Source organism: Telmatobacter bradus (assembly GCF_048629425.1).
Taxonomy (GTDB): domain Bacteria; phylum Acidobacteriota; class Terriglobia; order Terriglobales; family Acidobacteriaceae; genus Telmatobacter; species Telmatobacter bradus.
Genome location: NZ_CP184532.1, coordinates 3,973,556 through 4,434,928 on the forward strand (window position 1 = coordinate 3,973,556; position 461,373 = coordinate 4,434,928).

Genomic DNA, 461,373 nt, shown 5'->3' on the forward strand with positions numbered 1-461,373 from the left:
TGCAGCTTGTTCTGCACCGTCTTGAAGAATGTCTGCGTAATCTCGGCGCTGCGGTCGTAGTCGATGCTGCACTGCTCGTAAATGTCGGTGATCTTCAGATAGAAGCGACGCTCGCTGGCGCGAATCTCCCGAATCCGCTCCAGCAATTCATCGAAGTAATCCTTGCCGAATCGCTTGCCCTGCTTCAAACGCTCATCGTCCAGCACGAACCCCTTCACGATGAACTCGCGCAGTGTCTGCGTTGCCCAGATGCGAAATTGTGTCGCCTGGTAGCTGTTGACCCGATAGCCGACGGCAATGATAGCGTCCAGATTGTAGAAGTCCACCTCGCGAGCCACCTCGCGGGCGCCCTCGGTTTGAACTATCCGGAATTTCCGGATAGTTGTCCTCTGAGACAGCTCGCCCGTGGCGTAAACGTTTCTCAGGTGCTCACTTACGGTTCGAACGTCTACCCCAAACAACTCGGCCATATTTTTCTGGCTCAGCCAAAAGCTCTCATCTTCATACTGAACATCCACGCGCACCGCCCCATCCGGGGTGGTGTAGAGCAGGATTTCGTTCCTCTGCGGCGTCTTTTCGTCTGTCATCGCTGGTGATCCTGGATGGTCTGGAACTTGGTTATCTGCTCGGTCAGTGCTTCAGCTATAGGGTGTTCGATCCCAGTCTTGCCCAGATTTGCAAGGATCGCGTCGGCCATCTCCGGCACACGGCGGCGAACAAGCGGCTTGGCAAGCCCGGCGTCTTCGGCCAGTTGCTCAAAATTTGCCTTCGACACCTTATCCGATGAATACTCGCCGCCAATCTTCATAGCCAACTCGCGGGTAAGCTCTGGGTAATAACGGGTACTCACAACATCATAGAGCGGCGCAAGCCGCGTCTCCATACTTGCTGTGCCCACGCCGCGATAGAGCAGCGAAAAGTTCTTGCCATGCGCGTCGTTGTTGCCGACCAGGTAGTTGAAGATCACGGCATCCAGCAGACGTGCCAAGTCAAGGACCGGCGCACTGGAGACCTCGCGCAGCAGCGCAAAGCACTGCTTGAGCGATGGTCCACCTTCCTTCTGATACTTGTTTTCTGAAACAATGCCCAGTGCTTGGCAAAAGTCTTCCTGGTGCAAGCGTTCCAGCACGGGCGCGCCTTCTGAATTCTGGCGGTGCGTCCGGTCATAACGCTCGATCAGCAGGTATTCAACATCTTCCACGCGTCGAATTTCCGTCTTGGCCACGGGCAGACCCACTGCCGCCGCAAGTTTCATACAGTAGGCTTCATTGAAGACAACCCCGGCAAATCGCTCCACGGCTGGCTTCAAGATGTGCGTGCTGGGCGCGCCGTCCAAAGGAAGCGAGACGGCATCCCCCTCCACGCGCACGGCGATCTTGTCTTGAGCGCCAGCCAGCGAAAGTCGTATTCCGGTTTCACCGGCCAATAGCGGACGGCGCGGCAGTTCCCGTAGAATCCCGGCCAGTTCAGGCGAGGAGAGCGCCCGATAATGGTCGTCGCGGGCGGGCAGGGCTTCGCCAGCCGAGAGGAACGTGACCGCACCCGCGCACTCCCCGCCGATCCGCTCCAGCATGGAGTAGTCGTTGCGTTCGCTGATGCCAAGGTTACGGGCAATGATCGCACGCTTGCTTTCTTCGGGCAGAACACCGGCAAAGTATCCTCGGCATTCTTTGCGCGTGAAGCGCTTCTGCCGCAGAAGCAGCGAGTGGGACAAGGGCGTTGCGCCTGGCTTTTCCAACCAGCTTTCTGCGTAGTCAAAGACCATCTGGCCGCCATCATTTTGGATGAGGTGGCCGACCAATTCACGGTGCAGGTAGACATCCAGGGTTTTCGCCATACGCTACTCCTCGATTTCTGAGATCGCAGGCGGTGTCAGCGCGAGTTTGATTCCAAGCGTTTGCAGGACCGTCAGAACCTTGCCAATCTGGCAGGTTTCCTTGCCCTTTTCGAGGTCGATGACAAAGCGCAGACCCGTGCCGGAGGTCAGCGCCAAATCCTTTTGCGTGACGCCCAACCGCTTCCGGTTTTCCCGGATGATTTGACCAATTGCCTGTGTCGTATATTTCATGGACCTCGTACGTGTTACCGTACGGGAATACTATTCTCTGGATTCGCCCATGTCAAGATGTTTATTCCCGTTCGGGAATATTATATTTACTGCCGAGGAGAAGCCCCAAAACGCTATCGATTTTCTACTCTTCCTGCTCGCCTATCCATTCCACAAGCTTCTGTTGCAGTTCCTCTTTGCTGGGCAGATAGAGCTGGTATTCGCGGGCGTGAATGTTGGCGTTTTTGGGGATGGTAATCTCCACCAGAGCGGAATTCTTTTTCTTGCAGAGCAAGATGCCGATGGTGTGATTCTCCGTCTCGGTTTGAACGTGGCGGTCAAAGTAGATGACCTATAGCGACCGCGTGGCCGCCGGAGCAGCGGCTTCATTGGCAAGTCGAGTGCCCAACTCAAAAGCCCGCTGGCAATCACCAGGAAAATGTTCCCTGCGGCTGTCAGCCTTCTTCTCCTCATCAAAACGATCTTGGTCGATCTTCGAGTAATCGTCGAACTGATAGGTGTCGAAGCAAAGTAGTGACTCTGAACTCCCGAAAATTTTCGTCAAAAACATTTCATTAAGAGCGATGCCTTTATCGAATCCGCTCTCCTTCAACTGCTTGTTAGTCGTATTCATCGTGTAGATGAACCCCGTCTGGATCTTTCTGGGAAAAAGAGTTGGTGCCGGTTCATCGGCCTTCGCATAGCGATAATAGGGAAACATCAAACGCTCCATAAAGGATTTCATCTCTCCCGAAACCGCCCAGAAGTAGATCGGCGAGCCCAATATCAGGACATCTGTCTTTTCAGCCTCTTCCAGAATTGGTGTCAGATCATCCTTGATGGCGCACTGTCCATAACTCCGACCGCCTTTGATCTTGCAGCCAAAACAGCTCTTGCAACCCTTGAAATCCAGATCGTACAGGTGGATAAGTTTTGTCTCCGCCCCCTGTGATGTCGCCCCTTCAAGAGCCTTTTCGAGCAATGTTGCTGTATTCCATTTTTTTCGCGGACTTCCGTTAAACGCAATCACTTTCATCGAGTTCTCCACTTCTGCTGCTTGTAGCCGCAGGAATAGCGCTTCGCCCTGAGGCCTTCGGCTGCTACGCCGCTGTAATAGGTGACTGCCACGCGTTTATTTCAGGATAGTCCGTGTACCCCGGCGTGATGATCAACAAGGTGCAGCTAAGCGAGAGATACTCTGACAAGCGGACAACACCAAACTGCGGATGGCCTCGTACAACGGAGTGGAATTCCGGCTTGTGCTCATTACAACCTCCGAATGCTCTACAAAATCTCTGCGCTCTCGGCATCGAACCTGGCTACCTGCGGCGGGTTCAGCCAATTTTCTTGAATGCCTGCTCATTCACATAGGAGAAGGATTCCTTGTCACGCCTTCCATGTTGACACAGTCCGCAGGCTAGGTCAGAAGGTGAGCGGGCGCGGAAGGTGCAGATCATGGCATTCCAACCATGGCAGGAGACGGTACGTGGACGCGCTCCGGGTCAAGGCGGTAAAAACGAGAGCTCAGATCGACGTTCGCCTTGAGGCGGAGCGGGTACGCAGACAAACTGATTCGCAGGTTGGAATGCCAGAGGATTCTTCCTGCCAGCTTTATATATGAACCATCGATTCGACCGACGCTGCCAGATCAGAGGATCGCTTACGCGCGATCCTCTGATAAACCCGATTCAATCTGGAACTCGCTTCGATGTAATACTTTTCGTCCAACTCTATTCCAATGTATCTGCGATGCGTGAGCGCCGCCGCTGCGCAAGAGCTTCCGCTCCCAGCAAACGGATCGAGCAAAACATCGCCCGGTAACGAGAAACTGCGGATCAGAGGAACGAGCGCCGAGAGCGGCTTCTGAGTCGGATGAAGCTTGTTGCCGCTGTAATCGACATCGATGACGTCTGCGATTGGATTCTTCGGTAGCGGAGGCTTTCCCTTTGCCAGCAGGTACGCCTGTTCATGCTGATAGCGAACCAGCCTGCTCCTCGACGCGTAGTCCTTGCGAAAGACGATATGGCCGACCGGATAGAATCCTGCTTGGCGCCATGCTGCAAAAAACTTATCGACAGCGCTCCATCCATAGAACATCACAGCGACCCGATCCTGCTTGAGGACTCTGTAGGCTTCTCTCATTGCTGGCTTCAACCAGTCGCTATTCGAGTCATTCTGAATAGAGCGACCTGTGCGGTCCTTGTAGTTCACCAGGTACGGCGGATCGGTGAGTATGAAATCGACGCTGTTTGCGGGCATCTGGCGCATGACCTGAATGCAATCCCCATGCGTAATGGTGTTGATGAACCGGTTCTGAATTGTAGCTTGTGTCTGCATGGCTTTGATCTCCTTTGTGGTCCCGGAGTGATCTCTCAGGACACACACCCGGAGGGCGCGAGAGATGGCTGCTCCCAAGGCGGACAGGATGCTTTTTCGGGGGGGACCTTCAGGGGGGAGCCGAAACCCGCAGGGCGTCTGCCGTACAGTATTGCTTTTGTCAGGAATCAGACTGGCACAGCAGACGAAGCAGAATCCCGGCCGCCGCCGGGCGCAGCCAGCTTTCCTCTCGCGGTGCCTGAGAGTCCGTAGGGCTCAGGAGGAGATCAGCGTGCAGAGCAGAACAGCGTACAGGCAGATCAAGGTATCCATCATGAAAGCATGGAAGGCAATGTCACAACACGCCATGACCATGAACAGATCCTCTATGGTGAAGTATTGTTGTAACCCGCAATGCCAAGCAGATAAGCACCGATGTGGCTGGTCTGTGCGCAAGGATGGTAGGTTATCTTGCTGGGGTAGACATGAAAGGGAGCTGGTTCGACCTCAAGGGTGTGGCGATCCTGGGCGTTCCGTGTGCGATGCGATGACTTGGAGCAATATTTATTGAATTAGCGATTTGTCCAAAATAACACTACAGTGGCGAAGGGCGTTCGTGATCGCACGCGGCAAGTTCTGGAACGAAGGGTTTGCCGTTGCGGCCCGCAAAGGCTGTTCAACCCGTGTTTCATGATGCACCATTTTTGTACATCTGCTCATGCACACGACCCGGCGCTATGCGCCGTTCGCTACCCTGGTTCGCCAGCACAGTTGTCAGGCCGATTGAGCAATGGGCTACATCATCGTGCACCTCAAAAGTCTGTCCGCTCATCGAATCATTGAAGTCATTGTGTTTTGTCGCCTTCTGCGCTTTCGTTCAGCTTGCAATATCAGATTCAGAAAGGCAGACTTGCTATAAGACCGAAAAATGAATCACGGGTATCCTCAGAAGACGATTCCTTCCTCGTGATGTTTAACCGTGCCGTGTTGCGACGCGCGGTGAAGAAAGGTCAGCTACGCTATGCAATGGGAAAGTTCAACGATGATGTTTCCCGCCCACGCGGGATTGTTTTCAGAGAAGGGTGCTTGTCATCAAGGAGATCAAGATCTTCAGGTGGCTCGTTCCTTTCATTTGTCGTTCATCTGCGATTACGCAGGTAACGTGCTGAGATTCTCGAAAAGGGGGACATCGTTGTGTATAGGTCCGTCACCCGTAGTGAGATTTCTGATGCCTTAGCCCACATACGCGATCTATATCGTCAAATCAAACCTGCCGACGAACAGGAGAGCCGCACCTACGAGCGGCGCGAGGTCGGGATCAAGGATCTCCTGTCGAATCTCCCGCGCACCAAAGAGCACCCCACGCTCACCGCGGTCGATGAAGTGGCCGATATGGCCAGATTGACGACCGAAGGAGCACATCGTCTGTTCGGCTACAACCTGGCCAAAATCCGAGAATACGACTTGCAACTCAATGGTGGGCGTACTCACATTGTTGAGTCATATCCGTTCGAGCGTGACCGGCTGATTGATCTGCCGCTGGAATTCGCATCGGAAGAAATATTCGGGTTCAGCGGGATGTTGGGAGACATGGTGACCAGATGGCAAACCGGTATTCCTATGCGAATTCTGGAAGAGGCAGGTTGGCTACGGCCGGGCATCTTCTTCGTTCACATTGGGACAGAGGACAGCCTGGGATCGAGTCTTCCGCCCGGATCGCTGGCTTTAGTAGAACCCATCGCGGAGGATGAAGAATTCCATCCGAACCCACGCGCGATCTATCTGCTTCAATTCGGCAATGGATACTGCTGCAGCCGCTGCGTCGTATCGCGCGGAAAACTGCAATTACTCTCTTCGGAAAGAACGTATCTCGGCCCCCAGAATTTCGACTATCCAGGTGCGGTGCGGATCGTGGGACGAGCACGGATGTTTGCTTTGAAGCTTCCCCTTCCCGAGTATCCTTCGCGGTATTCCCTTCCACTCGGTGGCAATTGCGCCGATCTGATCCTGCCCACGGAGCAACTGACGAGGAATGTCCTTTTCGCAACTGAGCATATGCGATTCAAAAGGACGAAGAAGGAGGAACAGTTGGTCCGAGAGGCCTTCCATGCAGTATTTGGTTCCAGTCCGAGTCAACGGACGGAGCGCCGTTATAGATCATTTACGCCTTCGGAACCGCACGTGGATTCATTGATCTATTTCACGGTGGCAAACTTCGCGCGTTATACGGACGCGCTCAGAACGGGAGGTTCCATGATTACCGATACGGGGCGTTTTTCTCTGGAAACCCTGCTCAATGCCAGACATTGGGCCGACGTGTTGGCTACAACTCCAGAGGTGCGTTTGCCCCTACCTGTAAAAGCGTGGGAGGTGTATCGGACGGAGCTTGTCGAATGGATCCCGCTGTTGTCTTATAAGTTCCCCGAATTGCGCCTGTGGAGCGACCGTGCACTGCGCTTAGCCAACGAATATGCAATTCAAGGACTCGATCCCGCAATTGCACCTGGTTCGTGGATGTTTCTCGAAAAATCCCCGGCGATTCCCGATGTTCAGAGCGAGCAGAGAAAGAGCGGATGGTCACGGCCCTTCTACGTGCTTCGCAGAGGGCTGGAAACCATCTGCGGCTACCTCGAAAGAGACGGCGCTGGATACGCGCTGTTATCCAGCGCTTACGGATACGGATCGAAGACTACGCTCGCCAGGGATGAACTCAAGGATCTATGGCGCGTAGGCTGCGTTCTTATTCCGGTCTAGCGACGCCACCGGAAGCGGCTGTCATCCCACGATGTAAATTTGGCCAAAATGGCATTCATTCATTGCACCACGGACGTGGCGTTTGGCCTGCATAAACCCTTTCGTTCCGTTACACGAGAGTAATTTTGGCCATTTCCGCGATTCTCACCTGCAAACGTCGTAATCCGCGATAAGCTCTGTCTCATTCCGGCTTGCTTCGCGTGCCGCCGGAACATTGAGAGGGACGCGCATGAGAAATTCCAGTACTCATTTACGAACCATCGCGAATCAGGACGGCGCCGTCATTCTGAACTCCGCGGCGGGGACGATCACAACGCTCAATTCTACGGGAGCATTTGTGTGGCAGGCGCTGGAACGCGGCGAAAACCAGGATGCCATCGTAGCGGATCTAGCACGCGAGACGGGCGAGCAGGTGGATACGCTGAAGCGTGATGTGCAGAAATTCATCGATGCCTTGAAGAACCAACATCTCTTGTTCTGCTGATCTGCTGATGTGGAGGACATTATGGCGGCAACTGCCACGATTGTCGAAACAGTAGAATACCGACTCGTCCTTATACAGCCGGCGTCAGGTGCGGTATTGGCTGTTGACGCGATTGATGGTTGTCGATTGCCGCGTGTCAGCATTCCTCAGTGGACCCGTCCTGCGCAGCAATTGCGCAAGGTAATCCGGGCCACCTGGGGTGCTGAGACCTTGATTCTGGACATTTTCCGAATGAATGACGGTTCCACATCTTGTGTTGCGGCTGAGTTGCTGGACGGCAGGATCCCGCTAACCCTCCGGGCCGTAGAACTGGATCACATTCTCAACTCCGAGTTGGTGGAAGCAGAGTATTCCGCTCTAGTGTCGCTTCTCTACGGCAAAGGCAAGAACCCATTATCCCGGATCGGTTGGATTGATGAAGCGATCGCCTGGATAGAGGAGACCACAGGTCGAACAATCTCTTCCAGGAATGACATTGAGCAGTTTAATGTAGGAGGAGCTTTTGCACTTCTGCGATTCCATACAGAAGACGACCATGCCTATTGGCTAAAAGCAACAGGAGCACCCAACGATCACGAATTTGCTTTCACGGTATGCCTGTCTGAGTTGTGTCCGAACTCCTTGCCACCTCTGATTGCAAAAAAGAAAGACTGGAACGCCTGGCTGACTGCGGAAGCCGGTACTCCATTGTGCGATCCTCCATCGAAGGAATCGCTGGTTGGCGCCGCGGAGGGTTTCGCATCACTTCAGCTTCGGACTGTCGGCTGCGTGGATGTGCTGTTGTCTGCGGGAGCGTTCGATCAGCGGCCTTCAATCTTGAGAAGTCATATCGATGCAATCACAGCATATCTGATCGATGCGATGGCGCGGCAGACTTCTACAAAGGCACTGCCCCTTAGCCGTAAGCGTCTCCTGGAATTGGCAGAGACCCTGCGTGCTGCTTGCCGTCACATGGAGACTCTCGGTATTCCGGACGCCCTGATTCACAACGACCTGAACGCTGGCAACATTCTTTACGACGGGGTCCGTTGTGTCTTTACCGACTGGAGTGAAGCAGCGATTGGCAATCCATTCCTGTCGTGTGAGCGTCTCTGCCAACTCAATCCAGAGCACCGTGAAACGGTCTGTTCCGTCTACCGCAGATCGTGGTCGGGCCGGCTCAGCGATGCCAGCATCGGCGAAGCATTTGCGCTGATGCCACTTCTTGCAATCTACGCCTATCTGTATGGCCGCGGCGACTGGTTCGCGGGCGGGGCAATTCGTCCTCAAGTTGAGAGCTATGCCCGAAGCCTTGCGCGGCACATGGATCATGCAGCGAAGGCTCCAGCCCTGCTGGAGGTGCTATGAACGCTACCATGCTTCCAGTTGAAGATCTCATACACGGCGTGATGGTGCACGATCCGTACCGTTGGCTTGAAGACCGGAACCTGCCGGGAACTGCGGCATGGATTCGAGAGCAACAGCACCGCTGCGAGGCATACTTCGCCGCGTGTCCGGGCATCGAGATGTTGGAGAGCCGCGTCCGGAAATATCTCGATGTAGAGGTCGTCGATCAGCCCTCGCGTGTGGCGGACCTCTACTTCTATCGGAAGCGAAGCAAGGGAGAGGAGCAAGCCAGCATCTACGTTCGAGATGCTGCGACAGCGGAAGAACGGTTGCTTATCGATCCTTCCGTGGAGGGGCCTTTTACTTCGGTGGGGATTCATCGCATTTCGGAAAATGGAAAGCTCCTGGCATTTGAGATTAAGCAGGGCGGTGAAGACCGCAAAGAGATTCATGTCGTCGATGTGGATACCGGCCAGATTCTTCCTGACAGCATTCCCTTGGGATACGCGCGAGGGTTTGCATTCACGCTTGAGGGCGACGGATATCTCTACGCTCAGGAAACAGATAACTCTTCCTGTGAAGATACGATTCGTCTGCATCGTTTTGGCGAACAGGGAGAAGATGAGATTGTCTTTCGTGTTCCGCAGACTGCCGGCAGCAGGCTTGTGCTGATAGCGAATGCGCTGCATCTGGGGGCGGTTTGGCTTCGCCCGCAGGGCACTGCGAAGATGCTTGCAGACTTTTCGATCGCCCACCAAAATGATGCGCGCAACTGGGCGCGAGTTTTTACAGAAAAGCGGCTTCCCTATAATCCGATTCTGTGCCATGGAAGGATTCTTGCACTCGTCGAAACCGAATCGAAGAGCTCAAAACTCATTGAATTGTCGATCGATGGCGAAGAACTGCGAACATTGGTTCCCGAGAAACATATTCCCATCCGACAGTTCGCGATCACGCAAGACCGGATCTATATCAGCTACCTGGAGGGAGGAATTCCGTCGATCGATGCATGGGACTTCGATGGGCATCAGTTCGCACCGGTTGACCTCCCCGCAAACGGAGCGATCCAAATGCTTCCGGTCAGCACACAACAGGCCGTAGGATTCTTTTATGCGTTCGAGTCCTTCGATACGCCACCCGCCATCTACAAGTTTGACCCGCTAACGAACACATCAAAACTATGGCATCAACGAGGGCCAGCTCATCGCAGTTTCCGCTCTCATGTGCGCGAGGTGCGCGTTGACTCAAAGGACGGGACCGCGATTCCACTGACGCTGGTCACAGGCAACAGGGACAGAAACGGTCATCCAACTCCTGTCATCATGACCAGCTATGGCGGCTTCGGCGTTTCAATGACGCCTCAGTTCTCCGTCCTGGTTTCCATCATGATGGAACTTGGCGTCACCTTCGCCTTGCCGCACATCCGCGGAGGCGGAGAGTTTGGGAAAGCGTGGCACGATGCCGGGCGTGCCAGGAACCGCCAGACAGCCATCGATGACTTTATTGCCGTGGCGGGTTGGCTCCGCGAACAAGGTGTAACCACATCACCCCAGTTAGGGATATTTGGCGGTTCGCACTCCGGCCTGCTGGTTGGCGCCGCGATGACGCAGCGGCCGGATATGTTCGGTGCCGTTCTCTGCATCGCCCCGCTGCTCGACATGGTCCGCTACGAGCATTTTGATCAGGCCGTCAAATGGCGGCGCGAGTACGGAACGGTCGAGGATTCAGAAGACTTTCACGCTCTCTATGGCTACTCGCCCTATCACCGCATCGCGGAAGATGTGAACTATCCTGCGACGATGTTTGTTTCCGGGGACAAGGATGATCGCTGTAATCCGGCGCATGCTCGCAAAATGGCGGCTCATTTGCAAAGCCGGACTGCCCAGAGATCCGCGGTGATTGTGGATTATAGCGAGGAGCGCGGGCATTCTCCCGTGTTGCCGCTGTCGGTTCGGATCGAAGCTCTGACACGCCGAATCGCATTTCTCTGTAGAGAATTGCAGATTACCTTGCCAAACGGAGGTTTTGATGAAACGTCTCGTGCTTGAGAGCTGGTTTCTGTTGCTCTATTTCGACTGGATCATGCATTCCCGCAATTTCAAAAAACTTCACCGGATCGTGGAGAAAGAGATGGTTCGTCCAACCACTTCCGACAGCTTGATTTCAGTCGAAAATCTGAGCCGCGCTATGGACTATGCCTGTGTCTTCTATTTCAGTCGCGTGCTCTGCCTGCAACGGTCCTCAGCAACGACGCTTCTCTTTCGGCGTCACGGCTGGAGTGCGGAACTGGTGATCGGAGCACAGATGCTTCCATTCAGGTCGCACGCCTGGTGCGAGATCAACGGCAATGTGGTAAACGACAAGCCGTACATGCTGGACGTCTATACAGTCCTTGAACGCTGCTGAGGCGGAAAGGAGTTGCGATGAGCATTATTTTTGGGGTCGGCACTACAGATGAGCAGAGTGTGATGGAAGACCAGCTAAGAGATCTGGCCCAGACAACAAGCCGCTACGCGCCAGACGGAACGTTTATCCGAGTGACAGTCAACGTCGGAATGGGTTTTCAAGCCTTTCACACGCATGAGCGCTCGCGGCTCGAAGCACAACCTCTTGTCGATGATCGAAGCAACATGCTCTGTTTCGATGGCAGGCTCGACAATCATGCCGAACTGCAGAACGCGCTTGATCTGGCGCGCCACAATGTGGCGGATTCAGAAATTGTGCTGGCGGCCTTCGTCCGCTGGGGCGAGGGCTGCTTTGCAAGGTTCATTGGCGATTGGGCGTTGGCGCTGTGGTCGAACGCAGACCGGGTGTTCTACCTTGCACGGGATCATGCGGGAACACGGACGCTTTACTACGAAGTGGCGAAGAACTGTATTCTCTGGGGCACCTACCTCGAAACATTCTTCGTCAATACAAAGCGACGCAATCTCGATGATGAGTATGTTGCATGCTATCTTGCCTGTCAGCCGATTCGCGATCTGACTCCTTATCAGGGAATCCGCGCCGTCCCGGCGGCCCACTATGTGCGCATTCAGGGCGGCAAAATCACGAGTCAGCCGCACTGGAGTTGGATGGTCAAGGACCGGCTCCACTATCAGACAGATGCCCTGTACGAGGAGCAGTTCTTCTCGCTTCTTAAGCAATCCGTTGAACGCAGAACGGGTCCAGGGGCACCGATCCTGGCGCAACTCAGCGGTGGAATGGATTCAAGCTCAATCGTCTGCATGTCCGATCACATCCGCAAACTGCAGGGGGCGGAGCGTGCAGACCTGCTGGATACGGTATCTTATTACGACGATTCCGAGCCGAATTGGAATGAGAAGCCCTTTTTTGAGGCCGTTGAGAGATACAGGGGAAAGAAAGGTTTGCACTTGCCTCTTCCGCTTCTGAGCGAACAGATCGTGTGTGCTCCGGTCCGGTATCTCTGGCCGGGAGCGGATAATGCAACGTTAGACAACGAGCGTAGGTTAATTGAATCCACGGCGTCAACAGATTACAGGGTCGTGCTTTCGGGCATAGGTGGGGATGAATTGCTAGGGGGCGTGCCCACTGCTCTACCGGAATTGGGGGACCTGCTGGTGGCTGGGAGACTGTTCTCCTATCTAAAGAGGGCGATTGACTGGTGCCTTGTTGACAGGACTCCATTGCTGCACATGACAGGACAAACTCTGTGGTTCATATCGCAGCAGTACCGGCAGCCGCGCATCGAAATGCAATCAATACCTTCGTGGATCAGATCTCCTCTGTTGAAGAGACTTGAACAGGTGAACCAATGGGCGCGAGTCTCCGATTCTCAGCCCTGGACGATTCCAAGCCATATTGCCAATGCCCGTGCCGGCCTGGCATTGCTAGAGACGCTCCCGCAGCGTCCTCAACGTCATTTACGCAGATATGAGATTCGCTATCCGTATCTTGATCGTGATTTGGACGATTTCCTTCTTCGCGTGCCTCGGGATAGACTACTGCACCCAGGGAGGCGCCGCGCACTTATGAGGAGTGCATTGCAGAAGATCGTGCCGCACGAAGTCCTTGAGCGGCGCCGGAAAGGGACACGTAGCCGTTCCGTCTTGCTAACGCTGCAGCATGGCGAGCAAGAGATACGACAACTATTCAGAACGTCTTCGCAACAGATTCAGGAACTGGTCGACAGTCATCTTCTTGAAGAAGATGTGATCGCGGCGATTCGCCGGAGCGACCAAGTCAAGATGCCTTTCATAATACGCGCAATCCATCTCCACCTTTGGTATGGCGCGCATAGCTCGTTGATGACTGAACCTGGTGGTTGGGCACAAGGTTCAGTTGCGTCTTAGCGAGCAGAAAAGAGCTTATCGGGGGAGGCATGCATCTCCTGGTAGGAACCAATACAACAGAAGGAGAATCCTTATGAAGTACACAGCGCCACAAATCGTCGACACCTTCGTCGCAGAAGATGTCATCCAGGGACAAATCAAGGCCAGCCCGGATTTCGATGGAGTCGAATGCACGCCGGCGGCCTATGAAGCGGACGAGTAAGCCCAACCGATGAGCAGCCGAAGGGACGATGCTTGCTTCGGCTGCTCGTCTTTATTTCAGATTATTGCAATTTCTTCAACGCCATCCAGCGTGCGTACTGAGCCGATTTTATCGGGTTGGTATCCACGTATCCCTGCAGCCAGAATCGGAACCAATCCACATTGCCTTGTTCTGAAACCATCCGATCCTGAGGTCTTTGAAGAATGTGCTGCGCTCCAGCGATATAGATCAGGTCAACGGGCCGATGTAGCCTGCGCAGTGCGGCATACGTTTCCCACATCGTCAGGATCGAACTTGGATCGATGGCTTCGATGCGTAGCGGCGTCTTGACTTTGTCCATGTGGAAGCTGGGCGAGTAATCGATCCACGACTTGAGGCCGTCCCCGATGGGCAGCGTCCCAACGATCTTCTCGTATTCTCTCGCGAGTGCGGGGCGACCGTCGGCAAATAGCATGTATTGAAGGTAGCCGACATCCATGCCGTCGGCGATCGTCGCAGCAGCGTAGCGGTCTGGATTGCTGATTAAAGCCTGCTCGACATGTCCGCAGGTGCGGCTGAATCCTATAATGCCAACTTTCCGATCATCGATGATGCCGTCTCTGCTCAGCTGTGCGATAGCCGCATCAAACATCTCGACTTGGTCGGAAGCTTCCTGTCGCTCGGAAAAATGAGTGGCATTCCACTGGGTCTGCAAGACGACCATGCCAGCGGATGCCAGCGGCCGGGCAGCCATTGCCGTTGTGTATGACCCATCTGTGATGAAGATGTTCTCCCAGACCCCGTGTGTTTGAATTACGAGGGGATAGAGAGTGCCCGGGCGATAGTCTGGCGGCAGGACGAGAATCCCCGTAGAGGCGTATCCGGTCTTATCGTTCCAATGGTAAAGAGATGCTTTCCCCAGGGCCATCTGGCTCAGTTGGGGGTTGGGAGCCCACAGTTGCTTACTCTCTTCACTACGTGTATCTGAAGCCCAGAGTGCGGGGGGCGTATTGAGGTCCTGCCGGATTGTAAGCGCCACATGGTCCAGTTTTTGGCTGGATAAGGCAGCGTCGTCAGCATCGAAAGCTGTTACTGGATAGGCAGGTAAGACATTCTGAAGGGCCCATTTCCCGTTGAGGCGACGATACCGCTCAACCTGTCCCCACTTGTCGTGCCAGTTGAATCGCAGGGTGATGGTATCCGTGTTTCCCTCCCAGGATGCATCTCGAAGTCTAAGAGGGTGAGGATTCGCGGCTGTGAGGCCGACGTTCACCGCATCCCGTGAGAAAACAACGCACTGAACTTTGTGGGTCGCGATCTCGACATCCGCAACCGCGCAGATCGTCGTTCGCCGCTGTTTCTCGTCTTCATCGACTCCATTGAGTGGTAGAGCTATGTTGCCCAATAAAACCCTCTCGCCGTTCGGCGACCAAACAGCGAGGCTCCGATCCTGCACAGCAAGGGAATCACCACTGGGAGCATCAACAAGAGAGGTTGTCTTGCCGGTCTGAGTGTCCGTTAACATGTATTCTCGAAGCCGGTACCAGTTTTGGGGCGAAACTTGGGTCTGATCGTCTGCTCGAATTCGCCAGGACTCGAAACCTGACATAGGCTTGTAGAAGCTCCACTCCGGCCGGGTATAGGAGACGGAAAGCAGCCGGATTACCAGCCGCCCATCGGGCGAGATGGACAGAACCTCCTGGGAATGCTGAACGTCCTCCTGCTCTTCCTTGTTGATAGGAACAACAGGATGGATTTGGCCCGCCGTTCCGGTCCATAGAGTTGGAACACGATCAATGCTTCCGAAGCCGTGTGTCTCTTGCGGGAACTGGAGAATATCCTCAAGACCCATTCCTGTCACGGTACCGGCACCCGCATTGATAGCCTCGTCTGGTTTCCATGGGACCGTTCTTTTAGGGGGGATGGCTGGCGTTGCCGTGAGAGCGAGGTGGACATTCTGCCGGGCATACTGCTGAACATTTATTGCGTGGGAAGTGATCGCGTGGCATCGATTCGCGGCAATGTCGATTTCATAGAGTCTTCTGCTGGCTCCGGAAACCTGACCCAGGAAGTAAACCTTCCGCGAATCGTCGGACCATTGAACGTCTGAGATCAATGAAGCGTACGATGAATTCGCCTGCAGGGTCGGAACGGCCCTGAGATGCGCAATCGCATGTGGCGTTGTTAAATGTGCCGCGCCCTTGCCATCTAGGAATGCGCGGACTGAGTTGGATGGAATGAGCCAAAGAGTCGATTCGATCTGATTGGTATCGAGGATCTCTCGAGTTGTAACAAACCAGAAGTAACGTCCATTAGGAGAACTCTCTACCCGGAGGCCGTTGCGAAGTCCAGATGGAGTGCTGAAAGTTGTCATAGCAATCGAATCTCTTACATCGAATCTATGCACGGATTGTGTCTGGGAATAACCGTGCGTGATCGCGATCGCGGCGATTGAAAAGCGCAGCATTCCTCGAATGCCTGCGCGCAGGAGTGGGCACATAGCTACCTCGTCATGGGTGGATCAAGCGCTTGGAAGAGAATGGGGCCGGGATCAGTTCATTCAGAACGAAATCTTCGCGGCCAATTGCAGAGAACGGGGACCGCCCTGTTCGTAGAGGGAATTCTGATTTGTCAGTGCGATGTTCAAAGTGTTGTGGGCCTGGCCGAATTGGCTGGCACCAGAGGTCAGGGTGTTATAAATCGCACCGAAGACAGGATGGTTGAGGATGTTGAACGCCTCTGCGCGAAACTGCAGCTTCACCTTTGCGCCGAGGAGGAATTCTCGGCGCATACCAAAGTCGATCTCATTGGCATCGAATCCCCTCAGCAGGTTCCGCGGCGCGTTGCCAAGCGCTCCCGTTACGCCTTCGAAAGCACTGTAGTTAAGTTTCCGCCCTCCGGGAATCACGTCGCGGGGGCCAGAGACGTACAGGGGAACACCGGGGATGAGGTTGGGGCGCGCATATTGCTGGGTTCCATCTGCAGCGACATAAGCAGAACCATAGACATCGACGGGCGTCGCCGAGCGCGCAAACGTTCTCAGATCAAAAGCCCATCCATTGGTAAAGTGGCGGGAAAGCGGGGAGCCGAATGGGCTGAGGTTATACGTGAGAGCAGCTTGGAAGTTCATACGGACATCGAAGTCCGAGTCGCCCTTGAGGAGAGGCTGGTAGTTGATCCAATTGTTTGACCGGTTGTCGATGCTGTGGGACCAGGTCATGGATGCAAGGAATTGCAGTCCATGACTTAATTGCTCCTGGTACTTCGCCTGCATGGAGTGGTAGTTAGACCAGGAACCATTGCTTACCGTATAGAGCCCGTTACCGAGAGAGAAATCTGTATTGATCGTGGAGGGATTGAGAAAGTCAGCGACCGTCAGACGCCTGCCTGCTGAACCAACATAACCTAGAGTGAATGTCCGCGTTCTGCCAAGAGCTTGCTCTACCGACAGATTCCATTGCAGCGTGTATGGAAGCTTGAGGTTTCGATCATAGCCGACCACCGTCTGCGTATATGGAGTCGCCGTGGACGGGGCGGGAGGATTATAGGCAGCATCCGGGAGCGGGAAGCTCAATCCGGAATAGGTCTGTTTCGACGCGAATCCCAAGTATCCAAATCCGATTGCTCCAAGCGTATTGCCTGTATCATAGAAGGCTCCGACGCCGACTCTGAGTACGGTGTCGTGGCCGTCGGCGGTGTGGAGATGAGATGCAAAACCTATCCGCGGAGCAAATCCCCGGTAGTAGGTATTCCACAGTGGCGTTCCTTCGGGTGCAAGTGCGGCGGAGGCTAGATCCGTAATTTGGTTGAGCACCGGCGGAATGCGTCCGTTGCCATTCGATGGCGGCGGATTGATGTCCCAACGTAATCCCAGCGATAGGGAGTTGCGTGGAGAGATGCTCCATTCGTCTTGAACGTAACTCGAAATGTTCCAAAAGATCGGCGCAGGTGGTCTGCCGTTGCTGATGACCTGAGAGGTCTGCGACTGGTTTGTCAGAAATTGTGCGGAACTGGTGTAAAGCATCGTCACTTCGAGTTGGTTAACCACTTGAGTTGTTTCAAGGCGGCGCAGATCGATGCCAGCGCTGATGAAGTGCCGCCCTTTGATAAAGGTCTGCTTGTCAACCAAGTTCATCTGCGTTTGTCCGAAGCGCGTCGTGCTGAGATCGAATCCAGGGTGCGTACCATAGTAGAGGAAGGCTGCGAACTGCTGATACGGAAGAGTTGACTTCGGCAGATAGGTTTGAAGGCTCGATGGAGTTGCGCCGCCGTAGTCGTCGATAGAATTGTGCGATGCGGTTTCCGTCCACGTGTAGTTGTACCGTGCTTCATTGATAAACTTGCTACTGAAGCTGTGCGTAACCCCCGAGGTGAAGCTCCTATTGACCATTGACTGGGTTATTAATTGGGCCAGATCATAGGTGTAGCGGCTGTTCGTATCGGATGGCGAATCGCTGTAGTGAGCAAACAGTTGCGTTTTGTTTCCGATGCTGTGATCAAGACGGATGCTGTTCGTGTCGATGCCAGATGGCAGTGAGTAGGCGCCAGTGAAGTAGGCCAGTCCTGAGATGCCTGATACAGCTTGCCCGTTTGGAATGGGGAAGGCATTCACGATGCTCTGGAGAGCTGCAGGAGTGTTGCTTCTCAACGTTGTGTCCGGGACCTGTACCGTCACTGAGGGCGTCGGGACACGCAGGCGCAGCCCCTCGTAAGAATAGAAGAAGAAGCTGCGGTTCTTGCCGTCGTAAATGTGGGGAATTACAATCGGGCCACCAAGTGTACCTCCGAAGTCGTTCTGACGCTCTGCGGTCTTCTTCGTTGCGGGGCTGGTGTGATCGTTGAACCAGTTGTTCGAATCAAGTGCGTCGTTTCGGAAGTAGTTGAAGACTGTGCCATGCAAGATATTGGCGCCGGCTCGTGTCTGCAGAGCGATTTGCGCTCCTGGGCTCCGGCCGTATTCCGCAGAGTAGGTGGAGGTGTTGATGCGAAATTCTTGGAGGGCATCAATGCTTGCAAGATTCTGTGTTGTGCCAAGCGCCGTCTGGGCAGGTATTGAACCGGATGCGCCGCCTGTGGCAATGCCGCTGCCTCCTACGCCAACATTCGCACTTACGCCATCGACGGTGTAGTAGTTCGATTCGGTGCGCTGGCCATTGACGCTGAATTCACCGCTAAAACCTGGAGCGCTGCCATAGGGTATCGGAACCTGAACAACACCGGGGGAAAGGGAGATCAGGCTTTGCAGGCTCCGCCCGTTCAATGGCATATTCTCGACAAACTGTCTGTCGATGACAGTACTGACAGATGCGTCATTTGTGTTGATGGACGGCGAAACCGCATCAACAGTGATGCTTTCGGATGTCGCCCCGACAGGCAGGGAGAAGTTGAGCGACAGGGCGCTCTGCACATTCAGAACAACATCCGGTTTAATAAGAGTCTTGAAACCGATCTTCGATACTTGGACGTGGTATTGTCCGGGAGGAAGAACGGAAAGGTAGTAGATGCCGGAGCTGTTTGTCTTGGCCGAATAAACAACGCCGGTGGTATCGTTGGCGATGTCGATCTCCGCGCCCACAATGAAAGTGCCAGCGGGGTCAGTCACGCCACCGCTGAGTGTGGCATTTGTAGACTGCGCATTGACCTGAGATATTGAAAGGCAAAATCCGTAGAGAAGGAGGATAATCAGTCGTTTCATGCGGCGGAACTCCAGGGGTGTGAGGATGAATAGGGTTCCTTTCATCTACGGCCAGCCGCTACGAGTTGTATCAATCCCCTCGATCTTTACGGATGATTTGGCTGCACGCGAAGATAGGCCATCAGGATTTGTTTGCCTGTTGGCTTGGCGCTTCCGCCCCGCGGCTCGACGGTGACGAAGACCTTATTCAGTCGCGCAAGGGTCTTCGTGTCGTTAAATCGCAGAACCCATCGTTTTTGTGTTCCATCCTGATAAAACAACCCCAGATTTACGTCCGGCTGCGCATCTCCGCTGCCCCAGGCCTGGAACGTTACCGCCTGCTTATATCCGGCCTGTTTGTCGAGATCGTATCCGTAGAAGACAAGGGATCTGTCTTTTGTATAGAAGATCCGGCCGAAGGGCTTAGCCGTTTGTCCATTATCTTTTACGTCGAAAATGTCGGTGATATAGAGATTCCGTGCCGCGATCAAGTCTCGAATCTCCCGATCGTGAGCGAGGAATTCCTTGTCAAGCGCCAACATGCGATCTTTCTCGTCGAGCGACGCACTCAGTTCTCTAAGCCGTGTTTCGAGGAAGGCTACGCGCGCTACTCGTTCTTGTTCGGCACCGCTCGTCGCTACTGAGTTGGCGTGTAACGACTGGATCTCTGACTGAGCATCTGTGAGTTGCTGGTGAAGTGCATCTCTTTCGTCGCTGGTCTTCTTCCACTCCGTTCGCGCTGCTGCAAGTTGTTGCGTAATGTCGGCCACGGTCAGATTCGCCTGCTTGTATTGTTCCTCGGCAGCGTCGAGACGTTCTCGAAGTTTCTCCGTGTCCAGCGTGGTGGCTTGAGGAGCAGGGGACGGCATAACTCCAGGGTGCGCCGGCACCACGGGTGTGGAAGCTCTCAAGGCGTTTTGCGGTGAGGTCGGTTGCCGTGCTGCATCATTTTTTGACGGAGCAAACTGAAAATAGAGCAAGCTTGAAATGCCCAGAGTGCAGGCCGCAAGCAGCCCGGCCGCCAATGCCCACGGAATCTTTCGCCGGCGTCGTGGTTCCCGCGCGACAGGCGCAGTATTCACTTGCGCCATGAGCCGCCGTTCGGCCGCTTCCAGAGAAAAGCCCGAGGTTTTAGCTACGCTTTCCGGTTCCGCAGCGGCGCTTGCTGCCATGAGGGGAACCACCTCTGCATGCAGACGCTGGTATTCTTCAAACCTTGTCCGGCAAGAATCGCAATAGGCAAGGTGCACCTGGAGGAGTGCCCACTCCTCGTCCGTCAACTCTCCCGCGAAGAATAGGGCACACAGGGCAATGAACTCGTCATGAAATTGAAGGTTCACCGGCTTGGCTCCTGTAGGCAAAAACTGCTTCCTAATATTCTCACTTTGTGCTCACTTTGTTGGGAAAACATAGGAACGCAGTCGTTCAAGGCCCCGGTAATAGTGATTTCTGATGTTTCCCAGCGTCTGGCCGGTTGTGGCCGCTATCTCGCGGAAACTATGCCCTTCAAAGAGATGGAGTTCGAGGGTCTGCAACTGTTCCGTGGATATTTCTCCTCGCAGCCTATCCAACAAGATTTTACCCGCAATCTGATCGATGGATACTTGCCCCTTGGCCGCTGGCGATCGCTCTTCGTCAAGTTCCTGGACGCTGTAGTGATGGCGAACATCCAGGTATCTTCTGCGGTCGATTGCACGCTGGTAAGCCATTTGAATGATCCACGATGCGCCGGAACTCTTCTTGGCGTCAAAAAGCCCCGCCTTCTGGAAGAGGAAGAGAAAAAGCTCCTGGAGAAGATCCTCAGCCTCGCTCTCATCCCGGAGGATGCGGCATGCAACGGAGAAGACGACATGCGCATGTCGCCGGAAGAGGACGGATAAGGCTTCCTGATCTCCCTGGGCGACACGGTTCAGCAGCCGGTCGTCGGATGATTCTCCGGGTTGGTCGGCGGGAGTGGCACAAGACCGCCGTGCTTCCGGCACTGTGGCTGTGCTAACGGTCTCCGCTTCTGGGCAGGATGTGCCCTTGTCTGGCTCCTGAACTCCCGCTCTTTGAGCTAATGCCTCCAGTCCCGCCGCCATCTTCAGGACCTGGGGGGATGAGCTAGGTTCAGTGCCTCTTTCGGGCAAGGTACGGGACAAGTAGAGCGCAGCCTCGGAGCTCATAGAGAACCTCTTGCCGGTTGGGTACGCCAGACGGACTGAAAGCGCATTTCAATTCTGGAGGGGAAACCGCAAATCGACCAGAATCCGTAGTGATACTCGGTGTTTTTGTCTTGCTCGCTTCGCCACACTTGAAAAGTGGCCACGTTACGGAAGTTATTCGGCAAGAAATTGCGTTCCATCCGCAAAGGACGCGGCATGACGCAAGAGACTTTTGCTGAACTCCTCGATATTTCCGTGGACTTCCTGAGCATGGTAGAACGTGGCGTAAGCGCCCCTTCCTTTGAGTCGATTGAGACGTTCTCCATCACATTAGGAGTGCCTGTCAGGGACTTTTTTGACTTCGCTCCCGACAAGCCATCCAAAGCGTAGTCGCCGCCCAATCTAACGACACTATAACCCGTAGTATTGCTCGGTGTCATTAAGAACTCGAGTTGAACACACTCGAATATGTGAAACGGATAGAGCCTGTTCAGCCCAATTTCGGCATCCGTATCAAAAAACTGCGATTTGGCGCGAATATGAGCCAACAGGAACTAGCAGAGCTTTGCGAGCTTTCCGTTGATCAGATTGCCAACATCGAACGCGGCAAGAACTTTGCGAGTGAAACAACCATTGCCATGCTTGCTGCTGCATTCGGAATGGGCAACGACCATCAGAAGCTCTTCGACTACTCTGAAAACGACGCCTTCTTAAAGAGTGGTGGAATGAAATGGCGTGCCGGCAGGCAGCCAAGCGTGCTTCGAGTGCGCAATCGCAAAGTTGATGTAACAATCGAAAAATCTCAGCGCCGACGCAAGAAAAGCTAACCTCCCTCAACCGGCACCTCGTGCTTGCCTCTTTAGCTGCCCTTTCATATGGTCCCAGTGTGCGTGAGAGATTTTAGAACCCTTTCGGAGCACAATTGGACCACGATTTGGATCTGGAATTCCCCTGTTGCTCCAGTCGAGAACCGAATGCTTATCTTTCCGGCTAGACTACCTGTCCGTCTCCGCATCGCAACTTGTTCGGTTGTTTCGTTTGATTTCGATTATTTCTGATATATAATGGCGAGTGAGGTAACGCCTATGCCTGCCGTCGCTTCTCCTATTCCGAGTATTCCCTCCGAAGACGACGTCAAATTGGCGAAAGAAACCAAGAAGATTCTTGCACTGCGCTTGAGTTCGAACATGCCGCTCGACCTGCGTGAAATGAGCATGCCCCAGGAGCCTCCAATCAGGATTCCTGCTCCTGCTGCATATTTGCTCGTTCAGATACTGGACGAGATGAGCCGCGGCAACGCCGTCAAGCTGCTTCCCATCCACGTTGAGCTGACGACGCAGGAAGCCGCCGATCTTCTGAATGTCTCGCGGCCGACGCTGATCCGGCTGCTCAACGAGGGCAAGATCGAGTTTCACAAAGTGGGGACGCATCGCCGCGTTCCATTCAAAAGTGCTCTGGCCTATAAGAGGCAGATCGACGGAGAGCGCAAGGCGGTTCTTGCGGAACTGGTCGCCTATGACCAGGAGTTGGGAATCTGAAGATGGCCGCTGTGCTTGTTGCGTTCTACCACGCCAATGTCCTATATCCGGCGGAACTCCGGGCTTTTTGTGGATTCCCAACCTTCTTAAGAGCAGACCGGATCTCACGCGGGAGAAGTTTGACCGAAATTGAATAATCCCGATGAAGAACCGTATAGAGCGATTCTTCACGGGCTTATTCTGCAAAACTCCGTATTCAACCCGTCTCACTGATTTTCAACAAGCTCTTGATTTTTCCCGACCGTCTTGACCAGCTCAGCGAAATACACCGTGTGGTAATCCTTTTTCGGATAGAATTCCTCATCCACTGCCGGGATAAGAAACCCCGCGCTCTCCATTTGGCCCCGGTAGATTCTGTGAGCGATCACCGTCAGATAAGCGTCCTTGAAGGTGGGAACGCCATCGACAAAGGCCGGGGTCAATCCCGATAGAGCGATCTTGTTGGTATCGCGTCCAGATTGGGTTCCCAGAATGTTGAGCGCATTTCTGTATTTTCTGTCGTAGAAGCTGACAGAGAAGTTCTCGAACTCATCCATGAATTCGTGGGTATAACGTTGCGGGCGAACCAGCACGGTGATCACGGGCTGCTGCCAGATGAACCCGAGGCTACCCCAACTGATCGTCATCGTATTGAAGTGCTTCTCGTTCCCAGCGGACAAAAGCGCCCACTCATTGCCAATATTTTGAAAAGCCTTGGTCACTGCATTATCTGCAATCGAAAATGGCATGGCATGAATCTCTCCTTCTTCACACGAATTATTTCTGTGAACATAGTGCTTACCCTGGAAGGAATCATACTGCTTCCTTGCATCGCCTGTTCAAGCAGAACTGAGTCGTTTATGCCCAGCCAGCGTTGGGAGGCTATTTGCAGGTGGTTTGCATCTCGTTTCTCTGCGGATCATCCAATAAATTATGAAGAGTGGACTCGCGGTTTCGGTACTGGATTTGGTGGGCCTTCAAGCTGGTGAGTCGGCAGGCAGTGCGATTGCCCGATCGGTAGATCTGGCGCAAACGGTTGAGCAGTTGGACTACAAGCGCTATTGGCTGGCCGAACATCATTCCATTGCCGGGCTGGCTTGCTCCGCCACGCCCGTGCTGATCGGGCATATTGCCGGTGCGACGCGGACGATTCGAGTGGGGAGTGGCGGAGTCATGCTGCCCAATCATGCGCCACTGGTGGTCGCTGAAGAGTTTGGGACACTGGAGGCGCTCTACCCAGGACGAATCGATTTGGGATTGGGCCGCGCTCCGGGCGGAGATATTCAAACGATGCATGCGTTGCGGCGCGACTCGCATCAGGATGGAGATGATTTTCCTGCACTGCTAGAGGAACTGCAAAGCTATCTGGGAGAGGAAAAACCAGGACAGGTAGTCAAGGCGATTCCGGGCCAGGGCAGTCATGTGCCAATTACATTGCTGGGTTCAAGCGTATTCAGTGCGCAGTTAGCCGCTGAATTAGGGCTTTCCTTCGCCTTCGCGGCGCACTTTGCACCGCAGTATCTCAATGCCGCCGCTGAACTCTACCATACTCATTTTCAGTCCAGCAAAGTTTTACGGAAGCCGCATTTGATGGTAGCTGTAGCGGTGATTGCCGCGGAGACAGATGCGATTGCGCAGCGGCTCTTCACGACTCCGCAGCAGCGCTTTTTGCGCCTCATTCGAGGCCAGCCTGTAGAGCTGTTGCCGCCGGTCGATTCCATGCAAACACTCTGGCGCAGCGGTGAACGCGAAGCCGTGCAAAGTCGATTGAGCGAGTCCATTGTTGGATCGGAAGCAACAGTGAAGGCCGGAATGGAAAGGCTGGCCAAAGAAACCGGCGCGGATGAATTGATTGTCGTCACTGACACCTATGAGCATACGGACAGGATTGAGTCGTATCGACGCGTGGCTAGTGCTGCCAATACAATCAGCAGGGCGATTGATACAGTGGGTGCAGAAGGTCGATGAACCGCGTGACTTAGCCGAACGCAACGCCGCTCGGAATCAGCGGAACTCGCGTTGATACAGCATTCAGCGCGATCAGGTGTAGCATCTCGCTGACCGTGGTGCAGCAGTCGGGAAGAATTGCAACTTTGTACTTTTCTGCGGATTTCGAGATTGCTGTGTGGGTTACGCAGTTCTGCGTCATCATGCCGCAGATCAACAACTCCTCTATGCCGAGTTCGTGCAGAGTGGCTTCCAGTGTTGTGCAGTGGAAGCCGTCGGCAAATTGCTTGACCACGATGGGAGCTTCGGGTGCAGCGGCTCGGATGAGCGGATGAATCTCGGCACCGGGAGTGCCAGCATTGAAGAAGGGCGCGATTCCTTGCCTACTGTCAGCAATATGTTGCACGAGCACGACAGGCACTCCCGCCGCATGTGCCTTGGCGATCGCCTGCTCGATGTTGGCAAGCGTGGTGTCGATGTTCCAGAGGGGAAATTTCCCCACAGACAGGTAATCGTTTTGCGGGTCGATCACGATCAGTGTGCGTTGACTGGCGGTCATACTGAATCCCTTGTGTTGGATTGTAATCAGATGGGGCAATTCCAGGCTGAAGCTTACCCTATCCTGCGGACAGCAGGTTTTCAAGTCGCTCCAGCAGGATTGTCTCCAACTGCTTCACATGCGGCGCAGGATGGGAGTCGGCCCGGTGCAGAACCAATCCGATGCGAGGCAGCGAGGGTAACCCGTCGAGAACGCTCAGTTGCTTGGGCAATCCCACGCTAGTGCGCACCGTGATTCCCAACCCGGCGCTGACGGCGGCCCAGATGCCGCTCAAACTGGAACTGGTGAAGGCCACACGCCATGGAATGCGCGCCTTGTCTAGAGCCTTGATGGCCGCGCCGCGCATCAGGCACGGAGTATCAAAGGCGACCAGAGGTTGCGGTTCATTGTTGGCGTGGACGTCGGAATCCGCCCGTCCAATCCAGCACATTGGCAGATTGGCCACAACCCGGCTGTGTGGTGTACGGTTCCCCGCATCCCACGCCAATGCAAGGTCAAGATGGCCGCCCGAAACAAATTCGAGCAACTGGGCGCTGCGCGCCACCGTTGTTTCGATCTGCACGCGAGGGTGGGCTCGCGCAAAGCTGCCCAGCGTCTCGGTCAACAACTGTTCGCCAAAATCTTCCTGCAGGCCAATTCTCACGCAGCCCTTGAGTGCGGCGCCGCTTACCGCTTCTGTTGCCTCATCATTCAACTCCAGCAGGCGCTTGGCATAACTGAAAAGAATTTCGCCCGTAGGTGTAAGCAGCAAGCCGCGCCCGGATTTACGCAGGATGGGTAGCACCGCCTGATCCTCAAGCCTTTTGAGTTGCGCGCTCACGGCTGAGGTAGAGCGCCCCAGTCGATCCGCAGCTTTGGCAAAGCTGCCTAATTCGATGCCGAAGACGAAACTGCGCAACACGTCCAAATCAAAGGTTTCCATCGCACCTTAATCATCCACAATAAATGGATCACATGTCAAATATATTCTGATTGTGTGGACTGTGGCTTCCTGCTACGTTCTGATTGTGTTCACTTTTCGAGATGGAAATTGCGAGGATTCGATACCAAGTCATCGGTCCGAAGCAATGAAGGAGGATAGGCTATGCCACTGGTCCGTATTGAGGTTTATCAAGCCACACCGCCCGCGCAGCGTGCGCAAATCGCCAACGAAGTTTATGAATCGATGCGTGAGACGATCGGTATTCCAGAAGGCGACCGTTTCATCATCGTCACTACGCATGATTCCAATGAGCTGATCATCGATCCCAAATACATGGGAATGCAGCGAACGGAACGACTTGCATTGGTGCAGATTTTTCTTAGCAAAGGACGGACAGCCGAACAGAAACAGACGCTTTATGCGCGGATTGCAGAGCGACTGCGGAAGGCTGTGGGCATTGCTCCCGACGATGTCATGATCGTGCTTACAGAGAACTCCATCACCGATTGGTCCTTCGGCAAAGGAGAGGCACAATACGCCCTGAATCCGCCCAGCTGGGTGAAGCTACCCGCGGAAGAATGAATTACAGGTTCTCCGCGTGACCTTCGACAACGGGCGTCACACTCTCTGGAGGCGAAAATGGAAGGAAAAAGCACTGTATACCGGAAAGAGCTTTTGAACTTAGCAATCCGCAAGACGATTACAGCCATCGATGTTCGCGAAATCACCTTCTCTCCGGGCCAGATCACCGGACGCCACAAACACCCTTGCCCGGTCGTCGGCTACATCGTCGTAGGTGGTGCAGAGATGGAAGTAGAGAGAAAGTTGCGACAGGCGCTCCCTACCGGAAGTGCCTTCTACGAACCGGCTGAAGCAGTGATTGCACGCTTCGATAATGCCTCTGCCACCGAGCCTATGAAGTTTGTGGCCTACTATCTGCTTGAAGGAGAGCAGGCGCTGATCGAGATGCTTCCTGCCTGACAGGATCAAGCTGCGCAAATAGCACCCAGCCGAAATTCAAAGGCATAAGGAGACAGCAATGACAATCAATCTTGAAGGCGTGGTTTCCGCGCACTGGCAGAACATTCCCGCGCAGAAGATCTTTCCAGGTATTCGCAAGCGTGCTCTCTGGAAAGATGCAAAGGCCGCCAAAGCTCAAGTATTGGAGATCGATGCCGGCGCTAAGTTTACAACTATCGATCCTCACTGGCCGGGTCCGGAAGAGGTCTTTGTCGTTTCTGGAGTTTTTAACGATGGCGTCAACGATTATCCAGCAGGTTCTTTCATCCACAATCCTGCCGGCTCTGCGCACATTCCTCAGTCGAAGCAGGGCTGTGTGATCTTCGTGTTCTTCCCAGAAGGGTGACAGAGCATCAGAATGCCTATCGGCCTCTCAGCTATTTTGATTGAGAGAGGCAAGGAACATGAGAACAGCATTTTGCAGCGCAATACGGTGGTCGGAATAGGCATGGTCCGTCGAGAAGTGAATTGCCTTTACTGCATGGTTTCCAGACCTATTGACAGCAGCGACAAGAGCATCGTTGGGCGAGGACCAGCCGTCATCCGAGGTAAGAATCAGCAAAGGCCTTGTGGCTAATTTCGATGCAAGGTTCACGAAATTCCACCGGGTTGCATTGGTAAAGACTTCGTTGGCAAGGCTCTCAGGTGTTGTGCCTGCGAGTGGCGCCATGCCTTCAGCGGCCAGAGCGGCAGCCAGATTGCTCAAGGCGGCATCGCGTTTACTGGACGGGAGAGATTGAAATCTGCTGGCACCCAGGTCGGCTGCTGAGAGCGTGATCACGGCTTTGATGGCTGGATCGAGCGCACCAGCCTGAAGAGCCATGAAACCTCCCATGCTGTGTCCGATGAGAACTATTGTCCGTGCGTCGGAGTGAAGTTGGACAGCATGAACGGGATTACGAAGATAGTCGATCGCGGATTGTGTGTCTTCAATGCAGTGCGTAAAAGAGAAAGCTCCCGGAGATCCCCAGGAACCGCGATAGTCGAAATAGAGAACGTTCCAGCCTGCACGGCGAATCGACTGGGCAAGATCGAGATTGCGCTCGTTGCCGGGAAATCCATGCAGCAGGATGACAGTCGGGTGAGGCGTGGCACCGGCGGCTATATAGACAAAGGCGTTGAGCAGCGCGCCGTGGCTCGGAAGCTGGAAGGATTGCATGGCCGCGGGATTGGCTTTGTCAGGAGCAGTGTCGGCGGCAAGAGCAGAGTCCTGGGCGTGGGCAGGCACGACTGCCATGAAAGATGCACCGAGCACGATTGCAGAAAGGAAGAAGCTGCGACGGTTCATGCGGTGATTGTAAAGGAACCTGCGGTCCATCAATGCCGGGCCGGCCAATTCCTTATCGGCATGAAGGTGCGACTTAAGCCGAGGACAGAGCATCAAACCGACATGAGCGATCTCACCGAAAGCCGAACTGCGCTTCTCTTTAAGCCTTTTGTTCTTGGAAAACTGGTTCTGCCGAACCGCATCGTGATGGCGCCCATGACCCGCTCGAAATCGCCGGATGGCATTCCCGGTGCGGATGTGGCGGCTTATTATCGCCGCCGCGCCGAGGGCGGCGTGGGCCTGATTGTGACCGAGGGAACCTACGTTCCGCATCCTGCGGCAGGCTCCTATCCCGATGTGCCGTACTTCTACGGCGAGCAATCTCTTGCGGGATGGAAGCGTGTGGTTGATGAGGTTCATCAGGCGGGGGGCAAGATCTTTCCCCAACTCTGGCATGTTGGCTTAACCCCGGCTGCGGATGGAAAAATTCGCCCTGGCGCGATAGGCCCTTCCGGGCTTGCCAACCGTGGTGTAAAGATTACCGAGCCGATGACGCAACAAGATATCGACAACGTGGTCCGCGCTTTTGGCGAGGCCGCACTCTCAGCACAGCAACTTGGGTTCGACGGCGTGGAGATTCACGGCGCGCACGGGTATCTTCTGGACCAGTTTTTCTGGGATGGAACCAACGAGCGTACCGACGGGTATGGAGGCGATCTGGTGGCGCGCACTCGTTTCGCGGTGGAAGTAATCCGTGAGATTCGCTCCAAGGTGGGACCGGAGTTCCCAATCTGCCTCCGTTATTCGCAATGGAAGCAGCAGGATTACAATACCAAACTGGCGCAAAACCCCGGCGAGTTGGAGCGGTTTCTTGCCCCCTTGACCGCCGCGGGCGTGGATCTCTATCACTGTTCGCAGCGCCGCTTCTGGGAGCCTGAATTTGAGGGAAGCACGCTGAATCTGGCGGGTTGGACCAAGAAGTTGACCGGCAAACCTACCGTGACCGTGGGGTCGATCACCTTGAATCAGGATGTCACCCGTACTTTTACGACTGCGGAATCCGCTGCCGCAACGGGGATCGATGAGTTGCTGGAACGGCTGGAGCGCGAGGAGTTCGATCTGGTGGCCATCGGGCGCTCGCTGATCGTGAATCCCGCCTGGCCGCAAATCATTCAACGCGGAGTGATCGAGGATCTTCTGCCCTACCAGCGGGATGTATTGGCTCAGTTGGTATAGAACGGGGTCAGTGGCTATCGCGCATCCGCGCCAGTGCTTGCTTCAGGTCGTCGATCAGGTCATCGGTCTCTTCCATGCCGACGCTGAGCCGCACCAGGCGGTCGCCATAAGGCGATGCGCCACGGGTGTGGTTCAGGTTGTAGGTCACAGCCAGGCTTGTCGTTCCTGCCCAGCTATATCCAATCTCAAACAGATCAAGCGCATCGACGAAGGCGCGCACCTCGGCACCGCTGAATTTCTGGTGAAAGACAAGGGAAAACAAACCGCTCGCCCCGGAGAAATCGCGCTTCCAGAATGTATGCCCGGGACAGCTTTCCAGCGCGGGATGCAGCACAGTTTGCACTTCGGGCTGCGCGGCTAACCAGTTAGCGATCATCAATGCCGAAGCCTCTGCATGGCGCAACCGAACGGCCAGTGTCTGGAGGCCGCGCAGCGCCAGGCTGCATTCGTCGGGAGAGACAGAGATGCCCATGCGCGCGCGAGTCTCGCCGAGGCGCTGCAACAGAGCCTCATTGCGGACGGTGACCGAGCCCAACAGCAGGTCACTGTGCCCACCGACGTACTTTGTCAAGGCCTGTACTGAAACATCCACGCCGTGCTCGAAGGCTTTGAAGAGCACACCTGCCGCCCAGGTGTTGTCTATCGCCACGATCACACCATGCGCGTGTGCCGCTGCGGCAATCGCGGGAACGTCCTGCACCTCCATCGTGATCGAGCCAGGACTCTCGACCCAAATCAGGTGTGTGTTGGGGCGAAAGTGCTCCGCCACCTTTGCTCCGGCATCGGCTGGATAAAAAGATCCTTCCACGCCAAAGCGATGCAGCAGCTTGATGGCCAGCAGCCGGTTGGGCACATAGACGTTATCTGGGAGCAGCACATGGCTGCCCGCCGAGAGCATCGCCATATCCACTAGCGTGAGCGCCGCAAGGCCGCTGGGAACCAGCAGGGTACGTGCGCCGCCTTCAAGCTCTGCAATGCGGCCCGCTAAAGCATGAACGGTCGGCGTACCATGGATACCGTAGGTGTAGCCATCCGCCTCGACATCCCACCCGCCGACAGCAGAGTCGCAATCAGAAAAGACAACGGTCGAGGCGCGCTCCACTGGAACACTCAATGCACGGAAACCTCCGGGCACTTTAGCACTGCTATGAATGAGCTTGGTTTGCCAGTTCTGGGCCATCCGAGAATCTGCTCTCCGCCGGCGGCTATAAACCCTCCGCCCACGATTTCAATATACTGCGGCGCAGTTCTTGCTTTCCGGGATGGTGGGCAAGAAGCCTGAAGCAGATAATCTACCAAGACAGCCTGGATTTGATACACGGGTACGAGGTGTGGACAGGGGCATCGCATGAAGAAAAGGCGAAGGTGTGGCAGGCGGCGTTGACGAAAGGGATACAGGGATACAGGTAGATACTTCTGCAAGTGATGTTGTCCAGGTTTTCTGTTTCCAGGAGGTGTTGATGGAAACCGAACAACCGCTGCGCCTGTCCGAGGTTTTTGTGTCCATTCCCGATCCCCGGCAGCCTGGCAAGGTCAAGCACGATTTTGTCGAGTTGCTGGTGGTGGCGGTCAACGGGGTATTGGTCGGGGCCGACACCTTTGAAGAGATCGAACTGTGGGCCAACGAGAAGCAGGATTGGCTCAGGAGCTATCTTCGTTTGCAGAACGGCATTCCCTCGCACGACACCTTTGGCCGAGTCTTTGGATTGATCGATCCCGGCCAATTCGAGCAGGCTTTCCGGCGCTGGATGCGCGGCGTATTGCCGGCCTTGAGCGCCGAGGTCGTGGCCATCGATGGCAAGACCAGCCGTCGTTCGGCAGGCATCGACGCCACCGCGCTGCATCTGGTTTCGGCCTTTGCCGCCGGCGCCGGGCTGGTGCTGGGCCAACGCGGGACGGCGGAAAAATCCAACGAGAAGACCGCCATTCCGGAGTTACTTTCCACACTGGCGCTGGAAGGGGCGACGGTAACGATCGACGCCATGGGAACACAAGTTAACATTGCCGAGGCCATCCGGGCGCGTGGCGCCGACTATGTGCTGGCCGTCAAAGACAATCAGCCGAAGCTGGCCGAATCCATCAAGGATTTCTGGTCCAGTTTCATAGCCCATCCGGCGGCCGAGACGGCGCACGGCTTTTTTGAAAGCGTGGAGAAGGGCCATGGCCGCGTGGAAACGCGCCGCTGTTACGTCTTCGATCAGTTGAACTGCCTGTCGAAACCGGAACAATGGCCGGGAATGAAATCCTTTGCGGTGATCGAATCCGAGCGTGCCTCCGCAGCCAAGACGACGCACGAGCTGCGGCTGTACATCAGCAGCCTGGCGCCGGACGCGGAGAGGATGGCGGTCACGGTGCGCGCCCATTGGTCGGTAGAGAATCGCTTGCATTGGTGCATGGATGTTGCCTTCAACGATGATCAGATGCGCGCCCGCTCACGCCACGCCGCACACAATCTGGCCGCTCTGAAGCAGCTCACCTTGAATCTGATTCGCATGGATCCGGTGAAACGAAAAGGCGGAATCAAAGCCCGACGAATCATCGCCGCCACAAGCGACAACTACCGCGCCCATCTACTCGGACTCCAATAATCGGAACGCGCCGTCGTGCTCTTTTCACTTTCGCCTTCTCTTCATGCGATTGCCCTGGAGGTGTGGACCTTCCGGGACAACAGCTACCGCCGGATTGCGACGCTAATTTGGGCAGCTGTTCACAAACTTTTCTCAGAGATGCAGCCCGATCTCCTCGACGATGGCCTCCGCTAGAGATGGTTCCGCAACGCCGGGATTCACAATTTCGGCGAGAGACTTCGATAGCGTTTCGGCTGCGGCAGGACTCTGCGCAAGCTCTACATGGAGCGCCTGAGACGCATTGGACGTGTAGATTGAAAGCTCGCGGATGTTGGGATGGAGGCGCGCCAGATCTTCTTCAAGACCGGCAAGCTGCGCGGCCTCGCCGGTCAGAATCACGCGGTCGACGGTGATGTTCCCGGCCGATTCCACGGCATAGCCATAGTCGATATGGCGAGCCGTCTCGGCGTCGAGGTCAACAGCCATGTGATTGTCGAGCCGGACGGAAAGATCGGGCTCAATCCGTTCCACGATGGCGAAGTCGCCAGTGCGGATGTGATTCTCTTTCTCTGACGCGGTAAACCGGATGCGCTCCCCTACGGCTACCTCCCGCGTCTCTTCCCGGTAGATCGTGCTCTGGTTGGTTTGGCTCCGAAGTTGAGCGGGGTTGTAGGTGACCTGCCCGCCGTCTGCGGTTTCGATGGTGAGCGTGTTCCTACCCGCATCCACTTCGAGGACATGCGCGAAGCTGTGATGTGGAATGCCTTCGACCGTAGGACTTCCGGTGCGAAAGTGAATTTCGTCGCCGGGCCGGTAGTTTCCGGCAAAGTGAGGATTCGGAAATTTCTGCTCAACAAGGACCGGGAGCGTACGGTTTTCAGATGCGAGCTTTTCCTCGTTTCGCAGGCTGGCGCGAATCAGTTGTGTCAGCTCGCGGCGCTCCGTCGCATCGGGGGCGACAATGACTGTTCGATCAGGCTGCGCTGCGTAATCCAGAGCAACCGCCGCGAGGCGGTGATCCGGGTTCTGGTACTCATGAATTCTGCCTTGCTGCTGAAGCCGCTCGGTTGCCGTGGCCGGTTGATGCTCACGGAAGAGTCGAACAGCCTCGCGCGCCTGCTCGGTCGGGCTGGGTGGGCGAAAGTCCACTGCGGCGGTCTTCGAAATGTCGGTGGCAAGCCGCTGGCCTAGAGTTTCAGCGTCGTTAGTGTAGATGCGTGCATCCTCGGAGGCACGGGAGACGGCAACGTAGGCCAGCCGAGTGTTGATGAGCATTCGACTCGATTCGGTGTCGATGTTGGCGAGTACGCGGCCCGCCGTCAGTCCCTGGGAACTGTGACTGGTGACAGCATAGCCGTGATCGAATTGACGGAACTGGGCTGTGTCGAAGACGATCTCGCGCGACTGCTTGCCATCCAGGCGCACGGCCATTTGCCCATTGTCGATGGAAGTAATGGTGCCAAGATCCCGGTTGGCGACGCCAAGCGTCTTGTTGGGCTCGGTAAATTGGATGCGGTCGCCGGTCGAGAATTCGCGCGTCGCTTCGGTGAAGATGTTCACACCACGCAGCCGGCGCGGATCGTAGGTGACAGAGGCTCCATTGTCGAGTTCGACGGTGAGCGTATTGGCGCGGGCATCTATCTCCCGAACGCGGGCGTAGCTATTGCGCTCGATACCTTCGGCCTTGCTTCCAGTGTGGTAATGCAGCACGTCGCCCACATTGTATCGCGCCGCCCAAGTCCGATCAGCTCCGGTCATATCGGATCGATGATCGAGCACGCGCAGTTCGTGCCCATCGACCGCCAGCATTCCATTACTCCGTAGTTCGGCACGCACAGCCTCGTTGATATGGCGACGGCTGCGATTGTCGGGCGAAACGATGATGGTGTTTTCCGGCTGCGCCGCATAGTCTCTGGCAATCGCGGCAATGCGTTCATTGGCACCCGCGATTTCTGTCACCCGGCCCTGTTCAGTGAGCAGCGCGACGCCTTTTTCCGTTTCGTTGTTGGCGAGCAGTTCGACCGCGCGCCTCAATTCTGGATCTTTCTGGCGCATGATCTGGTCGAGCTGCGAGGTGCGCATCCCGGCCTGCTGCATCTGCTCGAAAGGCCGCCCGGCATCGACGGCCTGATGCTGGCTGGTGTCTCCGATAACGAGTACCCGGTCCTGGGGTTTCAGCTTTTCAAGGAAGGCACGCATCTGACGGGTGCTGGCCAAGCTGGACTCGTCCAACATATAAAGGTGGCGCAACTCCTGGTTTGCACTGGGATGGTTTTCGCCACGCGCGAGAAAACTTTGCAGCGTGCCGGCGTCAATGCCCGCCTCGCGGAGTTGGGCTGCGGCGCGCGAGGTGGGCGCAAACCCTTCGACCGTGTACCCGCTTTTCTCCGCACCTTCCCGGATACTTTGAACCACGGTCGTCTTACCGGTCCCGGCCCGCCCCTGCAGACCATGAACGCGGTCTGTGGAATTGAGCGTTTCCTCAATGACGCGCTGTTGTGCTTCGTTCAAAAAGTCGCGGGAGCGTGCCTGTTCCTGCGCCTGTTCCGCACTCAGAATCGGCTCGACAGCGTTGCGACCGCTGAGCATGAATTCGACATTGGCGCGCTCGGCGGAGATGGTTTCCGGTGTGGTGAATCTGCGCCCGGAAGCATACTTTGGGCCGTCCACGATCTGAAAATCACCTGCACCGCGCCGGGTTTCAAATACCGCGCGAATCTCCCGATAAGTTGTCTCTCCCATTCCCCGACGCATGGCGTCGCGCAGAACTCTGCGTTCATCGACGACTGCTTCCCGCTCGAAGACGCTCTGGCGAGCGAAGGTGACGGCTTCTTTGGCCTCGGCGCTCTCTCGTTGGACCTGCGGCTGTTGGAGGCGCTCCCGTGCGGCGGCAACGACCTGTTCGGGCTGGTTGCCGAACTCCGCAGCCATCTTCTTGTGTGCGTCGAGAACCTGATCGGCGGTGAGATTCTGTTTGCGGTCGCGGGTCGAGTGCGCCGCAATCTCCGCAGCCTCTGCACCGGCGCGGCCCGTCTTTTCGAGCTGTTCTCGTATCTGTTGGGAGCGTGGGCTTGAAGCGTCCAGATACTCCTGCGAATAACCTTTGATTTCGGGCGCGCCGCTCTTGCCGCGCTCGATCTCGTAACCGAGATTGCGGAGCCGGTACATTAACTCCGACTGGTACACAGCGGTCGCATATTGCTGACTCTCGAAGAGCGAATGCGGTTGCAGGGAGCGTGTAGAGCCATCGGCCCGCTCGGTGACATTGAAGATCACGGCATGGGTATGAAGCTGCGGCGCGGCGTAGCCCGCAACGGGTCGCGCCGTGTCGTGCTCGAATTTGGCGGCGATGAACTTGCCCGTCGTCTCGGCTGGATGATTGCCGCCGATCCGCGCCTGGGTGTACCGCTCCAATTCACTCAGTGCTTCATTGACAGCGGCGCGGTGCGCCTCCCGCACCAGGTCGTCACCGCCGACAAGAGCCGTGAGCGAAACCGATTTGGGAGCCGAAAAAGTCGCATCCCAGCCCGCCCGGTGCTCGACGGTTTTGATCGTCTCGCCATCGGCATTCTTGTATTCAAAAGCTGAGCGGGAGCGTACCATCGGCTGCTCAGTCTCTGGATGCAATCCTTCCGAGAGCCGCTGAAATTCGAGCGGCGAAACTGCGCCCGTGAGACCGAACCGCGCGGTAAGTTGGCCTTGCCATTCTCCCTGCACGCTATCGCTTTGCCGGTAGTAGCTCTGTGTTTCGGAAGCGAAGTCCTGCTTGTGGTAGGTCTGCGCCTGGCTGGCACTGAGCGATTTGGAAATGGTCAGCATGGTTACAATGACCTCAGATCAAGCGAAATTTGTTCGTCTTCCGCGTTCTCATGAATTTCCGAACCGGCAGGCGTGTTGACGACTTCCTGAACGGGTGCAGACGGATTTTCTGGAACGATCTCAAACTGCTCCATCGCTTGCTGCACTGGCCAGGGGATCGGGCGCGGCGACTTTTCCTGGACGATCGGAGCATCCCCGGAGACCGTAGCCACAGGTTCGGAATTCGAGCTTTCTTGCCTCTCTTCACTCTCCGTCTGAATTGGCTCCAACGTATCGGGATCGAAACTCAAGCCGCCGTCCGCCATCTTGCGCGGTATGAAATCAATGGTCTGCGTAGGCAGGTCCAGGTAATCGAAGGCGAAGCGCGCCACGTTATTTCCGAGCTTCAGGTAAGCGTGCTGGTCATCGAGTCCTGCGATTTCCGACCCCATGACCAGAGGCTCGATCTGCCGTTCCACAGTGAAGTTCTTGCCAGACCTGGTTCCATCGAACTTGGTCTCTTTCAGCCGCTCGATCTCGACCTTGCCAATCGTTTCTGAGATCCACTCGGACGCCTTTGGTTCAGTGGTCTTCATGAAGATTTTCGTGGCCGGCTGCGAGAGCATTACCTCGGCCAGATGGCCGTAAGTGACTTCAAGCTGGGCCTTGCCCTGAAAGCCCAACACGAGCGGATTTTTGCTCTTTCTATTTTCTGTTATCGCCGTGTGAAGCTGCGGCAGCTTCTGCAAACTTGCCAACTCATCGATCACAAACCACACCGGGCGTTGTCCCGGCTGCGGCGCACTCAACAGGCGCATAACCAGCAGATCGATCCAGAGCGAATGCAGGGGACGCAACGTGTCCCGCTCCGCTGGACGCGAGGTAATGAAGATCCATCCCTGCCGTTTCTTTGCCCAGGTGCGGGCGTTCCAGACCGGACGGCTCTCGCCTTTCTCCGGCAAGAGCCGGAAGCTCTTCGCCACAAGAGTAAGAGAAGAGAGAACACCGGCCCGCTGCGGTCCGGCCTTCCTGTCAATATAGAAGGCCATCTCGGTTCCCTGGACCCGCTTCAGCAACTCCTCATCGCTGGCCATCCATGCGGCAAGCTGGTGCGGCGTCGGCCCGAGCTTCAACAGGTGAGCGAAAATCTGGGCGGGCGTATCGTGAAAGAACTCGTCGATCACATCTGTCTTGCGCTGATAGAGCGAGGCTGCGATGGCGTCAGCCTCGGCATTCGATTCCATCTCTTGGGCTGGTCCCCAGTACGGGCAGCGGTCATCAAGTGGGTTGAGGACGATGTCGCCGCGATCTTTATTGAAGAACCTCTGGATGTATTCGCAGGCCGGATCGTAGACGATGGCCGAGTCCTTTCGGTCCCTGATCTGGCGCAGGATTTGCATGATGAGCTGGGTCTTACCGGCACCCGTGTCGCCCATGATCTGGATGTGCTGCGCCTCTTTGCGCTGAGGAATTCGCATCATCCGGCGCGATTCGGTGGTCACGAAACCGACGCCTTCCCCTTTCGCAGCCCGGTTGAATTGCTTCGGTGTAAGCATCAGCGGACCGCGCAAAACGCGGCCATATTTCATCTGCCGGAATCGTTTGATGTCCTGGGGAATGGCCAACGCAAGCAGCGCAATGAGGATGGCGCCGCCGCCAATAAGGCGCGCGGCGAAGGCCTCAAGCAGGCTCTTGCCGCCGAAAACAACGTCATGCAGCCAGTGGTACATCGAAGCGTCCCTATACTTCTGAGCTGGCCCCAGGAAGGGGAACTCGTACCCTTCAGAACGCGCGAGTTCCGCGAGCGCAAAGGGCGCGGGCTTCCCACTCGGAAGCGTCATGCTGCCTCGTGTGAAATCGAACGGGAAAGCCAGACGAGGTTTGGCTTTCCCGCCACCCAGGTAAACGAGCCGGTAGCTGCCGCTCAGATGAAAGGCGGCTCCGGCTTGGGCGCGCATGTAGTCCCCGATGTATGCCTGTTCGAGCGGCGGCATCGCAAAACGAACCCGCTGCCAGAAGAGAAGGCAGGTCAAGAGCAGCGCCACCGCCACCGCCGAATAGCTCATCAACGGAACATGCGGCGGCCAGATAATCGTTTCCTTGCGTCCCCAGTGCGTAGCCATATCATCGTCCTCCTTTGGCGTCGTCCGTGTACTGTTGCATGACTTCCTGCGCGGCCCGGCGTTTCTCGCGGCGCACGGCGCTCATGGCCTCGGTGATCCATTCCGTCGTGACCGGCTTGCCGAGGATGAGTGGCTTGATGAGGTTGACCAAAAGCATCCGAGTGGCAACGATCTCCGTGAAGAGAGCATCGCTATCGGAGCGCCTCGCCTCGCGCAGTAAAACATCGCGTGCCCATTCACTGAGGGCTTTGCCTTCTGCGCCTGCTTTCCGCTCCAATTCCATTTGCTCTTGGCGCGTGACCTTTGCGCTGGCGACATACGTTCTGCCAGCGCGTCCAAGGGAACGGCTGGCACGGGTTTCAAAGTCAATGGAAGATAGCTGTGAGTGTTCCGACATATCGACTCCTTGGCCGGTAGACAATAGGAGACGGGAAGTAGCCTATTGTCTACCGGGGGTTGAGAACCTGTTAAACGTCAGCGCGGTAGACTCTTGTCTACCCGGCGCTGCGACACACCACCCTTTGAGGGGTGGAGTGTCTAAATTCTTCCGGTGCGTAGCACCGTCGTGGCTTTGCCACCCATGTTGGCGTGGGATCATGCCTTCGATCCCGCCACAATTGCTGGTGTTGAGGTGGCCGAAGACGCCACCGAAACCGGCTTTTTGTGAGCCGTTTCGGCTGCTTCATTGGCGGGTGGCCGACGAACCCGCAGCGTGGGCGTAATGCGCTGCGCTTCAGGAGTGCGAAGGTACTCCTGGAAGTCGCGGTCTTTCGAGAAGACATAGACGAGCGCTTGGTCGATCACTTCATCGGCTGAAGCGTGGATGAATGCGGCATACTGATCGAGTTGTAATGCAGTCGAATCAGTCAATCGAATCGAGGCGCTGATGTAGCGGGTTTGGACGACTTCAAGCAGTGGCATATCATTCCTCCTTGGGCTGTGGAATCAGACCGTCTTTCGACGGGCAATCATGCGTTGGGCTGTGGCCGCAATCTCCCGCGCACGAGCGGAGCAAAGTGCGGCGGGAATCTCGAAGCGGCGGCGAACTTCGAGCATGGTGATGACGTCGTCGATGGGGATGCCACTGGCCAACCAAAGGCAGGCGGAGGCAACATCGACGGTCCTCCTTGCGTAGTAGAACGGGTCGCCCTTATCGGAGCGCTGAGTTGCCAGTTCGTGCGTCAGCTTCGCGGCATCCCGGCCATGGGTAAGCTGCGCGCAAACCCAGGCCCAATCTGCTTCCGAATGCGAGTGCTTGCCGGAGGGAGATTTCCGTGCGTCCCCGCGCAGCGGCAGCACGGAAGAACCGGCGACTTCTTCAAGCAGGAAATCGGTTGGGCCGTAGGTCGCATCAACCGGGTATTCGACCGCGACACGATGTGCGGGAGAATACTTCCGGTTGTAGAAACCGGGGACGCGCAGTACACGGTTCCGATCAGTGCAAGCCAAATCGCCGCCGAAGGCATGGGCGATCAGCTTGAGGGTCTGTTCCTGACTGTCGAAGTCGAAGCCAGCGACCCGCCAAAGTGCCTGATATTTGCCGGGCGATGTTGAAATGATCGCGGTTGGGGCAGGAACAGCATCCGACGCCCGCAGCGCAGCGAGCCGGGCGTCGCCGTCCTCGTCGATGTCGATATAGAGATGCCGGACAGAAGCAACGCATTCTTTGGTGCGCTTCCTACTTCTCGCACGAAGTGGATTGGCGGAGATATAAATGTTCGCGCCATTGTCGTTCTCAAAGGTGAGCCAAGCCATATAGCGTGGCGCGAGAACTTGTTCGAGCGTGACGATACGCTGCTGAGGGCGCTGCTGTGGCCGGAGCGTATCATCCCGGCGCAGCAGGAGTGCAATCGTTTCGCTCGACGAGAAACTGCGAGTGAGAAAGTTGACTGCGATCTGACTCATGAATCCACCTCGAAAGAGCTTGGTCCTGCGAGCTACTCGCAGATGAAAAACGCGAAATAAGACCGGAACAAATGCGGAGAGGCGTTAACCTCTCCGCGAGGAAAAGCACGGACGGCATCAGCCGTCGTACTTTTCAATGACTCCGACGACCGGAATCTCCAGCCTGCGAATCTGTGTTGCGTGGATCTCGATGACCGGATTCGTAAGATTCAGCGAGGCATAATGGTGAATCGCGAGCTGTCCATCGACCTCGATATAATCCCCTTGCTTCATGCCACGCGTGAAGCCGCAGAAGAACGGCCCTGGGCAGATCACGCGATACCAGGCAGTGCGGGAGATCCATTCGTTCGAAGGCCGCCACCATACGCCTGATTCAACGCATAGAGTGAGCACAGCATAAGCGTCGTCAGTGATTCCATCTGAAGGTGGAACCTCGGCATCTCTGCCGAGGAATCCACGCAAGATTACGTTGTTCGCAAAGAGTTCCATAAGTCACCTCCCCGAGGGGGAGAACGCGGCCTAAGCCGCGTCCTCCTCTGTGATGGGTTCGGCATCCTGGTTCTCGCCGGTCTTGGGAGGCGCCAGCTTGGTCACCTTGCTGGTTCGCACCTCCCAGTTGCGCGTCGTGGTCTTCGTCTTCTTCTTGTCCTTGACGATCTCCACTTCGCGCTCGGTCGAGCGTAGTTCGCCTTCGACCTCCACGTACTCACCTTTCTTCAGGTTCTTCGCGTAGTCGGCGGGTGTGCCGAATGCGACGATGCGGTGCCACTCGGTGTGGTTGACCCACTCGTTCTTCTGCTTGTCCTTGTAGCCGGACTTGGTGGCCAGCGACAGAACCGTGAGGCTCCGTCCCTGCTTGGTTGCGATGGTCTCGGCGTCCTTACCCAGGAAGCCCTTCAGAGTCACGTTGTTGGTGTAGAGTGCCATGTCATTTCTCCTTGTTGTATTTGCCCGGATTAGCCTCGGGACACTCTTGCGCGAAGCGACGCGAGTGTGCCTCGCTCCCAAGTGCCGAGGGTGCATTTTCTGGAGTGGGGACCCAACGCATCTGGTTGGGGGAGGAGTCCAGGAAAAGCAGAACCCGAAGTGCCGCAGGGCGCGGGATAAGCACCGAAGCGAGTGACCGAGGGTGAGCAGGGAAAATGCAGGAGAATTGGTGCTCTACGGCAACGATCATCTGAAGGGTGCTTGTAGAAGGACGCGATCGCAACGAGGCAAAGACAGAGTTCTCATGTTGCATGCCACGTATCCCGCTCAACAAGCAGCGAGTGGGCCAACTGCGCCAACCGCAAAGCTCGGCTCTGATTACCCGCCGACTACGCGCGGAACTGACCATAGAAGAATTGTGTGGAGGTCGAATGAAAGCTTCCTCGTTTGTGCGCCGGATCGTTGAGGACAAGAAGCGTCCATGATCTCCGCGCAACTGGGAGGTGTGGCTTCGCAATAGGGTAACGATCCTGCGCTGCCTCATGACCGCCTCCTGACGCCGGAACCATCACGGAGGATGGCATCAACCGCGGCGATGCGCTCTCCTATCCAGCGCATGACTGGGACTGCCATTGAATTCCCAAGTGATCTGTAGCGGGGACCATCGGCAGCGAGTTTGCCGCGGTACTCGACCAACGTGTAATCGCAGGGGAATCCTTGCAGGCGCTCGCATTCGCGTGGAGTCAGGCGGCGCACGGCCATCGGAGCATGGATCAGATTGGGAGACCCGCTGCTGACGTTGGAACTATCGGCCTGTTCGCCGTAGGAAGGAGGCAATGGTGAAGCTGCGGATTGTTCCTGCAAGACCGCAGTAGTCGAGCTGTTCTCGATGCTGCCCGGAGCACGCGTTCGCAGACTGCCTGCAATATCCGTGGATGAAGCTATCGTTGCTGTGCCATCGCTGCCATGAAGCGTGAATGCGATAGCGAGTTGCCCGCCGCCATTGGGATGACTGGCGTCATGTCCCATGCCCCGGAGCGTAGGCGCGATCTCATCGGCATCGGCTCCGTGATCTTTGGCCGAAAAGGCAATGTAACTGTTGGTGCTTCCTCCGGCGGATGCACGCAGGCTCGCGCTTTCGGAAACCTCTGGCATAGCTCCGCCCTCGCGCCCGCGCAGATTGAAGGCTACGGGTAGGATTGCGGAGCTGTCGGGAAGATCCCGGTCTGAAGCGTCTCCATAGCGTGTACTCAAGGTTTCTGAGATTAATGGCACGCCACGTCCCGTACCGTCTTCGCTCGCATCAAAACCCTCGGAGGACAGCGAATGCACGGTGAATGTCTCGGTCTCGAAATCGATGCGCCCCGAGGCGGTAGCGCAGGCATTGGTTGCGGTGGAGACATCGATTGGGCCGGAGGTGTTGTTGCCGCCAAACGCAAGGTCGCCGATCAGGCCGCCATCGAGATCGAAGTCTGTTCCGAGTCCGCCACCGCCATGAGTGCGCGCGCTAAGGGTGGGGGCAAGGTCTTTCCGCGTTTCTCTGCGCGGCGGAGGATACCCCGACAGGCCCGCGAACTCAAATAGAACCGCTGCGGAAGCTCTCCAGTTTCCAAGATGTCCGACAACGAAGACGCGACGCCGTCGCTGGGGTACTCCGAAGTATTGAGCATCCAAGACTCTCCATGAGAGGCCATACCCGAGTTGGACCAGCATCCCGAGGAAGGCTCCAAACGTCCGTCCGTCGTCAATCGACAGGACACCGGGAACGTTCTCCCACACCAGCCAAGTGGGCCGGAGGCGATCAGCAAGTCGAGCAAACTCGATGGTGAGGTTGCCACGCGGGTCATCCAGTCCTGCTCGCTTACCGGCGACGGAGAAAGACTGGCAAGGTGTTCCTCCGGCCAAAAGGTCGATTGTTCCCACATCCTCGGCTCCAATCTTTGTGAAGTCTCCAGCATTGATCACGTCGCCATCGACGGGCAGAGAAACAATGTTGCGAATGGCGGCCGCGCGGCGCTTGGCTTCCTTGTGTGTTGGCGCATCGTTCGGGCCGGGCATATGCTGCGGCCGCGATGCGCGGTAGCGCGAGCGCAGCAGCCAGCAGCAGAAGGGGTCGATCTCGGCGAACATCGCCGGTTCCCATCCCAGCGGTTGCCATGCAACCGAGACAGCTTCTATGCCCGAGCACACGGAGAGGTATCTCATGCCAATACCTCCCACCACGACGACGCTATGCACAGACTCGCTGGATGCTCAGGCGATGGTGAATTGGTCGCTGCTTCACGTATGGCTCTGTAAACCAACGAGCAGCACACTACTGCGTGGCCCACCAAGCCATGCAGATCCCCTCGGAGACCAGAGAGCGAAGCGCTCTGGAGCCGCTCTATCGCGGCATTGGCGAGCCGGGCCGGAGGGTAGAGCGATTTCAGAGACGAGTTGGGTCGTACAGTCTTTGTGACCGCGTGATTCGGCATCAGAGGAACCTCGAATTTCGGTTTGTTCTTAGCTGGAAGCCTGCTCGTCAGGCGCTGGAAGCACGATAGACCTCCTCCGTCATGAAGCACTGCTCCGCGTGGCTGTAGCCGCTCACTGTAATCAGTTCGCGTATCCGGCGCCGACCTGTGGAATTTCGCTCGCAATAGAGAACAAAATCCACGGCCTTGCCGGTCTGCGACCGGATGAATTGCTGGTCCAAATTTGTCCTGGCGCTGAGCGCCATATCCGCCAGCCTGTCGAGTGCATCTACGGCTGAATCTGCGTGCAAGGTCGAGAGCGTTCCGCCATGGCCTGTGTTCATCGCTTGCAGCAGGTCATAGCCGCACTCATCGCGAATTTCGCCCATGATGATGCGGTCGGGACGATGGCGCAGAGCAGCGGCCACCAACTGGCTCGGAGTCACGGCAACTTGGCCGGGAATGGCTGCAACCGCCTCCCATCGAACGGCGTTGGGATGGGCAATCTTCAACTCGGCTGGCTGCTCGATCACAATCAACCGCTCTTGCATGGGAACATGATCGAGTAGAGCCTTCATCAGCGTGGTCTTGCCCGAGCCCGTTCCCCCGGCAATGATGCCGTTCTTTCGCCCGCCGATGAGCCGCACAACCGTGTCTCGAACCTGCGCAGGCAGGCTACCCGACTCGACCAGTTCATCCGAGGTGTACCAGCGGTTGAACTTGCGGACGGTGAGCGTCGGTCCATAGACCGATGAAGGCGGCCCGACGACGGCCACACGCGAGCCATCGGGCAGGCGCGTATTGAGAATCGGATTCTGCCCTGTCAAGTCCTGGCCCAGAATGCGCGCTACGCGCTCAATGGCCGCTTGTAACCGCTCGTTCGTATACGGCTGCTTGAGTTGTATTTGCTCGACGACGCCGTTCCGGTCGGCGAACACACCTGTCGTCCCGTTGATCATCAGATCGGAGATCGACGGGTCGAGCAGCAGCCCACGCAACTCCTCAGGAAAGAACGGAAGAATCAGTTCGTAAGTCATCGTGTCGCTCCCGTGGTTGCATCCGGCTTAATGGGATCGACAGAGACGCGATTTTCGTGAAACTCGGTAATGGTCAATCCCAGCGGATTGATGAATTCGTATTGCGGATAAATCCTGGCCTGGTCACTGACCTGTTTGGGATTCAAGTAGTAAGTGATACTGAGCATCCAATGCTCTGTGCGGGGCTCGCGCGAATTCTGCGCGGAATAGAACCGGTCCACGGTCATCAGGGCCGTGCCGCGAGCGATGCGAGTGCCCTGAACCATCTCCTCGGACATGGACGTGATGGTCACGTTCTGGACCGCTACATCGCTCGATTCAATCTGGCCTGCGGTGACCTGCGAAACCAAGTGGTTCTGGTTATCTTCGGCCATCAGACGCGACGCCAATGCCTGCGACAGAAAGTAGTAATTGAGCGGGTATTTCTTGGCGATCACATCGCGGCTGACGGTGTAGCGATAGTTGGCCCAATCGGTGAGATACGTGCGGACTTCGCCCTCGCGTGGGCTGTAGTTGAGGTCGCTGTATTGAATCGCCTGGGCGCGGCCCATCTCGTCGATACGGATGTAGCGGTTGGCAATCGGGCGATGCGCCAATGACAGATTCATCCCCAGTGATCCAAGCAGCACAACCGTGCCACAGGCAAGGATGAAACGGTATGCCTTCCGCTCGGCGTAGTGGGACGAGTACACCTCGTTGCCAATGCGATCGACAAGCAATGCCTGTTCAGGCTTCAACGGCAAATTAGCGGGCACTGTGCGTGTGGACATGGGGAGCACGATTCCTTTCATTGACCGCTTGAAAGACGACGCAGGCATAGATAAGTCCTGCGATGATTACGCTGATAGCGAATATTGCCATCAAAGGGATAAACCATCGAGGGCGCCGCACCCTTACTCGGCTGAGAAGAAGAAACCAGATATTACTCATTACGCACCTCCACCTTTTGCGAGAAATAAGGCGGTTCCGCCAGCGATATTGGGCGCCGCAGATGTCAGCCCCGCAGCGCCACCGAAGATCGCCTGCGTCATGCTCGGGACAAAAAGCATATTGAGGATGAAGGCGATCATGACCATTGTGCATGGAATCAGGTTCGCCAGCCACATATCCATAGAATAAGTTCCATTGAAAGTCTGTTGGATGAACGTATTCATAAAGCCGCTCCACACGAAGATGAAAGCGGCGGCCACGGCGCGAATCATTGCGAAGCCAAGCAGCACGTCAAGAAAGTGGAAGAACTTCCCTTGGAATGTCCTGGTCATGAGCAGCGGAATGAATACCGGACCAAAGAGCGCCGTCACGCCGTAGAGAATGAACGAAGAGCAGTTGATGAGGAAAAGAATAGCCGACGCTAGTCCCAATAGCGCCTGCACAAAGAAGTAGCAAAGGATCTGCACCGGCGCGGTCAGCGATGGCATGGACGTGTTGTCGCCAGCCGTTTTGAGTAGTTGCAGTAGGTTATCCAGAGAACTCTGGTCGAAAGCTGCCACCATCGCCTGGGCGATGTAGCTGAAGAAGTGATTGAGACCGAAGCTCGCACCGGGGAGCGGATTGACCCAATAATTGATAAGCAGGCAGCAGAGGATCAGCCGCAACAGGAAGTGCGTCATATCGCCTGCGCGGACAGGGTGCGTATGGAAGCGCAGCGTCATGCCAGAGGTGTTCCAATTGATGACCATACTGATGAGTGTGAACAGGGCGATGCAACTCAACTCGGTGAGGCCAAGCTGTGTGAGCGCTCCGCCGTTCTGTGTGGTCAGATTCGTCAGGTTGTTGGTGAACTGATAGAGCCAGTCCACGCCGGAGCTTGCGCTCGGTAATGCCTGGGCCAACAGAATCGGTGAAATCATGGTTGCCACCTCTCAACTGGAATCATGGGCGGCGCTGGTTGCCAACGCCAGCGCCGCTAAGTTTGAAGTCAAGGAAGATAGGTCTGCCAGGTATTGCTTTCGCTGGCGGCGCTTGCGTCATTTGTTGCACGCTGCTGCTGAACGAAGACCGCCGTATTGAGGTCTTCGACAGCGGCATTGCGCCGTTCCATGCTGGCGACAGTCATCTGACCGGCAAGGCAGGTATGAAGCGTTCCCTGAGCCTGCATCTCGGTCAACTTCTGCGCCTCGGCTGCGTTCAAAAGATTGAGTTGCTGGACTTCGGTATTGGTGCCGTCTGTGCTATCGAATTGATCAGAGAGCAACGTAGAGTTGGCCGTGGCATTTTCGGTCCGATTGTTCCGGTACTGGCCCACGGCAGTGAGACAGTCGGGAGAGATCGAGTCCGCGGTTTCGATCATGGCGAGTTGCGACATACGGGAACTGCCAAGAGACTGTCCTTGCAGGTAGCTGCTGGTGCCGCTGTTCATCGAAATCGTGGCGGTCTTCCATGCCGTGGACGAGGTGGATGGTGAATTGCTGTTGAGTGCAATCTTGATGCCTGCCGTCTCGCCAAACATATTGGCGACATTCGCGTTCTCAAGCGTGTGCAGCGTTGTTTGCCACTGTTGCTTGAACGAGAAATGGGTGATGTTGTTTTTGAGCATTTTGTACTGCGTTTCCAGAGTGGTGAGCTGAGAGACGAGACTCGCGTAGCTTGTGGGGTCGAACACGATGTCCCCAAGTCCAAACAGTGCGAAACCGGGTGTTGCGGTCAGTAGCAAGGCCGTCCCGGCTATGAGCCATTTGCGATGCTTCTTGAGTTGAAGTGGCATATATCCTCCTTGTGTGTGGTCGAACGGCTACAGGTACGGCGGACAGGTAGGGTCGAGCCTGTCCAGTGAGAAACATTTGTCGTGATCGAGAACAGCGCATGGAAGGCGCAATGTTCTTTCCGTGATCTCTACGAATTCGATCAGTGCGCTAGCGATGATGTTCTGTACCGCGGGCATCCTGAGGGCAACGAGCGCCAGCACGATGATTGCTGCGTATTTTGCGAGCCTGCGGTGATTCGTGATGCGCTGCGTCATATTTCCTCCTCGGTAAGCTGGCGAGCGATCTCTGGAATCATGGATACCCATACCTGTCCTGCCCGCTCGATGGCTTCTGCAATGGTGTAGCCAATCTCCTCAAGCCAGTCGGCGCGGTTGAGCACGAGCGCGACGGCAACCTTCTCTCCGGTGGACTGTACTGCCCAAGCGCCGCGGCCACAGCGCATGGCATTGCGCGCTTTGTTGAGCAGGTGCCGGTAGCGTCCGTTATGCTCACTCATGGAACTGTCTCCCGCGTTAGAGCGTGGGGTCCATGCGGTGTTCCGCATAGGCCGGGATGAGGATGTCTCGCCCCACGTACACGCGGGCGCGCGAGCCTTCTTTCAACGTGATGACCGGCAGACGGTTGAGGAAATGGTTCAATACCTGCTCGCCTTCGGCAGATGTTTGCTCAGAGATGCCATTGCGAATCTGCGTCGATGAATCAAGGACGCTGCTGTTGTTGCCGATCTGGGCAAGACCGCCCAAGCCGCCGATGGCCGCCGCTGCGCCGAAGGCCATCAGGTATCCGTGATCTACTTTGGTGGCGAGGCCTGTTGTTCCAATCGGATCGAGTCCGACGTACTTGTCGAAGTCGAGTGAAAAGCCATCGGGGCAGACTGCGCGGTGGAAGGTGACGAACATCTTGCGCTGTTGGGCGTTACCCACGCTCTGCACGGTGCCGATCAGGCGCGTTCCTTGCGGCATGAGCAACTGTTGGTGGTCATGCGAGTAGTAGTCGGTTGTCAGCATGACCAGGATCGGCCCGCTGAATCCGCCGTCAATGTGGTTGGTGACGACGCCTTCGAGAACCGTTCCCTCAAAGATCCGATAGAGCCGCCCCTGATACTGGTCGAACTCATACGATCCCATCGGGTCGGTCTTGGCATTTGCTTTTGCCTGTGCAGCAACGGGGTGGCCAGACTCTGCGCTGCTGCTTACGTCAGTAGTGGTTTTACCCAGCAGAGCTTCCGCCGCCGTTGTTGTCGGGGCCACAGACGCAGCAGCGGCAGTTCCGCTGGAGTGCTCGAAGTCAAGTGCCACGGTTCCGCTGTTGATGGCATCCTGCTTCAGCTTCTCCCGCGCCAGCGCCTTTTGCTTGACCTCGGCCTGGGCCTCGGAGACATTGGAGGTGTGTTGCGGCGCATTGGAACTGCCGCCGTAGATGGTGTCGCGCTGCGCCGTGGTCATCGGCGCAGCGTTGGCAGACTCGGGGCCTGGAGACGCCTCGGTGGCCTGAAGCTGTTGCATGGCCGCAATCAACTGTTGTTGCCGCTGTTTTTCATCGGCGTCATGCTGCGCCTGCAACTGTTGTTGCGTCTCGAAGCTCGACACCTGCTGTGCGTTCGGTGAAACCGGGCGCATCTGTAATGCGCTTGCTGGGGCCGCCTTTTTGTTGCCGCGCAGCAGACTCGATACGTTGGCGATGCCGAGTATGGCGAGAATTGCCACGAGCGCGATGACCACAGGCATACCCTTTTTAAGGGGCAGCTTTGCTTCGGGTTGCTCTGGGATAGTCGCGGGAGCGTTGAGGTTCTGTTCTGTCATGGCTACTTTGTGCCTCCCACACGATGGAATTCAACCTTCTGCTTGCCGATGGCCAGATACCCGTGTTCCAACAGCTTGGGCACGGTGTAGAGCCCACCGTTGAAATCGAAGTTGATAAGCGAACCCTTGTTGTCTTTCAATTCGTAGAGCGCCGGAGTTTCCTGGAAGACGCCGCGCAGGTAGGTAAACTTGTCGTCCCGCCAGATTTGCTGGAGCCCGAGTTCCTTGGCCTTCTTCTCGTCCCACACGTAATCGAAGTGCAACAAGCCGGGATACTCCGAGCGGTACTGCTCGGCCTTGGCCTGTTCCGCTTTGATTTCGGCTGTTTGAGCGGCTTTCGCGGCAGCAGCTTCCTGTTTCGCCTTATCCAGTTCCGCCGCTGATACGAATACGGGAGGCTGCACCAGACGATCCTTTCCAGTCTGATCGCCGGGATTGAGGAAGACCTTGGAATCGAAGTGCGGATCGGGGTCAATGGAGACCTCTTTCAACTGAAGCGTGTATTCGTTGCCGTGGTCGGAAATGATGTGGATGTCCGTGGCGGCGTTTGCCGTCTTCGGCTTCACGCTGATGAAGCGCGAAGCCAGATGGCCGCCGTCGAAGATCCAGTTCACTGTGTCGCCGGCGAAGACATTGGCGACCTTTTCTTCGGCGGGCAATACGATCAGCGTTGATTGCAGCAAGCCAGCGCGGACCTGCGGTGGCGTCTCCGCTTCCGTGACCGTCACGGTGCGCGGCGCACTCGGTTGAAGTGGATGCGGATCGGTAGCGGCGTGCAACTGGCCGGAGGCCAGCAGCAGACCAAGGCCGATGGAGACAGGAATGGGAGGTCTCATGTCGTTCGTGTCCTTTCTGCGGTGAGTTTTCGGTTATGCGGTTTCACCCGGGGCAAAGCGAGCAATGCCCTCGGTGAGCCCGTACTTGGCAATGAGCTTGGCGCGGCGTACGCGGTCCTTGGGTTTGGTGGAGAAAACCGCGTAGCTGCGGCTGTCGAGGTTGAGCCGGACAACTTTCGTCAGCCCGTCGCGGCGCATATACAACCCTTCGCGGTCCTGCAAGCTCTCGAAGAGAGCGAGCTGTTGATCGTTCATCTTGAAGAGTTCCGCATACCGCTTGCGGTTGAATGTGGCGTCTTTGAGAAACAGAAACGACGTGCAGGAATTCACTATGCTGTCAGCGTTTGCGCCCAGGTCCTCTGCGGACTGGCCGATCATCGTCACGCCGCCGAGGTTTTTGCGGACGGTCTTGATGGAGGCGAGTGCGCCATCCAATAGCTGCTTGTTCTTCATCGAAGAGAAAATCTCTTCGATGAGGATGTGTTTGGGAACGCCGAGATTGGCCGGGTTGTAGAGAACGTCATTGATCCGCCTGAGCAGCCAGACCATCACTGGTTCGATCAGGTCGGCGTATTGCTCATTGTTCACACCCTGGAAGTCGAAGCACTGGAGGCGGGATAACGAGAGGCTGTCTTCCACGTTGTCGAAGACAGCGTGATAGACGCCGTTGCCAACCCACTTAGACAGATACCTGTCTAATTTCTTGGGCAGGAATAGATTGGACAATCGGCGGTTTTCGGCATCGAGCAGATACATATCCCGCACGGCCTTGTGAATTACGTCATCGTCTTCCGGTTCCAACTCCGCGCCGCCATTGGTCAGCAAGAGCTTCACGAACGAATAGAGAAACGTGATATTGCTCTCGGTGGGTTCGAGCGCGAAGGGATTGACGCGCGGGCCGTCCTTGCCGATACGGTCCACGCGGCCACCGTAGAGTTCAACGACGCTTTCATAGCTGCCGCCGATGTCGAAGATGTATGTGAAGCCACCGTATTTTTGCTCCAGCGCGACGGTGGCATTGCCGACCACACTTTTGCCCGATCCGGTTGGTCCGAGGATGAGCATCACCCGCACTCCGTCCACATATACGTCCTGAAAAAAGGGCGTCCGTGTGCGCGTCTCGAAGATGTTCAGGTACTCGTTATCCAAGTCCTCTGAGTACGGATGGCCGAGATGCGGCACGAAGATGGAGGACAGACGGGCATGATGATCTTCCGCCAGCCACATGGGGAAGACGTTGAACTTGTGGTTACCGGGAAACATGGCGTAGAAAGCGGAGAGATTGCCAAGCGTTTCCTCCATCACCTGCGCACGCGCATCGACGAAGACGCGATGCACGGCGGGCGCGATGCCGCGCAGTTCATCCAAACTGCGCGTGGCCACAAGCAAGTGCAGCGAATATTCCCCCTGCGCTTTTTTGTCGAGCGAGCGGATGACTTCGCCAAGATCATCGACCTGCGTGTTGGCGGCTCTGGCACCAGCGCCGGTTTCAAGTGACGCCGTATCGTGTCCGCTCATGACGCGCGTCAGCACTCCGACTTTGAAGAAGGAAATGAACTTTTCCTGAGCGTCGATCTCGCTTCGCGCCGCAGTGGTGGACTTCGGCCGCCATGTCGAGCACAGGATACTGTCGCAATCGAGTGTCATCAATCCTGAGAACAGGCAGGGCCGCGATGCCTCCGGTGTCGTCTTCAACGAAAACATCTGCACGTATCTGCGGCCGATGGTGAGATGGTCGCTGTGCCATGCGACAGGGTTTTTCACGATCTGCCGGTCCACGCCGTCATCGGCGGACAGCGTGTCCTTTGCCGCCCACTCTTCGAGATTGAACAGGTAGCTGAAGAACTGATAGACCGCGTTCTTCTCAAGCAGCCGCAGTCCGAGTGTGCCGCAGAGATGGCCTTCGAGCAGCGTGGCCGTCTTTTCAAGGTCGGCCAGCATCCGCGTCGTGTCGGCGGCGTGTTCCTTCGGCTGATGTGCGAAGGCGGCTGCCTTCGGTGGTTCCAGTGTCAGGCACCAGTGCAAATCGATGCGCCGAAAGCCTGCCGTCTTTTCAAGAAACGTAAGCCGGTCATCCACAAAAACCTGCGTGACCGGACTGGCGTAATGCTCCTTTCTTGGCAGATCGAAGCCTGACATAACGCGCGTGTACTGGTGCAAGCACGATCCCTCGGGTAGTCCGCGCAATGCGCCTTCAATCGACCGCATCTCGGCTTCAAGCTCCTGGTCGGTCAAGCCTTCTTCGTCGAGTCCAGCAAGAGAGAACAGACATCCATAACCGCCGCCCTTGAGCGTGAAGATCCGGTCATTGATGAAGCGTGCAATCGGAACGATGCTGCACGCGGCTCGGGCCTTGGCGAACCACGGGGTGTATTTCAACTGCTCAGTGTTTACGCGGGTCATAGTAGGACCTCTGGCTCAGACTCAAGCCCCAAAGCTCGAACATCTTCGGATGTTTGCGAACGATCAGCCACGCACTCACGGCAAGCGCGGGAAAAGCGATCATCGCCACCACGCGGAACCCAACGAGGAAAACCGTTACGCAGACGAATATGATCGCCATCCATGCTGTGAGGTCGAGGCCCAGTTTGGCCCTCGGTCGATTCAGCGCTTGGTTGATTGGTAACGGTTCTCCTCGCTTGGTCATGGCCGTCACCTACTGCATCGTCTGCCCGGTGAGCGAGCCAATCCAACCAGCACCCCATCCGAGAACCCCAGCGCCGAACAACGCGCCAAAGAGCCCTGGAATGGCGTCCTGGAACCTTCCCGACATCATGCGGATTCCGGCGAAGATCAGACCGCCGAAACAGATGACCGCGCCCGCATAGATGGCGAAGGTCTTGAAGGTTGTCATCAGCGTGGTTGCCCCGGAGAAGTCCATCGTCCCCTGGGCATGGGCCACGCCAGCAAGCGAGAGCGCAAGAAACGTCGGCCACAGCGCGTGCGCTGTGCGACGAAGATTGTGTTTGGAGAGAGGTTGTGCCAATCGTCTGGCAAGGCGGGCTGTCTTGTGGAGAAGAATGATTCTGCTGCGAGGAAACATCGGCACCTCCGGTGGCCCTGTTCGGGCTGGAATATGCCGTGATCATTGGCGCAAAATGATTCTTCGTCCAATACGTTCTATTTATCGGCCGATAGTTCGCAGTTATCGGCCCCCGTTATCTGGTGCAAATTCAGCAACATTCAGAGATGAAGCAATAACTGGACTGGGGTCTTATTCGCTGTTGCGACTGGCTGCTTGATGCTTGCAACGGGCTTCCGGATGTTCAGAAGAGGAGCGGGGACGCCCTGTGGCAGGCTTTTCTCAATGTGCCTTTGGAGCTTCTTTACCAGAATTGGGATGGTCTTGGGATAGCGTTCTTTGTGGTAAACAACGGCAGTGTCCACGGTCCAGTCAACTCCGGCAACAGAACGTGTCGTCAAATCCTCCTCCAGCGGAGTCCCTTCGCGGATCAAGGCGAAGCCATACCCCTCCTTGACTAGCGTCAGCATTTCGGAGGGATGGGAGGCACGCGAATACTCTTCGACAGTGACTCCGACGTCGGCCAGGAACTCCAGCAATCTTTGGTGAGCGTCAGGGTGCCTTTGCGGGTGATAGAAGATTGCGAGATTGCTTTGTAAATCGGTCGCATCCAAAGCGGCTTTGGATGCAAGCACATGGTCCTTGCGCAGGCACACCACAAGCCTGTCGCGGCGGATTTCTTCAATGTGCAGCTCGGGATGCTTCAAAGGAAGGGTTACGATTGCGGCATCGATCACGCCATCCGCGATCTCTTCGGCCAATTGGGCAGTATCGCCATGGGTTGGCCGAATGGAGCATTTCGGCATCAGTTCCTTATGCGACTCACAGAAGACGTGAAACAGTGCCTGATCGACGAGTGGCGTTGATCCGAACCGCACGGAGTTGATTTCGCCCCGCTCGATCTCGATGAGTATGTCGATAATTTCGTCGCGAACTTCAAGGAGAAAAGGAGCCAATGCCAGGAAAGCTTGGCCGGTTCTGGTTGGATAGATGCGTCCGCTTTTGGATTTGCGGAAGAGGCAAATGGAGGCGTTGTCCTGAAACTGCCGGGCCTGGACCGTGAGATTGGGCTGGGAAGTATGCAGTTCATCCGCGGCAATGCGAAATCCTCCTTTTTCGAGGATCGTGAGCAGATACCGAAAGTGACGAAACTCCGCCCAATCGTACATTGCCCCCCCTTCGCACCACGCAACAAAGGAGGCGTTGCCGATCGAACTGAGAACGAGACTTGCGACGCCTCCGCTTGTGGAAATCCTGCCACGGGTAATAGGCAGTTGCAACAAGGAGTTGAAATTTGGCCAAACTTACTCTAAGCAGCCTATGCACGCATCTAAAGCGGCTTCCAGACATGGCGCACAAGTTCGTGAAGAACGGTTCGTTACGGTGCCGCACCTCGATGGCAGATTGTCTCACGCAGCTTCCTCAGTACGCAGCAGCGGCGTGTGATAAAATTCCCGCAAGAATACACACTAAGTATTTTGTGGCATTGGCATGACGCTTGTCTGGCCCAAATCGACTCTCACTCTTGGGCTCCGTCTTGCAGGCGCTGGCATCGGCGCGGCTATCGCAGGGCCGCTCGGCGGTGCGCTCGGCTCCATTGCTGCCGGTGTCTTTGGCGAATCCATCAAGACGGTCATCGAGAGTTACGCTAAGAATATGGGCGAGGAGTTCGGCAAGAAGTTGTTCGACGCCGGCACGGATTCCCTGCTCGAACGGCTGAAGGCGTCTACGCCCGATCTCGGCGCGGCTTGCCGTGATGCTTTGCGGCGGAGCCTAGCGAAACTCCAAGCAGACCTTTGTCTGCCGGAATCCGAAGAGTGGAAGACGTGGTTCACGAACTGGGATAAGGTCCTCGGCTCAGAGGACGCGCTCCTCTTGAATGGCATTGGCACCGGAGAAGATCCCGGCCAGGCCGATCAGCTCTTCCATGATGTTCTAGAGTCACTGGACGCGCAGGCCCGTGCGCGGCGCAGTTGCAGCCTTTCGCTGCAACAACACGAGCGCTCTCTACCCAAGATGCTCGGCCGGTTCCTGGAAGAGAACCTACCCGCAACCTTTCAGAAGGCCTTCGAGGACTTGATTACGGATGCAAAATATGAGAAGACCTGGAAACAGGTGGATGGGATTTTCAAAAGGGAAGTTATAGATACACTCCGGAGGATGGAGCAGGCTATTAGTGAACTCTCCCAGAAGTCAAATAGCTACCTACGGGGCGATCCTAGGCCCTTGCTACTCTGGTACGCTAAGCAGAGCGAGCAGCGGGAACGCATTTATCGCAACGAACTGAATAAGCGCGAGTCGACCGTTCCGCTGCCGATGGAGCCCCATTGGGCTGCGTTCGTCGGGCAAATAGAATGGCATGACTATATCAAAAACGGTGTAGATAAACTTGATAGAACTCGCTCTGAGCTAACCCGTTATTATCTGGACATCCCGCAGATTCCAGCAATTAGGTACTCCGATAATTACGACGGCATCGTCAAATGTCTGAGGGGAATCTGTAGCGGAGAACTGTTCTTATGGGCGCAATCCAAGTTCAATGAGATCGAGGAACATAGGCAACAGTCATCGAGGACACAAAATGGAACAAATCGTACGAACAACGATAGTTTAACATCCCTCATCTACAGGATGAAAGGTCAACTGAATAGCTTGGCAGGCGAAGCCGAAAATCCTGCATTCGGCAAATGCCTGATGGTCGTAGGCAATATGGGGTCTGGAAAGACACATTTTCTTTCCTCGATTATGTCGCACGATAATAGAGATCAGGATCGAGAATATCTTGTATTGATCATTCGACCACGCGACATCGGCGATAATATGCCCGCAGAGTATCTGCTCAATGCGATATGTGTTCACACTGGAGTGAAATGGAAGAATTTAGAAGAATTTGACAATTATCTTTCCTCGTTTGAAAACCCGCCAAAGTTGATGATTGCTATTGATGACATTCATACCATGCCAATTGACGGGAATTTTCTTTACAGACTGAAATCCTTCATAGTGGAGAACACACAGCTTCATTCTCTCTTCTACATATTCACTTTAGATCACCAGTTCTACCTGCGCGTAACCAGCCCTGATTCTTTCTGGGACACCTATAGGTACGTTTGTCGCGATGAAAATGCGACCGGGGGAGAGACTACAGGAGTTGGCGGAATCGGTGCGTGGATTCAACTCGATGAGCTAAATTGGCAGCAGCAGACTGGGGTTGAGATTATCCGTGATGTAGTCAAGTCCGAGGCTAGTTACCACGATAAGCTGCTTTTCGAATTCGACCATATAAGTAAAACTAACCTGCGGCATCTCACAAATCCATTTATAGCTTGGTCGTTACTAGGCATTCGCAATCAGCTTGTAGATAGATCATTGGTGGACCTTAACTTCATCGATTTTGTCAGCGAGTTCTGGAAAAAAATGTTGCCGCGTCTCACATCGGATAGGCAGATTCAAATACGGCTGGGTAACTGTACTCGTCTGATCGCCGGCTATTTGAAGGGGGTCGGTAACGTTTCTCCCACTGAAAGTGAACTTCAAGATTTCATCATAAAAAGAGCAGAAAATAGGTTAGTAGATCTGGCACTGCCCGGAAACGTTTCCGAATCCATACAAATGCTAGAGCGGGGAGGCGTGTTACGCAGGTTCCATATTCCAGATAGCGAAGTTGAAACGATTCACAAAATTGAGTTGATATTCGATGTTTTCTGGAACTGGAATCTCAGCAAAAAATTATTTTACGAACTTACACTCGCGGCAAAGAAGAACTCGTCGAAAGCGTCGATAGATCTTTTGGAGAATTGGTTTAAGGACGATACCCATTCAAATACGGCCTCCGGCACTTTGGAATTTCTTTTGCTGACGATCATAAAGGAGATTGGTAGTTTGACACCCCGAGTGAATGATATATGGCGCTGGGCTGCCATCTCACCCAAGGCCCCGACAGGAGCTGTATGGTTCGCCGCTTCGAAGATCCACGGTACGATCCGGGATGGCCTCGCGCTTTTGTTGCTGCGCCCGCAGCATGAGCTACGCGACCAGAACCGAGATCTTTTTGGCCTTATCTATTTCGTCGCATCATTGTCCGGAAACCTACCAGATGGATTGACCACTTCTGATATCTTTGTCCTTCTGAAAAGATACTACTTTGCTCTTAAAACCGCCTCGCTTTCTGATTACTTCATCTATACTGTACGGCGTTGTCTCCCGTGCGCCCGCACAATAAGGGAGGTGGTCGATACGATGGTCCAACTTAGCGGATGCGAAGTCATGGGAGGAGCTGTAGCGAAAGAAGTAGCATTGCTGTCTATTGAAGCGCTGGCGCGGTTCAACAGTGATTGCGCGACTCTGGTTTCCCCTGTGCTTCAATACCTGAAGGCAATTTCCGATAGGTGGATTAATACCTCGAAACCCAGCTCAAAGGAGCGTTATTTCTATCGGGACTGGGTCCTCCATTTTTACTGCTGGCGCTTGATCAAGGCAATAGGGATCGAAAATGCCCACAACGTTCTTGCGGCTGCTGGTTGGTATCGTGCCGACCAGTTAGGCGTTCGTCAACCGCTCGCACATGAGATGATCCAGGAGCTGAACTTTGCTTTTGCAGATTGGTATAGGACTAATTGGTCGGAGTCGCAGGTACGAGAAAGTTATCAACTTTTAGTCTCCCGTCTTGCTGCCAGCACGAATAGAGCAGAACGTGAGGCCGCCTTCTACATGATCCGACATACCCGCGCAATCCAGGGACGAAGAGCGTTCAAGGTGGACGTATTATTTCGCCCTGCCCTCGCTCGTATAGCCGCCGATCCAGAACTAGCAAATGTTACCGTTCCGAATGCCGGGTTCTTTCGCATCAACGGCGTACTCGTTTCTGCTGTGAAATAAGTTAGTTGTTGGTGAAGCGTCTACGCGGGGACTGAGCCGAGTGACTAGCGATCCGGTAGTAATCTGCACGTCCTCCGGTGATTACTCCCGGTAAGCGCCCTAGTGTACAGTCTAGTGAAAGTCATGGGAAGAGATTGCGACTTCTGGCATCTGGAATGGAGCAATGGTTTTGGCCTTCACATGCACCACGCCATCATTATTCTGGAGTAAGCCGTGGATATGAAGGAAACGATGGTGTGTTACGGTCAGTCGCTCATGCTCGAATAGATCGGGCGTGAGAATAATGTTAGCGATGCCGGTCTCGTCCTCCAGAGACAGAAAGACAAATCCCTTGGCCGTTCCAGGACGCTGGCGCGCAATCACGCATCCTGCAATATGGACCATTATGTTCTGCGCGCAGTGGACGAGGTCGGCAGCAGCCACGCAGCCCATCGCACGCAAGGAACTGCGCTGATACGCGAATGGATGTGGTCCGGTGGTCAGGCCGATGCCGGAAAAATCCGCGTTCAGACGCTCGTCGGTAGTCATGGCGGCGAGCGGCATCGTATCCAGCTCACGATCCGCAATGCCACGCAAGAGTGAACCAACCGGGCGACCAGCCTTCTCAACCTGCCACAGCGCATCGCGACGATGGGCAACAGTGTCGATGGCATTGAGTGCACCGATGCATGCCAGGATGACCAACTCGCGGCTATTCAACGCGGGTACGCGCAGTGTAAGGTCATCAACGGATTCAAAGTCGCCATGCTGCATTCGCTCGCTCAACAAAGCTTGAATCGCGGCAGACCGCATGCCGCGCGCATAGTTGAATCCAATACGCAATGAGATCGAGTGATCCTCTTCGTGTTCAAGAGAACAGACCGCCATGGAACACTGCAAATCGATGGGGCGCACGCGCAGGCCGTGACGCTGTGCATCCTTGATGAGTACGGCAGGCGAATAAAACCCCATCGGCTGATTGTTGAGCAGCGCACAGGTGAAGGCTGCCAGATAATGCACCTTCAAGTAAGCCAAGGCATAGGCGATCAGCGCAAAGCTCGCTGCATGGGACTCCGGAAATCCATACATGGCGAAGGACGAGATGCTCTGCACGATGTTGTCCTGCGCCTCGGGGCTGATGCCATTGCGAGTCATACCAGAACGCAAGCGTCCTTCCAGGTTCTTCATGCGTTCCATGGAACGGCGCATACCGACGGCGCGGCGCAGCTCATCGGCTTCGGCTCCACTGAAGTTGGCGATAGTCATCGCCATGCGCAGAAGCTGTTCCTGAAAGAGCGGAACACCTAGCGTTCGTTTCAGCACCGGTTCAAGCGAAGGATGTGGGTAAGTAACCTCCTCTTTACCCTGGCGGCGACGCATATAGGGATGCATCATCTTGCCTGCAATTGGGCCGGGCCGAATGATGGCGACCTGCACCACGATGTCATAGAAACGGCGTGGAGCATTGTGCGGAATCGAAGCCATCTGTGCGCGGCTCTCCACCTGAAACATGCCGACAGTATCTGCCTTGCAGAGCACGTCATAAACCTTGGGGTCCTGCGGCAATGCAGCCAGATCGACTTTGGTGTTGTAGTGCGGCGGGATCAGCTCAATGGCCTCCTTGAGCACGGCCATCATGCCCAGCCCCAGCAGGTCTACTTTGATGAGGCCAAGATCAGCGCAGTCTTCCTTGTCCCATTGGATGACGGAGCGACCCGGCATTGAGGCACGTTCAATGGGGACGACGCGATTCAGCATGCCTGCGCAGATCACCATACCGCCCGAGTGTTGTCCCAGATGGCGCGGCAGATTCTTCATGCGCTGGCAGATGTCGAGATAATGCGCAATGCGCGGATGACGAAGATCGAAGCCTGCTTGCGCAAAGCGATTTTCCATCGTATCGTTTGCACCCTTCCACTCCCAATGGCCCATCAGACTGGAGATCCGCTCGGTCTGCTCCTCTTGAAAGCCCAGCGCCTTGCCCACCTCGCGTGCCGTGGAGCGGCCACGATAACTGATGACGTTGGCGGTCATCGCTGCTCCCAATTGCCCATAGCGTTCGTAGAGATACTGGATCACGTTCTCGCGCTCGTCGCCTGAAGGCAGGTCGAGGTCGATGTCCGGCCACTCGTTGCGGCTCTCGTTGAGAAAGCGCTCGAAGAGCAGCTCCATGCCAACGGGATCGACTGCGGTAATTTCCAGCGCATAACAGACCACGGAATTCGCAGCTGAGCCTCGTCCCTGGACGAGAAATCCCTGTCGCTGGCAGTAACGAACAATGTCCCAGACGATCAGGAAGTATCCGGCAAAGCCAAGCTTGGCGATCAGCGCAAGCTCGCGCTGCACCTGAGCACGCGCCTTGGTCAATAGAGATCGCTTGTCCGCTTCGCTGTAGCGCTTGCGCACGCCTTCGTCCACGCGCTTGGCGAGGAAGCTGTCCATGGTCTCGCCATCGGGAACGGGGTAATGCGGGAACTGATAGCCGAGATTGTCGAGCGTGAATTGCAGTCGCTGGCTGATGATCTGTGTGTTGGCGATCGCCTCGGGCAGATCGCTGAAGATAGTGCTCATGGCTGCGGGGGAGCGCAGAGCACGAGCGCTGTTTGCAGCAAGCAGGCGTCCAGCGCGATTAAGCGGCACATGATGACGAATCGCCGTCAACACATCGAGGACTTCGCGATCCCTCTCTGTTGCCGCGCGCACGCCGTTGGTGGCTACCATGGGTATTTGCAGACTGGCTGCCATCGACAACAGCGTCTGATTGCGCGCTTCTTCATCACGCAGTTGATGGCGTTGCAACTCAACGAAGAGGTTTCCGCGTCCATAGATTTCTGCAAGCCGTTCTGCAACCTTATGCGCCTGATCTGTCCCACCTTCGGCAAGAGCAGCCGTAAGTGGTCCTTCATCTCCACCAGTCAGGCAGATCAATCCGGCAGAAAACTCGGCAAGATCGTCGAGCGTGGCTGCGCCTTCCGTCTTGGTTGCTTCGCGCATCTTGAAGCGCGTGATCAGTTGGCATAAGTTTTGATAACCCGCTTGCGAAGCGCAGATCAGAGTAATGCGTGCAGGTTCGTTTTGCTCGGTATGCGGCAGCCATGAGGCCGGTTGCAGTCTACGGCCAAACGAGGAGACGGCAATCTCCGCACCGATGTGTGCTTTTACGCCACAGCGTTTGGCCGCGGTGTGGAAGCGCGCCGCTCCATAGACGCCATTGCGGTCGGCAATCGCCAGTGCAGGTATCCCCAACTCGGCCGCACGCTCGGCAAGCGACTCCGGTGCGGAGGCCGCTGTTAGAAAACTGAAGGCGCTCGATGCGTGCAGTTCGACGTAGGGTTCATCAGTCAAGCAGCGCCTCCAAGCGCCATTCGGCACGCAGGCGGTCGTGCGCCAGCAAGAAGCACAGAATCTGTCCGCGACTATCGCGCGCCATTACATCCCACTCCTCTTGATCCCATGCATCGACAGACCACCAAGCGCCGCTCGTACGCCATGGTCCATAGGCCACGGTTACGCGGAAGGAGTCATAGATGTCGCGAAAGAAGCCGGGTTTGCCGTCGGCAACCAGCATCATCTCTAACATGCGCGGTGGACGAACACGGCGTAGAGCGGTGCGTTCCAGCGGAGCCGTGTGCGTTTTGGCTACAGAATCTGTGCGAAATGGATCGAGATGAAAACTGGCCGGGAGGTGCGAATCTTCTAGCACTGGAGTCCCTACGCGATCTTCACCGACCATCGCCTTGATGCGCGCCAGCGTCATATCCAACCGCGCCGCTTCAGGCGTCTGCGGAGCAAATAGCCCCATCTGCACTTTGCTGGTCTTGCCCGGTTCGGCGTGTAGCGTCATCGCGAGTACTGCAGCCTGCGGAGGGTGTGCGGCCAACTCCATCTGCAATAGCTTGAGCAAAAACCTTTTGTCTTGCGAGGGCAGTGCGGGATGCACGGACAACGATTGCCGCGGTGCGCCTTCCAGTACCAACTCTGCCGAGAGTGAGGCCAACGCCAGCGCATGTGCCATGGCGCGATCGATCAGACAATCCAACATGCGCGCGGCCATAAAGAGCAGTCCTTCTTCCTGCTCTACGGGCGTGTCGAACTCGTAGACCTCCCGCAGCGCGAAGGCTGCCTCGATGGGCTGGAAAGTGTGGCTCGCAGCGCCGCGCGCCATGGCCTGCCACTCGCGCGCACGAGCGCCCAGCCGCGCAATTAGTTCCGACTCCGGCAGCGCAGCCAGGTCGGCAAAGCTGCGAATGCTCCACAGTTCGAACTTCTCTTGCTGTTCAAAGCTCAGATCCAGCGCATGGAGCGGAAGCAGCGCCAGCGTGTCCGCTTCCGCGCCCGCAGCCACAATACATAATCCGCGATGCGCGGCAGCCTTCAGGCGCGCCGTATGAAAGTTGGCGCTCAGTACAACACTGATATGCAGCCCCACGGCTTCCATTGCATCCTTGATCTTGGTGGCCAGCACATTCGGCGGACCAAAGAGCAATTCGCTGCCCATCACATCGAGGACTATCGAACATCCAACGCCAGCGGGAACAACTTCCATGCGTGGCGTGAACTGTGCTGCTACCTCCAACATCACGGTACGCGCCGCCTGCTCCACGGCGAGCGAGCGATCAAGAATCTTCAATCCATTGAGCGCTTCGGCATCCATGCGCGGAAGTCCACGCACGACTCCGCATTGCGCAGCAGCACGATTCATGGAACAAACGCAGGCATCGTGCAGTGGTCCCTCCACAATCGCTACAGGCTCGACTTTCAGGTCGGTGCGCAAGCGCAACAGAGCCTGTGCGGCAAATTCCGTGGCATGAACGCAGGCATAGAGTTCGCGGCTCATGCGGTTCTCTCCGCGGCCCAGGCTGTGGACGCTGTCCATGCAACAGCGGGCGGCTTCCGCTGCTGTGAGAATTGCGTAAAGCGCTCACGTCGACGGCTCACTTCGTATCCACAGCGGCTGAGCACCGTTCCCCCTTGCGCTTCCGCACGGAGCGCAGAGCAGTCAAGCACTACAGCCGCACTTGACTGCGCATACGAAGCCTGCCCCAATACCAGCAGTGTGCAGCGCGTGCGGTCCGCAGCCTGACGAAAGCGAAACCAGGTAGCCAGTGGAATCCGCATGCCCTGTGCTGGATCGACACCGCCCAGATCCAGCACCAGCGCCGCAAATCCCCCCACTTGCAATAGCAGGTCAGTGGCCCGCAACGCTTGATCGAGATGCGACCAGCTTTTCTTTGCGCGCCTGTTTTTTGTCATGGGCAAAGCCACGCTGCTGTTCGTGCAGCGAATCCACAACAGCAAGGGCAGATGCACACCGCTTGCCGCAGCCGATTCCGGATCGAGCGCATCGCATGCATCCACCCAGGCGCAAACCTGCCCACGCGCGGTACAACTGGCCAGAAAAGCCAGCGATAGCGTCGTTCGTCCAGAGCACTCCGGACCGACCACTTCGCTGATTGCTCCCACGGGCAGCCCACCGTCGAGCAGCGCATCGACAGCGGCAATGCCGGTCCCCGCCGTCTCGCGGAAGGTGCGCGGCATCGGCGAGAGCGCCGCCGGGAAGCGGGTCGCGAGGGATTCTTCGATCTGGAGTCGTAGGGCAGCAGCAGTGGCCATATTTCGCCTTACATTCGCCTTTTAAGGTTCGCGCGAATCGGTCAGCTTGTCAACAGTTCTCCAGTTTTCCCGCAAGTGAAGCGCTATTCTGAGAGCGATATGTGTGGCCGCTACGCCCGAAAATCCGCGCAAGAGCTTCTTGCCGAATGGTTTGATCTGGACCTGCATCTGATGCCCTGGTTCACGGCCAGTTACAACGCCGCTCCGCAGAGCTTCCAGCCTGTGGTGTGGCTGGACCCAGAATCCAGTCAGCGACGCATCTCATTGATGCGTTGGGGCCTGGTTCCTTCCTGGGCCAAGAATGAGCGGATTGGCCTGAGCACCATCAACGCCCGCGCCGAGGAAGCCGCCGCCAAACCCGCATTCCGTGAAGCGCTCAAAAAGCGCCGCTGTTTGATTCCTGCCGATGCTTTTTACGAGTGGCAGCGGCTATCGCCGAAGACTCGCCAGCCCTACGCCATCGGCCTGAAGAGTGGCGAACCTTACGCCTTTGCCGGTTTATGGGAGAGCTGGCAGCCGCCGGAGGGCGATGCGCTAACCACCTTCACCATTCTGACCACCACACCCAACGAACTGATGGCCCCAATCCACGACCGCATGCCGGTGATCGTCGCCCCGAAGAATTACGAACGCTGGCTGGACACAGGCAGCAAGTCCACTCCATCGCATGATCTGCTTCAGCCCTATCCTGCCGAAGAGATGGAAGCCTGGACAGTGAGCGATCAGGTCGGCAATGTGCGCAACAACGACCCGGAACTTCTAGCTCTGCAAGAGTCGGACCAAGGAACCCTGTTCAGCTAATTATGGATTCATGCAATTCAACTAGGTTGGCTAATGCCTTGGCGACTTCCCGGTACTGATATGCCGTCCGGGCCGAGCCTGGCTGCTTCTCCTCGGAACTACTGGCATGCATCGCTGGGACAGATTAAAGAGCGATACGAATGATGACCGCGTCTACCAAGCTCATTGATGAGTTCGGATGCTGTGGCCGCAGCATTCGCATCCCCTGAGGTCAATGCAGTCCTCAAGATGTGATCGAGGTCAGCCGTCCAGAGGTCAACGTACTCATCCGCCCCAAGCGTGATCATCTTCGTGCAGTTCAACACCTGCGAGGGGTAGGCTTCGGCGAGCCGCGACAAACGCGCCAGCGCATTCAACAGCGGTTCGAATTTACCCTTGGCAAGCAGGAGGCTGCTTTCGAGGTGATCGAGAGCCCAGTGATCCTCGAAGTATGGCGTGTTGAACCACCAACCGAAGTAGGTAAATACCTCTCTCAGGCTCTTGGCACGATCAGATTCGAGGATGTAGTCCCAAAGGGTTTGCAGACGAGTTATCACCTCTGGAGCAACTGTCTCTTGGGCTTCAGAGAGCGACTGTCCAACGTAAATAATCGTGCTACGCAAAGCACTCGTACCAGCGTTACTGAGAAACTCTACCAGCGGCGAGCCCTCGCGAAGGTCAATCTTGCCTCTCCAGAAAAGCTGGAGCAGGTGGTGGGCAAGCAAAGAACTTGGTCGATCTGTGATATGACTCTTTCCTTGTTTGCGGGATTCATCCGAAATTTGCATGGCGTCTCGATAGAGAGGCTCAAGCAGTGGAAACAGATCAGAATAGGCTTGGTTTGCGGCCAGATATGCTCCCCAGGCGACGTCGCGAAGAGGCTCCAACTCAATTGACGTTGGGAATATTTCCCTGTATGCGCGGGAGGCCCACTGCGGCGCCACGGCATGAAGAAAGGGAAATTTTTCACCGTAGATGAGTCGAACGGAAAGGCATTTCTCGGTTGCTGGATCAAGGTGCTTCTCCAGGTACGCAAGAATCTCAGGAGCGTCGTCGATCGACCGCCCTTCGGCTTTGAGTCGTGTGAATCGCCATTCAATGTAATTCAGTGCGACACGAATAGCTCTCGGCCGTAGAGTATTGAGTGAATAGCTCCATACATCCTTTTCCTGGGAGTCAGGATCTTCGTAGTTCAGGCACTCTGACTCATCATCCGAAAGCTTATCGATTACTTTCCAAGCGATAGAATCGAGCTCGATCGGAAGAACGCCCTTCTTGATTGCATTCTCAAGCATGTCAACGATAGCAAAGCGCGTCGGGTGCCAACCTGAATCGTGCCCATGCCAGTCGTCCTCGTCAGACTGCTCCGAGACAACGTCTGGCTGTTCGCAAATCCATTCTGCGAGTCCGAGCAGTGCCGGCCATGCCAGATCGACGCCTCGCCTCGTGGCGTCACGGAAGCCTTGGAGTGCCGCGCGCACATATGTTGACGGGAGCCCCTTGAAGTCTTCGAGACGTTCGACGTACCGCTCGGGGGCAGCCCCCACCGCTGTCGTGAACTCTCGGGCAAGACCTTGATAGGACGGACCAAAGGGGTCGCTGCGGTTGGGTGACCATGTCCGGAGATAGTTGAGCACCTCATCGGCGGACATTGCCTGTAGATCTGCGCCGTCCGCCGGACTCTTTCCTCCAACAGGGACTGCACCGCCGTGGACTATAGGATTCTCATAACTGCGCGCGACGCCAAACTCCTGTTCGAGAAGTTCCACTTGTCTAAGCCGATCCGGCGAAAGGCTCTGCCGAATCGGCTCGTAACGTTCAAGTGTCCACTGCCGGATAGTTCGGTCGATCTCATCTTGTGAAAGCACACGTTCGACCATGCGTTCCCGATTGAGACCAGCGTCAATCAATACAAGCACGGCGTCTTGTTGCTCCGCTGACATTCTCGAAAAAACGGTACGTGCAAGCTGGTTGTATTCCTGGCGAAGCCCGAAAGCATGGAACAGGATTGGATCCCCAAGCTTCTTCGCTGCAAGCACGGTGTCCAACTCAGGATACTTCGCAAGAAGGAATAGCTGAATTCGCTCAAAGACCGCAAACGGCTGCTTTTCTAATATCTGTTGAGCTTCACTCCATCTACCTTCCGCAACCATGCACTCGGTTGCCTGGAGAACTCCGAAGATCAACAGTTGCTTCGCCTCCTCCTGCATGTCCCAGCCATCAAGATGAGCGCGCCAGATGTAGGAGTAATCCTCAACAGGACGAGTTGACTTCTTATATTGCGGATATTCTTGCGCGAGGGCAGAGACCAGCTTCTTCGACAGAAGTGAGATGTATTCCACTCCCAGGCTCCTGGCAAGTCGTTCACCATTTTTTCGAAGAATGCTCGCGTAGTCGAAGCTTCGGATTGCGGTTAGGGCGTCGTGACGATATACGTGGCCCGACGTACCAACAGTCACGGGTCGGGGATCAGGAATGACGTCAAGGATGGACCGCAGGATTGTCAGTGCGGCCTTTGTTTCTCCCGCCTCTGCCAGGTTCGCCGCAACCTCTCCCGCGCGGTCCATTCCAATAAACCCCGTGCCACGGGCTGAACGTGCTAACACCTCTGCCAGCTTGGCCGATGCCGCCGGCTGCATTGCTCGTGCTGCAGTGAGAATATCTTGTATGACGAACGGATTTCCAGTCTCCGGGAACTCGCTCATGATCTCTGCGACGAGATCAGGCTTGAGAACAGCCATGCGAGACAGGTAACGGCTTGCTGGCCAAAGATAGAAAGTGACTGCATTGCCTTCGTGTGTTTCGGTTGGAAAAGATGAGAAGAACTTCGCCTTACGCAGCGGTTCTATCCACTCCGGGTTGTCGAGGCGCTCGAAGAAGTAGCGCTGCTGCTCCAGGTAGGGCATGCTCGCTATTGCGCGCTTGACAAGCTCAGGAGTTGGTTTCGTCCAGGATTTCATCCAAGCCCCCCATGCCTTCGTAGAAGGTCCGTATCGCGCCAAGAATGAAGTTTTCGAGTGTCGTGAACTTCTGTTGCAACTCCTGTTCTTCAGGGATGCTCTGATCAACTCCAAAATGTGTATAGCGATTAAACCAGCTGCGAAGGCTCTTCCATTCCGTTACAAGTGGTTGCACGGCCTCTGGGCGTTTCGCACTTGCTGGGTCAATTACCCTAAACATTTGTACGGCCTGTACTGTTTGAATCTCTGCTCCACGGCGATATTCCTCTATCAATCGCTGTAGGAGCGCCATGAGGTAACGAGGAATCGTCACCTCAGACAGGGCCATCTGTTCGGGTGCTGGCGCAGAATCGGTGGATTCTGCAATTCCAACAGCGTCCAGCCGTTCTTTTTTCCAGGCGTAATCAACGTCTTTGAAGATCGGCGTGGTGTTCGTGCGCTCCTTGGTTACGCTGTGCAAGTCCTGTAGACCAGTGCATAAGTCACGCCCAGCATGACAGATCATCTGGGCTCGACCAGGAATTTTCGGGTCGGCCAAAAACTGGAGAGCAATAAGATAAGCCTCATGCAGTGAGGGAGATCTGTCTGAAAGCCACTGGGCGATTTTTTCTTGATCTGGGCTCATACTTAGGCATCATTCTTGGCAGGGGATGCTCAAATGCTGATCAAGATTAATTTTATGCCCACTTATCGCGCTGTCGAAGATAATTATTGATCCAACGTCGTGTAAGGAATGCGGAAGCTCGACCGCGACGTGGGGCCTCGACTGATTTGACTCGGTAGAGCAGTATCGACGATGAGGGCGCAACATGCGAAGCCGCATCGGATTGATACGGGAAACTCCGATTGCACACGCTTTTCGCGCACGTGATTTACATCACACTGGGCGACTTCAAGGGACTGATCTCTTAGGATAGGTTAGGATTGAGTGCGCAAGGCTTTTGCGCTGAAGGTGATATCTCAACGATGAGTTGCTCCCGTGGGGCCGCTGCCCCAGATCGCAATACCGCATTACGTCTATTTGCCGCGTCCGCGGGCTATTGCCAGAACCCTTCTTGCTACAACTCTCTTTTCGTCGAGGTAGGTACTGCTCGTGTCCACATAGCGGAGATGGCGCACATCTTAGCTGCAAGCGATCACGGCCCCCGTGCCGATGCCTCCCTCTCCGAAGTCGAGCGCGGAGAGTTCGACAATCTCATACTACTTTGTGCGAATTGCCACACGAAGATAGACAAGGCCCCTGAACAGTTTCCAGATCAGCTGCTTTTTCAATGGAAGCGTGACCATCAGTTGCGCTTGGACCAAATGTTTGGAGCCACTGCTTTATCCACGCGTGCGGAGGTGCGGTCCCTAATAGAGCCGCTGTTATTAGAAAATCGAGTTGTGTTTGAAGAGTTCGGACCAGACCTCAGTTATCGCGAAAATCCGGAGAGTGAGATGGCTTCTGCCTGGCGACGAAAAATGCGAGAAAGGATCATACCTAACAACAGAAGGATATTAGCCAGACTTGATGCTAATCGGAGGCACCTCACCTCTGACGAGGCGCGGACGCTCGAATTGTTTCGACAACACATACATGATCTGGAAGCTCGCCACTTAACCGATCTAACAGTGGAGGCTCAACGCCGCTTCCCGGAAGGAATGAACAAGATAATGACGAATGGAGGGGGAGATGCCTAGACCGCCGCAGGAGACTACCGCCTGGGTAGCCTCGATTATCGCGCAGAAAACGGACGTGTCCGGCACTGAAGTGACCAGCCCTTCCACCTTCCGTGTCAACAGAAAGGCCCTGCCGCCGTTTGAAGCCTTAGTGCTTTCCCTCTCTGAAGTTACTGATTCCATTTTTATTCCACTGCTCGCGGCGTATCCCCGCGTTGCTTTTGTTGTAAATGTCCCGAAGGAGGGCCTCTGGGCCCAGTCGGGGATTGCAGCCGCGCGAAGCCGAGGGCTGGCCTTCGGCGGTATTGGCGACTTGATGTCCGCGATCAGCCACAAATTAGAAGATGTGAGTGAGTACAAGAAGAGCGAGAACGCATTCGTTGAACGGGGACTGAGCCAACATGACCACGTAAGTCATTTTGAACAGGAATCTGACAGGGTCTACATGGTCTTTAGATTTGGTTTGGACCCGCTACGGATTGTGCTGTTGAATGAGTATGAGCTTACAGCTGAACATGTGAGGAATGCTCGCAGCAGATATGGATCGTTCGACATCATCTTAATGACCAACCCTAATGGCTCCGCCACGACGGAAGCTAAAGAGGCTGCGAGGGGGATGCGGGTTCCGATCCTTCCGTGGCGTCAGTTTTTGGGAAGGCTTAGCAGCGAATGAGGATCGATGCTGCGTATTTCGACATTATGACGGCGGTAATGAACAACGCTCGGGTGGAGTCATCTGTTTGGTGGTATGGATTCGGCTCGTACTTCAGAGGACACGAAGCATTTTCTGATATCGATCTCTTGGCGGTTTGCTCAACTGCTGAAGATGCTGGCGTGCTTAGATCGCGGATGAGAGATCTCTGTGAACGATGGCCTGTGCATTTGGTGATCATGACTGAACATGAGGCTGCCGAAACTGACTTCATTTTGTCAGAGGGATGCATTCCACTCGCGCCATCAATCGCAGGCGTCGGCTAGATCAGTCCTGGCAAACGCCCCAGGCAACGGCGATCCACGCCAAGGATGTGTCACGAAATTCCAGTCGCGATGGCGACATTTCGGGAGTAATCTGCCTCTGGAGAGCGCGTTGTCGATTCGCACAAATCAAGACCTCGCATGAGGTCAGATGCGTGAAGCCCGTTTGCGGGATGTCTCGGCACGCTGACTCTGTAACGTTGCGCTGGGATTTTACTGCATGCGCTAAAAATCGCTATTGAACTCAGTCGCTCCGAAGATCTTTTCTATTGCTTCTGTTGGGCATCCCTCGCATGATATTGAGCACGTGAAGTTGAATGCGGGGAACACGTAGCGCGTTTTTACGCTGGCCCATGTGACTACCGGTTCGGTGTGTTCCTGTCTAGGTTTAGGGTCGCTCTTGGTTCCGGCCTGGGCCAACTTCGCAACAACTAGCTCTTGCCCTGGAAAAATCACATTGTCAACGCCCCCGGCGAATATTATCAGGGGATCTTCCGAAGGTCTGCGTGGCAAGCCAAAGTTCGTGTTTCCATCAATACCAAACGTATCGGGATGAACAGTACCTTGCAAAAACCACACGGCTGGAAACCTTGCGATGCTTCGACCTGTATTCTTCAACCCCAGTACGAAGTTACGTTCTGGCTGCCGATAGGGGTTGAGTCCCGTATGTCGTTCGTCAAAGATCAACTCCAACTTCGGGTGCGGCCTGCTCCCGAACCGATCCGCAATCTGAAAATATTCCATTGGGACGGTACCGCTAGCGATGCGCACATAGAAGCGCCAATCTTGCCTCGATCGTTGCGGGGAGCCGTCCATCTCGGGGATGTATAGAAGCACGAAGCCGGATTTCGCCTTCGGCTTATCGGGTACGGTATGAGCGCGAACGCCCGTGACACCGGGGTCCACTTGCTTCAGAATTATGTCTAGCACTGCGGATTTGACCGCTTCTCTGTCAGCCACAGGCTTTTCCCCGGTAACGACGTCGGACGTGTTCGGCCCGCTGGACTTAGCCGTCATCCCCACCACGATCACTCCGCCTGTCGCATTGGCGAACCCGCACGCAGCCTTCGCAACGCTCGCCTTCATGGAGTCCGCTCCATGCCATTCCTTACAGTCGAAATCGCCGTCTTCCGCCTGCCCTATGAGAGCGCGGATTGCCTTTGCATTTTGTAGCCGCTTGAAAAGAAGTTCTGCACGTTCTGACATTTGCCGGAATGATACCACCGAGGGCTGTCCCCTCAGCATTGGAAGGAGAAAATGCTACTTTTGAATACTGATATTGAGGCAACGGAACGTCTCCCAAGAGCGGTTGCCGGCGCTACCGCTTCATTCGAGCCAGTACCAACTGGTTGATTTCGCCCTTCTTAGTCGCTTGCTTTTCTGATAGATTGCGCTTACGCATGATATTGAAGTAGAAATCCATTTCCCATTTGCTGATCCAGCGGCGATCAAACGCGTGCTGAATGGCTTCGGCGTTCAAGGACTTCGATCCGTTCTTTCGGATGCGCTTCACCGCTTGAAAAATCTTGTCAGATGGAAGTCCGATGAACTTCTTCACGCAACAGTTACCGACAGTCGCCTGCATTCGGTTCTTGCGATTAGTCAGCACGCAAAGCTCGACAATGGGAAAGTGACCGCAAAGGCAAGTCTCAGGTTCATCCGACTCGTAAACTTCGAGCAAAGACCACTCAAGTTTCGCCTCGTCCCATGTCCTTGCAACAGAACGGCTGAGAATTTCGGAAGTGAGCAGATACTTTGACACGTTTCTCCTCCGGTTCGAGGACGGTGTACTTTGTCCGTCTGACTCTACTGTCAGAGTACCCGCCCTAGCAGAGCTAAGACGGGACATCCCCATTCGTGGGGAGTGTACCCCCTCCCCATACACAGCTCCTGCGGAGCAGGCCAGTCTAATCGAGAAGGTTTCTCTGAAAGTCGAGGATCTCATCATAGGTGATGATCTTCACGAGTGGTTCCCGCGATTGGGCTAGTTCAAGTTGTTCCACTCCACTGCCCTTCGGCATTCGTCCTATGAGCACTGCAAGTTTTGGGAATCGCAAGTGATGGGAAAGGATTCGTATGATCACGTCTGCATTGACTGGGTTCCTGAAATAATCCCCGTACTCCTTCAGTTGGGCAATCGCCTTAGAAACTTCATGCCCCCAAGCCGGGCGATTGCTCTTCCCTGTGAGGAGATTTACATTGGGCTTCTTCAAGTCCAAGACCTCCCAGTTTGAATCCCTCTGAAGTGCTGAGTTTGGCCGCATCAGAAAATCGGGAATCAGCGACTCTCTCGCGTTCAGCGGAAATTTCGGGTGAGGCATGGGCGTCCCCTGCCGGTGACTGGCGATAAAATGCGGATTTTCCTCAAAGAACCTTTGGAGATCGACTTCCTTCGTCTTTTTGCTATTGATGATGAACTCAAGCTGCTCGACCTCGTACTGTATTCCGTAAAGGCTCCGGTCTACCGTGACATATCCAGACCGATTTTTGTGAATATTGTCAGCCGCGCTGTTGTAGAATTCATTTTCTAGGTCGCGTTTCCCTCCGAGCGCGGGGCCAAGCTGCAACCTGCCGTTCTTCTCGGCTACGAGAAATCCCATATTGTCGAATCCGTTAACTACCTTCCTCTTGTATCCGTCAACAGATTCCTTAATTACGCGGTAGGCTTCGGTGTCATCGAGGTAGGAGTACACACCGCCTGAGAATATCCGGGCGTCAACAAATGCGGAATACATATCGCGCTGATCTATCAATGGAAGGAAAGGCACGGAGCGCCACTTTCTCCCGTCACCCATGCAGACATCATGCGGTAGCTGTCTCAACTCGCGTTGAATTGCCCGTGATCTGGAAAATGTAAGGACGCCATCCCGGTATTGGCTGTCGGGGAATGGAAAGCAAATTACAATGTCCGTCGTCATTCCCGCAGCAAGAGAGAGACTCCCTGGGAATGCGCTGTAGTGAATCTCGGAGACCACGCACCCGCGCCTTATCAGTTGGTCACGAAGTGGCGTGCGCCGAAGATCGGTAAGGACCATTACGCCGAACATTATTGCCTCGGGTCAATGATACCCGCCCATCATATTCCAAGTGGTGGGTGGCCCGTTCAAGCGCTCGCGAAGCCGGTTTTCCATGATCGGGAGTTCCCCAACCTAAACGCGCAGTTTTGTCTGGATCAGTCCCCGCAAACGCCCAATTGCATTTGCGATCCTTACCCGAGATATTGCCCAACCCCACCGCAATGATTACCGCCATAATCTGCGCGATACCGCGACCTGTACGTTCTTGCCCATTTTCGATGCGCAGCGGAAACTTGCTCAACCTATGCTGCGCACGCAGTTGGTCCTGCTCCGCTGCCTTGCATACTCGCACCAGATCCATGATCGCCTCGGATCCGGGGTTCAGTATCCATACCGCTGTCAGATCTCTGGATCTGCGACTGCACGCCAGCTTCAAGGCATCCCGCCGATTTCTTTTGACCCGGTTCGCCAGCCTTGACCGGGACCAGCGAATGCATAATAAGGCAAACAATATCTATCACTTGCAGCGATGGTTTGGGCCAACCCGATAACTCCCAATTATCACCCGATAAATACGAAGTATTGGACGGCCTTTTTTCTGCGGGACAGGCTATGGTATCCGGCATCCCTTGATGCCCAGCTTGCTTTCGGAGTTACGTCCTATGCCGCTGGCCGCTGTTTCCCCGCAAACGCCTGAGACAGACCCGTTGCTCACTGCCGAAAATGTGGCGCATCGCCTCAACGTCAGCACGGATTGGGTCTGGGATCATTCCTCGCGTCGAGCCCCCTTGCTGCCCGTCATTCGCATTGGCGATGGAGTCTTACGATATCGCCAAAGCCAGATCGAAGAGTTCGTCCACGAGCGGGAAAGGCTCTCCAATTTACGTAGAAAACCACGGTAAAATGGGGACGCCCACTGTTTTTCCCCACAGAAATCGAGAAACACATGGGTACATCGCACCAGAAGGGTTGGGTGATGGTTCGGGGAAAGAAGTGGTACGGCTACTTTCGCCGCACCGTTCTCGACCCGGCTGCAAACGAGCCCAAACCGATCATCACGCCGGTCGTGCTCGGACTGAAATCGGAGATGACGAAGTTCGAGGCGCGAGAAAAGCTGGAGCGGGAGATCGCCCGGCTGACGGGGCATACCACCGAAGAGGGGATTGTCAGGAATGGCAGCGTCACTCTGCTCTGGTTTGTCCACAACCGCTACCTGCCGCTCAAAGAGGCGGACTGGAAAGAGGAGACGGCCAAGATCAAGAAGCACCTGATCGAGGCTGACCTGCTCGCCGAGTTTGGAGAAATCCGGTTGGAACGCTTCGACAAGCTCGTTCTCCAGGCCCACCTCAACAAGCTGGCAAAAACCCGGTCCAAGGACAGAGTCTTGCAGTGCCGAGCTTACATTCGTTCGATCTTTGCCGAGGCGGTCGATCAGGACTTCCTCATCAAAGATCCTGCGCGCAAGCTCAAGACACCGGTCAACCTCCGGGACACCGACAAGACAGTGCTGACGTGGAATCAACTGCGTTCTGCGCTGGCCGCACTCGAACTCCGCAACCGGATTCTGCTGAAACTTGACATGACCAACGCTCTCCGTCCGGGAGAGCTGTTCGCGTTCCGCTGGTCTTCTCTCGATGAAGAGCACAACAAGCTCAACATCCGGGAGACCATCTACAAGGGGAAGATCCGTCCCTGGGGTAAGACGAAGGGGAGCCTTACGGCGATCCCGGTCACCGGGGAGCAGGTCGAAGAGTTGGAGGAGTGGCGGCGCATCTCGAAATATGCCGCGCCCGACGACTTCATCTTCGCCGGCCGCAGCGGAAACTTCATGGACCCGAGCAACTACCGGAAAAGGGTGTTGCACAAGCTAGCCGTGCAGTTGGGGCTGCCCAAGCTGACCTTCCAGGTCATCCGGCGCACCATTGCGACGCTGGCCAAGGACAAGGGGCATGTCAAGGACATTCAGGGGATGCTGCGCCACTCACGGGTGGCCACCACGACCGATGTCTACATGCAAACGATGGAGGACGGTGTGCGCTCCACGGTGACGTCCATCCATGAAGAGCTGATGGGGACCGGCACCACGGGCCAACACCCGACCAGAACCAGGGTCAGGCAAAGGGTCGAAAACTTTTCGGATGGGGAAGCAACACTGAAAGGAGAAGTTCTACAAGCCGCCTCTTCGGAGAGGAAGAAACCAGCAATCTCACGTCCTGCTCGCGGTAAGGTTTTGGAATTTGCTACCAAAATGCTACCAAGCCAGTAGGCGGGACCGTCTTTAAGTCGTTGATTTAATTGGTGGACCTGATCGGGATCGAACCGATGACCTCTTCCATGCCATGGAAGCGCGCTCCCAACTGCGCCACAGGCCCACTCGTTGTGAACAACCAACTTCTTTATTCTCCATGTTCTGGCCGTAGCTGTCAAACTCCAGACAAAACATGCCTCAAGCGGTCGGTACAGTGAGGAAAGATTCACGCCAAAAGCCGCGTAAAACCTGCCTAAAACAATTCTCCGTCTTTTTACGGCTCCTCCAGAACGGAAGCCGCGTCTACAGAAAAATCCACAGCTCTTCCACATTGTGCCCGCCCAAAATAGTTCGCTACCGCCTCAGCGACTCTCCGCTTAAACTCCCGTTTTTCCCGTGTACGCAGTCTGTGGCGCGGTTTGATCTGCTGCATCGGCTTTTCCGGCAGTGGCAACTGTGCGTAGTAATAGCTCCGTGCATTGAGCTCCATGCCCAGCGCCTGAAAAAAATCGTCGTAGCAACTCTGGAATGAGCTGGCATACAGCGGGTTGTAGGCGGTCTGATCCTGCCCTTGCACACCGACAATTGCCCTGATCTTCAGGCTTTGGGCCATGCCGTCGAGCGCAGCCATCAGCAGTGCCGCAGGAGCAACGTCATGCAACGCACGGGTTGCGGCGCGAATCTGCTGCAGCCGCGCACGCACGCCCTGCAGTCGGCTGACCAACAGCACATCCTGCTCGGCTCTGCCCACCACTCTTCCCGGCACCACGGTGAAAGAGAGCACATAGAGCAATTCTTCGCCTTCCAGCAGACTCAGCGAGAACTCGCCTTCCTTATCGTCGGGGCGCGAAAGACTCAGTTGCACCGTGTAGCTGCCGCGTTCGTGCCTAATTTGCAGCGCCGTTCCCTGGTCGCGCAGAACCTGCCGCAGCAAAACTTCGGGCAGCATCTTCTGCATCCGCACATAGTGATGAAAGACACAGAGTGAGCGTTCGGCCACGCTCATCCGGCGGCAAAGAAACTCATGCGTCAGATGCTTGAACAAAAAACGCGCATCATAGCGCAGATGCTGCCGATAGACAGGCAACGCAGGCAGACTCAGCATGCGCGTCAGTCCCGGCAAGTCCTCCAGTGCACGCCTCAGAACCCCTGCCAGCAGCAGCGGTGACCAGGTACGTTTTTCCTGTGCGAGTTGCAGAAGCGGGCGTAGGATTGCTCCCCTCGCCTCCACCTCCCTCTTCATCTTTCTCATCGCCGCCCAAACACTTACTGGGACAATTCCACACTGCTGTCCCCATGGTTTCTCTTTCGGCAAAGTGCCCGCTTTACCTGCTGTCCATCTCGGAATTCATCGGCAGATCTGCATGAGAATTCATTCATCTTCTGCAGAAAAACTCCTTCAGCCTTTTGCCGCGTGCGGAATTCATACACTCATCTCATCCCTTGAGCCGCTGCCTCCTGCCGCAAGCCACAGACAAAAACTCCTCCCACGCGCGATTTTTCTCCCAGAACGCACGCAAATGCTCATTTTTTGTGATACAAATCACTCGCCGCCCGGCCCCCGTCTGGAAGAATAGAAGTGAAAGAACGTCTGAGTGGATCTGCCCCAGCCACGGATTTTCCCCCTGCATTACCCGCTGCGCGCAGAATCGTTTCGCCTCAGTCCGTCTACTCCGGAGACCTGACTTCATGTACAGGATTGTCGATGCCCGCATCGTCGGGCAAAATATCAAGCAGTTTGTTATCGAGGCCCCGCGTATCGCCCGCAAGCAGCGCCCGGGGCAGTTCATCATTCTTCGTCTTCATGAAAAGGGCGAACGCATTCCGCTCACCATCAAGAGTTCGGACCCCGCCGCCGGCACGGTCACCATTGTGGCCCAGGGCATTGGCAAAACCACCCAGTTGCTGAACAGCCTGGAGACCGGCGACAAGATTCTGGACATCGTCGGCCCGCTCGGCAAGCCCAGTGAGATTGAGCACTTCGGCACGGTGGCAATTCTGGCCGGAAGCGTAGGCACGGCCATGGCTCTGCCCACCTCCAACGCCCTCAAGCAGGCCGGCAATCAGGTGGTCTTCATTGAAGGCGCTCGCAACCGCGAGTTTGTAGTCTTTGAGGATGAGGTCCGCGCCGCATCCACCGAAACCTACATCATGACCGACGATGGCAGCTACGGCGAGCAGGGTCTGGTGACCAAAAAGCTTACCGAGCTGATCGAGTCTGGCCGCAAGGTGGACTTCGTTCTGGCCGTTGGTCCCGTGCCCATGATGCGTGCCGTGGCCAATGTGACCAAGCCGCTCGGCATCAAGACCATGGTCAGCCTGAACTCCATCATGGTGGATGGAACCGGCATGTGCGGCGGCTGCCGCGTGGTGCTCGGTAATGAATCGCGTTTTGCCTGTGTGGATGGCCCCGAGTTCGACGCTGCGCAGGTCAACTTCGAGGTTCTGATGCAGCGCAACACCATGTATCGCGACAAGGAATGCCGTTCACTCGAACAGTTCAAGGCCCACAAGGACGAAGAACTGGCCCAGTTGCGTGCCGAGCTTGCCGAAAAGGAAGCAGCCGTCGAACGCCTGCGTGTCGAGATTGCCGCATCCCAGTCGGAATCCGCCAAAATCGCCAACATCTCTGTCGAGGAGAAGCACTATGTCTGATGCCAACACGCTTCCCCTCAAGGAGCGCATGAAGATTCTTCGCACCACGATGCCCGCTCAGGATCCTTCGGTGCGCTGTCACAACTTTTTGGAAGTCAACCTCGGCCTGACGCCTGAAACGGCGCACACCGAGTCCGTCCGCTGCATCACCTGCGGCAAGCCGGGCTGCATTCAGCAGTGCCCGGTGGGCGTAAACATTAAGGCCGTCATCGAACGCATTGCCGCCGAGGACTATCTGGGCGCGGCCACCAAAATGCGCGAAGACAATGCCCTGCCCGCCATCACCGGCCGCGTCTGCCCGCAGGAAAATCAGTGCGAGGGCGGCTGCATTCTGGGTAAAAAGGGTGAAGCAGTAGCCATCGGCAACCTGGAGCGCTTCATCGCCGACTTTGAACGCAACAGCGGCAAGCTCGGCCTGCCCGCCATTGCTGCCAAGACGGGCAAAAGCGTGGCCGTCGTCGGCAGCGGTCCGGCAGGTCTGTCAGCGGCTGGCGACCTCATCCAGAAGGGCCACCGGGTACGCGTCTTTGAGGCGCTGCATGAGCTGGGTGGCGTGCTGGTCTACGGCATTCCCGAGTTCCGCTTGCCCAAGGCCATCGTCCGTCAGGAGATCGACAATATGCGCCGCATGGGCGTGGAGTTCGAGACCAACGTAGTGGTTGGCAAGAGCGTCACTATTGACGAACTGATGAACGATGAGGGCTTCGATGCGGTTTTCGTCGCCACTGGCGCGGGTCTGCCACAGTTCCTCAACATTCCCGGCGAGCATCTGAACGGCGTCTACTCGGCCAACGAGTTCCTGACCCGCATCAACCTGATGCGCGCCTACGACAGCGACAACTACGACGAGCCGGTCTACGACTGCCGCGACAAGGACGTCATCGTCATTGGTGGCGGCAACACCGCCATGGACGCCGTGCGCACCGCCAAGCGCCTGGGAGCGAAAAGCGCGACCCTCGTCTATCGCCGCAGCCGTGAGGAAATGCCTGCCCGTCTGGAAGAAGTACACCACGCCGAGGAAGAAGGCATCGAGTTCTGCATGCTTACCAATCCGGTGGAGTTTGTGGGCGACGAAAAGGGCTGGCTGACCGGCGCAAAATGCGTACGCATGGAGCTTGGTGAGCCCGACGCCAGCGGCCGCCGTCGTCCCATCGCAGTGGAAGGCAGCGAGACTATCATCCCCGCCAACGTCGTGATCATCGGTCTCGGCACCACCGCCAATCCGCTCATCCAGAGCACCACGCCGGACTTGGCCACCAACAAGCGCAACTACATTGTGGCCGATGCTGAAACCACCCGCACCAGCAAGCGCGGCGTCTTTGCCGGCGGCGACATCGTCACCGGCGGAGCCACCGTGATTCTGGCCATGGGCGCTGGCCGCAAGGCCGCCCGCTCGATTCACGACTATCTGGTCAGTGGTGAGTGGGAGTAAAAAACAGCTGTCAACGCGTAGTTCGTAGTTGAAAGCGCCCTTTTCTGCAATGCAGAAAAGGGCGCTTTTCTTTGCAAAGTCCATTTGCGAGAAGATACTGCTCCATCCAGCAGGAACAGCTAAAAGCTGGAAGCTGTTTTACAAAAAATGGGCGACAAAGAGAAGCTCTTTGTCGCCGCCCGTCCCTGGGTTGTCTTGAACTACCGCAATACTGCTACGGAGTAGCGAAGCCCATTGAACTTGGGAACGGTGGGGCCCGCTGAAGCATTTTTCGGAAATTCTGTAGACCGAAAGCTGGATGCTAAGTGCATTTTTCCTCAAGAAAAAGGCACCTTACAAGCCCCTTAAAAAGTCTACGTGTATTCCGAAAATGCTCTGAAGCGGCTCTCCCTTCGCGGTACTCCAGAAGCCTTGCTGCCAGATTGTTTCTTCCTCAGGAAGAAGCGACCTTCTGCAATGCGAACCAGGGCAACGCCGATGGGAAAATCGCTCAAAAGCTTCTCTTCCTGAAAGTCGGAGTCCGTCGAATCGGTCTGGGAGGCACGCTCTTTTCAAGCGGCGACTTCACACCTCGACAGCGACTCCGAACAATCAGGCAAGAGAGATTCGTGCGCTTACTGCAACAGCTTGGTCACTTCCTGCTGCACACTGTTGGCCTGCGCCAGGGCAGCAATGCCGGTCTGGCTCAGAATTTCATACTTCGACATATTCGAGGTCGCCTGTGCATAGTCAGTGGCCTGCACTGCGTTCTGTGCCGAAAGCACGTTCTCCTGCTGCGTGCTCATGACCGAACTGACCGCGGTCAGCGTGTTGATCTGTGCGCCGATGTAGCCATCCTGAGCCGCCACATCGCTGATCGCCGTATTCAGAGCCTGCAGCGCGCTCTGCGAATCGGACGAAGTGCTCAGATCGGTATCGCTCAGATCCACCGTGCTGTCACCACCCGCAGCAAACTTGTAGCTGATCGCCGTGGTGGCATAGGTGTTGGTCGTGACCGAGGTCGCAGCAGCCGTCGTGCTGTCAGAGATCAAGCTCGAACCCGAGGCAATCGCCACATCGGCATTGGTGTTGCTGATCTCAATGCCCATGTCGCCCTTGTTGATGGCGCTGCCGCTGGTAATGCCCACCGAACCAGCCGCCTGCAGGCTGGCCGTCACACCCGGAATGTTTTCGCTGTTGATCTCGGCAATCAAACCGCTGACCGTCGTCGCCGTGGTCGAGTAGCTGTTCGTCGAGCCATCGGCGTTGGTGATGGTAAAGCTCAAACCACCGTTGATGGTGTCTGAGCCCTGCGCCACCTTCTGCAGCTGACCGGCGTTATCCTGCGTCAGGTCATAGAAATTGCCCTGGCTGCTCTGCACCACCGTGCCGCCCGTCTCGCCCACGTCCGACGATCCCAGCTTGGCAAAGTAGATGCTGTCGATCGAGCCGCCCTTCGCCGTCGAATCGCCCGTATAGATGTTCACGTACGATCCGGTAAATACCTGGTTGCCGTTGTAGGTCGTCGTCGAGCCAATGTTGTTGACTTCCGAAAGGATCGACTGGTACTCCTGGTTTGCAGCGGCGGCCTGTGCCCGGTCCAGCGTGCCGTTGCTAGCTTCGGTTGCCAGCGTAATCGCACGATCCAGAAGGGTCGTTACCTGAGACAACGCGCCATCGGCCACCTGCAACAGGCCGGTACCTTCAGTCGCGTTGGTTGCCGACTGCGCCAGCGCAGTCGAGTTGGCGGCCAAGCCATTGATCAGAGACAACCCAGCAGCATCATCTGCACCGGAATTGATCTTCGAGCCAGAGGACAACTGCTCCAGAACTGTCTGCAAGCTGCTGTTCGTTTTGTTCAGGTTATTCTCTGCGTAGACTGCGGAAAGATTATTCAAAACACCTAGGGCCATGGGACTCAACTCCTTTTTGTGTATGCCGTGCTTCCCATTCCTGCCAGCGGTTATTTTTTCTTCCGCCAGCCCCCCCAAAACTTCCGGATGGGCGCATTCAGCATGTACCCCATTCATCGGAGTAGCCCCTGGAATCTTTAGTCACATTCCCTAACTTTCTCAATTTTTATTTTGTAGCAACTTCAGACACTCTGTTTCGAACTCGGCCACTATGTGTACTAAACCAGCGCAAACACTGTCCTTTTTCGCTTCTTTTGCTGACCTACGACGGACAGCAAGGTGTTCTGTTTCAGACCACCTATTCCCCCGCAGACTCGGCTATCTCCCCCTCAAAAACAAAAAAATGGGCGGCGGAAGTATTCCTTCCACCGCCCAAGGTTCCTTCTGGAACCTTATTTGCTTTCTGCCTGAAACCTGCATTTATTCCGTGCTTCGATTTGCCGGGCCCCAGCCTGGCAAATCGAACTCAATCTCTACTACTCATCGCCCGGCCCCGAAGTTCCCTCTGGAGCTGGCGCGCCCTTCGGCTCACCTGCTGGGGAAAGGCGATCCTCAGGTCTATGCTCACCCCATTTGTGCAGGTGCGGAGCAGAGGCACGCAGATCTTCCAGCTGCTTCCACTGTTCGGGCGTCAGCTTGGCACGCAACGCCAGCAGAAAACGCGCATTGGCTTTTTCCAGCTCGGCGCGGACCGCGGCCAGTTTGTCGATCTGCGCCAGAATCTTTCCCTCGTTCGGCTGATCGGCCTTGATTAAAGGCTCCATCTCCAGTTCGGCCTTTTCCACGTTGCCGCGCAGGTCAATCAACTTCTCACGATGCTCTAGCAAAATGCCGTCCATCGCCTTGCGCTGTTCGTCGCTCAGCTTCAACTTTTCGACGATCGCCGGATTATTCCACCAGCGACCATGACTTCCATCCGGACCCAGAGCCCGCTCGATGGGAGCCCGGTGCGCGCCAAAACCCTGCCCAAAGCCCGCTCCCGGTTCAGCCGCTGGCCCCTGGGCCACAGCCACCCCCGTAAAATATGCTCCCGCTGTTGCCATCAGCAACCATGCCACAAAGGTCTTCTTCTTCATCACTGCTCCTTGTCCCCTATTTTTTCGGGGGTTTGAGGATCCCGTGCTGCGCCAGCTTGCAAGCTGCAGCGTTTACTGCATTTCGTCATCGTCCATCAAACGCGCCAGCGGCTCCATAGCCTTTGGACTCTGACGCGCCACAGCACTGTCGACCGTGGCCAACAGATCTTCGTCCTCGGCGTCGGCCTTCACCGTATCGGTTTTCACCGCCGCCGTAACCGGCGCGCTGCTCTGCGCCTGAACCTGTACCACCGCCGCCTGCTTAGTCACGGAATTCCGTGCCACCGCCGCATGACGGCTCCGCCCGACCGCAACACCCCCCAGAGTGATTGCCGCCAGCAGAACTACCATTGCCCCAGCGGTGACCAGCCGCCATCCCAGCACCCACGACGGATGCAGTGGCTGGGCTGGCTGGGCGTAACTGCCCTGCCCCCAGGCATGCATGCAGTCCCGAAAATCCCCCAATGTATCGCCTAATTCCGCTTCCAGCGCCGCGATCTGTTCTTCCTGCTCCCGTTGCTTCATCGATTGCCTCGCATTTCTAACCGAACCTTGCCGAGCGCCCGCGACAGATGGGCCTTTACCGTTCCATCGCTCAACCCCATGGTCTGCGCAATCTCGTCCAGATCCATCTCCTCCACATAGCGCAACAGAAAAATCGTCTTCTGCCGGCCGCTGAGTCCGTCCACCACCTGCCAGAGCCGGGCTACCTGTTCGCGGGCCAGCATCTGCTGCTCCACCGAACGATCCCTGCTCGGCAGCCACTCGCTAGCCTCGTCCAGATCCACGGCATTCGTCCGGGTCAAGCGCCAGAACTGCACCCGTCGGTTGCGCCAGTGGTCCTTCTCCAAATTGATGGCGATGCGCATCAACCAGGTCAGCACGCTGGACTCGCCACGGAAACCCGACCAGTTCCGGTACGCCTTCAGAAAACACTCCTGGGTCAGCGTCTCGGCCAAGTCTTCGTCGCGCGTTGAAGCCAGCAGAAAGCGGTACACCTGCCTTCGGTGCAAAGCCACAATCTCATCAAATTCAGGCGTGGCAGCCTCCATCCGCAATGGACGGATCGTCTCCACCGCCGCTGTTTCCAGCATTTCCAGTGTTGTTCCAGCTGCCATCACTCAGGTAGACGGCGCCGGTCTGTGCAGGTTTACACCACCTCATCAATCCCCCCTTCCACAACTTCACCCTTCAGCCCGTTTCCATCCTTCACCCGCCCGAGGGCGATGGCCCTCTTCCTTTATTAAGTTTCTCTCCTTCTTTCTCTTAGAGCTATCTGTTTTTGTCTGGGACATAGTTAATTTGCTCTCACAAATAACATTCGTAAGGGGCCGAACTCTACTGCCAAGGGCGCAAAAGCCGATACATCGCATTAGCTGGCCCTTCTTTCTCAGCAAACACTCATCCAACAGCGAGCAGGGCATCTTGCATGTTGGTCGGTTCTCACGGAGTGGGTAGAAAAGCTTTGAGGTAGTTCCCATGAAGGACATTCGGGCATTGGTCGCTCACGTTCCCTCATTCCCCCGGCACACTTTCTCCGGCAGTCTTGGCAGCTTGTTCTTCCCTCCTGTTTTGCTGCTGTGGCTGCTGGCAGCCGTTGTCCCGGTTCTGGCCCAAACCACGGTCACCGTCAGTGGAACGGTCTATGACCCGCGCACCACCGGTGCCCTGCCCCTGCCCAATGTTCTGGTCTACATTACCGACACGGCACCAACCGCCTTTGCGGCCACGCTCTCCGCCAATCAGGTTCAGTGCCTGACCGTGAACAATCTTCCCACCAACATTGCCTCGGCGTACTCGCAGGCAGATGGAACATTCGCGCTCAACTACGTCCCGGTCACTGCCGGCTCAACCTACTACATCGTGATTCAGGCCGGCAAATGGCGCTTCTACCAGAGCATCGACCTCAGCCAGAACCAGACTGGACTAACCCTGCACATGCCGCACAACCACACCGTGGGCGACATTCCCTACATCGCTATCTCCACCGGCTCAGTCGATGGTCTGGAGTGCGTGCTCAAGGACATGGGCATTGATCAAAGCGAGTTTACCGACGACTCCGGCAGCGTCAATCCCAACGGCCACATTCACCTGTACTCCAGCACCAGCACATTCCAGTCGGGCAGCACTACGCTTACGGCAGGAGGAGCAGTCATCGGCTCCGGAACCCCCACCGACACCGTCATGACCGACCATTCCCTCGTGATGAACAACTACGACATGATCCTCTTCCCCTGCCAGGGCTCTGACACGCTCTACAAGGACGCAACGGCACTGACCAATCTACTGGCCTATGCCAATGCGGGGGGACGCGTCTTCACCACCCACTACAGCTACGCATGGCTCGATCCTAGCGCCCCCTACAACTCCCAGTTTCCGGCTGTGGCCAACTGGAATCCTGGACAAGCTGATCCCGCGCCTGATCCCGGTGTCGCACTTGTCAACACAAGCTTTACCGACGGCGCAACCCTCTCTCAGTGGCTGCACAACATCGGCGCAGACTACGTGGACTCCTCGAATACCGAGCATGAAGGCGAAGTACAAATCAACACGCTGCGTCTGGATTTGACCAGCGTCATCTCTCCCACGCAAGCCTGGCTGACGATGGACAGCGATTCCAACGCGCCGGATGCCATCATGCAGTTCACCTTCAACACGCCGGTGAATGCTTCTGCGGCCAACCAGTGTGGACGCGTGTTGTTCAACGAGTACCACGTCATTGCTGCTTCCAATAATGCCGGTGTTGTGTTCCCCAACGAGTGCTCTGCTTCAGGAATCATCTCGCCGCAGGAAAAGATGCTGGAGTACGCGCTCTTCGATCTCTCTTCCTTTGTGCAGCCGATCATTACGCCCTCGCTTTCCATCGCCTTCTCGCCCAGTCCCATGGCTGTCAATCAAGGCGACACCGGCGATCAGGTGACCATCGACGTAACCAACACCAGCTCTTCCGTAGAAATCGACGCCTCGGCCGTGCTTACCCTCACCCTGCCCACCGGCATGACGGCAACCGCGCTCAGCGACACCTCTGGCGGCTGGCACTGCACGGTCAGCACCCTGACCTGCACCCGCTCCACCAGCCTTGCCAGCAACGCCAGTGATTCGGTCACGCTCACCGTCAACATCCCCTCTTATGCATCAAGCGGACTGACCAGCGACACCGGCCAGATCACGGCCACTGTTTCCAGTACCTCCTTCTCCAACAACGTCAGCAACATCGACGCTGTCGTCTTCCAGAAGACCCCGCTCATCCATTGGCCGACGCCTGCCTCCATCTACTACGGAACCTCGCTCGGCAGCACGCAGCTTAACGCCACTGCCCAACTCAACGACACAACCGTTGCCGGCACCTACACCTATTCGCCGAACTCAGGCGAGGTTCTTACCCCTGGAAGCCAGGCACTGTACGTCGTCTTCACACCGAGCGACACCACCCACTACACCAGCGCCAACGGCAGTAACTCGATCCATGTGCTCTACACCTCGTCCAGCGTCACCCTCACCACGTCCATCAACCCGGTCTTCGTCAGCAACGCCATCACATTTACGGCTTCGGTAAAAACATTGGGCGTCACGCCCACCGGCAGCATCGTTCTTTACGACGGCAACACCCAGATCGGCACGGCGACGCTTTCCTCCGGCACAGCCAGCATCACCACCACCGCGCTGGCCACCGGCACGCACCAGATCACGGCCGCCTACTCCGGCGACAGCTACTACCCCACAGCCTCCAGCAACACCATCGCGCAACTGGTGGACGACTTCACCATCACGCTGACCGGAACCTCCAGCACCACGCTGAATCTGGGCCAAAGCAGCAGCTTCCCCATGACGATTTCGCCGGTGGTTGGCACGGTGCTGCCCGGCGCAATCTCCATGAGCATCGACGGTCTGCCGGCCGAAACCGGTTCCGACCTCTCGCCCGCATCGCTCTCCGCCGGAGTAGCCACCTCGAAGGTCAATCTGACGGTCACCATGGCCAAAAGCTTTGGCTATGCACATCCCCTGCAGCGCTTTGGCGCTCTGCCAGTGGCGCTGGGTCTGGCCCTGCTGCCACTGGCCGGCTTGCGTCGTCTGCGCCGCTCGGCCCATCGCTGGCTGGCTCTGGTAGTGCTAGGCCTGGGACTGGCCACCAGCCTCACGGCCTGCTCCTTCCAGTACACGCCCAAATCCAGCACCGTCACCCTGACCGCCACCAGCGGCAACCTGACCCACACCACCAGCGTGCAGGTTACGGTACAGTAGAAAGACAACAGAGCAGCAAGCCAGCGGGTTAGCAAGTCAGCTTTTTCTTGCCGGAACAGGGTGCTTTGCATCAGCCAATATTCTGCCCACAGCAGGATGAGCTGATAGCTAAAAGCTGACTCGCTGACTTGCTGACAGCTGCTTTCCCAATTTCCACCCTCTTATCCACATAACGACCCACTTTTCAGTCATTGACCGCGCCCGCCATCTCCGCGACCCTGTTAGCAGGACCTTTCCAGCTCTCGCAAGGAGCTGGCGCGGTCAGCTGCGCACACCTTGTTGCGACTCCTCACGGACCGGAGACCACATGCTCAAGCTCAAAAAGATTCACATCCTCGGCTTCAAAAGCTTCTGCGACCGCACGGAACTGACCGTCTCGGGCCAGGGCATTGTTGCGGTCGTGGGTCCGAACGGCTGTGGCAAGTCCAACATTCTGGACGGCGTCAGCTGGGTTCTAGGTGAACAGAGCGCCAAAACCCTGCGCGGCGCGCACATGCAAGACGTCATCTTTGCCGGCACACGGGACCGCAAGGCTCTCGGCATGGCGGAGGTGACCATCACCATGATCGACCCCACTGCCTACGACGGCCCCATCCCGGTTGAGCCCGAGGTGAGCGTGGACGACGCGCCCCCCGCCGACTGGGACGAGGACGAAATTCGCCGTCAGCGGGCCGCCGAGAGCGATGAAATTGCCAGCAGTGAGCAGCCCGGACAGGTAATCGACGAGGACGGCCAGGAAAACGCCGAAGCCAACACCGAAAACGGCCCCCAGCCGGTCGTGCTCAAGGTTCGCCGCCGCAAGTTCCGTTCCACCCCGCAAAAGGGCGAGATCATCATCACCCGTCGTCTGTTCCGCACCGGTGAAAGTGAATACCTGCTGAACGGCAAGCTCTGCCGCCTGCGCGATATTCAGGACATTTTCATGGGCACCGGTCTGGGACCGGAGAGCTACGCCATCATTGGCCAGGAACGCATCGGCCAGCTGCTCAGCTCCAAGCCCCATGACCGCCGCTCGATCATCGAAGAAGCTGCCGGTATTACCCGCTTCAAGAACAAGAAGCGTCTGGCTGAGCTGCGGCTTGAAAGCGCCAAGCAGAATCTGGCCCGCATCGATGATATTTTTGACGAAGTCACCCGCCAGATGAACTCGCTGAAGCGTCAGGCCGCCAAGGCCGAACGCTTTGCCGCAGTACGTGATGAACTGCGTGGCCGCCTGCGCGTGGTGCTGGCCAGCCGCATGGCCCAGATGGACGCCGAACAGGCAGGCTTGGAAGAACAGATCAAGACCCAGACCGAGCAGATTGACGCCGCAGCCGCCCTGATCGAAGGTTCAGAAGCCAGTCAGCATCAGCTGACCGAACGCGGCTACGAACTGGACCGCGAGGGACGCGAAGCCCAGAACCGCGCCAATCAGGCCGCGCTGGAACTGGAACGCGCCATCGCCCGCGAGCGTTCGAACAGCGAACGCGTGGTGGAGCTGGAAGCCCGCATTGCCAGCAGCAGCGCTGAGCTGGAAGAAACCCGCATTCAGCAGGCTGGCGTGGAAGAAGAACGCACCCAGCAGCGCAGCTTTATGGAGACTGCCGCCGGTGAGGCAGGCACCTTCCGCCAGCAGGTGGAAGAGCGCCAGAAGGAAGCCCGCAGCGCAGCAGAAGAAGTCTTCCGGCTGGAACGTGAGCTCGAAAACAATCGCCGCCACGCCATGCAGCTTCTCACCTTGGCAGGCAACGCCCGCAATCACACCGCGCAAGGCGAAGAAAGTCTGGCTGCCCTGGATCGGGAGGCCGAACGCCTGAATACCGAGATGGGTCAGGCGGAAAACGAGCAGGAAAACCTGAACGCGCAACTCGGCCAGCAGCGCCAGCGTCACGAATCCGCCGTGGCTGCCCTCAAGGAATTGCAGGAGAGCATTGCCGCCCGGCGTGAAGAGCTGCAGACGCGCCGTGCCGAAGAGAATGCCCAGCGTGCCCGCGCCAATCAGCTGCGTGGCCAGCAGGCATCGCTCACCGGTCGCCGCGACTCACTGCAGGCGCTCATCCGCAACCACAGCTACTCCACAGACTCGGTCCGCAAGCTGCTCAAGCCCGGCTCGCTCGGTCAGGGCATGGCCCCCAAGGGTACGCTGGCAGATTTTCTTGAAGTCAGCGGCGCACATGAGGCCGTGGTCGACGAGTTTCTGCGCGAAGAACTGAACTACGTTGTGGTGGAGAACTGGAACGACGCCGACGCGGGCGTTAACCTGCTCAAGACCAGCGACGGTCGCGCCACCTTCCTCATCCACGCTGACGCCCAGGGCATTCTCTTTGACGAGAACGCCGGCGCCATCGACGAACCCGGTATTGTGGCTCTGCGCGACGCCATCAAGGTGCTCAATGGCTTTGGCCGCTCCCTTGAAGCGATTCTGCCCAAGCTGCGCCACAGCTATCTGGCCGACAATGGCCAACAGGCGCAATCGCTGGCCGCCAAGTATCCTCACGCCTTCTTCCTTACCCCCGAGGGCGAGTGCTTCCACAACGCCACCGTAACCGGCGGAAAGCCCGCCAGCGAAGGCCCTCTGGCCCTCAAGCGTGAACTGCGTGAAGCCGAAGCCAAGCTGGCTCAGGTGAGCGAGGAGCTGGAGCAGTGCGAGCAGAAAACCGCTGAGCTGACCCGCGCCATTGAAGAGTTGAACGCCCAGCTGGAAGCCAGCGGCGAGCAGCGCCGCGCCTTGGAAACCGAAAGCGCCAACCTGGGCGCCAGCCTGCGCCAAATGGAAAATGAGAGCCAGCGCATGGCGCGCCGCATGGACGAGTGGACCGCTCAGGTGGCCCGCAACAAGGAAGCCATCGCGGTCAAGCGCAACTCCATTGAGCAGAAGCGGCAGGAAGCCGAAAAGCTGGAAACCGAACACGCGCAGGCCGAGGCTGGACTGGACGAACAGCAGGCCCAGCTGAACCTCTTGCGCCAGCAGCGTGAGCAGGTACAGCAGCAGGCCGCGCAAATGACCGCCGAGCTGGCCGGACTGGAAGAACGCCGCCGTGGCGCTCAGGCCGCCTTTGAGCGCATTGACCGCCAGCATGCTGACCTCGTCCGCCGCGTACAGAGCCTGGAGCAGCAGCGTGCCGCCGCCATTCAGGAGCGCGACCAGCGCAGTGGCGAAAGCACCTCACTCAGCGCCCGTCAGCAGGAACTGACCCAGGAGCGCACCGAAGCGCAGGCGCTCACCCAGACCATCGCCGCACAGGCACAGTCCCTGCGTCAGCAACTGGCCGAGATGGAGTCCCAGCTCAAGACCGGCCGCGCCACCGTCGATCAACTCCGCGATGTTCGCGCCGGCCGCCAGAGCCAGTTGGCCAAGCTGCGCTCTGACCTGGAGTACCTGGAAGCCAGCTGCCTGGCCGAGGTCAACCTGGAAGCCCAACTGCTGCGTGAAGACGCCAGCATCGAGCGCATCGAAGGCGAGGCCCTGACCGGCGAGGAAGAAACCTGCCGCACCCTCCGCCAGCGCATCGAGCAGATGGGCCCGGTGAACATGATGGCCCTCGACGAATACAAGGAAACAGCCGAGCGCCATGGATTCCTCGAAATCCAGCGCAAGGATCTGACCGAATCCATCGAGAACACGCAGGAAACCATCAAGGAAATCGACCAGATCTCCAAGCAGAAGTTCGACGAGGCCTTCGCCCGCATCAACGAAAACTTCGGCCAGGTCTTCACCCGCCTCTTCCAGGGCGGTCAGGCCTTCCTGCGACTTACCGACACCGAGAATCAGGCCGAAAGCGGTCTGGACATTGTGGCCTCACCTCCCGGCAAAAAGCTGCAGAACGTGCTGCTGCTCTCGGGTGGTGAAAAGGCGCTCACCGCGCTGGCGCTGCTGGTGGGTATCTTCCAGTTCCAGCCCAGCCCCTTCTGCGTCCTCGACGAAGTCGATGCGCCGCTCGATGAGACCAACGTTGGCCGCTTGGCCGACCTGATCCGCTCGCTCGGCCACGACACGCAGTTCCTCATCGTCACCCACAGCAAGCGCATGATGTCCGCCGCCGACATGATCTACGGCGTCACCATGCAGGAGCCGGGCGTCAGCCGCGTGGTCAGCGTCAAGCTAAGCAGCCAGCACCAGCAACGCGCCTCCGCGTAAATCGAATCAGACCAAAGCAAAGCGGCGAACATCTCCGGGCGTTCGCCGCTTTGCTTTGGCTCTCAGTTGTCAGCAGTCAGCAGTTTTTTGACCCCGCGCCGTAGGCGCAGCGCATGTTAGCCCCACGTTTCAACGTAGAGTACGCTGCTCCAAAAGACGAACTGAGTCCCATCAGGGACGGCGCAAAAAACAGCAGAAAGCCAACAACTGAAAGCTGCTTCTCACACTGCCAATTTTTTGATCTGAAAAATAAAGGAGTGAAAACGGGTACCAGTAGTCGGCGCTGGAGGTCGGTAGCGCACGACTACTGGTGATCCCTGCACAAACGAAGCTAGCCGCGGCTTCCCCTTTCCACTGCTGCCCCGTGTCGCCCGGCTCAAAGCTCATCCGAAGACTTGCCGAACCATGTTGACAACTGAAGTGTCTCGTATGTATGCAGCGTAATCTGTGACGATCATCACAGCGATTAAAATTAGCAAAACCCCTTATTTCATGCGGGTTTCAGCGGTGGATTGAAAATCGTTTTCATACCCCTGTTTCGCCATCCGGGATTGGCCGCATATGACCCTTTGCAATTGACAAAGCCAGCCCCGCGCCTGAAAATCGGAGATTCAGTTTCTCCCTTCCGAGGTTTCCCGTGACTGCATTGCTTACCACCCAGTTAGGCTCGCTTCCCTTGCTTGCCCGCGGCAAGGTCCGCGACCTGTACGCCGTCGGCGACAACCTGCTGATGATCGCCACCGACCGCATCTCCGCCTTTGACCACGTACTCGGCACCGGCATTCCCGGCAAGGGCAAGATCCTGAACCAGATCTCGCTCTTCTGGTTTGGCCTGCTCAAGGATCTGGTGCCCAACCACCTGATTGCCAGCCGCGTGGCCGACTATCCGGCTGAGCTGCAACCCTTTGCCGATCAGCTGGAAGGCCGCTCCGTGCTAGTGCGCCGGGCCAAGATGTTCCCCATCGAGTGCGTGGCCCGCGGCTATCTGGCCGGCTCCGGCTGGAAGGAATACAAGGCCAGCGCCACGGTCTGCGGCATTCCGCTGCCCGCCGGTCTGCTGGACGGCTCCCAGCTGCCCCAGCCCCTGTTCACCCCGGCCTACAAAAGCCAGGACGGCGAACACGACGAGAACATCTCGTTCGAAGCGGCCGAAAAGCTGATGAATCCTGCCGACGCTGCCGAGCTGCGCCGTCTGACCCTGGCCATCTACACCAAGGCCAGCGAGCATGCCACCAGCCGCGGCCTGATTCTGGCCGACACCAAGTTTGAGTTTGGCCGTCTGGGTGACCAGATCATCCTCGCCGACGAAGTGCTTACCCCCGACAGCTCCCGCTTCTGGGAAGCCTCCAGCTGGAAGCCGGGCGGTGCGCAGCCCTCGTTCGACAAGCAGTTTGTACGCGATTATCTGGAAGAAATCCGCTGGAACAAGCAGGCTCCGGCCCCCTCGCTGCCGGAAGCCGTGGTGGAAAGCACCCTGGCCAAGTACAGCGAAGCCTTCCACCGCCTCACCGGGCGCAATCCCGAGCTGTAGGAGCAACCCCGATGGCCTTTGCCGACATTTTCATCCTGATTCTGCTGGCGGCCACCGTGATCAGCGGGCTGCGGCAGGGTTTTCTGCGCGCAGTCTGCTCGCTGGGCGGGCTTTTCTTCGGATTCCTGCTGGCCTCCTGGAACTACCAGAAGCCAGCAGCCCTGCTTCAGCCCTTCGTACGCTTTGAGCCGCTGGCCTCCACGCTCGGTTTTCTGCTGATCGTCTTCGTGGTCACGCTGCTGGCCAATCTGCTCGGACGCATTCTGGCAGGCAGCGCCCGGGCCGTGGGTCTGGGTTGCCTGGACCGTCTGCTGGGCGCGGGATTCGGTTTTTTGCAGGGCGCATTCCTCGTTTCCCTGCTGATTCTGCTGGCCTTGACCTTTTTTCCCAACGCCCGCTGGCTAACCCAGGCACGGCTTCCACGGCACTTTTTTGGCTTCTCCCACGTAAGCATTTGGGTCAGTCCAGAGGAGCTTGCCAACCGCATTCGTTCCAGCCTGGATTCCATTCAGCACGATTCCAAATTTTTCTTGCCCCCGAAAGAGGGCATTTTTTGATATAACAAGAAGGTTCATGGTTGCAGAAATTGGTTCCATCCCCAACGACCGGCGACCGGTGACAGAGGCGGCATAATGAAGAGAGAACTGGACAGCCTGGTGACGCAAATGCACTCCAGTGGCATCACTTACGAGCAAGCCGTGCGCGAATTCAAGCGCCAGTACCTGCTCGAAGTGCTTGTCGCGCACAAGGGAAACCAGTGTAAGGCCGCCGATGAACTGAAGATGCATCGCAACACGCTCAGCCGCACCATGGCCGAGCTGGGCCTGAACTTGGGCGATATTCGCGCCGGACTCAAGCGTCCGCCGCGTAGCGAACGTCCTGTCTTCAGCGTCTATCGCCAGGGTTACCGCCAGGGCTAAAGGCGCACTGGCCTGACGATGCCCATTCCACCTGAAAACACATCCCGCTTTCTTCTCGATCCCGGCTTCCGCTGGGACGGCTTTGATGCGTACCTGTTCGACATCGACGGTACGCTGATAAAAAGCCGCGACCGCGTGCACTTCAGCGCCTTTCACCAAGGAATACTGCAAGCCACCGGGCTGGAAGTCAGCCTGGAAGGCGTGCCGCTGGCCGGAAACACTGATACCGCCATCCTGCGCGAAGCTTTCCGACTCTCCGGCCATCCGGCAAAGCTGCTGGAAGCCAGCCAGACTGCCATTCTGGACGCCATGTGCGCCCACGTGGAGCAAAACCACCAGGAACTCGACCCACTTGTGCTGCCCGGCGTGCCGGAAGTACTCCACCATCTGCGCCAGCGCGGCGCTACTCTGGGCGTGGCCACTGGCAACCTGGAGCGGATCGGCTGGGTCAAGCTGGAAAAAGCCGGGGTGCGCGACAACTTCACCTTTGGCGGCTTCAGTGATCATTTCCCTGACCGCAATCTGCTGGTGGCCAGCGCCGCCGCAACCGCACGCCAGCTCGCAGGACCGAATGCCACACTCTGCGTGGTGGGCGACACTCCCCGCGACATTGAAGCCGCGCGCAAAAACAATCTGGCAGTAATTGCCGTGGCCACCGGACGCTACAGCCTGGACGAGCTGTCCGCACTCCAACCCGACGCCTGTGTTTCCACGCTGGCCGCTATGCTGAACCCGCCGGGCAAGGAGGCGCAATGAGGCTCTCCACGCAACCTGATCCCCGTTTTCTGCGTACCGCGCCACGCCAAGGCTGTGCCGTGCTGTTGGGCCTTCTGCTGTCCTTTTCAGCGGCAGCGCAGGCTCCTGCCCCGTCTACTTCGCACGCGCTTGCCAGCAACCCTGCCGCGCAGCCGGTTGCGCCGGAAAAATTGCCCAGCGCGAGCGACCGCCGCAAGGCCGCCAAACTCTTTCTGCAGGCCGACAAGCTCTTCATGGCACGCAAATACGAGCAGGCCATGGGGCTCTATCAGCAGTCCACCAAGCTGGACCCCACCAACAAGAACTACCCGCTGGCCATCCAGGTAGCACGCAGCCACGCCATCACCGCGCTGATTGAGGAAAGCACGCTGGACCGTCAGCGCAACAACGAACCAGCGGCCCGCATCGCGCTACAACGAGCCATGAAGCTCGATCCAGCCAACATCAACATCGGCATGCACCTGAACGAACTGGGCGACGACCAGCTGCGCGTACTGCCCCCCCCGCTCCACACCGACGAGCGCATGCAGCCCATTGCCGCCGCCATGATCTCGCCCTACCGCACCCTGCAGAGCTTCCATGAGCACAACAGCCTGCGCCAGATTGCGCAGCAGGTTTTTCACGCCTACGGCATTGAAGCCACCATCGACGACAGCGTCCACAACGAGCGCATCCGCTTTGATCTGGACGGCGCCACCTTCGAACAGGCAGTACAGGCCCTGCAACTGGTTACACACACGTTCTACGTTCCCCTTGATCCGCATCGTGTACTGCTGGCCCGCGACAGCCGCGAACTCCGCCTGCAGTACATGCGTCAGGAGGTGGAAACCATCTACCTGAACGGCTTGCAGGCCACCGAGCTGACAGAGTTGGCCACCATGGCCAAAACCATTTTTCAGTTGCCAGTAGCCGCCGCCGACCCCGGTGCCAGCACCCTGACCGTGCGCGGAATCCCCTCCGACCTGGACAGCTTCAACCGCACCCTGCAACTGCTGATTGCCGGACGCAGCCAGGTACTGCTCGACGTACGCATTATTCAGATCGCGCACACCAACAAGAACAACCACGGCGTCGAACTGCCACAAAGCATGTCGGCCTATAACGTCTACGCCGAAGAAGAGAGCATTCTCAAGTCCAACTCCACGACAGTCAATGAGATTGTCAGCTCTGGTCTGGCTTCGGCCGACGATCCACTGGCCATTATCGCCATCCTGGTCGAAGCGGGCGATGTCTCCAGCTCATTGTTTTCCAGTGGCTTTGCCCTCTTCGGCGGCGGTCTGACGGAATCGGCGCTCTCGCCCGGAACCGTCACCGTCAATCTCGACTTGAACTCCTCGGAATCGCGCCAACTGGATCGTGTACTGTTGCGGGCCGGCGATAACGATGCCAGCACCTTCAAGATGGGCGAACGCTACCCCATCCAGACTTCGTCCTACTCCAGCCTGACCTCTTCGTCGTCGGTCTCAGGTCTGACCACCTCGGGCACCAGTTCCGCGCTCAGCTCGCTGCTCAGTTCGGCTTCCTCCTCTACCACCCCCATGGTCGAGTATGAGGATCTGGGCCTGACGCTGAAGGCCACGGCCAATGTGAACCGCAGCGACCACATCGCCCTGACGCTGGACATGAAAATCGATGCCCTCTCTGGGGATACGCTGGACGGTAATCCGGTGCTGAACAGCCGCTCCTACTCTGGCGTGATCACAGTCAAGCCCGAGACCGCCGTGGTGATTGCCGGAGAATTGGATAAAACGCAGAGCCGCGCCGTTACTGGAACTCCGGGGCTGGACGACATTCCTGGCCTGAGCCAGCTGGAAAGCAAGGACGTTAACGTCAACTACGCCACGCTGATGCTGGTCATCACGCCCCATGTAGTGCGCGGCCCGCAGGCCGGCGGCCACAGCGCCATGATCCGCATCGAACGCGGCGGCGGGGTGGAAACGGCCAAGTAGCAGGACAAAGATCAGAAAGCAGAGAACAAATGACTACCACACCCCCCGCTCCCGACTTTGCCGCAATTCTAGCCTCGATTGAGGCATTTGCCGCCACCGCCGCCAGCGCCGAAGCCCTTGAACGCTTTATGGTTGAGACCATTGCCGCCCGCCAGCCCTCTTACAACTGGGTTGGCTTCTACATGCTGACCGACGGCGACGACCAGATGCTCGACCTTGGCCCCTTCGTGGGCGCGCCGACCACCCACGTCCGCATTCCCGTCAGCGAGGGAATCTGTGGCGCAGCCGTGGCTCAGGGCCAGACCATCGTCATCGACGACGTACGCTCCGACCCGCGCTATCTGGCCTGCTCCATCGAGACCAAATCCGAAATCGTGGTTCCCATCCGCGTTGCAGGAAAAATTGTGGGCGAAATCGACATTGACAGCCACAATCACGCTGCCTTCAGCCCGGCGGACCGCGCCTTCGTCGAGCAATGCGCTGAAATTATCGGCAAATTCCTCGCCATTTAGAGCTTCCGGGAATTCAGTCCTGTCAGGAGGAGCAAGCCAGTCTTCCCCACCTGCGCCCGGAACCAGTGTGGTAGTTTAAAAAATTGGAGACTTTCTGAAAATGTCCACAATTACGCAATTCATCAAGCACCACTACCGCCACTTCAATGCCGCAGCCCTGGTGGACGCGGCTGAGGCCTACAACAAGCTGCTGGCCTCTGGCGGCAAAATGTTCGTCACCATGGGTGGCGCCATGAGCACCGCCGAGCTGGGCCTGTCACTGGCCGAAATGATCCGTCAGGACAAGATCCACGGCATCTGTTGTACCGGCGCAAACCTGGAAGAAGACGTCTTCAACCTCGTTGCCCACGACTACTACGAGCGCGTCCCCGGCTATCGCGACCTGACCCCTCAGGACGAAAAAGCGCTGCTCGACCGCCACATGAACCGCGTCACCGACACCTGCATTCCCGAGATGGAGGCCATGCGCCGCATCGAGAATGAAGTGCTGGCCGAGTGGGTCAAGGCCGACAAGGCCGGTGAGCGCTACTTCCCGCACGAGTTCATGTACAAGATCCTGCTCTCGGGCGTGCTCAAAAAGAGCTACCAGATCGACCCCAAGAACAGCTGGCTGCTGGCCGCCGCGGAAAAGAATCTGCCCATCTTCGTTCCTGGCTGGGAAGATTCGACGCTCGGCAACATGTTTACCGGCCACTGCATCACGGGCGATGTGAAGAATATCCACACCGTGCGCACCGGCATCGAGTACATGGCAAAGCTGGCCGACTGGTACACCGAGCTGACCAAGGAAAGCCCCCTCGGCTTCTTCCAGATCGCCGGTGGCATCTCGGGCGACTTCCCGATCTGCGTAGTGCCCATGCTGCATCAGGACTTGCAGCGTCCGCATGTGCCGCTCTGGGCCTACTTCTGCCAGATCTCGGACTCGACCACCAGCTACGGTTCGTATTCCGGCGCCGTGCCCAATGAGAAGATCACCTGGGGCAAGCTCCACGTCGATACCCCGAAGTTCATCATCGAGAGCGATGCCTCGATCGTGGCTCCGCTGGTCTTTGCCTACGTGCTGGGCTGGTAACTTCCGCGCTCAATCGCGCAAAAACCAAAGCGGCGGCCTCGGAAGAGGTCGCCGCTTTGGTTGCGGGCAAACCCAGGCTTGAATTTGTTTTGAAAGGTCACAGCTTCAGCCGTGACAAACAGAGCCCGAAGACCCAGGCCTTCAGGCCCTGAGGGAAGTTTTTAGGCACGCAGAAGGCAAGACCTTTCCTCAGCAGAAAAATACAGGACTACCCCCGCTGGAAGCGCCGCAGTTGCCGCGTCTTGGGCGCAACCGTGGCCAGCTTGCCGGAGGCGGCATAGGGCCGGTGCGGCACCGGGGAGCTCAACACCAGGCTGGTGGTGGGTGTGCCGTAAGGCAGCAGAGCCTCAATCAGAGCCTCCAGGTGCGCCATGTCGTGGGTGGTCACCTTCAGCAGTAGATCGTCGCCGCCGGTCAGGTGGTGGCACTCGCGTACTTCTTCAAGCGACTGCAGGTAGTCGATTAGCCGGTGGTAGCTCTGCCCCGCGCAGCTCATGCGGATGAAGGCCATCACCTCCAGACCCAGCGCCTCGCGGTCAATCTGCGCCGCATAGCTCTCAATGATCCCGGACTCTTCCATCTGCTTCAGCCGTTCGGTCACGGCAGTGGCGGAAAGCCCGATCCGGCGACTCAGTTCGGCCACGCTCAACCGGGCGTTGGCCTGCAGTTCGTCCACCAGCTTTCGTCCGTAGGAATCAAGAAGAATCGCGGAATCCATTCTGTTCTCCTGTGTGCTTTAGTCGATTCTACGTCGAAAAGCCAGTTTTATAGGGAAAAACCCGTGTACTCAGCATTCCGGCTCGCCTAGCATGATGCCATGGAAACCGTTGTGCTTGCTGGCCAGTCACTTACCCTGGCCCAGATTGAAGGAATTGCCGCTCATGAATGGCCGGTACGTGTGGCCGAAGAAGCTCTGCAGCGTACGGCTGCGGGCCGCGCCTGGATCGAACAGATTCTGGCCACGGGGCAGACCGTGTACGGCGTGAACACCGGCTTTGGCCGTCTGGCCGACGTTCGTGTGCCCGACGAAAGCATTCAGCAACTGCAGGTGAATCTGGTCCGCAGCCACTCCGGTGGCATGGGCCAGCCGCTCAGCATTCCTGAAGCCCGCGCCATGCTGCTGCTGCGCGCCAACGTTCTGGCCAAGGGCTGGAGCGGCTGCCGTCCGGTGGTTCTGGAGTTGCTGGCCGCCATGCTCAATCAGGGCGTAACCCCCGTGATTCCGGAAAAGGGTTCGGTGGGCGCCAGCGGCGATCTGGCTCCTCTGGCGCATCTGGCGCTGGTGGCCATCGGCGAAGGCGAAGCCTTCTATCAGGGCGAGCGCATTCCCGGCGGCGAGGCTCTGCAGCGCGCCGGTCTGACGCCGCTACGTCTGGAAGCCAAGGAGGGCCTGGCCCTGCTGAACGGCACCCAGGCCATGACCGCCGTGGGCGCGTTGGCCGTGGTCCGTGCCCGCCGTCTGGTGCGTCTGGCCGATCTGGCGGGAGCCATGTCACTGGAAGCCCTGATGGGCACCCCCACCGCTTTTGACGCCCGCATTCACGAGGCCCGCCCGCATGCCGGTCAGATGGCTGCCGCCGCCCACCTGCGCGATCTGATGCAGAACTCCGAGATTCGCAACTCCCACAGCGAGAGTGACACCCGCGTGCAGGACGCCTACTGCCTGCGCTGCATGCCGCAGGTGCATGGCGCTGTCCGTGGCGCGCTCGAGCATGTGGTCGGCGTTCTGGAGGTCGAATCCGGTTCGGCCACCGATAATCCCCTCGTCTTTCCTGAACCCGGCCAGCAGTCGCGAGATCGCGGCGTGCTCTCGGGCGGCAACTTCCACGGTGCGCCGCTCAGCTACGCCTTCGACTACGCCTCGATTGTGCTCACGGATCTGGCGGGAATCACCGAGCGCCGCATCGACCGCCTGCTGAATCCCGACATCAACGAGGGTCTGCCGGCCTTCCTCTCGCCCGAAGCTGGTCTTTCTTCCGGCTTCATGATCGCGCAGATCGGCTCCGCGGCTCTGGTGAACGAGTGCCAGGTGCTCAGCCATCCGTCCTCCACCGGCAGCATTCCCACCAGCGGCGGCAAGGAAGATCACGTCTCCATGGGCATGACCGGCGCGCTCAAGCTGCGCACCATCGTCGAGAACCTGGAGCGCATTGTGGCTGTAGAGCTGATGTGCGCCGCGCAGGGTGTGGAGTTCCGCGCTCCGCTGAGCCCGGCCCACGCCATCGGCGAGGCCTGCAAGGTAGTACGTCAGATTGTGCCGCCGCTCGGCCAGGATCGCGTCATGTCCACCGACATTGAAAAGATGTCCACTGCCGTGCGCGAAGGCCGTTTCGACACTTGGTCAGAGGGCTTCTAACCTCACAGCTCTCAGAGCAAGCAAAAGGGACGAGGAGAAATCCTCGTCCCTTTTGCTTTGTCTGCAATTACCGAAATTTGCTCTAGCGATAGTAACCCACACGCGGAGCAGGAGCGTATCCACCACGATAGACGGCCCGTGCGTAAGGAGCCGGGGCCGGACGGCCATAGCCGTACGAGGTGGGAGCGTAGGCCGTAGGTGGTCCATAGGCAGTGGGCGCACCATAAGAGGCCGGCGGATAAGCATACGTGGCCGGAGGCGGAGCAACCATCTGCGGATACGAATAGATGTACACAGGCGGCGGTGGAATGTACGTGTAAACGGGCTGCACGTACATCGGCTGCACATACATGGGCTGCACGTAAACCGGTTGGGCATATGCAGGCTGCGCATACGCGGGTTGCGCATAGCTCGGCTGGGCATAAGTGGGTTGCGTATACGCCTGCTGCTGCTGGGGCGCTTCGGTCTGCGGAGCAACGTTCTCGCTCGTCTGGCGATGCATCAGGCCATAGGGATCCTGCTGCGGCTGCGCCGAGTCGGGAACACTCAGATCGTCCATCACCTTCAGGGTCATGTGAGTTTCTTCCTTCAAGGTCGGACGGGGTCCGCGCATGGGAAGCATCAGCATGTCCACTGGCCACAAGATGGGCAGTGACCACATCACTGCATCCCGCACAGCATGGCCCTTGCCCAGAATGCGTCCCTGCGTATCCACCTGATAGCCGGCAACATCCACCACACGCGCATCAATGGGAAGAATCGTGTCGGGCTCGATCACCATTCTGTCAAAGCGCAACACCATCCAGCCCTTGCCTACAAAATGGCCCGGATCCTTGTACTCTTCGAATCTGCCCACCAGATAGCTGTTGTAAGGTAGCGTCGAGCGGCCATAGCGCTCCGAACGGCTGAGATGGCAAAGAACGGGATCGTCAATCGCGGCAGTGCGGGAAGAAAGCTTGGGATCTGAAACCGTGCAGTTGATCAAAGAGCCTGCAGGAACCAGATGCTGCCCCGGTTCGGCATATGCCCGGGACGCGAGAAGCAGAACAAATAGAGCGAGGACGGTACGTTTCATGCTATCCCCTTGCCAGCAAACCAGTGTTGCACTGGCTCCTGAGATGGACTCGAGTGTAGACGGCAGTACTGAAACTGAGCCAAGCATACGGCAAGAAACAGAGGATTTTTACTTTTGTTTGAGTTTGCAATTACTCAAGTACCAAAACCGTACGGCTTTCAGACATAAATGAAGAGCTACACATAAGAAATCGGGAATCTGACAGTACGTAAGAAAAAAAGCCCTGCAGGATTCGCTTGCGCATGCAGGGCCTTTGGGTCTTTCTTTATTGCCACTTACTGCACACTGATGTCGCCATCCCCATCCACCACCAGGTTTTCTCCCTCGATGTGAATGTTCTGGATCTTGAGCCGGTCCAGCGAAATCTTGTAGCCGGAGTTGGCGGTCGAACCAGACAGTGACTTGCGCAACAGGTCGGCGGCGTTCACCTTCATGCTGGACGGCACCTGACGGCTGAGAAAGGGCGCCAGAATGAAGTTCAGTTCCTTCTGATCGGTAATCTTGTCGAGCTTTGCATCGCGAAAGCCCACCACCTCGCCCTCGGCATCGGGTGCCAGCGAGACCACCGTGGGCAGGTTCAGCGTAATGCCGAAGCAACTGCTGCCAAAAGCTTTACCCAGCTTGGCGTGAGTCTTCAACTGAACCAGGATGCGATCCGGGCCAAAGAGCACCTGCGGATCATCCACGTAGGCATAGCAGGGGCTTTTGGCGTCGCCCTTCAGATAAAAACGGCCGTCGGGCCCGCCGAAGAGCTGCTGTTTGAGCGTACGGTCGATGGCTCCACGGTTGACCTTCAGTTCCACGGCATGAGCCGAGCGGCTCAAGCCCAAAGCCAGCAACAAGCTGGCCAGCAAAATCCGTCGTGCAATGGTCATACCTCTATGGTGCCACCGGGCAAGGGTTTGAGGCCACTTTTATGTGCTCTGGAGGGTAAAATCAGGCCGAAATAGCTCTTAAAATCTCACCTATTTTATTTTAAATGAATAATTTACCCTATTTGATTCTTTTTACGACAATTGCTCTAATTCTTCAAAACCCAGAATTCCCATTTTAAATTTCTATTGATTTTTATAGGAAAAATGCATAAAATAACTAAGTGTCAATTCCGCTGGACCGACCGGATCCCCCTCCATGGTCTTTGCAAATGCGGACACTCTACCCCATCTATTAAGGATACAAATTCGATGGCAAAGCGTCGTGGTAATCCGAATTGGGGCAAGCCGGAGCCCATTGGCCCCGTTGCGCCCACAGTGACCTCTTTTGAGCAAATAGTCAAGGAGTTCAAACTGCCGCCGGATCAGTATATCCGGTCTACCCGCCTCCGCGAGTGGGCTCGGCGCAATAAGAATTCCAAATATATCCCCGAGGCCCTTCTCGAAGCCTGGGGTTTCGAGATCGAATCGACCCTATAGTCGTTTTGGGGAATTGGAAGACATTTCCTGCATGTTGAAGTGAGCCGATGCGGCCCTTGTTGACGCCCAAAACAGCGAGCGCCAACCCAGCAACACCTTCGTACCTTCTTCGATACCGGAAAATGTATTTGTCAGCCAGCAAACAGAAACGCCGCCTTCGGGCGGCGTTCCTGTTTTTACAGCCGATTCGCCCGAACGGACCACAATCGGCGACAATAGAAGCGTTGTGATGAGCCAAAGTGTGCGTACCTTCGATCCCCCCTTTATCGACGTCCCCGGCGCACTGAGTGAAATTCGCGCCGGACGCATGGTCATTGTTGTAGACGACGAAGACCGTGAAAACGAAGGCGACCTGACCATGGCCGCCGAGTTCGTCACCCCCGAAGCCATCAACTTCATGGCCAAGTACGGGCGCGGACTCATCTGCATGCCCCTCAGTGAGGAGCGCGCCGACTACCTGCATCTGTTCCCGATGAGCGCCAAGAACAGCTCGCGCTTCGGCACGGCGTTCACCGAGTCAATTGAAGCCAGTGAAGGCGTTTCTACCGGCATTTCCGCAGCCGATCGCGCTCACACCATCCTGACGGCCATCGATCCAAAGTCGACGGCGGCGGATCTGGCCCGTCCCGGCCACATCTTCCCGCTGCGTGCCCGCAAGGGCGGCGTGCTGGTGCGCGCCGGACAGACCGAGGCTGCCGTTGACCTTTCCCGCATGGCCGGCCTCAATCCCGCCGGCGTCATCTGCGAGATCATGAACGACGATGGCACCATGGCCCGCATTCCTGACCTGATTCCCTTCTGCCAGGAGCATGGACTGCACATCCTCACCGTGGCTGAGCTGATCCGCTACCGGCTGCGCCACGAGCGCACCATCGTCCGTACCGGCGAAAGCATGCTGGAAACCCGCCACGGCCAGTTCCGCATGATTGCCTACGAAAGCGCCGTCAATGGTGGCGAAAGCCACATTGCACTGGTGCACGGCGCGCTCTGCAACTTCTGCCCGCCCGCCGAGGCCGGATCGGCCTCCGCCTGTTCTGTCTGCTCCAAGACGGCGGAAGTCAACGGTGAGCCGACCGAGTGCCAGCACGCCGTGCTGGTGCGTGTGCACGCCCGCTGTACCGCCGGCGATCTGTTTGCCGCCGACTGCCATTGCCGCGAAACCCTGGACGAATCCATGCGCATGATCGCCGAAGCAGGCTGCGGCGTGATCGTCTACCTGCACAACACCTCGCGCGGCTTCGAGGTGGAAAAGCAGCAGGAAGGAGCCTTCGACAAGGAAGGTTCCGCTCACGCTGGAGTGGGCGGCCGTCTGCTGTTGCACCGCGAACTGCGTGAACGCGAAGGCCAGCAGGACCGCAGCGGCCGCATTCTGCGCGCCATCGGTCTGGGCGGCCAGATCCTCACCGATCTGGGCATTCACCGCATTCGCCTGCTCTCGAATACCCCCATGCACGTTCCGGCATTGCAGGGCTTTGGTCTGGAGATCGTCGAACAGGTGCACCTGAACCTCGGCGTTCCCGGCAGCAGCTGCGGGGACTGAAAAGACAGAGAGCAGAGGACAGGGGACAGGGGACAGAGAAAAACTGAGGGCAGAAAATAGCTGAATGCCCCGGGGATGAGAGAGACATCAAGATTCGTGGTTTCCCGGGTCTGAAAATCCAGACCCGGGGCACCCAGCTTCAGAGATCGGTTGAAAGCTGCACCATCTTCGCCCTATTCTCTGCCCTCTGTCCTCTGATCTCTGTCTTTTGATCTCTGCTCTCTGCCTTTTTGCATCTTTAGGGCTCGAAAAAACATCTTTTCTGAGGTCTGACCACTGCGGTACACTTCCCGTGTTGCGGTATCCGCTGGTGGTAGAATCCGCACTGGAAGTGATTTGGGAGAAGCTATGGCAGACGCGTCTTGTGACATCGGCCTGATTGGCCTGGCAGTAATGGGACAGAACCTCGTCCTTAATATGAACGACCACGGGTTCAAGGTGGCCGTGTTTAACCGCACCGTCTCCAAGGTGGACGACTTCCTGGCCAACGAGGCCAAGGGCACCGCCATCGTGGGTGGCCATTCCATCGCTGAGTTTGTCAGCCTGCTCAAGCGGCCCCGCCGCGTCATGCTGATGGTCAAGGCTGGCGACACAGTCGATCAGATGATCGACCAGGTGCTTCCCCACCTCGAAGCCGGCGACATCATCATTGATGGCGGCAACTCTCTGTTTACCGACTCCAACCGCCGCACCAAGGCGCTGGCCGACAAGGGCATTCTCTTCGTTGGTTCCGGCGTAAGCGGTGGTGAAGAGGGTGCGCGCCGTGGCCCGTCGATCATGCCTGGCGGCAACCCCGCGGCATGGCCGCATGTAAAGGCCATCTTCCAGGCCATCAGCGCCAAGGTTGAAGACGGAACCCCCTGCTGCGACTGGGTGGGTGAAGACGGCGCAGGACACTACGTCAAGATGGTGCACAACGGCATTGAGTACGGCGACATGCAGCTGATCTGCGAAGCCTACGACCTACTGCAGCGCGGTCTGGGCCTGACGCCTGACGAACTGCATGAAGTCTTTACCGAGTGGAACAAGGGCGAGCTCGACAGCTATCTGATCGAGATCAGCCGCGACATCTTCGCCAAGAAGGATGAAGACGGCCAGCCGCTGCTGGACAAGATTCTGGACACCGCCGGCCAGAAGGGCACCGGCAAATGGACCGTGATCAGCGCGCTCGATACGGGCCAGCCTGTCACCCTGATCGGCGAGTCGGTTTTTGCCCGCTGCCTGTCGGCGCTCAAGGAAGAACGCGTGGCGGCTTCCAAAGTGCTCTCCGGCCCCGCGCCGAAGAAGCTCGACGTGGACCGCGCAACCTTCATCGAGAATGTGCGCCGGGCGCTGTTCTGCTCCAAGATCATCAGCTACGCCCAGGGCTACATGCTGCTGCGCGCCGCTGCCAAGGAAAACGGCTGGAACCTGAACCTGGGCGGCATCGCGCTGATGTGGCGCGGCGGCTGCATCATCCGTTCGCAGTTCCTCGGCAAGATCAAGGAAGCCTTCGACAAGAACCCTGCGCTTGAGAACCTGCTGTTGGACAGCTTCTTTGCCGATGCGATCAACAACTATCAGGCCAGCTGGCGCAAGGCTCTGGGCGCGGCCATTGAACTGGGCGTTCCCACCCCGGCCTTTAGCACGGCACTCGCCTTCTTTGACGGCTATCGCACCGGTCGCCTGCCGCAGAACCTGCTACAGGCCCAACGCGACTACTTTGGCGCACACACTTACGAACGCGTCGACAAGCCTCGCGGTGAGTTCTTCCACACCAACTGGACCGGTCATGGTGGCCGCGTCAGCTCCACCACCTATACGGTGTAGTTGTCCGTCTTCCGTGAATAGAAAAAGCGGCGATCCCGAAGGGATCGCCGCTTGCTGTTTGTGAGAAAAATAGAAAACGGTCCTGCCACGAACTACTTTTTCTTCTTCGCTCCGGGCTTGGCGTTTTTCTTGTCCTGCGCCGCCTTATCTTTATCCTTGTCCTTGCTGCCGGGCAGGGGGTAAAGATCAGGGCCAACGCGGCGCACGCTCGTATCGATGAGCTGATAGTTGAGGATACGCGGCGTAACGGGCCGGGCAATGCCGGTGGCTGGGTCGGTTTTGGCATTGCCGTCGGCCGAGATGGTCAGGCTAAAGCTGGCCGCACCACCCGAAGCCGGGCGCTGCGTCACCTTGATGGGTAGATAGCCTTGCAGATCGCGCTGGTGGAAGGCCGTCTCATAGCGGTGCTTTTTGATGTTCCAGGTAAAAACGCGGATCTGATCGAAGTCAAAGGGCAAGCCAGACTTGGGCGGGCTGAGCAGGGTCAGATACTCGGGCACCTGATGGTTGGCGGCCTGCGATTCATCGTCTTCCACTGTGGCCAAAACCCATGCACCCACAATGCGCTGGCCCTCGGCGTAGAGGCCAATCTCATCAGGCACATCAACGTCCAGACGGCCTGAAAGCAGCCAACCGGTGTGGCCCTGCGCGTCCCGCACCAGCCACCAGTCTTCCATGGGCGGCGGAGGCGGAAGCTCAACGGCGGCGGGCTGGGCTGCCTGATTGGCAGAAGGAGCAGGCTGCGCAGGCTTCTGCGGCGCGGACGCAGGCTTGGCCGACTGCTGGCTCGGCTGCGGCTGGGCGGCCTGCGCCGGATGCGGCGTCGTCTGGCCCGGCTGGGTGCGCTCGGCTGTGGCACGGGCCAGCAACTGCACCTTGGTATTGCCCGGAAGCAGATAAAAATGATCGGTATTGCGCCCTGGCGTCAGATGCATGAAAAGATCGTCCCGCAGGATAGCCTGCGCCGTCACGGGGTCGTTGCGATGGTCATCGGCCAGCTTGGTAAAGCTGTCGTAGGTTGGGCCAGGGATGACCGAACGCTCCTCCAGCCAGCCAATCTCGTTCTTCTCTGTTTTGACCTTGATGAAGCGGCGGTTGCGCTCAAGCACCTGCAGCTTCTGTCCGTTGATGACGGGCGCAACACGGGCGCTGACGGCCGCCACGCGGTCATGCAGATAGGTCTGCCGGGCATTGACGTAGACGGTATCGTAACTGGTGTGGCGGAAACGGTTGCAGCCAGCCAATGCGGCCAGCACACAGCTCAGCGCAAGCAGCCGGAGGGCCCTTGAGCGGCGAAAATGCAGAGCGGAAGAGATGGAAATAGGCTTGTACACGACCGGTGAATACCCCTGAGCATAGCACTTTGCGCCGGGCTCTGAAGGCCACGCGCGATCACGAAAGGCACAATCCCGCTTAAATTACCGAAAAAATTGCTTGCCACCTGCGGTGGGCCCAACTGCTTCGCGTGGCTCAGCAGAGCACATGGGGCAGATTTGCGCCGTCCCTGACGGGACCACCTGCGGTGGGGCTGATCGCTTCGCGTGGCGTCGTCTGGATTTTGGGTTGGTTTTTTGCGCCGTCCCGGGACTCTATTGCTCACAGGAGCAGCGTACCCCACGTTGAAACGTGGGGCTGACCTGCGTTGCGCCTATGGCGCGGTTCAGAGAATCGGCTGTCCTCTGTCTAGTGGATAGCGGCAATGGCCCCGGCTTCCACCGGATCGGTGCCAGTGCTCGATTCAAGGACGGTATCGAGAGAACCCGCCGTGGTGGAATCGAAGACGTAGCCGGTCAGGTCATAGCTGCCGCCGATGCTGACGGCAAAGATGAACTGATCGCTGGAGTCTTCAACCAGACCCACCGTATGGGTGCCTGCCGTAAAGTTGCTGGACATGGAGGCAAGCGTATAGGTGCTGCTGGAGGAGCTGATGGTATAGCCCTCGATCAGACCGGTGGAGCTGGAATTCGTCTGACGGTTGGCCACATAGACGTACTCGCCGCCCGCTTCGGGCAGGATGGAGTAGGGTGCCAGACCGCCAGTCGCATACGGTGAACCGCTGAGTTCGGTAAGCGTGCTGTACTTGAAAACGCGCAGACCGCCTGAATTGGAACTGGAGGTAGCCGAGGTTTCGCCGATGTAAAGCAATCTATCATCCGGATCGACGGCTACCGAGAGCGCCGCACCCGAGGTGCTGACGGTGCTGATGGTGCTCACCGAGCCAAAAGGATTGGTATTGCCTGTGGTGAAGGGAATGCAGGCCGTGCCGCCGCTGCCCATGGCCACAAAAACATAGTCGTCGTCGGGCGAGATGGTGAGCTGCTCGATGTTCGAAGAACTGATGCCAACAGCCTCCTCGGTGGAACTGCTGGGCAAGCCGGTAGAAGTGCTCAGCGGGATGGCGTTCACTGCGGCCGTGCCACTGACGGCCTCAATCAGCCAGGCGTTATTTGCTGAGACCTGCATGGTGTAGGCCTCATCGGAGGAGATCACCGAAGCGGAGTTGGTGATGGTCAAATTTCCACTGGAGATGCTGTAGACGTAAATGCCGCCCACCGTGCTCAGGTACAGATACTCGTTGTTAGGCGCCACAGCCAACGTAATGGGCGTGGTGGGAGTGGTGTAACTGGCCACCTGGGTCAGCGTACCCGCCTTCACGTAGTAGGAAACGATCTGGTTGGTCTCAATGTTGAGCACAAAAAAATACCCGCTGGAAAGCGTGGTGGAGCTCACCGTACTGCTGGAACTGGTAGGAGCATCCCAGAAGCCTGCGCATCCGCTCATGAGCGGGAGCAGCCCCGTCAGTAACCACACCGTCCACCGTTGCATCTTCATTGAAACTCCTTGCTGAAACAGGCAGCTCTTGACCGCAGGCTACTCACCTGCAGGATCAAGCCTAAGCCAAACCTCTCACAGGAGCAAAGCCCACCGCCTTCTCACTAGTCAGACGCAAAATGGCGGCAAAATGCTCACACGGCATGCTCCATCTGCCGCGGCATTCCTATGGAAGCCCCCGCAATGGCTGGTTCGCAGGCGGTTTGGCAAGCGATATTGAGCTGATCAGAAAAGAGTTGGACGACTCAGGCAGAAGCCGCATGGGCGCTGAGCTGATCCACCATCACACCGAGAGCATGCACCACGGCGGCCACCCGGACGGTAGCTGCAACCACCTCTTCCGAAACACCCTTCTGGCGGGCTGTGCGCTCGTGCGCATCCACGCATTTGCCGCAACCGTTGATGGCCGAAACGGCCATGGCCCAGAGCTCGAAATCCACCTCTTCCGCCCCAAGGTTGTGGACTGCGCTCATGCGCAGGCGGGCCGGCATTGAGGCATAGCTTGGATTCGAAGCCAGATGGTGAAAGCGGTACCAGATGTTGGTCATTCCCATGACGGCGGCGGCAGCCTGAGCCGCATCCATGGCCGGCAGACTGAGTTTTTCGGGAGCTTCATCGAGCACGGCTGCCGTCAGAACTTCGCTGCGGGTGGCAATCGCGCTGGCCACCACGGTTCCCCACAGTTGCTGCGGGGTCAGCTCGTGGTTGTTCTGCACCAGTTGGGAATAATTTGTCTTCAAATCCCGGGCTGAGACCGGGAGACTATTCATCAACGCATCCAGAGACATGGGCAAACTCCAGAAGATCAAAGGACAGAGAGCAGAGGACAGTCTTGTCCGTGTGCTTCTGGTTGCGCGCACTCAGGGAACCAGAATGCTACGAGCTTCGAGGGGGCGATGCTTCCCGGTCTGAAAATCCAGACCAGGGGCACCGTCTTTTCTCTGTACTCTGATCTCTGCTTTTGCTTACACGTGCAGCGTGTCTTCGCCCTTCTGCCAGTTGCAGGGGCAAAGCTCGCCGGTCTGCAGGGCGTCCAGTACGCGGAGCACTTCCTGCGGGTTGCGGCCAATCGAAAGATCGGTCACATAAGCAAAGCGGATGATGTTCTCCGGATCGACGATAAAGGCAGCGCGTTGGGCAACGCCTGCGTTCTTGTCGATGATGCCGAGGGCACCGGTAAGCTCACGCTTAATGTCGGCCAGCATCGGGAAGGGCAGGTCCTTCAGGTCGGGGTGGTTTTCACGCCATGCCAAGTGCACAAACTCAGAGTCGATCGAGCCGCCCAGAACCTGCGCATCCCGATCGGCAAAATCCTTGTTGGCCTTGCCAAAAGCCGCGATCTCGGTCGGGCAGACAAAGGTGAAATCCTTGGGCCAGAAGAAGTAAACCTTCCACTTGTTGGCGTAGGTGCTCTCGGTGATCTGGGTAAAAGCGTCCTTCGGGTTCAGGCTCACACAGGCGGTTACTTCAAACTCAGGAAACTTGTCTCCAACAGTAAGCATCAAACTTCTCCTTGCATCTTAGGTTGAATAGGTTGAACGGGGCCGGGAGCGTGCCACACCACGCAACGTCCGCCGCAACAGAACGATCTGCCAGCCAACAGGACCGGAAAAATTGACTCAATCAGTCCAAAAGGCTTCCATCCAAAAGATGTGCCAGCAAGGAAAACGATTCGAGGAAAACAGGAAAAAGGACGGCTGAGCCGGGCTGCTTTAGTTGAGCCGGGTGCCGGGAGCACGGCGGCGAAAACGCTCATCCAGTGGTTGACGCCCCTTGAAACCGGCTTCGATCGTATGCCAGTGCTCAATGGTGGGTTCTCCCATGCGCCAGCAGAGTAGCACAACCTCGTCGTCAATGCGGCAGGGAAAATCGAGCAGGCCGGTTTCAACATCCTTGAGCTGGACGCCGATGGCTTCGATCTCCGCCATGGTTTCGTGCACCTGTTTCAGATGCGCTTCCCGCTCGGAACGGCGACGATTCACCTCGCCGGCATTGATGCGCATACCGCCATTGAAATAGATCCGGCGCACAAGGTCGGTCAGCCCCGTCTCAACGCCTTCCGCAGCCTGCTTACCCTCGCGCGCGCGCTTGAGCAGCGCTTCAAGCACGGGGAGCAGGGCCATGGCTTCATCAAGAGTAAAGGTCTTCATTCTGTATGCTCTATATCCATGATAACGAGAACGGCTGTCTGTTGTCATCGATGCAGTTAGCGGGTCGACTGGTCAGCAAGTCAGCTTTTAGCCGTTGTTAGCTTTTCAGCGGATAGCCGCTGTTTGCTTCTTGCGCCGTCCCTGACGGGACTCTGCTTATTGCTGAGGCAGGTTAGCCCCACGTTGAAACGTGGGGCTAACCTGCTTTGCGCCTACGGCACGGTTTTTTGCTCTAGCGTACTGCGATGTGCAGCGGCGTACGGCAGCGCATAGAACGTCCATGTGGTTTCGGTTGGCAGGATGAACTGAAAGCTGACGGTTGATAGCTAGCGGCTAAAAGCTGACTTGCTGACCCGCTGACTTGCTGTCTCGCTTTCAACTTTCAGCCGCCAGCCGTCTTTTCAGATTTCCAGCATTCTATCGAGCGCCACACGAGCCCAGCGCTTGGTTTCCGGCTTGACCTGAATGCGATTGACCACACGACCTTCCAGCAGATTCTCCAGCGCCCAGGCCAGGTGCTGCGGGCTGATGCGATACATGGTGGTACACAGGCAGCCGGTTTCGTCGAGGGTGATGATTTGCTTGCCCTCGGCGGCAAAGCGCCGGGCCAGACGGCTGACCAGATGAATCTCGGTGCCGATGGCAAACTTCGCGCCTTCCGGAGCCTCTTCCACCAGTTGGATCAGCCGCTCGGTCGAACCGGTGGCGTCGGCCTTCTGGCAGAGTTCAAAGCTGCATTCGGGGTGGACGATGACCTGAATGCCCGGATGCTGGGCACGAACGCGGTCCACATGCTCGGGCAAAAAGCGCTGATGGACGGCGCAATGGCCCTTCCAGAGCAGAACGCGGCTGGCGGCAAGCTGCTCACGGCTGAGCCCGCCCTGAATCGCCCACGGATCCCAGGTCTTCATCCCGGCCAGCGGAATGCCCATGGAATACCCGGTATTGCGTCCCAGATGCTGGTCCGGCAGGAAAAAAATGCGCTTGCCCCGCTCAAAAGCCCAGCGGAAGGCGCGGTCGGCGTTGGAGGAAGTGCAGACCAACCCGCCCCGCTCGCCGCAAAAAGCCTTAATGGCGGCGGTTGAGTTCATATAGGTGAGCGGAATGGTTTCGGCAGCCAGACCGGCGCGTTCCAGCGCCTCCCAGCTCTCTTCCACCTGGCTGATTTCGGCCATATCGGCCATGGAGCAGCCAGCGGCCAAGTCGGGCAGAATCACCTGCTGGCCGCTTTTGCCCAGCAGATCGGCACTTTCCGCCATAAAATGCACGCCGCAGAAAATAATATAGCGGGCGTCGGTTTGGGCAGCAGCTTGCGAAAGCTTGTAGCTGTCGCCGGTAAAGTCGGCAAAACGCACCACCTCATCGCGCTGGTAGTGGTGGCCAAGCAAAATCGTCGAGGAACCAAGCCGCTGACGAGCAGCACGAATGCGCTCGTCCATGGTGTGATCGGGCTGGTTCAGATAGTGGTCTAGGCTGCAGGCCTCGGAATCAGCCGGGGCCAGGAGTTCATCCGTTGTCTGATACATGCAATTCCGCCTTCAGTCCTGCCGATCAACGTAACAATACGGCGGACGGAGATGTTGAAAGCACGAACAAGGCTGCAGTGAGTGCGCATTTCCCCGGCAAAAGCATCCGGCAGAACCCACTCACGGGGTTGTTGCAGTCTTCAGGCCGCTGCCGGCACAGGGCCGGAGCAGTTGAAGATATTGTAACGCGGCATTCATCTGCTGGGCGAGCCTGAAGATTTCGCGGCCAAAAGCAATCTTTTTCAGCTCTCAAACCGGGACCTGGGGCCCCCCGCGTTCGGAACGGACAAACCGGAATGCGTTTTATTCAGGGGAAACAAGGCCGCACAAAGCCACGATAGGGTTTGTGGGCCATATGCGCGGGCAGTTATCATAGTGCTTCATGGGAACTCCTCTTCCAATTGAAGCTGCCAACATCGGTATGGCCGACTCGCTGATCCTGATGATCATGGCCCTGGTCGTCTTTGGCCCACGCAAGCTGCCGCAGTTGGGCCGCCAGGTGGGCAAGCTGATGTATGAATTCCGCAAGGCGTCGAACGAGTTCAAATTCCAGATGGAAGAAGAGCTGCGCGCCGCCGAAGATGCTGACCGAAAACGCCAGCAAGAAGCCCAGCAACCTGTACTGAGCGCTCCAGCTGCGCCCGAAGCTGCGACAATGCTGGAAACTCCGTCCACGCCCGCCGACGACAATCACGAGAACGACAGCCACGGGAGCGATAGCTACCGCGACTACCTGCAGGCGCAGCTGCCGCCCATCAGCGTCGCAGCAGAGCCTGCTGCGACGGAAGCGCCTGCCGCATCTGCCGGGCAACCTGCCATAGAGCCTGCAACAGAGGCGGCCATAGAGCCCGCCGCTGCCACCGACGCAGTACCAACCCCAGAAAAAACGGAGACGGCTGCCCATCATGCTTGATGCGGGAGAGGCAATCGACAAAGCGCGCAAGGCCGTAAGCGACCGGGCAGACCTGCCCGGCATGACGCTGATGGAGCACCTTGAGGAGTTGCGCAAGCGCATTATCCATTCGGCCCTGTACTTGGCTGTGGGCTTCATCATCGCCTGGGCGCTGCACGACCGGCTGGTGGCGTTCCTGCAGAGGCCGCTGCTGAAGATCGGCAAGTCTCTGGTCTTCACCCACCCGATGGACCCGCTGAATCTGGACCTGCAGGTCTCGTTGCTGGGCGGCGCGATTCTGGCCGCGCCCTTCGTCCTTTATCAGGTGTGGCTGTTCATTGCGCCGGGGCTCTACAAGAAGGAAAAGCGCTTCGTGATTCCCTTCATGGCGGCCACCGTCGGACTGTTTCTGGCCGGTGCGGCCTTCGGCTACTTTTTTGTGCTGCCCGGTGCCATGCAGGTTCTGATTCTGGGTTTTGGCCGCAACTTCACTTCGATGGTCACCATCGAGGACTACAGCAGCTTTTTTCTGTCGGTGATTCTGGGCCTGGGCATCAGCTTCGAGCTGCCCATTCTGATCTTTTTCCTGGCCCTGTTCGGCATTGTGAGTCCCAGCTTTTTGTGGCGGAATATCCGCTACGCGATTCTGGCCGTCTTCATCGTGGCCGCCATCATCTGCCCCAGTCCGGACCCGTGGACAATGTGCGTCTACGCCATTCCCATGCTGGGGCTTTACATCATCGGCATTGGCGTAGCTTGGTGGGTACATCCGTCGCGTCGCAAGAAAAAAGAGGCGAAGTAAATAATGAGGATTGCATCGTGGATGAAAGCGTCCTTGGGCGTGATTGCGTTCAGCCTTGCGGCCAGCGCCCAGGCCCAGCACTTTGATGGGCAGAAGGCCTACGAGTACGCCCGCGAGTTTGCCGCCATCGGGCCGCGCTGGCCCACCGGACCGGGCCATGTGAAGGCCGAGCAGTTTTTGCGCGCCCACTTTCAACACGACGCGGTCGAAGAAGACACCTTCACGGCCAACACGCCCATTGGCACCGTGCCCCTGCGCAACTTCATCGTGCGCTTTCCGGGCAAGAAGCCGGGGGCGATTGTGCTTTCCACGCACTATGAGACGAACTACCCGCTGCGCAACATCCACTTTGTGGGCGCCAACGATGGCGCTTCCACTACCGGCCTGCTGATGGCCATCGGCGACAAACTGCGGGCGCAGACGGCGGGCGGAAAAAAGCTGGACGGCTACTCGGTGTGGCTGGTCTTCTTCGACGGCGAAGAGGCCTTTCAGGAGTGGAGCGACTCCGACTCGACCTACGGCAGCCGCCACCTGGCCGCACGCTGGGGCCGCGACGGCACGCTTGGCCAGATCAAGGCCTTCGTGCTGGCCGACATGATCGGCGACAAGGATCTGGACATTCAGCGCGAATCGCAATCGACCCCGTGGCTGGTGAACGTCGTGGCCCAGGCCGCGCACACCTTCCACTACGACAAGTACTTCTTCCAGACGACCGAAGCCGTCTCCGACGATCATCTGCCCTTTGTGCATCGCGGCGTTCCGTCGATTGACGTCATCGATCTGGACTACGGTCCCAACAATAGCTATCACCACACCGCGCAGGACACCATGGACAAGATCAGCGCCCACAGTCTGACCATCGACGGCGATGTGTTCATGGAGACGATCCGGCTGCTGAGCTTTAAGTAGCGTCTTCGCTGTTCACTGTTCACTTGAAAGGAATCACAGGCAATGTCTCAGGCAGAAATCGGCATCATCGGCGGCAGCGGGCTCTACTCCATGCCCGGCTTCACGAACGTACGCGAGGAGCGCGTGGAAACGCCCTTCGGCGCTCCCTCTGACGCTTTTGTGCTGGGCGAACTCGAAGGCCGCAAGGTGGCCTTTCTGGCCCGCCATGGCCGCGGCCACCGCATTCTGCCGAGCGAGCTGAACTTCCGCGCCAACATCTACGCGATGAAGAAGCTCGGCGTGGAGCGCATTGTCTCGGTGTCGGCCGTGGGCTCGCTCAAGGAAGAGCACAAGCCCACCGACTTCGTGATTCCCGACCAGTTTATCGACCGCACCTTCCACCGCGCCTCCACCTTCTTTGGCGAGGGCATCGTGGGTCACGTCTCCTTCGGTGATCCGGTCTGCGCCATAGTAGCCAAGGCTGCGCACGAAGCCTGCGCCAAGGTAGGCGTTGTGGGCAAGCTGGGTGGAACCTATGTCTGCATGGAAGGTCCGCAGTTCTCCACCCGCGCTGAGTCAAATATGTATCGCGGCTGGAATGCAGACGTGATCGGTATGACCAACCTGCAGGAAGCGAAGCTGGCCCGCGAGGCCGAAATCTGCTACGCCACCATCGCCATGGTCACCGACTACGATTGCTGGCGCGAAGGCCACGATGCCGTGACGATCGAAGAGATCATCGCCGTCTCGCATCAGAATGCCGAGAACGCTGCCAAGGTGGTGAAAGCTGCAGTAGCCGCGCTTCCCCCCACGGCACAGCATGCCCGTACTTGCCCCTGCTCGTCGGCGGCAAAGTTTTCCGTAATGACGCAGAAGGATCTGATTCCGGCCGCAACGAAGACCAAGCTGGAACTGCTCTTCGGGAAGTATCTGTAAAAGCGAGTTAGCCCGCGCTTTGCGCGGCAAGCATTGTTAGCGGAGTTGGCAAGCTGCCGGCTCCGCTTCCGCACGAAAGGAACACCATGGCAATCACCGTTGTTGGCAGCGTAGCCTACGATTCGATTGAAACCCCGGCCGGCAAGCGCGAACGCTGCCTGGGCGGCGCGGCCACGCACTTTGCGCTCTCCGCCAGCTTCTTTACCGACGTGCGCGTAATCGCCGTCGTGGGTGAGGACTTCGGCCCCAAGCAGGAAGCCATCTTTGCAAAAAGGAATGTGGACACGCGTGGCATTGAGCACGTTGCGGGCAAGAGCTTCTTCTGGTCCGGCTCCTACATGCAGAACCTGAACGAAGCCCAGACGCATCAGACCGACCTGAACGTCTTTGCCGGCTTTGATCCGAAGATTCCCGCCGAGTACAACGACTCGCAGTTCCTCTTTCTGGCCAACATCGATCCTGTGCTACAGCGCCGCGTGCGCGAGGCCATGCCGGACGTAAAGCTGGTGGCTGGCGACACCATGAATTACTGGATTAAGGACCACAAGCCCGCGCTGCTGGAAGTGCTCAAGGGCCTGAACGTTCTGCTGATCAACGATACGGAAGCCCGCATGTTGGCTGCCGAGAACAATCTCGTCCGCGCCGCCCGCATCATTCAGTCGATGGGCCCGCAGACGCTGGTCATCAAGCATGGCGAGTACGGTGCGTCGCTCTTCCACACTGTGGACGGCAAGCCGAGCTACTTCAAGGTTCCCGGCCTGCCGCTCGATGAGGTTGTGGATCCGACCGGCGCGGGCGACAGCTTTGCCGGTGGCTTCTTCGGCTATCTTGCATCGCAAAAAACACTCACGCCCGCCGCCTATCGTACCGCCATGTTCTACGGCAGCGTGATGGGCTCGTTTGCCGTGGAGCGCTTTGGCACCGAGCGTATTTCCCACCTGACGCGCGAAGAACTCGACGCGCGCTTCAACACCTTCCGTGAGCTGACCCACCTTGACTAAGCCCATCCATCCCAGCGATGCCGTGACTGGCCGCGAAACGTGGTCCGTTCTGGGCTGCGCGGTCGTGGCATCGCTGGTGGCCATTGCCTGGAGCTGGCAGAATGGCGCACTGCTCAACTACGGCGACGCGGTGGCGCACATGCACATTGCCCGCCGCATCTTCGATAGCCATCAGCCACGCGTTTCGCAGCTTGGCTCGGTCTGGCTGCCGCTGCCCCATCTGCTGATGCTGCCCTTCGTGCAGGTGTACGCATGGTGGGCGAGCGGTCTGGCCGGGCTGATCCCTTCCACGCTCGCCTACATTGCCAGTTGCGTGGGCATGTACAGGCTGGCGCGGCGCTGGATGCCGCCAGCCGCTTCAGCGCTGGCGCTCGGCTTCTTCGCCCTCAATCCCAATCTGTTGTACATGGGCACCACCGCCATGACCGAGCCGCTCTTTCTCTGCGAGATGGTGTGGATTGCGCTCTGGCTGGTGGAGTGGCGCGAATATCTTGACACCGATGCCGAGAAGGCGCGGCGCTTGCTTTACTGGATTGCCGCCGGTCTGATCGCCGCCGTCTTCACACGCTACGACGGCTGGATCATGACGTTTCTGGCCTGGTGCGGCATTGGCCTGGAGTTGCTGTTGCGCAATCGCCTGCGCCAGCGCACCTTCTGGCTGCTGAGCCTGCTCATTGTGGCCGCGCCCATCGCTTGGTTTGTTTACAATCAGGCCGCCTTCGGCGACTGGCTGGAGTTTTCGCGCGGACCCTATTCGGCCAAGGCCATCGAGCTGCGCACCATGACGCCGGGCGACGGGCCGCCCCATCCCGGCTGGCATAACATGTGGGTCTCGCTGATCTTCTTCGTCAAGACGGCGGAGATAGATGCGATTGCCGCCGTGTTGGGCAATTGTCTTTTCGTGCTTGGCATCGTTGCATCGTTTGCCGCATGGTTGCTGCGCAGGCGTCATGGCATTGGCTGGGCGCTGCAGTTGCTGTGGCTGCCCATGCCCTTCTATGCGTACTCTGTGGCTTACGGATCGGTGCCCATCTTCATTCCGCCCTGGTGGCCGCATGCGTGGTACAACACACGCTACGGCATGGAACTACTGCCAGCCTTTGCGCTGGGCGTGGGTTTTGCCGCACAGTTTGTGATTGCTGCAGTACGTGAGTTCAAGCCCCAGTTGGAAAAATTCGCGTTTGCAACCGCCGCCGTTCTGTTGGCCATCAACGTTGTGGAAGTGCTGCGCGAGCATCCGCTGGTCTACGTGGAAGGCACGAAGAACATCGAAGCGCATCGGCCCTATCAGCAGGCGGTTCCTCCCGCACTCAGGGAACTACTGGCCACGCGGCCTGGCGCAACCATTCTGATGGAGACTTCGGTTGATCCGGAGATTGTGGCGCTCACCGGCATTCCGCTGCGGCAGACCATCAACGAAGCTGACTTGAAGATCTGGGACGATGCACTGGCGGCTCCTGCCAAGGCCGCGCCCATCGTGCTGGCCTTTGACGGCGACGCGGTGGACACAGCCGTAAAGGCGCACCCTGAAGCTCTGACGGCTGTGCGGCGGTTTACTGCCAAGGGTCAGCCCTCCGGCACACTCTACGTAACGGATGGCGCATTCGGCGCTCTCCCTTCCACCATGGCAGCGCGATAAAAACAGCAAGCAGGACAGGCGTATGAACCTAACAACGCTTCTGACAATCTGGACGCAGCCCTTTCTCTCCGGCTTTGAATGGCTGCCGCAACTGATGCTGGCAAACGGCGCGGCCGGACGGCTGCTGACGGCCTGTCTGCTGGGCGGCGTCATCGGCCTGGAACGCGAAATCAAGCGCAAGGCCGCTGGTGTGCGCACCAATCTGCTCATCTGCATGGGCTCGGCGTTTTTCACGCTGCTCTCAGCGGTGTTGGTGGGCGACAGTCCCGATAAAAGTCGCGTGGCCTCAAACATTGTTCAGGGCATCGGCTTTCTGGGCGCGGGCCTGATCCTGCACAATCGCAGCCGCGTCAGTGGACTGACGAGCGCGGCCAGTGTCTTTGTTGTAGCCTCCATCGGCATGGCCTGCGGCGCAGGTTTGTACCCGGCGGCGGTGGTGGCAACCCTCATCGTAGTGGCTTCACTAGAGGGCGTGGGCGTGCTGGAACGCAAGGCCAGCCTCAAGCTTTATCCACTCGTCTATGAAGCCCGCGGCGACGATCAGACGCAGATGGAGATCTCCATTCTTGCGGCAATGACCAAGACCGGTGAGCGACTGGCCACCGTCGAGCGCGACATCATTGGCGACGTGCAGCGCGTGAGCTTTACGCTGACTGCAACCAGAAAATCTCATGACAGCCTGCGCGCGAAGCTGGCCGCGGAGCCCGCCATCAAGGCTCTGTTCACCTTCCGCGATCCGGAGGAAGATTGATTCCCTTTACCAAAGCACACGCCTGCGGCAACGACTTTTTGATCGTGACCGAAGCAGCAGCTGGCCTACACGATTGGGCCACGCTCACCCAGCGACTTTGTGAGCGCAACACTGGAATCGGCGCCGACGGCATCGAATTCTTTGCCTGGACCGGCGAAAAATCTGGTCGCATTCGCCTGCATAATGCCGACGGTTCGATTGCCGAAATCAGCGGCAATGGCACGCGTTGCGTAGCCGCGTGGATGGCTGCCGAAACCGGCGCCAAGCCCGGCGACAATCTGGAAATCACTACCGATGCAGGTCTGCGCGTTTGCCACGTGAACGACATCAGCACACGCGGCGAGTTCACCGTGCAGGTAACCACCGGCATGGGCGTGCCCACCTTCGCCAAGAAGACGGTTGTGCTGGCCGACGGAACAAAGATCGAAGGCGTAGAAATCTCCACCGGCAATCCACACTTCGTGATTGTTGTCGACAACGCGAAGTTCTCCGTTGCAGGCAAAGACTGGCACGAGATTGGCAAGGACCTCTGCTTCCACGCGGATTTTCCGCAGCAGACCAACGTTGAATTTGTGCGCGTGGTCAGCAAGGGTGAGGTCGAAATCCGCATCTTCGAGCGCGGCGTTGGACCCACGACTTCCTCGGGCACCGGCAGCTCGGCCTCGGCCACTGCTGCTCTCGCGTTCTGCGGCTGCACTTCGCCGCTCACCGTGGTTGCGCCCGGCGGTCCGCAGAGCATTGCATGGGAAGGCGCAGGCAAAGAACTCTTCCTCACCGGACCTGCATCGCTGATCGCCCGCGGAGAAGCCTGGTAATGAAGCTCGAAGCAGTACAACCCAGAGCCAACCTCACGCTGATTGCGCCCGCCAGTTACGCAGCTGACGAGCGCGTGCAGCTCGGCACAGCGACGCTGGAGGCTCTGGGCTACAAGGTCAAACTCGGCGAGCATGCGCGCGCGCGTGGGCCGCTGTTTTTCTCCGGCACGCCAGCCGACCGGCTCGCCGATCTGCATGCGGCCTTTGCCGACGATGCGGTGGATGCGGTGATGTGTTTGCGCGGCGGCTATGGCTCCAACTATCTTCTCGGTGGACTTGATCTGGAGTTGATTGCAGCGCACCCCAAGCCGCTCTTCGGCTACAGCGATCTAACCGGTGTGCAGTTGCATCTGCTCGACAAGATAGACCTGCCCGCATTTCATGGACCGATGGCGGCGGCGGATTTTTATCTGGAACAAGGTGTAGACCAGAAGAGTTTTGCGGCCGCGCTGGCAGGCCAGAGCTACAGCGTGAGCAACGCCGAAGGTCTGCGCCCCATGCGGCAAGGCAATGCACGCGGAGTGCTCTACGGTGGCTGTTTAAGCATTCTGGTGGCCATGCTGGGCACGCCTTACGAGCCACACACCGAAGGCAAGCTGCTCTTCCTTGAAGACCTGAACGCCAAGCCCTATCAAGTGGACCGCATGCTGTGGCAGATGCGCAAGGCAGGCAAATTCGAGGGTGTGACGGGCATTCTTTTTGGCGAAATGCTTGATTGCGCCTCCCCCGGCGCTGACCCGACATTGATTGAACAGGCCATTCTGAGTGCGCTCGATGGCTTTGAAGGACCGATTGGATTTGGACTGCGAAGCGGCCACGTTTCGCACCACAATGTAACGCTGACATTCGGCGTGGAGGCAGAGTTGACGGTGGCAAACGAAGCGCGGCTCACGCTGCGGGAAGCAATGGAGCGCGCATGAGCACGACACAGACCAAGAGCAAGAAAAGAATTCATCTGAGCGGCGTCTGCGGCACGGCGATGGCCTCGCTGGCCGGGCTTTTGCAACTGGAAGGCCACACCGTAACCGGCTCCGACAAGGCGGCCTATCCGCCGATGAGCAACCTGCTCAAGAGCCTGAGCATTGCGGTGATGGAGCCCTACGACGAGAAGAATCTGGATGCGCAGCCGGACTTGGTAGTGATCGGCAATGCGCTCTCGCGTGGCAATCCAGAGGTGGAACGCATCCTTGATGAACGCATTCCCTTCACCTCCATGGCGGCATTGTTGCAGGAAGAATTTCTGAAGGGCCGTGAGCCTCTGGTGGTTTCCGGAACCCACGGCAAGACCACGACGACTTCCATGCTGGCCTGGATTTTTCAGACCGCCGCCCGAGAAAACTCTGCGCTGGAGCCTTCATTTCTGATTGGTGGCGTTGCGGAGAACTTTGGATCGAGCTTTCAACTCAAGCCGACCAAGCCCTTCATCGTGGAAGGCGACGAGTACGACACGGCCTTCTTCGACAAGGGACCGAAGTTCCTGCACTACTTTCCCGACGGCCTGATTCTGACCCATGTAGAGTTCGATCACGCCGACATTTACGCCGATCTGGATGCGGTGAAGACGGCCTTCAAGCGCTTGGTGAATCTGGTGCCGCGCCGGGGCCTGATCGTAGCCTACGACGCCAGCGAAAACGTCAGAGAGTGCGTGGCCAAGGCCTTCAGCCGTGTGGAACGTTACGGCTTCAGCGATGCGGCCGATTGGCAGTTGCGCAATCTGCACTATGAGCAGGACGCAATGCACTGGGAGGTCTGGTACAAGGGTGCGTTGTGGAGCAAGCTGGCCATGCGCATGGCCGGTGAGCACAATGCGCTGAACGCCACGGCGGCCGCGGCGCTGGCCTTTGGCAATGGAGTGAGCAAGCAGGCTATTGTGGAAGCCTTTGCCACCTTCAAGAGCGTGAAGCGCAGGCTCGAAGTACGCGCCAAAATCAACGACATTACCGTCATTGAAGACTTCGCACATCATCCCACAGCCATTCGCGAAACCCTCAAGGCGCTGCGTGCAGTGCATGCCGGAGCGCGTCTGTGGGCAGTACTGGAGCCACGTTCGAACACGTTGCGCCGCAAGGTGCTGGAGAATGATCTGGTGGAAAGCCTGCACCAGGCGGATCGCGTGGTGCTGGCCGGAGTCTATCAGCAGGCGCGCATTCCCGACGCCGAGCGGTTGCACCCCGAAGACGTTGTGGCAAGGTTGAATGCGGCTGGAACGCCTGCCGAGCTGCACCCCGATGCGGATGCTATTGTTGCCGCGCTTGCTCCGCAACTTGCACCAGGCGACGTGGTGGCAATTCTTTCGAATGGCGGCTTTGACGGCATTTATGAGAAGTTGCCCGCGGCTCTGCGTACGCGCTTTGCTGAATAATAACGATGGAGGGGAACGAACGATGATTGCATCGCTGCTCTTCATGATTACATTTATTCTTACCGGCATTCCCACGGCCTCGCTGTTCATTCCGTGGTGCTGGCTGACGGGCAATGTGCTGCCGCTCTACAAGGGCACGCGCTTCATGCTCTCCTCCAGCTGCTGGATGGCGGGTGTGCGCTTTCGCACGGTAGGGCGCGAGAGCATTCCCAAAGATCGCGCCTGCATCTTCATGGTCAACCATGTGTCGAACCTCGATCCACCCGCAATGATCGCGCTGATTCCGGGCCGTACTTCGGCGTTTCTCAAGCGCTCACTGATGGAGATTCCTGTGCTGGGCACTGGCTTCAAACAGGGTGAGTTCATTGCCGTCGATCGCAAGGGAAGTCCGCATGAAGCGCAAGCCAGCGTGGCCCAGGCCATTCAGGTGCTGAACAAGGGCGTGCACATGATGACCTTCGTGGAAGGCACACGTTCCCGCGACGGCCGCATGCTGCCCTTCAAGAAGGGGCCGTTCTATCTGGCTATGACTTCGGGCGCGCCCATCGTTCCGGTTTCCATCCACGGCACGGAAAAATGTCTACGCAAAGGCAGCCTGAAGATCTATCCCGGCACTGTGCATGTTACTTTTCATCCCGCCATTGACCCCACGCAGTTTGCCTCCCGCGATGTGTTGATGAAGACCGTGCGCGCGACCATCGCCAGCGACTTGCCGGAGTGGATGCGGCCCGACGATCTGAAGCAGACCGAAACAGCTCCGCTTGCCTCCGTACTCTGACATCTGCACTCAGAACTTCTGATTGGATTTTTGTATGTTCGTTTCGCTTCTTGTACTTGTTATCGTAGTCACGCTCAGTCTGCCCGCGGCAGCCCTTTTCATTCCGCTGGCAGTGCTGACCAAAAACATCCGCCCGCTCTACTGGGTTACATGCTCGATCACGAAGATCGGATTCTTTGTGGCGGGCATTCGCGTTGAAGTGGAAGGTCTGGAGCGCGTGCCCAAGGACAAGGCGTGCATCTTCATGGCCAACCATGTGTCGAACCTCGATCCGCCAGCGCTGATTCCGCGCCTGCCCGGTCGCACTTCGGCCTTCAGCAAACGCGCCATTTTCAATCTGCCCATCTTTGGCTATTGCCTCAAGCTCGCCGAGTTCATTCCCGTGGACCGCACCGGAAACGCACAGAGCGCCAAGGAAAGCGTGGAGCAAGCTGGCCGTGTGCTCGCCAAAGGCATTCACATTACCACCTTTGTGGAAGGCACGCGTTCCCGCGATGGCCGCATGCTGCCCTTCAAAAAAGGGCCCTTCTATCTGGCCAAGCAGACCGGCGCACTCTGCGTTCCAATTTCCATCTACGGCACAGAAACGCTAATGGCCAAGGGCCGCTTTGCCATCAAGCCGGGCAAGGTGAAGATCATTCTGCATGAACCGATTGATCCGGCCGGCTACGAAACCCGCGAAGCACTGCTCGAAGCCACTCGCGCCGCCATCGCCTCCGGTTTACCGGAGTGGATGCGGGCCTAGAATCAGGGTCTGGAGCGTTCGACTTTAAAATAAAAGCGGCGAAGACAGGATCTTCGCCGCTTTTATTTTTTGTGCACAAACTGGCTTGATTCACACACGGTGTGCGGTAAGAATCAGAACAGAAGAACCTAAGTTAGAAAGAGAAAAAGATGCTCACACGGCGGAGTTTTTTATTGGGTTCGGGCACGGCTGCAGCACTGGCGATGAATCCCGACTGGCTGCATGCTTTTGCCACTGGCGATCCGGTGGTAGTGCGCACCAAAGCAGGCGCACTCTGCGGCGAAGAGCTGGGCGGCGTGCGCATCTTTCGCGGCGTTCCCTTTGCACGGCCACCCATTGGCGCATTGCGCTTTCGCGCACCGGAGCCGATGGAAGCGTGGCAGGGCGTGCGTGACGCCACCACCTTTGCCGCTGCCGCAGTACAGCCCGGCGCGGGCTTTGCGCAGGGTGAAGACTGCCTGGCGCTGAACGTCTGGGCACCGGCCGCCAAGGGATCGTACCCCGTATGGGTGTGGATTCATGGCGGAGGCTTCATTGACGGGCGTTCCTTCGAGCCCATGTTTGACGGCGCAATGTTTGCTTCGGAAGGCGTGGTGATTGTCACCGTGGCCTATCGCCTGGGCGTGATGGGATTCCTGAATGCTGAACCGCTGCTAGGCACTGGTTATGCGAACAGCGCCAACAATGCCCTGCGCGATCTGCTGGCCGCGCTCACATGGGTGAAGGAGAACATCGCCGAGTTCGGCGGCGACCCCGAGCGCGTGACCATCGGAGGACAATCTGCCGGAGCCAAACTGACCGATATTCTGCTGGGTGTGCCCACGGCTGAAAAACTCTTCCAGCAGGCAACCAGCGAAAGCGGCGGTGCCGAGCGCATTGCCACACGCGAAGAGAGCGAGCAGGTGGCCGAGGGCTTTGCCGCACTGTGGCAGAGTGAGACCGGAAGCCCCGCAGCGGCCATCGCCACTGCCCCGGCCGCGCAGTTAATCCATCTGCAGCAGCGCTTCATGGTGGACTGGCCAAAACACTTTCCTCTGCGCGCCATGATCGATGGCACACTGGTTCCACGCAAACCAGTAGAGACGATTCGCGCTGGTTCGAGCATAGGCAAACGGCTGCTGCTGGGCACGGCACACGATGAGAGCGCGATGTTCATCGGACCTCATCCCCAGCACGACGCCACAGCCGCCGAGCTCGGCAACATGACGCTGGAAGCTTTTCTTCCTGTCTATCAAAAGTACAAAGCGCTCTATCCGCTGATGCCTGCGGAACTGCGCCGCATTCGCGCGCTCACGGCCGAGGAGTACTGGGTGCCATCAATGCGGGTTGCGGAGGCGCATGCTGCAGCGGGCGGACGGGCCTTCGTCTACAGGCTGGATCTGGCCGTGGCTGCGGGCGCAGCGCAGGGACTTGTTCCGCATGGACGCGATGTACCGCTGGTGTGGAACCGCCCGCACTTGAAAACACCCGAGGAACTACGCATGGCACTACAGATGCACGATGCGTGGAAGGCATTTCTGAAACATCAGACGCCAGCCGCCGCCGGACTGCCCGCGTGGCCAGGATTCACCCTGCGCGAACGCGCCACCATGCTCATTGACCAGCAGAGCCATGTGGCCGAGCGGCCTGCCGAGGCAGAGTTGAAGCTGTGGGAAGGTGTGCTGTAGAGCTATTGCACCTGCGCATTATAGCCATCGCTGAGCAGCTTCTGCCGCCAGCGGTTGGCTTCATCGCGGCTCGTAAAGGGGCCGATGCGCACATGGATCAGATTGTCGCCTTCGCGGCGCGCGCTCACGGAATAGCCATGTTTGCGTAACGCAGCCACCAGCACATCGCCATCTTCCGGATTGGCAACGGCCGCAATCTGTACCATCAGCGGCGCACTGCCCGCAGCACTCGCAGACGAAGCACTGGTCTGCGGCGCATGTGTGGCGCTCTGCGCAGGAGCAGGCGGCTGAGCCTTCGGTTGTGGCTGCGGTGCGGCCTTGGGCTGCGCACTCGACGGCACGGAAAGCTGTACAGCAGGGAGCGCAGGCTCCTGCGACTGGGGAGCTGGATTTTCTGCAGCGGCCGTTGCTGGAGCAGATGCGGCCTGCGGCTTGGATGATGCTGCGGGTGCGGAAGGCGCGACTGAGGCTGTTTTAGCGGGAGTGCCAGCAGGCAGCGTGACCATGGCGGTAGCACCGTTGCGGCCCACCTCATAGCCCAGCCCAAAGCAAAGACCGCAGAGCAGCACAAGGCCGAAGAAAATCGCCAAAAGTGTGCCTCCGCCAAGTGTCAACTCAGCGTCGCGCCGCCCAGGCTTGCTCTCTTCCGGTCCCTCGTCAAAGTATCCGCGCATGCTTCGTTCCTGTGCTCTCCCCTCTCTGCCACAGAAACTGACCAAGACAGAGAGGAGCCTAGAGCATCTTCTTCATTGATAACTGCTGTACTGCATTTGCAGGGTTGCTTCTTCTATCGACCGAAACCGCAGCCTCACGAGTCCGGAAGATCCGAAGACACACCGCTGCGCCTGCCGCACAATTATTCTGGCTTCCCTACTGTCGGCGGAGCAACCGGAACACTGCTCGTAATCTTGTTCAGAATCGAAAGCAGCTCGATGGGCAGCGGAAAGACGATGGTCGTATTCTTTTCCACGCCGATTTCGGTCAGCGTCTGCAGATAGCGCAACTGCAGCGTCATGGGCTGGGTAGCCAGCAGTGCAGCCGCATCCACCAGCTTTTGCGCGGCTTCGAACTCGCCTCCGGCATGAATGATTTTGGCCCGCTTTTCGCGCTCCGCCTCGGCCTGCTTGGCCATGGCGCGCAGCATCTGTTCGGGAAGGTCCACCTGCTTTACCTCAACCGACGCCACCTTCACGCCAAAGGGCTCAGTGCGCTGGTCGATGATGCTCTGGATGCGCAGATTGAGCTTGTCGCGATGACTGAGCAATTCATCCAGTTCCACCTCGCCCAGCACCGAACGCAGCGTGGTCTGGGCAAACTGCGAGGTCTGATAGATGTAGTTAGAAACCTTGATGGCCGCATCGTTGGGGTTGACCACATAGAGCGTCACCACGGCATTCACCTTGATGGTGACGTTGTCGCGGGTGATTACGTCCTGCGCTGGAACCTCCAGCACCTCCTGCCGCAGAGAAATGCGCAACATCTGCTGGATAGGCCGGAAGACAAAGATGATGCCCGGACCAGCCGGCGCCTTGCTGACGCGGCCCAGCGTGAAGATGACGGCGCGTTCGTACTCGCGCAGGATCTTGATGCAGTTGGCAAAATAGAGCACAACAATGGCCGCAAGAATCAGTACCGGCATCAATGCATCCATAAAAGAAACCTCGTTTTCTCAGACGGAATGCCTGCCTGCACCGCACGCAAATCTAGCCTGCAACGGCGCGGACAAACAACCTCTGTCGCAGGGATTGTACTCCCGGGCCACTCAGGCGTGGGAGTCCCCTGTTTGATCTGTAGGTGCGGCTTTCACCACCAGAAGGTTCTGGCGGTGCGCCACAACGCGAAGCGGTGCGCCTTGGGCGATGGGTTGGGCGGAGATTCCGCGCCAAATTTCTCCCTCCACCTGCACATGGCCCTCAGGGGCAAGCGGTTCCATGGCCACGGCCATGGAACCAACCATGGCGTCAATGCCCAGCAGGGTCTTGCGATGGCGGGCACGCACGGCAATGCGTAGCAGAAAGATGGTAATGCCGCCAAAGCCCGCGCCCACGGCCAGTGCCACCCACGGGCTTACCGCCAGCTCCGGAACCGGAGCCGCCACCAGCGTTAGGGTTCCAAAGACCAGCGCCAGCAGGCCAACCAGGGCCAGCACACCGTGACCGCCAAACTTGGCCTCCAGCACGAGCAAAATTGCCGCAGCCAGCAGCAGCAGAACCGCCGTAAAACGCACCGGCAGCAGATTGAGCGCAAAGATGGCGGTAAGCACCATCAGCGTACCCAGCGCACCGGGAACAATCGTGCCGGGAGCGTTGAACTCCAGATAGATAAGCAACCCGCCGCCCACCAGCAGCAGCAGGGCGATGTTGGGGTTCATCAACCACCCCAGCAGGCGGTCGCGCACCGTGGGTTCCACGGCTTCCATCCGAAAATTGGCCGTGTGCAGTACCTGCGTGGAACCGTCCAGGCGGGTAATTGTGCGGCCATTAAGTTGCGCCAGCAGATCGGCGTCATCGCGGGCCACCAGATCCACCAGCCGCTGCTGCAGAGCCTCCTCGGCCGTAAAGGAGAGCGAATCATGCACCGCACTCTGGGCCACATCCGCGTTGCGGTTGCGATGGGTGACGTAGGAACGCAAAAAGGCTTCGGCGTCGTTGGTCACCTTGTGGGCCATGGTCTCGTCCATCGCGCCCATTTCGCTTACTGGATGCGCCGCTCCGGCGTTGGTGCCAGGGGCCATGGCGGCCACATCTGCCGCCTCCAGCAAAAAGAATCCGGCCGAACCCGCACGAGATCCGGCAGGAGCGACGAAGACTGCGACGGGAACTCGCGAGGACAGAATCGCACCGCCCATGGTGCGCGTGGAATCCAGCAACCCGCCGGGGGTATTCAGCTCAACGAGCAGCAGCGCCGCACCTTCGCGGTTGGCGCGGTCGATGGAACGTTGCAATTCATCCTCGGTAATGGGCTGGATTGTGTCGTCGAGGGTGAGTTTGACGACCAGTGGTCGAGGGTCTGCCTGTTGGGCTACGGCGGAAGCCCGGAAGAGCAGGCCCGTCGCGACCAGACCCCATGGAAGAAGAGCCAGCAGAGTAATGACCAAAGAAAAGAACCGACGCATACGCAGCTTCATGCAAAGCTCCTCTGGGATTGCCGCCGGCTCTTTTCCCTACTTGTTCTGCCCTGTATGATCTGCCGTCTGTTTGAGCAGATCCTGAGCGGCGGAGTTGGCAGGCTCCAGTTTGAGCGCGATCTGAGCTTCCTTGCGGGCGTCCTCGATTGCGCCGGAGCGCTCGCGAATCTCTGCCAGTCCCACATGCGCTGCGGCCAGACGTTCATTGTCACTGATGGCAGCCTGAAAAAGCCGCTCCGCCTCCAGCAACTGTCCACGGTCAAGATATTGGCCGGCCTGCGCGACCAGCTTGCGAGCGCGATCCACAGGCGCAAGAGCGGCCATGCGCTGCTCGTCCATCTGATCCATCATCTGCGCAGCCTGACGGAAAGCGGCCTCATCGAAGGTGCGCTCGATGCGTTCGAGCGGCTCAAGCGTCGCATCGGAAACCCCGTTCTGCGACTTCCAGGCTGCCATCAACGACTGTGCTTCGTAGTCGGCTGGATGCAGCTTGAGCGCCTGCGCCAGCTCATTGATCGCGCCTGCCATCTGATTGTGGCGCTTGAGGCTGATAGCCAGATTGAAGTGATAGTCGGCCGAAGAAGGATCGGCAGCCTCCGCCTTGATGAACAGATCGGTTCCGTCGTGATTCTGGCGGCTAACGGCCACGCCCTGATTGTTGAGCACCTCGGCCAGCGGCAGCAGATGAGCCACGGCGGCAAAGGACTGCTCTGAACCCGGGTAATCGCCGCTGAACAGCTGCGAAATGCCGCGATAAAAGCTGGCTTCCAGCGCATCGCGGTCGTCACGGCCTACCTTGGCAAAGGTGGCAGCAGCCTCGTCGTACTTCTGCATGTTGTACTGTTCGCGCCCGAGCGCCATCCATGCCGCACCAAAGGCAGGATTAAGCTGTACGGCCTGCTGCAGATGACGCAGACGCTCCGCCTGATCCTGCTCCGTCACGCCACGAATGTACTGCTCGTAGGCGTCTACGCGAATGTCTTTGCCGGCGGCGATGAAGGTTTCTTGCGCCACGTTCAACTTGGGATCAAGCTGGCGGGTAAGCTTCCAGGCCAGAACGTCAAAAACCTCGACCATGGAACGCATGGGCCCAGTTGCCCGGACTGGCTCGCTCATGCGCAGGTTGGTCAGATTCACAATGCGTGCTTCTGCCACCAGATTCGAACCATCGGTCAGAAAACTGCCCACGACGATGGAGTCCGCGTCCAGCGTCTGAGCCAGCTTGATGGAGCTGGCACGGGAGGGCTGAAAGTTTTCCGGCAACCCCAGATGGTCGAGTGCATAGCGGCGGTCGGTGCGGCGCATGGGCGCAAAACCGGCTGAACCAAAGCGGCGGCCCAACAGATCGGCAGCGGCCTCGCGTATCCATTCCAGACTGGGCTGGCCACTGCGATTGTCAAAAGGCAGCACCAGCAGGATACGGCCGCGATCCTGGGCGGAGGATTCCGCCACATCAGCAGCCTGAGCCTGCGCCGGCAGCACCGGAGCAAGCGTGAAAACAAGAACCATGGCCGCCAGAGCGGCACGCAGCGGGCGCGATGAAAGATGTGTACTCACGTCTTAGCGATTATAGGCGCTTGGCCGCTTGCGGCGCGCCCCAATCGCTCTATCTGCTCAACGGATCAGTCGACTTTTCCGGCAGCTTGTTCTGCACGCAGGCAGAGGCACAACGCTTCCGCCCCCTCCGGCAAACCCTCCACGCCCATAACAGCACCACCAGCCACCAAATACCCGCCAAAAACCAGCGCAGCAGAGAAACTTCGCCATTCTTCCCTGCGGAGTGCATGGCCGAATCCGTAAACAGTATGGCCGCCAACAGAGCCAGCAGCGCCCGGGCAATGTCCCCTTTGCGCGACGGCGGATTCACACTACAGCAACAGGACGACATGGCTACTCTCCTGCGGAAACTGGCAGGGAGACCAGAGCTGGCAGCAGGTTCTGCGCTTCAATCTGACGATCAAAGCGGATCAGCGCCACCCACATTCCCTGCTCTTCCCGCTTCCAGACCAGTGTGCCATGCAATTGCACAGCTATGGCCTCAGGCGGAAGGTCGCTGTGCAGACCGAAGTAGCGCTCGTCTAGCGCCCGGCTGCGGGCTCCCAGCGTAAAAACAGGAGAAACCGGAGCGTACTTGGTGGAAAAAACCAGCGCCGTCGAATAGCGTTCCGGCTCGGCTTCGGCCTTGGCCACCTGCCCAGAGCTGAAGTCGTCAATCGACACTACGTCGAAGGGCTGCTTCACGTAGCCCAATTCAGGGCGATTCAGCTCGTCGGTCATGGGCCAGGCCGAGAGCACGGTCGAATCAGGATAGCGCTGCTGCAGCTGGGCAATGCCCTCCTGATGCAGGCGTACAAAGCGGGCGTAGGCCAGATTGTCTTCCGGCGCAAAGCCGTAAGGCGGATTCACGAACAGACCCAGCACAAATCCTGCCGCCGACACTCCGGCCAGCGCATGCCAATAGGGTGCGCGGCGATAAAGAATGGTAATTGCCAGCAACAGCACCAGCGGAAACATGGGCAGCAGATAGCGGGTCAGCAGAGCTCCGCCCAGCAGACTGAAGAAGACGCTCTCGGCCAGCAACAGCGCAAGAATGCGGCGCAGCACAACCCGGTCAATGCGGGCGCGATCATGCCCATCGCCGTCTGGTCGGGGCGCCAGCAACAGCGCGGCCGCTGCCATCAGAACCGGCACAAACAGGTTCATGTGCGCGGTCAGGTGCAGCACCCGATGGCCAAAAGCCGCCAGAAACCTCAGCGGAGAAAGATTGGCCTGAGCGTTGTAGCGTAAAAATTCAGGATTGCCAAAAAGGAAGCCGGTTTTGGCGCGATGGTAAGCGTACCAGCCCATCAGCGGCAGCACTGCGGCAGCCAGCCAGAACGCCTCCTGCAGACGGCGCAAGCGGGCCGAGCCATGCAGTTGCAGGCATTCGAGCACGGCCAGCGCGGAAAGCGTTAGCGGCAGCGCAATGGAGGTTTCCTTGCTGAGCGCGGCGGCGGCAAACCATATGGCAGCCAGCGGCGCATTGCGCTGGCGCTGGGGCAGCACGTACACCATACCCCACAGTGCGCAGGCAGCAGCAAAAATATCCGCATGCGCCAGCGTGCTCTGCGCAAACCACACCGGATAGAGCGCGGTCAGCAGCACCGTCCAAAAGGCCACCGTAAACACGCCCACCAACCGCATGGCAATGCGCCCCACGGCCAGCAGGCCCAGCGAGGCCACCAACAGCACAGCCACACGCGTTACCAGCGGGCTAAAACCTGCCAGCTTCCAGCAGAGCGCCAGATAAACACTGGGCAGCGGCGGATGCGCATTCGTCAGCGTACTGATGGGAATCAGCGAACCGGTGCGGAAAAAATCCCAAGCCGCCGGAATGTAGTAGCCAGCCTCATCCCAGAAGTAGGGCAGGCTGAGCAGCGCTGCATGGGTCAGCAGCAGCGCCACGAAAATAACCGGAAAGGCCCTCCAGGCATAGCTCAGAGTTCCGGGGCGCTGATCGAACAATCGTTTCACGTGCACGCCTTCGCCCCTAGTTCACCGGCCCCTGGGGCAGGTTGGGCGGAAGATTGGTGCCCTGCGGCTCCAGCTTGATCGCGCCAAAGGCCTGCTCATACTGCGCCAGATGCTGGCCAAGCACGTTGAACAGAACCTTGGCCTGCTGCGGGCTCAAAAACACGCCGCTCTGATTGGTAATCTGGACCGCATCAGGGCCGTCCGGCGAGGCCACGCCAAAAACAACCTGGAAATCGAGAACGCTGGAGCGAACCTGCACGCTGTTGGTGTAAGTCTCGCGGTAGTCGACAGCCTGGATAACTTTCATCTTCTGCGTGGGCTGATTCTGCGGATTATTGGTGCTCATGTCTTCCAGCTTACGATGCCAGACCGGGCTGGACGAACCTTCCCGGAGGAAAACCTGCTTCAAGCCAGGTCGAAGGCCAGAGGACAACCCTTGCAATTTGCCGTCCGGCCGCAGTGTGCCTTGCCCACCGCCACGCTCAACGCATGGAATTCGTTGTAAAGCCGGGCCCTCGTCTCTTCCGGATCGCCCGCAAAAGCCGCCTGCGTCAGCTCCGTCAGCTCTTCATAACCAATATTTTTGCTGGTTCTGGTCCGCAGGCCGTGGCGCTCCACAATTCTGCGCAGATATTCGTCGGCCATGGGCACGGCGTGGCCCAAGGCATAAAGCAGAATCGCATCGGCCGTCTCCGGCCCCACTCCAGGCAGATCAAGTAACTGCTTGCGCAACGCTGCAGTGGGCGCGGCAGCCATGGCTGCGAGCGATCCGCCGTAGCTCTCGTCCAGAAGCGACAAAAATGCTTTGAGCGAAGGCGCCTTGCGCGTATAAAACCCCGCAGGCTGAATCAGCCGCCGCAGCTCTTCGAGCGAGAGCGCCCGCAACCCCTCAAGGTTGAGCGCACCTGCCACCCGCAGATTCTCAAGCGCACGCTCGACCGCCTTCCACGAGGTGTTCTGCGTCAAATACGCACCTAAAATCACCTCAAAGCTGGTTTGGGCAGGCCACCAGTGCTGCTCCTCGTAGGCGGCAAACAGGCGATCATGCAAACGACGCAGACGGCGCTCGGCAGGCTCTTTTTTGGCCACGCTCATTGAAAAACCTCATTGCCGAGAATGAGAAACAAGGCCGCGCTCTTTTGTACTCCGGGGGCAAGCTACTGCTGTCTTTCCACAAGCAGGGCATGAGCGCGCGCGGCCGCCTTTTGGGCTGGCTCACACATTCCCGCAGCTTGCAGGCTCAAGGCCAGCGCGGTATGTGACAACGGATCCTTGGAGGCAAGAATACTGAGCGCCAGCGCCCCCCGCAGCGCAGCCTGCAAGCGCCCGGCCAACCGCAGCGCCAACACATGTCCATGGTGCGCCACAAGATTGTCGAAGTCGGCGTCAATGGCCGCGCGAAAGCTGTGCGCCGCACGCAATGGCTCCCCGGCCAGCAACTCCGCCACCCCCCGCTCCAGCCAGAACACCGAAGTCGCCCTGTCGGCTGGCGCGGTACGAATTGTCTCGTCAAATACCATGGCCTTCCCTAGCATAGTAGACGAGCTTTCCGCGGAGAGCTGTTCTCTGTTCTAAGGAGCGATGCGCATGGGCATGAAGAGTCATACCGAATATCTGGTCTTTGAAACCCGCAAGGTGCGGGAGATGGTCCACATCACCGACAAGGTGGAAGAGGTCGTCCAGCGCTCGGGCGTGCAGGACGGTCTGTGCTTTGTGTCGCCCATGCACATCACCGCTGCCGTCTACGTGAACGACCACGAAAGCGGACTGATCGAGGACATTGGCAAGTGGTTGGAGGAGTTGGCTCCGGCGCGGCCCGATTACAAACATCATCAGACCGGCGAAGACAATGGCGATGCGCATCTGAAGTCGCTTCTGCTGCATCATGAAACAACCCTGCCCGTCACCAACGGCCGACTCGACCTGGGCACATGGCAGCGCATCTTCTACGCCGAGTTCGACGGTCAGCGGCGCAAACGGATCATCGTCAAGGTTCTGGGCATCGAATAGGGTTAAAAGCACATAAAAAGAGCGCCCTTGCGTGAAAGCAACGGCGCTCTTTTTTCTGTTTCCAGGTCAGGTTACACGCCTGGTTAGTCCCCATCGGTAATTTTGCGCCATGCACCGGGAGGTGAAGAGGATCCACCCAACTTTTGATCGCCGGCAAAGTTGACGGCCGTACGCGGCATCACGACAAGATCGACGCGACGGTTCTGGGCACGCCCCTCCGGCGTGTCGTTACCGGCCACAGGATGAAATTCCGCATACCCCGCCGCTGAAATACGGTCTGAAGGAATTGCCTTCAAGCCGAGAATCATGCGGGCAATCCGCGTGGAGCGAGCCGTAGAAAGCTCCCAGTTGGAATCAAACTCGGCACTGTGCATCGGCACATTGTCGGTGTGCCCTTCCACGCGCAGATCGTAGGGTGTCTGGCTAAGTTGCGCAGCAATCTTGGCCAGTGTTTGCACGGTCTCCGGTTTGGGCGTGGCCGAGCCGGAAGCAAAAAAACCCGCCTCGCGCAAGCTGATCACCAACCCATCGCGGCCCATCTTGATGGAAACCGTGTGAGTAGCCACTTCATGCGAAAGCGTCTGTTGCAGTTGGCGCTGCATGTGATCCAGGTCATGCTTGACCTGCGCTGGAGCCAGCACATCTTCGCCCATGACAATGTTCATGGGAATGGCGGCCTTCTCACGACCGTCGGCCGTGCTGGCCTGCTCACCCGCCGACTTGTTGTTCGGAGAGCGCGTAGAGGAAGGAAACAGCCCCAACGCGCGGAAAGCCTCATCGATGGAACCCGAAACCTGCACTTCCTTCTGCTGCTGGCGCGAAACCGCGTACATCACCACAAACAGGGCGAACAGCAGCGTCACGAAGTCAGCATAGGAAACCATCCACCGCTCGTTGTTCGCGTGACCACCTTTTCTTCGTGAGCTCATGCGGCGGCTTCTTTCTTGCTAGCTTCCTGATCAACAAATCCGGCCAGTTTGACCTCCAGCATGCGTGGGTTAATGCCTTCGAGGATGGAAATAACAGCTTCCAGCATCATCTCGCGGCGGCGATGCTGGTCATGAATGCGCAAGCGCATTTTGCCAGCAAAGGGCAGGAAGAAAAGGTTGGCGATTCCCACGCCATACAGGGTGGCCACAAAGGCTACCGCAATGCCGCGGCCCACTTCCGAAATGTTGTCCAGATGCTGCATGACCTGGATAAGTCCCAGAACCGCGCCCAGAATGCCGATGGTGGGCGAAAATCCTCCGGCCGACTCGAAAACGGAGGGAAGCCGTTCTTCGTTTTCAACCGCCGATTCCAGACTGACGTGCATGATCTTGCGCAGTTCGGCCGGTTCAGTACCATCGACAGCCAGCATCAGAGACTGTTTCAGAAACGGATCCTGAAGAGTCTGCAGATCGGAATCGAGCGAGACCACGCCATTGCGCCGGGCCTTGTTGGCAAACGACACCAGCAGATCAATCAACTGTTTGTCATGCTTGCGCGGAGCGGCAAAGATGTGCCCCAACGCGCCGAATGCCTTGATGACCGTGGCAAGAGGAAACTGTAGTAGAACTGCACCCATGGTGCCGCCAAAGACAATCAGCGCCGCCGTCGGTTGCATAATCTGGCCAAGGTTGCCGCCCTCGATCAAAAGGCCGGTAATAATGCCTGCAACTGCTAAAAAGACTCCCGCAATACTGCCCTTATCCATATCTCTTCTACTCCAGAAAAGCTGAGGCGGGTCTGCGCCGGCTCCACTCCCTCAGCTTTTCCAGTTAGTTTCCGGTTCTGGCCCTGCGACGCACCGGAGTTATTTTTAGTACGCAAGATTAGATCTGGCCGGGTTTGCGATCCTGCTGGCGACTTCCGGCTACATCCGCGCTGCTGATGGCGGCCAGACGCACAAGAGGAGCTGGGTCGGGCATACGCCGCGCTACCTCGGCAAGAAGTCTGGCGCGATACTCCAGAATCTTCTCGATTACTGTGGCCGTGTCTTCACGTACGATCAGCTTCTCTCCATTGATGAGAGTCAGCATCGTATCGGGCGAAGATTCAGCTGTCTTGATCAGATCACTATTGATCATCATGGGGCTTCCGTTCAATCGGGTCAGTTCGATCATGGACCGGGACTCCTTCGCGGTAGGTATCGGCGTGTAGGAGAAAAAAGTTAAAAAATTAGAAACAAAGAGGCAAACTGTCCTTAGCCGATACACAAATGGGGGGTAAATAAAGTCCGGAAGCCGCAGGCCGAAAAAGGGGCCAGATGCAATCGGAACCGGACCGAAGGAAGTCACCCAGGGAATAAAAAAATGGGGGCAAGTTCGGGGCAGGAACCGTAAATCACTGCATCCCACAAGGAGAACCCCATGTCCCTGGGTGTTTTGAATAACCTGAATGCGGCTTATGCCGAGTACAACCTGAACAACACCAACAACGGTCTGTCGAAGACGTTGCAGCAGTTGTCCTCCGGTTCCAAGATCAACTCTGGCGCGGATGATGCCGCCGGCCTTTCGCTGGTCAATGGTTTGCAGTCCAACCAGCAGGCCCTGAGCCAGTCCACCACCAACGCGACTGAAGGCGTGGGCCTTCTGCAGGTTGCCGATGGTGCCCTTTCGCAAGTGACGAGCCTGCTTAACCGTGCCGTAACGCTGGCCACCGAGGTCTCCAACGGCACCCTTAACTCCAGCCAGCAGTCGGCTGCGAACCAGGAATATCAGTCGATCCTGTCGGAAATCTCGAACATCGGTTCGACGACGACCTACAACCAGAATCAGGTCTTCGGCGGTCCCGATGTCTCGATCTACGTCGGTGACTCCAGCGCGGGCGGTTCTTCGGTTGACTCGCTGCACTTTGCCACGGTCAGCAGCTCCAGCGTGGGCGATGCCGGCGGCAAGATCAACTACAGCCAGGGCCAGGGCGTCTTCCAGGATGTAACCAAGGGTGGATCCCAGGTGGCATCTGCCAACGATCTGGTGGGTGCCGGACAGAACATCACCGTCACCGGCTACGATGCGGATTCGGGCAAGGCTTTCACGGCCTACCAGTACACCACCAATGCCACCGACACGATGAGCACCATCGTCAACAAGGTCAACTCCGCAGGTCTCGGCCTGGTAGCCAGCGTACAGACCAGCGAGCAGGCGACCGGCGACACCTCGACCACCGGTCGTGATCTGGGCATCGAAGTGCGCGGCAACATCTCCGCCGACAACGCTCCGACAGCCGTGGGTACCTTCCAGCTGAGCCAGGTTACGCTGAAGGATCAGGCAGACTCCGGTGCTACAGGCGCAGCTTCTATCCAGTCCGGCATCGGCACCGCGCAGATCAGCTACACCTCCAAGGTCGGCGGAGCCGCCAACCTGACCACCTATGACCTGTCCAGCCAGTCCAACGCCCAGAGCGCGCTGACGGTGCTCAACAAGGCAATCGCCAACGTTGCAGCCCAGGACGGCTACATTGGTGCACAGATCAACACCCTGAACGCTGTCACCAACGTGATCAGCACCCAGCAGGAAAACATCCAGTCGGCTCAGAATGCCGTACAGGCTACCGACTACGCCACCGCTTCGTCGAACATGTCGAAGTACGAGATCCTCAGCCAGACCGGCATCTCGGCCCTGGCGCAGGCCAACAGCATCCAGCAGGAAGTCACCAAGCTTCTCCAGTAATCTCTAATCCTCCGCCTCGTCCCACCCAAAAGCTGAGGACGAACGGAGCCAAAACCAGACAAAACCAACAAGGGCGTCCTTACTGGACGCCCTTGTTGCGTTCTGACACCTCTTCCCTGAGAAATTTCAAATCGTTTCCCCTTCTCCCCGGTCCTTCGGCTGCAAGAATTCGGCGTGGGAGGTGCGATTGAATACCGTCGGACTAAATTTCGGGTCTCCAACTGGCGGCAAGGGATTTGACGTCTCGGCCACAGTAGCCTCGATTGTCTCGAACTTGCAGAACGTCGAAACGCCCTGGAAGACCCAACTGTCGAATCTGAAAACCCAAGACACAACCATCTCAAGTCTGGGTACGCTGCTGTCGACGCTGTCGACGGACCTCAGCTCATTAACCGAAGCCAACGGCATCCTTTCAGAGAAGACCGGCTCCAGTTCGAACACCAACGTGCTGGCGCTGGCCTCTGCCTCGAATTCCGCTGCGGCCGGCGCGCATTCGATAGCCGTCAACAGTCTGGCCCAGACTTCCAGCGGCTATCTAGCCGAGGTCTCTGATTCTCAGGCCAAATTGTCTGGCGCGCTGGTACTGCAGGTGGGTACGGCAACAGCGCAAACCATCTCGGTTGATCCCAGCAGCAACACGCTCTCCGGACTGGCCCAGTCGATCAACGCCTCCGGCGTGGGCGTAACCGCCAGCGTACTTTCCGACGCCACAGGGTCACGCCTCAGTCTGGTTTCCGGCACCTCCGGCAAAGACGGCACGCTCTCGATTACCGGCAATACCGTCGGCATTAGCAGCGCGCTCAGCTACAGCAGTGCAGATGAATCCAGCGACGGAATCTCTTCCGGCACACTCGGAAAGGTAAGCAGTCTGGCCACCACACTCTCCGGTTCGCTGACGATTCAGGTTGGTTCGGGCACGGCACAGACCATCTCGATTGGTCCCAACGGCAGCACAATCGCCGGACTGGCTGACTCGATCAACGCGGCAGGCATTGGCGTCACCGCCAAGCTGGTCAACAACGACGACGGAACTTCGAGTCTGAAGTTGACCTCGGGCATTCCGGGAGCAGACGGCGCATTAACGGTAAACTCCTCCATCAGCACCATCACCCCTCCGCTGGACTACACATCGGCGGTAACCGGGGCCGATGCCAGCCTGACGATCGACGGCATCCAGCTTACCAGTGGCTCGAACACGGTCAGCAACCTGATTCCCGGCCTGACCATGCAGTTGCTGGCGCCATCCAGCGCCGACGTACAGGTGGTCATCGCCAACTACACCTCCGGCGCGGAAAGCGCCATGAATCAGTTCGTCAACGATTACAACAAACTGCTGACTGCCATCAACTCTCAGGAAGGCTATGACAGCAGTGGCAACGCCGAACCGTTGTTCGGTTCGCCCACCCTGAGCATGCTGCAACAGGATCTTCTGTCCAGCGTAATCATGCACAATCCCACGGGATACTTCACCTCGGTACCGGCCAACAATGCCACCAAGCTTACCGGCTCGCTGGTGATTCAGGCAGGCACGGCGGATGCGCAGACCATCGCCGTAGACTCCTCGAACGACACGATCGACGGATTAGCCTCTTCAATCAACTCGGCCAACATCGGCGTAGCAGCCGCTGTGGTCAGCAAGAACGGCACTGCGACGCTGACGCTGACCTCGCAGCTCTCTGGCACGGCAGGTGCCCTGAAGGTAAACTCCGACCTGGCAGTGCAGCCCGGCCTGAACTATGCCGACGCCGGCTTTACCACCAGCACCCCCGACAGCGGCAGTATTGGCTCACTCACCTCCAGTGGCGATACGCTGAGCGGCACCATGACGATCACGGTGGGCAAGAATGCGGCACAGACCATCTCGGTCGATCCGGCCAACAACACGCTCAACGGCCTGATGGATTCCATCAATAATGCAGGCATCGGCGTTACTGCTGCGCTAAGCAACGACGGAACCAAGCTGACGCTGACCTCGGACACCCCAGGAACTGCCGGAGCACTGGCTGTCAACTCCAATCTCACCGACACCAGCACCAGTCCGATGAGCTACACCAACTCCTCCGACATCAACACAATCAGTGGACTGGGCATATCGAGCAACAACAATGGCACCATCCAACTGGATGCATCCGCGCTTGATTCCAAGCTGAACACTGACTTCAAAAGCGTACAGGCCCTGTTTCAGAACGCCAACAGTTGGGGCCAAAGCGTCTACGGCATGCTCAACAACGCAAGTTCCAGTTCCAACCTGGGCATGATGGCCATGGCACTGCGCTCCAACGCCAACACGGAGTCAACACTCAATGCCGACATCTCGCGCGAAGAGACCCAGATTGCCAGCGAACAAAAGCGCATCACGGGGCAATTAACCAAAGCCAATGAAGTTCTGCAGGATATTCCCTCGCAGGTGTCGGAGGTTAACGAAATCTACTCGGCCATCTCTGGCTATAACCAGAAGGGGTAAGGCATTTTCGGAGTTGCAGTAGACCAGAGAAGCGCTCGTCAGTGGCTTTTTTCATTCAGAAAAAGCCACTCCGAAGCACGCTTGAAAAGTCTATATGTCTTCCGAAGATGCTCTAAAGCTTCTACCGCATCCACGACAGGGCTTGCAAACAAAGACAGAAGCCCATCAAGAGCGGCGAACTGGACAAGATGGGAAGTTAGACGGCACCGACGGCGTCGTCCTCAGGAGCAGCACAGAATGGGAAATTATCAGGAACACGCGCTCGAAGGCGCCTCTGCAGTGGATCTTGTAGTGGCTCTTTACGACGGAATTATCCGCTTTCTGTACGCGGCCGTAGCCTCAGTTGAGCGCGGCGATACGGACGGACGCCGGGCAGCGGTCAAGCGTGCGCTCGACATCATTATTCACCTGCAGGCGCGGCTGCGCATGGACGTGGGCGGAAAACCGGCGCAGGCTCTAAGCGAGTTCTACGCATCAATCTTCGCGCAGATTCTGCAAGCTTCGCAATCTGCCTCAAGCAGCAAGTTTGAACATGCGATTGACTGCGTACGCAACGTGCGCGATGCCTGGCGCGAAGTGGCCAAGGATCCTTCGCTGAATCCATCTCCCTCCCAGACAGGTGGGCAGCAGGCCTTTGGCATGGGAGACTACGAAGTACCCAGTGGCGGTTCGCACTGGAATGCCTGATTTTTCTTTCCGCTGTGCGCTGTTGCTCTACTGCAACAGCGCACAGCGGAAAGCATAAACATAGACACATTCAATAAAAATCAGTTCGTAACGGTCAGTTCTTCTTCCAACTGTTGCTTCTGATACAACCCCGCATAATAGCCGTTGCGAGCAATCAGCTCGTCGTGGCTGCCCAGTTCGACAATGCGTCCGTGGTTGAGCACGGCGATCTGGTCGGCGTTGCGCACCGTCGATACGCGATGCGAAATCAGGAGTGTGGTGGATTCCGTTGTGTAGCTGCGCAACCCGCCCAGAATGCGCTCTTCGGTGTAGGTATCAACCGAGGCCAGAGCATCATCGAGGATAAGAATTGAGGGCCGCCGCAGCAGTGCGCGGGCAATGGACGAGCGCTGCTTCTGTCCACCGGAAAGCGTCACGCCGCGCTCACCAACGACCGTTTCAAAGCCCTCGGGAAACTCCTCGAACTCCGCACGGATGTGGGCGGCCTCGGCAGCCTTGAGCATCTCTTCGTTGCCTGCATCGGGTGCGCCAAAGAGAAGATTTTCGCGGATGCTCTCGCTGAACAGGAAGGTCTCCTGTGGCACCATACCGATGTTTTTACGCAGCACGGCCAGCGGATACTCCCGCACCGGACGGCCATCAATGAGCAGCGCACCATCGGGCGCATCGTAAAGCCGTGCCAGCAGGCTGACCAGTGTAGATTTTCCCGATCCGGTGGGGCCGACGATGGCCAGACTGGAACCGGCAGGAATCTTCAGCGAAACGCCGTCGAGAACCTTGGTTTCTCCATAGCTGAAGTCAAGATTCCTGAACTCGATCTCACCCTTCAACACCGTCTCCGGCCCAATCGAAGCATCTGCCCCGTGATCATCGATGGAAGGTACACTGCGCAGCAGTTCATCGATGCGTTTGACCGATGCAGTGCCGCGCTGAAAGATGTTGATGACCCAACCGATGGCGATAATCGGCCAGGTGAGCAGAATCATGAAGGTGTTGAACTCGACGAACTGGCCCACCGTGATGCCGTGCGCAGTAACCAGTCTTCCGCCCGCCACCAGCGTAATGATCATCGCCAGACCCAGAATGAATTCCAGCGAAGGCCAGAGCATGCCCATCAGCTGAACCAGCTTGAGCGCGCGGCCGATGTACTCGCGATTGAGCCGTTCAAAGAGCTTGACCTGGGATTCTTCACGGGCGAAAGCGCGGATCAGGCGCGCACCGGAAAAGTTTTCCTGCGCCTGCGAAGAAATATCACTGAAGCTGGCCTGAATGCGCTCGAAACGCGTGTGGATGCGGCTGCCAAAGTACTGGATGAGGATGCTGGCCAGCGGCATGGGAGCCCACGCCACCAGCGTCAGCCAGGGACTGATGCGCAGCACAAAATACAGAGCGCCGACGGTAAAAAAAAGGGTATTGACGCTATACATGAGCGCCGGCCCCAGCAACATGCGCACCGCATTCAGATCATTGGTCATGCGGGCCATGATGTCGCCAGTGCGATAGGTCTGGTAAAAACCCGAGTCCTGCGCCTCCAGCTTGCGGAAAAGGTCGTTGCGCAGATCCACTTCAATGTCGCGTGAAATGCCGATCAGGATCCAGCGTTGCGCGTAGAGGAAGATGCCTTTGAGGAGCGAAATGCCCACCAACAACCCGGCAAAAAGCAGAATCGTGTTGCGCGTAGCCTCATGCTTCTGCATGGCGTCGATGGCTTTTTCAAGCACGCGCGGAAACTGCACCCAGATGGCGTTGGTGCAGACGCAGGAAAGAATGCCTGCAACATACCCCCAGCGGTAGCGGCGCATGTATCCGAAGAGTGGGCGTAAATCGCGAAACATGCTTTTATTGTACGGGGTGCGGAGCCGGGATGCGGAAGCGCATCTGCTTTCGCCCGGAATCCTGCGCCCGAGAATCCGTCCGGTTCAGGATTTTTCCTATGTGGGCGTACGCAGCAGCAGATAGCCGCCCGTCAGCCCGAAGAGCACATCGGCCGACCATGCCGCCATGGCTGCGGGCAAATAGTTTACGTTGCCCATCGCGCCAAAGGCATTATCAACAACCCAATAGCTGAGCGCCACAGCAATGGCTATGGCAATCGCAGCCAGTGAGCCACGACGTCCCATGGAAAGTGCAAAGGGAATGGCCAGCATGGCCATCACCACAGCCACCAGCGGATATGAAACCTTGTGCCACAAGGCCACGCTCAGGCGCTTGGTGTCAAAGCCACTCTGTTGCAGATCGCGAATGTAAACATCCAGCTGATGGAAGTTCATCTCCTGCGATTGCAGGTTTTCCTTCTTGAAGTAGCTGGGATCTTCCTGAATTTCACTGAAAGAGGTTTGCTTGAACTCACGATAGCCGGTGGTTTCAGCACCATTCATCTCGCGGCTCCAGCCATTCTGGAAGCGCCATGTACTACTGTTCTCGTCCCAGGTGGCGCGTCCAGCAAAGATGCGACGAGAGAGAGCGAAAGTCGCTGGATTGAACTCAAAAACCGACAAATTGCCGAACTCGTTGCGATCCGGATCAAAAAACTGGTAGTAGAAGATGCGCCCCGGCTCACCTGGGTGCGTCTGCCCGAAGATCCACTTCTGCTCGGGATGCAGAAAGGTCTGCGGCGGACGACCCTTGATGGTGGCACGCAGCGCCTCCTGCCGACGGTTGGCCTGCGGCAGATAGAAATCGTCGAAGAGAAACAGACTCACCGAAAGAATGGCGGCGATGGAGATGGTAGGAATCACCAGCCGATAAAGGCTGATGCCGGTGGCCTTCATGGCGATGATCTCGCTATTGCGGTTGAGCACGCCAAAGGTGACCAGCGCCGCAATCAGCACCGCCAGCGGCGCAATCTGATAGATCATGCTCGGCGTCAGGTTCACCAGGTAGGCGCCCACCGTAGCCATGGGAATGTGATTGCGAATAATGTCGCCAATCAGATCAAAGAAGGTGAAGACCAGCATGAGCATGACAAACGAGGCCAGCACCAGAACAAACATCAGCAGAAACTCGCGCACCACATACTCATCCAGGATGCGCGGAAAAGCATTGCGCGAACGGTCGCGATTCATGCGGGGTTGCAGCTTACCCAGCATGCGGGTCAGCCAGGAAACCTGCTTCTCTTCAGCTGGATCAACAACCTTGGGAGCACGCGCCGCCCAGGCCATCAGTGAAGCCAGACGATTCCCTCCCGTGGCCATCTGCCAAAGCAGGAACAAACCCACGCTGGCAAAGAGCAGATTGGCTGACCACACAGAAAGCAAGACCGGAATCTTGTTCTGCTTGCCCAGCGCCATACCGGTAGAGGAAAGGAAGTAATAAACAAAAACCAGCAGCACGGTAAAAACAAAGCCCGAGCTTTTGCCACCGCGCCGCGAAGCCACACCCAGCGGCACACCCACCAGCATCAGCACAAGGCAGGCAGCGGGAAACGAAAACCGGCTCTGTAGTTCGAGCTGGTAGCGGCGGCCATCAGGTCCATGCGTCAGTTGCAGCAGGTCACGCATCGGCAAGGCATAGATTGCGGTGTCTGCCCGGCCCACATGCACGTCGCTCTGCGAATTCAGCATGAGCGGCATATCGGTGGTGATGAAAGTGTAAATATTGTATTGGTCCGACTCACCACTCTTGGTCTCGTGCCGCGCCCCATCGCGCAGGCGCATCAACAAAACCTGTGTGGAGTCATTTACCACGGTGGCCGAAGCAGCCGTCGTCACCACCGGCGTAGTGGGATCGGTAACGTCGGCCATAAAAACCTGCCGCCAGTTGGCCGCGCCCGAACCGGAGCGTACGTCCTGCACATACAAAACAAAATTTTTGAAGTCTTCGTAGAAAACGCGCGGCTGAATCTCGTAGCTGGCCTGCGAAGCGCCCAGCGAGTGCTCCATCTCCAGAATGGCGGAGTTGGCCCGCGGCGCCAGATAGAGCGAGTTGCATAACCCCAGCAACATGCCGCCCACAGCCACAATCGAAGCCACGCGCACAAAGTACCAGATGCCAAGCCCCGAGGCGCGCATGGCGATCACCTCGCTGTCAGCCGCCAGACGGCTGAAGCCCAGCAGAACACCCACCAGCACCGACATCGGGATGGTCACCCGCAGCAGGTTGGGCATCATGAACAAAAAGATCTCGACCGCGCTTGAAAAACTGGAGCTGTTGCGTACCACCATTTCCAGCACATGCGGCAAATACGGCATGAACAGAATGAAGGTAAACAGCGCACAGCCGATCAGGGCGTGGGAGAGGACTTCACCGAGAATGTAGCGGGTCAGAATACGCACAGGTTCGCTCTTGGACAAGTGTATCGTGCCGACTGGCAGCAAAACGACCATCCCCGTCAGCAGATTTCAAAATGAAGAAGCGGCAGACTTGTCTGGGAAGTTTTAAAATTGCGAGAATTCAATTTTCCGTGTCAGGGCACGACTTCAGTCGTGCCAAAAAATGCCAAAAATGAGTGGGTTTTAACTCCTGAGTGAAACTTTCTGTTTGTTTTGGTCGAAGATGCATTCTTACTGCTTCCAGCCGCGCAGCCGAAGGCTGTTGCTGAGCACGCAGACCGAACTGAGCGCCATGGCCGCCGCCGCAATCCAGGGCGAAAGCAGAATGTGGAAGGCAGGATAAAAAACACCCGCCGCCAGCGGAATGCCCAGCAGATTGTATCCCACCGCCCAGGCCAGATTCTGGCGCATCACGCCCACCGTAGCGCGAGCCAGCATGAGCGCAGCGGCAATGGACGCGGGCCGCGCATGCAGCAACAGCACATCGCCCGCCTCCTGCGCCAGATCCGCGCCACTGCCCATGGCAATGCCAGCCTCTGCCTGAGCCAGCGCGGCCGCATCGTTGATGCCGTCGCCCACCATGGCCACCCGCAGGCCCGTCTTCTGCAGCGCGCGAATGTGGGCCAGCTTTCCCGCCGGATCCAGCCCGGCCTCCACTTCGTCGATTCCCGCAGCTTTGGCCATGGGCGCGGCCGCCTCAGCCGAGTCGCCGGTAAGCATGAGCACCCGCAAGCCCGCCACACGCAACGCCGCCACGGCCTCTGCCGCATCGGGCCGCAGCGCATCTCGCGCCTCAAACAGACCAGTCACCTTGCCGTCCAGCGCCATCCACAGTTGCGTTGCGCCCGGCTTTTTCTCACGCGCTGGTAGCGGCAGAAAAAACTCCGCAAACAGCGCCGCATTGCCAAGCAAACACTCGCGACCTTCGATGGTCGCGCTCAGTCCACGACCGGGCAGATTCTGCACCGACTCCGCGGTGGGCACTTCCACGCCCAGTTGGCTGGCCCGCTCCAGCAACGCGTGCGCCAGCGGATGGTTCGACTGCGCCTCGGCAGCGGCGGCCATGCGCACCGCTGCCCTTTCGTCCATCTCCGCGAATGCAGTAAAGGACTCCAACACCGGACGGCCCACGGTCAGCGTTCCGGTTTTGTCCAGCACCACCGCGTCCACGTTGGCAAGCCGCTCCAGCGCCTCACCTCCCTTGAAGAGCACGCCCAACTGCGCGCCCCGGCCCACGGCCACGGTCAACGCCGCCGGAACCGCCAACCCCATCGCGCAGGGGCAGGCAATCACCAGCACGGCCACGGTATTGGCCAGCGCCAGTTGCAATGAGTGCGCGGCGACAAGCCAGCCCACAAAAGTGAGCAGCGCCAGCCCCAGCACCACCGGCACAAAAATCGCGCTGGACCGGTCGGCCAGCCGTTCCATGGGAGCGCGCGAGCCCTGCGCCTGCTCCACCATGCGCGTAATCTGCTCAAGCACCGTGGCCTCACCAAGCGACTCCGCCCGGCAAAGCACCACCCCGTCGTAGTTGAGCGACCCGGCCAGCACGCGCCCACCCGGCCCACGCTCCAGCGGCGTACTCTCGCCGGTCAGCATGGACTCGTCCACCGTAGTGCGACCTTCCAGAATCGTCCCGTCCACCGGAATGCGCTCGCCAGCCAGCACCCGTACCGCATCGCCCACCCGCACCTGATCGAGCGGCACAACCGACTCCACCCCGTCCACAACCTTGCGTGCGGTCTGCGCCTTCAGCCGCGTCAGCGAATCCAGCGCAGCCAATGCACGACGGCGGGCGCGACCTTCCAGACTCTTGCCCAGCAGCAGAAAGCCCAGAATCATCAGCACCGCATCAAAATAGACCGACCGGTCTATTGCAGGAGAGACGGTCGCATACGCTGACCAGGAAAAAGCCACGCTGGTTCCCAGGCTCACCAGCGTATTCATATTCGTAGCGCCGTGGCGCAACCCGCGTAGCGCGCTCGCATAGATGGGCCGACCCGCCCACACCAGCAGCATGGCCGTCATGCCCAGCAGCGACCAGCGCAGCACCCCGGCAGGCATCGCGTAGAGCCACGGCATAAGCTGCATCAGCAGATGATCGAACGCACTCATGCCGCCGCTCATGCCCAGAGGCATACCCAGCAGCATGGCCAAAAGTCCCGCAGCCAGCATGACCGTGGCCTGCAGCATCTTGTCTTCTTTGGGGGCGCTCTTGGTTTCGCCAGCACGGGGCAGCACCGCATCGTAGCCCGCCGCGCGGATGGCCTCGACAATCGCCTCGGCCTGCACATGCGCCGGATCAAACTGCACCGTAGCCCGATGCGCCATCAGGTCAACGCGTGCTTCCGTCACACCCGCCGTCGCCTGCAGAGCCTGCTCCACATGATGCTGGCAGGCGGCGCAGCTCATCCCCAACACTGGCAGGGTGAGTTGTTCGGTAACTGGAGACGCTGCGATGAGTGACTCAGCCATGGCGCTTACTCGCCGCGCTGAGCGGTATAGCCGGCCTTGGCCAGCGCCGCAATAGCCGCATCGGCTGCGGCAGTCGGCTCGTCGGCCGTAAGCCGCGCCGCGCCCACCCGCACCTCGTTCACCGTCACGCCTTCCACCACTGCCAGAGCCTGCCCGGCCCGACGCACACACGCGCCGCAGTGCATTCCATCAATCGCCAACGTGAATTCCGCCATATTTCGCCTCTTCTAGCTACTGATGATAGCTGCCGCAAAACGATGCAGGCGGCAAAACAGCTTCCAGCTCCTAGCTCATCCTGCCACCCGAAGCCATATGGACGTTTGTACGCAGTAGTACACCACAGAGAAAACGCGCCGTAGGCGCAACGCAGGGTAGCCCCACGTTTCAACGTGGGGAAAGCGGCCTGGGAGAAGAACAGAGTCCCGTCAGGGACAGCGCAAGAAGCAGGAAGCCGCTTTTTTCGTGCCGATGCAAGCACTGTGCCTTCCCAACGACTACGCCGGTCTAACAAAAAAACAATGCTGCTGTGGTAAGCAAGATGAGCTGGAAGCTGCCTTTCGCGTTATCGTCGAAGGGATTGGAGTGTCATGCAAAGGGAATTTCCAGAAACACCGCTGGTAGGTGTGGGGGCGGTGATTATACGCGATGGCCGCGTGCTGCTGATCAAGCGCGGAACCGAGCCGATGAAGGGTTGCTGGTCGATCCCCGGCGGACTAATTGAGCTAGGCGAGGACCTGCACGATGCGGTACGCCGCGAAACCCGCGAAGAAACCAGCCTGACCATCGAGCCCCTTGAACTCGTCGAGTTGCTCGACCGTATTTACAAAGAAGAAGACCGCGTGCGCTACCATTACGTGATTGCCGATTACCTTTGCCGCGTGGTTGCAGGCGAAGCCCAAGCCGGCAGCGACGCCGCCGCCGTCCGCTGGGCTAGCGTTGAAGAGTGCCAGCCCGGAGGCCTGCTGAATCTGGACCCGATCACCGCGCGCATTGTTCTGGCTGGGTTGAAACAAGCCGCAGCGCACCCTGCATTTGCCTGAATCGCACCGGAGGCCCTTCCGCATGAAACGCATTTTGCTTCGCTCCACGCTCGTTCTGGTTGCTCTGGCACTGCTTGCGGGGCTAGCCTTCTTTTTTCGTCCGATCAGCTGCATGCTCCACTATGCCTACCTGCGCGAGGCGCTCGGCGGCGTGGAAAGCCACACGCTCAGCATCGAAGGCCACACAATGCACTATCTGGTGGAAGGCCCCAAAGACGGTCCCGCCGTCGTGCTGGTGCACGGCCTGGGCGGCAGCGCTGAAGACTGGCGGCAACTTGCTCCACTGCTTGCCAAAGCTGGCTACCGCGTCTACTCGCCGGAGCTCTTCGGCTACGGCCGCAGCGATAAACCCGCCGATTTTTCCTACTCTCCGCAGTCGGAAGCCGATGCCGTCGTCGCTTTTCTTGACGACCTGCATCTTGGGCCCATCAACCTGGGCGGCTGGTCAATGGGTGGCTGGATCGTGCAGCTGATTGCCGCCGAGCACTCCGAGCACGTCCACAAGCTCATCCTCTTCGACTCCGTCGGACTCTACCAACCACCCACCTGGGACACGCGGCTCTTTATTCCCAAAACTGCCAGCGAACTGGATCAGTTGGAGGCGCTGCTCATGCCCCATCCACAGCATGCACCCGGCTTTGTGGTACGCGATATTCTGCGCTTTTCCGAGGAGCGCGGCTGGGTGATTCAGCGCGCACTGAACGCCATGCTCAGCGGCAAGGAGACAACCGACCACCTGCTGCCCACGCTCAAAATGCCGGTGCTCATCGTCTGGGGCACAGCCGACCACATCGCCCCGCTCAGCGAAGGCAGCGCCATGCATGCGCTCATTCCACAATCGGAAATGGTACTGGCTCCAGAGTGCGGCCATCTGGCCCCGCGCCAGTGCGTCAGCACTTATGAGCCTCAACTGGAGGCGTTCTTGAAGCGCTGAGTACCCCCCGCAGAATTTGTGACACAACGCCTTTCCCCGACCACGCCCGAGCTGCTATGCTGCCTGCGCAAGAAAAATCGATTTATTCGGCTTATTTTCCCGCAAGGAGCAGACGAAAATGTGGTTTCTGGGCATGGATGTGGGCACGGGTGGCACCCGCGCCGTACTGGTGGATGGAGACGGAAAACTCGTCGCCACGGCATCAAGCGAGCATAAGCCCTTCCGGGCCGAACATCCCGGCTGGGCCGAGCAGGATCCCGAAGACTGGTGGCGCGCTGCCCAAGAGGCGATCCGCGGCGCACTGGCCGCCGCACCCGAGCCCAAACAGCCCGTGGTTGCCCTCGCCCTTACCGGCCAAATGCACGGCTGCGTGCTGCTCGACCAAGCCGGTGCGGTGTTGCGCCCGGCCATGATCTGGTGCGACACCCGCACCCAGCCTGAGTGCGACTGGCTCACCGAAAAAATCGGCTACGAAAAGCTGATCGAGCTCACCTGCAACCCGGCTCTGCCCAACTTCACCGTCACCAAACTCCTCTGGTCTCGCACTCACGAGCCCGCACTCTTTGCCAAAATCGCGCATGTGCTCTGCCCCAAGGACTACGTCCGCTATCGCCTCACTGGTGAGTTCGCCATCGACGTGCAGGAGGCCAGCGGCACGCTGCTGCTGGACGTAGCCCACCGCCGCTGGTCGCAGGAAGTGGCCGAGGCTGCCGGAGTAAAGGAAAGCTGGCTGCCCAAGGTCTACGAATCCACCGAAGTTTGCGCGCGCATCAGCGAAGAAGCTGCCGCCAAAACCGGTCTCAAGTCCGGAACCCCGGTGGCCGCAGGCGCAGGCGATCAGGGCGCGGGCGCGGTCGGCATGGGCATTTTGGAACCCGGCAGCGTTTCGGCTACTATCGGCACCAGTGGCGTGGTCTTTGCCGCCACCGCCCAGCCCACCAAAGACCCCAAGGGCCGTCTGCACACCTTCTGCCACGCCGTTCCTGGCTTGTGGCATGTGATGGGCGTAACGCAATCCGCTGGACTCAGCCTGAACTGGCTGCGCAACACCTTTTTCGCCGGCCAAAATTACGACGTGCTCAGCGCCGCTGCGGCTAAAATTCCTGCCGGCAGCGAGGGCCTGAACTGGGCTCCGTACCTGCTTGGCGAGCGCACGCCGCACCTGGACCCCGAGGTCCGCGCCGCCTTTACCGGCATTGGCGTAAACCACACCTCAGCCCACTTTGTCCGCGCCGTGCTGGAGGGCGTGGCCTACTCGCTGGAGGATACTTTCTCGCTCTTCAAAGAGTTGGGCATTCCTGTCAGCGGTATTCGCTTGGGCGGCGGCGGCGCGCGGGGTGCGCTCTGGCGCAAAATCCAGGCCGGAATCTACGGCCACACCGTGGAAGTACTCACGGCCGAAGAGGGCGGAGCCTTTGGCTGCGCGCTGATGGCAGGCGTAGCTGCCGGCCACTGGGCCAATCTGAATCTGGCCTGCGCAACCGCCATCGAAGTGGCCGAGCGCATCGCGCCCGATGCAGCCGATCTGGCCGCCTACCAGACCGGCTACGCCAATTGGCGCAAGGTCTACCCAGCCATCAAAACGTTGCGCTAGAGCATCTCTCCTGAAGGTATAGAGCGAGTCGATGCAGCATCGTTGACGCGACCCCCAGGGAGTGGCAACCTGGCAAGACTTTTGCCACTTCACAGCATCAGGAGAGATGCTCTATAAAGCAGAAATTCAACACAGAAAAACCCCGGCAAATGCCGGGGTTTTCTGTTGCGTTTCTGGTTAGGTTAGTTGCTGTAGAGCAGCACACCCTCAGCCTTTTCTTCACTACCCTCTTCGGCGCTGACCGGACGATAGAAGAGCTGATTTTTGTCGAGGTAGACCTCAATGAAAGCCGGCCGATCGGTGATCTTGCCCGCAATCAACGTCTCGCTCAGCGGGTCCTCGACGTAGCGCTGCAGGGCGCGGCGCAAAGGACGTGCTCCATAACTGCGATCGCTCAGCGTCTTTTCAAGAATCCACTTCTTCGCATCGTCGGCCACCGAGATGGTGATCGCCTTCTGCGCCAGATTGGCGTTCAACTGATGCACCAGCAGGTCCACAATCTGCAACAGGTCGTTGTCGCTCAGCTGCTGGAAGAGAATCACTTCATCCAGACGATTGAGGAACTCGGGATTGAAGGTCTTTTTGACCTCTTGCTTGACCAGTTCTTCTACCTTGTCGCTCACCATGTCTTCGCGGTCGCTCTGGAAGCCCAGACCCTGCTTCTTCTGCAGGTGGCGCGCGCCAATGTTCGACGTCATGATGATGATCGCGTTCTTGAAGTCCACCGTATTGCCCAGTCCATCCGTCAGCTGGCCGTCTTCAAAAACCTGCAGCAGGATGTTGAACAAGTCGGGGTGCGCCTTCTCGATCTCATCGAGCAGGACCACGGAATAGGGCGAACGCTTCACGCGCTCGGTCAGCTGACCGCCCTCTTCGTAGCCCACATAGCCCGGAGGCGAACCGATCAGTTTGCTGACGCTATGCTTTTCCATGTACTCCGACATATCAAAGCGGATCAACGCCTTGTCAGAGCCAAAGAGGAATTGCGCCAGCGAACGCGCCATCTCGGTTTTGCCCACGCCCGTGGGACCCAGGAAGAGGAACGATCCGATGGGCCGGTTAGGGCTCTTCAGGCCGGCACGCGAGCGGCGAATGGCGCGGGCCAAGGCCGAAATGGCCTTCTCCTGCGAGATGATCCGCTTGTGCAGCTCTTCTTCCACGCGCAAGAGCTTCTGGGTTTCTTCTTCCTTGATGCTGGTTACCGGCACGCCAGTCCAGCGGCTGACTACATCCTCAATGTCTTCGCGGCTCACGATGCCACTGGCCGAATCATCCAGGTGGTACTTGTCGCGCATCGACCGCAGCGTCTCGCGTTCCTTGCGCTCCTCATCGGAGTAGAAACGGGCCTTCTCGAACTCATGGTTCGCAATGGCCGAGTCCATGCGGTGCACAATGAACTTGATGCGCTTCTGCACCTCAGTGATCTCTTCCGGCAGCGAGGTCTGACGCAGCTTGACGCGCGCTCCGGCCTCGTCGATCAGGTCAATCGCCTTGTCGGGCAAAAAGCGGTCCGGAATATAACGGTTGGAGTGTGAAACCGAGAACTCGATGGCCTCATCGGTGTAACTGACCGCATGAAACTTCTCGTAACGGTCCTTGATGCCCATGATGATCTTGATGGCGTCGGTCTCGTTGGGAGGCGGCACCTTCACGGCCTGGAAGCGGCGTTCGAGCGAGCGGTCCTTCTCAATGGACTTGCGGAATTCGGCCGGCGTGGTTGCGCCAATGCACTGAATCTCGCCCCGCGAAAGCGCTGGCTTGAGGATGTTGGCCGCGTCCAGCGAACCTTCCGCCGAACCCGCGCCCACCAGCGTGTGCAACTCATCGATGAAGATGATGGAGTTTTGATTCTCCATCAGCTCCTTCATGATCGTCTTCAAGCGCTCTTCAAACTGGCCGCGGTACTTGGTGCCCGCCACCACCAGCGAAAGATCGAGCGCCAGAATGCGCTTGTCGGCAAGGAAGCTCGGCACTTCGCCATCGGCGATGCGCTGGGCCAGACCCTCGACGATGGCCGTCTTGCCCACGCCCGGTTCGCCAATCAGCACAGGATTGTTCTTGGTGCGGCGGCAGAGAATCTGCACCACACGTTCCAGCTCGCCATCGCGGCCCACCAGAGGATCCAGCTGCGCATCCATGGCCGCTTGGGTCAGGTCACGGCTGAACTCGGTCAGCAGACTCGACTCACGCTGCCGCGGCTGCGGCGCAGGTTTTTCCTGCGTCACACGCGAAAGCTCTTCGCGGATCTGGCTCAGCTTCAGGCCACGCTCCTGCAAGATTTCCGAGGCAAAGCATTTTTCTTCGCGCAACAACCCAAGCAACAAATGTTCGGTACCAATGTGTTTGTGCGTCAGCCGTTCGGCTTCTTCCGCCGCATAGGCCAGCACCCGTTTGCACTCGTTCGACAGCGGCAGGTCCACGCTTGTAGAAACCTTCTCGCGGATCGTCGTATGCGCTTCAATCTGTTTGCGGATCGATTCGATCGAAGCATGCGAGCGCAGAAAACGGGTGGTCAACGCCTTGTCCTCGCGCAGCAAGCCAAGCAGAAGATGCTCGGTCTCGATATAGGGCGAACCAAACTGGCTGGCCTCATACCGCGCGAAGAAGATCACACGCCGTGCCTTCTCCGTATAGCGTTCGAACATGGATTTTCTCCCTGTCAGGGCTATCGGCTGAAGTGGTCGTCCGGTTCAGTTCCGGCCTCGGCCCTACGCGCTCGTGCCCCTGTTTTGACTTCGCCGCCGGGCTCCTTCCCAAGATGCTGTCTGGCCCGAACAGCCAATCGGATGAGCTGCAAATGCCTTACCCCAGTACTCTCTGCTACGCTTCCGGACCAGAAAGCTACGCCGGAAGACACTCATCCTACCAATTCAAACCGTTCTCTACAAGATTCAACAAACTCTACATTTGTTAAGACTCCAAGAGTAGCCGTATCGTCGCTTTTTCTATGCAACGATTCCTGAATCGGTTTTTTCCTGGTCTTGGTGTGGAATCTTTTCCATGGCCACAAGTCTGCCCCCCTCAAGGCGCAGTGCCCGCGTACAGCGCGCCGCCAGTTCCAGATTGTGCGTTACCAGAATCGACGTCAGCCCATGCTCGTGGTGCAGGCGAGTGAGTAGCTCAAAAACCCGCCAACTGGTAGCCTCGTCCAGATCGCCGGTGGGCTCGTCGGCCAGCAGAATCTGCGGCCCGTTCACCAGCGCCCGCGCCAGCGCCACACGCTGCTGCTCACCGCCGGAAAGCTCGCCCGGTCGGTGGCCGGCCCGGTCTTCCAGGCCCACCGTCTGCAGCCATGCGGCCGCCTTTTCCTCGGCTTCTGAAATCTTCATGCCCCGTGCAATCAGCGGCATGGCCACATTTTCCAGGGCCGTGAACTCGGGCAGAAGATAGTGAAACTGCCACACATAGCCGATGGCCTGATTGCGAAAACGGGCTGCTGCGCGTGGCGCCAGCCGGGTCACGTCGGTTCCAGCCACCAGCACCGAACCGGTGGTGGGCGCATCGAGCGCTCCCAGCAGGTGCAGCAGGCTGCTTTTACCGGCGCCCGATTGACCCACAATGGCCACCATCTCGCCCGCTTCCACCCGCAGGTCAAGATTGCGAAACAGCGTCAGTTCGCCCCGCGCCGTACGATAGGTTTTTTCAAGGTTTTCAACAAGAATCACAGCAGAGTCCTCGGGCCGCACCTCTGGCTCCTGCCCGGGCTGCAGGTTGCTTGCGACGCTGATTGCGGCAGGCTCTCTCATCTGTTGAATGCATTTTACAGGAGCAGGCGATAAGATTCAGTGAAGAGCCCGGCTGCAAAATTTCGCAACTTCCAATCTGCACCAGGGTTCTGCACAATTAGACTGGACACGCTCAGATCCTGCTGCCGTCAACGCGGGTCCAATCGGAGGATTGTAATGAAAAAGTTCTGTTCTCTTCGCGTATTGTTTCTGGGGCTATTGTTTTCACTGGTTCCTGCTTCATCTTTCGCGGGTGTCTTCATCAGCGTGGGCATTGCGCCTCCCGCTCTGCCTGTCTATGACGTTCCGCCCTGCCCCGAACCCGGCTGGATGTGGACTCCCGGCTACTGGGCCTACGGTGCAGACGGCTATTACTGGGTTCCCGGCGCGTGGGTGCCGGCTCCCAATGAGGGTGCACTCTGGACGCCCGGCTACTGGGGCTGGGGCGAAGGCGTTTACCTCTGGCATCCCGGCTACTGGGGACCGCATGTGGGCTACTACGGTGGCGTGAACTACGGTGGCGGCTACCTCGGCATCGGCTTTGCGGGCGGAATGTGGCACGGACACGACTTTGTCTATAACACCGCTGCTGTTCGTGTAGGGCCCTCGATTCACAATACGTACATCAATAAAACCGTGATTGTGAACAATACCGTGGTCAACAACAACCATGTTTCGTTCAACGGCGGTCCGGGTGGCATCAATCATTCGCCGATGGCTCAGGAACGGATGGCCGAGCACGAGCAGCATATGGGCGCCAGCAACTTCCAGCAGAACCATCAGTCGGCGGCCATGGCCGATCACGGCTCCTACGCCCGCAACAACGGCGGTCGTCCGTCCAATACAGCCATGGCTCGACCCATGGGCTACAGCAATAATGCCAACCAGGGCGGCCAAGGCTTTGGCGGAGCACAACATTCAGCCCAGCCACAGTTCCAACAGCAGCATTCGGCTCAGCCGCAGTACCAGCAGCAACAGCGCTCGGCCCAGCCGCAGTACCAGCAGCAACAGCAACAGCGCTCGGCTCAGCCGCAGTACCAACAGCAACAGCGCTCGGCCCAGCCGCAGCACCAGCAGCAACAGCGCTCGGCTCAGCCGCAGTACCAACAGCAGCAACACAGCCAGCAGCAGAGCAGCCAGTCGCATGCGCAGCCCCAGGGTAACAATGATCATGCTGCCAAACGCAACGACGACCACGATCACCACTAAAACAAAGGCCGGTTCCTCATCAGGGGAACCAGCCCTTCAGGCGCTTCAGCCGATTCACAAAAAGCAGCCAGCCCCGTGCATGCTCACTGGGCTTGGCCGCTTTTTTCGCTCTCTGTTTTACGGATTCGCAACCAGACTCAGCATGGTTTTTGCGTCCTTCTGGTGCTTGTCTGCGTACATGCGCAGATCTGCGATCCGGCACAGGTCATCCACACAGCCCGCATCATCGGGAAAGACCACGCTGCCCACGCTGAAGGATGCGTGAATCTCAGTAAATCCATCGCTCGTGCTGCAGACGTAGGGCATGCCTTCAATGCGCTGCTTGATCTCGGCAATCAGCCGCCCGACGTACTCCTCCAGCGAGTATTCTTCCGCCTGGCTCAACTGGTCGAAGTCCTCCACCAATAGATAGAATTCATCGCCGCCCACCCGGCAGATCTGGTCGGAAGCGCGCGTCAGGCTGTGCAGCCGGTCGGCAATCTGGCGCAGCAGAATATCGCCCACCAGGTGTCCCCAGGTGTCATTGACCGTCTTGAAGTAGTTCAGGTCCAGATAGAGCAGCACCAGCTTGCTGTGGTTGCGCCGCGCCCGCGCCATGCTCTGTTCAATACAGGCCATAAACAGACGGCGGTTCGGCAAGCCGGTCAACATGTCGTGCAGCGCCTCATGCTCATGCAGCGCATTCAGCTCTTCCAGCGTGAGCAGCAACAGACCACAGGCCAGAATGAACCGCTCCATATCCAAGAAGTGATTGATGACTCCGGTCCAGAAATCCGATTGATTCAGGAAGAGCGGATGAACGAGAAAACAAAGCGACCAGGTGAAGAAACACGTGACCACCACCATGCGCCCCTGCCGCTTGCGCTCCAGGGTCAGGAAAAAACAGATGGCCGTGGCCAGATAAAGCCCAAACAAAATCGAAAAGGCAGCCGCCCGCCATTGCCCCATTACGCTGAAGTAGATTGGCAGAGCCCATCCCACCAAATGACACAGATAGATGCCGGCAGGACGTTTCATAAAATAGGTACAAAACAGCCCCACAAGCAGTCCGCCACAGCTCAAGAACAGAAACAGACCTTTGGAATACAGGTCAAAGGCGTAAGCAGTCAAAATCAGCGGAGATGCCGCCAGACAGATCGTCATGTACAACACGCTTCCCGGCTGCCTGCGCATGCTTTTACTGGCCGTCAGAAGAAAGCAGATTCCGGCAAAAAAATAGGCGTTTACTGATGCCGCATGGGCTAGCCGGACCAGAAGCAACGGCAGCGGCGACTTGCTTACAAAACTACTCATTCCTTGCAGAAAAATCAGCAAAAGCCCACGAATCCACAACGAAGAATGTGGCAGCGGCCTTTTCCTGTTGAATCTGGCCAGGATAATCGCTATCCAGAGCACAGACAGGCTATCGGGAACAATCAATATATTTATCCCATTCCCCATGGGTAACCTATCGTCTTCAAAAAGGGATTCTTGATGCTCAAATTCCGCGATGTGATGCTTAGAGCGTAATTTAACTAAATATCCACATTTTTGGCCATTATGTCCCGAAAAACGACACAAGATTTCCTCGCGTACCGGGCTCAGAATCCGTTTTTCTGCAGCAAAATACCCCGGAGAAAGCCTCCGCCATGCAGCAGGCTCTTTCCGGGGTATTTTGCTTTACTTCATGTAAAAAACTCTCTCGATCCAGCCAGGGGTTCTTCCGCAATTCTGCGGGCTTATCCCCGGAGGACTTCCAGCGCCTTTTCAAGCGAGGCCGAGTCTTCCACGTTCACCGTCTTCAGTTCGGGATCGATCTGCTTGAGCAGGCCGCAGAGCACCTTGCCCGGGCCCACTTCCACAAACAGCTCAGCTCCCGCAGCCTTGAGCGCCTGCACGCACTCCACCCAGCGCACGGAGCCGGTCACCTGGCGGGTGAGCGCATCCTGCGCCTCGGCCACGGTCGAAAGCATCGCGCCGTTCACATTGGCGGCTACGGGCATCTGCGGTGCGGCCAAGGTCAGAGCAGCCAGGACCTCTGCCACGACTTCCTGCGCGGGCTGCATCAGCGAGCAGTGGAAGGGAGCGCTGACCGGAAGCATGACGGCGCGACGAGCGCCCTTGGCCTTAAGTGCGGCGGCAGCCTTTTCCACGGCCGCCAGAGCACCACTGATCACGGTCTGTCCAGGCGAATTCAGATTGGCGGCAGCCACCACCTGACCGGTTTCAGCAGCCACTTCCGCGCAGACCTCGGCGATCACCGCCGGATCCAGCGCCAACACGGCAGCCATGCCACCCTGACCTGCCGGAACCGCCAGTTGCATGGCGCGGCCACGAACCGTCACTGAACGCACGGCGTCGGCAAAGGTAAGCGTTCCAGCCGCCACATGGGCCGACCACTCGCCCAGCGAGTGCCCGGCGGCCAGATCCGGCTGGATGCCGTGCTCAGCCAGTACGCGGGCCACGGCCACGCTCATGGTCAGAATTGCGGGTTGGGTATTTTCAGTCAGCTTCAGCTGGTCTTCAGGCCCCTCGAAGCAAAGCTTCGAGAGCGCAAAGCCCAGCGCCTCGTCGGCTTCGGCAAAGGTGGCGGCGGCTACCGGAAAACGCTCGGACAGTTCCCGGCCCATACCAACGGCCTGCGATCCCTGCCCCGGAAAAAGAAAGGCAATCTTCTTGCTCATGTCAGTTTGGATTGTATCGTTTCCGGCTTTGTCGGCAAGAATTGCGGAAAAACAACTGCTAGCTTCCAGCCTCTAGCTTTTGGCCCTCAGCTTTATCATGCACAGTACAGCAGCCTCGACAGGGGAAAACTCCTGCCACACAAAGCCACTCCCCCTCCGCCAGTCACAGCCCAACTGAAAGCTGACAGCTAAAAGCTAGAGGCTAGAGGCTGGAAGCTAGAGGCTGTCTAATTCCAGCGGCTGCGGTCCCGCGGATCATCCTCGATCGGTTTGCCGAGGCCATCCAGATGGACCGTCTTGCCCTGCTTCTGCATGTAGACTTCGAATTTGCGGCCAGCCCGGCGGCGCTTCCAGCGATAGTAGCCGTTGATCAGGCCGAACCAGCGCTCGGTGAACCACAAGCCGATGCCACGCTCCGGCACCAGCCACAGGTACAGCAGGGCCGTGCCCGCACCACCCAGCTCCGAAAGCGCATACAGCTTCTGCTCGGTAAGCAGCATGGCCAAGGCCACCAGACCATAGATGATCGCCATGTAGCGGGCTTTGATGAAGATGAAAAAAAGCAGAAATTCCGTCTCGCCATGCACCACGCCAATGATGGCCAGAAGCCCGAAAAGCGCTCCGAAACAGCCATAAAGCGCCACAGTATAGAACTGGCCGGAGTAGGACTGGTTGACCCCGTACACGATCAACGCCGTAGCCGCAGTGCCCAGCACCGAGATGGTGTAGAGCCCCGCCAGCCACGAGGAGGGATGGAAATTTTCCAGAAATCCCAGCAGAAACCAGAGCGAAAGCATCTCAAAAAGCGTTCCACTGATGGTGGGATGAACAAAACTGTAGGTGAGCGGCTGCCACGGATAGCCGTGCGCGCACAGCGGGGGGATCAGCGAAAAGCTGCTGGCCAGCATGCTGACCCTGTCGTGCGTAAGAATCTCGACGATCTTCAGCAGGAAGAACGCCCCCAGATTCAGCAGGAGCAAAAACCGGGTCAGCCCCCGGAATGCGGGAAAAGAGAGAGGAGTCGAACCGAGTCTGCGCATCGCGGTCATCTGTCACAGGCTACTCTGCCAAGCGCCTTCGTGTCATGTTACTCCCAGTCAGACCATTTTTGTACCATTTCGACCAAGGTAAGGAATTCTTCCCGTTCGTGCCAAAATGAAATCCATTCTTCCCCTCCAGATCGTGCGCTCCGCCCTTGACCGCAGGACCCGTTCTCACTAAAACTAGCCATGATGCACCATGCGCGATTCCGCTATCGTGCAATCAATGGCGTTGCTTTGGGTTTGAACCCGAGAAAGAGAGGAGGCCGCCGTGCCCAACTGCCCTGAATGTGAAAACGAGCTGGACATTGAGCTGGACGAGGTCGAAGAAGGCGACATCGTCACCTGCGAAGAGTGCGGTACCGAGTACGAGGTCGTAGGCGTTGAGCCCCTGGAACTGGCCCGGTCCGATGAGGACTATGATGATGATGAAGATTTGTTCGACGAGGACGAAGAGGAGGACGAAGAGTGAAGTTTAGCCGGACCTTTGTGCTGGCATGTGCAGCGCTGACTGTTTTCACCGTAGGATCCTTTTCTTCCCGCAGCTCGCTGCGGGCCCATGCGCAGGAAACCACGCCGCGCACCGTCTCCGGTGCCGTGCTGGATGCGGGCGACCAGCCGGTTGTTGGCGCCACCGTCTTCCTGCGGAACACTAAAACCAAGTCGATCCGCAGCTTCACCTCCGTCGAAAAGGGCCACTATTATTTCGCCCAGGTCAACAAGGTCGATGATTTTGAACTCTGGGCTGAAAAAGACGGCAAGAAAAGCACCGTCAAGACGGTCAGCTCATGGGATACCCGCACGCAGTTCGTCAGCGATCTAAAGCTGAAATAATTTCCCGCCCTGTTGCTGATTTTTCAGGCAGAAATACAACGAGGCGTCTTCCTTGCGGAAGACGCCTCGTTCTTTTCCGGTGAATTTTTTGGGAAGACCGTTCTACCCTTCGAGCTTCTTCGTCACCAGCTCGTTGAGCAGCGCCGGATTGGCCTGGCCCTTGCTCGCCCGCATCACCTGCCCCACAAAGAAGCCTGCCACCGTCTTCTTGCCACCACGGTACTGCTCCACCTGCTTGGGGTTAGCCGCAATCACCTCGTCGATCATCTTCTCGATTGCTCCGGTGTCGCTGATCTGCTGCGGTTTTTCGCGCTCATAAACCGGACCAAAGTCCTCGCTCTTCTCAAAGCAGACGTCGAAGAGCTGTTTGAGCTGCTTGCTGCTGATCGTGCCTGCCTCCAGCAAATCGGCAGCCTGCACAATGCCCTGCATGCTCACCGGCGACTGCTCCTGCTCAATGCCCAGCGCGTTCAACCGTCCGCCAATCTCGCTCAGTAACAGGTTGGCCACGCGGCGCGGGCTCTTGGCCGTCTTGGCGGCAGCCTCAAACTGGTCCGCAAAGGCGCGGGTAGAAGTAAGCGTAGCCGCATCCTTGGCCGAAAGCTCGTACTCGGCAATCATGCGGGCGCGACGCGCTTCTGGCAGCTCCGGGAGCTCCGCTCTTCTACTCTCGATAAATTCTTTCGTCAAAACGAGAGGCGGAAGATCCGGCTCGGGGAAGTAGCGATAGTCGTGGGCCTGTTCCTTGGAGCGCATGGTGTAGGTGCGGCCCTCGGCAGCATTCCACAGACGCGTCTCCTGCGCCACGCGGGCCCCCGACTCCAGCACCTCGATCTGGCGCTCAATCTCGTAGGCCAGCGAGTCGCGCACATAGCGGAAGCTGTTCAGGTTCTTGACCTCGGCTTTGGTACCGAACTTCTCCTCGCCCTTCAGCCGAATGCTGACGTTGGCGTCGCAGCGCAGCGATCCTTCTTCCATATTGCAGTCGGAAACGCCGCAATACAGCAGAATCTCCTTGAGCCGGGTTAGATACTCCCAAGCCTCATCGGGCGTGCGAATGTCGGGCTCGCTGACGATCTCAGCCAGCGGTGTGCCGCAGCGGTTCAGGTCAAGGTAGGTGCGGGTAGCCGATTCGGCAAAACCATCGTGGATGCTCTTGCCGGCGTCCTCTTCCATGTGCAGGCGGGTTACGCCAATCCGCTTCGTCGAACCATCGACCGTGGGCACTTCAATCCAGCCATGCTCGGCGATGGGTTTGTCGAACTGCGAAATCTGGTAGCCCTTGGGCAGATCCGGATAAAAATAATTCTTGCGGGCAAAGATCGACCGCTCGCGCACCTGACAGTTGATGGCCAGGCTCGCCAGGGTGGAAAACTCCACCGCCTTGGCGTTGAGCACCGGCAAAGCACCGGGCAGGCCCAGGCAGACCGGACAGACGTTCGTGTTCGGCTCGGAGCCGAACTGGTTGGCACAGCCACAGAACGCCTTGCTGGCGGTCAATAGCTGCACATGCACTTCGAGCCCAATCACAGGCTCGTACTTGGCCAGGACCTCTGGTGAAATCGCTGCGGGCATACTTGAATTTTAGCGCGAGAGGCGCCCCTCTGGCCTTGCAGGATTTTCTCCCTGCGGATCCTAAAAAAATCCGGGGACGCGAATTGCATCGCGCCCCCGGGGTTGTGTCGGCAGAGATTACTTGTTGCCGGTGCCCATGGTGCCGTTCCGCTCCTCTACTGCTGCCTGAGCAGCAGCCAGACGAGCGGTAAGCAACCGGAAGGGCGAGCAGGAGACGTAGTTCAGGCCAATCTTGTGGCAGAACTTGACGCTTTCCGGGTCGCCGCCGTGTTCGCCGCAGATGCCCACCTTCAAGTCCTGGCGGGTATTGCGGCCCTTGGCCGTGGCCATCTTCACCAGTAGCCCCACACCAGCCTGGTCGAGCGTGGCAAAGGGATCCTGCTTGAAGATGCCGTACTTCACGTAGGCCGGCAAGAAGTTGTTGATGTCGTCGCGGCTGATGCCGAAGGTCGTCTGGGTCAGATCGTTGGTGCCGAAGCTGAAGAACTCAGCCTCTTCGGCGATCTGATCGGCGGTCAGGGCAGCGCGCGGCAGCTCGATCATGGTTCCCACCTTGAATTCAACCGACTCGCCCTTCTCCTTGAAGACCTCAGCAGCCACCCGGCGAACGATGGCGGACTGGTTGCGCATCTCTTCGAGCGAACCGATCAGCGGGATCATGATCTCGGGATGCGGATCGCCCCCCTTGCTCTTGACCGCAACGACCGCCTCGAAGATGGCGCGGGACTGCATCTCGGTGATCTCCGGGAAGAGAATCCCCAGACGGCAGCCACGCAGGCCGAGCATCGGGTTCATCTCGTGCAGTTCCTCAACGCGGGCCAGCAGCGGACGCAGCTCCTTCAGCTTGGGCGAACGCGGCTTGGTGTCTTCCAGGTGCTTGATCTCCACCAACAGCTCTTCCCGCTTGGGCAGGAACTCATGCAGCGGAGGATCGAGCAGGCGGATGGTCACACCCATTCCGTCCATCGTCTTGAAGAGGCCAGCAAAGTCGGAGCGCTGCATGGGGAGCAGCTTCTTCAGGGCTTCGCGGCGGTCCTTCTCGCAGGTGGCCAGAATCATGGCGCGCATGTGCTCAATGCGATCTTCGGCAAAGAACATATGCTCGGTACGGCACAGGCCGATGCCTTCGGCACCGAACAGGCGGGCCTGCTGGGCGTCGCGAGGAATGTCGGCGTTGGCGCGGATTTTCAGGCGACGGACCGGATCGACCCAACTCATGAAGGTGACCAGATCAGGATCGTCAGGCTGCGCGGGCAGCGTCTTCAACTGGCCGGAAATCACCCGGCCGGTCGTGCCGTCCAGCGAGATCCAGTCGCCCTGATGGAAGACCTGATCCTTGACCCGCAGTTCCTTGCGTTCCTCATCCACCACGCAATCGCCCGCGCCAGCCACGCAGCACTTACCCATGCCACGGGTGACGACGGCCGCATGCGACGTCATGCCGCCGCGCGAGGTCAGAATGCCCGCAGCCACTTCCATTCCGGCAATGTCTTCCGGCGTGGTTTCGCCACGAACCAGGATGATGGTGCGATATGCGCCGCTGTTGTGGAACTTGACGGCATCTTCGGCCGAGAAGACGATCTGGCCGACAGCCGCACCTGGCGAGGCAGGCAGGCCGGTGGCCAGTACCTCGATCTTTTCGCCCTTTTCCACCAGACGCGGAACCAGGAAGTCGTAAAGCTGGTTGGGCTCGACGCGGAAGATGGCTTCTTCCTGGCTGATCAGGCCCTCCCGGACCATGTCGATGGCGATGCGTACGGCCGCCAGACCGGTGCGCTTGCCGTTGCGCGTCTGCAGCATGTAGAGCTTGCCATCCTGGATGGTGAACTCAAAATCCTGCATGTCGCGATAATGCTTTTCCATGCGGCGGGTAATGTCGCGCAGATGCTCGTAGACCTTGGGCATGGCGCGCTCCAGCTCGCTGATTGACAGCGGCGTGCGCACGCCCGACACCACGTCTTCGCCCTGGGCGTTCATCAGGTACTCGCCAAAGAAGACCTTCTCGCCGGTAGCCGGATTGCGCGTAAAGCCCACGCCGGTGCCGGAGTTCTCGCCCAAATTGCCAAAGACCATGGCCTGCACGTTCACGGCCGTGCCCAGCCAGTCGTCAATGTGGTTGATGCGGCGATAGGTCTTGGCGCGGTCGTTGTTCCAGCTACGGAAAACAGCGTCGCGGGCCTGCACCAACTGGTCCAGTGGTCCCTGCGGAAAGTCCTTGCCGGTCTCCTTGCGCACCAGCTTCTTGTACTCCACGATGATCTTCTTGAGCACGTCGGGACCAAGCTCGTAGTCGAACTTCACTCCCGCCTGCTCCTTGGCCGCGTCGAAGATGGCTTCGAATTTCTTCTTGGGCACATCCAGAACCACGTCGCCGAACATCTGGATCAGGCGGCGATAGGAGTCATAGGCAAAGCGGGGATTGTTCGTACGGACCGCCAGCGCCTCCACGGCCTGATCGTTCAGGCCCAGATTCAGAATCGTGTCCATCATGCCCGGCATGCTGAACTTGGCGCCGGAGCGAACCGAAACCAGCAGCGGATTTTCTCCCGTGCCCAGCTTCTGCCCCTGCATTTTTTCCAGATGCGCCAGTGCATCATGCATCTCGGCATCGATCTCGGGATTCAGTGCACCACGCATGTACTCACGACAGGCTTCGGTCTGAATGGTGAATCCGGGAGGAACGGGCAATCCGGCATTGGTCATCTCGGCCAAACCTGCACCTTTTCCGCCCAGAACATCCTTCATGCGTCCATTGCCGTCGGCCTTGCCACCACCGAAGAAATAGACGTACTTGGTAGGAATCGCACTCGAGTCTGCCTTGCGGGCAGCCTGTACTTCCATCACGCCCTGCGTCATGGTTTAAAGCCTCCGTCTCTATGGAGTCCGCGGCTTCCGATGAGAGGGTGGCGGGGCTCAAACTCAACACATCCACGAAAAACGCGTCAGCAGGTTGAGTTCTTGCGGGGCATCCAGGCATAAGCGAAAACACCGCGGCTTTGGTGAAATGGCCAAACAGATAGTCCCATCGAACAACGATTGCCTGTGAAGCCCATCACAGCACTTAAATTTCTTTCATGATGAGCGTGTCAGGCAAGTTGACATTTCCGGGATAAAATGGGTAAACCCCGCGATTGACGCGGGGTTTAGTGATTTACGGAAAGCTGGGAGGATTTTCCCTCAGGCGGCCATCGGGCCGGAATGCGACTCACTATCCACATTGTGGTACAGAAGAGCCGACTCAAAACCTACCGCGCAAATTATTCCTCTCACGATCCGGGATGGTTTTACCACACGAAACGTATGTCCCACTTCGTGAGCCATACGGTAGATCGTAATCAGCGTGCCAAGGCCCGCCGCATCGATCTTCTGCACCCGTTCCAGGCTCAACGCCACATCATTTTCCGCCACCAGCGGCAGCAACTCGTCCAGCAAGTTCTGCTCACGGCCACGCACCAGCACATCTTCGGTGCAAATCACTACACTCTCTTCGGCAAAAAAGCTTTCCTCGGCAGGGATGAATGTCGACATGATTTACCTCCTTATGCGAATGGTCCCTTGATACGGCGGTGCGACCGGCGCACAGGCCGTTTAAGCTGAAGATGGAAGCAGGGGAAACCTGCAATCAAATTGGGGTACGCAGACAGGAATTCGGGTAGAGGGGAAAGACAAAACGCTGCGAGTCCGCACAATTGCATAGTGAGAATCTTTTGCAGTGCGCTGGCTGCTGATCGTATTCTGCGGCAGAAACACCCAAAAAACATCCCGGATCACGACAGTTTCAAGCAATTTTCATGCAGGCTTTCCATTTTTGAATCTGCCTGACCATTCACACATTTTTGTACGCAAGGCGAAAAGAAAAGTTCCATAAACCCTGGTTCCATGAGTCCTGTCTTCATGAGTCCTGCCTTCATGAGTTCTGACGCATCGCAAAATCCGTGCCCACCGCTCACCCAGACGATGGTCCGCCAAGCCGCCCTTGAAGCCGGCTTCAGCGAGGCCGGACTAGTGGCTTTACCGCATGCGGGCGAGGCTGCAGCCGGTCAGCGCTTTGCGGCCTGGGTTGCGCAGGGCCGCGCCGGAGCCATGCAGTATCTGGAGCGCCGCTCGGACGATGGCCGCCTGCTGCGCGAACGCGTGCATGTGCCCTTTCCCTGGGCGCGCTCGGTCATTGTCTGCTTTGCCAGCTATCACTCGGAAGCACCACGCTCCACCGACGCACATCCGCCGGAAGCCGCATGGATTGCGCGTTACGCCTGGTCCAGCCGCGTGGATGCAAACGGCCAGCGCAGACCAAGCGACTACCACAAGGTGCTCAAAAAACGGCTGGAACAACTGGAAGCCCAGCTACGCAAGCAGTACGCAGGGCAGGCTGAAAAAAATGGCGCAACATACGACTTCGAAGCCCGAGGCTTTGTCGATACCGGACCGGTGCTGGAGCGTTCGCTGGCCACGCTCTCCGGCCTTGGCTGGACGGGCAAGAACACCTGCCTGATTCATCCCAAGCTTGGTTCCTTCGGCTTTCTCGCCGTTCTGCTCACCTCGCTCGAAGCCGCTCCAGTTGCATCTCCTGTTGCAACTGTGGAACACCCCAACCGCTGCGGCACTTGCACCCGCTGCATCGACGCCTGCCCGACGGAGGCGCTTTTTGCTCCGCACCAGATGGACGCCCAGCGCTGCATCGCCTATCTGACCATCGAACACAAGGGCGTGCTGGAAGAATCCTTGCTCGATGGTGTGGGACGGCAGGTTTTCGGCTGCGACATCTGTCAGGATGTGTGCCCCTGGAATCGCAAGGCCGTCATAGTGCCGGATGCTGAACTGGAGCCGCGCCCCGAGTTACTGAACCCCGCTCTGGAAGCGCTGGCCGCGCTCACCGAAGCAGAGTTCGAGCAGAAGTTCAACGGTTCACCGGTGCGCCGCGCGGGCTATCTGGGCCTGCTGCGCAACGTGGCCGTAGCCATGGGCAACAGCGGCCAGCGCCGCTTTGCCGCCCAATTGGCCACATGGACCCAGTCTGCCGACGAAGGTCTGCGCCATGCCGCCCGCTGGGCGCAGAAAAAGATCCATGCGTAACGTTCCAGCAGACGCTCTGACGACTATGCTGAGAAAGCCTGAACACTCTGTTGCCTGCCACCCCGAAGGAGCTCGACGTGCCCGAATCACAGATCCCGTTTAACCCTGAATCCAGTGCACAATCCGGTGGCACAATGCCTGCTTTTTCCCGAACCTATGAAAGCAAGTGGCACCGCTGGCGCAGAGACGGCAAATCGCTGCTCTCCTATCTGCTCGACAGCGAGGTGCATACCTTTGCCTTCAGCGTAGCGGCCAACGCCATTCTCTCGTTCATTCCGTTTATCGTGCTGCTGTACACCCTCTCGGGAGCGGTATTTCATTCCTCGGCGATGGTGGAAGTGGTCAACGACATGGTGAAATACTTCTTCCCCTCCAACCAGTCCTTCGTCGTCGGATCATTCTCCGGCATTGCCCAGCGTCACGGCGTGCAGGTCATGTCGCTGGTGATGATTCTGGTGGCCTGCACGGGCATCTTTCTGCCGCTGGAAGTTGCGCTCAATCAGGCCTGGGGCGTAAAGAAGAGCCGCAACTACATCATGAATCAGGTAGTGGCCTTCGGCCTCGCCTTCCTGATGGTGCTGCTGGGCATGCTGGCCATCGTGGCCAATGCAGTGGGCCGCCAGATACTGGCCGACATGATCTTCGACCACACCGAATATGCCGCCTATGGCGTGCTGAAATTTCTTCTGCTGGCAGTGACTACGGGCATTGCATCGATTCTGTTTTTCTTCTCCATCTACTGGCTGATGCCCAACTGCAAGATCGATCCGAAGCCGGTGCTGCGCACCTCGATCTGGACCGGCATCGTATGGCTGATTTCGAAGTACATCTTCGAGCTGATTCTGCCGCACCTGGATCTGGGTTCACTCTATGGTCCCTTCCGCGTCTCGGTGGGCCTGATCTTCTGGGCTTACACTTCAGGGCTGATCCTGTTTGCCGGCGCTCAGTTCAGCGTGAGCAGGCGGGGCGCGGGCAAGAGCGAATAGCAGACCACGCCCGCGTGGGGTACCCTGTTGATCCGGCAAATCAATATCAACACACGCTGGGTGCCATGCCCTCGACCCACCTTTGTTTTTGTGGCTAGGCTCTCGTCTCTGAAATTCTCATCAAACTTCAGCCTGTCATCCTGAGCGACCGCAGGGAGTCGAAGGATCTGCGGTTGCTTTTTGCCTCTGCATCCATGAACTTTGGCTCCAAAGACACATCCACTCCCACGGAAGATCCTTGAAGAACAACCGCAGATCTTTCGACTCCGTTTGGCTCAAAAACCGGCCAAACTCCGCTCAAGATGACAGAACAATTAGGATGCGAACTTTAGAAACAGGACACTTAAGGTGGGAACGCGCGAAACACTCTTTGTTTGCCGGATCAACAAAGGCTCCTGCGGTTACTTCTTTTCATTTTTATTTTGTTTAACTTCCGGCAATGCCCCCATGTGACCAGAGTCACAGGAAGGGGTGAATGGGGTCACAGCCCATAGTTTTAAGCTGGGCGCAGACTCGGAGTCCATAGTTGTGCTGCGGGGCAGATACGAGCGTCGAGGGGACGCGCAAGACGTCAATCTGGAGGCGTCCATGGCTTTTGCAAACGGCTTGAAGACCATCGTAGTAGCCACCGATCTGCGGGGCAGCTCGGAAGCGGCTTTGGAATACGCCCGCAAGTTGGCCACTCATTATCAGGCGCGGATCGTACTGGCCCACGGCACTGATCCCATGGAATACGCTGCCGTAGGCGCGGTGCCCGGTACTGTACTCGAAAATCTTCCGCAAGAGGCGCGGCAGGTTCTGGACAAGTTGGCCAGCGGACTGCTGCGCGAGGGCATTCCCAGCCATTCCGAGGTCCGTCAGGGGGCCGTGGCCGGCATGCTGGTAGACGTGGCGCGGCAATACGGGGCAGACCTGATCGTGATTGGAACCAAGGGCATGGAAGGTGCGGGCCCGATCGTTGTGGGAGCCATCGCTGAGCAGTTGGTGCGGCTGACTGCCTGTCCGGTGCTGGCCGTTGCCGCCGACTGGAATGCTGGCCCCTTCCGTCCCACGCCGGGCGGACCGGTGATGCTGGCCATGGAACGCAACGAATCCACCGAAGAGGCTGTAAACACAGCACGTTCTCTGGCTAAAGTGCTCAAACGGCCGCTGATCGTGGTCCACGCCCATGAAGGCGAAATCGACCCCTGCGCCGCGACACAGCAAGCCTTCGGCCTCAAACCCGAGCCGGGCCTGACCGTGCATTGCGTGGTGAAGGAATGTGGACCGATCGAAGCCATTAATGAAGCCATTGCCGAATACCACCCCTGTATGCTGGTGGCCGGCGTCAAGCGGACCAGCGAAACGCCCGGTCCGCATGGAACAGTCTTTGCGCTGCTGGCCAGTTCCAGGGTTCCGGTGCTTTGCGTGCCGCCGGGAATTGTCTCCGGGACGGCATAGCAGCCGCCCGAGAGCAGATCGCCAGCCACAGGCTGCGTGCGCACTCTTCAGGGAATCCATCCCTACTGTCTCATTTGCTTTGCTGATCCCACCTCTTGCCTGAAGTTGTAGCCCCGCGCCCGAGCAATCCGGCGCAATAGCATTTTCGGAATACGTGTATTCCCAAAATGCACTAAGGAGCCGTCGGTGAGAATGCCGGGAGCTTCACGAATGGACGTGCAACACGCACACCGGCCGGTGGCCGACAGGCGTAACGTCGCTAAGGCGCGCCGCCGGACCACACCACGGACCGAGAAACGGGAGAAGCAAACCATGCCTTCTGAAGCAAGATCCGAGCGCATGGATGCGGTAGCAGCGCATCCGCTGGCCGAGTTGCTGGAGTGCCCGGCAGAAGCCGGGAACCTGCTCAATAAAGCCTCACAGTGCCTGAAGTTCAAAGAAGGCGAGATGGTTTTCCAACAAGGCGAGTCTGCCCGCGGCCTTTATGTGGCCATCAGTGGACGCTTCCTGCGCAAGTCCGAGCGGCTGCAAAGTCGTCTTACTCTGGGCCCGGTGCGCCCCGGAGATCTGGTCGAACTAGCTGCGGCGCTCTCCGACTGCAGCCATACCTACACTCTGACGGCCCATTCTGCCGGATCGATGCTTCTGCTGCCGATGGAAACCCTGCGTAAAACCTTCAGCTTTTATCCGCCACTGCGCATGAAGCTTCTGGAGGAACTGGCCCGCGAGGTCAGCCGTGGCTATCTACTGTGTGCTCAGCAGCGTGCAGCCCATAGTCGGCGTTCAACCCCGCATGTCTCTCTGGCTTAATCCCGTCGCACTTACCGCTTTTGGATGTCAATTTTTCTTCTCTCCCACAAAAAATCTTGCATTTTCGCAAGCATGGAAGCCTCCTGATAGAAAATACGCACAGGATTGATAGGTTTTGTGCGCTATACTTCTATTTGACCAACGAATTCAGTATGGCCTCCATCCATTCCCACCACCCTCCGGAAGATTGTTTGAATTGCGAGCATCGCCATATGCGTATGTTCTGCAATCTCACACCCGAGGCGTTGAGTGACTACGATCAGATCGGCATCATGATGAGTCACGCGCGCGGGGCCAAGCTGTTTTCTGAAGGCGACCCGGCCCGCAACGTTTTCGTCATCTGTTATGGTCAGGTCAAGATCTCCTCAACCTCTCGCGACGGCAAAACCATGATCCTCAAGATCGCCGGACCAGGCGACGTGATGGGTCTGAGCGCCGTTCTAGCCAACGTTCCCCATGAAGTCACCGCCGAAGCTATTGAGCCCTGTCAGGTGAAAACCGTGCGTAAACAGGAGTTTGTCGAATTCCTGGGCCGCCACGGCATCGCCTCGATGCACGCCGCGCAATCGCTCAGCGGCGAATATCTGACCGTCTTCCATGACGCCAAGCGTCTGGCACTCTCCGGTTCCGCAGCTGGTCGTTTGGCCCGTTTGCTGCTCGACTGGGGCCGTCAGACCACCAACAGCAAGACCGAACTGCGCTTCACCATGGCACTGACCCACGAGGAGATCGCCAATATGGCCGGAACCTCGCGCGAGACCGTCACCCGCCTGCTGAACCAGTTCCGCCGTGACGAGTGGATCACCATCAAGGGCACCAGCCTGACCATCGTCAAGCCCGACCAGTTGGAGCGGCTGACCGCGTAAGTTATAGCAAAGCAAAAGATTGCAATCAGAAAGGCCCGGAAGTTTTCTTCCGGGCCTTTCTGCATTCCATCCACGCATACTTCAAGGATGCAGCGGCAATACCGTCACGTCCTTGCTTCGGCTGGAGGGCGTTACCTTCAGTTGCACCAGCCTGCCGTCTTTTACCTTCCCCTCGACCACAGTATTGTAGGGTGCATGCAGGCGGAAGTCGGCATTCCAGTCCGCAGGCCAGGCTGGCAACAGCAGAATCTTTTTTCCATCGGTCTGCAGCAGCATCTCCTGCAGCGTGATCATGCCCGAGCCGCCATTGTCCAGGTCTGGAATCCAGTCATGCGCTGACCGCCAAAAATACTGGAAGCGCTGGTCGCCGTAGTTGGTAAATTCTGCCAACACAGCCTTCCTGGCCTCCTCGGTCAACCCCAGCACGGCCGACTCGGTGCCGTCCTGCCCCCAGCAAGTGTTCTGCGGCGAACGCCGAGAGGCGTAGGTATTCAGCGCCAAATCCAGATGCTCTTTGCCTACCCCGAACAATCGATAGGGAAAAGCTACATAGAGCTCGGGATTCTCCGAGTTGCTCGTCTTGCCGTAACTCTCGGCCGGCAGCAGAATCTCTTTTCCTTCTGGAACGCCTTGACCATTCGGCGGAGTCTTTCCATTCGTGGCTGTTCGTCCCTGAGGCAACAGCGGCAAAGCCTGCCGCAAATGCTCCCAGCGAGCGCGTTCAGCCGCCGTGGTGAACTCCTGCGGCACCGCCAGCAAGCGCGGCAGAAGCGACATCAATCCGGCCAGATCCGGTGTGGGGTTGGTAATGTTTAGCTGATAGGTTTCCAGCGACTGGGCTGGATACATGCGAAACCGGCCCTCCGGCGATTCGCGCGGCCAGTGTTCGCCGTAGTAAGTCACAATCGCGTCAGCAAAGGGAATCAGTTTTTGGCGGGCAAAAACGTCATCCTGCGTATGCTCCCAGTAATCGAGCATCTGCGCCGTGACTTCCAGACCGCCCTGAATGTGATAGCGCTGCCAGCGGCTCTCAATCTCGTTTCCGGGATTCTCCCATCCGAAATCATGCAGACTGGGCAGGCCGAAGAAGTACATCGTCTCCGGAAACGATGCGCCATCATGATGATAGTAAAGCTCTGTACGGGCCTTGGCGAGCGGCAATGCCCGCAGATACATATTGAACCACGGCTGCAGTAAATCGTAGTCACCCGAACCCAGCAACGGCCAGTAGAGCAGCCGGTTGTTTTGGTTCCAATAGCAGTTGCCCCAGGCACGAAAGTCCGGGCTGCGCTCGACCTCTTCGGACTTTGGCGGAGTCGCATCTTTGTGCATCACCGTCTGCACTCCACCTACGGTAAATAGTCCGCCATTGTATTTTACTGGTAGTTCTCCGCGCGATGAAGCTGCCATCATGTAGCGCTGCACGGCATACCCCATCGATACCTTGCTGGCCTCCGGCGTACCTTCCACCCGTACCCAGCTACGCTCCCAAAACGCCTTCCACCACTCCTCGTGCTGCTTCCAGGCCAGTTCCAGATTTTCCGGATTGCTGCCCTTCTCGGCCACACGAAGCAGCGACTGAAACTCTTCTGGACGCTTGCACTGGCCACTGGCGGCCACCACATCAAAACGTAGTTCCTGGGCGGGTTTCGCTGTTGCCAAACTCTGATCGCCGTCACGCTTCAGATCCGGACCGCTCAGCTCAGCACCAAAGCAGCGATGCAGAAGCGGATCACTGAACCTGTTGGCCAACGCCTCCAGATGCTCTTCATGCAATACCGTGGGATAGATGCTTTGCTTGTTCCAGTGGAACCACCGCACATCCGCCTTATCGGTTCGCACATCGTCAGCGGCAAAACTGACCGGAATCCTGTCGCTTGCCAACTCCGCCATGCCTGCCTTGTCTGCAGAGTCGTCGGCTATGGTATGTGCGCTCCGCCATGTCTCCAGCGACGCATGAGCAACTACCGGCTGGCCACTGTGTAACTCAACATGCAATGCTGCATTGTTGGCGTCCACCCAGATACGTGCCGTATGATCGCCTTCTTTCAGCTCCAGCAGGGCGTTTTCCAGGTGCAGCGTCTGGGAAAAGTGCTGGCCTGTAAATAGCTGGGGCGTGGTGTGAATGCGAATACGGCCCAGCTTGACCAGCTTGCCGGTCTCGGTCCACGCATCCGCCTTGGCCAATAACAAGACGATGTCGCCATTAGCCTCGGTCCACACATTGGCAGCCAGATCGCCATTGCCCAACGGCATCGAATCCTGCTGCCCACTCCCGAGGGAGTTCCAGTTCACATCCATGCCAGCCGCAGCTCCTTGTGCTGGATCGGGCGGCAATTTGACGCCCGACGCCTCGGCACACTGCAGACAGAACAAGGCAATCAGTACAGCGCAGAAACACAACCACAGATCAGAAGCACAACAATAAAATTTCCCGGTGCATTTTCCTCGACGCATGACACTCCCGCAAAAAAACATGGCTTGAATGCATTCTGTATGGCGGTTGCAGCTAGAGCCATTCTCCAGCTGCTATAGAAAGAAAACATGGCGACGTCGTTCTAATAACCACTAGGAATCGTACCGGATACAAGCAAGCACGTGCAGAATACCGGGCGGCATTCCTCGATTGCATCGCCTGACTGCAAAGCAAAACAGCGTAGCTGCACCCCGAGGCAATCTTCTCAAGGTGGATTTTTGCTGGGAAAAATCCACCTTGAAGACTCCAGCAAGGCACACTTCCTCTGATTTTGTTCGGGAGGATTGATTGCAGACAGAACCGGCTCTCCAAGGAAATTCCCGAGAAGACCTTGCCTTGAAGCCTGCCCTCCGCCAGATCGCCTCACATACGGCTTGCAGCAGCCTCTTCCATATATTGTTCCCAGTGGGGCAACGGATCTTCCCGCAGAATCAACACTGGACAGCGGGCGTGCGCTACCACCTGATAGACGGTGCGGTCGCGGGTCAGACGGTCAAAGACCGAGTGTGGCTCAAGACCGAGGATGATCATGCCGGCCTGCAGTTTGCTGGCGGCAGCCAGAATCTCGATGAAGGGATTGCCGTGTACCACCAGAGCTTCCACCTCCAGGCAGCAACCCGAGGCCGTCTCTGCGGCAAGCAGACGCAATTGCTCGAGTACTGGTTCATCGAGCGCGGCTGGTTCGCCCTGCCTGGGGCCATCTGCAAGCATCGGCAGCACATGCATCACCACCAGCCGCGCATGGGTTTTACTGGCCAATGTGCAGGCAAGCGCTGCGCTCGGACGTGAGGTCTCTCGTAAGGTGGTCGCATGCAGAACGATAGGATCGTCTGAATTGTCCTGGAGATGAGCCTCTGGCCCCACGGTAATGACCGGGAGATTGACCGAGCGCAGCACTTGTTCAGCCACGGAACCGAGCGGAGACTTGCCCTGCCGGATGCGGTTCCGGGTGCCGATCAGGATGCGGTCTGCGCGGAACTGGCGGGCGGCGTCGGCAATCTGCCGGGCCGCGGCGCCATCCCGCACCACGGCGTCACAAACCACGCCGCGACGCGTTGCAGCCTCGCACCAGGGTTGGAGAGCCTTTTCTGCCTGCGAGATAGCCAGCGTTGGATCGTAGAAAGGGGTTCCGTGGTCGTCGATCGACAGGGTGACCGACGGTTCAAGAGCATGCAGCAGGATCAGGTGAGCGCTTGTACGATTGGCCTGATCAAGCGCATGGGGCATCAACCGCTCCAGGTCCGCCAGATCGGTGGCGACCAGAATGACGGCCGGCTGAGCCCTACGGGGAAGGTTGGCTTCCGGCATGGCAATGGTCCTCGGACGGCTGCTCCGCGAACGCGGTGGGGAAACAACCCGGAACAGGAGCGACGTACGGCCTGCTCCGGGCGGTATTCCGGAAGAACAACCCGGAGCCGCCGATGGGGGAGAGTGTGGCACCGAAGCGGCAGCCGGACTGTGTCTGGCAGCACGTCAGCAAGTGATTTAAATCACTCGGCGGCGGGATTTTCTTGCGCCTATGAATAAAAAAATCTAATGACTTCGGAGTGGGAGATTTCCTCCCAGTTTTCTTCTATTTTTTTCATGCATTTGCGTTTCTGCCCGATAAATAGTTTGTGAAGGCTCATTCGGCTGAGCCGTCTCTGGGAGAAAACTAACCATGAGCGTCCATATCGACGAGGAATCTGTGATTAAGGCCAACGACCAGTTCTGGGAACAGATGCTGGCCATGCGCCTGGAGCATGTGCCTTCGCCCGACTTATGCTGCGTCGACGCCGGCCATCTGCTGGCCAGCGTTCAGCTTAGCGGCACATGGACGGGAAGAATCGAGGTCCGGCTAAGCGACGGGCTGGCGCAGAGCGCTACCGCCGCCATGCTTATGCAGCCCCCTGAGAGCGTCGCCGAGGCCGATCGGCTGGACGCCAGCAAAGAGATTGCCAACATGATTGCCGGAACCATCAAATCCTGCCTGCCCCGGCCCTGCGCAATGACGGTGCCGGAATCCCGCGTGGAATCCGAGCGGTTTTGTGAGCCGCCGCGCACCGAATATACCCTGATCGTTGGCTTCCACCACGCCGACGGCGATCTAATGGTCCGCGTCTCAGAACAGGAACCCGGCAGCGAGACGATTCAATAACGCCAGAGTTTTTTTCTATCGAGCCTCCAACTTTTCCGGACAGTTCACGCTGTCCGGTTTTTTTGGGCAAAAATCCGCTTCCAAACAGCAAAAGACCCCCACCGTAATACGGTGGAGGTCCTTTGTTTTTATTATGATTGCACTTTTTTTAATTTAACCAACGGAAGCCGGTGGGGCGGGGAGGCGGTACCGGCAAAACGATGAAGCCCTCGCGCCAGTGGCCGTCTTCACGGCATGGCGGAGCGCCAAAGATGCGCAGTGCAGAGTTGTTGTGTTCTTCCAGCGCCAGACCGGCCAATCCACTCACCAGCGCCTGCAGCTGATCGTGATTGGGAGGGCAATTGGTGGTGAAAGGAACCACGCAGCGCAGAGCCGCGTAGGCCGCTGCCAGATCGCTGATGTGGGAACGCCGCTTGGTAGGCAAAGGCGTGAGGCCAAGTGACTTCCAGGCCGCATGCGGATTGCATTCCACCAGCACACGTTGCCGCGGATCAGCGCCACGGTCGCGCTTGTCCAGCCGCCGCCAGCCGCGTCGGCAGAGCGCGTCATAAAGGTCAATGCAGAACTCGGAGTAGTTGCGGTGGGTAACGGGCTTGACCATCCCGGGCAGCCCGGTTTTGGAGACCGTGTTCAGCTGGCGCTCGCCCAACCGGGCATACGTCAGTCCATTCTTCTCTGACTTCCAGGCCTGCGGACCATCCAGCATCAAAATACGAATGTCGCGTATGGTGCACAGGTGATTGAGGCGGCCGGCCAGAATCTCGGGGTCCACCGGACCTTCCGGCTCGCCCTCCGGCCCCATGGGAAGGATCTGGCACTCGATGGGCGCAGTTGGTTGACTGGCCCAAGGCATGGACAGAGTCTGCCTGCGGACGCGATCCAGCAGAACAACGCCAAGATCAGCCCAACGGCGACATGCGAGATCGATAGAAAGTACGGCCACAGAAGAAGATTACGGTGCCTTGAGAGGAATACAGACAGACAGTGAAGGATGAGTTGTGCCTTAGGAACCGAATTGAAACCCTGCTTCAAAATGGAACATGCCGCAAATTGCTCCACATTAGCCCTGCAAGAGGACTTTTCGCCCGAAAAGAATCCTCCTGACAGAATGTGAAACACTGAAAATGCAGTCGCCTGAGACAGAAACCTTGCTCTTCCAATCCGGGACTGCTTAAAGCTTTTTCGGAATACAGGGAGCACTTCCGGAAATGCTATAACCTCCGCCTCCGGCGTTTTCCCAGCGAAAGACTACTGAAATGTTGCTGCATCTTTCATTTTTTCTGTTTTCTGCCGTTGTGATTTATGCGGCCTGCGAATATTTTGTAAACGCCGTGGAGTGGTGCGGAAGCTCCATGCAGGTGGGCACGCTGGCCATGGGCTCGCTGCTGGCCGCCTTCGGTACGGCCCTGCCGGAAAGCCTGGTAACGCTGGTGACCGTGGTGTTTGGCCACACCGAAGCGGAAAAGCAACTGGGTGTGGGCGCGGCCATGGGTGGTCCTCTGGTGCTTGCCACAGTGGCCTATGCCGTGGTGGGTCTTTCGCTGCTCTTCCGCTCCCGTTCGACCGGCGACAGCTACCGTATTCCCGCCAGCCGGGATGGCATACGCCGCGATCAGTCTTTCTTCCTGCTTCTTTTTCTCGCCAATCTGGCGCTCGGACTGACGAACTTTGCCGGGAAACGTTGGCTCGCGTTCGGCTTTGTGGCGGCTTATCTGGTGTACGTCTGGAAGCGGGCGCAGAACGGTGGACCGCTGGTGGAGGAAGAAGCGCTGGAGCCGCTCAAGCTGCATCCGGACAATCCCACCTTTGGCTGGGCAGCGATGCAATTTGTCGCTTCGCTTGTGGTGATTACGCTCGCCTCAAAGTTTTTTGTGGGGCAACTGGGCGCCATCGGCGCGGCGCTGCACTTTCCGCCGCAGCTGGCGGCCCTGCTGCTGAGCCCCCTGGCCACCGAGCTGCCCGAGACGATGAACGCCATTCTATGGGTTCGACAGGGCAAGACACGGCTGGCGCTGGCCAACATCAGTGGGGCCATGATGATCCAGACTACCATTCCCGCAGCGCTGGGAATCTTCTTCACCAGCTGGCATTTCGACTATTCGCTGCGTCTTTCGGCCCTGATCACCCTGTCCGCAATTCTCTTCCTGTGGCTGACCTTCCTGACCGGCTGGATCCGGCCCGGAGCTCTGGTTGCCGTCAGCCTGCTTTATCTGGTCTTTGGCGGCGCGGTCATTTCCTACATTCATCACCGCTGGCAGCATGTGCCGGCCGAGGACCATGCGCAGCAGAATCCCGTGGCCAGCCAGCCTGAAGCGATTGCCGCCGGCCAGCGGCTGTTTGGCGAGCACTGTTCTACATGCCATCAGACGAATGGCAATGGCCGCAACCTGACGGAGAACCGTCTGCATGGAACCACCGACGGCGACCTGGAGTGGTTTCTGCGGCAGGGCGATATGGGCCAGGGAATGCCTAGCTGGAACGGCCTGAGCCAGAACGAGCGCTGGCAACTGGTCAGCTACCTGCGGACGGTGCAATAAAACCGTCCCCTAGTGTTCTGAGTCTGAAATCCTCATCAAACTTCAGCCTGTCCTCCTGAGCGACCGCAGGGAGCCGAAGGATCTGCGGTTGCTTTTTACCTCTGCCTCCACGAACTTTGGCTCCAAAGATACATCAATTTTCGCGGAAGATCCTTGAAGAACAACCGCAGATCTTTCGACTCCGTTTGGCCAAAAAACGGCCAAACTCCGCTCCAGATGACAGGACAATTGGGATGCGAACTTTAGAGACAGGACCCTAGGAGTCTGTCGCTCATAGCGTTTGCGATTTTTGCAGGAGATGTCGGCCTGGCTGCGCAGTACTGGATTTGTCTGTTGCTGTCAGTTTTTCTCTACCGCACCGTATCTTTGAGGCGCGACTCTGATTCGGATTCTGATCTTTCGTTGTTTTTACGCGTTTTGCAGTGCCCATCCGGAGCGAAAGAGCTTCAACAGATTGCTGACCGCGCACACCAGCCTCCACTCTCCGCTCACATTCTGTTTGCCGCGCATGCTGAAGCGACGAAAACCGCGGCACTCCTTGATTTGTCCAAAGACCAGTTCCACGATCGCCTTGCGTCTTTTGTAGACTGCGCGTCCGGCCTCGGTCTTCAACTTATGTTGCATTTGTTCTCGTGCCGTTGCATCTGACGGGGCTTCACCACAGGCTATCTCCGTTGGATCACTATGTTTGTCGCGGCCTGTGGCGATGTATAAGTCGATTTCAGCTACCGTTGCGTCGGTCACATTTGCTTCGCTGAAGTAGCCGGTATCAGCGCTGACTTTCTCGGGCTTTTGGGCAAGATTCTTTTCGATCTGTGCCACCATCGGCAGTAATTGTTTTTTGTCGTTCGTCTCCTGCGTAACCGCGGCGGCCACGATTACCTGCGCGATGGAATCGACCGCGATCTGCGCATTATAAGCCTGTAAAAAGCTGCCTTTATTGGCGCCATCCGGCATGATGCGGCTCTCCGGATCCGTGAAGTTGCGCTGATCCTTGTCTGCGGGTTTTGCCTTGTCCGGATCAGGGGGATTCGACTTGCGACCACGTTTCTTTTTGCCCGCGCGACGATCTTCTTCCTCGTCAGCCTGTTTCTTTTCTGCTTCAGCAAGTTTCTGCTCAGCCTTCTCGCGGGCCTCGTCTTCGAGTGCCTGCTTCGCTTCGCGAATCTTCTGCAACCGGCTCTCGCGTCGCTGTAACTCGTCGGGAAGTTCTTCGCCGTTCCGATCCTTGCCGTACTGCGCGTCCTCGTCGGCATCCGCTTTTTCCGCAGCAGCCAACAGAGCGTTGATTTCCTGCTTCAGGCGCGCCTCGCTCTCGGTCATGCGCTGGTAGCTCATCGCCTTGTGCTTGCTGGCGTTCGCCCTGATCTTTGTTCCATCGATCGACACATGACCCAGCTTAACCAGACCGGCTTTTGCGCACAGCAACAAGGCCTGCGTGAACAGTTCGGACAGCGCAGCCAGATGCCGTTTGCGAAACTCGGCCAGCGTGGCGTGGTCCGGATGCTGGTCGCCGGAAAGATAGCGAAATGCCACGTCTTCCCAGGTATGCTTCTCAAGCCTGCGTGAGCTGTAAACGCCCGTGGCATAACCGTACAAAAGAAGGCGAACCATCATCTCCGGAGCATAAGCCGACTGGCCGCGACCATCCTTCTCGCGATACGAAGCATAGATCGATTCAAGATCCAATGCCGAAACCACATCCACGACAAAACGAGCCAAATGGCCGTCAGGTAGCCAGTCGTGAAGGCTGGGTGGAAACAGAAGCGTCTGGTTGACCGTGTCTGGAAGGAAGTTCTGGCCCATAACAAAATCGTAATCTGCTGGGCCTGGTCTGGACCAGGACCTCGGGCAATTCTATGGGCGACAGACTCCTAGAGCAAATTCAGAATGACCGTGCAGTCTGAAAGAGTGTGCAGGGTGCCGTTTTCTTGAGGAAAACGACACTTTGATCCATCAATTCCCTCTACAGCAATTCTGAATTTGCTATAGCCGCAAAAACAAAGATGCGGCGAGGGTGAAGCACCTACACAGTGTTGGTATTGATTTGCCTGCTCATCAGAACAAACGGAAGGCATTGCTGCCGGAGTTTGCAGGGGGTTGTGCGGGCGCAGGACGTTTCTCCCAGCGCTCTTCGTGGCGATCATCGCGGAAGAGTAGCGCCACGACGCGACCCTGTGCGTCGCGATCCACGAAGACCCGGCTGATGCTTGATCCATAGGGATAGAACAGCTCGCTGGGCGACTCGGCGGCCAACTCGGTGAGCTGCCCATACTGGTCGCGCACAAAGATCTGCTCATTCTGGCGGTAAAGCTGCATTGCGCCGCGACCGTGCGGCTCCGTGTACTCGCCCTGCAGCGATTCAAGCTGTGCTGGCATCAGGTGCATGGCGGGCGGATGCATGGGTACGACGGTGCGCTCGGCGTAGGGCGGCGGTTCTTTGGTGGGCGGCGGTTCTTTGGTGGGCGGTGCTTCGTGGCCGTGTTTGACGGGTGCGGGCGTCGGCTCAAGATGATGCGAAAGCAGCCAGCGCGGCAGATCCGGCTCATTGAAGGCGCGGGTCCAGCAATCGTGCTTCAGGCCCTGAAAGATCCACAGGCGCACGCGGCCCCCCTCGGCCTTGATGGCGTCGTACATCAGATCGTCCTGTTTGGGCTGCACAATCGGGTCTTCGCTGCCGTGAAAAAGCCAGGCTGCGGTATGGCCAAGAGCGTGCGCGTATTCGGCGGGCAGCGTGTTGGCGTGCTGCCAGCGCTCTGGCGCATAGCTCCAGAAGACGCCGCCGGAGGCAATCGAGACAGCCGCCCAGCGCCGGGGGTGCAGCCGCACCAGCTCCCATGCGCCGTAACCGCCCATGGAGAGGCCGGTCAGATAGGTGCGATCCGCGTCGGCATGGAACTCGGCCGTCTCCTGATCGAGCGCCTCCATGGCCATGGCCAGATTCTCGCTGTCGGTCCAGAAAGTGCCCTGCGGACACTGCGGCAGAACCACAATAAAGGGCCAGCGCTCCGGATGGTCGCGGATGGCCTGCGGCAGGCCCACCTGCGTTTGCCACATTCCCTCACTGCCGCGCTCGCCGCGCCCGTGCAGGAAGAGAATAATGGGCCACTGCCTATGGTCATCGCGTCGGTACTGCTCGGGCAAATAGACCTGAAAATGATGCGTCTGGCCGTGCAGCACAATCTGCCGGTTCAGAAAGCCGGTTTCCTGCGGTTCCTGGGCACGCCTCGCCGCATTGGCACGCTCCACGGCACAAAACAGGACGAGAATGGTCAGCAGACCGGCAACGAGTTGGATTTTGAGTCGAAACATGGCTGTAACAACAAGAATATAGATCGGATTCACTTCTTTTTGCCAGCCGTAGAAATTCTCCCCACAAAGCACCAACATTTTCCTTGCGAGTTTCTTACGTTCTTCGTGGAAAAATAGAAAACACTTATGGCTCAGACGCAGGTCAGGCCCGAACCCGGACAAATGCTCGATCATTACCGGCTGGAAGCTGCGGTCGGACGCGGCGGCATGTCGACGCTCTATCGCGCTACCGACCTTGCTACCGGCCGTTCCGTGGCGCTCAAGCTGCCCCACGCCGAAATGGAGCAGGACCCGATTCTGGTCGAACGCTTCCGCCGCGAGCAGCAGATTGGCCAGGAGCTGGACCACCCCGGCATCGTGAAGACCATTGCCGACGCCGAACGCTCCAGCAATTACATGGTGATGGAGTGGGTGGAGGGCACGTTGCTGCGTGACCTGCTGAACCAGCAGGAAAAACTGCCCATCGAGCGGGCCACGCGCCTCACGCTCAGCATCTGCGACGCGCTGGACTACATGCACAAGCGCGGCGTGGTGCACCGCGACCTGAAGCCGGAAAACATCATGGTGCTGCCCGGCGACCAGATCAAGCTGATCGACTTTGGCATTGCCATGAAGGAAGACGCTCGGCGCATCACCTACTCCGGCCCATCGCCCATGCTGGGCACGCCCGACTACATTGCGCCCGAGCAGGTGAAGGGCCAGCGCGGCGATCAGCGCAGCGATATTTACGCGCTCGGCGCCATGTTCTATGAGATGCTTACCGGCCAGCCACCCTATACCGGGCAGAATCCGCTGGCGGTGATGAATGAGCGTCTGCTGCACGATCCTGAGCCGCCCCGCAAGCTGAACAAGCTGATCGGACCACAGTTGCAGGAGATTCTCTTCCGCGCTCTCGAGCGCGAACCCCGCCACCGCTACGCCACCGCGCTCGAAATGCAGCTGGATCTGGAGCATCAGGATCAGGTGGGCGTGGAGGAAGGCTCCCGCCGCCCCTCGCTGCACCAGCGCATGCCGCAAAGCCGCCGCATTCTGCTCTACGGCGCACTCTGCATGCTGCCCGTGCTGCTGTTCGTGATCATGCTGGCAATGGCGCGGCGGTAGGCCACCTGCGGTGGGGCTGATCGCTTCGCCTGCCACCTGCAGTGGGGCCAACTGCTTCGCATGACCACAGCAAAGCACATGGGCAGGTTTTGCGCCGTCCCTAACGGGACTCTGCTCATCGCTGCTACGTACTGCTGCATCTTCCCGCGTATCGGTGTGTATCGCTATGTGTTGTCACGTACTGCGGCCTACATAGCCGTCCATGCAGCTTCGGTTGGCAGGATGAGCTGAGGGCTGCCTTCCGCTACTTGCCCAGCTTGGCCACCTGTTTGATGGCTCCCCATTTGGGTTCGGTTTCGCTGCTGCTGGCGGCGCTGGAGTTCCAGCCGCTGTCAGCATCAATGTCGTAGCTGATGTCGGTTCCCAGTCCCCAGGTGTCGGCCGAGCAGAGCTTGAAGTAGAAGAAGGTGCTGCCGCCAGCGCTAATCCAGTCATCTAGCAGGCCGGTGGTGATGGTGCGCATGGCCGGTTCGGTCTGCGCGCCTACTGCGCCCGTGGTCTGGTAAATCGCGCCCTGCCCGCCCTCGTAAGCCACCATGCCGCCCTTCAGCCCGTAGCTGGTGGCAATGCTGGAAAGGCTGGCGATCCAGGTAGCAGCGTTAGCCGATTCGTAGCTCTGCATGCCGCTGATGACTTCGGCGGCGGTAAGGCTGTTGCCGCTGGTGTCGCCGCTGTAGTCCATATAGGGCGCACCGGCAGCGGCCCACACGTACTGGCTGGCGCTGCTGTAGCGTTCTTTCAGGTAGTCCAGGCCGGAATAGGTTCCGCTGTTGTTGATCTGCGAGGCCAGTACCGGGCGATAGACGGTGCCGAAATTCGACGAGCCGTAGACGCTGGAAAAAGCCTCGGAAATCAGCATGGTCCCCTTGGCGGCAATGCGCATTTCCACGGTAAACGTGTCGGTGGTGCCGTCCCAATCCAGGTCGCTGTCCTGCGCGGCGATGGCGTCGGCGGCCTGCGCGGCAATCCAGGTGGACTGATTGCCCACCCCCGACCAGAACTCGTTTGAATACTCCAGATAGACGTGCAGTCCGGAATCCAGCGCGGCATTCACCGGACCTGAGGACGGCTGCGGATTGGTTCCCGACGAGCCGTAGACGCCGGTATAGGGCGTTCCCGTGGCGTTGGAGCCGTATTTGCAGAGCAGCGCCAGATTGGTGGCCCAGGTGGTGTCGCTCAAGGCGTACGTGCCCCCCAAGGCCAGATGCGGCACGTTCAGCCACAGATCCTTGCCGGTCTTGTTGGCCAGCTGAATGGCGTATTCGTAGCTGGCACCGTCCACGTAGGTGGACTGCTGATTGTTGGAGGCGTGCGGAGGTACCTCCTGCTGGCTGGCGTAGGCGGGAATCGAACGCTCGGACCAACTGGAATAGGTGGAACCGTCGGTGCCCAGAAAGTCCTTGAAGCGGATGGCGGAAAAATACCCCAACCGGGAAAGAAAGCGGTCGGTAAACAGGGTTCCGGCGGCATGCGGCGATCCGCTACTCGTGGGCCGCATCAACGAGATGTTGGTCAGCCCGGTTCCGCTGGCGCTCGATGCCGTGCGCTTGGTGTTGGTAAAAACCAGATAGAGAGACTGGAAGCTGGAACCTACCGTGACCGTGGCCGTGCTGGTGTTGGTGGAACTGGTGTAGGTGACCGTGCCTACCTTTACGTTGGAGTCGCCGTAGGGTGCCACCGTGGCCTGCCCGGTAAACGAAAGCGCATAGCTACCGGCGGCCCATGAGCCCGGATTGCTGGAGATCAGCAACACGCCAGCGTCCTGGGTGGGCCAGCCGTCGGCGTCCACGCTGGCACTTTCGTCGTAGGGAGCGGTGGTGCTGCCAAATTTGCGGGCCTGCTTCATGACGTCGGCAAAGACCTGGGTGTGATCCCAGTCATTGACCCAGCCAAGGTTGACGCCCAGGTAAGGCGAGGCAACGTCTACGGTGGAAGTGCTGGCTTTAGAAGACAAACAGCCTCCGGCCAGGCCCAGAACTGGCAGCAAAGCTCCGAGCAGGGCAAGGCCGCGGAATCCCGTCCCGCACACTCTTGGCGCGCACATTCTTTTTTTTATCGGCAAACGTCGGCTCACATGGAAGACGCACAGCCCGGGGAAGACTGTCGTTTTCAGGAAGATCTTCTACAACTGCAACCTAACCCAGCATAGAGGAAGCAGGGAGGAGGCGGGAGCCGGTTTTTTCCACGTCGGGCGGGCCTTTTGCCGGAATGGGACGGCAGAGCACACGGGCAACGTCGGCCAGCGGCTGTGAAAACCGGCCCCCTCTGAAAGACTTCCGCAGCCTGTTTGGCTTCCCAAGAGAGTGAATTTGCCGTGTATTCCCTCGAAAACAGGGCTTTTCGTCCACCTGCAAGCCCACCGCACCCCCTGCTTCCCGTTTACACTGGTAGACGGAGAGAAACGTCTTGTTCGATAAAGTTCTGACTAAGATCTTCGGCACCGCCAATGAACGGCTGGTCAAGCGTTTGATGCCGGTGGTGGCCGCCATCAACGAACTGGAAGCCTCGGTCAAGCCGCTCACCGACGACGAGTTGCGCGCCAAGACCCTGGAATTCCGCGCCCGCATCGCCGCCCGGCTTGAGGGACTCACCGAGAAGGACGCGATCAAGGCGGCCGAAACGCTGGCGCTTGACGAGATTCTGCCCGATGCCTTTGCCGTGGTTCGCGAAGCCGGCTGGCGCGCCGTACACATGCGTCACTTCGACGTACAGCTGATCGGCGCCATGGTCCTGCATCAGGGCAAAATATCGGAAATGCGCACCGGTGAAGGCAAAACCCTGGTGGCTACCCTCGCCTGCTACCTGAACGCGCTGGCTGGCCATGGCGTGCATGTGGTCACGGTGAACGACTACCTGGCCAAGCGCGACGCCGAGTGGATGGGCAAGATCTACGAGTTCCTGGGCCTGACGGTGGGCGTAATCGTCCACGACCTGTCGGACGACGAACGCCGCGCCGCCTATGCTGCCGACATCACCTACGGCACCAACAACGAATTCGGCTTTGATTACCTGCGCGACAACATGAAGTTCGAGATTACGGACTGCGTGCAACGCGGGCATTACTTTGCCATCGTCGATGAAGTGGACTCGATCCTCATCGACGAAGCCCGTACGCCGCTGATCATCAGCGGTCCCACCGACCAGACCACCGACAAGTACGAGCGGGTGCTCAAGATCATTCCTGGCCTCGAACTCGGTGAGGAAGTGGAGTGGAGCGACCACAAGCGCCAGCAGGAACTGGGCATCAGCCTGGGCGAAGGCGAAAAGTATCTCTCCGGTGATTACATCATCGACGAAAAGCAGCGCACCATCGGCGTGACCGATCGCGGCTGGGAGACGATTGAAAAGCTTCTGGGCATTGGTAACATTGCCGACGCTGAAAACTGGGACCTGAAGCACTACGTCGAGACGGCCATCAAGGCCCACTCGCTCTACAAGCGCGACGTCGAGTACGTGGTCAAGGACGGCGAAGTCATCATCGTGGACACCTTCACCGGTCGCCTGATGCCGGGCCGCCGCTGGTCCGATGGCCTGCACCAGTCCATTGAAGCCAAGGAAGGCGTCAAAATCCGCAAGGAAGACCAGACGCTGGCCACCATCACCTTCCAGAACTACTTCCGCTTGTACCAGAAGCTGAGCGGCATGACCGGCACGGCCGAAACCGAAGCCGCCGAGTTCGACAAGATCTACAAGCTGGAAATCGTGGTGATTCCCACCAACCGGAAGATGCTGCGCATCGAGAATCCCGACGTTGTTTATCGCACCGAGAAGGAAAAGTTTTCCGCTCTGGCCGATGACATTGCCACGTTGCACGAGCAGCAGCAGCCGGTACTGGTGGGCACCACATCGATTGAAAAAAGCGAACGCCTGAGCGGGATTCTGGAGCGCAAGGGCGTGCGCCACGTAGTGCTGAACGCCAAGTTCCACGAGCGCGAAGCCGAAATTGTGGCCCAGGCCGGACGCCTCGGCATGGTCACCATTGCCACCAACATGGCTGGCCGTGGTACCGATATTCTGCTGGGCGGCAATCCGGAGTTCATGGCCCGCATGGAGCTGGTCAAGCAGGGCCGGGCCCGCGCCATCAGCGCTGGCGAAGGTGCCATCAATCCCATGGCTCCCGCCGGATTCCAGCGCTTCTACTATCAGGGCCAGGAGTTCGAAGTCTCCAACCCCGAATGGGAAGCCACCTTTGCCGTGCATGACGCGGCCGCCAAAGAGAATCACGCCAAGGTGCTTGAGTCCGGTGGCCTGTTCATTCTGGGCACCGAACGCCACGAGTCGCGCCGCATTGACAATCAGTTGCGTGGCCGCGCTGGCCGTCAGGGCGACCCCGGTGAAAGCCGCTTCTATCTCTCGCTGGAAGATGATCTGATGCGCATCTTCGCCAAGCAGTGGGTTTCCACTTTGCTTGAGCGCCTGGGCATGGAAGAAGGCGTGCCGATTGAGTCGCGCATGATTTCCAAGCGCATTGAAGGCGCGCAGAAGGCTGTGGAATCGCAGAACTTTGAGAGCCGCAAGCATCTGCTGGAGTACGACGACGTGATGAACAAGCAGCGCGAGGCCGTCTATGGCCTGCGTCGCGGCCTGCTCGAAGGCGTCGAACAGCGCGAGATGATTCTGGAAGAATACGTAACCGGAATTCTCAGCAGGATTCTCGATGAGTATCTGGATGAAAGCGTCCGCGCCGACCAGTGGAACTACAAGGGCATGGAAGAGAAGCTGGTGGACCACTTCGGCCTCTTCCTCGGCAAGACCGAGGTCAAGCCGGCCGAGTTGAGCCGCCATGAACTGGGCGACGCCATCTTCGATCTGCTTAAGCGCGAATACGAAGCCAAGGAACAGCTGCTAGGCGCTCAGGCCATGCGTTATCACGAGCGGATGGTTATGCTGAGCGTGATCGACGGCTTGTGGAAGGATCACCTGCTCTCGATGGACCACCTGAAGGAAGGCATTGGCCTGCGCGGCTACGCCCAGCAGGATCCTCTGGTGGCCTACAAGCGCGAGTCCTTCGACATGTTCGAGGCCATGCTGCAGAAGTTCCAGGAAGACACCGTACGCTACCTGCTGCGCATGCAGATTCTGGGCCCCGACGGCCAGCCCGTACAGGCAGCGCCGCCGGTGCGCGAGATTCCTGCCGCACCGCCCGTAGCCACGGCGGAGATCACCTCCGGCGACGACCACGCGCCGCGCGAGATCGCTCTTCCCACGCGCCAGTCCTCAACCACGATCGACCAGATCGAGCGCGAGTTCCAGCGCAAGAAGCAGCGCGAACTGGAAGCCGCCACCCACTCCGGCGGTGATGCCACCCAGCCCAACCAGCGCCGCACCGGTGACAAGGTAGGCCGCAACGACCCCTGCCCCTGCGGCAGCGGCAAGAAGTACAAGAAGTGCCACGGCGTGGAGAGCTAAACGCCCGCACCGCGCAACGCCAAAGGGCCGGACTCGTGAGAGTCCGGCCTGTTTTCTTGTCCTGGAATTTACCTTGAATCCATCCAGCGGCGTTCTCTGGTACTGGACCGCTTGCATACGGTGTTTCCCGGGGTACTGCGCTACAGCCAAATTAGTTGTTGAGCGTCACCAGATCGGATTCTTCAATCTGAATTGGAGGATAAGACTGGATACCCATCAATGCGGCGATGCCAATGCCAAAATGCACGTACACATCTGGCTGGTCCTTGAGCGGCACCCAGTAGCCAACGATCCGCTGTCCGTTCTGTGTTTTTTCCGTGCAGACGGGACGGTTTTCGCTAACCGCAAGACTCGCCTTGCAATCCTTACAGGCATGTGTGACCGCCTGTGGGTTGAGGGAAAAGCATTTCACGCCCGTGGAAAAGCCTGCCGTACGGGCCAGTTCATTGGTGGCGAGAATGGTCCGATCCTTCTGGATCAACATGACGGGCTCGGGAAACGGGCCCCACATTTGTTCGAAGGCATCCAGCGTTTGTTGATTAAGCATGATGACGGCTCCTTTATGCTTGAGAGTATCTGTGATGCGTATCACCGATTGGGGCATTGTTCTCCCCCCATAAGGTGAGCCTAGATCCAAGCAGATTCAATGTCTTGTACGAGCAGGTACAAGAAGTGTACGATCGGATACAATATGTTCTGGAGTGCCCAATTTACCGTCGCCCGATCCACTGAGTGGGAAGTTCACGAAGTCTTTGAATTCATGTTCTGTCATTCCGGGGCGGGTCAGGTACTGGTAGAAGAGCATAAAATCGACCTGCATCCCTCCTGCATGGTCCTGATTGTTCCTGGTGCTCGCCACCGCGTCGTTTTCGAAGCTGACCAATCGGCCGACCTCAAGATCGTCTGCGTCACAGCGCAGGATACTTCGCGCTACCTTTCGCCTGTTCAGGTAGACCTTCTTGAGAGTCTGCGGAGTCATGGTTGCACTTCCAGCGATAGCGCCACGGAACTTCCGATCCTCGCGGAGCTTGTCCGGCTGATTCCAGAGGGTTCTGTCATCGGTAATCACCGGCAGTTATTAACTGTGTGGAATGTGATTGGCTTACTGTTGGCAACTCAGGCTAACGATCAATCTCCTGCAGTGGACGAAGCGCGCCAGAAACATCGGAACAGGATTCAGGACGTGTGTCTGTGGCTGGATCATCATTTAGAGGAGGAATCCAACCTGGATGAGATAGGTTCCCGGTTTGGCCTGTCACGAAGTCTGCTGACCCGGGCATTCCGTCAGCACACAGGCACAAGCATTGTTCATTACGTAAATGCGCGCCGCCTTGAGAAAGCGGCTGTTCTGCTTACATCTTCAAAAGATCGAACGATCACACAGGCTGCGTTCGAGAGCGGATTCTCAAACCTGAGCAACTTTCATCGTCGATTCAAGACTGCCTATGGATTCACACCAGCTGAATTCCGACGGAATTTTGCAAACTGATCATACTCAATTCGACAGTCATTTTAGATTCCAACAAACATAGTGTTTCACAGCGAAAAATGCTACAACCTTTCGCGGCAACGGAAGGAGTATGGGCCTTCAGGCCATGAAAAACCCAGCAAAATGCAACGGGGCTTCACAGGCCCCGGAAACGCAGTTGCAGGAAACCCGCCTAAATCATGCGAAGCAGTTGGCCCCACCGCAGGTGGTCCCTACGGGCGGATTGGCAGCGCATGCGCCATGCAGTGCCGTGGCGCGTGCACCGTGGTGGCGTAGGAGCGGGTGACGTGGAAGCGGTCCATGTAGATGTAGCGGGTGTGCAGGCCGCTGATCGTCGCAGGTAGATGCTCCGGCACATTGCGGCGGTCCACGTAGATCACCAGCGCGGCCTCGGTGGGATTGTCGCTGCTTTGGCCCACGCCAATGGCGAAGAAGCCGGGCGTATGCCGCAGCAGGCCACGGGCAATCTGCTGTTTGATGGCGATGACCTGCGCCAGAGTGGTGGCGGAAAGCTCGCCGGCTACGCTGGAATCGGTTGCCGCGCCGCCGTAATTCAGGCAGCTGACCGCATGATCGGCCCCGCCCACAAAGCTGAAAGAGCCACCATTGCCGAGTTGGGCGCTCAGTTCGCTCAGCACCTCGGGCGCGGGATTGGCCACCGCCTGACCGAGTCCGTTCGCGTCTACGCCACCGGCAAAAAACAGGCCCACCGGCTCGGCGTTGGCGGCGTCCACCACCAGCGCGCCGCTGTCGCCCGAGTCGCTGAACTGGCTGCCGCTGATGGCAAGCTGGTTGGTGAAGATCTTGGTCAGGTAGGGCTTGGTCTCCGCGCAATCGGAGAAGTAGGAGACCTCCACATCGACGGCCACGGCAGAAACCGCGCCGCAGGTCAGCCCCGTGGTGCGGCCGCTCTTGGCCACCTGCAGCAGCAGGCTGGCATTCTCGCCCTTGCCACCCGTGGAACTGATTCCGGGAGGCGCGGCGGCCAGTTGGCCGTTGGCCTGCTGTGCGCCCAGCTCCAGAATTGCACCCGTGGAGCTTACCGCCCCCGGATTCACCTGAACAATGGCCGCATCGGCATTGATGGCATGGGAGTTGAGCGGCAGCCAGCCGCTGAGCACGCCCACCGGCGTCGCACTGCCGCCCTCGCCGTAGGGGGTGCAGTTGTTGTCGATCAGCCCGGGCTGCACAATAGCGTCGCCCAGCGTGGCGTGGTCGCTTTTGGCCAGCACATGGTTGTTGCCCAGAATGTACTGGCGGCCACCGGAATCCTGCACCAGAGCGCCCAGCGTGCCACTGCAGCAATCCACAATCTGGTTGCCGCTCACGTCGTAATCCTTGTTGTTTCCGCCCGAGCTACCCAGCAGAATCTGCGAATTCTGCTCCTTTTCGTGGGCCACGGGATTGCTGGAAACTCCCGCCGGATTGAGCAGGATCTGCGCCGCGGCAACCGTGGAAGCGCTGCCCACGCGGGCCACCAGCCAGGTGCTGCTGTTGACCGCAACCGTGGCCGGAGCCGTGTAGCTGACCGAGCACCAAGTAAAGGCATCGCTGGCATGACGGCAGTTGGTTGCTCCCAGGGTTCCCTGCCCACCGCTGCTTCCCGACGAAGTGGAAGCCAGAGCAAAGCTGACCTCACGCGCGCCGCCCGCCTCAGCCAGATAAGCCGTCAGCGTAAGCGTGCCATGGGCGCCGAGGGCTGCGTTTTCCGGCGTGAGCGGTTGCAGAAAGCCCGGCGTCAATGTGAGTACGGAGCTGGCTTCCAGGCCGGAGTTCTTGAGCGTGGCCGTCACCACCACCTGGGCGCTATCGGCAGTCAGGTAGCTGGGCGGTGTGTACAGGCCAGTGGAGCTGATGCTGCCCGCGCCGCTGGTGGCGTCGCCGCCGGTCACGGTCCAGCTGACCGGAGCCGCGCCGCCCGAGGCAAGCTTGGCGGCAAACTGCAGGACCATGGAGCCGTTTGCGCCCGTGGCATTGCAGCCGTTACAACTGGTGTCGATGCTGGCCACCCCAGGCGAGATTGAGAAAATCGCATTGACCGCACTGGCCGGCGTCCGCACCGCGCCACAACCCGCCAGCGCCAAAAGCAGTGGCAAGACAGCCGCCAGCAGGCGCACAGAAGTGCGACGGCGGCAATTCGGTCTGGCAGTGGGGGACAGCAAGCAGGACCTTTCAGGAATCAATGCCCAAGAAAATACGGCCGGGATGTGGCCGTACACCAGCATAAGACGAAGTTGCCACGGAAAGTTGTTTCCGGGGCCATGAAATTCAATCCTTAATTTCATCTTAGAGTAGAACAAAAAATGGGGAGCTGGGAACAGCAATCCTGAGGCAATTCCCGGCCTCCCATTCTGTGGGAACGACGTTTCGTGCACCGATACAGGAAAACTATTGTAAATAAAATACTTACATAAACTATTCGACGGTAAGCACCAGCTTGCCAAAGTGGCTGGCCGCCTCCATACGAGCTAGAACCGCACGGGTCTGGCTCCAGGAGAACTCCGCACCCACCGGGCGCAGCTCAGCGAGCGTGATGGCGCGATTCATCTCAATAAAATCGCGGCGGCTGCCCACGTAAATCCCCTGAAGACGGACCATCTTGTGCAGCATCAATGAGATGGGGAAGGCATCGGCGGCCTGCGCCAGCACTCCCACCTGGGCCACCGTGCCGCCCACTCGCACCGCCCGCAGCGAACGGACCAGCGTGCCCGCGCCGCCCACCTCTACCACCAGATCCACGCCTTCGCCAGCCGTCTGCTCCATCACCCACTGATCCCAGTCGGGCGTACGGCTGTAATTAAGCCCAGCGTCCAGCCCCAGCTCACTGGCGCGGGCAAGTTTTTCATCGCTTGACGAAACGCCCAGCACCCTGGCCCCATGCAGGCGGGCAAACTGCAGGGCAAAGATGGAAACACCGCCGGTGCCCTGAATCAGCACCGTCGAGCCCGGTCGGAGGTCAGCCGCAGCCAGCGCCTTCCAGGCTGTAACAGCGGCGCAGGGCAGCGTGGCCGCTTCCTGAAAGCTCAAATGCTCGGGAATGGGGACCAGCCCGGTTTCATGCAAAACGATGTGATCGGCCAGCATGCCATCCACGTCGCCGCCCAGCGCACCACGAGAGCGGGCACGGGTGAGCGCTCCGTCCAGCCAGTTCTGCATGAAGATTCCCGCCACCCGGTCGCCCGGCTTCCATGCGCTTACCTCCTCGCCGACGGCCAGCACTTCGCCCGCGCCATCGGAACAGGGAATGCACGGCAAGCGCATCTGCGGGTTGTAAAGCCCCTTGACCACCAGTAGATCACGATAATTCAAAGCAATCGCATGCACGCCCACTAATACTTCACCGGGCCCCGGCGTGGGGGTGGACCGTTCAACAAACTCAAGCGAATCAATACCAAACGAACGAATCTGCCAGGCACGCATGGATGGGGAACTCCGTTTCTGCTGTATTCATGCGACTTTCCGCACACCGGCGTGCGGTACATGCCTGAAAACAGCCTCGTACAATGAAGATATGGCCCGTGGTTGGGAAAGTAAATCCGTGGAGGAACAGATGGCAAAGGGTAAGGAAGAGCCGGTTACCATTGTGGGCACCAGCTCGCCGAGCGCAGACGAAGCCAAGCGACAGGCACAGCGTTCGCGTGCCTCACGCGAACGCGAGCGTCAGGCGCTCAACCTGCAGCGTGAAAACATTTTGTCGCAGAAGACCTCGAGTCCGGTCCGTCGTGCCGCTCTGGAAGCAGCGCTGAAGATGATCGAGGGACAGTTGGCCGAGCTCGGCTAGCCTGCACACACGCACCCTTCTGCCCTGTCGCACATTTATTGTGCGCAGAGTGCGGTTTGTTGCCTGAACCTTTTGAAGATTGCGCCGCATGCCTCTCGGCTATGTTCGGCAACACAATCTTCCTGTCAAAAAAAACTACTCTACAAAAACAGGGGCCCCAAGGCCCCTGCTCTTTTTTTGCGGCAAATTGTGCTCTACCCCTCGCGATGGAAGAGCAGCGAGTTGGCCTGATTCACACAGGTCATGGTGATGCGGGCAATATTCACATGGGCTGGCTGACTGGCCGCCCAGAGGATCGCCTCGGCCACATCCCCGGCCTGCAACGGATTCAGCCCCGTATAGACTTTCTCAGCCCGCTTTTCGTCGCCACGGAAGCGCACCAAACTGAAGTCGGTTTCCACAGCACCGGGATCGACGCAAGTGACGCGCAGCGGCGTACCCAGCACGTCCTGCCGCAGGCCGTCGTTGATGGCAATGGCCGCCGCCTTCGAACCGCAGTAGACGGCCGCGCCCGGGTAGGTTATTTCGCCCGCCGTCGAACCAAGATTGATCACATGGCCACGACCGCGCACCACCATGCCGGGAACCACCGCGCGGGTGACGTAGAGCAGCCCCTTCACGTTGGTGTCGATCATTTCTTCCCAGTCTTCAAAGCGACCGGTGTAGAGCTTATCCATGCCACGGCTCAGGCCGGCATTGTTCACTAGAACGTCGATGGCCGACCATTCCTCGGGCAGGCCGTCGATGGCGTTTTGCACGCTCGTGCGGCTGCGCACGTCCAGCGCCATTGAATGCACGGCTTCGGCTCCTGCCGCGAGTGCTGCCGAAGCAACCTCGGCCAGTTTGTCAGCGCGCCGGGCCGCCAGCAACAGGCGAGCACCCTCACGGGCAAAAGCAAGTGCAGTGGCCGCGCCGATTCCGCCGCTGGCTCCGGTAATGAATACAATCTTTCCCTTCAGACTCATGCTTCTATCGTAGTCAAGATTTTCCTTTTGGAAAGCGGATTCGCCCCGGCAGGGTTACTTTTGCGCCTTGCCGCGTTCCTGGGCCAGCCGGTACTGCCCCACGGCCCAGTCCTCATTGCCCATGCCGTGCCGGATGGCGTCGTCGAAAAAGTCGCCCATGGTTTCGGCCAGACTGACCTTCTGTCCGTGGGCGGCGGCAGCCTCACGCAGCAGACGCAAGTCCTTTGCGCCCAGCTCAACGGTTGCTCCGGGCTGCTCGGGCGGGTTCAGCATTACGCCCGCATAAAGCGCATAAAACGGCGACTGGAAGAGTGCGCTGTTGATGGCCTCAAAAAATGCAGACGGCGCGATTCCCTGCCCTTCCGCGAAGACAAACGCCTCGGACAAACCATGCAGCATGGAGCAGATGAGGAAATTGCCACCGAGCTTGACGGCGTGCGCCTGCTGCGGTTCAGAGCCCACCACCGAAAGCCCCCGCGAGAACGGCGCAACAATGGGTCGGGCGCGGTCGATGGCAGCGGCAGAACCGGCGGCAATGATCCAGAGCTTGCCCGCCGCGGCCACGCTGGGCCGGCCAAAGACAGGGGAAGCCACGTAGTCCACACCGCGGCTGGCGTGCTCAGCCGCCAGCCGCTGGCTGAGCGCCACGCTGATGGTGCCCATGGCCAGATGAAGCTGGCCGGGACGAAGCGCCTCGATGAGATTTGCCGGGCCCAAAAAGAGCTCTTCGTAGGCTGCATCGTTGAAGAGCATGGTCAGTACGGCCTCGGCCTCCGCGACGGCCTCGGCAGGCGTAGCGGCAATGCGACAGCCAGCCAGTGATTCCGCCCGCGCCCGGGTGCGGTTCCACACCGTAACCTCGTGCCCGGCGGCAATCAGATGCCGCACCATCGCCGTACCCATCTTGCCCAAACCTAGAAATGCAATCTTCATGGGAAAGCTCCTCTGCTCCCATTTTCCATCGGGAAGGGGGTGGAGGGAGCAGGGGTATTTATGCCCCTGAATCCAATTGCACAAAAAACGGCTTTAGCCGCGGGCCTTTCAGAGCGATACAAGGCAATGCCAGCGCCTGAAGGCGGATGCTTTTGCCTTCAATTTCAGGGGCATAAATGCCCCTGCTCCCTCCGGAAAATCCAAACAAGGGGACGCAGTCAAAGAAAGATCCATATGCAATTGCCCTTCTAATTTGCCGTACCGCCAGCGTCTTCACGGGCGAAGTTGCATTCCTGGCACTGGCAGACGCGACGCAGGTACTCCCAGGAGTAGATGCCGCCCTTGTGGCCATCCTCCCAGTCAAAGCCGAGGGCATAGCGGCCCACCGGGCGGGCGACGGCTGGCTTGGCCGGGGGCGTGAACATGGGCAGCAGTTGGGTGGGTTTGGGGCGCGGATCGCCGGGCTTGCGACCCTGCGCCTTGCGCTCCTCGTTGCAGGTGGCGCAGGGACAGGCCTCGCGCAGCCAGGCAAAGCTCCAGGCCGAACGGTGGCCGTCCTGCCAGTCAATCTCCAGACCCTTGCCTTCGCTCAGCAGCACGCGCACCTTTTCGGGTGTGGTGGCAATGCGTGGCAGGGGCTGGTTCTGCTCGGCCTCGCGGGCCTTTTCCTCGGGGGTGGTCAGGCGGATGCCTTCGTGGCTCATGAGGATATTGTAGCGGGAAGGCCCGAAAACAGCATGGAGCCGGAGTTCTTCCGGCTCCATGCTGTTTCTGGGTGTTCTTACTGCTTGGGCAACGAGTTCAACCGTTCTAGCGTACGCTTCAGATCGTCGAGCTTCTGGCCGGCCTCGCTGAGCTTTCCTTCGGCAGTCAGATGCTGATAATCGTTGAAGTCGTGGTTGGCCGTGCTGATGAGCGCGCTCAACTGCTCGCCCGGCTTGGCGGTGGCGGTGGCTGCCGCAACGGTTGCGGGCGTCGTGGCAGACTGCTGCTGCTCCTCATCCTGACTGAGCGACGAAGCCTCCTGGCCAAAGAGTGAGGACAGCGCCCCGGCAAAGGTGGGCGCGTAGGCCAGACGGTCCTGCAGAGCCAGCACCACCAGCCGCAGCTCCGGCATGGGGCTGCGCTGGGCCTGCAGATAGATGGGCTCGGCATAGAGCAGCGCCTTGCCGCAGGGAATCACCAGCAGGCTGCCCCGACGCACATGCGAACCCTGCTGGTTCCACAGCGTGAGCTGGCCGGAGAGCTGCGCATTCTGATCGATGCGTGCCTCGATCTGCTGCGGTCCATCTACCAGCCGCGTCTTGGGGAAGTTGTAGACCACGGCCTTGCCGTAATTCGAGCCATCCGAACGGCCCGCGATCCAGCCAATCATGTTGTTGCGATTGAGCGGCGTGAAGGGCAGAATGCCGACAAACTCCTGCGTCTGCTCACCGGGCAGCTTCATCATCACGTAGTTGGGATCCATGGGCACGGCAGCCTGCTCGCCATCCTGACTAGAGCTGGTCTCGGTGGCCACGGTCCACTTGTCTTCTCCGTTAAAGAAGACCTCGGGATTGGTCATGTGATAGAGCCCGTAAGCCTCGGCCTGCAGAGAGAGCAGCAGCTCGGGGTAGCGGATATGGGCACGCAGCGCGGTAGGCATCTGTGCACCATCCTTGAAGAGCGAGGGGAAGATGCCGCGCCATGCGGCCAGAATCGGATCCTCGCTATCGAAGACGTAGAAGGTCACCGTCCCGTCATAGGCGTCGATCACGGCCTTCACGCTGTTGCGCACGCTGTTCACGCGCTCGCCGTTCATCTCGTAGTGCGCCGAATAGGGATAGCTGTCGGTGGTCGTAAAGCCATCCAGAATCCACTGCAGACGACCCTCGCCGTCGATCACAATATACGGATCTTTTTCGAAGGTAAGGAACGGTGCCAGCGCCGCCACACGCTCGCGCACATTGCGCCGCATCAGCAGACGGCTTTGCGCATCCACATCGTCGCTGAAAGGCAGCTTGGTCAGATCGCCGCGATCGAAGGCCAGCAGCAGACGGCGCATAAATCCGCCCACTTCAATGCCGCCCTTGCCATCGTAGCTATTCAGATTGTTGGTCTCGCCCTCGGGATAATTGAATTCCTTCTGATGCGTCTTCACGTAGACGTCAGAGGAGGTCATCTCGCCAAAGTAGACTTCGGGCCGGGTCAGCTTCAGCTCCGGCGCGGCGGACTGCACCGGCATATTCGACAGCAGCAGCGTGGGCAGACCCTCGGGCGTAAAACCGTTCACCGTGTTCATAGTGACGCCGTAGCCGTGGGTGTAGATCAGCTTGTCGTTGATCCAGTTGTGGGCGTTGTCGGGCAGCTTATCCACGTTGAGTTCGCGGGCCGCCAGCATGACCTCGCGCTGGGTTCCGTTGATGGTGTAACGGTCGATGTCAATGTCGGGAAAGTCGTAGTAAGTGCGAATCTCCTGCAGCTGGCGCAGCGTATCCTGCAGCGCATGCCAGTCCCACAGGCGGATGTTTTCAAGCGTGGGCTGATTACCGGCCGCATCGGCGGCAGCCACCGTGGTTTCAGCCGGAAACTCGCGCTGCTCGAAGCGGTCCAGGCCCCATGCCTTGCGGGTGAAGTCGATGTTGTGCGCAATGTAGGGCAGCTCACGCTGCAGGCGGTTGGGAGCAACCACGAACGTCGTCACGTACCAGCCCGCAATCATCACCAGCACGTAACAGCCGACCGCCGGCGCAAGAGCTGCCAGCAACCAACGCAGACCGCGATTGAAGGCCGCGCATGCAAAGGCGATAAGCGCTCCCGCAGCCAGCGCCAGAGCCACAACGAACAGGCCACCCACCGTTACATGCGCATCGGTGTAGCCCATGCCCTCAAAGTTGCTGTGATGCGTAAAAAGCAGACTAAAGCGGCTGACCCAAACGCGCACCGCCACCACGGAAAGCAGTACGCCCCCGCTGAGCGCAAGACCGCGCCAGGAGAGCTTTTCCGCCCGCGTCTTTTCGCCGTTCAGCGCCTGAGCACCACCGCTGACCAGCACGAACAGTCCGCTGAGCACGGTGCTCAGCAACGCCATGGCAAAAAGCCAGCCCAGAATCAGCTGCCATGCCGGCAGCGTGAACAGATAGAAGCCCAGCGGACGGCCAAAGATGGGATCGGCCGCACCGCTGGCCGCAGGCGCGCTCCACCAGAGGGCAACCGTCTGCCACTCGGCCGCCATGGCTGCGCCAGAAACGACTGCGGCCACCATGGAACCGATGAGCGCCAGCACCCGCAAGGCCTTGGCTGCCGGCAACTGCACCGCGCGGCCATTCAGAAAGATAGTGTGGGCCTCGGGCAGACGCGTGGCGTAGGAGCGCATCAGCAGCGAGAAAACGCCATAGAGCAGAGCAAAGGTAGCCACGGCAAAGCCGGCAAAAACTCCCCACTCCAGCGACCAGGTTTTGATAAAAACCGCGCCCTGGCCAAGCGACGTAAACCACAGCCAGTCCACCCAGAAGGAAAGCGCCCAGCGCCCACCCAAAAACAGAACGGCAAGCAGCGCAAAGATCAAAAAGATTCCGCGCCGGGGTGGCGTGGTGGAGGATTCATTCGAGGGCCAATTAATAGTGGCAGGCATAACATCCTTCTCTGCGGAGGTTGTTCCGCATCTAGAGCATTTGGCGAAGACACATAGACTTTTTAATGGGCGTGCAATGTGCATTTTTCATGAGGAAAAAGGCACTTAGCATCGTGCTTGCGGTATACAGCCCTTCGCAAAATGCTATACCTCGGAATTGTACAGCGCGGACTGCAAGACCACTTTCATCTTGCGGCTGAAGCAACCTTGGCCTATGCATGATGCTCATGGACTACTCCAGCATAATCACGATTGAGCCCGGCAAGCGCAGTGGCAAGCCCTGCATTCGCGACCTGCGTATCACGATCTACGACGTGCTGGATTATCTGGCTTCAGGCATGACGGAAGTTGAGATCCTCACCGACTTTCCCTCGCTCCGTGCAGAGGACATTCGGGCGTGCCTGGCCTTTGCCGCTGACCGCGAGCGCAAATTCGAGATTCTGTCGGCGTGAAACTTCTTCTGGATGAGAACCTTTCCCCCGTATTGCGGCGGCGATCGAGGATCTCTATTCAGGAAGCTGTCACATCAGCCAATGCGGCCTAAGCAGCGCTCCCGATGAGGAAGTCTGGCGTTACGCCGCAGCCCATGATTATTCAATCGTTTCAAAAGACTCAGATTTTGCCGAGCGTAGTGCTTTGCGCGGCTTTCCACCCAAAGTCATTTGGCTGCGCATTGGCAACTGCAGCACAATTCAGGCAATCAACCTTCTACGCAGTGCCTTCGCACAGATAGATGTATTCCTTTCAACCCGGGAAGAAAGCTGTCTGGTGCTGACCGAAACATCCAAACGTCCGGTACAAGGGGTCAAGCCTCCAGCATAAAGTCCAACAGAAAAACCGCCGTCCGGGACGGCGGTTTTCTGTTGGTTCTGCAAAGTACTTAGATCAGCTTCTTTTTGCCCAACTGACCCAGTTCCTTGACGATCTTACCCACGTCCTGCGAGCGATCACGGTGCACCACCAGCAGCGCATCGTCGGTTTCCACCACCACCAGATCATCCACGCCGATCAACGCCACGAACTTCTGCGGGCTGTAAACGTAGTTGTTGTTGGCCTCAATGCTCATGTGGCCTTCGGTGTCGACCACATTGCCCTCGGCGTCGCCGCGCATGTGGGCCTGCAGCTGATACTCGTAGAGCGAAGCCCAGCTGCCCAGATCGTTCCAGCTGAACTCGGCCGAGATGCAGTAAAGGTGCGACAAGTGCTCGCCCTTGGCCGAACGCGGCTCCAGAACGGCATAATCCACGCTGATGTTTTCGCATTTCGGATAGAGAGAGTGGAAGACCTCTTCGAACTGCGGTGTGCCGTAGGCCGCAGCAATGCCCTCCAGCAGCGGAGCCGTCTCCGGCAAATGCTCACGCACAGCATTGGCCAGCGTACGGGCCGACCAGAGGAACATACCCGAGTTCCAGTAGTAGTTGCCCGCAGCCAGAAACTCTTCAGCCCGATTCTGATTGGGCTTTTCAGTAAAGCGGCGCACATGCAGGGCGCCGCCGTCCTTGGTCAGGTCGCCGGTCTCAATGTAGCCATAGCCAGTTTCGGCGCGGGTGGGCTCAATGCCCAGCACCACAATGTTGTCGCCCGCCGCAGCCAGAGCAATGCCCTTCTGCAGGGCCTTCAGAAAGCGCGGTTCATCGCCGATCACATGATCGCTGGGGAAGATGCCCAACACCGCTTCGGGATTTTCGCGCTCGATCAGGAACGCCGCCAGTGCGCAGGCCGGTGCGGTATTGCGCGCCACCGGTTCCTGAATCAGCTGCGAGCTGGGAATGCCGGGAATCTGGCTGGCAATCTCGTCGGCCAGGTACTCGTTGGTGATGACCCAGGTCTTTTCGATGCCGCCCAACTGGTTCAACCTCTCAACGGTTTGCTGAATCATGGAGCGCTCACCGTCCAGAGCAAGAACCTGCTTGGCATGGGCGCGGCGGGAACGGGGCCAGAAGCGGGTACCGCTGCCTCCAGCCAGAATCACGGGACGAAAATCGATCTGCTTCGACATTTGAACAGACATCCTACTCGACCTGTACGGTGTTTGCACAGACCTAGTTTTTTATAATTTTCAAAAATTTCAGCCCCGCCGCCTTAGGCAACGGGGCTGGCATACTTCCAGAATACCTTCTATGAAAAGGTCAGACCTCAGCTTTACTTCAGAGCAGTCAAAAATTCCCCGATGCGGCGGGTGCCTTCATCGATGTTAGCCTTGGTAACCGGGTAGCTGAGGCGGATGTGCTCGCGGGTGCCAAAGGCCTCGCCGGGCACTGTAACCACATGGGACTCATGCAACATGCGGGTGGCCAGTTCGGTGGCCGTCTTGGTGCCACCCTTGCCGATGTAGGCCGAAATGTTCGGATAGACGTAGAACGCGCCCTCGGGCTTGGTGCAGGTGACGCCGGGAATCTTGGCCAGCGCGGCCAGCATGTGGTCGCGCAGCTCCATGAACTCGGCACGGAACTCAGCTACGCACTGCTGCGAACCAGCCAGAGCGGCAATGGCCGCCTTCTGCACAAATGAGGTTGCGTTGGAGGTCTGCTGCGACTGCAGCTTCGACAATGCAGCGACGATCGGCTTGGGTGCCAGCGCATAGCCGCCGCGCCAGCCCGTCATGGCATAGGTCTTGGAGAGCGAGCCGAGCACGATCATGTGCTCTTTGGCCCAGCCGAAGGAACCGGCAGAAACCGGCTTGCCACCATAGTTCAGATAGACGTAGCACTCGTCCAAAAGCAGGTAAATCCCGCGCTCGTGTGCCAGACGAACGATGCGCTCCAAATCCTCGGCCGAGACGATCGAACCAGCCGGATTCGACGGCGAATTCAGAATGATGGCCTTGGTGCGAGGCGTAAGCGACTTTTCAATGGCGTCGGCCGTAATGCGGAAGTTCTCTTCTTCCTTGGTTTCGAGGAAGATGACGTTGCCGCCAGCATAATTGACGATGTCCTTGAAGCTGACCCAGTAGGGCACGGGCAGAATCACATCATCGCCATGCTCAATAAGTACCTGAATGGCATTAAAGAGGGCGTGTTTTTCGCCGGTACAGAAGATGGCCTCATCGAGCGCATAGTCGGAGCCGAAGTCGGCGGCGTGGCGCTCCACAATGGCCCGGCGCACGTCGGGAATGCCGGGCACCACGGTGTAACGGGTGAAGTTGGCTTCAATGGCGGCGATGGCGGCATCTTTGATGTGCTGGGGCGTGTTGAAGTGGGGTTCGCCCGCTCCAAAGTCCACGAGGTTGGCGCCCTGAGCGCGCAACTTGGCGGCTTCGGCGGCCACGGCCATGGTGGCCGAAACCTCGATCCGCCCAATACGGTCGGCAAAGACCTTCCTGGAGGCTGACTCTGTCATAGCACTCCTATCTTTACAGATTTTGCCAACCTCGGGAACCCCGGAAACCCGCAGAACCGCGGGAAAAATCCCGATTTGCCTAAAGCACTGCCGATCCGCCGTTCAGCCGCGCGCGCAAACGCTTGAAGACATTGGGCGGAACCAGGCCGGTGACGTCGCCACCCAGGCTGGCCACTTCCTTGAGCATGCGCGAGCTGAGGAACGAGTAACGGCCGGCTGGCTGCAGGAAGACCGTCTCAATCTCCGGCGCCAGACGACGATTCATCAGGGCCATCTGGAACTCGTACTCGTAATCGCTGATGGCACGAATGCCACGCAACACGGCGGTTGCGCCCTGCTGGCGGGCAAAGTCCACCATCAGACCATCGAAGCTGTCCACATGGACGTTTTCCATGCCAGCCGTCACTTCGCGCAGCATCTCCACCCGCTCTTCAATCGAAAACATCGGATTCTTGGAGGGGTTTTTCAAGATCGCCACCGTCAGTTCGCTGAACAAAAGCGAACCACGATGGATCAGATCGACGTGGCCGTTCGTGGGAGGATCGAAGCTGCCGGGAAAGATGGCTTTAACTGTCATGCGGTGAACTCTGTGCTGATTCTACGGCATCTCCGGCAATTCTGCAGGAGGCACAGCCAAATGCAGGCAGCAACAAAACCGCCCCCGTGCAAGCACAGCAGCAACAACGACTTCTAGTCTCCTGATGCTGTGAAGTGGCAAAAGTCTTGCCAGGTTGCCGCTCCCTGGGGGGCGCGTCAACGATGCTGCATCGACTCGCTCTATACCTTCAGGAGAGATGCTCTAGTGAATGCCGTTGGCGTTCAGGTGCGCTGTGTATTTGTGATCTTCGCCCTGAATATGCTTGGTCAGCCACTGGCGCAGAAAGTTCATCACATGCAGCGAGAGGGTTGCGTCGATGTTTTTTTCAAAATCCGACTGTACCTTGAGCACCTGCTCGGTCAGCTTCTGATGCTCTTTGATGTGCTCCGCGGCCAACGGATAGTTGGTACGGGCAAAGAAGGCTTCTTCCCGCTTGAAGTGCTCGACGGTGTATTGAATCAGCTTGTTGAGAACCGCTCCCAGCTTCTCCTTGCTATTTTCAGCCATGATGTTATCGAACAGCTCATTGATCATGGCCACCAGCTTCTTGTGGTCTTCATCCAGCACCATAATGCCTACACTCAGCCTGTCATTCCATTCCATCAACGCCATCGGTCCAACCTCCGCGGGAAGATAAGCACGTCGCACCTGCTCTGACTCTGCATCCTATCGGCAAAGACAAACAGGCGACGAGAGACGGCAGCAGTGAATCGGGATTCACTTGTAAAAACGGGAACGAAGGGACGGGCAATTCGAAAATGCGGAAGGAAAAACCGCCCGATCCGCAGCTCAGACGAGCGGCAAACCGGGCGGTCCTTGTTTGTACTTGGCTTGTGTGACTATCCCTTGCGGCCGCGGACCACTTCCTTGGCCTCGGTTACGCCGCCCTCTGGAGCCTCGGGGATCTCGGCCTTGGCCTGCGTGCCAATGGCCAGCTTGGCCCGCACTTCAGTATTCATCCGGGCAAAGGTCTCCTTGTTCTCCTTGAGGAAGCCGCGGGTATTCTCGCGCCCCTGTCCGATGCGCTCGCCAGCATAGCTGTACCAAGCGCCGGACTTCTCCACGATGTTGTTGGCCACGGCCTGATCCAGCACGTCGCCTTCCTTGCTGATCCCCTCGCCATAAAGAATGTCGAACTCGGCCTCGCGGAAGGGAGCCGCAACCTTGTTCTTGACGATCTTGACCTTGGTGCGGTTGCCCGTCACCTGATCGCCTTCTTTAATGGCCGCAATACGGCGAATGTCAATACGCACCGACGAGTAGAACTTGAGTGCGCGACCACCAGTTGTGGTCTCGGGATTACCGAACATCACACCGATCTTTTCGCGGATCTGGTTGATGAAGACCAGCGCCGTACGGCTCTTCGAAACCGTGCCGGTAAGCTTGCGCAGGGCCTGACTCATCAGGCGGGCCTGCAGGCCCACGTGGCTGTCGCCCATCTCGCCATCCAGTTCGGCCTTGGGCACCAGAGCCGCCACCGAGTCGAGCACCAGCACGTCAATGGCGCCGGAGCGGACCAGCGCTTCGATAATCTCCAGCGCCTGCTCACCCGAGTCGGGCTGCGAAACCAGCAGGTTGTCCACGTCCACACCCAGCTTCTTGGCGTAGGCCGGATCGAGCGCATGCTCGGCGTCCACAAATGCCGCCAGACCGCCGTTACGCTGGGCCTCGGCAATCACCTGCAGGGTGATGGTCGTCTTGCCCGACGACTCAGGGCCGTAGATTTCGGTCACGCGACCGCGGGGAATGCCACCCACGCCCAGCGCAGCGTCAAAGCTGATGGAGCCGGTAGAGATGACCGCAATGGGCACCAGAGCCTCGCGTGAGCCAAGGCGTACGATAGAGCCTTTGCCAAACTGCTTTTCAATCTGGGCAAGGGCAAGTTCTACAGCTTTGGCGCGATCGTCGGCGATGGCCATGAAAAACCTCCTATTGGGTCCGTCGGGGGACTAGCACCCCAGAAATCAACCAAAACAAAGAAAAGAATTCGATGGGATTGTAGCAGGGCGCTTCAATGGAATCCTAACAAAAAATGGCGAAGATATGGAGAAAATTATTGCCATTGCATGCACCTGCCCAATTCCGGCTTCTACTCCTGCTGCGTTGCTCCCGCCCGATCCCTCCGGTTATAGCGAATGGCCAGCGTCAGAATCGACACCACAAAGATCATGGTGATTCCATTGGCCAGAATCACGCTGGGCGAGTTGGCGGCAATGCCGTAGACGATCCACAGCGCAATTCCGCAACCAAAGATCAGAAACATGGTCAGCGACAGGTCACGGGCACTCTTGGTGCGCCAAATATGCAGCATCTGCGGCAGCATGGAGATCGTCGTGCAGCCGCCAGCCAGCATCCCGATCGTCTCAATTACCCAACGATCCACTTTCATTCTTCTTGTTCTCCTCAATCTCTTCCACACATAGGAACAGGGACGGGGAAGTCACGTTCTTTCATTGTAGAAAGCAATGATGGCCCACGTGACGCCAACCCGGCTTCCCGCCCGTTTTCAGAGAGAAAAATCGCTAAAAATTCACCGCTTACCCGCTCCTGGCAGCAATTGCACCGGAAGAATCTGCAGAGTTGGTGGTTCCGCGAGACGCTAGCGTCCTGTCTCTACAGTTCGCATCCTAATTGCGCTGTCCTCTTGAGCAGAGTTTGGCCGTTTTTGGGCCAAATAGAGATCGAAAGATCTGCGGTTGTTCCTCATGAATCTTCCGCGGCAATTGTGTGTTTTGGAGGCAAAGTTCGTGGAGGTAGAGGCAAAAAGCAACCGCAGATCCTTCGACTCCCGGCGGTCGCTCAGGAGGACAGGCTGGAGTTTGATGAGAATTCAGAGGTGGGAGACTCGTGGAAAGCAACCGTCCCAATGCCTGTCAAGCCCCCGTGCAAAAAAAATACTACTTCTCACACTATTGATTTAATAGATGTTTATTTTTATTTTTTTAAAATCTTATACGCTTACGCTCATATTTTATGAATCTATAGTGATATATTTCGAGTCAGATCAGGTGAGCGCGTGAGACTAAGATCTTCACCGCCACAATCATCGAATCCGCATGGAGGTACTGAATCATGGCTATCAATCGTTGGGATCCTTTCCGGGAAGTCGTCGCTTTGCAGAACCGGGTCAACTCGCTTTACCGCGATCTGAACGCGGAAGAAAACCCGCTGACCGCTGCCAGCTTTGTGCCGGCCGTCGACATCTATGAAGATCCGCAGAAGGTCGTGCTCAAGCTGGAGATTCCGGGCATCGACCAGAAGGACCTGAATGTACGCGTCGAAAACCGTACACTGACCGTCACCGGCGAGCGCAAGCTTGAGGGCGAGGAAAAGGAAGAGAACTTCCACCGCATCGAGCGTCGCTATGGCAGCTTTTATCGCGCCTTCACTCTGCCAACCACGGTGGATGTGGAAAACGTCGCAGCCAATTACAATGCCGGTGTACTGAAGCTGGAGCTGAAGAAGAAGGCTGAAGCCCAGCCCAGGCAGATTGAAGTGAAGGTCGCAGCCTAACGGCTGCGACCTAGCTTCCGGCTTTTTCGTGCTAAAAGCTGACTCTTCGCCTTCACTTGCAATACGGGATTAGAAACAACAAGTTCTAATCCCCTTCAAAATGCCACGCCGCGTGCTCTCAGCACAGAAGAGCTAAAAGCTTGGAGCTAGAAGCCAGGAGCTGTTTTTATGGCCATTCGTTGGGAAAAACTGACCGTCAAATCGCAGCAGGCTGTAGCGGCTGCGCAGGAGCGCGCCTCGGGCTACGGCAATCCGGAACTGCAGCCAGTCCATCTTTTACTGGCGCTCATCGAGGATCGCGAAGGCGTGATTCCGGCTGTGCTTGAAAAGATCGGCGTGCCCATCGAACGGCTCACCCACGATCTGCATACGATCGAAGAGAAACTGCCGCGCGTCTCGGGCTCAACCGCACAGCCCGCCCCCAGTCAGGCGCTGACGCGGGCGCTCGATCAGGCCTTTCGTGAAGCCACCAACTTCAAGGACGAGTACATCTCCACCGAGCATCTTCTGCTGGGGATTGCCCACCAGAAGGGCGATGCGGCCCGCGACGCGCTTACCGCGCTGGGCGCGACGCATGACGCCATTCTGAAGGCGCTCACGGCTGTACGCGGCACGCAGCGGGTGACGGACCAGAATCCCGAGGCCAAATTTCAGGCGTTGGAAAAATATGCCAAGGATCTGACCGAGTTGGCGCGCATGGGCAAGCTCGATCCGGTGATTGGCCGCGATGAAGAGATTCGCCGCGTCATTCAGGTGCTCAGCCGCCGCACCAAAAACAATCCGGTGCTGATTGGCGAACCCGGCGTAGGCAAAACCGCCATCGTCGAGGGGCTTGCCCGCCGCATCATTTCGGGCGACATTCCAGAAAGCCTGCGCGACAAGCGCGTCATCTCGCTCGACCTTGGTTCGATGCTGGCCGGAGCCAAGTTCCGCGGCGAATTCGAAGACCGTTTGAAGGCTGTGCTCAAGGAGATTGAAGAGTCCGATGGCGAGATCATCCTCTTCATCGACGAGTTGCATACGCTGGTGGGCGCAGGCGCGGCCGAAGGCTCAATCGACGCCAGCAACATGCTGAAGCCGGCGCTCGCGCGTGGCCAGCTCCGCGCCATTGGAGCCACCACGCTCAACGAATATCGCAAATATATTGAGAAGGACGCAGCCCTCGAACGCCGCTTCCAGATTGTGTACGTCGGTGAGCCCAACGTCGAAGACACGATTGCGATTCTGCGCGGATTGAAAGACCGCTACGAGGCGCATCACAACGTGCGCATCAAGGATGCGGCGATTGTGGCTGCGGCCACGCTCTCGCATCGCTACATCAGTGACCGCTTTTTGCCCGACAAGGCCATCGACCTGGTGGATGAGGCTGCGGCGGCACTGGCCATTCAAATCGGCAGCGTGCCCACCGAGATTGATCAGCTGGAGCGCGAAGCTACCTCGCTCGAAATCGAACGCGCTGCGCTGCGGCGTGAAACCGATGCCAACAGCATCGAGCGCATGTCAGAAGTGGAACGCAGCCTCACTCAGACCAAGGAAAAAATCACCGCGCTGCGTGCCCGCTGGACGAAAGAACGCGACGCCATTGCCAAACTCAGCGAGGTCAAAAAGAAGATTGAAGCCCTGCGCTTTGAAGCCGAGGAAAACACGCGCAAGGGCCAGTTGGAGCGGGCCGCGCAGATCCAGTACGGCGACCTGCCCAAGCTCGAAGCCGAACTCAAGCAGTTGAATGCCGCGCAGGACGGCAACGCCGACACTCTGCGCATGTTGAAGGAAGAAGTGGACGAGGAGGACATTGCCAAAATCGTCAGCAAGTGGACCGGCATTCCTATCGTGCGCATGCTGGAGGGCGAGGTACAGAAGCTCGTCCATATGGAAGAGCGACTGCGCGACCGGGTTGTGGGTCAGGACGATGCGCTTACTGTAGTGGCCAACGCCATTCGCCGTTCACGTGCCGGCCTGAGCGATCCCAAGCGTCCCATTGGTTCTTTTATTTTTCTTGGACCAACGGGCGTAGGCAAAACCGAGACGGCGCGGGCACTGGCCGAGTTCCTCTTCGACGACGAACAGTCCATGGTGCGCATCGACATGAGCGAGTACATGGAGAAGCATGCCGTGGCGCGGCTGATTGGCGCGCCTCCCGGCTACGTGGGCTACGACGAAGGCGGCCAGCTCACCGAGGCGATTCGCAGAAGACCGTACGCCGTGATTCTCTTCGACGAGATCGAGAAGGCGCATCCCGACGTCTTCAATATTCTGCTGCAGGTAATGGACGATGGCCGCCTGACCGATGCCAAGGGACGCACTGTGGACTTCAAGAACACGGTGCTGATCATGACGTCGAATCTGGGCGCGGCACTGCTGACAGGCGATGCGCTCAAGAGCGAGAAAGACATGGACGTAGCGCGCGAAGGCGTGATGCGCGTGCTGCGTGAGCACTTCCGGCCGGAGTTTCTAAACCGCGTCGACGATACGGTGATCTTCCATCCGCTCGGCAACGCGCAGATGGGCAGAATTCTCGATCTACGACTTGCCGAGATCAGCGTACTGCTGGAAGACCGCGCCATCTCGCTTGAACTCACGGAGCCTGCGCGGCAGCTGATTCTGACCACTGGCTCGGATGCAGCCTACGGTGCAAGACCGCTGAAACGTGCCCTGCAACGCATGGTGCAGAACCCGCTGGCCATCAAGATTCTTTCGGGCGAAGTGCTCAACGGCGCGCACGTAAGAATCGACGTGGACCGCGAATCCAATCAGTTGCACTTTGAACCGATGACGAAAGAAGCAATGGCGTAAGGCACCTGCGGTGCGGATAGAGCATTCGCTGCTTCCGGACACTGGAAGCAGCGAATCTATTCTTGTATAAATATCATTCCTAAATCACGTTTTCCATGCAGAACTCTCACAACACGAACCTCATCCTTACACGGAATGTAATAGATTCGAATATCGGAAAACTCCGGCACGGGCCATACACGAAGCCCTTGTAAGCTCAGGATGATTGAATTGCCTCGGCGCACCCATGTGCGGCATCTTGCGCAGTTGCTCGAAGGCGGCCTCAAGCGCGATCAAAAATCTCTCCGAGACCTGCGCACTCTCTGCTTCGTCCTGATAGTAATCAATCTGCCGCAGAGTATCGTTTCGCGCGGCCGACAGCACCTGTACTTTCACGTTGGGAGTGTCCCTTTCCAGACTTCTTTTTTCTGGCAAGGATTGTAGCCGCATCGCTGCGCAATTCACTCCAAAATTCCGGCGTAACAGCCATCTGCTCGCCGGAATTGAGTCCCTCCAGCAATAACGCCTCCAGACGCATCCGGGTCTGCCGTTCCTGTTCGCCCCGAACCAGCGTCCGGATGTACTCGCTCACATTGCCGTAACCCTTTGTTGCGACTTCACTTTCAATAAAATCCTTCAACGAGTCGGGCATTGAAACAGTCAGCGTAGTCATGGCAGTCTCCCACCCAATCTTAGCAATACTTCTTATCTATTAAGAAGACAAAATTGCAAAAACTTACTGCTTCAGTTCCACCAGCGTAGCGCCCTGGCCGCCTTCGTTCTGCGGAGCTTCTTCAATGTTGGCAACATGAGGATGCGAGCGCAGAAACTCGCGCACGCCGCGACGCAGAATTCCGGCACCGTGGCCATGAATGATGCGCACGCGCGGCAGGCCAGCCATGAAGGCGCGGTCCAGGTAGCGCTCCAGTTCGTCTGTAGCTTCGTCGACGGTGCGGCCGATCAGGTTGATCTCCATGCGCATGTCGTCGGTGCTCTCGCTGGAAACGGTGACGTGCACACCCTTCTGTTTGCGCACGGCCATTAGCGGCGTTTCCCTTTGGGCCTTCTCGGCTTCAGGAGATTTCGGCGAGGCCAGATCGGCAAGTTTGACGCGCATCTTGATGGGACCGAGCGCGACTTCAAAAAGATCCTTCTCCACTTCGCGCTGCACCACGGCAATCTTTTTCATGCTCTTGATGAGCACCATGTCGCCCGGAGCAACATGGCGCAAGACGTGCGGCTGTGCATTCGGATCGCTCTGATCAGCACGGCTCTTGTGCGCGACAACCACCTGATTGAAGCTCTCCTCAAACTCATGCCGCAGGCGATGGATGCGGCGTTCGGCTTCCTTGGAGATCTTCTGCTGTGCCACGCGATCCTCGACCACGCGCACATTCTCCTTCATCTGGAATTCGAATTCCTTCATCAGCGCGGTGAGCTTGCTCTCCAGTTCGCGCACGCGATTGCGCATCTGCACATCGCCTTCGCGCTGCAGCTTGGCGCGTTCCTGATTGAGCGCATACTGTTCTTCGCGGGCTTTTTTGCGCTCCGCGTCCAGTTCAGTCAGTTCGCTGTGAATCTTGTCGAGGAAGCGCGCAATGTCGGCCTGCTGCGAACCGAGCCGCAGCCGCGCACCCGCGATAATAGCGGCGTTCAGGCCCAAACGCTCGGCAGTAAGAATGCCTGCCGAAGCACCGGGCACACCCAGACGCAGTTGGTAGTTGGGCGCCAGCGTGCGCTCGTCCACGCCTGCCGCGGCATTGCGTACGCCTTCCGTATTTGCGCCGTAAACCTTAAGCGAGGTGTGGTGCGTGGAGATCAGCGTCCAGGACTTTGCATCGAGAAAATGCTGCGCCACAGCCACGGCCAGCGCCGAGCCCTCTTCAGGATCAGTGGCCGAGCCAAGTTCATCCAGCAGCACCAGCGAACGCTCGCCAGCCAGCCGCGAAACACGATCGAGATTGACGATGTGTGCAGAAAATGTGGAGAGTGCCTGCTCGATCGATTGCGCATCGCCAATGTCGGCAAGGAAGGCATCGAAGACCGGGAAGCTGGCCGCGCTGGCCGGCACCGGAAGACCAGCCTGCGCCATCATGGCCAGCAGTGCGGTGGTTTTCAGCGTGACGGTCTTGCCGCCAGTGTTGGGTCCGCTGATGATGAGCTGGCATTCACTGCGGATGAGCTCCAGCGTAAGCGGAATGACAGCCGTGTTGGGCGTGGCTCCGCCGGCACGCAGACGCTTTTCCAGCAATGGATGGCGCGCGCCTTCCAGGCTGAGTTTTTCTTTACTGAAAACCGGCGCGATGCAATCGTAATTTTGCGCAAAGCGGGCGCGGGCCAGCAGGCTGTCCACCTGCGCAAGCACACGCGCTCCAGCAACCAGCTCCCGCGCATAGCCGCCCACCTCGCGGGTAAGCGCAACAAAGATGCGATGAATCTCCGCCTGTTCTTCTTCTAGCAGTCGCACCAGTTCGTTGTTCTGCTCAATGGTTTCGAGCGGCTCCACGTAGACCGTCTGCCCGGAAGAGCTGGCCCCGTGCACCACGCCAGAGACGCGGCGTTTAAGCTCGGCGCGTACCGGAATCACAAAGCGGTCGCCGCGAATGGTGATCAGGTCTTCCTGGGTTGCGCCATCGCTGGAAAGCTTATGCAGAGCCGCACGCAGTGAGCTTTCAATGAGCCGCTGCTGACGCTCCTGATCGCGACGTATGCGATTCAACTCGGGCGAGGCATCGTCGGTGAGCGAACCGTCGGGCATGATCTTGCGCTCGATGGATTCAGCCAACGGCTTGAGGTTCATCACCAACTCACCGGAGAGAATGGCCAAGCCGATCAGCTTGCCCGCCAGCCGCGCCGGAGGCTCACGCAGAATCGCCTGCCAAGCGGCAACGTCGTTCGCCAGCCGCGCAATGGACTGCAGTTCCTTGGCCTCGAGCGCGGCCTCGGGAATGCGGGCCTTGGCCGCCAGCAGTGTGGGATCAAAGAGGCCGCCGAGAGGAATAGAGACCTGCTCCAAAACCAGCAGACGCACTTCCGCAGTGAGCTTGTGCTGACGCTCGATCCACTGTTCATCGGTGGAGGGCTTGAGGTCAAGAATGGCAGCGCGGCCCACGGGCGAAGCGGAGAAGCCCGCCACCAGCGCCAGCAGCGACTCCCATTCAAGCGCGGCAAAATCGGCCGAGGCAACGGGGAACGGAATGGAATCGAGCAGAGACATTGTTTTTTCTTCTCGCAGTATAAAGCTGGTTTAGAAAGATTCTGTCGTCACGGGCGGGGTCAGCGGCTCGCCTTCCCAGCGTGCCACCACGGCGGCAGCCATACAGTTGCCCAACACGTTCAGACCCGTGCGTCCCATGTCCATCAACGTATCAACACCAAGCAACATAAGCACGGCAGCAGCAGGAATCTGAAACGACCCAGCCACACCCAGCAGCACAACAAGAGTAGCGCGCGGCACACCGGCAATGCCCTTGCTGGAAAGCGCGAGCGTGGCTAGCAGCACGATCTGCTGCACCACGGTCAGGTGCAATCCGCCAGCCTGCGCGGCAAAGAGCGCGGCCATGGAAAGGTACAGCGTAGAGCCGGTGAGGTTAAAGCTGTAGCCAGTGGGAATAACGAAGCTGACGATCCAGCGCGGCACGCCCAGCAGTTCCATGCGCTCCATCGCCAGTGGCAGAGCGGCTTCCGACGAAGTGGTGGCAAAACCCAGAGCGGCTGGCTCGGCCACCAACAATGCAAACTTGCCCAGCGGCACACGCGCCAGCAGAAGGCACGGAACAAAGACTGCCAGCACAAAGATGATCAGCGTGACGTAGCAGGTGGCAGCCAGTTTCAGTAATGGAAGCAGCGTTGCTACGCCCATTCCGCCCACCGTGCAGGCCATGGCTGCGCCTGCGGCCAACGGCGCGGCCAGCATGATGAAGCGTGTCATGCGGAAGATGGTTTCAGTGAGCGATTGCAGCACACTGACCAACGGCGCACGCTTTTCTTCCTTGAGTTGCGCCAGCGCCGCGCCAAACAACAGCGCGAAGACAGCCACCTGCAGGATCTGATTCTGCGCTACGGCCTGAGCGATGTTTTCTGGAAAGATGTTGACCAGAATCTGCTGCCAGGTTTCGGGGTGAGCGGCCGTGGGCACGGATTGCATTGCCACCGGCAGCACAACGCCAGCACCGGCCTGCGTCAGATTGATGGCTACCGCGCCAAGGATGAGGCCGATGGTCGTCACCACTTCAAAGAAGAGGATTGCCTTGACGGCCACGCGCCCTACTCCGCGCAACTCTCCATGGCCAGCAATACCAGTGACGATGCCACCAAAGATGAGCGGAGCCACGATCATGCGCACGAGGCGCAGAAAAATATCGGCCAGAAAGCGGGTCTGGGTGGCAACGGCGGGCAGATCCAGGCCCAGCTCAGCGCCGACAAACATCGCCAGAAAGGTCCACAGCAACAACGAACGGCGACGCCAAGCATAGGGCAGCGCAAGGGCCAGAGCGGCCACACGCAATCCGGCCGCAAGCTGCAGATGCGCCTGCAAAAATCCTGCGGCGAAACCCGCTGCATAGAGCGCAAAGGCGGCAGAAGCCAGCAAGCGCGGCAGTGCGACCGGCACAGAAGATGCGTTGGAAGTCGGTTCGGCGTTCATCAAAAGTTTCCGTCTTCCAGCATCGCACGGCGGGCCGGAAAAGAACCGGCCCGGAGGCAATTAGTTGTTGGTCGCCGCAGCCGGGCAGGACTCTTTGCAGCCGCCGCAAGGCGATTCGGCCTTGGGCGCTGTTGCCGCCGAGGACGATCCACCCGCGTAGTCATTCACATACCAGCCCGCGCCCTTAAACTGAAGAGCCGGAACCGTCAACGGACGCTCTAGTGCGCCCTGACACTTGGGGCATTCTTTTTCCGGTTCGGCGCTGAAGTTCTGTATCTTTTCGAATCGGTATCCACACTTGGTGCAACGATACGGATAAAGAGGCACGGTTTTGTTTCCTCCTGGATAAAAACATCCACTGCCTCTATTTTAACGGATGCGCCAAAATTCGTTGTAATCGCCCGTTTCCGCATTCGTTACTGCTGTGTACACCTCTGGCCGCAGAGCTCCACGCAGAAAAAAGCCCGCCGCCCAAGCGTTATGCCGGACAGACGGGCCTTTCGGATGCGATAAAGAGCGCGCATTCCTCCGCGAACCAAGAAATTAGAGCATTTTCGGAATACACGTAGACTTTTTAAGGGGCTTTCAAGGTGCCTTTTTCTTGAGGAAAAAGGCACTTAGCATCCTACTTTCGGTCTACAGCAATTCCGAAAAATGCTCTAGCGAACTTCGAGCGGAACCGAGGCGGAGACGTTTTCCCAGGCCAGCGACAGCGTGCCTTTCCCCTTGTCCTGCGCCTTGATGGTGTATTTAAGCTCTTCAATGGGAGCTGCAGGCTTGCTGACGTGCATCTTCACGCGTCCCACATCCTGCGTTTTATCGTATTTTGTGCCCCATTGGCCGGTCTGTTTGTTTACGATCAGCACCCAGCCGTCGGCATTGCTCGCGTCCACCCAGAGCGTGTAATCGCCCTTGGGCAGCAGGAAGCCATCCTGACCGCCGATCTGCAGATCGGTTTCGGTGTGCAGCAGCGTGGCCTTGTTGGCTCCTGCACGCCACACGGGATAGGTGGGATCGTGACTGATCAGGCCATCAGCAGTAAAGATTTTGCCTTCCCTACCCCGCACCCGCGGCGAGCAGTAATCAACCGTGACGGCCTTGCCGGCCAACGTGGCAGCTTCCTTCGCATCGGGGCTCTGCGGTGGACCGGAATGCATTCCCGGCTTGGGCGCAGTCTGGGCACACAGAGCCACTGCGAAGGACAAAAGCGCAGAACACAACAGCAGACGTTTCATCATAAGATTCAACCTCCATGGGGATACAGTGTCATCGAGCGAGGTCAGTGTACCGGTCGCCTCCAGGCTCGGGCAAGACATTCTCCTATCATCGTCCTGTCCCTTATAAAAAGCACTCCTCCTTCCATTGAAAATGGACCGATGCAAAACACTCCAACAACAGAAAGGCCGGAGCAAAATGCTCCGGCCTTTCTGTTGTTGGAGTGTTACGGTTTACGCCTTGACTTCGAGCTTTTCGCGCAGGATCTCGTGACCGCGTGCGAAGAGTTCGTCCTTGGTAAGCTTGCCCGCGTCCATATCGGCCAGAATCGCCTTCTGCGCCACATACTCACGGTTGACGATGCCTGCCTTGGACTGCAGCAGACGCCAGCTCTTGCGACGCTCGACCGCGAACATGACCAGCTGACGCGAGAGCGCGTAGTAGGTCGTCTTGCCTTCGTCTTCCACCGTGATGTAAACACCATAGTCGGGGATGAAGGCGCGATGCTCGGGGTTGAGGTAGTGGCGATAGACAACATCCTGCTGCGTGATGCGCACCAGCATGTTGTCGAGCGACACCAGCTTCTCCGCCGCTTCGGGCTTGATCTTCTTCAGGTGATTGCGGAAGCGGGCTTCGGTCGTGCTCCAGTGCGCCACCGTGTAGCGGCGAACAGCACCGGTCGTCTTGTCCTTGGTCTCGTACCAGTCAAGATCGATGCTCGGATTGCCCTTCAGATCGATTGCCTCAGAGTAGCTTTCACCCTTGCGCGGATCAAAGACAAACTCCGGCACACCACGCGAATCGCGCACGCGCTGCGCCTGCACCAGCGCCATATCATCAGGCACGCCATGCTCCGGCTGGCAGGTGGTGAAAGCCTGCAGGAACATGGTGCCGCGATACTCCAGACCATCGAGAATCGCCCGATAGAGCTTGGGCGCGTTGGCCATGGAAACCTGCGCGACGAACGGCGAACCGTGACCACTCAGGAAGGTTTCGGCTACCGTCTTCTTCTCGGTTGCCTTGCCCTGCGTGGCCGGTCCAAAGACGTTCATGTCGCCACCACCAAGCATCGGCGTGGAGTCAGAGTTCTGACCGCCAGTGTTCGAGTAGACCTGCGTGTCGAGCATGAGCACCTTGACGTTGGGACGGTTCTGCAGAATCACCTTGCTGGTGTTCTGGTAACCGATGTCGCCAATGCCACCATCGCCACCCACTGCCCAGACCTTAGGCAATTCGGCAATCTCCTGATCAGTCATCAGGGCATCGCTAAAGTGGGTGAAGTTCTGGTAGTCAACCGAGGTCAGGCCCTTGCTGTTCAGGATCGCATCGGCCAGGCGCTCGGGAATGACCGAACGACGGGCGTGATCGACGATGAAGCTCTCCCCGAGCAACCAGCCAATCGTCACACCATCCTGGAAGAGCGAGTTCATCCACGGATAGGGATGCGGATTGTTGGGCGACGACGAACCGTAGACCGTGTTGCAGCCGGTGTGCGCGGTCATGGCCATCACGCTCATGCCGTTGGCAAGGCGGCCATCCACAGCCTGCAGGTCCTTGTGGTTGAAGGCTTCGGTCAGCAGCACCGCAGCAACAGCTTCAATCAGCTGCGCATCGGTGATGGTACCGTTCTTCTTCTCGTAGTCGGCCACGCGCTTGAGCGTGTCGTGCTCATTCTCACCACCCAGACCCAAAATGAGGTGGATGATCGAGTCACGCAGGAATACATACTTGTTGGCGTCGACAGCCAGAATCTGGTTCAGCTTGTCCGTGCCCAGCTTCTCCAGTTCACCGGCCTTCTTCAGCAGACGGTCACTCTTGGCGTGATAGAGCGGACGCATGTAAGCCTCGGTAGTAACCGAGACAGAACGCAATACGCTCTTTTCGCCGCAGCCCGCGCAGCTACCGTCACCGGCAACCAGGGCGTCATAGTTCGAGCGAACCATCAGCATGTTGCGCAGCGCGGCGGTCTTCGAGTCGGCTGGATTCTCGTTGTTGTAGAAGCCCAGATACTTCTGCGCGGTGTCGGGCAGAAGATCGAGGAAGGCAGAGCTGCTCATGTGCTCGGCGTTGATCTCCAGCGTCTCAGGCACCATCTTCAGAGCCTGATGATCACCGCAAGCCGTCACGCAAGCCGCGCAGCCTTTGCACAGATCGCTGACGAAGATGGAGAAGATGCCGCCCGCGCCGGGCGTCTTGCGCTCCGGCGAGGCAAAGATGGCCGTCACCTTGGCGTAGGCCATGGGAACCTTGGCAAGAATGCCCAGGAATTCCTTCTTGGCCTTGGACGAGAGTCCGGCCGTTGCCTCAACCACTTCTTCAAGAATCTTCGGCAGCGGCTTCTGGTTCTTGATTTCGGCAAGCATCTGCGCACGAGCCTGCTTTTCAATCTCAGGCAACGCCGCATTGAGTGCCGCGCGATCCGCCGGATCATACACATAGTTGCGAATGGCGGTGGAGAGCAGCGTGCTCAGATCCTGCGCCGTGTTGGGCAGCGCCGTATCCGGGCAAACCGAGATGCACTCCATGCACTGGGTACAGTTCTCGGCAATGTAGAGCGGGGTTTCGCGACGAGCCACATACTTTGAAGCCGTGTCGCCGGTGGCGGCGGCAATCATGCCCATGGCCATCAGCGGCGTGGAAGCCTGATTGTAGCCCTGCCCGGAACGGTACTCGGCGTCAAAGCCGGCGATGGTGGCAAGCGGCGTGCGCGCGGCCTGACCTGCGGGCAAAGCATGCGAACGGCAGCCCGAAGCGCAGGATTCGCCCGAAGGAATGGTTTCGAGGATGGGCAGCAGTGCTTCACCACGCAGGGAAGAATGATCGACCGCGGCCAGTTCGCCCACAGCCAGTTCCTTCACCTGATCGAAGCCCTGCAGCATCACTTCCATGTTCGACTGCACCACGGCGTCGCCGAACTTGCCGAACTTCTTCACATACTGCTTGTGCACAACTTCGCGATACTGCTCGGTGCTGATGCCAAACTCCTGCAGCAGCGTACCCACGGAGAAGAACGCACCCAGGAAGGCGTTGCCCTGCATGCGGAGCTGCAAATCGCCACGGTCAGTGGCCTTTCTGGCAATGGCGAAACCGGGCAGGGTAAAGACGCGAATCTTCTTGTCGATGATCTGCTTGCGAGCCCAGATGGGCAGCTGTTCCCAGGCCTTTTCGCCCACCTGATCCGACTCCCACACAAACGCGCCGCCTTCGGCCATGCCGTCCAGCGGATTGCAATGCGTAAATGCCTTGGGATCGCAACAGAGCACCACGGTTACATGGCGCAGATCGCAGTTGACGCGGATACGATCCTTGGCCGCCACCATGAAGTAGCTGGTGGGCGCGCCCTTCTTCTCCGAGCCGTACTTGGGATTGGCGCTGACGTGAATAATCTCCTTGGGCTGGCCCAGGTCGTCCTTCAAGCCGTCGCGCGCATAGAGCAGATCATTGAGGTCGCCGAGAATCGCGCCCAGGTTCTTGCCCGTGGTAATTGCGCCCCATCCACCGATGGAGTGGAAGCGCACGGCCACCGCGCCTTCCGGCAGCAGCGACGGAGTTTCTTCGGCCACCACCGCGTAGGGATGATCAATGCCGAGCACGATAAAGTCCGCACCGTCGGCAGCCTTTTTGCCATCCTGACGGGCACGGCCTTCGGCAGCGAACTCATAGGCGCCGATGATGTGCTCGGGACGGAAGTCGCGCGAGCCCAAACCGTAGGTTGCGCCGTAGATCTGCGGCACCTGATCGATAGTGAGCTTGTCGATGCCTTCCACGCCCTGCACAGCCTTCGAAAGCGCAGTGCGAATGTCGCGGTTCAGCGGATTCTCGCCGGAAAGTGCTTCGTCGGTGCGCTCAAGAATCAGCACATGCTTCTTGCCCTTCAGCGCCGCCACAATGGCCGCCTCGGGGAAGGGACGAATCACATTGACGTGGATGGAGCCGACCTTGGCGCCACGCGTGGTGCGCAAATAATCGACAGCGGCATCGATGTTCTCAGCCGCCGAACCGAGCGCGACAAAAACCGTTTCGGCATCGTCGGTCTTGTACTTGCTGATCAAGCCGTAGTTGCGGCCGGTCAGTTCGCCAAACTTCGCATAAGCTTCTTCCAGGAACTGCAGGATGGGTTCGGCAAAGTTGTTACGCCGCGCCACAATGCCCTGCATATAGTGTTCCTGATTCTGCACGGGACCGAGCAGCAGCGGATTCTGCAGATCAAGCATCTTGGGCACGCGGCGACGGGTGGGGCCAAAGAGCTTGCGCTGCGCTTCCGTTGGCGTCTCAATGATGTCTTCCGGCGCACCCAGATATTCGCGGATCAGTTCCGCCTCATGCTTGTAGAAAGTGCGCTCCAGGTGGCTGGTCAAAAAACCATCCATGATGTTGATGCCCGGAGTGAGCGCCTTCTCGGTGACGCTGCGCAGAATCAGGGCCTGATCGGCGGCCTGCTGAGCGTCTTTGCCGAAGAGCATGATCCAGCCGGAGTCAAGCGCGGCGTAAATATCATCATGGCCGCAATGCACATTCAGCGCATGCTTGGTGAGGGCGCGAGCACCCACTTCCAGAACCATGGTGGAAGCCTTGCCGGGCGCATGAAAGTACTGCTCCAGACCGTAGACCACGCCCTGGCCCGAAGTGAAGTTGACCACGCGCTTGCCGCTGACCGAGTGCGCAATGGCACCGCCCTGCGCCGCATGTTCGCCTTCGGTTTCAATGGCCAGCGTATTCTTGCCAAAGACATTCAGATGGCCTTCGGCGTAAGCCTGCTGAAACAGCTCACCACCTTCGGTGGAAGGCGTAATGGGATAAAACACTCCAGCATCGGCGATTCGCGTTTCCGTATGATAAGAAACCAGCTGATTTCCGTTCGCGGTAACGCGGATGCCAGGATAGCGCGCAGCAACTTTCATTGATTTTCTCCGTCAGCCCAGCGGTTCAGGCTTTGTGCAGGGTGCATGATTGCCCGGTCTGGTCTTTCCTTCACAGATGCCAGTGCCCGGCGCTACGATCCACAAATTAAACCGACTCACACCAAATAGTGAAGATGCCGTATACAGCGCTTGGGATCTTCTTAAGCGCACGCACCGAGTTTGCCACAAACCGGTTTCAGCCGGAACAAGAAACGGTTCCGGCGCATTTGCTTTCACAGATTGATTGGCCGAAATGGGGCCAGGGACTCAAGGGGGAGTACACCTGCGGCTTCGGTCAGTATCAGTATGCACCCGGATGCGCAGGTCCGTATACCGTGATGTGCGTCACAATTCACAATATGGGACGACCAAGAGCGGCCCTGTTTCTCTTCCCGATTGCGGTCGTCTGCAAGACGCTCCACGCACTTCTCCGCACCCACAGCCCCGTGCCGCCCGACCCTGCGTTACCATAAGAAACAAAGGGGATTGAGGCCAATGTTTGTAGTTGTCTGGCAGTTTGAAGTTGCGGAAGAGAAGATTGCGCAGTTTGAAGCGGCTTATGGCTCCAGCGGCGCATGGGCCAGGCTGTTTGGCACATCGCCCCAGCACCTGGGCACCGAACTGTTGCGCGACGCCTACATTCCCGGCAGCTACCTGACCATCGACCGCTGGTTGAGCGAGGAAGCCTTCCGCGCTTTCCGCAAGGAGCATGATCAGCAATACGAAGTGCTGGACCGCCAGTGCGACGACCTGACCGCCAAGGAAACCCGCATCGGCGCTTACTCCGTATAAATTTTGGGTTGCAGCGGCGGCAGCAGGCCAGGCCTAAAGGCATTCCTGTAGCTCTGCCTTATTCCGGAGCCTGAAGGCCCCGGCTCCCTCCGCTTACCGTTCCCCGCACTTCCCGCTTTCAGTTTTCACTTCCCTGCGCTCTGTTCTCTGCTCTCAAACGGCCACTCTCCCAGCTTCTTCGCACGCAGCAGATAAATTGCGCTGCCACTCACCGCAATGGCGGCGGCGGTCAGCAGGCTGGAAAGCGCCTGGGCACGATTGATCAGGATGAAGACAAAGCCAGCGATGGCCACCAGCGGCGGCAGTGGAAAGAGCGGAATGCGGAAGGGACGCCTGAGTTCCGGGCGCTTGATGCGCAGCCAGATCACCCCGATATGTTGCAGGAAGAACTGCAGCAAAATGCGGGTAATCACCAGCAGCGTAATCACCTGTTGCAGCGACAAAAAGCAGAAGCAGCAAGCCACCAGACCCAGCGCCACCAGCGAACGATGCGGGATTCCATGCTTGGGATGCACTGCGGCTAAAAAGCGAAAATAATTACCATCGCGGGCCGCGGCGTAGGGCACACGCGAGTAGCCCAGCAACAGCGAAAAAACCGACGAAAAAGCCGTCCAGACGATGAGCGCGGCAATGGTGCGCCCGGCCCACTGCCCGAAGGCTGAACCGGCCACGTCAGCCACCAACTGCATGCGCACTCCGGCACTGGCAGCCGCATGGCTGGCAGCATCGCGCAGGCTGGGCAGCACGGCCATATTCATCAGCACATAAAAGCAGGCGACAAAGGCAATGGAGAGCAGAATGGAGCGCGGGATCGTCTTTTCCGGATGGCGTACCTCGCTGCCCAGAAAGCAGATGTTGTAATAACCCCAATAATCGTAAGTGGCAATCAGCGTGGCCTGCGCCAGTCCGCCCATGGCCAGAGCCGCGGGCAACAGAGGCTCATGCGGCATCTGCCAACCGCCATGCACTGCCGCCGCACTAAAGCCGGAGACGATCACGCCGGTGAGCGCCGCCATCACACCCGCAAACAGCACCCACGCCAACCGCGTAACTGAACTTAGATTGCGATAGAGCAGCGCCGTCACCAGCAGGCAGGCCGTTGCGGCGGTGAAGTTGGAGTAGTGCAAAAAGGGCAGAAAAGCCAGCGGCGCATGATCGAGCCCCGGCCAGAACCACGCCAGAAAACTCGACAACCCGATGCAACCCGAGGCGATGGCCAGCGGCGCAGAAAAGCTCAACTGCCACACGTAGAGAAAGCCCAGCCAGTTGCCAGCACGCTTGGGGTTGTAGATTTCGCGCAGAAAAGCGTACGATCCACCCGCCCGCGGAAAAGCCGCGCCAAGCTCGGCCCACACCAGACCGTCGGCCACGGCAATCAGCGCACCCAGCAGCCATGCCCAGACTGAAAGCCGGTAGCCAGCGGCCGCAATCACGAGCGGCAGCGTGATGAACGGCCCCACGCCGATCATCTCCAGCATGTTGAAGAGCACCGCCGAGCCCAGCCCGATGCGGCGATGAAGAGAATTCGTATTTTCTGCCGCAGGCTGCATGCTCGGGAAGATTACCTTTCAACGGTATGGGTTTCAATGAAACAAAGATCACTGCTAGCCAAGCCACGCGAAGCAGTTGGCCCCACCGCAGGTGGCAGGCGACTCCATGGATTGTAAACTGACGATGAGGTTTTGCCTCGCAGGGAGTGGGTATGCGAAAGAGCGTTGCAGGCGTTTTTCTTGGTCTCGGACTGTGGAGCGGACTCCAGGCTCAGACTCCTCACAGAATTATTGATCCTGGCCCGGAGGTCATCGTCCTTCCCGAGCCCAGCGCCACGGTTCTGCCCCTCGCGGAAGATCGCGGCCGTACCGGGCTGGAGCGTTCGCTCAAGCAACTGGGCACCACGGCCAGCGTGCTCATGGTGGTGGCGCATCCCGACGATGAGGATGGCGCTCTGCTCACCTATCTGACTCGTGGCCTGGGCGCGCGCGTCACCCTGCTGACGCTCACCCGCGGCGAGGGCGGCCAGAACGCCATGAACGCCGAAACCTACGACGCGCTGGGCCTGCTGCGCACCAGCGAGCTGCTGCGTGCCGACGACTACTACGGCGTAAGCCAGCTCTGGGGCACCGAGGCCGACTTCGGCTTCTCCAAAACGGTGGAGGAATCCTTCACGCGCTGGGGCCGTGACCGTGTGCTCTACGACGTGGTGCTGGCCGTGCGCAAGGTCCGTCCGCAGATCATCCTGGCCAGCTTCAGTGGCGCGCTCACTGACGGCCACGGCCAGCATCAGGTCTCTGGCGAAGCCGCGCAACTGGCCTTCAAACTCGCCGCCGATCCCAACGTTTTTCCCGAGCAGTTGAAGAACGGCCTCACCCCCTGGCAGCCGCTTGCCGTCTACTCCCGCACGCCCTTCGTCAACGCCAAAGACGGACAGATCTTCGACTACGCCACCGGCAAATTGGCCTCCGTAGAGTTTAAGAATTACGTCAGCGGTGAGGTCACGCACACGCAGCCCTCCACCAACGCCAGCATCCACACCGGCAGCTACGATCCAACGCTTGGCCGCAGCTATGCGCAGATCGCCCGCGAGGGATGGGGCGAGCAGAAGTCGCAGTACGGCGGTGCGAATCCCGCGCTCAGCGGACCGCTTGAAAGCAACTATCATCTGTGGGCGGTCGCGCCTGCGGCTGCTGCGCAGGGCAATGTTTTGGAGAAGGGCTTGTTCCGCAATGAAAAGGTCAGCATCGACACCAGCATTGCGGGACTGATCCGGCTGGCGGGCGCGCAACCTCCGCAAGACCTCGCCGAACAATTGCGCTCACTCGATGAAGGAATTGCCAAGGCACGTGCCGAAAGTGCCACACGCAGCAACGTAGAGCTGGCACACCAGCTTGTGCCGCTCTACAAGCAGGCATTGGCGCTGCATAAACGCATTCTGGCAGACAGCAAGATTCCGGCGCAACGCAGCCTCGTCTTCGAACTCCAGCAGAAGATCGTTAATTTCGATCAGCTCTTTGCAAATCTGTTCGGCCTCGACGTGCTTGCCTTCCGCGCCCAATCCGATACGCCGCAGGACGGCCCGCAGCGCGGTTCCGCCGACGAAACGCCGCGCAACGTCACACCCGGCGAAGATTTTTTCGTCCGCGTACATACGGCCCACGCAGAAGCCTCCGCGCAGTTGCTCAACTTCCAGTTGGAAAGCCAAAGCGGCTCCCCGTGGGCCGTCTCTGAAGTGGCACAAAAAGCGCAGCAGAGCAGCGTGCCAACCGAGGTCGTGGAAAAAACCTTCCGCGTGCGCGTCAGCGACGACGCCCAACCCACCGCGCCCTACTTTACGCGGCCCAGCATCGAGCAGCCCTACTACGACATTGCCAACGAAGCATGGCGCGAGCGCTCCTTTGCCCCGTGGCCGCTCACCGCTCAGGCCGTCTTCAGCTTCGACGGCGCGCTGATTCCCGTCCCGCAGGTGGTGCAAACGCTGGAGCGCGTCAACGGCCCGGGCGGCGTCTATCAGCCGCTGGTGGTCACGCCCGCACTTGGCCTGCGCATGGAGCCAGAGGCTCGCGTGCTGCCGCTCGATGGAACTCCCCTGCAGGTGAAGGTGACCGTGCATGCCGAACGCGCGGCCAACGGCACCCTTCAGCTTGAACTGCCCTCGGGTTGGACGGCCGAGCCCGCCCAGGTGGACTTCAACTTCACCAAGCCGGGTGACAGCGCGCCGCTCGTCTTTACCGTGCGGGCCAAGGCAGCGGGCGCAGGCGCATACACGCTTGCCGCCGTGGCCAGCAGCGAGGGCAAAAGCTATCGCAGCGGATGGCGCACGGTGGGCTATCAGGGCCTGCAACCCTACAACCAGTACAAACCCGCCACGCTGCGCGCCCGCAAGATCGACGTACAGGTGCGCAAGGGGCTGCGCGTGGGCTATGTGATGGGCACCGGCGATCTGGTTCCCCCGGCGCTGGAAGAGCTGGGAGCCACACCGCATCTGCTCACCACAACCGAGCTGACCAGCGGCGATCTGGCCGCCTACAACACCATCGTCGTTGGCATTCGCGCCTACAGCAACCGGCCCGACCTGCGGCTGGCCCAGTCGCGACTGGAAGAGTGGGTGCGTCGCGGCGGCACGCTGGTGGTGCAGTACCAGAGCGAGAACTTCCCTGCTCCGCTGCCGCTGACCATGAAGCGCTACGCCGAGCGCGTCGTCGATGAATCCGCGCCGGTGCAACTGCTGGAGCCCGCCAACCCGCTGCTGACCACCCCCAACAAAATCACCGTGGCCGACTTTGATGGCTGGGTGGAAGAGCGCGGCCATTCCTTCCTGGACACATGGGATGCGGGCTACACAGCGCTGACCGAAACCGCCGACGCCGGACAGGATCCGCAGCGCGGCGGCCTGCTAATCGCGCACCCCGGCAAGGGTACGTACATTTACGTGGCCTACGCGCTCTATCGTCAGTTACCGGAGCTTGTACCGGGCAGCTATCGTCTGCTGGCCAACCTGATCAGCGCGGAAAATACGGCGACGAAGAAATAGCTCCGTGCGCGGATTGACCCAGCCCAAAGGTACAAGAGGATTTGGGTGCCCCACCCTCGCCGCGTCTTTGTTTTTGCGGCTAGGGTTCTGTCTCTAAAGTTCGCATCCTAATTGTTCTGTCATCTTGAGCGGAGTTTGGCCGTTTTTGGCCAAACGGAGTCGAAAGATCGGCGGTTGTTCTTCAAAGATCTTCCGCGCAAATTGATGTATCTTTGGAGCCAAAGTTCCTTTCAGCAGAGGCAAAAAGCAGCCGCAGATCCTTCGACTCCCTGTGGTCGCTCAGGATGACAATCCAGAGTTTGATGAGAATTTCAGAAACAGGAGACGAGCCGCCCATCCGCCTGCCACAAACAATCCCCTCCGCACCCCGACTCCAGAAAAATCCTATTTCCCTGCAACTTTGCTCCGGAAAGAGCGTTCATACTTGGTAGCACGGGAATGCCCCACAGGGATGGGCAGCGACAGATGATGCTGAGTCAACGCAATCCAATCAACGAGTTGGTCTTTGCTGAACTGGCCCGGGTCGGGATGCAGCCAGCGCCCCCTGCGCCGGACGCCGTCTTTTTGCGCCGCGTTTTTCTGGATGCGATTGGCACACTGCCCACCATGAGCGAGGCCAAAACCTTTCTGGCCAGCAAGGACCCCGCCCGGCGCGAGCTGCTGATTGACCAGTTGCTGGAGCGCGATGAGTTTGCTACCTACCGCGCCATGCAGTGGAGCGATCTGCTCTGCATCAAGGCGGAATTCCCCATTGATCTTTGGCCGGTGGCGGCGCGGGAGTACTCGCGCTGGCTGCAGCAGTCGCTGGCGGCCAATCAGCCCTACAACGCCTTCGCGCACACGCTGCTGACGGCCAGCGGCAGCAACTTCCGCAATGGTCCGGTCAACTTCTACCGCACCGTGCAGAGTCGCACCCCCGATGCACTGGCGCAGGCCGCGGCCCGCGTCTTCATGGGGGTGCGCACCGAGAAATGGCCCGCCGACAAACGCGCCGCTCTGGCCGTCTTCTTCTCCTGTGTGGGCTACAAACCCACCGGCGAGTGGAAGGAAGAGATTGTCTTCTTTGACCAGAGCAATCCTTTGCCGGAGGCGGCGCTTCTTCCCGATGGCTCCCGCACACGATTGAAGCCGGAACCATTTAAGCCAGAAGTGGACCCGCGAGTGGCCTTTGCCGACTGGCTCACTGCGCCCCGCAATCCTTACTTTGCGCGGAACATCAGCAACCGCATCTGGGCCTGGCTGTGGGGACAAGGCATCTACGAAGAGCCGGACGATCTGCGCCCCGACAATCCGCCGCTCTATCCAGCGCTGCTCAGTTCTCTGGAAGCGGAACTGGTTCACTCCGGCTACGATCAGAAGCACCTTTACCGGCTGATTTTGAACTCGGCCGTCTATCAGCAAAGCGGCATCCCGCTGAGCAGGCAGCAGACCAAGCACTTTGTCTGCTATCCGGTGCGGCGGCTCGACGCCGAGGTGCTGATCGACGCGCTATGCCAGATTACCGGCACCACCGAGCAGTATTCGAGCGCCGTGCCCGAGCCTTACACCGTCATGCCCGTCGATCAACGCGCCATTGCCCTGCCCGATGGCAGCGTCAGCAGCTCTTTTCTGGAGACCTTTGGCCGCTCGCCGCGCAACACCGGCATGGCAACCGAGCGCAACAACCGGCCCTCAACAGCGCAACGACTGCACATGCTCAACTCCAGCCAGATTGAAAACAAGATGGAGCATGGACCAGCGCTGCAGCCGATCTATAAATTGTCTGCCCCTGTAGCCACGGTCAACGCGCTCTATCTGACGATCCTCTCCCGCACGCCCACCGATGCGGAGCTAAAGACGGCGACCGGGTATGCAAAGAGCAGCGGCGTCAATCGCAATCAGGCAAGTGTGGATCTGGCCTGGGCGCTGATCAACAGTACCGAGTTCGTTTACAAGCATTAGGTTCTGCGCGAGGAGCAAAGAGCATGAGCGACGAGCGAAACAAGTTCTGGATGGAAGCAATGACGCGCCGCGAACTGCTGCGCCTGGGCATGGCAGGCGGCGCAGGCATGGCTCTGGGAGATTTGTGGGTTCTGCCGGCTCTGGCCGCGCCCGCCAAGAGCAACGCCCGCGCCAAATCCGTCATCCAGATCTGGATGTGGGGCGGGCCGTCGCATCTGGACACATTCGACCCCAAGCCGGAGGCAGGCAGCGATTATTGCGGCCCGCTCAACGCCCCCATCGAGACCAGCGTCAAGGGAATGCGCATCAGCGAACTGATGCCGAACCTGGCCCAGTGCGCAGGGAAATACTCGCTCATCCGCAGCATGACGCACGGCGTCAACGGCCATGAAACCGCGTCGTACGAAGTGCAGACCGGACGCGCCGCGGGCGGCAAAGACGTCTACCCCAGCGCGGGGGCCGTCGCCTCTTACTTCAAGGGCGTAAACGCTGGCTATAAAAGTTTGATCCCGCCCTACATCGTCCTCACCGAACCACAGGGACGCTTCTCCGAAGAAGGCTTTCTCGGCCTCCGCTACCGGCCCTTTGCCACCGGGGGCGACCCCGCGCGGGAGCGCTTTGCGGTGGAAGGCATTGTGCTGCAGGGGGTCAACGATCAACGCCAGCAGAGCCGTCGCCAGTTGCTGCATAATCTGGACGCGCTCGACAAAGCGCTCGGCGACGATCCGCGCATTGCCCCTTGGCGCGAGACGGAACGGCAGGCCTACGACCTGATCCTCGGCAATGCAGGCAAGGTCTTTGACCTAACGCAAGAGACAGCCGAGATGCGCGACCGCTACGGGCGCAACACCTTCGGCCAATCCTGTTTGTCGGCCCGCAGACTGGTGGAGCAGGGCGTTCCCTGGATCACAATCAACTATCAGGGCGGATGGGACACGCACAAGGGAAACTTTCCCACCATGCACCGCCGCCTGCCGGAGATGGACAAAGCTCTGGCCGCGCTGCTCACGGACCTGGACAGTCGCGGCCTGCTGCACTCCACCATCGTCTGGGTCAGCGGCGAATTTGGACGCACGCCCAAGGTGCAGTGGGAGGCTCCATGGAACGGCGGACGCGGCCATTGGGGGCAGGTCTTTTCTGCGCTGCTGGCAGGCGGAGGATTTTCCGGGGGCCATGTGATCGGCTCCTCTGACGCGCGCGGCGAAGAGGTGCGGGAGCGGCCTGTCTATCCCACCGATCTGCTGGCCAGCATCTACACCCAGATGGGCATTGATCTGCATGCTCCCCTGCCGCATCCCATGGGCGAACGCGTCTTTGTGACCGCCAGCAAGGACGAGAATGTGCGTTCGGCGGGAATGCTCAAAGAGATCATGGGAGCATGAAGCGTATGCGTCCGTGGCTTGTATTTGCAGCAATTCTGGCCGCCTCTGCCGCCCTGGCCGCACAGCAGAAGGAGGCGCGTGCCTCCTTCGTCTATCCCGCTGGCGGGCAAGTGGGAACCTCCTTCGATGTGCGAGTGGGCGGAGATGTTCTGGATGGCACCGTGGCCGCCATCTTTACGGGCGATGGCGTCACGGCCAGCATCATACATTTTGATAAATCTTTTTATCCTGCCGAAGCGGACGCACTGAACCAAAAGCTGAAAGATTTGGAACAGAGTCATGCAACGACTCCGGCTTCTGCCAAGCCCACCGCCAACGACCCGCAAAAACCCGCCGAAGCACCGCGCCCAACCACCCCCTGGACGCCGGAAGACCGCAAGCTGGCCGCCGCGATGCACTACCGGCTGGATTGGGACGCGCGCCTGCGTTCCGCGCCCGCGTTTGCACAGGCCGTCACACTGCACGTCACCATTTCTTCCCATGCAGCGCTGGGCAATCACGAACTGCGACTGCTTACCAACAAGGGACTCACCCCACCCCTCGTCTTTCTTGTAGGCCATCTGCCGGAGAACTCACTCGATCCGCAGTTTGTGCCAATGAAGGTGGCAGCCGGAGGAGGCGTGGCACTGGCCGCGCAGGCCCACGCTGACCCATCCCCTCCGCCGCAGACGATTGCCCTGCCCATGATTGTGAATGGCCAGATCATGCCCGGAATGGCCGAGAGCTATCGCTTTGCTGCGCACAAAGGGCAGAAGATCGTGATCGCTGCTTTAACGCGCACACTCATCCCCTACATGGCCGACGCTGTTCCGGGATGGTTTCAGGCCTCGCTCACCCTCACCGACTCCAGCGGCAAAGAACTTGCCACGGCAGATCATTTCCGCTTCAGTCAGGAGCCAGTGATCGAGACGGAGATTCCTGCCGATGGTGACTATCTGCTGACGGTGCGCGATATTCTGAACCGTGGCCGCGAAGACTTTCTCTATCGCATAGCCATTGGTGAGCTGCCTTACGTAACCGGAATCTTCCCGCTGGGCGGCCCGGCAGAAAAACGAACCCGCATTGCGCTGAGCGGCTGGAACCTGCCCCTGCGTCCAATAAAATCCGATGCGTATGCGCCGGGTGTGCATAGCTTTGTTGCGGAAAAAGACGGCTGGCAGGCCAACACCGTAGCCTTCAGCGCCAGCACACTGAAAGAATCGGTAGAAGCAAATCCTGCGACGGACGCCCAGCATGCGCACAACATCCATCTGCCGGTCGTGCTCAACGGACGCATAGAAAAGCCCGGCACTGGACACTACTTCCGCCTGCATGCCGAAGCCGGGCAGCAGATGGTGGCAGAGGTGGAAGCGCGGCGTCTGGGTTCGCCGCTCGATTCGACACTCACGCTCTTCGATGCCAAAGGCCATCAACTCGCCTTCAATGACGATAGCGACGAGAAGGATGCTCCGCTGCTGACGCATCAGGCCGATTCACGCCTGGAGTACCACTTCACCGCGCCGGGAACCTATCTGCTGCGCATTGCTGACAGCCAGCAGAACGGCGGCCCCGACTACGCCTATCGCCTGCGCGTTGGCCCTGCGCAGCCGGATTTTCAGGTACGCATCGCGCCCTCTTCCATCAACCTGCGCCCCGGCCGCAACACGCCTGTCCGTGTGCTGCTCTTGCGCCGCGATGGCTTTCAGGGAACGGTAAAACTGCGCATCAAGAGTGGTCCGGCGGGGCTGGTTCTGGGCGGTGCAGAGATTCCTGCCGGAGTGGACGCCGTGCGCGTCACGCTCACCGCTCCTCCCGAGGCATTTGCCGCGCCGCAACGGCTGATTCTGGAAGCCGTTGCCAACATCGACGGCGTTGAAGAGCATCGCGAGGTGGAAGCTGTCGACGACAACATTCAGGCCTTTGCCTGGCATGAATCCGTACCGGCCCAGCAGGCTCTGCTCTGGAGCATTGGCAAGGAGCATCGCAAGCCAATCTGGCCTGTCTTTGGCAACCGGATCGTCCTGCCCAAAGGAGGCTCGGCCACGCTGCAACTGACCATCCCGCAGGGTCTAGCCAACAATCATTTCAGCCTGACGCTGGACGATCCTCCACCCGGAATCAGCATCGCCGAGGTCAAGCAAAACGGCACAACCTTGCAGGCTCGCCTGAGTGCGGATTCCAGCTTCAAGCAAGGGCTGGAGGGGAATTTGATTGCTGAAATCTTCATGGAAAAGAGCGTCGCGGCAGATCAAAAAGCTCCCAACAAAAACAAACCCGCCCCCTTTGACGTGCTCCCCGCAATTCCCTTCGCCGTCATGCCCTCGCGGCGACAAGTGGAGTGAAGCTGGAAGTCGTTGATCCTTTGAGCCTTCGTCCTTCCGGAGGGGCAGCACTCCTTTTTCTGCTGCAATTCAGCGATTGACATTGTCCAGAAACTACTTCAGGATCAGAGGAAGCAGAATGCGTCGCATCTTCCAATTCGTAGCCCTTACTCTGGCCCTGCTGCTGCTCGCGCCGGAAGCTTTCGCCAGCGTTATCTGCAAGGCCCCGGCTCATCCGCAGGCGTGCAGCAAAAGCTGCTGCGCGGGCATGGACGACGGCACGATGCAGATGGACGGCGATGTGATGACGGCTGGGAATACGACGCAGATCAGCCCGTCCCCCTGCTGTGTTGTTACGGTGACGAATGCAATGCTTACCGCCGCGCAGACAAGCGCTCCGGAGAGCAAGACAACCGCGCTTGCTCCCACGGCAGTCGTCGTTCTGGCCGCTTTGCCTATGCCGCGCAAACGCGCGGACGAGCTTCCTCCCGGCTTGTTCCTGAGGCAACCGACCCCTTCTCGTCTCTGCACCTTTCTTATCTAGTTCCCTCGTTGTGACGGAATCACTGTCGGGCATTCGTGTGCCTGGCCTCTGATCTTCTGTGCAAACAACCGAGGGAATTTTTCGTGAAGAAAATCTGCCTATGTTTTGCCCTGGCGGCAAACATTGCACTGGCCGCGTCCGGTCAGAGTGGCCAGCCCATGGCCAGCGCGCCTCTGCGGCTGGAAGATGTGGTGCGTCTGGCGCTCGAACGCAGCCCGGAGCTCAAAGCCTCGGAGTCTGCAATCCATGCGGCGGAACACCGCATCGCTCCCGCCAAAACACTGCCCGACCCTACCGTCTCTGCTGGTTGGGCAGGCAAACTGACCCCGCTTGCGACCATGCCCGGCGACGCATCGAGTTATCGCGGCGTTACCGTGAGCGAGCAGCTTCCCTACCCCGGCAAACTGCGTCTGCAAGGCGAGTTGGCCGCGCGCGATGTAGCCTTGGCGCACACCGACTGCGAGGCTGCCCGGCGCAAAATCACAACCGACGCCACACTGGCCTACGCCGAGTACTTTTACCTGGACAAGGCGCTCGATGCCACCCGCCAGAACAAGGAACTGCTGGAAAAACTGGCCGCCATTGCCGAAGCAAAATATCGCGTGGGCAAAGCCATGCAGCAGGACGTTCTGCGCGCGCAACTAGAAATTTCCATGCTGCTGGAAAAACTGGCCATGCTGGAAGAGCAGCGCGCCGAGGCCGAGGCCACGCTCAATGCGCTCCTGCAACAACCGCCTGAGACGGAACTGCCACGGCCGGAAGAATTGCAGGCGCAGCCACTGCACTACTCGCTCGATGCGTTGTATGCCATGGCCAACACCAAAGACAGCGACGTTCTGCGACAGCAGGCCATGATCGAACGCGGCAAGACCAGCCTCGCACTCTCCCTGCGCCAATCCCGGCCTGACATCAGCGTGAGTTACATGTTTGAGCAGCGCACCAACCAGCCCGACATGAATGGCGTAACCGTGAGCGTGAGTCTGCCGGTTTTTTGGAAGCAACGCCAGCACGAGGCTGTGGCCGAGGCCGCCGCAACACTGCACAGCGCGGAAGAGATGCAGCAGGGCCAGCAAAATTCCGTACGCGCCGAGGTGCGCCGCCAATATCTGGCCGCTGAAACTGCGCAACGACTTCTGACGCTTTACACGCAGGGAATCGTGCCTCAGTCCTCGCTGGCGCTGGAGTCGGCGATGTCGGAGTACCAGGTGGGCAAGGTCGACTTCTTCTCGCTGATTGCCAGCTTCTCCTCCGTCTTGAACTACGAAACCGACAGCTATCGCAAGCTGGCTGACTACAACATCGCCGTAGCCCGCATCGAGAGCATGACGGGCGAGTCTGTCACATCCGCACCAACGGCGGAAGTTCAAAAACTTCCGGCAGTCGATCTGCAAGGAGCACGCTAATCATGGAAGAGACAAAAACACAGGAACAGCGGCGCAAAAAGATCGGCCAATGGATTGTGGCGGGGCTTCTAATCGCCGCTTCCGTTGTAGTTGTGACTGTTGCCATACGCAGTGGCTGGTTTTCCGGAGCTATCCAAACTAACTCCAGCGCAGCCAAAACGACCTCGTCCTCCGGGCCAAAGATTCTCTACTGGTACGACCCCATGCACCCGGCCTACAAGTCCAACAAGCCCGGCATTGCACCCGATTGCGGAATGACGCTGGTGCCCAAGTACGCCGAAGAATCGAAGGCCGACACAATGCCTGCGGGAACCGTGACGCTGAGCGGAAATCAGCAGACGCTGGCGGGCGTGCAAACGGTGGCTGTGCGCCGTGCACCGCTGGTGCGCGAGATCCACACCTCGGCCGAAATCGTAGCCGATGAAACGCGCATCTCGCATGTGCATCTGAAGACCTCGGGATTCATCGATCAGGTCTTTGTGGACGCCCTCGGGCAGTTAGTGCACAAGGGCGACAAGCTCTTCACCCTTTACAGTCCCGATCTGGTGGCTGCCGAAGAGGAGTACCTGATTGCGCGGCGTGGCAACGCAACGCTCGGCACAGCATCCATACGTGAGGTGCGGGAAGGCGCAGCTTCACTGCTGGCCTCGTCGCGACAAAAGCTGAAGCTGCTCGACGTGACCGACCAGCAGATTGCGCGGCTCGACGCAACAGGCGAGGTCACCCGCGACCTGACCTTCTATGCGCCGGTAAGCGGCTTCGTCACCGACCGCAAAGCCTTTCCCCAGGCCTCTGCCACGCCCGACACGGAGCTCTACACGCTGAGCAATCTTTCCTCGGTGTGGGCCAACGCAGACATCTATGAGTACGAACTTCCGTACGTTCACCTCGGCCAAAAAATGACCCTCACGTTGAGTTACTTCCCGGGCAAGACTTACACCGCAAAAATCTTTTACATCGATCCGTCTGTCGATCCGCAGACGCGCACGGTCAAGGTGCGTGTGCAGCTACCAAATCCAGGTTTCAAGCTCAAGCCGCAGATGTTTGCCGACGCCACACTGCATGTGGACTACGGCAAGCCGCTGCTGGTGCCACAGGAAGCCGTACTTGACTCCGGCAACACGCAGCAGGTTTTTGTGGTGCATCCCGGCGGCGCATTCGAGCCGCGCCACGTAACGATTGGGCCAGTGGTCGATGGGCAAACCGTGATACTGGCTGGGCTCAAGGAGGGCGAGGTCGTGGTCAGCTCCGGCAACTTCCTGCTTGATTCCGAAAGCCGCATGAAGTCTTCCGCTGGAGGAGCGCAATGATCAGCCGCATCATCGACTTCTGCGATCGCAATCCGCTGCTGGTCATCATGCTTTCGGCAGTGGCGGCCGTGCTCGGCTGGTACTCGATGCACAACACCAAACTCGATGCCATCCCCGATCTCTCTGACACGCAGGTGATCGTCTATGCGCACTGGGATCGCAGTCCTGACATTGTTGAGGATCAGGTCACCTATCCAATTGCCTCGGCGCTGCTGGGCATGCCCCATGTGAAAGACATCCGCGCCTTTTCCGACTTCGGCTACGCCTACATCTACATCATCTTTGACGAAGGCACGGATATTTACTGGGCGCGCTCACGCACCCTGGAGTACATGAACGCAGTTACTCCGAGGCTACCCAAAGGCGTCAACGTGGAGTTAGCCAAGGATGTAACTTCGGTGGGCTGGGTTTACCAGTACGCGCTGGTAGATACCACTAGAAAAATGAGCAACGAGAAGTTACGCAGTTATCAGGACTGGTCTCTGCGTTACACGCTGCAAACCGTGCCCGGCGTGGCGGAGGTTGCGCCCATCGGCGGATTTGTGCGGCAGTATCAGGTCAATGTGGATCCCAACCGCCTGCTCGCCTATCACATTCCCATCCAGGCCATCAGCGATGCGCTGGGAAAATCCAACAACGACGTGGGCGGGCGTCTGGTGGAGTTCACTGGCCGCGAGTACATGGTGCGCGGGCGTGGTTACATCCGCTCACTCGACGACGTGAAGAACACGGTAATCGCTGCCAACTCACACACCGGAACGCCCGTGCTCATTCGCGATGTGGCCACCGTAGCCTTCGGCCCTGATCTGCGCCGTGGCGTTGCCGATCTCAACGGCCAAGGCGAGGCCGTGGGCGGCGTCGTCATCATGCGCTACGGTGAGAATGCGCAGAAGGTCATTGAGCGCGTAAAAACCAGACTGCAGGAGATTGCCCCCACCCTGCCGCCGGGCGTAAAAATCGTGCCCACTTACGACCGTTCCGAGTTAATTGATCGCGCCGTTGAAAATCTGCAGCACACACTCATTGAAGAACTCATCATCGTCAGTCTGGTGATTCTCATCTTCCTCTGGCATCTGCGCAGCGCCCTGGTTCCCATCCTCATCATTCCCGTCACGGTGCTGCTGGCCTTCATTCCCATGCAGCTCTCTGGAATGACGGCCAACATCATGTCGCTGGGCGGCATTGCCGTGGCCATTGGCGCACTGGTGGATGCAACGGTGGTTGTGGTGGAGCAGGCGCACAAGCGGCTGGAACAGTGGCAGGAAGAAGGCAGGCAAGGCCCTCCGCACACCGTTGTGTTGGCCGCAGTCAAGCAGGTTGCTGGGCCCAGCTTCTTTGCGCTGCTGGTAATTGCCGTTGCCTTTCTTCCTGTCTTTGCGCTCGAAGGTCAGGAAGGACGACTCTTCAAGCCTCTCGCCTACACCAAGAACTTCTCCATGGCGATTGCCGCCCTGCTGTCGATCACGCTTGCGCCCGCGGCCATGCGTCTGCTCTTTGCCCGGCTCGATGGCTTCAGCTTTCGACCGCGCTGGCTGGCGCGAATTCTGAATTCCGTGCTGACAGGAACAATCCACAGCGAAGAAAAGCACCCCATCAGCCGTCCGCTGATGAAGCTTTATCTTCCCGTGGTTGAAACCGCCATCGACTTTCGCTGGCTGACGCTTCTGCTGGCGGTTTTGGCAATGGTGCTTACCGTTCCCGCCTTTGAGCGGCTGGGCTCGGAGTTCATGCCTCCGCTCGACGAAGGAACGTTGCTCTACATGCCTTCCACGTTGCCGGGAATTTCAGTGGCTGAAGCTTCCCGCCTGCTGCAGAAGCAGGACCAGATCATCGCCCGGTTCCCTGAAGTGGAGCGCGTCTTCGGCAAGGCAGGACGCGCCGATACCGCAACCGATCCTGCTCCTTACTCGATGATGGAAACGACGATCCTGCTCAAACCGCAGAACCAGTGGCCTGCCAAACCCCGCTGGTACAAGGACCACTTGCCGCAATGGACGTGGAATTTTCTGCGCCGCATCTGGCCCGATCACATCTCTACCAATGACCTGATTTATGGCTCCGGTGGAATGAATGAAGCGCTGCAGATTCCCGGCGTCTCCAACGCATGGACAATGCCGATCAAAGCGCGCACCGACATGCTCTCCACCGGCATTCGTACCCCCATCGGCATCAAGGTACTGGGCGCAAATGCCGAGGAGATCGAGCGCATTGGCCGCCAGATTGAAGCGGCGCTGCAATCCGTGCCGGGCACCAGCAGCGCCTTTGCCGAGCGCACCAGCGGCGGCTACTTTCTTGACTTCGATTTGAAGCGCGATGCACTGGCCCGCTACGGCTTGACCGTCGACGATGCTGAAGCCGTGGTGACGGGCGCGATCGGCGGCGATGCGGTTTCCACAACGGTGGAAGGCCGCGAGCGTTACAGCGTGAATGTCCGCTACCTGCGCGATGATCGCAGTGATGTTGACTCACTGGAACGTGTTCTGGTGGCAACGCCCTCCGGCGCGCAGATTCCGCTGGGGCAGATTGCCGACATCCACTTCCGCACCGGACCAGGCATGATCCGCGACGAAAACGGCCGCCTCTGTGGATACGTTTATGTCGATGTGAATGGGCGCGACATTGGCAGTTATGTAACCGACGCCAAGCGCGTCGTGACGGAAAAAGTCACCGTGCCTGCCGGGTATGAGCTGGTCTGGAGCGGGCAATATGAATCGATGCAGCGCGTGGCGGCCCGCCTCAAACTGGTGCTTCCCATCACGCTCTTCCTCGTCTTCCTGCTGCTCTACTTCAATACCGGATCTGCCGTAAAAACGCTGATTATTCTGCTGGCCGTGCCCTTCTCGGCCATCGGCGCAATCTGGTTTCTCTATCTGCTCCACTACAACTTGAGCATCGCCGTCTGGGTAGGACTGATCGCACTGCTAGGAGTGGATGCGGAGACGGCCGTCTTCATGCTGATGTATCTGGATCTTGCTTATCAGGATGCCATGCAGAAGGGCGGCATCCGCAGTTGGGATGCTCTGCGTGAAGCTGTGGTGCATGGCGCAGTCAAGCGGCTGCGTCCCAAGGTCATGACCGTAGCGTGCATGGTCTTTGGCCTGTTGCCCATTCTCTGGTCGAACGGCGCGGGAGCCGACGTGATGAAGCGTATTGCCGCGCCCATGCTGGGTGGAATCCTGACCTCGTTCCTAATGGAGCTGGTCATTTATCCGCCCATTTTCGCCCTCTGGAAGTGGCACTGCGAAGTCAAGCCAGCATTGCGCACTCAGGCTGCTTCCACGGAGGCAGAACATGCGTAAGCTTCTCGTCTTCTCCACGCGCTTGATCGGCCTCGCAATTCTTATTGCCACCGTCAGCCTCGCAGCCCAGGCACAGCAACCTGCCGTTGAATTCACGGCCCTCAATGCGCGCCTCAATCAGGCAGCCGAAACGCTTCTACAAGCACCCGTCACACCAGACCAACAGCTAGTGGAAGAACTCCCTTTTGAAGTGAAGAATGCCGTGGCAACTTCTGACATCACAACCGATCCGAACCTGCACCACATTGCCTCCATGGTGCAGCCCATCCTGTTGCAGCACGGCCTGCCGGCGAATCTGGCGGCCGTGATTGCAATCGAGAGCCACGGCAATCCTCAGGCGCTTTCGCCGAAGGGTGCGCGTGGACTGTGGCAACTGATGCCGACCACCGCTCGCCGCTATGGTCTTGTCGTGAGCGACCAATTCGATGAGCGGCTTGATCCTGCGCGCTCCACCATGGCCGCAGCCAGTTATCTGCACGACATCTACGAGCAATTCGGTTCCTGGCCGCTCGCTCTGGCGGCTTACAACTGGGGAGAACAAAACCTCTCTTCTGCCATGCAGCGAGCGCACACCACGGATTTTTCCGCTCTGGCCCGCGCCGGAGCACTTCCGGCAGAAACGCGCGCCTATGTTCCAGCCGTGCTTGCCCGCTGGCAGCAAGATTCCGCCCCTTCTTTCTTTCACTCTGTTCCCCCTGCCGATGTCGTATTTGCCACGGCATCCTCTTCCACCAGTTCCGCAGTTTCTTCAGGGCGGGCACCTGCGCCTTCCCTTCCCCCCGCAACGCAAAATCAACCCTGAATCAAGGAGAATTTCATGATCCTCAAGTCTGCAGTTTTTGCCCTGTTCGCATCCCTCACCCTCGCACCCGCCGCCTTCGCCGCGCAAAGCTTTGACGGCTTCGTCTCTGACTCGATGTGCGGACGCAAGCACATGATGCCCGGCATGTCCGATGCACAGTGCACGCAGGCGTGCCTGAAAGAAGGTTCGAAGTATGTGCTGGTAGCTGGCTCCAAGATCTACACCCTCGGTGCCAAGCCGGAAAAGCTCGCTCCGTTCGCTGGCCAGCATGTCAAAGTGGATGGCACTCTGAAGGGCACAACGCTGGACGTGCAGTCGATTCGTACCGTGGCAGCACGCTAAAGCTTTTCGGAATTGTTCTACAAATAAAACCGCATTGCAAAAGGGTGCTTTTTCCTGAGGAAAAAGCACCCTTTTGCAATACCAACAATCGCTACATCTAACTTATTGGAGAACCGTTTTACAGACCTGCGGGAAGAGCCAGGAACTCCGCCGGAGCAAGCGCCTTGGGCGTCATACGGGCCTGCAGAACCGCGCCGTGGAAGGGCGAAACCTGGTTGATGCGCATGCCCACCGAAGTGCGGCCAGCGGTCTGCGGCACAAAGGTCAGCGGACCTTCGCCCTGCAGAGCATCGCCCACGTAGGCACGCAGTTGGCTGCCGTCGAAAACTATGGTGGCGCGATACCACTTGCCGATGGGGAAGAGCTTGGAGCGGTCGATCAACGTCAGGCCGTTTTCACCCGACTTGACGAAAGCATCCAGGCACCACTCGTTGCCGATCACGCGAATCTCAAAGAGCATGCGGCTGTCGCCATCCACGCCGTTGGCATGTTCCTGCAGATGGAAGAAGCGCTGCTCCTCGTGGCCGCCATCGGGACGGAAAACCACTTCCCACGTGAAGGTGGATGCGCCTGCCAGCGGATGCACGGGCAGATAGATCACGTCGCTGGAGCCGTTGAAGTGCACGGCCTTGCCCGCAGGCGTGTCGATCAGCTTGGGCTGGCCAACCACCTCAACGGGCTGACCGGCAATGGTTTCAAGGCTGTTGAAGTGCCACACCTGTGCTGCAGAATTTGCTTGTGTCATCGCTCTCATGGGGCCGTTGACGCGCTTTAAGCGCGCCCGGCAGGAAAAAGGTGGACAAGAGGAGGACAGGTTCATGTGCTGCCCTTCAAGAAAATCTCAACCTGTTTTGCCGCATTCCATAACGCTCACAGGAATGCGGGGATTGCTTCCAGTCTCAGGCAAACGGCAGGCAAAGGGCAAATCGGAGAGGCAAGAAGTATAGAATCAGGGCTTTATTTTGCAAGGTACGGCTTCACTGGCGACGGAAAAACGCATTGCGACGTGTAGTTTTTTCTGATCCATCCCTGCGGCGATATTCGGAATGGGTGTCGACCGAAGCGTGTAGTCACCAAGGTGACGGAACGCAAAAATAAACTCCCCTTGCGGCCTTCCCAGAATGTGAGAAAGAGAGCACAATACTCCAACGGAGGATGCGCCATGGAACGCTTCATTCAACTCAATCTCAAGAGTGACAATGACCAGCCAGTGCAAGCGAATCTTTCCCCGCCGGAACAAGAAGATCCGTCGGCAACCGCAAAGAAACTGAACATGATCGCCAACAAGGCAGCACACAAAGGAGCGGCACATAGCGGCCGGGGTGGATCCGGTCTCTTCTCCAAATAGGCCAGCGGCGCGCAAGCTTTCCGCACATCTGTGGCTTTCCCGGGTTCAGCTTCCCGAACCCGGGAAAGAGCCACGTTTTTCATCCCATGGAAACGAAAGACAAGGCGCGCAGAACAGGTTCAGGTAAGCGATTGCCACGTTTGCGCCCAGAATTTTGCCTCCAGCTACTGACGCTGAATGATTGAATGGTGTAACCTTGTTGGCGAACCAGAAAGCGTTTACCTGAGGTGCACTTTTCATGACTATTGTTGCCGGCGTTGACTTTGGCACTCTGAGTGTTCGTGTCACTCTTGTCGACAGCCAGAAGGGGCCCATCGGCACCGCTTCGGCCAGCTATCCGCTCCATCGCAAACGCGAGGATCCCGACCACGCCACGCAGTCGCATTTTGACCAGATGAATGCGCTGACGCAGGCCACCCGCGACGTACTTCAGCAGACCGGCACGCCCGGCAGCACCGTTGCGGCCATTGCCCTCGACACCACCGGCTCCAGCGTGATTCCGGTAGGTACTGGCCTGCAACCGCTCGACGAATACTATCTGTGGTGCGATCACCGTGCCCACAAAGAAGCCCAGGAGATCACCTCCAAGGCCCACGAACTGGGCTTTGAGGGCATTCAGTGGTGCGGCGGAACCTATTCGCATGAATGGGGTTTTTCCAAACTGCTGCACTGGCTGCGCCACAACCCTGAAAAACGCGACCAATTTGTGACGGCGCTCGAACACTGCGACATGGTGGCCGCCACGCTCTGCGGCATCACCGAGCTAAGCCAACTGAAGCGTTCCGTATGCGCCATGGGCCACAAATGGATGTGGAACCCCAAGTGGGATGGTCTGCCGCCGGAGGAGTTTCTGGTGGCCGTTGACCCGCTCTTCAAGGGGATTCGTGCAAAGTTGGGCGGCGAGTATCTGACCAGCGATCATCTGGCGGGGCATTTGTCGGAAAAGTGGGCTGCCGAGCTGGGCCTGAAGGCTGGCATTCCGATTCCGGTGGGCGCATTCGATGCGCACTGGGACGCGATCGGCTCCAACTGCAAGGAAGGCGACGCGGTGAACGTGGTGGGAACCTCCACCTGCATCATCGCCATGGCAAAGAAGGCCGAGCTGGTTCCGGGCGTTTGCGGCGTGGTGCCCGGCAGCGTGCATCCGCAGTACACGGGCATTGAGGCAGGGCTTTCTGCCGTGGGTGACATCTTTGATGTGATTGCAAAACGTGCAGGCAAGAGCGTGGCCGAGCTGAGCCAGGGCCTGGATAGCTGGAAGCCCGGGCAGAGTGGCCTCTTGCGCCTGACCTGGGACAACGGCGACCGCACGGTGCTCGTGAACCCCGAGTTGGGCGGCGTAACACTCGGCTGGAACATGGTTTCCACAGCGCAAGACGAGCTGTTCGCAGCCATCGAGGGCACGGCCTTTCATACTCGCATTATTCTAGAGCGCATGGCCGAGCACGGCGTACGCATTGACCGCGTGGTAAATGCGGGCGGCATTCCGCAGAAGAACGAAGTGCTGAACCGCATCTATGCCAACGTGCTGAACAAGCCGATACTGGTGCCATCGGGCATTCCCACGAGCCTTGGATCAGGCATCTTCGCATTGCTGGCGGCGGGCGCGTACAAGAGCATTGAAGAAGCGCAGGCCGCAGTCTGCCTGCCGCTGCGCACGGTCAAGCCTGAGCCCGAAGCAGTAAAGACCTACGAGCAGCTCTATCAACTCTATCGTTCTGTGTACTTCGCGCTAGGCACGCGCAATGCCGCGCCAGTGGCGTTGGGCGCAGTATTACCGGAGTTACGCAAGATCGCCGCTGCAGCACGCGGATAACTGTTCGCAAACAACCAAACGGCCGGTCGAAGAAAGTTCTTCGGCCGGCCGTTTGCATTGAAGGAAAATGGCTTACTGTGGTTGCTGCATATCAATTAACGGAATAGCCGGTCACTTGCAGTTGGGAAGGCTTGTTCCGTGAAACGTGCCGGCACGCCCAGCTTCTTCTAGATTTTTTTCCTGTGCCTCCATTGACATCACACAGAGCGCGTTACGTGCACTGTCAGGCAAGAGCACAGCATCTATTTTGCGATGCTCCCAGTAGTTGGATTTGCCTTGTACTGGCTCGAACTGGGTCCCGAAGATCTGCGGCCGGGAGATGGTTAGAAGGTAGCGATCTAGCGTGGCGGCCGAGAGCCAGCGCGCATCTTTGTAGCCAAGAGCTGTAGCATCCATCGCCAGTACGTGGGCGAACAGAAAATCGTCTGCCGATTGGCCGTGCTGAAAGATCAGTGCTGCATGAAAGTAGTCGATTCCCGTGCGCACCTCTCCCTTGTCAATCATTTGGCGCACCTGCTGTCGGCGCTGCTCATCTTCGGATTGGAGCTTCTGCCAATCGATGTTCTTGCTCTGGCGTGCTGATTGATCCGCTTTGAACAGCGCAGTCAGTTCCACATTCTCGATCTGGGTCTGAGCCAGGGCAGGAAAAGCAACGATGCAAACCAACAGCATGATTGCGATCTTCATGCGTTTTCTCCTCGCATGAATCGTACCAAGAAGTTCGGCTGCACCGCCATCGGCTTACTACTGTTGCTGCTGCATCTGCTGCAAGTCCACGAAGGGGACGGTGGCTGCTGGCACCTGTTGGGCGCGTTCCACCAGCACGCTCCAGTCTTCCGGGATGGGCAGTTTGCGGTCGAGCGCGGGGGGTTGCGCGCTGGCTTCCACATGCACGGCCACGTATAGCTCACTCTCGGTTTTGCCGCGAAAGATGCCGTGCGTGGGCGGAACGTCGGCGTAGTCACGGCCCACTGCAGTGCGAATGTGGCGATGATGCGCGACAAGGTTGTTGGTGGGGTCAAAGCCCACCCAGCCCAGATGCGGCAGGAACGCCTCCACCCAGGCATGCGTGGCATCGGGTGTGGAGCGGTCATTGTCTTCGCGGCTGCGATAGAGGTAGCCCGAAACGTAGCGCGCGGGAATACGCACCTGACGCAGGAGCGCTATCATGGTGTGCGTAAAGTCCTGACAGACGCCCTTGCGACTCAGGATGGCTTCATCGATAGGCGAATCCACCCGCGTGGAACGCGGCTCGTATTCAAAGTATTCAAAGAGGCGGCGATTGAGTTCGTGCACCAGCATGAGTGGGTCATCGCGGCGCACCACATCGAGTTTTCTGGCCAGCTCTTTCAGCGCCGGCGTTTCCACCGCGAAGGTAGAAGGCAGAAGCATCTCCCAGGAATCGCCGGTGTGGACCAGCGCTTCCAGTTCGTCCCACGCATCGGAAGAAAGAAAGGCAGGAATCTCCGCAGAGGGCTGTAACTCCAGAATGGACTCAGCCACGATGACCAGTTGGTTGTGCTCGCCGGGAATATCGAAGTGCTGTACGTTGTTGCCCAGATGATCGCGATAGCTGAAGACGCGGCAACGCGGGCTGACAGAGAGCGCAAAGCTGAGGCAATGCTGATTGGAGTCCGAGCGCGGGTGCATGCGCGTCTCCATGATGCTCTCCGAGATCGAGCGCGTGTAGCGAAAGCGGGTCAGGTGGCGGATGGAGTAAAAATTCATTGTCTTCTCCGTGAAGGCATTTCTTTGAATGCCCTAGACCGCCAGCGCGGACTGAATGGAATAGTGCACATAGTTGCGGTAAATCTGCTCATGAATGCGCAAGCACTGCTGCCGGATGGTGTGCAGAAATGAAGTGCTGTCGCTCGAAAGAATCTCACCGATGGTGGTGTATTCGAGCATGGCGTGCAGGCGGCCAATACCGGCAGCAAGCTCTTCCGGGGCGCGGCGTCCGCCGTTACGCTGAATCGATTCGATGGCGTTGCGCATGCTGTCAACCGTATAGCGAATGGCGTGCGGAAAGTCCCGGTTGAGCAGAAGAAATTCGAGAATGTGGTCGGGAACAATGTCGGCCGTATAAACCTGACAATAGGCTTCAAAGGCCGTGCAGCAACGCAGCAATCCAACCAGCTCCAGATACTGATAGCCGGAGTGGTCGAGTTGATGCGCGTGTGCCAACACCGGCCCGTAGACTTCCAACAGCGTAGCAGTAGCATAGGCGCGTTCCAGCGATCCGCCCAGGCGAATGAACTGCCAGCCCTGTCCATGAATCATCGTGGAATGCCCCACACCCTGAAAAAGATGAACACCATCGACGACGGAAAGCAGCATGTCACTAGGGTTGGAATCAAACTGTGCCGGTGCGTTGGGCGCGTGCAGTTGATGATAGAGGCGGTTCAGGCGTTGCCACTGCTCGGTAGAAATTTCTTCGCGCACCTGACGGGCATTTTCACGCGCTCCATTGATGCAGTACGTAATGGAAGCGGGATTGGCGCTGTCAAAAAATAGACGCCGCGCCATCGAATCCATCGATCCATCCCAATCAAAACCGGAGGGATTCCCGAGCGAGGCCAGCAGATGCTGCCAGCGCAACTCGCTGCTTTCACCTCCCGTGTCCAGCATCAGGTTGAGCGTAACGTCGAGTTGGCGCGCAGTATTTTCTGCACGCTCCAGATAGCGGCTCATCCAGTAAAGACTGTCGGCCACGCGCGAGAGCATGGTGGTGCTCTGCTGTCCCCGGGAATGCAGCGCTATTCCAGTACCCATGTGTCTTTGCTCCCGCCTCCCTGTGAAGAGTTCACCACCAGCGAGCCGCGCTCCAGAGCCACGCGGGTGAGGCCGCCGGGCACGATATTGACCTTGTCGCCATAGAGCACGTAGGGGCGCAGATCAATGTGGCGCGGTTCCAGCCGGTCGCCGATCAGGCAGGGCGCACGCGAAAAATCGAGCGTGGGCTGCGCAATGTAATTGCGCGGATTGGCCTCAATGGCACGGGCAAACTCTTCGCGCTGTTTAGCCGTGGAGTGTGGACCGATCAGCATGCCGTAGCCACCGCTTTCGCCCACGGCCTTCACCACGAGGTTATCGAGATTCGCCAGCACGTGCTGACGCTCGACGTTTTCACTCAGCAGAAAAGTTTCTACGTTCGGCAGAATCGGATCTTCGTCCAGATAGTAGCGGATCATGCGCGGCACATAAGCGTAGACGGCTTTATCGTCAGCCAGCCCGGTGCCAAAAGCATTGGTCACAGTGACGTTGCCCGCGCGATAAGCATTGAACAAACCTGCGCAGCCCAGCGCCGAATCGGGATGAAAGGCAAGCGGATCGCTGAAGTCGTCATCGACGCGGCGATAGATCACATCCACGCGCTTGAGGCCGTCGGTGGTGCGCATGTAGACAATGTTGTCGTGCGTCACCAGATCGCGTCCTTCCACCAGATCAATGCCCATCTGCCGCGCCAGATACGTGTGCTCAAAGTAAGCAGAGTTGAAGACGCCAGGTGTGAGCAGCACGATGTTCGGCTCGGGCCGGCCTTCAGGCGCAAGCGAACGTAGCGTGGAAAGCAGCAGTTGCGGATAGTGCTCAATCGGCCGCACACCGCAGTTGGAAAACAGTTGCGGAAAGGTGCGCTTCATGACGCGGCGATTGGTAAGCATGTAACTCACCCCGGAGGGCACACGCAGATTATCTTCAAGCACCACAAACTCGCCCGAGTTCAGGCGCAGCAGGTCAGTGCCAATCACGGCGCAATACACATTGCGCGGAACCTGCAGGCCACGCATCTGACGACGATAGTGTTTGCAGCTGTAAACCAGATCGCTGGGGATAACTTTATCGGCAAGAATCTGCGCATCGGAATAAATATCGCGCAGAAACAGATTGAGCGCGAGGATGCGCTGCGTGAGTCCGCGTTCAATACGGTCCCACTCTCGCGCGGTAATCATGCGCGGCAGAAGATCGTAAGGGAAGATGCGCTCGGTGCCTTCATCCCGACCGTAGACCGTGAAGGTAATGCCCTGCGTGAGGAAAGAAAGATCGGCTGACTGTTTGCGGCGCTGCAGTTCATCGACGGGCAAGGTTGCAAGGGTTTCAGCCAGGGCCTGATAGTGGGGCCGCACATCGCCGGAGGCCTCGCGCATCTCATCGTATGCGTGGTCCAGCGGATAGTCGCCGTACAGCGTATCGAGTGCGATGGGATGGCCAGCGCTCATAGGCGAAGTGGCTCCCTGGTTGAATTCAGGGCCCAGCAGAGAGAAGGAGCGGTGCCCCCACCAGGCGGGCGCAGTGCGCCCACCACCCTCACTCTCTGCTGAAAACACCCTGTATTCAGCTTGTAGCATGTGGTAAATAAGGGAATCATCAGGAAAGCCCGAGAAAGCTCCCTGATTCATGTGACTTTGTCTTTGGAGAAGATCGACAACACCCTCGGGATGACACTCGCAGAAACTTCAAAGGGGATCCGCGCGTCCAATGTGCAGGTGTTTCCCCACGCCCGGTGCTGTACTCTGAACTCTCTGGAGAATTTCCCGATGAATATTAGATTCTTGTCTGCAGGACTGCTTGCCATGGCTTCCCTCATGCCCGCCATGGCGCAGAAGACGCCGATTCGCATTACGGCCGATTTGACCGATGCGCCGCGCAAAATGTTTCATGCTGAAGTGGATCTGCCGGTAACTGCCGGCGCGCTGACGCTGACCACACCCAAGTGGATTCCCGGCCACCATATGCCGTCCGGCCCGGCCGATAACATTGTAGGCGTGGTCTTCACCGCCAATGGCCAGAAGCTGGAATGGAAGCGCGATGATGTGGATCTGTACGCATATCATCTGACCATACCGAAGGGTGTGACCACGCTGCATGCGCATCTGGATAGCATCGTCACTTCCCGCATCACCCAGAAGATGGCGGCTCTCGAATGGGAAGGCCTGCTGCTGTATCCGGCGGCCACACCCGTGCGTTCGATTGCGATTGAACCCGCGCTGAAGGTGCCTGCAGGTTGGGGCATTGGCACCGCGCTTGCGCATGTGGGTGAAGATGCCTATCCTGTGCCCGCCGCGGGAGCCACCGTGCACTTTGCCGCCACCAACGTGGAGCAGTTGCTGGATTCTCCGGTGATCACCGGTGAATACTTCCACGAGTACCCACTGGCGCCAGAGATAACTCCCAAGCATTATCTGGACGTGGTGGCCGACTACCCGGAAGACGCCGCGCTGCGGCCCACGTTTCTGGCAGGTGTGAGCAACCTGGTACGCGAGGCCAGCGCCCTCTACGGTTCGCATCACTACTACGTCTATCACTTCCTGCTCACGCTCAGCGATGTGGCCGGTGGTGAAGGTCTGGAGCACGGGCAGTCGTCGGACAATGGTGTGGGCGAAAAAGGCTACGCCGATGCGGAGCATCAGCGGCAGGAAGCAGATCTTCTTCCGCATGAATTCACGCACTCGTGGAACGGCAAGTATCGCCGTCCGGCAGGGCTCTATCAGCCCGACTTTGCCACCCCGCAGCAGGGTGCTCTGCTGTGGGTATACGAAGGCATGACAGAGTATTGGGGGGATGTGTTGGCGGCGCGCGCCGGACTGGAAACGCAGGCCGAGTATCGCGAAAACCTGGCGGCTTCGGCGGCGAATCTGGACACCAAGCCGGGCCGTGCGTGGCGTTCAACGGCTGACACCGCAGTTGCAGCCAGCATTCTACGTGGCGGCAATCCGGCATGGAGCAGCATGCGTCGCGGGCAGGACTACTACATGGAAGGCGAGCTATTGTGGCTCGATGCCGACACGTTGATCCGCAAGCTCACCGGCGACAAGAAGTCGCTCGATGACTTTGTGAAGATCTTCCTCGGCAAGGGCGGCAACACCGGTCCGGAGATTGTAACTTATAACTTCGACGAGTTAGTTACTGATCTGAATCAGGTGGTGCCCTACGACTGGGCAACCTTCCTGCATGACCGCATTGACAAGATCAACCCTCGCGCCGATGTGGCCGGCATTGAACAGGGCGGCTACAAGCTTGTTTATAACGAAAAACCCAGCGAGCATGCCGATGCGCCCAGTGATCGCCGCCGTGGCGTGAATGCCTGGTACTCGCTCGGGCTGCGGCTTTCAAACGAAGGAAAAATCTACGACGTGCGCTGGAATGGCCCTTCGGACAAGGCCCGGCTTGCCCCCAGCGACAAAATTATCGCCATCAATGGCGAAGTATTTTCACCGGAAGTGCTGCACAAAGCGATTGTCGCTGCCAAGACCAACGCCGCGCCAATTCACTTGATTCTGCAAGCAGACAGCTTTGTACGCACGACCGATGTGGACTACCACGACGGCGAACACTACCCAGCCCTGCAGCGTGTAGACGGCACAACGGCGTACATGGACGAAATCACCAAGCCGCTGACCACACTGGAAAAGGTTGCCGAGCCCAAGAAGGCCGAGCAGTAATCAACCTCACGCACCTCAAACCGAAAACGCGGCGCGGCTCTTCTGGGAGTTGCGCCGTTTTCGCATCCACAATCCCAATGACTCTGATTGACCTATATGGAGGAAGACCCTGACGATGCACACTCTGCGCCGTTTTCTTTTTGCCGCACTGCTTTGCCTGATTCCTGCCGTGGCAACCAACGCCCAACAGGCAGCGCCCAGCACCGATGAAAACTTTGTCCGCTCGCACTACACCAAGTACGAGTTCCGCATTCCCATGCGCGATGGCGTGCGACTTTTCACCGCTGTCTATGTGCCCAAGACCACGGCCTTCGCATCTGAAGCCGGACCGTTTCCATTCCTGATGAGTCGCACGCCCTACAGCGTGGAACCGTATGGCGTCGATAAGTATCCCACGCGCCTCGGGCCTTCCGACGAGTTTGAAAAGAGCGGCTACATCTTCGTCAATCAGGATGTGCGTGGCCGCTGGATGAGCGAAGGCGAGTTTGTGGAAATGCGTCCCCACATCGATGTGAAAAAATCCACCAAGGATGTGGACGACGCCTCCGACATGTACGACACCATCGAATTCCTGCTCAAGCATGTGGAGAACAACAACGGCAAGGTAGGCATCTGGGGCATCTCCTATCCGGGCTTCTACACCTCTGCCTCCATCATCGATTCACATCCGGCGCTGGTAGCTGCCAGCCCGCAAGCCCCCATGACGGACCTCTTCCGTGGTGATGATTCCTACCACAACGGAGCCTTCAAGCTTTCGGCCACCTATGGCTTCTATGCGCCCTTCTTCCATCAGCAGAAGACGCCCATCAACAAGGAAAACGATCCCGAGTTTGACTTCGGCACGCCGGACAGTTATCGCTTCTATCTTGAGGCAGGCAATCTGGACAACCTGACCAAGAAACTGAACACGCCCGCCAAGCTGTGGGAAGATCAGATTCACCACAACACCTACGACAGCTACTGGCAGCCGCGCGATCTGGAACGACACATGAACAACGTGCATTGCGCCGTGCTGGTGGTAGGCGGATGGTTCGACGCTGAAGACTTGGCCGGGCCGCTCTACACATACAACGCCATCCGCAAATTCAATCCTGCAACGCCGGCTACACTCGTCGAAGGCCCGTGGGTGCATGGCGGCTGGATGCGCTCCGAAGGCAGCCATCTGGGTGACGTGCAATTCGACGCCAAAACGGCGGAGTACTTCCGCAGCCAGGTACAGTATCCCTTCTTTGAGCACTACCTGAAGGGCAAGGGCGCCAAGCAGCCCGCCGCCGTGGTTTTTGAGACGGGCACCAATGTGTGGCATAACCTGGAAGCGTGGCCGCCTCGGGCTGCCGCCGCCAAAACGCTCTACTTCCACGCCAATGGCAAGCTCAGCTTTGACGCGCCCACCGAGGCCAACAGCAAGGATGAGTATCTGAGCGATCCCGCCCACCCGGTGCCCTTCGTTGCCTACACCACCGACACGGTTCCGCAGCGCTACATGGTGGACGATCAGCGCTTCGCCAGCGAGCGGCCCGACGTAGTCACCTATCAGACCGGGCCGCTGGAAGAAGACGTGACGATTGCCGGACCAATTGCGCCGCATCTGAAGATCGCCAGCTCCGCCACCGACTCCGACTTCGTGGTGAAGCTCATCGATGTCTATCCCGACGATTATCCCGATGCGCCCGATACCGCGCATGGCAACAAGCGCGTGCTGGATGCGCCTCCGCTGCACATGGGCGGCTATCAGCAACTGCTACGCGGCGAGCCCTTCCGCGCCAAATTCCGCAATAGCTGGGAAAAGCCCGAACCCCTCACCCCCGGCCAGCAGACGGCCATCAACTTCAGCATGCCCGACCTCTACCACACCTTCCGCCGCGGTCATCGCATCATGGTGCAAGTGCAAAGCTCGTGGTTCCCGCTGGTGGATCGCAATCCGCAGACCTTCACCGACATTCCTTCGGCCAAGCCCGAGGACTTCAAGAAGGCCTCCGAGCAGATCTTCCATCAGAAGGATGCGGCCAGTGGCGTAGAAGTGCTGGTAGTGCCGCAACGGTAAATTATGCTCTGGGAAAAATAGCCTTAGTTCTTATGCCACTTCCGCAAAAAAAATCCCTCGCCGCGAGTTACGCGGCGAGGGATGCATCCAGCAGCGAGTGCTACCAGTTGATTTTGCCACCGAACTGCAACGTACGGGGCGTGTTGTACTGCGAGGTGATGGTACCAAACGACGAGGACGTGGGAGTAACTGCCGGTGCAGAGTAGGTCACGTGGTTGAGCACGTTAAAGGCTTCGGCGCGGAACTGAAACTTCACATTGCGATACAGTGCGATGTTCTTCAGCAGCGAAGCATTCCACTCATTCAACGAATCCGCACGCCAGTGAGTGTTAGTCGTCGGGAAGTTACGAACGGAGTAGCTGGCAAACGCCTTGTACGCCGTCGTGCTCGTGCTCGTATTGAACTGGGTCGTATCGAATGCCTTGGTGTGATTTCTGGCATTCCAGTGAAGGTCGCCACCATAGTACTGCGCGATGGTGCTCCACTTGACCGGAGCGCCCGACTGCATCGAGTAACCAACCGTCAACGTCCATTCCTCGACAGCCTTGCGGGCAATCAGGTTGCTGGGGTTGTACAGTTTGCCCTTGCCGAAGGGCAGGTTGTAGACGCCCGTCGCTGAAAGGTGGAAGGGATAGTCGATGGTTGAAATGCGGCGTTCAAACTTCTTGTCCGCATTGTCCTTATAGGAGAGGCCTTCAATCAGCTTCGACCACGAGAAGTTCGAAGTGATTGAAAAGCCCTTCGACATACGGTGATCGTAACGGGCATTGAAGCTATGAAAGTGTGATTCACCGGCATTGAGGTCTTCTTCGTCAATGCCCGAGCCGCTGGGGAACTCAGGATAGGCAACCAACAGCTGCGAAAGTCCGATGCTCGTCGTTCCCAACGTGGTCGTGCTGGGAAGGATGCCGTGGAAAGGGTTGGTCAGCTTCGTGGAGGCGTTCAACACTTCCTGCTGTGCCGTGGTCTGGCGGTACTTCTGAGGAATTGCGTTGGGATAGTTGTCGGTCACCTGAATACGGATGGCACGGTTGCCCAGGTAGCTAAGCTGAACCAAATCGTTCGGCGTAAGCTGCTTCTGGATCTGGAACTGCCAGCGCTCCGAATATCCATCGCGCTGCTGCGGTGCCAGGAACGCAATCGTCTTGCCCACAAAGGTATCCGCACCAGCCGAAGCGCCGGTCGGGGACGTCAGGCCGCTGGGAAAGGCGTTCTGCCAGTAAGCCCCACTGGGCTTGCTGCACGAGGTGTAAGAGGTGCAGCTTGGCGGCAAATAGAAGCTGCCATCGGTCGACGGAACATAGGTGCTGGCCGAGCTAAAGCCATTCTGCGTCGGGTCGGCAATCGGAGCGATCGGGAAGACGTAGAGGCCGAAACCAGCCTGAATCGTCGTGCCCTTCAGGCGCTCCGGCTTCCAGGAGACGCCAATGCGCGGGCTGAAGATCTTCGACGGTGTCTGGTAGATGTTGCGGTTATTGGCCGAAGTGAAGGTCAAACCACCCAAAGGATCAATGGCGGTAGGCATGGCAAAAGTTGTGCCATATGTTGTGGCATTGGTTGTAACGGTCGCCTGGTTGGCGCTCAGATCACTGGAATAACTAGCAATGGCGTTGTTGGTAAAGCTGTGCGGTGCATTCGGATCAAAACCGTTGGTCGAACGGTTGGAACGCTCGGTCATCGGGAAGTCGTGCTCGAAACGGATGCCAGCGTTGATGACGAGGTTCGAACGAACCTTGTAGTCATCCTGCACAAACAGGGCCATGTACTCCAGCTTGGTGGCGCTGAAGGAATCGGTATCGTATTCGCCCGAAGAGGGAAGACCCAGTTCGAACTCGGCAATATCGGCACCCCAGTTGCTGGAACCGGCAGAGGTCGTGGGAGTGGCCAACGTGTAGTCGTTGCCAAAGGTGTAGGTACCAGTGGCGTTCTGCCAGTTGGTGGTAAAGCGGCGGTTCTGACGAACGTCGATACCAGCCTTGAGGTTGTGCGCGCCAGCCTTGTGGGTCACGTCGCCAAAGATGTGATAGCTGTCAAAAGCATTCTGACCGGCCGAGGAATTCGAACCCGAACCAAGGCACTGCAGGCCACTGCCAGAGGTAACCGCGTTCCCGGACGAGGTGGTGCAGCTTGCGCTGGAGTTTGTACCGGTGAACTTGATCAGCGGCATGGCATTGTAGGTGCTAGCCAGATTCTCAAAACCGAGCGAGTTCGCAGTCATGCCCGCGCTGGTCGGAGCCTGAGTCTCCACAAAACGCATCCAGTTAAAGCGAACATTCACGCTGGTGTTGGGGTTGAGAGTGTGTACCTCATCGAGCGTCATACCCCAGTTCTCGCGGGTCAGGTTCAGGCCGGTGCCTTCGTTGCCCAGGAAGTTGTTGCCCTTCTGCAGACGCTGGTTGTGCCACATCTTGTAGAACAGCTTGTCGCTGGCGGAAGGAATAAAGTCCAAACGGCCGAACTCGCTATCAAAGAAGTCCGGCGAAACCGGATCGATGGCGTAGTTGTTGACCTTGGCCGTGGTGACTCCGCTCGGATAATACTTCATCAAATTGGCAGCAATCGGGTTGAACGCAGCCATGCTGCTTCCGTAGTAACCCGTGTAACCATTCGCGCAAGTGCCGAAGAGGCAGTTACCGGGGATGGCAGTACGCTTTCCGGCGCTGGTGGTGCTGTACGGATCGTAGATCACACCAGTAACATCGCTGAAGTCACCGGTCTTTTCCTTGTCGGTCGGAACAGAGGTAGTACCCGAAGCTGGCGTGGTATCGCGGATACCCTGCCAGGCAAACTCCCAGAGCAGCTTCTTGCGGCCGTCAAAGAAGTAAGGAATGAAGATCGGGCCGTTGGCGGTCAGGCCGTACTGGTTATAGTTGGTAACCGGACGCTTCAGACCACTCAGATTATTGAAGTAGCTGTTGGCCGCAAAGTACGAAACCTTATTGAATTCGTAAGCGTCGCCGTGGAACTTGTTGCCGCCGCCCTTGGTGGTCATGTTCACAAAACCGCCACCGGAGTGACCGTAAGCCGCATCCGGCTGGAAGACGGTGGTCTTTACCTGGCCCACTACGTCCGCAGGAGGATTGAAGGTGGTACGGAACTTCCAGTCAATATCGGACGAACCGTCCAGCTCGACTTCCGTCGAACCGGTCGGCGTACCCGCCACCGTGCCGTTGCTCGAGTTGTCAAAGGGACGGGTTTCGCCCGGAGCATCGGTCTTGGCCATACCCGGAGCCAGCTGCGAGAGCGTCGAAGGTGCACCGCCATTCAGAGGCAGTTCGCGCACAGCCTGCGTGCCCATCGTCTGGTCACTGGCGGCACTGCGCCCACCAGCCATCGAGGCATCCTGACGGATGGTGATGGTCTCGGTAATAGCGCCCGGCGTCAGCACGGGGTTGATCGCCACGTGGCTGCCCGGATCAAGCGTGATGCCCTGACGGACGTAGGTCTTGAAACCCTCGTCCTTGACCGTCACCTGATAGGAACCCGGAGCCAGTCCAGGAAGCGTATAACGGCCCTGTGCGTCGGTCACCGTATCGGTACGCGCACCGGTATCCTGCTGAACCGCTTCAATCCGTGCATGAGAAACGGGGATGTTGGCTCCCGTCGTGATCGAACCTTCCAGCGTACCGCGGAATTCCTGCGCGTGCGCACTGGCCAGAACGATCACAAACAATGCGGCGACAAAACAACGCAAAATAGCGCTCGCCGTGCTTATGAAAGACGTTTTTGAATACACTATGGTCCTCTCGTACCGTGAGCCTGTTCCCAGAAATCCGGTGAACAGGCAAAAAGATGTTCCGGCCGGTTTACTTTGTTTCCGAATCCGGTCCGGATGCTTATTCTTTCCCCGGGTATCGCATCGTTCAATGCGAGACAATCCGCCCCGGAGGCAAACTAACCTATTTTAAAGAGAAATTCTTATCTGGGGATGTGTTTTAAGTCACCTACGATAAATCTCTTTTCCTTGCAACGCGATGGCGTTTCTCTACCCCCGCCATATACCGCATAACGGCACCAAAAAATCTCACTGTAAAAAAATAGCCGCTTTTCCCCGTGCATCTTTACACAGAAACAGCGAACTGAACCGTATTCACACAAGTCGTCTATATGAGGAGCAGGGCAGAAAGCTTTCCTGCATTCAACGATTGGGAAAAACCGCCATTCGGCCTTACAATCAAAAGTGTTCCCACCCCGCGGAGGGATGGGTGAGCGGTTGAAACCGGCGGTCTTGAAAACCGTTGAGCCCGAAAGGGCTCCGGGGGTTCGAATCCCTCTCCCTCCGCCAAGACCTCTTCCCAGAGCGTCTCCAGAAGTTCCCCAAAAAACAAAAACTACTTAAAAATGAATAAGATATTATTTCATCCCTTCCTCGGCGATACCATGAAAGCCAAGCGTTCTGGGGGGATTCCTGGGGGTACGAAGCCTTTCACCTGGGGGTATTTTTGTGCCCCCCCTGCGTACGAGGCAAAAATATGGCGCTGACCGACACCCAGATCCGTAAAGCCAAACAGAGTGACAAACCATACCGCATGAGCGATGGCGGCGGCCTGTACCTGCAGATTGTACCGTCCGGTGGAAAACTTTGGCGTTGGAAGTACCGCTTTGACGGCAAAGAGAAGCTGATGGCGCTGGGCAAGTACCCGGATGTGTCTTTGGCGCAGGCCAGAGAGCGCCACGCCGTCAGTGCAGCCTACATTCACGCCCGTTGCCTGCAGCCCCGCACCAAAATGATGCAGGGCTGGGCAGACTATCTTGAGCACACACAGCAACGCGGAGTGGTTGTGACTATTTCTGGACGTATTGCATAGACGAACTTATGTAAGCATGGAATTTTTCCATGCTTACATAAAAGCATTTATAGAGCTACGCTTACACGACCTTACTTGACCGTTAGACTAACTGTGCCTGAGTGCTTGACTTGCTGCGTCTGCGCGCTCGAGGAACTCGACGAGGCGCTTCCTGCGCAGCCAACAGTAAAGGCTGCACTGGATAATAGAATCACGCCGAGTAAGAACGCCGGCCAGGTTCCGTAAGCCGCCAATTTTCTCCGCATCAAGAAAAGCGGTAAAAGAAGAAACGGCAGTAAAATTCCCGCTGTTTCTGAAACGCTCTCGGTAAATACTACCGTGATTTGGTAGGTTCCTGCAGGGGTATTTGAGGAGGTGGAGATCGCAATTGCACCCGTGCTCGACGAATAACTGCACGTGGCATTCGCGGGCAGATTGAGGCAGGAAACAGAGATACCGCTGGCCGTCGAGGGCAGCGTCACCGGAAAGTATGGACCGGCAAGTATAGAATCGAGCTGTTTGGAGAGGTCTGTTGAAGATGTCCGACGCAAAAAAAGTTATCTATGCTCTCTGTCTTGCCTTGCTGTTTTCTTGCGGTATTCCCGTTCAGGCAAACGATTCAACGTTGACCGTCCAAGTTATCAGCGAGGCTGGTGCAAAGCGTGTTCTCCAGGCGGCCGAAGAAGAAGCCGGAAAGCTTCATGCCCCGTGCGCGATTGCGGTCGTTGATCGCAGCGGAACGCTGATTGCCTTTCTTAAGATGGACGGAGTCCGCGACGGCAGCCCTGAGCTTGCCATTGGCAAGGCACGCACCTCTGCCCTGCTGCAACGACCCAGCGAAGAGACCGAAAACAACGTCAACAACGGACGCACCGCTCTGGTAACTGCCGGGCTGCTCACGCTTCGCGGCGGAGTCCCCTTGATCTCTGGCCAGGAAGTCGTGGGTGCCGTGGGCGTCGCTGGCTTGAACAAAGAAAATGACGTAGCCATCGCCAAAGCAGCAGCGACAGCATTCTCATCCTCATCGCAACTTCAATAACTCAGTCCATATCCCCGGCAAAGCCGTTCTGGCCACACCTGCCAGAAAACCTCTCTGGAAAATCTTCTGCTGAAATGCATTGCGGGGTGGATTTCTCCACCCCGCAATGCAGCACAAACCACGCTACAGATTGGTTTATTCCTCGTCTTCGTCGACGGGGCGTTTGGCGCCGGCCAGAATCTTGTCTGCGGCGGCCTGTGGCACCACGTCGTAGTGGTCCATTTCCATGTGGTAACTGCCTTTGCCCTGTGTGAGCGCAGTTAGATTGGTGCCATAGGCCAGCATTTCGGCCATGGGAACCTGGGCGTTGATCACGGTAGTTTTGCCCTTGCTCTCCATGCCACCCACGCGACCACGGCGACCGTTCAAGTCGCCCATCAGCGCTCCGGCAAACTCTTCGGGAGCCTCAACAACCACCTTCATAATGGGCTCCAGCAGACAGGGCTTGCATAGCTCCATGGCTTTTTTGAAAGCCAGACGCCCAGCGGTCTTGAAGCTCATTTCGTTGGAATCAACGTCGTGGTAACTGCCGTCGTAAACCACCACCTTGAAGTCCACCACCGGGTAGCCAGCCAGGTAGCCACGCGCTGCGCTCTCCACCACGCCCTTTTCAATAGCGGGAACGAACTGCCGGGGAATCGATCCGCCAAAAATCTCGCTGGCAAACTGGAAGCCGGTGCCGCGCGGCAGAGGTTCCATGCGGATCTTGCAGTCGCCAAACTGGCCATGGCCACCGGACTGCTTTTTGTGCCGCCCCTGCGCCTCGGCCTTGGCGCGGATGGTTTCGCGGTAGGGCACCTTGGGCGCCTTCAACGTAACCTCAACGTGATAGCGCTTCTTCAGGCGGCTGACGATCGCCTCAATGTGCGGCTGGCCTGCGCCCGCAATCAAAAACTCGTTGGTCTGCGGATCGCGGAAGAAGCGCACCAGCAGATCCTCTTCCATCAGCTTGTGGATGGCCGGAGCCAGCTTGTCTTCGTCGGCACGGGTCTTGGGCTCAATGGCGTACGTCATGGCCGCCTCGGGCAGCTGCAGCAGTTCCAGCTGAATCTCGCCACCCTTTGCGCCCAGCGTATTGCCGGTAAGGGTTTCCCGCAGCTTGGCCACCGCGCCCAGGTCGCCCGCATGCAGCTCAGGAACTTCCACGGCCTTGCGCCCCTGCATCACGGAAAGGTGCGCAAAACGCTCCTGCCCGCGACGGGTGTAATTTTCCAACGTAGCGTCATTCTTGAGCACGCCGCTCATCACCTTGAAGAAGCTGATGCGTCCGGCAAAAGGGTCCGACATGGTTTTGAAAACGGTGAGCGCGACGGGCTGTGCATCGCTGACCTCGCGCGTGGTTTCCGTAGCTTCCTGTCCAGCCACGGCAGTCGTCACGTTGAAAGGCGTGCGCTCAGTGGGCGCGGGAGCGTAAGCCTTCAAAAAGTCCAGCAGATGGTCGAGCGCAATGTTGGTCAGGCCCGCGCCAAAGAGCACAGGAAAGATGCGGTCTTCACGAATGGCCTCGTGGAGCGCGGCCACCAGATGTTCCAAGGGGATGGTTCCCTTCTCAAAGAACTCTTCCATCAACTCGTCTTTGCCCTCGGCCACCAGCTCGATCAATGCCTCATGTCGGGCCTTGGCGTCGGCGGCCAGCGAGGCGGGAATTTCGGCGCTCGCCTTGCCGCGGCCGTCGCCGTTGGGCGCATAGGTAAAGCTCTGCATGGTCACCAGATCCACCACGCCACGGAAGCCGTTGGCGTCAACGATGGGCAGCTGCACAGGCACGCAAGCACGGCCCCAGCGCTCAGCCAGATCGTCGAGCAGGGCGCTCAGTCCGCCGCCACCACCCGCCTTGGGATGGTCCATCTGGTTGACCAGCACGATACGCGGCACAGCAGCCTCTTCGGCAAACTTCCACACGCGCTCGGTCACCGGTTCAACGCCGGTCAGAGCATTCACCACCACCACGGCGGATTCCACCGGCAGCAGCGCGGCGCGGGCTTCGTGGGTAAACATGTGAAAACCCGGCGTATCCACAAAATTGATTTTGACGCCCTGCCACTCGGCAAAGGCCACGGCATTCTGCATGGTTACGCCACGGGCAACCTCTTCCTCGTCGTAGGCGGTCACGGCCGAACCATCTGCAACGCGCCCCTGCGTGGGAGTCATCTTGGCGGCATGCAGCAAAGCGGCAATGAGCGTGGTTTTGCCACTATGTGCATGCCCCATTACAGCTACGTTGCGGATCTCACTTCCCTGATAGATTTTCATAGGGTTTCTCCTTGTGTGTGCGGGGGTACTGCAGAATGAGCCCGGGGGAGGGACAAACTGGAATGGACAGGGAGGACGCGGAATCGCCCGAAAGGGCTGCCTGTGTGCCGGATTGGCGGGCGGAAGCGCCCGGTCTGGCCTCTGCTTCGTCCATCGATCAACTCTCAGGACCAGCCCCCAGCGGCAGGCTTGAAAACCGCTCGCCAGAGACCTGCGAATGAAACCCGGATGCTATCACAGGCGAACTATTACAGTCTTGTGACAAAAAACACAGGGAGCGAAAAGCAGCTTTCGGCCATCAGCTATTAGCCTGTTTGTAGGGAAGATTCAGCAGTTGTGCTCAACCGGAAGGGTCGAATTTTGTTTGGCTGAGTTGCAGAAGAAAATTTCCGCAAAATAAAGCCGAGGGCTGACAACTTTGCCTTGAAAGCCGTCTTTCGCCGCAACAAAAAAACGAGGGCGCTCAAAGCGCCCTCGTTTCATTTCACAGCCAATGCTACGGGAGTTACTTGGCTTCAATGTCGAAGAGACGACGAGCCATCGCCCACTTCAGCTCGGCCACGCCTTCGCCGGTGACGGCGGAAATCTCGTGGAACTCCAGCTTGCGGCGCTTGGCATGCGCCCGGAGCTTCTTGAGCTTTTCGGGGTTGGCGGAGTCGATCTTGGTGGCAGCCACGATCATCGGTTTTTCAACCAGACCGTTGCCAAAGCTCTCCAGCTCCTTGTTGATCACCTTGAAGTCTTCCACGGCATCGGGACGGCCCGAGGCGTCGCTCACATCCACCAAATGCAGCAACACGCGGGTGCGCTCAATGTGACGCAGGAACTGCGTACCCAGGCCCTGGCCCAGATGCGCGCCCTCAATCAAACCGGGAACGTCGGCCACCACGTAGGAAAGCAGATCCGGCTCTTCACCCACCGTGACCACGCCAAGGTTTGGCTCAAGCGTCGTGAAGGGATAATCGGCAATCTTGGGCTTGGCCGCGGAAATGCGCGAAATCAGCGTGGACTTGCCAGCATTGGGGTAGCCCACCAGGCCGACATCGGCCAGCAGCTTGAGCTCCAAACGCAGGAAGAACTCATCCCCGGTCCGCCCCATCTCATGCTCCCGCGGAGCCTGATGAACGGGGGTGGCAAAATGCTGGTTGCCACGTCCGCCGCGTCCGCCCTTGGCCACCACGAAGGTATCGTCGGGCTCGCTGAAGTCGTGCAGCAACTCGCCGGTCTCAAAGTTATAGACAGCCGTGCCCACCGGCACCTTGAGCGTGATGGAGTAACCATCCTGACCGGTGCAGTTGGAGCCCAGTCCGTGCTCGCCGCGCTTGGCCTTGTGCTCGGGGTTGTAGCGGAAGTGGATGAGCGTATTGTGACGCTGGCTGGAGACCATGATTACGTCGCCGCCATGGCCACCATCCCCACCCGAAGGGCCGCCACGGGCCACGAACTTTTCACGACGGAAGGCCATGCAGCCATTGCCGCCATCGCCAGCCTTGACGTGAATCTTTACCTGATCGATGAACATAAGCTTCCAAACAAAAAAAGATGCGCGCCCTGGGGCGCACAGGCGGCGATTGTTGAAAAAGGCCGCTTCTTCAGTGTACCGGAGTCTGAATCGCAGCGGGGGAAAAACAGCTTTCAGACGTCCGCTCTCAGCTTTCAGCCTGTCCATGCTGGAACCAAGCACCCGGACCCAACGCACTACAGGGAGAACTATTTGCACTCGCTTTAGTGCAAAATGAGATAAAAGCTGACCCGCCGACTTGCTGACAGCTGACTTGCTAACCCGCTAACGGCTAAAAGCTCTGGCACTACCCCGCACTTCCATAAGAAGTTTCTAAAAGAAGACTTTGCAGCGCCTAAAAAGCAGCTTAGAATCGCAGCAAATTGACTCCCCGTGTTCCTGAGTACGACTGGGGAAAAATCCGCCTTGGAGCGGAGCTGGTCACAGGACAAAAAGGCCGGAAAAGCACGCCCTTACAAGGATCCGGCTGGCGCTGAAGGACTTCCCTACGATCTGCCGGAAGGTTGCTCGATGGCAGAGCTGAAGCGCATCGGACCGCTGGCTGTCGCCGTGCTGTGGGCGGGCGTGTGTATGGCTGCGCTCGGGCAAACTACCGGCTCACTTAGTGGGCGGCTGACCAGCCTGAGTTCCGCGCCGCTCTCCGGCCTGACGATTGTGGCCCATCTGCAGCAGAGTACCTTTGAGGCTCGCACCGTCACGGCCAAAAACGGTTCCTACAGCTTCCAGAACCTTCCCGCCGGTCTGTACACACTCACGGCCGACCAGCCTGAGCTTGGCCATGGCGAGCTGAACGACATTCTGGTGCAACCCGGTCATGAGGCGCATATGCAAGCAGCCATGGCCTTTGCACCGCAAAACCCAGAAGGACAACCGCGTCTGCTGGCGGTCGTAGAACCGCAGAATGCGCCGCATCCACTGCCAGCACAGGCAATTCCCCCGCCGGGCAAGGAAAAGACCGTCGCCGCAGTTTCCGCGCTTCCTTCCTCAACTTCTGCAGCCAGTGCAGCGCCCCACGCCGTTCCGCCGCAGGCGGCACAGCAGGTCGCGCCGCGCACGCTTCCGGCGCAGGCCGCGTCAAGTTCAGCCGCACTCAGTCCAGCCGCATCTGCTCAAGCCCCGCCAACTCAGGCCCCGCCCGACTGGGCCACGCAGCATCTGGTTTTGCCGCCGGGCGCTCCGCCGATGAGCTTTGCCGGCCGGGGCGAAATCGAGCAGCCGGATCTGGCTGCGGCGATTGCGGCCGCCCATGGGCAGGGCTGGGAAAAAACCGCAGCTTCCTCTCCCGCAGCCGCGCCTGCACCGCAAACGACAGAAAACACAGCTACCATGACAAAACAGGGGACAGAACAAGAAGCGGAACGCACGCCCTGGGAAGAAATTGCGGAAAAGAGTGTGCCGCCCCCAGAACCGGCAGAACCCAACGCAGAGCCAAACGCTACCGGGCTGACCGGCGAAGAGGTGCGTTCCCTGCCCGCCAGCGGCCGCCACTGGGAGGATTTTGCGCTGGACACACCGCATGCCGCCTCGGCTCCGGGTGCGGAGCGCACCTCGCTGGCCGGTCCCGGCTACGATGCAGCCGAAACCACCCTCGACGGCATGAATACGCAACTGGCCTTTGGCGGCGTGGGGCAGCGTACCGCCAGCAGCTCGGGACAAAACACCGGGCCGGATTCGATGGGTCAGCCCTGGGCCAATGGGCGCGGACTGGCGGTAAGTGAAGTGGCCATCCGCACCCTGAACACCACCGCCATCAATGTGGCACGCAGCGCCAGCCGGGGCGCGGGTGGCCGCATCGCCATTACTACCGAGAGCGGCACCAAAAATCTGCATGGGCAGGGCTTCGTCTATGACCGGCAGAATTTGTGGGGAGCGCGAAACCCTTTCACCACCCTGATTCAGGAGACGGCTGCAGCCACCACCACCAGCGTTGCCACCTTCGGAACCGTGCCCTACACCCCGCCCAGCCATGAACTGACGGTGGGATTGGGCCTCGGCAGCCAGCTCTTCCGCAAAAATCTCTTCTGGTTCGCAGCCCTCGACAGCAACTATAAGAACGATCCCGGTGTCTCCGGCGTCAAGCACCCTGACCTCTTCTTTGCCGCGCCCACCACGCCCCGGCTAGAGCTGCTGAGCGGGCAGATCGGCTCCAAATGCAGCAATGTGTACATATGCTACTCGTCGGTGATGGAAACTCTGGCCGGACTGACCGGCGAAGCCCCGCGCACGGCCAGCCAGTGGGTGGGCTTTGGCCGCGTGGACTGGCAGATCAACGAGCGGCAGCAAATGAACGTTGAGGCCACCGCCGCCTACTTCGACTCGCCCGGTGGAGGCATGACGCAGACCAGCGAGACTTACGGCACCCACAGCTACGGCCACAGCCAGTCGCTGGAACAGTGGCTGCTGGGGCGGTGGCAGCGCTACATTACCGCCAACCTGCTGACCGCCAGCCAACTCTCCTTCGGCCATACCGAGCTGCGCGCCCTGCCAGAGACGCCTTCCGCCTACGAGCAGACACTGAACGTCAACGACTGGGGCCAACTGCCGCAGATCACCGTGGACTCCAGCTACGGCTTCACCATCGGCAATCCTTCCCGCTTCGGCCAGGGCGACTTCCCCGACGAGTTGGTGACGCATCTGGAACAGTCGCTGGACTGGACCCACGGCCAGCTACTGGTGCGCTCCGGCGTCAGCTACGATCACGACTTTGACGAAATCACGATGCTGCGCAACCAGACCGGAACCTACCACTACGCGAATGTGGCCAACTTCATCACCGATGCTCTGGCCTTCCAGGACTACGGCTACACCGGCGAATTGAACGCCTCGGACCCGCACAACTGTGACGCGCGCGCCAAGGCCTGGTACAACTCCAGCGGCGGGCTTGAAGGCATTGGATCATTACCCTGCTACTCCTACTACTCGCAGACAATGGGCCCAGCCAAACGCCATGTGAGCACCAATCAGTGGGCGGCCTATGGCACAGCGCAATGGCAGCCGGTCAAATTCCTGACGCTTTCGGCAGGAATGCGCTGGGAACATGAGCAGCTTCCGGCACCGATCAGAATCGTGAACAATCCCGAGCTGCCACTGACCCAGCAGACGCCCAACCTGGGCAGCAACTGGGCTCCGCGCTTCAGTCTGGCGCTGGGCAAGCGCGGCAGCTATGGACCGGTGCTGCGGCTAGGCTACGGCATCTACTACGGGCGCATCAGCAACTCGGTGGCAGAGTCCGTGCTTACCCAGACGGGCTCCACCAACGCTGACCTGCGCTACTTCTTCCGGCCCACCGACAACCTGTACGAGGGCGGCGCTCCACCCTTTCCATATGTGCTCTCTGGCCCACCCGCAACCTATGTGAAACCGGCTGCCCTGGAGTTTGCGCCCAACTTCAAAAATCCCGAGGTGCATCAGGCCGAAGTGGCTGTGGAGCAGCGGCTACCGGCCAAATTCACCGCCTCGGTTGGCACCATGGTCAGCCTTGGCCGCAGACTACCGGTCACGGTGGACACCAACATCGACTCTACGGTGAATCCCGGCTCCATTACCTATGCCCTCAGCGATGCGTCGGCGCTGGGGCCCATCAAAATCGGCAACGCGCAGAGACTGACCGTGCCCTTTTACGCCACCTGGCCCTCGTCCACCTCCAGCACCGGTACAGCGGGCCGGGCCAACACGGACTATCAGCAGGTGGTGGAGGTGGAGAGCCGCGCCAACTCCACCTACGAGGCGGCTACCCTGCAACTAACCCGGGTGAGCGCCCATGGGCTCACGTTGCACACCCACTACACCTACTCCCACGCCATGGACTGGAACCCCAACGAGAGCACCAACCTGCTGGGCGGCAGCATGATGGACCCCACCAACTTCCACTGGGAGTACGGCACCGGCAATCTGGATACACGCCACTCCGCCGCTGTTCTGCTGCTCTTTGAGCCACCGTGGAAGCTGGCAGGCCGTGCTGGCCGCATCGCCAATGGCTGGCGAATCGCAGGCGTGGGCCAGTACCGCAGCGGCCAGCCCTACACCATGCGCACCGGCGGCTCCATCCCCAAAAAATACAGCAGTACCGACGCGGCCATCGTCGGCCTGGGCCCCGGTTTGAACGGACTGGGCGGCGACAATCGCATCTACGGCACTGGCAGCGACGGCAAGTTTTACAACCTGGGCCGCAATACCTACCGCTATCCCGACACATGGAAGCTGGACTTGCGCCTGAGCAAGCGCATTCCACTGCGCCATGAACGCGAGTTGGAGCTGCTGGCCGACTCCTTCAATCTCTTCAACCACCAGAACGTGACGGAGCTGGAGACGACCGGCTACACGATTGAGTCGAGCGATACTGCAGGCGGCCTGCCCACGCTGACCTTCATGAATGGTGCCAAGACCAACTCCACCGCCTTCGGCCAGCCCCTCAACGTGAACGCCACCAACTTCTTCCAGCCACGCCAGATCGACTTCGGCCTACGCTTTCGCTTCTAGACGGATGAATCTCCATGGGTGGAAGACGTCCATCCCCTGCAAATCCATTTGCAAAATTCAATCGACGCGATCAATTGCCTGAACTCGAACAAGTTTTCTCGCAGTCAGCTTCCTGCGTCTATCATCATTTCTATTCCAGATTGATTCGAATCCAATTCCGCCATGGGGGCTCTGTTGAAGCTACAACTGCGCTGGCTCGTTTTTCCGCTCTTTCTGCTGCTGGTTTTGCCGCACGCCGCACTGGCCAACAACCCCACTCCAATCGCGCCCACGCAAGACACAGCCAGCCCGCAACCACCTACTCCCGCGCAAACCTACAATCTTCCGCCAGACAAGCTGGCCAAGGCCGTGGCCCTCGGCCACATTCACACCGCGCTCGACCTGGTGGATTCTCTCTGGAGCATCGGTTTTGTGGCTCTGCTGCTGGCCACGGGATGGGCCGCGCGCATTGCCGGATGGCTGGAAGAGCGCATTGCCCGCCGCTGGCTGCAGGGGTTAGCCTTTTTTGCCGTCTACCTACTGCTTTCCACGCTGGCCAGCCTGCCGCTGGAGCTGCTTGGCCACACCGCCAGTCTGCATTACGGCATCAGCATACAGGGCTGGGCCAGTTGGTTCGGCGATCAGGGCAAAGCGCTCGGCATCGGCATTCTTGTCGGCCCCTTGCTGATGCTGCTCTTTCACTGGCTGGTCCGAGTATCTCCGCGCCTCTGGTGGCTCGGCATCTGGGCCGTGGCCATGCCGCTGACGCTGCTGGCCATCTTCGCTACACCCCTGGTCATCGATCCGCTCTTCAACAAATTTGAGCCGCTTGAGCAGCATCACGCCGCGCTGGTCGCCAAGCTGGAAACCGTGGTGGCCCGCACCGGCAACCGCATTCCGCCGGAGCGCATGTTCCTGATGAAGGCCAGCGACAAATCGAACGGCCTGAACGCCTACGTCACCGGCATTGGCTCCAGCAAGCGTTACGTCATGTGGGACACAGCCACCGACCGCCTGCCCGACGACGAGATTCTCTTCATCTTCGGCCACGAAAGCGGCCACTACATGCTCAACCACATTCCCAAAGAGATCGCGTTCTCCTCTTTCGGCCTGCTGGCGCTGCTCTTTGCCGGTTCCCGCTTTGCCGGAAGTCTGGCCAAGCGCAAAGCCACTTCCTGGAAGCTGACCAGCGCCGACCCGTCCCTCGCTCCGCTGGCCACACGACAGGGATTTTTGCTAGTTCTTCTGACGGTTTCTCTGCTCAGCCTGATTCTGCAACCCGCCTCCAACGCCCTCAGCCGCCACTTTGAACACGAGGCCGACGTCTACGGGCAGGAGGCAATCCACGGTCTGGTAGCTGACCCGCAAAAGACCGCCGTCAGCGCCTTCAATCACCTGGGCGAGGCCTGGCTGGAAGACCCCGCGCCCAACCCTCTGGTCGAGTTCTGGGAGTTCAACCACCCCAGCGTGCAGCACCGCTCCGGCTTTGCCGCCCAGTACAATCCCTGGGCCGCCGGCGGCCACGGCCGGTTCTTCGCCCAATAAAGCAGTCCCTGCTCCCTCCAACGGCAATAAGCTTCTTCGGTCACGCCTGCGGCCTTGGTCCCTGCCGTTTTCAGAATTAGCCGGGAAACAGCCCAAACCGTACCGCTTGCGCCCTCTTCCCATCTGTGACGAAACTACCCTTTCGGCCGGGGTTTTCCTCGGCTGCCTTCCCCGCTGCAGACTAAAATAGAGACTGCTGTCTGCTTTCATTTCTCAAGGAGCATACCCATGGCGTATCCCGCGCATTATCGTTACACCCGCGAACACGAGTGGATCTATCTGGAAGGCAACATCGGCGTGGTCGGCATTACCGACTATGCCCAGGGCTCGCTCGGCGACATCGTTTACGTTGACGTACCCAAGGTGGGCGACCCGATTGCGGCCAACGCCGTCTTTGGCTCGGTAGAGAGCGTCAAGGCGGTCAGCGACCTGTACAGCCCGGTCAGCGGCACCGTCACTGCCACCAATGAAGAGCTGAAGAACACCCCCGACCAGATCAACGAAAAGCCCCACGAGGCCTGGATCATCAAGGTTGAGCTGAGCGACCCAAGCGAGTTTGAAAAACTGCTGGACGCCGCCGCCTATGAAGCCTTCATCGCCGAAGAAACCGGACACTAAAAACAGCCTTCAGCTTCCAGCCTCTAGCTTCTAGCTTTTTCGTGTCCGCACAGATGAATTGCGTTCTGCCCCCGCTCGCAACGCATGGACACATCGTCGAGAAACTTCTCGAGCTAAAAGCTAGTGGCTAGAAGCTAGGAGCTGATCCCCAGGAGCACCCAGTCACTCATGCGTTACCTGCCAAAATCCCCTTCTGAGCGCGAGCAGATGCTCGCCACTATTGGCGCAAGCTCCATTGATGCGCTCTTTGAAGTGATTCCCGCCGAGCACCGTCTCACCGGCGATCTGGCCCTTCCCGAGGCCATGGCCGAAAGCGAGATCATTGAGTTCTTCCGCGCCGCTGGCGCCAAGAACGCCACCGACTACGCCAGCTTTCTGGGCGCGGGCGCTTATCGCCACTACCGTCCGGTGCTGATCGACACCATCGTGCAGCGCGGCGAGTTCCTCACCAGCTACACCCCCTATCAGGCCGAGATCACCCAGGGAACCCTGCAGGCCATCTTTGAGTTCCAGAGCATGATTGCCGAGCTGACCGGCATGGACGTGGCCAACGCCAGCATGTACGACGGTTCGACCGGCGCGGCCGAGTCCCTGCTGATGGCCATGCGCGTCACCGGCCGGCACAAGGCCGTGGTGGCTGCCAGCGTGCATCCCGAGCACCGCGAAGTGGTGGACACCTATCTGCGCTGCCGCGAACTGCCCACCGCCGTGGTTGGCTATGACGCCAGCACCGGCCGCATTGACCTGAGCGCACTGGCCGCCAGCGTGACCGAAGAAACCGCCGCTGTGCTGGTGCAGAGCCCCAACTTCTTCGGCGTTGTGGAAGACATTCCGGCCATCGCCCAGATCGCACACGCCAAGGGCGCTCTGCTGGTCGTCTCCATTGCCGAAGCGCTTTCGCTCGGCGTGGTCAAGCCTCCGGTGGAAGCCGACATCGTCTCCATGGAAGCACAGTCCTTCGGCGTGGCCATCAGCTACGGCGGACCCGGCTGCGGCGTAATTGCAGCCAAGGAAAAGTACGTTCGTCAGATCCCCGGCCGCTTGGTTGGTCAGACCGTCGACAAGAACGGCAACCGTGGCTTCGTGCTCACGCTGGCCACCCGCGAGCAACACATCCGCCGCGAAAAGGCCACCTCGAACATCTGCTCCAATCAGGCTCTGGTGGCGCTCATGGCCACTATCTTCCTGGCCATCTACGGCAAGGAAGGCATCAAGGAGCTGGCCGAGCAAAATCTGGCCAAGGCGCATTACGCTGCCAACGCCCTGGCCGCCGCGCCCGGTGCCAAGCTGCTCTTTGGTGGTTCGCCCCGCTTCAACGAATTCGTGCTGCAGACCGACGAAGCTCCGGAAGCATGGAGCGAGCGCCTGCTCAACAACAAGATCGTGGGCGGCATTGACCTGGGCCGCTGGTATCCCGAGCTGAAGGGCGCAACCCTGTGGTGCGCAACCGAAGTCAACACCCGCGTGCAGATCGACGCGGCAGCGGCTGTTCTGGCTGCGCAGGAGGTTGCATAAATGGCGAATGAATTGAATGCAGTTGGCAAGGTTCGTCCCCACCAGACGCAGAACGAAGCGCTGCTCTTCGAGCAGTCCGCGCCGGGCAAAAAGGCTTACAAACTGGCCGCGCTCGATGTTCCCGCTGTTGACGCCAAGGCCCTGCTGGGCGAAAGCTACCGCGCGGAAAGCGCACAGCTCCCCGAGCTGAGCGAGATCGAGATTCTGCGCCACTTCACACGGCTCTCCACCTGGAACTACGCCATCGATCTGGGCATGTATCCGCTGGGTTCCTGCACCATGAAGTACAACCCGCGCGTCAACGAGTTCGTGGCTCGTACCGAGGGCCTCGCGGAAGCGCACCCCTACCGTCCTGACTCTTTGGCGCAGGGCGCGCTGGAAGTCGTTGACCTGCTCTCGCGTTCGCTCATCGAGATCACCGGCATGGACGCCATCACCCTGCAGCCGGCCGCCGGTGCGCATGGTGAGTTCACCGGCATTCTGCTGGTGCGCGCCTGGCATGAGTCCAAGGGCAACGCCCGCAAGAAGATCATCATCCCTGACTCGGCGCACGGCACCAATCCGGCCACGGCCGCCATCTGCGGCTACGCGGTCGAAAACCTGAAGTCCAACCCCGAGGGCGGCATCGACCTTGAGGCCCTGGCCAAGCAGGTGGATGAAGACACCGCCGCGCTGATGATCACCAATCCCTCGACCATTGGCGTCTTCGAAAGCCAGATCGCCAAGATCGCGGAGATTCTGCACGCCAAGGGTGCTCTGCTCTACATGGATGGCGCCAACATGAACGCTCTGGTCGGCAAGGCGCGGCCCGGCGACTTCGGCGTGGACGTGATGCACCTGAACCTGCACAAGACCTTCAGCACGCCTCATGGCGGCGGCGGTCCGGGCTCGGGTCCGGTGGCCTGCAAGGCATTTCTGGAGCCTTTTTTACCGACACCTGTCCTAGTCCGAAACGAGAACGGTGCGAAGCACTGGAACTACAACCGTCCGCAGTCCGTGGGCCGGGTACGCGCCTTCTACGGCAATTTTGGCGTGTGCATCCGCGCGCTCGCCTACATTCTGGCCAACGGACCCGACGGCCTGCGCCAGACCACCGAAGACGCCGTGCTGAACGCCAACTATCTGCGCGCCAAGCTCGAAGACCTCTATGAGATGCCCTACAAGACGGCATCCATGCACGAGGTGGTCTTCAGCGACAAGCGGCAGAAGGCCCACGGCATCTCCACCGGCGACATTGCCAAGCGCCTCATCGACTACGGCTTCCACCCCTACACGGTGAGCTTCCCGATGATCGTGTCCGGCGCGCTGATGATTGAGCCCACCGAGAGCGAATCGCTTGAGGAGCTGAATCTGTTTGTCGACGCCATGCGGGCCATCGCGCAGGAGACGGAAACGGATCCTGAACTCATCAAGAATGCGCCCCACTCCACGCGCATTGCACGTCTGGACGAAGTGCAGGCTGCCCGCAAGCCCATTCTGCGCTGGAAACCGGCAGCGAAGTAGGACAGAACCGCTTAGAGAATTTTCGGAATTACTGTAGACCGAAAGCAAGATGCAAGGTGCCTTTTTCCTCAAGAAAAAGGCACCTTGCAAGCCCCTTAAAAAGTCTACATGTATTCCGAAAATGCTCTAAGCGGCAGGTGCTGGCTCTCTGTGAATGAGGTACTCCTCAACGAGCACGGAGACCAGCACTGCCGTGGGCACCGAAACCATGGCGCCCACCACGCCCGCCAGACTGGAACCAATCAGCAACGCGACCAGAATCGCCAGGCCGGGCAGGCCGACGGTGTTCTTCATGATGCGCGGAATCAGCACCGAGTTCTCCAACTGCAGATAGAGAAGATAAAAAATGGCGATGCCAAGCACGCGTCCCCAGCTATCAATGGCAGCCACCAGCATGGCAAGCACGATGCAGATGGCTGCGCCCAGCACCGGAATAATGTTGAGAGTACCGGTCAGAACGCCCAGCGCATAGGCGTAGCGCAGACCGAGCGAAGCATACACCAGCGTGCTGACCACGCCCAGAATCACCATCAGACTGAACTGCCCCACCAGCCACTTGCCCATGCGCACCTCGGCCACCCGCAGCGTGCGGTCAAGGCGGGCGCGCCCCTGAGCCGGGCAAAGCGATAGGAACCACCGGTAGGCCGTATTGCCTTCCAGCAGAAAATAGACGATCAGAATGACGCTCATCGCCAGATCGAACAGGTCACCCGCCCAGCCGGTGAGCGAGGCCACCAGCAGACCGGCAGCTTTGCCGCCCAGGTCCTGCACCTTGACGCTAAGCGCGGCTCCGTCGATGTGATTGGCGTAGGGTAGTCCTTTAAGGCGGTCAAGCAGCGCAGGCACGCGAACCGGCGCGGCGGCGGCAAAATCCTGCAGATCGCGGATCACCGGCGGCAGCGCCAGCGCCATGAAGACGAGCACCGCGGCCAGCAACAGCACCAGCAGTAAAAAGATGGCTCCGCTTTTGAAGGGACGCCAGCCACGGATGGAAAAGCGACCAATGGCACCCACCACCGGCGTCAGAACAACAGCAAACAATGCGCTGACGTAGAGCTGCACCAGCACGGAACGTAGCAACCAGCCGACATAGCAGGCCAGCGCCAGCGCAAAGGCGAAGACGATCTCTCCGCGAAGTGAACGAGTCTGCTCGGGCATGGACATCTGCGGGGGACCTCTGTAGGGAGGGTAACGGCCAGTCGCGCGAAGTGCAAATGCGCGCCGCGCGGCAGTGAATACCGGGTCTGCGCTTTTTCTGATTCGTGCAGGAAAAAAGGGCGCGGCCGAAGCCACGCCCCCCTTGTGTGTCAGGATTGCCGCGCCTTACAGGCTGTCTTCGCGGAAGAGCGGGTGCGGAATCAGGCGGCGGTAATCCTCCTGATGCGCGCCATCCAGGCAGGCCTCGATGATCTGCTTGCCCAGCGGATCGAGGTCCGGCACCAGGAACTGCTTCAGCTCCTTGGCGAAGAACTCCTTCCACTGGCGAGCGCCCTCGTTGTAGACTTCGACGCCGCCCTGAATCTGTTCCTCCACACGGAGGAAGATGCGGGGAATCATCGAGCCTTCCACACGCAGCTGGCTCGGGATGTAGCCGAGCAGCGGCAGGGTAGCCTCTTCCAGCTGGTCGCGGCCGAACTTGGCGCTGCCACGGCGGGCCAGATACTCACGCACAATCCACTCCGCCATGAAGCCCACCTTCCAGGCACCAATGTGCTGGTTCGGGATAAGCACGTGACGCGTGTCGGGCGTCTCCAGAATCTGCTTCAGCAGCAGGTTGGCCTGATCGACGCGGCGGCCAGTGGCAAAGGCCCAGTAAGAACCTACGCCCTCCGACTGCATTTCCTTGGTCTTCTGGGTCTGGATGCTGGGGTTGCCGTGGCCACGCGGAGCCACCAAACGCCACAACCAGGCCAATGCCGGGCTAAGCACATGCATCATGGCCAGAATGCCGTACAACTGGCTGTCCTTGTGCGTGGGAGGACAACGCACACCAAAGCTGCGCACATCCACACGCTGCGGTCCCAGCAGAATATCATCCCGTACCCGGCGGGGCAGAATCACGCGGGGATTCGGACAAAGTTTGCCCGGAGCGTCTTCCACATGCTCCCAGGTCAGGCAGGTGCCACCCGGAACAATGTAGTGATTCAGGAAGGTAAGCGGCTCGGGCGGATCGATGCACAGGCGCTCGATGTTGGGCGCGGTGCCGTAGTGCTGAATGTGATCCACGCGCACAAACCAGCCATCCTCGGCGTCGGCAATGGTCAGTCGACCGCCCTTCTGGAAGCTGGGGTGGGCGCAGGCCATATCGTCGGCGATGGGCAGCAGGTGGCAGGATTCGGGCAGGTTCAGCGTACGCTGCTCGTGCGTCACCACATTGGTGCCAATCAGCAGACGGCCATCATCCATGCGATGGATGTGCTCGGTCATCTCGCTCTTGCCGCCACCCGAAGCACCTTCGTGCATAATCACGATCTGGTTTTCGTACGGCGTCACCACGGCCACGGCCGCGCAGTGGTTGGTCACCCAGCCCTCGCGCTCGCCGCGATCCAGCAGCATGGAGTAAACACCCTTTTTGGCCGAAGGACCCGGATAGAGGTTGTAGGCAAAAACCTCCTGATGGGTTTCCTTGCGGTCGTGCACCACCACCTGACGGCCTTCAAAGTGGGTGTGACGGAACGGGGGAGCCACAAACAGCACGCCGCCGTTCACGCGGAAGCCCTCGGGAACCTGGCTGCGCGGAATCATGCCCTGCAAGTCGGCCAGAGCCGCGGCAAAAAACGCTGCCTGACGGGGCACAATCAACAGACCGCCGTAGCCCAGCGCATCCGCGCCGCAATAAAACGGCATGGCCACCAGTTCCTGGGTCTTGAGCCAGTCGAGCGTAGCCTGACGGGTGGCGGCAAAGCTCTCGCCAAAGCGCTGCTGATACGTGGGCTTGTCGGTGGGCAGATCGTCGCCGATCACCATCGCATCGGGATCGCGGCGGCGCATGGCCGGATCGGGAAAGTTGATGGCCAGACCGTTGCGGGCCTTGGTAATCACTGCCTCGGTAACGCGCCCCTTGTTCGAAGTCTGAAAGACTGCCTCATACACGCCGTGATCTTCACGGTTGCCCAGGGTCCAGTCGGTTTCGCCGGTAGTTCGGCCCAGAGCCCAGTCCATCAGCTGCTGGCGGGTTTCTGGCGTCTGCACCAGCGGTGCTGCGCTCAAAACCTCTTTGACCGACTCGGGCAATTCCATCTCTGCCCAGTTTGTCTGAAAATCGACAAATGTCCCGTTCACCTTCACGGCGTCCATCAGCTCTTCTCGCTTTCGTCTTGTTTGGGGAAGAAATGCGTCGGCTCCAAAGTTGAAGCCAGGAAAGACGCAATTTCTTGATCTCATCTCCTATGATACTTGGCGCTGCGTGGTATCCGATCCCAACAGGAGGGAAAATGAGAGGTTTCTAGACAATTTCGTCGCCGATTCCCGGAGTTGCCCTCAACTTCACTCCTTTTTTCAGGAAGAACAATTCAGAAAACTACTATTAAAACGCCTTTTATAGACTTTTCTGCTCTTCCAGCCCGCTCCATGCACTTTTCCTCCCCCAAAAGAAAAACCGCGGCTCTTGCGAGCCGCAGTTTTTTTCTTGGTTCTGGTTGAGTGTTATGCCTTGGCCGAGGTCAGCGCGCCCAGATCGGCGGCCAGCTTCTCGGTGGTGAAGGCCTCGAAAACGTCGCCTTCCTTCAGTTCGTTGCCAAAGCCGGAGATGCCGATACCGCACTCCATGCCGTTGGTAACTTCCTTGGCATCGTCCTTGAAGCGCTTCAAGCTGACAACCTTGCCCTTGAAGACTTCCACGCCATCGCGCATCACCTTGACTTCGCAGTCGCGGCGGATGACGCCTTCCTTCACGCTGCAACCGGCAATGGTGCCGATCTTCGGGATGTGGAAGACGTTGAGCACCTGTGCGCGACCAAGGAAGTTCTCCTTGAAGACCGGCTCAAGCAAGCCAAGCATCGCCTTGCGAATCTCGTCCTGCAACTCGTAGATGATCGAGTGCAGACGAATTTCGACGCTCTCCTGCTGTGCCAGTTCCGCGGCCTTGCGCTCGGGGCGCACATTGAAGCCGATGACGATGGCATTGGAAGCAGTCGCCAGAAGGATGTCGCTCTCGGTAATGGAACCCACACCGGAACGAATTACCTTGATGCGCACCTTTTCGGTGGACATGTTGGTCAGCGAATCGGCCAGCACTTCGACCGAGCCGGTAACGTCGCCCTTGATGATGAGAGCCAGATCCTTGACGCCGGCCATACGAATCTGTTCGGCCAGGTTCTCAAGCGAGACGCGGCTGCTCTTGGCCAGCTGCGCTTCGCGCTCCTTCATCTTGCGATAGGTGGCAATGCCCTTGGCCTTGTCACGATCCGCAACCACCAGGAAGGTATCACCCGAGTCAGGAATCGACTCGAGGCCGAGCACTTCAACCGGGGTCGAAGGACCGGCTTCGGTAATGGCGCGACCACGATCGTCGAACATGGCGCGGACCTTACCGAAAGTGTTACCCACAATGTAGCTGTCGTTCAGCTTCAGGGTACCGTCCTGGACGAGCACCGAGGCAACCGCGCCACGGCCACGATCCAGCTTGGCTTCAATGACCGAACCGACGGCCTTGCGGCCCGGCGTAGCCTTGGGAGCCTTGATGTCGCTAACCAGACAGATCATTTCCAGCAGCAGATCAAGGTTGAGGCGCTTCTTGGCCGAGAGTTCGACAAATACTGTCGCGCTCTCACCGCCGCCTGCCCACTCTTCGGGAATCAGGCCGCGATCGGCAAGCTGCTTCTTCACCCGATCCGGATTGGCTTCAGGCTTGTCGATCTTGTTGACTGCCACAATGATCGGCACACCAGCCGCCTTGGCGTGATCCACGGCTTCGAGCGTCTGCGGCATCACGCCGTCATCGGCAGCAACAACGATGACAACAATGTCGGTAACCTTGGCGCCACGGGCACGCATGCGGGTAAAGGCTTCGTGACCCGGCGTATCCAGGAAGACGATCTCGCGGCCCGAAGCCGGCGAACCTTCCTTGGTGAACTTCACCTTGTATGCGCCGATGTGCTGAGTAATGCCGCCGGCTTCGCCCGACGCAACGTCGGTTTCGCGGATGGCATCGAGCAGGCTGGTCTTACCATGGTCAACGTGACCCATGACAGTGACCACAGGGGCACGCGCCACTTCAACAACATTGGTGTTGTCGACGTCGAGCACCTCTTCGATGGCCTCGTTCTCCAGCTCTTCTTCGTAGCTGATCACGGCCGTGCCCACGCCAAAGCGGGCAGACAGATCCTTGATCATCTCAGCGTCAAGCGACTGGTTCACGGTGACCATCACGCCCCGCATCAGCAGGGTGGCGATCAGATCCTTGGCGCGAATATCCAGCTTCTCGGCCAGATCCTTCACGCTGATTCCTTCAGTGACCGTGATTTCACGGGTGATGGGCAACGGCTCGTTGCTGAAGTGTGCTCCACCAAAACGTGGCGGCGGCACAAAGCCCTTCATCGGGCCTTCCTTGGTCTTCGGGTACTGGTTCTGACCACGGCCACGGCCACGCGAAGGTGCGCGCTGCGGGCGCGGTGCTTCGCCCGCAGGCGGTGCGCCACCGGCGCCAGGACGAGGACCACCGAAACCACCGGGGCGAGCGCCAAAGCCAGGACGAGCGCCGAAACCGGGACGAGCGCCAGGACCACCAGGACCGCCGGGACCACCCTGCCCAGGGAATCCGGGACGGGTGGGATGCTTGGGACGAGGACCGCCCGGGAACTGGCCAGGAGCGCCACCGGGGCGCGGCTGGAATCCGCCCGGCCCCGAAGGCCGACGGTCAAAGATGGGACGACCACGCTGAATCATGTTGCCGGTGGGCTGATTGCCCGGAGTGTTGACAACCGGCGGCGGCGGCGGCGCCTTGTAAACGGGACGAGGGCCGGTCTGCGGCATGACTACGCGACGAGCCGGGGCTCCCGGAGCAGGCCGGATCAGCGGCGACGACGCCGAATGCACCGGAGCAAACTGCACACCAGAGATGTGCCGTTCCCCAGGTCTGACTGCTGCCGGAGCGGCAGGAGCCGCGGGAACAGCAGGCTTTTCCGCCACCACGGCGGCGGGCTTTTCTTCAATTGCAACCGCAGCAGCCACGGGTTTTTCCTCCGGAGCAGCAGTTTTTTCAGCGACCACAGCCGCAGAATTTTCCGCAACGGTAGGAACCACGGGAACTGCCTGCTCAATGGGCTTTTCCGCCACCACGACGGCTGACTTTTCTTCCGTTGCAGCGGGAACCGCAGGCTTGACCACCGGCGGAACTGCGGCAACTGCCGGCTTTTCAACCGGACGAGACTGCTCTTCCCTGACCGGGGCAACCGCCACGGCAGGTTTTTCTACAGGCTTGGCAGGGGCAACCACTACGACCGGACGAGCCGGTACGCTTGCCACAACGGCGGGCTTGGCCACTACGGGACCAGCAGGGGGACGCGAGGCAATCGCCGGCGTCGATGACGGATGATGTGTGATATTCGGTCCTGTGCGCGGCTGCGGAACTACAACCTTACGCGGAGCCTGCGGCTGCGCTGCCACTCCCGCGGGGCGCGCCGTGACTGCCGGCGGAGGCGTGGCCACCACCGTAGCCTTCGGCTGCGGATGGGGCTGTCCCTGGCGGGACTCTTCTTCCTTCTTGGCCAGAATGGCCTTCAACACGTCTCCGGGCTTGGAGATGTGCGAGAGGTCGATCTTGGGCGCTGCCTGCCCGGGGCGCGACGAGCCACCATGATGCTGGTTGCCGCCTTGCTGAAAGTGCGTGCGCACCTTATCGACTTCATCTGCTTCAAGCGAGCTGGAGTGGGTCTTGCCTACTGCCAGGCCAAGTTCCCCCAGAACGTCAAGAACCTGTTTGCTCTTGACTTCCAGTTCGCGTGCAAGATCGTTGATTCGAACCTTACTCATCCGCCTCTTTTCAATGATGCTGTCCAGAACCTTCAACTAACCATAGTTTCCTCGAAGGTCCGGATACTGCTCAAACTACATTCAACCAGGGTTTGGCCACAAAGAGGACGCATCTTAAGCGTCCTGCTCCGGGGTCGACTGCTCTTCCACTGCTTCGTCTTTCATCTCTGCCCGAGCTTCGTCCGCTTCGGGTGCATCCTCAACGGCTTCTTCTTCAGAAGCGTCAAGAACGGCATCGGCCTTTTCAGCCGCGATGCCTTCAATTTCTTCCAGAACTTCTGCAGCGTTCTCGGCCTCGGCTTCGGCGTTGTCCACCACCGCGTCCGCTATCTCCAGAGCGCCGCCTTCTTCGCCAGCCTTGACATCGTCTTCGCTCTCTTCGAAGTGTCCGAAGTAGTGGCGTACGGCAGCCGAAATCTTTTCAAGCGTCTTTTCGCCAATGCCCGGAATCTCTTCCAGCTGCTCCGGCGTCATATCGGCCAGCGATTCCACCGTGGTGATACCGGCGGCAACCAGCTTCTGGATGATCGTCTCGCCCAACTCCGTTACCTGCTCAATCGGCGTATTGGGGCCGCCCGTGAGGGCCTGCATCTGCTGCTCGACTTCCTGGCGCTTCTCTTCTTCGCTCTTGATGTCGATCTTCCAGCCCAACAGCTTGGCCGCCAGACGGACGTTCTGGCCCTTCTTGCCAATGGCCAGTGAAAGCTGCGTGTCGTCCACGATCACTTCCAGCTGCTTTTCACCGAGGTCGAGGATCGAAACCCGGCTGACCTTGGCCGGCTGCAGTGCCTTCTCGGCAAAGGTCGTAATCTCTTCCGAGAACTCGATGATGTCGATCTTTTCTCCGCGCAGCTCGCGGATGATCGACTGCACACGCATGCCCTTCATGCCCACGCATGCGCCCACCGGATCCACATCCTTGTCGCGCGACTGCACGGCAATCTTGGTGCGCTCGCCGGCTTCACGGGCAATGGCCCGAATGGCCACAGTGTTGTCATAAATCTCGGGCACTTCCGACTGGAAGAGGTTCTGCACCAGCTCCGGAGCGGCACGGCTGACAATCACCTGCGGGCCCTTGGCCGCGCGGTCCACCCGCAACAGAACCACACGCACCCGCTCACCCACGGTGAACTGCTCCAGACGCGACTGCTCGCGCTTGGGGCAACGGGCTTCGGCCTTGCCAATGTCGAATACAACATCCTGTCCCTCAACCCGCTTGACGGTGGCGTTCAGCACTTCCTTCTCGCGGTGGGCGTATTCCTGGAAAACCGTGTCGCGCTCGGCTTCACGCACCTTCTGGAAGATCACCTGCTTGGCCAGCTGGGCGGCAATGCGGCCGAGCGGCGTGGTGTCTTTGTAGATGCGGATCTCGCTGCCCACTTCCACACCCGGAGCCATCTCTTCGGCTTCTTCGAGCGTGATCTGGTTGATCGGGTCCTCGATCTGGTCGGCATCGGCTACCACGGTCTTGTACACATAGGCCGTGATCTCACCGGTTTCCCGGTTGAGCTCGCCGCGCATGTTCTCCTGCGTTTTATAGAACTTGCGTGTAGCCAGGGCGATAGCTTCTTCGACGGCGCCAACAATAATGGCCGAGTCAATGCCTTTTTCCTGGCTGAGGAGCTCGATGGTCTGATACAAAGCGCTGGACATACTGGGTTAGCTCTCTTTTGTTTGCTCGGCCTGCTCTTGGGCGGCCGGAAAATTCGTTCGCACGGCGGGGTTCTCTGTCTCAGCCCACGCCCTGACCGCGAAAGGTTTAAATCTCCGGCACCAGGTTGGCCTTCTCGACGTTCGGAAAGGCGATTTCTACCGTGGTGATGCCGGCCTTGCGGCTCTTGCTGTTCTGCCGGACCGCGTTCAGGTCCAGCGTGAGGTTCTCGCCGTCAACGGCCATCAAACGGCCCTGCCAGTGGCGGTTGTTGCGAATCGGCTCATAGGTCTGAAGCTTGACCAGGGCCCCCACAAAACGCTGAAAATCTTCAATCGTGCGCAGTTTGCGGTCCAGGCCGGGCGAACTCACCTCAAGCGTATACGCATCGCCGGGCACCAGCTCTTCCACGTCCAAAACCATGCTGAGGTCGCGGCTGAAGTTCGTGCAATCCTCGTGCGTCGTACAGGAGAGCTGCTCCACACTGAGCGAGCCTTCCCGCAGCCGCTCGGGCAGATCATCCGAGCCCGCTTCGATCTGCGCCTTGAATTGGGCGCGTCCCTCGGCGTTTTTTTCGAGGAAAACGCGCAAGGTACGTTCCTTCGCCGGGCCGGCGAACTCCAAGTCCACCACGTCGAGCCCGTGACTGGAGGCGACCCGAATAGCCACTGCGCGAATTTCTTCCAGCTTGAAAGCCATGCGTCCTTTACTGCCAACCACCTGATTCTAAGGATCTTTGCGCTGGATCACTTGCCAGGGAGGGAGGGCCTGCGGGGGTCATATTCACCCCCCTTGCAGTTCGCTGCAAAGAAAAAGTGGGCTATGAGCCCACTCATCTCTCCGCCAACCGGTGCGCACACGGTATTGACAGGCGGACAAACGCGTCTGCATGGTCAGAATACCGCGAAATGGGAATGAATACAACGAAAAAGCAAGAAAGAATACGCGTTTTCAGAACCTGCTGGAACTACCAGACGCGCCGTACGCAAGCGAATCCAACTGTGCGTCAGGACTCAGTTCAGGCTGGCCGACACAACGCCTCGCCCAGCACCGCGGCAATCACTTCCTCTTGTACGCCATGGCGACGCATTGCATCTTCCATCCCTGCCAGTTCTGGCCGGTTCAAGCGGACAAGGTCCTTGCGCAGTCCCTGGCCAATGTAGGCGCGGATCAGAGGTTGATAGCCGGAAAAACCCAACTTGGGGGCCGTCTCCTTGAGGTCTTCGATCACATCTTCGGGCACACGGATGCTGATGGTCGTCATCGGACGTTCACGACGCAACCGCTGCTCAAGCATCTCTTCAGTCGTTTTCATACACCCTCCGTTCGCCACGCGTGGCAGGACGTGCAGAGATCATGCGAATCACACCCGCCTCGCGAACTGCATGGACGACAAACAATAGCGTCCAATCCTCCGCCAGACCGAGAACGGCCTCGCGGACTTCCTCGTCGGCCGTAGCATCCACTAAACAGACAAAAGGATCGAAGAAAACTTCACAGGCCTGCTCAAAACGAATCCCGTGCTTGGCCTGATTGGACAATGCCTTCTCAACGTCCCACCGAAACCTCTGGCCGGAGAAGGTAAAAAACACGTCCATGGCAACAACGTACATCTAATGTATATACGAATGTCAAGAAAATTGACGCGCTCTCAATCCGCACTTGCTTCCATAAGTACATTGGTGGAATTTGCCTGGTGCTAAACTGGACCCAGTAGCATGTCTTCCTATTCTTCTTCCCTGCCTGCATCTGCCGTCGCATTCCAGCACCGGCGCACTGCGCTGCTTGAAGCGGCGTTGCGCTCTGCCGTGACCTATCTCAACAATGAGAACGACCGTGCGGTTGAGCCCTCTGCTGAAGCAGTTGCCGCGCTCGACCTCTTTCGTGAAGCCGCGCCCGAAGCTCCGGTTGCGGACGAAGAGGTACTGCGCCTGCTCGATCAGGTTGCTGCCCCGGCCACCGTTCACAAAACCGCTGGCCGCAACTTCGGCTTTGTGAACGGCGGCTGCCTGCCGGCCGCGCTGGCGGCGGGTTGGCTGGTGAATGCGTGGGATCAGAATGCATCGTTCTTTGTGCAATCCCCGGCAGCCATCACGCTGGAAGAAGTTGCCCTCGGCTGGGTGCGGGAGTTTCTGCGTCTGCCCGAAGGAACCGGTGGCGCGGTCACGACCGGTGCCACCATGGCCAACTTTTCCGCCCTTGCCTCCGCCCGCCACGAAATTCTCGCCCGTCAGGGTTGGAACGTCGAGGAAGATGGACTCTTTGGCGCGCCCGAGGTCAAGGTGGTGGTCAGTGATGAAGTACACGCTTCCGTCGTCAAGGCGCTGGGTCTGCTTGGTTTAGGCCGCAAACGCGTGACGCGGGTTCCAGTCGATGACCAGGGCCGTATGCGGGCCGAGACACTGCCTCCGCTCGACGACCACACCATCCTCTGCCTGCAGGCCGGCAACGTAAACACCGGAGCTTTCGACCCGGCAGCCGAGATTGCGCCCATCGCCCGTCAAGCTGGCGCGTGGATTCACGTGGACGGTGCCTTCGGCCTGTGGGCCCGCACTGCTCCGCGCTTGAACGCTTTGGTTGAGGGTTTTGATCTGGCCGATAGCTGGGCCACCGACGGGCACAAATGGCCCAACACCGGCTACGACTGCGGCATGGCGCTGGTACGCCGGCCGGAAGCGCTGCGGGCCGCCATGTCGATCCGCGCCGCCTACCTGAAGCTGGGCGATCACCGCGAACCCACCGACCACAATCCGGAGCTTTCGCGCCGGGCCCGTGGCGTGGAGTTGTGGGCCGCGCTCAAGTCGCTGGGCCGCTCGGGAATGGCCGATCTGGTGGAAAGAACCACGCGCCACGCGCGGCGTTTTGCCGAAGGCCTGCAGGCTGCCGGCTACACCATCCTCAATGAAGTGGTCATCAATCAGGTGCTGGTCAGCTTTGGCTCGCCGGAAAAAACCCTGGCCACCATCGACAAAATTCAGCAGGACGGCACCTGCTGGTGCGGTTCCACCGTCTGGCAGGGCCACACCGCCATGCGCATCAGCGTCTCCTCCTGGGCGACGACCGATGAGGACGTGGAACGGAGCCTGGAAGCCATGCTGCGAGCGGCTGCAAAGTAGATTTGCACCGTTTGCAGTTCATAAATTGGATTTCCCTCATCTACTATCCTGCATCATGAGTAAAATCTCATAGTTTTAATCTTCTATTTATCAAGCTCTTCCTGCCTTCCCCGATAAGGGAATCAGCATTCCACGCTCAGGCCGTCCCACACATTCACCTGATCAGAATCGGAAGCGGAAGGTTATGCCCACACTCAGGCAACGCATTTTTACCATTTTTTCAGTCACCCTTTGTGCAGGGATTCTGGGCATTCTGGCCGGGAACGCCGTAGCCAGAGCTGTTACCGCACGCATCATGAACGAGCGACTGGACCGCTACGCCAGCCAGCTCATTGCCGACGAAGAAGCTGCCGCCACCGAATTGCGCACGGCGTTGGCCGCAGTGGACGCTTCGGAGCACCAGTTCTGTTCCCCCGCCGAGATCAGCTACCTGCGCGCTCTGATCTTCGAGTCGCAGTCGCTGAAGGACGCAGGACGCATACGCAATGGCAGCATCGCCTGTTCAGCGGCCTTGGGCCGTCTGGATCAGGCTACGGCCATGGATCAGCCGTTGGTAACACAGCAGGACGGCACAACGGTCTATCGCGATCTGGCCTTTTATCAGAACTCCGGCCTGAGCACATTCACCTTGCAGCGCGACAATTCCTTTGTGGTGTACACGCCGCAGACCCGGCTGCATCTGGAGCCCGCGCCCCTGCACTACGTGGAAACCTCCACCGACGCGCCCACCCAGAAGCGCAGCATGCTGCTTGGCGAAGCCGCCAAAATTGCCCCTGAAATTCTGGCGAGCGAAGGCACCTACCGCGTTGGCGACACACTCTATGCCACGCGCTGTTCCATCCGCTTTTTTGATTGCGTCACCACCTGGGTGGCACTGCCCGATGCAATTGCCGCCAACCGCATCAGCTATAACGAGTGCGTGGTGCTAATCAGCCTGCTCTCCGCACTGACGGCCGGCCTGATGGCCTTGCTCTACCGCCGCAATAAAAGCCTGGAACAGCAGCTGCGACGCGCCGTGCGCAAGGGGCAGATCCGCGTGGTCTATCAGCCCATTGTGGACCTGCAGAGCGGCAAAACCATGGGGGCCGAAGCGCTCTCCCGCTGGACCGACGAGGACGGCCACACGGTGCGCCCCGATGAGTTCATCGCCATTGCCGAAAAACGTGGCTTCGTCACCGCCATTACCCGTCACGTGATCGGGCAGGTGCTCAGCGATTTTGGCGCAACGCTGCGCACTGACACCGACTTCAACATCAGCGTGAATCTCTCCACGGCCGACCTTGAGGACCCTGCTTTCCCGGAGTTTCTTGATGCCAGCCTGCGCCGTGAAGGCGTTGCTGCAAAACGGCTGACACTGGAGATTACCGAAAGCTCGACCGTGCAAAAGGGAGTGGCCATCGAGGCAATCCGCCACCTGCGTAAACGTGGCCACAGGGTGCACATTGACGACTTCGGCACCGGCTACTCCAGCCTCTCCTACCTGCAGGACCTCGCCGTGGACGCCATCAAGATAGACCAAAGCTTTACCCGCGCCATCGGCACCGGCTCGCTTACCCAGGGTCTGATTCCGCAGATTCTTGCCATCGTGGAAACGCTCCATCTGAACGTAGTAGTGGAAGGCGTGGAGACCGAGGAACAGGCCAGCTATTTTGCCGCCACAGAACAGCCCGTTCTGGTCCAGGGATGGCTCTTTGGCCGCCCCCAGCCGCTGGCAGAATTCATTAAACTGCGTGCCGAAATCGATAAAAAGCAGCTTTCAGCTGTCAGCCCTGAGCTGACGGCTGTCTGATTTTAGCTGTCAGCTGAAAGCTGAAGGCTGTCCGCCGCCGTTACTTCGGCCGCGACGCCTTGCCCAAACGATCGAGCAGGGCTGCGCCCACGCCGTCGGCCGCAGGCTTGGGGCAGAAGATGGCCGCCGCGCCCTGCGCATCCAGCCAGTGCAACCCCGCATAGAGCCGCTGTGCCAGCTCCTCGGGCCTTTGCCAACTGCCCCAGCGGTAGACGGCAGCACCAGCCAGTGCGGCAGGCAGCATGGCCTCCTCCGGCAACAGCACACCCAGTTTCTGACCACTCAAATCGGCAGCGCGCCGGGCCACTTCCTCGCCAAACTCTGCCAGCGGCAGGTCAAGCAGGTAGAGCCGGGCCCGCGGAGCATAGTGGCGAATGCCAACCCCGGGCGAAGGCAGCGCCTCACGGGGCTCGCTCGCCTGCTTTTCCGCCGGCAGAAAGAGCTCAACCGGGCCGGCAGTGTCTCGAATCTGGACAGTCGTCACCGCACCCGGCCGGTAGACGATCATCGGGCTTGCGCCGGGGTCCATCACCGTCGATTCCACCCCGTGCAGGGCCGGGCCAGCGTCGAGCAGCGCGTCAATGCGGCCATCCAGGTCAGCAAGTACATGCTCAGCCGTGGTGGGGCTGATGTGGCTGAAGAGGTTAGCTGAGGGAGCTGCCACTGGCACGCCCGCCCGGCGAATCAGCTCAAGCGCCACCGGATGCGCGGGCATGCGCACACCCACCAGCGGCCGGCCAGCCGTAACCGCGTCATGAATGGCCGCACTGCGCGGCAAAAGCAGTGTGAGCGGTCCCGGCCAGAAGGCCTCCATCAGCTTGCGGGCAGCCTCGGGAACGTCCTGCACCAAACCGTCCAGTTGCGCCAGATCGGCAATATGCACAATCACCGGATCCCAGCTGGGCCGCTGCTTGGCGGCAAAGATGCGCTGCACCGCCTCAGCGTCGAGCGCGTTAGCACCCAGTCCGTAGACGGTTTCCGTGGGCAGGGCCACCAGCCCGCCCCGGCGCAAAATCTCCGCCGCCTGATCGAGCACCTGCGCGGCCTCGGGAGTATCCAGACGATCGGGGTCGACCGTCCATCGCAAAGTCTTCACCTTTCTATTTTCGCCCGCATTGGCCCGGAGGACCAGCCGGTACCTGCAGGAAAGCTTCAAACCAGACTGCAAGCTCGGGTATACTCTGCCTTACGATGGCCATCGAGACTGAAATCAAGTTCCGGGTTGCCGACGTGGCGACCCTCAATCAACACCTGGAAGGCGCCGGCTTTCAGCTGGTCACTCCGCGTGCCTTTGAGAGCAATGTGCTCTATGACACGCCTGACCGCAACCTGCGCGCCCACACTGAGATACTGCGCATCCGCAGCTATGCTGGCCGCTGGACAGTGACCCACAAACGCCTGCCCGACGTAGGCCCCGGCGAAGACCGCCACAAACACCGCATTGAGACTGAAACCACAGTGGGCGACGGCTCCACGTTGGCTGAGATCTTCCGCTCGCTCGGCCTGACCGAGGCCTTTCGCTATGAAAAGTACCGCACCGAATGGCAGTTTGAGGGCGGCCACTGCGTCATTGACGAAACGCCCATCGGCAACTACGCCGAGCTGGAAGGCGAACCCGACTGGATTGACAGCGCAGCTCCGCTGCTGGGCCTGAGCCCGGCCGACTACATCACGCTCAGCTACGGACGGCTCTTCGAGCAGTGGCGTACGACGCACAACTCACAGGCCCGCGATCTGACCTTTGCCGCCGTGGCAAATCGGGAAGAATAAATCAGGAAAAACGGCTGAGATGGACCTGGCGCAGCGGATGAAACCTCAGCTGCGCCAGTTTTTCGGTTCTCTATTTCTTCTCCTTACTCAAAGAAACACCGTATTATTCGATAAAAACAGCTCTTCTCTTGCATTTTTCTCGGTCAACACCCATGCCTTTGGTAATAAATTCAAAAAATTTGTTCATGAAATTTTTCTTCCGTGCCGATAAGTCAGGTGAGGAAATTCTCATGTACCAGGAGGCACAGCAATATGTCTAAATTTCTCAGTATTCATTCCAGCCGGGTGCGCCGCTATTCCGTTCGTATGATTCAGGCCGCGGCTCTGGCTCTTGTGGTTGCCATGGCGATTCCGGCTCGGGCGGCTGATGATCGCGCCGTCAAGTCGCGTGTAGCACCTGTTTACCCTGAAATCGCCAAGCGCATGAAGATTGGCGGCGAAGTCAAGGTGGAAGCCACCGTCGACGCTACCGGCAAGGTAACCGATGTGAAGGCCATCAGTGGCAATCACATGCTGGCCGTGGCCGCTGAAGACGCTGTCCGCAAATGGAAGTTTGAGTCTGGCGCGGGCGATTCCAAGGTCGATGTGGCCGTGAACTTCAACATCCAGTAACCCTGCGTCCGACTGCGGATTCCGGCCCGGTCTGACGACGGCAATTTTGTTGCAACTGTAGTTTTTTCCTTTCCTGAACTTGCGTGTTTCACCTGCTGGCGAGCACACCACGGCAAGCCAGCTGATCCCGGAGGGATCCTCCTCTCCCGGGAACTTTTATATGCACCACTGGGGGGTATTTCCTGCGGTGCGCTGGCCTGAGATCATCCCCTCGGCTGGCGCGCCGTTTTCTTTTGCGCGCCGCAACAGCCAAAACACTCGAAGAGAGTTGTTTTTTTCCTGGCGTTCAGGAGAAAGACTCCCCGTGGAACTTGCTCCAAGCCCCCTTGGAGCGGTTCTCCGAGGGGCTAGCCCTTCTGCATATACTCTGAAGTAGAGCTATTGGAGAACCACCTTAAAGCAAAAACAGAGTAGCTGTCCCCAAAGGCAATTCTCTCGATGATCATTTTCCTCAAGAAAAAGCCCCTTTGAATGCTCTCAGCAAGGGCAGGTTTACTCTGATTTTGCTCTAGCGTAGAGGAAAAGCCATGACTTTTTCGATTTCAAGTTTTTTCTGGCGGAATAAGTCAATTCTGTTTTCAATCCGGGACTAAAAAAATAAGTACTCATTTTGTAACATCTGGATTATTTCTTGCTGCGCCGATAAATCATACCTTTACGTCATGGGGCATGCTTTGTAAGATGGAAGTAGAACAGCTCATTACGCTTGAACGCGCACCATCCTTGGCAAATGCAAATTTATAGGCCAGGCGTAACTGATAGGCTCGATCAGCCCGTCTGAGGGAATTAGAGCAGCAACGTTGGTATCTTCGAAGATGTTTAATTTTCCGAAAGGATTCAAGATTTATCCTTCCTGGTCGAAGATATAGGGGAAGAGGCGTTGGCAGAGAGCTTGAAAGCCAACGACGCTTCCTGGAGAGCTACATCCTGTAACAGAAGCATTTCGGAGAGGTGCTAGAATAGTGGCAAAAGAGTTCGCCCTTAAGGGTGAGCCTCTCCGCTCAGAGTGGAGAAAGATGCAGCACCAGACATGTAGGACTTTGGCAACCTGAATACTTTTTTGTGAAATGGTTTTTCATCTCACAAAAAGAAGACCTGTCTTCTTGAGGTATGGAAGAGTTCTGGGGTACATTGCCATACTCACGAAAGACAATTTGGGGACATCCTTGAGAGATCAGGTAAACGATTCGAACACAGGCGCGGGTCCAGTCAGAACTAAGCAAGCGTTCGGGATTACGCAAGTAGGGACATGCTGCACTGAAGAATCAACTATCGAGCAAGGAACTCGGTCGGGAGGAAAGGTGCTGACTTTTACAAGAGGCACACAACCAGATGAAGTAAGCGCATGGACGAATTCCCTTACCAAGCGGCTCTTTGATTGTACATGCGTGCTTGCGGCGCTTCCGTTCCTGCTTCCCGTACTCGTCGCTGTTGCACTTGCTGTCTACCTGACTTCCAACGGCCCTGTGCTCTTTATCCAGCGTCGTGTGGGTTGCTATGGCAAGACCTTCCCTATCCTCAAGTTCCGCACCATGGAACATACGGTCAAGCAGAAGCATCATGCAGTGACCACGGCCAAGAACCAGCGGTTTACTCCGGTGGGTCCTTTCCTGCGCCGCTGGAAGCTGGACGAACTTCCGCAGTTGCTGAACGTTCTGGCTGGCCACATGAGTCTGGTTGGTCCGCGGCCCAAGTTGCCCGAGCACAGCAAGACGGTGCAGATTTTGAATTGCAAGCCGGGCATTACCGGTGCAGCAACAGTTGCTTTTGCCCGGGAAGAAGTTGCGCTGGCGCGCATTCCGCATGAGAACCTGGACGCCTTTTACCATGACGTGGTTCTGCCTGCAAAGCTTCGTCTCGATGCTGAATACATGGCAAACGCCACATTCTACTCGGATTTCGCACTGTTGATTAATACCGTTTTGCGCCGCTGGGACAATGCTTTTCTGGAAGAACTACTTGTTCCGGCAAGAAAAGTTCCTGCCAAGGTGGCCATTTATGCCACAGGGTTTGGCTATACACAGGTTGGAACCGAGTAACCTGGTCCTGAAAGACCAGAAAGCCGCTTCCTGGAATTCGTTTTCGTCAGCTTTGGGCCGTTGATGATCGAAGGCTCTCAACCAGGAAGATCTGGCGCTCCATTAGAAGGTAAAAGCTTGGTGGGCATCCAAGCACTCGACACAGGAACCCTGCACGTTATCCTGCGTCGAGTACCTCCCAGAGAAATACACGGGGCTGCAGATTCCTAAATACCTACAAGCTCCGCGCACTCTTTCCTCGCTTATTTCCGCTTCATCTCCGCCTCGATCTCGTCGGGGGTATGCGGAAGATCCTTATCCAAATCAATGAGCTTGCCGTCGGGACCCACCAGGAAGTGGCACTCCAGACGCACGCCGATCTTCTCTTCCGCAATGTAAACACCCGGCTCAATGGTAAAGAACATGCCCGGTTTGAGCACTGCCGGATACGCGGACGGATCGTGAACCTCAATGCCGATCATGTGGCCGAGGCCGTGCAACCAGTACTTGCCTAGCGGATCCCCGTGCAGATCCTTGCCATGGGTATTGATATAGTTGTAGGCCACCGTGTCGAGGGAGTTCGGGTCTTTACGGTCGCGGTCATTGATGGTGGACTTGCCGGCCACAAAAGCGTCGATGGCGGCCTGCTGCGCACCGCGCACCACCTCGAAGATCTCGCGCTGGCGGGGGGTGAAGTGGCCATTGGCGGGCACGGTGCGGGTAATGTCGGCGGCGTACATCGAGTATTCGCAGGCCGCATCCACGTTTACCAGATCGCCATCCTCGATGGTGCGTGAGTTCTCCGAGTAATGCAGCACGGTCGAGTTGGGACCAGAGCCGACGATGGGCGCGTAGCTGGCCCGTTCGCAGCCATGCTCGGCCCATACGGCGGCCATTTTGCCGGCAATAGCCAGCTCGGTCACGCCTGGCTTCACGCTGTGCATCATCTCCAGCTGCGCGGCCACGCTGGCGGCTGCGCCCTTCTTCATCAGCTCGATTTCGCCTGCGTCCTTGACCAGGCGCAGCTCGTCGATGGGGGCACTCACATTGCGCGTAGCCGGAACCTCGTCCATGCCCAGAGTCGTATCGGTAAAGCTGGCCAAAGCACGGGTAGGCTCGCTGCTGGGCTGGCCCCAGATGCGGTAGGCCATGCGCCGGTCGGCATCGATCAGCTGGTTCAGCACGGCGGGCATTGCACTCATCGGCAGCACTTCGTCAAAACCGGTTTTTACGGTCGCCTGAGGGGTGGCGGAGTCCATCTTTGCGCCGGTATAAAGCTCCATGCGCCGATTGCGGGTGGGCAGGAAGAGAATCTCGCGGTACGGGCGCGGCTGGCCGGCCTTGGCGTCGGAAGCAACGATCATGAGGGCCGCGCCGGGCTCGGTCCAACCGGTCAGGTAGAAGAACTCCGAGTCCTGGCGATAGGCCATAAAGTCCAGCAGAGGCTCCGGCGCGGCAAAGAGCACGGCTACGCCGCCCTCTATTTGACTACCGAGCGCGACACGCCGCGCATGGTAGGTAGTAAGGGGCTGCTTTTCCATGGCCTGCAGCAGGGGAGCGGCAAGACCAAGCACGAGAACAAAGGCAACAAAGGCACGAAAGAATCTCATTCCGCTATTGTGGCCCGCCACCCTGGCTAGAGCAAATTCAGAATGATCGTGCCGTCTGAAAGAGTGTGCAGGGTGCCGTTTTCTTGGAGAAAACGGCACTTTGATTCATCAACTCCCTCTACAGCAATTCTGAATTTGCTAGGTCGCAAAACTTCTTTTCTAGCTTCCAGCGGTAAATCTGGCCGGAGGCCCTCCACCAAAACAGGCCAAATCGCCTACACTCAATCTGTGGGATTCCAAGAGTTTTTAGGCAATCAGGCAACGGTCAGGCACTTGCGTGAGGCGGTGCAGGCAGGCCGTTTTCCGCACTCGCTCATCCTGGCCGGGCCGCGTGGCGCGGGTAAGTACACACTTGTGCTTATGCTGGCCAAGGCCGTGAACTGCCTGGAGCCAACCGAGACCGACGGTCTGCCGGACTATTGTGGCCATTGCCGCAACTGCACGCGCATCGACAGCGCAGCCAACCTGGAAGAACGAGTGGCCGAGGCTGTGGCGGCGCGTGAGGATCTGCGCGACGTCGACAAACGCGAGACCCGCATCCTGATTCAGCCCCACCCCGACGTAATGATCATTCCGCCCGACCCGCCACAGCTTTTGATCAAGCTTGGGCAGGTGCGGCAGGCGATCCACGCGGCCTATTACCGTCCGCCCACCGAGGCGAGGCGCTCCTTCACCATCTTTACCGCGTCGGCCTTTATGAAGGAAGCCGCCAACAGCCTGCTGAAGGTTCTGGAGGAGCCGCCCGAGCACACCACGCTCGTATTGCTCACCGAGAACCCGCAGGAGCTGCTGCCCACTATTCGTTCGCGGGCCGGACTGCACCGCCTGGGAGCGATTCCAGGGGGCGAGCTGGACGCGCTGCTGGAAACGCGGCGGCCGGAGCTAAAGTCGAAGGACCGTGCGCTGGTGGCGCGGCTGGCCGAGGGTGCTGTGGGCCGGGCGATTGGCTTCGATCTGGAAAAATACCTGACCTGCCGCAAGGATGCCTTGGTGATTCTGCACGCGGCCCTGCGCGAGCCCGACTACTCCACGCTCTTCCGCGCCACCGAAGCCTACCGTGCCGGAGCCGAGGGGCAAGAGAAGACCGTGGGCCTGCTGCGAGCGCTCGGCAGCCTGATCGAAGACCTGCTGCTGACCGTGGCCGGAACCCCCATGCTGATTCGCAATCTGGATCTGGTGAACGAGCTGGACCGCATGGCGCAGGGACTGAGCATTGACTGGATCGATGGCGCGGCGCGGGCACTCGGACAGGTGGAATCTGGCCTGCGTCGCAATCTGCTGCGCTCGCTCTCACTGGATGCGATGGCCGCCAGTCTGGAACGCCGCTAGCTCTCTGTTTCACTTACAGAGAGCTGCGCCGCAGTGAAAAAGATAAAAATCAGAATCCAGCACCCATCTGTGGCATCTTTGTAGGAACAGTTTCCCCACAAGAATCGGTCAGCGGACCGAAGCGGGATGTTCGACTGCCCCGAGTTTTTCTACGATAGCCGCTACGGCGCATCCAGGAAAGATTCTCCGCAACCCGCGAGCCCATGGGCGCGCGCCACACCTCCACGCTGAAGGGAAGGCTCCAATGAGCGACTCGCCAACTACCCCAGAGAGCCCTGCGCCCACTGAGCGCATCCGGCGGCCACGCCGCTCTCTGCCCACACCCCAGACCACGCTGTTCACCGCCCACGCCATCGCTCTGGACGCCCCCCTGCGTCAGGCCGAACTCTTCTATCTGCAAAAGCAGATTCAGGCGCAGACGCCGATGGTAATCGTGCTGGAGGACGGCACGCAGGTGGAAGGCTGCATCGAATGGTACGACCGCAGCGCCCTGAAGGTGCGCGGTAAAACCCGTACCCTCGTCTACAAGCACGCCATCAAATATATGTACAAGATGGGGGAGTAAGGAATCAGAGGACAGTAAACAGAAAAGCCTCGTAGGCAGAATCTGCCAGCGAGGCTTTTACTTTTCTGCAAATTGTATGAAGGCAAACAATTCAGGTAGAGAAAGTTGATGCAGAACAATCACAAGATTGCCCCCAGTCAACGCGTTCACACTCTTCTCTGCCTCTAAAGTTCCTTAATAAACTCGATGAGTCGCTGTTGAATGCGCTGGCTAAGCTCCTCGAACTGCAACCCGGCAAGCTGATCGTTGTTCTTGACCTGAATGTGCGCCGGCAGCAGGTAGGACTGGCCATATTTGACGAAGCGCAGTTCGCAGGCAGTGCCGACCGCGTAATTGATGGCCTGCTCGGTGTAGATGCGGGCGCCTCCCATGCTGATCTCGATCAGCCAGCAATTCATGGTGACGCTAGTGCTGACAAAACTGATCTGAGCATCCTGCTGGATTTCGTGACGAAAATCCTTGCGTCGTTCAATGCCGCCGGGGGCGGGTTCGTAACGCACGCGCGTCAACTGTTCGCGCGTCAGGCCCTCCGTTGTTGCGCCGCTGGCGGATTGTGCTTTGGGCTGAACTTTCTTCTGCTGCTGCGCTTCTTTCGTCGGCTCTTCCTTCGGCAGCTCTTCGGTGGTGGGCTTACTCAGCTCACCTTCCAGCAGACCTTCTGCCCGCAGCGGCTCGCCGTGGTGACAAAGAAATTCGCGGCTTGGAGCATCAAATTCAAGAACGAAGCTATGATCGTTAAAACTGTCGCGAGTTTGGCCCGCTAGTTCGAAGACCTGCTCGCCAAAACGAAAGTGCAGCAGAAGGCGTGTGCTCTGCCAGATCAGCAGCGGATCGAAGGCCTGCACACGCGCGTGCGTAGCCTGAAACGAGATCATCTGCCCACGCAGCATCGTGCTGCTGGCATTCTTCTGGATCAAGACCGGCCGTTCTGGCATCTTGTCGAGTTGCACAATTCCCACGCGGCCAATCCAAAGCGGTACCAGCACGCTGGGTTTAAAGTCTGTTGTGTCCACACCCCTCTCCTCTCCGCCTGCAACGGCGCACCCTTTCAGGAACTTGTTCTGAGTCCAATTGTTTTTATCGGATAAAAAACAAAAAAAATCAGCCCCGGAAGAACCAGGGCTTGTGAATTATAAAAAATCAGATACTGGCTCGAAGGAGAACCAGTCTACTTTGTCTGGGCACCCTGCGCCGGAGTCGCAATCTTGTAGATCACCTCGTTCGGGCGCGCGTAGTGCAGCTTTTCCCGCGCCACTCGTTCAATCGCATCCGGATCGGTTTGCAGGCGGTCAATCTGCCTGCGCAGCTGATCGTTCTCCTGCTCGAGCGACTGAATCTCCTTCTGCAGTTCGCGGTCTTCCATGCGCTTCTGATGCCATACCGAAAGTCCGTGCTGGCCGTTGATCACATGCCAGGTAAGCAACATTGCCAAGCTGACGGCCACCACCGTTCCGGTTGGCCGCCACATGCGCTCGGTCCACGGCCTTTGCTCAAGGTGGGCCGACTTTGCCGCGCTGGCCTCGCCCTGAGTCTCCGGTTTGTTGATCTTCTGGTCCATGCGTCTTGGGCGTCTTGGGCGTCCTGGTCTGTTTTCCTGATGCCGGCCGCAGGCCAACGACTATGAAAGTACGAAATGTTTGGCTGCCGCGCTCAACGCCGCACCATCGGCAACATTGCGTGCTTCACTATAGGCGCGCACCACCGGTTCAGTGCCCGACAAACGGTAGCAAACCCACGAGCCATCCTCGAGGATCAGCTTCAGACCGTCGGTGCGAACCACCTTGGCCACTTTGCGTCCGCTCAACTCTGTGGGATCAGCCTTCAATTTCTCAGTGAAGCGGTCTTTCGCCTCCTGGGTCAAGTGGAAGTTCTCTCGAATGGGGTAAAAGGAACCAAGCTTGGCAAAAAGGTCCTGAAGTTGGACACTCAGACTCTTGCCACGGCGAGCTACCATCTCGGCTACTAATAATCCGGCCAGCACGCCATCCTTCTCCGGCACATGGCCACGGATGGTCAAACCGGCCGACTCTTCGCCACCAATCGCGATCTTGTCCTGGTTGATCAGCTCGCCAATGTACTTGAAACCTACCGGCGTCTCGTAGAGAGGAATCTTGTGATGCTCGGCGAGGGCGTTGATCAGGTTGGTGGTGGCCACGCTCTTGGCCACGCCGTTACGCCAGCCGCGCGTCTCCACCAGATAGTCAAAGAGCAGAGCGATGATGTAGTTAGGCTGGATGAAAGTGCCGTCTGCATCGACCACGCCAAAGCGATCAGCATCGCCATCGGTGGCAACAGCCAGCGTTGCACCGATCTCCTTCATTTTAGCCTTGGCGTCGCCTAACAGGTGATCGTCCGGCTCAGGCGCATGGCCACCGAAGAGCACATCGCGGTAGTCATGCACGGCCTCAACGGCAACGCCAGCAGAGCGCAGAATGTCGGTGGTGTAGCCACGACCCGCGCCCCAGAAGGGATCGTAGACGATCTTGATGCCGCTGGCGGCAATGGCCTTCAGATCCACCAGCTCCGCCAGACGGGCGAGGAAGGCCGGCTTCACGTCGGCGGTCTCAAAGCCGCCCGCCGGGGGTTCAGCCGTCGGAATGGCCGCATTGCTGGCCTGTAGGCTGGCAATGGCCGCTTCAATCTGCTTGGTGGTTTCGGGCAGCGCCGGAGCGCCGTCAGAGGTGGAGAACTTGATGCCGTTGTACTCCGGCGGATTGTGCGAGGCGGTAAAGTTGATGGCACCCGAAGTCTTGAGGGTGCGCACCGCATAGGCAATGGCCGGGGTAGGCGCGGCTTCAGAAATGACGATAGGCGTAACGCCAGCCGCCGCAAGCACCTTGGCGGCTTCCAGCACGAAGTTCTCGCCCAGGAAGCGCGGATCGCGGCCGATCAACACACGATGGGGCGCGGGCTGGGTCTTTACATAGGCGGCAATGCCGGCCACGGCCAGACGGATGTTGGCGAGGGTAAACTCATCGGCCACAATGGCACGCCAGCCGGAAGTGCCGAACTTGATCGTAGTGCTCATCTGCTCAATCTCCCTTGAAAAGCTGAAAGCGGTTAATGAGGATAAAGTAGGTAAGAACCAGAATGCCCGAGCCAGACGGCAGGGGCAAGCAGGAAGCTTTGTTCTACGTTTACAATGTTCCCCGCCTGTAACTTTCTGCCTGTTTTCGTCCCTAATATTATTATTTCATCTTCTTCTGGAGGTGCCATGCCCGAATCCACACACTCTGCCCGCCTTGTGCTCACCAGCACTTCCAGCCGCGAAGAAGCCCAGCGACTGGCCCACGCACTGGTCGAGGAACAGCTGGCCGCCTGCGCCTCGATTCTGCCCGGTGCCGAGTCAGTCTACCGCTGGCAGGGCGCAATCGAAACCTCCGCTGAGGCGCTGCTGCTGATCAAAACCAATGCCGCCTGCCTGGACGCGCTGGAAACCCGCCTGCACGCATTGCACAGCTATGAAACGCCGGAGTTTCTGGTTCTTCCGCTGGAAGCGGGCAGCAAGGGCTATTTGCAGTGGCTGGAAGAAAGTCTCAAAAAAGAAAACGGAGCATAGACGGACCTGTCGGCATTTACAGCAACTTGCCTGCCGCCAGATCCTTGATCAGCCCGCGGTCGGCGGCCAGAAAGTCGTAATCGGGAAGATCTTCCAGCCGCACCCAGCGCACCTGCTGGTAGATGTTGTTGCCTACCTCGCCGGAAAACTCATGCACCGCGAAAAACTGCAGATCGACGGCGCCGCCGTGGCGATAGTTGTGGCGAATGCGAATGACTGGCTTGCCAACAGTGGCGTCAATGCCAAGCTCTTCGCTCAGCTCTCGTTTCAGTGCCTGCTCAGGGCTCTCGCCGGCCTCGATCTTGCCACCGGGGAACTCCCAAAGCAAAGCCATCGGCTGGTCAGGCCGCCGCTGGCCAATCAGCACCTCGCCGCCACGCACAATCAGCCCCGCCGCCACAAAACGCAGTGCGGGTCCAGGAGAATGCGCGCCGAGTTGGTGCGGGGGGACGCTCACACACCTAGTGTAACCGCACAAAAACGGTTGCAGAAGGTGGAAGCACCTCAAAATGCACCTTTTGGGACGATGCTGGAGAAGAAACCCAGAGGGGGTTTCCCCTCGACAGTACGATTTTCAGGGAAAAACCTGCAAAGAAAAAGCCTCGCAGCCGTAGAAATCGGCCTGCGGGGCTCTAAAAAACCACAAAAATTATTCTTCGCTCGCGGCGGGCCGTACAACCTCAGCGGCTGCCGGGCGGAAGTAGCCCCAACCACGGCTGGCTGCTGCTTCCAACAGACCAGGCGAAGGATTCACCGGGAAAGCCTTGGCAGCCAGATCCAGCATAGCCAGATCGTGCAAGGAATTGCCAAAAACCATATCGGGCCTGCTCAGGCCTACGCGCTTGAGCGCCGTGGCTTTGCCCTCGTCGGTAGGAACGTCCTTGAGGGTGCTGGTAATGTTGCCTGCCACCACTATCACGTCGGCAGCCAGCACGCGCTCTTCCGGAATGCCGAAGGCACGCACGCCCTCCGTCACCACCCAGCGATTGGTGGAACTGACGGCCCACAGCTCGGTGCCAGCCTTGGTCAGATCCTCCACCAGCGTAGCCATCTCGGAAAAGACGCGTGGCAGCACAAACGAGCGCACATACTCGGCCGCAGCCGATTGCAGCTCTCGCTCATGCAGACCGGCGTACATCTGCACCATCTCGCCGCAGATCGTCTCTTCGTCGATGTCGCCAGCGCAATACGATCGGTAGCGGGCATCGATCCAGTCTGAGGTGGAGCGCGAAACCAGTCCCTGCTCCAAAGACCAGACCATAAACCCGTAGCCGGAGTCGCCACTCCAGAGCGTACCGTCGCAGTCGAAGATTGCAACCCGGGGCTTGTCTTCTAGAACCTGCCGCGAAAACTCGTCGGCGGTCAACTTCTTTGCTTCCGTCTGAGTATCCGTCAAAACGCTTCTCTGCCTGATCGAAATTCTACCAATTGTATTGTCGCTGAAAGCCGCCGGTCGTGCCTATATCTATCGTCACTCCAGCGACAAAATCGAGTAAAAACTCTTGTCGGAGATATTTTGTTACATCTAAGCGCTCATGCGTACCACTATGTGCAACCTGAAGCGTATTTCGGCAGGCACAAGGCTGGCTGGCTGGCAAGTAGGCGCGTAGTGCCCAGCTTGATTCCGTAATGATCATGATTCATTGTCGAGGTGGATTTGTGTCACCAGATTCCAGTGGGCCGATAATCGGATAAGTGGATGCTACTGGCAATCTGACGATCCTGCGCGACTACCAAGCGTATTTGCGCGTGGAAAAAGGATTGCGTCCGCTCACCTGCGAGGCCTACCTCGGCGACCTGCGCACCTTTGCCGAGTTTCTGGAAGAGCGCAACGGCATTCTACTCACGGCGGTGCGCGAAGACGTGGCCGCTTTTCTTGAGCATCTACGCGCGCACGCCATTGACGCCCGCTCGGCGGCGCGCAAGCTCAGTTGCCTGCGCGGATTTTACAAGTGGCTTCTGCTGGACCGCCGCATTCATCACGACCCCACCATTCACATTGAATCGCCCAAGTCCTGGAAGGTGCTGCCCAAATCGCTGACCGAGTCTGAGGTGAATGCGATGCTGGACCGCGCGGCCGTGGCCGCAGCCCATCCGCAGGCCCGCGCCACCGATCTGCGCGACCGCGCCATTCTGGAGCTTTTGTATGCCGGAGCCTTGCGCGTCTCCGAGCTTGTCAATCTGGCCACCAGCGATCTGGCGCTCGATCAGGGGCGGGTGATGGTGCGTGGCAAAGGCGACAAGGAACGCGTGGTGCCGCTTGGCCGCACCGCCATTGAGGCGCTGGAACACTATCTTCGTGAAGGCCGTCCGCACCTGGAACGCATTCGCACCCGGCGCAAGGCGGGCGTGGTCAAAAGCGAGCGGGCATGGCTATTTTTGTCCCTGCGCGGCATGCCCCTGACCCGTCAGGGGGTGTGGCAGATGATGAAGCTGATGGACGGCAAGAGCAGTCCGCACCAGTTGCGCCACAGTTGCGCCACCCACATGGTGGAGCATGGCGCGGATCTGCGCAGTGTGCAGACGCTGCTGGGCCACGCCGACATTTCCACCACGCAGATCTACACGCATCTGGCACTGGGTCGGCTGAAGGCCGTGCATCGCCAGTTCCATCCGCGTGGCGCGATGGCGCACAGCAGCCAGGAGGCGCTCAACATGGACGCGCCGAGCGATGCAGTGCAGTTCCCTGCCTCGCACGGCATGAATTCGCACAGCATGGACGCGCACAAGATTGAAGAGAGCGAGCCCGATATGCCCGTGCTGGAGAAACCGGCGTGAGCGAAGCTCTGACAGCGTTGGTGGATGAGTACCTGCGCATGCTCTCCGGTGAGCGTGGCGCAAGCGAACATACGCTGCGCGCCTATCGCCGTGAGCTGACCGGCTTTGCCGCGTGGATCCTGGAACAGCAGGGCGCGGACGCCGCCGTCGAGCGCATTGAACACACTCACATTCGCGCCTGGATGGGCACACTCTATGAGCGCGGACTCTCGAAGGCCTCGGCCGCGCGCGCACTCGCCGCAGTGCGCAGCTGGTTCAAGTGGCTGGCCCGCACTGGCCGCGTGGAGCAGAACGCCGCCGCGCTGGTTTCAACCCCCAAACTGCCCAAACACCTGCCCCGCGTGCCCTCCATTGAACAGATGAACCGCGTGGTGGATTCGGTGGGCGACGATACGGCTAGCTGGCCCGCCCGCGACCGCGCCATTCTGGAACTGCTCTACGGCTGCGGGGTGCGCAACGCCGAACTCACGGGCCTGAACCTCGAAGACATTCAGTGGGCCAACGATGCATTGCTGATTCGCGGCAAAGGCCAGAAGCAGCGGCTGGTGCCACTCGGCGATGCGGCGGCCCAGGCTCTGCGCGCCTATCTGGACGAGCGCGAAGCAGTGCTAGCTGCAGCGCAAAAACACGACACTCCGGCACTGCTGCTCAACAAGTACCTGCGCGGCCTGGACCGTCCTGGCGGCGAGGCTCGCCTGACCACCCGCAGCGTAGGCCGCATCGTCAAACACATCGCCACGGAGCGGGGACTTTCCGGCGATGTGCACCCGCACACCCTGCGCCACGCCTTCGGTACGCATCTGTTGGAAGAAGGCGCTGACCTGCGCGCCATTCAGGAGTTGCTCGGCCACGAGCGACTTTCCACCACCCAGCGCTACACTCAGCTGACCACCACGCAACTGGAAAAGGTCTACGACCAGACGCATCCCCGCGCACGTTGATAGCTCCCAGCTTCTAGCTTCCAGCCTGCAGATTTCTGCCAGCAGTCAACAACCGGCAGCTGCTTTTTCAGCCCGCGCCGTAGGCGCAGCGCAGGTTAGCCCCACGTTTCAACGTGGGGAAAGCAACATACAAGGGACGACGCAAAAAACTACCCAAAATCCAGGCAAAGTCACGCGAAGCGATCAGCCGCACCGCAGGTGCCGTGAGAAAATCAGTCAGGAGCAATCGCAATGGATTTGAATCTATCGGTCGGCATGACCGGCGAAAAGCGGGACGTGGTCAGCGACGCAAACACTGCAATCCAGTACGGCAGCGGAAACGTTCCTGTCTACGCGACTCCGGCCATGATCGGCCTGATGGAAGGCGCGGCAGTGAGCGCGGTTGCGGCGCATCTGCCCGCCGGCATGAGCACCGTGGGAACCGACCTCAAGATCCGGCACACCGCCGCCACTCCGGTTGGCTTGGCCGTGCATGCCACAGCTGAACTCACCGAAGTGGATGGCCGCCGTCTGGTTTTTTCCGTGCAGGCATTCGATGAGAAAGAGCAGATCGGCTCCGGTACGCACGAACGCTTCGTCATCCACGTGGAGAAGTTTTTGGCCAAAGCGAAGGCAAAAGCATTGTAGAAATTTGTGTAGAGCAAAGCGCAACACCAAGGGCCGCATCCGGAATGGATGCGGCCCTTGGTGTTTGCAAAACTGCAAAAGATCAGCGGTAAGAGTCGTCGCGGTGAATGACGAACTCCGGATAGGCTCCGCCGCCCAGCTCGTGCAGGTCCATGCCCAGCCGCTCACCATCCGGATCGGCGCGGAAAGGAACCAGACGGTCCAGCCCAAGAAAGAGGAAGTAGAAGAGCGGGAAAAAGAAGCCGAGCAGCGCGGCTACGCCCACCATCTGCGCAATGAATTGCCCCGCGCCGCCTGAAAACGCGCCCGCCGCCAGCAGGCCCCAGATACCGGCAATGCCGTGCACTACAACCGCTCCCGAAGGATCATCGATGGAGAGCGCCAGCTCAAAAACTTCCACCAGCAGCGGCGTAATTACGCCCGCCACCAGCCCGATGAAGAGCATGGCCCCGGGCGAAACCAGAGCCGCCGCCGCACTCGATGTGACCAGACCGGCCATCCAGCCGTTGGCGCACAGGCTGGCGTCGGGTTTACCAAAGCGCACGCTGGTCACGGTAAAGGTGGCAGCCAGAGAGATGCTGGCAGCCAGCATCGTGTTCACCGCTGTGGGAGCCAGCTCACCCAGCGGCGCATGCAGCCAAATCAGGGCTCCAGCGCAATTGGAAGCCAGAAAACCCACCAATGTGAGCAAGCAGCCGAAGAGAATATAGACGGTGTTGTGGCCGGGCATGGCCGTGGCCAGCCCTTCGCGAGGAAACTTGCCGCGCCGCGCACCCGCCACCCAGACCACGGCCAAAGCCGCCAGTCCGCCCAGCGTGTGAATACAACCCGCACCGCCCGCATCCTGAAAGCCCGCACCCAGCTTGAAGTTTGCGCCCAGTGTGGCCAGTATGCCGCCGCCCCAGTTCCAATAAGCAGCCAGCGGAAACAACAACACAGCCAGCACCGCAGCCACAGCCAAACCAGCCTGCAAACGCAGCCGGTCCGCGCCCGAGCCCCAGGGTAAAAGCACCAGCAACGCTACGGAAAAGACCTCAAAGAGGAGCCCCAACTGACGGACCGCCGGAGCGGCAGCCAGCCCACTGGCAAACAGCGGACCGGAACCCAGCAGATTCCAGGGCTTGCCGGCCAGATTCAGCACATGGCCCACGCCGCCCGGCAGGCTGCCGGCAAAGGCAGAACCGATCAGCACAAACAGAATCACCGCCACGGCGGCCATGGCCACACTGCCCAGAAGGGCCTGCGCAGCCGAGCGGGAGCGACCCAGGCCAACGTTGATCAGAGCCACACCGGCAATGGCCAAAGGCGCAACCAACAGCAGCGCAAAGGCCAGAACGAAACTGGCTTCAGACAGGGCGGTCATAGACGGCCCTCCCCGCGAGTCAGCATGTGGCCGCGTACGGCCACGCCCAGCCCTACCGCCTCAACCGCCAGTCCGCAGAAAACAAAAGCAGCCTGCGAAGCCGAATCAGTGAACATGACCAGCGCCGCCAGCACCAGAAAAAAACCGGTGGGCATCACCAGCAAACCTGCAATCTTCACGGTATTCCTTTCCGTGCCTCGAACGGGTGCGGAGCGCTGCAACGGCCCTCGCATGGGGCCGGAAGAAAACCATACGTCAGGAAAACCGCACTGCCGAACGACTCAATCTGTGCCTGAGATCAGAAAATCTTGCCTGCATTTTACTGCATAGCCAAAGCGGAATCCCATGAAGAACTCCATGGAATCCTCATCTCCATACTGCCATGCTGGGGCCAGTATGGATGCTGACAGGCCGTCAGCCCCTTCTGCCGGCCTGGCCGGAGATTCCATTTCATCTGGAGGTCATTCATTATGGAGTTTGTCGATCGTCTGACGCGCAGCGCGTCGGGAGCTCTGGCGGTGCTGGCCGTGGCCGCCTTTCTTGAAGCATTCGGCGATTCGCTCTTTCAAACCGCCTTCTACCGCTCCAGCGGCTGGCAGCGCACGGCAGCCATTGTGGCCGGAGCCGTGGTGCTGACCTGCTACGGTGCCACCGTCAACCTGCCCCGCTGGGACTTCGGCCGCCTGATCGGCGTCTACGTTGTCTTCTTCTTCGTGCTGGCCCAGGTGCTCAACAAGGTCCGCTTTGGCCAATCACCGAGCCTGCCCATTTACGTGGGCGGCACGCTGGTGGTGGCCGGTGGCTTGGTCATGGCCCTCTGGCGCGCCTAAAAGCGTGGTGACCTACCCCCTGCTCTTTCAGAACTGTCTCTTCAATTTCTGGAAGGAGCAGGGGCCTTCAGGCTTCTGAAAAACAGCTCAAACAAGAAGGCCTTCTGGCCTGGAACAAGCCCTGCTGCCCGCACCCATACACTGCCCGCCCGGGTAGTTTTCCGCACCGTCTTCACCAGAAATTTCCCGCTGTGGTGTAATGGTTGCAGTCTAAATTGAAGAACGGTGCCAGCCCTCTTCCCGGGTCTTCCGCACAGGTCTGGCCGCCACCGGGTTCGATACGCACATGGCGCAAATCTTCAGCCGCAAAGCGAATGCACGGACGCGCAAGGGGTTCGTCCTTGCCGGGCTGACGATTGTCTTTCTCGCTCTGGGACTTTATTGGGCGCAGGGCTCATCTTTACTGACGCGCCAGGGCGAGCGACCCCCGCAGCCTGTCGCCTTCAGCCACAAGCATCATGTGCAGGTGCTGGGCATTCATTGCCTCTACTGCCACACCTCGGTTGAGCGCTCCAGCTACGCCGGCATTCCGCCCACCAAAATCTGCATGAACTGCCATGCGCAGGTCCAGTCCAACGCTGAAGCGCTCGAACCAGCGCGCCAAAGCTGGACCACCGGCCAGCCGATTCCGTGGACCCGCGTGCACAATCTGCCGGGCTTTGTTTTCTTCAGCCATGAGATTCACGTAGCCAAAGGCGTAGGCTGCGCCACCTGCCATGGCCGCGTGGACCAGATGGCCGTAATGCGCAGCGATGCTTCACTGCAGATGCAGTGGTGCCTGGACTGCCATCGCAACCCGGCCAAAAACCTGCGCCCCACCAGCGAGATTTACAACATGACCTGGCAGCAGCCCACTGTGGCGCACCCCGTCTGGTGCACAGTAGCCAACGAACAGCCTGGAATGCCCACCTCCGAGAGCGTGCGCTGCGCCACACAGCAGCCCAGCCCGGGCGGCACAGGCTACGCTGCGTTTACCAGTCAGGATGCGCTGGGCCGCTTTCTTGCGGAGCATTACCGCATCCGCACGGCGCAGGAACTCTCCAGTTGCGAGGTCTGCCACCGATGAGCAAAGAGAGAGAGCAACAATCTCTGCGGGAGCCTGCTTTGTGTCAGGGAACGACTTCGGTCGTGCCGCAAGCAGACGCAAAAACGGCGGGATTTTTCTCGCTGCAATCCCTCCTGCGCGGTGCTGCGCAGGAAGATTCCGAAAGCAACGCGGTTTCTCGCCGCGGTTTTCTGAAGGCGATGGGAGCCTCTGCGGCGCTGGCCGGCATGAGTGCCTGCACCCGTCCGCCGCGTGAAACCATCTACCCCTACGCGCGTCAGCCAGAAGACCTCATCCCCGGCAAGCCGAACTATTTTGCCACTGCCCATCCGCTGCCCACCGGTGCAGTGCCGCTGCTGGTCAAGTGCGAAGAGTATCGCCCCATCAAGATCGATGGCAATCCCGAGCACAGCTACAATCGCGGCACATCTGATGTATTTTCGCAGGCCGCATTGCTGGCGCTCTATGATCCCGACCGCTCACAGCAGGTGCTCTATCGCAGCCAGCCGCGCACCTGGAACGAATTTGCTCTTGGCTTTCGTGATCATCTGCTGGCCACTGGCAATGGCCACGGCGTCTACTTTCTGAGCACCACCATCCTCTCACCCACGCTGGCTCGTCAGTGGCGTGCCGTACAGACTGCACTGCCACAAGCAAAGCTCATTCAGTACGATCCAGCGGTTGCGGGCACAACGCTCGAGGCAGGAAGCGCTCAGCCTGTTTACGATCTGACGCAAGCCGATGTCATCCTCTCACTCGATGCGGATTTTCTTTCCGGTGCGGCCTTCCCTGGCTTTCACAAGCTCACCCGCGAGTATGCCGAGCGCAGAAAAGATCCATCGCATCTGAACCGTCTCTATGCCGTCGAATCCACGCCTACCACTACGGGCATGAAGGCCGAGCACCGCTTGACTCTGCGTGCCAGCGAGATTCCCGCCTTTACCGCAGAGCTTGCCAAGCTGCTTGGCGTAGCGGACGTGCACCCTCCTGCGCATACGTGGAGTGATGAGCAGAAATTTTTTTTGCAAGCTCTCGCCAAGGATCTGAAGATGCATGCGGGCCGTTGTGTGGTGATTCCCGGGCTCTATCAGGATCGTTCCGTGCAACAAATCACCGAACGCATCAACACCACCTTGAATAACCTCGGCAAAACCGTTTCTCTGCCACAGGAAAATTCCGGTCTAATTTTAAGCGATCAACGCGCCGAACTTGCAGCGCTCATCGGCGCTCTGTACGCGGGCAAAGTCGATTGGATGGTGATTCTGAACGCCAATCCCGTCTACGCAACGCCTGCCGACCTTGGCTTCAGCACCGCAATCAAAAAAGCCCGGACAGTGATTCACCTCGGCGAGCATTGCGATGAAACTGGGCAGATGGCCGACTGGCACATTCCGGCGGCAAACTTCCTGGAGATGTGGACCGATGCGCGGGCCTATGACGGCACAGCGTCCATCGTGCAGCCGATGATCGATCCGCTCTACGGCGGCAAAACGGCGCACCAGTTTTTGCAGGCGTTGCTGGCGGAGCCGGGTCTGAGCCCCTACGATGCGATTCGGGAAACATGGCGCGAGACGCTTTCCGAGAATGGCGACTTTGAACAGAACTGGCGCACAGCTTTGCACACGGGATGGATTGCAGAAACGGGGTTCGTGAATCAGCCGACAACTCCGGCAGCAATCCGGCCAGACTTGCAGACCATCACTCCCGCAGCTCCGACAGAAAATCTCGAAATCATCTTTCGCCTCGATCCGCATCTCTACGATGGCCGCTTTTCGAACGTCGCATGGCTGCAGGAAGTTCCCCGACCGCTTACCGGCCTGTGCTGGGACAATGCCGCCCTCGCCTCTGCCGCAACGCTTGCGAAGTATGGCCTGAGCGATGGCGATGTCGTGGAACTTTGCGTGGGCGCGTGCAGAGTAAAAGCGCCGGTCCTCGTGGCAACAGGCCATCCAGAAAATTCCGTAACGGTGCACCTTGGTTCGGGCCGCAGCTTTGGCCGCGTAGCAGCGGGTGCAGGCTTCAATGCCTACCAAATCCAGCTCTCGTCCTCACCGTGGTGTGCCACAGGCTCCATGCGCAAAGTGGAAGGTCCTTGGGGATTGGCGATTGCGAACAGTCCCATAGAGCATGCGCACGAGCACGAAGAAGATTCGCTGAAAGCAGACGAAGCACTCGGCGAACGCAGCATTGTGCGCAGTGCCACGCTTGAGCAGTACAAAAACAATCTCCGCTTTGCGCAAAGGGATTCCGCGCACGATTCCATGCTTCCCGCCTGGGAGTACAAGGACAATGCGTGGGCCATGTCGATTGACCTGAACAGCTGCACGGGCTGCAACGCCTGCATCGTAGGCTGCTATGCCGAAAACAATATTGCAGTCGTAGGCAAGCAGCAGGTGCGGTTGGGCCGCAGTCTGCAGTGGCTGCGCATCGATACTTACTTCGAAACCAGCAAGGGAGACGAGTCCGCAGAGCCCCGCGCGCACTTTCAGCCCATGGCCTGCCAGCACTGCGAGAACGCACCCTGCGAACAGGTCTGCCCGGTGAGTGCCACCACGCATTCACCCGAGGGGCTGAACACGATGACCTACAATCGCTGCGTAGGCACACGCTATTGCGCCAACAACTGCCCCTACAAAGTGCGGCGCTTCAATTATCTTCACTACTCCGACGACGAGACGGAAGCGCTGAAGCTGATGCGTAACCCCGACGTGAGTGTGCGCTCGCGCGGCGTGATGGAAAAATGCAGCTTCTGTGTGCAGCGCATCAACGCCGCAAAGATCGAAACCGAAAAACAGAACCGTCCCGTTGCCGATGGAGAGATTGAAACCGCCTGTCAGCAAGCCTGTCCCGCGCAGGCCATCACCTTTGGCAACCTCAACAATAAAGAGAGTGCGATAGCGCTGGCCCGAGCAGGCGAACGCAGCTACGCGGTGCTGGGCGAACTGAATACGCGGCCACGCACCACCTATGTAGCCGCTGTGAGCAACCCGAATCCGGAACTAGCAGAAAAAACTTTCAGCACAATGCAGCGGAAGAGTTAGCCGTGGACGAACAGCAAAAACAAAACCGCACGGCAGTCCATGCAGGACGCGATTCTGCAATCAACAAGTCGCGCTTGATCGCGCCCGGGCAGAGCCTGCGCTCCATCACGGAGAAGATCACCTCCATTGCGCTTGCGCCGCGTACGCCGCAGGGCTGGATGGTGCTGATGGCCGTCGCTGGTGCGCTTGTTCTGCTGCTGCTCGTTTCGCTTGCCGTGCTTTTTTTGCGTGGCATAGGCATATGGGGCGTGAATCAGCCGGTGGCCTGGGGACTGGCCATCGTCAACTTCGTCTGGTGGATCGGCATTGGGCACGCAGGCACGCTGATCTCCGCGATCCTGCTGCTCTTCCGCCAACGTTGGCGCAACTCCATCAGCCGCTTCGCCGAGGCCATGACGGTCTTCGCCGTAGTCTGCGCGGGACTGTTTCCAGTGATTCACCTGGGCCGTCCGTGGCTCTTCTACTGGCTCTTTCCCTATCCAAATTCAATGCAGATGTGGCCGCAGTTCCGCTCACCACTCTTGTGGGATGTCTTTGCCGTCTGCACCTATGCCACGCTCTCCATCGTCTTCTGGTATGTGGGCATGATTCCCGACTTTGCCACGCTGCGTGACCGTGCACAAGCCCGTCCCGCGCAGATTGCCTATGGCCTACTGAGCCTTGGCTGGCGCGGCTCCGCGCGGCACTGGGCGCGTTATGAAACCACCACGCTTCTGCTCGCCGGCTTGGCCACGCCGCTGGTGCTCAGCGTGCATACCGTCATCAGCTTCGACTTTGCGGTTAGCCTGCTGCCCGGTTGGCACTCGACCATCTTCCCGCCGTATTTTGTGGCGGGCGCAATCTACTCCGGCATGGCCATGGTTGTAACGCTGGCGATTCCACTGCGCCGGTTCTACAAACTTGAATCGCTCGTCACACGCAAGCACATTGATAACATGGGCAAGATCATGCTGACCGCCGGACTCATCGTCGCCTACGGCTACATGATGGAGGCCTTCATGGCCTGGTACTCGGCCTCGCCCACTGAAGCCTTCATGATGTGGAACCGCGCCTTCGGTCCACAGGCCTGGATTTACTGGCTGCTGATCGTCTGCAACCTGATTGTGCCGCTGACCACGCTCTGGTCGCGCCGCCTGCGCACCAATCTTGCCTTCATGTTCTGCCTGTCGATTGTGGTAAATGTAGGCATGTGGCTGGAGCGCTTCGTCATCGTGGTCACGAGCCTCGAACGCGACTACGTTCCCTCAGCCTGGGGAAGTTACAAACCCACGCTCTGGGACTGGCTTACGTACGCAGGCACGCTTGGCCTCTTCCTCGCACTCTTCCTGATCTTCGTGCGTCTTCTGCCCATCGTTCCCATGAATGAAGTACGTGCCATGCTCCCTGAATCCCGCGTGAAGGAGGCCGTGCGATGAAGGCACAAAAGAACGTGCAAATTTACGGCCTGCTGGCGGAGTTTGAAACTTCCACAGAACTTGTGGTTGCCGTGCGCAAGGCTCGCAGCGACGGCTGGAAAAGGATGGACTGCTACTCACCGTTTCCCATTGCAGAAGCGGCGGAAGTCCTTGACTGCGAGCACAATTCCGTTGCGTTGTTTACCTTGCTCGGCGGCCTCTTCGGCCTGATGGCAACGGCACTACTCACGTGGTGGGTTTCGGCTGTGGCTTATCCGCTGAACATCGGCGGAAGACCGCTGAACTCGTGGCCCGCCTTCGTGGTTCCTGTCTTTGAAGGTACAATCCTGTGCGCTGGACTCGCTGCATTTTTTGCCATGCTTGTGCTCAACAAGCTTCCCGAACTCTATCATCCTGTCTTCAACGCCAAGAACTTCCGCACACGGGCAAGCAGCGACAGATTCTTTCTCTGCCTTGAAGCCAAAGATGCAAAATTTGAACGCGAAGAGACGCGCAAATACCTGGTCGAATTTGCTCCCTGCTCTGTCGTAGAGGTGGAGGAATGAACTGCGCCGGAGGACAGAGGACAGAGGACAGAGAGCAGAGGATAGAGAGTCGAAAACAGAGATACAATCTGTTTGCACTCCTGCTGCTGTTTTTTTTACTGCAGATCGTTGGTTGCCGTCATGAAATGCAGGACCAGCCCAAGCTTCCTCCACTGCGTGGTTCAGCACTCTTTGACGATCGTCGCGGAGCGCGTCCGCAGCCCGCGCATACAGTTGCGCGCACTCAGGCTGAAGCTGACGATTACGACCACACTGGTGTGGTGGCCGGAGACGCTGGCTACAAAAAAGAATTGGAGATCATGCCCTTCCCAGTCACAATGCAGGTGCTTCGGCGCGGACAGGAACAGTTCAATGTGTACTGCGCGCCCTGCCACTCCCGCGTGGGCAATGGATTGGGCGAAACCGTGCAGCGTGGATTCCCGCGCGCCGCGAACCTGAACGATCAAGTGCGCCTCTCGCAACTTTTGTCGCATTACTATTACGTCATCAGCCACGGCTACAACGCCATGCCAGAGTATGCGACGCAGATCTCAGTGGAAGATCGCTGGGCAGTTGCGGCCTACGTGCGCGCGCTGCAGTTGAGTCAGGCCGCAAATCCCTCCGACGTCCCTGCTGGTGTTGCAGTCAAGGAATTGAAAGACGTGGCCGCAGCCAAAGGGCACCCGGAGTATGCGCAACCCTGGCCCGTCCCGCCTGTGCCTGTACCTGCAAAAGAAGGCACAGGTGCTAGGTTCTAGGTGCTAGAAGCTAGAGGCTGGAAGCTAAAAAAAGATCGAAAGAGGAAGATGCTGAAGCAGGAAAGCAGATCGCTGCCAGAAGTAGTAAAAGCTCCCGCGCACCTGCGCGTGTGGCAGCGTCGTGCGCTACTGGTTGCATTGCTGGGCGCACTTGCGGCTGCTCTTCTAGCGGTAGCGGAAAACTCCACCGAGCATCTGCTCCGGGCGTGGCTTCTGGGCTTTGTCTTTGTCTTTGGATTTGCCGTGGGCGGTCTGGCGCTGCTGATGGTGCAGTACTGCGCCAGTGGCCACTGGAGTCTGTTGCTGCGCCGCCCGCTGGAGGCAATGAGCCGCACCTTGCCGCTGGTCTTTGTGTATTGGATCGTTGTTGTCTGCGCCATGAAAAGGCTTTATCTGTGGGCGCGCATTGCAGATGCGAACGCTGCGCTTCGCGCAGATCTGATCAACTCTGCACAGGCCCATTGCATTGAGTTCAAGCGCGTCTTGCTCAACCCCACGGCCTTTGTCGTTGCCAGTCTGGTCTGTTTTGCAGCGTGGTCGTTTTTCGCGTGGAGGCTCCATCGTCTAGCGCAAAAAGCCGATGAGGATCTGCGCGAAAACGCCGCGCACTGGTTGAGCAAACTCGCGCGGTACAGTGCTCCGGGGCTAGTGGTTGTAGTGCTGACGGTAACGGCAGCCACCCTCTACTGGATCATGTCGCTCGATGTCACATGGGCCTCGTCGATCTTTGGTCTGCTGTTGCTGGTAGGGCTTGCTTCCCAGGCGCTGGCGCTGGCCACGTTCACTGTTCTGGCGCTGGCCAAGGATGATCCGTACAAAACTGTTTTGCGCATCGACGAGCAGCACGATATGGGCAAGATGGTGTTTGCCTTTGTAATGTTGAATGTCTATCTGGCCTTTTCGCAGTTCCTCATCGTGTGGTCGGGCAATCTGCCAGAGGAGGCTTCGTGGTATCTGGATCGCATGCGCGGAGTCTGGAGCGCGATCATGGCGCTCGACTGCATCTTTGCGTGGCTGGTACCGTTTCTTCTGCTGCTTTCGCGCGACTTGAAGCGGAATCGCAAGCGGCTGATGGCCGTCTGCGCATGGATCCTTTTTGCGCGGGCCTTCGATCTCTTCTGGATGATCGAACCGAGCTTCAAAGACGCAGCACGCAACCTGCACTTCAGCTGGGGACTGCTCGAATACGTCGCCGTTCCTATAGCGATGGTTGCACTCTGGACCGCATACTTTCTTGCCCAGCTTCAATCCCGGCCACTGCTTCCCATCAACGATCCGCTCTGGCACAGGTGCGAGGAGGGCGAACATGATTAAGCAGAATCCGATCAGTCGGATGGTTGCTCCTGTCTCAATCACAGTGCTGTGCCTTATTGTTGCACTAGCTGGAATGGGTCTGCATGCAGCGTATGAAAAGCTGCAGAAAACATCCTCCGCAATACCGCCGCAGACCAGCACGGAAGAACAGAAATATTTGGTCGCACTGGGCAGACCGCTCCCTGAGCCCGACACGAGCGAGAAGCCGGATCTTGTGGATTTGCACGGGCGTGAGGATCTGCTGCTGAACAACTACACCTGGGCCGATGCGGCGCACACCAAAGTGCGCATTCCCATTGAGCGCGCCATGGAATTAACCGTGGAGCGCGGTCTTCCGGTGGAAGACGCCAAGCAGAAGCATGCGCTGCTCAAGGGCGAAAAACCGCTGCAGACAAGTGCGCCGCTCACGGACGGCTACGCACCGACGGCACTCGATGCACAAAGATAATCTGCGGCACAATTGAATCTGCTGGCAGTTTGTTGAATCAGAGAAGCAGGTGAGCCGACGATGGAACTGGCGCAACTGGCAGATCAGCCTCGAGTGACGGTGCGACGCGCTGGAGAGACCCGCACGCCAGCCCGCTGCGTCGTCTACTGGATGCAACGCGCGCTGCGTATCGACGATAATCCGGCGCTCGATGTTGCCATTGAAGCCGCCAACCTGCTCGGTCTGCCGGTGGTCGTCTACTTTCAGGTGATTCCCAACTACCCCAACGCCAATCTGCGCCATTATCACTTTCTGCAGCAGGCTCTTGTGGATACCGAGGCCGACGCCGCCGAGCGCGGGGTGGGCTTTGTGGTGCGACGCGCGCTGCCCGGCGGCAAAGGGGCTACGCTCGAAGGCTTTCTGGAAGAAGTGCAGGCCGCGCTGGTGGTGGGCGATGAAAATCCATGCAGAGAGCCGGAGCGCTGGCGGCAGGTGCTCGGGCGCAGGCTCAAGCTGCCCTTCTGGACGGTCGATGCGGATGTGGTCGTTCCCTCGAAGATATTCAATCGCAGCTTTGTGCTACTGCATCACTTCCGCCCGCATCTGAAAACGCAACTGGAAAAATTCCTTGTCGCGCCAGAGAATCTCAAGCCGCTCAAGTTGTGGGAACCTGAGAAAGCACCGGAAAGTTTTTCTCTCACTGCCGACATTACCGAGGGCTTTACCCAACTGGACCGTCGCATCGCCCCGGTGGACAGCTTTACCGGCGGCACTCATGCGGCGCTCAAGCTGCTGGACACCTTTGTGCACACCGGACTAGCCGACTACGACGAGCAGCGCAATCATCCCGAGTTGCGTGGAACCAGCCGTCTGTCGCCTTATCTGCACTTTGGCAACATTTCTCCGGTGCGGATTGCATTGGCCGTACGGCAGGCCGCGGCAGAAGGACAGGCGACGAACTGGGCCGCGGAAAAATTCCTTGAGCAGGTGATTGCCTGGCGTGAGCTTTCCGTACTATTCGTGCGCCATGAACCCAACTACGACACATGGGAATGCGCTGCACCGTGGGCCCGCAAAACTCTGATTGAGCACACCGGCGATGCGCGACCGCACCGCTACACGCTCGCAAAACTGGAGCGCGCCGAAACAGCCGATGAGTTGTGGAACGCTGCCCAGCAGCAGATGGTCGAAAGCGGCTGGATGCACAACTACATGCGCATGTACTGGGCCAAGAAAATCCTGGAGTGGGCGCCCGATCCGGAGCGGGCCTTTGCCTGGGCGGTTGAATTGAACGACCGCTATGAGCTGGATGGGCGCGACGCCAACGGCTATGCGGGCGTTGCCTGGGCGATTGTCGGACGACACGACCGACCATGGTTTAACAAACCCGTCTTCGGTCTGGTGCGGCCCATGAGCGGAAAGTCGCTTGCCAAAAAATTCGACGCTACCAGCTACATCCGGCGCTGGAGCGCGCGCTGAATCAGCAGAATTTTTGCGCGAAAAAATCCCGTTTCCCATGAAACTTCTTTCTGACTTACGCGGCAGAAAATCTAATCTCTCTTCCCTGAAAAAACCATCCATAGCGCCGTGAAATCAGCCTATAATGAGCGCGGTTGTACTCCCAGCACTGTTTGTTTCGCATGCTTGATTTCCATAGGTCTCAAGATCATCCCCCTTAGAGGATGAGCAAGAGGGGGAAACAAGAGGCGGAACAGGAGTGCAAGTGAGTGCTTGCTTTAATAACAACTGCAGGGGGCTTCTCCACCAACGCCCGCAACCCCTTGTCAGCCATAAGTATCTTCCGCTTCTTCTGATGCATGTTCTTGCTTGCATGCTGTCGTGCTGGCCGTGCCACGCACAACAGAAGGCAACCGCGCTTGCAACTGCCGCAGAACCACCGCAGGCGCGGCAGATGCGCCGTTTCCTGGCCCGCCGTGGTTGGTCGCCGACCTCGGGCATTCCGGTGCGGGCACAGACCAGCCAGAAAAACACGACGGCTCAGGCCACAGCGCAGCTTGCCGTGCATGCGCTGAGCAGCGGCACCACCTCCGCATGGACCGCGCTTGGACCCACAGCAGTTACTTCGACAAACTTCGGACTGGTCACGGGGCGTGTGACCTCCATCGCCCTTGATCCCAACGATTCCACCGGCAATCATGTGTACATTGGCACCACCGGCGGCGGCGTGTGGGAGTCGTCGAATGCAGCCACCTCCAGCGCCAGCTCGGTGGTCTTCACCGCGCTTACCGATTCCCTCTCCGCACTTGATAGCGCCACCGACGCCTCCATCAGCATAGGCGCAGTCACCGTGCAGCCAGGCAATGCCGACGTGGTGCTGGCCGGTACCGGCGATACGAACGATCTAAGCTCGTCCTATTACGGCGCGGGGATTCTGCGCTCCGCCGACGGCGGAAACACCTGGATTCTGATTCCCAAAACCAAAGACTACGAAGACAGCCTGGGCATCTCCGACTTCAGCTTCCTCGGCGAGGGCTTTGCAGGATTTGCCTGGAGCACGAGCAACACCGCGCTGGTGGTAGCCGCCGTCTCTGATGCATATGAGGCTTCGCTGGTCAATGCGGTGCAGACAGGCAACAGCAGCCGGGGGCTCTACTACTCGCCCGATGCCGGAGTTACATGGCACCTGGCCACCATCGAAGACAGCAGCAGCGCGGTCGTGCAGGGGCCGCTGATGACGATCGCCGGCACCGATGGCAATGCAGTGACTTCGGTGGTGTGGAATCCTATCCGGAAGATGTTTTTTGCGGCGGTGCGCTATCACGGCTACTATCAATCGTCGGACGGCATCACCTGGACTCGCCTGAGTTCGCAGCCCGGATCGAGTCTGACCACCACACTCTGCCCCACCAACAGCGGCACCACTGGTTCCACCGGCTGCCCCATCTATCGCGGCACGCTAGCCGTGAATCCGACGACCGGCGACACCTTTGCCTGGACGGTGAACAGCGCCAGCGTCGATCAGGGACTCTGGCGAGATAGTTGTTCGCTGAGCAGTGGCTCTTGCTCCAGCAGTACGGTTTCTTTTGCTACGCAGATCAACACCAGCCTGCTGGAGTCCACGGTGAACGGCAATTCCGCAGGCATCGTCGATGGCCTGTACACACTGGCTCTGGCCGCAGTGCCCTACGAGCAGGACACAATTCTGCTGGCTGGCGATGATGACGTGTGGCGTTGCAGTCTGGCATCAGGTTGCGCAACGAACTGGCGCAACACCACCAACACCAGCACCTGCATGACGGCAATGGTCGGCCCCTATCAACACGCGCTGACCTTCAACGCATCGAATACCGAGGAGATCCTGATCGGCAACGACAGCGGCCTGTGGCGCTCCATGGACCAGATTGGCCAGAGTGGTACCACCTGCATCTCCGCCGATGCCAGCCATTACCAAAACCTGAATGGCTCACTCGGTTCGCTGGCCGACGTGGAGTCGATCTCGCCGGTGCTCACCTCACCCTATGTGATGATGGCCGGACTGGGTGTGAATGGCGTGGCGGGCGTAAAAGAAACAGCCGTCACCACCAACTGGCCGCAGATCCTGAGCGGCTATGGCGGCCCGGTGGCCGTGGACTCCACCAACACCGACAAGTGGTACGTAAACGATGCCGAGGCGGGCGTATCGATCTATCTGTGCAATGAGTCCACGGCCTGCACGGCGTCGGACTTTGGCACCAGCCCGGTGGTTGACAGCGCCGATGTAAGCGGCGATGGCGTCAACCTCTCGGCACCCGCAACGTTTATGGTTGATCCGCTCAGCGACAGCGATCTGCTGATTGCCACCTGCCGTGTCTGGCGCGGTCCGGCCAGTGGCAGCGGCTGGTCAAGCTCAAACGCCATCAGCCGCATTCTCGACACCAGCTCGTCCACCTCCACCTGCTACGGAGACGGACAGATCCGCACGATGGCGGCCATGCAGATTTCCAGCACCACCGAGGTCATCTATCTGGGCATGTACGGCTCACTGAACGGCGGCGGCAATCTGGGTGGGCATGTTCTAACAGCCATCTTCAACACCACCGCTTCGAGCAATCCCACCTGGACTGACATCACCAACGCGGTGACCAACAACAGTAAGGTGATGAACTACTACGGCTACGATATTTCCAGCATCTACATTGATCCGCACGACACCACCGGCAACACTGTCTATGTAACCGTGGAGGGCTTCAAGACCACGGATGGAACGGATGTGCAGACACTCTACCGCAGCACCAATGGCGGCACAACGTGGACCAGCATTGTAGCCAATCTGCCTATCTCGCCAGCCAACGCCGTAGTAGTTGATCCGCAGGATGCAGGCACGGTTTACGTGGCCACCGACGAGGGCGTTTACTACACCAGCGACCTCTCTTCCTGCATAACTGCACCCTACGAGTGCTGGACGGCGCTGGGCTCTGGCCTGCCGATGGCGCCGGTGGTTGCGCTCAGCGCCGCGCCGACAACGGCCAGCAATCAGGTGCTGGTGGCAGGAACCTTCGGGCGCGGCCTCTGGGAGACGGATCTGATCTCGGCCGACGAAACGCTGACCTCCGTCTCCGTCGTACCCACCTCCCTCGACTTTGGCAATGAGCCTTACGGCAGCACCAGCGCAGCGCGGACCGTGACCCTGACCAATAGCGGATCGAAGGTGCTTTCACCCACGGCTATCGAGATGTCGTCCACCGACTTTCTCGAATCCGATAACTGCACGAGCGAGACGACTGCCGTCAATGCCACCTGCAGCATCTCGGTCAGCTTCCGGCCTGGCTCGGTCGGGGCCATCACTGGAAGCATGGTGGTCAAACTCAACGTCTCAGGTGGGCAGATCAGCGTGCCGCTCAGTGGCACCGGCACCGTAGCGGGCACCATGAGCCTTTCACCGCCTACCCTCAGCTTTGGCAGCGAAGTGGTAGGTGGAACTTCGTCGACCCTGCAGGTGACGGCCACCAACAGCAGCAGCACAACTGCGGTGGCCATCAGCAGCGTCAGCATCTCTTCCACCCAGTTTGCGTTTTATTCCGACACCTGCTCAGGCACGACGCTGAACGCCAGTTCAAGCTGCCAGTTGGAGATTGAATTTTCTCCCACCACCACCGGCGCATTGACAGGCGTTCTCACCATGGCCGACACCGCCGGCACGCAGACCGTGGATCTGAGCGGTACGGGAGTCAGCGCAGCCTCCGACACACTCAGCGCCACCTCACTGACCTTTGCCGCCACGGCCGTGGGTTCATTAAGTAGCGCGCAAACCATTACCCTGACCAATAACGGGGGTGTGCCCCTGACTTCGATTGCGCTCTCGCTCAACACCACGCAGTATGAAGAGTCGAACACCTGCACGGCAATTTTGGCAGCCGGTGCCAGCTGCTCGATCACCGTGACCTTTGCCCCCACGCAGATCGGAACCATCTCCGGCACACTCAGCGTGAGCGACGTGCTGCAAACGCAGACGGTTTCCTTGAGCGGTACCGCCGTGAAGGCAGCCACCATCAGCGTTTCACCCACCTACATGACCTTCAGCAACACCATGGTGGGCGTAACCAGTTCTCCGCAGACGCTTACCGTCACCAACAACGGCGCCGTGTCAATGGCCAGTGTGGGCTTCCAGATCACCGGCGTGGCCGCCGCCAGCTATTCGCTTGAGAACAACACCTGCGGCGCGACGCTTGCTGCTGGGGCCAGTTGCACAGTGCAGGTAGTCTTCACGCCTACCGACTCCGGCGTCATCGCAGCCACGCTTTCCGTCAGCTCCGCCACCACGGGCGTCACCCCGGTGGCCGTTCCACTCAACGGTTCCGCAATCCTGACCAACGCACTCACCGTCATCCCGAGCTCCATTACCTTCAGCCCCGGCAGCGGAGTAGGCGTAGGCCTGACCAGCACGGCCACCACCCTCACCTTCTCCAACACCAGCGCTTATTCGATTGCCGCGCCCAGCCTCAGCATCTCTTCCCCCTTCGCCATAGCCAAGAACAACTGCGCCAGTACTCTGGCGGCGGTCTCCTCCTGCACCGTAACGGTCACCTTTACGCCCACTTCGGTGGGCAGCTACAGCGGCACCATGATCGCCACCTCCAGCACCGTAACCGACCCGGCCGACGTCTCGCTCAGCGGCGTGGGCTTTGACTTTGCGGCCAGCCTTTCCGGCTCCAGCACGCAGACGGTGGTTCCCGGCACCACTGCCACCTACAACATTGCCTTCAACACACTGAGCAACGTGACGGGAACCTACACCTACACCTTTGCCTGCGGCACATTGCCGACTGGCACAGCCTGCAGCTTTGCTTCCGCAAGCGTCACCACGGCGGCCGGCACCAGCGGCCAAGTCGCACTGAGCATTACCACCACCAGCAGCACCGCCAATGCACGCAAACCCGCTTCCAGCTCCCCATGGTTGCTACGTACGCTGCCGCTGCTCTGCGGCCTGCTCATGCTGCCGCTGGGGTGGCGAGCCCGCCGCCGCCTTGTGGCCATGCTAGGACTGCTGGGAATCCTGACCGGCATTGCCACCAGCTGTGCTTCGGCAGGAATTGCCAGCAGCAAGGGCACCACTTCCACCGGCACCTATACGATTCCGGTCACAGTCACCAGCATCGGCGTCTCGCACTCGGTTTCGGTAACGCTGACTGTGGATTAAAGCATTTTCTGAATTGGTGTAGACCAAAAAACAACTGAGAACTGAAAGCAGAAAAAAGGCCAGAGCTTGAGTGGCTCTGGCCTTTCTGTTGGATGGGAAGATTTCTTACTGCCGCGCCGAACTGCGCTTGCTGGCTTTGGCGCGGATGGTCGGCGGAGGCGTGGGAACAGCCGCAGCCAGAGCCTCGGCCTCTTCTTTCAGGCCCGGCAGCGGGCTTTCGAGCGCCAGCGCCAACACCTCGTCCATCGAATCCACAAAGTGCAGCTTCATCGATTTCTTGAGGTTGTCAGGCAGCTCGATTACGTCCTTCTCATTGGCGCGGGGCAGAATCGCCTCAAAGATGCCGGCACGCAAAGCCGCCAGCAGCTTTTCCTTGAGTCCGCCGATGGGCAACACCTTGCCGCGCAGGGTAATCTCGCCAGTCATGGCCAGATCGCGCCGTACGGGAACCTTGGAGAGCGCCGAAGCCAGCGCCGTGGCCATGGTAATGCCCGCCGACGGACCATCCTTGGGAATTGCTCCCTCGGGCACGTGCAGGTGAATGTCCAGATTGCGGTAGAACTCGTGCGTGAGCCCCAGCGCCTGGGCACGACCGCGAATGTAGCTGAGCGCGGCCTGCGCCGACTCCTGCATCACGTCGCCCAGCTGGCCGGTCACGGTCAGCTTGCCCTTGCCGTCCAGCACCTGTACTTCGGTGGTCAGAATGCAGCCGCCCACCTCCGTCCAGGCCAGACCCGTCACCAGACCAACCTCGTTCTTCTCGTGCAGTTCGGAGTCACGGAACTTGGCCACGCCCAGGAACTCGCTGATGCTGGCTGCCGTGATCTCGGCCTTGTACTTGGCGCCATCCCTGACCACGCGCCGCGCCACCTTGCGGCAGACGTTGCCAATCTCGCGCTCCAGGTTTCTGACGCCCGCCTCGCGCGTGTAGTAGCGAATGATTTCGAGCACCGCATCGTCCTTGAAGACGATGTTCTTTTCGCTCAGGCCGGTCTGCTCGCGCTGCTTGCTGATCAGGTACTGGCGCGCAATCTCCAGCTTCTCCTGCTCCGTGTAGCCCTGCAGACGCAGCACTTCCATGCGGTCCTGCAGCGCGGCGGGAATGGTGTGCATCACGTTGGCCGTGGCCACGAAGAGCACCTGGGAAAGATCGTAATCCACGTCCAGATAATGATCCTGGAAAGTGGTGTTCTGCTCGGGGTCCAGCACCTCCAACAACGCCGAGGCCGGATCGCCACGGAAGTCGGAGCTGATCTTGTCCACCTCGTCGAGCAGGAAGACCGGGTTGCGGGTTCCTGCGCGCTTCATATGCTGGATGATCTGGCCGGGCAGTGCACCAATGTAGGTGCGGCGATGGCCGCGGATTTCCGCCTCGTCGCGCACGCCGCCCAAAGCCAGACGCACGAACTTGCGCCCGGTGGCCTTGGCAATCGACATACCGAGGCTGGTTTTGCCCACGCCCGGAGGTCCCACAAAGCACAGAATCGAACCCTTGGGATTCTTCACCAACTGGCGCACGGCCAGAAATTCCAAGATGCGTTCCTTGATCTTTTCGAGCCCGTAGTGGTCCTCGTTCAGAATCTTTTCGGCAAACTCGATGGAGCGCGTCTCCTTGCTCTTTTTCTTCCACGGCACAGCCAGCAGCCAGTCAATGTAATTGCGGCTGACGGTGGATTCGGCCGACATGGGCGGCATGGCCTCCAGCTTCTTCAGCTCCTGGATAGCCTTTTCCAGCACATCCTTGGGCATACCGGCGGCTTCGATCTTCTTGCGCAGTTCGTCGAACTCGCTCTTTTCGCCGCGGCCCAGTTCCTTCTGAATGGCCTTGATCTTCTCGTTGAGGTAGTACTCTTTCTGGGCCCGCTCCATCTGCCGCTTCACACGCGACTGTATGTTGCGATCCAGATCGAGCTTCTCGATTTCAATGTCGAGTACGTCGGCAATGCGCGCCAGCCGCGAGGCCGGATCGAAGATGGCCAGCAGTTCCTGCTTTTCTTCAATGCCCAGCTGCAGGTTGGCGGCAATCGTATCGCTCAGCTTGGCCGGCTCGTCCATGCGCACGGTGGCAATAATCGTCTCGTAGTTGAGCGACTGCTGCAGCTTCACGTACTGCTCAAAAAGCGTTGTAACGCGCTGCATCAGCTGTTCGGCGGCTGGGGTCACCTCAAACTGCCCCTTGGCAACGCGCACCGTGGCCACAAAGAAGCCATCGCTGTCGGTCACCTCCGAGGATTTGGCGCGCTCCACGCCCTCGACGAGCACCTTGATGTTGCCATCCGGCATTTTGACGCTCTGCACGATGTTGCAGATGGCGCCCACCTGATAGATGTCCTTGGCCTTGGGCTCGTCGATCGAGGCATCGTGCTGGGTGGCCAGAAAGATCTTGCGGTCGCCGGTCAAAGCCTCTTCAAGCGCACGTACGCTCGATTCGCGGCCAACCACGAAGGGCGTCATCATGTAGGGAAAGATCACCATGTCCCGGATGGGCATCATGGGCAGCTTGCGGGTTTCGTTCTTCTCTCGGGTTTGGGTCATCAGCATTCCTTACATGGATTCAACGCTCTTGGTTGGCTCAAGATTTCAAGCCCGGCGGTTTCCTTTTCGGATTGTACAGCGGCGGAAAGCCGAAAGCGGTAACCGGCCGCAGGAGTATTCCGACACATTCCCACGATCATATCCGCACAAATGCAAACTGTGAAAGTGGCCGTCCGCTTCTTCTGCATGTGACAATAGGCGGTCAGTGAGAATTGGAAAGCATTCACCGGACAGATTTCGGTATGGCCACAAAAATGCACATCGACAACACGAGTCTTGTGGAGGTAAAGTTTCCATCCCGCATCCGATGACGAAGCCCACACTCGAAGTCTCGATGATTGTGAAGGATGGCGCGGCCACACTGGGCCGGGCTCTGGCCAGCGTGGCTGACCGCATTCTGGTGGGCGATACCGGTTCAACCGACGAAACCATCGCCGTGGCCCTCGAGGCCGGAGCCGAAGTCCTGCAGATTCCCTGGGAAGACGACTTCTCCCTGGCGCGTAACCGCGTGCTCTCCCATGCCGAGTGCGACTGGATTCTGGCCATCGACGCCGACGAAATGCTGGACCCTTCCGCTCCGGCACGGCTGGAGCAGTTGCTTGCCCATCCGGAGGCCGACGCCTACGACGTGGTGCGCTGGAATTACATGCGCTCGGCCATCCGCCGCAGCGGTGAGAATCCGCCCCTGCCCAATCCGGGCCTGCTGGACGAAGCCAGCGCCTATCCCGCCTATGCCATCAGTGTGAACACGCGGCTCTTCCGCCGCCATCCCGGCGTATATTTTGAAGCCAGCGTACACGAAACCGTGGCCCACAGGCTGGATGCGCTGGGACTGCGCCGCATTCCAGCCAACTTCATCCTGCACCATCTGGGCCAGGCTGAAGACGATGAGGCCGTACGCAAACAGAAGAACGATTTCTATCACAAGCTGGGCCAAAAAAAAGTGCTCACACATCCGCAGCTCTCTTCCGGATGGTTTGAGCTAGGGCTGAGCGAACTGGAGCACTATCGCCGCCCGGCCGAGGCGCTCAAGCACTTTGAACACGCTCACACGCTGGCTCCTGACGATCCGCGCAACTGCATCTTCAGCGGCATCTGCCTGATCGCGCTGGGCCGGGTAGATCAGGCTCTGGTGCGGCTGAATGAGGCCTACAGCCTGGGTTCGCGCTCGGCGGTGCTCTTTGAGGCGCTGGGCGACGCGCATCTGCACTCCGGCCGCTATGAACAGGCCCGCGACGCCTATCAGCAGGGCGGAAGTTCGCCGCTGAACGCCGCCAAACTGGGCGCATGCGAAACCGTACTGGGTGCTCCCGCCGAAGGCATCTCCCGTATCCGCTCCGCCATTGACCGCACACCCGATTTTGCCGAGCTCTACGACATTCTGACGGCCGCAGCCATCGCCGCAGGCGACATGCAACTGGCTGCGCAATCGGCCACCGAGCGCCTGCAGATCGGCACACCCCTGCCCGAACACTTCCAACTGGCTGAGGAGCTGCGCCAACGCGCCCTAGCAAATTCAGAATTGATGTAGAGGGAGTTGATGGATCAAAGTGTCGTTTTCCTCAACAAGAAAAACCCCCGGAAGAATCCGGGGGCTTTTCAGTCACTTGCCTGAACGCTGTACTAGCCGGCCTTTTCCAGCAGGCCAAGCGAAAGATCGCGACTCTCCACCATCTCGTGCGTGATTTCCAGATCGCGAACCCGCTTGTTGGAGGGCAGGTTATACATCAGGTCCAGCATCAGCTCTTCCAGAATCATGCGCAGACCGCGCGCGCCCACCTTGCGTTCCAGAGCCTCGCGAGCAACCGAGCTCACGGCCTCCGGGGTAAAGTGCAACCGCACGTTCTCGAACTCGAAGAGGCGCTGGTACTGCTTGAGGATGGCATTCTTCGGCTTGGTCAGAATGTCGACCAGCGCGGGCTCATCCAGTTCGTCCAGAATGCCCATAACGGGCAGACGGCCAACGAACTCGGGAATCAGTCCGTACTTGATCAGATCCTGCGGCTCGGTACGGCGCAGCAGCTCGGTGTCGCGATGCATGCGGCTGGTGGAAGCATCAGCCTCGGCTGCGTCGATCGTCTTGAAGCCCAAAGCCTTCTTGCCCACACGACGGCCCACCACGCGCTCCAGACCCACAAACGCGCCACCACAGATGAACAGAATGTTCGTCGTGTCGACGGCCGTGAACTCCTGGTGCGGGTGCTTGCGTCCGCCCTGCGGCGGAACGTTGGCTACCGTGCCTTCGAGGATCTTCAACAAGGCCTGCTGCACACCCTCGCCGGAAACGTCGCGGGTGATGGAAGGATTCTCATCCTTGCGGCCGATCTTGTCGATCTCGTCGATGTAGATAATGCCCTGCTGAGCGCGGGTTACATCGCCGTCGGCTGCCTGCAGCAGCTTCAGGATGATGTTCTCCACGTCCTCGCCCACGTAACCGGCTTCGGTCAGCGTAGTGGCATCCACAATGGCAAAGGGAACGTCGAGCATCTTGGCCAGCGTGTGCGCCAGCAAAGTCTTGCCCGAGCCGGTAGGCCCTACCAGCAGGATGTTGGACTTGGCCAGCTCAATATCACTATTGCGCATGCGGTTCATCTGGATGCGCTTGTAGTGGTTGTAGACGGCTACCGCCAGCTTCTTCTTGGTCTGATCCTGGCCGATGACAAAGTCATCGAGGAAGGCCTTGACCTCCTGCGGCTTGGGCAGGTGGCCAGAGGCCGTGGCCGGAGCCTGTTCGCTGCGGTCGTCCTCCAGAATCGAATTGCACACCGCCACGCATTCGTCGCAGATGTAAGCCCGGGGATAATCGCTGGGTGAAGAAATCAGCTTGGCCACCGCGTCCTGCGACTTGTGGCAGAACGAGCAGCGCAGTGCGTCTTCAGATCCCGTGCGCGTTTTCATTTTTCTGTACTCCTTGGACTAATTCTTCGACAAAGCCAACTAGGCGCGTGGCCGATCAATGATCTCATCCACAATACCGTATTCCTTGGCCTGCGGTGCGGTCATGATGAAGTCGCGTTCCACATCGCGTTCGATGCGGTCCAGCGGCTGGCTGGTGTGCTTGGACATCAGTGTGTTGGTTACTTCGCGGATGCGCAGAATCTCACGCGCATGAATGTCAATATCGGTCGCCTGACCGCTCAAACCGCCCATGGACGGCTGGTGGATCAGAATGCGCGAGTTGGGCAGTGCAAAACGCTTGCCCTTGGTGCCGGCCAAAAGAAGGAATGCTCCCATTGAGGCAGCCTGGCCAATGCAATAGGTCACCACATCGTTCTTGATGAACTGCATGGTGTCGTAAATCGCCAATCCGGCCGAGATCGAGCCGCCCGGCGAATTGATGTAGAGCGAAATATCCTTCTCCGGATCCTCGCCCTGCAAAAACAGCATCTGGGCCACGATCAGATTGGCAATCTGATCATCGATGGGCGTGCCAAGAAAGATGATATTGTCGCGCAACAGACGGGAGTAGATGTCGTAGGCGCGCTCGCCCCGGCTCGTCTGCTCAACCACCATCGGAACCAATGCCATGATGTGCCCTTTTCGCTCGTACGGTTATGCGGGAAGCCTTCTCCCGGTGGAGTGGAGAAGCAGCGACGGCTGACTGGCCGCCACTGCTTCCGGAAATGCTACCAGACTAGACAGGCATGCGTTCCAGTAGAACGTTCATGGTCTTATCGCGCAATACCTGCTCGCGAATGCGGGCCGATGCGCCTTCCTGCTCCAGGCGGGCACGCAGAACGTCGATTGGCTCGCGCGTCTGCAGTGCTGCCATCTGCAATTCCTTGTCCATATCCTCGTCGCTGACCGTAATGTTTTCCTCACGGGCAATCTTGTCGAGGATCAGGCCAATCTTGACCTCAGAGAGTGCGCTGTCGCGCTGCGCGCCACGCAGACGGGCAAAGTCCAGCTTGCGCATCTGCTCGGGGCTCATGCCCTGAGCGGCCAGCGCGCGCAGACCACGCTCCAGACGAGCGTCAATCTGCTCCTGCACCAGCGACTCAGGAACCGGGAAGTTGAACTTCTCGGCATAGGCGCCGAAGAGCTTTTCGCGGGTCTCGGTGTCAGCCATGTGCTTCTTGCGGTTGGTCATGTGCTCGCGCACGGCGTTTTCCAGGTCGGCCACGTTTTCGTACTGACCCAGATCCTTGACGAACTCGTCGTTCAGCTCAGGCAGAATGCGCTTCTTGATGGCCAACACGTTCATCTCGTAAGCAACGGCCTTGCCGGCCAGACGCGGCTCAGCATAATCGGTCGGATAAACAACTTCGACCTTCATTTCCTGACCGACCTTGGCACCACGCAGAGCATCGGAGAAGGCTGCCACCGTATCGGTGCCGCCCACTTCGACCAGCGAGTTCTCACCCGCCACCGGCTCAGCATCTTCCTCGCCCGTAACCGTGCCGTTGTAGCTGATCTGCGCCCAGTCACCCTCGACCAATGCACGATCTTCTTCCACCGGCTCGATCTCCGCACGGGATTCCAGCAGGTGCTTCATCTCGGCCTTGAACTCTTCTTCGCTGATCTCGATCGGAGTCTTGGTGACGGTCACGTCCTTGTAGCCGTCGATGACGAAATCTGCCAAATACTCGAAGGAAGCCTTGACGTGCAGCGGCTGCCCCTCTTCGACGGTCAGCTCGGTCACCTGGGGCTGGCCCACCGGCTGCACACCCAGCTCCTGCACGGCAGCATTGAAGCGCTCAGGCAGAATCTGGTCAATCACGTCCTTGCGGATCTCGTTGAAGAAGCGGCGGCGAACTACCGCATCGGGCGTCTTGCCCGGACGGAAGCCAGGAATGCGCGCGAACTTCTTGTAGTTGGCAGTCACCTGCTTGTAGGCCTTGGCGACAACATCAGCCGGAACGTCCAGCACCAGATCACGGGTGCACTCCGGGTTCAGAACCGGACCGTGCTCGTGGGCGTGGCCCGCATGGTCATGATCATGATCGTGATCATGGCCTTCGTGGTCGTGGGCAGCCTCGACCGGCTGATTCTTCTCTTCAAGGGTTTCGTTCTGACTCAACGTTTTGCCTTCCAGGCGCATCACGCGCCATTCAGTCATTTTGCGGGATTTCCCTGCCGCTGGCTTCAGATTCTTTCAGAGCCGCTTGCGGAACTTTGCCTGCGCACGCGCCTTTTCCAACTGCCGCGACCTGTGCCGCGGAACGCAATCCAGCATCCGGTGGCCGGGGAAACACCTCATCTCATGGTAAGAGGGTTTGCAGGAAGGGTCAAACACTGGAAAAGCCGTCCATTACTCGGAGGGAACCACCTGGGCACGTTACTGCTCGTACACCTGGGGCAAGCGGACGTAGGGAGAAAAACGGGGGTGCGAGGCCCCGCACTGCTGAAAATAGCGCCGCGCCTCGGCCAAACTCAACTCACCATTGACCGTCAGCCGCACCATACCAGCATCGACGTCTTCCTGACCATCGTCTTCCCACCAGCAAACCGGGCACAAACCCATCGCTGCAGGCGCTTCCAGCGTCCGATAGCCACAGCAGGGGCAACGAAAACGAGGTTTTTTCTCCACATGGGTTGGACGGCAAGCGCTTCTGCCAGGTTTACGCAGCTTTTCCCGGAGTTGATGGCTCAGCACGGCAGGCATACACTTAAAATTTTTCATGCTAGCTCCTTCCGCTCATCCCCTGAATGCACCATAATTCATGCAATCCCCTGAAAAATCTTTTAGAAAAAAAGGGGGAATTGCCCAAAAAACGTAAAAAACAGACTTTCCCGCAGCTTTAAAAATGAAAGGCAATCCCCATGCTGAAGCGATTGTGCGCCGCATGGATGGGATTGCTGGTTGCATCCACATAATCGTCGGCCATACGCCAGGAAAGATAGGGCGCGAAGTGCACATCCAGGCCGCCGCCCAGTGCCAGCGCCATGGCTCCGCTAGAATTCCCGAGCTGGTTGGCCGAGTGCTCTCCGCCCAGAAGTCCATGCACATAAACATGCACGTCCGCTCCACCCACCGTCACGCGCGGACCAAACAGCAGCATGGTCGACCGCTCCACATTGCTCGCCGACTCCAGGCCGTAATGGGACAGATCGCCTTCAAAACCCAGCAACGGCCTGACCTGGACGTTCATGGCTCCCTGCCATCCACCCAAAGCCGGGGTGTTGCCCACCAGAGTGTTTGCGCCCAGACGGCTGTATCCGATGAACAAATCGGCCTTCGATTCCTGCCCCCAGGCTGCGCCGCACAAGACCACGCCCAGCAATCCCAGCCCAAAAACCTGCCACAAACTTTGCCCTGCAAAAACTATCACTCTTGTTTTCATCTGTTTAAAAAACTTCCTCCCCGTCTGGGTATCTGCACCCGCCAGAATCCGAGGCACAGCTTTCTTCTTTCCAACCCGCTGACCAGTCAGCGGTTGTGTTCTTCATCGTTAGGGAGAACCATTTTCATTACTCCCACGCCCGATGTTGCGACAGTGAAGTGGGGTTTTTCTTAAAGAACTCATAGAATTTCCTGGCCCCACCGAGATGGAAACAATTGCGAAACGGCAACAGCCCGGCAGAACAAAATGTTCGTGCCGGACTGCAATCTCTACAGTTTGAAATACCTACAGGCGGGAAACTAGAGGCTAGAAGCTAACAACTCTCCTACCTCCACAGCTTGAGCCACGACCGCAAGCCCTTTTGTGCAGGCTTTTCAATGAAGTGCAGGCAGAGAAGCGCCAGCATGATCAGGAAGACGTAGCTGATCCAGGGATCGAAGCGGATCAGGCCGGTAGCTTCCAGCACATGCGATTTATGCACCAGCTCCCACAGATTGAAGTGCAGCAGGTACAGGCAGTAACTGCCCTCACCAATGAAGACCAGAGGCCGGCAGCCAATCACGTACGAGAGCCGGTTGTTGCCAGCCAGCCCCAGAATCACGCAGGCAAAGAGCGGCATCAGCAGACCATCGTGGATGATGGCGTAAGGGATGACGCTGCCCAGCCAGAGGAGGAAGAAGATGGTAAGGAAACCGCCAATGCCCAGGATCGAGCGAATGCGGCTGGAGCGGCCCACCATGCGGTCCAGATCGGCCAGCAACACGCCAAACAGGAAGCTGGGAAAGTGCGGCAGCGGCGTGTACTTGAGCGCACGCAGCCAGGGACCGCTGCTGTAGCGGTCGGGGTGCAGAATGCCGTCGGGATTCAGCCAGAAGTAGAGCAGTCCGGGCGCCAGTCCCAGCATCCACACGCCAAACATCTTCCACAGGTGCGAACGCATGTTCGCCGAAGCCTTCATGCGGGCCAGCCAGGGAAAGATGAAGTAGTAGAAGGCCTCGGCCGACATCGTCCAGGCCGGCGTATTCAGAAAGGTGGAAATCTGCCAGAACCAACCCTGCAGCAGCAGCGGCGAAAGCACCATGCCCGCCCAGAACCAGCCGGGAGAGTGTGCATTCCACTCCGCGCGGATCATGTTGAAGCTGCAAAGCAGGCTGAGCAGGTAGATCGGGTACAGGCGGGTGAAGCGCGCCTCCCAAAAGCGGCGGAAGTCCAGCTCGCCGTTGCGCGCGCGTTCATTATAGTTATAGGCCAGCACGTAGCCGGAAAGCAGAATGAAGTAGCTGACCGAGGCGTAGCCAGCATTGACCACCGGAGCCAGCACACCGAAGGTAGCCGGATTCGAAAAGTGAAACAGAACGACGTTGACGGCGGCAAAACAGCGCAGGCCGGTAAGGGCATTCAGGCGCGCAGGCTTCTGCATCTCTGTTGTCTTGGCTGACTGGCTGATGGTCTTACCCTGGCCCGTGGATCAAGGCCGCGCAGGCTGGCAGCTACCGGCCTGCTCCCTTCTTTCTGTTTGATGCAATCCGGATCTCAGGTCCGGATTTTAAGCAATGACAAGCGAACCGAGCTTTTCGCCCTGAACCACCCGCTTGATGTTGCCCGACACATTCATATTGAACACGACCATGGGCAGATTGTTGTCCTTGCAGAGGCTGACGGCGGTCAGATCCATCACCTTCAGACCCTGCTTGAGGATCTCCATGTAGGTGATTTCGTCGTACTTGACCGCATCCTTCACCAGAAGTGGGTCGGCATTGTAGATGCCCCCAACCTTGGTACCCTTCAGCAGCACATCGGCCTTGATCTCCATGGCTCGCAGACTGGCCGCGGTGTCGGTGGAGAAGTACGGATTGCCGGTGCCGGAAGCAAAGATCACCACGCGACCCTTTTCCAGATGACGCACAGCACGGCGGCGAATGTAGGGCTCAGCCAGCTGATTCATCACCACGGCGCTCATCACGCGGCATTGCACGTCGCGCTTTTCAAGCGCATCCTGCACAGCAATGGCGTTGATGACCGTGGCCAGCATACCCATGCTGTCCGCAGAGACGCGATCCATTTCAGAAGCCTGGGCCGAAAGACCACGGAAGATGTTTCCGCCGCCGACCACAATGCCAATCTCCACGCCAAGAGCGTGAACTTCAGCAATTTCGCCGGCAATTTCTGCGACTTTTTCCGCATCGAGGCCAAAACCGCGTTCACCGGCCAGTGCCTCGCCCGATAGCTTGAGGACGATCCGTTTATACATACCGTTTTTGAGTATCGCACAAGGAACGACAAAATTTTCTCTTTCCTGCTGTAACGACTCTCCGCCTGCCCTCCGTCGAAGCTTACAAATTGAAGGGAGTGGATTCAGTTGAAGGTTTTCGCAGAGGGAATGCGATCGAGCTGGGCTTTGTGTCGCCTTATTCCGCTCCCCGTCAGGAAAAGACATGCTCTTTTGTTGGTCTTTTTTCTGGCGGGTTATATCAGCGCACAGAGCCCGATGTCCGCAGGCTGGCAAGCCGAAATGGCCCAAGGACGGCCTGTCACAGCGGACGCACAACCGACCGGGGACGGTTCACCGGAACAGGTCGGAAAAAACCGGGATGGCGGCGTGCCCAACGCCGCCCTCGGTAATCAAAATTCCTGGAATCAATTCTTTAAAGACAGCTACCTGCTCGGCGTGCGTCAGGCCCAAGGTTCGGCAGGTCCGGCGACGGGTCAGTCTGCCGGTCCAGCGGGAGGTCCCCCAGGCGGACACGGTTCCGCCAACTTCTCCCAACTGGCGGGCGACCTCAGCCAGGCTCTTGCCGGCAACCATAGTGGAGCTGTGGCTGGCACGCTGCGTCAGGTGCCCCGCCTGAGCCAGTGGCTGCAGAACGGCATCAATTTTAATCTTGGATCGAAGGCGCCCGGCGCGTCCTCCGGCCCCGGAGGCCCTTCGCATGGCTCAGCCTCCATGGCTGGCGGTCCGATGGGCGGTCCAGGCGCCTCCTCCAGCAGCTTTGGTCTGGGCTTTCACAGCTCCCTCAGCCCCACGGGCACTCCCGGCGGATCAGCCTCAGCCGCCTACACCGCCCATGGCGCAGGCGGCCGTCTCGGCTTTTCCGCTTCCGCCTCGGCAGGCATGGGAACAGAAGGCAGCATGGGCGGGGCTTCGGCTGGTATGTCGTCCTTTGGCGGATCGGGAAGCACCAGCAGCATGGGCTCTCTAGGCTCTATGATGAATGCCCAAATGCACTCCGGCGGCAGCGGCTCGGCTCCGTCCGGCATGGGCGGCAGCCAGGGTGGACCGGGCGGCGGTGGCATGGGCGGTCCCGGCCACGGTTCCAGCAACGGCCCCAACGCCACAGTCCACCTCAAGCTCAGCTTTTAAAAGCGGCTGTCAGCCGTCAGCTTTTCCGTGCTGGAACAGGCGGGGAGGGAGCGGGGGCATTCATGCCCCCGAAGGACGCAGACCAAAGAACGTGCCTTCAGGCACGGGTATTCCCTCTATACATAAAATGCCCGCAGCAAAACAGGCGATGAAAAAGAACCAAATTTATGCAAAGTTACGCAGATTGCTGATCTCCTGCGCGCCCCCCGCCGAACTTTTCTGTTTCTCCGCTCAGGGGCCAATTTCCATTTCACCTTGCGGGACCAGCCTGAACAAATAAAATCTCCCGCCGATCTCAGAGGTGTGGATGCGTGCCTGGGAACATACGGCGCTGGGTATTTGAAGATTCCTGATCGGTATTGCCTGCTACGAGGTTGCCTATTCGGGAACTTCTCACCCAGCCCTTCATTCTCTCTTAACGCGTCTTCTGTCGTTCGTGCCTACACTTGGTTTGTTCAACGTCGGGCTTATTTAGAGCATTTTCGGAAACGTAGACTTTTCAAGCGTGATTCTGGGCGACTTTTTCTTGAAGAAAAAGACACTTAAGAGCCATCCCTTCGGTCTGTACCCCTTCCGGAAACGCTATCCCCACTCCTGAAAGGTATGCCCCATGCTTGTCAGAACGCACAACAAAGGTCTAGGCCAAACCGGCCTGCAGGTGGGCGCTCAAAATGTCCGCCGCTTCTTCTCCAAAGACAACTCCGAAGTTGAGCTGCTTCTGGACCATTTACTTATTCAGCTCTCGCTCAACGATGATTTTTGGCAGGGCGAAGCCGAAATCTTCGATCCGCGCCTCTGTGCCTGGCTGGAATCCAAAAACTTCCCGCTCCGCCCCTGCCATGCCCCCGTACAGCTGGCCCTGATCCCGGTAGGCAAGAACAGCTTCCGGCTGACCACTGTAGCCAAGGCGACGCTGGTCCACTAAAAAACAGCTTTCAGCTATCCGCTGTTTCTTGCGGGAACAAAACGCTTTGATTCAGCCAAGCTCCTATTCCCGGCACAATGAGCTGAAAACTGACAGCTGATGTTTGAAAGCTGTGTTGGTAAACTCGAAAATGTCATGACTACACACTCTTTGCAGGAATCCATCGAGCGGTTTTTCGCAGCCGGAGCTTCGGCTGTTGGCGACGCTTCCGCACTTGAGGCCTTTCTCGCACTGCGCACTGCGCTTGAAGCGGGCGAACTGCGTTCGGCTGAACCCGACGCCAGCGCCCCCACCGGCTGGCGTGTGAATGCCTGGGTCAAGCGCGGCATTCTGCTCGGCTTCCGGCTGGGAGCGCTCGAACAGCAGCAGGCTGGCGCACTCACCTTTGTAGACAAACACACCTACCCGGCCCGCACCTTTACGCCCGCCGATGGCGTGCGCGTCGTGCCCGGTGGCTCGTCAGTCCGCGCCGGAGCTTACGTGGCCAAGGGTGTGGTCTGCATGCCGCCCATGTACATTAACGCCGGCGCCTACGTGGACGAGGGCACCATGGTGGATTCGCATGCGCTGGTGGGCAGTTGCGCCCAGATCGGCAAGCATGTGCACCTGAGCGCCGCGGCCCAGATTGGCGGCGTGCTGGAGCCGGTCAACGCCAGCCCGGTCATCATTGAAGACGATGTGCTGGTAGGCGGCAATACCGGCGTCTACGAGGGCACCATCGTCCGCCAGGGCGCGGTGCTGGCCGCCGGCACCATCCTCACCCGTGGCACACCTGTCTACGATCTGGTGAACGGAACGGTACTCAAGGCCACAGCCGAGGCTCCGCTGACCATCCCCGCCGGAGCAGTCGTCGTGCCCGGATCGCGCTCTGTAAACAAGGGCAAAGGGCAGGAGTGGGGCCTGAGCGTCTACGCTCCGGTCATCGTAAAGTACCGCGATGAAAAGACCGATTTGAGCACTACGCTCGAAGACCTGTTACGCTAGTTCTGGTACAGGAAAGAATTTCCGTCCGAAAGCCGGTTTGGAGACGCGCCCGAGCGCGCCTAGGCTGGCTTTTGGCCTCAATCTTTGCTACACTAAGAATTCTGAGTTCAACTGTAGGAAGAGAACATGTCCATTCATCCCGTAATGCAGCGCCTGGCCGAGAAGCTGAAGCGCACTGATCTGCCCGAGTTCGTTCCGGGAGACCAGATTCGCGTCCAGGTCAAGATCAAGGAAGGCGAGAAGGAACGGCTGCAGGCGTTCGAGGGCCTGGTCATCGCCATCAACAAGGGCCCGCAGGGCAGTTTCACGGTCCGCAAGATGAGCTTCGGTCAGGGTGTGGAGCGTATCTTCCCCTTCAACTCGAAGGTCATTGACCGCATCGAGAAGGTTCGCAGCTACAAGGTTCGCCGCGCCAAGCTGTACTACATCCGCGAACTTCGTGGTAAGGCAGCGCGTCTGAAGGAAATCGACCGCGCGACCGGCAAGATCCGCGCATAAGCGTCGTTCTTCCGTGCACCTTCAAAACCCCCGACCCATGCGGTCGGGGGTTTTGCTTTTTATATACTGAAAGAATGAGCACTGAGCTGGTATGCGGTTGGGCACTGGAAGAACAGGCGCGGAGCAAGGGCGCGCTGCGCATTGCCGGCGTGGATGAAGTGGGCCGAGGACCGTTGTTTGGCCCGGTGGTGGCAGCAGCCGTCATTTTGCCCAAGGGCTGCAACCTGCCCGGGCTGAACGATTCCAAAAAACTGAACGAGCGCCTCCGCAACAAGCTGGAACCCGAGATCAAGGCGGGGGCCGTGGCCTGGGCCATCGCCGAAGTCGATGCCGAAACCATCGACCGCATCAACATCCGGCAGGCATCGCTGCTGGCCATGCGCCGCGCCGTGGAGCAGTTGGCGCTTTCGCCTGACTTTCTGCTCATCGATGGTCGCGACACCATTGTCTGGGATGGCCCACAGCAGGCCGTCATCAAGGGCGACGCCACCAGCTTCTCCATTGCCGCCGCCAGCGTGCTGGCCAAGGTCTACCGCGACCGCCAGATCGTCGAACTGGACGCCGTCTACCCTGGTTACGGGCTGGCCCGCCACAAGGGCTACGGCTGCCCCGAGCATCTGGCCGCGCTCAAACGTTTAGGCCCCACCCCGCTGCATCGCCGCAGCTTTCACGGTGTGCGGCAGGATGTTCTGCTTTTCGACACACCGCAACTTGAGGACGAAAGCGACGAAGACGGAGCCGAGGCTGAGCAACCCTTGCGTTACGCCTGCCCCTGCTGCGGCTATCTCACTCTGGCCGCTGAGCCGCCCGGCACGCAGGCCATCTGCGAGGTCTGCCAGTGGGAGGACGATCTGCACCAGTTCGAGGACCCCGGCTTTGAGGGCGGAGCCAACGCTCCCAGCCTCACCGAGGCCCGCGCCAATTACCAGAAGATCGGCGTAAGCGACCCCCACTTTGCAGGCAATGGACGGCTGCCCCTTCCGGCAGAAAAGCCGTAAAGACAGCCGCAGAGAGCATCAGCCCTCCCCGGCCTGGCCTGCCCCCCGTCCTCCTTTGTTGCATACAATGAAGGAGGGCAAATCGCCCCCAATCATTCCCCCCGCACAGGAAAAAGAAAATGCTTGTTTCGAAGACCATTGCCGCTCAACTGGAAAACTCCTCGTGGATTCGCCGCATGTTTGAAGAAGGTACGCGGCTGAAAAAGGAACGCGGTGCCGACAAGGTCTTCGACTTCTCGCTTGGCAATCCGGTGGACGAGCCGCCCGCCGAGGTGCTGGAAAGCCTGCGCCGTCTGGTAAGCGCCAGCCCCAAGGGCTCACACGGCTACATGCCCAACCCCGGCTACATGCAGGTGCGGGAGCGGCTGGCCAAACATCTTGCCCAGCAAACTGGCCTGCCCTACGCGGCCGAAGACGTCTTCATGACGGTGGGTGCGGCTGGCGCATGCAACGTGGTACTCAAGGCTCTGCTCGACGCGGGCGATGAGGTCATTGTGCTGGCGCCCTACTTCGTCGAGTACAACGCCTACATCACCAACCACGGCGGCAAAATGGTCCTCGTTGATACTGACGAAAGCTTCCTGCCCGACGTGGAAAAGATTCGCTCCGCCATCACGCCACGCACCCGGGCGATCATGATCAACACACCCAACAACCCCACGGGTCGGGTCTATCCGGAAGAGACGCTGCGCGCGCTCAACCAGATGCTTGCCGAAGTCGGCCAGCCTATCGCGGTGCTCAGCGACGAGCCCTACACCTCGTTTGTTTACGACGGCCAGCGGCAAACACTGCCTGCCACCTGCATCAAAAACACCATCGTCTGCAGTTCGTGGTCAAAGTCGCTCGGCCTGGCCGGAGAACGCATCGGCTACGTGGCCATTTCGCCACGCATCGAGGATCGCGCCCTGCTCAGCCGTGCCTGCGCCCTCACCAACCGCATTCTGGGCTTTGTGAATGCGCCGGCCCTCTGGCAGCAGGTGCTGCTGGATGCGCTGGACGCTCGCGTAGACGCTGCGCCCTACGAACTCAAGCGCAACACGCTTTGCGACGCACTCGCAAAGATCGGCTACGCCGTACGTCGCCCCCAGGGCGCGTTCTACATCTTCCTGAAAACACCGATTGCCGACGACGTTGCCTTCACCCGCCGCCTTGCCGAAGAAGGCGTGCTGGCCGTGCCCGGAACCGGCTTTGGCCGCTCCGGCTACATTCGTCTGGCGCTCACGGTTTCCATGGAAACCGTCACCGGATCGATCCCCGGTTTTGCCGCCGCCTTTGAGCAGCCGCAACCTGCAAAATAGCTCTGCTCTGCAAATAAAACCGCCCCATCCAGGCCGCCTGCAAAAGCACGGCTCGGATGGGGCGATTTTGTTTGTTCAGGCAAAAGTTGTTAGAAGCCGCGCACCCACTCCAGAATCGAGCGCACACCCACACCGCTGGGTCCCTTGGCAATGTAGGGCTGGGCATTTTCCACCCAGGCCATGCCGGCAATGTCCAGATGGATCCACGGCGTATCCTCGGCAAAGACCTTGAGGAACTCGGCTGCGGTGCAAGCTCCGCCCCAACGTCCACCAGTGTTCTTGATGTCGCCAATCTCGCTCTTGATCAGCTCGGCATACTCGTCGCCAAGCGGCAGACGCCAGAACTTTTCCTCGCTGATCTTGAGCGCCTTCTCGAATTTGGCAAAGCTCTCATCGTTGTTGGAAAAGGCTCCGGCGTTGATCATGCCCAGCGCCACGACGCAAGCGCCGGTGAGCGTGGCGGCATCGATCAGATGCGTTGCGCCCAACTGCTTGGCGTAGGTCAGCCCGTCAGCCAGCACCAAGCGGCCTTCGGCGTCGGTGTTGATGATCTCGATGGTCTTGCCGCTCATGGCCGTCTGCACGTCGCCGGGCTTCTGCGCCTTGCCGTCCGGCATATTCTCCGTAGCGCACACCACACAGATCACACGCACCCGCGGCTTGAGCAGGGCGATGGCACGCATAGCGCCCAACATGGCCGCGCCGCCCGCCATGTCGTACTTCATCTTGTCCATGTCGGCCCCAGGCTTGAGCGAGATGCCGCCCGAATCAAAGGTGACTCCCTTGCCCACCAGACCGAAAACAGGACCATTGCTGACGCCCTCCGGCTCATAGCGCAACACAATCAGCGCCGGCGGCTCAGCCGAGCCCTGAGCCACGCTCCAGAACGCGCCCATCTTCAGTTCGTGCAACTTTTCCGTGGAATGAACCTCGCACTTCAGGCCCACTTCCGCAGCCATTGCAGCAGCGCGCTCGCCCAGAATCGTGGGGGTCAGCTTGTTGCCCGGCTCCACCACCAGCGTACGGGTGAAGTTCTGGCTTTCGGCCACAATTACGCCCTCGGCAAAGCCAGCCTCAATGGGAGCCTTGTTAAAGCCCGCAACGGCCAGCGTGAACTGCTGCACGCTCTTATCCTTGCGGTCGCTGCGATAAATGTCGGCATCGTAATCGCCCACCAGCGCGCCCTCAGCGGCAGCGCGGGCAATGGCAACCGTATCGGCCAGCCGCTCATGGGCCGGCAGCGCCAAAGTCAGCGCACGGATGGACCGGGGCTTGGTGAAGCGTACGGCAGTTCCAGCGGCCTGACGCACGCTGTTTACCGCTAGTTTGGTGGCCTTGCCCAGGCCCACGATCAGCAACCGCTTGGCCTTGAGCCCGGCGGGAGCATGCACCAGCATGGTCTCATGCGCGCCAGCCTTGAATTCGCCACTGGCCAGCACCGCAGCTGCGGCAGCCTTCACGGCCTCATCCGCCACCAGCAATTCAGGCTGGGCTTCGGCCTCCGGCCCCTTGGCCGTCTGGAAGTCTGCCGCCAGCACAGCCAGCAGTTCCGTTTCGATCGCAGCAAGTTGGGTAAAACTCAGTTCGGTCCGCATAGGTCTATTGTTTCACCCCGCCCTCAAATCCGCACAAACAGACAGGCTGCTGAAGAAGGAAGAGATTTCATTCTGAGCAGGGCAGAAGTTTTCGGTCACAGATTTTCATGGATCCGGCAAATCTCGACTACTCCTCTTTGGATGCCCCTAAACTTGACAACAACACTATCAAGTTTGTACGATATAAAAGGCGACTTGTCTCGGTTTTTCGGCGCATATTGTTGAAAGCAAAAATGTTTTGGTGAGCCGATCCGGGAGAGGAAATGTGCGCGGCACTGAGCCCGCACCTTCAACGCCAACGGAAACGAGCCTGCCATGCCCGAGATGCGCCTGAGGCCGCGAGAGCGGCTGGTGCTGACTGCCATTATCGAGCTCTACATTGCGACCGGTGAGGCTGTGGCTTCGCAGGCGCTGGCGCGGTATTTTGCGCATCGCGAGGGGCTCAGTTCAGCCACGCTGCGCAATGTGATGGCGGCCCTCGGCGAAGCGGGATTGCTCGAACAACTGCACACCTCAGCGGGCCGTGTACCCACGGCGGCAGCCTTCCGCTACTACGTGGAGCAGGTGGTCAAACCCGGGCAGTTGGGAACAGGCGGACAGCCTGCCGGAGCGTTGCCAGGAGCAGCTCCATTGAGCGCCGAGCGGCGTGGACAAATTGAAGAGATTTTTACCGGGGTGGCCAGTTCCCATGAGTATCTGGAACGCACCTCGCATGTGCTGGCACTGATCTCACAAGGCTTGGGCGTGGCGCTGGCCAGTTCCACGCAGAGTCAGGTGCTGGAGCACATTCATTTTTCGCGGCTGGCGGTGGGCCGTGTACTGGCCGTGCTGGTGACGCAGGCTGGAGCCGTGCAAGACCGCGTACTGACGCTAGACCGCGAGCTCAGCCTGATCGAACTGGAGACAGCGGCACGCTATCTGAACGAGAACTTCCGCGGCTGGCCGATTGAGCGCATCCGCAGTGAAGTGGGCCAGCGCGCCGAGGCTGAAGAACAGGCCTACCGGCAGATGCTGGCTTCCGTTGAGGAGCTGTGCAACAAGGGCGCGCTGGCGGTTGCCGATTCGGGTCCGGCGATTTACGTCGAGGGTTTGTCGAATCTGATCGTCAACGAACTGGACCGGGAGCGACTCAAGCAGATGTTGGCCGCCATTGAGACCAAGCAGCGGCTGGTGGAGCTGCTGAACGCTTATGTGGACGGCCGCCGGCAGGAAGTACGCGTGGTGGTGGGGCTTGATGAGGCTTCGCCGGCCATGCAGGATCTGGTGCTGTTTGGCGCGCCGGCCCGAGTGGGTCCGTCGAGCCTGGGCACGGTGGCAGTGATTGCCCCTACGCGGATTCAGTATCAGGAAATGATTCAGACAGTCAGCTATATTGCGCGACTGTCGGAGAGAATTCTGGAGCGGCCTGATGAAGATTCAGTCAGGCTGGGCTTGTAAGACGGCGCTCCGATCGAACGGAACAAACAGAAGAGGATGCGCCTTTGAGATTCAGGAGAACAGGGAGAACCATGTCAGAAGGAAAGAACTCATTGTCTGTGGAAGAACCGCTGGAGATTGCAACCGGAGCCGAGGAAACCAGCGCAACACAGGCCCCCGAAGAAACCACAGCAGAGAGCTCCGAGCACACCGAGTTGGAACAGCTGAAGGCCGAGCGCGACCAGCTGGTGGACCGGCTGGCACGCATGCAGGCCGAGTTCGAGAATGCCCGCAAGCGCGCCGAGCGCGAAAAACTGGAGTACCGCGACTACGCCACCGGCCAGGTGGTGGAGCAGTTCCTGCCCGTGCTGGACAACTTCACGCTGGCGCTGAATGCCAACGGATCGGCCGAGCAGTTGCGCTCTGGCGTGCAGCTGATTGTGAAGCAGATGGAAGAAGTGCTGCGCGGCCTGCAAGTGCTGGCGGTGCCCACCGTGGGTGAGGCTTTCGATCCGCGCGTGCATGAGGCGCTGGGCTCGGTGGAACGCGACGACATTCCCGACCAACACGTGGCCGAAGAGATTCGCCGCGGCTACAAGATTCGCGAAAAGCTGCTGCGCCCCGCCATGGTGCGGGTAGCCAGCAATCCGGTGCAGAAGGCGGAGTAAGGCAGCCGTCAGCTGTCAGCTCTCAGCCGTCAGCTTGAGCATTGCGGCTGGAAGCGGTATTGGCTAAGACGCAGGAAGCAAACAGAGTCAACGAGCAGCCAAAAGCTGTTCTCAATCAACAGATTTGATGCAAGGCTAAATGCCTCTGGCTCCGCAAGAAAGAGCTGGAAGCTAGAGGCTGGGAGCTAGAAGCTGAAGTGAGCAAAGCAGATTTTTACGACGTACTTGGTGTGAACCGTGAGGCCAGCGATGCGGAGCTGAAGAGCGCCTATCGCAAACAGGCGCTCAAGTTTCATCCGGACCGCAATCCAGGCGACAAGGCCGCCGAGGAAAAATTCAAAGAGGCAAGCGAGGCCTACCAGGTGCTGAGCGACGCCGACAAGCGCGCAGCCTATGACCGCTACGGCCATGCCGGCCTGGGCGGAAGCGGCGGAGCACAGGGCGGCTTCAACGGCGGTCCTTTCGCCGGTGGCGTGGATCTGGGCGACATCTTCGGCGATCTCTTCGGCGAGATGTTCAACATGGGCGGTGGCGGCGGTCGCGGACAACGCGCCCAGCGTGGCGACGATCTGCGCTATGACCTGTCGATCGACTTTGAAGACGCCATCTTTGGCACGCAGAAAGAGATCAAGGTCCGCCGCATGGAGCCGTGCGCCAGTTGCCACGGTGCCGGCAGCGCTTCGGGCCGTGGGCCAAGCATGTGTCCGCAGTGCCAGGGCCGTGGCCAGATCCGCATCCAGCAGGGCTTTTTCACCATGGCCCGCACTTGCGGAGCCTGCGGAGGCGCGGGCGCGGTAGTCACCGACCCCTGCCCCACCTGCCGGGGTGAGGCTCGCACCACCAGCGAGATCAAGATCAACGTAAAGGTGCCGCCGGGTGTGGAAGAAGGAACGCGCATCCGCTACACGGGCGAGGGCGACGCGGGCCGCTACGGCGGTCCCAAGGGCGACCTGTACGTGGTGCTGGGCGTGCAGCCGCACGACTTCTTCGAGCGCGAAGGCAACGACCTGCACTGCGTGGTGCCAATCAGCTTTCCGCAGGCTGCACTGGGCGCGGAGTTTGAGATCGAGGGCATCGACGGGCCCATCAACATCAAGATTCCCGAGGGAACACAGAACGGGCGTGAACTGCGCATTCGCGGCCGTGGCGTGCCCATCCTGAACAGCAAAAGCACGGGCGACCTGATGGTGAAGGTCATCATACAGGTGCCGCGCAAGCTCAGCCGCACCCAGCGCGAACTGGTGCAGAAGCTGGGCGAGACGCTGACGAGCGACAACAAGCCTTCCTCGCCAAGCCTGATCGAAAAGATGAAGGACCTGTTCAGCTAGAGCGAGAGCATTGCAGCAACAGAAAAGGCACAGCCCGAGGGCTGTGCCTTTTTTCTGTTTTATCTCAGAAGATCAGAGTGCCAGCAGCGCAATCACCAGCACCAGAGCGCCGATGAACAGGCTCATGCGGTCGGTAATGGCAAAGGCAACGGGATCTTCGTCGAGTTCGCCGCGCGAGGCCAGCAGCCAGACGCGATTCAGCCAGAGCAGCATAAGCGGAACAATGAGCCACAGAAGGTGCGGCTGGCGGTAGAGCTTGATGACGTCAATGCCGCTGATGTAGATGGCAAAAACCACCACGGCGGCATAGGCACTGGCCGTGCCAAAGCTGCGCAGCTGCTGCTGATCGGCCAGCAGATAGCCACGGCCATTTTTAGGCGTGGAGCCGGAGGTGCGCAGATTTTCCAGTTCGGCAAAGCGCTTGACGATGGCCAGCGAAAGAAACAGGAAGAGCGAGAAGCCCGAAAGCCAGTGCGAGATGCTGGTAAGAGTAGCTGCACCGCCCGCCAGCAAGCGCAGAATGTACAACCCGCTGAGCACCAGCACGTCCACCAGGGCAATGCGCTTGAGCACCGACGAGTAGCTGAGTGTGGTGATCAGGTAGAGCGTCAACCAGCCATAGAATCCTCCGGGCAGAAAACTTGCGCCAAAGAAGGCCACAACCAGCAGCAACAGGGCCAGAAAGGCACCGGTAATGCCGGGCAGATCGCCCGAGGCGATGGGGCGCAGTCGCTTGCGATGATGGCGACGGTCGGCGTCAATGTCCAGCAGATCATTGACCAGATAGGCCGAAGACGCGGTCAGCGAGAAGCAGAAGAAGGCGGCCAGCGCGGTCAGGGCCTTGGCCGGACGCAGATCGTGCGAAAGCAACAAGGGCACAAAGATAAGCAGGTTCTTGGCCCACTGGTGCAGGCGCATGGCCTTCAGCAGGGTGGCGGGAATGGTACGGAGCTCAACGAACTGCTGCACGGGCTTGATGCCGCGGGTACGCAGACCCAGCCGCAGACGCAGGCTGGGATTGGCCACCATCGGCTCAGCACAGGCCGCCAGCAGCGGCAGATCGGCGGAGGCATTGCCGATGTAGCCAAAATTGCCGCCAAAGCGCTCCCGCAGGCTATTCAGCTTCTTGTTGCCAATCAGGTTGGTGGTTCCGTCACTGCCCAGAACGCCGGCAAACAGGTTCAGATGCGCGGCCACACGGCGGGCCAGACTCTGGTCGGCACCCGTGGTCAGATAAAGGGCGCGGCCCCGGCTCTTCTGCTGCTGCAGGTACTGAATCAGCTTGCGATTGAAGGGCAGATGAGCAACGTCGAGGACGATCGAATCCGTGACAAAGGCCTTGAAAGCAGCCTTCTTGAGCAGCAGAGCTGGTAACTTGAGGAGCAGCTTTGGCTTGTTGCGCACCAGCACCAGCAGCGAATCCACCAGCGTGTCGGACTTGACCAGTGTGCCGTCCAGATCGACACAGAGCGGGATGGGCGGCGTATTGAAAGCGGTCAGGGAATCATCAATCTGCGACACGGGAAAACCTCTACAGACCACGCACACTTGCGGCCGGGAGATCGATCCCTGGGCTGCTGGGCGCGGTAAAAAATCAGGCTGGGCGGCTCAAGTATACAGACACATCCAGACAACCAAAATAAAGCAGCCAGACAGGGAGCAAAATAAACCGCGGCCGTTGGGGGCCGCGGTTATGGATTCTTTGGTGGAGCTGAGCGGGATCGAACCGCTGGCCTCCTCGTTGCGAACGAGGCGCTCTCCCAGCTGAGCTACAGCCCCACAACCTTTATTATCGTAACAGCAAAGCGAAAAAACGCAAAGCGCGGGCTGAGGGAATCTCCGGGCAATTGCATTTCAAAATACGGGAGGTTTGTTTTGAAAGAGCGCGGCTTTACTTGTTGCGAAAAAACAGGTCTTTGAGCACATGAAGTTGTTCCTTGGTTCGTGCTTTCCCAGCGCCCAAAGCTGGATCTGGGGCCCAGAGTTGGCACAAATTCCCTCCGCCGCAAGTTTTCCCGCAGCCTGTGTAACTTGTAAAAGAACGAGATGCGTCTGAGGGAACAACCTATACTCCTGTTTACACATCTATACGGGTAGGGCGACAAGCGCCTTGTCTGATTCCGCGAGGGGAGCGACTCCTGGTGCGTTGCTGGCCTAAAACGATCCGTTTTCAGCTGTTGGCCGCTCTGCTCACGCTTGAGACGCTTTCTTTTCTCCTGTGCGGTGCCTTCCTGGTGCGGGAAGAGAACTTTGAAGCCCGACGCAAGGCCTTGCAACGCCTGAACTACGAGTCCGAGGCTTTGGCCAGACTCTCGCGTGAGGCTCTGCAGCAACAGCGCCCCGGATGGGTGGCGCTCGCCGTTGCCGTGGAAGGCAAGGAACCTACCGTCTCCCTTGCCAAAATCACCGATACCTCCGGGCATGTGCTCTACATCAGCGACGGCGAGCCGGGAGAGGGTCAGCTGGATAGTCAGGAACTGGCCCAGATTCCTCACATTCGCCCGGGCCAACCCCTGACCTTCGACTTTGCACACAATCGGCTGGAGTCGGTTTGTGCCATTTATACGGGAACCGAGCTGCAAGGCTACGCCTGGGTGGAATATGACCACGCCTGGTCGCGGGAGATGGTGAACTTCGTCCTGCACCGCGTCATCCTCTTCAGCGTCTGCTGGATCCTGGTTTCGGGGGTTCTGGCATTGCTGATGGCCCGTTCCTTCTCGCAACCCCTGCGTTTGCTGCTCCGCGGCACCCGCGCCCTGATGCAGCAAACGGAGGAGAGCAGTCGCTTTCCCCTGATTGTGCCCGCACACAATGAGTTGGGGGATCTGATTGAAGCCTTCAACAACATGGTGGCTTCCCTGGCGGAACAGCGCGCCGGGCTCAACGACACGCTTTCACTGCTGGATTCGATGCTGGCCAACGCTCCCATCGGCCTGGCCTTTTTTGATCGGGCTGGACGCTTTGTCCGTGTGAATCAGGTGTTTGCCACCATGACCGGGGCTCCGCTCAGCCACCATCTGGGCCGCACCCTGCCCGAAGTGCTGAACCTGCCCGCCGCCAGCCAGCTGGAAGCCACCGTCTTCCGCGTCTTTGCCCAGCAAAACGCCATCCGCAATCTGGAACTGGGCGGACAGAGCGAAGAAGGGCGTCCGTGGACCTGGCTGGTGAGCGCCTACCCGGTACTGACTTCTTCCCACCGCGCCCGCTGGGTGGGGGTCATTATTCTGGACGCCACCGACCGCAAGCGCAGCGAAGACGCCCTGCGCCGTGCGGAAAAGCTGGCAGTAACCGGCCGGCTGGCAGCCAGCATCGCGCACGAAATCAACAACCCCCTGGAGGCCGTCACCAACTTGCTCTTTCTGCTGCGCAACTTCTGCCAGCTGCGTGAGCCGGAGTTGAACTATGTGTCCATGGCCGAGCAAGAGATCCGGCGCATCAGCGAGATTACCCAGCAGACCCTGCGCTTCTACCGCCAGCCCACCCTGCCCGGGCGCGTCAGCATGCCGGAGCTGCTGGACAGCGTGCTGAGCCTTTACCACGGCCGCTTTACCGCGCTTTGCATCGAGGTGGAGCGCAAATTCGACAATGAGACCACTCTCTTTTGCTTTGCCGGAGAAATTCGCCAGGTTTTTGCCAATCTGATCGGCAATTCGGTGGACGCCGTCAAGCGGAATGGCCGCATTCAGGTCCGCGCCCGCAAGTCACGCTCCTGGAAGAACCCGGAAAAAACCGGAATCCGCTTTACCGTGGCCGACACCGGCTCAGGCATGAGTCCAGAGATCCTCAAACGCGCTTTCGAGGCCTTCTTTACCACCAAGGAAGCCACCGGAACCGGTCTGGGACTCTGGGTGAGCATCGAGATCATCGAGAAGCATGGCGGCATCCTTCATCTGCGCAGCCGCACTGCAGATTCGGGAAAAAACTCAGGAACCGTCTTCCAGTTCTTTTTGTCAGACGACGAAGAGGAACTTCTGAAAAGACATCCTCTTGCCTCGTCCAAAGCCTGAAAACAACGGCACTCCTTTCCAAAAAATAATTCTGTGTCGCTCGCCTTCCCTGTGTGCTACAGTCAGTAACACTATGAATGGCAACACTGACCTGTCGCACGATCCCGCCGAGCTTGGAGAGCTGGAACGCGCCATCCTCGATCTTGTCTGGCGCTTTGGTTCCATTACCGCCGAGCAGGTCCGCGAAGAACTGGGCCGACCGCTGAAGGATTCCACCATCCGTACCGTTCTGCGCCGTCTGGAAGAGAAGGGGTACGTGGCCCACAGTGTCGAGCAACGCACATTCTGGTACAAACCGGCGGAAAGTCGCCAAAAAGTTGCCGGACGTGCCGTCCAACGTATCTTGGACTGGTTTTGCGAAGGCTCGGTGGAAGCCCTGCTGGTGGGCATGGTGGATTCCCGCGTGCTGGACAAGGAAGAACTGCAGCATCTGGCCGCCCGCATCGCGCATGCCCGCGCCGCCGAACAGGCCAAGCCCCTCTCCGAAACTAAGGAGTAGTCATGATTTCAACGCTGGTTCCCGTTCTGCTGGTTCCTGTCCTACTAGTTGCCGCGCTGCGTGCCGTGCTGGCGGCTCTGGTTGTGGGCATCGCCCTCAAGCTGCTGGGCATTCGCCAGGTCCAGCCGCAAAAAACCACCTGGATCCTGCTCCTGTTTACGGCTCTGCTGCTGCCGTTTTTGCCCGGCGGCACAGTTCTGCCTGAAAGTTTGGCCCATAGGCTACCGGCCTTTCATCTGGGATTCGCAGCGGCCCGGCAAGCAAAACAGCCGACTGCAGCCCCTGCTTACGCCCCTCAGTCAGCGGGCAACGCCGCCCAGCTGGCGGAGGCTTGGCAGCAATATGCAGAGCTGAGCGCGGCGACCAATCCGCAGCCTGCCGAACACACGCAGACGCAGGCCGCTCACTGGTTCACTCTGCCCCAAGTACTTCGCACGGCAGGTTTTGTATGGCTGGCAGTGGCTTTGGTGCTGGTGCTGCGCCTGCTGCTGGGCTTGCTGGCTGCCCTGCGCATGTGGCGCTCCGCAGAGCCGGTGGATTTTGCCTGCGATGTGCGCCTCAGCAAGCGCCTTGCCTCGCCCGTCACTCTTGGCCACGCCGTGTTGCTACCGGCCGAAGCAGGCAGCTGGAGCGAGCAGAAGCTGCGCATCGTGCTGGCCCACGAGCGCGCTCACATCCAGCAATACGATTTTTATCTGCAGATTCTGGCCGGACTCTACGCCGCGTTTTATTGGCCGAGCCCGCTGGGATGGTGGCTGAAACACAAACTTTATGAACTGGGCGAGGCCATGAGCGACCACGCCGGCCTGGAACAGGCCCCTAGCCGCACCAGCTACGCCCAGCTCTTACTTGAATTCGCGGCACTGCCGCGTCCAACCGTCCCAGGAGTAGCAATGGCTCGGACTAATCATCTTTCCCATCGAATCGAGCGCCTGCTGAATGAAACCAGCTTCCGCCATGCATTTACCCCCAGCCGCCGCACCGTACTGGCCCTGGCCATGATTCCCGTGGCCGTAGTGGCCGCCACCGCGCTGGTGCGCGTGCAGGCTGCTGCCACACAGGAACCGGTCGCACAGCAGACCGATCAGACTCCGCCACCGCCCCCACCTCAGGCTCAGTTTGGTCAGCAGAATCAGCCCGGCCCCGATCAAGCGAATCCGGCCCAGCTTCCTCCGCCACCGCCGCAAGGTCCGCAGGGACCCGGCCAGCCAGGAGCATTTGGTCCGCAGCAGGGTCCGCAAGGCGGCCCTCAGGGTGGTCCGCAGGGTGGTCCGCAGGCCTTTGGCTTCAACCGTCCGGGACAACCTGGACAGCCCGGTTTTGGCCCGCAGGCAGGCGGTCCGGGCTTCGGCGCTCCCGGTCATGGAGAGGGCTACATTCTGGTGGGCGACGAAAAGAACCCGCCGGAAGCTGGCCGTCCCGGCTTTGGTCCTGCTCTGCCCCCGGCCGAGATGGAAAAAGCAAGCAAACTGGCCAAGGGTCACTTCCTGCTCTTCCAGCATGAGGGCAAGAGCTATCTGATCGATGATGCCAGCGCCATCGCCCAGATCGAAACGCTCGACAAGCAGGTCGGCGCGCTCCACGATCAGCTACGCGCCGAGGCCGACAAGCAGTTTGCCGCCGACCACAAGGCCGAGGTCAAGGTTCCCAACGTGGCCAAAGAGATGGATGAGCTGAACAAGGCTCTGGCCACGCTCAAGGCCAAGCAGGGCGCCACCATCAGCGAAGCTGAGCTGATGGAAGTCCAGCACAAACTCTTCGATCTGGAACGCCGCCTCGATGCAGGCCATCCGGATCAGCAGCCCGGAGCAGGTCCGCAGGCAGGCCCCGGCCCGCAGCGTGGCCCCAACGGCGGTCCCCAATTCGGCCAGCAGCCCGGCCCGCAGGGTGGACCGAACTCTGCCGGTGGCCCCCGTCCCGAGAACTTCAAGGGCAACGATGCCATGGCCAAACTCGGCGAAGAGCTCGGCAAGGCGATCCGCGAGAAGGACGAAAAGGTTCACGCCATCATCAGCGACAGCTTGAAGAACGGCAAAGCCAAGCTGGTCAGCTAAACGAGGTTGTACTAGGGAAACTTGGAGCGAGGCAGGCAAAACCTGCTTCGCTCCTTTTTTTACAGTGACTCTTGCCAGTTTTTTTCGGAAACCTTACCAGGAATGCAACCAGCCGTCGTCGTGGCCAATGCGTATGGGTGCGCCAAAGAGCTGGCTGAGCCGGGCTTCGGTCAGCAGCTCCTGACGCGGACCGTCGGCCACAATGCGTCCGCCACTCATCAGAATCACGCGCTGGATTTCGGGCAGAATATCGGCCAGATAATGCGTCACCAGCAGCAGGCCGGTGCCCTCCTGCGCCAGCTTGCACATAGTTTCGCGCAGCTCATGCTGAGCGGCCAAATCAAGCGCATTCGAGGGCTCGTCGAGCAGCAACTGACGGGGCCGGTGCACCAGCGCGCGGGCAATCATGATGCGCCGTTTTTCTCCGGCCGACATGGTGCCCACCAGTTGCCCGGCCAGCCGCGTGGCCTCCATGCGTTTCAGTGCTTCCCAGGAGCGCTCGCGCATCTCTTCGGTCACATGCAGGTTGGGCCACAGCGTAGAGGCCGAAAAGAATCCGGCAATCACCGCATCCAGGCCATTCGTCACCGCCGTGCGCTCGCCCGGCAGGTCGGCAACCACTACGCCAAAGTGCCTGCGAAGGTTGCTCAGATCCCAGCGCTCGCGGCCAAAAATGCGCACACTCATGCCCGGCCGCACCAGCGGATAAAGCTGGCAGGTCATGGTCTGAATCAGCGTGGATTTACCGCAACCGTTGGGGCCAAGAATGGCCACATGCTCGCCGGCGCGGATGGTCAGATTCACATCGGCAAGCACCACACGCTCACCCCGCGCCACGTTCACTTCGCTCATCTCTAGAAATTCTGCGGTCTTTGGATCCTGCTGCAGAAGCTGCTCTTCGCTCATGGGTTGGTGTTGTTCTCCCGGGGTAGTTGCCCGCTTACTTCCATCCTAGCGCGGTAGTTTCGAGGCTGCTTTCGTGCCCCCTGGCCTGCTAGAGTGAGAAGGTCATTATGAGCGAACTTGCGCAATTCATTCTCCCCCGCGGCTTCCGCTTTGGAGCCGCCAAGGCCGGGCTCAAAGCCAGCGGACGAACCGACCTTGCGCTGATTGCCTGCGATCAGCCTGCCAGCGCCGCGGCCAGCTTCACCTCCAACAAAGTAGTAGCCGCGCCCATCACCCTGGGACGCGAATACCTGCGCCTGAGCGGGCAAAAAGTCCGTGTGGTGGCCGTGAACGCCGGCAACGCCAACTGCGCCGCCGGTCAGCCCGGCATGGACGCCGCCAAGGCCGTCTGCGCAGAAGTCGCCAAGCTCTTCGCGTGCCCGGTCGAGCAGATCTTTCCCTCTTCGACCGGCATCATCGGCCAGCCGTTACCCGCAGAAAAGGTAATTGCCGCACTGCCCGCAGCCACCAGCTCGCTGGGCGCGGAGTCCGATCACTTTCATGCCAGCGCGCAGGCCATCCTTACCACCGACACCCTTGAGAAAACTGCCTTCGCACGCATCGAGCTGCCCACCGCCGATGGCCAGCCCGGTGAAGTGCGCATTGCCGCCTTCTGCAAGGGCGCAGGCATGATCCACCCGCAGTTGGTGCCGCATGCCACCATGCTGGTTTACATTCTGACCGACGCAGCCATTGAGCCCGCCGTACTGAACGGCTATCTGCACCCGTCGATCGAAGTCAGCTTCAACCGCATCTCGGTGGATGGCGACACTTCGACCAACGACACGGTGCTGCTGCTGGCCTCGGGCGCAAGCGGCGTCAAGGTGGAAGCGGGCAATGAGGCCTTCCGCACCGCGCTCACGCAAGTGTGCACCTCGCTGGCCAAGCAGGTGGTCAGCGACGGCGAAGGCGTCAGCCACGTGGTCGAGTTGCAGATCAAAGGCGCGGCCAATGACGCCGATGCGCTGCGTGTGGCCAAGGCCATCGCCCACTCGCCGCTGGTAAAAACCGCCTGGGCGGGCAAGGATCCCAACTGGGGCCGCTTGGCCTGCGCCATCGGCTACTCGGGTGCCGACATTGATCCGGCCAAGTTCGACATCAGCTTTGGCGAGCACCCCATCTGCCGCAATGGTGGACGCGCTCCTGGCTACGATGAGACGGCCGCACACGCCTATATTTCGCAGCCCGAGTTCACCATCCTCATTGACCTGCACGTGGGCAATGGCAGCTGCACCTTCTGGACGACCGACCTGACCCACGAGTACGTACACATCAACGCCGACTACTCGTCGTAGACGACAGAGAACAGAGATCAGGGGAGTGGCAAGCGAAGCATTCGCTCTTACTCCCCAGCTTGCCAAGCACGGCTTTCTGTTCTCTGTTCTCTGTTCTCTGTTCGAAGGATTTTTGCCCATGAGCACCTTTGCCGCACTCACTCATTCCGTGCCCGCCGATCAGGGCTTTGCGCTGATTCCGAACCGCAAGCTCTATGCGATTTATTCGAGGATGGTGGCCAGCCGTCTGCTGGGCACGGAGCTTGCCCGGCGCGCCAAAAAAGCGGGCACAGAGGCTGCGGCAAGCGTAGGTCTGGAGGCCGCTCTGGTGGCTGCCACCATCGACCTGGAGCAAGACGACACGCTGGTCCCCGGCGAACAAGCCCCCGCGCTGGTCCCGTGCTTTCTGAAGGGACTTTCAACGCCCTCGCTGGCAGCTGTGCTCAAAGGAAAAAAACCGCGTCAGGATTGGGCTTCGCTCGGCATTGTGCCGCCCGCGCAGCCGCTGGCCGCGCAGCTTTTGGCTGCGCTCACCGCCGCGCAAGCGCACAAGAAGGCCAAGAACAAAAAGCTGGTGGTGGCATTTACCGGCGACTCCGGCGTGAATAACAAGCTACTGACGGACGCGATGAAGCTGGCCCACAGCAAAAAGCTGCCCGTGCTCTTTGTCTGCCACACCGGCGCAGACGGCAAGGAGATGTTTGCCACCGCGCGGCGCATCGGTATGCCCGGCGTAGTAGTGGACGAGCAGGACGCCGTGGCCGTCTATCGCGTAGTGACGGAGTCCGCCGCACACGCCCGCCGTGGCAACGGTCCCACGCTGATCGAGTGCCGCCCCTGGCCGCTCGTTGACGAGGTTGCTGATCCCCTCACAACCATCGAAGCAGCGCTCAAGCGCCGTGGATTTTTTACGGTCAAGCTGAAAGCCGCCACCCTTGCTGCTGCCAAGAAGTTGCTGGAAGGAATTTAAGCCGAAATCGCGTCCCAGGTCTCAAAAACGAGACCTGGGGCACCCGAATTTCCTATCGCTTCCATCTTTATTTACACTGTTTTCCTGAAATCCACTTATACCAATCGTCTAGCTTCCACCATCTCCACAGCGTTAGCCACCAGCTTGCGGCAGACCTTTTCACGTGCGCCGCTGGCGACGAATTGGTCGTGGCCTTCGGTCGTGTTCAGGCGGCAGCCGGTCAGTTCATGGCAAAGGATGGAGCAGTGCTGGTGGCGGAATTCATCGATCAGCGCAGCGGCTTCAGCATAGACTTTGGCGCGACCGGTGGCGTGGTCGGCGGCCATCGCGGCGGAGTGCAATTCGCCCAGCGCCAGCAGAGCACCGGTGAGCGCACCGCAAATTTCGCCCGTGCGGGCCATGCCGCCGCCAAAGGCTGCCGCAAGGGCCAGATGCTGTGCTTCCGTCAGGCTGGAGTTAACCGCGCAGGCCGCAAAAACCGACTGTGCGCAGTTGGCGTGAGCATCAAAGAGTGCAAGTGCCCGTTGGGCGGCGTCGTGTGCCATAGGGTTTCCTCAAAGAGTACAAAACCACTTTACGCCGGATTGCGCGGGGAAGAAAAATCCGGGGCTACGTCGGCAGATTCGCTCAACTCAAAGCCCTGAATCTCAATCTCAATGCCGCCGTACTGGGGGTGGTCATTCTCGCGAATGCGGTAGGCCACGTCGATCTCGCTTCCCTGCTCAATGCGCAGTTCTGTAGCACGGGCGGCCATGCCCCAGCCCACGGAGCGCATGGCTCCGCTGGAACCGGCGCGCACACCGCTCAGATCGGCCTGCGCCAACTCCAGCCGCAGATGGCGTTCCTTCATCACACGAGGGGTACTAAGCACGCGCACCCGGCGGGCCACAAAAACCGGCTCGTTGTTGCCATGGCCCAGCGGCTCCAGCTTGCGCAGCCAGCCCACCAGCACGGGCGTAATCTGGTCCAGCCGCAGCTCGGCGTGAATTTTCAGCACACGTTCCGGCTCACGCGCAGCCAGCTTTTCAGCGGCGTAGGCACGCAGGCGTTCCTTGAGCGCATCCAGATTTTCAGCCGGCATGGCAAAGCCAACCGCGAAGGCGTGGCCACCAAAACGAGTGAAAAGATCGGCACAACTTTCAATGGCGTTCAGCAGATGGAAGCCGTCCACCGAGCGGCCGGAGCCATGCGCCACACCGTCCTCAATGCTGACCACAAGCGCGGGCTTGGCCGTGCGTTCCACCACGCGTGAGGCCAGAATGCCGATCACGCCGCGGTGCCAGCCCTCGCCCTCCACCACCAGCAGGCGGTCGGCGATCAGTTGCGCATCGGTGGCCAGGCGCTCTTCAATCACAGCCAGCGCTTCGGCCTCCGTGGCGCGGCGTTCCTGATTCAGCTGTTCGAGCTTGGCGGCAAGGTCCATGGCGCGTTGCGCATCGCGGGTAGTGAACAGCTCGATAACTTCGCTGGCCACGTCCATGCGCCCTGCGGCGTTGATGCGCGGCGCAATGCGGAAGGCCACGTCAAAGCCAGTGACGGGCTTGGAGGATGGGTCCAGCGCGGCCACCTGAAAGAGCGCGCGCAGACCCGCTCCGGCAGGATGGCGCAACTCGCTCAGGCCAAGCGCCGCAATCACGCGATTCTCACCCCGCAACGGCACCGCGTCGGCAATGGTGGCAATGGCAGCCATCTTCAAAAAGCTGGGCAGAATCTTTTCCCGGGTGCGCACCGCGTCCTTGCGCTCCAGAACGGCCTGCGCCAGCTTCATGGCCACAGCCGCGCCGCACAAAAATTTTTCAGGATACGTGCAGCCGGACTGATTGGGATTAAGCACGGCCAGCGCCGGCGGAACAGCCTCGCCAGCCTCGGGCAAATGATGATCGGTGATGATCAGGTCCATGCCCAGGCGCGCGGCTGTCTCAGCCTCGGCAAAGGCGCGAATGCCGGTGTCCACGGTAATGGCCAGACGCACACCCTCAGCGTAGGCGTCTTCCAGCACCGAAGAGCGCATGCCGTAGCCTTCACGCAAACGGTGCGGCACATGATAGCGGACCACGCCGCCCAGCATCTCGATGGTGGTCTTCAGCAGAACGACGGCAGTGGTGCCGTCCACGTCGTAATCACCGTAGAGCAGAACGGGCTCACGCGTGGCAATGCCCTGCTCCAGCCGTTCAACGGCCGTCTGCATGCCGCGCATCAGCAGCGGATCGTTCAGATGTTCATAGGAGGGATTGAGGAAGCGAAAAGCGGCGGCAGCAGAGAGAATCTCGCGCGCAACAAGCAGTTCGGCAAGCACTTCGGGAAGCCGCGCCGCAGCGGCCAGTGTAGCCGCTGCAGCGCGATCATGCTCGATAAACTCCCAGCGCTGGCGCGGCTCACGCCGCGCCATGGGGGCATTTACGACCACGTTTACTCTTCCTCGTCGTGATCGTGACCGCAGCCGCAGCCACCGCCACAGCCTTCCTGCTCGTCTTCGATGACGATGTTCTGGAACTCTTCGAGGTCTTCCATCAGATCCTGGAAGCGCTCGTACCACTCGGTGGTGGTCTCATGCAGAATGGTGACGCCCTGATGAACAAAGCCCAGCTGAATGTAGCCGACCTTACCGGTAAACTGACGCAGCCAAGTGGCCTCGGTCAGCTCAGCGGCTTCGTCGTCGGGGAAGTTCATTTCGCGAGCTTCTTCCGTCAGCAGATCCAGCTCATCTTCTTCAAGCTTGACCTCGCTGTAGGTGATGAAGGGAGCGCCCACATGCTTGGCCATCTCCACGAAGTCCTTCCAGGAGTCAGGATTGTCCTGATCTTCCCAAACGATGGAAGGAACTTCTTCGGTGATGTATCCGGGCAGGCGCTTGATACCGTGGCCAGTGATGAAGGCCACCATATCGTCTTTCAATGCGGCAAGGTTTTCGATGCTCATAATCACTTACATTCTCGCAGATTGGGCTGGGGTGCGGGGAAAAAGGTTGAAACGCCAGAGGACAGAGAGCAGAGAACAGGGAGCAAAGGACAGGCGGCATTGGCACAAACAGACCGATTGCACCAATGAACCAGAACTAAATAGCTGAGAGCTGAAGGCTGAAAGCTTTACACTGAAGCAGTTCACGCCCCACCTTCCCTGGAGGATCGTTCCATGCCGCCTTTTGAACGTCATGTATTTGTCTGTCATAACAGTCGTCCGGAGGGTGCGCCGCGCTGTAGTTGCTCTTCCGACGCCACCCTGGAACTGCATGCCCGCCTGCAAAAACTGACCAAAGATGCCGGTTTGGCCGGAAAAGTGCGTATCAACAAGTCCGGCTGCCTGGACCAGTGCGAACACGGGCCGGTCATGGTGGTCTACCCGGAGGCGGTCTGGTACGGCAACGTGACGCCGGAAGATGCCGAAGCCATTGTGCGCGAGCATCTTGTGGCAGGACGGCCGGTGGAACGGCTGCGCATCTCCGACGAGTGCCTGAATAATCGTGCCTGCCCCCACTGCGGCTGAAAGCCGGACCAGGATGCGGCAAGGATTCATCGCTAAACGGTGTACATAACCACGCGCTGTAGTTTATTCTGAGCCTTCAACCCATGATTTTCTCTCGCGATTACATTGGGTATCTAGCCCGCCGCACCGTCAAGCACCTCATCGACGCCAAGATGATCACGACCAGTGACCAAAAGGCGACCGAGGAGCGCGTGAGTGAGGGACTGATTGACGAACTCTCACTCGAAGATCGCATCAACGAAGAAGTGCGCGTGATTCTTGAGGCGTACTCCGAAGAAATGCGCAAATCCGGCGCCCAGTATGCCGAAATGTTCAAGAAAGTGAAGACGGAACTGGCGCGCAAGTACAAGGCGGTGCTATGAGGATCAGCCGCGACAAGTTGAACAAGCTGGCCCACGTAGTGGCTGACACCCTGGCCGAAACCGACCCGGTAGGTTTTCTGGAGGATCGCAACACCATCCGCCAGGAGGCCCGCAAGGCACTGGAAGCTGTGCTCGACGAAGAGTCGAAGATCGATCAGGCCGCCCGCCTGAAGATTTCCAACCAGCGCAAGATCATCCAGGAAGGCACCCAGGAATGGGAGATCCTTTACCGGAAGTACTACAACGACGAAGTGCGCAAGCTGGGCATCTAGTTGCTTGGGAAGCTCTTCCCGCTCAGGCCCACGCATCGACGGGCCGGGCGGGTGGGTTTTCCACTGTCCGGGCTTTGGCAGCAGGGCAAATTTTTGTTACAGTAAACAAGTGGCCGCTTGCGGCTGCCCCCCGCAGTGTGGCGCTATCGTCTAGGGGTTAGGACGTGAGATTCTCAATCTTAAAACCCGGGTTCGATTCCCGGTAGCGCTACCAAAAAAGTTCTGCAAAGCCCGCTCAATCGAGCGGGCTTTGCTTTTGCCTGAAAATACATCTATAGCAAAATCAGGGATGCTGTACCCGCAAGCCACAGGTCAAAAGTTGCCGTGCCATCAGGGAGCGGCAACCTTGCACGATTTTTCTGGAGCTACCTTTCCTGATTTTGCTCTATCGGATCCTCAGGACAAAAATCGGTCACAGTGATGCACCGTCCAATCTTCCTCTTGCTCCCCACCAGCCTCAGCCGCACCGTACAAACTTTTCCCGCAGCCTTTATCATCTAGACTGAACCTTCCGATTCAATGTACGAGAGGACCACTGATGTCAGTTTCTGCAAATCGTGTTTGGCGGCAATTGCCCGAAGAGATTCGTGTCGCCGTTAGTAAAGTATTTTGGGCTGAGTCAAAGGGCGCTGAGAAGCAGTTCTTCATTGCCACGCTGGCCAAAGTGAAAAACCTGCGTGAGGTCTTTGTCCGCAAAAGTTCGCCGGAGCGGCTGGTCAACTGGACAGCGACAACCCTGTCCCTTCCTGACCCGATCGTGGATGATCTGCTGAAGAAGTACCTCCTCAGCCAGCACCTTGCCGTAATTATCAGCTTTCTGGACTTGCTCGAAATCCCCCATTCCGAGGGCATGATCGAGGAGAGCTTTGACTACACGGCTCTGGCCAATGAGCGAGTGCAGGAAGCTGCCCGCAACTTGCTTGCATCGGCAGATCGCACGGGTGCCGAACTTTACCTGAAGTACCTCGTGGTTCAAGGCGGACCCTGGACGGGGATTGAAGACGTTCTGCCCACCGCAGAGTAAAGACCGCGGATCAGTGATTCCCATCATCTGCGGCGACATTTCTGTGCCCATGAACGGGAAGAGAGACTCTGTCGGAAAGGTATGCTTTCCGACAGCTCTGGCCTGAGTCGCCACAGACTGCATGTCTTCCTCAAACCAATTTTTCACGTCTCCAGACGAGACGTTCATTGTCCGTCCCCAATAAAAAACGGGTTGGGCGCAAGCTGTGCGCCCTTCTTCCTTCTCTCCGTAAAGGCTTTGCCCTTCATGCACAACTAACAAATGAATTCGTCGATACTGCGTGACCTCGCAGAATCGACGGGGATTTTGTCTGCTTCTGCCTGGCAGGATGCAGGCTCCAGTGTGCATGCACGGAGAGGGTTGGAAATGGTGCGGTTCAAGCTGTTTTTTCTGCTTTTTGTGGGAGCGCTCGTTGTGGCTCCAGCGATTCCGAAGGCCGTCTGTCAGGTGCAGTCGCCGGTGGCTGCCAGCCAGGACGATGACTACGAAGAGGAAGTAGATTCGGTAGATAAGATTCGTGATCATGGGGGCGAATGGAATCTGTTTGCCGGGGCAGCCGGGCTCAACACGCAGATCAACGGCTGGAACACCTCGGGAATCCTGGGCTTGCAACGGGACTTTCGTCCGATCTTTCATCTGGAACCGAGCCTGGAGGTGCGTGGCATCTACCCCCTGCAGAACGGCAGTGCGGCGGCAGAGCGCAGCGGAATGGGGGGTGTGAATCTAGGCCACCGCTTCGGGAAGTTCAAACTGTATGGCAGCGGGGAATACGGGCGGGGCAAGATCCAGTTCCCCAGTGGGTACGCCTACGGAGACTACTACTATGTGGATTGGGCCAGCAACGTGTACGCCGTCGGAGGCGGAGTCGACTATCACCTGTTTGGTCGCTGGTCGATCAAAGCCGATTATCTGCAACAGCACTGGACGGTTCCGATGGTCAGCACCGGTTCCACCTGGACGCCGGTCGGCAGCCTCAGCGTGGTCTACCGCTTCCGCAGCTCCAGGCAGCAGCGCATTCTGGACAATATTCGCTGAAAATTCGCTGAAAAATGCCCACGGCGGGGCGCTGATGCAAGGCAAAACGGGCAGGCACGCGGAATCCGTGGCCTGCCCTTTCGCTCTTTGTTCCGCAAAAGCAAGAGGAAGCGCAGACAGGCAAAATCTTGCCCGGAATACGGGTAGACTGGAAGAGTATGCGTTTATCTGCGGAATTTATGTTGTCGGCCCTCTCTGAGGGACAGTTTCCCATGGGCGAGACGCCCGAAATCGCCTTTTTAGGCCGGTCGAATGTGGGCAAATCCAGCCTGCTGAACGCGCTGGTCGGAGCCAAGGCGGCCAAGGTCTCCTCCACCCCGGGTCGTACCCGGGCCATTAACTTCTTCAAGCTTGTGGACGACCGCAGTGTGCCCCGCAGCATCTTTGCGGATCTGCCCGGCTACGGCTTTGCCAAGATCAGCAAATCGATCTCGGCCGAGTGGCCCAAGTTCATTGAGCCCTATGTAGCTGCGCGTCCGCAGTTGGCGTTGTGCGTCTGCCTGGTGGACTCCAAGATTCCCGCGCAGCCGAACGACAAGCAGCTCATCGAGTGGCTGCGTTCGATCGACCGCAAATTTGTTGTGGTGGCCACCAAAACCGACCGCCTGAGCGGCAATGAGCGCACCCGCAACCTGAACGCCCTGCGCAAGGACCTTGAGGTGGAAGAAATTCTGCCCCTGAGCGCCAAGACCAAGGCTGGCATTCAGAATCTTTGGGCCATGGTCGAAGAGATTTCACTGTAACTGAAGTTCTTTCTGCAGCAGTTCACATATAAAAATCAGGAAGCTGACGGAGCAATGCTGAAGAAAGCGCCGAGCCGGGCGGCGGTGGTTTCATCGCAGCCGAGCGAGCGCAACCGCCGAGCCTTTGCGCCCAAATAGCGCGGGCTCAGGCGCAGCCAGCGTCTTTCCTGCTCCGCAAGCTCTGGTAGCAGAGTGGCAAGATGCACTTCCAGACCGGCAGCAGGGCGTAACCAGCCCGCAGCCAGAGGCCACAGGTAGAAGGCTTCGCTTACAGGCAGTACGGCAGGCTGCAACGGTCGAGCGCCGAATTTTGTGAATTGCTCGAAAGAAGCGGTAAGCACGGCGGAATGGGCAGGATCGGAGAAGAGCAGCTCAGGCTGCACCGCGCGTTCCAGCAGATCGGCGGCAATCTCCTCAATAGGTCGGCTGACCGCAATAGCCGCGGGCTGGCGTTTGCGAATCTCATTTTTGAGAATGCGCAGAGCCTCATCGAGCGAGTTCACCAGAAAGTCGACGGCGCCGTCGCGCAGAGCTTTTTTGCAGTTTTCCTGATCGGCAGAAGCCGCCAGCGAGGCCGCTCCGGCGATGCTGGCTGCGCGCAGCATGGGGTCGGATTTTTCGGTTAGTTCCCCGGCAAAGAGGAAAGCGCCACCCAATCCCGAGCCGGGTTCAAGGGCGCGATAGCAGACGTAAACGGCCTCGATCTGGTCGCGGAGAGCGGCGTCTGTGGCGTGCGGCAGCGTGTTCATCGGATTCAGAAGAAAGAAAAGCTGGCAGAGTGGCGAGTCGTGCCGCTCTACCAGCTTGAATACGGCTGGCCGTCGGAACCGGTTTCGTCGGAGCCGGAGTGTACGTCGTCGATGCCTGGGTCGGTCTGGTCCACGGTGCTCATCGAATCGGACATATTCGGAACCCAGCTCTCTTTGGCGTGGGTCATCGGGTCTTCAGGAATCATCTTCAGATAGCCCTCCTGCACCAAATCGTCGAGCGACTGGGGGGCCTTCTGCTTGTCCATGGTGTAGCTGTCGATGGCGGCGCGCATCACGTGCAGATCTTCCTTGAGCACTGCTTCGCGGGCGCTCCGGATGGCGGCGGCAAAGCGGGGCATGGCCAGAGTCGCCAGGATGCCGATGATGAGCATGACGACCATCAGCTCCAGGAGCGTGAAGCCTGCTTCGGTTTGACGTTGACTACGCACGTAGGGCCTTCCGTTTACCAGGTGGAGTACTTGGTGCCATCCAGGGCTTTGTCCTGGGATTTGGAGTAGACGTCAAAAACGCTCTGACCACCGTAGGAATCGGAGTTCGGATCGTCCTGCATGCTGCGCATGCCCCATTCAGTCTTGCCGGTCATGGGATCGATGGGAATGTGGCGCAGAAAGCGCACCTTCTTGCTCTGCACGTCGACGCCGCTCACCAGCGTCTCCAGGTCGGGCGGATAGTTCTGGCTGTCCACCTTGGTCTGGAATGCGCCACGGTCGGCTGCGTCCTTGTAGTGGTCAATGGCGTCGCGCATCATCCACAGGTCATAGCGCAGCTCGCGTTCCTTTTGGCGCTTGACCTGAAAGCGGGCGATGGGCACAGCCGCTCCAGCCAGAATGGAAAGAATCGTGATGGTAACGATCAGCTCGACAAGCGTGAGGCCGCGCTCGGCTGCTCGTCTGGGAGCAGCCGCGGCCTTGGGCTCGTGTTGGCTGAGTTGCGTCACTTCTTGTCCGTCAGGGTCAGGTCCAGCTTGGGTGCTGGTGCTGAAACCGGCGTCTGGTTACTGTTCAGAATGCCGGCGCGGGTCATGGTAATGGTGGTCGGGCCAGCGCTCTTGACCAGGAAGCCAAGCGTGACTGCCGTGCCGGAGCCACTTACGCCGCTCGAACCCGGAGGCCGCGAAACAACTAGCGTCAGATTACCCGGGCCGTCGTCCCGCTTGACCATGGATGCGGTCTGGCCGTCACGGCGCAACAGGTCACCGGTGGCTACGTTCACCAGCTCAATCCTGGCCGGATCGTACTTAAGCTGCAGCGGCACACTGGAAATGTCGGTGCCGTTGCTGATCAGGACGGGAAGCTGAAAGACATTGCCCATCACCAATGCGGTAGCGGGCGGCGTAGGCAACGCAAAGGTAAGCGCGGGCGGCACTGCTGCGGCAGGCGCTGTTGCAGCTGCCGGTGAGGCCGCAGCGATGACCGGAGCCGAGGTCGCCTGAGCCGCGTCCCGCATCTGCTGCAGGGCAGTCGGCGCAGCAGCCTGAGCCGTTTGCGCCTTGATACCTGCGATTGGCGGCGCGGCAGCAACAGGATGATTGACTGGCGGTGCCGACGGAGGCGGCAGGATTTTGGATGCTGGCGGAGACAGCGGAGGCTGTTGCGGTGCCGACTGGTCAGAACGGCGCAGGGAGATAACCTGTCCATTGCCGGTATCAACCGCACGCAGGTTCTGCTGGCTCACGTCCTGGCTGCGCACAATGTGCGGCACTACGACAAACACCAGATCATCGTTCGAGATGCTGTGATCCTTTGAACCGAAGAGGTACTTGAGGATCGGAATGGAGCTGAGGCCGGGGACGCCCGTCCAGTTGAGCGTGGTCTGGTCGTCTTGAATGCCGCCCAGAATGCTTGCCTCGCCCTCCTTCAGACGAATCACCTGATCAATGACGCGCTGGCTGATGATGGGTTCGGTCACATCGCTGATGGTCGTGGTGCCGCTCTCCGAGCTGACCTCGATCTTCATCTTCAGCGTGATGTCGTGATCGTAATGAATGGTGGGAGTAACTTCGATGTTGACGCCCACGTCGATGTACTGGAACTGGGTGTTCACCAGCGAACTGGTGGTGGTCGTCGTGGTAGACGAGTAGGAACCAGTGGCCACCGGGATACGCGAACCGATCTTCATGGTGGCCTTCTGCGAGTCGGTAGCGCGGATGCGCGGACTTTGCAGAATGTTGGTGTTGTCGTCGGTCAGCAGCATGTTCAGCGTCGCCGATCCCACCGTAACCGCAATGTTGCTGGACGTGGCGTTGGCCAGCGTATACAGGGTGGTCGAACTGGAACTGCTGCTGGAAGTGCTGGACGTGGTCAGCGATGCGGCGAAGCTGCTCGGCCAGCTAAGGCCGATCGTCCGCTCCCAGCTCTTGCTGACTTCCATGATGGCAATGTCGATGACGACTTCAGCGCGGGCCTTGTCCAGATCGTTGATCAGCTTCTGGGCCAGCAGCAGTTCATCGGGTGTACCGCGCACCACAATGGCGTTCTGACCGGCCACGCCGTAGACCTTGGCGTTGGGCAGCACGTTGCGCACCGCCGTCTGAATGTCGTTCAGATCGTTCTGCTGGGAGGCATTGGTCAGGTAGAAGGTCTGCACAGCCTGCTCGTCCAGATCCGTGTGCTTGGTGCGGCTGTTCTGGGCTACAAACAGGCTGTTGCTGGTGATGGGACGCGAGAAGGTATTGCTCAGCGTACCCACAATGCGCAGCGCATCAAAAAGGGATACGTTGTTCAAGTCCACCTGTACGTGCTTCGAGCTGAAATCCGGATCGAAGAGCACATTGATTCCAGCCGCCTTGCCAATGGCCTGATAGACCACCTTGGCGTCCTCGGTCATGTGCAGAGAGATGGGCTCGTTCGACAGCGGCTTGAGCAAAGTGGGAGAGCCGATGCTGGCAATGTCCTGATCAGGATCCTCAATGCGCGGCACAGCGGCATCTGCCGGCAAGGGCTGCTGGCCCTGCTTGACGCGCAGCCTGGCAATCTCCTGCTGGACGGCCTCGTTGGAGGGATCGATCTCGGCTGCGTACAGGAACTCCGTCAGTGCGGCCTGATTCTCATCCGAGGCGGCCATCTTGCGGCCCCGCTCCAAATGTGTGGCAGCAGCCGAAAGCCGGATGTGAGTCAGCGCCTGGCGATAGCGAATGTCTTTGGGGTCCTTGGCGCAGGCCTTGCGGTAATTGTCGAAAGCGCTGTCGTAATCCTGACGCTGCTCGGCATCTTCGCCATGCTTGAAGTAGTAGGAGGCGGAATGGTTCAGATCCGCCGACTTGGCGTACAGGCGGACGGTACTGAAACCAAAGCTGGCCGCAAGAGCTGGAACAAGAATAGCGGTGAGCAGTCGAGAAGAAACATGTCCGGTCACGACCGGAAACTGAGTGCGGCGGTTCATCGAACTCCCGGGCGTCATGGCCGGACCGCAGCCTTCGGCGGGTCCTGGCGGGCAGCCTTGGCTACCCTCGACGCAAGTGTTGTCGTTCTCGGCTTCAGGGCCTGAAACGGCTAAATTCATCGGCCTACGATCCCTCATTTTAGCAAAACCCCTTTAAAGCGCGTCGAAACTCGCCGCCGATGCTTGAGCAAAACCAGTCCAACTGCATTCTGAGAAGCAATTTGCTGGCTTGACGCTTCCTGTTGCTCACGCCAGCCTCAGTAGATTGACTTCGAGACACACCGGACCCCAGTTTTGCTTTAGGATGAAGATTCGAGGTTTTTTCATCATGCCACGTCAGACCAGTCACGTTATCGTCGCTAAAACAGCTCCCGGACAGGCCAAACCAGCCCGCCCGCGTGATCCTGTGGCCAGCGGTGATCGCGATGCGGCTCAGAACCGTGCTGCGTACCACGAATACTTCCTGCTGGAAAAATTCGAGGCTGGGGTAGCCCTGCGTGGAACCGAGGTCAAGTCCATCCGCGAAGGCCGCGCCAACTTGCGCGACGCCTACGGACTCGTCAAAAATGGCGAAGCTTTTCTGCTGAACATGCATATCGGTCCGTACTCCCACGCCAGCTACGATAACCACGAAGAAACCCGGACGCGAAAACTGCTGCTGCACGCCGAGGAGATTCGTAAGCTACAGTCCAAGACGCAGATCAAAGGCCATACGCTCATCCCCGTGCGGCTTTACTTCCGCCACGGCAAGGTCAAGTGCGAATTGGCAGTGGCCAAGGGCAAGCAGGACTGGGACAAACGCGAGACCGAACGCCGCCGCGAAGCCGACCGCGAAGCCCGCTCCGCCATCAATGCCAGCAAACACAAGATGGGACACTAGAGCAAAAACAGAGTAGCTGTACCCAGTGGCAATTCTCTCGGGGGTCCCGTCTCTGAAATTCTCATCAATATCCAGCCTGTCCTCCTGAGCGACCGCAGGGAGGAGAAGGATCTGCGGTTGCTTTTTGCCTCTGCCGCCACGAACTTTAGAGACAGAACCCTATGGCCTGTTGACCTTCACATCACCGGCTGTATTTATCTTTCTTTTTTCACCCCGAGAGGAATATAGTCCCGGATGAAGCATAGCGAAACCCGGAATTTGCTGCCCCAAAGAAAAGGAGCGCCCCGGAGGGGCGCTCTGAATTTCAGCGAAAAACAACTTTGAGCCGCAGCATCCCACCACCCCTCCGGGGCGAATTCCCATGAACGTCAACAGCTCAAAACTAGAACCTAACACCTACCGAATCCCGGCCTTGTTCAGACACTGCCTGTATTCCATGTCTTCTTTCAGAATATGGTTCATCAGCCACTTGCGCAGGAAGTCCAGCAGGTGAATATCCAGCGAGATTTCACCCTTCTCAAAGCGGGCAATGTAACTCTTGACCTGATCGGTCAGCTCAATGTGAAGTGCTTTGTGCTCGCTCGCCTTGGGATACTGTGCGCGGATAAAATACCGTTCCTCCGTCGCAAAATGATCCACCGTGTACGTCGCAAGCTGCTTCAGTAGCGCTCCTGTCTCTTCGCGGGAGTGGCGATTAAGCATGCCCTGATGCAGTTGATTCAATGTATCTACCAGTTTTTTATGTTGACCATCAATGTCCTTATTGATTCCTGCATAAATAATGCAATGATTCAGCGCAAAGAAATGGACAACTCGGATTGGGCGATGCAGCCGCGCAGTTTTGCCTGCGAGTTCCGAATTCCGTCAATGGAGCCAAGTATGTCTTCCATCAGTTCGTCCACATCCTTTGGGCAGCTGTTGGCCAGTTCCCGCTTGGCCAATGACCAGACGCCTTCGTCTGGATTCAGTTGCGGGGCATAGGACGGAAAGTGCTCGATGCGCAGCCGGGGATGCTTTTCGAGAAATTGCTCGATAGGCTTTCCCTTGTGCGTCGATGAGTTGTCGAGGAGCAGAATGATCGGGCCGCGCAGGAGGCGCGTCAGTTCGCGCAAATACAGACAGACCTCCTCCTGCCCGATGTTGTCGTAAAAAAGAAGATAGTAGAGACCGAGATGATGTCGTCCAGGGCTGACGGAAATTCCCGAGATCACCGAGATCTTGTCGCGCTGTCCTTGGCGATGGCGGTGGATAGGTGTTTCCCCTTGTGGCGCCCAGGTTCTGACCACGTTGGGAATCATCAAGAAGCCCGATTCATCGGCAAAGACGATGTGGGCGCCCAGCCTTGTGGCGTTTTTTTTATACGCGGCCACTCTTTTTGTTTCCAACGCTCGATCTCTTCTTCGTTGCGCTCCAGAGCGCGTCGTTCCGGCTTCTGCGGAGTCCAACCGAGATCGTGCATCAACCGGCCTATGTGATCCGGGTGGTAGCTCACGCCGAACTCGCTCTCGATCAACGCGGCAATGCGTGCGGTGGTCCACAGATTGGTGCGATAACCCTGAGCCATCGGCCCCTTGAGCAACAGCCGAACAAGCTTCTTGCGCTCAGTAGCACCCAACTTCAGGGGGCGTCCAGGAGAAAAACGGACCTGCAAAGCATCGTCTCCGCGCTGCCGTCGAGCATCGCGCCAGCGCATCACTGAACTCGCGTTACATCCTATCTGTCGTCCGACTTCGTTGAGCGAGCAGCCTTCATCCAACAGCGCTAAAGCACGACGGCGACGGTCTTCCAAAAGCTCGGCACTTGCCTTCAGTCTGGGCATAGGGGTACCGTACCTCTGAAAGTATTATTGCATTATTTATGCAGTAGTCAATAATACCCACAGAATAGCTATCGTCCCATGTAAACAGGGCCATGATCTCTCCTTAGACTTTACTCGAATGATTTCTGATTCTGCTATCGGCTCAGAAAGTAGTTTCTTTAAAGTAAGCTCGCTTCGCCCAAGACGCACAAAGCCCGCTCCATGGAGCGGGCTTTTCTTCAGCAGACTCTGGTCTTCACAGGCCGCTCTTTACCAGCAGCGCAATCGCTATCGTAACGCCCACACAGATGACAAACCGGCGCACAACCTTCTTGCCCACCCGGCGTGCCCCCTTGGCGGCAACCCAGCCCCCCAAGAGCGCCGCCCCCATCATGCCAAACACGTAGGGCCACACCACCATCTTCTCCGCGATAAACAGTAGCGATGCCACGCCGTTCGTACAGAGGCTCAGAAAGCTGGTTAGCGCGCTCATCTCCAGAATGTCTTCCATGCCGATCAGGGCCAGCGCCGTCAGCATCATGATGCTCATCCCCGCACCAAAGTAGCCACCATAAATTCCCACAAAGAACTGCATGGTAAATGCGCCCACCTGCCACATCGCACCCTTGCGGTCCTGCTGAATCAACTTGTTCAACTGCTTCTGCACTGGAGCTTGGATGGTGAATAACAACGTGGCAAACAGAATCAGGTAAGGAACCAGGTGCTCAAAGATTCCGGCTGGAGTTACCCGCAGCAACATGGCTCCAATCAAGCCGCCCACCACCGAAGGGATCGCCAACAGCTTCAGGTGCAATGGAATCCGCTGAATCTCTCGCCGAAACCCCCACATGGAACCAAGAGAGCCCGGCCAAATGGCAACTGTAGAAGTGGTGTTTGCAGTAACTGCAGGCAGACCCAATCCAATCAGGGCTGGAAAGGTAATAAGTGTTCCTCCGCCGGCAATGGAGTTGATCGCGCCAGCTAAAAAGGCAGCGGCCATGGCAAGCAGTAGATGGGGAAGGGTACACATGATTCTATTTTCTCAGGAAGTCGTTGAAAATTGTATGCATCAGGATTCTGCGGAGGAGGGCGTTTTCCCAGAATAAGTATACAAACGCAAGTAAGCCCGCTCAAAGGAGCGGGCTTACTTGTCGATATTGATGCCGGCGGTGTCCTAATCTCCCACACAGTTACCCGTGCAGTACCATCGGCCCAGCGAGGCTTAACTTCCGTGTTCGGGATGGGAACGGGTGATCCCTCGCGGTATGGCCACCGGCAAACTTGGTGAGCGCCTGGAGGTTGTTTTTCCTCAGCTAGCCTCGGCATCTGCGTGGACTGGATTTTTTCTCCCAGGCCTTGCAGGAACGCGGCATGCAACCTAGCGCCACAAACTTGCTCGTATATCGAGCTTGCGACATTTTAATTGATTGGGTGAACACGAGGCTTGAAGAATGTCCGCTCAAGACTGCGCGGAGTTAATTCTATGGACAAGCCGAACGGGCGATTAGTACTGGTAAGCTACACGCATTACTGCGCTTCCACCTCCAGCCTATCAACCAGATGGTCTTTCTGGGCCCTTCAGGGAGATCTCATCTTGAGGCATGCTTCCCGCTTATATGCATTCAGCGGTTATCATAACCGAACTTCGCTACCCAGCCGTGCCATTGGCATGACAACTGGAACACAAGAGGTTCGTCCATCCCGGTCCTCTCGTACTAAGGACAGGCCCTCTCAAATCTCCTACGCCCACAGCAGATAGGGACCGAACTGTCTCGCGACGTTCTGAACCCAGCTCACGTACCGCTTTAATAGGCGAACAGCCTAACCCTTGGAACCTTCTACAGCTCCAGGATGCGATGAGCCGACATCGAGGTGCCAAACCATTGCGTCGATATGAACTCTTGGCAATGATCAGCCTGTTATCCCCGGCGTACCTTTTATCCGTTGAGCGATGGCCCTTCCATACAGAACCACCGGATCACTAAAGCCTACTTTCGTACCTGCTCGACTTGTAGGTCTCACAGTTAACCACTCTTATGCTTTTGCACTCGACGGCCGATTTCCAAACGGCCTGAGAGTAGCTTCGCGCGCCTCCGTTACAATTTAGGAGGCGACCGCCCCAGTCAAACTACCCGCCTAACTATGTCCCTCTCCCGGATCACGGGAGCAGGTTAGAGTCACAACTATCGCAGGGTGGTATCTCACCGTTGGCTCAATCAAGTCCGAGAACCTGATTTCAAAGCCTCCCACCTATCCTGCGCAGCGAGAATCATAACCCATAGTTAAGGTGTAGTAAAGGTGCACGGGGTCTTTCCGTCTAGCTGCGGGTAACCGGCATCTTCACCGGTACTACAAGTTCGCCGAGCAACTCGTTAAGACAGTCGAACGATCGTTACGCCATTCGTGCAGGTCGGAACTTACCCGACAAGGAATTTCGCTACCTTAGGACCGTTATAGTTACGGCCGCCGTTCACCGGGGCTTCAATTCAAAGCTTCGCTTGCGCTAACCTCTCCTTTTAACCTTCCGGCACCGGGCAGGCGTCAGCCCCTATACGTCGTTTTAGACTTTGCAGAGACCTGTGTTTTTGTTAAACAGTCGCCGTTCGCGCTTCACTGCGGCCCACCAGATGGTGGGCGCTCCTTCTCCCGAAGTTACGGAGCCAATTTGCCGAGTTCCTTAACGAGCTTTCACTCGAGCGCCTTTGGATATTCTCCTCGTCTACCTGTGTCGGTTTGGGGTACGGTTCCCGTTGTTCTCCTTAGAGGTTTTTCTTGGCAGCGTGAAATCAGCAGCTGAATCCCATACGGGCCTGTTTTGCACCTCACTGTTAAGAAGTGGTGGATTTGCCTGCCACTTCCAGCTTACGTGCATCAACCGTCATAGCCATAGGACGGCCTGCTTATCCTTCTGCGTCACCCCATCGTCAAACGAACATTGGGAGGTCCGGAATATTAACCGGATGTCCATCGTCTACGCCTCTCGGCCTCGACTTAGGTACCGCCTAACCCTGAGCGGATTAACCTTCCTCAGGAAACCTTAGACTTTCGGCGCGGAGGGTTCTCACCTCCGTTATCGCTACTTATGCCGGCAGGGTCTCTTCTCAACGCTCCACCAGTCTTCTCAGTCTGGCTTCAATGCTGTTGAGAATGCTCTCCTACCACGCACACACCTAGTGTGTGCATTCGCTGCTTCGGTGTACAGTTTTAGCCCCGTTGTATTGTCGGCACCGGACCGCTTGACCAGTGAGCTATTACGCTTTCTTTAAAGGATGGCTGCTTCTAAGCCAACCTCCTGGCTGTCTGAGCGTTCCGACTTCCTTTCCCACTTAACTGTAACTTGGGGACCTTAGCAGGCGATCTGGGCTGTTTCCCTCTCGACTACGACGCTTAGCCGCCGCAGTCTGACTCCCGGATATGTTGTCACTGGCATTCGCAGTTTGGTTGGATTCAGTAAGCCGGAAAGCCCCCTAGTCCATCCATATCTCTACCACCAGTGCAATTCGTCCGAGGCTAGCCCTAAAGCTATTTCGGAGAGAACGAGCTATCACGGAATTTGATTAGCCTTTCACCCCTACCCACAGCTCATCCGAGCTTTTTTCAACAAACACCGGTTCGGACCTCCAGTGCGTGTTACCGCACCTTCATCCTGGCCATGGGTAGATCATCCCGCTTCGCGTCTATTCCTGCCAACTTAATCGCCCTATTCAGACTCGCTTTCGCTGCGGCTCGCTTACGCTTAACCTTGCTGACAAGAATAACTAGCCGGCTCATTATGCAATAGGCACGCGGTCAGACATTCCCTTACGGGCATAGTCCTCCCACTGCTTGTAGGCACACGGTTTCAGGTACTTTGCACTCCCCTCGTCGGGGTTCTTTTCGCCTTTCCCTCACGGTACTGGTTCACTATCGGTCAGAGATTAGTATTTAGCCTTACGGGATGGTCCCCGTGGATTCAAGCAGGGTTTCACGTGCCCCGCCTTACTCAGGTATCCGATTCGAGTCTGGATTGTTTTCGCCTACGCGTCTGTCACGCTCTATGGATCTCCTTCCCAGAAGATTCAGCTAACAACCAGATTGGTAACTCTACTGTTTCGGACCCTACAACCCCCGAAGCACCGAAATGCTACGGGTTTGGGCTGTTCCGCGTTCGCTCGCCACTACTTACGGAATCGAGGTTTCTTTCTTTTCCTTGAGGTACTGAGATGGTTCACTTCCCCCAGTTCGCTTCAACCAACCTATGTATTCAGTTGGTGATTCCTAAGGTTTGCTTAGGAGGGTTTCCCCATTCGGAAATCTCCGGTTATAACGCCTGTGTGCGGCTTACCGAAGCTTATCGCAGCTTGCCACGTCCTTCATCGCCTATCTCTGCCAAGGCATCCACCGTGCGCCCTTAGTAGCTTGACCATAGAATTAACTCCAGCGCAGGGTCGCATCACTGCGTCCTGTTGTGCGTTAATTAGGTCCACGCCTTGAGATCAGATCACTTTCATCTGATTCCTAAAGACACTCTTCATAATTCGAACATTTACCAATTTGCATTAGTAATTGCTCGGCCTTGTATTCTTACATTCGCTCTGGATAACTCGTAACTTCGCGAACCTCACGGTCTGCTGGTTACATTCCAGAGGAATGACCCAATCAATTAAATTGTCAAACATCCAAGCGACTCATCGTCGCAGACCCTAAGGTCACGGAAACCAGCCTTGCGGCCTGTTTCCTGATCGAAACCACCTTGATGATTGCGGTCAGGAAACAGCGAATGATTTGGTGGAGCTGATCGGGATCGAACCGATGACCCCCTGCTTGCAAAGCAGGTGCTCTCCCAACTGAGCTACAGCCCCAGTTAGCTGCTAGCCTTTAGCTTCTAGCTTTCAGCCAGAATGCCTTTTGCCTTCAGCCTAATCCCAATCACTAACTTTCTAGCTGAAAGCTATAAGCTAGCGGCTGGAAGCTGATCATGGTGGGCCTGGGTAGATTCGAACTACCGACCTCACCCTTATCAGGGGTGCGCTCTAACCAACTGAGCTACAGGCCCGCGTTGGCCGTTGACCCGCTCGAAAGCGGTTCTCAGACATCCTCATTCGTTGTTAAAAAAGGTTTCGAGGACTAGTTGAACGTGCGGAGCAGCTAGGCCGCTCCTGACCATCATGGATGGGTATCAAGGCAAAGAAGCCTGATCATGAACTCCCGATTGCTCGGGGTGGACACTTGAAAGTTTACGCCGATTTGCATCTGCGCTCCGCTATCGCGGAACAACTTGCCAAGCGCCGGTTCTCTTTTAGAAAGGAGGTGATCCAGCCGCAGGTTCTCCTACGGCTACCTTGTTACGACTTCACCCCAATCATGAATTACACCTTGGACGGCTGCTTCCTTGCGGTTAGCTCACCGGCTTCTAGTGCAACCCACTTTCGTGATGTGACGGGCGGTGTGTACAAGGCCCGGGAACGTATTCACCGCGGCATTCTGATCCGCGATTACTAGCGATTCCAGCTTCACGCAGTCGAGTTGCAGACTGCGATCCGAACTGAGGCCGACTTTCTCCGATTAGCTCCCCCTCACGGGTTTGCGACGGTTTGTATCGGCCATTGTAGCACGTGTGTAGCCCTGGACATAAAGGCCATGAGGACTTGACGTCATCCCCACCTTCCTCCCCGTTATCCGAGGCGGTTCCGCTAGAGTACCCAACTAAATGATGGTAACTAGAGGTAAGGGTTGCGCTCGTTGCGGGACTTAACCCAACATCTCACGACACGAGCTGACGACAGCCATGCAGCACCTATATTACGGTCTCTTGCGAGAAAACGATGTTTCCACCGCGGTCCATAACATTTCGAGCCCAGGTAAGGTTCTTCGCGTTGCGTCGAATTAAACCACATGCTCCACCGCTTGTGCGGGCCCCCGTCAATTCCTTTGAGTTTCAGCCTTGCGACCGTACTCCCCAGGCGGACTGCTTAACGCGTTAGCTACGGCACGGCGGGATTGGGTACCCGTCACACCAAGCAGTCATCGTTTAGGGCTAGGACTACCAGGGTATCTAATCCTGTTTGCTCCCCTAGCTTTCGTGCATCAGCGTCAGTTATGGTCCAGTGAGCCGCTTTCGCCACAGGTGTTCCTCCTGATATCTACGCATTTCACCGCTACACCAGGAATTCCACTCACCTCTCCCATACTCAAGCCCTGCAGTTTCCCTTGCAGTCTATGAGTTGAGCCCATAGATTTCACAAGAGACTTACAAAACCGCCTACGCACCCTTTACGCCCAATAATTCCGAACAACGCTTGCCCCCCTCGTATTACCGCGGCTGCTGGCACGAAGTTAGCCGGGGCTTCTTCTCTCGGTACCGTCATTATCGTCCCGATCGAAAGGAGTTTACGTACCGAAATACTTCTTCCTCCACGCGGCGTTGCTGCGTCAGGGTTTCCCCCATTGCGCAAAATTCCCCACTGCTGCCTCCCGTAGGAGTCTGGACCGTGTTTCAGTTCCAGTGTGTCCGTGCGCCCTCTCAGGCCGGATACCGATCATCGTCTTGGTGGGCCATTACCCCGCCAACTAACTAATCGGCCGCGACCCCCTCCTGAAGCGAATTGCTCCTTTGACCCGTAGGTGTTATGCGGTATTAGCTGAAGTTTCCTCCAGTTATTCCCCACTCCAGGGTAGGTTAGTCACGTGTTACTCACCCGTGCGCCACTGTACTCAGGTATTGCTACCCTTTCTCGTTCGACTTGCATGTGTTAGGCACGCCGCCAGCGTTGATTCTGAGCCAGGATCAAACTCTCGTTTGAAACTGTTCTCGTCGAGCCTCTGACGGAGGTCAGAGGTGATTCGACTTGCACCAGCGGGCTACCGAAGTAGCGGGCTGCTGGTGCTTCTTACCTTGTAAGATGATCAAGCAAAACCTGATCGCATCTCACGACTGGCACGTTCAACTAATTTTCAAAGATCCTTGAGCAAGATCCGCCTAAGCGGTTTGCCTTGGATCGGGCCTCAACTTACGTCAAGGTGTCCCCGAACTTGTTGCGCTTTCGTCCGCTTCAGCTTGTCGCCGTCGCTTTCGTCTTGCGCCTTCCTTATCTTACCAGTTCCGCTCGGCCTTGTCAAGTTCCTCGTTTTCCCCTCGAAGCAGGTCAGCGTCCCGCTGATTCCATCCCTTCGAACCGTCGGAAAACCGGTACTTAAGCCGCTCAGACTGCAACCGGAAGGTCACACTGCGCACAAATCTTTCAATGAGCATCCAGCGCTCTGCGCTTGAGCCACTAAGGCTCACAAGGACTTAAGTCCCTGGGTGCTGCAATGGGTTGTTCTCTGCGGGATTCCCTACAGGGGTCAGGAGCGATAAGCCCAGCCAACCCTACGAACCGGCTTCCCTTCTCCTTTGCAGGCAGGCCATCATGGCCACCAGGAAGCTCCACTGCCCTTCAAACAACTTTCTAAGAGTAGCAAACCTCTCTTAGTTTTGCAAGCCTTGTTTTTCTCGGCTTACCCCACTCAATCCCGGCAAACTTACCGTTTAACCGCTCCTGAGTGGCTGTCCCCTTTCGGCGACTTTCTAAGAGTAGCATCAACCTCTTAGTTTTGCAAATCTCTTGTTTTCACAATCTTGCGGTTTACATTTTGGCTGGTACTTGTTGGCCTCTTCGCGGGCTCGGTCAGTACTTCGCTTGTGAACCGCTGTCTTGCGACAACTTTCCAAGACTATCAAAGGTCAGGCAGAAAGGCAAGCTTCTTCCTGAAATACCCGCAACCTCTTTGTCTTACCCACATAAGAGGCGCCAGGCTCGACCTATTGTGCCTGCTCCTACCTATCCAGGCGCTCCCATCCCCGCTTCATCCCTTCCCCCTCCTGGCCTGTCGATCCACTCCATATATGTAGATTCCTCCCTATAGGCTTCCCCCTCTGCGCAAATAGACCGCCTTTCGCCCCCTATGCGATCCAGAATTCCTGCCACCCTACAAACTTCCCTTCTTCCTCTTCCGTGCATCTTCCCCACACCAGCTACAATCTGATCCGATATGACGAGTTTGTTTGACCTGTACAAAATTGGGGTTGGCCCATCGAGTTCGCACACCATGGGACCGATGCGTGCCGCCTGCCGTTTTTCTTCCGGACTCAAAGCGAGTGGACTGCTCAACAACGTAGCGCGCATTGAGGCTGAACTCTACGGCTCACTGGCGCTCACCGGCAAAGGCCATGCAACGGACCACGCCGTTCTTCTGGGACTGGAAGCGAACGACCCTGCCACCATCAACCCCACAGCAATGACACCCACCATCGCGCGCATCCGCCATGAGAAGAAAATTGCGCTGGCGGGCGAGCAGGTTATCGAATTCGCGGAGGAGCGCGATCTACGTTTTCTGCAGGAGACGATGACGCCGCCCGGCGCGAAGAACTCGCACCCTAACGGATTGCGTCTGCGCGCACGCAATGCGGCCGGGGCAATCGTAGACGAGCGCACCTACTTTTCCATCGGTGGGGGATTCATTACCGAAGACGGTGAAGAGTCGATCTCCGCAACAACTGTCCCCGTGCCGTTTCCCTTTCACAGCGCCGAAGAACTGCTCAAAGTTGCGGCCAACAACGAGCTGACGATCAGTCAGCTGATGTTCGAGAACGAGTGTGCGCTGGCTCCGCGCACGAGCACACAGTCGCCCTCCGAGTTTGTGCGGGCAGGCATTGCACGCCTCTGGCAGACGATGCAGGAGTGCATCGAGCGCGGCATGCTGGCCGAGGGCACACTGCCCGGTGGTTTGAATGTGAAGCGCCGCGCCCGTCGCATGGCGGAGTTGCTGCGTACGCGTGAGACGGAGAAACGCGGTCCGTCGGTGCTGGCTCCGCTGGACTGGCTGACGGTGTGGGCGATGGCGGTGAATGAAGAGAACGCTGCCGGCGGTCGTGTCGTGACAGCGCCCACCAATGGCGCAGCAGGCGTAGTACCCGCCGTGGCGCAGTACTATCAGCGCTTCGGCACAGGTGCGAACGAGGACGGCATCGAACGCTTCTTCCTGACCTCGGCGGCCATCGGCATTCTCTACAAAGAGAATGCGTCCATCAGTGGAGCTGAGGTAGGTTGCCAGGGTGAGGTGGGCGTGGCCTGCTCCATGGCTGCGGCTGGCCTGACTGCTGCCATGGGCGGCAGCAATGGAGAGGTTGAACACGCCGCCGAAATCGCCATGGAACACAACCTGGGCATGACCTGCGACCCCATCGGCGGACTGGTGCAGATTCCCTGCATCGAGCGCAACGCAATGGCCGCAGCCAAGGCCATCCATGCGGCACGCATCGCCATGAACGAAGGTCCCGAACACAAGGTCAGCCTCGATCAGGTGATCCGCACCATGTACCTTACCGGAATGGATATGCAGGCACGTTATAAGGAGACGAGCTTGGCCGGACTGGCGCTGAATCGCATCGAGTGCTGAGCCTGACTGCAAAGCCACACGCCTTGCAGTGACCGAAGAATGGACACGAATGCATACGACCATGAATCTTCAAAAACGAGACTCCCCGGCAAAGAGAAAATTGCGTATACGATTTTCCTGTGTGGCTCCTTTTTTTCTTGACATCGATGCAGCATGAATCTATACATTCTTCAACTGCAATTCACAGTTGCAGGATCGACTACAGAATCGACGTGAACATGTGAGTCGATACGTAAGTCGATATGTAGAGTTGGCACGTAACGTTGATACGTAGAATCGACTAGGGAGAATAGGCAACTGGCAGCAAGGCAGGATGCAGTGAAAACGCCTGCAGGCAAAGCTGCCAGAATAAAACCAACTGGCAACACGCACGGGGGACGCAACCAGCGTCCCCCGTGGTGTTTTTACACCCCAAAGCAAAGCCTTGCGTGCATGCAAAATCCATGCGCGGTCGCAGCTCCCGGCCGAAGCGCGTCAACGAATGTATTGCCGTTGCGCACATAGATTCTCTTCGGAATCGCCCCACAGGGTTCGCTGTTGAGATAAGGTAAAATTGGCGGCCGCAGGCCGCGGCAAAACATGCAGGAGGACAAGCAAATGACGCGCCGACGCTGGATCGCAGACAAGTGGGACGAACAGAGCGCAATGCTCGTGGGAGCGCAGGCCGCGCACATGGCGCGTGTGCTGCGTGCGCAGGCTGGCATGGAAGCCGATGTGGTGGCAGGCGGGCGCGTCTTTCACGCCGTGGTGCAGTCGGCAACTCCCGAGGAAGTGGTCTTCCGTCTGGGTCCGGAACTTGATGCGGAACCCGCACTGCCCGTCACGCTGGTAGTTTCCATCTACAAGTTCGATCGCATGGAGTGGGCCATTGAAAAGGCCACCGAGCTGGGTGTGGCCGCGATTCTTCCCGCCGTGGCGCAACGCACGGAAAAACATCTGGCGCAATCCGCAATCAAGCGCGTGGAACGCTGGCGCAGAATCGCACATGAAGCGGCGCAGCAGTCGCGCCGAGCCGACGTGCCACAGATTCTGGATCCCGTTTCGCTAACGGCACACATCAAGTCCGCACCAGCCGCAGGCGTGCAACGCATCGTGCTGGCCGAGCAAGAGCGCACCAACAATCTGCGCTCTGCCGTAGAAGCCGCCGTCAACGACGCCGGAAATGAACGCCCGCAGTTGGAGATTGCGATTGGTCCCGAAGGTGGATGGTCCCCGCAGGAAGAAGCCCTCTTTGCCGCGAGTGACTGGAAAGCCGTCACGCTGGGCCCGCGCATTCTGCGCGCTGAAACCGCCGCGCTCACCGCGCTCTCGGTTGTAGCCGCATGGATGGACTGATGTGATGCAGAAAGACACAACGCGCGGCTTGCAAGCCGCGCGTTTTTTGTTTGCCGTAAAACTTCCGTACTGCAATTGCTCTATAGCGGTTCTCCAATTGCTGTACACCGAAGCCACTGCCGCTAAGTGGCTTTTTCCTCAAGAAAAAGCCCCCTTGCACGATCTACAAAGGGCCACACTTATTAGAGAACCACTCTAAAAGCGCGCCCACCGCACCAGCAATCCACCAAGCACTGCACCAATCAACGGACCGAAGACAGGAATCGGCGCATAGCTCCAGTTCGATGGCCCCTTGCCGGGAATCGGCAGCAGCGCATGCACAATGCGCGGTCCAAGGTCGCGCGTGGGATTGATGGCATAGCCCGTGGTTCCACCCAGCGAAAGTCCGACCGACCAGACCAGACAGGCTACCAGCCACGGCGCAAAGCCCGGCGCAGGTCCTGTGGGCGAAACGCCCCTGGAGTTGATGGCGTTCACCACCACGATCAGCACCGCCGTGCCAAAAATCTCACTCAGCAGATTCCAGCAAGGCGCGTGGATCGCAGGACGGGTTGCAAAGATGCCCAGTTTGGCTGCGGCTTCCGGAGTTTCCTTCCAGTGCGGACCGTAGTGCACCGCCACCAGCACCGCGCCTGCCATTGCGCCCAGCAGTTGCGCGCTCCAGTAAGAAAGCAGTTGCGCATAGTCGCCGCTGACGATGGCCGCAGCCAGGCTCACTGCCGGATTCAGATGCGCGCCGCTGCTGCCGAAGGCCTGCGCCGTAAGCACGCCACAAAGCACCGCCAGCGCCCAGCCCAGCGCGACCACCAGCCATCCTGCCCCCTGCGCAAAAGACTTGCGCAATGTAACGCCAGCATTGACGCCACCGCCGAGCAGCAGAAGAATCAGCGTGCCCATAAATTCGCCCAACCAGACAGAGTGCATCAAAAGATTCCTTGGAAAAAGTGTCCACCAGGCCGCAGCACAAAATCTGCGTTCTGCAGCATCGGCAAACCAGAAGGATTTATAAGCCGCAAGTATTCTCGCCCGCCGGAGCCACCTTCGCCAAGTACGTTCCACCCCGTCGTCCACCTGTGTACTCTGTACGCAGAGCCAGAAGCAACACAAAGGAGTGCGCAATGCAGAATTCGGAGAGTGGGCGCGCGGTGTTTGTGGGACTGGCCACCATTGATCTGATCTACGAAGTGGAATTCTGCGCACTGCCCAATCAGAAGATCAATGCGCACAGCCAGCAAGTGTATGCCGGCGGTCCGGCAACCAATGCTGCCATGGCCTTTGCTCATCTGGGAGGACAGGCCGTGCTGGCAGCAGCCGTGGGCTCACACCCCCTCAGCACCGTGATCCGCACTGAACTCGAATCCCTCGAAATCAAGCTCTGCGATCTGCATCCGGAGTTTGCCGGTCTGCCCACGCTCTCCTCCGTGATGGTGGATGCGCTCGGACAGCGTGCCGTGGTTTCCGCCAACGCCACACACCTCAACGCGAGCCACACACAGGCAGACCCCGCACAATGCGCATGGGCCAATGTGGTCGAAGTCGATGGCCACCAGATGCAGGCCTGCATCGAGTGGGCGCAGTGCGCTCGCTCTCTCGGCAAGCCTGTCGTTCTGGATGGCGGAAGCTGGAAGCCAGACACGGAGGAGTTGCTTGCGCATGTGCATACTGCCATCTGCTCGGCAGACTTCCATCCTCCCGGCAGTACAACAGAAGACGAGACGGTGGATTTTCTCCGGTGCGCAGGAGTGCAACAGATCGCCATCACGCATGGAGGCGGGCCCGTGCACTACTGGAGCAAAGCGCTAAGTGGAGAACTTCTGCCCCCTGCCGTTGAAGCCGTGGACACAACCGGCGCAGGTGATATTTTCCATGGATCTTATTGCTTTTACACTGCGGCAGGAAGAAGTTTTGCCGAATCGCTAGCGGAAGCTGCCAGGATTGCCGCACATGCCTGCCGAACCCGCGGCACACGCGCCTGGAGAATGCCCAACCAGGAATAGATCTCTGTTCTCTATAAACAGAAAACAGGCCCGCAAAAAAACTTTGGCCTCCGTAAACCCGCAGTAAAACAGGGCTTTCAGGAGACCGTATTTTTGCTGACCAGAAGGATGGTGGACGCGGTGGGAATCGAACCCACAACCTGTCGGTTAAGAGCCGAATGCTCTGCCAGTTGAGCTACACGTCCATCTTCAGTTGCCTTGCGGCAGAGGGACTCTACCGCGGTGCAGGCTGTGTTCCCACTGCCTACTTAAAGAAATATAACACAGGATTCGCCGGATGCAAACCCCCTCTTTCCCGTGGAAAAATCACCCCGAATTTAACCCAATCTTCCGCAATACGAATTGGCTGAATTCAAAACTGTCTGTATTTGCGACAGAATTCTCTCTCCGCAAGCACCCGACTGCTTTTCCTTGAGAAATCCTCTCTTTTCCGGTTCCAGACAATCATTTTTTTGCACTAGAATCAGGGTTACTCTGCTTTCCACTCGTAGAGAATCTCCTATTCCAACGTCCTGACGCGTGCCCCTCTGACCGTTCTTCGGTTGCACCACTCTTGACGGGAAGGAAGATGGTTCCGTTTTCATGAAAACTCCTGCATCCTCCATGCAACTGACGCGTGGCGCTGACTACGCGATCCGCGTAATGGTTCACCTTGCCTCACTGCCAGAGAACGAGCGCGTGCTTTTGCCTCAATTGGCGGCGGCCACCAATGCGCCCTCCAGCTTTCTGTCCAAGGTTCTGCAGGCACTTACCCGCGCCGGACTCATCTATTCGCGCCGCGGCCAGCAGGGCGGTTTTGAGATTCTCTCCCAAGGCCGTCAGGCTTCGCTTCTACAAGTAGTGGAAGCCATCGACGGCCCCATCCGCTTCAACATCTGCCTGAAGGGTGGCAACTGCGAGCGCAAATCCATCTGCCCCTCGCACCCCGTCTGGAATCGCGCCCAGGATGCCATGACCGACGTTCTGCGTGCGGCCATCGTGGCAGACCTGGCAGGCTGCTCCACCCGCCAGCAGTAGCTTCTCATCCTTCTCTCTGCCGTACAAACAGCCCCCCACTGCGCCGGAAAACTCCGGCGCACCCCCTCCACGACACCTTTCCGCAAAAGCCTGTGCATGCATTTGCCGCCGCTCTTGGTATACTGCAAAACGTCGGCGTACACTGTTGCCAAGCAACACCGTAAAAAGCTGATCGCCTGTCGGGCCATGGCCAGACATATGGGCGGGAGTAGTTCAGTGGCAGAACGTCAGCTTCCCAAGCTGAATGTCGCCGGTTCGATCCCGGTCTCCCGCTCCAATAGAATCATATAGTTAGAGGATCCAGCCTGACAGCGTGCTCTATTTGTGCTCCATTCACATGATGAGCAGCTTTTCCTCCAGCTTATTCACCGCAGGCAGTCGGCTTGTGACGGAAGTCTGCCGATAAACATTCTGGTTCACATCGAGCGTATGGCCCACCAAAGCCCAACCCATCCGCCACGCTGTTTCCTGACCGATCCCTTCTGATACCGGCTCTTTCGCATGGATAACTCCTATCCGCGCTTACCGGCATCCCGTATTGGCAATGTCGTCAGCTTGCCACCGTTCTCAACGCCTTCATTTGCTTCCAGCCATCGCCAGGGGGATTCGCGGCGTATCAGCCTCCGCCGGCCCCGCGAGACGAAGAGAATGGGAGCACAGCCGTGGATGCGCCCGGCTGCTACCTTACACACATGCGCCTTTGAGCAGTGAAGCAGTTGCGCGACATCAAGAAGATCTCGGCAGTAACCATTGCGGCGGAGTTGGACAATATTTCGGGTAAGGCTCGCAGTTGCAATGGGCGTTTATCGGGACTGCTCCTCTGAATGGCGATCACCCCACGTGCAACTTATGCATTACCTGTAATGCATAAGTTGATATTCCAAACTGGCAAGGCAGACACCTGCCAGCCGACCTGTCGGGCCTGATCTTGGGTTCGAACGGGCCATGATAGAGCCTATTTACTGTAGACCATGCCTTGAAAGGCTGCTCAGGACTGGCGGCGATGCAGCTTGCCTTTGCTGTTCGCCTCAGCATGAAGGATGCGGCGAAAGGTAGGGCACTCCATGTGGCTTGGTGCGGGACAAGCAGCGACGTGCCGAAGGCCATCCCGCACTGCGCAGAGTTTGTGAATCTTCCTGTCTAGCTCTTCCGCCTTGACTGTGAGCATTTGACGATTTATGTGCGGCCGCCCGTCAGGCGTGAACATGCGTGCAATTTCATCGAGTGAGAAGCCGGCAGTCTGTCCGAGGGCGATCAGCATCAGCTGTTCCAGCACCTTCGAGTCAAACAATCGGCGTAGTCCTCGCCTCCCAATCGATGTGATCAACCCTCTCTCTTCGTAATAGCGCAGTGTTGATGCGGCTAGGCCGGAACGTTGCGAGACTTCCGATATATCCAGCGGTTTCACACTTGACCTCAAGTTGACTTTAACTTGCATAATAGGACATGGTTGCTTGAAAAGCAAAGACAAGGAGGCGATTGTGGATCTTTCTCAGCAAACAAATCATGAGCAGAAAGAGCTATGGAACGGCCATGCGGGACGCGCTTGGGCAGAAAACCAACAGATCCTCGACCAGATGTTCAAGCCGTTTGAAAAACTGCTGGTTGATGTGATCTCTTCCAGGGCTGAAGGCCGGATACTCGACATCGGTTGCGGAGCGGGCAGCACAACCCTGGCCATCGCCCGCCTGCTCGGAACGAAGGGCCACTGCATCGGGATCGACATTTCAGCACCGCTGATTGAGGTCGCCCGATCTCGTGCTGTTTCGGAATCCTCTTCCGCAGATTTTATCTGCGCTGATGCGCAAACCCATGCGTTTGAAATGGAAAGCTTCGACACAATCATTTCGCGCTTCGGTGTCATGTTCTTCGGCGATCCAGTCCTCGCATTTGCGAACTTGCGGCGAGCAGGAAATCAAAGCACGGAACTCAGGTTTATTGCCTGGCGAGATGCTGCTGAGAATCCATTCATGGCCACGGCGGAGCACGCTGCGGCACCGTACCTGCCGAATCTTCCTGCTCGTCGGCGCTGCTTACCGGGGCAGTTTGCATTTGCAGACCGGAACCACATCAACTCCATTCTGAAACAGAGTGGCTGGGCCGACATCGATATCCAGCCAATCAATGTCACGTGCACCATGCCGGAGAAAGAACTGGTTCGCTATCTGGCCAAGAACGGCCCGGTAGGTCTCATGCTTCAAGAGGCCGAAGAGCAAATTCGGAATCAAGTTTTGCAAAGGGTTCGTGCCGCGTTTGATCCTTATGTGTATGAGGACGAGGTTCGCTTTCGCGCTGCTTGCTGGATGGTTAGCGCGCATGCGTCGTGTTTGTCAGCGATACCGAATAACCTACGATAATCAATCTCTATTGGCATATTCGAGCCGGAGCACTCATTGAGAGTCACTTATCGAGGAATCGGTTCGTATCGAAAAGTCGTCAAGGGGTAGAAATTCCGCCTGCCCATCCCTGCATCTTATTTCCGGGCGGATCAGCATTCTCAGGACTGCAGCTACTTCGCCGTGGGCTCTTCATTATTGCTAGACCTTGGTTCTCCGTTCTAGAAAGGGCGGTGCCCGCCAAAGCGATCTTTAAACCTCGCCACGCACCGCCCCCCTCCGTTCCCATGCTGACTCAGTTGTTCTTCGATTAAGGCAGGAAAACCGCTTTCGCTCCGGGTTCGGTCTCGTAGGCCATTGCCTCCTGAATCTGGTCCAGGCGAAAGGTCTTGCCAACTTTTGTGCGAAACAGCGGATCGGCGATTTGTTTTTGCAGGTATTCAAGCGCATGCTGCAACTTCACCGAGTCGCGCACCGTCGCACTGTTGAAGTTGCTGAAAGGCTTCATCGTGAGGTTCTTCGCCATGTAGATGGCGGAGGGTAGCGCAACCGGCTCCATGCCGGCAAGAAAGCCGTAGAACCAGACCGTGGAGTTGCGCGGAAGACGCGGAGCGATGCGGGTGATAAGATCGCCGCCTACACCATCGAAGACAGCGGTTGTCTTCAGCTCTGCTGCAAGCCGTTCAAACATTGCATCAAAGCCAGCATCGCTGGTGACGAGAACATGCTTGAGTTGCAGTGCGCGCAAAGCTTCCGCGGCCCGCTCGGAGCGAGCGAGGAAGAGAACAGGAATGTTTTTCAGACGAGCCAGCGCGGCGAGAGCAAGCCCGGTGGCGGAACCTCCTACTGTGACGATCACGCCGGTGTGGCCTTCGGACGCCATTTCCTCAAGAAATGCATGCGCCGTGATTACGTTGACGAGCGAGCCGGAGTAATCGGCGCTCGAAAGCTCTTCCGGAAGAAGGACGCAGCTGGTGACGGGAACCACTGCGCGCTCACACCAGAGTCCGACGGTCTCGGAGCTGGGTGTCAACGAACGATAGACCGCAACATTTTTGCCTGAGTAATCAGCATGAACGTGCGCACCGACAGCAAGCACGCGACCCGCAGCCGATGCTCCCCAAATCTCATGCTTGCTGGTGTTCAGGCCAGTGGCCGCGGCCGGCATCTTCAGAAAGGTCTTGTCGCCGTGATTGATGGCGGCAGAGCGGATTTCAATGAGCAGATGGCCGCTCGGCACTTCTGTTGGAGTGGGTACTTCGCGCAGCTCCAGTTCACGGGAGGCAGTGACGGTGACAGCTTTCATGTGAATCTCCTTTTGGGCGGCTTTTGCGAACACCACAGCCCTTTGAAGACCATCACAACGTAGACACTAATTTTTTACAAGTACGGATATTTTTGTTAGTGTAATTTCTATGGAATTTCCCAACCCATGCCCGGTGGCTTTCACCTCTCGAATCCTTGGTGGCAAGTGGAAGTCCAGGATCGTTTGGGCGCTTGTCAGGAACGAACCCCTCCGCTTTTCGGCATTGCGTCGCGCATGCCCCCCGGTAAGCGACCGCATCCTGACGAAAGAACTTCGCGAACTCGAGGAGTGGGGGCTCATTTCACGCAAGGTGTATCTGGTGATTCCGCCAAAAACGGAGTATTGCTTGACGGAGTTGGGCAATACCCTCCGCCCCATAATGGACGCCATGGCGGACTGGGGACTTGCACATCGAGCCTCGATCGTGGATGCTCCGGATGCCGCAGCTGCGTCCTGATTCGCCTCCATAATGTAGGCATTGCTACTGGAATTAGACGATCTGCACTTGGGAATCGATCACCGTTGCAATCGGCGTTTTTCGTTCTCGATCCTCAATTTGGCATGTAAACCACAGTGGCGTGGAGCTCACGCGTTCTGAAAGCTCTTGAGAATTGCCTCGGCCGACGAGAGGAGTGGGACCTGCTTTGACGTCCCAAAGACCAGCCGCATGGAGAGAGCGCCATTGATGACACCAAGCATCGCTGCCGCCGCCGCACTTTTGTCGATTGCGAAGGGCTCTAGCAGGCCGGTTAGATAATCAAGAATTTTTCCCTGGTGTTCGATCACCCGGCGATGGAATGGATGGGCGCTGCCGGGTACACGAGCTATCCCGCGCTCTCCTGAACTGTGCAGCATAAGGTATGAATTCCGGACTGCACGGGTGGACACGGGTACGACTGACTTCACTTGAACTCCGTCGCCTGTGATGCAGCTGGGGTTGTCTTGCACGCATCTTAGCGCAGAGTGAATACCAGCCGTGGCTTGCCAGGCGCGATGATGCTGCGTGTATCGACCAGCGTTTGCTCCGCCATCGCACCGAAGGGCGCCTCGGGCATGGCAAAGTATACGCGGCATCCGTCGGCAAGGGTGCGGGACGGCCCTTCGAGCAGATGCAGCAGGCCGGAATGCGGACCTCGCAACTCGACCAAATCATGCGTCAGAAAGCCCCGGAATTGCGCCGCGCCGTAGAGCTTCTCGCCAACAACGAAACGGAAAAAGGCGATGCACTGCTCGCCGAACAGGGGCGAGTGACAGAAATCGCGGATGCCAATGAGCGCATCGCTGCGATTGCCAGAGACTATGCCGCGCAGCCGGAAAATTCCCTCATTATCTCTCCCGACAATCGCAGCCGCCGTCTGTTCAACAAAGCTGTGCGGGCCGAGCTACGGAATAATGGAACGCTGGCGGTCGATGGGCATGAGTTACGCGTGCTCAATCACCGCTCCGATATGACCGGAGCCGACCGGACCTGGGCGACGCGATGCAACGCCGGCGATGTGCTGCATAGCCATACCAGCAGCAAAGCCGAGGGAATCGAGCGCAATAGCTATGCTCGTGTCCGTGAGGTCGATGCCCGCGGCAATACGCTCACCGTCGAACTCAAAAATGGAACCTCTGTCACCTACGATCCGCGCCGGTTGCGCGGCGTCAATGTCTTCACCGAAAGCATGCGCGGGCCGACGGTTTACCTGGCACGACGACCGGCTAATCATGTTGCACGCAAAGAAGGCGTCAATGCCAGACGCTTCAGGCCAACCAGTGTTTTGCCGTGCAGATCGTGTGCGTCGTCGATGAACAGCGCGATGGGCTTGTTGCGCTTGCAGATCAGATCGCGCAGGACGCGCTCGCGCGTCTCCGGCTGCGTGGAGATTTGAAGTCCTTCTCCGTTTCCATACCCCTAACTGTTTACTCTTCGAGTCAAACTAAAGTTCATAGCCCCTTCGTAATCTTAAAAACTTTATTTTCTGAACCACATGGGAATTATGATGACAAAACATTCCGCAGCCGAGGGAATGTTCCCCATGCCAAGAGGGGGTTAAACATGAAGAAGTTTGTCGTTCGTAAAGTTGAAACCCTGAAGACAACCGCCAACTGCTACTGTTCATGCCCCGCCTAAGCGGCTAAGGTCACCTACTATCGGCACTTCGCGCTTGAAACCTACAACACGTTAGGGCTTTACGAGGACGCCATCCGCTATGGGACAGGCCTTCTCGACATCGCGCAATCAGTCTTCCCGGAAGACATTCGCCTGCAACGGTCCATCGTCGTCAAGATGCTAATGTATGGGCCTGGGGAAGGGACCGGAAGGCTTGCAACTCGCCCTTGGCGCCGCGCGCGACGTCGCCGAGCGAGGCCAGAAGATCTGGGAAGGGCGGCTGTCCTATCTCATCGCCATGTTCTATGCCCGTTACAGCAAACCTAGAAACTATGAACAGGGTGTCGCATGGCTTAATCGAGGACTCGCAGAAGTTGCCGAAGCCGGTCTTTCCGCCGACGAGTATCACTTTGAGAGTGTTTTCAACCGGAACGGCCTGGCAATGATCAGGGCCTTTCAAGGCCGTCACCTCGAAGCGATCGACCTATGCGCCTCGGGTCTCGCTCGGCTGAATGAGAATCTTGGTACAGAGAAACACCTTCTCCATCGATCCATTCTGCTGTACAACATCGCCCAGGTTTATGTGGCGATAGACAAGCAGGAGCAAGCCCTTGAAGCCTACTCGGCGGTTATCGAGATGGATCCCAACTACTCCGAGTACTACAACGAGCGAGGGAATCTTTACCTCTCTGCCGGACGCATCGACGAAGCCCGTGCGGATTATCTCAGGGCCATCGAACTGAGCTCACCGTATTACGAGGTCCATACCAATCTGGGGCAGTGTTATCGCCAGATGGGTCTATACAAAGACGCGCTGGGCGCCTACAGCCGTTCCCTTGATCTGGAACCGAACCATCCGGTGGCACTTGCGGGACGCGCGCAAGCCTACGATGCCCTGGGCATGGTCGATCAGACTATAGAAGATTACTCCGCCGCCCTGAACGCGGGTTCCACGCATTGGGAGGTCCCGGCCAATCGCGGTGTTCTGTATTATCAGACCGAAAATTTGCCGGCAGCCCTTGAAGACTTCAACCACGCCATCGAACTCAATCCGGAAAACGCAGACCTTTATACAAACCGTTCGCGTCTCCACCAGGAGCTGGGAAGAACCCAGGACGCCGTGAAGGACCTCTATGCCGCAGTGAAATATTGTTCTGTTCCGGAAGAGCTGGAGAGTTTGCGCGTCGCTCTCGGAGAGCTTGGAACTTCCCGCGATGCGGGTATCGCGTCCGTCCCGGCATGACATCGACGCAAACGTATTCGAAATCTGTGAGAAAACACAACAGGAGTATGCGACCCGCGATGCTGAAAATTCTCATCCTACTCTCCGTAGTGAACCCCTTCTTCCTGGGCGCTCAGGAGCCACCACAAGCAACTCCTTCTATTCTCCGGTTCGGAAGTACGAACCGGCACGAGACGGAGCAGCGGATATCGCGAACGCCACGCAGGAAGCGAAGCGAACTGGACGGCGCGTCCTCCTGCGGAGCAACATCGCCGCTCTGCCCTACTGCTCCCGGAGCGGGCTGCATCGGCAAGCCGCTGGACAGCACACAAATCAGAGCGAGCTTCCTTACCGCACCTGCGTTCAACCTGGGCATCCGGTCCTCCGAGGGTCTACCTTTTAGAGCGGTTCTTCAATAGATGTAGCCCTTGTGAGACTGTGTGAGGTGATTTTTTGAGGAAAAAGCCACTCAGCTGCGGCGGTTTCGGTGTACAGCAATTGGAGAACCGCCCTAATGGGTATTTTTAACTAAAACCCTGAAAAGTCAATTAAGCTGTTTCGAGCGGTTGGGCAAAAGTAGCCTTACAGGAAATCAAGCCGCAGGTAAACTCTGTTGTCGAACTGTACTCAACCTGTAGATGCAATAACACGTTGTTTCAATAACTTACATACTGTACAGAACCTGTAGACATTCTTGAACGTTTGAAGGTTCTTTGCCGGTAAGTCCTTGAGATTTTTCATGACGATTCACTGCTGTCCGGTTAAAAGTCGAACAGAATCAGTTGGTTGGGATCGGCAGTTAGTGAGTTTGTGTAGTCCTTCTGCTGAAGTGCCTGTGAGATGGGCATTTTCTCGAACAGAGTTACCGAGAGCACTTGCAGCAAAGTGTAGAGTGAGCCGGACAGTTCGAGTCTCTTCTTGACGATGGCGACCAGGAGGTAGACCGAGACAGCTATCCATATTTGGGTCTTGACGGCGTTTTCGCTGGTGCCGAAGAAGACCTTGATGCGCAGATGCTGCTTGATCCATTTGAAGAACAGTTCCACTTGCCATCGGCTTTTGTAGAGAGCGCAGATGGTGACGGCAGGTAGTGTGAACTGATTGGTCAAGAAGAGTAGATCCTTGCCGGTCTCTGGATCATGAAAGCGAATGCGGCGCAGGTGGCTAGGATAATCCTTGCGGCTGTGATACCCGTTAAGGGCGATGGACTGGTCTGCCAAAATGCCGGTCTGCTTGTCCACCTGTTGGGAGTAGATACGTCGGGCATCCAAGTTGTTCTTGGCGCGGGTGACAAAGAATGCTCCGGCCAAGTGGAGGCGATACAACCGGGCGTAGTCGAGATAGCCACGATCCATGACATAGTAAGCGCCAGCCTGAGGAATGATCTCGTCGAGCATGTTGACGTCGTGCAGATCGCCCGTGGTGACACGGATAAATGTGGGTATGTTGCCGCGTAGATCGAGCAGGGTATGCATCTTGACGGCGGACTTGGTGGAGCGAAAATGCGCCCACGGAAACAAGGTCAGGCACAGATCGATGGTTGTAGAGTCCAAGGCGTACGCAGCGGCATCAAGGTCCATGCCGAGGTCTTCCGTGGCGTAGAGCTTGCGGGCCTGGACCATCAGTCGTTGCGCGAGTTCAGCATAGATGCGCCAATCGCGGCTCTCGTTGGCCTCAGCCAATGTCGAACGACGCACCGGAGAGCGGAATCCCATGGCATACAGCTTGGCAGGCTGTGCGCACAGGCAGGCTTCGATGTCACGCAGGCTCTCGCGATAGGTCAACTGAGCAAAGGCCATAGCACGGAACTGCTCGGTACAACTGAGGTTGCGCACCCGGCGGTCGCCGCCATAACGGGCCACACTGCGGGCAAACGAAGTCCACGGAAGGAAGTCCATCAACTGCGCGAACAGCAACTTGCCAGCGTTCACAGCCGCCTCCAGAAAGCATCTCTGGAATCAGCATCGCGGCATTTTCAAATCGACACCACCCCAAAACGTCCGCAACCCTCGGCCCATCAGACGGTTGCAGGCAGCAAGTTAGTCGTCAACCGGACAGCAGTGATGACGATTATATGCGCACCTTTTTGCCCTTTCATATCTGGCAATCAGTCGCATCAACCTGTGCATGATGCATGGCATCCATCTGAAGGAACCTGTCATCTAAAATAGTGGAACGACGGCTATCCTCTATTTATGCGCTACTCTCTGCGAGTAACTGCCTCAGTTGTTTCTCAATCTCGGTTGGGTGGGTCTCACCCTCGAAGCGGGCCCGGATTACGCCTTTGCGATCGACCAAAAGAGTTACAGGCAGACCAAGAATCTCGCCATACGAATCAAGAAGATTTTTGTCTGCCATCATCAGTGGATAATTGATCTGTAATCGGGTGGCCAGTTTTCGCACCAACCGGTCATCGTCGTCCATGGAAACGCCTAGGATCTGCAACCCCTGGCCTGCATACTTCTTCTGCCATTCCACAAAGACGGGCATTTCCTGTTGGCATGGAGCGCACCACGTCGCCCAGAAATTCAGCAAAACAACATGGCCACGTAATACTGAGACCCGAACACGGTTACCATGCAAATCGCTACGCTCAAAGTCTGGAACTACTGATCCGATCATTGGCTGAGGCTTCTGCGCATGGCTCAAACCAGCACAAACAATCAGAAGATAAAGAAGGACGGCCACGCGCAGAAAATTTCTGCGACCATTCCAGCAGTCCTTCTCAATAACCACGAAACTACTGGTCACGCTCAACCGGATACCCCTTTGCCACCCAGTCTGCGCCAAAATTGCTCGGAATCTGCAGAACCTTTACGTTATAGCCCATGCCTCGCAGCGTCTGATATGCCGGTCCGACATTGGGACAGCGATCCCAGGGGCAGCAGCCACAGTACAGAACGATCAACTGCTTCTTGTCTACCGACGAGGCCCGCTTCCTGAGTGCCTCAATTCCCATTGGCTGCGAACCCGGACCGATGTACTCCGAATGCGGAATATGCGCCTGCGCAAACATCATACGGGAACCAACATGAAAGATCAGCAATGACTTGTGTTGGGGGAGGCGGAGCATGTCATTTAGTTGCGAAGGCTGAATCAGGTCGCCTGCCGGGACCGAATAGGCACTGATAACACCCGGTGCCGACATAAATTGAGCCGGTAGCAAAGATGGCGACAAGGCCAACAACAAACCTAAAATCATACCCGCAAATATCCCGGTGGAATGCCTTTTCATAAGATCTCCTTTATTCAGCAGACAGCTTTGAAATGAGCCACAAAGCGATTATGGAATTCGCAGAGCCCCTCAAACAATCTCAACAAGATGTATTTTACAACTTCCGTGATAGCTGTCACGATTTGGATGGTACTGCTGCCGCTTACTTTTGTCCTGGGCGACGACCAATCTTCTTTTTATCTTTTGCATTGTTCTTGACGGAATGCACAAATTGCATCATGGCACCTGCCATTTGCTCCATGACAATCGACCACTGCTGCAAATGGTGATCTCCACTCTTCGTAAGCCGATAGACCCTTCTTGATGGCCCGCCTGAACCTTCTGCCCATTCAGACTCCACGTAAGCCTGCTCTTCCAGTTGTCGGAGAGTTCTGTATAGTGCCGCTTTGTCAATTGCAGCATCGGTCAGACAATGTGCCTTCAGGCTTTCCAGTAGTTCATATCCATATGCGTGTTCATTTTTTTTAAGCTGCTGCAACACAAGAGGTTCGATAAATCGATACAACTTCCCCATCGCACAGCTGCAGGGAACCTCCTGGCCATGATGCTTACATTTTTTCTCTGCCAAATGTCCCTCCAGGTTGCCTGTGTTCAGTGTATATCCTGATTGCTGCTATACATCTGGCCAGTTCGTGTATGCCCCATTGTGGAAAGGAACAACTTCGGCTACCATGTAGGTGTATTTAACATCTACATGGTGCGCCTCCATCTGGAGCTACTGCGCAGAACAGATCTAGCCTGAATGTTCAGGTACAGAGATCGATAAGCCGGATCACAGATTTTGAACATGAGAGGAACCGTACAATGATCATTGCCATTCCAACCAGCGATGGACATCTGAATTCACATTTCGGCCACAGTCAGATCTTTTCCATTATTGAAGTGAATCCTACCACTCGTGAAATTTTGAATATCAACGAAGCAAACGCTCCGGAGCATCAGCCTGGTGTTCTGCCACAATGGTTGAAATCCATGAATGCAAATGTTGTCATAACCGGAAACTTGGGTGCTCGTGTTCGTCAGATGCTGAACGAGATGTCGATTGAGATCATTTCCGGTGCTCCGGAAGAGCCTGTTGCAACTTTGGCCAGTTTGTGGCTCGCAGGCAATCTCAAATCCGTGGAGACTACCTGCGCATGTAGTTGCCAGCACTAAGCCAATCTGCATCTGAATAATACCCTGTGCATACCGACTTCAGATTGAGCACAATCTTCGCATGGGATTTAGATCCAGACAATTTGAGATCATGAGAGAGAATCTTCTGAATCCTCTCTCATGATCTCAAATTCTATTTTTGTCAGTGAGCTCAGGGAAATACTTTTTCACGACATTTTCCAGCGAATCAACCGGATGAGTGAGATTTGCAAACAGCTTTTCAGCTTGATGGCTAACAGAATCAGATCCGCACTCTGCCTGGGCAATTCGGTTGCATTGGCCGAAGCCTGTATGGTCTGAATATTCGCAATAAAAGCAAAATGGATCTTCGCCTGCAGACGCTGTGGATGCATCCAGTTTGTCTGCATTGGAAGCAGAAAATGCTTTTTGTCCATGTTCCTATTTCCCCCCGCAGGTTGCTGCGGCTTTCAGCCCCATGGCGCGAAAGATTGTCATGGCAGGGCACCAGTTGGTGAAGGCCGATTGCGATAAGTTCAATCCGACAAACGCAGTCAGCCATAGCCAGTTCGGGGAGCAGTAATGCGCCAGAGCCAGAGAAAGCAGTGTAACCACTCCGGCCATCAGACGTAATGCACGTTCTACCGTCATAAAGTTTCTCCTTCTTCAGATGTGTTGGCAGCCTCGTGGCCGGAATGAATCATGTAGTAAAGAACAGGAATGGTTGGCCAAGAGAGGAAGGTGGAGGCAACTGCTCCGGCAATCAGCGAGACTGCCAACCCTTGAAAGATCGGATCTGTAAGAATGACACTGGCACCTACCACCACTGCCATCGCCGTCAGCAACATGGGACGGAAGCGAATGGCCCCAGCATCAATCACCGACTCTTTCAACGTTGCTCCCTGCCTGCGACGCAATTCGATGAAGTCTACGAGGATGATCGAATTGCGCACGATAATGCCGGCACCGGCGATGAATCCGATCATCGAGGTTGCAGTGAAGAACGCGCCCAGCAGCGCATGAGCAGGCAGGATGCCAACCAGCGTCAACGGAATGGGCGCCATGATAATCAGCGGCACGATAAATGAGCGGAACCATCCAACCACCAACACATAGATCAGGATCAACACGGCAGCAAAGGCCAGTCCAAGATCGCGAAAGACCTCGATGGTGATATGCCACTCGCCATCCCACTTCATCGAATAGTGATCGGTGGAATCAGGCTGCACGGCGTTATAGCGCTTCAGAGTGTAACCGGCGGGAAGCGCCAGATGATCGAGCGCCTGATTCATCTTCAGAATCGCGTAGACGGGACTCTCTTCAGCGCCTGCAACATCGCCGGTCACATAAACCACACGCTTCATATTCTTGTGATAAATGCTTGGTTCAAGTGTTTCGTGATTCACCGTCACCATTTCACGCAGCGGCACCATGCTGCCATCCGCACCGGGAAGGTGAATCTCATCGAGTGCCTGTTCCGAGGAGCGATCCGCGCGTTCCAGTTCCACAATCGTCTGTACTGGCTCCCGCGCATCGCGGTCGTGATTCAGACCTACCTGTAGACCTGAAGTGGCCAGAGCCAGAGTGCGCGCTACATCTGCCACAGAGATTCCATGCTGCGCAGCCTTGACCTGATCGACTTGCATGGAAAGTTTGGGCTGCGGATCTTCCTGGTACCAGTCCACATCCACAACGCTGTCGGTCTGATGGAAGATGTCCTTAATCTGCTGAGCGACGCGAATCTGCCCGGCAGGGTCAGGACCGTAAACTTCAGCAACCAGCGTCTGCACCACAGGCGGCCCAGGCGGAACCTCGCTGACCTGAATGCGCGCGCCATATTGATTGCCGATCGCAACCAGCAGTGGTCGAAGCTTCTTGGCGATTGCGTGGCTCTGCAACGAGCGCTCGCCCGCAGGCACAAAGTTCACTTGTATGTCAGCCTGATTAGGCTGATGACGCATGTAGTAGTGCCGCACCAGGCCATTGAAGTTGTAAGGGCCGGAGGTTCCTGCATAGACTTGGTAGTTCAGCACCTCGGGCTGCTTGCCAAGTTCCGTTCCCATCTCCTGCGCTACGCGTGCGGTCTGCTCCAGTGGCGTACCATCGGGCATGTTGATGACGACCTGCAACTCACTTTTGTTGTCGAAGGGCAGCATCTTCACACGCACCAAGCCTGTTGGAACCAGTACGCAGGAGAGCAGCAACAGAACAACCACAGAAGCCAGGAAGAGATACCGATGGCGTTTACTCTCCAGCAGTGGTGTCATCACACGACGATAGAGGCGCGTGCGCCAGTTCTCTACTTCTTCGTGATTGGCTTCATGCCCCAGAGAACGACCGACTAGCCGCATCGCTGCCCAGGGGGAAACCACAAAGGCGACCATGAGCGAGAAGAGCATCGCAGCCGATGCCCCCACGGGAATAGGCCGCATATAGGGGCCCATCAGGCCACGAACAAAGGCCATCGGCAAAACTGCGGCCAGTACCGCAAAGGTTGCAAGAATCGTAGGATTGCCCACCTCGGCGACAGCTTCCACAGCCACAGTGCTCATGTTGCGTCCATGATTTGCTGGCAAGCGGAAGTGACGAACCATGTTCTCGACAACCACAATCGCATCATCGACCAGAATGCCGATGGAGAAGATCAGCGCAAAGAGCGTGACGCGGTTGATCGTGTAACCAAGAAAGTAGAAGACCGACATGGTCAGGGCCAATGTCACAGGAATCGCCAGCAGCACCACACCCGATTCACGCCATCCGAGAAAGAGCGCAACCAGCAGTGTGACGGAAAGCGTGGCCAGCAGCAGATGTTCCAGTAACTCATCGCTTTTGGCCTTGGCCGTTTCACCATAGTTGCGCGTGGTGGTGATCTGCAGATCGCTGGGCAGCGTCATGCCCTGCATCTCACACACGCGCTTTAGTACAGCGTTGGCAATGTCTGTGGCATTCGTTCCCTTGCGCTTGGCCACGGTAATCGTCACTGCCGGATACTGGCGTGCCGTAGTCTGCGCTACTGCACTGAGCGCCGTTGTTCCAAACGACACATAGTCGGTTGGATCGGCAGGGCCATCGGCAATCTCCTGTGCCACATCCCGCAGGAACACAGGATGGCCATGTACTACCGCAACGACAACGGCTTGCAAATCTTCTTTGCGCGTGAACAGATTTCCAGCGTCCACACGAATCTGTGTATTCTGATTTGCAAAACTGCCTGCCTGCAGACTGGCATTGGCACCTTGCAGATGCTGCACAATGGCCATCGGTGAAAGTCCGTAGGCATTGAGCTTTTCCGTGCTCAGCACGACGCGCATGGCGCGCGGTTGCCCACCAATGATGGTGGTCTCAGAGACATCGCCAACCTGCTGCACGTTGTTCTGAATCTCTGTGGCAAAGGTGCGCAGTTGCGCGCCGTCGTAGTGATCGCCCCACAGCGTCATGGAGAGGATAGGCACATCGTCGATGGAGCGAGCCTTAATGAGGGGCTGTGTCACGCCTGGAGGAATGCGGTCAAAGTTGGAATAGAGCTTGCTGTAGACCTTGATCAGCGCATCTTCCTGCGATGTTCCCACCAAAAAGCGCACCACCACCATGCTTTGCCCGGGCATCGATGTGGAATAGACATATTCGACGCCGGAGATCTGGCGCACCAGCGACTCGATGGGGTTGGTGACCTGCTGTTCGACTTCAGCCGCCGAAGCTCCCGGCATCGCAGTAACGACATCGAGCATCGGAACCAGAATCTGAGGCTCTTCTTCGCGGGGAATAATCGCAACTGCGAATACACCCAGCGCCAGCGAAGCCGCAATGAAGAGGGGCGTGAGTTTTGAGTTGAGGAATGCATGGGCCAGCCGACCGGCAATTCCCAGGCCGTGGTGTTCCTGTCTGATCTCCGTGCTCATCACTGCGCCTCGATTCTTTTGCCGTTCAGATCACGGTCCCCAGGCTGATCGACAACTTTTTCATTTGCAGAGAGTCCGCTGAGCACTTCCACCAATGAGCCATTTCTGGAACCCACCGTCACGGCGCGCAATTGAGCGATGTTGTTGCTGTCGAGCACATAGACGTAGTGCAGCGAACCGCGCTGCACACAGGCCGAAGCCGCAACCTTAATTGCCGCATGGCTGCCCATATCCAACTCGGCGCTGCCATACATTCCAGCCTTCAGCTGTTTAGCCTGCGGCAGATCAATCTTGACCAGGAAACTGTGGCTTGCGGCATCGGCCGCAGGCTGAACCTCACTCACGGTTCCCATCGTAGGAACATCCACAGCACCATCTACATGCACCACAATCTTCATTCCCCGATGTACTTTGCCGATTGCCGACTCGTCCACGCTGACCTGCAGTTGCAGGGCTCCTGCACCTTCCAATTGCAGCAGTGGAACTCCGGGCGCGGCCACCGTTCCAGGATCGGCCATGCGGACAGAGATTACGCCGTTGAACGGCGCACGAATTCGCGTGTACGAGAGCGTGGTCTTTGCCCCGGCTTCCTGAGCTTGCATCGCGTCCACCTGAGCTTGCAGCGCACTAACGCGAGCAGTTGCACCCTCGGCGCGCCGTGAAACTTCATCCATCTCCTGCGGGCTTACGCTCTTCTGCTGCTGTAACTGACGGAAACGTGCCAGAGTGCTCTCGGCCAGCGCGGCATCGCTCTGTGCTGCCTGTTTTTGTTTTTCGGCAGCCAGCACTCCGGCCTGGGCCTGATCGACTCCGTCCTTATAGCTGGCGTCGTTAAGAATCATCAGCGTTTGTCCCGCACGAACAGGATCGCCTTCCTGCACCAGCACCTGCCGCACACTGCCCACGACCTGCGCAGAAAGTGTTGCGTTCTCCTTCGCATGGAGCGTACCCGTAGCCCTTGATACGGTAGCGCTCTCCTGTCCTTCGCTTATCACCAGACGCGCTTTCACTGTCTCTACCGGAACCGTTGCGGGAGTTGTTTCCTTGTGACAACCAGCCACAGCAAGCACTGCGGAAGAGAAAAGAAGAATACGGTACGAAGCACTCATTGCATAGCCTCCGTGGCTTCAGGAGTAAGGGTTCCGGTAGCGAAAAGATTCTCCGCATACGAAAGTGCATTGCCGTAAACAGAGCGCCAGTAGTTTGCGCGGCTTTCGCGCTCGGCGTCTTCGGCCCGCAGCAGGTCAGTGATATTGGTCAGGCCTGCATCGTAGCGGTTCTTCACGATACGCAGGCTTTCCGTGGCCTGATCGAGCGCAGCCTGCGCCGTCAGCATAGATTGCGAGGCCACCCGCAAATGCGTACGCGCCTGGCTGATCTGCAGTCGAAGGTTCTGCTCATACGAAGCCACCTGCGCATCCACGCGAGCCTTCACAGCCTGCTCCCGCTGCAATTCAGCGCGTTTACCTGTCGGGAAGATATCCATGCGAATCTGCGCTCCGGCCACCCAGTTGTTTCCACCGGCTGTGCCGATGGAGCCACGGTCTTCTTCCCAGTTTCCGTAGGCTCCGATCTGTGGACCAAATGCTGACTTCGCTGCAGCTACTGCGCTTCCCTCAGCCTGCTGTGCGGAGCGAAGGGATTGCAGGTCCGGGCGAGTCTTCAACGCAACGGCAAGTTGCTCGTCGAAGGAAGATGTTTCAAAGGCACGTGCCTCAATCGGCTGCAGGGAGATTTGCTGCAACTCAGGCTCGCCCACTGCCAGTCGCAACTGCGCCCATGCCAGTTCCAGTTCACCCTCTGCGGCAATGCGCTCCTGCTTGCGCGCGGCCACATTGACCAGCGCCGCCATACGGTCCGACTCCACAGCCAGACCGGCCTTCACATGATCCTCTGCGGTGCTCAGCAGAGCCGCAGCCGTTTCCTGCTCACGCTCTGCTACCTCTACCTGACGCTGTGTGTAAAGAACGGACTCCCAAGCCTGAACGACCTGAAAGATTACCTTCTGATCGACAGCCTTGGCTCCTGACGAGGCGCTTTGTGCCATTTGATGCGATGCGGCGATGCCCCGCTCCGTACGCAGGGAGTCGAAGAGCATCCATTGACCGGAGAGTCGCGAGGAAAAGTTTCCGATGGGATTAGGACGGTTCAATTCATTGAGGGCGAAGTTGCTCTGCATGAATTGGCGCTGGCGCAGGCGAGTGCCAAAGGCATAGACCGGATCATCTCCACGCGAAAGATCTTCCGTGAAACTGAGCTGAGGCAGAAGCCACGTCCGGGCAAGCTCTCTTCCTGCTTCTGCCCGCTTTACATCGGCTTTAGCAGCCTGCGTCTCTGGATTTTTCTGGAGAGCTGTCTCAATCGCCTGTTGTAGCGTCCATTGCGGCCCCTGCGCTACAGCGGGCAAGCTCCACAGTGCTCCGTAAACCATAGAGCATGAAGCCATTATTCGTAGCAGTTTCGTCATCTGCGCCGTCCTTTTCGGGTGCGTACACCTGAATAAAGTCATGACCCGGGCAATCTGTTACAGCAAAATGTAAATATTTTTGCATTCCGTCAGTATTTCTCCGCTGGCTACCGTCTCATGCCTCAGACTGGAGCACGGTCGGCATAGAAACACCTCCATATTCTCCCCCTATTGCGCGGCCTCAATCAGCGGAAATCTGCAGATTTACTTCATGTTTCCCGGAATGAAGATGTAGTTAACATCTACATAACCTAATTTCCTCCCTGGAAGCAATTTTTACGGTTGCCACTACGTTGACCGCAGTCTTCAAGAGCCTGAACCGTTTGCAGGTCTGCTATTTTTAGGGTGCATCGTGTCAATCCAGATAGTTTTTGTGCAGGGATGAAATCTGGCTACTGCCTATCTGTTTCTGCAGAGACGCTTTTTGTAAGCCTTAGATATTCTGCGACTAAAAGGTTGCCCAGTTGTACATTCAGCTGTTCATACCCCTCTACTTCGAACCTTCTGCAGCGATCAATCGCATGACTCAGATCTTTGAGGAAGGCAACGCAGGGCGGACAGGACTGGATATGCTGCTCAATCTGAGCGCAGGAAGGCTGCTTGATCCGGTGATCGAGCAACTCGGAGAGATTGTTGAAGATCGACCTGCATTCCAGATTTCGATCATCCTGCTTCCGATTCTTCTTCCGCGCGCTTCTCACTGGTTTCGTCCAGTCCGGCGAGTGTCCCTGGAGTAAAAGCGCCATTGCTTTGCGTACAGCCAGACGCGCTCGGTGCAACCGCACACGTACCGTCCCGGGCTGAATGCCTAGAATCTCCGAAACCAGGTCGTTATCCAGCTCTTCCATATCATGCAGGACAAGTACGATGCGATAGACAGCGGGAAGCGTGAGCACCGCCCGGTGGAGAAACTGTGCTTCCTCGACACGGCTTGCGTTCTCTTCTGGACTGGAGGATTTGTCTTCCAGCAATTGCTGCAACTCATCCCGATCAGGCATCAACTGCTCAAGAGATAGAAACTCTTTCGGAGCGTGGGCCAGTTTACGCCTTGAACGCCAGCAGCGGTTCCTCGTAACGGTATACAACCAGACCGCTAATGCCCGAGGATGCTCGATTTTGGCAAGGTGGGACAGTGAGCGCAGTAACACTTCCTGCATAGTATCTTCGGCATCTTCGCGATGTCCGCAGACCTTCATACTGAATGCGAACACTGTCCCTTGCAGAATAGCAAGAGCCTCACCGATCCTTTCGGAATCGCCGGTATGCAAAAGATCGAGAGCTTCCTTAAGTTGGGCGCGCATGTTTTTCTCAGATGAACGTTCCTTTGCATTATAACTAGCGCCCCTTTACTCTGAGTGGCTCATCAAGAGTGGCCAATATTCCTCGGGCTGATCCAATACAGCCAGCCCGTTTCCCGTAGAAAGTATGTCGTAAATACCGTCCCGTAGATCGTCTTTACTGTTTAGGGATCCTCTGACCAAGTTCCGCTCCGCTTCATCATTGCCGAGCCTTCCTGTATCATTGCTCAGCTCTACAAGCTCCTTGCATACCCTTCCGAAAAGAGCCCGTTGGAGACTTTTATGACCATCGAACGGTTCGTCTGCTTGCTCTTTGCCCTTGTGCTGTCTTCTCCCGCATGGTCCATTGCCCAAAACTCGAGAACTTCTCATGGCATTACCATCGCGGTTGCCATCGACACAAAGTCAAGTCAACCCGTCGTTGACCTCGCACAGCACGACTTCATCATTCTCGATAACAAGATCCCGCGGCCCATTACGTCCTTCAGAGTCCTCAGCAGTGCCAGCGAACCTGTCCACGTCATTCTGCTGATTGACGCCGTTAACATGCCTTTCAGAGGGCTTTCTCATGCTCGACTAGGGATCGAAGAGTACCTGAAATCCAACCAAGGCAAACTCGCTTATCCCACCACCCTGGCCATTCTCACGGACAAAGGAGTGCAAATAGCCGAAGATTTCTCCAGCAACGGCAATGCCCTGAATGACGTCTTCCAGCGCCAGCAAATCGGCTTGCGCCAAATCACTCGCAATTCCGAGTGGGGCGGATACGACCGCCTGCAGATCTCCGTTGAGGCCTTCTTCCAACTTGTGGACTATGCAAGCGGCATTCCTGGCCGAAAGGCTATCATCTGGTTCTCGCCCGGCTGGCCACTGATCTCAGGCCCTAACGTGATGCTCAGCACGCGGGATGAGAAGCAACTTTTCAACGATGTCGTCTCAAGCGCGAATCGACTCAGGCAGAGCAACCTTACGCTCTATAACGTTAACCCGTGGGGAGTTGACGAGTCGCTTGATCGCGCAAACTATTTCGAAGCCTTTCTCAAAGCCCCTGTCAATGCCAACGGCATTGAAGCTGGATACCTGGGCCTCCAAGTTCTCGCCATTCACAGTGGTGGACTCGCCATCGAATCCAACAACGACGTGGCGCGCAATATTGAAACATGTCTCAATAAACTTCGCTCATGGTATGAAATTGCATTCGATCCCCTACCGGCCGACAAACCCAATGAGTACCACCACATCGAGGTCCGGCTCAACCAGCGCGCCTTGACTGCCCACACAACCGACGGCTACTACGCCAACCCGACGGTCCTCCAACCATAGCGCCTGTCAGCCCATTCACTTCTATTCCCTACTCGACAAGCTCGCGTCTCGCCGACATCGGTGGATCGTGTTTCTGGCACGTTGCCCCCAAGGCCGATTACGATTACCAGTTTCCCTCAATGATACTTCTACAGTTTTCACCGGACAGACCATGAAAGTGTTATTGCATAATCTGTGCATAAGACAATAAGAACCAATAGCCCCAGATCTCGCAAGACCCAGAGCTATTGGTTGCTTCCGCAATACAGTCATGGGAGCATCGTCGCTTATTGGATGATGATCACGTTCATGCTCCACGGAGTTAACGTTAGAGTGAGCGGCAGACTCTGTGCCCCTAAATCGGTGGTGGTAGGCGCAGCCCACACATCGCTTTCCGTCTCATCGTAGATGGCCTTGTTGTATGTTTCCACGGTGACCGACGATGAGGAAGTGACGCCGGTCAGGTTGAGTTGCACCGTTTCGCTGGTGGTCTCGTTGTCATTGAACAGGACTAGCGCCTCACCACCACTGTGCGTGGCAGCGTAGGCGCGCACATCGGTCGTGTCGCCGGTCACGGTCGGGGTCAGCACGTATTCGCCTTTCACCGCAACGCTGCTAAAAAGCTGGAACGCGCGCGCGGTAGGAGACATGGTGCCGATGGCTGGTGCACCGGTGCAGGTTCCGGTGGAATCGTCCGGGCCGTCGGAGAAGACATTGTAAGCGCCAAAATCCTGCCAACCGTAAAGCGACGAACTGTCGTTGCCAGCCGTGCCGTTGCAGTTGCCGAAACCGATCCACCAAGTCAGGCGCGAGACGCCATCATTCATCATTTCGCCTAATACCTGACCAGCGTATAAGCCTTGAGTGATCGACCAGCTCTGTTTGCCCGGATTGCTGTAAGGCCCGCCAATTTCACCTACATAAATGGGCGTGTTGGGGTGACCGGCAGTTGCCAGCTCCGTCTTGATCGTGTTGATGTAGGTGGTTAGTTCTTGCGGGTCTTGCTGGATCAGAGTAGTGTCATTTTCTTCGCCCGGTGTTTCCGGATAGAAGTGGAACTCGACGAAATCATATTTCGCATTGGCCAGCACCGTAGTATCCCAGGTATAGTCCGGCTGTACCACGACGCCGACCAACACATTAGGACTGACTGCCTTGATGTCCGGATAATAACCGCTGGCCACGGCACTGGCATACGTTGTTGGATCATGTGCGACAGTATGCAGATCCTCTTCCCAGGTTCCGTACACCTCGTTGCCAACGGTAATGTGGCTGACGTTGGCACCCAAAGTCAGCGCCTTTGCCGCCCATGCAGCTGCTTCGGTCAGATCGCCGCCCCCCGTGCAAGCAACGTCGGTTCCGTAATTCGCCGTGAGCGAAACATCAAGCCCGGCAGGAGTAACGATGTCGCTGACAAAATTGGCAAACGTGTCGTTGGTGTTGGGCGAGCCATCGCTGCTGCTGAAGCAATTCGCATTGGTAGCCCAGTGATAAATGTCCGACCACGATCCGCCCGGCCAGCGAACTGCCTTGATGCCTGCTGATTGGAACGCATCCACGATGGCGGTTTTGTTGGTGATTTCGTCATACCAGGAGGCCAGATTCATGCCCAGGATCATGTCGCTGACGGCAATGCCTTCACTCGATGGGTTCACCGTAACAACAGCGCCTGTCGAACTGTCGCTGACGGTTATAGAGACGGCGCTGGATGTACTAGTCGCATAGGTGCTCGATCCACCATAGACAGCGGTAATCGAATGGGTACCTGTTGTCGAAAACGACGTGGTCAGAGTCGCGCTTCCAGAACTTAATGTGCCGGTTCCCAGCGAAGTAGTTCCATCGTAAAATGTAACGGTTCCAGCTGCCGCCGCAGGTGAGACTGCAGCCGTCAATGAGACACTGGTTCCTGTCGTGGTGCTGCTGGATGTGGAAGTCAGCGTGGTGGTCGTGGAGGTCAGCCTGGATGCGCCGCCGCAGGTGGTTCCATTCACCGCGAAGGATGTGGGGATGGCGTTGGTTATGTTATTCCACGTGCCGTTGAAGCCCATGCCGGACAAGGTGGCACCGGCGGCAACACTGCCGTTGTAACTCATGTTCGCCACCGTTACATTGGAACCGCTCTGGGTTTCCGTTCCATCCCAGAGCTGCGAAATCGTCTGCCCATTGGCAAAGGTCCAGGTCAGGGTCCAACTGAAATATCAGCTAGGGAGGGCTACAACGACGAAATAGAAAAGCACAAACCTTGGTACCTGACTGCACGGATTTGTATTTGGTATCTCAGTTACCCATGCTTCAAAATCTAGCCTTGAGCGATCAGATCCTTGATTGCACCGGTCACGTCCTCTATAGGAACTACGGATCAAATTTGTCGAAGAAACGCTACCTCGCACCGTAGAGAAGGCCGTGACCAATCTCCCATCCCGGTTCAACATCGCTGAACTGATTCGACAAGGTCGGGCTATCGGAAAACCCCTCCACGATGAAATCTACACGGATGAAATCTACAACTCGCGAATATGGCCGAGCAAAGTGGCTCCGTCCATACCTGGCATTCGTATGTCGGATACGACAACGTCGATGCCGCTATCCTCACAGACCCGCAATGCAGCATCGTTGCCGAGAACAAAATGCATCTTCCAGCGGCTTCGCTCCGCATAGAGCATGCAACGGAGGCCGTCCAGGATATTGCACTCATCCTCCACAAACAAGATACGCTTCATGCGGCCGCGACCTTTGCGGTGAATGCTTTGCCATCGTGAGGAAGGCGAATGATAAAGGTTGTGCCCCTACCCTCTTCCGTTTCAAAGTAAATGCTTCCACCGTGCTTATCGACGATCACCGAGCGTGCAATGGCCAAACCTTGTCCGGTTCCCCTGCCGATCTCCTTGGTGGTGAAGAATGGATCGAAGATTCTGGCGCGCACGTTTTCCGGAATGCCCGTGCCGGTATCCTCGATGCGGATTTCCACCCATTCGGGGCAATTGCGGGTTTGTACCTTGATTAATCCCTTTTCTGCACCTCCGGCTTGGGCAACATCGGCAATTGCGTGCGCGGCGTTCACAATTAAATTCAGAATCACCAGGTTGAATTCGCCGGGAAGACAAGGGACCAGAGGCAGTGCCGGGTCGAAGTCCGTCTCAAGATCCGCCACATATCTCCACTCGTTGCGAGCAACTACGGTTGTGCTCTGGATGCTGTGATTGAGATCAAGTTGCACCTTTTCTTTCGTGCCGGGGTGAGAGAATTCCTTCATCGCACTGACCAGCGAAGAGACTCGCTCTATGCCTTCCAGCGTCTGGTCGATGGCCTTGGGAATTTCTTTGAAAAGATAGCCAGTTTCCGCCTGTTCGGCGGCACGCTCAGTCTCCTCGATAACCTGCCTCGACAAGGTGTTGTGTCTAGCTTCCACCAAGAGGCGTTCATACCTTCTGAACAGTTCTATCAGATCCTGGAAAACATCCTTCAGGAACCGTACGTTGTCTCCAATAAACTGTGTCGGCGTATTGATCTCATGAGCTATGCCCGCTGCAAGCTGTCCTACGGATTCCAACTTCTGCGCCTGTTGAAACTGTTCCTCCCACGCACGTTGTTCTGTAATGTCTGAACCGATGAGCAGCGTAGTGAAGGGTTCGTCACCCACGGAAACCGGTGTGACTGTAAGTTCTAACAACCGCGTCTTGCCGTTTACCTGGAATGGATATTCATACCGGTGAGTGGATTGTTCAGAACACCAGGATCGGATTTCATCTTGCAGGCCGTCACGCAGCCATCGGATGCCGCAATCAGCAAGATTTTTTCCAGTCACATCCTCCACAGAAAGGCCGAATACTTGAGTCGCTGTGAGGTTCCAACGCACGATGCGGAAGGAACTGTCCAAACCAATAAGAATAGACGGCACAGCATTGATGAAAAACTCCGCTGAATGGTGTGCCACCCGCAATGCTTCTTTCTCATTTTGCAGCCGCACAGTCGAGTCCATGATCATTCGTCTCATGGCAAGCAGTGAGATGGCCCCAGCGACCACCACGGCCACAACAAACATGAACAAGGATAAATGGCGCGCGGACGAATACCGCATCCGGCTCTCGTGGGCAGCGATTTCAAGCTGGTCGTCCTCAAATCTCTCGAACTCATCCCAGGCGGCCTGATATTTGAATAGTGCCGGGGTGGTTTGCTGAACCATAACCACAGCGGCCGCATCGGCATTGTTTTCGTCGACGAGCAGGCGCAGAGACTGGAGGTAACTATTCACGTAGCTGCCTCTCGTCTTCTCTATCATGGCTAAGAGTTGTCCCTCTTTCTCCGATCTGCATTGTTTTTTTATATCGCTCAACAAAACGGAGATTTTCGCGGTATTTTCTGCCCGGGCAACCAGCATTGGGACCATTCGTTTTCTATCTTTGACCACCAGTATTTCCATCGTGATGCGACTATTGCGGTTGGAAAGCTCTACTGCTTCCCGCGCCAGGCGCAGCTTTGACCATTGCCTGCCCACCATGTCTTGCAAATCGGCATTGATGCGGTCCATCCGCCTAATTCCCAAGTCGCCAACAAGGATCAAGATCGCCAAGAGCAGGCTGAAAGTCAGCCCTAAATGAACTCTTAACTGTGTAGCGATTTTACGTTCATCGTTTGCGAACGAGGCGTCTCTCATGCGCCCGCCTCTTTGACATTGAAAACTTTTCCATGATGCGGAAGGCAAATGATAAACGTCGTCCCCTTGCCTGCCACAACATGCAAAGAGGTCATCGGGGTGCGACTTACTATATAGAGTGCAAGGATCGAGGCCAAAAGCGAAAACGCAACGGTGGGAACGTGATAAGAAACTCGGATGGGCAATAGAAAAGCAAGCATTCCGGTGTAATGCATACACCAGATTCCACTCCCCGTCGAGAGTGCACCTCCCGTGAGCCAGACGACTCGAGAGGTTCCTCGATTCGCGGCTACACGTCCGGCAAGATCCAGGGCGGTGTAAGAGGTCACAATGGCGACCGCCAAGGAGAGAGCAACCAGTCGATAGTCGTATCTTCCCACAATAGGATTCATGAAATTCATCCGCTGAAAAACGCAAGCCCGCGTTCCTGAAATTCTTATCGGCAAAGTCGGGCTTGTCGCCAAGTGATTTTCGAGCGCATCAGGTTCAGAGTCGATGCGATGGGATGGTTGGATTGAAAAATCCTGCCAATACCCTGATTTCGAGCCAACTTTACGCCGATGATCGATGTAAGAGCATCCTTGCTCGATTTTCGACACACAGACTTTTGGCGGAGTGCAACTCTTTTATTGCCATAGTTTGCCATCGAATTGCGAGGAGTGCGATGGGATACCAAGACAGCGTTTAGGGGAACCTTGTGGCGGATAGAATCCTCTTTGTCGATGATGAACAAGGCGTTCTCGATGGCTACGAGCGCCTCCTGCGCAAGGATTTCCACGTCTACGTGGCGCGCGGAGGGTTGGAGGGGCTGGAGGCGATGGAGAAATACGGCCCCTTCGCTGTCGTGATCTCGGACATGCGAATGCCGGGCATGAACGGCGCCGAATTCCTGGCCCAGGTGCGTCAAAAAGAACCCAGCACCGTTCGGATGTTGCTGACCGGATTTACTGATCTCAGCGCAGCCATTGACGCAGTGAATGAGGGAAATATATTTCGCTTTCTTACCAAGCCATGCAGGAAAGAAATTCTGGTAGAGGCTATCAACATTGGCATCGCCCAGCACCACTCCATCACGGCCGAGAAGGATTTAATCAAGAAGGCCCAGGCCACCGAGCAACTTACGCCTGAGCCGTATGATGAGGATATTTGTCAATGGGATAACTTCGAAGGACCTACCGGATTACCCGGGCCATCGCAAGCCCGAGGACTCCTTGCTCCGCTTTTCGGTGTCGATTCCAAATGCTATGTCGTATTGCTCACGCTCACAGCGCTCCAGACCCTGGAGCGGCGTTATGGGGAGGAATCGGCGGGCGACTATCTGAACATTGCCGCCCAATTCCTGATGCAATCTTTGCGGTCGGAAGATCGGCTTTTTCACTGGGAACGGGATGTCCTGATGGCCGTGATGCGCAGGCAAATCTCTCCTGCGGCTATGCGCCTGGAGATTGTCCGTCTGACATCGGCCAGTCGCGAGCATGTGATGGAGGTGAATGGGAGGAGCATTATGGTCGCGAGTCCGATTACGTTTGATCTTCTTCCGATATCGCAGTTTTCAACATTCGATGAAATGCTCGCGGCGTTCCACGCCAATGTGAGCAAGAAGGTCTGAGGCTATGAACCCCGAGCACGTCCAAAGATCGTCTTCGATGAAATACGCAACTGACTTGAGCGAGTCCCTGTTCGACAGTGTGCCTATTCCACTTTTACTTGTCGATGCGGCAGGAAAGGTTGTTAGAGCAAACCCTGCCGAGTGCAAGCTGTTGGGCTATTCGGTCGAGGAAATGCAGGGAAGACCAATGTGGGAGTTTATCGCGAATGAGGAGGAACAACTTTCGCAGCAGCGCTTCCGGGATGTCTTGGAAGGCTTGGAGTTGACGACTTCCTATCGGCGCTGCTTCAAAACAAAGGATAATGATTACTTGATATGTGAGTTATACGTCCAGGTCGTCCCTTACAGCGCAGAAAACGGACCATTTGTCCTCGCGGCAAGTATCAATGTAACAAGGCAAGTCGTGGAAGCACGCTGCCGGGGAGAAGTCGCGCGCTGGCTCGAAGCGGCGTTTCGTTCTCTGCCTGAAGCGACCGTGATCTTGGACACGCTTGGACGCATCCGCTACCTCAATCACGCTGCGGAGCAACTGCTGGGATGGAGTCAAGTAGAGGCATCCGGGGAAATTGCAGAAGATCTGATCCCATGGAGAGATGTGCTCTCATCCGACGGCACGCAGTCGGACTATGAACTTCAACGGGGAATATCGTTAGGGTGGTCTGGATCTGCGACGATCATCGCCAGAGAAGGGACTGCAAAGAGGCTGCAGATCAGGACAGAACCCGTAGTTGATTCCAACGGCCTTGTTCTTGGAATTGCCAATTGCCTGACCCCTCTGTGATGCGATTTTGGTAACGGCATTAGAGACCAGCAAAGCAATCGCAACTGCCACAGTCCACTCCAACAGCGCCGTCTGAAAAGCAAAGTACACCATCCAGCAGAATGGAATTTTTCTGCCCCGAGAGACAATCGCGCCGGCCTTGGAACCAAGGTTAAAATCACGACTGCGAAAGGCGTGTAATATAACCACGCCACCACGGCTGTGGGCTACAGTTCGTCAAGCATCTTCCAAATCGATGGTTCATATATGAAACTGGCAGTAAGAATCCTTTTGCATTCCAACCTGAGAATCAGTTTGTCTGCATCCCCATTCCACCTCAAGGTGAACGTTAACCTGAACTCTCGCTTTTATCGCCTTGCCCCGAAGCGGGTACACGTTCCGTCTCCTACCTTGGTTGGAATGCCATGATCTGCACCATCCGCGTCCACTCGCCTTCTTACCTACATTTCAAGTAGTGCGTTCATCCCTGGAATCGCGATAGCGGTTTATGCACTACACCGAAGAGATTCCTTCTGAGTGCGAGCGAGGCCGCAATGACGCCCCCATAGAGCACCCCGGCCACGCCTGCCCCCGCGACATCAGCGCCCGTAAGCAACAGCCCCCGTATCGGCGTTCGCGCACCCAGTTCGCGCATACGGTAGCGAGCTGGCGTCGCAGCAATGCCGTAGATTTCCCCTTGCGGATGGTTCATGAAATGACGTGTGGAAAGTGGCGTAGAGATCTCGGCGTGAGCAATGCGCCCGGCCAGTTGCGGATACTGGGTCGTGAGCAGATCCGTCAGCCGCTCGGTCCAGTACTGCTTCAGGCTGTCGTAGTCCGCGCCGCGCTTCATCCAGCGTGTCTCGGACCAGCGCGCAAAGTTGGCAAATGGAAAAGGAACCATGATCTCTGCCGTGGCGTGACCAGGATGACGCAGTTCGAACTCCGGATCCTTGGCCGAAGGGAAGGAAATGAAAGCTACTGGCAGCGGTGCATCCGGATTGGTCTGAAAGCAGCTGAGACTGGCGTCATGATCGTAGCCGGGGTAGAGCCAAAGGTTGGTGCCCGTCAACCCCAGTTCCGCACTGCTTCCATCAAGTCCGGCATAGAGGTTGATGTGAGCTCTGGAGGGTGAAAGCTGAAGCAGTCCAGCCCTTACCTTCTCCATCTCGGGCAGGTCACCGGGCAATAATCGGAAAAAGGTGTTTCCAGCGCCAGCATCACTTATGACCAGAGGGCTCTCGATGACCTGCCCGTCGGCCAATTCCACGCCACGAACTCTGTGATTGCCAAGTAGAATACGCCGCACCTCGGCGCTGGTAACCACCATGCCGCCCGCCCGCTCAATCTGCGGAACGATGCTGGCTGCTATCCGTTCGGAGCCGCCCACAGGGTAGGATGCGCCGCTGAAATAATGCGCTGCGATAGTCGCGTGGATGGCAAAGCTGCTTTCGGTGGGCGTCAGACCGTAGTCTCCCCACTGCGCGGTCAACACACCGGCCAACTCCGCACTCACTCCGAGTTCATCCAGCACTTGCCGTGTGGTCTGGCCTGCCCAGTGCAGGAATCCGCGCCGCAAGAGCCCACCGAGCATGGCTGCCACGGGAGCAGGAATCGATTTTTCGATGTTGTAAAATAGCCCTGCGCGATTGCAGGCCAGTATAGCCGCCAGATAACCGTCAATGGCACGCTCCTCGCGCGGAAACCGCTCCACGAGTCCAGAGCGAAAGAAATCAATTCCGGCCACGAATTCGTACGAATCACCGGCAATCACGATGCGATCGTAGATCTCTGGCATCGGTGCCCACTTCAGATTGCCCTCCGTCAGATGATCGAAGGCGCGGCGCAGTTGCATGGACGGATCCTTCACGTCTCCGATGTAATGCACGCCCACGTCCCAGGTAAAACCGGGTCGCGAGAAGCTATGCGTAAAGCCTCCGGCCAGGTAGTGCCGCTCCAGCACCAGCACGCGTTTGTCGCCGTGCATGCTGAGTAGCGCGGCTGCGGTGAGTCCGCCAATGCCCGAGCCAATCACTACTGCATCCCAGTTGCCGTCGAGCCGTGCCTGTTTGAGCGGTGTAGAGACTGCTTTTCCCATGATTTCCTCCGGAGTGAATTCTCGGAATCTCGATATGTTGACACTGACAACATAAACTTAGCGGAAGAATGTTGCCAGTGTCAACATCCTTCCGCTAAAATCTTTCCATGACAGGCAAAAAGCCCTACCATCATGAGAATTTGCGTGCCTCCCTGCTGGAAGCCGCCGTGGCGCTGGTGGGGGAGCGCGGACCAAGAGGTTTTACTCTACGCGAGGTTGCACGACGAGCCGGAGTTTCGCACAACGCGCCCTATCGCCACTTTGCCAGTCGGGACGAATTGCTCAAGGCAGTGGCCGAGGAGGGTTTCGAGCGGCTACGCGAGGACATGATTCTGGCTCAGAAACGCGGCCAAACGGCGTTGGATCGATTGCGGCTAAGCGGCTGTGGCTATGTTGAGTTCGCGTTGCGCTGGCCGAACCACTTCACTGTTTTGTTCGACCTTCCGCGGCAACTGCCGGAAGAGAGTGCAAAAGAGCCTGCAGAGAAGGGTGCCTTCAGCGTACTCTTGCAAGCAATCAGGGAAACGCAGGCGGAAGGAGTTCTTCCGCCTGGGGACGCACTTCCACTGGCTCTGACTGCTTGGTCGCTGGTGCATGGAATCGCCCGGCTGGCCGTCAGCGGTACTCTTCCGATGAGTCACGAACAGACCCTTGAATTTACTTGGCAGGCAACAGAACTCCTGGGAGGCGCATTGCACACTTCTTCCAAGAGCTGAAAACGACCTCCTGTATGCCGCAAAGACAATACTCTTTTGATTGGACCAATTGTTTCGCAATCTAGGGAGCCTCTGCACAACCCGCGATTTTGCGGTGTAATTATAATGCAATGGGTTCGGAAGCAGTTATAGCCAGAATTGCGGGTTCAGTTGCATCCAGGCGCGGGCTCTACGTGGTTGTTTTTTGTCTCTGGAGGCCGTTTTCCGGCATCCAGAGACACTACGCCCCCAGCGCGACCAGCCGTTTGCGATTTTGGTAAAGGTTAACCAGGGCAAAGGCCGCGCAAAGCCACTCGTGGTTCTTCCTTAAGCCACGATAGCGCACCTTGGTAAATCCAAAAACGCGCTTCAGAATGCGGAAACACCACTCCACCTTCGATCTAACTCTGGCCTTGGTCGTATTTTTGCGCTTGGCTTCTTCGTCTACATAATTTTTGAACTTGGTGCGGCGGCTGGTCATATCTTGCGCCCCGGGCGCGGCCGCATGAATTGCCTCGGTTTGTCCTTGATAGCCTGCGTCTCCCCAGACTTTCTTCTCTGCGCCGTGCAGTAAGTCAGGCAGCATATGTTTGTCCGCCACGCTGGCCGCAGAGGTGCCGACTGAGTGCACAATGCCCGACTTGCTATCAACGCCAAGGTGCGCTTTCGCGCCGAAGTACCATTGCTGTCCCTTCCTGGTCTGGTGCATCTGAGGATCGCGCTTGCCGGTCGAGTTCTTCGTCGAACTCGGAGCGTTGATAATCGTTGCATCCACGATGGTTCCCGTGCCGATGCGAATGCCCCGGCTGGCTAGAAAGTGGTTCACCGTATCGAGTATCTGGCCGCATAACTCATGTTCTTCGAGCAGGTGGCGGAAGCGCAGAATGGTGCTTTCATCGGGCGCGGAGGCACGGCCCAGATCAACTCCGGCGAAGCGCCGCAACACGGGCGAATCATAGAAAGCTTCTTCCATTCCGGGGTCTGAAAAACCAAACCACTGCTGCAAGAAGTACGTGCGGAGCATGATCGACAAGCCTGCTGGTTGGCGGCCGTTGCCAGCCTTGGGATAATGAGGCTCAACCAGCGCCAATAACTCCGCCCACGGCACCACTTGCTCCATCTGATCCAGAAAAAGCTCCCGCTTGCCCTTGCGACCATACTGCTCAAAACTCGCTTGTGACGCCAGTGTTCGTTGCATGCCTATCCGGTTAAGACATACACCCACTACATGTAGGGTGTTTCCATTTTCCTGAGTAAAGATCTTTGAATGTCGGGGCAGCAATATCGCCTGCGATTCCGAGTAGAGAACGAAAAGCGTTGAACGGATAGAACCGTCGATTGAAGCGAAACGTAAACTCATTGAGATAGGCTTGTAGGTGTTGGTGGCTGACGCCGTGATGAGTACCTTGCAGCCAAGTCTTCAGGTTAGAGAAAACGAGATGGGAGATGGGCAGGTATTCCTCGGCAACCTCTGGGGCGCCGCATTCGGCTAGAGCATAGTGCTCGTAGCCTCGCTTTGCCAAGCTTGGATAAGCACTGCAATCGTCGGTGAGGATCATCGTCCCTGTAGCGACAGTGTTTTCGACAAACCCGCAAAGGACTTCGGCGCTCCGGTCAGCAACAACGGCGAGTCTGATTCGTCCGGCATAGCGGCCAGCTTTGCGCTTGTCCAAGGCGGTCCCCGGTTTGCGATGACGCACCTCGACGGCACAGGCAACAAGAACTTTGTGGTGGACGCCGCGGCCTTCTCCTCGCGTCCGCCCTCCGACCAAGGTTTCGTCTACTTCGACGTATTGATCGGAATGCCCGCCGATGCGATCCTGGTCCGGCCGCACCATTCCCGCGCGGAGTTTATGAAGAATGCCGAAAGCCGTCTCGTAGCGGGACAGCCCAAGCTGGCGCTGAAACTGCACGGCCGATATTCCAAGTGTTTGACTGGCGACCAGATAAGCAGCCCAGAACCAAATGCTCAGTGGCGTGTGGCTACGTTCCATGACGGTGCCCACTGTTAGCCCTGTCTGGCGACGGCATTTGCGGCAGGTCAGCACGCTGGGGCGCGTGGCAACGCGAAATGGCTCTCCCTTTGCCTGGCAGTGTGAACAGACAAAGCCAGCGCTCCAGCGTGCCCTTTCCAGATAAGAAGCACAGGCGATGTCATTGGGAAACAGCCGCTGGAACTCAGGCAGCGAGCGTGGGAAAAGAAGATCATCGCGTTGGAGAACGTCCATCATACCCACCGCCGCACCTGCCGACGAGATAAACGCTATATCTTGTGGGTGTATGTGTCAACCGGATAGGCATGGTTCGTTGCCGCATCGCCCTTGCCCTCTACTTATCATTTTATCCAAGCAGAATGCAGTATTGGGACTTGTGCAGAGTCTCCCTAGATGGATTGATGTCCTGCCGCTATAACTGCAGATGCAGTGACAGTTATAGCGGCTTGTCACCGTAGCATCTTCCACTGTCTGGCACTTAATGTAACCCTGTCTTGCCGCCGTTCTTTGGCATCAATATCTACCTAGTGTCCTGAGTCATTAATTCGCCGACAGTATCGAGCGAGGGAATCGAGGATTTGATCTGCGGATTTTGTCCAGACGAAGGGTTTTGGCAGTGAGTTGTTGCGCTCGATAAAGCTACGGATGGTCTTCTCCAACTCCCGAGTGGAGCAAAAGCTGCCGCTACGGATTTGTTTTTCTGTCAAGGCCGCAAACCAGCGTTCTACGAGGTTGAGCCAACTGGCTGATGTTGGCGTGAAGTGCACATGGAAGCGAGGGCGCTTCACAAGCCAACGTTGAATGAACGCCGTTTTGTGCGTGCCATAGTTGTCCATAATCAGGTGCACGTCCAACTCTTCCGGAACATTGGCTTCGATGGTGTCGAGGAACTTGCGAAATTCCTCGCTGCGATGGCGGCGATGCAGTTCTCCGATCACCTTGCCGGTCTTGGTGTCGAGGGCGGCAAACAACGTGGTCGTGCCGTGGCGCAGATAGTCGTGGGCACGGCGTTCGGCTTGTCCTAGGCGCATCGGCAGTAGGGGCGCGGTGCGTTCCAGGGCTTGAATCTGGCTCTTTTCGTCCACGCACAGCACCAGAGCGCGCTCGGGCGGATTCATGTACAAGCCGACGATGTCCCGCACCTTGTCGATGAATAAAGGGTCGCGGCTCAACTTGAACGAATCAGTGCGATGCGGTTGCAAGGCAAAGGCGCGCCAGATGCGGCTAATCGCAGTTTGGTTGAGCCCGGTTGCCTGTGCCATGGATCGGGTAGACCAATGCGTTGCATCAGTGGGTTTGCTTTCCAGTGTGCGACTAATGACGGCTTCCACCTGCGCATCGTTTATCTTGCGCGGCTGACCGGGCCGTGGTTCATCCAGCAGTCCATCCACACCACTACAGCGAAAACGTTCCCGCCACTTACTAACCGTCTGGATGTGAAGATGAAAGTGGCTGGCGACTTCGGTACTTGCATGACCCTCAGCAAGGCGCAAAACGATGCGCGCACGCAGCGCCAAGGCCTGTGCCGACTTGGGTCTGCGTGCCCATTGCTGCAACTGCTCCTGCTGATCGGCTGACAACGGCGGCAGTGGAAAGCGGGGTTTAGCCATGACAAAATCTCCTGTCATAGTAAACCCACTTCTCCGGAAATAAATGTGGTTAATTAATGACTCAGGACACTAGTGTGTTTTCGATGCATTGGAGTGCACGCTCGCGAAGTGCTGGAAACTGATCCAACAGGTCCAATGCCTCAAGCGAAATGCGGTCTGCTTCGCTGAGTTCAGTACACCTGACGTCGTTAGGATGCTCATCCAGTTCATGGGCGATAAGGTTTGCGACATAAACAGCTGCGCAGCTATCGAGGCCGGAGTGCATCAAACGAGTGGGATGGTGGTGATATGCGATCGCCTCTACCGTCAGGTTGGGGAGCCCCCAGAGGCCAAGCAAATATGCACCTATTTCCGCGTGCGATGTCCCAATCAGTTCTTGCTCGGCTTCAAAGGTTTTGCAACCGCGCTCGCTAGCTTGTGACAAAGCAGAGCAAAACACATCAGGCATCGCACTCGCTAGAAAAAGTCGTCCGATATCGTGCAGGAGCGCACCAAGAGTCGTAACATCTTGAATTCCTCGGTCCACAGGAAGCAATCCTGCAATAGTAGCGGCATGATACGAATGTTGTTCAAGGGATTCGCAAACTGAATGCGGGATACGCGAATCAGGTACAAATACCCTGAACGCCTCAGAAGCGAGAGCAAGATTCTTGATGGTTGCCATGCCCAAGTAGGTTGCGGCACCCGTCAGGCCCGTGACTTGTTGTGGAAGTCCGAAAAAGGCACTGTTCGCAAGTTGCAAGACTTTTGCGGACATGGCAACATCCCTCTCGATGATGCTGGCTATATCTGAAATGGAGGTGGCCGGGTTTTGCATTGCCTGAATAAGACGGGCGTACGTGCTTGATAAGGATGGCAGTTCACTAACAGATCCAATGATTTTACGAATCTCTGGTGTATTGAGTGTTTCCTGCAGAGAACAGACCCTTTCGATTGTCGCGCGAAGTTCTGAAGATGTACACGGTTTGCAAAGACAGCGATGGGCGGAGGAAACCGCTCGTGTAGCAAGTAATAAGTCGGAATATCCTGATAATACGATTCGTGCCGTGCTTGGAAAGCGATCACGGATGTGGCTCAATAATTCAGCGCCATCCATCCCTGGCATCCGCATGTCGGAGACAACAACGTCGAAGCTACAGGTTTCGCAAGCCCGTAAAGCGGCTTCTCCTCCAACCGCAAACTGTAACTCCCAACGTTCCCGATCCGCATGAAGCATGCGACGAATCCCATCGAGGACATTGCTCTCATCGTCTACAAATAGAATTCGTTTCACGCGGTCTCCCCACTCGTTGAAAGGCGCTTCCCCTCATAAGGCATGCGAATAATAAAAGTTGTTCCTTTTCCCACTTCCGTTTCGCAGTGAATTGTTCCCCCATGCCTGTCAACGATCACAGATCGTGCTATTGCCAAACCCTGCCCAGTTCCTTTGCCTATTTCCTTGGTAGTAAAGAATGGATCGAATATCCGGATCCTAACGTTTTCCGGAATGCCCGTACCAGTGTCTTGAACTCGAATTTCAGCCCATCCTGGAAACTTCTGCGTTTTAATACGGATCATCCCCTTTTCCACTTTCCCTTTTTCGATTACATCCGAGATTGCGTGCGCTGCATTCACTATTAGGTTTAAGATCACTTGGTTAAATTCACCGGGTTGGCATGAAACCATGGGAAGTGAAGGGTCATAATTTGTCTCCATCTCCGCCACGTATTTCCACTCATTGCGCGCGACCGTAATTGTGCTTTCGATGGCGTGGTTCAAATCCAGCGGGATTTTATCCTTGGTCCCCGGATGAGAGAATTCCTTCATTGCATTGACCAGAGTGCTGACACGACTGACGCCTTCAAGTGCCTGGTCTATTGCCTGAGGAATCTCTTCAAGCAAATAAGGTATATCCGCACGCTCTGCTTCCGCTGCGATTTCGCGGATGACCTCGTACGATAAAGTATTGTCTTTTACCATGGATTGCAGCCGCGCATAACCTGCGAGCGGACTCTTCAGGTCCACAAAAGAATCCTTCAAGAATTGCACATTATCACCTATGAACTGTGTCGGAGTATTGATTTCGTGAGCGATTCCTGCTGCGAGTTGTCCTACAGACTCCAGCTTCTGCGCTTGAAAGAGTTGATCACGAAGGAGCTTACGCTCTGTAATCTCGTCACACATTCCTTCATAGCGAACAACGGTTCCATTTTGACGAATGGCGCGGATGCTCATGCTAAGCCATATTCTCCTTCCTCCTTTGCAATAAACCTCGCACTCGAAATTTCGCACGCCTCCAACCTTATCCATAACCAGCATGAATTCGACACCGCGTTTAGAATCGACGAAGAGTTGCTTAGAAAGGTCAGTGACGCTTGCAATCATTTCTTCCGGGGAATCATAGCCGAATGTAAACGCCATGGCAGAATTAACATTTAATAAATTCCCATCGGGAGTGCTCTGATAAATACCAAAAAAGGCTTTGTCAAATATTCCACGATACTTGAGCTCTGCCTCACGCAGTGCATTTTCAACCCCTTTGAGCACGGTGATATCTCGTCCCACGCCAGCAATACCTATTATTTTCCCTTTGGCATCGCGTATTGGTACTTTAGTCGTCAAGATGTCAACTTCGTTCCCCGCACGGTCGATGCCCTTTTCTTCATGGTTATACAACGGCTGTCCAGACTGTATTACGTTTTGTTCGTCTTGGTAAAAATTCTCGGCTAACTCTCGCGGATAGAAATCAAAATCTGTCTTTCCTAGCAATTCTTCTGGAGTCTCTACTCCTACCTGTCGAGCCAAGTAGGGATTGGCCACAACAAACCTGCTCTTAAGATCTTTTACGTACATATAGTCCGGTATGTTATTGATCAAGGCCCGCAGTGTGGCACGCTCTTCGTCCACCTTCGAGCGTTGAACAAAGAGTTGACGATCCACTAAGGCGGCGATCAGGGCAACCCCCAGAACTAGGACGGTTACGACCACAATGGCGAAAATAGCTAGTGCAGTTATTCCTACTGATTGCGAAAGGTCTGGAGCCACATCGTCTGGCATGAAGCTCACTGCCGCCATGCCTGTATAGTGCATGGTTGGAATAGCCATACCCATGATTAACGCAATAATAAACTTCAGCTTCCTACTGCGATTGCCGTCGCGTGTGTAGTAGATAAGTCGCAACCCTATGAAGGAGATTATAATTGCCAGAACAACTGAGAGTGTCCACAACCATGGCTTGTAGTGGTGCATTGCCTCAAGACGCATCGCGGACATGCCGATGTAATGCATCGCAGCAATTCCCCCCCCCATTAATACGCTACCGACAGCGATATTCCGAGATGTCATCGAATCACGGCTCACTACGTAAAACGCAATCAACGAAGATGTAATAGAAGCCAGAAGAGATAGTACAACTGTGGGGACGTGATAAAAAACCGGTATCGGTAAATGAAATGCGAGCATCCCAGTGTAATGCATACACCAAATGCCACTTCCCATTGCGAATGCTCCCCCTGTGAGCCAAACAATGCGTAAGCCGCCTTGATTCGCTCGAACTCGCCCTCCAAGATCTAAGGCCGTGTAAGACGTAACAAATGCAAGCACCAACGAGAGCGCTACAAGCCGATAATCGTATGTCCCCGCGATTGAGCTCATTGAATTCATCTTCTGGCTTCCGTACTTCTACGACAGGTATCGACAGAAGTAGTGTCTGTCTGAAGAAAATTGACGTAGCGAGCCAGAGGCAGGAAAAAGCAAATCCCCATTTTCTGCTGTAATCCCAATAGAGATATTTCCGATGAAATATCTGAGCATTTTTCTACGAATTGTCTGAGATTTAAGACGATACCTTGGAAAAGCGCTGTGGTGTGCCCAAGTCACAGGAGCTGACAGCAGTAGAGATGACAGGCTAAAATGGCAGCATCAAAGAATTTATTCGTCCAACAATATTTTCTTTGTATATGACGAGCAAAGTATTATCGATGACTACGAGAGACTTCTCCGTAAAGAATTAGACGTCAATATAGCGCAGAGTGGTCTGCTTGGCCTAGCCGCAATGGAAAAGTACGCTCCCTTCTCCATCGTGGTTTCGGATATGCGTCTACCCACCATGAACAGCGCCGGTCTCTTCTCTCAGGGACGTCAGATGTGGCCGAATTCCATAAGAATTTTGCTAACCGATTAGTGTGGAACTGACCTAAAACCGACTGAACGCAGTTCGTTAAGCTACTTCTGCCAAACTGCACTACAGAACTGGAATTCGAGGACTCTGGTGCCCGATAAGATCTGCTGCAATGATGCCTTTTCAGATATCAAGCCCCAAGCCGCCTAGTTTGAGCAGGCGGAGCAAATCTTTCACATGATTGGTATCCGCCAGTGATCCCCATTTCTTCCAAGATAATTTATTGGTTGCTGTCTCGAAGATCGCACAGGAGGGAGTATTCGAGGGGATCGAGTTCAAGAACTGAACCGAGCACAACAGGTTTTTGGAGTGCCACCAAGAGGACTTCAATATCCGTGTTCCCAGAGGCCGCCTCCTCCAGAGAGGAGCGGTCGAGCGTTACAAGCAGGGTTTCTACCGCACGCGTAGCGCGGCGCTGAAAGATGCTCTGCTCACTTGCGAGCATTTTCAGTGCGCGTGCCCTGGCTATATTGGTTTGCCTCTGCTCTATATAGCACCTTCGTAAACGGTAAACCTGAAGTTTGTGAGGGCCCATAAGGGGTCTCTTGGTATCCGTTGCTGCCCATTCAAAACGCATGAGCCGTTTCACAGTAACTCTAGGATTTCCAGCCTCGGAGGAGGACCCATTTAGGTCAGAATTCTGCAATCCAAGCCTATCTTGAAATATTCCGCAAATGTTTGGAAACCTTCCCGACCACGAAGAGCATCTTGGGAACACCGAATATGTATGCTAATGTTTCTTGCACACTTAACGATGAATTCTGATCCTCGGCGATTCGTTAATATTGCGAGTTAGGCCACGTCTTTCACGGCGATCCCCCCCTACTGCCTCATGACGTGCAGCGCGCCCGATAGGCATTTACGCCTGAACGTAAATGTTCAGCAAGCACTACTATATGAGTACGAACGACGCGCCACAGACCTCGCAATCTCTGGATTTCTACAACGTATTTTCATGGCTAACCCTGGTGTACGTGCGTTCTAGAGTTTCCAGATAGTCGTTTCTGCATGTGCTCTATTTGTGCTCCATGCGCGCCATACTCCATTTGAACACCAACCAGCGAGTTTTCCAGCCTGTGAACGGCAATCTGGCGTTTTGAAACTGCCGACTGCGTGTTGGCATTCTGGTTGACGCCGAGGCAGTGTCCGAGCTGATCGACCCAAGTTTGCCCTCCACGCGTGAACGACCACCGACTAACAGCCATCTGAATTGCTCCGGTCAAGTCTGAAAGCCAGATTGATCAGCCATGCGGCAGATTACACAATATTGAAGTCATCGTCTGGAGCCAGGAGCTTTAGCTCCTCGATATATCGTTTCCAGATCTCGTCTGTCACATTACCACTCGTTGTTACCCAGTAGCGCCGCGCCCGCAAATGTAGACCCCTGGAGCGTTTTCGAACCTATCGGGGACTCTAAATTCGCTAGTCCGAAACAACTTCTATATCCCCATCTTTTCTTTAATCAGTTTCACTCGGTCGCGAGCCACTGGAAGCTTCGTGTGTAAAGCATCGCGCAGGGTGAGTAGCAGCTTTCCGGCGAACCAGAAGTTGACCTCTTGAATCCAATCAAGGTTTACCAATGTCGCACGATGAACGCGCAGAAAGCGCGCCGGATCAAGTCGTTCTTCAAGTTCCGTAACCGTTTGATCAACCATGTGCAAGCGGCCATTCACGACAGCGTAGGTTAACTTGTCCTGCGCCATGAAATGCGAAACAGAATCGAGTTCGAGAAAGCTGATGCTGTCCCCAATGCGGATTGCTACCCTGCGTGCATATTCCGGGCGCGAACCCCGAAGTTTGGCGGCCATCTCCAGCAACAATGTCGGCAGTTGCGGATTACTCTGCCATGGTGCCTGTACTGCTGGTCTTATCCGTGCAAGCTTATCCAGCGCGCGCTGCAGATGCTCAGGTTCAACGGGCTTCAGCAAGTAGTCAATGGAATTGACCTGAAAGGCCTGCAAGGCATATTCATCAAATGCGGTGATGAAGATAACGAAGGGCTGCTTCGCCAGTTCTGCCAGCAACTCAAAGCCGTTTTTGCCCGGCATCTGAATGTCGAGAAAAAGTACGTCAACGCCACCATTTCGCTCATCGTTAAGGAACCTGCAAGCTTCCTCCGGGTCCGTGGCCGAACCCACCACATGCAAGTGCGGAAAATCGCTTAATAATCGCTGCAAACGTTCAATGGCAAGAGGTTCATCATCGACGAGAAAGGCTCGGATCGGTGTGGATTCCATCAAGAAACCTCCGAGTGATTAGGCTTCGCCGGAAAGAGCAGCGCCACAACGGTCCTACCATCCTGACGCTCGACACGCAATTCTCCGGCTGAACCATATAACAGTTTCAGACGGCTAACGAGATTGCCTAACCCATGCTCTGGCTGTATCGAATCGAGTGAAAAACCTGGGCCATCATCACAAACTTCCAGATAAACACTTTCTCCATACAGCACATCCTCCTGCAACGCTCCGCGGATCGTAATCGATGCACCCTCCTGACGCTGGGCCACTACATGTTTGATGGCATTTTCCACCAGCGTTTGCAGAGCAAGCGGAGGAATTTGCTTCGCATCGAGTGATCCAGGAATATCGATGGAGAATCGCAACCGCTCACGAAAGCGGGTCCGTTCAATCTCCAGATAATCGCGCACAATCTTTTCTTCCTGGCGTAGGGCTACGGTGCCATGCTGATTGGCCGTCAGCGAAAAGCGCAACAACGAAGCGAGTTGTTCCACCGTCTTCTCAGCGCACTGAGGATCGGAGTGAATCAATGCGGCGATGGAGTTCAACGTATTGAAGAGGAAGTGAGGATGGACTCTTGATTCCAACGAGGAGAGTCGTGCCTCAGCAAGCAGTTTGTTGGCCCGTTCCTGTTCCAGTTGCCTGGTGCGCAGTTCTAACGTTGCTGTTTGCAGACGACGACGCATACGCTCATAAACACTGAGCGACAGTCCTACGGCTAAAGAGGAAAAGATGCAGAATGGCGCGTAGCTGAAAAACGAAGCCGATAAATTGGCGAGCTTATCAAAGCCCAACAGGATAAAGATCCAATCTCCACACAACAAGCCGAACAGGGAAATCAAGATCAGAAGAGCGACGTTGATCAAATGCATCCAGCGCCCTGCCCAATCGGAGAAGCGTAAGCTCACCCAATTGAGCGTCACTGTAGATGGAAGGCCTATACAGATACAAAAGAGAAACGACTTCAGCAGTCCCACTCCAAATTGCGAAAGCTGAATATCCCCCAAAGAGATAAGGAATAGGACAATGGCAACGGTAACGCCTACGGAGATAGTAAGGCCACGAACAAAAAAGCTCTTAAGTGCAGATGTGGATGATTGTGCGGGTTGGCTGTTTGCAGCTGGAGCGCGTTGCGTCATAGCTGAAATCGTACCCCCGTTGAAATCGCCGTCAGATAGGGAGTAGCGCCATATTCCGTCGCTGCACCTCCCAATGGAAACTCGCAATGCGAATAGGCAGAAAAATACTGCCCAAAGCGGCGAGTCATATCAAGAGCCTGAACGGCACTGCGATCGCGCAGATTCACAACATCATACATGCTCAAATCCCATGCCTTCCATCCCGGGCGCTCCCGCAGTCGCGACTTGCCCACGCTGAAGAAGAGATAGCTTTGCCGTCCCTGGCCGATCAGGGACGCGGAATCACGAAAATACTCGGTATTGGGTGGCGTGTAAAACTCCGCCAGAATCATAGCCCCATTCTTCATCGCAAATTTTCCGCCCAGCAGCAGGGCTGCCTGATCGCGCCAGGCAAACTCTCCATGCGCTTCCAATGCCTGACCAAAAACGCGGGTAAAGGCCATGGCTCCCTCGCTATCACCGCCCTGATCGTGACTGGCAATCAGGGCGGTATCGAACCCATGCATGAGTACGTTATACCGGAAAGCGGTTATATCTTGCTGAGAACTTCCGGCTGGGGCCAGAGCGCTTGATGCCCAGGCAAGTTGCATGGCTTGTTGGCCATGGACGTAGTCGACCTTCACCATATCCCGCCCCACATTGGTGTTCAGCCGATCTGTGGGATTAGTGGCGATGCGTGGTGGATCAAGAACGCCCACCGGAGTGAATGCGTATCCGGTTCCCCAGCGCACGATGCGACGCCCCGCCGTAAAGTCGAAATCGCCCGCTGAGAGACCTGCGTATGCTTCCTTCATGTGCGTCTGGTTGTGCATGGCGCCATCGGTTTGAGTCAGGTTCACTGCACTACCTGCAACGCTCCAGCGTTCGCGATAGCGCATCGTGATGACAGGTTCTATCAGTGTCTGATTCAACACCTGAGGCACAGGAACCTGCAGCTTTCCGTATTCGGTTGCATCATTGAGTACGGTAAGCGAAGAGCGATAATGGACATTTCTCTCTGGCTTCGACTCCGCTTCCTGGGCAGATCCGAAAATAGCCATAAAGAAAAACAACATCGTAACCACTGCTTCATTTCTCTTCATGACTATCCTCTGAATTGCATCTCTGCTGCCGTGCGGCGAACGCGGTTGATTGAACTGCAATAGCATCGCTGCCTTAGCTTAAAAGCGTTCGGCGCGGCCCTGATAGAAGAGTTTGTCGGGCAGCTCACGCGGAGTGTAATTGCTATATTCAAGAACGCTGTGCGAATTATGACGAATCTCGTCATAAAGGGTCATACGACGCAGTTGCATTCGCCCATCCACGCTGACGTATTCATCAAAGCTTGCGGACTTGATGTGCTTTCCCGATGTCAGGTAAAACTCAGCCCGCACCGGTCGTGCATCTTCCGCACGCAGCCAGTAAAGTATGCGTTGGTAAGTAGAGCCTTTGCGCTTTGCCGTGAGTTCCAGAAGATAGCAGTTCACCGTACCTAGCATCTCAGTGCGCTGATAGACAGGTGTGTAGTCCGCGGCATAGTTGGTTCTGGCCACATCGCCATTCGATGCATTGCCAGCAAGCCGTTCCAGTGGAGTAATGCGCATGGGACGGCTGGTGTCGGGCAGGAAGATCCACATATCGTCGCCCAGCATCAGCAGGTGACTTCCCTTATCGCGAGGACTGAGAAAATCTACATAAGTTTTCTCTGTTCCCTTTTGCGAGATGCCGTACAACCGTTCTTCATCGGGATTGCCGTTCTCGAAGTTGGTAATCTTAACCCGCAACGTAAAGGAACTCCATCCGTTGCGATAGATATCGGAGTGCCTGAGTAGCTCAACGGCATCCGGCGTTGCCGCATGGCCTCGCAACATGCTGCAAAGCAGCAACGCCATGACAAACATCTGTAGAAGAATGCGAGGTATGACGAGTGTTTTAAACATGAGACAGAGCCTCCGAAATCTGCAGTTTTGAAGCACGCATTGCCGGAAGAATCGAGGCTAGCGCCAGCGAGAGTACCACCAGAAAAGATGCTCCCACCATCAGCGAAGGAAGATGCAGTATCACTAGCGGGAGGTTCTCTGTGGAGCCAGGAGGGGGCGGCAGATGAACATGAGAGATGTTGATGACCCACGCCAGCAAATTGCCTCCCAGCACACCAGCCACTGCACCCAACACACCCAGCACTGTCCCCTCCGTAACAAAGAGCGCCACAATCCAGGAGCGAGGAGTACCCATAGCCAGCATGGTTCCCACTTCCCGTGTGCGTTCAAACATCGACATCAAAAGGGTATTGATGCTGGACATGAGAACCATGAAGAAGACGATGACGCCGATGAAGATGTAGATGGAATTGAAGAGAGAGCGAACCTGTTTGTAGTAAGTAGCAAGATCGATCCACTTCTTTAATGTCAGTGTCTGTGAGCTTTTCAAATACGGACCCAGTTTCGCGGCTACCGCATCCGTGTTTTCCGTACGGTCAAGGCCAATGACAAGGTTGGTGATGCGCTGGCTTTGCAGTAAGTGCTGTGCATCTGCAAGGCGAATGCGCAGATAGCGCGCGTCATATTCACTGATTCCCGTCTGCACGATGCCAACCACATTGACATCAACTCCATTCAGCGCGCCGTCCGAGGTCATTGCCATGATGGTGAGACCATCGCCCGGCTTTACATGCAGTGATTTTGCCAGGCCCGCACCGACCATAGCCTCGGTCTCTCCGTGCGGAGAAAGGCTCAGATCGTGTCCCGTGACGATGTCGGTTTTGAATCCCAGATTCGATTCCGCTTGTGGATCAACTGCACTGCCCATATAGACAGCGGTCTTTTCTTCATTGGAGAGCATGCCGTAGAACTCGATACGCGGTGCAACCCCGCGAATATGTGCCTGACCGCGAACCTGCGCGGCGATCTGCTGCCAGTCCTGCAATCCGGTGTCGAGTACGTGGACTTCATCCCGGGTGAAATGCTCGGAGTTGAAGACCTGAATGTGGCCCAGGCCGCGATTGATTTCACCTTCGCGAATGCCCTGGTACATAAAAGCGAAAAATCCTCCCACCAACAGCAGGCCGGTCACACCGCCCCCCACCATCAGCAGTGTCATGCCGGTACGGCGACGGTTCCGGAAGAGATTGCGAAAAGCAAGAAGAAGAAATTTAAACATGATGGACTCCTTCCATCGAGTTGAGTTCCACATTGGACAAGGCAAGATGTTGAGCGTTGCCGCCTGCTTCTCCAACAGACGCCTGCGATTCAATGCGGCCATCGCAGAGGCGGACAATGCGGGGGGTGTGTTCCAGAAGGCGGGCATCATGAGTGGAGAAGATGAAGGTCAGTCCCATGCGTTGGTTCAGGCCCTGCATGAGAGCGATTAATTGCGTAGCATTTTGCGTGTCCAGATTGGCAGTAGGCTCATCGGCCAACACCAGAGCAGGGCGATGTACGATGGCCCGCGCCACGGCCACACGCTGACGTTCGCCTCCACTCAGCAGGTCAGGACGATGTTGCGCGCGTTTTGCCAGGCCGACGTTTTCCAGAGCATCGGCGACCCTGCGCCTGCGCTCTCCGGCATCCACACCCTGAATCAACAGTGGATATTCCACGTTCTCCGCTGCGGTAAAAACCGGAATCAGATTGAAGGTCTGGAAGACGAAGCCTATTTTATTACGGCGCAGTTCTGACTGACCTTCGGGGTTAAGCGTAGTGGTGTTTACGCCATCAAGAAAAATTGCGCCGCTTGAAGGCTTGTCGATGCAGCCAATCAGATTGAGTAATGTGGATTTCCCGCTACCACTGGGGCCGGAGATTGCCAGAAAGTCGCCCATCGAAACCGTCAAATTCACCGCATGAAGAGCGCTGACAAAGGTTGCGGCTGTGTGCTTCCCAGGGGTATGGTCCAGTGCAAAACGGCGGCTGACTTCTTCCACCCGAATCAAAGTTTTCTTTGTCATATGCATTCCATCCCGGAGCAGGCGTGCTCTGAGAAGAAAGTACGGCGGGGGCGCACGAAATGCGCGATATTTCCGATCAATTGTCGAAATTCCGGATGAGTTGTAAAAATGGGAGGATGAAAAGGAGATACGACTGGTTGGTAGTGGAATACGAAAGCAGGAAAACCCAATGTCTTCCTGATTCCCATCAAGCACCGAACCTGCCTACATCGCAGGAGTTGCGCAGATAGACGGCATCGTTGCGATAACCGTCCAGCGCTGCAATTAAACGAGTAAATTCTTCTACACGAGTGCCTGTCTACTCAGAAATACGCTAAAAAGGGCGCAGTCCATTTGAACACCATGAGGAACCGCGCCGCAGAGGACTGCGAATTTCCCTTATTTATGTCTTTCGTTGCGCAAACAACCAGTTTCTTGCAGCTTTGATGTAGAAAAACTGTCTAGCAGCTCCCATGTGGTCGACATTGGCAAAGGTCAGGAAGGTGATGTTGCCTCCCTTGCCCAGGTAGCCGTTAATCTGCTCGCTCAACACCTTTTGATCGTCGATCGGAAAAATGGGTGCCGGGTTAAGGCGTTCTTCCGGTCGCGTAACCTTGGCACCTGCATGCTCCCAAACCGAAACGCATTTTTCATTCCATGAGGTCGATTTCGCGTCCTCTGCACCAGTGATGATCAGCACATTCTGCTTCGCCAGATCGACAACATCTGCCGGCCGCTGCTGGCCTGCGATGATAAGACCGGCGGCAAAGGTTTCAGGGTGCTTTGCCATCATCCAAAGCGACGTCATGGCCCCCATGGACCAGCCCGTGCAATAGACTCTCTTCGAATCAATCTTCAGAACCTTATCCCTTCTATCTTCCAAGTTAGGATTGCCGAAGTTCCAGGTATTCTTTAGCAGAGATGCAACCAGCCGATAAGTATTCTCGACATCGTATGTATGTTCCCAATAATCGTTCAGCGTCGTGCGTTCATAACGCGGAGTAATCACTACGCACTCACGTTCAGCCTGCTCTTCCGGCAACGCCCAGATGCTAGCGATGCATTGCTCGGTCAGCGTTTCAAGACAGGTTCCGTCGTAACTTGTCCCCGAGTGAGTGATAGCAATGACCAGTGGATATTCCTTATTCTCTCCACCTTCCTTCAAAAAGGACTTGGGCAGGTAGATGCTGTATTCGAGCATTGCGGAACGCGCATCATTCCACCACCAATGATTCTGTTCCCAGCCGTCGATTCCACGGATGACCACGTTCTTTTCGCGCCCACCAGAGTTATCCCGCACGGCAGCACTTGCGGCATAAACCTTGCCGCTCACCGTCTTGACGTCCTTTTCCTGTGTGACAGTAACTTTGTCGCTGTCCGCGGTTGGCGTACTGAGATCAGTCCCATGCGCGAATTCCGCAATAACATAACTGCCAGCAATGCTCTTTTGGCCAGGGAGGAAGGCGGGGGCGGTGTTGGTGTAGATGCCTGCCACGAGCCGCACTTGGGCTGTCAACGACTTTGAATTGTCCATCACATCGCCCATCCTCATGCCGCCCCCACCCGCTGCGGGAAAGACGCTGGTGATAAATGTATCCAGAGCCAGACTGGCGGGATCGATCGACGCGTCATACTCTACGGCAACTCCGTAAACCTTCTGTCCACCGCCGGTGACCTCGCAAAGCGCATAGACCTCCTGAATGCCTGGCCCCTTCTTCTCTCTGCCATGAGGGCCACTGGGAGCACTGGCCGCCTGAAATCCGCCGGCCTGGGCCCCAAGTTTGCCTGCCGCACCTCCAGCAAGAACCGCTCCCACCATCGAGCTGACCTTCATGAAGCCTCTTCTTGTCAGACCTTTCATGCCTTCTCCCTCCCGAATCTCGATTTACAGGTAAAAAGCATAACAGCCCACCATGGGAACCCATGATTTCCACGCGAGCAACCCTTTTGAGGACGACAGACCGCAGCAGCCAAGATTCTCCTGTCGCTATTCCTTTGATTTTTCTCACTTTAGCAAGGGTGTTACTTTCGATACTTAAGGGTTCTCTAATTTACTGCCGATACCTCATCTAAGACGCGCCAGCATCTCCGCCAGAGCGTACTTCGAGGAGTGTTCATGAACGACTTCATCTTCGCCTCCAGCAGGGACATGCTGCTCTACACTGTGCCCCTGATCGCCGCCCTGGTTGTTTCCTTGCTGCGTATTGATGTGTTCTTCTTCGCCCGGAACAAATCGCCCAAGGAGCAGACCAACCATCTGCACCGTAAGCCGATGCGTTCGGGCATGAACACGGATCCCGACGGCCGCCCCTGGAAGGCCTGAGCGCCCCGCGTCAACCTGTTGGCGACAACTTTCCGGACCCCTGCTGCTACCTGTGCCTCTGCTGCAGTGATTCCTCACCGAAAGGTCTGTTCGCCCTCTGCAGCTTCCCTGCCTGTTCCCGCCCATGAACAGGCAGGGAAGCTGCATGTAATTCCCTTCTCCGCCACTTCCCTCCCACATTTCATCTTCTTTTTACCTTTCAAAGGGTTCCAGCTTTGGGCGTTTTGCCCTCTATCAAACTCTCTCTGCCCCGATTTCCTACCTTAAACACAGAAAAACAAATCACTTAGAAAAACGATCCCATTCCCTCCAAAAGTACCCGAAAACCCATAAAAAAAAGTTGACCTCTTCCCAGCTTGGGTTTAGATTCATACAAGCCATCCTTCGAGGGCAGAGCACTCAGCAGCATCGAGCGTACCCCTTGTCGTTCCTGCATCCTTACGAGCCAAGGCTCTTTGTTGATGCCCGGTACGTCTTTGTATCTCCGAAAAAAGGAATGCTCTTAGGATTGTGTCCCAGGATTGCGCCCCCGCTTTTTTTGTTGTGTATGCGACCAGCTTCCACTCTAAGAAACTGCGTCATAGTTTTGAACAAAAGACGTGCTTGACACGTCTATAGCAAGGACGGAGTTGCTGTACCCCGAAGCTCAAGTCGACGCATCCCACCAGAAGCGGCGGCCAGGCATTCACTTTCCAGGGATACAGTGGTTCCAGTTTTGTACCAAACCAGAAGTCAGCTTCGGAGCGTTCCTTGATTTTTTCTGCGCTCCCCTGGTACCGGCGGTGCCAAGTAGTTCCGTCCGGACTGGTAACACGAGAAGGAGAAACTGCAATGCGTTCCAACCTGGTCTTTGGGGCACTCTCTCATGTGTCCAACCGCTACCAGCTCTGTCAGCTAGCCAGCAAGGCTACCCGTAAGCTGCACAAGCCCAACACCCGGCTGCAGGACACCACCAATGAGGTGCTCTGCCGCTTCCATACGGCCAATCCGGCGTCCGCAGTTTCCGCGGTCACCGCTGACGCCGAAGAAAATCGTCAGGCAGCCTGACGGCTGACAATTCGCTCCCCCCCAAGCCCATCCCGATCACTCTGCTTTTGTGCAGGATGGGCGGCTCCACTTTAACCGTGCCCTTGCAGGCCTTCAGGATTGCTTTACTCTCCCGGTCTGTGTTAAGAGTTCGATTTATAGTCCTACCTCGTTTGGAGTCCTCCTCCCTTCGGCAATCTGCCCCTCTCACATCCCGCCTCGCAGGTGATCATGACCATCGCTGAACTGAAAGAAAAAAACATTACCGAGCTGAGCCGTATCGCTCGCTCGCTTGAAATCCCCGGAACCAGCGGCCTCCGCAAACAGGACTTGATCTTCAAGATCCTCCAGGCCCAGAGCGAAAAGGAAGGCCACATCTTCGCCGATGGCGTCCTTGAAATCCTTCCCGACGGCTACGGCTTCCTTCGCTCCCCGGACTACAACTACCTGCCCGGCCCCGACGACATCTACGTCTCTCCCTCGCAGATCCGCAAGTTTGACCTCAAGACCGGCGACTCCATCTCGGGCAACATCCGTCCCCCGCATGAAGGTGAAAAGTACTTTGCTCTGGTCAAAATCGAGGCCATCAACCTCGAATCGCCCGAAGAGACCCGCAACAAAATCCTCTTTGACAACCTGACGCCGCTTTATGCGCAGGAACGCATCAAGATGGAAACCGTGCGCGAGGCCACCAGTGGCCGCGTCATGGATCTGTTGACGCCCGTCGGCAAGGGACAGCGCGGCCTGATCGTCGCCCCGCCCCGCACCGGTAAGACCATCCTGCTGCAGTCGATCGCCAACTCGATCACCACCAACCACCCTGAAGTGGTTCTGATCGTCCTGCTCATCGACGAGCGTCCGGAAGAAGTCACCGACATGCAGCGCTCGGTCAAGGGTGAGGTCATTTCCTCCACCTTCGACGAACCCGCTGCCCGCCACGTACAGGTGGCTGAAATGGTCATCGAAAAGGCCAAGCGACTGGTCGAGCACAAGCGCGACGTCGTCATCCTGCTCGACTCCATCACCCGTCTGGCCCGCGCCTACAACACCATCGTTCCGCCCTCCGGCAAGGTACTCTCCGGCGGTGTGGATTCCAATGCCCTGCAGCGCCCCAAGCGCTTCTTCGGTGCCGCCCGCAACATTGAGGAAGGCGGCAGCCTGACCATCATCGCCACCGCGCTCGTCGATACCGGCTCGCGCATGGATGAGGTCATCTTCGAAGAGTTCAAGGGCACCGGCAACATGGAAGTCATCTTGGACCGCAAACTCGTCGACAAGCGCGTCTTCCCGGCCATCGACATCCAGCGCTCCGGCACCCGTAAGGAAGAGCTGCTTATCCCCAAGGAAGACCTGCAGCGCATCTTCATCCTGCGCCGTGTGCTCAACCCGCTGTCGCCGGTGGAAGCCATGGAACTGCTGGTCAGCCGCCTGGACAAGACGCGCAACAACGCCGAGTTCCTGGCCAACATGAACCAGCTTTAAGCGAACTTTCCTTCGCCACCAGCAGGCTGCCCTCCGGGGCAGCCTGCTTTTTTTGTCACAAACCGGGCCACGCCTGCGTGATCCAGAAAATCAGGGAAAGCGCGAAAACACCCTTGATTCGCCGGATCAACAATGCCAACGCTGTAAACCGTTGTTTCCGCAACTCCCGCCGCAACTCCCGGACCGGAACCGGGTCTTGAATCTGTAGGTGCCCCGCGTCCACATTCGGCTATCTTTTTGCGTTCCATCTGGGGTAGATTCGTTTGTTACACGGCGAGGACAGATCCAGAGCGGCTGTAATGCGGGAGAAATACGTTGCTACCGGCCTTCTCGGCAAGCAACAGAATCCCGCGGAATCTCTGCCTTGGCACTGTAACTCTGGGACAGCCTGAAACCGGCCGGAGCCCAACCGAATTTTTCATCTCTCAGTTTTTCGGAGGCGTTATGAGGTTTGTTGCTATTGGAAGATCGCTGCTGCTGGCCATCGTGGCCGGAGCCGTACTGCTTACCGGTCCTCTTGGCCACGCTCGCGGCCAGCAAGACCCCGACAAGTACGCGCACAAGATCGAAAAAAAGCTCTCCCACTACAGGCAGGGCACACTGCTGCACCTGACCTTCAAGGACAACACCGAATCCACCGGCAAAATCCACTCCCTCGACGATCAGAGCTTCACCTTCTCCAACAGCGACACCAACACCGTTGAAACCCACAAATACGCCGACGTGGACGCCATCGCAAAGGGCAGCAACAACGTTGGCAACGGCTCACACCACCACTTGCTGTAAGCAACCAATCACACTTGGTCCACGGTTAGCAGTGCGCACGCAGCACTCCCCTTCGGGTGCCCCACCCTCGCCACGTCTTTGTTTTTGTGGCTAGGGTGGGGAAGCACAGCCCTCAGCTCTCACCCCCAGGAGTCTGCATTACTCTCTGCTCTCTGCTCCTCCAACTCCAGCCGCTCCTCTGCCTTCAAATAGCCTTTGCGCCGGAACCAGTCTTCCATCGCGCTCCGCAACCGGTCGAGCGGCACACGTGCGCCAATCTCCAGCAGCCCGTCGGCCACCGGCAGCGTGTCGTCGAAGACGGCATCGTTGGTGAAGTTGCGCATGGCAAAGTTGTCGATCCAGGCGATCGGGCACGGGATCGCTGTACCGTCCGCCTTTCCCTGTCTGACCGCAATCTTCCTCGCAAACATGCCTTCAATCTACCCCATCCCACAGGGTGAGCGTTTTTGTTCGCTACTGCGTGTAACAATCAGAGAAGTTCTCAGCGACCTACCACTACGAGGCGCACCCAAACCGAGGATCGCCCGTTTCGCAGATGCTTTTCCAGGCTTCCGGCTTACGGAGCCACACACATGGAGGAGAAGGAGTAATTTCAATGACACTCTCCCGACAGCTAGTTCGCCGCATGCTTTGTGGCCGGATGCTGATCCTTGCGGCGCTGCTGATTCTGACTGGCGCACCCCTCTTTGCCCAGGATGGAGGCCAAGGCGGTCCGCCGCCCGGTGGTGGCCCACCCGACGGGATGGATGGCGGCAGCCAGCAGCAACGTGGCCCCAGCATCGACCGTCAGCTCAAGCAGCTCACCAAGCAGCTTTCACTCACCCCCGATCAGCAGACCAACGTCAAGGCCATTCTGACCGAACAGCACCAGAAAATGAGCGATCTGATGCAGAGCATGCGTCCCGCTGGAGGTCAGGCCTCCAGCGATGACAGTCAGCGCCCCGATCCTGAGCAGTTCGAGAAAATGCGTACGGCCATGAAGGCCCTGCGGAACGAATCGAATGCCAAAATTGCTGCCTTACTGACGGAAAGCCAGCTGGCCAAGTTCAATGCCCTGCTCAAGCAACAGAGCCAGCGCGACAACCAGGACGGACCTCCCGGACCTCCTCCCGATGGCGGCGAAGGTGGCCCGCCAGATGGCGGTGGTGGTCCTGGCGGTGGCGGACCGCCCATGATGTAGTGTTGTCTTACAAAATTAAAAGGGCGGCCTGCTCTTGCAGGACCGCCCTTTTAACTCTCTGCACCAACGGCCTTCCACGCTACGACTTGCCGCCCACCACCTTCACATCCTTGCCCTGCTCCGCATCAATGTGAAAGCGCTTGTAGTCGTAGTCACGCTCGTGAAGCCGCTGGCGAACCCCCTTCACCAGCAAAACCCGCGCCTGAAAAAAGATTTCCGCCCCAGTCGGCAGCCATAATCCGTCTTTGACCGGAACCTGATCAAAGGAAAAGCTCGACCCTTTCTGGATATTGGCCAGCATCCCTCCGCCTACATGGAAGTTATCGTTCAGCCGAACCTCCATGTGCGCCACCTGCCGGTCGGCCTCATCCACCCAGATCGTGCCCTCCAGCTTTTTCGAAAGATCTTCCTCTATCCCGTGCGTTTTAGCGTCCTTGCGACCCGCAAAATCAAACTTGATGGTGGCGCGACCGCGATAATTCACCCGCTGCGGATTCCGCACATCCATCATCGCCAGCAGCTTGCGAATGCCAATCGTATGCGCATCCAGCTCCTGACCAGCAGGGGTCTGGCTGGCCTTCTCCACCCGCTTCGTCACCCGCTCGGTCTCTTTTTCCAGTTCCTTGCCGTCGAGTGCCTTGCCGTCCTTCTTCACCAGCCGGGTAATTGGATGACCATTGACAAAAAAGTTCTCCTCTTCCGCAGTTTCTGTCTTGGTCACACGACCGCTAGAGTCCACGTCTTCTGTCGTCGTCGATGAAGTGTAGGTGTAATCTTCCCGCACCTTGTCGAGTTGCCTCTGATGCTCTTCCACCTGCTGCATCAGTTGCCGCACATCGGACAGCGGAGCCGTCTGCTGTGCCCCGGCGCTGCCTGCCAACACGCAAAGTAATCCCGCCCCCATCCACACTGCTCGCACCATGCTCATCCTTTCCTCGATCTAAGGTTTAAAAGGCTCTACGCATACATGGCTTTACCGGTTCGACGGAGAGGCCACAAAAAGCTCATCCTCTGCCTTCTCCGTCGAACGAATTTTCTCTGTCCTACGTATAAAGTGAAGACAGAGCGGATCAATTTGCCGCCGGAGAGAAAGAAAATGTCCAATCTTCTGGTTCAGTGGTTTCTGAGCGCCATCGCCCTGCTGGTGGTTGCCAACATCGTCCCCGGCTTCCGCGTCAGCGGTCTGTTTGCCGCGCTTCTGGCTGCCGCAGTCGTCGGCCTGCTCAACGCCACGCTCGGCTTTCTCCTCAAGGTGGTTACTTTCCCGCTGAGCATCCTCACGCTGGGCATTTTTCTGCTGGTCATCAACGCCATTGTGCTGCTGATCGCCTCGAACGTGGTTCCGGGCTTCCGCATTCATGGCTTTCTTCCCGCCTTCTGTGGCGCAGCGGTGCTGGCCCTGCTCGGCATGCTGATCCGTGCCCTCACCCACAAGCACTAAATTCCGCATATCTTCCCAGACAGCAAAGGCCCCGCATCTACGCGGGGCCTTTGCTGTCTGCAACGATTCAGAGTTACTGCTCGGCTTTCTTGGCCAGCACAATCTTGCGCGCCGCCGGACCTGCGGACTGGGGCACGGCGTTCTGGGCGCTGGGCACGACCGGACCGTTCAGTGTCTGCGGTGTGCGCATGGCGCCTGCGCTTGAAAAGCCTTCCGTAGGCACCGTGGGACGCACCGGCTGGCTGTGAGCCACCGCTGCCGTCTGCACATGCGCATAGATCGCCCATGCGCCGCCCACCACCGCCGTGGCCAGCAAAACTGCCGCCGCCGCACGCAGCCAGTTGCGGCTCTCCGGCCAGGCAATCACCTTCTTCGGCGGAGTAGCCAGACGAGCCTTCAACCGGGCTTCCAGACCTTCCGGTGCCGGCAGACTGGCCACCAGCCGCAGCGTCTCATCCACACTCACCAGCCTGCGTTCCTGTCCTTCGTAGCTCATCGCAAACTCCTTTTGTGCTCCAGCAGTTCGGCCATCTGATTCCGTGCCCGGAACAACCGCGAACGCACGCTTGATTCCGTAATGCCCAGCGCCGCCGCAATCTCCACACTCGAAAGCTCTTCGAAGGCCGAAAGCTGCAGCACCTCGCGTTCCTTGGCAGGCAGCTTCTCCATACAGCCAAGCACATACGCATGATGTTCCGCGGCCGCCGCGCGTTCTTCCGCCGTTAACCCCTCGCAGGGCAGTACCCGGGCCATCTCCGTTACATCGTCTGTCTCGGGCCGGGTCTTCATGCGCCGCTTGCGGTCCAACACCACGTTCCACACAATGCGGATCAGCCACACCCGGGCATCGCGCACCTCGGCCAACTGATCCCGATGCCGCAGCACGCGCACAAAGGCCTCCTGCACCGCATCCTCGGCGTCGGACGGGTTGCGCACCACCGAGTAGGCCACCCGGTAGAGCGCGCTTGCATACTGATCCACCAGCGCGGCCACGGCCGCATCGCTCTCCGCTCTGTCGTGCAACTTGCTCTCCGTGTTTTCCATGTCCATCGGCCAAAGGGCCACGCCAGCGCTCATACCCACTCGACGCAGCCTGCCCTCCAAGTGCTCACAGACCCCGCAGGGAATTTTTCCGCCCCAAAAGAAAAAACTCGCAGAGCGCCAGGCTCTGCGAGTTTCTTCCATCCTTAGGATGGGGTTACTGAACGCCCAACTTCTGGCTGGCGATCTGACCTGCCATGCCATCCTTGTCGGCGTCCTTCACCTTGGCCCACAGAGCGCGAGCCTGATCCTGCTTGCCTTCAGCGGCGTACAGATCCGCCAGGTCCAGCTGTGCCACCGCAACCGAAACCGTATCCGACGGCTTGCTCACGATGCCGTTATAGATGTCGGCAGCCTGCGAATCGCGCTGCGTCTGGCGATAAAGCCCGGCCAGAGCCACCTTGGCCAGATTGGCCAGGTTGCGATCCCATGCGCCGGCAGCCGTCTTCAGCTCAGACTCGGCCGTACCGGTCTGGCCCAGATCAAGGGCCGTCACGCCTGCAAAGTAGTGCGCCTTGCTGCCTTCGGGCAGAAAGCCGTACTGCGCGGCCACATCGTTAAACTGCTTGTTGGCAGCGCGCGAGCGGTCGGCAGCCGTGGCATAAACGCCATTGCCTGCCGGAATGCCCGGTTCTGCCAGCGATGCATTGTAGGTGTCCAGCGCCGCGCCCAGAGCTTCGTCGGCAGCCGACGTGCGGACATTCCAGAAGATGAGCGCACCGATGCCCAGCACCAGCACCACTACTACAGCAGCAATCCAGCGAATCAAGCCGATACGATGGCCGCTCAGCCAGTTCACACTGCTCGCCGTGGCTTCGGCAAAACTGTTGGACTTCAGCGCATGACGGGTTTGTGTATCCACGGGTCTCTTCTTGTCCTTCTTCTCTAGACTTGCGGGCGGGGTCCATGCGATAAAGGGCAACGCCTTCGCAACCCCATTAGTCTATCAGCGGGCCGAGAGCAACGTCCACCATTCGTCCAGTGCCATTGCCGCAAATCCAGCTATTTTCCCACTCCCCTTCAATGTCCATCCTGCCCCGTGCTATGCAACGCACGGATTCGGTCAATGGCCGCCGTCAAGGCTGGCTTGGACTGACTGTGCATCCCCTGGTCGATCAGATTCTCTACAAACTCAACAAGACTCATCTTGCGCTGAGCCGCCTCACGAATGATTTCATCGGAAATTGTGACTGTTACCTGCATAAAATTTGATACTCCCTTGGCCTTTTATCGTCGTCTTCGCCAATCCCTATAGCCGCACCGTCCCGCACCACGGTCACTTTTTTTCTGCTACACCAGCAGAGATCTACTCTGCATCAACTTCTGCTTGCCCAATCTCACCCACAGGGATACGCTAGTGCCATGTACGAGGATTTCCACATCATTGACCGCTGGAGCAGCGAGGATCTGCATTGCTGCTGGAAGGCCAACATGGTGGCCATCGCCACCCGCCACGCCGATGCCGTCGACGTCCGCTTCGACGTCAATGGCCGCACCCTCTGGATTGCCCTGCCCAATCAGGCATGGGTGGAACAGAAGCAGCGCTCCGGCCTCGTACTTACCGACCATCTTGCCGCCCAGGTGGCCGGCCGCTACCTCAAGCAGCTTATTGAGGAGGGCTACGACGCCCAGCGCCAGCTCTACACCATGAGCGTCCCTGAGGTACTCAGCCATCTGGAAGCGGTCGTCAGCGAAGCCCGCGCCGCCGGAGCCCTGCCCTCCGTCCCTGTCCTTACGTAGACCCCACGTTCAAACATGGGGATAATCTGCGTTGCATCTACGGCGCAAGGTATAAAAATCGCCAAATTATAAAAAATAGGCGACTGGTCTATTTTTATGTACACTACTCCCATGTCCACCGCCGCCACCTCCGACAGCGTCCGTCAGCACATCCTAGATACCGCTTCCGGCATCCTGGCCTACAAGGGCTTCACTGCCATGGGCCTCAATGAGCTACTGCAAGCTGCCGGAATCCCCAAGGGTTCCTTCTACCATTACTTCGCCTCCAAGGAAGCCTTTGGCGAAGCGCTGCTGGAGTCCTACTTTGACGGCTATCTTGAGGAACTCGACGGAATCCTCAGCCATCCCGGAGCAAGCGGCCTGGAGCGACTGATGGCTTACTTCCTCTTCTGGACCAAGACCCAAGCCCAGGAAGAGATGAATCATCGCTGCCTGGCGGTCAAGCTCTCAGCCGAGGTCAGCGACCTTTCAGAGGCAATGCGCGAGGTTCTGCGGTTGGGCACCAGCAGCATCGTGGCACGGCTTGCCGAGGCCATCGGAGTCTGCCAGGAAGAGGGTTCAATTGCACCCGAGCGGGATCCCGAGCAGCTTGCCGAAACCCTCTACCACCTATGGTTGGGTGCCAGCCTGCGCGCCAAACTCACCCGGGACCGCGACCCCTTTGATCGGGCTCTGGACGCTACCCGGGAGATGCTGCGCTGGAGAACACAAAAATAAGGAGTTAGGATTTTACGACTGCTAAGAAACTTCGCTCACATGGAGACGACTGGTCTATTTAAACGCCGCAAACTCGCTGGCCGCACCTTCCTTCCCTACCCTGTGCACCGCCAGCTTCAACTCCTGAACTTACCAAGGAGCGATAACCGGCTTCACCAACACCGAGGAGGATGCCGTTCTGCTGACCGCCGTGGTTCCCTTCCTGGTGGAAGAGATGCTGAAGGCCAACGGCGGCAACTACTCGAAGGGGCCGGACTGGCAACCCTACGTGGTGAGCGACGGCCTTCTGATTACGGGCCAGAATCCGGCATCGTCGGAGGCGGTAGCTCTGGAACTGATCAAGAAACTGGGCAAGTAAGTACTCACCGTGGGTTACGGCAAGAAGCGCTTTTCGCCTGCTTCGATCCCCGTGTCCAGCCGGTTCTGCTCAGGGGCCAGCGGGCAGGTGGCCAACGCCGAATAGGCGCAAGGCGGATTCTCCAGCCGGTTGAAGTCCAGCACCAGCTTTCCCGGCTGACCCAGTCCGTGGTCCGGCAGGCTGGTGTGCAGAAAGCGTCCGCCGGCAAAGCTAGTGGTATGGCTGGTCTGGTCCCGCAGAATGAAGAACAGCGACTGCGGATCCTCAATCACAGGCTCCAGTTGGTAGACCTTTCCGTGGAGCAGGAACATGGCCAGCCCTGGGGCGGGCAGCTCCAGCGGATTGCCGAGCGGCGTGGGAATCTCTTCGGTCTGCGCCGGGTGAAAGGGAATCCAGCGCGCCACCACCACCTGCTCCGCATCGGGCTTGAACCAGTTCAGCCCATGAAATCCGGTGCGGGCAGGCGCGTTCTCGTCCTTGACGCGGACCACAAAGCGTCCCGCCCTCTCCAGCACCACTAGCTGCAAACCTTTCCAGGCAAGAACCGAAGGGCTGGCGTCGCTGGTGGCTAGCTGACCTTCGCGGGCCGGTCTGCCGTCCAGAGTGAGTCCGGCCGGAAAGCCGCCTGTGGGGCTCAGCAATTGCACTGTCTTGCCGCTCACCGTAATCAGCCCGAGTTTGGCCGGAGCGTTCTCCGGCAGGCGTACGGAGCTGGACGGCTCCGATCCCACCGCATTGAATCCAGACTTGAGCCAGTTGAGCGAAACCAGCGAAAGCCAGCCGCCGGGGGCGCTGACCTGCTTTTCCTGCGCCGTACGCCAGCTGGAAAGCTCGGCCTGCCAGGCGGCGGAGTCAGCCACGGCTGCCGACTGGGCCCACAGACCGGCTGCGGCAGGTAGAAAGAAGAAAACGGAAAGAAGACGGCGGATCATGGCTTTCATTGTGAACCCCGAGGCAGGAACAGGGAAAGGAAGAATCACGGTGTGCGAACGGGCAATGATGGAGTCCAGAGCGAATTTTGCCAGACTCGCTGCGTGGCCGAGGAACACAATCGCGGAATTTGCACCATACCCGGGGCAGGCTGGCGAACAGGGTTACAAAAAGAACCTGCAAATGGCCGCAACTCCGCTGCGCAAGCGGGCTTTCGTTGACTTTGATCTTTGAATCAATTATTCTGTAGACCTTGCGTGGTGTTGCGCCTTGAGTCTGTGCGTGCGAACCCGGACTCGCGCTGGAGGTAGCCCGAAGGGGCTGCGGAAAGACAGGCGAACGGTCGCTGGAGGCATGTTCTGATCCAGTCCCGCCGGGATGCCTTTCGGGGCCACACCCCCGCAGACTCACCCGAACAAGATTTGTTTGGCAGTGGGAGCATCAGGCCCGTTGTGCCCTGTTGAGATCAACAGCGCCAAGGGGCGAGCGCGGTTTGCGCAGGTTTCATAGAGGGCAGGAGAGAGATGTCGACCTTTGTTCCTAGCGGTAAGGATATTGACCGCAAGTGGTATGTTCTGGATGCCGACGGCAAAACGCTGGGACGGCTGGCCACCAAGGCTGCTGACCTGTTGAGCGGCAAGCTCAATCCCCAGTACGTGCCGTACATCGATATGGGCGACCATGTCGTCGTGATCAACGCGGAGAAGGTCCGCCTTACCGGCCTCAAGTCGCAGAGCAAGCTCTATCGCCGTTACACCGGCTTTCCGGGCGGCCTGCGTGAAGAGTCCTTTATCCGCCTGCTGAATCGCAAGCCCGAGAAGATTCTCGAAGAAGCGATCAAGGGCATGCTGCCGAAGACCAAGATCGGACGCCAGATGGCGACCAAGCTGAAGGTTTATCGCGGCGACAAGCACCCCCACCAGGCCCAGCAGCCGGTGGCCATGGAAATTGCGTAAAGCAGCTATTATCCACTAGCTTCCAGCTCTCAGCCCTTACGTGCTCGAGCAAATGGATGGAGAGAGTCGAGAGGCTGACCCCATCCAAAAAGAAGCTAGTGGTTAGCAGTTAAAAGCTAGGAGCTAACAGAGAATGGCAGATCTGGTTCAGTATTACGGAACGGGACGACGCAAGTCGGCCATTGCCCGTGTCTTCCTTCGCCCCGGTACGGGCGAGTGGAAGGTCAACGGCAAGGGCTATGACGAGTACTTCGTCACCGAGCAGCAGCGTTTTTCGGCCAAGAAGACCCTTGTGGTGGCTGAGATGAGCTCGAACTTTGACGTCGTCACCACGGTGCGCGGCGGTGGAGTTGCTGCTCAGGCCGACGCAGTCAAGATGGGCATTGCCCGCGCCCTCGTTACGTTCAATCCCGAGCTGCGCAAGCTGCTCAAGGGCGAAGGCCTGATGACCCGCGATTCCCGTCAGAAGGAACGCAAGAAGTACGGTCAGAAGGGTGCCCGCGCGCGCTTCCAGTTCAGCAAGCGTTAATCCTCAGTTTCCAGCTTTTAGCTTTCAGCTCCTGGCTTGTCTGTGGAACCTGCCTCTTAGGTTGGTTCCACAGACAATTTGGCAAGTAGCTTGCGGCTAGCAGCTAGAAGCTATAGTTGTTCACCTTCCGCCCTGCGGACTTAATCCGGGACAGACGAAACCGCCCGGATGCGTGCATAAGGAGGCCATGTGGCCACGATTACCATGAAAGAACTGCTCGAAGCTGGCGTACACTTCGGGCATCAGACCAAGCGCTGGAACCCCAAGATGAAGGAATACATCTTCGGCGAGCGCAATGGCATCTACATCATTGATCTGCAGAAGACCCTCAAGCTCTTCAAGGATGCATCCAAGTTTGTGACCGACCTGACGGCCTCTGGCAAGACGGTGCTTTTCGTCGGCACCAAGCGCCAGGCTCAGGACGCCGTTGCTGAAGAAGCAACCCGCGCCGGCATGCCTTACATCAACAACCGTTGGTTGGGCGGCCTGCTCACCAACTGGGTGACCGTGCAGAAGTCCGTCAAGCGCCTCCAGGAAATCGACGAAATGTCGACCGATGGCCGCTACGAGCTGCTGACCAAGAAGGAAGTCATCCGCCTCGAGCGCGAGCGCAAGCATCTGCAGGCCAACCTGGCCGGCATCAAGAACATGAAGCGCCTGCCCGATGCCTTGTTCATCGTCGACTCCAACAACGAAGCCATCGCCGTCAAGGAAGCCCGCAAGCTCGGCATCCCGGTGGTTGCCGTTGTCGACACGAACTGCGATCCGACCGTGGTTGATTACGTCATCCCCGGCAACGACGATGCCCTGCGCGCTATCCGTCTGTTCACCTCGAAGATCGCCGATTCGGCGGCCGAAGGCGTGAACATGGTGAACGACAAGACCTTCGTTGAAGAAGCTCCGGTAGCTGAAGTTGCAGTTGCGGTTGAAGAACCGGCTGCCGTTGAGGTTGTCGATCTGGAAGCTGCCCTGGGTGGCGGCATCCGCAAGGCTCCTGCTGCGGCTGGCGCTGAAGAGCCGGCAGAGGCTGCCCTTTAATCTTAGCCGCGCCTCTGGTGCGGAACGGAAGAGCGTGGCCGTCTCGTACGCCACGCTTTTCTTTTGCCGGAGATTCATCCGGCACATATACCCTGACTCTGGCACCTGCCAGAAACCTCTGGCCCCGGCCAGAAAAGTGAGATGAGACTGTGAGCGAAAAGATTGATGCCAAGCTGGTAAAGGAGCTGCGCGAGAAGTCGGGCGCACCCATGGGCGACTGCCTGAAGGCTCTGCAGGAAACCAAGGGCAACATTGAAGACGCCTTTGTTGTGCTGCGCAAGCGCGGCATGGCGTCTGCCCAAAAGAAGGCTGCCCGCACCACCAATGAGGGCGCTGTGGGAACCTACATCCACGCCGGCGGCAAGCTGGGCGTTCTGGTTGAGCTCAACTGCGAGTCCGACTTTGTAGCCCGCACCGACGAGTTCCAGGAACTGCTGCGCGACATCGCCATGCACATCGCCGCCGCTGATCCCCGCTACGTTCGTTCCGAAGACGTAACGCCCGAGGATATGGAACGCGAAAAGGACATTTTCCGCGCCCAGGCTGCCGCCACCGGCAAGCCCGCCCCGGTCGTCGAGAAGATCGTCGAAGGCAAGATGGGCAAGTTCTACGAGGAAGTCTGCTTGCTGGATCAGCCCTTCGTCAAGGAACAGAGCGTGACCATCAAGGAGCTGATCGGCCAGAAGGTCGGCAAGCTGGGCGAGAACATCACCGTCCGCCGCTTTGCCCGCTTCAAGGTTGGCGCCAATGAGATCACCGTGGCCCAGACCAAGCCGGTCGAAGCCGCCGCAGAGTAAGCCCCTTCAAGCGCAAGACTCAACCGCCCGGAGAGCAATCTCCGGGCGGTTTTGCGTTTGCTATTTTGCGCAATTAAGCTGCACTGCGGAAACAAGAGACTACTGCCCTGCCTTACGCATTGAATGCAGGCTCTGATCTGCAAAAATAGACAATATGGAAAAGCTGAAGGCTTCGAATCAGACAGAAAAATCCCATCCAGACCGCGCTTTAGGAAAGGGACGGGGCATTGTGCTCGCCCTCTGTGCTCTGGCTCTCATCGGCTGTCTGGCGTACTCGTGGATGACGCGCGATACGCTGGTGCAGCTGGCATTTTTGCGCCAGCACAACGCCAATCGCAGCGCAACAGGCACGCCGCACAAGGCTCTGGTAAGCATTGAATCCTGGCAGACGGCCAGCACGCTGGCTCCCATGGCCACCACGGTGGAGGAGCAGGAGTTTGCCCACAATGCCGAGCAGCTGGCGGATCATGCCGTAGACCAGGCCTTTGCCGATGCTCTGCGTCAGGCAGCCATGCGGGCGCGGCATCTTGCTCCCACAGCTGAAGCCCAGAGCGCCACACAGAAGGTTGCCGACCTTGAAAAACTGGTGCGTCAGGACGAGCAGCAGGTGCACCAGCTGGGGGGCGATCCGGTCCCTGCCGATGCTCAGAAGAAGTCTGCGCAAGCCATTCCAGTTGGCGACGACGATCTGGAGCTGGCCCGCACCCAACTCAGCCTGGACAGCGCCGAACTGGCCGATGCGCGCAAGGCTCTGGCCGCCTTTGCCGGCGACAATAGCGAAGAGATTCAGCAGGAACTGAATAGCTATCATCTGGCTGAGCAGCAGGCCATCACCAACAGTAATCATGCCGAGGCCGAGCACGCCGTAGCTTCAGCGCAACAGCATCGCACCCTGCTGATGCGCCTGCAGTCCTGGCAAAAGCAGAACGAGCGTATGCAACTGCTGCAACAAGCCGCAAGCCAGGCAGCTGCAGAACAGGCAGAGCTCACGACAGTGCGTGCCAACACGCAGAAGTTGCTGGCTGCCTCCGTTGCTGCCACGACGTCCAACCGCCTGGAACAGCTGCGGGATCGCAATAACATACGGCAGATTCTGGCCGTCGAAGACGATCGCCTGGAAACTAGCCGGCAGCTAGCCAAGGTTTACGCCAAATGGACCGCGCAGGTGGAGCTACAGCATCGCATTCTGCTGCATATTTTGATGGCTTCGCTGGCGTGGATCTTCGTGGTGGTAATTGGAACGATTCTGGCCGACCTTCTGGCCCAGCATCTGCTCGCGCATCCCAGTCTGGAACCACGGCAGGCCCGCACCCTGCGCAGCATGACTCGACTGGGAATACAGATTGTAGCCGCCGCAATTCTGCTGCTCTTCATCTTTGGTTTTCCGCAAGAGCTTTCGACGATGTTGGGCTTGTCCACTGCAGCTTTGACCATTGCCTTGCAGGACTTTGTACTGGCCTTTTTCGGCTGGTTCCTGCTGGTGGGCCGCAACGGAATTCATGTAGGCGACTGGGTAGAGATCAACGGCGTGAATGGCGAAGTCGTCGAGGTGGGTCTCTTCAACACCACGCTGCTGGAGTTGGGAAGCCTGGCAGGCAAGGGCCATCCTACCGGCCGCCGCATCTCGTTCATCAACAGCTTTGCCATTCGCGGCCAGTACTTCAACTTCTCCACCTCTGGCCAGTGGATGTGGGACGACGTGAGCGTCGGCATTCCTAAGAATCTGGACGTTCAGCAGGTAGCCGCAGAGATAGAAAAGCTGGTGCGCGAAAAGACGGCAGAGAATGCACAGATGGCAGAGCGCGACTGGATGCGCGTAGTACACGGCAGCAGCTTGTCGATTCTGGCAGCTTCCACCATCAGCATGCGTCCGACGGTGGATGGCATCGAGGCCACCGTACACTACGTCACGCGTGCCCCCGAACGCTTTGCCATTCGCGATCGGCTTTACCTGCAGTTGCTGGAACTGCTGCAAGGCAAGCAGGCTGAAAAGAAGTAATTCTACGAATCCAGCACAAAAAACAAAGGGGACAGCCTGAGCTGTCCCCTTTGTTGCTGCGGAATACCGCAGTTTACGGCAGATAGTAACGGAACGAGGTGAAGAGCATGTGGTCATAACCATTTGCGCTGCCACCTGGATTCGTCGTGCTGGTGGCACCAGACCACAGGTCGCGGCGGACCAAGCTGTACTGAATGCCCTGACGGAAGCGGCCCTTCGAGCTGTTGTGGAAGGTGTACCAGTAGCCGGCCACGAACGCCTGCACGTCCTTGGTGTTGGCCGAGCAGTTAGTGGGAGCAACCGAGATGCTGGTGGCAGTCGAAGTAGCAGCATTTTCCGTGTTGCAGCCCGACATGACCACGGATTTAGTGCCGTAACCAACCTCGGAACTGCCACTCTGACGCCATGCGCGACCGATGTAGTCGCCACCGTAGTTCGTATAGATGTTCAACTTCGGCGTCGGGTTTACCTCAATCGTAGCCAGCGACGAGAAGCCGTGCAACGGAAGCAGAGTGCTGTTCGGACGCAGCGTTACGTCGGCAATGGTGGAATCGCCGTAGCGGCCAACGCCCTGGCCGTACAGGCCCTTCAAGCTAACGGTGACCTTCTTCTGGAAGAGCGGACCGCGGAAGCCGCCGCCAATGCCAGCACCAACCTCGGGATTGCTGTTGTAGCCTGAGCCGGTGGTCGGGTAAATGCGGTCACGGAAGAGACGACCGATGCCGAAAGCTTCCCAGTGGCCCCAGCCCGGCTCAGCGGCAATCTTGACGATCATGTCCGGAGCCAGGTTGTAGGAGTAGTTGTTGCCCGAGTTATACAGACCGCCGGTGGTGCCGGTCGCATAAACAGACTCGTTGGTCGGCAGGTTCTGGCCGGCAACGTTGAGCGTCTCGGGGTTTTCCAAGGACATACCGGCAAAAACCTTCTTGCCGATGTTCTTGGTCACGCGGGCGCCCCACTGGCGGGTCCATACAAAGCCAGGGGTATATGCCGCGTCGATCGTTCCAGGAAGAACTTCGGTGGTGCGGTTCAGGCCCTGCGAGGTTTCCGCCGCCAGCGACCAGCCCTGACCTGCGGTGAAGTCCCATCCGTTGTTGAACTTCGCGCCCAACCAGATCTGACGCTGACGCATCACGTAGCTGTTCGACTGGTTGTTGTTGGAGGTAACGCCCGCGCCCAGCCAATCCACTTCGTAGTAGCCAGTCATGGTCACATTGTCCAGCTTGCCGGTGGCCCGGAGCGCAATGCGCGACTGACGGGCACTGCCATAGAACTCGCTGATCTGACCATTTTCACTGTGGGCCAGCGGAATGCTGGTAAAAGGCGTGTTCACATCGCTCGATACCGCGGCGCTGCGCCACGAGGTTTCAGCCGCCACAAAGCTTCCGGCAGGAGACAGCGTGATGCCCTTGTAGTGGATCACGTCCGGCGAGGCAATTGTTTTCTTGATGGCCGATGCCTCATCGGTGATGGAAGCCACGGCCGAAGCGTTGGCGCCCTTCATATCCGTCACTGTGCTCTGCAGCGTGCTGACTGCAGCCGCATTCTCCGTAACAGCCTTCTGCTGGGCTGTAGCTGCATCCTGCGCCTTGGCGGCGGCAGCCTGCGCATCCGCAGCCGATTGCTGAGCCTGCTTCAGCTGCGTGTCCTTATCGGCCAGCGAGCCCTTCAGGCTGTTGATCTGCGATTCCAGCTCTTGACGCAGAGCCTTGATCTGCTCTTCCACCGAAGGAGCCGCGGACGCCTTGGATTTCTTGCTTACGGTGGGCTTCTTTGCGGGCGTAGGGTCGGTTTCGCCGGCGTTGGCATACGTCGCGACGAGACTGGCCGCTACAATTGCTGCGGCTGCAGTTGTCAGTCTAAAGTTCATTGGGCCTCTCACTTTGTATGAAACGGTTCTTGCTTTCAGCGCGACCTTTGCACTTCGATCTTTCGCGCATACAGAGCGTGATCTGAATCAATGGCGACATACGTACGGAATGCGCAAACAATGAGATTACGCTCAAGCAAGTCTTGCGCTGATAAAAACCATGAGGCGTAACCCAGGATTAAGACTCGCAGAACTTTATGAATGCACCGTAAATTCACCGGAAAATCCCTGTGAACAAGCTGTATTTATTGCTCACATGATGAATTTTCCATGAACTAATGATTTCTTCACAAATGAGATTGCGCTGGTCAAATATAATTTTTAAACTTCGCCTGTCCCCCATCCCTGTTGAGAGCAACTCATCGTCCAGAGACGACGATCTTAGTTCCGCAGTTATGAAACCTCGACTGCTCCCTCAAGATAGAAAACACAGCTTCCCGCCAATTCCACACGATCGCCTTGCAGCGTGCAGAGAATTTCGCCTCCGCGTGCCGAAGCCTGGTAGGCGCGCAATCCCTTCCTGCCCAGCCGCGCTGCCCAAAACGGCGTCAGAACACAATGCGCCGACCCCGTCACCGGATCTTCCGGAACACCATAATTAGGCGCAAAGAACCGGCTCACGCAGTCGTAGCCATCCTCACCCGCCGCAGTCACAATTACTCCATGCGGGTCAAGCTTCGCTACACCAGCAAAATCCGGCTTCAGCGCTCGAACCGTTGCCGCATCCTTTAGAAGAACCAGTAGATACGATGCATTCCGCCATACCTCCAGGACTTCAGTTCCCAAGGCCTCACGCACCCCGTCAGGAAGACTCACCTGTCCGACGCCCGGCGCTGGAAAATCCATCGCATAGCCATCTCCGCACCTCTTTACAGTCAAAATTCCGCTCAAGGTCTGGAATCGAACCTCCCTACGCTGCGGCTCCAGCCGCTCCATCACCACTGCGGCGCTGGCCAGCGTTGCGTGCCCACACAATGGCACCTCGGTTCGAGGCGTAAACCACCGCAGAAGGTAATTTATCTCGTCCAGCTGCATCAGAAACGCCGTCTCGGAAAGGTTATTCTCCGCCGCAATGGCCAACAAAGTTGCATCGGGAAGACAGGAATCCAGCAACATGACCGCTGCCGGGTTGCCACGAAAGAGTTTTGTAGTAAATGCATCCACCTGATAAAGAGGGATTTTCATTCAATAAGTATACAAACGCAAGTAAGCCCGCTCAAAGGAGCGGGCTTACTTGTCGATATTGATGCCGGCGGTGTCCTAATCTCCCACACAGTTACCCGTGCAGTACCATCGGCCCAGCGAGGCTTAACTTCCGTGTTCGGGATGGGAACGGGTGATCCCTCGCGGTATGGCCACCGGCAAACTTGGTGAGCGCCTGGAGGTTGTTTTTCCTCAGCTAGCCTCGGCATCTGCGTGGACTGGATTTTTTCTCCCAGGCCTTGCAGGAACGCGGCATGCAACCTAGCGCCACAAACTTGCTCGTATATCGAGCTTGCGACATTTTAATTGATTGGGTGAACACGAGGCTTGAAGAATGTCCGCTCAAGACTGCGCGGAGTTAATTCTATGGACAAGCCGAACGGGCGATTAGTACTGGTAAGCTACACGCATTACTGCGCTTCCACCTCCAGCCTATCAACCAGATGGTCTTTCTGGGCCCTTCAGGGAGATCTCATCTTGAGGCATGCTTCCCGCTTATATGCATTCAGCGGTTATCATAACCGAACTTCGCTACCCAGCCGTGCCATTGGCATGACAACTGGAACACAAGAGGTTCGTCCATCCCGGTCCTCTCGTACTAAGGACAGGCCCTCTCAAATCTCCTACGCCCACAGCAGATAGGGACCGAACTGTCTCGCGACGTTCTGAACCCAGCTCACGTACCGCTTTAATAGGCGAACAGCCTAACCCTTGGAACCTTCTACAGCTCCAGGATGCGATGAGCCGACATCGAGGTGCCAAACCATTGCGTCGATATGAACTCTTGGCAATGATCAGCCTGTTATCCCCGGCGTACCTTTTATCCGTTGAGCGATGGCCCTTCCATACAGAACCACCGGATCACTAAAGCCTACTTTCGTACCTGCTCGACTTGTAGGTCTCACAGTTAACCACTCTTATGCTTTTGCACTCGACGGCCGATTTCCAAACGGCCTGAGAGTAGCTTCGCGCGCCTCCGTTACAATTTAGGAGGCGACCGCCCCAGTCAAACTACCCGCCTAACTATGTCCCTCTCCCGGATCACGGGAGCAGGTTAGAGTCACAACTATCGCAGGGTGGTATCTCACCGTTGGCTCAATCAAGTCCGAGAACCTGATTTCAAAGCCTCCCACCTATCCTGCGCAGCGAGAATCATAACCCATAGTTAAGGTGTAGTAAAGGTGCACGGGGTCTTTCCGTCTAGCTGCGGGTAACCGGCATCTTCACCGGTACTACAAGTTCGCCGAGCAACTCGTTAAGACAGTCGAACGATCGTTACGCCATTCGTGCAGGTCGGAACTTACCCGACAAGGAATTTCGCTACCTTAGGACCGTTATAGTTACGGCCGCCGTTCACCGGGGCTTCAATTCAAAGCTTCGCTTGCGCTAACCTCTCCTTTTAACCTTCCGGCACCGGGCAGGCGTCAGCCCCTATACGTCGTTTTAGACTTTGCAGAGACCTGTGTTTTTGTTAAACAGTCGCCGTTCGCGCTTCACTGCGGCCCACCAGATGGTGGGCGCTCCTTCTCCCGAAGTTACGGAGCCAATTTGCCGAGTTCCTTAACGAGCTTTCACTCGAGCGCCTTTGGATATTCTCCTCGTCTACCTGTGTCGGTTTGGGGTACGGTTCCCGTTGTTCTCCTTAGAGGTTTTTCTTGGCAGCGTGAAATCAGCAGCTGAATCCCATACGGGCCTGTTTTGCACCTCACTGTTAAGAAGTGGTGGATTTGCCTGCCACTTCCAGCTTACGTGCATCAACCGTCATAGCCATAGGACGGCCTGCTTATCCTTCTGCGTCACCCCATCGTCAAACGAACATTGGGAGGTCCGGAATATTAACCGGATGTCCATCGTCTACGCCTCTCGGCCTCGACTTAGGTACCGCCTAACCCTGAGCGGATTAACCTTCCTCAGGAAACCTTAGACTTTCGGCGCGGAGGGTTCTCACCTCCGTTATCGCTACTTATGCCGGCAGGGTCTCTTCTCAACGCTCCACCAGTCTTCTCAGTCTGGCTTCAATGCTGTTGAGAATGCTCTCCTACCACGCACACACCTAGTGTGTGCATTCGCTGCTTCGGTGTACAGTTTTAGCCCCGTTGTATTGTCGGCACCGGACCGCTTGACCAGTGAGCTATTACGCTTTCTTTAAAGGATGGCTGCTTCTAAGCCAACCTCCTGGCTGTCTGAGCGTTCCGACTTCCTTTCCCACTTAACTGTAACTTGGGGACCTTAGCAGGCGATCTGGGCTGTTTCCCTCTCGACTACGACGCTTAGCCGCCGCAGTCTGACTCCCGGATATGTTGTCACTGGCATTCGCAGTTTGGTTGGATTCAGTAAGCCGGAAAGCCCCCTAGTCCATCCATATCTCTACCACCAGTGCAATTCGTCCGAGGCTAGCCCTAAAGCTATTTCGGAGAGAACGAGCTATCACGGAATTTGATTAGCCTTTCACCCCTACCCACAGCTCATCCGAGCTTTTTTCAACAAACACCGGTTCGGACCTCCAGTGCGTGTTACCGCACCTTCATCCTGGCCATGGGTAGATCATCCCGCTTCGCGTCTATTCCTGCCAACTTAATCGCCCTATTCAGACTCGCTTTCGCTGCGGCTCGCTTACGCTTAACCTTGCTGACAAGAATAACTAGCCGGCTCATTATGCAATAGGCACGCGGTCAGACATTCCCTTACGGGCATAGTCCTCCCACTGCTTGTAGGCACACGGTTTCAGGTACTTTGCACTCCCCTCGTCGGGGTTCTTTTCGCCTTTCCCTCACGGTACTGGTTCACTATCGGTCAGAGATTAGTATTTAGCCTTACGGGATGGTCCCCGTGGATTCAAGCAGGGTTTCACGTGCCCCGCCTTACTCAGGTATCCGATTCGAGTCTGGATTGTTTTCGCCTACGCGTCTGTCACGCTCTATGGATCTCCTTCCCAGAAGATTCAGCTAACAACCAGATTGGTAACTCTACTGTTTCGGACCCTACAACCCCCGAAGCACCGAAATGCTACGGGTTTGGGCTGTTCCGCGTTCGCTCGCCACTACTTACGGAATCGAGGTTTCTTTCTTTTCCTTGAGGTACTGAGATGGTTCACTTCCCCCAGTTCGCTTCAACCAACCTATGTATTCAGTTGGTGATTCCTAAGGTTTGCTTAGGAGGGTTTCCCCATTCGGAAATCTCCGGTTATAACGCCTGTGTGCGGCTTACCGAAGCTTATCGCAGCTTGCCACGTCCTTCATCGCCTATCTCTGCCAAGGCATCCACCGTGCGCCCTTAGTAGCTTGACCATAGAATTAACTCCAGCGCAGGGTCGCATCACTGCGTCCTGTTGTGCGTTAATTAGGTCCACGCCTTGAGATCAGATCACTTTCATCTGATTCCTAAAGACACTCTTCATAATTCGAACATTTACCAATTTGCATTAGTAATTGCTCGGCCTTGTATTCTTACATTCGCTCTGGATAACTCGTAACTTCGCGAACCTCACGGTCTGCTGGTTACATTCCAGAGGAATGACCCAATCAATTAAATTGTCAAACATCCAAGCGACTCATCGTCGCAGACCCTAAGGTCACGGAAACCAGCCTTGCGGCCTGTTTCCTGATCGAAACCACCTTGATGATTGCGGTCAGGAAACAGCGAATGATTTGGTGGAGCTGATCGGGATCGAACCGATGACCCCCTGCTTGCAAAGCAGGTGCTCTCCCAACTGAGCTACAGCCCCAGTTAGCTGCTAGCCTTTAGCTTCTAGCTTTCAGCCAGAATGCCTTTTGCCTTCAGCCTAATCCCAATCACTAACTTTCTAGCTGAAAGCTATAAGCTAGCGGCTGGAAGCTGATCATGGTGGGCCTGGGTAGATTCGAACTACCGACCTCACCCTTATCAGGGGTGCGCTCTAACCAACTGAGCTACAGGCCCGCGTTGGCCGTTGACCCGCTCGAAAGCGGTTCTCAGACATCCTCATTCGTTGTTAAAAAAGGTTTCGAGGACTAGTTGAACGTGCGGAGCAGCTAGGCCGCTCCTGACCATCATGGATGGGTATCAAGGCAAAGAAGCCTGATCATGAACTCCCGATTGCTCGGGGTGGACACTTGAAAGTTTACGCCGATTTGCATCTGCGCTCCGCTATCGCGGAACAACTTGCCAAGCGCCGGTTCTCTTTTAGAAAGGAGGTGATCCAGCCGCAGGTTCTCCTACGGCTACCTTGTTACGACTTCACCCCAATCATGAATTACACCTTGGACGGCTGCTTCCTTGCGGTTAGCTCACCGGCTTCTAGTGCAACCCACTTTCGTGATGTGACGGGCGGTGTGTACAAGGCCCGGGAACGTATTCACCGCGGCATTCTGATCCGCGATTACTAGCGATTCCAGCTTCACGCAGTCGAGTTGCAGACTGCGATCCGAACTGAGGCCGACTTTCTCCGATTAGCTCCCCCTCACGGGTTTGCGACGGTTTGTATCGGCCATTGTAGCACGTGTGTAGCCCTGGACATAAAGGCCATGAGGACTTGACGTCATCCCCACCTTCCTCCCCGTTATCCGAGGCGGTTCCGCTAGAGTACCCAACTAAATGATGGTAACTAGAGGTAAGGGTTGCGCTCGTTGCGGGACTTAACCCAACATCTCACGACACGAGCTGACGACAGCCATGCAGCACCTATATTACGGTCTCTTGCGAGAAAACGATGTTTCCACCGCGGTCCATAACATTTCGAGCCCAGGTAAGGTTCTTCGCGTTGCGTCGAATTAAACCACATGCTCCACCGCTTGTGCGGGCCCCCGTCAATTCCTTTGAGTTTCAGCCTTGCGACCGTACTCCCCAGGCGGACTGCTTAACGCGTTAGCTACGGCACGGCGGGATTGGGTACCCGTCACACCAAGCAGTCATCGTTTAGGGCTAGGACTACCAGGGTATCTAATCCTGTTTGCTCCCCTAGCTTTCGTGCATCAGCGTCAGTTATGGTCCAGTGAGCCGCTTTCGCCACAGGTGTTCCTCCTGATATCTACGCATTTCACCGCTACACCAGGAATTCCACTCACCTCTCCCATACTCAAGCCCTGCAGTTTCCCTTGCAGTCTATGAGTTGAGCCCATAGATTTCACAAGAGACTTACAAAACCGCCTACGCACCCTTTACGCCCAATAATTCCGAACAACGCTTGCCCCCCTCGTATTACCGCGGCTGCTGGCACGAAGTTAGCCGGGGCTTCTTCTCTCGGTACCGTCATTATCGTCCCGATCGAAAGGAGTTTACGTACCGAAATACTTCTTCCTCCACGCGGCGTTGCTGCGTCAGGGTTTCCCCCATTGCGCAAAATTCCCCACTGCTGCCTCCCGTAGGAGTCTGGACCGTGTTTCAGTTCCAGTGTGTCCGTGCGCCCTCTCAGGCCGGATACCGATCATCGTCTTGGTGGGCCATTACCCCGCCAACTAACTAATCGGCCGCGACCCCCTCCTGAAGCGAATTGCTCCTTTGACCCGTAGGTGTTATGCGGTATTAGCTGAAGTTTCCTCCAGTTATTCCCCACTCCAGGGTAGGTTAGTCACGTGTTACTCACCCGTGCGCCACTGTACTCAGGTATTGCTACCCTTTCTCGTTCGACTTGCATGTGTTAGGCACGCCGCCAGCGTTGATTCTGAGCCAGGATCAAACTCTCGTTTGAAACTGTTCTCGTCGAGCCTCTGACGGAGGTCAGAGGTGATTCGACTTGCACCAGCGGGCTACCGAAGTAGCGGGCTGCTGGTGCTTCTTACCTTGTGAGATGATCAAGCAAAACCTGATCGCATCTCACGACTGGCACGTTCAACTAATTTTCAAAGATCCTTGAGCAAGATCCGCCTAAGCGGTTTGCCTTGGATCGGGCCTCAACTTACGTCAAGGTGTCCCCGAACTTGTTGCGCTTTCGTCCGCTTCAGCTTGTCGCCGTCGCTTTCGTCTTGCGCCTTCCTTATCTTACCAGTTCCGCTCGGCCTTGTCAAGTTCCTCGTTTTCCCCTCGAAGCAGGTCAGCGTCCCGCTGATTCCATCCCTTCGATCCGTCGGAAAACCGGTACTTAAGCCGCTCAGACTGCAACCGGAAGGTCACACTGCGCACAAATCTTTCAATGAGCATCCAGCGCTCTGCGCTTGAGCCACTAAGGCTCACAAGGACTTAAGTCCCTGGGTGCTGCAATGGGTTGTTCTCTGCGGGATTCCCTACAGGGGTCAGGAGCGATAAGCCCAGCCAACCCTACGAACCGGCTTCCCTTCTCCTTTGCAGGCAGGCCATCATGGCCACCAGGAAGCTCCACTGCCCTTCAAACAACTTTCTAAGAGTAGCAAACCTCTCTTAGTTTTGCAAGCCTTGTTTTTCTCGGCTTACGTATCGCTTTGATTTAACAAGACTTGAACTCACTCAAGAGCGCCTTGTCCCTCACTGCGACTTCCTGAGAATATCAATCCTCCGGTCCTTACGCAACCCTTATCTCTGTGGAAAGTAAGACCTTTTTGTGGGAAAGCAGCGGAACCCCTGATTCCATGCCTATTTCCGCGATTCACGAATTCGTAAAAAACCAATTCCTCGCGTAAAAGGGCCCATTCCTACCCTCGGAAACAGCCCTTTCACGCACTCTTCTGCAAATCCTACTGCCGGGCGAACAAGCCCAGGTCCGTCAGACCGTTCACAAAGAACTGCATCGCCAGCGCCACCAACAGCAGACCCATGATGCGCACCAGGATTCGGATGCCGCTCTCGCCCAGAAAACGGCTTACCCGCTCGGCACCCGAGAGGATCCAGTAGGCAGCCAGAGCCGTCACGGTAATCGCTCCCAGAATCGCGCCCATCTGCCAGTGCCATATGGAGGGCGTCTGCCCCACCAGCACCATAACGGACGAAATCGCGCCCGGTCCGGCCAGCATTGGAATCCCCAACGGAACCACACCGGCATCTTCCTTGGCCGTGGCCTCCTCGGTTTCGCCCGTCGTCTCCTGGGTGGGGGAACGCTGGGCGGCCAGCATGTCCAGGCCAATCAGAAGAAGAATCAAGCCACCGGCGATCTCAAAGGCCGGCAGCGTGATGCCAAACATACGAAAGATGAACTGCCCCGCCAGGGCAAAGCAGGTCAGCACGATCCAGCAAGTCAAAGCGCCTTTGCGGGCCATCCGCTTCCGCCGCTTGGCGTCGGCGTTGGCCGTAATCGCCAGAAAGGTCGGCATAGCTGCCAGAGGATCGACCAGAAAGAAGATCGAGCTCAGCGCCAGAAGGGAAAACCTGACAATCGGCGCCGACTCGATGGTGTGCAGTGCGTTTTCGGCCGGGTTCGCCCAGGCCACCAGATGCGAAAGTGGGGAAAGATCGATCATGTGCTGCCATTCTCCGTCTTTTCCACCCATGCGGGCAACCCTTCCCGCCTTTCTTTTCAGAGTTTTCTCCCAACCCCATCCAGCGCACCAGCGCCATCCCGTTTTGCTCCCCGGCAGCTTGCGCCCAACAGACTTAGGTGTACCCAGTCAGGACAGCAGGCAGGCCGAGGGCCCGCAGCAGGGATTTTCCGGTTATGTAAGAGTCTGGGGGGAAGATGAAGGAATTTTTTGTGTAAGACAAATATCATTGCCCACCAAAGTCCTGCCCTGGCAGCACCTACTCTGCCAGCAAACCCTCGGCTTCAGCCATACGCCTCGGGTTTCCCTCCTATATATGTAGCCAGATCCAAGGCGCACACCAGCTCCAGCTTTGCATCCACTCATCTCTTCTTTTCTTGTCGCACCAACCAATACCCAAGCAAGACGGACAGCCCCCTGCACTCCCGGCGACAATTCAAGCATAATCTCCCTCAACGCATGCTCGTTGTTCACGAGCCTATGCACATTGCCCCTCGGTATAGACGCCCATCCCCCGGCAAGATCGCCCTACAATAAGGTTGATCGTGACCAACGCAACTGAACCCGCCCTCGACGTCGTCCTCGTTCGTCCGCGCAATCCGCTTAATATCGGATCCGCGGCCCGCGCCATGGCCAACTTCGGCCTTCAGCATCTGACTGTGGTGGATGCCTACGAACCCCACTGGCGCGAGGCCCGCACCGCCGTTGAGGCGGAAGATCTGCTTCAGAATGCCAGCGCCGTCTCCACCCTTGCCGAGGCCGTTGCCTCCGCCACGCTGGTCGTCGGCACCGGCTCGCTCACCTACCGCAAGCCCGAGCAGGCCATCGTGCAGCTTCCCAATCTGGCCCCGCACATCCGTCAGGAACTGGCCAACGCCACTGGTCGCGTGGCTCTGGTCTTCGGCTCAGAAAAGCATGGCCTCACCCGCGAAGACCTCTCCTGGTGCCACATGCTCGTCGAGATTCCCACCAGCCCCCGCCAGCCTTCCATGAATCTGGCCCAGGCCGTGGCCGTCTGCCTCTACGAGCTCTCCACCCGCGCCTTCACGCAATCCGAAGTGCCAGCTGCGGCCCCAACTGCAGCACCAGCCACAGAGTCAGTCACAAGCTCAGCCGAAGCCCGCCCCGCCTCTACAGAATTAGACCGTCTGGCTACTCTCATCGAAGAGGCCATGCTCGCCGCCCGTTATTCCCCGGCCCACATGCGCACCGCCAACCTGCACGATCTGCGCCTGATGTTGCGCCGCCTGCAGTTCAGCGGCCACGACCTGCGCCACACCCTCGGCCTCTTCCGCCGCATCCTCTGGCGGATCGGGCAAAAATAAAGCGAGACGCCAGAGTCCAGACTCTCAAAGTTCAGATCCTCACGGCCTGGAAATCCTGAAGATTCTTCGAAGGGGCATAAGCCGTATTCAATTACCTTGGTTTGCTCCCGGAAGCCCGCGTCTTTCATCCTGATCCCTCCCCCTGTCTTTCTGGAAGAGAATAGGAGAACTTGGGTTCAATTTTCTCTTCTAATCGGGCCAAATGTTGACCAATAAAGGTTTGCTGTCTATTTTCCTGTGCCCGCTTCTTTCCCTCGCCTCTCTTCCTCTTTTTGCCGGAACAACGATCCATGGTTCGGTGTCACCGATGGTATCCAAGGCTAGTTCCGACTCGGAGCTAGCCGGTTCCACGAAGTTGAATGACCTTCGCGTGTACTACACGCCAACCGCCGTGCAGCTCCGCGCACTGAAGCAGTTGGTTGCAGACCAGCGTACGCCTGGCTCGGCCAATTATCACAAGTGGATTACGCCGGAGCAGTTCGGCAAGCAATTCGGTATGTCGACGGCAGACGAGGCTCGTGTCAAAAGCTGGCTCAAGAGCCAGGGCTTCTCCAATGTTTCCTTGACGATACAAGTTCGCAGAGTCACCTTGATGCTTCTGGGGGTGGTGTCTCTACACTCTTTGTCAAGCCATCATGGCAGGAGAGAACTGGCGTGCCTGCGGACGGGTACCGCGACGTACCGGATGTGTCCATGTTCAGTGCTGATGGTGCGACAAATGATTCTCTCGGCTATCTGATCTGCGAGGTCGGCAGTTGTGCGAGCGGCGCGGCGAATGGCGGATCGTGGGGAGGCACTTCCGCTTCGGCTCCGGTCTTTGCCTGCATTGTCGCCCTTCTGAATCAGCACCTCGTGCAGCAAGGCGCGCTTACGACTCCGGGCCTGGGCAACATCAACCCCCACCTCTATTTGATGGCTGTGAATACCTCGGACGTGTTCCACGACATTACTTCGGGAAGCAATATCGTTCCATGCACGTCTGGTACGACCGATTGCCCGAGCAGTGGCAGCTATGGTTATTCGGCCGGAACTGGCTACGATCAGGTGACGGGCCTTCCTTGGTTCTGTCGATGCCTACAACTTCGTGACCGAGTGGAACAACTACAGCCTGACTGGCACGACTACCACGGTCACGGCTTCTAATGCCAGCCCGGTCTATGGTGACAGCGTGACGCTGACAGCCACAGTTAAGGCAAGCAGCGGATCAACCACCCCCGAGGGTACAGTTGTCTTCTACTACACCTATGTCGATCCTGTCGTAAGTACGTTGGAGCACCAAGTAGAACTCGGAACCGTAACGCTGGCCAATGGTGTAGCCAGCCTCTCTACTTCATCCCTGCCGACCGGAGTCAATTCCGTTTGGGCAGCTTATCAGGGGTCGTCTTCTTTCAGCGAAAGCCTCTCGTCGGTTCTTAGTGTGACCGCTTTGACACCGACGACGACGCAGATTAGCGGTGGCTATTCGACCGCTGTCCCGTATGGAACCACGCAGCAATTTTCGGCTGGAGTTTCACCGAATCTTACGACTTCTTCGACGCCCACTGGAACGATCACGTTCTATTGCGACGGCACGGCGTTGGGCACGGTCACTTCGCCAAGCAACTACATCTCAACGACAGCTCTGCCGGTGGGCACGAACACTATCACGGCGGTTTACAGTGGGGATTCGCTCTTTGAAGGTTCAACATCTTCTAGCATGACTCGCCCTGTAACTTCCACCACGGCCTCGGCGGTCAGCACGACGACGACGCTCACGGCTTCGCCGACGAGCCTTACCTATGGCGGCACGGAGACTCTGACGGCCAAGGTCGCGGCCAGCAGTGGCTCGACCACGCCGACCGGCACTGTGACCTTCTACAACGGCACGACCTCGCTTGGCACGGGCACGTTGCCGAGCGGAACCGCAACACTGACCACCACGGCATTGCCGGTGGGCACTCGTTCCCTGAAGGTCGTCTATGCTGGCGCGACAGGCTTCAACGCCTCCACGTCAAGCGCGGTAAGCGTTGCGGTAACTGCAGCTCCAGACTTCGCGCTTGCGGCGTCTTCTTCAACCTTGACGGTCAAGGCTGGAGCAACTGGCACGACAACTCTGGTCATCACGGATGAGAACGGTTTTTCAGGCGATTCGGCGTTGAGCTTTAGCTGTTCCGGTCTGCCGAGCGGCGCATCCTGCACTTTCGGAACGCCGGTCACTACGTCCACCGGATCGACTGTGGCGGTGAGCATTGCAACATCGACGACCACCGCCCAGGCGGACGAAAAGCACCTTTCGGCGGCATCGGCCTTGTACACAGCTCTGATTCCGGCAATTCTGCTGATTTCCATCAAGCGCCGCAAAGCCTTCCTCGCATTGCTTTGAATGCTGACCGTACTTGCCGTGCTGGTCATGGGTTCCGGCGCGGTAGGATGTGGCGGAACGGCGGCATCCACTTCGGGCTCGACAACAAGCGGAACTACCAGCACTGTGACCGTGACGGCCAAGGCTGCTTCTGGAACCACTCACACGACCACGATTGCACTCACCGTGGACTAATCCGCAAAAACAACATAAAAATCCAGCCTTGAGCCTTTGCTTTCCTGGGTCCCAAAAACGGGACCCAGGAGCCCCAGCAGCAGCGCTCTTCCACGCAGATCTCTCGGGGCGTACCCCCAAGATCCCGCACAAAAGCGAATGGCCAGAGGCTGGTATGCCTTCTGGCCATTCTTCTTGCAGAATTTCTGATGTGCGTTGTTCGAGCAGAATCAGAGTAAACGCGCCCTTGTGCAACCTCTCCCTCTGCAACAAGCGCGCGGCACGAGCTTGTTGCGGAGGGAGACGGGGTACAACAGCGTGAAGGAAGACCGGGAGCAGGTTTGTTCCCTCGTGCCCATTTTCCGGTTTCCAGGTTCCCTTGCTTACGCTGCAGACTCGCGGCGAAGATCCGTCTGGGTGCTCAGCGGGACGCTCAACTGGCGGCGGAGATTGCCGGCCAGATCGGCGACCATGCGGAGCTTGTCGGCGACCAGGGGCGGAACTTCGCTGCCGCTGAGGGCCAACTGCGAGTGCAGCAGCAGACCGGCAACAGTGGACTTGAGTTCGGTTTCAATAGCAACTGCGGCGGCGCGGCGGGCCAGCATCTGCTCGCGTTCACGACGGTGCAGGGCGGCGCGGATCTCGCGGATCAGACGGGCTGCTCCGCTCAGAGCAAAGTTAATCTGCAGCGGAATGGCCAGACTGCTCCGCTCCCAGATCATCTCGGCAGCGGCCGGATCGCACTCGGCCAGGGTATCGTCCACAACAACGACGGAAAATTCGCGTTGTTTGAGCGAGGCCAAAGCCTGCTTGCGGCCCTCTGCCACTTCAACGTCCATGCCCAGCTGCGCGCCCACCACGGCTGCGCAGTTCCGTGCTCCTTCGATTCCAGTAACGATAAGAATGCTCATCCCCAGCTCCTCTTTAGCGTGTATCAAACTGATTGCAGCGGCTTTAGGATGTACTTGGTCCATGGGCCGCCGGACGTGCAGATGGCCTGTGGAAGCTTTTCCGGAAGCTCCCATGGCTGGATCCGCCATGTCATCAACAATCGCTCTGGGACAATGGATGTTCGCCGGTGGACTGCCTGCAGTCGGCGCGCTCTGTGGCGGCCTGCGTTCGCGGCATTCCCATATCTGCTCTATCGGCAGAATGTGCTTCCGGCTTCAGTCCAATGATTTATTCGTCCCGAAGCGGGTCAGCTATTCCGTATTCCTTGAGCTTTCGGTACAGGGTGGTTTTGCCGATGCCCAGCAGCCGAGCCGCCTGCAGCTTGTCGCCGTTCAGCGTCCGGATGGCGTTCAGAATGGCATCGCGTTCCAGATCCGCGAGGGTTTTGAGCTCGGGAGCCGCGGTCTGGGGGACCGGTTCGCCAACGGTAGCTGTCCGCCAGGCTTCCAGCCCCTGGTTCTGCAGCTGCGTCGGCATGTCACCCAAGTGGAGGATGGGACCGGAGGAGAGAGCGCAGGCGCGCTCCACAGAGTTTTCCAGTTCGCGCACATTGCCCGGCCAGTCATAGCGAAGCATGGTGCGCAGCACTTCGTCAGAGAGGGTAAACTTGCGGCCGTGTTCGCGGCTGATGCGATCCAGAAAGTGCGCCGCCAGCAGAGGAATGTCTTCGCGACGGTCCCGCAGGCTTGGCAGACGCAGGTTGACCACGTTCAGGCGGTAGAAGAGATCCTTGCGGAAAGTTCCATTTTCCACCATGGCAGCCAGATCGCGGTTGGTAGCAGCCACGATGCGGGCCTTGATGGGCACGCGGTGGTTGGCACCGACCGGACGGACTTCCTTCTCCTGCAGGGCGCGCAGCAGCTTGACCTGCAGATCGAGCGTCAGCTCGCCAATCTCGTCGAGGAAGACCGTACCACCCTCGGCTGAAACCAGCAGACCGTCCTTGGAGCGATTGGCACCAGTAAAGGCACCCTTCACGTAGCCAAAGAGTTCGCTTTCGATCAGTGTGGGAACCAGCGAGCCGCAATCCACCGGCAGAAAGGGCTTCTGGGCGTTGGGACCATAGGCGTGGATAGTGCGCGCAACCAGCTCCTTGCCGGTGCCACTCTCGCCCAGCACCAGCACCGGGTGGGTGGTCTGAGCCACCTTTGAGAGGATGCGATAGAGCTTTTCCATCTCGGCCGAGCGGCCGATCATGGAGCCGAGGCCCTGGCTCAGGCGCAGCCGCTCGCGCAACTGGCGGGTGGCCGTGTCGGTCATGTGACTGGCCGAAGCACGATCGAGCACCGTCGAAAGCTCGTCCATGGCGAAGGGCTTGGTCAGGTAGTCGCCCGCGCCGCAGCGCATAGCCTCGACGGCGGCATTCACCGAGCTCGAGCTGGTCATGGCGATGACCGAGGTATCGGGGTAGAGCAACTTGACTTCGGCAACCAGTTCCAGACCCTGGCTGGAGCCATAGGGAAGATTGACCAGCACGATGTCGGCGGCACGGCCGCGCAGCAGAGTGCGAGCCTGACTCATCTCGCCGGTGCTTTCCACCGCGTAGCCAAGGCTCTCGGCAATCTCGGCGCAGGCCGAACGAACGGCCGGATCGGGATCGACGACCAGCAGGTACAGACGGCCGACAGGTTCAGCTGATTGTGGTAAAAATTCCATTGCTCTCGTGTTCAAGACTGTATCAAGCATTGTAGCTGCCTCGCATTGATTCGGGAAAATTTCAAAAGTTTCCCGGAACGGGATGGCCCCGGCCGGCTTCCTTGGGGACGGTTCAGGCCCGGGTAGGGCGTACCGGCAGATGAATCTCGAAGCGGGCCCCCTTGTGGGCGTTGCCGACGGCCTGGATGCTACCGCCTGCGGCTTCGAGGATGGATCGGGTGATAGACAGTCCCAGACCTCGATGGCTGGTGGGCCAGCTCTGGGAGGAAGCGTTGGTGGTGTGGGTGGTGTAGCCGGATTCGAAGATGCGCTCCTGCACTGCGGCCGGAATTCCCGGACCGTTGTCTTCGAAGGTGATGCGGACGGAAGCGGCCTGATCAACCACCTCTTCCCGCACGGCAATCTGAATACGGCCGCCCCGGGGCATGGCCTCCGCCGAGTTCTTGACCAGATTGACGAGAATACGGGTCATATCCTCACCCGTAAGGTTGATGGGCTGCGCACCACCGACCGCATCGATGGTTACTGCTACAGTAGGCCCGGCCAGAGCGGCCAGCAAATTGCGGTTGGCCAACATCTCGGCGGCCAGGTTCTTGATGTGCTCGGCCTCGGCCAGTTCCCAGCGGCTGGCATGTCCAGCTACGCCCTGAATCGGGTTGGCCGGGGGCGTCAGTCCACCGCCGAACTCCATCGGCCACTCCAGATCTTCGACCGTTCCGGGAGCCATATTGGCCACGCTCTGCACATTGCTGGCCTGAACGTCGAGGGCCACCAGCTTCTCCACCAGACGGCGGCTGGCCGTGGCCACCAGCTTCAGCTCCTGCCCATAATGCTGGTAGGCCGGGGTCAGCACCCCTGGCTCTTCGAGAAGTTCACAATAAAGACCCAGCGCCGTGACCATATTACGCGCATCATGCGCCACTTCGGCCAGTGTTTCTCCGCTGCCGCCCAAATGGGCCAGCGTCTGGACGACGGTTTCCACCCGTTTACGTTCGGTACCCGAAAGGGCCGCTGATTGATCGTTCTGCTGCATCGCTGTACATCCTCTCTGTGTCCGGGCGCCAGTCTCAACCTTGAATCTTCAGTTCAACGGGGAAGCTATCCTCTGAAGCCTTTTCCACATGTGGCCAGAACCCTGGGTATTTCTGACTCTTTCTAGTACACGTAGCGTGCCAAACTAGGACACTATCTTCTAAGTTCCTGAGAAGGGAACGACTTAGTGTCTAAATACGGAACAAGCACCCCCACCCCCTGTGGATCGCTTTATCCCGTTTTGGGACAGAATTTGAGCGCCCCACAAGAACTACCCCTTTACAATCATCACTTTAGAGACGATTCCCAAAGTGGGGGTGCTATTCCCGAAATATTCCCGTTTTGGGGTCCCATGGAAAGCGTCCCGACTCAGGCCCATCTCCACTACAATCGCCCTATGCAAGTTCCAACTTCGAACGCTCCCCTCTTTCGTCCTGGCCAGCGCGCCGCCGACCAGATGCGTCCCCTCGATCTCGCTCCTGGCTTTGTGCAAACGGCCGAAGGCTCGGTGCTGGTCAGCTTTGGCAACACCCGGGTGCTGACCAACGCCACCATCGAGCAGGGTGTGCCGGGCTGGCTGCGCAACTCCGGCCGGGGCTGGGTCACGGCCGAGTATTCGATGCTGCCCCGCTCCACCGTCACCCGCACCCCCCGCGAAAGCGAGCGCGGCAAGATCGGCGGACGCACCCATGAAATCCAGCGCCTGATCGGCCGCAGCCTGCGCTCGGTCATTGATATGCAGGCACTTGGCGAACGCACCATCATCCTCGACTGTGACGTACTGCAGGCCGATGGTGGTACCCGCACGGCCGCCATTACTGGCGCTGCCGTCGCTTTGGGCATTGCCCTTAATGCGCTCGTCAAGGCCGGAACCCTCAAGCATTCCCCCATGAAGCAGCTGGTCGGCGCCGTCTCGGTGGGCATCGTGGGCGGTGTGCCCCTGCTCGACCTCTGCTATGAAGAGGACTCCCAGGCCGATGTGGACATGAATGTCGTCATGACTGCCGATGGCGGCCTAGTCGAAACCCAGGCCACCGCCGAGCGCGGCAATTACTCCCGCGCCCAGCTCAATCAGTTGCTGGATCTGGCCGAAGTGGGATTGAAGCTGATCTTCGCCGCCCAGCAAAAGGTGCTCGGTTAGAGCATTTTCATGAGAGACGGGCAGGCAGGTTAGAAACATCCCATGCTGACCGCTGCGAGCGCTCGAAGATGGGCGTTGCCAGAAAAAACAAAGGCGACGAACCCATGGGTTCGTCGCCTTTTGTGTTGCACACCATCCTGCCATTTTTCTTGCCCGCAACAGAGCCACAAATCCTGCCTCACAAGCGCGAAAGACGCCGTCAATAGAATTTCAAGCCTTTGAAAGTACCTACAAATTGATAGGAATGAATACTTTGTTATCGATATCAAAACGCCTCCGCACACGTTATCTGTAGCCGCGCAAGACGGATCGAAGGTGTCTTTCCTCTACCATCTTCCATGCGCACGTAAAAGCTCGAACGCACTCTGCCAGTCGGGTTCCGTGGCGAACGTTGCCAGACGCGTCAGGTCCACCGACTGGCGCAGCGACTGCGGCTCCGCCGTCCAGACAAAGGGTGCCTGCTCGGTGTTGTGCAGCACGTTGTGCAGCAGTTGATCGCGCAGCGAAGGAACCAGGACGAAGCGCCCACGCCAGGGAACTGGCCGCGCATCGCGCACCACATTTGCGGCCGGCAGCAGAGCGGCTGCAGCTTCGCCAAACAGGCTGCAGTGGACCTCAACGCCAGAGAGGAACCGCGGATGAAACAACCGTGGATAGTGACGAATCGCAGCCGAGCCGTGGCGAACCCGGACCCCGTGTTTGCGCAGATAAAGCGCCATCTCTGCGTCTTCGGCGCAATATCCTTGCCGCTCCAGGAGCTCAATACACCGCTGCCCGGTCAGCTGCTCCATCCACGCATGGCCCGATGGCTTCACACTCATGCAACTGGGCAGCGCGCGCAGTTGCCATGTATCGGTTACTACAGCCGCCAGCTCATCACACTCCGCGCCGGCCAGCACCAGCGCCGCCGCCAGCGAGGTTTTACCCGACCAGCCTTCGGCGGCCAGCAACAACCCTGATCCGTGCCACTGCAAACAGGCCGCATGCAGAAACGCCAGCACCGAATGTCTGCAATCGGCGGCCTACAGAATCTCATACAAATGCCCGCCCCCCTGATCCGCGTCAGGACTGGAGCCGCACTGCAGACCGTCAACTGCAAACGCCATGCCCGTCGCGCCAACCGGAAAAATATCAACGATCCGATCAGCGTTTCCATCCGGCTGCATGCGATGTTGGAGCCGCGCCAAAAGTACATCCGTACCCGTAGGCAACCAGCTCTTGATGCGCACTGCGGCGGTGTTCAACTGCACCACCGTACTCACCCTGGGTGCATCCTCCGGGCACGGCCATGCGCCGGAAACAGACGCCAGCCGCTCGTCTTTACATGCCAGAAGCCCGGCTTGATCCCATTTCGCCTGCAGGCCGCGCACATCTTTCTGTACGCACTCAAGCGGCTGGTCGAACGCAGACGCCAGCTCAGAGGCAATCGCATCAAGCTCAAGCCCTGCACACCGCCTGTTCCAGACGAATGCGGCGGTTGAATTCAACAGCCCCAGCAGCCCGTTGCCGGTATTCATAATCAGAGCGTGGTCATCAATTCAGGCATGCAGTAGATGCTGTAAATAATGAACATAGATATACATAGGGAGGCGTGGTTCGCAGCCTGGGAGCAGCATTGCCTCGACCACACCTTTCGAGCAACGCCGCTCCTCCTTTTCCGCAGTCTCTCCCTCCATGCCATTAGTCATGCAAATAGAGCGAGTCTTAACCTCTGAGGGATTCATCCGGAAGCTTAACCCTGCCTCTTTCTTTTGTCAGACAAGAAAAGAAGCCATGCTCTGCATCGGCTTTTCTGGCATACGCGTTTTGTACTCTGCCCTCCCTTTCACACTCTCCTCTTCGTTTCCCTTCCCTCTTCCTGCTACAGTTGCGCTCGAAGGGAGCTTGCAAGTCACCATGATCTTCCCAATTAAACTTCGCGCGCATCTGCCTCTCGCCGCCCTCCTCCTGTTTGCCTGTGCCACACTCTCTATCCAACTACGGGCCCAAACAACGCCGACCACACCGGCGGAGGGTCCCAGCAATCTCACCGTAACTCATACATCCGCTGAAACTTCCCTGCAGAATACCCACCCGGCTTCCGACATCATGGTAGGCGGCATATCAGAAGAGCAGCTCAAGCAGCAGCTACTCAACAAGCCTCTCTATCTGCGCGGTGGCTACCTGGATAACTCACTCAACTTCAATGAACACGGCCTGCTCGTTGGTCACGCCACGCATTGCTCCTACACACTCAGTGGCATCGAAATCACCCATATTCGCCTGACCAAACACAAGATCGAGCTTGAAGCGATCCGCTATGGCCTTCACTTTCTTGGCGCCATGCCTTATGAAGATCCGAACACTGCCGTCGATCGTGTGCGCATCACTCCGCCCAAGAAATCCATCCGTATCACCATTGATCGCGAAGTTGTTGTCAAACCTAAGAAAGTAAAAGGGAAAGGTAAGAATAAAAAACAGGACCAGTCTACTCTGGCTTCCGCCCATGCTCAGGCCACGCCATCTGTTCCGACCAATACCGAAGAAGCCAAAAAAGAAGAGGAAACGGGCAACATCTCAAACCCGGCAGAGCAACTCAAGGCCTCCATCGCAGCCACCCCTGAGGCAGAAAAACCTGCCGATCCAAACAGTGTCACCACAACAACATCCCCCGAACACGCCGCCCAGGTTCTTCAAGACGCCCTCGACACGATCTTTGCATCCAGCCTCGATGCACGCATGATGGCAGCGATGCCTACATTCTGGAAGCTTTATTATCAGGCGGTTGCAGAGAAATCTGATTACCGCCCCAAGGACCCGGCCGTGCTGCGGCAGAGTATGGTCGACCAAAAGGCCAAGCTTCTCACCAGCTTCGACCCCGGCTCGAATGAGTTCGCACAGAACGCTGGAATTGCCGGAATGGCCCTTTATCACGCAGTCATTGGCCCCGATGGCAAGCCTGGTGAGATTGTTGCAGCGCGCCCCATTGGTTTTGGTCTAGACGAAATCGCCGTAGCTGCCATAGGCAATGCCAAGTTTCAAGCAGCAATCAAAGACGGCCATCCAGTTACGGTGTTGATCGATCTTGTTGTTCAATTCCACATCTTCTCCGGCCTCACCGTTGTCAAAAACAGCGCAACCACAGAAAAAAACGCCGATTCTGGAGCGGCAAAGCAGCCCGAAGTAGTCTTGCCTGGCCCCTACAGTCGCCAACCGTAGGGGTCTATATTCTTTTGTATTACAACTTTCAAACGAGGTATCATACATCGCCTAACACGCGTAGGACAAACGTAAAACATTTGTCCAACAAGCGTCCTACGCCTGTCAGACAAACAGATCGCCGTGCAGCTTGTTGGGCTTCGTGTAGGGCAGTCTTACGGCTTATTCAGGTGCTCAAAAACCGACTGCGAAAAACCCCCTGACCTTCTGATCGGTAAAATTCCGTTTTCATTCCTCCCCGTCTACCAGTTGCTCCATCTTCGGTTTGTGCTTGGTTTGCCGCCCGGTACGTGGTTCGGTTTCCACCACCCGTGCAGGTTTTGGTTGTCCCACGCGCTCCCGAGCAATAGCTTTCACCGCCTTCGTAGCTGAAAACACTTCCAACTTGCGTTTCTTTGCCATAAGGCCGAGTATGAAGGAAA

At 57.9% G+C, this 461,373-nt stretch carries 380 protein-coding genes, 10 tRNA genes, 6 rRNA genes and 1 pseudogene (1 of these 397 running past the window's edge); 180 read left to right on the plus strand and 217 right to left on the minus strand.

Annotated elements, in window-relative coordinates:
- From ACOBR2_RS16320 to ACOBR2_RS16350, 7 genes are all read right to left on the minus strand, one after another.
- On the minus strand, positions 1-587 hold the 5' portion of the coding sequence (locus tag ACOBR2_RS16320) for a virulence RhuM family protein (protein WP_420237164.1). Its footprint begins 454 nt before the window's first position; only the first 587 of its 1,041 coding nucleotides appear in the window; its start codon is at positions 585-587; its stop codon lies beyond the left edge, outside the window.
- A complete protein-coding gene (locus tag ACOBR2_RS16325; protein ID WP_420237165.1) occupies positions 584-1,837 on the minus strand; it encodes a type II toxin-antitoxin system HipA family toxin in 1,254 nt (417 codons plus the stop codon). Before ACOBR2_RS16325 ends, ACOBR2_RS16320 begins: the two co-directional genes overlap by 4 nt.
- Before the next feature lie 3 nt (positions 1,838-1,840).
- Positions 1,841-2,068 (minus strand): type II toxin-antitoxin system Y4mF family antitoxin, encoded by a 228-nt coding sequence (locus ACOBR2_RS16330; RefSeq protein WP_420237166.1) that lies wholly within the window; start codon positions 2,066-2,068, stop codon positions 1,841-1,843.
- Between the two features lie 124 nt (positions 2,069-2,192).
- Positions 2,193-2,396, minus strand: a complete 204-nt coding sequence (locus tag ACOBR2_RS16335) for a PDDEXK nuclease domain-containing protein (RefSeq protein ID WP_420240026.1) — start codon at positions 2,394-2,396, stop codon at positions 2,193-2,195.
- 3 nt (positions 2,397-2,399) lie between these two features.
- Positions 2,400-3,083 carry a flavodoxin family protein gene (locus ACOBR2_RS16340; protein WP_420237167.1) on the minus strand — a complete coding sequence of 228 codons (684 nt, stop codon included), beginning with the start codon at positions 3,081-3,083 and terminating at the stop codon, positions 2,400-2,402.
- 575 nt (positions 3,084-3,658) lie between these two features.
- The gene (locus tag ACOBR2_RS16345) at positions 3,659-4,384 is read right to left on the minus strand and encodes a DNA methyltransferase (protein WP_420237168.1); all 726 of its coding nucleotides are present in this window, start codon (positions 4,382-4,384) and stop codon (positions 3,659-3,661) included.
- 667 nt (positions 4,385-5,051) lie between these two features.
- Positions 5,052-5,195, minus strand: a complete 144-nt coding sequence (locus ACOBR2_RS16350) for a hypothetical protein (protein ID WP_420237169.1) — start codon at positions 5,193-5,195, stop codon at positions 5,052-5,054.
- A gap of 362 nt (positions 5,196-5,557) precedes the next feature.
- Between ACOBR2_RS16350 and ACOBR2_RS16355 the strand changes: the two genes are divergently transcribed.
- The 7 genes from ACOBR2_RS16355 to ACOBR2_RS16385 all read left to right on the plus strand — a co-directional run bounded on the left by ACOBR2_RS16355 (position 5,558) and on the right by ACOBR2_RS16385 (position 13,442).
- Complete coding sequence (locus tag ACOBR2_RS16355; protein ID WP_420237170.1) at positions 5,558-7,117, plus strand: hypothetical protein; 1,560 nt, start codon at positions 5,558-5,560, stop codon at positions 7,115-7,117.
- Between the two features lie 229 nt (positions 7,118-7,346).
- Positions 7,347-7,601: a PqqD family protein gene (locus ACOBR2_RS16360; protein ID WP_420237171.1), complete on the plus strand. Its 255-nt coding sequence runs from the start codon at positions 7,347-7,349 to the stop codon at positions 7,599-7,601.
- Between the two features lie 21 nt (positions 7,602-7,622).
- Complete coding sequence (locus ACOBR2_RS16365; RefSeq protein WP_420237172.1) at positions 7,623-8,948, plus strand: phosphotransferase family protein; 1,326 nt, start codon at positions 7,623-7,625, stop codon at positions 8,946-8,948.
- On the plus strand, positions 8,945-10,975 hold the full coding sequence (locus ACOBR2_RS16370; RefSeq protein ID WP_420237173.1) for a prolyl oligopeptidase family serine peptidase: 2,031 nt from the start codon (positions 8,945-8,947) through the stop codon (positions 10,973-10,975). The genes ACOBR2_RS16365 and ACOBR2_RS16370 overlap by 4 nt, the downstream gene beginning before the upstream one ends.
- Positions 10,956-11,333, plus strand: coding sequence for a lasso peptide biosynthesis B2 protein (locus ACOBR2_RS16375; protein WP_420237174.1), 378 nt, complete (start codon positions 10,956-10,958; stop codon positions 11,331-11,333). The genes ACOBR2_RS16370 and ACOBR2_RS16375 overlap by 20 nt, the downstream gene beginning before the upstream one ends.
- 17 nt (positions 11,334-11,350) lie before the next feature.
- Positions 11,351-13,240: an asparagine synthase-related protein gene (locus tag ACOBR2_RS16380; RefSeq protein WP_420237175.1), complete on the plus strand. Its 1,890-nt coding sequence runs from the start codon at positions 11,351-11,353 to the stop codon at positions 13,238-13,240.
- Positions 13,241-13,313: 73 nt separating this feature from the next.
- On the plus strand, positions 13,314-13,442 hold the full coding sequence (locus ACOBR2_RS16385; RefSeq protein ID WP_420237176.1) for a hypothetical protein: 129 nt from the start codon (positions 13,314-13,316) through the stop codon (positions 13,440-13,442).
- 61 nt (positions 13,443-13,503) lie between these two features.
- On the opposite strand, the gene ACOBR2_RS16390 is transcribed toward ACOBR2_RS16385, so the two are convergent.
- From ACOBR2_RS16390 to ACOBR2_RS16405, 4 genes are all read right to left on the minus strand, one after another.
- Positions 13,504-15,921, minus strand: a complete 2,418-nt coding sequence (locus ACOBR2_RS16390; protein ID WP_420237177.1) for a hypothetical protein — start codon at positions 15,919-15,921, stop codon at positions 13,504-13,506.
- 60 nt (positions 15,922-15,981) lie between these two features.
- Positions 15,982-19,116 carry a carboxypeptidase regulatory-like domain-containing protein gene (locus tag ACOBR2_RS16395; RefSeq protein WP_420237178.1) on the minus strand — a complete coding sequence of 1,045 codons (3,135 nt, stop codon included), beginning with the start codon at positions 19,114-19,116 and terminating at the stop codon, positions 15,982-15,984.
- An 86-nt stretch (positions 19,117-19,202) separates the two neighbouring features.
- On the minus strand, positions 19,203-20,435 hold the full coding sequence (locus ACOBR2_RS16400) for a hypothetical protein (RefSeq protein WP_420237179.1): 1,233 nt from the start codon (positions 20,433-20,435) through the stop codon (positions 19,203-19,205).
- A 51-nt stretch (positions 20,436-20,486) separates the two neighbouring features.
- Positions 20,487-21,260 (minus strand): RNA polymerase sigma factor, encoded by a 774-nt coding sequence (locus ACOBR2_RS16405; RefSeq protein ID WP_420237180.1) that lies wholly within the window; start codon positions 21,258-21,260, stop codon positions 20,487-20,489.
- A 135-nt stretch (positions 21,261-21,395) separates the two neighbouring features.
- On the opposite strand from ACOBR2_RS16405, the gene ACOBR2_RS16410 reads away from it, so the two are divergent.
- From ACOBR2_RS16410 to ACOBR2_RS16420, 3 genes are all read left to right on the plus strand, one after another.
- Positions 21,396-21,629, plus strand: a complete 234-nt coding sequence (locus tag ACOBR2_RS16410) for a helix-turn-helix domain-containing protein (RefSeq protein WP_420237181.1) — start codon at positions 21,396-21,398, stop codon at positions 21,627-21,629.
- Positions 21,630-21,691: 62 nt separating this feature from the next.
- Positions 21,692-22,066, plus strand: coding sequence for a helix-turn-helix domain-containing protein (locus ACOBR2_RS16415; RefSeq protein ID WP_420237182.1), 375 nt, complete (start codon positions 21,692-21,694; stop codon positions 22,064-22,066).
- A gap of 237 nt (positions 22,067-22,303) precedes the next feature.
- Positions 22,304-22,777 (plus strand): helix-turn-helix domain-containing protein, encoded by a 474-nt coding sequence (locus ACOBR2_RS16420; protein ID WP_420237183.1) that lies wholly within the window; start codon positions 22,304-22,306, stop codon positions 22,775-22,777.
- A 206-nt stretch (positions 22,778-22,983) separates the two neighbouring features.
- On the opposite strand, the gene ACOBR2_RS16425 is transcribed toward ACOBR2_RS16420, so the two are convergent.
- Complete coding sequence (locus tag ACOBR2_RS16425; RefSeq protein ID WP_420237184.1) at positions 22,984-23,505, minus strand: flavin reductase; 522 nt, start codon at positions 23,503-23,505, stop codon at positions 22,984-22,986.
- 184 nt (positions 23,506-23,689) lie between these two features.
- Here ACOBR2_RS16425 and ACOBR2_RS16430 point away from each other — a divergent pair, with 184 nt between their 5' ends.
- Complete coding sequence (locus tag ACOBR2_RS16430; protein WP_420237185.1) at positions 23,690-24,724, plus strand: LLM class flavin-dependent oxidoreductase; 1,035 nt, start codon at positions 23,690-23,692, stop codon at positions 24,722-24,724.
- Between the two features lie 10 nt (positions 24,725-24,734).
- Here ACOBR2_RS16430 and ACOBR2_RS16435 read toward each other — a convergent pair whose 3' ends face one another.
- Complete coding sequence (locus ACOBR2_RS16435) at positions 24,735-25,262, minus strand: cysteine hydrolase family protein (RefSeq protein ID WP_420237186.1); 528 nt, start codon at positions 25,260-25,262, stop codon at positions 24,735-24,737.
- A 58-nt stretch (positions 25,263-25,320) separates the two neighbouring features.
- Positions 25,321-26,184: a LysR substrate-binding domain-containing protein gene (locus ACOBR2_RS16440; protein WP_420237187.1), complete on the minus strand. Its 864-nt coding sequence runs from the start codon at positions 26,182-26,184 to the stop codon at positions 25,321-25,323.
- Positions 26,185-26,346: 162 nt separating this feature from the next.
- On the opposite strand from ACOBR2_RS16440, the gene ACOBR2_RS16445 reads away from it, so the two are divergent.
- The 3 genes from ACOBR2_RS16445 (at position 26,347) to ACOBR2_RS16455 (ending at position 27,550) form a co-directional block, all read left to right on the plus strand.
- Positions 26,347-26,766, plus strand: a complete 420-nt coding sequence (locus ACOBR2_RS16445; protein ID WP_420237188.1) for a tautomerase family protein — start codon at positions 26,347-26,349, stop codon at positions 26,764-26,766.
- A gap of 93 nt (positions 26,767-26,859) precedes the next feature.
- Positions 26,860-27,165: a hypothetical protein gene (locus ACOBR2_RS16450; RefSeq protein ID WP_420237189.1), complete on the plus strand. Its 306-nt coding sequence runs from the start codon at positions 26,860-26,862 to the stop codon at positions 27,163-27,165.
- Between the two features lie 58 nt (positions 27,166-27,223).
- Positions 27,224-27,550, plus strand: a complete 327-nt coding sequence (locus ACOBR2_RS16455) for a cupin domain-containing protein (protein ID WP_420237190.1) — start codon at positions 27,224-27,226, stop codon at positions 27,548-27,550.
- 27 nt (positions 27,551-27,577) lie between these two features.
- On the opposite strand, the gene ACOBR2_RS16460 is transcribed toward ACOBR2_RS16455, so the two are convergent.
- Entirely contained in the window at positions 27,578-28,492 is a 915-nt protein-coding gene (locus tag ACOBR2_RS16460; protein ID WP_420237191.1) for an alpha/beta hydrolase family protein, read from the minus strand.
- 102 nt (positions 28,493-28,594) lie between these two features.
- Here ACOBR2_RS16460 and ACOBR2_RS16465 point away from each other — a divergent pair, with 102 nt between their 5' ends.
- On the plus strand, positions 28,595-29,707 hold the full coding sequence (locus tag ACOBR2_RS16465; RefSeq protein ID WP_420237192.1) for an NADH:flavin oxidoreductase: 1,113 nt from the start codon (positions 28,595-28,597) through the stop codon (positions 29,705-29,707).
- 7 nt (positions 29,708-29,714) lie between these two features.
- Here the strand turns inward: ACOBR2_RS16465 and ACOBR2_RS16470 are convergent, their stop codons facing one another.
- Positions 29,715-30,887: a cystathionine beta-lyase gene (locus ACOBR2_RS16470; protein ID WP_420237193.1), complete on the minus strand. Its 1,173-nt coding sequence runs from the start codon at positions 30,885-30,887 to the stop codon at positions 29,715-29,717.
- Between the two features lie 280 nt (positions 30,888-31,167).
- On the opposite strand from ACOBR2_RS16470, the gene ACOBR2_RS16475 reads away from it, so the two are divergent.
- The gene (locus ACOBR2_RS16475; protein WP_420237194.1) at positions 31,168-32,295 is read left to right on the plus strand and encodes an ISAs1 family transposase; all 1,128 of its coding nucleotides are present in this window, start codon (positions 31,168-31,170) and stop codon (positions 32,293-32,295) included.
- 132 nt (positions 32,296-32,427) lie between these two features.
- Here ACOBR2_RS16475 and mobF read toward each other — a convergent pair whose 3' ends face one another.
- The 20 genes from mobF to ACOBR2_RS16575 all read right to left on the minus strand — a co-directional run bounded on the left by mobF (position 32,428) and on the right by ACOBR2_RS16575 (position 54,051).
- Complete coding sequence (gene mobF / locus ACOBR2_RS16480; RefSeq protein ID WP_420237195.1) at positions 32,428-36,093, minus strand: MobF family relaxase; 3,666 nt, start codon at positions 36,091-36,093, stop codon at positions 32,428-32,430.
- A 2-nt stretch (positions 36,094-36,095) separates the two neighbouring features.
- Complete coding sequence (locus ACOBR2_RS16485; RefSeq protein ID WP_420237196.1) at positions 36,096-38,138, minus strand: type IV secretion system DNA-binding domain-containing protein; 2,043 nt, start codon at positions 38,136-38,138, stop codon at positions 36,096-36,098.
- Positions 38,139-38,196: 58 nt separating this feature from the next.
- A complete protein-coding gene (locus ACOBR2_RS16490) occupies positions 38,197-38,592 on the minus strand; it encodes a hypothetical protein (protein ID WP_420237197.1) in 396 nt (131 codons plus the stop codon).
- A gap of 197 nt (positions 38,593-38,789) precedes the next feature.
- A complete protein-coding gene (locus ACOBR2_RS16495; protein ID WP_420237198.1) occupies positions 38,790-39,116 on the minus strand; it encodes a hypothetical protein in 327 nt (108 codons plus the stop codon).
- A gap of 24 nt (positions 39,117-39,140) precedes the next feature.
- Positions 39,141-40,100, minus strand: coding sequence for a RepB family DNA primase (locus ACOBR2_RS16500; protein ID WP_420237199.1), 960 nt, complete (start codon positions 40,098-40,100; stop codon positions 39,141-39,143).
- 117 nt (positions 40,101-40,217) lie between these two features.
- The gene (locus tag ACOBR2_RS16505) at positions 40,218-40,589 is read right to left on the minus strand and encodes a single-stranded DNA-binding protein (protein ID WP_420237200.1); all 372 of its coding nucleotides are present in this window, start codon (positions 40,587-40,589) and stop codon (positions 40,218-40,220) included.
- A gap of 30 nt (positions 40,590-40,619) precedes the next feature.
- Entirely contained in the window at positions 40,620-41,027 is a 408-nt protein-coding gene (locus ACOBR2_RS16510) for a single-stranded DNA-binding protein (RefSeq protein ID WP_420237201.1), read from the minus strand.
- 540 nt (positions 41,028-41,567) lie between these two features.
- Positions 41,568-43,232, minus strand: coding sequence for a DNA (cytosine-5-)-methyltransferase (dcm, locus tag ACOBR2_RS16515; protein ID WP_420237202.1), 1,665 nt, complete (start codon positions 43,230-43,232; stop codon positions 41,568-41,570).
- Positions 43,233-43,548: 316 nt separating this feature from the next.
- Positions 43,549-44,517 carry a CpaF family protein gene (locus tag ACOBR2_RS16520; RefSeq protein ID WP_420237203.1) on the minus strand — a complete coding sequence of 323 codons (969 nt, stop codon included), beginning with the start codon at positions 44,515-44,517 and terminating at the stop codon, positions 43,549-43,551.
- Positions 44,514-45,287, minus strand: coding sequence for a VirB8/TrbF family protein (locus ACOBR2_RS16525; protein ID WP_420237204.1), 774 nt, complete (start codon positions 45,285-45,287; stop codon positions 44,514-44,516). The genes ACOBR2_RS16520 and ACOBR2_RS16525 overlap by 4 nt, the downstream gene beginning before the upstream one ends.
- A 159-nt stretch (positions 45,288-45,446) precedes the next feature.
- Positions 45,447-46,367, minus strand: coding sequence for a type IV secretion system protein (locus ACOBR2_RS16530; protein ID WP_420237205.1), 921 nt, complete (start codon positions 46,365-46,367; stop codon positions 45,447-45,449).
- Between the two features lie 68 nt (positions 46,368-46,435).
- On the minus strand, positions 46,436-47,221 hold the full coding sequence (locus ACOBR2_RS16535) for a hypothetical protein (RefSeq protein WP_420237206.1): 786 nt from the start codon (positions 47,219-47,221) through the stop codon (positions 46,436-46,438).
- 27 nt (positions 47,222-47,248) lie between these two features.
- Positions 47,249-47,476, minus strand: a complete 228-nt coding sequence (locus tag ACOBR2_RS16540) for a hypothetical protein (protein ID WP_420237207.1) — start codon at positions 47,474-47,476, stop codon at positions 47,249-47,251.
- Positions 47,473-47,718 (minus strand): hypothetical protein, encoded by a 246-nt coding sequence (locus ACOBR2_RS16545; RefSeq protein WP_420237208.1) that lies wholly within the window; start codon positions 47,716-47,718, stop codon positions 47,473-47,475. Before ACOBR2_RS16545 ends, ACOBR2_RS16540 begins: the two co-directional genes overlap by 4 nt.
- A gap of 16 nt (positions 47,719-47,734) precedes the next feature.
- Positions 47,735-49,024 carry a TrbI/VirB10 family protein gene (locus ACOBR2_RS16550; RefSeq protein ID WP_420237209.1) on the minus strand — a complete coding sequence of 430 codons (1,290 nt, stop codon included), beginning with the start codon at positions 49,022-49,024 and terminating at the stop codon, positions 47,735-47,737.
- Between the two features lie 2 nt (positions 49,025-49,026).
- On the minus strand, positions 49,027-49,860 hold the full coding sequence (locus tag ACOBR2_RS16555) for a TrbG/VirB9 family P-type conjugative transfer protein (RefSeq protein ID WP_420237210.1): 834 nt from the start codon (positions 49,858-49,860) through the stop codon (positions 49,027-49,029).
- A gap of 33 nt (positions 49,861-49,893) precedes the next feature.
- Positions 49,894-52,263, minus strand: coding sequence for a VirB4 family type IV secretion system protein (locus ACOBR2_RS16560; protein ID WP_420237211.1), 2,370 nt, complete (start codon positions 52,261-52,263; stop codon positions 49,894-49,896).
- On the minus strand, positions 52,244-52,507 hold the full coding sequence (locus ACOBR2_RS16565) for a VirB3 family type IV secretion system protein (RefSeq protein ID WP_420240027.1): 264 nt from the start codon (positions 52,505-52,507) through the stop codon (positions 52,244-52,246). The genes ACOBR2_RS16560 and ACOBR2_RS16565 overlap by 20 nt, the downstream gene beginning before the upstream one ends.
- A gap of 9 nt (positions 52,508-52,516) precedes the next feature.
- The gene (locus ACOBR2_RS16570; protein WP_420237212.1) at positions 52,517-52,903 is read right to left on the minus strand and encodes a TrbC/VirB2 family protein; all 387 of its coding nucleotides are present in this window, start codon (positions 52,901-52,903) and stop codon (positions 52,517-52,519) included.
- Positions 52,904-53,043: 140 nt separating this feature from the next.
- On the minus strand, positions 53,044-54,051 hold the full coding sequence (locus tag ACOBR2_RS16575) for a LysR family transcriptional regulator (protein ID WP_420237213.1): 1,008 nt from the start codon (positions 54,049-54,051) through the stop codon (positions 53,044-53,046).
- Between the two features lie 322 nt (positions 54,052-54,373).
- Here ACOBR2_RS16575 and ACOBR2_RS16580 point away from each other — a divergent pair, with 322 nt between their 5' ends.
- Entirely contained in the window at positions 54,374-57,760 is a 3,387-nt protein-coding gene (locus ACOBR2_RS16580; protein WP_420237214.1) for a hypothetical protein, read from the plus strand.
- A 111-nt stretch (positions 57,761-57,871) separates the two neighbouring features.
- Here the strand turns inward: ACOBR2_RS16580 and ACOBR2_RS16585 are convergent, their stop codons facing one another.
- From ACOBR2_RS16585 to ACOBR2_RS16595, 3 genes are read right to left on the minus strand one after another with little or no spacing between them, the layout of a single operon-like run.
- Complete coding sequence (locus ACOBR2_RS16585; RefSeq protein ID WP_420237215.1) at positions 57,872-61,084, minus strand: DNA polymerase III subunit alpha; 3,213 nt, start codon at positions 61,082-61,084, stop codon at positions 57,872-57,874.
- Entirely contained in the window at positions 61,077-62,576 is a 1,500-nt protein-coding gene (locus ACOBR2_RS16590; protein WP_420237216.1) for a DNA polymerase Y family protein, read from the minus strand. Before ACOBR2_RS16590 ends, ACOBR2_RS16585 begins: the two co-directional genes overlap by 8 nt.
- Positions 62,573-63,352: a hypothetical protein gene (locus tag ACOBR2_RS16595; protein ID WP_420237217.1), complete on the minus strand. Its 780-nt coding sequence runs from the start codon at positions 63,350-63,352 to the stop codon at positions 62,573-62,575. The genes ACOBR2_RS16590 and ACOBR2_RS16595 overlap by 4 nt, the downstream gene beginning before the upstream one ends.
- Positions 63,353-63,427: 75 nt before the next feature.
- On the opposite strand from ACOBR2_RS16595, the gene ACOBR2_RS16600 reads away from it, so the two are divergent.
- Positions 63,428-64,153 (plus strand): SOS response-associated peptidase, encoded by a 726-nt coding sequence (locus ACOBR2_RS16600; protein ID WP_420237218.1) that lies wholly within the window; start codon positions 63,428-63,430, stop codon positions 64,151-64,153.
- Positions 64,154-64,251: 98 nt separating this feature from the next.
- Here ACOBR2_RS16600 and ACOBR2_RS16605 read toward each other — a convergent pair whose 3' ends face one another.
- Positions 64,252-67,092, minus strand: a complete 2,841-nt coding sequence (locus ACOBR2_RS16605; protein ID WP_420237219.1) for a hypothetical protein — start codon at positions 67,090-67,092, stop codon at positions 64,252-64,254.
- A complete protein-coding gene (locus ACOBR2_RS16610; protein ID WP_420237220.1) occupies positions 67,064-67,717 on the minus strand; it encodes a hypothetical protein in 654 nt (217 codons plus the stop codon). The genes ACOBR2_RS16605 and ACOBR2_RS16610 overlap by 29 nt, the downstream gene beginning before the upstream one ends.
- A gap of 299 nt (positions 67,718-68,016) precedes the next feature.
- On the opposite strand from ACOBR2_RS16610, the gene ACOBR2_RS16615 reads away from it, so the two are divergent.
- Genes ACOBR2_RS16615 through ACOBR2_RS16625 form a run of 3 tightly spaced genes read left to right on the plus strand, consistent with a single transcriptional unit; the run spans position 68,017 to position 69,729 of the window.
- Positions 68,017-68,772, plus strand: coding sequence for a hypothetical protein (locus ACOBR2_RS16615; RefSeq protein ID WP_420237221.1), 756 nt, complete (start codon positions 68,017-68,019; stop codon positions 68,770-68,772).
- On the plus strand, positions 68,765-69,424 hold the full coding sequence (locus ACOBR2_RS16620; protein WP_420237222.1) for a hypothetical protein: 660 nt from the start codon (positions 68,765-68,767) through the stop codon (positions 69,422-69,424). Before ACOBR2_RS16615 ends, ACOBR2_RS16620 begins: the two co-directional genes overlap by 8 nt.
- Complete coding sequence (locus tag ACOBR2_RS16625; protein ID WP_420237223.1) at positions 69,421-69,729, plus strand: hypothetical protein; 309 nt, start codon at positions 69,421-69,423, stop codon at positions 69,727-69,729. Before ACOBR2_RS16620 ends, ACOBR2_RS16625 begins: the two co-directional genes overlap by 4 nt.
- Positions 69,730-69,951: 222 nt before the next feature.
- On the opposite strand, the gene ACOBR2_RS16630 is transcribed toward ACOBR2_RS16625, so the two are convergent.
- The 4 genes from ACOBR2_RS16630 to ACOBR2_RS16645 all read right to left on the minus strand — a co-directional run bounded on the left by ACOBR2_RS16630 (position 69,952) and on the right by ACOBR2_RS16645 (position 73,104).
- Positions 69,952-70,932: a helix-turn-helix domain-containing protein gene (locus tag ACOBR2_RS16630; protein ID WP_420237224.1), complete on the minus strand. Its 981-nt coding sequence runs from the start codon at positions 70,930-70,932 to the stop codon at positions 69,952-69,954.
- A gap of 112 nt (positions 70,933-71,044) precedes the next feature.
- Positions 71,045-71,488: a hypothetical protein gene (locus tag ACOBR2_RS16635; protein WP_420237225.1), complete on the minus strand. Its 444-nt coding sequence runs from the start codon at positions 71,486-71,488 to the stop codon at positions 71,045-71,047.
- Between the two features lie 145 nt (positions 71,489-71,633).
- Complete coding sequence (locus ACOBR2_RS16640) at positions 71,634-72,644, minus strand: Shedu anti-phage system protein SduA domain-containing protein (RefSeq protein ID WP_420237226.1); 1,011 nt, start codon at positions 72,642-72,644, stop codon at positions 71,634-71,636.
- 79 nt (positions 72,645-72,723) lie between these two features.
- Entirely contained in the window at positions 72,724-73,104 is a 381-nt protein-coding gene (locus tag ACOBR2_RS16645; RefSeq protein ID WP_420237227.1) for a hypothetical protein, read from the minus strand.
- Between the two features lie 271 nt (positions 73,105-73,375).
- Between ACOBR2_RS16645 and ACOBR2_RS16650 the strand changes: the two genes are divergently transcribed.
- Both ACOBR2_RS16650 and ACOBR2_RS16655 read left to right on the plus strand, forming a co-directional pair.
- Positions 73,376-73,645, plus strand: a complete 270-nt coding sequence (locus ACOBR2_RS16650) for a helix-turn-helix transcriptional regulator (protein WP_420237021.1) — start codon at positions 73,376-73,378, stop codon at positions 73,643-73,645.
- Between the two features lie 44 nt (positions 73,646-73,689).
- Complete coding sequence (locus ACOBR2_RS16655; RefSeq protein ID WP_420237020.1) at positions 73,690-75,009, plus strand: tyrosine-type recombinase/integrase; 1,320 nt, start codon at positions 73,690-73,692, stop codon at positions 75,007-75,009.
- A 30-nt stretch (positions 75,010-75,039) separates the two neighbouring features.
- Here ACOBR2_RS16655 and ACOBR2_RS16660 read toward each other — a convergent pair.
- A tRNA-Ala gene (locus ACOBR2_RS16660) sits at positions 75,040-75,115 on the minus strand.
- A 150-nt stretch (positions 75,116-75,265) separates the two neighbouring features.
- Positions 75,266-76,114, minus strand: coding sequence for a DUF535 family protein (locus ACOBR2_RS16665; protein WP_420237228.1), 849 nt, complete (start codon positions 76,112-76,114; stop codon positions 75,266-75,268).
- 566 nt (positions 76,115-76,680) lie between these two features.
- On the opposite strand from ACOBR2_RS16665, the gene ACOBR2_RS16670 reads away from it, so the two are divergent.
- Both ACOBR2_RS16670 and gltA read left to right on the plus strand, forming a co-directional pair.
- The gene (locus ACOBR2_RS16670) at positions 76,681-77,646 is read left to right on the plus strand and encodes a sulfide/dihydroorotate dehydrogenase-like FAD/NAD-binding protein (RefSeq protein ID WP_420237229.1); all 966 of its coding nucleotides are present in this window, start codon (positions 76,681-76,683) and stop codon (positions 77,644-77,646) included.
- Positions 77,639-79,078, plus strand: a complete 1,440-nt coding sequence (gltA, locus tag ACOBR2_RS16675) for an NADPH-dependent glutamate synthase (RefSeq protein WP_420237230.1) — start codon at positions 77,639-77,641, stop codon at positions 79,076-79,078. The genes ACOBR2_RS16670 and gltA overlap by 8 nt, the downstream gene beginning before the upstream one ends.
- A gap of 614 nt (positions 79,079-79,692) precedes the next feature.
- Here gltA and ACOBR2_RS16680 read toward each other — a convergent pair.
- From ACOBR2_RS16680 to ACOBR2_RS16695, 4 genes are all read right to left on the minus strand, one after another.
- Positions 79,693-80,970 carry a flagellin gene (locus tag ACOBR2_RS16680; RefSeq protein ID WP_420237231.1) on the minus strand — a complete coding sequence of 426 codons (1,278 nt, stop codon included), beginning with the start codon at positions 80,968-80,970 and terminating at the stop codon, positions 79,693-79,695.
- Between the two features lie 476 nt (positions 80,971-81,446).
- Positions 81,447-82,046 (minus strand): Spy/CpxP family protein refolding chaperone, encoded by a 600-nt coding sequence (locus ACOBR2_RS16685; protein WP_420237232.1) that lies wholly within the window; start codon positions 82,044-82,046, stop codon positions 81,447-81,449.
- 72 nt (positions 82,047-82,118) lie between these two features.
- Complete coding sequence (locus tag ACOBR2_RS16690) at positions 82,119-82,490, minus strand: hypothetical protein (RefSeq protein ID WP_420237233.1); 372 nt, start codon at positions 82,488-82,490, stop codon at positions 82,119-82,121.
- 77 nt (positions 82,491-82,567) lie between these two features.
- Complete coding sequence (locus ACOBR2_RS16695) at positions 82,568-83,164, minus strand: RNA polymerase sigma factor (protein WP_420237234.1); 597 nt, start codon at positions 83,162-83,164, stop codon at positions 82,568-82,570.
- Positions 83,165-83,600: 436 nt separating this feature from the next.
- On the opposite strand from ACOBR2_RS16695, the gene ACOBR2_RS16700 reads away from it, so the two are divergent.
- From ACOBR2_RS16700 to ACOBR2_RS16740, 9 genes are all read left to right on the plus strand, one after another.
- Positions 83,601-86,288: an Ig-like domain-containing protein gene (locus ACOBR2_RS16700; RefSeq protein ID WP_420237235.1), complete on the plus strand. Its 2,688-nt coding sequence runs from the start codon at positions 83,601-83,603 to the stop codon at positions 86,286-86,288.
- Positions 86,289-86,595: 307 nt separating this feature from the next.
- The gene (gene smc, locus ACOBR2_RS16705) at positions 86,596-90,405 is read left to right on the plus strand and encodes a chromosome segregation protein SMC (protein WP_420237236.1); all 3,810 of its coding nucleotides are present in this window, start codon (positions 86,596-86,598) and stop codon (positions 90,403-90,405) included.
- Between the two features lie 637 nt (positions 90,406-91,042).
- Positions 91,043-91,936, plus strand: a complete 894-nt coding sequence (locus ACOBR2_RS16710) for a phosphoribosylaminoimidazolesuccinocarboxamide synthase (RefSeq protein WP_420237237.1) — start codon at positions 91,043-91,045, stop codon at positions 91,934-91,936.
- A gap of 11 nt (positions 91,937-91,947) precedes the next feature.
- Positions 91,948-92,493 (plus strand): CvpA family protein, encoded by a 546-nt coding sequence (locus ACOBR2_RS16715; protein ID WP_420237238.1) that lies wholly within the window; start codon positions 91,948-91,950, stop codon positions 92,491-92,493.
- 75 nt (positions 92,494-92,568) lie between these two features.
- A complete protein-coding gene (locus tag ACOBR2_RS16720) occupies positions 92,569-92,856 on the plus strand; it encodes a helix-turn-helix domain-containing protein (RefSeq protein ID WP_420237239.1) in 288 nt (95 codons plus the stop codon).
- A gap of 18 nt (positions 92,857-92,874) precedes the next feature.
- Positions 92,875-93,612 carry an HAD family hydrolase gene (locus tag ACOBR2_RS16725; protein ID WP_420237240.1) on the plus strand — a complete coding sequence of 246 codons (738 nt, stop codon included), beginning with the start codon at positions 92,875-92,877 and terminating at the stop codon, positions 93,610-93,612.
- Positions 93,609-95,561: a hypothetical protein gene (locus tag ACOBR2_RS16730; RefSeq protein ID WP_420237241.1), complete on the plus strand. Its 1,953-nt coding sequence runs from the start codon at positions 93,609-93,611 to the stop codon at positions 95,559-95,561. Before ACOBR2_RS16725 ends, ACOBR2_RS16730 begins: the two co-directional genes overlap by 4 nt.
- Positions 95,562-95,590: 29 nt before the next feature.
- Positions 95,591-96,073: a GAF domain-containing protein gene (locus tag ACOBR2_RS16735; RefSeq protein ID WP_420237242.1), complete on the plus strand. Its 483-nt coding sequence runs from the start codon at positions 95,591-95,593 to the stop codon at positions 96,071-96,073.
- A gap of 100 nt (positions 96,074-96,173) precedes the next feature.
- Positions 96,174-97,145, plus strand: a complete 972-nt coding sequence (locus ACOBR2_RS16740) for a deoxyhypusine synthase family protein (protein ID WP_420237243.1) — start codon at positions 96,174-96,176, stop codon at positions 97,143-97,145.
- A gap of 208 nt (positions 97,146-97,353) precedes the next feature.
- Here the strand turns inward: ACOBR2_RS16740 and ACOBR2_RS16745 are convergent, their stop codons facing one another.
- Entirely contained in the window at positions 97,354-97,863 is a 510-nt protein-coding gene (locus ACOBR2_RS16745; protein ID WP_420237244.1) for an Lrp/AsnC family transcriptional regulator, read from the minus strand.
- Between the two features lie 99 nt (positions 97,864-97,962).
- Here ACOBR2_RS16745 and hutH point away from each other — a divergent pair, with 99 nt between their 5' ends.
- Positions 97,963-99,501 carry a histidine ammonia-lyase gene (gene hutH / locus ACOBR2_RS16750; protein ID WP_420237245.1) on the plus strand — a complete coding sequence of 513 codons (1,539 nt, stop codon included), beginning with the start codon at positions 97,963-97,965 and terminating at the stop codon, positions 99,499-99,501.
- An 82-nt stretch (positions 99,502-99,583) separates the two neighbouring features.
- On the opposite strand, the gene ACOBR2_RS16755 is transcribed toward hutH, so the two are convergent.
- Positions 99,584-100,576 carry a hypothetical protein gene (locus tag ACOBR2_RS16755; RefSeq protein WP_420237246.1) on the minus strand — a complete coding sequence of 331 codons (993 nt, stop codon included), beginning with the start codon at positions 100,574-100,576 and terminating at the stop codon, positions 99,584-99,586.
- 275 nt (positions 100,577-100,851) lie between these two features.
- Positions 100,852-101,451: a hypothetical protein gene (locus ACOBR2_RS16760; protein WP_420237247.1), complete on the minus strand. Its 600-nt coding sequence runs from the start codon at positions 101,449-101,451 to the stop codon at positions 100,852-100,854.
- A 309-nt stretch (positions 101,452-101,760) separates the two neighbouring features.
- On the opposite strand from ACOBR2_RS16760, the gene ACOBR2_RS16765 reads away from it, so the two are divergent.
- The 3 genes from ACOBR2_RS16765 (at position 101,761) to gnd (ending at position 105,337) form a co-directional block, all read left to right on the plus strand.
- Positions 101,761-101,988 (plus strand): hypothetical protein, encoded by a 228-nt coding sequence (locus ACOBR2_RS16765; RefSeq protein WP_420237248.1) that lies wholly within the window; start codon positions 101,761-101,763, stop codon positions 101,986-101,988.
- 229 nt (positions 101,989-102,217) lie between these two features.
- Positions 102,218-103,528, plus strand: a complete 1,311-nt coding sequence (ribB, locus tag ACOBR2_RS16770) for a 3,4-dihydroxy-2-butanone-4-phosphate synthase (RefSeq protein ID WP_420237249.1) — start codon at positions 102,218-102,220, stop codon at positions 103,526-103,528.
- Positions 103,529-103,876: 348 nt separating this feature from the next.
- The gene (gene gnd, locus ACOBR2_RS16775; RefSeq protein WP_420237250.1) at positions 103,877-105,337 is read left to right on the plus strand and encodes a decarboxylating NADP(+)-dependent phosphogluconate dehydrogenase; all 1,461 of its coding nucleotides are present in this window, start codon (positions 103,877-103,879) and stop codon (positions 105,335-105,337) included.
- A gap of 92 nt (positions 105,338-105,429) precedes the next feature.
- Here gnd and ACOBR2_RS16780 read toward each other — a convergent pair whose 3' ends face one another.
- The 6 genes from ACOBR2_RS16780 to nadA all read right to left on the minus strand — a co-directional run bounded on the left by ACOBR2_RS16780 (position 105,430) and on the right by nadA (position 111,845).
- The gene (locus ACOBR2_RS16780) at positions 105,430-106,671 is read right to left on the minus strand and encodes an SH3 domain-containing protein (RefSeq protein ID WP_420237251.1); all 1,242 of its coding nucleotides are present in this window, start codon (positions 106,669-106,671) and stop codon (positions 105,430-105,432) included.
- 349 nt (positions 106,672-107,020) lie between these two features.
- Positions 107,021-108,169: a beta-propeller fold lactonase family protein gene (locus ACOBR2_RS16785; protein WP_420237252.1), complete on the minus strand. Its 1,149-nt coding sequence runs from the start codon at positions 108,167-108,169 to the stop codon at positions 107,021-107,023.
- A 245-nt stretch (positions 108,170-108,414) separates the two neighbouring features.
- Positions 108,415-108,957 (minus strand): carboxymuconolactone decarboxylase family protein, encoded by a 543-nt coding sequence (locus ACOBR2_RS16790; RefSeq protein ID WP_420237253.1) that lies wholly within the window; start codon positions 108,955-108,957, stop codon positions 108,415-108,417.
- A gap of 177 nt (positions 108,958-109,134) precedes the next feature.
- Positions 109,135-109,671 carry a peroxiredoxin gene (locus ACOBR2_RS16795; protein WP_420237254.1) on the minus strand — a complete coding sequence of 179 codons (537 nt, stop codon included), beginning with the start codon at positions 109,669-109,671 and terminating at the stop codon, positions 109,135-109,137.
- A gap of 210 nt (positions 109,672-109,881) precedes the next feature.
- The gene (locus ACOBR2_RS16800; RefSeq protein ID WP_420237255.1) at positions 109,882-110,319 is read right to left on the minus strand and encodes a DUF2203 domain-containing protein; all 438 of its coding nucleotides are present in this window, start codon (positions 110,317-110,319) and stop codon (positions 109,882-109,884) included.
- A gap of 401 nt (positions 110,320-110,720) precedes the next feature.
- Positions 110,721-111,845: a quinolinate synthase NadA gene (nadA, locus tag ACOBR2_RS16805; RefSeq protein WP_420237256.1), complete on the minus strand. Its 1,125-nt coding sequence runs from the start codon at positions 111,843-111,845 to the stop codon at positions 110,721-110,723.
- A 382-nt stretch (positions 111,846-112,227) separates the two neighbouring features.
- On the opposite strand from nadA, the gene ACOBR2_RS16810 reads away from it, so the two are divergent.
- The 13 genes from ACOBR2_RS16810 (at position 112,228) to ACOBR2_RS16870 (ending at position 125,121) form a co-directional block, all read left to right on the plus strand.
- On the plus strand, positions 112,228-112,758 hold the full coding sequence (locus ACOBR2_RS16810; RefSeq protein ID WP_420237257.1) for a Sec-independent protein translocase subunit TatA/TatB: 531 nt from the start codon (positions 112,228-112,230) through the stop codon (positions 112,756-112,758).
- Complete coding sequence (tatC, locus tag ACOBR2_RS16815) at positions 112,751-113,539, plus strand: twin-arginine translocase subunit TatC (protein ID WP_420237258.1); 789 nt, start codon at positions 112,751-112,753, stop codon at positions 113,537-113,539. The genes ACOBR2_RS16810 and tatC overlap by 8 nt, the downstream gene beginning before the upstream one ends.
- A 21-nt stretch (positions 113,540-113,560) precedes the next feature.
- Entirely contained in the window at positions 113,561-114,448 is an 888-nt protein-coding gene (locus ACOBR2_RS16820; RefSeq protein WP_420237259.1) for a M28 family peptidase, read from the plus strand.
- Positions 114,449-114,490: 42 nt separating this feature from the next.
- Positions 114,491-115,363 (plus strand): S-methyl-5'-thioadenosine phosphorylase, encoded by an 873-nt coding sequence (gene mtnP, locus ACOBR2_RS16825; RefSeq protein WP_420237260.1) that lies wholly within the window; start codon positions 114,491-114,493, stop codon positions 115,361-115,363.
- Between the two features lie 86 nt (positions 115,364-115,449).
- On the plus strand, positions 115,450-116,364 hold the full coding sequence (locus ACOBR2_RS16830; protein ID WP_420237261.1) for a PfkB family carbohydrate kinase: 915 nt from the start codon (positions 115,450-115,452) through the stop codon (positions 116,362-116,364).
- Positions 116,357-118,003: a hypothetical protein gene (locus ACOBR2_RS16835; protein ID WP_420237262.1), complete on the plus strand. Its 1,647-nt coding sequence runs from the start codon at positions 116,357-116,359 to the stop codon at positions 118,001-118,003. The genes ACOBR2_RS16830 and ACOBR2_RS16835 overlap by 8 nt, the downstream gene beginning before the upstream one ends.
- A 22-nt stretch (positions 118,004-118,025) precedes the next feature.
- Positions 118,026-118,754: an MgtC/SapB family protein gene (locus tag ACOBR2_RS16840; protein WP_420237263.1), complete on the plus strand. Its 729-nt coding sequence runs from the start codon at positions 118,026-118,028 to the stop codon at positions 118,752-118,754.
- Positions 118,751-119,569 carry a diaminopimelate epimerase gene (gene dapF, locus ACOBR2_RS16845; RefSeq protein ID WP_420237264.1) on the plus strand — a complete coding sequence of 273 codons (819 nt, stop codon included), beginning with the start codon at positions 118,751-118,753 and terminating at the stop codon, positions 119,567-119,569. The genes ACOBR2_RS16840 and dapF overlap by 4 nt, the downstream gene beginning before the upstream one ends.
- Complete coding sequence (locus tag ACOBR2_RS16850) at positions 119,569-120,489, plus strand: S66 peptidase family protein (RefSeq protein WP_420237265.1); 921 nt, start codon at positions 119,569-119,571, stop codon at positions 120,487-120,489. Before dapF ends, ACOBR2_RS16850 begins: the two co-directional genes overlap by 1 nt.
- The gene (gene mpl, locus ACOBR2_RS16855) at positions 120,486-121,931 is read left to right on the plus strand and encodes a UDP-N-acetylmuramate:L-alanyl-gamma-D-glutamyl-meso-diaminopimelate ligase (protein WP_420237266.1); all 1,446 of its coding nucleotides are present in this window, start codon (positions 120,486-120,488) and stop codon (positions 121,929-121,931) included. The genes ACOBR2_RS16850 and mpl overlap by 4 nt, the downstream gene beginning before the upstream one ends.
- Before the next feature lie 22 nt (positions 121,932-121,953).
- Positions 121,954-122,709 (plus strand): lysophospholipid acyltransferase family protein, encoded by a 756-nt coding sequence (locus ACOBR2_RS16860; protein WP_420237267.1) that lies wholly within the window; start codon positions 121,954-121,956, stop codon positions 122,707-122,709.
- A 34-nt stretch (positions 122,710-122,743) separates the two neighbouring features.
- Positions 122,744-123,454, plus strand: coding sequence for a lysophospholipid acyltransferase family protein (locus ACOBR2_RS16865; protein ID WP_420237268.1), 711 nt, complete (start codon positions 122,744-122,746; stop codon positions 123,452-123,454).
- Between the two features lie 149 nt (positions 123,455-123,603).
- A complete protein-coding gene (locus ACOBR2_RS16870) occupies positions 123,604-125,121 on the plus strand; it encodes a carboxylesterase/lipase family protein (RefSeq protein WP_420237269.1) in 1,518 nt (505 codons plus the stop codon).
- A 2-nt stretch (positions 125,122-125,123) separates the two neighbouring features.
- Here ACOBR2_RS16870 and ACOBR2_RS16875 read toward each other — a convergent pair whose 3' ends face one another.
- The 9 genes from ACOBR2_RS16875 to ACOBR2_RS16915 all read right to left on the minus strand — a co-directional run bounded on the left by ACOBR2_RS16875 (position 125,124) and on the right by ACOBR2_RS16915 (position 133,281).
- Positions 125,124-125,795, minus strand: coding sequence for an SPOR domain-containing protein (locus tag ACOBR2_RS16875; RefSeq protein WP_420237270.1), 672 nt, complete (start codon positions 125,793-125,795; stop codon positions 125,124-125,126).
- 182 nt (positions 125,796-125,977) lie between these two features.
- The gene (locus tag ACOBR2_RS16880) at positions 125,978-126,772 is read right to left on the minus strand and encodes a slipin family protein (protein ID WP_420237271.1); all 795 of its coding nucleotides are present in this window, start codon (positions 126,770-126,772) and stop codon (positions 125,978-125,980) included.
- A 111-nt stretch (positions 126,773-126,883) separates the two neighbouring features.
- Positions 126,884-128,248, minus strand: coding sequence for an NfeD family protein (locus tag ACOBR2_RS16885; protein ID WP_420237272.1), 1,365 nt, complete (start codon positions 128,246-128,248; stop codon positions 126,884-126,886).
- Between the two features lie 36 nt (positions 128,249-128,284).
- On the minus strand, positions 128,285-129,805 hold the full coding sequence (locus ACOBR2_RS16890) for a tetratricopeptide repeat protein (protein ID WP_420237273.1): 1,521 nt from the start codon (positions 129,803-129,805) through the stop codon (positions 128,285-128,287).
- A 49-nt stretch (positions 129,806-129,854) separates the two neighbouring features.
- On the minus strand, positions 129,855-130,136 hold the full coding sequence (locus tag ACOBR2_RS16895; RefSeq protein ID WP_420237274.1) for a hypothetical protein: 282 nt from the start codon (positions 130,134-130,136) through the stop codon (positions 129,855-129,857).
- 2 nt (positions 130,137-130,138) lie between these two features.
- Positions 130,139-131,761: an ArnT family glycosyltransferase gene (locus ACOBR2_RS16900; RefSeq protein WP_420237275.1), complete on the minus strand. Its 1,623-nt coding sequence runs from the start codon at positions 131,759-131,761 to the stop codon at positions 130,139-130,141.
- Between the two features lie 16 nt (positions 131,762-131,777).
- The gene (locus ACOBR2_RS16905; RefSeq protein ID WP_420237276.1) at positions 131,778-132,107 is read right to left on the minus strand and encodes a DUF3467 domain-containing protein; all 330 of its coding nucleotides are present in this window, start codon (positions 132,105-132,107) and stop codon (positions 131,778-131,780) included.
- Positions 132,108-132,166: 59 nt separating this feature from the next.
- Positions 132,167-132,856 (minus strand): endonuclease III domain-containing protein, encoded by a 690-nt coding sequence (locus tag ACOBR2_RS16910; protein WP_420237277.1) that lies wholly within the window; start codon positions 132,854-132,856, stop codon positions 132,167-132,169.
- Positions 132,857-132,918: 62 nt separating this feature from the next.
- Positions 132,919-133,281: a hypothetical protein gene (locus tag ACOBR2_RS16915; RefSeq protein WP_420237278.1), complete on the minus strand. Its 363-nt coding sequence runs from the start codon at positions 133,279-133,281 to the stop codon at positions 132,919-132,921.
- Between the two features lie 67 nt (positions 133,282-133,348).
- Between ACOBR2_RS16915 and ACOBR2_RS16920 the strand changes: the two genes are divergently transcribed.
- Positions 133,349-133,771, plus strand: coding sequence for a secondary thiamine-phosphate synthase enzyme YjbQ (locus ACOBR2_RS16920; RefSeq protein ID WP_420237279.1), 423 nt, complete (start codon positions 133,349-133,351; stop codon positions 133,769-133,771).
- An 83-nt stretch (positions 133,772-133,854) separates the two neighbouring features.
- Here ACOBR2_RS16920 and ACOBR2_RS16925 read toward each other — a convergent pair whose 3' ends face one another.
- The 3 genes from ACOBR2_RS16925 to ACOBR2_RS16935 all read right to left on the minus strand — a co-directional run bounded on the left by ACOBR2_RS16925 (position 133,855) and on the right by ACOBR2_RS16935 (position 135,876).
- Positions 133,855-134,700, minus strand: coding sequence for an OmpA family protein (locus ACOBR2_RS16925; RefSeq protein ID WP_420237280.1), 846 nt, complete (start codon positions 134,698-134,700; stop codon positions 133,855-133,857).
- Positions 134,697-135,467 carry a flagellar motor protein gene (locus ACOBR2_RS16930; RefSeq protein ID WP_420237281.1) on the minus strand — a complete coding sequence of 257 codons (771 nt, stop codon included), beginning with the start codon at positions 135,465-135,467 and terminating at the stop codon, positions 134,697-134,699. The genes ACOBR2_RS16925 and ACOBR2_RS16930 overlap by 4 nt, the downstream gene beginning before the upstream one ends.
- Positions 135,468-135,585: 118 nt before the next feature.
- The gene (locus ACOBR2_RS16935; RefSeq protein WP_420237282.1) at positions 135,586-135,876 is read right to left on the minus strand and encodes a flagellar FlbD family protein; all 291 of its coding nucleotides are present in this window, start codon (positions 135,874-135,876) and stop codon (positions 135,586-135,588) included.
- A 246-nt stretch (positions 135,877-136,122) separates the two neighbouring features.
- On the opposite strand from ACOBR2_RS16935, the gene ACOBR2_RS16940 reads away from it, so the two are divergent.
- The 3 genes from ACOBR2_RS16940 (at position 136,123) to fliS (ending at position 140,575) form a co-directional block, all read left to right on the plus strand.
- A complete protein-coding gene (locus ACOBR2_RS16940; RefSeq protein WP_420237283.1) occupies positions 136,123-137,424 on the plus strand; it encodes a flagellin in 1,302 nt (433 codons plus the stop codon).
- A gap of 187 nt (positions 137,425-137,611) precedes the next feature.
- Positions 137,612-139,888 carry a flagellar filament capping protein FliD gene (fliD, locus tag ACOBR2_RS16945; RefSeq protein ID WP_420237284.1) on the plus strand — a complete coding sequence of 759 codons (2,277 nt, stop codon included), beginning with the start codon at positions 137,612-137,614 and terminating at the stop codon, positions 139,886-139,888.
- A 237-nt stretch (positions 139,889-140,125) separates the two neighbouring features.
- Positions 140,126-140,575 (plus strand): flagellar export chaperone FliS, encoded by a 450-nt coding sequence (gene fliS / locus ACOBR2_RS16950; protein WP_420237285.1) that lies wholly within the window; start codon positions 140,126-140,128, stop codon positions 140,573-140,575.
- 80 nt (positions 140,576-140,655) lie between these two features.
- Here the strand turns inward: fliS and ACOBR2_RS16955 are convergent, their stop codons facing one another.
- The 4 genes from ACOBR2_RS16955 to ACOBR2_RS16970 form a co-directional block, all read right to left on the minus strand.
- Positions 140,656-142,410: an ABC transporter ATP-binding protein gene (locus tag ACOBR2_RS16955; protein ID WP_420237286.1), complete on the minus strand. Its 1,755-nt coding sequence runs from the start codon at positions 142,408-142,410 to the stop codon at positions 140,656-140,658.
- A 96-nt stretch (positions 142,411-142,506) separates the two neighbouring features.
- Positions 142,507-144,849, minus strand: coding sequence for an LPS export ABC transporter permease LptG (gene lptG, locus ACOBR2_RS16960; RefSeq protein WP_420237287.1), 2,343 nt, complete (start codon positions 144,847-144,849; stop codon positions 142,507-142,509).
- A gap of 228 nt (positions 144,850-145,077) precedes the next feature.
- Positions 145,078-147,321 carry a heavy metal translocating P-type ATPase gene (locus ACOBR2_RS16965; RefSeq protein ID WP_420237288.1) on the minus strand — a complete coding sequence of 748 codons (2,244 nt, stop codon included), beginning with the start codon at positions 147,319-147,321 and terminating at the stop codon, positions 145,078-145,080.
- Positions 147,322-147,326: 5 nt separating this feature from the next.
- A complete protein-coding gene (locus ACOBR2_RS16970; protein WP_420237289.1) occupies positions 147,327-147,536 on the minus strand; it encodes a heavy-metal-associated domain-containing protein in 210 nt (69 codons plus the stop codon).
- Between the two features lie 372 nt (positions 147,537-147,908).
- On the opposite strand from ACOBR2_RS16970, the gene ACOBR2_RS16975 reads away from it, so the two are divergent.
- From ACOBR2_RS16975 to xylB, 3 genes are all read left to right on the plus strand, one after another.
- Positions 147,909-148,361: an NUDIX hydrolase gene (locus ACOBR2_RS16975; protein WP_420237290.1), complete on the plus strand. Its 453-nt coding sequence runs from the start codon at positions 147,909-147,911 to the stop codon at positions 148,359-148,361.
- Positions 148,362-148,383: 22 nt separating this feature from the next.
- Positions 148,384-149,295 carry an alpha/beta fold hydrolase gene (locus ACOBR2_RS16980; protein ID WP_420237291.1) on the plus strand — a complete coding sequence of 304 codons (912 nt, stop codon included), beginning with the start codon at positions 148,384-148,386 and terminating at the stop codon, positions 149,293-149,295.
- Between the two features lie 118 nt (positions 149,296-149,413).
- Positions 149,414-150,889: a xylulokinase gene (gene xylB, locus ACOBR2_RS16985; protein WP_420237292.1), complete on the plus strand. Its 1,476-nt coding sequence runs from the start codon at positions 149,414-149,416 to the stop codon at positions 150,887-150,889.
- Between the two features lie 182 nt (positions 150,890-151,071).
- On the opposite strand, the gene ACOBR2_RS16990 is transcribed toward xylB, so the two are convergent.
- Positions 151,072-153,534: an ATP-dependent Clp protease ATP-binding subunit gene (locus ACOBR2_RS16990; protein ID WP_420237293.1), complete on the minus strand. Its 2,463-nt coding sequence runs from the start codon at positions 153,532-153,534 to the stop codon at positions 151,072-151,074.
- 300 nt (positions 153,535-153,834) lie between these two features.
- A complete protein-coding gene (locus tag ACOBR2_RS16995) occupies positions 153,835-154,635 on the minus strand; it encodes an ABC transporter ATP-binding protein (RefSeq protein ID WP_420237294.1) in 801 nt (266 codons plus the stop codon).
- Between the two features lie 156 nt (positions 154,636-154,791).
- Here ACOBR2_RS16995 and ACOBR2_RS17000 point away from each other — a divergent pair, with 156 nt between their 5' ends.
- The gene (locus tag ACOBR2_RS17000) at positions 154,792-155,823 is read left to right on the plus strand and encodes a YXWGXW repeat-containing protein (RefSeq protein WP_420237295.1); all 1,032 of its coding nucleotides are present in this window, start codon (positions 154,792-154,794) and stop codon (positions 155,821-155,823) included.
- A gap of 117 nt (positions 155,824-155,940) precedes the next feature.
- Here ACOBR2_RS17000 and ACOBR2_RS17005 read toward each other — a convergent pair whose 3' ends face one another.
- The 3 genes from ACOBR2_RS17005 to ACOBR2_RS17015 form a co-directional block, all read right to left on the minus strand.
- Positions 155,941-157,116 carry a diguanylate cyclase domain-containing protein gene (locus ACOBR2_RS17005; protein ID WP_420237296.1) on the minus strand — a complete coding sequence of 392 codons (1,176 nt, stop codon included), beginning with the start codon at positions 157,114-157,116 and terminating at the stop codon, positions 155,941-155,943.
- A gap of 425 nt (positions 157,117-157,541) precedes the next feature.
- On the minus strand, positions 157,542-158,486 hold the full coding sequence (gene fabD / locus ACOBR2_RS17010) for an ACP S-malonyltransferase (RefSeq protein WP_420237297.1): 945 nt from the start codon (positions 158,484-158,486) through the stop codon (positions 157,542-157,544).
- 227 nt (positions 158,487-158,713) lie between these two features.
- Entirely contained in the window at positions 158,714-159,535 is an 822-nt protein-coding gene (locus ACOBR2_RS17015; protein WP_420237298.1) for a rhomboid family intramembrane serine protease, read from the minus strand.
- A gap of 262 nt (positions 159,536-159,797) precedes the next feature.
- Between ACOBR2_RS17015 and ACOBR2_RS17020 the strand changes: the two genes are divergently transcribed.
- Entirely contained in the window at positions 159,798-159,998 is a 201-nt protein-coding gene (locus tag ACOBR2_RS17020; protein ID WP_420237299.1) for a hypothetical protein, read from the plus strand.
- Entirely contained in the window at positions 159,995-160,360 is a 366-nt protein-coding gene (locus ACOBR2_RS17025; RefSeq protein ID WP_420237300.1) for a carboxypeptidase-like regulatory domain-containing protein, read from the plus strand. The genes ACOBR2_RS17020 and ACOBR2_RS17025 overlap by 4 nt, the downstream gene beginning before the upstream one ends.
- Positions 160,361-160,462: 102 nt before the next feature.
- Here ACOBR2_RS17025 and gatB read toward each other — a convergent pair whose 3' ends face one another.
- The 3 genes from gatB to ACOBR2_RS17040 form a co-directional block, all read right to left on the minus strand.
- Positions 160,463-161,935 carry an Asp-tRNA(Asn)/Glu-tRNA(Gln) amidotransferase subunit GatB gene (gatB, locus tag ACOBR2_RS17030; RefSeq protein ID WP_420237301.1) on the minus strand — a complete coding sequence of 491 codons (1,473 nt, stop codon included), beginning with the start codon at positions 161,933-161,935 and terminating at the stop codon, positions 160,463-160,465.
- Between the two features lie 117 nt (positions 161,936-162,052).
- A complete protein-coding gene (gene ppdK / locus ACOBR2_RS17035) occupies positions 162,053-164,776 on the minus strand; it encodes a pyruvate, phosphate dikinase (RefSeq protein ID WP_420240028.1) in 2,724 nt (907 codons plus the stop codon).
- A 336-nt stretch (positions 164,777-165,112) separates the two neighbouring features.
- Positions 165,113-165,463, minus strand: a complete 351-nt coding sequence (locus tag ACOBR2_RS17040; RefSeq protein ID WP_420237302.1) for an STAS domain-containing protein — start codon at positions 165,461-165,463, stop codon at positions 165,113-165,115.
- A gap of 381 nt (positions 165,464-165,844) precedes the next feature.
- Between ACOBR2_RS17040 and queG the strand changes: the two genes are divergently transcribed.
- From queG to ACOBR2_RS17065, 5 genes are all read left to right on the plus strand, one after another.
- The gene (gene queG / locus ACOBR2_RS17045; RefSeq protein ID WP_420237303.1) at positions 165,845-167,008 is read left to right on the plus strand and encodes a tRNA epoxyqueuosine(34) reductase QueG; all 1,164 of its coding nucleotides are present in this window, start codon (positions 165,845-165,847) and stop codon (positions 167,006-167,008) included.
- Positions 167,009-167,085: 77 nt separating this feature from the next.
- Complete coding sequence (locus tag ACOBR2_RS17050) at positions 167,086-167,994, plus strand: YihY/virulence factor BrkB family protein (RefSeq protein WP_420237304.1); 909 nt, start codon at positions 167,086-167,088, stop codon at positions 167,992-167,994.
- A gap of 588 nt (positions 167,995-168,582) precedes the next feature.
- Positions 168,583-169,434 (plus strand): universal stress protein, encoded by an 852-nt coding sequence (locus ACOBR2_RS17055; RefSeq protein ID WP_420237305.1) that lies wholly within the window; start codon positions 168,583-168,585, stop codon positions 169,432-169,434.
- A 312-nt stretch (positions 169,435-169,746) separates the two neighbouring features.
- On the plus strand, positions 169,747-170,244 hold the full coding sequence (locus ACOBR2_RS17060; RefSeq protein ID WP_420237306.1) for a Crp/Fnr family transcriptional regulator: 498 nt from the start codon (positions 169,747-169,749) through the stop codon (positions 170,242-170,244).
- Positions 170,245-170,462: 218 nt separating this feature from the next.
- Complete coding sequence (locus ACOBR2_RS17065) at positions 170,463-171,110, plus strand: Crp/Fnr family transcriptional regulator (RefSeq protein ID WP_420237307.1); 648 nt, start codon at positions 170,463-170,465, stop codon at positions 171,108-171,110.
- Between the two features lie 81 nt (positions 171,111-171,191).
- Here ACOBR2_RS17065 and ACOBR2_RS17070 read toward each other — a convergent pair whose 3' ends face one another.
- Both ACOBR2_RS17070 and ACOBR2_RS17075 read right to left on the minus strand, forming a co-directional pair.
- Positions 171,192-173,486: a DUF5703 domain-containing protein gene (locus tag ACOBR2_RS17070; RefSeq protein WP_420237308.1), complete on the minus strand. Its 2,295-nt coding sequence runs from the start codon at positions 173,484-173,486 to the stop codon at positions 171,192-171,194.
- A 463-nt stretch (positions 173,487-173,949) separates the two neighbouring features.
- Entirely contained in the window at positions 173,950-174,894 is a 945-nt protein-coding gene (locus tag ACOBR2_RS17075; protein ID WP_420237309.1) for a universal stress protein, read from the minus strand.
- On the opposite strand from ACOBR2_RS17075, the gene ACOBR2_RS17080 reads away from it, so the two are divergent.
- The gene (locus tag ACOBR2_RS17080; RefSeq protein ID WP_420237310.1) at positions 174,893-175,075 is read left to right on the plus strand and encodes a hypothetical protein; all 183 of its coding nucleotides are present in this window, start codon (positions 174,893-174,895) and stop codon (positions 175,073-175,075) included. The two genes, ACOBR2_RS17075 and ACOBR2_RS17080, sit on opposite strands and share 2 nt — an antisense overlap.
- 171 nt (positions 175,076-175,246) lie before the next feature.
- Positions 175,247-175,723: a chemotaxis protein CheX gene (locus ACOBR2_RS17085; protein ID WP_420237311.1), complete on the plus strand. Its 477-nt coding sequence runs from the start codon at positions 175,247-175,249 to the stop codon at positions 175,721-175,723.
- 148 nt (positions 175,724-175,871) lie between these two features.
- Here the strand turns inward: ACOBR2_RS17085 and ACOBR2_RS17090 are convergent, their stop codons facing one another.
- Positions 175,872-176,666 (minus strand): hypothetical protein, encoded by a 795-nt coding sequence (locus ACOBR2_RS17090; RefSeq protein WP_420237312.1) that lies wholly within the window; start codon positions 176,664-176,666, stop codon positions 175,872-175,874.
- 313 nt (positions 176,667-176,979) lie between these two features.
- Between ACOBR2_RS17090 and ACOBR2_RS17095 the strand changes: the two genes are divergently transcribed.
- The gene (locus ACOBR2_RS17095) at positions 176,980-178,260 is read left to right on the plus strand and encodes a c-type cytochrome (RefSeq protein WP_420237313.1); all 1,281 of its coding nucleotides are present in this window, start codon (positions 176,980-176,982) and stop codon (positions 178,258-178,260) included.
- Between the two features lie 408 nt (positions 178,261-178,668).
- Here ACOBR2_RS17095 and ACOBR2_RS17100 read toward each other — a convergent pair whose 3' ends face one another.
- Both ACOBR2_RS17100 and ACOBR2_RS17105 read right to left on the minus strand, forming a co-directional pair.
- Positions 178,669-180,066 (minus strand): IS1182 family transposase, encoded by a 1,398-nt coding sequence (locus ACOBR2_RS17100; protein ID WP_420237314.1) that lies wholly within the window; start codon positions 180,064-180,066, stop codon positions 178,669-178,671.
- 252 nt (positions 180,067-180,318) lie between these two features.
- The gene (locus tag ACOBR2_RS17105; protein ID WP_420237315.1) at positions 180,319-181,572 is read right to left on the minus strand and encodes an alpha/beta hydrolase-fold protein; all 1,254 of its coding nucleotides are present in this window, start codon (positions 181,570-181,572) and stop codon (positions 180,319-180,321) included.
- A 126-nt stretch (positions 181,573-181,698) separates the two neighbouring features.
- Between ACOBR2_RS17105 and ACOBR2_RS17110 the strand changes: the two genes are divergently transcribed.
- Positions 181,699-182,673: a serine/threonine-protein kinase gene (locus ACOBR2_RS17110; RefSeq protein ID WP_420237316.1), complete on the plus strand. Its 975-nt coding sequence runs from the start codon at positions 181,699-181,701 to the stop codon at positions 182,671-182,673.
- A 244-nt stretch (positions 182,674-182,917) separates the two neighbouring features.
- Here the strand turns inward: ACOBR2_RS17110 and ACOBR2_RS17115 are convergent, their stop codons facing one another.
- Positions 182,918-184,627 (minus strand): hypothetical protein, encoded by a 1,710-nt coding sequence (locus ACOBR2_RS17115; RefSeq protein WP_420237317.1) that lies wholly within the window; start codon positions 184,625-184,627, stop codon positions 182,918-182,920.
- A 452-nt stretch (positions 184,628-185,079) separates the two neighbouring features.
- Here ACOBR2_RS17115 and secA point away from each other — a divergent pair, with 452 nt between their 5' ends.
- Complete coding sequence (gene secA / locus ACOBR2_RS17120; RefSeq protein ID WP_420237318.1) at positions 185,080-188,082, plus strand: preprotein translocase subunit SecA; 3,003 nt, start codon at positions 185,080-185,082, stop codon at positions 188,080-188,082.
- Positions 188,083-188,233: 151 nt separating this feature from the next.
- Here secA and ACOBR2_RS17125 read toward each other — a convergent pair whose 3' ends face one another.
- Positions 188,234-188,686: a hypothetical protein gene (locus ACOBR2_RS17125; protein ID WP_420237319.1), complete on the minus strand. Its 453-nt coding sequence runs from the start codon at positions 188,684-188,686 to the stop codon at positions 188,234-188,236.
- Positions 188,687-188,773: 87 nt separating this feature from the next.
- On the opposite strand from ACOBR2_RS17125, the gene ACOBR2_RS17130 reads away from it, so the two are divergent.
- A complete protein-coding gene (locus ACOBR2_RS17130; RefSeq protein WP_420237320.1) occupies positions 188,774-189,571 on the plus strand; it encodes a helix-turn-helix domain-containing protein in 798 nt (265 codons plus the stop codon).
- A 212-nt stretch (positions 189,572-189,783) separates the two neighbouring features.
- Here ACOBR2_RS17130 and ACOBR2_RS17135 read toward each other — a convergent pair whose 3' ends face one another.
- Positions 189,784-191,667: a hypothetical protein gene (locus tag ACOBR2_RS17135; RefSeq protein ID WP_420237321.1), complete on the minus strand. Its 1,884-nt coding sequence runs from the start codon at positions 191,665-191,667 to the stop codon at positions 189,784-189,786.
- Between the two features lie 319 nt (positions 191,668-191,986).
- Complete coding sequence (locus ACOBR2_RS17140) at positions 191,987-192,991, minus strand: zinc-dependent alcohol dehydrogenase family protein (RefSeq protein ID WP_420237322.1); 1,005 nt, start codon at positions 192,989-192,991, stop codon at positions 191,987-191,989.
- A gap of 130 nt (positions 192,992-193,121) precedes the next feature.
- Here ACOBR2_RS17140 and ACOBR2_RS17145 point away from each other — a divergent pair, with 130 nt between their 5' ends.
- The gene (locus tag ACOBR2_RS17145) at positions 193,122-193,352 is read left to right on the plus strand and encodes a hypothetical protein (RefSeq protein ID WP_420237323.1); all 231 of its coding nucleotides are present in this window, start codon (positions 193,122-193,124) and stop codon (positions 193,350-193,352) included.
- 194 nt (positions 193,353-193,546) lie between these two features.
- Here ACOBR2_RS17145 and ACOBR2_RS17150 read toward each other — a convergent pair whose 3' ends face one another.
- From ACOBR2_RS17150 to ACOBR2_RS17165, 4 genes are all read right to left on the minus strand, one after another.
- A complete protein-coding gene (locus ACOBR2_RS17150) occupies positions 193,547-194,317 on the minus strand; it encodes an SDR family NAD(P)-dependent oxidoreductase (RefSeq protein ID WP_420237324.1) in 771 nt (256 codons plus the stop codon).
- Positions 194,318-194,371: 54 nt separating this feature from the next.
- Positions 194,372-195,250 carry an NAD(P)-dependent oxidoreductase gene (locus ACOBR2_RS17155; RefSeq protein WP_420237325.1) on the minus strand — a complete coding sequence of 293 codons (879 nt, stop codon included), beginning with the start codon at positions 195,248-195,250 and terminating at the stop codon, positions 194,372-194,374.
- A gap of 248 nt (positions 195,251-195,498) precedes the next feature.
- Positions 195,499-195,954 (minus strand): gamma-butyrobetaine hydroxylase-like domain-containing protein, encoded by a 456-nt coding sequence (locus ACOBR2_RS17160; RefSeq protein ID WP_420237326.1) that lies wholly within the window; start codon positions 195,952-195,954, stop codon positions 195,499-195,501.
- A gap of 77 nt (positions 195,955-196,031) precedes the next feature.
- Complete coding sequence (locus tag ACOBR2_RS17165; protein ID WP_420237327.1) at positions 196,032-198,863, minus strand: UPF0182 family protein; 2,832 nt, start codon at positions 198,861-198,863, stop codon at positions 196,032-196,034.
- Positions 198,864-199,090: 227 nt separating this feature from the next.
- Here ACOBR2_RS17165 and ACOBR2_RS17170 point away from each other — a divergent pair, with 227 nt between their 5' ends.
- Positions 199,091-199,315, plus strand: a complete 225-nt coding sequence (locus ACOBR2_RS17170; RefSeq protein WP_420240029.1) for a DUF433 domain-containing protein — start codon at positions 199,091-199,093, stop codon at positions 199,313-199,315.
- Positions 199,316-199,346: 31 nt separating this feature from the next.
- Positions 199,347-199,685, plus strand: coding sequence for a DUF5615 family PIN-like protein (locus tag ACOBR2_RS17175; RefSeq protein ID WP_420240030.1), 339 nt, complete (start codon positions 199,347-199,349; stop codon positions 199,683-199,685).
- Positions 199,686-199,743: 58 nt separating this feature from the next.
- On the opposite strand, the gene ACOBR2_RS17180 is transcribed toward ACOBR2_RS17175, so the two are convergent.
- The 6 genes from ACOBR2_RS17180 to ACOBR2_RS17205 form a co-directional block, all read right to left on the minus strand.
- Positions 199,744-200,862: a mannose-1-phosphate guanylyltransferase gene (locus ACOBR2_RS17180; RefSeq protein ID WP_420237328.1), complete on the minus strand. Its 1,119-nt coding sequence runs from the start codon at positions 200,860-200,862 to the stop codon at positions 199,744-199,746.
- 143 nt (positions 200,863-201,005) lie between these two features.
- Complete coding sequence (locus ACOBR2_RS17185; protein ID WP_420237329.1) at positions 201,006-202,202, minus strand: pyridoxal phosphate-dependent aminotransferase; 1,197 nt, start codon at positions 202,200-202,202, stop codon at positions 201,006-201,008.
- Positions 202,203-202,281: 79 nt separating this feature from the next.
- Complete coding sequence (gene coaD / locus ACOBR2_RS17190) at positions 202,282-202,779, minus strand: pantetheine-phosphate adenylyltransferase (protein ID WP_420237330.1); 498 nt, start codon at positions 202,777-202,779, stop codon at positions 202,282-202,284.
- Between the two features lie 222 nt (positions 202,780-203,001).
- Positions 203,002-203,412 (minus strand): bacteriohemerythrin, encoded by a 411-nt coding sequence (locus tag ACOBR2_RS17195; RefSeq protein ID WP_420237331.1) that lies wholly within the window; start codon positions 203,410-203,412, stop codon positions 203,002-203,004.
- A gap of 227 nt (positions 203,413-203,639) precedes the next feature.
- Complete coding sequence (gene recA, locus ACOBR2_RS17200) at positions 203,640-204,713, minus strand: recombinase RecA (RefSeq protein ID WP_420240031.1); 1,074 nt, start codon at positions 204,711-204,713, stop codon at positions 203,640-203,642.
- Positions 204,714-204,889: 176 nt separating this feature from the next.
- On the minus strand, positions 204,890-205,189 hold the full coding sequence (locus ACOBR2_RS17205; protein ID WP_420237332.1) for a SemiSWEET transporter: 300 nt from the start codon (positions 205,187-205,189) through the stop codon (positions 204,890-204,892).
- Positions 205,190-205,872: 683 nt separating this feature from the next.
- On the opposite strand from ACOBR2_RS17205, the gene ACOBR2_RS17210 reads away from it, so the two are divergent.
- A complete protein-coding gene (locus tag ACOBR2_RS17210; protein ID WP_420237333.1) occupies positions 205,873-206,313 on the plus strand; it encodes an Hsp20/alpha crystallin family protein in 441 nt (146 codons plus the stop codon).
- 168 nt (positions 206,314-206,481) lie between these two features.
- Positions 206,482-209,106 carry an ATP-dependent chaperone ClpB gene (clpB, locus tag ACOBR2_RS17215; protein WP_420237334.1) on the plus strand — a complete coding sequence of 875 codons (2,625 nt, stop codon included), beginning with the start codon at positions 206,482-206,484 and terminating at the stop codon, positions 209,104-209,106.
- A 126-nt stretch (positions 209,107-209,232) separates the two neighbouring features.
- Here the strand turns inward: clpB and ACOBR2_RS17220 are convergent, their stop codons facing one another.
- The 7 genes from ACOBR2_RS17220 to ACOBR2_RS17250 form a co-directional block, all read right to left on the minus strand.
- The gene (locus ACOBR2_RS17220; RefSeq protein ID WP_420237335.1) at positions 209,233-209,535 is read right to left on the minus strand and encodes a type II toxin-antitoxin system RelE/ParE family toxin; all 303 of its coding nucleotides are present in this window, start codon (positions 209,533-209,535) and stop codon (positions 209,233-209,235) included.
- Positions 209,429-209,758 carry a ribbon-helix-helix domain-containing protein gene (locus tag ACOBR2_RS17225; protein WP_420237336.1) on the minus strand — a complete coding sequence of 110 codons (330 nt, stop codon included), beginning with the start codon at positions 209,756-209,758 and terminating at the stop codon, positions 209,429-209,431. Before ACOBR2_RS17225 ends, ACOBR2_RS17220 begins: the two co-directional genes overlap by 107 nt.
- A 63-nt stretch (positions 209,759-209,821) precedes the next feature.
- Positions 209,822-212,302 (minus strand): endonuclease MutS2, encoded by a 2,481-nt coding sequence (locus ACOBR2_RS17230; protein WP_420237337.1) that lies wholly within the window; start codon positions 212,300-212,302, stop codon positions 209,822-209,824.
- A 30-nt stretch (positions 212,303-212,332) separates the two neighbouring features.
- The gene (locus tag ACOBR2_RS17235; RefSeq protein WP_420237338.1) at positions 212,333-213,730 is read right to left on the minus strand and encodes a dicarboxylate/amino acid:cation symporter; all 1,398 of its coding nucleotides are present in this window, start codon (positions 213,728-213,730) and stop codon (positions 212,333-212,335) included.
- Between the two features lie 60 nt (positions 213,731-213,790).
- Positions 213,791-214,057: an FmdB family zinc ribbon protein gene (locus tag ACOBR2_RS17240; protein WP_420237339.1), complete on the minus strand. Its 267-nt coding sequence runs from the start codon at positions 214,055-214,057 to the stop codon at positions 213,791-213,793.
- Between the two features lie 332 nt (positions 214,058-214,389).
- Positions 214,390-214,968 carry a DUF2911 domain-containing protein gene (locus ACOBR2_RS17245; RefSeq protein ID WP_420237340.1) on the minus strand — a complete coding sequence of 193 codons (579 nt, stop codon included), beginning with the start codon at positions 214,966-214,968 and terminating at the stop codon, positions 214,390-214,392.
- Between the two features lie 210 nt (positions 214,969-215,178).
- The gene (locus tag ACOBR2_RS17250) at positions 215,179-219,846 is read right to left on the minus strand and encodes a 2-oxoacid:acceptor oxidoreductase family protein (RefSeq protein WP_420237341.1); all 4,668 of its coding nucleotides are present in this window, start codon (positions 219,844-219,846) and stop codon (positions 215,179-215,181) included.
- 495 nt (positions 219,847-220,341) lie between these two features.
- Between ACOBR2_RS17250 and ACOBR2_RS17255 the strand changes: the two genes are divergently transcribed.
- The gene (locus tag ACOBR2_RS17255; protein ID WP_420237342.1) at positions 220,342-220,638 is read left to right on the plus strand and encodes an antibiotic biosynthesis monooxygenase family protein; all 297 of its coding nucleotides are present in this window, start codon (positions 220,342-220,344) and stop codon (positions 220,636-220,638) included.
- 125 nt (positions 220,639-220,763) lie between these two features.
- On the opposite strand, the gene ACOBR2_RS17260 is transcribed toward ACOBR2_RS17255, so the two are convergent.
- On the minus strand, positions 220,764-222,188 hold the full coding sequence (locus tag ACOBR2_RS17260; protein ID WP_420237343.1) for an APC family permease: 1,425 nt from the start codon (positions 222,186-222,188) through the stop codon (positions 220,764-220,766).
- 152 nt (positions 222,189-222,340) lie between these two features.
- Here ACOBR2_RS17260 and ACOBR2_RS17265 point away from each other — a divergent pair, with 152 nt between their 5' ends.
- The 10 genes from ACOBR2_RS17265 (at position 222,341) to ACOBR2_RS17310 (ending at position 238,489) form a co-directional block, all read left to right on the plus strand.
- Positions 222,341-225,166 (plus strand): PIG-L family deacetylase, encoded by a 2,826-nt coding sequence (locus tag ACOBR2_RS17265; RefSeq protein ID WP_420237344.1) that lies wholly within the window; start codon positions 222,341-222,343, stop codon positions 225,164-225,166.
- Between the two features lie 465 nt (positions 225,167-225,631).
- Positions 225,632-227,107 carry a DUF1553 domain-containing protein gene (locus tag ACOBR2_RS17270; protein ID WP_420237345.1) on the plus strand — a complete coding sequence of 492 codons (1,476 nt, stop codon included), beginning with the start codon at positions 225,632-225,634 and terminating at the stop codon, positions 227,105-227,107.
- Positions 227,108-227,130: 23 nt separating this feature from the next.
- The gene (locus tag ACOBR2_RS17275; protein WP_420237346.1) at positions 227,131-228,489 is read left to right on the plus strand and encodes a DUF1501 domain-containing protein; all 1,359 of its coding nucleotides are present in this window, start codon (positions 227,131-227,133) and stop codon (positions 228,487-228,489) included.
- Positions 228,486-230,810, plus strand: a complete 2,325-nt coding sequence (locus ACOBR2_RS17280; protein ID WP_420237347.1) for a hypothetical protein — start codon at positions 228,486-228,488, stop codon at positions 230,808-230,810. Before ACOBR2_RS17275 ends, ACOBR2_RS17280 begins: the two co-directional genes overlap by 4 nt.
- Positions 230,811-230,928: 118 nt before the next feature.
- Positions 230,929-231,333, plus strand: a complete 405-nt coding sequence (locus ACOBR2_RS17285; protein ID WP_420237348.1) for a hypothetical protein — start codon at positions 230,929-230,931, stop codon at positions 231,331-231,333.
- 83 nt (positions 231,334-231,416) lie between these two features.
- Positions 231,417-232,736, plus strand: a complete 1,320-nt coding sequence (locus ACOBR2_RS17290; RefSeq protein WP_420237349.1) for a TolC family protein — start codon at positions 231,417-231,419, stop codon at positions 232,734-232,736.
- A gap of 2 nt (positions 232,737-232,738) precedes the next feature.
- Positions 232,739-234,046 carry an efflux RND transporter periplasmic adaptor subunit gene (locus ACOBR2_RS17295; protein ID WP_420237350.1) on the plus strand — a complete coding sequence of 436 codons (1,308 nt, stop codon included), beginning with the start codon at positions 232,739-232,741 and terminating at the stop codon, positions 234,044-234,046.
- Entirely contained in the window at positions 234,043-237,345 is a 3,303-nt protein-coding gene (locus ACOBR2_RS17300; protein ID WP_420237351.1) for an efflux RND transporter permease subunit, read from the plus strand. Before ACOBR2_RS17295 ends, ACOBR2_RS17300 begins: the two co-directional genes overlap by 4 nt.
- Positions 237,338-238,147: a lytic transglycosylase domain-containing protein gene (locus tag ACOBR2_RS17305; RefSeq protein ID WP_420237352.1), complete on the plus strand. Its 810-nt coding sequence runs from the start codon at positions 237,338-237,340 to the stop codon at positions 238,145-238,147. The genes ACOBR2_RS17300 and ACOBR2_RS17305 overlap by 8 nt, the downstream gene beginning before the upstream one ends.
- 15 nt (positions 238,148-238,162) lie before the next feature.
- A complete protein-coding gene (locus ACOBR2_RS17310; RefSeq protein WP_420237353.1) occupies positions 238,163-238,489 on the plus strand; it encodes a hypothetical protein in 327 nt (108 codons plus the stop codon).
- A gap of 118 nt (positions 238,490-238,607) precedes the next feature.
- Here the strand turns inward: ACOBR2_RS17310 and ACOBR2_RS17315 are convergent, their stop codons facing one another.
- Positions 238,608-239,234, minus strand: coding sequence for a LamG-like jellyroll fold domain-containing protein (locus ACOBR2_RS17315; protein ID WP_420237354.1), 627 nt, complete (start codon positions 239,232-239,234; stop codon positions 238,608-238,610).
- Between the two features lie 417 nt (positions 239,235-239,651).
- Here ACOBR2_RS17315 and ACOBR2_RS17320 point away from each other — a divergent pair, with 417 nt between their 5' ends.
- On the plus strand, positions 239,652-239,837 hold the full coding sequence (locus tag ACOBR2_RS17320; RefSeq protein WP_420237355.1) for a hypothetical protein: 186 nt from the start codon (positions 239,652-239,654) through the stop codon (positions 239,835-239,837).
- Positions 239,838-240,075: 238 nt separating this feature from the next.
- Entirely contained in the window at positions 240,076-241,653 is a 1,578-nt protein-coding gene (locus ACOBR2_RS17325; protein ID WP_420237356.1) for a ribulokinase, read from the plus strand.
- 111 nt (positions 241,654-241,764) lie between these two features.
- Here ACOBR2_RS17325 and ACOBR2_RS17330 read toward each other — a convergent pair whose 3' ends face one another.
- From ACOBR2_RS17330 to ACOBR2_RS17345, 4 genes are read right to left on the minus strand one after another with little or no spacing between them, the layout of a single operon-like run.
- Entirely contained in the window at positions 241,765-242,340 is a 576-nt protein-coding gene (locus ACOBR2_RS17330; protein ID WP_420237357.1) for a hypothetical protein, read from the minus strand.
- A 57-nt stretch (positions 242,341-242,397) separates the two neighbouring features.
- Positions 242,398-243,381, minus strand: a complete 984-nt coding sequence (locus ACOBR2_RS17335; protein WP_420237358.1) for a transglutaminase family protein — start codon at positions 243,379-243,381, stop codon at positions 242,398-242,400.
- Positions 243,382-243,414: 33 nt separating this feature from the next.
- Positions 243,415-244,425 carry an alpha-E domain-containing protein gene (locus tag ACOBR2_RS17340; RefSeq protein ID WP_420237359.1) on the minus strand — a complete coding sequence of 337 codons (1,011 nt, stop codon included), beginning with the start codon at positions 244,423-244,425 and terminating at the stop codon, positions 243,415-243,417.
- Positions 244,410-245,798, minus strand: coding sequence for a circularly permuted type 2 ATP-grasp protein (locus tag ACOBR2_RS17345; RefSeq protein ID WP_420240032.1), 1,389 nt, complete (start codon positions 245,796-245,798; stop codon positions 244,410-244,412). The genes ACOBR2_RS17340 and ACOBR2_RS17345 overlap by 16 nt, the downstream gene beginning before the upstream one ends.
- A gap of 390 nt (positions 245,799-246,188) precedes the next feature.
- Here ACOBR2_RS17345 and ACOBR2_RS17350 point away from each other — a divergent pair, with 390 nt between their 5' ends.
- Together ACOBR2_RS17350 and ACOBR2_RS17355 are read left to right on the plus strand one after the other, a co-directional pair.
- A complete protein-coding gene (locus tag ACOBR2_RS17350) occupies positions 246,189-248,093 on the plus strand; it encodes a M61 family metallopeptidase (protein ID WP_420237360.1) in 1,905 nt (634 codons plus the stop codon).
- A gap of 115 nt (positions 248,094-248,208) precedes the next feature.
- Positions 248,209-250,137 (plus strand): CocE/NonD family hydrolase, encoded by a 1,929-nt coding sequence (locus tag ACOBR2_RS17355; protein WP_420237361.1) that lies wholly within the window; start codon positions 248,209-248,211, stop codon positions 250,135-250,137.
- A 100-nt stretch (positions 250,138-250,237) separates the two neighbouring features.
- Here ACOBR2_RS17355 and ACOBR2_RS17360 read toward each other — a convergent pair whose 3' ends face one another.
- Entirely contained in the window at positions 250,238-253,831 is a 3,594-nt protein-coding gene (locus ACOBR2_RS17360; RefSeq protein WP_420237362.1) for a carboxypeptidase regulatory-like domain-containing protein, read from the minus strand.
- 501 nt (positions 253,832-254,332) lie between these two features.
- Between ACOBR2_RS17360 and ACOBR2_RS17365 the strand changes: the two genes are divergently transcribed.
- The 3 genes from ACOBR2_RS17365 to ACOBR2_RS17375 all read left to right on the plus strand — a co-directional run bounded on the left by ACOBR2_RS17365 (position 254,333) and on the right by ACOBR2_RS17375 (position 255,963).
- Positions 254,333-254,422: transfer RNA gene (locus tag ACOBR2_RS17365), tRNA-Ser, on the plus strand.
- A 187-nt stretch (positions 254,423-254,609) separates the two neighbouring features.
- Positions 254,610-254,945: an integrase arm-type DNA-binding domain-containing protein gene (locus tag ACOBR2_RS17370; protein WP_420237363.1), complete on the plus strand. Its 336-nt coding sequence runs from the start codon at positions 254,610-254,612 to the stop codon at positions 254,943-254,945.
- Between the two features lie 604 nt (positions 254,946-255,549).
- Positions 255,550-255,963, plus strand: a complete 414-nt coding sequence (locus ACOBR2_RS17375; RefSeq protein ID WP_420237364.1) for a GlcG/HbpS family heme-binding protein — start codon at positions 255,550-255,552, stop codon at positions 255,961-255,963.
- A 135-nt stretch (positions 255,964-256,098) separates the two neighbouring features.
- Here ACOBR2_RS17375 and fusA read toward each other — a convergent pair whose 3' ends face one another.
- Entirely contained in the window at positions 256,099-258,216 is a 2,118-nt protein-coding gene (gene fusA, locus ACOBR2_RS17380) for an elongation factor G (protein WP_420237365.1), read from the minus strand.
- A gap of 505 nt (positions 258,217-258,721) precedes the next feature.
- A complete protein-coding gene (gene obgE / locus ACOBR2_RS17385) occupies positions 258,722-259,738 on the minus strand; it encodes a GTPase ObgE (protein ID WP_420237366.1) in 1,017 nt (338 codons plus the stop codon).
- A gap of 510 nt (positions 259,739-260,248) precedes the next feature.
- Here obgE and ACOBR2_RS17390 point away from each other — a divergent pair.
- The 5 genes from ACOBR2_RS17390 (at position 260,249) to gcvPB (ending at position 269,377) form a co-directional block, all read left to right on the plus strand.
- Positions 260,249-264,217 (plus strand): carboxypeptidase regulatory-like domain-containing protein, encoded by a 3,969-nt coding sequence (locus ACOBR2_RS17390; protein WP_420237367.1) that lies wholly within the window; start codon positions 260,249-260,251, stop codon positions 264,215-264,217.
- Positions 264,218-264,379: 162 nt separating this feature from the next.
- On the plus strand, positions 264,380-265,741 hold the full coding sequence (locus tag ACOBR2_RS17395) for a M48 family metallopeptidase (RefSeq protein ID WP_420237368.1): 1,362 nt from the start codon (positions 264,380-264,382) through the stop codon (positions 265,739-265,741).
- Positions 265,742-265,969: 228 nt separating this feature from the next.
- Positions 265,970-266,359, plus strand: a complete 390-nt coding sequence (gcvH, locus tag ACOBR2_RS17400) for a glycine cleavage system protein GcvH (protein WP_420237369.1) — start codon at positions 265,970-265,972, stop codon at positions 266,357-266,359.
- A gap of 168 nt (positions 266,360-266,527) precedes the next feature.
- Positions 266,528-267,874, plus strand: coding sequence for an aminomethyl-transferring glycine dehydrogenase subunit GcvPA (gene gcvPA / locus ACOBR2_RS17405; RefSeq protein ID WP_420237370.1), 1,347 nt, complete (start codon positions 266,528-266,530; stop codon positions 267,872-267,874).
- On the plus strand, positions 267,875-269,377 hold the full coding sequence (gene gcvPB / locus ACOBR2_RS17410) for an aminomethyl-transferring glycine dehydrogenase subunit GcvPB (RefSeq protein ID WP_420237371.1): 1,503 nt from the start codon (positions 267,875-267,877) through the stop codon (positions 269,375-269,377).
- A 126-nt stretch (positions 269,378-269,503) separates the two neighbouring features.
- Here gcvPB and ACOBR2_RS17415 read toward each other — a convergent pair whose 3' ends face one another.
- The 7 genes from ACOBR2_RS17415 to ACOBR2_RS17445 form a co-directional block, all read right to left on the minus strand.
- Positions 269,504-270,535, minus strand: a complete 1,032-nt coding sequence (locus ACOBR2_RS17415; RefSeq protein WP_420237372.1) for an AI-2E family transporter — start codon at positions 270,533-270,535, stop codon at positions 269,504-269,506.
- A gap of 165 nt (positions 270,536-270,700) precedes the next feature.
- Entirely contained in the window at positions 270,701-272,674 is a 1,974-nt protein-coding gene (locus ACOBR2_RS17420) for a DUF4914 family protein (RefSeq protein WP_420237373.1), read from the minus strand.
- 348 nt (positions 272,675-273,022) lie between these two features.
- Complete coding sequence (infB, locus tag ACOBR2_RS17425; RefSeq protein ID WP_420237374.1) at positions 273,023-276,349, minus strand: translation initiation factor IF-2; 3,327 nt, start codon at positions 276,347-276,349, stop codon at positions 273,023-273,025.
- A 114-nt stretch (positions 276,350-276,463) separates the two neighbouring features.
- A complete protein-coding gene (gene nusA / locus ACOBR2_RS17430; protein WP_420237375.1) occupies positions 276,464-278,002 on the minus strand; it encodes a transcription termination factor NusA in 1,539 nt (512 codons plus the stop codon).
- A gap of 106 nt (positions 278,003-278,108) precedes the next feature.
- Positions 278,109-278,720 (minus strand): ribosome maturation factor RimP, encoded by a 612-nt coding sequence (gene rimP / locus ACOBR2_RS17435; protein ID WP_420237376.1) that lies wholly within the window; start codon positions 278,718-278,720, stop codon positions 278,109-278,111.
- 298 nt (positions 278,721-279,018) lie between these two features.
- On the minus strand, positions 279,019-279,315 hold the full coding sequence (locus ACOBR2_RS17440) for a hypothetical protein (protein WP_420237377.1): 297 nt from the start codon (positions 279,313-279,315) through the stop codon (positions 279,019-279,021).
- On the minus strand, positions 279,302-279,613 hold the full coding sequence (locus tag ACOBR2_RS17445) for a BrnT family toxin (protein WP_420237378.1): 312 nt from the start codon (positions 279,611-279,613) through the stop codon (positions 279,302-279,304). Before ACOBR2_RS17445 ends, ACOBR2_RS17440 begins: the two co-directional genes overlap by 14 nt.
- 105 nt (positions 279,614-279,718) lie before the next feature.
- On the opposite strand from ACOBR2_RS17445, the gene ACOBR2_RS17450 reads away from it, so the two are divergent.
- Both ACOBR2_RS17450 and ACOBR2_RS17455 read left to right on the plus strand, forming a co-directional pair.
- Positions 279,719-281,116 (plus strand): pyridoxal phosphate-dependent decarboxylase family protein, encoded by a 1,398-nt coding sequence (locus ACOBR2_RS17450; RefSeq protein WP_420237379.1) that lies wholly within the window; start codon positions 279,719-279,721, stop codon positions 281,114-281,116.
- A gap of 184 nt (positions 281,117-281,300) precedes the next feature.
- Positions 281,301-282,905: an EAL domain-containing protein gene (locus ACOBR2_RS17455; RefSeq protein WP_420237380.1), complete on the plus strand. Its 1,605-nt coding sequence runs from the start codon at positions 281,301-281,303 to the stop codon at positions 282,903-282,905.
- Between the two features lie 40 nt (positions 282,906-282,945).
- On the opposite strand, the gene ACOBR2_RS17460 is transcribed toward ACOBR2_RS17455, so the two are convergent.
- A complete protein-coding gene (locus tag ACOBR2_RS17460) occupies positions 282,946-284,001 on the minus strand; it encodes an L-threonylcarbamoyladenylate synthase (RefSeq protein ID WP_420237381.1) in 1,056 nt (351 codons plus the stop codon).
- Between the two features lie 95 nt (positions 284,002-284,096).
- Between ACOBR2_RS17460 and ACOBR2_RS17465 the strand changes: the two genes are divergently transcribed.
- The 4 genes from ACOBR2_RS17465 to ACOBR2_RS17480 all read left to right on the plus strand — a co-directional run bounded on the left by ACOBR2_RS17465 (position 284,097) and on the right by ACOBR2_RS17480 (position 287,326).
- Positions 284,097-284,675, plus strand: coding sequence for a class IV adenylate cyclase (locus ACOBR2_RS17465; RefSeq protein ID WP_420237382.1), 579 nt, complete (start codon positions 284,097-284,099; stop codon positions 284,673-284,675).
- Between the two features lie 19 nt (positions 284,676-284,694).
- Positions 284,695-284,886, plus strand: coding sequence for a hypothetical protein (locus ACOBR2_RS17470; RefSeq protein ID WP_420237383.1), 192 nt, complete (start codon positions 284,695-284,697; stop codon positions 284,884-284,886).
- Between the two features lie 41 nt (positions 284,887-284,927).
- Positions 284,928-285,287: an energy transducer TonB gene (locus ACOBR2_RS17475; protein WP_420237384.1), complete on the plus strand. Its 360-nt coding sequence runs from the start codon at positions 284,928-284,930 to the stop codon at positions 285,285-285,287.
- A 1,301-nt stretch (positions 285,288-286,588) separates the two neighbouring features.
- The gene (locus ACOBR2_RS17480) at positions 286,589-287,326 is read left to right on the plus strand and encodes a sugar transferase (RefSeq protein ID WP_420237385.1); all 738 of its coding nucleotides are present in this window, start codon (positions 286,589-286,591) and stop codon (positions 287,324-287,326) included.
- 242 nt (positions 287,327-287,568) lie between these two features.
- Here ACOBR2_RS17480 and ACOBR2_RS17485 read toward each other — a convergent pair whose 3' ends face one another.
- Entirely contained in the window at positions 287,569-288,915 is a 1,347-nt protein-coding gene (locus tag ACOBR2_RS17485) for an aminopeptidase P N-terminal domain-containing protein (protein ID WP_420237386.1), read from the minus strand.
- A 228-nt stretch (positions 288,916-289,143) separates the two neighbouring features.
- Here ACOBR2_RS17485 and ACOBR2_RS17490 point away from each other — a divergent pair, with 228 nt between their 5' ends.
- Together ACOBR2_RS17490 and ACOBR2_RS17495 are read left to right on the plus strand one after the other, a co-directional pair.
- Positions 289,144-290,244: an ATP-binding protein gene (locus tag ACOBR2_RS17490; RefSeq protein WP_420237387.1), complete on the plus strand. Its 1,101-nt coding sequence runs from the start codon at positions 289,144-289,146 to the stop codon at positions 290,242-290,244.
- Positions 290,245-290,488: 244 nt separating this feature from the next.
- Positions 290,489-290,809 carry an RNA chaperone Hfq gene (locus ACOBR2_RS17495; RefSeq protein ID WP_420237388.1) on the plus strand — a complete coding sequence of 107 codons (321 nt, stop codon included), beginning with the start codon at positions 290,489-290,491 and terminating at the stop codon, positions 290,807-290,809.
- Between the two features lie 164 nt (positions 290,810-290,973).
- On the opposite strand, the gene ACOBR2_RS17500 is transcribed toward ACOBR2_RS17495, so the two are convergent.
- From ACOBR2_RS17500 to ACOBR2_RS17510, 3 genes are all read right to left on the minus strand, one after another.
- On the minus strand, positions 290,974-291,309 hold the full coding sequence (locus tag ACOBR2_RS17500) for a PilZ domain-containing protein (RefSeq protein WP_420237389.1): 336 nt from the start codon (positions 291,307-291,309) through the stop codon (positions 290,974-290,976).
- A 668-nt stretch (positions 291,310-291,977) separates the two neighbouring features.
- Positions 291,978-292,367 (minus strand): FtsB family cell division protein, encoded by a 390-nt coding sequence (locus ACOBR2_RS17505; RefSeq protein WP_420237390.1) that lies wholly within the window; start codon positions 292,365-292,367, stop codon positions 291,978-291,980.
- A 60-nt stretch (positions 292,368-292,427) separates the two neighbouring features.
- Positions 292,428-293,837 (minus strand): phosphoglucomutase/phosphomannomutase family protein, encoded by a 1,410-nt coding sequence (locus tag ACOBR2_RS17510; RefSeq protein ID WP_420237391.1) that lies wholly within the window; start codon positions 293,835-293,837, stop codon positions 292,428-292,430.
- A gap of 186 nt (positions 293,838-294,023) precedes the next feature.
- Between ACOBR2_RS17510 and cutA the strand changes: the two genes are divergently transcribed.
- The gene (gene cutA, locus ACOBR2_RS17515) at positions 294,024-294,368 is read left to right on the plus strand and encodes a divalent-cation tolerance protein CutA (RefSeq protein WP_420237392.1); all 345 of its coding nucleotides are present in this window, start codon (positions 294,024-294,026) and stop codon (positions 294,366-294,368) included.
- Between the two features lie 16 nt (positions 294,369-294,384).
- Here cutA and ACOBR2_RS17520 read toward each other — a convergent pair whose 3' ends face one another.
- Together ACOBR2_RS17520 and ACOBR2_RS17525 are read right to left on the minus strand one after the other, a co-directional pair.
- Complete coding sequence (locus tag ACOBR2_RS17520; protein WP_420237393.1) at positions 294,385-294,825, minus strand: (deoxy)nucleoside triphosphate pyrophosphohydrolase; 441 nt, start codon at positions 294,823-294,825, stop codon at positions 294,385-294,387.
- A 192-nt stretch (positions 294,826-295,017) separates the two neighbouring features.
- A complete protein-coding gene (locus tag ACOBR2_RS17525; RefSeq protein ID WP_420237394.1) occupies positions 295,018-295,764 on the minus strand; it encodes an HAD family hydrolase in 747 nt (248 codons plus the stop codon).
- Between the two features lie 299 nt (positions 295,765-296,063).
- Here ACOBR2_RS17525 and ACOBR2_RS17530 point away from each other — a divergent pair, with 299 nt between their 5' ends.
- From ACOBR2_RS17530 to ACOBR2_RS17540, 3 genes are all read left to right on the plus strand, one after another.
- The gene (locus ACOBR2_RS17530) at positions 296,064-297,146 is read left to right on the plus strand and encodes a site-specific tyrosine recombinase (RefSeq protein WP_420237395.1); all 1,083 of its coding nucleotides are present in this window, start codon (positions 296,064-296,066) and stop codon (positions 297,144-297,146) included.
- Complete coding sequence (locus ACOBR2_RS17535; protein WP_420237396.1) at positions 297,143-298,087, plus strand: tyrosine recombinase XerC; 945 nt, start codon at positions 297,143-297,145, stop codon at positions 298,085-298,087. The genes ACOBR2_RS17530 and ACOBR2_RS17535 overlap by 4 nt, the downstream gene beginning before the upstream one ends.
- 231 nt (positions 298,088-298,318) lie before the next feature.
- On the plus strand, positions 298,319-298,714 hold the full coding sequence (locus tag ACOBR2_RS17540) for a thioesterase family protein (RefSeq protein WP_420237397.1): 396 nt from the start codon (positions 298,319-298,321) through the stop codon (positions 298,712-298,714).
- An 82-nt stretch (positions 298,715-298,796) separates the two neighbouring features.
- Here ACOBR2_RS17540 and ACOBR2_RS17545 read toward each other — a convergent pair whose 3' ends face one another.
- Positions 298,797-300,077 carry an ammonium transporter gene (locus ACOBR2_RS17545; RefSeq protein ID WP_420237398.1) on the minus strand — a complete coding sequence of 427 codons (1,281 nt, stop codon included), beginning with the start codon at positions 300,075-300,077 and terminating at the stop codon, positions 298,797-298,799.
- On the minus strand, positions 300,074-300,256 hold the full coding sequence (locus ACOBR2_RS17550) for a hypothetical protein (protein ID WP_420237399.1): 183 nt from the start codon (positions 300,254-300,256) through the stop codon (positions 300,074-300,076). Before ACOBR2_RS17550 ends, ACOBR2_RS17545 begins: the two co-directional genes overlap by 4 nt.
- Before the next feature lie 291 nt (positions 300,257-300,547).
- On the opposite strand from ACOBR2_RS17550, the gene ACOBR2_RS17555 reads away from it, so the two are divergent.
- The 10 genes from ACOBR2_RS17555 (at position 300,548) to ACOBR2_RS17600 (ending at position 316,068) form a co-directional block, all read left to right on the plus strand.
- Complete coding sequence (locus ACOBR2_RS17555) at positions 300,548-300,907, plus strand: hypothetical protein (protein WP_420237400.1); 360 nt, start codon at positions 300,548-300,550, stop codon at positions 300,905-300,907.
- Between the two features lie 286 nt (positions 300,908-301,193).
- Positions 301,194-301,973, plus strand: a complete 780-nt coding sequence (locus tag ACOBR2_RS17560) for a cytochrome c3 family protein (RefSeq protein ID WP_420237401.1) — start codon at positions 301,194-301,196, stop codon at positions 301,971-301,973.
- Positions 301,970-304,993, plus strand: coding sequence for a 4Fe-4S dicluster domain-containing protein (locus tag ACOBR2_RS17565; RefSeq protein ID WP_420237402.1), 3,024 nt, complete (start codon positions 301,970-301,972; stop codon positions 304,991-304,993). Before ACOBR2_RS17560 ends, ACOBR2_RS17565 begins: the two co-directional genes overlap by 4 nt.
- Positions 304,994-305,052: 59 nt before the next feature.
- The gene (gene nrfD / locus ACOBR2_RS17570) at positions 305,053-306,408 is read left to right on the plus strand and encodes an NrfD/PsrC family molybdoenzyme membrane anchor subunit (RefSeq protein WP_420240033.1); all 1,356 of its coding nucleotides are present in this window, start codon (positions 305,053-305,055) and stop codon (positions 306,406-306,408) included.
- Positions 306,405-306,953, plus strand: a complete 549-nt coding sequence (locus tag ACOBR2_RS17575) for a DUF3341 domain-containing protein (RefSeq protein WP_420237403.1) — start codon at positions 306,405-306,407, stop codon at positions 306,951-306,953. Before nrfD ends, ACOBR2_RS17575 begins: the two co-directional genes overlap by 4 nt.
- A gap of 125 nt (positions 306,954-307,078) precedes the next feature.
- The gene (locus ACOBR2_RS17580) at positions 307,079-307,690 is read left to right on the plus strand and encodes a c-type cytochrome (RefSeq protein WP_420237404.1); all 612 of its coding nucleotides are present in this window, start codon (positions 307,079-307,081) and stop codon (positions 307,688-307,690) included.
- 48 nt (positions 307,691-307,738) lie between these two features.
- Positions 307,739-309,004 carry a hypothetical protein gene (locus ACOBR2_RS17585; protein ID WP_420237405.1) on the plus strand — a complete coding sequence of 422 codons (1,266 nt, stop codon included), beginning with the start codon at positions 307,739-307,741 and terminating at the stop codon, positions 309,002-309,004.
- Positions 308,997-309,452 (plus strand): hypothetical protein, encoded by a 456-nt coding sequence (locus tag ACOBR2_RS17590; RefSeq protein ID WP_420237406.1) that lies wholly within the window; start codon positions 308,997-308,999, stop codon positions 309,450-309,452. The genes ACOBR2_RS17585 and ACOBR2_RS17590 overlap by 8 nt, the downstream gene beginning before the upstream one ends.
- Before the next feature lie 60 nt (positions 309,453-309,512).
- Complete coding sequence (locus ACOBR2_RS17595; protein ID WP_420237407.1) at positions 309,513-310,910, plus strand: deoxyribodipyrimidine photo-lyase; 1,398 nt, start codon at positions 309,513-309,515, stop codon at positions 310,908-310,910.
- 334 nt (positions 310,911-311,244) lie between these two features.
- Positions 311,245-316,068, plus strand: coding sequence for a choice-of-anchor D domain-containing protein (locus tag ACOBR2_RS17600; RefSeq protein ID WP_420237408.1), 4,824 nt, complete (start codon positions 311,245-311,247; stop codon positions 316,066-316,068).
- Between the two features lie 105 nt (positions 316,069-316,173).
- Here ACOBR2_RS17600 and lon read toward each other — a convergent pair whose 3' ends face one another.
- On the minus strand, positions 316,174-318,603 hold the full coding sequence (gene lon / locus ACOBR2_RS17605; RefSeq protein WP_420237409.1) for an endopeptidase La: 2,430 nt from the start codon (positions 318,601-318,603) through the stop codon (positions 316,174-316,176).
- Between the two features lie 307 nt (positions 318,604-318,910).
- On the opposite strand from lon, the gene ACOBR2_RS17610 reads away from it, so the two are divergent.
- Positions 318,911-320,134, plus strand: coding sequence for a glycosyltransferase (locus tag ACOBR2_RS17610; protein WP_420237410.1), 1,224 nt, complete (start codon positions 318,911-318,913; stop codon positions 320,132-320,134).
- Positions 320,135-320,226: 92 nt separating this feature from the next.
- Here the strand turns inward: ACOBR2_RS17610 and clpX are convergent, their stop codons facing one another.
- From clpX to pyrH, 7 genes are all read right to left on the minus strand, one after another.
- The gene (gene clpX, locus ACOBR2_RS17615) at positions 320,227-321,501 is read right to left on the minus strand and encodes an ATP-dependent Clp protease ATP-binding subunit ClpX (protein WP_420237411.1); all 1,275 of its coding nucleotides are present in this window, start codon (positions 321,499-321,501) and stop codon (positions 320,227-320,229) included.
- 39 nt (positions 321,502-321,540) lie between these two features.
- Positions 321,541-322,131, minus strand: coding sequence for an ATP-dependent Clp endopeptidase proteolytic subunit ClpP (gene clpP, locus ACOBR2_RS17620; RefSeq protein ID WP_420237412.1), 591 nt, complete (start codon positions 322,129-322,131; stop codon positions 321,541-321,543).
- A gap of 106 nt (positions 322,132-322,237) precedes the next feature.
- Positions 322,238-323,662 (minus strand): trigger factor, encoded by a 1,425-nt coding sequence (gene tig / locus ACOBR2_RS17625; protein ID WP_420237413.1) that lies wholly within the window; start codon positions 323,660-323,662, stop codon positions 322,238-322,240.
- A gap of 219 nt (positions 323,663-323,881) precedes the next feature.
- The gene (locus ACOBR2_RS17630) at positions 323,882-324,226 is read right to left on the minus strand and encodes a CPCC family cysteine-rich protein (RefSeq protein ID WP_420237414.1); all 345 of its coding nucleotides are present in this window, start codon (positions 324,224-324,226) and stop codon (positions 323,882-323,884) included.
- 118 nt (positions 324,227-324,344) lie between these two features.
- Entirely contained in the window at positions 324,345-324,875 is a 531-nt protein-coding gene (locus ACOBR2_RS17635) for a hypothetical protein (protein WP_420237415.1), read from the minus strand.
- 337 nt (positions 324,876-325,212) lie between these two features.
- Entirely contained in the window at positions 325,213-326,307 is a 1,095-nt protein-coding gene (locus tag ACOBR2_RS17640) for an acyltransferase family protein (protein ID WP_420237416.1), read from the minus strand.
- A 126-nt stretch (positions 326,308-326,433) separates the two neighbouring features.
- Entirely contained in the window at positions 326,434-327,138 is a 705-nt protein-coding gene (gene pyrH, locus ACOBR2_RS17645; RefSeq protein ID WP_420237417.1) for a UMP kinase, read from the minus strand.
- Between the two features lie 192 nt (positions 327,139-327,330).
- On the opposite strand from pyrH, the gene ACOBR2_RS17650 reads away from it, so the two are divergent.
- The 6 genes from ACOBR2_RS17650 (at position 327,331) to ACOBR2_RS17675 (ending at position 332,951) form a co-directional block, all read left to right on the plus strand.
- A complete protein-coding gene (locus tag ACOBR2_RS17650; protein WP_420237418.1) occupies positions 327,331-328,248 on the plus strand; it encodes a hypothetical protein in 918 nt (305 codons plus the stop codon).
- A 610-nt stretch (positions 328,249-328,858) separates the two neighbouring features.
- Positions 328,859-329,173, plus strand: a complete 315-nt coding sequence (locus tag ACOBR2_RS17655) for a hypothetical protein (RefSeq protein WP_420237419.1) — start codon at positions 328,859-328,861, stop codon at positions 329,171-329,173.
- A 135-nt stretch (positions 329,174-329,308) separates the two neighbouring features.
- Positions 329,309-330,157, plus strand: a complete 849-nt coding sequence (locus ACOBR2_RS17660; RefSeq protein WP_420237420.1) for a 2,3,4,5-tetrahydropyridine-2,6-dicarboxylate N-succinyltransferase — start codon at positions 329,309-329,311, stop codon at positions 330,155-330,157.
- A gap of 126 nt (positions 330,158-330,283) precedes the next feature.
- Positions 330,284-330,655, plus strand: coding sequence for a 50S ribosomal protein L19 (gene rplS, locus ACOBR2_RS17665; RefSeq protein ID WP_420237421.1), 372 nt, complete (start codon positions 330,284-330,286; stop codon positions 330,653-330,655).
- Between the two features lie 74 nt (positions 330,656-330,729).
- Complete coding sequence (locus ACOBR2_RS17670; protein WP_420237422.1) at positions 330,730-331,653, plus strand: ribonuclease HII; 924 nt, start codon at positions 330,730-330,732, stop codon at positions 331,651-331,653.
- Between the two features lie 119 nt (positions 331,654-331,772).
- Positions 331,773-332,951, plus strand: coding sequence for a pyridoxal phosphate-dependent aminotransferase (locus ACOBR2_RS17675; protein ID WP_420237423.1), 1,179 nt, complete (start codon positions 331,773-331,775; stop codon positions 332,949-332,951).
- Positions 332,952-333,040: 89 nt separating this feature from the next.
- Here ACOBR2_RS17675 and ACOBR2_RS17680 read toward each other — a convergent pair whose 3' ends face one another.
- Positions 333,041-334,546 (minus strand): leucyl aminopeptidase, encoded by a 1,506-nt coding sequence (locus tag ACOBR2_RS17680; RefSeq protein WP_420237424.1) that lies wholly within the window; start codon positions 334,544-334,546, stop codon positions 333,041-333,043.
- A 315-nt stretch (positions 334,547-334,861) separates the two neighbouring features.
- Here ACOBR2_RS17680 and ACOBR2_RS17685 point away from each other — a divergent pair, with 315 nt between their 5' ends.
- The 3 genes from ACOBR2_RS17685 to dnaJ all read left to right on the plus strand — a co-directional run bounded on the left by ACOBR2_RS17685 (position 334,862) and on the right by dnaJ (position 337,958).
- Positions 334,862-335,983 (plus strand): HrcA family transcriptional regulator, encoded by a 1,122-nt coding sequence (locus tag ACOBR2_RS17685; RefSeq protein WP_420237425.1) that lies wholly within the window; start codon positions 334,862-334,864, stop codon positions 335,981-335,983.
- Between the two features lie 71 nt (positions 335,984-336,054).
- Positions 336,055-336,630, plus strand: a complete 576-nt coding sequence (locus ACOBR2_RS17690; RefSeq protein ID WP_420237426.1) for a nucleotide exchange factor GrpE — start codon at positions 336,055-336,057, stop codon at positions 336,628-336,630.
- Positions 336,631-336,827: 197 nt separating this feature from the next.
- Positions 336,828-337,958: a molecular chaperone DnaJ gene (gene dnaJ / locus ACOBR2_RS17695; protein ID WP_420237427.1), complete on the plus strand. Its 1,131-nt coding sequence runs from the start codon at positions 336,828-336,830 to the stop codon at positions 337,956-337,958.
- A 72-nt stretch (positions 337,959-338,030) separates the two neighbouring features.
- Here the strand turns inward: dnaJ and ACOBR2_RS17700 are convergent, their stop codons facing one another.
- Positions 338,031-339,479, minus strand: a complete 1,449-nt coding sequence (locus ACOBR2_RS17700) for a UbiA family prenyltransferase (RefSeq protein WP_420237428.1) — start codon at positions 339,477-339,479, stop codon at positions 338,031-338,033.
- A 182-nt stretch (positions 339,480-339,661) separates the two neighbouring features.
- Positions 339,662-339,737: transfer RNA gene (locus ACOBR2_RS17705), tRNA-Ala, on the minus strand.
- Between the two features lie 362 nt (positions 339,738-340,099).
- Here ACOBR2_RS17705 and ACOBR2_RS17710 point away from each other — a divergent pair.
- The 3 genes from ACOBR2_RS17710 (at position 340,100) to ACOBR2_RS17720 (ending at position 344,518) form a co-directional block, all read left to right on the plus strand.
- On the plus strand, positions 340,100-341,965 hold the full coding sequence (locus ACOBR2_RS17710; protein ID WP_420237429.1) for a sensor histidine kinase: 1,866 nt from the start codon (positions 340,100-340,102) through the stop codon (positions 341,963-341,965).
- A 73-nt stretch (positions 341,966-342,038) separates the two neighbouring features.
- Positions 342,039-342,464, plus strand: coding sequence for a BlaI/MecI/CopY family transcriptional regulator (locus ACOBR2_RS17715; protein ID WP_420237430.1), 426 nt, complete (start codon positions 342,039-342,041; stop codon positions 342,462-342,464).
- A gap of 2 nt (positions 342,465-342,466) precedes the next feature.
- Positions 342,467-344,518, plus strand: a complete 2,052-nt coding sequence (locus ACOBR2_RS17720) for a M56 family metallopeptidase (RefSeq protein WP_420237431.1) — start codon at positions 342,467-342,469, stop codon at positions 344,516-344,518.
- Positions 344,519-344,611: 93 nt separating this feature from the next.
- On the opposite strand, the gene ACOBR2_RS17725 is transcribed toward ACOBR2_RS17720, so the two are convergent.
- Entirely contained in the window at positions 344,612-345,424 is an 813-nt protein-coding gene (locus ACOBR2_RS17725; RefSeq protein WP_420237432.1) for an ABC transporter ATP-binding protein, read from the minus strand.
- Positions 345,425-345,531: 107 nt separating this feature from the next.
- Between ACOBR2_RS17725 and argJ the strand changes: the two genes are divergently transcribed.
- The gene (gene argJ, locus ACOBR2_RS17730; RefSeq protein ID WP_420237433.1) at positions 345,532-346,758 is read left to right on the plus strand and encodes a bifunctional glutamate N-acetyltransferase/amino-acid acetyltransferase ArgJ; all 1,227 of its coding nucleotides are present in this window, start codon (positions 345,532-345,534) and stop codon (positions 346,756-346,758) included.
- Positions 346,759-346,876: 118 nt separating this feature from the next.
- Positions 346,877-347,707: a thiamine pyrophosphate-dependent enzyme gene (locus ACOBR2_RS17735; protein WP_420237434.1), complete on the plus strand. Its 831-nt coding sequence runs from the start codon at positions 346,877-346,879 to the stop codon at positions 347,705-347,707.
- A gap of 95 nt (positions 347,708-347,802) precedes the next feature.
- On the opposite strand, the gene ACOBR2_RS17740 is transcribed toward ACOBR2_RS17735, so the two are convergent.
- The 3 genes from ACOBR2_RS17740 to ACOBR2_RS17750 are packed head-to-tail and all read right to left on the minus strand — an operon-like array spanning position 347,803 to position 350,626.
- Positions 347,803-348,252 (minus strand): C-GCAxxG-C-C family protein, encoded by a 450-nt coding sequence (locus tag ACOBR2_RS17740; protein ID WP_420237435.1) that lies wholly within the window; start codon positions 348,250-348,252, stop codon positions 347,803-347,805.
- A 29-nt stretch (positions 348,253-348,281) separates the two neighbouring features.
- The gene (recJ, locus tag ACOBR2_RS17745; protein ID WP_420237436.1) at positions 348,282-350,114 is read right to left on the minus strand and encodes a single-stranded-DNA-specific exonuclease RecJ; all 1,833 of its coding nucleotides are present in this window, start codon (positions 350,112-350,114) and stop codon (positions 348,282-348,284) included.
- A gap of 2 nt (positions 350,115-350,116) precedes the next feature.
- Positions 350,117-350,626: a hypothetical protein gene (locus ACOBR2_RS17750; protein WP_420237437.1), complete on the minus strand. Its 510-nt coding sequence runs from the start codon at positions 350,624-350,626 to the stop codon at positions 350,117-350,119.
- A gap of 213 nt (positions 350,627-350,839) precedes the next feature.
- On the opposite strand from ACOBR2_RS17750, the gene ACOBR2_RS17755 reads away from it, so the two are divergent.
- The 7 genes from ACOBR2_RS17755 to yihA all read left to right on the plus strand — a co-directional run bounded on the left by ACOBR2_RS17755 (position 350,840) and on the right by yihA (position 354,626).
- Positions 350,840-351,190 carry a (2Fe-2S) ferredoxin domain-containing protein gene (locus tag ACOBR2_RS17755; RefSeq protein WP_420237438.1) on the plus strand — a complete coding sequence of 117 codons (351 nt, stop codon included), beginning with the start codon at positions 350,840-350,842 and terminating at the stop codon, positions 351,188-351,190.
- Between the two features lie 83 nt (positions 351,191-351,273).
- Positions 351,274-351,552 carry a DUF507 family protein gene (locus tag ACOBR2_RS17760; RefSeq protein WP_420237439.1) on the plus strand — a complete coding sequence of 93 codons (279 nt, stop codon included), beginning with the start codon at positions 351,274-351,276 and terminating at the stop codon, positions 351,550-351,552.
- Positions 351,549-351,824, plus strand: a complete 276-nt coding sequence (locus ACOBR2_RS17765) for a DUF507 family protein (protein WP_420237440.1) — start codon at positions 351,549-351,551, stop codon at positions 351,822-351,824. The genes ACOBR2_RS17760 and ACOBR2_RS17765 overlap by 4 nt, the downstream gene beginning before the upstream one ends.
- Before the next feature lie 139 nt (positions 351,825-351,963).
- Positions 351,964-352,038, plus strand: a tRNA-Glu gene (locus ACOBR2_RS17770).
- Positions 352,039-352,362: 324 nt separating this feature from the next.
- On the plus strand, positions 352,363-352,848 hold the full coding sequence (locus ACOBR2_RS17775) for a hypothetical protein (RefSeq protein ID WP_420237441.1): 486 nt from the start codon (positions 352,363-352,365) through the stop codon (positions 352,846-352,848).
- A gap of 366 nt (positions 352,849-353,214) precedes the next feature.
- Positions 353,215-353,883, plus strand: a complete 669-nt coding sequence (locus ACOBR2_RS17780; RefSeq protein WP_420237442.1) for an outer membrane protein — start codon at positions 353,215-353,217, stop codon at positions 353,881-353,883.
- A 158-nt stretch (positions 353,884-354,041) separates the two neighbouring features.
- On the plus strand, positions 354,042-354,626 hold the full coding sequence (yihA, locus tag ACOBR2_RS17785) for a ribosome biogenesis GTP-binding protein YihA/YsxC (RefSeq protein WP_420237443.1): 585 nt from the start codon (positions 354,042-354,044) through the stop codon (positions 354,624-354,626).
- A 35-nt stretch (positions 354,627-354,661) separates the two neighbouring features.
- Here yihA and ACOBR2_RS17790 read toward each other — a convergent pair whose 3' ends face one another.
- From ACOBR2_RS17790 to ACOBR2_RS17805, 4 genes are read right to left on the minus strand one after another with little or no spacing between them, the layout of a single operon-like run.
- On the minus strand, positions 354,662-355,375 hold the full coding sequence (locus tag ACOBR2_RS17790) for a hypothetical protein (protein WP_420237444.1): 714 nt from the start codon (positions 355,373-355,375) through the stop codon (positions 354,662-354,664).
- A gap of 47 nt (positions 355,376-355,422) precedes the next feature.
- Entirely contained in the window at positions 355,423-355,824 is a 402-nt protein-coding gene (locus ACOBR2_RS17795) for a type II secretion system protein (RefSeq protein ID WP_420237445.1), read from the minus strand.
- Positions 355,825-355,838: 14 nt separating this feature from the next.
- Positions 355,839-356,333 carry a type II secretion system protein gene (locus ACOBR2_RS17800; protein ID WP_420237446.1) on the minus strand — a complete coding sequence of 165 codons (495 nt, stop codon included), beginning with the start codon at positions 356,331-356,333 and terminating at the stop codon, positions 355,839-355,841.
- Entirely contained in the window at positions 356,330-358,897 is a 2,568-nt protein-coding gene (locus tag ACOBR2_RS17805) for a cohesin domain-containing protein (RefSeq protein WP_420237447.1), read from the minus strand. Before ACOBR2_RS17805 ends, ACOBR2_RS17800 begins: the two co-directional genes overlap by 4 nt.
- Before the next feature lie 208 nt (positions 358,898-359,105).
- Here ACOBR2_RS17805 and smpB point away from each other — a divergent pair, with 208 nt between their 5' ends.
- Positions 359,106-359,657: an SsrA-binding protein SmpB gene (gene smpB / locus ACOBR2_RS17810; RefSeq protein WP_420237448.1), complete on the plus strand. Its 552-nt coding sequence runs from the start codon at positions 359,106-359,108 to the stop codon at positions 359,655-359,657.
- Between the two features lie 396 nt (positions 359,658-360,053).
- Here smpB and ACOBR2_RS17815 read toward each other — a convergent pair whose 3' ends face one another.
- From ACOBR2_RS17815 to ACOBR2_RS17855, 9 genes and pseudogenes are all read right to left on the minus strand, one after another.
- On the minus strand, positions 360,054-360,488 hold the full coding sequence (locus ACOBR2_RS17815; RefSeq protein ID WP_420240034.1) for a bacteriohemerythrin: 435 nt from the start codon (positions 360,486-360,488) through the stop codon (positions 360,054-360,056).
- Positions 360,449-361,476, minus strand: a pseudogene (locus ACOBR2_RS17820) (IS630 family transposase). The gene ACOBR2_RS17815 and the pseudogene ACOBR2_RS17820 overlap by 40 nt, the downstream one beginning before the upstream one ends.
- 235 nt (positions 361,477-361,711) lie before the next feature.
- A complete protein-coding gene (locus ACOBR2_RS17825) occupies positions 361,712-362,485 on the minus strand; it encodes a sulfite exporter TauE/SafE family protein (RefSeq protein WP_420237449.1) in 774 nt (257 codons plus the stop codon).
- Positions 362,486-362,616: 131 nt separating this feature from the next.
- A 5S ribosomal RNA gene (gene rrf, locus ACOBR2_RS17830) occupies positions 362,617-362,732 on the minus strand.
- Between the two features lie 206 nt (positions 362,733-362,938).
- Positions 362,939-365,859, minus strand: a 23S ribosomal RNA gene (locus tag ACOBR2_RS17835).
- 361 nt (positions 365,860-366,220) lie between these two features.
- A tRNA-Ala gene (locus ACOBR2_RS17840) sits at positions 366,221-366,296 on the minus strand.
- A gap of 117 nt (positions 366,297-366,413) precedes the next feature.
- Positions 366,414-366,490: transfer RNA gene (locus ACOBR2_RS17845), tRNA-Ile, on the minus strand.
- A 247-nt stretch (positions 366,491-366,737) separates the two neighbouring features.
- Positions 366,738-368,237, minus strand: a 16S ribosomal RNA gene (locus ACOBR2_RS17850).
- The 16S, 23S and 5S rRNA genes sit together here with 2 tRNA genes alongside, the layout of an rRNA operon.
- A 290-nt stretch (positions 368,238-368,527) precedes the next feature.
- Complete coding sequence (locus ACOBR2_RS17855; protein WP_420237450.1) at positions 368,528-368,686, minus strand: hypothetical protein; 159 nt, start codon at positions 368,684-368,686, stop codon at positions 368,528-368,530.
- A 779-nt stretch (positions 368,687-369,465) separates the two neighbouring features.
- Between ACOBR2_RS17855 and ACOBR2_RS17860 the strand changes: the two genes are divergently transcribed.
- Positions 369,466-370,872, plus strand: a complete 1,407-nt coding sequence (locus ACOBR2_RS17860) for an L-serine ammonia-lyase (RefSeq protein WP_420237451.1) — start codon at positions 369,466-369,468, stop codon at positions 370,870-370,872.
- A 597-nt stretch (positions 370,873-371,469) separates the two neighbouring features.
- Complete coding sequence (locus ACOBR2_RS17865) at positions 371,470-372,207, plus strand: RsmE family RNA methyltransferase (protein WP_420237452.1); 738 nt, start codon at positions 371,470-371,472, stop codon at positions 372,205-372,207.
- A gap of 195 nt (positions 372,208-372,402) precedes the next feature.
- Here ACOBR2_RS17865 and ACOBR2_RS17870 read toward each other — a convergent pair whose 3' ends face one another.
- A complete protein-coding gene (locus ACOBR2_RS17870) occupies positions 372,403-373,131 on the minus strand; it encodes an MIP/aquaporin family protein (RefSeq protein WP_420237453.1) in 729 nt (242 codons plus the stop codon).
- A 194-nt stretch (positions 373,132-373,325) separates the two neighbouring features.
- On the opposite strand from ACOBR2_RS17870, the gene ACOBR2_RS17875 reads away from it, so the two are divergent.
- Complete coding sequence (locus ACOBR2_RS17875) at positions 373,326-374,204, plus strand: PfkB family carbohydrate kinase (protein WP_420237454.1); 879 nt, start codon at positions 373,326-373,328, stop codon at positions 374,202-374,204.
- 109 nt (positions 374,205-374,313) lie between these two features.
- Here ACOBR2_RS17875 and ACOBR2_RS17880 read toward each other — a convergent pair.
- Positions 374,314-374,389: transfer RNA gene (locus tag ACOBR2_RS17880), tRNA-Lys, on the minus strand.
- Between the two features lie 397 nt (positions 374,390-374,786).
- On the opposite strand from ACOBR2_RS17880, the gene ACOBR2_RS17885 reads away from it, so the two are divergent.
- Both ACOBR2_RS17885 and ACOBR2_RS17890 read left to right on the plus strand, forming a co-directional pair.
- Entirely contained in the window at positions 374,787-375,221 is a 435-nt protein-coding gene (locus ACOBR2_RS17885) for an RrF2 family transcriptional regulator (RefSeq protein WP_420237455.1), read from the plus strand.
- Between the two features lie 202 nt (positions 375,222-375,423).
- Positions 375,424-375,498 (plus strand) — tRNA-Gly (locus tag ACOBR2_RS17890).
- A 711-nt stretch (positions 375,499-376,209) separates the two neighbouring features.
- Here ACOBR2_RS17890 and ACOBR2_RS17895 read toward each other — a convergent pair.
- On the minus strand, positions 376,210-376,629 hold the full coding sequence (locus ACOBR2_RS17895; protein WP_420237456.1) for a helix-turn-helix domain-containing protein: 420 nt from the start codon (positions 376,627-376,629) through the stop codon (positions 376,210-376,212).
- 46 nt (positions 376,630-376,675) lie between these two features.
- Between ACOBR2_RS17895 and ACOBR2_RS17900 the strand changes: the two genes are divergently transcribed.
- Positions 376,676-377,578, plus strand: coding sequence for a class I SAM-dependent methyltransferase (locus ACOBR2_RS17900; protein ID WP_420237457.1), 903 nt, complete (start codon positions 376,676-376,678; stop codon positions 377,576-377,578).
- Positions 377,579-377,867: 289 nt separating this feature from the next.
- On the opposite strand, the gene ACOBR2_RS17905 is transcribed toward ACOBR2_RS17900, so the two are convergent.
- On the minus strand, positions 377,868-378,863 hold the full coding sequence (locus tag ACOBR2_RS17905; protein WP_420237458.1) for an alcohol dehydrogenase catalytic domain-containing protein: 996 nt from the start codon (positions 378,861-378,863) through the stop codon (positions 377,868-377,870).
- Positions 378,864-378,972: 109 nt separating this feature from the next.
- On the opposite strand from ACOBR2_RS17905, the gene ACOBR2_RS17910 reads away from it, so the two are divergent.
- On the plus strand, positions 378,973-379,320 hold the full coding sequence (locus ACOBR2_RS17910; protein ID WP_420237459.1) for a winged helix-turn-helix transcriptional regulator: 348 nt from the start codon (positions 378,973-378,975) through the stop codon (positions 379,318-379,320).
- Positions 379,321-379,448: 128 nt separating this feature from the next.
- Here ACOBR2_RS17910 and ACOBR2_RS17915 read toward each other — a convergent pair whose 3' ends face one another.
- Both ACOBR2_RS17915 and ACOBR2_RS17920 read right to left on the minus strand, forming a co-directional pair.
- Positions 379,449-379,718, minus strand: coding sequence for a hypothetical protein (locus tag ACOBR2_RS17915; protein WP_420237460.1), 270 nt, complete (start codon positions 379,716-379,718; stop codon positions 379,449-379,451).
- Between the two features lie 98 nt (positions 379,719-379,816).
- Positions 379,817-380,002, minus strand: coding sequence for a hypothetical protein (locus tag ACOBR2_RS17920; RefSeq protein WP_420237461.1), 186 nt, complete (start codon positions 380,000-380,002; stop codon positions 379,817-379,819).
- Between ACOBR2_RS17920 and ACOBR2_RS17925 the strand changes: the two genes are divergently transcribed.
- Positions 379,988-380,737 (plus strand): hypothetical protein, encoded by a 750-nt coding sequence (locus tag ACOBR2_RS17925; protein ID WP_420237462.1) that lies wholly within the window; start codon positions 379,988-379,990, stop codon positions 380,735-380,737. The two genes, ACOBR2_RS17920 and ACOBR2_RS17925, sit on opposite strands and share 15 nt — an antisense overlap.
- A 408-nt stretch (positions 380,738-381,145) precedes the next feature.
- Positions 381,146-382,201: a tetratricopeptide repeat protein gene (locus ACOBR2_RS17930; RefSeq protein ID WP_420237463.1), complete on the plus strand. Its 1,056-nt coding sequence runs from the start codon at positions 381,146-381,148 to the stop codon at positions 382,199-382,201.
- A 740-nt stretch (positions 382,202-382,941) separates the two neighbouring features.
- Here ACOBR2_RS17930 and ACOBR2_RS17935 read toward each other — a convergent pair.
- From ACOBR2_RS17935 to ACOBR2_RS17950, 4 genes are all read right to left on the minus strand, one after another.
- The gene (locus ACOBR2_RS17935) at positions 382,942-384,111 is read right to left on the minus strand and encodes an IS4 family transposase (protein WP_420236255.1); all 1,170 of its coding nucleotides are present in this window, start codon (positions 384,109-384,111) and stop codon (positions 382,942-382,944) included.
- Between the two features lie 262 nt (positions 384,112-384,373).
- Positions 384,374-384,931 carry a TlpA family protein disulfide reductase gene (locus tag ACOBR2_RS17940; RefSeq protein WP_420240035.1) on the minus strand — a complete coding sequence of 186 codons (558 nt, stop codon included), beginning with the start codon at positions 384,929-384,931 and terminating at the stop codon, positions 384,374-384,376.
- On the minus strand, positions 384,921-385,415 hold the full coding sequence (locus ACOBR2_RS17945) for a rhodanese-like domain-containing protein (RefSeq protein ID WP_420237464.1): 495 nt from the start codon (positions 385,413-385,415) through the stop codon (positions 384,921-384,923). The genes ACOBR2_RS17940 and ACOBR2_RS17945 overlap by 11 nt, the downstream gene beginning before the upstream one ends.
- Before the next feature lie 142 nt (positions 385,416-385,557).
- A complete protein-coding gene (locus ACOBR2_RS17950; protein ID WP_420237465.1) occupies positions 385,558-385,983 on the minus strand; it encodes a PadR family transcriptional regulator in 426 nt (141 codons plus the stop codon).
- 236 nt (positions 385,984-386,219) lie between these two features.
- Between ACOBR2_RS17950 and ACOBR2_RS17955 the strand changes: the two genes are divergently transcribed.
- The gene (locus ACOBR2_RS17955; protein ID WP_420237466.1) at positions 386,220-386,570 is read left to right on the plus strand and encodes a NifB/NifX family molybdenum-iron cluster-binding protein; all 351 of its coding nucleotides are present in this window, start codon (positions 386,220-386,222) and stop codon (positions 386,568-386,570) included.
- 399 nt (positions 386,571-386,969) lie between these two features.
- Here the strand turns inward: ACOBR2_RS17955 and ACOBR2_RS17960 are convergent, their stop codons facing one another.
- The 5 genes from ACOBR2_RS17960 to ACOBR2_RS17980 all read right to left on the minus strand — a co-directional run bounded on the left by ACOBR2_RS17960 (position 386,970) and on the right by ACOBR2_RS17980 (position 394,195).
- The gene (locus ACOBR2_RS17960; protein ID WP_420237467.1) at positions 386,970-387,179 is read right to left on the minus strand and encodes a YgaP family membrane protein; all 210 of its coding nucleotides are present in this window, start codon (positions 387,177-387,179) and stop codon (positions 386,970-386,972) included.
- The gene (locus ACOBR2_RS17965; RefSeq protein ID WP_420237468.1) at positions 387,176-390,427 is read right to left on the minus strand and encodes an efflux RND transporter permease subunit; all 3,252 of its coding nucleotides are present in this window, start codon (positions 390,425-390,427) and stop codon (positions 387,176-387,178) included. Before ACOBR2_RS17965 ends, ACOBR2_RS17960 begins: the two co-directional genes overlap by 4 nt.
- On the minus strand, positions 390,427-391,536 hold the full coding sequence (locus ACOBR2_RS17970; protein ID WP_420237469.1) for an efflux RND transporter periplasmic adaptor subunit: 1,110 nt from the start codon (positions 391,534-391,536) through the stop codon (positions 390,427-390,429). Before ACOBR2_RS17970 ends, ACOBR2_RS17965 begins: the two co-directional genes overlap by 1 nt.
- Complete coding sequence (locus tag ACOBR2_RS17975) at positions 391,533-392,873, minus strand: TolC family protein (RefSeq protein ID WP_420237470.1); 1,341 nt, start codon at positions 392,871-392,873, stop codon at positions 391,533-391,535. Before ACOBR2_RS17975 ends, ACOBR2_RS17970 begins: the two co-directional genes overlap by 4 nt.
- A gap of 413 nt (positions 392,874-393,286) precedes the next feature.
- Positions 393,287-394,195, minus strand: coding sequence for an RNA polymerase sigma factor (locus ACOBR2_RS17980; RefSeq protein ID WP_420237471.1), 909 nt, complete (start codon positions 394,193-394,195; stop codon positions 393,287-393,289).
- A gap of 279 nt (positions 394,196-394,474) precedes the next feature.
- Between ACOBR2_RS17980 and ACOBR2_RS17985 the strand changes: the two genes are divergently transcribed.
- Positions 394,475-395,515 (plus strand): VWA domain-containing protein, encoded by a 1,041-nt coding sequence (locus tag ACOBR2_RS17985; RefSeq protein ID WP_420237472.1) that lies wholly within the window; start codon positions 394,475-394,477, stop codon positions 395,513-395,515.
- 266 nt (positions 395,516-395,781) lie between these two features.
- Here the strand turns inward: ACOBR2_RS17985 and ACOBR2_RS17990 are convergent, their stop codons facing one another.
- The 4 genes from ACOBR2_RS17990 to ACOBR2_RS18005 all read right to left on the minus strand — a co-directional run bounded on the left by ACOBR2_RS17990 (position 395,782) and on the right by ACOBR2_RS18005 (position 400,747).
- Positions 395,782-397,677 carry an Ig-like domain repeat protein gene (locus ACOBR2_RS17990; RefSeq protein ID WP_420240036.1) on the minus strand — a complete coding sequence of 632 codons (1,896 nt, stop codon included), beginning with the start codon at positions 397,675-397,677 and terminating at the stop codon, positions 395,782-395,784.
- Positions 397,678-397,995: 318 nt separating this feature from the next.
- A complete protein-coding gene (locus tag ACOBR2_RS17995; RefSeq protein ID WP_420237473.1) occupies positions 397,996-398,214 on the minus strand; it encodes a response regulator in 219 nt (72 codons plus the stop codon).
- Positions 398,211-400,148 (minus strand): ATP-binding protein, encoded by a 1,938-nt coding sequence (locus ACOBR2_RS18000; RefSeq protein ID WP_420237474.1) that lies wholly within the window; start codon positions 400,146-400,148, stop codon positions 398,211-398,213. Before ACOBR2_RS18000 ends, ACOBR2_RS17995 begins: the two co-directional genes overlap by 4 nt.
- On the minus strand, positions 400,145-400,747 hold the full coding sequence (locus ACOBR2_RS18005) for an MHYT domain-containing protein (RefSeq protein ID WP_420237475.1): 603 nt from the start codon (positions 400,745-400,747) through the stop codon (positions 400,145-400,147). The genes ACOBR2_RS18000 and ACOBR2_RS18005 overlap by 4 nt, the downstream gene beginning before the upstream one ends.
- 98 nt (positions 400,748-400,845) lie before the next feature.
- Between ACOBR2_RS18005 and ACOBR2_RS18010 the strand changes: the two genes are divergently transcribed.
- Both ACOBR2_RS18010 and ACOBR2_RS18015 read left to right on the plus strand, forming a co-directional pair.
- Positions 400,846-401,757, plus strand: coding sequence for a response regulator (locus ACOBR2_RS18010; RefSeq protein ID WP_420237476.1), 912 nt, complete (start codon positions 400,846-400,848; stop codon positions 401,755-401,757).
- A gap of 37 nt (positions 401,758-401,794) precedes the next feature.
- Entirely contained in the window at positions 401,795-402,538 is a 744-nt protein-coding gene (locus ACOBR2_RS18015) for a PAS domain S-box protein (protein WP_420237477.1), read from the plus strand.
- A 460-nt stretch (positions 402,539-402,998) separates the two neighbouring features.
- Here ACOBR2_RS18015 and ACOBR2_RS18020 read toward each other — a convergent pair whose 3' ends face one another.
- Positions 402,999-404,615 (minus strand): phytoene desaturase family protein, encoded by a 1,617-nt coding sequence (locus ACOBR2_RS18020; RefSeq protein ID WP_420237478.1) that lies wholly within the window; start codon positions 404,613-404,615, stop codon positions 402,999-403,001.
- Positions 404,616-404,722: 107 nt separating this feature from the next.
- Between ACOBR2_RS18020 and ACOBR2_RS18025 the strand changes: the two genes are divergently transcribed.
- The gene (locus ACOBR2_RS18025) at positions 404,723-405,331 is read left to right on the plus strand and encodes a TetR/AcrR family transcriptional regulator (RefSeq protein ID WP_420237479.1); all 609 of its coding nucleotides are present in this window, start codon (positions 404,723-404,725) and stop codon (positions 405,329-405,331) included.
- Between the two features lie 220 nt (positions 405,332-405,551).
- Here the strand turns inward: ACOBR2_RS18025 and ACOBR2_RS18030 are convergent, their stop codons facing one another.
- The 12 genes from ACOBR2_RS18030 to ACOBR2_RS18085 form a co-directional block, all read right to left on the minus strand.
- Entirely contained in the window at positions 405,552-406,508 is a 957-nt protein-coding gene (locus ACOBR2_RS18030; RefSeq protein WP_420237480.1) for an IS5 family transposase, read from the minus strand.
- Between the two features lie 10 nt (positions 406,509-406,518).
- Positions 406,519-407,538: an IS1595 family transposase gene (locus ACOBR2_RS18035; RefSeq protein ID WP_420240037.1), complete on the minus strand. Its 1,020-nt coding sequence runs from the start codon at positions 407,536-407,538 to the stop codon at positions 406,519-406,521.
- A 290-nt stretch (positions 407,539-407,828) separates the two neighbouring features.
- Entirely contained in the window at positions 407,829-408,914 is a 1,086-nt protein-coding gene (locus tag ACOBR2_RS18040; RefSeq protein ID WP_420237481.1) for an IS630 family transposase, read from the minus strand.
- A 61-nt stretch (positions 408,915-408,975) separates the two neighbouring features.
- The gene (locus ACOBR2_RS18045) at positions 408,976-410,187 is read right to left on the minus strand and encodes an HDOD domain-containing protein (protein WP_420237482.1); all 1,212 of its coding nucleotides are present in this window, start codon (positions 410,185-410,187) and stop codon (positions 408,976-408,978) included.
- Positions 410,184-412,556 carry an MHYT domain-containing protein gene (locus tag ACOBR2_RS18050; RefSeq protein WP_420237483.1) on the minus strand — a complete coding sequence of 791 codons (2,373 nt, stop codon included), beginning with the start codon at positions 412,554-412,556 and terminating at the stop codon, positions 410,184-410,186. The genes ACOBR2_RS18045 and ACOBR2_RS18050 overlap by 4 nt, the downstream gene beginning before the upstream one ends.
- Before the next feature lie 1,956 nt (positions 412,557-414,512).
- On the minus strand, positions 414,513-415,310 hold the full coding sequence (locus tag ACOBR2_RS18055) for a LytR/AlgR family response regulator transcription factor (protein WP_420237484.1): 798 nt from the start codon (positions 415,308-415,310) through the stop codon (positions 414,513-414,515).
- Complete coding sequence (locus tag ACOBR2_RS18060) at positions 415,310-416,452, minus strand: sensor histidine kinase (RefSeq protein ID WP_420237485.1); 1,143 nt, start codon at positions 416,450-416,452, stop codon at positions 415,310-415,312. The genes ACOBR2_RS18055 and ACOBR2_RS18060 overlap by 1 nt, the downstream gene beginning before the upstream one ends.
- Entirely contained in the window at positions 416,449-417,534 is a 1,086-nt protein-coding gene (locus tag ACOBR2_RS18065; RefSeq protein ID WP_420237486.1) for a hypothetical protein, read from the minus strand. The genes ACOBR2_RS18060 and ACOBR2_RS18065 overlap by 4 nt, the downstream gene beginning before the upstream one ends.
- A gap of 78 nt (positions 417,535-417,612) precedes the next feature.
- Entirely contained in the window at positions 417,613-418,371 is a 759-nt protein-coding gene (locus ACOBR2_RS18070) for an outer membrane lipoprotein-sorting protein (protein WP_420237487.1), read from the minus strand.
- Positions 418,364-419,590, minus strand: coding sequence for an ABC transporter permease (locus ACOBR2_RS18075; protein ID WP_420237488.1), 1,227 nt, complete (start codon positions 419,588-419,590; stop codon positions 418,364-418,366). Before ACOBR2_RS18075 ends, ACOBR2_RS18070 begins: the two co-directional genes overlap by 8 nt.
- Entirely contained in the window at positions 419,583-420,377 is a 795-nt protein-coding gene (locus ACOBR2_RS18080) for an ABC transporter ATP-binding protein (protein WP_420237489.1), read from the minus strand. The genes ACOBR2_RS18075 and ACOBR2_RS18080 overlap by 8 nt, the downstream gene beginning before the upstream one ends.
- A gap of 382 nt (positions 420,378-420,759) precedes the next feature.
- Positions 420,760-422,217: a prolyl oligopeptidase family serine peptidase gene (locus ACOBR2_RS18085; RefSeq protein ID WP_420237490.1), complete on the minus strand. Its 1,458-nt coding sequence runs from the start codon at positions 422,215-422,217 to the stop codon at positions 420,760-420,762.
- A 255-nt stretch (positions 422,218-422,472) separates the two neighbouring features.
- Here ACOBR2_RS18085 and ACOBR2_RS18090 point away from each other — a divergent pair, with 255 nt between their 5' ends.
- The 4 genes from ACOBR2_RS18090 (at position 422,473) to ACOBR2_RS18105 (ending at position 425,973) form a co-directional block, all read left to right on the plus strand.
- Entirely contained in the window at positions 422,473-422,679 is a 207-nt protein-coding gene (locus ACOBR2_RS18090) for a hypothetical protein (RefSeq protein WP_420237491.1), read from the plus strand.
- Between the two features lie 831 nt (positions 422,680-423,510).
- Entirely contained in the window at positions 423,511-423,726 is a 216-nt protein-coding gene (locus tag ACOBR2_RS18095) for a DNA-directed RNA polymerase subunit omega (RefSeq protein ID WP_420237492.1), read from the plus strand.
- A gap of 210 nt (positions 423,727-423,936) precedes the next feature.
- A complete protein-coding gene (gene rho / locus ACOBR2_RS18100; protein ID WP_420237493.1) occupies positions 423,937-425,187 on the plus strand; it encodes a transcription termination factor Rho in 1,251 nt (416 codons plus the stop codon).
- Positions 425,188-425,631: 444 nt separating this feature from the next.
- Positions 425,632-425,973: a hypothetical protein gene (locus ACOBR2_RS18105; protein WP_420237494.1), complete on the plus strand. Its 342-nt coding sequence runs from the start codon at positions 425,632-425,634 to the stop codon at positions 425,971-425,973.
- Positions 425,974-426,092: 119 nt separating this feature from the next.
- Here the strand turns inward: ACOBR2_RS18105 and ACOBR2_RS18110 are convergent, their stop codons facing one another.
- Positions 426,093-426,383, minus strand: coding sequence for a hypothetical protein (locus ACOBR2_RS18110; protein ID WP_420237495.1), 291 nt, complete (start codon positions 426,381-426,383; stop codon positions 426,093-426,095).
- Positions 426,384-426,568: 185 nt separating this feature from the next.
- On the opposite strand from ACOBR2_RS18110, the gene ACOBR2_RS18115 reads away from it, so the two are divergent.
- Complete coding sequence (locus tag ACOBR2_RS18115; RefSeq protein ID WP_420237496.1) at positions 426,569-427,153, plus strand: Spy/CpxP family protein refolding chaperone; 585 nt, start codon at positions 426,569-426,571, stop codon at positions 427,151-427,153.
- A gap of 79 nt (positions 427,154-427,232) precedes the next feature.
- On the opposite strand, the gene ACOBR2_RS18120 is transcribed toward ACOBR2_RS18115, so the two are convergent.
- Positions 427,233-428,075 (minus strand): hypothetical protein, encoded by an 843-nt coding sequence (locus ACOBR2_RS18120; protein WP_420237497.1) that lies wholly within the window; start codon positions 428,073-428,075, stop codon positions 427,233-427,235.
- 174 nt (positions 428,076-428,249) lie between these two features.
- On the opposite strand from ACOBR2_RS18120, the gene ACOBR2_RS18125 reads away from it, so the two are divergent.
- A complete protein-coding gene (locus ACOBR2_RS18125; RefSeq protein ID WP_420237498.1) occupies positions 428,250-428,594 on the plus strand; it encodes a phage holin family protein in 345 nt (114 codons plus the stop codon).
- A gap of 73 nt (positions 428,595-428,667) precedes the next feature.
- Here the strand turns inward: ACOBR2_RS18125 and ACOBR2_RS18130 are convergent, their stop codons facing one another.
- The 4 genes from ACOBR2_RS18130 to ACOBR2_RS18145 all read right to left on the minus strand — a co-directional run bounded on the left by ACOBR2_RS18130 (position 428,668) and on the right by ACOBR2_RS18145 (position 430,838).
- The gene (locus ACOBR2_RS18130; protein WP_420237499.1) at positions 428,668-429,090 is read right to left on the minus strand and encodes a hypothetical protein; all 423 of its coding nucleotides are present in this window, start codon (positions 429,088-429,090) and stop codon (positions 428,668-428,670) included.
- Positions 429,087-429,671 (minus strand): RNA polymerase sigma factor, encoded by a 585-nt coding sequence (locus tag ACOBR2_RS18135; RefSeq protein ID WP_420237500.1) that lies wholly within the window; start codon positions 429,669-429,671, stop codon positions 429,087-429,089. The genes ACOBR2_RS18130 and ACOBR2_RS18135 overlap by 4 nt, the downstream gene beginning before the upstream one ends.
- A 121-nt stretch (positions 429,672-429,792) precedes the next feature.
- The gene (locus tag ACOBR2_RS18140) at positions 429,793-430,497 is read right to left on the minus strand and encodes a tetratricopeptide repeat protein (protein ID WP_420237501.1); all 705 of its coding nucleotides are present in this window, start codon (positions 430,495-430,497) and stop codon (positions 429,793-429,795) included.
- A gap of 158 nt (positions 430,498-430,655) precedes the next feature.
- Positions 430,656-430,838, minus strand: coding sequence for a hypothetical protein (locus tag ACOBR2_RS18145; protein WP_420237502.1), 183 nt, complete (start codon positions 430,836-430,838; stop codon positions 430,656-430,658).
- A gap of 159 nt (positions 430,839-430,997) precedes the next feature.
- Between ACOBR2_RS18145 and ACOBR2_RS18150 the strand changes: the two genes are divergently transcribed.
- From ACOBR2_RS18150 to ACOBR2_RS18160, 3 genes are all read left to right on the plus strand, one after another.
- Positions 430,998-431,375, plus strand: a complete 378-nt coding sequence (locus ACOBR2_RS18150) for a hypothetical protein (RefSeq protein WP_420237503.1) — start codon at positions 430,998-431,000, stop codon at positions 431,373-431,375.
- A gap of 111 nt (positions 431,376-431,486) precedes the next feature.
- Positions 431,487-432,092, plus strand: coding sequence for a TetR/AcrR family transcriptional regulator (locus ACOBR2_RS18155; RefSeq protein ID WP_420237504.1), 606 nt, complete (start codon positions 431,487-431,489; stop codon positions 432,090-432,092).
- A gap of 190 nt (positions 432,093-432,282) precedes the next feature.
- Positions 432,283-432,450, plus strand: a complete 168-nt coding sequence (locus ACOBR2_RS18160; protein ID WP_420237505.1) for a hypothetical protein — start codon at positions 432,283-432,285, stop codon at positions 432,448-432,450.
- Positions 432,451-432,464: 14 nt separating this feature from the next.
- Here ACOBR2_RS18160 and ACOBR2_RS18165 read toward each other — a convergent pair whose 3' ends face one another.
- Positions 432,465-433,382 (minus strand): DUF1684 domain-containing protein, encoded by a 918-nt coding sequence (locus tag ACOBR2_RS18165; protein WP_420237506.1) that lies wholly within the window; start codon positions 433,380-433,382, stop codon positions 432,465-432,467.
- Between the two features lie 522 nt (positions 433,383-433,904).
- On the opposite strand from ACOBR2_RS18165, the gene rplM reads away from it, so the two are divergent.
- From rplM to ACOBR2_RS18190, 5 genes are all read left to right on the plus strand, one after another.
- Entirely contained in the window at positions 433,905-434,336 is a 432-nt protein-coding gene (rplM, locus tag ACOBR2_RS18170; RefSeq protein WP_420237507.1) for a 50S ribosomal protein L13, read from the plus strand.
- Between the two features lie 133 nt (positions 434,337-434,469).
- Positions 434,470-434,865 (plus strand): 30S ribosomal protein S9, encoded by a 396-nt coding sequence (gene rpsI, locus ACOBR2_RS18175; RefSeq protein ID WP_420237508.1) that lies wholly within the window; start codon positions 434,470-434,472, stop codon positions 434,863-434,865.
- 189 nt (positions 434,866-435,054) lie between these two features.
- Positions 435,055-435,903 (plus strand): 30S ribosomal protein S2, encoded by an 849-nt coding sequence (rpsB, locus tag ACOBR2_RS18180; protein WP_420237509.1) that lies wholly within the window; start codon positions 435,055-435,057, stop codon positions 435,901-435,903.
- Positions 435,904-436,112: 209 nt separating this feature from the next.
- Positions 436,113-436,700, plus strand: a complete 588-nt coding sequence (locus ACOBR2_RS18185) for a translation elongation factor Ts (protein WP_420240038.1) — start codon at positions 436,113-436,115, stop codon at positions 436,698-436,700.
- A 154-nt stretch (positions 436,701-436,854) separates the two neighbouring features.
- Positions 436,855-438,699 (plus strand): mechanosensitive ion channel family protein, encoded by a 1,845-nt coding sequence (locus ACOBR2_RS18190; protein ID WP_420237510.1) that lies wholly within the window; start codon positions 436,855-436,857, stop codon positions 438,697-438,699.
- 73 nt (positions 438,700-438,772) lie between these two features.
- On the opposite strand, the gene ACOBR2_RS18195 is transcribed toward ACOBR2_RS18190, so the two are convergent.
- The 9 genes from ACOBR2_RS18195 to ACOBR2_RS18235 form a co-directional block, all read right to left on the minus strand.
- The gene (locus tag ACOBR2_RS18195; protein ID WP_420237511.1) at positions 438,773-440,569 is read right to left on the minus strand and encodes a hypothetical protein; all 1,797 of its coding nucleotides are present in this window, start codon (positions 440,567-440,569) and stop codon (positions 438,773-438,775) included.
- A gap of 393 nt (positions 440,570-440,962) precedes the next feature.
- Complete coding sequence (locus ACOBR2_RS18200) at positions 440,963-441,754, minus strand: PhzF family phenazine biosynthesis protein (protein ID WP_420237512.1); 792 nt, start codon at positions 441,752-441,754, stop codon at positions 440,963-440,965.
- A gap of 62 nt (positions 441,755-441,816) precedes the next feature.
- Positions 441,817-441,932: ribosomal RNA gene (rrf, locus tag ACOBR2_RS18205) — 5S ribosomal RNA — on the minus strand.
- Between the two features lie 206 nt (positions 441,933-442,138).
- Positions 442,139-445,059 (minus strand): 23S ribosomal RNA (locus ACOBR2_RS18210).
- 361 nt (positions 445,060-445,420) lie between these two features.
- Positions 445,421-445,496: transfer RNA gene (locus ACOBR2_RS18215), tRNA-Ala, on the minus strand.
- Positions 445,497-445,613: 117 nt separating this feature from the next.
- Positions 445,614-445,690 (minus strand) — tRNA-Ile (locus ACOBR2_RS18220).
- Positions 445,691-445,937: 247 nt separating this feature from the next.
- Positions 445,938-447,437, minus strand: a 16S ribosomal RNA gene (locus tag ACOBR2_RS18225).
- A gap of 290 nt (positions 447,438-447,727) precedes the next feature.
- A complete protein-coding gene (locus ACOBR2_RS18230) occupies positions 447,728-447,886 on the minus strand; it encodes a hypothetical protein (protein WP_420237450.1) in 159 nt (52 codons plus the stop codon).
- 509 nt (positions 447,887-448,395) lie between these two features.
- Positions 448,396-449,115, minus strand: a complete 720-nt coding sequence (locus tag ACOBR2_RS18235) for a MarC family protein (protein WP_420237513.1) — start codon at positions 449,113-449,115, stop codon at positions 448,396-448,398.
- Positions 449,116-449,678: 563 nt separating this feature from the next.
- On the opposite strand from ACOBR2_RS18235, the gene ACOBR2_RS18240 reads away from it, so the two are divergent.
- From ACOBR2_RS18240 to ACOBR2_RS18260, 5 genes are all read left to right on the plus strand, one after another.
- Positions 449,679-450,458: an RNA methyltransferase gene (locus ACOBR2_RS18240; protein WP_420237514.1), complete on the plus strand. Its 780-nt coding sequence runs from the start codon at positions 449,679-449,681 to the stop codon at positions 450,456-450,458.
- A 202-nt stretch (positions 450,459-450,660) separates the two neighbouring features.
- Positions 450,661-451,197 carry a protease pro-enzyme activation domain-containing protein gene (locus tag ACOBR2_RS18245; protein WP_420237515.1) on the plus strand — a complete coding sequence of 179 codons (537 nt, stop codon included), beginning with the start codon at positions 450,661-450,663 and terminating at the stop codon, positions 451,195-451,197.
- Complete coding sequence (locus tag ACOBR2_RS18250) at positions 451,152-451,601, plus strand: hypothetical protein (RefSeq protein ID WP_420237516.1); 450 nt, start codon at positions 451,152-451,154, stop codon at positions 451,599-451,601. The genes ACOBR2_RS18245 and ACOBR2_RS18250 overlap by 46 nt, the downstream gene beginning before the upstream one ends.
- Positions 451,543-452,820, plus strand: a complete 1,278-nt coding sequence (locus ACOBR2_RS18255; protein WP_420237517.1) for an Ig-like domain-containing protein — start codon at positions 451,543-451,545, stop codon at positions 452,818-452,820. Before ACOBR2_RS18250 ends, ACOBR2_RS18255 begins: the two co-directional genes overlap by 59 nt.
- Positions 452,821-452,994, plus strand: a complete 174-nt coding sequence (locus ACOBR2_RS18260; RefSeq protein WP_420237518.1) for a hypothetical protein — start codon at positions 452,821-452,823, stop codon at positions 452,992-452,994.
- A gap of 362 nt (positions 452,995-453,356) precedes the next feature.
- On the opposite strand, the gene ACOBR2_RS18265 is transcribed toward ACOBR2_RS18260, so the two are convergent.
- The 3 genes from ACOBR2_RS18265 to ACOBR2_RS18275 form a co-directional block, all read right to left on the minus strand.
- Positions 453,357-453,884 carry a hypothetical protein gene (locus ACOBR2_RS18265; RefSeq protein ID WP_420237519.1) on the minus strand — a complete coding sequence of 176 codons (528 nt, stop codon included), beginning with the start codon at positions 453,882-453,884 and terminating at the stop codon, positions 453,357-453,359.
- A 268-nt stretch (positions 453,885-454,152) separates the two neighbouring features.
- The gene (locus tag ACOBR2_RS18270) at positions 454,153-455,580 is read right to left on the minus strand and encodes a sigma-54-dependent transcriptional regulator (RefSeq protein ID WP_420237520.1); all 1,428 of its coding nucleotides are present in this window, start codon (positions 455,578-455,580) and stop codon (positions 454,153-454,155) included.
- Between the two features lie 112 nt (positions 455,581-455,692).
- Entirely contained in the window at positions 455,693-456,613 is a 921-nt protein-coding gene (locus tag ACOBR2_RS18275) for a sensor histidine kinase (protein WP_420237521.1), read from the minus strand.
- A 396-nt stretch (positions 456,614-457,009) separates the two neighbouring features.
- Between ACOBR2_RS18275 and rph the strand changes: the two genes are divergently transcribed.
- Positions 457,010-457,753, plus strand: coding sequence for a ribonuclease PH (gene rph / locus ACOBR2_RS18280; protein WP_420237522.1), 744 nt, complete (start codon positions 457,010-457,012; stop codon positions 457,751-457,753).
- Between the two features lie 326 nt (positions 457,754-458,079).
- Here the strand turns inward: rph and ACOBR2_RS18285 are convergent, their stop codons facing one another.
- A complete protein-coding gene (locus ACOBR2_RS18285; protein ID WP_420237523.1) occupies positions 458,080-458,754 on the minus strand; it encodes a nucleotidyltransferase family protein in 675 nt (224 codons plus the stop codon).
- A 21-nt stretch (positions 458,755-458,775) separates the two neighbouring features.
- On the minus strand, positions 458,776-459,270 hold the full coding sequence (locus tag ACOBR2_RS18290; protein WP_420237524.1) for a PqqD family protein: 495 nt from the start codon (positions 459,268-459,270) through the stop codon (positions 458,776-458,778).
- A gap of 157 nt (positions 459,271-459,427) precedes the next feature.
- Here ACOBR2_RS18290 and ACOBR2_RS18295 point away from each other — a divergent pair, with 157 nt between their 5' ends.
- Positions 459,428-460,951, plus strand: coding sequence for an energy transducer TonB (locus ACOBR2_RS18295; protein WP_420237525.1), 1,524 nt, complete (start codon positions 459,428-459,430; stop codon positions 460,949-460,951).
- 228 nt (positions 460,952-461,179) lie between these two features.
- On the opposite strand, the gene ACOBR2_RS18300 is transcribed toward ACOBR2_RS18295, so the two are convergent.
- Positions 461,180-461,353 (minus strand): hypothetical protein, encoded by a 174-nt coding sequence (locus ACOBR2_RS18300; protein ID WP_420237526.1) that lies wholly within the window; start codon positions 461,351-461,353, stop codon positions 461,180-461,182.
- Positions 461,354-461,373: the final 20 nt, after the last annotated feature.

What these genes read in the sequence shown, in the direction of transcription:
- ACOBR2_RS16325 (WP_420237165.1), bottom strand. Translation starts at nt 1,837, where the DNA reads ATGGCGAAAACCCTGGATGTCTACCTGCACCGTGAATTGGTCGGCCAC.
- ACOBR2_RS16330 (WP_420237166.1), bottom strand. Translation starts at nt 2,068, where the DNA reads ATGAAATATACGACACAGGCAATTGGTCAAATCATCCGGGAAAACCGG.
- ACOBR2_RS16340 (WP_420237167.1), bottom strand. Translation starts at nt 3,083, where the DNA reads ATGAAAGTGATTGCGTTTAACGGAAGTCCGCGAAAAAAATGGAATACA.
- ACOBR2_RS16345 (WP_420237168.1), bottom strand. Translation starts at nt 4,384, where the DNA reads ATGCAGACACAAGCTACAATTCAGAACCGGTTCATCAACACCATTACG.
- ACOBR2_RS16350 (WP_420237169.1), bottom strand. Translation starts at nt 5,195, where the DNA reads ATGAGCGGACAGACTTTTGAGGTGCACGATGATGTAGCCCATTGCTCA.
- ACOBR2_RS16360 (WP_420237171.1), top strand. Translation starts at nt 7,347, where the DNA reads ATGAGAAATTCCAGTACTCATTTACGAACCATCGCGAATCAGGACGGC.
- ACOBR2_RS16365 (WP_420237172.1), top strand. Translation starts at nt 7,623, where the DNA reads ATGGCGGCAACTGCCACGATTGTCGAAACAGTAGAATACCGACTCGTC.
- ACOBR2_RS16370 (WP_420237173.1), top strand. Translation starts at nt 8,945, where the DNA reads ATGAACGCTACCATGCTTCCAGTTGAAGATCTCATACACGGCGTGATG.
- ACOBR2_RS16375 (WP_420237174.1), top strand. Translation starts at nt 10,956, where the DNA reads ATGAAACGTCTCGTGCTTGAGAGCTGGTTTCTGTTGCTCTATTTCGAC.
- ACOBR2_RS16380 (WP_420237175.1), top strand. Translation starts at nt 11,351, where the DNA reads ATGAGCATTATTTTTGGGGTCGGCACTACAGATGAGCAGAGTGTGATG.
- ACOBR2_RS16385 (WP_420237176.1), top strand. Translation starts at nt 13,314, where the DNA reads ATGAAGTACACAGCGCCACAAATCGTCGACACCTTCGTCGCAGAAGAT.
- ACOBR2_RS16390 (WP_420237177.1), bottom strand. Translation starts at nt 15,921, where the DNA reads ATGTGCCCACTCCTGCGCGCAGGCATTCGAGGAATGCTGCGCTTTTCA.
- ACOBR2_RS16395 (WP_420237178.1), bottom strand. Translation starts at nt 19,116, where the DNA reads ATGAAACGACTGATTATCCTCCTTCTCTACGGATTTTGCCTTTCAATA.
- ACOBR2_RS16405 (WP_420237180.1), bottom strand. Translation starts at nt 21,260, where the DNA reads ATGAGCTCCGAGGCTGCGCTCTACTTGTCCCGTACCTTGCCCGAAAGA.
- ACOBR2_RS16420 (WP_420237183.1), top strand. Translation starts at nt 22,304, where the DNA reads ATGGCGAGTGAGGTAACGCCTATGCCTGCCGTCGCTTCTCCTATTCCG.
- ACOBR2_RS16425 (WP_420237184.1), bottom strand. Translation starts at nt 23,505, where the DNA reads ATGCCATTTTCGATTGCAGATAATGCAGTGACCAAGGCTTTTCAAAAT.
- ACOBR2_RS16430 (WP_420237185.1), top strand. Translation starts at nt 23,690, where the DNA reads ATGAAGAGTGGACTCGCGGTTTCGGTACTGGATTTGGTGGGCCTTCAA.
- ACOBR2_RS16435 (WP_420237186.1), bottom strand. Translation starts at nt 25,262, where the DNA reads ATGACCGCCAGTCAACGCACACTGATCGTGATCGACCCGCAAAACGAT.
- ACOBR2_RS16440 (WP_420237187.1), bottom strand. Translation starts at nt 26,184, where the DNA reads ATGGAAACCTTTGATTTGGACGTGTTGCGCAGTTTCGTCTTCGGCATC.
- ACOBR2_RS16445 (WP_420237188.1), top strand. Translation starts at nt 26,347, where the DNA reads ATGCCACTGGTCCGTATTGAGGTTTATCAAGCCACACCGCCCGCGCAG.
- ACOBR2_RS16455 (WP_420237190.1), top strand. Translation starts at nt 27,224, where the DNA reads ATGACAATCAATCTTGAAGGCGTGGTTTCCGCGCACTGGCAGAACATT.
- ACOBR2_RS16460 (WP_420237191.1), bottom strand. Translation starts at nt 28,492, where the DNA reads ATGAACCGTCGCAGCTTCTTCCTTTCTGCAATCGTGCTCGGTGCATCT.
- ACOBR2_RS16465 (WP_420237192.1), top strand. Translation starts at nt 28,595, where the DNA reads ATGAGCGATCTCACCGAAAGCCGAACTGCGCTTCTCTTTAAGCCTTTT.
- ACOBR2_RS16470 (WP_420237193.1), bottom strand. Translation starts at nt 30,887, where the DNA reads ATGGCCCAGAACTGGCAAACCAAGCTCATTCATAGCAGTGCTAAAGTG.
- ACOBR2_RS16475 (WP_420237194.1), top strand. Translation starts at nt 31,168, where the DNA reads ATGGAAACCGAACAACCGCTGCGCCTGTCCGAGGTTTTTGTGTCCATT.
- mobF (WP_420237195.1), bottom strand. Translation starts at nt 36,093, where the DNA reads ATGCTGACCATTTCCAAATCGCTCAGTGCCAGCCAGGCGCAGACCTAC.
- ACOBR2_RS16485 (WP_420237196.1), bottom strand. Translation starts at nt 38,138, where the DNA reads ATGAGCTATTCGGCGGTGGCGGTGGCGCTGCTCTTGACCTGCCTTCTC.
- ACOBR2_RS16490 (WP_420237197.1), bottom strand. Translation starts at nt 38,592, where the DNA reads ATGTCGGAACACTCACAGCTATCTTCCATTGACTTTGAAACCCGTGCC.
- ACOBR2_RS16495 (WP_420237198.1), bottom strand. Translation starts at nt 39,116, where the DNA reads ATGCCACTGCTTGAAGTCGTCCAAACCCGCTACATCAGCGCCTCGATT.
- ACOBR2_RS16500 (WP_420237199.1), bottom strand. Translation starts at nt 40,100, where the DNA reads ATGAGTCAGATCGCAGTCAACTTTCTCACTCGCAGTTTCTCGTCGAGC.
- ACOBR2_RS16505 (WP_420237200.1), bottom strand. Translation starts at nt 40,589, where the DNA reads ATGGAACTCTTTGCGAACAACGTAATCTTGCGTGGATTCCTCGGCAGA.
- ACOBR2_RS16510 (WP_420237201.1), bottom strand. Translation starts at nt 41,027, where the DNA reads ATGGCACTCTACACCAACAACGTGACTCTGAAGGGCTTCCTGGGTAAG.
- dcm (WP_420237202.1), bottom strand. Translation starts at nt 43,232, where the DNA reads ATGAGATACCTCTCCGTGTGCTCGGGCATAGAAGCTGTCTCGGTTGCA.
- ACOBR2_RS16520 (WP_420237203.1), bottom strand. Translation starts at nt 44,517, where the DNA reads ATGACTTACGAACTGATTCTTCCGTTCTTTCCTGAGGAGTTGCGTGGG.
- ACOBR2_RS16525 (WP_420237204.1), bottom strand. Translation starts at nt 45,287, where the DNA reads ATGTCCACACGCACAGTGCCCGCTAATTTGCCGTTGAAGCCTGAACAG.
- ACOBR2_RS16530 (WP_420237205.1), bottom strand. Translation starts at nt 46,367, where the DNA reads ATGATTTCACCGATTCTGTTGGCCCAGGCATTACCGAGCGCAAGCTCC.
- ACOBR2_RS16535 (WP_420237206.1), bottom strand. Translation starts at nt 47,221, where the DNA reads ATGCCACTTCAACTCAAGAAGCATCGCAAATGGCTCATAGCCGGGACG.
- ACOBR2_RS16540 (WP_420237207.1), bottom strand. Translation starts at nt 47,476, where the DNA reads ATGACGCAGCGCATCACGAATCACCGCAGGCTCGCAAAATACGCAGCA.
- ACOBR2_RS16545 (WP_420237208.1), bottom strand. Translation starts at nt 47,718, where the DNA reads ATGAGTGAGCATAACGGACGCTACCGGCACCTGCTCAACAAAGCGCGC.
- ACOBR2_RS16550 (WP_420237209.1), bottom strand. Translation starts at nt 49,024, where the DNA reads ATGACAGAACAGAACCTCAACGCTCCCGCGACTATCCCAGAGCAACCC.
- ACOBR2_RS16555 (WP_420237210.1), bottom strand. Translation starts at nt 49,860, where the DNA reads ATGAGACCTCCCATTCCTGTCTCCATCGGCCTTGGTCTGCTGCTGGCC.
- ACOBR2_RS16560 (WP_420237211.1), bottom strand. Translation starts at nt 52,263, where the DNA reads ATGACCCGCGTAAACACTGAGCAGTTGAAATACACCCCGTGGTTCGCC.
- ACOBR2_RS16565 (WP_420240027.1), bottom strand. Translation starts at nt 52,507, where the DNA reads ATGACCAAGCGAGGAGAACCGTTACCAATCAACCAAGCGCTGAATCGA.
- ACOBR2_RS16570 (WP_420237212.1), bottom strand. Translation starts at nt 52,903, where the DNA reads ATGTTTCCTCGCAGCAGAATCATTCTTCTCCACAAGACAGCCCGCCTT.
- ACOBR2_RS16575 (WP_420237213.1), bottom strand. Translation starts at nt 54,051, where the DNA reads ATGTACGATTGGGCGGAGTTTCGTCACTTTCGGTATCTGCTCACGATC.
- ACOBR2_RS16580 (WP_420237214.1), top strand. Translation starts at nt 54,374, where the DNA reads ATGACGCTTGTCTGGCCCAAATCGACTCTCACTCTTGGGCTCCGTCTT.
- ACOBR2_RS16590 (WP_420237216.1), bottom strand. Translation starts at nt 62,576, where the DNA reads ATGAGCCGCGAACTCTATGCCTGCGTTCATGCCACGGAATTTGCCGCA.
- ACOBR2_RS16595 (WP_420237217.1), bottom strand. Translation starts at nt 63,352, where the DNA reads ATGGCCACTGCTGCTGCCCTACGACTCCAGATCGAAGAATCCCTCGCG.
- ACOBR2_RS16605 (WP_420237219.1), bottom strand. Translation starts at nt 67,092, where the DNA reads ATGAAATCCTGGACGAAACCAACTCCTGAGCTTGTCAAGCGCGCAATA.
- ACOBR2_RS16610 (WP_420237220.1), bottom strand. Translation starts at nt 67,717, where the DNA reads ATGAGCCCAGATCAAGAAAAAATCGCCCAGTGGCTTTCAGACAGATCT.
- ACOBR2_RS16620 (WP_420237222.1), top strand. Translation starts at nt 68,765, where the DNA reads ATGCCTAGACCGCCGCAGGAGACTACCGCCTGGGTAGCCTCGATTATC.
- ACOBR2_RS16625 (WP_420237223.1), top strand. Translation starts at nt 69,421, where the DNA reads ATGAGGATCGATGCTGCGTATTTCGACATTATGACGGCGGTAATGAAC.
- ACOBR2_RS16630 (WP_420237224.1), bottom strand. Translation starts at nt 70,932, where the DNA reads ATGTCAGAACGTGCAGAACTTCTTTTCAAGCGGCTACAAAATGCAAAG.
- ACOBR2_RS16640 (WP_420237226.1), bottom strand. Translation starts at nt 72,644, where the DNA reads ATGACGACGGACATTGTAATTTGCTTTCCATTCCCCGACAGCCAATAC.
- ACOBR2_RS16645 (WP_420237227.1), bottom strand. Translation starts at nt 73,104, where the DNA reads ATGGATCTGGTGCGAGTATGCAAGGCAGCGGAGCAGGACCAACTGCGT.
- ACOBR2_RS16650 (WP_420237021.1), top strand. Translation starts at nt 73,376, where the DNA reads ATGCCCAGCTTGCTTTCGGAGTTACGTCCTATGCCGCTGGCCGCTGTT.
- ACOBR2_RS16655 (WP_420237020.1), top strand. Translation starts at nt 73,690, where the DNA reads ATGGGTACATCGCACCAGAAGGGTTGGGTGATGGTTCGGGGAAAGAAG.
- ACOBR2_RS16670 (WP_420237229.1), top strand. Translation starts at nt 76,681, where the DNA reads ATGTACAGGATTGTCGATGCCCGCATCGTCGGGCAAAATATCAAGCAG.
- gltA (WP_420237230.1), top strand. Translation starts at nt 77,639, where the DNA reads ATGTCTGATGCCAACACGCTTCCCCTCAAGGAGCGCATGAAGATTCTT.
- ACOBR2_RS16680 (WP_420237231.1), bottom strand. Translation starts at nt 80,970, where the DNA reads ATGGCCCTAGGTGTTTTGAATAATCTTTCCGCAGTCTACGCAGAGAAT.
- ACOBR2_RS16685 (WP_420237232.1), bottom strand. Translation starts at nt 82,046, where the DNA reads ATGAAGAAGAAGACCTTTGTGGCATGGTTGCTGATGGCAACAGCGGGA.
- ACOBR2_RS16690 (WP_420237233.1), bottom strand. Translation starts at nt 82,490, where the DNA reads ATGCATGCCTGGGGGCAGGGCAGTTACGCCCAGCCAGCCCAGCCACTG.
- ACOBR2_RS16695 (WP_420237234.1), bottom strand. Translation starts at nt 83,164, where the DNA reads ATGGCAGCTGGAACAACACTGGAAATGCTGGAAACAGCGGCGGTGGAG.
- smc (WP_420237236.1), top strand. Translation starts at nt 86,596, where the DNA reads ATGCTCAAGCTCAAAAAGATTCACATCCTCGGCTTCAAAAGCTTCTGC.
- ACOBR2_RS16715 (WP_420237238.1), top strand. Translation starts at nt 91,948, where the DNA reads ATGGCCTTTGCCGACATTTTCATCCTGATTCTGCTGGCGGCCACCGTG.
- ACOBR2_RS16720 (WP_420237239.1), top strand. Translation starts at nt 92,569, where the DNA reads ATGAAGAGAGAACTGGACAGCCTGGTGACGCAAATGCACTCCAGTGGC.
- ACOBR2_RS16725 (WP_420237240.1), top strand. Translation starts at nt 92,875, where the DNA reads ATGCCCATTCCACCTGAAAACACATCCCGCTTTCTTCTCGATCCCGGC.
- ACOBR2_RS16730 (WP_420237241.1), top strand. Translation starts at nt 93,609, where the DNA reads ATGAGGCTCTCCACGCAACCTGATCCCCGTTTTCTGCGTACCGCGCCA.
- ACOBR2_RS16735 (WP_420237242.1), top strand. Translation starts at nt 95,591, where the DNA reads ATGACTACCACACCCCCCGCTCCCGACTTTGCCGCAATTCTAGCCTCG.
- ACOBR2_RS16740 (WP_420237243.1), top strand. Translation starts at nt 96,174, where the DNA reads ATGTCCACAATTACGCAATTCATCAAGCACCACTACCGCCACTTCAAT.
- ACOBR2_RS16745 (WP_420237244.1), bottom strand. Translation starts at nt 97,863, where the DNA reads ATGGATTCCGCGATTCTTCTTGATTCCTACGGACGAAAGCTGGTGGAC.
- hutH (WP_420237245.1), top strand. Translation starts at nt 97,963, where the DNA reads ATGGAAACCGTTGTGCTTGCTGGCCAGTCACTTACCCTGGCCCAGATT.
- ACOBR2_RS16755 (WP_420237246.1), bottom strand. Translation starts at nt 100,576, where the DNA reads ATGAAACGTACCGTCCTCGCTCTATTTGTTCTGCTTCTCGCGTCCCGG.
- ACOBR2_RS16760 (WP_420237247.1), bottom strand. Translation starts at nt 101,451, where the DNA reads ATGACCATTGCACGACGGATTTTGCTGGCCAGCTTGTTGCTGGCTTTG.
- ACOBR2_RS16765 (WP_420237248.1), top strand. Translation starts at nt 101,761, where the DNA reads ATGGCAAAGCGTCGTGGTAATCCGAATTGGGGCAAGCCGGAGCCCATT.
- ribB (WP_420237249.1), top strand. Translation starts at nt 102,218, where the DNA reads ATGAGCCAAAGTGTGCGTACCTTCGATCCCCCCTTTATCGACGTCCCC.
- gnd (WP_420237250.1), top strand. Translation starts at nt 103,877, where the DNA reads ATGGCAGACGCGTCTTGTGACATCGGCCTGATTGGCCTGGCAGTAATG.
- ACOBR2_RS16785 (WP_420237252.1), bottom strand. Translation starts at nt 108,169, where the DNA reads ATGAAGATGCAACGGTGGACGGTGTGGTTACTGACGGGGCTGCTCCCG.
- ACOBR2_RS16790 (WP_420237253.1), bottom strand. Translation starts at nt 108,957, where the DNA reads ATGTCTCTGGATGCGTTGATGAATAGTCTCCCGGTCTCAGCCCGGGAT.
- ACOBR2_RS16795 (WP_420237254.1), bottom strand. Translation starts at nt 109,671, where the DNA reads ATGCTTACTGTTGGAGACAAGTTTCCTGAGTTTGAAGTAACCGCCTGT.
- ACOBR2_RS16800 (WP_420237255.1), bottom strand. Translation starts at nt 110,319, where the DNA reads ATGAAGACCTTTACTCTTGATGAAGCCATGGCCCTGCTCCCCGTGCTT.
- nadA (WP_420237256.1), bottom strand. Translation starts at nt 111,845, where the DNA reads ATGTATCAGACAACGGATGAACTCCTGGCCCCGGCTGATTCCGAGGCC.
- ACOBR2_RS16810 (WP_420237257.1), top strand. Translation starts at nt 112,228, where the DNA reads ATGGGAACTCCTCTTCCAATTGAAGCTGCCAACATCGGTATGGCCGAC.
- tatC (WP_420237258.1), top strand. Translation starts at nt 112,751, where the DNA reads ATGCTTGATGCGGGAGAGGCAATCGACAAAGCGCGCAAGGCCGTAAGC.
- ACOBR2_RS16820 (WP_420237259.1), top strand. Translation starts at nt 113,561, where the DNA reads ATGAAAGCGTCCTTGGGCGTGATTGCGTTCAGCCTTGCGGCCAGCGCC.
- mtnP (WP_420237260.1), top strand. Translation starts at nt 114,491, where the DNA reads ATGTCTCAGGCAGAAATCGGCATCATCGGCGGCAGCGGGCTCTACTCC.
- ACOBR2_RS16830 (WP_420237261.1), top strand. Translation starts at nt 115,450, where the DNA reads ATGGCAATCACCGTTGTTGGCAGCGTAGCCTACGATTCGATTGAAACC.
- ACOBR2_RS16840 (WP_420237263.1), top strand. Translation starts at nt 118,026, where the DNA reads ATGAACCTAACAACGCTTCTGACAATCTGGACGCAGCCCTTTCTCTCC.
- ACOBR2_RS16850 (WP_420237265.1), top strand. Translation starts at nt 119,569, where the DNA reads ATGAAGCTCGAAGCAGTACAACCCAGAGCCAACCTCACGCTGATTGCG.
- mpl (WP_420237266.1), top strand. Translation starts at nt 120,486, where the DNA reads ATGAGCACGACACAGACCAAGAGCAAGAAAAGAATTCATCTGAGCGGC.
- ACOBR2_RS16860 (WP_420237267.1), top strand. Translation starts at nt 121,954, where the DNA reads ATGATTGCATCGCTGCTCTTCATGATTACATTTATTCTTACCGGCATT.
- ACOBR2_RS16865 (WP_420237268.1), top strand. Translation starts at nt 122,744, where the DNA reads ATGTTCGTTTCGCTTCTTGTACTTGTTATCGTAGTCACGCTCAGTCTG.
- ACOBR2_RS16870 (WP_420237269.1), top strand. Translation starts at nt 123,604, where the DNA reads ATGCTCACACGGCGGAGTTTTTTATTGGGTTCGGGCACGGCTGCAGCA.
- ACOBR2_RS16875 (WP_420237270.1), bottom strand. Translation starts at nt 125,795, where the DNA reads ATGCGCGGATACTTTGACGAGGGACCGGAAGAGAGCAAGCCTGGGCGG.
- ACOBR2_RS16880 (WP_420237271.1), bottom strand. Translation starts at nt 126,772, where the DNA reads ATGGATGCATTGATGCCGGTACTGATTCTTGCGGCCATTGTTGTGCTC.
- ACOBR2_RS16885 (WP_420237272.1), bottom strand. Translation starts at nt 128,248, where the DNA reads ATGAAGCTGCGTATGCGTCGGTTCTTTTCTTTGGTCATTACTCTGCTG.
- ACOBR2_RS16895 (WP_420237274.1), bottom strand. Translation starts at nt 130,136, where the DNA reads ATGTCGTCCTGTTGCTGTAGTGTGAATCCGCCGTCGCGCAAAGGGGAC.
- ACOBR2_RS16905 (WP_420237276.1), bottom strand. Translation starts at nt 132,107, where the DNA reads ATGAGCACCAATAATCCGCAGAATCAGCCCACGCAGAAGATGAAAGTT.
- ACOBR2_RS16910 (WP_420237277.1), bottom strand. Translation starts at nt 132,856, where the DNA reads ATGAGCGTGGCCAAAAAAGAGCCTGCCGAGCGCCGTCTGCGTCGTTTG.
- ACOBR2_RS16915 (WP_420237278.1), bottom strand. Translation starts at nt 133,281, where the DNA reads ATGGTATTTGACGAGACAATTCGTACCGCGCCAGCCGACAGGGCGACT.
- ACOBR2_RS16920 (WP_420237279.1), top strand. Translation starts at nt 133,349, where the DNA reads ATGGGCATGAAGAGTCATACCGAATATCTGGTCTTTGAAACCCGCAAG.
- ACOBR2_RS16925 (WP_420237280.1), bottom strand. Translation starts at nt 134,700, where the DNA reads ATGAGCTCACGAAGAAAAGGTGGTCACGCGAACAACGAGCGGTGGATG.
- ACOBR2_RS16930 (WP_420237281.1), bottom strand. Translation starts at nt 135,467, where the DNA reads ATGGATAAGGGCAGTATTGCGGGAGTCTTTTTAGCAGTTGCAGGCATT.
- ACOBR2_RS16935 (WP_420237282.1), bottom strand. Translation starts at nt 135,876, where the DNA reads ATGATCGAACTGACCCGATTGAACGGAAGCCCCATGATGATCAATAGT.
- ACOBR2_RS16940 (WP_420237283.1), top strand. Translation starts at nt 136,123, where the DNA reads ATGTCCCTGGGTGTTTTGAATAACCTGAATGCGGCTTATGCCGAGTAC.
- fliS (WP_420237285.1), top strand. Translation starts at nt 140,126, where the DNA reads ATGGGAAATTATCAGGAACACGCGCTCGAAGGCGCCTCTGCAGTGGAT.
- ACOBR2_RS16955 (WP_420237286.1), bottom strand. Translation starts at nt 142,410, where the DNA reads ATGTTTCGCGATTTACGCCCACTCTTCGGATACATGCGCCGCTACCGC.
- ACOBR2_RS16965 (WP_420237288.1), bottom strand. Translation starts at nt 147,321, where the DNA reads ATGGCTGAGTCACTCATCGCAGCGTCTCCAGTTACCGAACAACTCACC.
- ACOBR2_RS16970 (WP_420237289.1), bottom strand. Translation starts at nt 147,536, where the DNA reads ATGGCGGAATTCACGTTGGCGATTGATGGAATGCACTGCGGCGCGTGT.
- ACOBR2_RS16975 (WP_420237290.1), top strand. Translation starts at nt 147,909, where the DNA reads ATGCAAAGGGAATTTCCAGAAACACCGCTGGTAGGTGTGGGGGCGGTG.
- ACOBR2_RS16980 (WP_420237291.1), top strand. Translation starts at nt 148,384, where the DNA reads ATGAAACGCATTTTGCTTCGCTCCACGCTCGTTCTGGTTGCTCTGGCA.
- xylB (WP_420237292.1), top strand. Translation starts at nt 149,414, where the DNA reads ATGTGGTTTCTGGGCATGGATGTGGGCACGGGTGGCACCCGCGCCGTA.
- ACOBR2_RS16990 (WP_420237293.1), bottom strand. Translation starts at nt 153,534, where the DNA reads ATGTTCGAACGCTATACGGAGAAGGCACGGCGTGTGATCTTCTTCGCG.
- ACOBR2_RS16995 (WP_420237294.1), bottom strand. Translation starts at nt 154,635, where the DNA reads ATGAGAGAGCCTGCCGCAATCAGCGTCGCAAGCAACCTGCAGCCCGGG.
- ACOBR2_RS17000 (WP_420237295.1), top strand. Translation starts at nt 154,792, where the DNA reads ATGAAAAAGTTCTGTTCTCTTCGCGTATTGTTTCTGGGGCTATTGTTT.
- ACOBR2_RS17005 (WP_420237296.1), bottom strand. Translation starts at nt 157,116, where the DNA reads ATGAGTAGTTTTGTAAGCAAGTCGCCGCTGCCGTTGCTTCTGGTCCGG.
- fabD (WP_420237297.1), bottom strand. Translation starts at nt 158,486, where the DNA reads ATGAGCAAGAAGATTGCCTTTCTTTTTCCGGGGCAGGGATCGCAGGCC.
- ACOBR2_RS17015 (WP_420237298.1), bottom strand. Translation starts at nt 159,535, where the DNA reads ATGACCGCGATGCGCAGACTCGGTTCGACTCCTCTCTCTTTTCCCGCA.
- gatB (WP_420237301.1), bottom strand. Translation starts at nt 161,935, where the DNA reads ATGCCCGCAGCGATTTCACCAGAGGTCCTGGCCAAGTACGAGCCTGTG.
- ppdK (WP_420240028.1), bottom strand. Translation starts at nt 164,776, where the DNA reads ATGGAAGTACAGGCTGCCCGCAAGGCAGACTCGAGTGCGATTCCTACC.
- ACOBR2_RS17040 (WP_420237302.1), bottom strand. Translation starts at nt 165,463, where the DNA reads ATGTCGACATTCATCCCTGCCGAGGAAAGCTTTTTTGCCGAAGAGAGT.
- queG (WP_420237303.1), top strand. Translation starts at nt 165,845, where the DNA reads ATGAGTTCTGACGCATCGCAAAATCCGTGCCCACCGCTCACCCAGACG.
- ACOBR2_RS17055 (WP_420237305.1), top strand. Translation starts at nt 168,583, where the DNA reads ATGGCTTTTGCAAACGGCTTGAAGACCATCGTAGTAGCCACCGATCTG.
- ACOBR2_RS17060 (WP_420237306.1), top strand. Translation starts at nt 169,747, where the DNA reads ATGCCTTCTGAAGCAAGATCCGAGCGCATGGATGCGGTAGCAGCGCAT.
- ACOBR2_RS17065 (WP_420237307.1), top strand. Translation starts at nt 170,463, where the DNA reads ATGTTCTGCAATCTCACACCCGAGGCGTTGAGTGACTACGATCAGATC.
- ACOBR2_RS17080 (WP_420237310.1), top strand. Translation starts at nt 174,893, where the DNA reads ATGGCAATGGTCCTCGGACGGCTGCTCCGCGAACGCGGTGGGGAAACA.
- ACOBR2_RS17075 (WP_420237309.1), bottom strand. Translation starts at nt 174,894, where the DNA reads ATGCCGGAAGCCAACCTTCCCCGTAGGGCTCAGCCGGCCGTCATTCTG.
- ACOBR2_RS17085 (WP_420237311.1), top strand. Translation starts at nt 175,247, where the DNA reads ATGAGCGTCCATATCGACGAGGAATCTGTGATTAAGGCCAACGACCAG.
- ACOBR2_RS17095 (WP_420237313.1), top strand. Translation starts at nt 176,980, where the DNA reads ATGTTGCTGCATCTTTCATTTTTTCTGTTTTCTGCCGTTGTGATTTAT.
- ACOBR2_RS17100 (WP_420237314.1), bottom strand. Translation starts at nt 180,066, where the DNA reads ATGGGCCAGAACTTCCTTCCAGACACGGTCAACCAGACGCTTCTGTTT.
- ACOBR2_RS17105 (WP_420237315.1), bottom strand. Translation starts at nt 181,572, where the DNA reads ATGTTTCGACTCAAAATCCAACTCGTTGCCGGTCTGCTGACCATTCTC.
- ACOBR2_RS17110 (WP_420237316.1), top strand. Translation starts at nt 181,699, where the DNA reads ATGGCTCAGACGCAGGTCAGGCCCGAACCCGGACAAATGCTCGATCAT.
- ACOBR2_RS17125 (WP_420237319.1), bottom strand. Translation starts at nt 188,686, where the DNA reads ATGCCCCAATCGGTGATACGCATCACAGATACTCTCAAGCATAAAGGA.
- ACOBR2_RS17130 (WP_420237320.1), top strand. Translation starts at nt 188,774, where the DNA reads ATGTTCTGGAGTGCCCAATTTACCGTCGCCCGATCCACTGAGTGGGAA.
- ACOBR2_RS17140 (WP_420237322.1), bottom strand. Translation starts at nt 192,991, where the DNA reads ATGCGTGCCTGGCAGATTCGTTCGTTTGGTATTGATTCGCTTGAGTTT.
- ACOBR2_RS17145 (WP_420237323.1), top strand. Translation starts at nt 193,122, where the DNA reads ATGGCAAAGGGTAAGGAAGAGCCGGTTACCATTGTGGGCACCAGCTCG.
- ACOBR2_RS17150 (WP_420237324.1), bottom strand. Translation starts at nt 194,317, where the DNA reads ATGAGTCTGAAGGGAAAGATTGTATTCATTACCGGAGCCAGCGGCGGA.
- ACOBR2_RS17155 (WP_420237325.1), bottom strand. Translation starts at nt 195,250, where the DNA reads ATGAAGATTGCATTTCTAGGTTTGGGCAAGATGGGTACGGCGATGGTG.
- ACOBR2_RS17160 (WP_420237326.1), bottom strand. Translation starts at nt 195,954, where the DNA reads ATGAGCCACGAAGGCATCCGCCTGACCACCCCCGAGGAAAAGGCCCGC.
- ACOBR2_RS17165 (WP_420237327.1), bottom strand. Translation starts at nt 198,863, where the DNA reads ATGCCTGCCACTATTAATTGGCCCTCGAATGAATCCTCCACCACGCCA.
- ACOBR2_RS17170 (WP_420240029.1), top strand. Translation starts at nt 199,091, where the DNA reads ATGGACTACTCCAGCATAATCACGATTGAGCCCGGCAAGCGCAGTGGC.
- ACOBR2_RS17180 (WP_420237328.1), bottom strand. Translation starts at nt 200,862, where the DNA reads ATGTCGAAGCAGATCGATTTTCGTCCCGTGATTCTGGCTGGAGGCAGC.
- ACOBR2_RS17185 (WP_420237329.1), bottom strand. Translation starts at nt 202,202, where the DNA reads ATGACAGAGTCAGCCTCCAGGAAGGTCTTTGCCGACCGTATTGGGCGG.
- coaD (WP_420237330.1), bottom strand. Translation starts at nt 202,779, where the DNA reads ATGACAGTTAAAGCCATCTTTCCCGGCAGCTTCGATCCTCCCACGAAC.
- ACOBR2_RS17195 (WP_420237331.1), bottom strand. Translation starts at nt 203,412, where the DNA reads ATGGCGTTGATGGAATGGAATGACAGGCTGAGTGTAGGCATTATGGTG.
- ACOBR2_RS17205 (WP_420237332.1), bottom strand. Translation starts at nt 205,189, where the DNA reads ATGAAAGTGGATCGTTGGGTAATTGAGACGATCGGGATGCTGGCTGGC.
- ACOBR2_RS17210 (WP_420237333.1), top strand. Translation starts at nt 205,873, where the DNA reads ATGGCTATCAATCGTTGGGATCCTTTCCGGGAAGTCGTCGCTTTGCAG.
- clpB (WP_420237334.1), top strand. Translation starts at nt 206,482, where the DNA reads ATGGCCATTCGTTGGGAAAAACTGACCGTCAAATCGCAGCAGGCTGTA.
- ACOBR2_RS17220 (WP_420237335.1), bottom strand. Translation starts at nt 209,535, where the DNA reads ATGCGGCTACAATCCTTGCCAGAAAAAAGAAGTCTGGAAAGGGACACT.
- ACOBR2_RS17225 (WP_420237336.1), bottom strand. Translation starts at nt 209,758, where the DNA reads ATGACTACGCTGACTGTTTCAATGCCCGACTCGTTGAAGGATTTTATT.
- ACOBR2_RS17230 (WP_420237337.1), bottom strand. Translation starts at nt 212,302, where the DNA reads ATGTCTCTGCTCGATTCCATTCCGTTCCCCGTTGCCTCGGCCGATTTT.
- ACOBR2_RS17235 (WP_420237338.1), bottom strand. Translation starts at nt 213,730, where the DNA reads ATGAACGCCGAACCGACTTCCAACGCATCTTCTGTGCCGGTCGCACTG.
- ACOBR2_RS17245 (WP_420237340.1), bottom strand. Translation starts at nt 214,968, where the DNA reads ATGATGAAACGTCTGCTGTTGTGTTCTGCGCTTTTGTCCTTCGCAGTG.
- ACOBR2_RS17250 (WP_420237341.1), bottom strand. Translation starts at nt 219,846, where the DNA reads ATGAAAGTTGCTGCGCGCTATCCTGGCATCCGCGTTACCGCGAACGGA.
- ACOBR2_RS17255 (WP_420237342.1), top strand. Translation starts at nt 220,342, where the DNA reads ATGTTTGTAGTTGTCTGGCAGTTTGAAGTTGCGGAAGAGAAGATTGCG.
- ACOBR2_RS17260 (WP_420237343.1), bottom strand. Translation starts at nt 222,188, where the DNA reads ATGCAGCCTGCGGCAGAAAATACGAATTCTCTTCATCGCCGCATCGGG.
- ACOBR2_RS17265 (WP_420237344.1), top strand. Translation starts at nt 222,341, where the DNA reads ATGCGAAAGAGCGTTGCAGGCGTTTTTCTTGGTCTCGGACTGTGGAGC.
- ACOBR2_RS17270 (WP_420237345.1), top strand. Translation starts at nt 225,632, where the DNA reads ATGATGCTGAGTCAACGCAATCCAATCAACGAGTTGGTCTTTGCTGAA.
- ACOBR2_RS17275 (WP_420237346.1), top strand. Translation starts at nt 227,131, where the DNA reads ATGAGCGACGAGCGAAACAAGTTCTGGATGGAAGCAATGACGCGCCGC.
- ACOBR2_RS17280 (WP_420237347.1), top strand. Translation starts at nt 228,486, where the DNA reads ATGAAGCGTATGCGTCCGTGGCTTGTATTTGCAGCAATTCTGGCCGCC.
- ACOBR2_RS17285 (WP_420237348.1), top strand. Translation starts at nt 230,929, where the DNA reads ATGCGTCGCATCTTCCAATTCGTAGCCCTTACTCTGGCCCTGCTGCTG.
- ACOBR2_RS17295 (WP_420237350.1), top strand. Translation starts at nt 232,739, where the DNA reads ATGGAAGAGACAAAAACACAGGAACAGCGGCGCAAAAAGATCGGCCAA.
- ACOBR2_RS17300 (WP_420237351.1), top strand. Translation starts at nt 234,043, where the DNA reads ATGATCAGCCGCATCATCGACTTCTGCGATCGCAATCCGCTGCTGGTC.
- ACOBR2_RS17305 (WP_420237352.1), top strand. Translation starts at nt 237,338, where the DNA reads ATGCGTAAGCTTCTCGTCTTCTCCACGCGCTTGATCGGCCTCGCAATT.
- ACOBR2_RS17310 (WP_420237353.1), top strand. Translation starts at nt 238,163, where the DNA reads ATGATCCTCAAGTCTGCAGTTTTTGCCCTGTTCGCATCCCTCACCCTC.
- ACOBR2_RS17315 (WP_420237354.1), bottom strand. Translation starts at nt 239,234, where the DNA reads ATGACACAAGCAAATTCTGCAGCACAGGTGTGGCACTTCAACAGCCTT.
- ACOBR2_RS17320 (WP_420237355.1), top strand. Translation starts at nt 239,652, where the DNA reads ATGGAACGCTTCATTCAACTCAATCTCAAGAGTGACAATGACCAGCCA.
- ACOBR2_RS17325 (WP_420237356.1), top strand. Translation starts at nt 240,076, where the DNA reads ATGACTATTGTTGCCGGCGTTGACTTTGGCACTCTGAGTGTTCGTGTC.
- ACOBR2_RS17330 (WP_420237357.1), bottom strand. Translation starts at nt 242,340, where the DNA reads ATGAAGATCGCAATCATGCTGTTGGTTTGCATCGTTGCTTTTCCTGCC.
- ACOBR2_RS17335 (WP_420237358.1), bottom strand. Translation starts at nt 243,381, where the DNA reads ATGAATTTTTACTCCATCCGCCACCTGACCCGCTTTCGCTACACGCGC.
- ACOBR2_RS17340 (WP_420237359.1), bottom strand. Translation starts at nt 244,425, where the DNA reads ATGGGTACTGGAATAGCGCTGCATTCCCGGGGACAGCAGAGCACCACC.
- ACOBR2_RS17345 (WP_420240032.1), bottom strand. Translation starts at nt 245,798, where the DNA reads ATGCGCGAGGCCTCCGGCGATGTGCGGCCCCACTATCAGGCCCTGGCT.
- ACOBR2_RS17350 (WP_420237360.1), top strand. Translation starts at nt 246,189, where the DNA reads ATGAATATTAGATTCTTGTCTGCAGGACTGCTTGCCATGGCTTCCCTC.
- ACOBR2_RS17355 (WP_420237361.1), top strand. Translation starts at nt 248,209, where the DNA reads ATGCACACTCTGCGCCGTTTTCTTTTTGCCGCACTGCTTTGCCTGATT.
- ACOBR2_RS17370 (WP_420237363.1), top strand. Translation starts at nt 254,610, where the DNA reads ATGGCGCTGACCGACACCCAGATCCGTAAAGCCAAACAGAGTGACAAA.
- fusA (WP_420237365.1), bottom strand. Translation starts at nt 258,216, where the DNA reads ATGAAAATCTATCAGGGAAGTGAGATCCGCAACGTAGCTGTAATGGGG.
- obgE (WP_420237366.1), bottom strand. Translation starts at nt 259,738, where the DNA reads ATGTTCATCGATCAGGTAAAGATTCACGTCAAGGCTGGCGATGGCGGC.
- ACOBR2_RS17390 (WP_420237367.1), top strand. Translation starts at nt 260,249, where the DNA reads ATGGCAGAGCTGAAGCGCATCGGACCGCTGGCTGTCGCCGTGCTGTGG.
- ACOBR2_RS17395 (WP_420237368.1), top strand. Translation starts at nt 264,380, where the DNA reads ATGGGGGCTCTGTTGAAGCTACAACTGCGCTGGCTCGTTTTTCCGCTC.
- gcvH (WP_420237369.1), top strand. Translation starts at nt 265,970, where the DNA reads ATGGCGTATCCCGCGCATTATCGTTACACCCGCGAACACGAGTGGATC.
- gcvPA (WP_420237370.1), top strand. Translation starts at nt 266,528, where the DNA reads ATGCGTTACCTGCCAAAATCCCCTTCTGAGCGCGAGCAGATGCTCGCC.
- gcvPB (WP_420237371.1), top strand. Translation starts at nt 267,875, where the DNA reads ATGGCGAATGAATTGAATGCAGTTGGCAAGGTTCGTCCCCACCAGACG.
- ACOBR2_RS17415 (WP_420237372.1), bottom strand. Translation starts at nt 270,535, where the DNA reads ATGCCCGAGCAGACTCGTTCACTTCGCGGAGAGATCGTCTTCGCCTTT.
- ACOBR2_RS17420 (WP_420237373.1), bottom strand. Translation starts at nt 272,674, where the DNA reads ATGGACGCCGTGAAGGTGAACGGGACATTTGTCGATTTTCAGACAAAC.
- infB (WP_420237374.1), bottom strand. Translation starts at nt 276,349, where the DNA reads ATGAGTAAGGTTCGAATCAACGATCTTGCACGCGAACTGGAAGTCAAG.
- nusA (WP_420237375.1), bottom strand. Translation starts at nt 278,002, where the DNA reads ATGTCCAGCGCTTTGTATCAGACCATCGAGCTCCTCAGCCAGGAAAAA.
- ACOBR2_RS17440 (WP_420237377.1), bottom strand. Translation starts at nt 279,315, where the DNA reads ATGAAAACGACTGAAGAGATGCTTGAGCAGCGGTTGCGTCGTGAACGT.
- ACOBR2_RS17445 (WP_420237378.1), bottom strand. Translation starts at nt 279,613, where the DNA reads ATGTACGTTGTTGCCATGGACGTGTTTTTTACCTTCTCCGGCCAGAGG.
- ACOBR2_RS17450 (WP_420237379.1), top strand. Translation starts at nt 279,719, where the DNA reads ATGTCTTCCTATTCTTCTTCCCTGCCTGCATCTGCCGTCGCATTCCAG.
- ACOBR2_RS17455 (WP_420237380.1), top strand. Translation starts at nt 281,301, where the DNA reads ATGCCCACACTCAGGCAACGCATTTTTACCATTTTTTCAGTCACCCTT.
- ACOBR2_RS17465 (WP_420237382.1), top strand. Translation starts at nt 284,097, where the DNA reads ATGGCCATCGAGACTGAAATCAAGTTCCGGGTTGCCGACGTGGCGACC.
- ACOBR2_RS17470 (WP_420237383.1), top strand. Translation starts at nt 284,695, where the DNA reads ATGGACCTGGCGCAGCGGATGAAACCTCAGCTGCGCCAGTTTTTCGGT.
- ACOBR2_RS17475 (WP_420237384.1), top strand. Translation starts at nt 284,928, where the DNA reads ATGTCTAAATTTCTCAGTATTCATTCCAGCCGGGTGCGCCGCTATTCC.
- ACOBR2_RS17485 (WP_420237386.1), bottom strand. Translation starts at nt 288,915, where the DNA reads ATGAGATTCTTTCGTGCCTTTGTTGCCTTTGTTCTCGTGCTTGGTCTT.
- ACOBR2_RS17495 (WP_420237388.1), top strand. Translation starts at nt 290,489, where the DNA reads ATGAGCGACTCGCCAACTACCCCAGAGAGCCCTGCGCCCACTGAGCGC.
- ACOBR2_RS17505 (WP_420237390.1), bottom strand. Translation starts at nt 292,367, where the DNA reads ATGGACCAGAAGATCAACAAACCGGAGACTCAGGGCGAGGCCAGCGCG.
- ACOBR2_RS17510 (WP_420237391.1), bottom strand. Translation starts at nt 293,837, where the DNA reads ATGAGCACTACGATCAAGTTCGGCACTTCCGGCTGGCGTGCCATTGTG.
- cutA (WP_420237392.1), top strand. Translation starts at nt 294,024, where the DNA reads ATGCCCGAATCCACACACTCTGCCCGCCTTGTGCTCACCAGCACTTCC.
- ACOBR2_RS17540 (WP_420237397.1), top strand. Translation starts at nt 298,319, where the DNA reads ATGGATTTGAATCTATCGGTCGGCATGACCGGCGAAAAGCGGGACGTG.
- ACOBR2_RS17545 (WP_420237398.1), bottom strand. Translation starts at nt 300,077, where the DNA reads ATGACCGCCCTGTCTGAAGCCAGTTTCGTTCTGGCCTTTGCGCTGCTG.
- ACOBR2_RS17555 (WP_420237400.1), top strand. Translation starts at nt 300,548, where the DNA reads ATGGAGTTTGTCGATCGTCTGACGCGCAGCGCGTCGGGAGCTCTGGCG.
- ACOBR2_RS17560 (WP_420237401.1), top strand. Translation starts at nt 301,194, where the DNA reads ATGGCGCAAATCTTCAGCCGCAAAGCGAATGCACGGACGCGCAAGGGG.
- ACOBR2_RS17565 (WP_420237402.1), top strand. Translation starts at nt 301,970, where the DNA reads ATGAGCAAAGAGAGAGAGCAACAATCTCTGCGGGAGCCTGCTTTGTGT.
- ACOBR2_RS17575 (WP_420237403.1), top strand. Translation starts at nt 306,405, where the DNA reads ATGAAGGCACAAAAGAACGTGCAAATTTACGGCCTGCTGGCGGAGTTT.
- ACOBR2_RS17580 (WP_420237404.1), top strand. Translation starts at nt 307,079, where the DNA reads ATGCAGGACCAGCCCAAGCTTCCTCCACTGCGTGGTTCAGCACTCTTT.
- ACOBR2_RS17585 (WP_420237405.1), top strand. Translation starts at nt 307,739, where the DNA reads ATGCTGAAGCAGGAAAGCAGATCGCTGCCAGAAGTAGTAAAAGCTCCC.
- ACOBR2_RS17590 (WP_420237406.1), top strand. Translation starts at nt 308,997, where the DNA reads ATGATTAAGCAGAATCCGATCAGTCGGATGGTTGCTCCTGTCTCAATC.
- ACOBR2_RS17595 (WP_420237407.1), top strand. Translation starts at nt 309,513, where the DNA reads ATGGAACTGGCGCAACTGGCAGATCAGCCTCGAGTGACGGTGCGACGC.
- ACOBR2_RS17600 (WP_420237408.1), top strand. Translation starts at nt 311,245, where the DNA reads ATGCATGTTCTTGCTTGCATGCTGTCGTGCTGGCCGTGCCACGCACAA.
- lon (WP_420237409.1), bottom strand. Translation starts at nt 318,603, where the DNA reads ATGACCCAAACCCGAGAGAAGAACGAAACCCGCAAGCTGCCCATGATG.
- ACOBR2_RS17610 (WP_420237410.1), top strand. Translation starts at nt 318,911, where the DNA reads ATGACGAAGCCCACACTCGAAGTCTCGATGATTGTGAAGGATGGCGCG.
- clpX (WP_420237411.1), bottom strand. Translation starts at nt 321,501, where the DNA reads ATGAAAACGCGCACGGGATCTGAAGACGCACTGCGCTGCTCGTTCTGC.
- clpP (WP_420237412.1), bottom strand. Translation starts at nt 322,131, where the DNA reads ATGGCATTGGTTCCGATGGTGGTTGAGCAGACGAGCCGGGGCGAGCGC.
- tig (WP_420237413.1), bottom strand. Translation starts at nt 323,662, where the DNA reads ATGACTGAATGGCGCGTGATGCGCCTGGAAGGCAAAACGTTGAGTCAG.
- ACOBR2_RS17630 (WP_420237414.1), bottom strand. Translation starts at nt 324,226, where the DNA reads ATGAAAAATTTTAAGTGTATGCCTGCCGTGCTGAGCCATCAACTCCGG.
- ACOBR2_RS17640 (WP_420237416.1), bottom strand. Translation starts at nt 326,307, where the DNA reads ATGCAGAAGCCTGCGCGCCTGAATGCCCTTACCGGCCTGCGCTGTTTT.
- pyrH (WP_420237417.1), bottom strand. Translation starts at nt 327,138, where the DNA reads ATGTATAAACGGATCGTCCTCAAGCTATCGGGCGAGGCACTGGCCGGT.
- ACOBR2_RS17655 (WP_420237419.1), top strand. Translation starts at nt 328,859, where the DNA reads ATGCTTGTCAGAACGCACAACAAAGGTCTAGGCCAAACCGGCCTGCAG.
- ACOBR2_RS17660 (WP_420237420.1), top strand. Translation starts at nt 329,309, where the DNA reads ATGACTACACACTCTTTGCAGGAATCCATCGAGCGGTTTTTCGCAGCC.
- rplS (WP_420237421.1), top strand. Translation starts at nt 330,284, where the DNA reads ATGTCCATTCATCCCGTAATGCAGCGCCTGGCCGAGAAGCTGAAGCGC.
- ACOBR2_RS17670 (WP_420237422.1), top strand. Translation starts at nt 330,730, where the DNA reads ATGAGCACTGAGCTGGTATGCGGTTGGGCACTGGAAGAACAGGCGCGG.
- ACOBR2_RS17675 (WP_420237423.1), top strand. Translation starts at nt 331,773, where the DNA reads ATGCTTGTTTCGAAGACCATTGCCGCTCAACTGGAAAACTCCTCGTGG.
- ACOBR2_RS17680 (WP_420237424.1), bottom strand. Translation starts at nt 334,546, where the DNA reads ATGCGGACCGAACTGAGTTTTACCCAACTTGCTGCGATCGAAACGGAA.
- ACOBR2_RS17685 (WP_420237425.1), top strand. Translation starts at nt 334,862, where the DNA reads ATGCCCGAGATGCGCCTGAGGCCGCGAGAGCGGCTGGTGCTGACTGCC.
- ACOBR2_RS17690 (WP_420237426.1), top strand. Translation starts at nt 336,055, where the DNA reads ATGTCAGAAGGAAAGAACTCATTGTCTGTGGAAGAACCGCTGGAGATT.
- ACOBR2_RS17715 (WP_420237430.1), top strand. Translation starts at nt 342,039, where the DNA reads ATGAATGGCAACACTGACCTGTCGCACGATCCCGCCGAGCTTGGAGAG.
- ACOBR2_RS17720 (WP_420237431.1), top strand. Translation starts at nt 342,467, where the DNA reads ATGATTTCAACGCTGGTTCCCGTTCTGCTGGTTCCTGTCCTACTAGTT.
- ACOBR2_RS17725 (WP_420237432.1), bottom strand. Translation starts at nt 345,424, where the DNA reads ATGAGCGAAGAGCAGCTTCTGCAGCAGGATCCAAAGACCGCAGAATTT.
- argJ (WP_420237433.1), top strand. Translation starts at nt 345,532, where the DNA reads ATGAGCGAACTTGCGCAATTCATTCTCCCCCGCGGCTTCCGCTTTGGA.
- ACOBR2_RS17735 (WP_420237434.1), top strand. Translation starts at nt 346,877, where the DNA reads ATGAGCACCTTTGCCGCACTCACTCATTCCGTGCCCGCCGATCAGGGC.
- ACOBR2_RS17740 (WP_420237435.1), bottom strand. Translation starts at nt 348,252, where the DNA reads ATGGCACACGACGCCGCCCAACGGGCACTTGCACTCTTTGATGCTCAC.
- ACOBR2_RS17750 (WP_420237437.1), bottom strand. Translation starts at nt 350,626, where the DNA reads ATGAGCATCGAAAACCTTGCCGCATTGAAAGACGATATGGTGGCCTTC.
- ACOBR2_RS17755 (WP_420237438.1), top strand. Translation starts at nt 350,840, where the DNA reads ATGCCGCCTTTTGAACGTCATGTATTTGTCTGTCATAACAGTCGTCCG.
- ACOBR2_RS17760 (WP_420237439.1), top strand. Translation starts at nt 351,274, where the DNA reads ATGATTTTCTCTCGCGATTACATTGGGTATCTAGCCCGCCGCACCGTC.
- ACOBR2_RS17765 (WP_420237440.1), top strand. Translation starts at nt 351,549, where the DNA reads ATGAGGATCAGCCGCGACAAGTTGAACAAGCTGGCCCACGTAGTGGCT.
- ACOBR2_RS17775 (WP_420237441.1), top strand. Translation starts at nt 352,363, where the DNA reads ATGTCAGTTTCTGCAAATCGTGTTTGGCGGCAATTGCCCGAAGAGATT.
- ACOBR2_RS17780 (WP_420237442.1), top strand. Translation starts at nt 353,215, where the DNA reads ATGGTGCGGTTCAAGCTGTTTTTTCTGCTTTTTGTGGGAGCGCTCGTT.
- yihA (WP_420237443.1), top strand. Translation starts at nt 354,042, where the DNA reads ATGCGTTTATCTGCGGAATTTATGTTGTCGGCCCTCTCTGAGGGACAG.
- ACOBR2_RS17790 (WP_420237444.1), bottom strand. Translation starts at nt 355,375, where the DNA reads ATGAACACGCTGCCGCACGCCACAGACGCCGCTCTCCGCGACCAGATC.
- ACOBR2_RS17805 (WP_420237447.1), bottom strand. Translation starts at nt 358,897, where the DNA reads ATGAATTTAGCCGTTTCAGGCCCTGAAGCCGAGAACGACAACACTTGC.
- smpB (WP_420237448.1), top strand. Translation starts at nt 359,106, where the DNA reads ATGCCACGTCAGACCAGTCACGTTATCGTCGCTAAAACAGCTCCCGGA.
- ACOBR2_RS17825 (WP_420237449.1), bottom strand. Translation starts at nt 362,485, where the DNA reads ATGTGTACCCTTCCCCATCTACTGCTTGCCATGGCCGCTGCCTTTTTA.
- ACOBR2_RS17855 (WP_420237450.1), bottom strand. Translation starts at nt 368,686, where the DNA reads ATGCTCATTGAAAGATTTGTGCGCAGTGTGACCTTCCGGTTGCAGTCT.
- ACOBR2_RS17860 (WP_420237451.1), top strand. Translation starts at nt 369,466, where the DNA reads ATGACGAGTTTGTTTGACCTGTACAAAATTGGGGTTGGCCCATCGAGT.
- ACOBR2_RS17865 (WP_420237452.1), top strand. Translation starts at nt 371,470, where the DNA reads ATGACGCGCCGACGCTGGATCGCAGACAAGTGGGACGAACAGAGCGCA.
- ACOBR2_RS17870 (WP_420237453.1), bottom strand. Translation starts at nt 373,131, where the DNA reads ATGCACTCTGTCTGGTTGGGCGAATTTATGGGCACGCTGATTCTTCTG.
- ACOBR2_RS17875 (WP_420237454.1), top strand. Translation starts at nt 373,326, where the DNA reads ATGCAGAATTCGGAGAGTGGGCGCGCGGTGTTTGTGGGACTGGCCACC.
- ACOBR2_RS17885 (WP_420237455.1), top strand. Translation starts at nt 374,787, where the DNA reads ATGAAAACTCCTGCATCCTCCATGCAACTGACGCGTGGCGCTGACTAC.
- ACOBR2_RS17905 (WP_420237458.1), bottom strand. Translation starts at nt 378,863, where the DNA reads ATGAAAGCTGTCACCGTCACTGCCTCCCGTGAACTGGAGCTGCGCGAA.
- ACOBR2_RS17910 (WP_420237459.1), top strand. Translation starts at nt 378,973, where the DNA reads ATGGAATTTCCCAACCCATGCCCGGTGGCTTTCACCTCTCGAATCCTT.
- ACOBR2_RS17915 (WP_420237460.1), bottom strand. Translation starts at nt 379,718, where the DNA reads ATGCTGCACAGTTCAGGAGAGCGCGGGATAGCTCGTGTACCCGGCAGC.
- ACOBR2_RS17925 (WP_420237462.1), top strand. Translation starts at nt 379,988, where the DNA reads ATGCGGACCTCGCAACTCGACCAAATCATGCGTCAGAAAGCCCCGGAA.
- ACOBR2_RS17930 (WP_420237463.1), top strand. Translation starts at nt 381,146, where the DNA reads ATGGGCCTGGGGAAGGGACCGGAAGGCTTGCAACTCGCCCTTGGCGCC.
- ACOBR2_RS17945 (WP_420237464.1), bottom strand. Translation starts at nt 385,415, where the DNA reads ATGAAAAGGCATTCCACCGGGATATTTGCGGGTATGATTTTAGGTTTG.
- ACOBR2_RS17955 (WP_420237466.1), top strand. Translation starts at nt 386,220, where the DNA reads ATGATCATTGCCATTCCAACCAGCGATGGACATCTGAATTCACATTTC.
- ACOBR2_RS17960 (WP_420237467.1), bottom strand. Translation starts at nt 387,179, where the DNA reads ATGACGGTAGAACGTGCATTACGTCTGATGGCCGGAGTGGTTACACTG.
- ACOBR2_RS17965 (WP_420237468.1), bottom strand. Translation starts at nt 390,427, where the DNA reads ATGAGCACGGAGATCAGACAGGAACACCACGGCCTGGGAATTGCCGGT.
- ACOBR2_RS17970 (WP_420237469.1), bottom strand. Translation starts at nt 391,536, where the DNA reads ATGAGTGCTTCGTACCGTATTCTTCTTTTCTCTTCCGCAGTGCTTGCT.
- ACOBR2_RS17975 (WP_420237470.1), bottom strand. Translation starts at nt 392,873, where the DNA reads ATGGCTTCATGCTCTATGGTTTACGGAGCACTGTGGAGCTTGCCCGCT.
- ACOBR2_RS17980 (WP_420237471.1), bottom strand. Translation starts at nt 394,195, where the DNA reads ATGCGCGCCCAACTTAAGGAAGCTCTCGATCTTTTGCATACCGGCGAT.
- ACOBR2_RS17985 (WP_420237472.1), top strand. Translation starts at nt 394,475, where the DNA reads ATGACCATCGAACGGTTCGTCTGCTTGCTCTTTGCCCTTGTGCTGTCT.
- ACOBR2_RS17995 (WP_420237473.1), bottom strand. Translation starts at nt 398,214, where the DNA reads ATGAAGCGTATCTTGTTTGTGGAGGATGAGTGCAATATCCTGGACGGC.
- ACOBR2_RS18000 (WP_420237474.1), bottom strand. Translation starts at nt 400,148, where the DNA reads ATGAGAGACGCCTCGTTCGCAAACGATGAACGTAAAATCGCTACACAG.
- ACOBR2_RS18015 (WP_420237477.1), top strand. Translation starts at nt 401,795, where the DNA reads ATGAAATACGCAACTGACTTGAGCGAGTCCCTGTTCGACAGTGTGCCT.
- ACOBR2_RS18020 (WP_420237478.1), bottom strand. Translation starts at nt 404,615, where the DNA reads ATGGGAAAAGCAGTCTCTACACCGCTCAAACAGGCACGGCTCGACGGC.
- ACOBR2_RS18025 (WP_420237479.1), top strand. Translation starts at nt 404,723, where the DNA reads ATGACAGGCAAAAAGCCCTACCATCATGAGAATTTGCGTGCCTCCCTG.
- ACOBR2_RS18030 (WP_420237480.1), bottom strand. Translation starts at nt 406,508, where the DNA reads ATGCAACGAACACTGGCGTCACAAGCGAGTTTTGAGCAGTATGGTCGC.
- ACOBR2_RS18035 (WP_420240037.1), bottom strand. Translation starts at nt 407,538, where the DNA reads ATGGACGTTCTCCAACGCGATGATCTTCTTTTCCCACGCTCGCTGCCT.
- ACOBR2_RS18040 (WP_420237481.1), bottom strand. Translation starts at nt 408,914, where the DNA reads ATGGCTAAACCCCGCTTTCCACTGCCGCCGTTGTCAGCCGATCAGCAG.
- ACOBR2_RS18050 (WP_420237483.1), bottom strand. Translation starts at nt 412,556, where the DNA reads ATGAATTCAATGAGCTCAATCGCGGGGACATACGATTATCGGCTTGTA.
- ACOBR2_RS18055 (WP_420237484.1), bottom strand. Translation starts at nt 415,310, where the DNA reads ATGGAATCCACACCGATCCGAGCCTTTCTCGTCGATGATGAACCTCTT.
- ACOBR2_RS18060 (WP_420237485.1), bottom strand. Translation starts at nt 416,452, where the DNA reads ATGACGCAACGCGCTCCAGCTGCAAACAGCCAACCCGCACAATCATCC.
- ACOBR2_RS18065 (WP_420237486.1), bottom strand. Translation starts at nt 417,534, where the DNA reads ATGAAGAGAAATGAAGCAGTGGTTACGATGTTGTTTTTCTTTATGGCT.
- ACOBR2_RS18070 (WP_420237487.1), bottom strand. Translation starts at nt 418,371, where the DNA reads ATGTTTAAAACACTCGTCATACCTCGCATTCTTCTACAGATGTTTGTC.
- ACOBR2_RS18075 (WP_420237488.1), bottom strand. Translation starts at nt 419,590, where the DNA reads ATGTTTAAATTTCTTCTTCTTGCTTTTCGCAATCTCTTCCGGAACCGT.
- ACOBR2_RS18080 (WP_420237489.1), bottom strand. Translation starts at nt 420,377, where the DNA reads ATGACAAAGAAAACTTTGATTCGGGTGGAAGAAGTCAGCCGCCGTTTT.
- ACOBR2_RS18085 (WP_420237490.1), bottom strand. Translation starts at nt 422,217, where the DNA reads ATGAAAGGTCTGACAAGAAGAGGCTTCATGAAGGTCAGCTCGATGGTG.
- ACOBR2_RS18090 (WP_420237491.1), top strand. Translation starts at nt 422,473, where the DNA reads ATGAACGACTTCATCTTCGCCTCCAGCAGGGACATGCTGCTCTACACT.
- ACOBR2_RS18095 (WP_420237492.1), top strand. Translation starts at nt 423,511, where the DNA reads ATGCGTTCCAACCTGGTCTTTGGGGCACTCTCTCATGTGTCCAACCGC.
- rho (WP_420237493.1), top strand. Translation starts at nt 423,937, where the DNA reads ATGACCATCGCTGAACTGAAAGAAAAAAACATTACCGAGCTGAGCCGT.
- ACOBR2_RS18105 (WP_420237494.1), top strand. Translation starts at nt 425,632, where the DNA reads ATGAGGTTTGTTGCTATTGGAAGATCGCTGCTGCTGGCCATCGTGGCC.
- ACOBR2_RS18110 (WP_420237495.1), bottom strand. Translation starts at nt 426,383, where the DNA reads ATGTTTGCGAGGAAGATTGCGGTCAGACAGGGAAAGGCGGACGGTACA.
- ACOBR2_RS18115 (WP_420237496.1), top strand. Translation starts at nt 426,569, where the DNA reads ATGACACTCTCCCGACAGCTAGTTCGCCGCATGCTTTGTGGCCGGATG.
- ACOBR2_RS18120 (WP_420237497.1), bottom strand. Translation starts at nt 428,075, where the DNA reads ATGGTGCGAGCAGTGTGGATGGGGGCGGGATTACTTTGCGTGTTGGCA.
- ACOBR2_RS18125 (WP_420237498.1), top strand. Translation starts at nt 428,250, where the DNA reads ATGTCCAATCTTCTGGTTCAGTGGTTTCTGAGCGCCATCGCCCTGCTG.
- ACOBR2_RS18130 (WP_420237499.1), bottom strand. Translation starts at nt 429,090, where the DNA reads ATGAGCTACGAAGGACAGGAACGCAGGCTGGTGAGTGTGGATGAGACG.
- ACOBR2_RS18135 (WP_420237500.1), bottom strand. Translation starts at nt 429,671, where the DNA reads ATGAGCGCTGGCGTGGCCCTTTGGCCGATGGACATGGAAAACACGGAG.
- ACOBR2_RS18145 (WP_420237502.1), bottom strand. Translation starts at nt 430,838, where the DNA reads ATGCAGGTAACAGTCACAATTTCCGATGAAATCATTCGTGAGGCGGCT.
- ACOBR2_RS18150 (WP_420237503.1), top strand. Translation starts at nt 430,998, where the DNA reads ATGTACGAGGATTTCCACATCATTGACCGCTGGAGCAGCGAGGATCTG.
- ACOBR2_RS18155 (WP_420237504.1), top strand. Translation starts at nt 431,487, where the DNA reads ATGTCCACCGCCGCCACCTCCGACAGCGTCCGTCAGCACATCCTAGAT.
- ACOBR2_RS18165 (WP_420237506.1), bottom strand. Translation starts at nt 433,382, where the DNA reads ATGATCCGCCGTCTTCTTTCCGTTTTCTTCTTTCTACCTGCCGCAGCC.
- rplM (WP_420237507.1), top strand. Translation starts at nt 433,905, where the DNA reads ATGTCGACCTTTGTTCCTAGCGGTAAGGATATTGACCGCAAGTGGTAT.
- rpsI (WP_420237508.1), top strand. Translation starts at nt 434,470, where the DNA reads ATGGCAGATCTGGTTCAGTATTACGGAACGGGACGACGCAAGTCGGCC.
- ACOBR2_RS18185 (WP_420240038.1), top strand. Translation starts at nt 436,113, where the DNA reads ATGGGCGACTGCCTGAAGGCTCTGCAGGAAACCAAGGGCAACATTGAA.
- ACOBR2_RS18190 (WP_420237510.1), top strand. Translation starts at nt 436,855, where the DNA reads ATGGAAAAGCTGAAGGCTTCGAATCAGACAGAAAAATCCCATCCAGAC.
- ACOBR2_RS18195 (WP_420237511.1), bottom strand. Translation starts at nt 440,569, where the DNA reads ATGAACTTTAGACTGACAACTGCAGCCGCAGCAATTGTAGCGGCCAGT.
- ACOBR2_RS18200 (WP_420237512.1), bottom strand. Translation starts at nt 441,754, where the DNA reads ATGAAAATCCCTCTTTATCAGGTGGATGCATTTACTACAAAACTCTTT.
- ACOBR2_RS18230 (WP_420237450.1), bottom strand. Translation starts at nt 447,886, where the DNA reads ATGCTCATTGAAAGATTTGTGCGCAGTGTGACCTTCCGGTTGCAGTCT.
- ACOBR2_RS18235 (WP_420237513.1), bottom strand. Translation starts at nt 449,115, where the DNA reads ATGATCGATCTTTCCCCACTTTCGCATCTGGTGGCCTGGGCGAACCCG.
- ACOBR2_RS18245 (WP_420237515.1), top strand. Translation starts at nt 450,661, where the DNA reads ATGTTGACCAATAAAGGTTTGCTGTCTATTTTCCTGTGCCCGCTTCTT.
- ACOBR2_RS18250 (WP_420237516.1), top strand. Translation starts at nt 451,152, where the DNA reads ATGTTCAGTGCTGATGGTGCGACAAATGATTCTCTCGGCTATCTGATC.
- ACOBR2_RS18260 (WP_420237518.1), top strand. Translation starts at nt 452,821, where the DNA reads ATGCTGACCGTACTTGCCGTGCTGGTCATGGGTTCCGGCGCGGTAGGA.
- ACOBR2_RS18265 (WP_420237519.1), bottom strand. Translation starts at nt 453,884, where the DNA reads ATGAGCATTCTTATCGTTACTGGAATCGAAGGAGCACGGAACTGCGCA.
- ACOBR2_RS18270 (WP_420237520.1), bottom strand. Translation starts at nt 455,580, where the DNA reads ATGGAATTTTTACCACAATCAGCTGAACCTGTCGGCCGTCTGTACCTG.
- ACOBR2_RS18275 (WP_420237521.1), bottom strand. Translation starts at nt 456,613, where the DNA reads ATGCAGCAGAACGATCAATCAGCGGCCCTTTCGGGTACCGAACGTAAA.
- rph (WP_420237522.1), top strand. Translation starts at nt 457,010, where the DNA reads ATGCAAGTTCCAACTTCGAACGCTCCCCTCTTTCGTCCTGGCCAGCGC.
- ACOBR2_RS18290 (WP_420237524.1), bottom strand. Translation starts at nt 459,270, where the DNA reads ATGAATACCGGCAACGGGCTGCTGGGGCTGTTGAATTCAACCGCCGCA.
- ACOBR2_RS18295 (WP_420237525.1), top strand. Translation starts at nt 459,428, where the DNA reads ATGCCATTAGTCATGCAAATAGAGCGAGTCTTAACCTCTGAGGGATTC.
- ACOBR2_RS18300 (WP_420237526.1), bottom strand. Translation starts at nt 461,353, where the DNA reads ATGGCAAAGAAACGCAAGTTGGAAGTGTTTTCAGCTACGAAGGCGGTG.